The 461373-nt window shown below is 71.4% G+C and carries 374 protein-coding genes, 7 tRNA genes and 1 riboswitch (1 of these 382 cut by a window edge); of the genes, 192 read left to right on the top strand and 189 right to left on the bottom strand.

The annotated features are described in order from the left end of the window. Both AC5L38_RS03355 and AC5L38_RS03350 read left to right on the top strand, forming a co-directional pair. Positions 1-2071, top strand: partial view of a DEAD/DEAH box helicase gene (locus AC5L38_RS03355; protein WP_495241242.1) — the 3' portion only. It extends 422 nt beyond the left edge of the window; the window shows 2071 of its 2493 coding nt (coding positions 423-2493); the start codon falls outside the window, past its left edge; its stop codon occupies positions 2069-2071. Between the two features lie 61 nt (positions 2072-2132). Next, positions 2133-2651, top strand: a complete 519-nt coding sequence (locus AC5L38_RS03350; RefSeq protein ID WP_495241241.1) for a DUF2087 domain-containing protein — start codon at positions 2133-2135, stop codon at positions 2649-2651. An 85-nt stretch (positions 2652-2736) separates the two neighbouring features. On the opposite strand, the gene AC5L38_RS03345 is transcribed toward AC5L38_RS03350, so the two are convergent. After that, positions 2737-3696, bottom strand: coding sequence for a helix-turn-helix transcriptional regulator (locus tag AC5L38_RS03345; RefSeq protein WP_495241240.1), 960 nt, complete (start codon positions 3694-3696; stop codon positions 2737-2739). Positions 3697-3759: 63 nt separating this feature from the next. Between AC5L38_RS03345 and AC5L38_RS03340 the strand changes: the two genes are divergently transcribed. Continuing rightward, on the top strand, positions 3760-6012 hold the full coding sequence (locus AC5L38_RS03340; RefSeq protein ID WP_495241239.1) for an excinuclease ABC subunit UvrA: 2253 nt from the start codon (positions 3760-3762) through the stop codon (positions 6010-6012). 169 nt (positions 6013-6181) lie between these two features. On the opposite strand, the gene AC5L38_RS03335 is transcribed toward AC5L38_RS03340, so the two are convergent. After that, complete coding sequence (locus AC5L38_RS03335; protein ID WP_495241238.1) at positions 6182-7246, bottom strand: sulfite oxidase; 1065 nt, start codon at positions 7244-7246, stop codon at positions 6182-6184. 140 nt (positions 7247-7386) lie between these two features. On the opposite strand from AC5L38_RS03335, the gene AC5L38_RS03330 reads away from it, so the two are divergent. Beyond that, a complete protein-coding gene (locus AC5L38_RS03330; protein ID WP_495241237.1) occupies positions 7387-8820 on the top strand; it encodes a serine hydrolase in 1434 nt (477 codons plus the stop codon). A 102-nt stretch (positions 8821-8922) separates the two neighbouring features. Here AC5L38_RS03330 and AC5L38_RS03325 read toward each other — a convergent pair whose 3' ends face one another. The 3 genes from AC5L38_RS03325 to dusB form a co-directional block, all read right to left on the bottom strand. Beyond that, positions 8923-9903: a TAXI family TRAP transporter solute-binding subunit gene (locus tag AC5L38_RS03325; RefSeq protein ID WP_495241236.1), complete on the bottom strand. Its 981-nt coding sequence runs from the start codon at positions 9901-9903 to the stop codon at positions 8923-8925. Beyond that, positions 9900-11861 carry a TRAP transporter permease gene (locus AC5L38_RS03320; protein ID WP_495241235.1) on the bottom strand — a complete coding sequence of 654 codons (1962 nt, stop codon included), beginning with the start codon at positions 11859-11861 and terminating at the stop codon, positions 9900-9902. The genes AC5L38_RS03325 and AC5L38_RS03320 overlap by 4 nt, the downstream gene beginning before the upstream one ends. A gap of 306 nt (positions 11862-12167) precedes the next feature. Beyond that, complete coding sequence (gene dusB / locus AC5L38_RS03315; protein WP_495241234.1) at positions 12168-13289, bottom strand: tRNA dihydrouridine synthase DusB; 1122 nt, start codon at positions 13287-13289, stop codon at positions 12168-12170. Between the two features lie 91 nt (positions 13290-13380). Here dusB and AC5L38_RS03310 point away from each other — a divergent pair, with 91 nt between their 5' ends. From AC5L38_RS03310 to AC5L38_RS03275, 8 genes are all read left to right on the top strand, one after another. Continuing rightward, a complete protein-coding gene (locus tag AC5L38_RS03310; RefSeq protein WP_495241233.1) occupies positions 13381-14043 on the top strand; it encodes an ACT domain-containing protein in 663 nt (220 codons plus the stop codon). A 153-nt stretch (positions 14044-14196) separates the two neighbouring features. Continuing rightward, a tRNA-Gly gene (locus AC5L38_RS03305) sits at positions 14197-14268 on the top strand. A gap of 25 nt (positions 14269-14293) precedes the next feature. Beyond that, a tRNA-Cys gene (locus AC5L38_RS03300) sits at positions 14294-14364 on the top strand. A 17-nt stretch (positions 14365-14381) separates the two neighbouring features. Further along, positions 14382-14456: transfer RNA gene (locus AC5L38_RS03295), tRNA-Val, on the top strand. A gap of 642 nt (positions 14457-15098) precedes the next feature. Next, the gene (locus tag AC5L38_RS03290) at positions 15099-18863 is read left to right on the top strand and encodes a S8 family serine peptidase (RefSeq protein WP_495241232.1); all 3765 of its coding nucleotides are present in this window, start codon (positions 15099-15101) and stop codon (positions 18861-18863) included. Positions 18864-19438: 575 nt separating this feature from the next. Further along, on the top strand, positions 19439-20455 hold the full coding sequence (locus tag AC5L38_RS03285) for an alkyl sulfatase dimerization domain-containing protein (protein WP_495241231.1): 1017 nt from the start codon (positions 19439-19441) through the stop codon (positions 20453-20455). 180 nt (positions 20456-20635) lie between these two features. After that, positions 20636-21247 carry a DUF6461 domain-containing protein gene (locus AC5L38_RS03280; protein WP_495241230.1) on the top strand — a complete coding sequence of 204 codons (612 nt, stop codon included), beginning with the start codon at positions 20636-20638 and terminating at the stop codon, positions 21245-21247. 115 nt (positions 21248-21362) lie between these two features. After that, a complete protein-coding gene (locus AC5L38_RS03275) occupies positions 21363-23003 on the top strand; it encodes a DUF885 domain-containing protein (RefSeq protein ID WP_495241229.1) in 1641 nt (546 codons plus the stop codon). 294 nt (positions 23004-23297) lie between these two features. Here AC5L38_RS03275 and AC5L38_RS03270 read toward each other — a convergent pair whose 3' ends face one another. Together AC5L38_RS03270 and AC5L38_RS03265 are read right to left on the bottom strand one after the other, a co-directional pair. After that, positions 23298-26405, bottom strand: coding sequence for an AfsR/SARP family transcriptional regulator (locus AC5L38_RS03270; RefSeq protein ID WP_495241228.1), 3108 nt, complete (start codon positions 26403-26405; stop codon positions 23298-23300). 353 nt (positions 26406-26758) lie between these two features. Next, a complete protein-coding gene (locus AC5L38_RS03265) occupies positions 26759-26908 on the bottom strand; it encodes a hypothetical protein (RefSeq protein WP_389907698.1) in 150 nt (49 codons plus the stop codon). 259 nt (positions 26909-27167) lie between these two features. Here AC5L38_RS03265 and AC5L38_RS03260 point away from each other — a divergent pair, with 259 nt between their 5' ends. From AC5L38_RS03260 to AC5L38_RS03250, 3 genes are read left to right on the top strand one after another with little or no spacing between them, the layout of a single operon-like run. Then, complete coding sequence (locus AC5L38_RS03260) at positions 27168-27506, top strand: hydroxyisourate hydrolase (RefSeq protein WP_495241227.1); 339 nt, start codon at positions 27168-27170, stop codon at positions 27504-27506. 41 nt (positions 27507-27547) lie between these two features. Continuing rightward, positions 27548-28387, top strand: a complete 840-nt coding sequence (locus AC5L38_RS03255; RefSeq protein ID WP_495241226.1) for an AfsR/SARP family transcriptional regulator — start codon at positions 27548-27550, stop codon at positions 28385-28387. Positions 28388-28431: 44 nt separating this feature from the next. Beyond that, the gene (locus AC5L38_RS03250) at positions 28432-29097 is read left to right on the top strand and encodes a hypothetical protein (protein ID WP_495241225.1); all 666 of its coding nucleotides are present in this window, start codon (positions 28432-28434) and stop codon (positions 29095-29097) included. A gap of 124 nt (positions 29098-29221) precedes the next feature. Here AC5L38_RS03250 and AC5L38_RS03245 read toward each other — a convergent pair whose 3' ends face one another. The 13 genes from AC5L38_RS03245 to AC5L38_RS03185 all read right to left on the bottom strand — a co-directional run bounded on the left by AC5L38_RS03245 (position 29222) and on the right by AC5L38_RS03185 (position 42440). Continuing rightward, positions 29222-30268, bottom strand: a complete 1047-nt coding sequence (locus tag AC5L38_RS03245; RefSeq protein ID WP_495241224.1) for an FAD-dependent oxidoreductase — start codon at positions 30266-30268, stop codon at positions 29222-29224. A gap of 13 nt (positions 30269-30281) precedes the next feature. Then, entirely contained in the window at positions 30282-31586 is a 1305-nt protein-coding gene (locus tag AC5L38_RS03240) for an MFS transporter (protein ID WP_495241223.1), read from the bottom strand. After that, the gene (locus AC5L38_RS03235) at positions 31583-32821 is read right to left on the bottom strand and encodes an ATP-grasp domain-containing protein (protein ID WP_495241222.1); all 1239 of its coding nucleotides are present in this window, start codon (positions 32819-32821) and stop codon (positions 31583-31585) included. The genes AC5L38_RS03240 and AC5L38_RS03235 overlap by 4 nt, the downstream gene beginning before the upstream one ends. 1 nt (position 32822) lies before the next feature. Further along, entirely contained in the window at positions 32823-34199 is a 1377-nt protein-coding gene (locus AC5L38_RS03230; protein WP_495241221.1) for a cation:proton antiporter, read from the bottom strand. Beyond that, complete coding sequence (locus tag AC5L38_RS03225) at positions 34196-36001, bottom strand: ABC transporter substrate-binding protein (protein WP_495241220.1); 1806 nt, start codon at positions 35999-36001, stop codon at positions 34196-34198. Before AC5L38_RS03225 ends, AC5L38_RS03230 begins: the two co-directional genes overlap by 4 nt. Position 36002: 1 nt before the next feature. Next, the gene (locus AC5L38_RS03220; protein ID WP_495241219.1) at positions 36003-36374 is read right to left on the bottom strand and encodes an avidin-fold protein; all 372 of its coding nucleotides are present in this window, start codon (positions 36372-36374) and stop codon (positions 36003-36005) included. Further along, positions 36371-37219 (bottom strand): dimethylargininase, encoded by an 849-nt coding sequence (ddaH, locus tag AC5L38_RS03215; RefSeq protein ID WP_495241218.1) that lies wholly within the window; start codon positions 37217-37219, stop codon positions 36371-36373. Before ddaH ends, AC5L38_RS03220 begins: the two co-directional genes overlap by 4 nt. Then, the gene (locus AC5L38_RS03210) at positions 37216-38460 is read right to left on the bottom strand and encodes an ATP-grasp domain-containing protein (protein WP_495241217.1); all 1245 of its coding nucleotides are present in this window, start codon (positions 38458-38460) and stop codon (positions 37216-37218) included. The genes ddaH and AC5L38_RS03210 overlap by 4 nt, the downstream gene beginning before the upstream one ends. Positions 38461-38471: 11 nt before the next feature. Further along, on the bottom strand, positions 38472-40007 hold the full coding sequence (locus AC5L38_RS03205; protein WP_495241216.1) for a class I tRNA ligase family protein: 1536 nt from the start codon (positions 40005-40007) through the stop codon (positions 38472-38474). After that, positions 40004-40369, bottom strand: a complete 366-nt coding sequence (locus AC5L38_RS03200) for a cupin domain-containing protein (RefSeq protein WP_495241215.1) — start codon at positions 40367-40369, stop codon at positions 40004-40006. Before AC5L38_RS03200 ends, AC5L38_RS03205 begins: the two co-directional genes overlap by 4 nt. A gap of 30 nt (positions 40370-40399) precedes the next feature. Continuing rightward, positions 40400-41698, bottom strand: coding sequence for a SidA/IucD/PvdA family monooxygenase (locus tag AC5L38_RS03195; protein WP_495241214.1), 1299 nt, complete (start codon positions 41696-41698; stop codon positions 40400-40402). 75 nt (positions 41699-41773) lie between these two features. Then, positions 41774-41920, bottom strand: a complete 147-nt coding sequence (locus AC5L38_RS03190) for a hypothetical protein (protein WP_495241213.1) — start codon at positions 41918-41920, stop codon at positions 41774-41776. A 151-nt stretch (positions 41921-42071) separates the two neighbouring features. Further along, positions 42072-42440, bottom strand: coding sequence for a hypothetical protein (locus AC5L38_RS03185; RefSeq protein WP_495241212.1), 369 nt, complete (start codon positions 42438-42440; stop codon positions 42072-42074). A gap of 463 nt (positions 42441-42903) precedes the next feature. Between AC5L38_RS03185 and AC5L38_RS03180 the strand changes: the two genes are divergently transcribed. Continuing rightward, the gene (locus AC5L38_RS03180; RefSeq protein WP_495241542.1) at positions 42904-43893 is read left to right on the top strand and encodes a helix-turn-helix transcriptional regulator; all 990 of its coding nucleotides are present in this window, start codon (positions 42904-42906) and stop codon (positions 43891-43893) included. Between the two features lie 79 nt (positions 43894-43972). Here the strand turns inward: AC5L38_RS03180 and AC5L38_RS03175 are convergent, their stop codons facing one another. Then, positions 43973-44494, bottom strand: coding sequence for a hypothetical protein (locus AC5L38_RS03175; RefSeq protein WP_495241211.1), 522 nt, complete (start codon positions 44492-44494; stop codon positions 43973-43975). Between the two features lie 296 nt (positions 44495-44790). Here AC5L38_RS03175 and AC5L38_RS03170 point away from each other — a divergent pair, with 296 nt between their 5' ends. The 3 genes from AC5L38_RS03170 to AC5L38_RS03160 all read left to right on the top strand — a co-directional run bounded on the left by AC5L38_RS03170 (position 44791) and on the right by AC5L38_RS03160 (position 48185). Beyond that, on the top strand, positions 44791-46464 hold the full coding sequence (locus AC5L38_RS03170) for a purple acid phosphatase family protein (RefSeq protein WP_495241210.1): 1674 nt from the start codon (positions 44791-44793) through the stop codon (positions 46462-46464). A gap of 249 nt (positions 46465-46713) precedes the next feature. Next, positions 46714-47370 (top strand): hypothetical protein, encoded by a 657-nt coding sequence (locus AC5L38_RS03165; RefSeq protein WP_495241209.1) that lies wholly within the window; start codon positions 46714-46716, stop codon positions 47368-47370. Beyond that, on the top strand, positions 47367-48185 hold the full coding sequence (locus tag AC5L38_RS03160; protein WP_495241208.1) for a HoxN/HupN/NixA family nickel/cobalt transporter: 819 nt from the start codon (positions 47367-47369) through the stop codon (positions 48183-48185). The genes AC5L38_RS03165 and AC5L38_RS03160 overlap by 4 nt, the downstream gene beginning before the upstream one ends. 144 nt (positions 48186-48329) lie before the next feature. Here the strand turns inward: AC5L38_RS03160 and AC5L38_RS03155 are convergent, their stop codons facing one another. From AC5L38_RS03155 to AC5L38_RS03145, 3 genes are all read right to left on the bottom strand, one after another. Continuing rightward, on the bottom strand, positions 48330-49460 hold the full coding sequence (locus AC5L38_RS03155) for a CU044_5270 family protein (protein ID WP_495241207.1): 1131 nt from the start codon (positions 49458-49460) through the stop codon (positions 48330-48332). Beyond that, positions 49457-49996: an RNA polymerase sigma factor gene (locus AC5L38_RS03150; protein WP_495241206.1), complete on the bottom strand. Its 540-nt coding sequence runs from the start codon at positions 49994-49996 to the stop codon at positions 49457-49459. The genes AC5L38_RS03155 and AC5L38_RS03150 overlap by 4 nt, the downstream gene beginning before the upstream one ends. An 87-nt stretch (positions 49997-50083) precedes the next feature. Then, positions 50084-50641, bottom strand: a complete 558-nt coding sequence (locus AC5L38_RS03145) for a methyltransferase family protein (RefSeq protein WP_495241205.1) — start codon at positions 50639-50641, stop codon at positions 50084-50086. A gap of 273 nt (positions 50642-50914) precedes the next feature. Between AC5L38_RS03145 and AC5L38_RS03140 the strand changes: the two genes are divergently transcribed. The 7 genes from AC5L38_RS03140 (at position 50915) to AC5L38_RS03110 (ending at position 60251) form a co-directional block, all read left to right on the top strand. Next, positions 50915-55000, top strand: a complete 4086-nt coding sequence (locus tag AC5L38_RS03140) for a Pls/PosA family non-ribosomal peptide synthetase (protein WP_495241204.1) — start codon at positions 50915-50917, stop codon at positions 54998-55000. 69 nt (positions 55001-55069) lie between these two features. Beyond that, the gene (locus AC5L38_RS03135) at positions 55070-56362 is read left to right on the top strand and encodes a M1 family metallopeptidase (protein WP_495241203.1); all 1293 of its coding nucleotides are present in this window, start codon (positions 55070-55072) and stop codon (positions 56360-56362) included. A 28-nt stretch (positions 56363-56390) separates the two neighbouring features. Then, positions 56391-56705: an L-rhamnose mutarotase gene (locus tag AC5L38_RS03130; RefSeq protein WP_495241202.1), complete on the top strand. Its 315-nt coding sequence runs from the start codon at positions 56391-56393 to the stop codon at positions 56703-56705. Between the two features lie 359 nt (positions 56706-57064). Then, a complete protein-coding gene (locus tag AC5L38_RS03125; protein WP_495241201.1) occupies positions 57065-57709 on the top strand; it encodes an SRPBCC family protein in 645 nt (214 codons plus the stop codon). A gap of 25 nt (positions 57710-57734) precedes the next feature. Continuing rightward, positions 57735-58904, top strand: coding sequence for a zinc-dependent alcohol dehydrogenase (locus tag AC5L38_RS03120; protein ID WP_495241200.1), 1170 nt, complete (start codon positions 57735-57737; stop codon positions 58902-58904). 69 nt (positions 58905-58973) lie between these two features. Further along, a complete protein-coding gene (locus AC5L38_RS03115) occupies positions 58974-59408 on the top strand; it encodes a ribosomal maturation YjgA family protein (protein ID WP_495241199.1) in 435 nt (144 codons plus the stop codon). A 33-nt stretch (positions 59409-59441) separates the two neighbouring features. Further along, positions 59442-60251: an Fpg/Nei family DNA glycosylase gene (locus AC5L38_RS03110; RefSeq protein ID WP_495241198.1), complete on the top strand. Its 810-nt coding sequence runs from the start codon at positions 59442-59444 to the stop codon at positions 60249-60251. Between the two features lie 151 nt (positions 60252-60402). Here the strand turns inward: AC5L38_RS03110 and AC5L38_RS03105 are convergent, their stop codons facing one another. Continuing rightward, positions 60403-61257, bottom strand: coding sequence for a tryptophan 2,3-dioxygenase (locus AC5L38_RS03105; protein ID WP_495241197.1), 855 nt, complete (start codon positions 61255-61257; stop codon positions 60403-60405). A 149-nt stretch (positions 61258-61406) separates the two neighbouring features. Between AC5L38_RS03105 and AC5L38_RS03100 the strand changes: the two genes are divergently transcribed. After that, a complete protein-coding gene (locus AC5L38_RS03100; protein ID WP_389907638.1) occupies positions 61407-61832 on the top strand; it encodes an Lrp/AsnC family transcriptional regulator in 426 nt (141 codons plus the stop codon). 105 nt (positions 61833-61937) lie between these two features. Here the strand turns inward: AC5L38_RS03100 and AC5L38_RS03095 are convergent, their stop codons facing one another. Beyond that, positions 61938-63143 carry an alpha/beta hydrolase gene (locus tag AC5L38_RS03095; protein WP_495241196.1) on the bottom strand — a complete coding sequence of 402 codons (1206 nt, stop codon included), beginning with the start codon at positions 63141-63143 and terminating at the stop codon, positions 61938-61940. Between the two features lie 34 nt (positions 63144-63177). Continuing rightward, positions 63178-63858: a GntR family transcriptional regulator gene (locus AC5L38_RS03090; RefSeq protein WP_495241195.1), complete on the bottom strand. Its 681-nt coding sequence runs from the start codon at positions 63856-63858 to the stop codon at positions 63178-63180. Positions 63859-63992: 134 nt separating this feature from the next. Between AC5L38_RS03090 and AC5L38_RS03085 the strand changes: the two genes are divergently transcribed. From AC5L38_RS03085 to AC5L38_RS03065, 5 genes are all read left to right on the top strand, one after another. Then, positions 63993-65390: an MFS transporter gene (locus AC5L38_RS03085; RefSeq protein WP_495241194.1), complete on the top strand. Its 1398-nt coding sequence runs from the start codon at positions 63993-63995 to the stop codon at positions 65388-65390. Positions 65391-65701: 311 nt separating this feature from the next. Then, a complete protein-coding gene (locus AC5L38_RS03080; RefSeq protein ID WP_495241193.1) occupies positions 65702-66721 on the top strand; it encodes an SPFH domain-containing protein in 1020 nt (339 codons plus the stop codon). A gap of 250 nt (positions 66722-66971) precedes the next feature. Continuing rightward, positions 66972-67529 carry a GNAT family N-acetyltransferase gene (locus AC5L38_RS03075; RefSeq protein WP_495241192.1) on the top strand — a complete coding sequence of 186 codons (558 nt, stop codon included), beginning with the start codon at positions 66972-66974 and terminating at the stop codon, positions 67527-67529. A 234-nt stretch (positions 67530-67763) separates the two neighbouring features. Continuing rightward, positions 67764-68579, top strand: coding sequence for a sirohydrochlorin chelatase (locus tag AC5L38_RS03070; RefSeq protein WP_495241191.1), 816 nt, complete (start codon positions 67764-67766; stop codon positions 68577-68579). A gap of 66 nt (positions 68580-68645) precedes the next feature. Beyond that, a complete protein-coding gene (locus tag AC5L38_RS03065; RefSeq protein ID WP_495241190.1) occupies positions 68646-69053 on the top strand; it encodes a nitroreductase family deazaflavin-dependent oxidoreductase in 408 nt (135 codons plus the stop codon). Between the two features lie 82 nt (positions 69054-69135). On the opposite strand, the gene pgeF is transcribed toward AC5L38_RS03065, so the two are convergent. Next, positions 69136-69822, bottom strand: coding sequence for a peptidoglycan editing factor PgeF (pgeF, locus tag AC5L38_RS03060; RefSeq protein WP_495241541.1), 687 nt, complete (start codon positions 69820-69822; stop codon positions 69136-69138). A 96-nt stretch (positions 69823-69918) separates the two neighbouring features. On the opposite strand from pgeF, the gene AC5L38_RS03055 reads away from it, so the two are divergent. Beyond that, a complete protein-coding gene (locus tag AC5L38_RS03055) occupies positions 69919-70284 on the top strand; it encodes a PH domain-containing protein (protein ID WP_495241189.1) in 366 nt (121 codons plus the stop codon). A 169-nt stretch (positions 70285-70453) separates the two neighbouring features. Here the strand turns inward: AC5L38_RS03055 and glgA are convergent, their stop codons facing one another. Then, complete coding sequence (glgA, locus tag AC5L38_RS03050) at positions 70454-71650, bottom strand: glycogen synthase (RefSeq protein WP_495241188.1); 1197 nt, start codon at positions 71648-71650, stop codon at positions 70454-70456. A 48-nt stretch (positions 71651-71698) separates the two neighbouring features. Here glgA and glgC point away from each other — a divergent pair, with 48 nt between their 5' ends. From glgC to AC5L38_RS03030, 4 genes are all read left to right on the top strand, one after another. After that, the gene (glgC, locus tag AC5L38_RS03045) at positions 71699-72925 is read left to right on the top strand and encodes a glucose-1-phosphate adenylyltransferase (protein WP_350966885.1); all 1227 of its coding nucleotides are present in this window, start codon (positions 71699-71701) and stop codon (positions 72923-72925) included. A gap of 113 nt (positions 72926-73038) precedes the next feature. Then, on the top strand, positions 73039-73686 hold the full coding sequence (locus AC5L38_RS03040) for a TetR/AcrR family transcriptional regulator (protein WP_495241187.1): 648 nt from the start codon (positions 73039-73041) through the stop codon (positions 73684-73686). Continuing rightward, positions 73683-74054 carry a VOC family protein gene (locus AC5L38_RS03035; protein WP_495241186.1) on the top strand — a complete coding sequence of 124 codons (372 nt, stop codon included), beginning with the start codon at positions 73683-73685 and terminating at the stop codon, positions 74052-74054. Before AC5L38_RS03040 ends, AC5L38_RS03035 begins: the two co-directional genes overlap by 4 nt. Before the next feature lie 126 nt (positions 74055-74180). Further along, complete coding sequence (locus AC5L38_RS03030; RefSeq protein ID WP_495241185.1) at positions 74181-75425, top strand: DUF5685 family protein; 1245 nt, start codon at positions 74181-74183, stop codon at positions 75423-75425. A gap of 10 nt (positions 75426-75435) precedes the next feature. On the opposite strand, the gene AC5L38_RS03025 is transcribed toward AC5L38_RS03030, so the two are convergent. The 6 genes from AC5L38_RS03025 to AC5L38_RS03000 form a co-directional block, all read right to left on the bottom strand. Further along, positions 75436-76557: a mechanosensitive ion channel family protein gene (locus AC5L38_RS03025; RefSeq protein ID WP_495241184.1), complete on the bottom strand. Its 1122-nt coding sequence runs from the start codon at positions 76555-76557 to the stop codon at positions 75436-75438. 91 nt (positions 76558-76648) lie between these two features. Next, complete coding sequence (locus AC5L38_RS03020) at positions 76649-77644, bottom strand: ribonucleotide-diphosphate reductase subunit beta (protein ID WP_495241183.1); 996 nt, start codon at positions 77642-77644, stop codon at positions 76649-76651. Positions 77645-77678: 34 nt separating this feature from the next. After that, a complete protein-coding gene (locus tag AC5L38_RS03015) occupies positions 77679-79946 on the bottom strand; it encodes a ribonucleoside-diphosphate reductase subunit alpha (RefSeq protein WP_495241182.1) in 2268 nt (755 codons plus the stop codon). A gap of 116 nt (positions 79947-80062) precedes the next feature. After that, positions 80063-80263, bottom strand: a riboswitch (cobalamin riboswitch). Between the two features lie 4 nt (positions 80264-80267). Then, positions 80268-81287 (bottom strand): tripartite tricarboxylate transporter substrate-binding protein, encoded by a 1020-nt coding sequence (locus AC5L38_RS03010; protein WP_495241181.1) that lies wholly within the window; start codon positions 81285-81287, stop codon positions 80268-80270. Positions 81288-81516: 229 nt separating this feature from the next. Then, entirely contained in the window at positions 81517-83337 is a 1821-nt protein-coding gene (glmS, locus tag AC5L38_RS03005) for a glutamine--fructose-6-phosphate transaminase (isomerizing) (protein ID WP_495241180.1), read from the bottom strand. 42 nt (positions 83338-83379) lie between these two features. Then, the gene (locus AC5L38_RS03000) at positions 83380-83655 is read right to left on the bottom strand and encodes a hypothetical protein (protein ID WP_344743159.1); all 276 of its coding nucleotides are present in this window, start codon (positions 83653-83655) and stop codon (positions 83380-83382) included. 155 nt (positions 83656-83810) lie between these two features. Between AC5L38_RS03000 and AC5L38_RS02995 the strand changes: the two genes are divergently transcribed. The 5 genes from AC5L38_RS02995 (at position 83811) to AC5L38_RS02975 (ending at position 86527) form a co-directional block, all read left to right on the top strand. Next, complete coding sequence (locus AC5L38_RS02995) at positions 83811-86036, top strand: N-acetylmuramoyl-L-alanine amidase (protein ID WP_495241179.1); 2226 nt, start codon at positions 83811-83813, stop codon at positions 86034-86036. 89 nt (positions 86037-86125) lie between these two features. Beyond that, positions 86126-86197: transfer RNA gene (locus AC5L38_RS02990), tRNA-Gly, on the top strand. A 25-nt stretch (positions 86198-86222) separates the two neighbouring features. Further along, positions 86223-86293, top strand: a tRNA-Cys gene (locus AC5L38_RS02985). Positions 86294-86367: 74 nt separating this feature from the next. Continuing rightward, positions 86368-86439: transfer RNA gene (locus AC5L38_RS02980), tRNA-Gly, on the top strand. A 13-nt stretch (positions 86440-86452) separates the two neighbouring features. After that, positions 86453-86527, top strand: a tRNA-Val gene (locus AC5L38_RS02975). A 511-nt stretch (positions 86528-87038) separates the two neighbouring features. Here the strand turns inward: AC5L38_RS02975 and AC5L38_RS02970 are convergent. Beyond that, positions 87039-89312 carry a hypothetical protein gene (locus AC5L38_RS02970; protein ID WP_495241178.1) on the bottom strand — a complete coding sequence of 758 codons (2274 nt, stop codon included), beginning with the start codon at positions 89310-89312 and terminating at the stop codon, positions 87039-87041. 202 nt (positions 89313-89514) lie between these two features. Between AC5L38_RS02970 and AC5L38_RS02965 the strand changes: the two genes are divergently transcribed. From AC5L38_RS02965 to AC5L38_RS02955, 3 genes are all read left to right on the top strand, one after another. Beyond that, entirely contained in the window at positions 89515-90846 is a 1332-nt protein-coding gene (locus AC5L38_RS02965; protein WP_495241177.1) for a CHAT domain-containing protein, read from the top strand. A 78-nt stretch (positions 90847-90924) separates the two neighbouring features. Continuing rightward, positions 90925-92619: a CHAT domain-containing protein gene (locus tag AC5L38_RS02960; protein WP_495241176.1), complete on the top strand. Its 1695-nt coding sequence runs from the start codon at positions 90925-90927 to the stop codon at positions 92617-92619. Positions 92620-92670: 51 nt separating this feature from the next. Beyond that, positions 92671-95364: a tetratricopeptide repeat protein gene (locus AC5L38_RS02955; protein WP_495241175.1), complete on the top strand. Its 2694-nt coding sequence runs from the start codon at positions 92671-92673 to the stop codon at positions 95362-95364. A gap of 224 nt (positions 95365-95588) precedes the next feature. On the opposite strand, the gene AC5L38_RS02950 is transcribed toward AC5L38_RS02955, so the two are convergent. From AC5L38_RS02950 to AC5L38_RS02940, 3 genes are all read right to left on the bottom strand, one after another. Next, positions 95589-96434, bottom strand: coding sequence for a hypothetical protein (locus AC5L38_RS02950; RefSeq protein WP_495241174.1), 846 nt, complete (start codon positions 96432-96434; stop codon positions 95589-95591). 491 nt (positions 96435-96925) lie between these two features. Then, the gene (locus tag AC5L38_RS02945; protein ID WP_495241173.1) at positions 96926-100627 is read right to left on the bottom strand and encodes a CHAT domain-containing protein; all 3702 of its coding nucleotides are present in this window, start codon (positions 100625-100627) and stop codon (positions 96926-96928) included. Positions 100628-100736: 109 nt separating this feature from the next. Then, positions 100737-101126: a hypothetical protein gene (locus AC5L38_RS02940; protein WP_495241172.1), complete on the bottom strand. Its 390-nt coding sequence runs from the start codon at positions 101124-101126 to the stop codon at positions 100737-100739. Positions 101127-101304: 178 nt separating this feature from the next. On the opposite strand from AC5L38_RS02940, the gene AC5L38_RS02935 reads away from it, so the two are divergent. The 3 genes from AC5L38_RS02935 (at position 101305) to AC5L38_RS02925 (ending at position 108261) form a co-directional block, all read left to right on the top strand. Then, positions 101305-105957 carry a hypothetical protein gene (locus AC5L38_RS02935; protein WP_495241171.1) on the top strand — a complete coding sequence of 1551 codons (4653 nt, stop codon included), beginning with the start codon at positions 101305-101307 and terminating at the stop codon, positions 105955-105957. Between the two features lie 175 nt (positions 105958-106132). Beyond that, positions 106133-106900 (top strand): SMODS-associated NUDIX domain-containing protein, encoded by a 768-nt coding sequence (locus AC5L38_RS02930; RefSeq protein ID WP_495241170.1) that lies wholly within the window; start codon positions 106133-106135, stop codon positions 106898-106900. Next, the gene (locus AC5L38_RS02925) at positions 106897-108261 is read left to right on the top strand and encodes a hypothetical protein (RefSeq protein ID WP_495241169.1); all 1365 of its coding nucleotides are present in this window, start codon (positions 106897-106899) and stop codon (positions 108259-108261) included. The genes AC5L38_RS02930 and AC5L38_RS02925 overlap by 4 nt, the downstream gene beginning before the upstream one ends. Before the next feature lie 95 nt (positions 108262-108356). Here AC5L38_RS02925 and AC5L38_RS02920 read toward each other — a convergent pair whose 3' ends face one another. Continuing rightward, positions 108357-108821 (bottom strand): RICIN domain-containing protein, encoded by a 465-nt coding sequence (locus AC5L38_RS02920; RefSeq protein ID WP_495241168.1) that lies wholly within the window; start codon positions 108819-108821, stop codon positions 108357-108359. Between AC5L38_RS02920 and AC5L38_RS02915 the strand changes: the two genes are divergently transcribed. Then, positions 108822-109325 (top strand): hypothetical protein, encoded by a 504-nt coding sequence (locus AC5L38_RS02915; RefSeq protein WP_495241167.1) that lies wholly within the window; start codon positions 108822-108824, stop codon positions 109323-109325. Between the two features lie 225 nt (positions 109326-109550). Here AC5L38_RS02915 and AC5L38_RS02910 read toward each other — a convergent pair whose 3' ends face one another. Both AC5L38_RS02910 and AC5L38_RS02905 read right to left on the bottom strand, forming a co-directional pair. Further along, positions 109551-111332 carry a lectin gene (locus tag AC5L38_RS02910; protein WP_495241166.1) on the bottom strand — a complete coding sequence of 594 codons (1782 nt, stop codon included), beginning with the start codon at positions 111330-111332 and terminating at the stop codon, positions 109551-109553. A gap of 95 nt (positions 111333-111427) precedes the next feature. Then, positions 111428-114355 carry a lectin gene (locus AC5L38_RS02905; protein ID WP_495241165.1) on the bottom strand — a complete coding sequence of 976 codons (2928 nt, stop codon included), beginning with the start codon at positions 114353-114355 and terminating at the stop codon, positions 111428-111430. Between the two features lie 1146 nt (positions 114356-115501). Here AC5L38_RS02905 and AC5L38_RS02900 point away from each other — a divergent pair. From AC5L38_RS02900 to AC5L38_RS02890, 3 genes are all read left to right on the top strand, one after another. Continuing rightward, positions 115502-117037 (top strand): arabinofuranosidase catalytic domain-containing protein, encoded by a 1536-nt coding sequence (locus AC5L38_RS02900; RefSeq protein WP_495241164.1) that lies wholly within the window; start codon positions 115502-115504, stop codon positions 117035-117037. 319 nt (positions 117038-117356) lie between these two features. Continuing rightward, positions 117357-118628: a YibE/F family protein gene (locus tag AC5L38_RS02895; protein WP_495241163.1), complete on the top strand. Its 1272-nt coding sequence runs from the start codon at positions 117357-117359 to the stop codon at positions 118626-118628. Positions 118629-118934: 306 nt separating this feature from the next. Further along, a complete protein-coding gene (locus tag AC5L38_RS02890; RefSeq protein ID WP_495241162.1) occupies positions 118935-119366 on the top strand; it encodes a PPOX class F420-dependent oxidoreductase in 432 nt (143 codons plus the stop codon). Between the two features lie 138 nt (positions 119367-119504). On the opposite strand, the gene AC5L38_RS02885 is transcribed toward AC5L38_RS02890, so the two are convergent. Further along, complete coding sequence (locus AC5L38_RS02885; protein WP_495241161.1) at positions 119505-120089, bottom strand: hypothetical protein; 585 nt, start codon at positions 120087-120089, stop codon at positions 119505-119507. A 237-nt stretch (positions 120090-120326) separates the two neighbouring features. On the opposite strand from AC5L38_RS02885, the gene AC5L38_RS02880 reads away from it, so the two are divergent. The 5 genes from AC5L38_RS02880 (at position 120327) to pcp (ending at position 125616) form a co-directional block, all read left to right on the top strand. Beyond that, positions 120327-121187, top strand: a complete 861-nt coding sequence (locus tag AC5L38_RS02880) for a hypothetical protein (protein ID WP_495241160.1) — start codon at positions 120327-120329, stop codon at positions 121185-121187. A gap of 30 nt (positions 121188-121217) precedes the next feature. Next, positions 121218-122444 carry a coiled-coil domain-containing protein gene (locus tag AC5L38_RS02875; protein ID WP_495241159.1) on the top strand — a complete coding sequence of 409 codons (1227 nt, stop codon included), beginning with the start codon at positions 121218-121220 and terminating at the stop codon, positions 122442-122444. Positions 122445-122550: 106 nt separating this feature from the next. After that, positions 122551-124404 (top strand): endonuclease/exonuclease/phosphatase family protein, encoded by a 1854-nt coding sequence (locus tag AC5L38_RS02870; RefSeq protein WP_495241158.1) that lies wholly within the window; start codon positions 122551-122553, stop codon positions 124402-124404. A gap of 28 nt (positions 124405-124432) precedes the next feature. Then, positions 124433-124993, top strand: a complete 561-nt coding sequence (locus tag AC5L38_RS02865; RefSeq protein WP_495241157.1) for a thiol-disulfide oxidoreductase DCC family protein — start codon at positions 124433-124435, stop codon at positions 124991-124993. Continuing rightward, positions 124990-125616, top strand: a complete 627-nt coding sequence (gene pcp, locus AC5L38_RS02860; protein WP_495241156.1) for a pyroglutamyl-peptidase I — start codon at positions 124990-124992, stop codon at positions 125614-125616. The genes AC5L38_RS02865 and pcp overlap by 4 nt, the downstream gene beginning before the upstream one ends. Positions 125617-125666: 50 nt before the next feature. Here pcp and AC5L38_RS02855 read toward each other — a convergent pair whose 3' ends face one another. Further along, entirely contained in the window at positions 125667-126713 is a 1047-nt protein-coding gene (locus tag AC5L38_RS02855; RefSeq protein ID WP_495241155.1) for a hypothetical protein, read from the bottom strand. A gap of 121 nt (positions 126714-126834) precedes the next feature. Then, positions 126835-128271, bottom strand: coding sequence for a glutamate--cysteine ligase (locus tag AC5L38_RS02850; RefSeq protein WP_495241154.1), 1437 nt, complete (start codon positions 128269-128271; stop codon positions 126835-126837). A gap of 347 nt (positions 128272-128618) precedes the next feature. On the opposite strand from AC5L38_RS02850, the gene AC5L38_RS02845 reads away from it, so the two are divergent. Beyond that, positions 128619-129701, top strand: coding sequence for an alcohol dehydrogenase catalytic domain-containing protein (locus AC5L38_RS02845; protein WP_495241153.1), 1083 nt, complete (start codon positions 128619-128621; stop codon positions 129699-129701). Between the two features lie 739 nt (positions 129702-130440). Beyond that, the gene (locus AC5L38_RS02840) at positions 130441-132339 is read left to right on the top strand and encodes a S9 family peptidase (RefSeq protein ID WP_495241152.1); all 1899 of its coding nucleotides are present in this window, start codon (positions 130441-130443) and stop codon (positions 132337-132339) included. 45 nt (positions 132340-132384) lie between these two features. On the opposite strand, the gene AC5L38_RS02835 is transcribed toward AC5L38_RS02840, so the two are convergent. Next, positions 132385-133323, bottom strand: a complete 939-nt coding sequence (locus tag AC5L38_RS02835) for an MBL fold metallo-hydrolase (protein ID WP_495241151.1) — start codon at positions 133321-133323, stop codon at positions 132385-132387. Positions 133324-133495: 172 nt separating this feature from the next. Between AC5L38_RS02835 and AC5L38_RS02830 the strand changes: the two genes are divergently transcribed. After that, positions 133496-134140, top strand: coding sequence for a DUF4232 domain-containing protein (locus tag AC5L38_RS02830; protein ID WP_495241150.1), 645 nt, complete (start codon positions 133496-133498; stop codon positions 134138-134140). Here the strand turns inward: AC5L38_RS02830 and AC5L38_RS02825 are convergent. Both AC5L38_RS02825 and AC5L38_RS02820 read right to left on the bottom strand, forming a co-directional pair. Further along, positions 134109-134384: an SAM-dependent methyltransferase gene (locus tag AC5L38_RS02825; protein WP_495241540.1), complete on the bottom strand. Its 276-nt coding sequence runs from the start codon at positions 134382-134384 to the stop codon at positions 134109-134111. The genes AC5L38_RS02830 and AC5L38_RS02825 overlap by 32 nt on opposite strands. Positions 134385-134589: 205 nt before the next feature. Continuing rightward, the gene (locus AC5L38_RS02820; protein WP_495241149.1) at positions 134590-135390 is read right to left on the bottom strand and encodes a helix-turn-helix domain-containing protein; all 801 of its coding nucleotides are present in this window, start codon (positions 135388-135390) and stop codon (positions 134590-134592) included. A 102-nt stretch (positions 135391-135492) separates the two neighbouring features. On the opposite strand from AC5L38_RS02820, the gene AC5L38_RS02815 reads away from it, so the two are divergent. Continuing rightward, a complete protein-coding gene (locus tag AC5L38_RS02815) occupies positions 135493-135960 on the top strand; it encodes a VOC family protein (protein ID WP_495241148.1) in 468 nt (155 codons plus the stop codon). A gap of 60 nt (positions 135961-136020) precedes the next feature. On the opposite strand, the gene AC5L38_RS02810 is transcribed toward AC5L38_RS02815, so the two are convergent. Next, complete coding sequence (locus AC5L38_RS02810) at positions 136021-136167, bottom strand: hypothetical protein (RefSeq protein WP_495241147.1); 147 nt, start codon at positions 136165-136167, stop codon at positions 136021-136023. Between the two features lie 305 nt (positions 136168-136472). Here AC5L38_RS02810 and AC5L38_RS02805 point away from each other — a divergent pair, with 305 nt between their 5' ends. After that, on the top strand, positions 136473-139169 hold the full coding sequence (locus AC5L38_RS02805) for an AAA family ATPase (protein WP_495241146.1): 2697 nt from the start codon (positions 136473-136475) through the stop codon (positions 139167-139169). Positions 139170-139233: 64 nt separating this feature from the next. Here AC5L38_RS02805 and AC5L38_RS02800 read toward each other — a convergent pair whose 3' ends face one another. Continuing rightward, positions 139234-139851 carry an SRPBCC family protein gene (locus AC5L38_RS02800; RefSeq protein ID WP_495241145.1) on the bottom strand — a complete coding sequence of 206 codons (618 nt, stop codon included), beginning with the start codon at positions 139849-139851 and terminating at the stop codon, positions 139234-139236. A gap of 20 nt (positions 139852-139871) precedes the next feature. Then, positions 139872-140345, bottom strand: coding sequence for an SRPBCC family protein (locus AC5L38_RS02795; protein WP_495241144.1), 474 nt, complete (start codon positions 140343-140345; stop codon positions 139872-139874). A gap of 444 nt (positions 140346-140789) precedes the next feature. Between AC5L38_RS02795 and AC5L38_RS02790 the strand changes: the two genes are divergently transcribed. After that, positions 140790-141764, top strand: a complete 975-nt coding sequence (locus AC5L38_RS02790; protein ID WP_495241143.1) for an aldo/keto reductase — start codon at positions 140790-140792, stop codon at positions 141762-141764. A 30-nt stretch (positions 141765-141794) separates the two neighbouring features. Here the strand turns inward: AC5L38_RS02790 and AC5L38_RS02785 are convergent, their stop codons facing one another. From AC5L38_RS02785 to AC5L38_RS02745, 9 genes are all read right to left on the bottom strand, one after another. Further along, complete coding sequence (locus AC5L38_RS02785; RefSeq protein ID WP_495241142.1) at positions 141795-142067, bottom strand: DUF6510 family protein; 273 nt, start codon at positions 142065-142067, stop codon at positions 141795-141797. A gap of 70 nt (positions 142068-142137) precedes the next feature. Continuing rightward, positions 142138-142941, bottom strand: a complete 804-nt coding sequence (locus AC5L38_RS02780; protein WP_495241141.1) for a ferredoxin reductase — start codon at positions 142939-142941, stop codon at positions 142138-142140. After that, positions 142911-143510 carry a sulfite oxidase-like oxidoreductase gene (locus AC5L38_RS02775; protein WP_495241539.1) on the bottom strand — a complete coding sequence of 200 codons (600 nt, stop codon included), beginning with the start codon at positions 143508-143510 and terminating at the stop codon, positions 142911-142913. The genes AC5L38_RS02780 and AC5L38_RS02775 overlap by 31 nt, the downstream gene beginning before the upstream one ends. A gap of 179 nt (positions 143511-143689) precedes the next feature. After that, entirely contained in the window at positions 143690-144436 is a 747-nt protein-coding gene (locus AC5L38_RS02770; protein WP_495241140.1) for a copper homeostasis protein CutC, read from the bottom strand. Beyond that, the gene (locus AC5L38_RS02765) at positions 144433-145383 is read right to left on the bottom strand and encodes an asparaginase (protein ID WP_495241139.1); all 951 of its coding nucleotides are present in this window, start codon (positions 145381-145383) and stop codon (positions 144433-144435) included. Before AC5L38_RS02765 ends, AC5L38_RS02770 begins: the two co-directional genes overlap by 4 nt. Continuing rightward, entirely contained in the window at positions 145376-146203 is an 828-nt protein-coding gene (locus tag AC5L38_RS02760; protein WP_495241138.1) for an amino acid ABC transporter permease, read from the bottom strand. The genes AC5L38_RS02765 and AC5L38_RS02760 overlap by 8 nt, the downstream gene beginning before the upstream one ends. Before the next feature lie 81 nt (positions 146204-146284). Then, on the bottom strand, positions 146285-146929 hold the full coding sequence (locus tag AC5L38_RS02755) for an amino acid ABC transporter permease (RefSeq protein ID WP_495241137.1): 645 nt from the start codon (positions 146927-146929) through the stop codon (positions 146285-146287). After that, positions 146929-147846, bottom strand: a complete 918-nt coding sequence (locus tag AC5L38_RS02750; RefSeq protein WP_495241136.1) for a glutamate ABC transporter substrate-binding protein — start codon at positions 147844-147846, stop codon at positions 146929-146931. The genes AC5L38_RS02755 and AC5L38_RS02750 overlap by 1 nt, the downstream gene beginning before the upstream one ends. Before the next feature lie 40 nt (positions 147847-147886). After that, on the bottom strand, positions 147887-148615 hold the full coding sequence (locus AC5L38_RS02745; protein WP_495241135.1) for an amino acid ABC transporter ATP-binding protein: 729 nt from the start codon (positions 148613-148615) through the stop codon (positions 147887-147889). Positions 148616-148720: 105 nt separating this feature from the next. Here AC5L38_RS02745 and AC5L38_RS02740 point away from each other — a divergent pair, with 105 nt between their 5' ends. Then, the gene (locus AC5L38_RS02740; protein WP_495241134.1) at positions 148721-149863 is read left to right on the top strand and encodes an ROK family protein; all 1143 of its coding nucleotides are present in this window, start codon (positions 148721-148723) and stop codon (positions 149861-149863) included. A gap of 278 nt (positions 149864-150141) precedes the next feature. After that, the gene (locus AC5L38_RS02735; RefSeq protein ID WP_495241133.1) at positions 150142-150714 is read left to right on the top strand and encodes a DUF4142 domain-containing protein; all 573 of its coding nucleotides are present in this window, start codon (positions 150142-150144) and stop codon (positions 150712-150714) included. Between the two features lie 180 nt (positions 150715-150894). Here AC5L38_RS02735 and AC5L38_RS02730 read toward each other — a convergent pair whose 3' ends face one another. Further along, on the bottom strand, positions 150895-151944 hold the full coding sequence (locus AC5L38_RS02730; RefSeq protein ID WP_495241132.1) for a LacI family DNA-binding transcriptional regulator: 1050 nt from the start codon (positions 151942-151944) through the stop codon (positions 150895-150897). Then, positions 151928-154411: a glycoside hydrolase family 3 N-terminal domain-containing protein gene (locus AC5L38_RS02725; RefSeq protein WP_495241131.1), complete on the bottom strand. Its 2484-nt coding sequence runs from the start codon at positions 154409-154411 to the stop codon at positions 151928-151930. The genes AC5L38_RS02730 and AC5L38_RS02725 overlap by 17 nt, the downstream gene beginning before the upstream one ends. 360 nt (positions 154412-154771) lie before the next feature. Between AC5L38_RS02725 and AC5L38_RS02720 the strand changes: the two genes are divergently transcribed. The 3 genes from AC5L38_RS02720 to AC5L38_RS02710 all read left to right on the top strand — a co-directional run bounded on the left by AC5L38_RS02720 (position 154772) and on the right by AC5L38_RS02710 (position 157976). Continuing rightward, on the top strand, positions 154772-156124 hold the full coding sequence (locus AC5L38_RS02720) for an extracellular solute-binding protein (RefSeq protein WP_495241130.1): 1353 nt from the start codon (positions 154772-154774) through the stop codon (positions 156122-156124). 83 nt (positions 156125-156207) lie between these two features. Next, positions 156208-157047 carry a carbohydrate ABC transporter permease gene (locus AC5L38_RS02715; protein WP_495241129.1) on the top strand — a complete coding sequence of 280 codons (840 nt, stop codon included), beginning with the start codon at positions 156208-156210 and terminating at the stop codon, positions 157045-157047. 2 nt (positions 157048-157049) lie between these two features. Further along, positions 157050-157976: a carbohydrate ABC transporter permease gene (locus tag AC5L38_RS02710; protein WP_495241128.1), complete on the top strand. Its 927-nt coding sequence runs from the start codon at positions 157050-157052 to the stop codon at positions 157974-157976. 54 nt (positions 157977-158030) lie between these two features. Here the strand turns inward: AC5L38_RS02710 and AC5L38_RS02705 are convergent, their stop codons facing one another. The 4 genes from AC5L38_RS02705 to arfA all read right to left on the bottom strand — a co-directional run bounded on the left by AC5L38_RS02705 (position 158031) and on the right by arfA (position 162807). After that, positions 158031-158864: a carbohydrate ABC transporter permease gene (locus AC5L38_RS02705; RefSeq protein WP_495241127.1), complete on the bottom strand. Its 834-nt coding sequence runs from the start codon at positions 158862-158864 to the stop codon at positions 158031-158033. Then, positions 158861-159781: a carbohydrate ABC transporter permease gene (locus AC5L38_RS02700; protein ID WP_495241126.1), complete on the bottom strand. Its 921-nt coding sequence runs from the start codon at positions 159779-159781 to the stop codon at positions 158861-158863. Before AC5L38_RS02700 ends, AC5L38_RS02705 begins: the two co-directional genes overlap by 4 nt. Continuing rightward, complete coding sequence (locus tag AC5L38_RS02695; RefSeq protein ID WP_495241125.1) at positions 159778-161139, bottom strand: extracellular solute-binding protein; 1362 nt, start codon at positions 161137-161139, stop codon at positions 159778-159780. The genes AC5L38_RS02700 and AC5L38_RS02695 overlap by 4 nt, the downstream gene beginning before the upstream one ends. 159 nt (positions 161140-161298) lie before the next feature. Further along, the gene (arfA, locus tag AC5L38_RS02690; RefSeq protein WP_495241124.1) at positions 161299-162807 is read right to left on the bottom strand and encodes an arabinosylfuranosidase ArfA; all 1509 of its coding nucleotides are present in this window, start codon (positions 162805-162807) and stop codon (positions 161299-161301) included. A 411-nt stretch (positions 162808-163218) separates the two neighbouring features. On the opposite strand from arfA, the gene AC5L38_RS02685 reads away from it, so the two are divergent. The 8 genes from AC5L38_RS02685 to AC5L38_RS02650 are packed head-to-tail and all read left to right on the top strand — an operon-like array spanning position 163219 to position 171274. Beyond that, positions 163219-164094 carry an FAD binding domain-containing protein gene (locus tag AC5L38_RS02685; protein WP_495241123.1) on the top strand — a complete coding sequence of 292 codons (876 nt, stop codon included), beginning with the start codon at positions 163219-163221 and terminating at the stop codon, positions 164092-164094. 1 nt (position 164095) lies between these two features. Next, positions 164096-164251, top strand: coding sequence for a hypothetical protein (locus tag AC5L38_RS02680; protein WP_495241122.1), 156 nt, complete (start codon positions 164096-164098; stop codon positions 164249-164251). Between the two features lies 1 nt (position 164252). Beyond that, positions 164253-164771, top strand: coding sequence for a (2Fe-2S)-binding protein (locus AC5L38_RS02675; RefSeq protein WP_495241121.1), 519 nt, complete (start codon positions 164253-164255; stop codon positions 164769-164771). Further along, positions 164768-167161, top strand: coding sequence for an aerobic carbon-monoxide dehydrogenase large subunit (locus tag AC5L38_RS02670; protein WP_495241120.1), 2394 nt, complete (start codon positions 164768-164770; stop codon positions 167159-167161). The genes AC5L38_RS02675 and AC5L38_RS02670 overlap by 4 nt, the downstream gene beginning before the upstream one ends. 16 nt (positions 167162-167177) lie before the next feature. Continuing rightward, positions 167178-168347, top strand: a complete 1170-nt coding sequence (locus tag AC5L38_RS02665) for an XdhC family protein (RefSeq protein ID WP_495241119.1) — start codon at positions 167178-167180, stop codon at positions 168345-168347. 47 nt (positions 168348-168394) lie between these two features. Further along, a complete protein-coding gene (locus tag AC5L38_RS02660) occupies positions 168395-169234 on the top strand; it encodes an AAA family ATPase (RefSeq protein ID WP_495241538.1) in 840 nt (279 codons plus the stop codon). Between the two features lie 37 nt (positions 169235-169271). Continuing rightward, positions 169272-170048 carry an SRPBCC family protein gene (locus AC5L38_RS02655; protein WP_495241118.1) on the top strand — a complete coding sequence of 259 codons (777 nt, stop codon included), beginning with the start codon at positions 169272-169274 and terminating at the stop codon, positions 170046-170048. A gap of 2 nt (positions 170049-170050) precedes the next feature. Next, positions 170051-171274 (top strand): vWA domain-containing protein, encoded by a 1224-nt coding sequence (locus AC5L38_RS02650; RefSeq protein ID WP_495241117.1) that lies wholly within the window; start codon positions 170051-170053, stop codon positions 171272-171274. Between the two features lie 321 nt (positions 171275-171595). Here the strand turns inward: AC5L38_RS02650 and AC5L38_RS02645 are convergent, their stop codons facing one another. Then, positions 171596-172105: a MarR family winged helix-turn-helix transcriptional regulator gene (locus AC5L38_RS02645; RefSeq protein ID WP_495241116.1), complete on the bottom strand. Its 510-nt coding sequence runs from the start codon at positions 172103-172105 to the stop codon at positions 171596-171598. 91 nt (positions 172106-172196) lie between these two features. Here AC5L38_RS02645 and AC5L38_RS02640 point away from each other — a divergent pair, with 91 nt between their 5' ends. Further along, positions 172197-173378 (top strand): FAD-dependent monooxygenase, encoded by a 1182-nt coding sequence (locus AC5L38_RS02640; protein ID WP_495241115.1) that lies wholly within the window; start codon positions 172197-172199, stop codon positions 173376-173378. Positions 173379-173880: 502 nt separating this feature from the next. Next, entirely contained in the window at positions 173881-174315 is a 435-nt protein-coding gene (locus AC5L38_RS02635; RefSeq protein WP_495241114.1) for a DUF5980 family protein, read from the top strand. A 91-nt stretch (positions 174316-174406) separates the two neighbouring features. On the opposite strand, the gene AC5L38_RS02630 is transcribed toward AC5L38_RS02635, so the two are convergent. Beyond that, the gene (locus tag AC5L38_RS02630; protein ID WP_495241113.1) at positions 174407-175057 is read right to left on the bottom strand and encodes an MOSC domain-containing protein; all 651 of its coding nucleotides are present in this window, start codon (positions 175055-175057) and stop codon (positions 174407-174409) included. A gap of 156 nt (positions 175058-175213) precedes the next feature. Next, on the bottom strand, positions 175214-176170 hold the full coding sequence (locus AC5L38_RS02625) for a LysR family transcriptional regulator (protein ID WP_495241112.1): 957 nt from the start codon (positions 176168-176170) through the stop codon (positions 175214-175216). A gap of 2 nt (positions 176171-176172) precedes the next feature. On the opposite strand from AC5L38_RS02625, the gene AC5L38_RS02620 reads away from it, so the two are divergent. After that, positions 176173-177540: an ATP-binding protein gene (locus tag AC5L38_RS02620; protein ID WP_495241111.1), complete on the top strand. Its 1368-nt coding sequence runs from the start codon at positions 176173-176175 to the stop codon at positions 177538-177540. A 97-nt stretch (positions 177541-177637) separates the two neighbouring features. Next, on the top strand, positions 177638-178210 hold the full coding sequence (locus tag AC5L38_RS02615) for an HD domain-containing protein (protein WP_495241110.1): 573 nt from the start codon (positions 177638-177640) through the stop codon (positions 178208-178210). A gap of 191 nt (positions 178211-178401) precedes the next feature. Here the strand turns inward: AC5L38_RS02615 and AC5L38_RS02610 are convergent, their stop codons facing one another. From AC5L38_RS02610 to AC5L38_RS02570, 9 genes are all read right to left on the bottom strand, one after another. After that, positions 178402-178761, bottom strand: coding sequence for a hypothetical protein (locus AC5L38_RS02610; protein ID WP_495241109.1), 360 nt, complete (start codon positions 178759-178761; stop codon positions 178402-178404). Positions 178762-178768: 7 nt separating this feature from the next. Further along, positions 178769-179677, bottom strand: a complete 909-nt coding sequence (locus tag AC5L38_RS02605; RefSeq protein ID WP_495241108.1) for a WXG100-like domain-containing protein — start codon at positions 179675-179677, stop codon at positions 178769-178771. Continuing rightward, the gene (locus AC5L38_RS02600; RefSeq protein WP_495241107.1) at positions 179674-180039 is read right to left on the bottom strand and encodes a YbaB/EbfC family nucleoid-associated protein; all 366 of its coding nucleotides are present in this window, start codon (positions 180037-180039) and stop codon (positions 179674-179676) included. The genes AC5L38_RS02605 and AC5L38_RS02600 overlap by 4 nt, the downstream gene beginning before the upstream one ends. A gap of 333 nt (positions 180040-180372) precedes the next feature. Then, entirely contained in the window at positions 180373-182025 is a 1653-nt protein-coding gene (locus AC5L38_RS02595) for a glycoside hydrolase family 43 protein (protein ID WP_495241106.1), read from the bottom strand. A gap of 322 nt (positions 182026-182347) precedes the next feature. Next, positions 182348-182665 carry a carbohydrate binding domain-containing protein gene (locus tag AC5L38_RS02590; protein WP_495241105.1) on the bottom strand — a complete coding sequence of 106 codons (318 nt, stop codon included), beginning with the start codon at positions 182663-182665 and terminating at the stop codon, positions 182348-182350. A gap of 136 nt (positions 182666-182801) precedes the next feature. Beyond that, positions 182802-184172: a glycoside hydrolase family 5 protein gene (locus tag AC5L38_RS02585; protein ID WP_495241104.1), complete on the bottom strand. Its 1371-nt coding sequence runs from the start codon at positions 184170-184172 to the stop codon at positions 182802-182804. A 34-nt stretch (positions 184173-184206) separates the two neighbouring features. Continuing rightward, positions 184207-185031, bottom strand: coding sequence for a carbohydrate ABC transporter permease (locus tag AC5L38_RS02580; RefSeq protein ID WP_495241103.1), 825 nt, complete (start codon positions 185029-185031; stop codon positions 184207-184209). Further along, positions 185028-186002: a carbohydrate ABC transporter permease gene (locus AC5L38_RS02575; RefSeq protein WP_495241102.1), complete on the bottom strand. Its 975-nt coding sequence runs from the start codon at positions 186000-186002 to the stop codon at positions 185028-185030. The genes AC5L38_RS02580 and AC5L38_RS02575 overlap by 4 nt, the downstream gene beginning before the upstream one ends. 26 nt (positions 186003-186028) lie before the next feature. Continuing rightward, positions 186029-187327 (bottom strand): extracellular solute-binding protein, encoded by a 1299-nt coding sequence (locus tag AC5L38_RS02570; RefSeq protein ID WP_495241101.1) that lies wholly within the window; start codon positions 187325-187327, stop codon positions 186029-186031. A 175-nt stretch (positions 187328-187502) separates the two neighbouring features. On the opposite strand from AC5L38_RS02570, the gene AC5L38_RS02565 reads away from it, so the two are divergent. From AC5L38_RS02565 to AC5L38_RS02530, 8 genes are all read left to right on the top strand, one after another. Further along, the gene (locus AC5L38_RS02565) at positions 187503-188513 is read left to right on the top strand and encodes a LacI family DNA-binding transcriptional regulator (RefSeq protein WP_495241100.1); all 1011 of its coding nucleotides are present in this window, start codon (positions 187503-187505) and stop codon (positions 188511-188513) included. Between the two features lie 347 nt (positions 188514-188860). Continuing rightward, entirely contained in the window at positions 188861-190156 is a 1296-nt protein-coding gene (locus AC5L38_RS02560) for a glycoside hydrolase family 30 protein (RefSeq protein ID WP_495241099.1), read from the top strand. 157 nt (positions 190157-190313) lie between these two features. Next, the gene (locus tag AC5L38_RS02555) at positions 190314-191345 is read left to right on the top strand and encodes a Gfo/Idh/MocA family protein (RefSeq protein WP_495241098.1); all 1032 of its coding nucleotides are present in this window, start codon (positions 190314-190316) and stop codon (positions 191343-191345) included. After that, positions 191336-192175, top strand: coding sequence for a DUF6807 domain-containing protein (locus AC5L38_RS02550; protein ID WP_495241097.1), 840 nt, complete (start codon positions 191336-191338; stop codon positions 192173-192175). Before AC5L38_RS02555 ends, AC5L38_RS02550 begins: the two co-directional genes overlap by 10 nt. Before the next feature lie 85 nt (positions 192176-192260). Beyond that, positions 192261-192938 carry a cupin domain-containing protein gene (locus AC5L38_RS02545; protein ID WP_495241096.1) on the top strand — a complete coding sequence of 226 codons (678 nt, stop codon included), beginning with the start codon at positions 192261-192263 and terminating at the stop codon, positions 192936-192938. 106 nt (positions 192939-193044) lie between these two features. Beyond that, a complete protein-coding gene (gene polX, locus AC5L38_RS02540; protein WP_495241095.1) occupies positions 193045-194730 on the top strand; it encodes a DNA polymerase/3'-5' exonuclease PolX in 1686 nt (561 codons plus the stop codon). 321 nt (positions 194731-195051) lie between these two features. Continuing rightward, the gene (locus tag AC5L38_RS02535; RefSeq protein ID WP_495241094.1) at positions 195052-196569 is read left to right on the top strand and encodes a WS/DGAT/MGAT family O-acyltransferase; all 1518 of its coding nucleotides are present in this window, start codon (positions 195052-195054) and stop codon (positions 196567-196569) included. 61 nt (positions 196570-196630) lie between these two features. Further along, on the top strand, positions 196631-197554 hold the full coding sequence (locus AC5L38_RS02530) for an aldo/keto reductase (protein ID WP_495241093.1): 924 nt from the start codon (positions 196631-196633) through the stop codon (positions 197552-197554). A 142-nt stretch (positions 197555-197696) separates the two neighbouring features. Here AC5L38_RS02530 and AC5L38_RS02525 read toward each other — a convergent pair whose 3' ends face one another. From AC5L38_RS02525 to wrbA, 12 genes are all read right to left on the bottom strand, one after another. Beyond that, the gene (locus AC5L38_RS02525; RefSeq protein ID WP_495241092.1) at positions 197697-199307 is read right to left on the bottom strand and encodes a monocarboxylic acid transporter; all 1611 of its coding nucleotides are present in this window, start codon (positions 199305-199307) and stop codon (positions 197697-197699) included. Next, positions 199304-199633 (bottom strand): DUF485 domain-containing protein, encoded by a 330-nt coding sequence (locus tag AC5L38_RS02520; protein WP_362867719.1) that lies wholly within the window; start codon positions 199631-199633, stop codon positions 199304-199306. The genes AC5L38_RS02525 and AC5L38_RS02520 overlap by 4 nt, the downstream gene beginning before the upstream one ends. A gap of 174 nt (positions 199634-199807) precedes the next feature. Next, a complete protein-coding gene (locus AC5L38_RS02515; protein ID WP_495241091.1) occupies positions 199808-200989 on the bottom strand; it encodes an MFS transporter in 1182 nt (393 codons plus the stop codon). A gap of 551 nt (positions 200990-201540) precedes the next feature. Beyond that, positions 201541-203040, bottom strand: coding sequence for a sodium/solute symporter (locus tag AC5L38_RS02510; RefSeq protein ID WP_495241090.1), 1500 nt, complete (start codon positions 203038-203040; stop codon positions 201541-201543). 121 nt (positions 203041-203161) lie between these two features. Further along, positions 203162-203797, bottom strand: a complete 636-nt coding sequence (locus AC5L38_RS02505; protein WP_495241089.1) for a DUF485 domain-containing protein — start codon at positions 203795-203797, stop codon at positions 203162-203164. After that, complete coding sequence (locus AC5L38_RS02500) at positions 203794-204555, bottom strand: LytR/AlgR family response regulator transcription factor (RefSeq protein WP_436757331.1); 762 nt, start codon at positions 204553-204555, stop codon at positions 203794-203796. Before AC5L38_RS02500 ends, AC5L38_RS02505 begins: the two co-directional genes overlap by 4 nt. A 93-nt stretch (positions 204556-204648) precedes the next feature. After that, the gene (locus AC5L38_RS02495; RefSeq protein ID WP_495241088.1) at positions 204649-205845 is read right to left on the bottom strand and encodes a sensor histidine kinase; all 1197 of its coding nucleotides are present in this window, start codon (positions 205843-205845) and stop codon (positions 204649-204651) included. 144 nt (positions 205846-205989) lie between these two features. Beyond that, positions 205990-206424 (bottom strand): HIT family protein, encoded by a 435-nt coding sequence (locus tag AC5L38_RS02490; RefSeq protein WP_495241087.1) that lies wholly within the window; start codon positions 206422-206424, stop codon positions 205990-205992. A gap of 174 nt (positions 206425-206598) precedes the next feature. Next, positions 206599-207759 (bottom strand): acyl-CoA dehydrogenase family protein, encoded by a 1161-nt coding sequence (locus AC5L38_RS02485; protein WP_495241086.1) that lies wholly within the window; start codon positions 207757-207759, stop codon positions 206599-206601. A 73-nt stretch (positions 207760-207832) separates the two neighbouring features. Next, the gene (locus AC5L38_RS02480) at positions 207833-208351 is read right to left on the bottom strand and encodes a MaoC family dehydratase (RefSeq protein ID WP_495241085.1); all 519 of its coding nucleotides are present in this window, start codon (positions 208349-208351) and stop codon (positions 207833-207835) included. Between the two features lie 186 nt (positions 208352-208537). Then, a complete protein-coding gene (locus AC5L38_RS02475; protein WP_495241084.1) occupies positions 208538-209236 on the bottom strand; it encodes a FadR/GntR family transcriptional regulator in 699 nt (232 codons plus the stop codon). 144 nt (positions 209237-209380) lie between these two features. Next, positions 209381-210046: an NAD(P)H:quinone oxidoreductase gene (gene wrbA, locus AC5L38_RS02470; protein ID WP_495241083.1), complete on the bottom strand. Its 666-nt coding sequence runs from the start codon at positions 210044-210046 to the stop codon at positions 209381-209383. 241 nt (positions 210047-210287) lie between these two features. Between wrbA and AC5L38_RS02465 the strand changes: the two genes are divergently transcribed. Next, positions 210288-210983 carry a TenA family protein gene (locus AC5L38_RS02465; protein ID WP_495241082.1) on the top strand — a complete coding sequence of 232 codons (696 nt, stop codon included), beginning with the start codon at positions 210288-210290 and terminating at the stop codon, positions 210981-210983. A gap of 43 nt (positions 210984-211026) precedes the next feature. On the opposite strand, the gene AC5L38_RS02460 is transcribed toward AC5L38_RS02465, so the two are convergent. The 5 genes from AC5L38_RS02460 to AC5L38_RS02440 all read right to left on the bottom strand — a co-directional run bounded on the left by AC5L38_RS02460 (position 211027) and on the right by AC5L38_RS02440 (position 214555). After that, positions 211027-211503 (bottom strand): VOC family protein, encoded by a 477-nt coding sequence (locus AC5L38_RS02460; RefSeq protein ID WP_495241081.1) that lies wholly within the window; start codon positions 211501-211503, stop codon positions 211027-211029. Positions 211504-211512: 9 nt separating this feature from the next. Further along, positions 211513-212088 carry a hypothetical protein gene (locus AC5L38_RS02455; RefSeq protein ID WP_495241080.1) on the bottom strand — a complete coding sequence of 192 codons (576 nt, stop codon included), beginning with the start codon at positions 212086-212088 and terminating at the stop codon, positions 211513-211515. A gap of 344 nt (positions 212089-212432) precedes the next feature. Beyond that, positions 212433-213440, bottom strand: a complete 1008-nt coding sequence (locus AC5L38_RS02450; protein ID WP_495241079.1) for a YihY/virulence factor BrkB family protein — start codon at positions 213438-213440, stop codon at positions 212433-212435. Next, entirely contained in the window at positions 213441-214160 is a 720-nt protein-coding gene (locus AC5L38_RS02445) for a DUF3618 domain-containing protein (RefSeq protein ID WP_495241078.1), read from the bottom strand. After that, positions 214157-214555, bottom strand: a complete 399-nt coding sequence (locus AC5L38_RS02440) for a phage holin family protein (protein WP_495241077.1) — start codon at positions 214553-214555, stop codon at positions 214157-214159. The genes AC5L38_RS02445 and AC5L38_RS02440 overlap by 4 nt, the downstream gene beginning before the upstream one ends. Positions 214556-214784: 229 nt before the next feature. Between AC5L38_RS02440 and AC5L38_RS02435 the strand changes: the two genes are divergently transcribed. Both AC5L38_RS02435 and mads6 read left to right on the top strand, forming a co-directional pair. Further along, the gene (locus AC5L38_RS02435) at positions 214785-215585 is read left to right on the top strand and encodes an SDR family oxidoreductase (protein WP_495241076.1); all 801 of its coding nucleotides are present in this window, start codon (positions 214785-214787) and stop codon (positions 215583-215585) included. 176 nt (positions 215586-215761) lie between these two features. Beyond that, positions 215762-217567, top strand: coding sequence for a methylation-associated defense system protein kinase MAD6 (mads6, locus tag AC5L38_RS02430; protein WP_495241075.1), 1806 nt, complete (start codon positions 215762-215764; stop codon positions 217565-217567). A gap of 129 nt (positions 217568-217696) precedes the next feature. Here mads6 and AC5L38_RS02425 read toward each other — a convergent pair whose 3' ends face one another. The 3 genes from AC5L38_RS02425 to AC5L38_RS02415 form a co-directional block, all read right to left on the bottom strand. After that, positions 217697-217852 (bottom strand): hypothetical protein, encoded by a 156-nt coding sequence (locus AC5L38_RS02425; RefSeq protein ID WP_495241074.1) that lies wholly within the window; start codon positions 217850-217852, stop codon positions 217697-217699. 91 nt (positions 217853-217943) lie between these two features. Further along, positions 217944-218882 (bottom strand): diacylglycerol/lipid kinase family protein, encoded by a 939-nt coding sequence (locus tag AC5L38_RS02420; protein ID WP_495241073.1) that lies wholly within the window; start codon positions 218880-218882, stop codon positions 217944-217946. Between the two features lie 111 nt (positions 218883-218993). After that, the gene (locus AC5L38_RS02415) at positions 218994-221774 is read right to left on the bottom strand and encodes an immune inhibitor A domain-containing protein (protein WP_495241072.1); all 2781 of its coding nucleotides are present in this window, start codon (positions 221772-221774) and stop codon (positions 218994-218996) included. A gap of 191 nt (positions 221775-221965) precedes the next feature. Here AC5L38_RS02415 and AC5L38_RS02410 point away from each other — a divergent pair, with 191 nt between their 5' ends. Both AC5L38_RS02410 and AC5L38_RS02405 read left to right on the top strand, forming a co-directional pair. Then, complete coding sequence (locus AC5L38_RS02410) at positions 221966-223327, top strand: FAD-binding oxidoreductase (protein ID WP_495241071.1); 1362 nt, start codon at positions 221966-221968, stop codon at positions 223325-223327. Between the two features lie 185 nt (positions 223328-223512). Continuing rightward, positions 223513-225426 (top strand): serine/threonine-protein kinase, encoded by a 1914-nt coding sequence (locus tag AC5L38_RS02405; protein WP_495241070.1) that lies wholly within the window; start codon positions 223513-223515, stop codon positions 225424-225426. A 128-nt stretch (positions 225427-225554) separates the two neighbouring features. Here AC5L38_RS02405 and AC5L38_RS02400 read toward each other — a convergent pair whose 3' ends face one another. Further along, positions 225555-227207: an ATP-binding protein gene (locus tag AC5L38_RS02400; protein ID WP_495241069.1), complete on the bottom strand. Its 1653-nt coding sequence runs from the start codon at positions 227205-227207 to the stop codon at positions 225555-225557. 342 nt (positions 227208-227549) lie between these two features. Between AC5L38_RS02400 and AC5L38_RS02395 the strand changes: the two genes are divergently transcribed. Both AC5L38_RS02395 and AC5L38_RS02390 read left to right on the top strand, forming a co-directional pair. After that, a complete protein-coding gene (locus AC5L38_RS02395) occupies positions 227550-227963 on the top strand; it encodes a hypothetical protein (protein WP_495241068.1) in 414 nt (137 codons plus the stop codon). 288 nt (positions 227964-228251) lie between these two features. Then, positions 228252-228875 (top strand): DUF6461 domain-containing protein, encoded by a 624-nt coding sequence (locus tag AC5L38_RS02390; protein ID WP_495241067.1) that lies wholly within the window; start codon positions 228252-228254, stop codon positions 228873-228875. 1336 nt (positions 228876-230211) lie between these two features. On the opposite strand, the gene AC5L38_RS02385 is transcribed toward AC5L38_RS02390, so the two are convergent. After that, complete coding sequence (locus tag AC5L38_RS02385; protein WP_495241066.1) at positions 230212-231441, bottom strand: MFS transporter; 1230 nt, start codon at positions 231439-231441, stop codon at positions 230212-230214. Between the two features lie 86 nt (positions 231442-231527). On the opposite strand from AC5L38_RS02385, the gene AC5L38_RS02380 reads away from it, so the two are divergent. The 5 genes from AC5L38_RS02380 to AC5L38_RS02360 all read left to right on the top strand — a co-directional run bounded on the left by AC5L38_RS02380 (position 231528) and on the right by AC5L38_RS02360 (position 236470). Next, positions 231528-232466 (top strand): GlxA family transcriptional regulator, encoded by a 939-nt coding sequence (locus AC5L38_RS02380; protein ID WP_495241065.1) that lies wholly within the window; start codon positions 231528-231530, stop codon positions 232464-232466. A gap of 306 nt (positions 232467-232772) precedes the next feature. After that, positions 232773-234269, top strand: coding sequence for an MFS transporter (locus AC5L38_RS02375; RefSeq protein ID WP_495241064.1), 1497 nt, complete (start codon positions 232773-232775; stop codon positions 234267-234269). Positions 234270-234303: 34 nt separating this feature from the next. Then, positions 234304-234702, top strand: a complete 399-nt coding sequence (locus AC5L38_RS02370; protein ID WP_495241063.1) for a nuclear transport factor 2 family protein — start codon at positions 234304-234306, stop codon at positions 234700-234702. Between the two features lie 41 nt (positions 234703-234743). Further along, complete coding sequence (locus tag AC5L38_RS02365; RefSeq protein ID WP_495241062.1) at positions 234744-235217, top strand: nuclear transport factor 2 family protein; 474 nt, start codon at positions 234744-234746, stop codon at positions 235215-235217. 32 nt (positions 235218-235249) lie between these two features. After that, positions 235250-236470: an epoxide hydrolase family protein gene (locus AC5L38_RS02360; protein WP_495241061.1), complete on the top strand. Its 1221-nt coding sequence runs from the start codon at positions 235250-235252 to the stop codon at positions 236468-236470. 107 nt (positions 236471-236577) lie between these two features. Here the strand turns inward: AC5L38_RS02360 and AC5L38_RS02355 are convergent, their stop codons facing one another. Further along, entirely contained in the window at positions 236578-237828 is a 1251-nt protein-coding gene (locus AC5L38_RS02355; RefSeq protein WP_495241060.1) for an McrC family protein, read from the bottom strand. Further along, complete coding sequence (locus AC5L38_RS02350) at positions 237825-240008, bottom strand: AAA family ATPase (RefSeq protein ID WP_495241059.1); 2184 nt, start codon at positions 240006-240008, stop codon at positions 237825-237827. The genes AC5L38_RS02355 and AC5L38_RS02350 overlap by 4 nt, the downstream gene beginning before the upstream one ends. 499 nt (positions 240009-240507) lie before the next feature. On the opposite strand from AC5L38_RS02350, the gene AC5L38_RS02345 reads away from it, so the two are divergent. The 5 genes from AC5L38_RS02345 to AC5L38_RS02325 all read left to right on the top strand — a co-directional run bounded on the left by AC5L38_RS02345 (position 240508) and on the right by AC5L38_RS02325 (position 245111). Beyond that, positions 240508-241365, top strand: a complete 858-nt coding sequence (locus tag AC5L38_RS02345) for a DUF2397 family protein (protein ID WP_495241058.1) — start codon at positions 240508-240510, stop codon at positions 241363-241365. Further along, positions 241259-241528, top strand: coding sequence for a Scr1 family TA system antitoxin-like transcriptional regulator (locus AC5L38_RS02340; protein WP_495241057.1), 270 nt, complete (start codon positions 241259-241261; stop codon positions 241526-241528). The genes AC5L38_RS02345 and AC5L38_RS02340 overlap by 107 nt, the downstream gene beginning before the upstream one ends. Before the next feature lie 9 nt (positions 241529-241537). Then, complete coding sequence (locus AC5L38_RS02335) at positions 241538-241735, top strand: DUF397 domain-containing protein (protein ID WP_495241056.1); 198 nt, start codon at positions 241538-241540, stop codon at positions 241733-241735. A gap of 95 nt (positions 241736-241830) precedes the next feature. Next, entirely contained in the window at positions 241831-243960 is a 2130-nt protein-coding gene (locus AC5L38_RS02330; protein ID WP_495241055.1) for a DEAD/DEAH box helicase, read from the top strand. A gap of 161 nt (positions 243961-244121) precedes the next feature. Beyond that, entirely contained in the window at positions 244122-245111 is a 990-nt protein-coding gene (locus AC5L38_RS02325; protein WP_495241054.1) for a TY-Chap domain-containing protein, read from the top strand. A 65-nt stretch (positions 245112-245176) separates the two neighbouring features. On the opposite strand, the gene AC5L38_RS02320 is transcribed toward AC5L38_RS02325, so the two are convergent. Further along, positions 245177-246169: an epimerase gene (locus AC5L38_RS02320; protein ID WP_495241053.1), complete on the bottom strand. Its 993-nt coding sequence runs from the start codon at positions 246167-246169 to the stop codon at positions 245177-245179. Positions 246170-246495: 326 nt separating this feature from the next. Between AC5L38_RS02320 and AC5L38_RS02315 the strand changes: the two genes are divergently transcribed. The 3 genes from AC5L38_RS02315 to AC5L38_RS02305 all read left to right on the top strand — a co-directional run bounded on the left by AC5L38_RS02315 (position 246496) and on the right by AC5L38_RS02305 (position 251298). After that, positions 246496-247191, top strand: a complete 696-nt coding sequence (locus tag AC5L38_RS02315) for an alpha/beta hydrolase (protein WP_495241052.1) — start codon at positions 246496-246498, stop codon at positions 247189-247191. Between the two features lie 149 nt (positions 247192-247340). Beyond that, the gene (locus AC5L38_RS02310; protein ID WP_495241051.1) at positions 247341-249923 is read left to right on the top strand and encodes a DUF7824 domain-containing protein; all 2583 of its coding nucleotides are present in this window, start codon (positions 247341-247343) and stop codon (positions 249921-249923) included. A gap of 190 nt (positions 249924-250113) precedes the next feature. Continuing rightward, positions 250114-251298, top strand: a complete 1185-nt coding sequence (locus AC5L38_RS02305; RefSeq protein ID WP_495241050.1) for a PrsW family intramembrane metalloprotease — start codon at positions 250114-250116, stop codon at positions 251296-251298. Positions 251299-251412: 114 nt separating this feature from the next. Here the strand turns inward: AC5L38_RS02305 and AC5L38_RS02300 are convergent, their stop codons facing one another. After that, the gene (locus AC5L38_RS02300) at positions 251413-251610 is read right to left on the bottom strand and encodes a glycine zipper domain-containing protein (protein WP_495241049.1); all 198 of its coding nucleotides are present in this window, start codon (positions 251608-251610) and stop codon (positions 251413-251415) included. Between the two features lie 184 nt (positions 251611-251794). Here AC5L38_RS02300 and AC5L38_RS02295 point away from each other — a divergent pair, with 184 nt between their 5' ends. The 5 genes from AC5L38_RS02295 to AC5L38_RS02275 all read left to right on the top strand — a co-directional run bounded on the left by AC5L38_RS02295 (position 251795) and on the right by AC5L38_RS02275 (position 259051). Beyond that, a complete protein-coding gene (locus AC5L38_RS02295; RefSeq protein WP_495241048.1) occupies positions 251795-252514 on the top strand; it encodes a TetR/AcrR family transcriptional regulator in 720 nt (239 codons plus the stop codon). After that, a complete protein-coding gene (locus tag AC5L38_RS02290) occupies positions 252511-254103 on the top strand; it encodes an acyl-CoA carboxylase subunit beta (protein WP_495241047.1) in 1593 nt (530 codons plus the stop codon). Before AC5L38_RS02295 ends, AC5L38_RS02290 begins: the two co-directional genes overlap by 4 nt. Before the next feature lie 10 nt (positions 254104-254113). Beyond that, entirely contained in the window at positions 254114-256273 is a 2160-nt protein-coding gene (locus tag AC5L38_RS02285) for an acetyl/propionyl/methylcrotonyl-CoA carboxylase subunit alpha (protein ID WP_495241537.1), read from the top strand. 54 nt (positions 256274-256327) lie between these two features. Then, positions 256328-257140: an enoyl-CoA hydratase-related protein gene (locus AC5L38_RS02280; protein ID WP_495241046.1), complete on the top strand. Its 813-nt coding sequence runs from the start codon at positions 256328-256330 to the stop codon at positions 257138-257140. Between the two features lie 108 nt (positions 257141-257248). Beyond that, positions 257249-259051 carry an acyclic terpene utilization AtuA family protein gene (locus AC5L38_RS02275; protein ID WP_495241045.1) on the top strand — a complete coding sequence of 601 codons (1803 nt, stop codon included), beginning with the start codon at positions 257249-257251 and terminating at the stop codon, positions 259049-259051. A gap of 308 nt (positions 259052-259359) precedes the next feature. Here the strand turns inward: AC5L38_RS02275 and AC5L38_RS02270 are convergent, their stop codons facing one another. Further along, the gene (locus tag AC5L38_RS02270; protein ID WP_495241044.1) at positions 259360-259896 is read right to left on the bottom strand and encodes a TetR/AcrR family transcriptional regulator; all 537 of its coding nucleotides are present in this window, start codon (positions 259894-259896) and stop codon (positions 259360-259362) included. A 109-nt stretch (positions 259897-260005) separates the two neighbouring features. On the opposite strand from AC5L38_RS02270, the gene AC5L38_RS02265 reads away from it, so the two are divergent. Beyond that, entirely contained in the window at positions 260006-260920 is a 915-nt protein-coding gene (locus AC5L38_RS02265; RefSeq protein WP_495241043.1) for a TIGR03620 family F420-dependent LLM class oxidoreductase, read from the top strand. A gap of 129 nt (positions 260921-261049) precedes the next feature. Here AC5L38_RS02265 and AC5L38_RS02260 read toward each other — a convergent pair whose 3' ends face one another. Together AC5L38_RS02260 and AC5L38_RS02255 are read right to left on the bottom strand one after the other, a co-directional pair. Further along, positions 261050-262048: a CU044_5270 family protein gene (locus AC5L38_RS02260; RefSeq protein WP_495241042.1), complete on the bottom strand. Its 999-nt coding sequence runs from the start codon at positions 262046-262048 to the stop codon at positions 261050-261052. Then, positions 262041-262634: an RNA polymerase sigma factor gene (locus tag AC5L38_RS02255; RefSeq protein ID WP_495241041.1), complete on the bottom strand. Its 594-nt coding sequence runs from the start codon at positions 262632-262634 to the stop codon at positions 262041-262043. The genes AC5L38_RS02260 and AC5L38_RS02255 overlap by 8 nt, the downstream gene beginning before the upstream one ends. A gap of 178 nt (positions 262635-262812) precedes the next feature. Between AC5L38_RS02255 and AC5L38_RS02250 the strand changes: the two genes are divergently transcribed. From AC5L38_RS02250 to AC5L38_RS02235, 4 genes are all read left to right on the top strand, one after another. Next, positions 262813-263838: a phosphotransferase family protein gene (locus AC5L38_RS02250; protein ID WP_495241040.1), complete on the top strand. Its 1026-nt coding sequence runs from the start codon at positions 262813-262815 to the stop codon at positions 263836-263838. A 116-nt stretch (positions 263839-263954) separates the two neighbouring features. Continuing rightward, entirely contained in the window at positions 263955-264179 is a 225-nt protein-coding gene (locus AC5L38_RS02245; protein ID WP_495241039.1) for a hypothetical protein, read from the top strand. A 135-nt stretch (positions 264180-264314) separates the two neighbouring features. After that, positions 264315-265166, top strand: a complete 852-nt coding sequence (locus AC5L38_RS02240) for a helix-turn-helix domain-containing protein (RefSeq protein ID WP_495241038.1) — start codon at positions 264315-264317, stop codon at positions 265164-265166. 133 nt (positions 265167-265299) lie between these two features. Next, positions 265300-265503: a hypothetical protein gene (locus AC5L38_RS02235; protein ID WP_495241037.1), complete on the top strand. Its 204-nt coding sequence runs from the start codon at positions 265300-265302 to the stop codon at positions 265501-265503. Positions 265504-265657: 154 nt separating this feature from the next. Here AC5L38_RS02235 and AC5L38_RS02230 read toward each other — a convergent pair whose 3' ends face one another. The 7 genes from AC5L38_RS02230 to AC5L38_RS02200 all read right to left on the bottom strand — a co-directional run bounded on the left by AC5L38_RS02230 (position 265658) and on the right by AC5L38_RS02200 (position 275057). Then, complete coding sequence (locus AC5L38_RS02230; protein WP_495241036.1) at positions 265658-266302, bottom strand: TetR/AcrR family transcriptional regulator; 645 nt, start codon at positions 266300-266302, stop codon at positions 265658-265660. A 146-nt stretch (positions 266303-266448) separates the two neighbouring features. Further along, positions 266449-268698: an ArnT family glycosyltransferase gene (locus tag AC5L38_RS02225; protein WP_495241035.1), complete on the bottom strand. Its 2250-nt coding sequence runs from the start codon at positions 268696-268698 to the stop codon at positions 266449-266451. Between the two features lie 206 nt (positions 268699-268904). Then, positions 268905-270101 (bottom strand): bifunctional glycosyltransferase family 2/GtrA family protein, encoded by a 1197-nt coding sequence (locus AC5L38_RS02220; protein WP_495241034.1) that lies wholly within the window; start codon positions 270099-270101, stop codon positions 268905-268907. Between the two features lie 115 nt (positions 270102-270216). Then, the gene (locus AC5L38_RS02215) at positions 270217-271617 is read right to left on the bottom strand and encodes a sensor histidine kinase (protein ID WP_495241033.1); all 1401 of its coding nucleotides are present in this window, start codon (positions 271615-271617) and stop codon (positions 270217-270219) included. Further along, positions 271614-272321 carry a response regulator transcription factor gene (locus tag AC5L38_RS02210; RefSeq protein ID WP_495241032.1) on the bottom strand — a complete coding sequence of 236 codons (708 nt, stop codon included), beginning with the start codon at positions 272319-272321 and terminating at the stop codon, positions 271614-271616. The genes AC5L38_RS02215 and AC5L38_RS02210 overlap by 4 nt, the downstream gene beginning before the upstream one ends. A gap of 125 nt (positions 272322-272446) precedes the next feature. Further along, positions 272447-273961 carry a phytoene desaturase family protein gene (locus AC5L38_RS02205; RefSeq protein WP_495241031.1) on the bottom strand — a complete coding sequence of 505 codons (1515 nt, stop codon included), beginning with the start codon at positions 273959-273961 and terminating at the stop codon, positions 272447-272449. Positions 273962-274154: 193 nt separating this feature from the next. Next, the gene (locus AC5L38_RS02200) at positions 274155-275057 is read right to left on the bottom strand and encodes a LysR family transcriptional regulator (protein WP_495241030.1); all 903 of its coding nucleotides are present in this window, start codon (positions 275055-275057) and stop codon (positions 274155-274157) included. A 70-nt stretch (positions 275058-275127) separates the two neighbouring features. On the opposite strand from AC5L38_RS02200, the gene AC5L38_RS02195 reads away from it, so the two are divergent. The 5 genes from AC5L38_RS02195 (at position 275128) to AC5L38_RS02175 (ending at position 281902) form a co-directional block, all read left to right on the top strand. Next, a complete protein-coding gene (locus AC5L38_RS02195) occupies positions 275128-276303 on the top strand; it encodes a YeiH family protein (RefSeq protein ID WP_495241029.1) in 1176 nt (391 codons plus the stop codon). Positions 276304-276426: 123 nt separating this feature from the next. Further along, on the top strand, positions 276427-277365 hold the full coding sequence (locus AC5L38_RS02190) for a pseudouridine-5'-phosphate glycosidase (protein WP_495241028.1): 939 nt from the start codon (positions 276427-276429) through the stop codon (positions 277363-277365). Positions 277366-277372: 7 nt separating this feature from the next. Further along, complete coding sequence (locus AC5L38_RS02185; protein WP_495241027.1) at positions 277373-278323, top strand: carbohydrate kinase family protein; 951 nt, start codon at positions 277373-277375, stop codon at positions 278321-278323. A 64-nt stretch (positions 278324-278387) separates the two neighbouring features. Beyond that, positions 278388-280067, top strand: coding sequence for a hypothetical protein (locus AC5L38_RS02180; RefSeq protein WP_495241026.1), 1680 nt, complete (start codon positions 278388-278390; stop codon positions 280065-280067). 479 nt (positions 280068-280546) lie between these two features. After that, complete coding sequence (locus AC5L38_RS02175) at positions 280547-281902, top strand: MFS transporter (protein ID WP_495241025.1); 1356 nt, start codon at positions 280547-280549, stop codon at positions 281900-281902. Here the strand turns inward: AC5L38_RS02175 and AC5L38_RS02170 are convergent. The 3 genes from AC5L38_RS02170 to AC5L38_RS02160 form a co-directional block, all read right to left on the bottom strand. Beyond that, positions 281847-283868 (bottom strand): tetratricopeptide repeat protein, encoded by a 2022-nt coding sequence (locus AC5L38_RS02170; RefSeq protein WP_495241024.1) that lies wholly within the window; start codon positions 283866-283868, stop codon positions 281847-281849. The genes AC5L38_RS02175 and AC5L38_RS02170 overlap by 56 nt on opposite strands. Beyond that, positions 283865-284755: an SIR2 family NAD-dependent protein deacylase gene (locus AC5L38_RS02165; RefSeq protein WP_495241536.1), complete on the bottom strand. Its 891-nt coding sequence runs from the start codon at positions 284753-284755 to the stop codon at positions 283865-283867. The genes AC5L38_RS02170 and AC5L38_RS02165 overlap by 4 nt, the downstream gene beginning before the upstream one ends. Positions 284756-284950: 195 nt before the next feature. Then, positions 284951-285109, bottom strand: a complete 159-nt coding sequence (locus AC5L38_RS02160) for an FxSxx-COOH-like cyclophane-containing RiPP peptide (RefSeq protein ID WP_495241023.1) — start codon at positions 285107-285109, stop codon at positions 284951-284953. A gap of 201 nt (positions 285110-285310) precedes the next feature. On the opposite strand from AC5L38_RS02160, the gene fxsT (AC5L38_RS02155) reads away from it, so the two are divergent. Continuing rightward, the gene (gene fxsT, locus AC5L38_RS02155; protein WP_495241022.1) at positions 285311-287842 is read left to right on the top strand and encodes an FxSxx-COOH system tetratricopeptide repeat protein; all 2532 of its coding nucleotides are present in this window, start codon (positions 285311-285313) and stop codon (positions 287840-287842) included. Between the two features lie 19 nt (positions 287843-287861). On the opposite strand, the gene AC5L38_RS02150 is transcribed toward fxsT (AC5L38_RS02155), so the two are convergent. Both AC5L38_RS02150 and AC5L38_RS02145 read right to left on the bottom strand, forming a co-directional pair. Next, positions 287862-289187, bottom strand: a complete 1326-nt coding sequence (locus tag AC5L38_RS02150) for an HEXXH motif domain-containing protein (RefSeq protein ID WP_495241021.1) — start codon at positions 289185-289187, stop codon at positions 287862-287864. Then, positions 289184-290350 carry an FxsB family cyclophane-forming radical SAM/SPASM peptide maturase gene (locus AC5L38_RS02145; RefSeq protein ID WP_495241020.1) on the bottom strand — a complete coding sequence of 389 codons (1167 nt, stop codon included), beginning with the start codon at positions 290348-290350 and terminating at the stop codon, positions 289184-289186. Before AC5L38_RS02145 ends, AC5L38_RS02150 begins: the two co-directional genes overlap by 4 nt. A 273-nt stretch (positions 290351-290623) precedes the next feature. Here AC5L38_RS02145 and AC5L38_RS02140 point away from each other — a divergent pair, with 273 nt between their 5' ends. Next, the gene (locus AC5L38_RS02140) at positions 290624-293140 is read left to right on the top strand and encodes an FxsB family cyclophane-forming radical SAM/SPASM peptide maturase (protein ID WP_495241019.1); all 2517 of its coding nucleotides are present in this window, start codon (positions 290624-290626) and stop codon (positions 293138-293140) included. Here the strand turns inward: AC5L38_RS02140 and fxsT (AC5L38_RS02135) are convergent. Beyond that, positions 293137-295674, bottom strand: coding sequence for an FxSxx-COOH system tetratricopeptide repeat protein (gene fxsT / locus AC5L38_RS02135; RefSeq protein WP_495241018.1), 2538 nt, complete (start codon positions 295672-295674; stop codon positions 293137-293139). The genes AC5L38_RS02140 and fxsT (AC5L38_RS02135) overlap by 4 nt on opposite strands. Before the next feature lie 263 nt (positions 295675-295937). Here fxsT (AC5L38_RS02135) and fxsA point away from each other — a divergent pair, with 263 nt between their 5' ends. The 3 genes from fxsA (at position 295938) to AC5L38_RS02120 (ending at position 299062) form a co-directional block, all read left to right on the top strand. Next, positions 295938-296126, top strand: a complete 189-nt coding sequence (gene fxsA / locus AC5L38_RS02130; protein WP_495241017.1) for an FxSxx-COOH cyclophane-containing RiPP peptide — start codon at positions 295938-295940, stop codon at positions 296124-296126. Between the two features lie 66 nt (positions 296127-296192). Next, positions 296193-297080 (top strand): SIR2 family NAD-dependent protein deacylase, encoded by an 888-nt coding sequence (locus tag AC5L38_RS02125; RefSeq protein ID WP_495241016.1) that lies wholly within the window; start codon positions 296193-296195, stop codon positions 297078-297080. Next, positions 297077-299062 (top strand): tetratricopeptide repeat protein, encoded by a 1986-nt coding sequence (locus tag AC5L38_RS02120; RefSeq protein ID WP_495241015.1) that lies wholly within the window; start codon positions 297077-297079, stop codon positions 299060-299062. The genes AC5L38_RS02125 and AC5L38_RS02120 overlap by 4 nt, the downstream gene beginning before the upstream one ends. On the opposite strand, the gene AC5L38_RS02115 is transcribed toward AC5L38_RS02120, so the two are convergent. Both AC5L38_RS02115 and AC5L38_RS02110 read right to left on the bottom strand, forming a co-directional pair. Beyond that, a complete protein-coding gene (locus AC5L38_RS02115) occupies positions 298998-299816 on the bottom strand; it encodes a hypothetical protein (RefSeq protein ID WP_495241014.1) in 819 nt (272 codons plus the stop codon). The genes AC5L38_RS02120 and AC5L38_RS02115 overlap by 65 nt on opposite strands. A 254-nt stretch (positions 299817-300070) precedes the next feature. Then, complete coding sequence (locus AC5L38_RS02110; protein WP_495241013.1) at positions 300071-300490, bottom strand: DoxX family protein; 420 nt, start codon at positions 300488-300490, stop codon at positions 300071-300073. Positions 300491-300567: 77 nt separating this feature from the next. Here AC5L38_RS02110 and AC5L38_RS02105 point away from each other — a divergent pair, with 77 nt between their 5' ends. After that, complete coding sequence (locus AC5L38_RS02105) at positions 300568-301071, top strand: MarR family winged helix-turn-helix transcriptional regulator (protein WP_495241012.1); 504 nt, start codon at positions 300568-300570, stop codon at positions 301069-301071. Between the two features lie 131 nt (positions 301072-301202). Here the strand turns inward: AC5L38_RS02105 and AC5L38_RS02100 are convergent, their stop codons facing one another. Then, the gene (locus tag AC5L38_RS02100) at positions 301203-302537 is read right to left on the bottom strand and encodes a glycoside hydrolase family 6 protein (RefSeq protein ID WP_495241011.1); all 1335 of its coding nucleotides are present in this window, start codon (positions 302535-302537) and stop codon (positions 301203-301205) included. Positions 302538-302884: 347 nt separating this feature from the next. Between AC5L38_RS02100 and AC5L38_RS02095 the strand changes: the two genes are divergently transcribed. The 3 genes from AC5L38_RS02095 to AC5L38_RS02085 all read left to right on the top strand — a co-directional run bounded on the left by AC5L38_RS02095 (position 302885) and on the right by AC5L38_RS02085 (position 307232). Further along, positions 302885-304399, top strand: coding sequence for a sensor histidine kinase (locus AC5L38_RS02095; protein ID WP_495241010.1), 1515 nt, complete (start codon positions 302885-302887; stop codon positions 304397-304399). Further along, positions 304396-305061 carry a response regulator gene (locus AC5L38_RS02090; RefSeq protein ID WP_495241009.1) on the top strand — a complete coding sequence of 222 codons (666 nt, stop codon included), beginning with the start codon at positions 304396-304398 and terminating at the stop codon, positions 305059-305061. Before AC5L38_RS02095 ends, AC5L38_RS02090 begins: the two co-directional genes overlap by 4 nt. Before the next feature lie 188 nt (positions 305062-305249). Beyond that, positions 305250-307232: an alpha/beta fold hydrolase gene (locus AC5L38_RS02085; RefSeq protein ID WP_495241008.1), complete on the top strand. Its 1983-nt coding sequence runs from the start codon at positions 305250-305252 to the stop codon at positions 307230-307232. 169 nt (positions 307233-307401) lie between these two features. Here AC5L38_RS02085 and AC5L38_RS02080 read toward each other — a convergent pair whose 3' ends face one another. The 8 genes from AC5L38_RS02080 to AC5L38_RS02045 form a co-directional block, all read right to left on the bottom strand. After that, positions 307402-307539 carry a hypothetical protein gene (locus tag AC5L38_RS02080; RefSeq protein WP_495241007.1) on the bottom strand — a complete coding sequence of 46 codons (138 nt, stop codon included), beginning with the start codon at positions 307537-307539 and terminating at the stop codon, positions 307402-307404. Between the two features lie 237 nt (positions 307540-307776). Then, positions 307777-308553 carry a hypothetical protein gene (locus AC5L38_RS02075; RefSeq protein ID WP_495241006.1) on the bottom strand — a complete coding sequence of 259 codons (777 nt, stop codon included), beginning with the start codon at positions 308551-308553 and terminating at the stop codon, positions 307777-307779. Beyond that, the gene (locus AC5L38_RS02070; RefSeq protein WP_495241005.1) at positions 308553-309521 is read right to left on the bottom strand and encodes an MbnB/TglH/ChrH family RiPP precursor modification enzyme; all 969 of its coding nucleotides are present in this window, start codon (positions 309519-309521) and stop codon (positions 308553-308555) included. Before AC5L38_RS02070 ends, AC5L38_RS02075 begins: the two co-directional genes overlap by 1 nt. Before the next feature lie 167 nt (positions 309522-309688). Then, positions 309689-310846, bottom strand: coding sequence for an acyl-CoA dehydrogenase family protein (locus AC5L38_RS02065; protein WP_495241004.1), 1158 nt, complete (start codon positions 310844-310846; stop codon positions 309689-309691). 2 nt (positions 310847-310848) lie between these two features. Beyond that, complete coding sequence (locus AC5L38_RS02060) at positions 310849-311799, bottom strand: hydroxymethylglutaryl-CoA lyase (RefSeq protein WP_495241003.1); 951 nt, start codon at positions 311797-311799, stop codon at positions 310849-310851. After that, positions 311799-312068 carry a hypothetical protein gene (locus AC5L38_RS02055; protein WP_495241002.1) on the bottom strand — a complete coding sequence of 90 codons (270 nt, stop codon included), beginning with the start codon at positions 312066-312068 and terminating at the stop codon, positions 311799-311801. The genes AC5L38_RS02060 and AC5L38_RS02055 overlap by 1 nt, the downstream gene beginning before the upstream one ends. After that, on the bottom strand, positions 312065-314074 hold the full coding sequence (locus AC5L38_RS02050) for an acetyl/propionyl/methylcrotonyl-CoA carboxylase subunit alpha (protein WP_495241535.1): 2010 nt from the start codon (positions 314072-314074) through the stop codon (positions 312065-312067). The genes AC5L38_RS02055 and AC5L38_RS02050 overlap by 4 nt, the downstream gene beginning before the upstream one ends. Before the next feature lie 35 nt (positions 314075-314109). Next, positions 314110-315678 (bottom strand): carboxyl transferase domain-containing protein, encoded by a 1569-nt coding sequence (locus AC5L38_RS02045; RefSeq protein ID WP_495241001.1) that lies wholly within the window; start codon positions 315676-315678, stop codon positions 314110-314112. Between the two features lie 147 nt (positions 315679-315825). Here AC5L38_RS02045 and AC5L38_RS02040 point away from each other — a divergent pair, with 147 nt between their 5' ends. Beyond that, entirely contained in the window at positions 315826-316506 is a 681-nt protein-coding gene (locus tag AC5L38_RS02040; RefSeq protein WP_495241000.1) for an SACE_7040 family transcriptional regulator, read from the top strand. Here the strand turns inward: AC5L38_RS02040 and AC5L38_RS02035 are convergent. Further along, positions 316503-317369 carry a universal stress protein gene (locus tag AC5L38_RS02035; RefSeq protein ID WP_495240999.1) on the bottom strand — a complete coding sequence of 289 codons (867 nt, stop codon included), beginning with the start codon at positions 317367-317369 and terminating at the stop codon, positions 316503-316505. The genes AC5L38_RS02040 and AC5L38_RS02035 overlap by 4 nt on opposite strands. Positions 317370-317594: 225 nt before the next feature. Continuing rightward, positions 317595-317750 (bottom strand): hypothetical protein, encoded by a 156-nt coding sequence (locus AC5L38_RS02030; protein WP_495240998.1) that lies wholly within the window; start codon positions 317748-317750, stop codon positions 317595-317597. Positions 317751-318769: 1019 nt separating this feature from the next. Between AC5L38_RS02030 and AC5L38_RS02025 the strand changes: the two genes are divergently transcribed. Both AC5L38_RS02025 and AC5L38_RS02020 read left to right on the top strand, forming a co-directional pair. Further along, positions 318770-320986 (top strand): thiamine pyrophosphate-dependent enzyme, encoded by a 2217-nt coding sequence (locus tag AC5L38_RS02025; protein WP_495240997.1) that lies wholly within the window; start codon positions 318770-318772, stop codon positions 320984-320986. 160 nt (positions 320987-321146) lie between these two features. Continuing rightward, positions 321147-321665, top strand: coding sequence for a hypothetical protein (locus tag AC5L38_RS02020; protein WP_495240996.1), 519 nt, complete (start codon positions 321147-321149; stop codon positions 321663-321665). Positions 321666-321711: 46 nt separating this feature from the next. Here the strand turns inward: AC5L38_RS02020 and AC5L38_RS02015 are convergent, their stop codons facing one another. The 3 genes from AC5L38_RS02015 to AC5L38_RS02005 are packed head-to-tail and all read right to left on the bottom strand — an operon-like array spanning position 321712 to position 324278. Next, on the bottom strand, positions 321712-322857 hold the full coding sequence (locus AC5L38_RS02015) for a magnesium and cobalt transport protein CorA (protein ID WP_495240995.1): 1146 nt from the start codon (positions 322855-322857) through the stop codon (positions 321712-321714). A gap of 10 nt (positions 322858-322867) precedes the next feature. Beyond that, entirely contained in the window at positions 322868-323344 is a 477-nt protein-coding gene (locus AC5L38_RS02010; RefSeq protein ID WP_495240994.1) for a nuclear transport factor 2 family protein, read from the bottom strand. Between the two features lie 16 nt (positions 323345-323360). After that, on the bottom strand, positions 323361-324278 hold the full coding sequence (locus AC5L38_RS02005; protein WP_495241534.1) for an amidohydrolase family protein: 918 nt from the start codon (positions 324276-324278) through the stop codon (positions 323361-323363). Positions 324279-324361: 83 nt separating this feature from the next. On the opposite strand from AC5L38_RS02005, the gene AC5L38_RS02000 reads away from it, so the two are divergent. The 10 genes from AC5L38_RS02000 to AC5L38_RS01955 all read left to right on the top strand — a co-directional run bounded on the left by AC5L38_RS02000 (position 324362) and on the right by AC5L38_RS01955 (position 335788). After that, positions 324362-325075, top strand: coding sequence for a M50 family metallopeptidase (locus tag AC5L38_RS02000; protein ID WP_495240993.1), 714 nt, complete (start codon positions 324362-324364; stop codon positions 325073-325075). A gap of 343 nt (positions 325076-325418) precedes the next feature. Further along, the gene (locus AC5L38_RS01995) at positions 325419-326120 is read left to right on the top strand and encodes a sensor histidine kinase (protein ID WP_495240992.1); all 702 of its coding nucleotides are present in this window, start codon (positions 325419-325421) and stop codon (positions 326118-326120) included. Between the two features lie 148 nt (positions 326121-326268). Further along, positions 326269-328938 carry a class III lanthionine synthetase LanKC gene (gene lanKC / locus AC5L38_RS01990; RefSeq protein WP_495240991.1) on the top strand — a complete coding sequence of 890 codons (2670 nt, stop codon included), beginning with the start codon at positions 326269-326271 and terminating at the stop codon, positions 328936-328938. Positions 328939-328942: 4 nt separating this feature from the next. Then, positions 328943-329074, top strand: coding sequence for a SapB/AmfS family lanthipeptide (locus AC5L38_RS01985; protein WP_389926067.1), 132 nt, complete (start codon positions 328943-328945; stop codon positions 329072-329074). Positions 329075-329138: 64 nt separating this feature from the next. Next, the gene (locus tag AC5L38_RS01980) at positions 329139-329273 is read left to right on the top strand and encodes a SapB/AmfS family lanthipeptide (protein WP_389980515.1); all 135 of its coding nucleotides are present in this window, start codon (positions 329139-329141) and stop codon (positions 329271-329273) included. A 57-nt stretch (positions 329274-329330) separates the two neighbouring features. Then, positions 329331-329462 carry a SapB/AmfS family lanthipeptide gene (locus AC5L38_RS01975; RefSeq protein ID WP_495240990.1) on the top strand — a complete coding sequence of 44 codons (132 nt, stop codon included), beginning with the start codon at positions 329331-329333 and terminating at the stop codon, positions 329460-329462. 76 nt (positions 329463-329538) lie between these two features. Beyond that, on the top strand, positions 329539-329673 hold the full coding sequence (locus AC5L38_RS01970; protein ID WP_495240989.1) for a SapB/AmfS family lanthipeptide: 135 nt from the start codon (positions 329539-329541) through the stop codon (positions 329671-329673). 202 nt (positions 329674-329875) lie between these two features. Next, positions 329876-332029, top strand: coding sequence for an ABC transporter ATP-binding protein (locus tag AC5L38_RS01965; RefSeq protein WP_495240988.1), 2154 nt, complete (start codon positions 329876-329878; stop codon positions 332027-332029). Continuing rightward, a complete protein-coding gene (locus AC5L38_RS01960; protein ID WP_495240987.1) occupies positions 332026-333747 on the top strand; it encodes an ATP-binding cassette domain-containing protein in 1722 nt (573 codons plus the stop codon). The genes AC5L38_RS01965 and AC5L38_RS01960 overlap by 4 nt, the downstream gene beginning before the upstream one ends. Positions 333748-333793: 46 nt before the next feature. Next, on the top strand, positions 333794-335788 hold the full coding sequence (locus AC5L38_RS01955; RefSeq protein ID WP_495240986.1) for a prolyl oligopeptidase family serine peptidase: 1995 nt from the start codon (positions 333794-333796) through the stop codon (positions 335786-335788). Between the two features lie 23 nt (positions 335789-335811). On the opposite strand, the gene AC5L38_RS01950 is transcribed toward AC5L38_RS01955, so the two are convergent. Beyond that, positions 335812-336168 carry a hypothetical protein gene (locus AC5L38_RS01950; protein ID WP_495240985.1) on the bottom strand — a complete coding sequence of 119 codons (357 nt, stop codon included), beginning with the start codon at positions 336166-336168 and terminating at the stop codon, positions 335812-335814. Continuing rightward, the gene (locus AC5L38_RS01945) at positions 336165-336539 is read right to left on the bottom strand and encodes a hypothetical protein (protein WP_440082286.1); all 375 of its coding nucleotides are present in this window, start codon (positions 336537-336539) and stop codon (positions 336165-336167) included. The genes AC5L38_RS01950 and AC5L38_RS01945 overlap by 4 nt, the downstream gene beginning before the upstream one ends. A gap of 648 nt (positions 336540-337187) precedes the next feature. Here AC5L38_RS01945 and AC5L38_RS01940 point away from each other — a divergent pair. Next, entirely contained in the window at positions 337188-337856 is a 669-nt protein-coding gene (locus AC5L38_RS01940) for a hypothetical protein (RefSeq protein WP_495240984.1), read from the top strand. Positions 337857-337989: 133 nt separating this feature from the next. On the opposite strand, the gene AC5L38_RS01935 is transcribed toward AC5L38_RS01940, so the two are convergent. Next, positions 337990-338967, bottom strand: a complete 978-nt coding sequence (locus AC5L38_RS01935; protein WP_495240983.1) for a helix-turn-helix domain-containing protein — start codon at positions 338965-338967, stop codon at positions 337990-337992. A 164-nt stretch (positions 338968-339131) separates the two neighbouring features. Here AC5L38_RS01935 and AC5L38_RS01930 point away from each other — a divergent pair, with 164 nt between their 5' ends. Further along, a complete protein-coding gene (locus AC5L38_RS01930) occupies positions 339132-340082 on the top strand; it encodes a proline dehydrogenase family protein (RefSeq protein ID WP_495240982.1) in 951 nt (316 codons plus the stop codon). 87 nt (positions 340083-340169) lie between these two features. On the opposite strand, the gene AC5L38_RS01925 is transcribed toward AC5L38_RS01930, so the two are convergent. The 3 genes from AC5L38_RS01925 to AC5L38_RS01915 form a co-directional block, all read right to left on the bottom strand. Continuing rightward, entirely contained in the window at positions 340170-340826 is a 657-nt protein-coding gene (locus AC5L38_RS01925) for a response regulator transcription factor (RefSeq protein WP_495240981.1), read from the bottom strand. A 504-nt stretch (positions 340827-341330) separates the two neighbouring features. Continuing rightward, positions 341331-341714 (bottom strand): hypothetical protein, encoded by a 384-nt coding sequence (locus AC5L38_RS01920; protein WP_495240980.1) that lies wholly within the window; start codon positions 341712-341714, stop codon positions 341331-341333. Positions 341715-341805: 91 nt separating this feature from the next. Next, positions 341806-342660: a helix-turn-helix domain-containing protein gene (locus AC5L38_RS01915; protein WP_495240979.1), complete on the bottom strand. Its 855-nt coding sequence runs from the start codon at positions 342658-342660 to the stop codon at positions 341806-341808. 377 nt (positions 342661-343037) lie between these two features. Between AC5L38_RS01915 and AC5L38_RS01910 the strand changes: the two genes are divergently transcribed. The 6 genes from AC5L38_RS01910 to AC5L38_RS01885 all read left to right on the top strand — a co-directional run bounded on the left by AC5L38_RS01910 (position 343038) and on the right by AC5L38_RS01885 (position 351646). After that, positions 343038-343238: a hypothetical protein gene (locus AC5L38_RS01910; RefSeq protein WP_495240978.1), complete on the top strand. Its 201-nt coding sequence runs from the start codon at positions 343038-343040 to the stop codon at positions 343236-343238. Next, complete coding sequence (locus tag AC5L38_RS01905; protein WP_495240977.1) at positions 343238-343579, top strand: ArsR/SmtB family transcription factor; 342 nt, start codon at positions 343238-343240, stop codon at positions 343577-343579. The genes AC5L38_RS01910 and AC5L38_RS01905 overlap by 1 nt, the downstream gene beginning before the upstream one ends. A 68-nt stretch (positions 343580-343647) precedes the next feature. Then, entirely contained in the window at positions 343648-345306 is a 1659-nt protein-coding gene (locus AC5L38_RS01900) for a SulP family inorganic anion transporter (protein ID WP_495241533.1), read from the top strand. Between the two features lie 118 nt (positions 345307-345424). Continuing rightward, entirely contained in the window at positions 345425-346642 is a 1218-nt protein-coding gene (locus tag AC5L38_RS01895; protein WP_495240976.1) for a hypothetical protein, read from the top strand. Then, entirely contained in the window at positions 346632-348077 is a 1446-nt protein-coding gene (locus AC5L38_RS01890) for a hypothetical protein (protein ID WP_495240975.1), read from the top strand. The genes AC5L38_RS01895 and AC5L38_RS01890 overlap by 11 nt, the downstream gene beginning before the upstream one ends. A 230-nt stretch (positions 348078-348307) precedes the next feature. Then, a complete protein-coding gene (locus AC5L38_RS01885; RefSeq protein WP_495240974.1) occupies positions 348308-351646 on the top strand; it encodes a coiled-coil domain-containing protein in 3339 nt (1112 codons plus the stop codon). A gap of 128 nt (positions 351647-351774) precedes the next feature. Here AC5L38_RS01885 and AC5L38_RS01880 read toward each other — a convergent pair whose 3' ends face one another. Beyond that, positions 351775-352722: an SDR family NAD(P)-dependent oxidoreductase gene (locus AC5L38_RS01880; protein ID WP_495240973.1), complete on the bottom strand. Its 948-nt coding sequence runs from the start codon at positions 352720-352722 to the stop codon at positions 351775-351777. Positions 352723-352831: 109 nt separating this feature from the next. On the opposite strand from AC5L38_RS01880, the gene AC5L38_RS01875 reads away from it, so the two are divergent. Further along, on the top strand, positions 352832-353497 hold the full coding sequence (locus AC5L38_RS01875; protein WP_495240972.1) for a TetR/AcrR family transcriptional regulator: 666 nt from the start codon (positions 352832-352834) through the stop codon (positions 353495-353497). A 382-nt stretch (positions 353498-353879) separates the two neighbouring features. On the opposite strand, the gene AC5L38_RS01870 is transcribed toward AC5L38_RS01875, so the two are convergent. Next, the gene (locus tag AC5L38_RS01870; RefSeq protein ID WP_495240971.1) at positions 353880-354272 is read right to left on the bottom strand and encodes an ester cyclase; all 393 of its coding nucleotides are present in this window, start codon (positions 354270-354272) and stop codon (positions 353880-353882) included. Positions 354273-354395: 123 nt separating this feature from the next. Between AC5L38_RS01870 and AC5L38_RS01865 the strand changes: the two genes are divergently transcribed. The 3 genes from AC5L38_RS01865 (at position 354396) to AC5L38_RS01855 (ending at position 357236) form a co-directional block, all read left to right on the top strand. After that, positions 354396-355019, top strand: a complete 624-nt coding sequence (locus AC5L38_RS01865) for a TetR/AcrR family transcriptional regulator (protein ID WP_495240970.1) — start codon at positions 354396-354398, stop codon at positions 355017-355019. A 120-nt stretch (positions 355020-355139) separates the two neighbouring features. Continuing rightward, positions 355140-355925: a neutral zinc metallopeptidase gene (locus AC5L38_RS01860; RefSeq protein WP_495240969.1), complete on the top strand. Its 786-nt coding sequence runs from the start codon at positions 355140-355142 to the stop codon at positions 355923-355925. A gap of 147 nt (positions 355926-356072) precedes the next feature. Beyond that, positions 356073-357236, top strand: coding sequence for a cytochrome P450 (locus AC5L38_RS01855; RefSeq protein WP_495240968.1), 1164 nt, complete (start codon positions 356073-356075; stop codon positions 357234-357236). A gap of 100 nt (positions 357237-357336) precedes the next feature. Here the strand turns inward: AC5L38_RS01855 and AC5L38_RS01850 are convergent, their stop codons facing one another. Then, positions 357337-358239: a DNA-3-methyladenine glycosylase family protein gene (locus AC5L38_RS01850; protein ID WP_495240967.1), complete on the bottom strand. Its 903-nt coding sequence runs from the start codon at positions 358237-358239 to the stop codon at positions 357337-357339. 376 nt (positions 358240-358615) lie between these two features. On the opposite strand from AC5L38_RS01850, the gene AC5L38_RS01845 reads away from it, so the two are divergent. After that, positions 358616-358975, top strand: coding sequence for a VOC family protein (locus AC5L38_RS01845; protein WP_495240966.1), 360 nt, complete (start codon positions 358616-358618; stop codon positions 358973-358975). Positions 358976-359052: 77 nt separating this feature from the next. On the opposite strand, the gene AC5L38_RS01840 is transcribed toward AC5L38_RS01845, so the two are convergent. After that, complete coding sequence (locus AC5L38_RS01840; RefSeq protein WP_495240965.1) at positions 359053-359508, bottom strand: ATP-binding protein; 456 nt, start codon at positions 359506-359508, stop codon at positions 359053-359055. A gap of 211 nt (positions 359509-359719) precedes the next feature. Here AC5L38_RS01840 and AC5L38_RS01835 point away from each other — a divergent pair, with 211 nt between their 5' ends. Genes AC5L38_RS01835 through AC5L38_RS01825 form a run of 3 tightly spaced genes read left to right on the top strand, consistent with a single transcriptional unit; the run spans position 359720 to position 360980 of the window. Beyond that, positions 359720-360550 carry a helix-turn-helix domain-containing protein gene (locus AC5L38_RS01835; RefSeq protein ID WP_495240964.1) on the top strand — a complete coding sequence of 277 codons (831 nt, stop codon included), beginning with the start codon at positions 359720-359722 and terminating at the stop codon, positions 360548-360550. Then, positions 360541-360750 carry a DUF397 domain-containing protein gene (locus AC5L38_RS01830; protein WP_495240963.1) on the top strand — a complete coding sequence of 70 codons (210 nt, stop codon included), beginning with the start codon at positions 360541-360543 and terminating at the stop codon, positions 360748-360750. The genes AC5L38_RS01835 and AC5L38_RS01830 overlap by 10 nt, the downstream gene beginning before the upstream one ends. Before the next feature lie 20 nt (positions 360751-360770). Beyond that, the gene (locus AC5L38_RS01825) at positions 360771-360980 is read left to right on the top strand and encodes a DUF397 domain-containing protein (protein WP_495240962.1); all 210 of its coding nucleotides are present in this window, start codon (positions 360771-360773) and stop codon (positions 360978-360980) included. A 157-nt stretch (positions 360981-361137) separates the two neighbouring features. On the opposite strand, the gene AC5L38_RS01820 is transcribed toward AC5L38_RS01825, so the two are convergent. From AC5L38_RS01820 to AC5L38_RS01785, 8 genes are all read right to left on the bottom strand, one after another. Continuing rightward, the gene (locus AC5L38_RS01820) at positions 361138-362844 is read right to left on the bottom strand and encodes a CotH kinase family protein (protein WP_495240961.1); all 1707 of its coding nucleotides are present in this window, start codon (positions 362842-362844) and stop codon (positions 361138-361140) included. 9 nt (positions 362845-362853) lie between these two features. Further along, positions 362854-363531 (bottom strand): DUF4956 domain-containing protein, encoded by a 678-nt coding sequence (locus tag AC5L38_RS01815; RefSeq protein WP_495240960.1) that lies wholly within the window; start codon positions 363529-363531, stop codon positions 362854-362856. 6 nt (positions 363532-363537) lie between these two features. Further along, positions 363538-364467 carry a polyphosphate polymerase domain-containing protein gene (locus tag AC5L38_RS01810; RefSeq protein WP_495240959.1) on the bottom strand — a complete coding sequence of 310 codons (930 nt, stop codon included), beginning with the start codon at positions 364465-364467 and terminating at the stop codon, positions 363538-363540. 92 nt (positions 364468-364559) lie between these two features. Beyond that, positions 364560-366020, bottom strand: a complete 1461-nt coding sequence (locus tag AC5L38_RS01805) for a sensor histidine kinase (protein WP_495240958.1) — start codon at positions 366018-366020, stop codon at positions 364560-364562. Between the two features lie 55 nt (positions 366021-366075). Beyond that, positions 366076-366777, bottom strand: coding sequence for a response regulator transcription factor (locus AC5L38_RS01800; RefSeq protein WP_495240957.1), 702 nt, complete (start codon positions 366775-366777; stop codon positions 366076-366078). 65 nt (positions 366778-366842) lie between these two features. Then, the gene (locus tag AC5L38_RS01795; RefSeq protein ID WP_495240956.1) at positions 366843-368327 is read right to left on the bottom strand and encodes a serine/threonine-protein kinase; all 1485 of its coding nucleotides are present in this window, start codon (positions 368325-368327) and stop codon (positions 366843-366845) included. A 123-nt stretch (positions 368328-368450) separates the two neighbouring features. Continuing rightward, positions 368451-369098: a response regulator gene (locus AC5L38_RS01790; RefSeq protein WP_495240955.1), complete on the bottom strand. Its 648-nt coding sequence runs from the start codon at positions 369096-369098 to the stop codon at positions 368451-368453. 67 nt (positions 369099-369165) lie between these two features. Continuing rightward, the gene (locus tag AC5L38_RS01785) at positions 369166-370407 is read right to left on the bottom strand and encodes a sensor histidine kinase (RefSeq protein WP_495240954.1); all 1242 of its coding nucleotides are present in this window, start codon (positions 370405-370407) and stop codon (positions 369166-369168) included. A 111-nt stretch (positions 370408-370518) separates the two neighbouring features. On the opposite strand from AC5L38_RS01785, the gene AC5L38_RS01780 reads away from it, so the two are divergent. Continuing rightward, on the top strand, positions 370519-371583 hold the full coding sequence (locus tag AC5L38_RS01780) for a DUF418 domain-containing protein (RefSeq protein ID WP_495240953.1): 1065 nt from the start codon (positions 370519-370521) through the stop codon (positions 371581-371583). Positions 371584-371709: 126 nt separating this feature from the next. On the opposite strand, the gene AC5L38_RS01775 is transcribed toward AC5L38_RS01780, so the two are convergent. Beyond that, positions 371710-372849: an ice-binding family protein gene (locus AC5L38_RS01775; RefSeq protein ID WP_495240952.1), complete on the bottom strand. Its 1140-nt coding sequence runs from the start codon at positions 372847-372849 to the stop codon at positions 371710-371712. Positions 372850-373473: 624 nt separating this feature from the next. Between AC5L38_RS01775 and AC5L38_RS01770 the strand changes: the two genes are divergently transcribed. Further along, positions 373474-374268 carry an MOSC domain-containing protein gene (locus AC5L38_RS01770; protein WP_495240951.1) on the top strand — a complete coding sequence of 265 codons (795 nt, stop codon included), beginning with the start codon at positions 373474-373476 and terminating at the stop codon, positions 374266-374268. A gap of 65 nt (positions 374269-374333) precedes the next feature. After that, on the top strand, positions 374334-374633 hold the full coding sequence (locus tag AC5L38_RS01765; RefSeq protein WP_495240950.1) for a hypothetical protein: 300 nt from the start codon (positions 374334-374336) through the stop codon (positions 374631-374633). Positions 374634-374724: 91 nt separating this feature from the next. On the opposite strand, the gene AC5L38_RS01760 is transcribed toward AC5L38_RS01765, so the two are convergent. Beyond that, positions 374725-375603, bottom strand: a complete 879-nt coding sequence (locus AC5L38_RS01760) for an alpha/beta fold hydrolase (RefSeq protein WP_495240949.1) — start codon at positions 375601-375603, stop codon at positions 374725-374727. Positions 375604-375726: 123 nt separating this feature from the next. Here AC5L38_RS01760 and AC5L38_RS01755 point away from each other — a divergent pair, with 123 nt between their 5' ends. Beyond that, positions 375727-377757 (top strand): AfsR/SARP family transcriptional regulator, encoded by a 2031-nt coding sequence (locus tag AC5L38_RS01755; protein ID WP_495240948.1) that lies wholly within the window; start codon positions 375727-375729, stop codon positions 377755-377757. Positions 377758-377978: 221 nt separating this feature from the next. Here AC5L38_RS01755 and AC5L38_RS01750 read toward each other — a convergent pair whose 3' ends face one another. Both AC5L38_RS01750 and AC5L38_RS01745 read right to left on the bottom strand, forming a co-directional pair. Continuing rightward, a complete protein-coding gene (locus AC5L38_RS01750; protein ID WP_495240947.1) occupies positions 377979-381983 on the bottom strand; it encodes an AAA family ATPase in 4005 nt (1334 codons plus the stop codon). Next, positions 381984-383111 (bottom strand): exonuclease SbcCD subunit D, encoded by a 1128-nt coding sequence (locus AC5L38_RS01745; RefSeq protein ID WP_495240946.1) that lies wholly within the window; start codon positions 383109-383111, stop codon positions 381984-381986. Positions 383112-383253: 142 nt separating this feature from the next. On the opposite strand from AC5L38_RS01745, the gene AC5L38_RS01740 reads away from it, so the two are divergent. Continuing rightward, positions 383254-384771: an alpha/beta hydrolase family protein gene (locus AC5L38_RS01740; RefSeq protein WP_495240945.1), complete on the top strand. Its 1518-nt coding sequence runs from the start codon at positions 383254-383256 to the stop codon at positions 384769-384771. Between the two features lie 178 nt (positions 384772-384949). Here the strand turns inward: AC5L38_RS01740 and AC5L38_RS01735 are convergent, their stop codons facing one another. Further along, positions 384950-385888, bottom strand: a complete 939-nt coding sequence (locus AC5L38_RS01735; protein WP_495240944.1) for an alpha/beta hydrolase — start codon at positions 385886-385888, stop codon at positions 384950-384952. A 265-nt stretch (positions 385889-386153) separates the two neighbouring features. Between AC5L38_RS01735 and AC5L38_RS01730 the strand changes: the two genes are divergently transcribed. Then, positions 386154-387617, top strand: coding sequence for an LCP family protein (locus tag AC5L38_RS01730; protein ID WP_495240943.1), 1464 nt, complete (start codon positions 386154-386156; stop codon positions 387615-387617). 85 nt (positions 387618-387702) lie between these two features. On the opposite strand, the gene AC5L38_RS01725 is transcribed toward AC5L38_RS01730, so the two are convergent. The 3 genes from AC5L38_RS01725 to AC5L38_RS01715 all read right to left on the bottom strand — a co-directional run bounded on the left by AC5L38_RS01725 (position 387703) and on the right by AC5L38_RS01715 (position 391293). Beyond that, a complete protein-coding gene (locus tag AC5L38_RS01725) occupies positions 387703-388716 on the bottom strand; it encodes an enolase C-terminal domain-like protein (RefSeq protein WP_495240942.1) in 1014 nt (337 codons plus the stop codon). 219 nt (positions 388717-388935) lie between these two features. After that, entirely contained in the window at positions 388936-390507 is a 1572-nt protein-coding gene (locus AC5L38_RS01720; protein WP_495240941.1) for an MFS transporter, read from the bottom strand. Between the two features lie 48 nt (positions 390508-390555). Beyond that, complete coding sequence (locus AC5L38_RS01715; protein ID WP_495240940.1) at positions 390556-391293, bottom strand: TetR/AcrR family transcriptional regulator C-terminal domain-containing protein; 738 nt, start codon at positions 391291-391293, stop codon at positions 390556-390558. A 171-nt stretch (positions 391294-391464) separates the two neighbouring features. On the opposite strand from AC5L38_RS01715, the gene AC5L38_RS01710 reads away from it, so the two are divergent. Then, positions 391465-392922, top strand: a complete 1458-nt coding sequence (locus AC5L38_RS01710) for an MFS transporter (RefSeq protein ID WP_495240939.1) — start codon at positions 391465-391467, stop codon at positions 392920-392922. Positions 392923-393397: 475 nt separating this feature from the next. Here the strand turns inward: AC5L38_RS01710 and AC5L38_RS01705 are convergent, their stop codons facing one another. The 6 genes from AC5L38_RS01705 to AC5L38_RS01680 form a co-directional block, all read right to left on the bottom strand. Then, a complete protein-coding gene (locus AC5L38_RS01705) occupies positions 393398-394384 on the bottom strand; it encodes an aldo/keto reductase (protein WP_495240938.1) in 987 nt (328 codons plus the stop codon). Positions 394385-394503: 119 nt separating this feature from the next. After that, positions 394504-395655, bottom strand: coding sequence for a VWA domain-containing protein (locus tag AC5L38_RS01700; RefSeq protein WP_495240937.1), 1152 nt, complete (start codon positions 395653-395655; stop codon positions 394504-394506). Beyond that, positions 395648-398170 carry a DUF5682 family protein gene (locus AC5L38_RS01695; protein ID WP_495240936.1) on the bottom strand — a complete coding sequence of 841 codons (2523 nt, stop codon included), beginning with the start codon at positions 398168-398170 and terminating at the stop codon, positions 395648-395650. The genes AC5L38_RS01700 and AC5L38_RS01695 overlap by 8 nt, the downstream gene beginning before the upstream one ends. 231 nt (positions 398171-398401) lie before the next feature. Further along, positions 398402-399469, bottom strand: a complete 1068-nt coding sequence (locus tag AC5L38_RS01690) for an ATP-binding protein (RefSeq protein WP_495240935.1) — start codon at positions 399467-399469, stop codon at positions 398402-398404. Then, the gene (locus AC5L38_RS01685) at positions 399469-400881 is read right to left on the bottom strand and encodes a DUF5691 domain-containing protein (protein WP_495240934.1); all 1413 of its coding nucleotides are present in this window, start codon (positions 400879-400881) and stop codon (positions 399469-399471) included. The genes AC5L38_RS01690 and AC5L38_RS01685 overlap by 1 nt, the downstream gene beginning before the upstream one ends. Continuing rightward, positions 400878-402443 (bottom strand): SWIM zinc finger family protein, encoded by a 1566-nt coding sequence (locus tag AC5L38_RS01680; protein WP_495240933.1) that lies wholly within the window; start codon positions 402441-402443, stop codon positions 400878-400880. Before AC5L38_RS01680 ends, AC5L38_RS01685 begins: the two co-directional genes overlap by 4 nt. Positions 402444-402540: 97 nt before the next feature. Between AC5L38_RS01680 and AC5L38_RS01675 the strand changes: the two genes are divergently transcribed. From AC5L38_RS01675 to AC5L38_RS01665, 3 genes are all read left to right on the top strand, one after another. Continuing rightward, complete coding sequence (locus AC5L38_RS01675) at positions 402541-402972, top strand: cupin domain-containing protein (protein ID WP_495240932.1); 432 nt, start codon at positions 402541-402543, stop codon at positions 402970-402972. Between the two features lie 175 nt (positions 402973-403147). Further along, on the top strand, positions 403148-404683 hold the full coding sequence (locus tag AC5L38_RS01670) for an aldehyde dehydrogenase family protein (RefSeq protein ID WP_495240931.1): 1536 nt from the start codon (positions 403148-403150) through the stop codon (positions 404681-404683). Between the two features lie 215 nt (positions 404684-404898). Further along, on the top strand, positions 404899-405708 hold the full coding sequence (locus AC5L38_RS01665; protein ID WP_495241532.1) for a class I SAM-dependent methyltransferase: 810 nt from the start codon (positions 404899-404901) through the stop codon (positions 405706-405708). A 107-nt stretch (positions 405709-405815) separates the two neighbouring features. Here AC5L38_RS01665 and AC5L38_RS01660 read toward each other — a convergent pair whose 3' ends face one another. Both AC5L38_RS01660 and AC5L38_RS01655 read right to left on the bottom strand, forming a co-directional pair. Continuing rightward, a complete protein-coding gene (locus AC5L38_RS01660; protein WP_495240930.1) occupies positions 405816-407645 on the bottom strand; it encodes a M14 family metallopeptidase in 1830 nt (609 codons plus the stop codon). Between the two features lie 152 nt (positions 407646-407797). Continuing rightward, positions 407798-408205: an ATP-binding protein gene (locus AC5L38_RS01655; protein WP_495240929.1), complete on the bottom strand. Its 408-nt coding sequence runs from the start codon at positions 408203-408205 to the stop codon at positions 407798-407800. 192 nt (positions 408206-408397) lie between these two features. Here AC5L38_RS01655 and AC5L38_RS01650 point away from each other — a divergent pair, with 192 nt between their 5' ends. Further along, positions 408398-409222 carry a helix-turn-helix domain-containing protein gene (locus AC5L38_RS01650; protein ID WP_495240928.1) on the top strand — a complete coding sequence of 275 codons (825 nt, stop codon included), beginning with the start codon at positions 408398-408400 and terminating at the stop codon, positions 409220-409222. A 33-nt stretch (positions 409223-409255) separates the two neighbouring features. Then, positions 409256-409486, top strand: a complete 231-nt coding sequence (locus tag AC5L38_RS01645; RefSeq protein ID WP_362693278.1) for a DUF397 domain-containing protein — start codon at positions 409256-409258, stop codon at positions 409484-409486. A gap of 178 nt (positions 409487-409664) precedes the next feature. Here AC5L38_RS01645 and AC5L38_RS01640 read toward each other — a convergent pair whose 3' ends face one another. The 5 genes from AC5L38_RS01640 to AC5L38_RS01620 form a co-directional block, all read right to left on the bottom strand. After that, positions 409665-412463, bottom strand: a complete 2799-nt coding sequence (locus AC5L38_RS01640; RefSeq protein ID WP_495240927.1) for an AAA family ATPase — start codon at positions 412461-412463, stop codon at positions 409665-409667. A 197-nt stretch (positions 412464-412660) separates the two neighbouring features. Further along, a complete protein-coding gene (locus AC5L38_RS01635) occupies positions 412661-413353 on the bottom strand; it encodes a hypothetical protein (protein ID WP_495240926.1) in 693 nt (230 codons plus the stop codon). Positions 413354-413771: 418 nt separating this feature from the next. Next, positions 413772-416435: a glycoside hydrolase family 3 N-terminal domain-containing protein gene (locus AC5L38_RS01630; RefSeq protein ID WP_495240925.1), complete on the bottom strand. Its 2664-nt coding sequence runs from the start codon at positions 416433-416435 to the stop codon at positions 413772-413774. Between the two features lie 348 nt (positions 416436-416783). After that, complete coding sequence (locus AC5L38_RS01625) at positions 416784-418328, bottom strand: MFS transporter (RefSeq protein ID WP_495240924.1); 1545 nt, start codon at positions 418326-418328, stop codon at positions 416784-416786. 111 nt (positions 418329-418439) lie between these two features. Continuing rightward, positions 418440-421631 (bottom strand): AfsR/SARP family transcriptional regulator, encoded by a 3192-nt coding sequence (locus tag AC5L38_RS01620; protein ID WP_495240923.1) that lies wholly within the window; start codon positions 421629-421631, stop codon positions 418440-418442. Positions 421632-421853: 222 nt separating this feature from the next. On the opposite strand from AC5L38_RS01620, the gene AC5L38_RS01615 reads away from it, so the two are divergent. Continuing rightward, the gene (locus AC5L38_RS01615) at positions 421854-422180 is read left to right on the top strand and encodes a carboxymuconolactone decarboxylase family protein (RefSeq protein ID WP_495240922.1); all 327 of its coding nucleotides are present in this window, start codon (positions 421854-421856) and stop codon (positions 422178-422180) included. Between the two features lie 156 nt (positions 422181-422336). Here AC5L38_RS01615 and AC5L38_RS01610 read toward each other — a convergent pair whose 3' ends face one another. Beyond that, positions 422337-423596: a nucleotide sugar dehydrogenase gene (locus AC5L38_RS01610; RefSeq protein WP_495240921.1), complete on the bottom strand. Its 1260-nt coding sequence runs from the start codon at positions 423594-423596 to the stop codon at positions 422337-422339. A gap of 355 nt (positions 423597-423951) precedes the next feature. Between AC5L38_RS01610 and rffA the strand changes: the two genes are divergently transcribed. After that, positions 423952-425283 carry a dTDP-4-amino-4,6-dideoxygalactose transaminase gene (gene rffA / locus AC5L38_RS01605; protein ID WP_495240920.1) on the top strand — a complete coding sequence of 444 codons (1332 nt, stop codon included), beginning with the start codon at positions 423952-423954 and terminating at the stop codon, positions 425281-425283. Further along, entirely contained in the window at positions 425265-426227 is a 963-nt protein-coding gene (locus AC5L38_RS01600) for a GNAT family N-acetyltransferase (RefSeq protein WP_495240919.1), read from the top strand. Before rffA ends, AC5L38_RS01600 begins: the two co-directional genes overlap by 19 nt. Here AC5L38_RS01600 and AC5L38_RS01595 read toward each other — a convergent pair. Continuing rightward, the gene (locus AC5L38_RS01595) at positions 426178-427185 is read right to left on the bottom strand and encodes a glycosyltransferase family 2 protein (RefSeq protein ID WP_495240918.1); all 1008 of its coding nucleotides are present in this window, start codon (positions 427183-427185) and stop codon (positions 426178-426180) included. The two genes, AC5L38_RS01600 and AC5L38_RS01595, sit on opposite strands and share 50 nt — an antisense overlap. 175 nt (positions 427186-427360) lie before the next feature. On the opposite strand from AC5L38_RS01595, the gene AC5L38_RS01590 reads away from it, so the two are divergent. The 5 genes from AC5L38_RS01590 to AC5L38_RS01570 all read left to right on the top strand — a co-directional run bounded on the left by AC5L38_RS01590 (position 427361) and on the right by AC5L38_RS01570 (position 433360). Then, positions 427361-427735: a GtrA family protein gene (locus tag AC5L38_RS01590; RefSeq protein ID WP_495240917.1), complete on the top strand. Its 375-nt coding sequence runs from the start codon at positions 427361-427363 to the stop codon at positions 427733-427735. Positions 427736-427858: 123 nt separating this feature from the next. Beyond that, a complete protein-coding gene (locus AC5L38_RS01585) occupies positions 427859-428926 on the top strand; it encodes a glucose-1-phosphate thymidylyltransferase (RefSeq protein ID WP_495240916.1) in 1068 nt (355 codons plus the stop codon). Next, positions 428923-429900, top strand: coding sequence for a dTDP-glucose 4,6-dehydratase (gene rfbB / locus AC5L38_RS01580; protein WP_495240915.1), 978 nt, complete (start codon positions 428923-428925; stop codon positions 429898-429900). Before AC5L38_RS01585 ends, rfbB begins: the two co-directional genes overlap by 4 nt. A 194-nt stretch (positions 429901-430094) precedes the next feature. Then, positions 430095-430799 (top strand): class I SAM-dependent methyltransferase, encoded by a 705-nt coding sequence (locus tag AC5L38_RS01575; RefSeq protein ID WP_495240914.1) that lies wholly within the window; start codon positions 430095-430097, stop codon positions 430797-430799. Positions 430800-431158: 359 nt separating this feature from the next. After that, positions 431159-433360, top strand: coding sequence for a hypothetical protein (locus AC5L38_RS01570; RefSeq protein WP_495240913.1), 2202 nt, complete (start codon positions 431159-431161; stop codon positions 433358-433360). A gap of 158 nt (positions 433361-433518) precedes the next feature. On the opposite strand, the gene AC5L38_RS01565 is transcribed toward AC5L38_RS01570, so the two are convergent. Beyond that, complete coding sequence (locus tag AC5L38_RS01565) at positions 433519-435852, bottom strand: hypothetical protein (protein ID WP_495240912.1); 2334 nt, start codon at positions 435850-435852, stop codon at positions 433519-433521. A gap of 481 nt (positions 435853-436333) precedes the next feature. Here AC5L38_RS01565 and AC5L38_RS01560 point away from each other — a divergent pair, with 481 nt between their 5' ends. Then, positions 436334-437203 (top strand): sulfotransferase family protein, encoded by an 870-nt coding sequence (locus AC5L38_RS01560; RefSeq protein ID WP_495240911.1) that lies wholly within the window; start codon positions 436334-436336, stop codon positions 437201-437203. A gap of 43 nt (positions 437204-437246) precedes the next feature. Here AC5L38_RS01560 and AC5L38_RS01555 read toward each other — a convergent pair whose 3' ends face one another. The 3 genes from AC5L38_RS01555 to AC5L38_RS01545 form a co-directional block, all read right to left on the bottom strand. Continuing rightward, positions 437247-438380: a glycosyltransferase gene (locus tag AC5L38_RS01555; protein ID WP_495240910.1), complete on the bottom strand. Its 1134-nt coding sequence runs from the start codon at positions 438378-438380 to the stop codon at positions 437247-437249. Between the two features lie 28 nt (positions 438381-438408). Then, positions 438409-439659, bottom strand: a complete 1251-nt coding sequence (locus AC5L38_RS01550; RefSeq protein ID WP_495240909.1) for a hypothetical protein — start codon at positions 439657-439659, stop codon at positions 438409-438411. Positions 439660-439826: 167 nt separating this feature from the next. Then, complete coding sequence (locus AC5L38_RS01545; protein WP_495240908.1) at positions 439827-440930, bottom strand: methyltransferase domain-containing protein; 1104 nt, start codon at positions 440928-440930, stop codon at positions 439827-439829. 421 nt (positions 440931-441351) lie between these two features. Here AC5L38_RS01545 and asnB point away from each other — a divergent pair, with 421 nt between their 5' ends. From asnB to AC5L38_RS01510, 7 genes are all read left to right on the top strand, one after another. Then, positions 441352-443274, top strand: a complete 1923-nt coding sequence (gene asnB, locus AC5L38_RS01540) for an asparagine synthase (glutamine-hydrolyzing) (protein WP_495240907.1) — start codon at positions 441352-441354, stop codon at positions 443272-443274. Then, the gene (locus tag AC5L38_RS01535) at positions 443259-444617 is read left to right on the top strand and encodes a lipopolysaccharide biosynthesis protein (protein WP_495240906.1); all 1359 of its coding nucleotides are present in this window, start codon (positions 443259-443261) and stop codon (positions 444615-444617) included. Before asnB ends, AC5L38_RS01535 begins: the two co-directional genes overlap by 16 nt. 182 nt (positions 444618-444799) lie before the next feature. Then, positions 444800-445981, top strand: coding sequence for a glycosyltransferase (locus tag AC5L38_RS01530; protein WP_495240905.1), 1182 nt, complete (start codon positions 444800-444802; stop codon positions 445979-445981). Beyond that, positions 445978-446943: an NAD-dependent epimerase/dehydratase family protein gene (locus tag AC5L38_RS01525; RefSeq protein WP_495240904.1), complete on the top strand. Its 966-nt coding sequence runs from the start codon at positions 445978-445980 to the stop codon at positions 446941-446943. Before AC5L38_RS01530 ends, AC5L38_RS01525 begins: the two co-directional genes overlap by 4 nt. Positions 446944-447000: 57 nt before the next feature. After that, on the top strand, positions 447001-447990 hold the full coding sequence (locus AC5L38_RS01520) for an NAD-dependent epimerase/dehydratase family protein (RefSeq protein WP_495240903.1): 990 nt from the start codon (positions 447001-447003) through the stop codon (positions 447988-447990). Then, the gene (locus AC5L38_RS01515) at positions 447987-449024 is read left to right on the top strand and encodes an MraY family glycosyltransferase (protein ID WP_495240902.1); all 1038 of its coding nucleotides are present in this window, start codon (positions 447987-447989) and stop codon (positions 449022-449024) included. Before AC5L38_RS01520 ends, AC5L38_RS01515 begins: the two co-directional genes overlap by 4 nt. A gap of 1 nt (position 449025) precedes the next feature. Then, positions 449026-450444 carry a tyrosine-protein kinase domain-containing protein gene (locus AC5L38_RS01510; protein WP_495240901.1) on the top strand — a complete coding sequence of 473 codons (1419 nt, stop codon included), beginning with the start codon at positions 449026-449028 and terminating at the stop codon, positions 450442-450444. Here the strand turns inward: AC5L38_RS01510 and AC5L38_RS01505 are convergent. From AC5L38_RS01505 to AC5L38_RS01480, 6 genes are all read right to left on the bottom strand, one after another. After that, on the bottom strand, positions 450422-451153 hold the full coding sequence (locus AC5L38_RS01505; protein ID WP_495240900.1) for an arsenate-mycothiol transferase ArsC: 732 nt from the start codon (positions 451151-451153) through the stop codon (positions 450422-450424). The genes AC5L38_RS01510 and AC5L38_RS01505 overlap by 23 nt on opposite strands. A gap of 106 nt (positions 451154-451259) precedes the next feature. Continuing rightward, a complete protein-coding gene (locus AC5L38_RS01500; RefSeq protein WP_495240899.1) occupies positions 451260-453032 on the bottom strand; it encodes a DUF4012 domain-containing protein in 1773 nt (590 codons plus the stop codon). Continuing rightward, the gene (locus AC5L38_RS01495) at positions 453022-453918 is read right to left on the bottom strand and encodes a hypothetical protein (RefSeq protein WP_495240898.1); all 897 of its coding nucleotides are present in this window, start codon (positions 453916-453918) and stop codon (positions 453022-453024) included. Before AC5L38_RS01495 ends, AC5L38_RS01500 begins: the two co-directional genes overlap by 11 nt. Before the next feature lie 325 nt (positions 453919-454243). Continuing rightward, the gene (locus AC5L38_RS01490) at positions 454244-455452 is read right to left on the bottom strand and encodes a PQQ-dependent sugar dehydrogenase (protein ID WP_495240897.1); all 1209 of its coding nucleotides are present in this window, start codon (positions 455450-455452) and stop codon (positions 454244-454246) included. Between the two features lie 176 nt (positions 455453-455628). Beyond that, positions 455629-456894, bottom strand: coding sequence for an MFS transporter (locus tag AC5L38_RS01485; protein WP_495240896.1), 1266 nt, complete (start codon positions 456892-456894; stop codon positions 455629-455631). Positions 456895-457063: 169 nt separating this feature from the next. Then, entirely contained in the window at positions 457064-457543 is a 480-nt protein-coding gene (locus tag AC5L38_RS01480) for a GNAT family N-acetyltransferase (protein ID WP_495240895.1), read from the bottom strand. A 26-nt stretch (positions 457544-457569) separates the two neighbouring features. On the opposite strand from AC5L38_RS01480, the gene AC5L38_RS01475 reads away from it, so the two are divergent. Further along, entirely contained in the window at positions 457570-458094 is a 525-nt protein-coding gene (locus AC5L38_RS01475; RefSeq protein WP_495240894.1) for a CGNR zinc finger domain-containing protein, read from the top strand. Positions 458095-458369: 275 nt separating this feature from the next. On the opposite strand, the gene AC5L38_RS01470 is transcribed toward AC5L38_RS01475, so the two are convergent. Both AC5L38_RS01470 and AC5L38_RS01465 read right to left on the bottom strand, forming a co-directional pair. Beyond that, the gene (locus AC5L38_RS01470; protein WP_495240893.1) at positions 458370-458585 is read right to left on the bottom strand and encodes a DUF397 domain-containing protein; all 216 of its coding nucleotides are present in this window, start codon (positions 458583-458585) and stop codon (positions 458370-458372) included. After that, positions 458573-459400 carry a helix-turn-helix domain-containing protein gene (locus tag AC5L38_RS01465; RefSeq protein WP_495240892.1) on the bottom strand — a complete coding sequence of 276 codons (828 nt, stop codon included), beginning with the start codon at positions 459398-459400 and terminating at the stop codon, positions 458573-458575. The genes AC5L38_RS01470 and AC5L38_RS01465 overlap by 13 nt, the downstream gene beginning before the upstream one ends. A 209-nt stretch (positions 459401-459609) precedes the next feature. On the opposite strand from AC5L38_RS01465, the gene AC5L38_RS01460 reads away from it, so the two are divergent. Both AC5L38_RS01460 and AC5L38_RS01455 read left to right on the top strand, forming a co-directional pair. After that, positions 459610-460122, top strand: a complete 513-nt coding sequence (locus AC5L38_RS01460) for an ATP-binding protein (RefSeq protein WP_495240891.1) — start codon at positions 459610-459612, stop codon at positions 460120-460122. A 342-nt stretch (positions 460123-460464) separates the two neighbouring features. Further along, on the top strand, positions 460465-461217 hold the full coding sequence (locus AC5L38_RS01455) for an SDR family NAD(P)-dependent oxidoreductase (protein ID WP_495240890.1): 753 nt from the start codon (positions 460465-460467) through the stop codon (positions 461215-461217). Positions 461218-461373 lie beyond the last annotated feature (156 nt).

Raw genomic sequence — 461373 nt, 5'->3', positions numbered from 1 at the left:
CCAGGTGGTGATGGACGAGTTCCACTTCTACTCCGAGCCCGACCGCGGCTGGGCCTGGCAGGTGCCGCTCCTGGAGCTGCCGAACGTCCAGTTCATCCTGATGTCGGCGACCCTGGGAGACGTCACCAGGTTCGAGGAGGACCTGACCCGGCGCACCGGCAGGCCCACCGCGGTGGTGAAGAACGCCGAGCGCCCGGTCCCGCTCGTCTACTCGTACCGGATGACGCCCCTCCACGAGACGCTGGAGGAGATGCTCACCACCAACCAGTACCCCGTCTACGTCGTCCACTTCACCCAGGCCTCGGCCATGGAGCGGGCACAGGCGCTGATGAGCATCAACATGTCGACCAAGGCCGAGAAGGAGGCGATCGCCTCCATGATCGGCCACTTCCGGTTCACCACCCGGTTCGGCAAGGCGCTCTCCCGCCTGGTGCGCCACGGCATCGGCGTGCACCACGCCGGGATGCTCCCCAAGTACCGCCGCCTGGTGGAACGCCTCGCCCAGGCGGGCCTGCTGAAGGTCATCTGCGGCACCGACACCCTCGGCGTCGGCGTCAACGTCCCGATCAGGACCGTGCTGTTCACCGCGCTGTCGAAGTACGACGGCAACAAGGTGCGGCGGCTGCGCGCCCGCGAGTTCCACCAGATCGCCGGGCGGGCCGGCCGGGCCGGGTTCGACACCATCGGCTACGTCGTCTGCCAGGCCCCCGACCACGTCGTGGAGAACGAGAAGGCCCTCGCCAAGATCGGCGACGACCCCAAGAGGCGGCGCGGCTTCGCCCGCAAGAAGCCGCCGGAGGGCTTCGTCGGCTGGAGCGAGGAGACCTTCGAGAAGCTGCAGACCGCCGAGCCGGAGCCGCTGAACTCCCGGTTCAAGGTCAGCAACGCGATGCTCCTGGCGGTGATCAACCGGCCCGGCGACTGCTACGCGGCGATGCGCCACCTGCTCACCGACAACCACGAGGACCGCAAGTGGCAGCGGCGGCACATCAGCCAGGCCATCGCGATCTACCGGTCGCTGCTGGCCGGAGGCGTGGTGGAGAAGCTGGACGAGCCCGACGAGCACGGCCGGATGGCCCGCCTCACCGTCGACCTGCAGGAGGACTTCGCGCTGAACCAGGCGCTGTCCACCTTCGCGCTGGCCACCCTCGAACTCCTCGACATGGAGTCGCCCAACTACGCCCTGGACATGGTCTCGATCATCGAGTCCATCCTCGACGACCCCCGCCAGATCCTGTCGGCGCAGCTCAAGAAGGCGCGCGGCGAGGCGGTGGCGCTGATGAAGGCCGACGGCATCGAGTACGAGGAGCGGATGGAGCTCCTCAACGACGTCACGTACCCCATGCCGCTGGCCGACATGCTGCTGGGCGCGTACGAGACCTACCGGCGCGGCCACCCCTGGGTGGGCGACTACACGGTCAGCCCCAAGAGCGTCGTCCGCGACATGTACGAGCGGGCGATGACCTTCGCCGACTACGTGCAGTTCTACGAGCTGACCCGCTCCGAGGGCACCGTGCTGCGCTATCTCGCCGACGCCTACCGCACCCTGTCGCGGACCATCCCCGAGCACCTCAAGACCGAGGACCTGGTCGACCTCATCGAGTGGCTCGGCGAGCTGGTCCGCCAGGTCGACTCCAGCCTCCTGGACGAGTGGGAGCAGCTGCAGAACCCGACCGGGGAGCTGGAGGCGCCCACGCTGGAGGAGACCACCAGGCCGGTCACCGCCAACACCCGCGCGTTCCGGGTGCTGGTACGCAACGCGATGTTCCGCCTGATCGAGCTGGCCTCGGTGGAGAACGAGCAGGAGCTGGAGCAGCTCGCCCCCGACGTCGACTGGGGCGCCGCGCTCGACGCCTACTACGACGACCACGAGGAGATCGGCACCGGCCCGGACGCCCGGGGCCCCGGCCTGCTGCGCATCGAGGAGGAGAAGGAGTTCTGGCGGGTCCGCCAGGTCGTCTCCGACCCGGCGGGCGACGGCGACTGGGGCATCGACGCCCAGGTCGACCTGGCCGCCTCCGACGAGGAGGGCCGCGCGGTGGTCCACGTCATCGGCCTGAACCGCCTCTGACACCCCTCGCCCGCCGTCCCCGAGCGCGGAAATGCAGGACGGAACCGACAAGAATGGCGAGATGAGCGACGACGCGATCAGGCAGGTGCTGGGCCTGCTGTACCAGGAAGACACGTTGAAGGTGCTTGCCGCCCTGGCGCTGGGCGGCAAGCCGGAGGAGGGGTCCGGCCTCGACAGGGAGGCGGTCAGGCGCGCGCTGGACCGCCTGGAACGCGGCGGGCTGGCCGTACGGGGAGAGAACGGCGAGTGGGGGGTGCGGCGCGAGCGCTTCCGCGAGCTGCTGCACGCCACGGCCAGGCCCGCCACCCCGGTCTCCCCCGAGGAGAGGGTGCTGCAGTCCTTCCTCGTCGAGGGACGGCTGCGGGCGATCCCCACCAAGCGCGACAAGCAGCTGGTGGTGCTCGACTACGTGGTCCAGGTCTTCGAGCCGGGGGTCCGCTACTCCGAGAAGGAGGTGAACGTCGCGCTGCGCGCCTTCCACGACGACTACGCGGCGCTGCGCCGCTATCTGGTCGACGAGGCCATGCTCAGCAGGGAGAACAACGTCTACTGGCGCAGCGGCGGCTCCGTCGAGGCCTGAGGGCGGGCGGCCGGCGTCCGGAAACGTCCATCGGCGCGGCGGCTCCGTCGAAGCTTGAAAGCGGGCGGCCGGCATGCGTCGACGTCTACCGCAGCGGCGGCTCCGTCGAGGCCTGAAGGCGGGCGGCCAGCGTCCGGATGTGGTCGATCAGCTCGGGCGGCTCCCGCACGGTGAAGTCCAGGCCGAGCTGCCCGACGGTGAGCGCCAGCCACTCCAGCGAGTCGCCGCCGGTGCGCAGCAGGCAGCTGCGCCCGTCCAGCTCCTCCAGCACCCAGTCCGGTCCCGAGAAGCGTTCGGCGACCACGGCCAGGGGCGCGTGCACGACGACCACCGCCCGGTGGCCGCTGATGGGCGCGACGATCGACTCCTCGACGTAGCCGGGGGGCGGCTCGCGCGGCGGGAAGCGCACGCCGGTGCCCAGCGGGGCGGTGAGCCGGTCCACCCGGTAGGTCCGCCAGTCCTCCCGGCCGGTGTCCCACGCCACGAGATACCAGCGCCGCCCGGTGGAGGCGAGCCGGTACGGGTCGGCGACCCGGCCGCCCTCCCGCCCGTCGCGGCTGCGGTAGCCGAAGCGGATCCGCTCGCGGTCCCGGCAGGTCTGGGCCAGCAGCGCGAGGGTGGCCGCCGCCACGGTGGGCGCCGCCCCGATCGGCGCCACCGGCTGCGTCTGCGTCTGCAGGGTGTGCACGCGCAGGCGCAGCCGGGAGGGCAGGACCTGTTCCAGCTTGGCCAGGGCGCGGGCCGAGGTCTCCCCGATCCCGGCCACCGTGCCGCTCGCCGCCGCGCGCAGGCCCACCGCGATGGCGACGGCCTCCTCGTCGTCGAGGAGCAGCGGCGGCATGGCGGTGCCCGCCTCCAGCCGGTATCCCCCGGCCGGGCCGGTGGTCGCGTGCACCGGGTAGCCCAGCTCGCGCAGCCGGTCGACGTCGCGCCTGAGCGTGCGCGGGCTGACCCCCAGCCGCCCGGCGAGCTCGGGTCCGGGCCACTCCCGGTGGGCCTGCAGCAGCGACAGCAGTCTCAGCACCCGTCCCGTGGTGTCCGCCATGCCGTCCACGATGCCACCGATCGCGGCCAGGATCTGACCTAAACCGTGGCTAGCGTCGGCGGCATGAGCCACATCGAGATAACGGGAGCCCGGGAGAACAACCTCAAAAACGTCTCGCTGAGGATCCCCAAGAAGCGGATCACCGTCTTCACGGGCGTCTCGGGGTCGGGTAAGTCGTCCATCGTCTTCGACACGATCGCCGCGGAGTCGCGGCGCCAGCTCAACGAGACCTTCACCTCCTTCGCCCGCAACCGCCTGCCCCACCACGGCCGGCCGGACGCCGACGCGATCGGCAACCTCTCGGCGGCCGTCGTCGTCGGCCAGCGGCGGCTGGGCGGCAACTCCCGCTCCACCGTCGGCACCGTCACCGACATCAACCCGCTGCTGCGGCTGCTCTACTCGCGCGCCGGGACGCCGTTCACCGGCTACTCCAACGCGTTCTCCTTCAACGACCCGGCCGGGATGTGCCCGGAGTGCGAGGGCGTGGGCCGCAAGGTCACTCTGGACCCGGACCTGGCCTTCGACCGGTCGAGGTCGCTCAACGAGGGCGCGATCCTGCTCCCCGGCTTCCGGGTCGGCAACTGGCACTGGAAGATCTACGCCCACTCGGGACTGTTCGACAACGACAAACCGCTGGCGGACTACACCGGCGCCGAGTGGGACACGCTGCTGTACGGGAGCGGGGCCGGCGTCACCTTCGAGGACCGGGGCGGGACGACGCCGCAGAGGTACGAGGGCGTGGCCGAGAGGTTCGACCGGCTCCACGTCAGGCGGGACGTCGAGGGCCGGGCGAGCCGGGAGGCGACGATGGCGTTCGCCTCGGCGCGGCGCTGCCCGCTGTGCGCGGGGGCCAGGCTCAACCAGGCCGCGCTGGCCTGCCGGATCGGCGGACGGAACATCGCCGAGCTGGCCGCGATGGAGGTCCGGCACCTGGCCGACGTGGTCGCGGAGATCGACGCCCCGGTCGCGGCGACGATGGTCCCGGCGATCCTGGACCGATTGCGGCACCTGGTCTCCATCGGCCTCGGCTATCTCAGCCTGGACCGGCCGACGCCGTCCCTCTCCGGCGGTGAGTCGCAGCGGATCAAGATGGTCAGGCACCTGGGCAGCAGCCTGACCGACATGACGTACATCTTCGACGAGCCGACCATCGGGCTGCACCCGCGCGACGTTACGCGCATGAACGAGCTGCTGCGCGAGCTGCGGGACAAGGGCAACACCGTGCTCGTCGTCGAGCACGACCGCGACGTCATCGAGATCGCCGACCACGTGGTGGACCTCGGGCCCCGCGCCGGGACGAACGGCGGCGAGGTCGTCTACGAGGGCGGCGTCGAGGGCCTGCGGAGAGCCCGTACCCTCACCGGGCGGCACCTGCGCCGCAACCCGCCGCTCAAGGCGTCGTTCAGGGAGCCGACCGGCGCGCTGGCCGTCACCGGCGCCACCGCGCGCAACCTCAGGAACGTCACGGTGTCCTTCCCCACCGGGGTGCTCACCGTGGTCACCGGGGTCGCGGGTTCGGGCAAGAGCACCCTGGTCAACGAGGTGTTCCTGGCCCGGCACCCGGGGACGGTGATGATCGACCAGGCGGCGGCCGGCACCTCGGCCCGGTCCAACCCGGCCACCTACACCGGGCTGATGGACGAGATCCGCGGGCTCTTCGCCGCCGCGGGCGGGGTGAGCCCCGCGCTGTTCAGCTTCAACTCCAAGGGCGCCTGCCCGGGGTGCCAGGGCCTCGGGGTCGTCCACACCGACCTGGCGTTCATGGACGGGATCACGTCCCGGTGCGAGGTGTGCCGGGGACGGCGGTTCCGGCCCGAGGTCCTGCGGCACACGCTGCGCGGCAGGTCCGTCTCCGACGTGCTGGAGATGACGGTCGACGAGGCCGCGGAGTTCTTCACCGAGCCGGGACCGCTGCGCACGCTGGACACGCTGCGGGAGGTCGGCCTGGGCTACCTCGGCCTCGGCCAGCCGCTCAGCAGCCTGTCGGGGGGCGAGTGCCAGCGGATCAAGCTGGCGGGCGAACTCCACAAGAAAGGCAGCGTCTACGTGATGGACGAGCCGACGACCGGGCTGCACATGTCGGACGTCGAGCACCTGATCGGGATCATGGACAGCCTGGTGGACGGCGGCAACACGGTCATCGTCATCGAGCACAACCTCGACGTGATCAAGAACGCCGACTGGGTGGTCGACCTCGGCCCCGACGGCGGCGACCGGGGCGGCACCGTGATCTTCGAGGGCACGCCGCTGCGCCTCCTCGACGAGCGGGACTCGTTCACCGCCGAACACCTCCGCCGCGACCTGGCCCGCCCGTAGCGGATCCGCGGCGGGCCGGTGACGCGTCCGGCCGTGAGTCCGGCCGTGGCGGATCCGCGGCGGGCCCGGGACGGGCCCGTGGGCTGATTGCGGCGAGCCCGTGACAGGGCCGACCGGCGAAACCGGCCGCCGGAACCGGCCACGGCGGCCCTCTCCGGCCGGCGTCCGCTCAGGGGGCGCAGGTGACGCGGACGCGAGACCACGACGTGTTGGCGTACCCCTTGGGATTCCACACGTCCTGGGCCGACTCCGGCTGGGTGGCCCCGCAGCTGTCCCAGGCGCGGGCGGCGATCACCGTCTCGCCCTCCCCCAGCTCGACGGTGGTGTGCCAGTGCCGCCACGCCCAGGGGCCCGCCTGCTCGCCGAGATCCGCCTGGATCCAGCTGCCGCCACCGTCGAGGGAGACGTCGACGCGGGCGACGGTGCGGCCGTCCCCGGCGTAGGCGTAGCCGGTGATCCGCGTGAGGCCCGGCCGGAGGCGGTCGCCGTCGCCGGGGCTCAGGATCGCGGTGTTGAGGACGACGGGCCCCAGGGAGATGCCGTCACCGGGGCCCGCCTTGGCGGGGTCGGCCTCGGGGGGCAGGAGGCGGTAGGCGGTGGCCTGGAAGTAGTTGTCCGACGGCTCCTCCTGGGCGGTGACGCGCTGGAGCCACTTCACGCTGCGGGCGCCGATCCAGCCGGGGACGACGACGCGGAGCGGGGCGCCGTGGGCCGGGGGCAGCGGCCGGTCGTTCATGGCCCAGGCCAGCAGGACGTCCCCGCCGACGGCCTTGTCCACGGGTATCGAGCCGCCGTAGGGCTGGGCCGGATCGGCGAGCCGGGAGACGTCGGGAGCGGCGAAGGCGATGTGCGCCGCCTCGGGGAGCAGCCCGGCGCGGGCGAGGACATCAGCCAGGCTGACACCGCTCCAGCGGGCGGTGGAGGTGGCGCCGGGCCCCCAGGGATCCTCGCCGGGGATGTCGCGCACCTCGACCAGGCCGGCACGGCGGTTGCCCGCGCACTGCAGGGTCGCCACCAGGGAGCGCTCGGGGAACCCCGAGCGCAGGTCCTCCAGGGAGAGCGTCAGCGGGCGCTCGACCAGGCCGTCCACGGTGAGGCGCCAGGACTCCGGGTCCAGGTCGGGGACGGGACCGTGGTTGCGGCTGTAGAAGGTGTCGAGCGGGGTGAGGATCTGATCGGCCAGGGCACCCGGCGGAGCCTCGGCGTTGTATGGATCGGTCCCGTGGACCAGCATGTCATCTCTTTTGTCCCACGTGTTCACACGCTTCGGGATACCCGGGGACGAGGACACGACACGGCCCCCGCCGGGCCCGAGGCCGCCAAAAGAGCAAAATGCCCGGAACGCGAAGCTTCTACTGATTATGATCATGGGCCATGTCAATTTTCCGAACCGGAACGAGTCGACGCGCCGCGGTCGTGCTGGCCACCGCCTCGATGCTGCTGGGCGCCGCGGTACGGCCCGCCCAGGCCGACGGCGGCGGCGAGGTCGCCGGCTTCCTGCGGGACGTCATGACCGAGCTGCGCTTCGAGGAGGTTCTCGACCTGGCCCCGCCGGGATCCCCGCAGGCGCGGACACTCGCCGGCGTCGTCGAGAAGGACGCGAGGACGGCCACCGACTACGCCCGGCTGTTCGCGGGCGCCGCCGCCCCCGAGCCGATCGTCCAGCAGCCGCAGCTCGACGTGACGATTCTGGAGCTGGACCGGCAGGGCCGGCCGGTGTCGTCGGGCACGGTGCTGATGAGCCCGCAGTATCCGCGCGGGATCGTCGTGCCGGTGGACCGGAACTTCCACACCACCCAGGTGCGATGGCGCCAGTGGGACGACGCCGGATGGTACGCCGACCAGGGCAGGGGGACCATCGACGTGGTGCCGGGCCGGGAGAACGCGCCCATCGACTTCATGCTCCCCTACCCGGCCTCCGTCCTGAAGCTGATGGTCGGCTTCGGGGTGCTGCGGCTGGTGGACAAGGGCGAGATCAGGCTCGAGGACACCTACGACTACCGGCCCACGGCGCTCAGCTCGCTGTGCGGCGGCCCGACCAGCGACACGATCGGCGCCTACCTGGACGCCTCGATCACCTCCTCCTCCAACGGCGCGTCCTGCGCGCTGGTGAAGCTGCTGCACGACCGCGGCGCGGTGGACGGGCTCAACCAGACCTTCCAGGACCTCGGCCTGGAGACCATGCAGCTGAAGGACACCAACCCCGCCAACGGCGGCCGCTGGTCCAACCCGGTGACGATGAGCTCGCTGGACACGGCCAAACTGCTCGCGCTGGTCAACGGCGTACGCGGCAAGGCGTGGACCGCGCCCGGCGGCCGGCCGGTCACCGGCGCGGTGCTGAGCCCCGCCTCCCGCCAGGTGTTCAAGAAGCTGCTCGGCGAGCAGGGCTTCAACGACATGCTCTCCACCCCGAACCGGTGCGGCGGCCCGTACCCGGCCCCGGGCATCCCGCACGGGGTGGCGTCGCGGTGGGTGGCCCCCGACGGGTCGGTGACGGTCGCGGGGAACGACTTCGGCCGGGACGTACGCCCCTGCAACGATCGGGCGGAGGTCACCTTCGCGCACAAGACCGGATGGGTCGGCAACTCCGGGGCCGACGCGGGCATCGTCAGGTCCCTGCCGGGCAAGGAGGGACGCCACTACGTCGTCGTCGCGTTCACCAACCTCGGCACCCAGTACGTCGACGCCCACCGGCCCGCCACCGAACCCGGCGTCTACCCGGTCGCCTACACCGAGAAGCTGGCCCGGCTGGGCCAGGCGATCGACCGCTACGAGGCGGCCTCCCGCGACCGCCGCGGCAAGAACTGAGCGCTCCGGCCCGCCGCCGGAGCGGCGGGCCGGGGGCAGTGCCAGGCGACCCTCGTGATCGGGCGGGCACCGGAAGCCCGCACGGAACGCCGGTCGGCGGTGTCAGCCGTAGTACTTCTTCGCGCCGTCGTGCAGGGGCACCGGGTCGGTCTTCTGGGCGTTGTCACGGGTGATGTCCTTGGCCGCGGGGTGGACCTTCTCCAGGTCCGCCTTGCGGTCGAAGAGCAGCTTCGTCAGGCTCCCGGCCAGGACGGGGTCCATCTTCTCGTTCACCACGAGCAGGTTGGGCACCGAGATCGTGGACACGTCGGCCGGGGTCCCGTAGACGTCCTTGGCGATCGTCCCCGTGGCGTACACCTGGCCGTGCTCGGCCTGCATCGCGGGCAGCACCCCGTCCAGGGGGACGAAGGCGACCCCGTCCTTGAGCGAGGTCAGCAGGTCGGTGAGGCCCGGCGTGGGCAGCCCACCCGACCAGACCAGGGCGTCGAGGTCGCCGTCCTTGACGGCCTGCACGCTCTCGGGCAGGCCCAGCGACTGGCGGGTGACGTCCTTCTCCGGGTCGAGACCGGCGGCCTTCAGCAGGCGCAGCGCGATCACCTCGGTGCCGGAGTTGGGCGAGCCGGTGGAGACCCGCTTGCCCTTGAGGTCGGCGACGGACTTCACCCCGGAGTCGGTGGTGGCGACCACCTGAGTGTAGTTGTCGTACAGGCGGGCGACGGCGCGGATCGGCTGGGGCGCGGTGAAGGCGCCCTTGCCCGAGACGGCGTCGGCGGCGGAGTCGGCGAGGGTGAAGGCGATGTCGGAGTCGCCCCTGACGACCCGCTGGATGTTCTCCACCGAGGCACCGGTCGCCTCGGCCGTGGCCTGGTAGCCGGGGAGGTTCTTGCCGATCTGGTCGGCCAGCCCCCCGCCGAGGACGTAGTAGACGCCGGTGGTGTTGCCGGTGGCGATCGACAGCCGCTTGCCCGCGGCTCCGCTCTGGCCCGCGCTCTGTTCGGCCTGCTGGGCCGACCGGTCGCCGCCGCAACCGGTGAGGAACAGGGCCCCCGCCGCCAGCAGGACGGCCACGCGTTTGACGGTCAATGCACTGCCTCTCTTTTACGCATCACCAGATGGAGGGAGACGGCCACGATCAGGAGCCCCGCCCCGGCCAGGGCGGGCACGGGTGACAGGAACAGCAGCAGCACCGCGGCCACCGCGCACAGCACCCGCTCGGCGAGCCCGGCCGGGCCGAGCAGCCGCCCGCCGGTCGCGGCGGCCAGCGCGGCGACCGCGAGCGCCGAGACCCCGATGGCCGCCAGGATCTCCCCGATCGAGCCCTGGGCCAGCAGCCCGGCCCCGCCGGGGGTCAGCACGAACGCGAACGGCACCAGGAACGCGGGCAGCGTGTACTTCCAGGTCGCCATCATGGTCCGGTAGGCGTTGCCCCCGGTGATGGCCGACGCCGCGAAGGCCGACAGCGCGGTGGGCGGGCTGACCTCCGACAGCACGGCGTAGTAGAAGATGAACATGTACGCCTCGGCCTGGCTGACGCCGAGATCCGTCAGCGCGGGCCCGATGATGACCGCCGCGATGACGAACGACGCCGTCACCGGCACGGCGAGGCCGAGCACGAGCACCGCGACCGCGCACAGCAGCGCGGTGACGGCGAGGATCCCGCCCGAGGCCCCGACGATCAGCGAGCTCGCCTTGAGGCCCAGGCCGGTGAGCGTGACGACGGCGACGATCAGCCCGGCGGCGGCGCAGGTCGCCGCGACCGGCAGCACCCCGGTCGTCCCCGCCGCCAGGGCCCTCGCCGCCCTGCGCGGGGTGAGGGCGTGCTCCCTGTCGAGGAAGGAGAGCGCGACGGCCAGCAGCGTGGCGTACACCACGGCGCGGAACGGCGACTGGCCCAGCGCCATCAGGACGACGATCACGAAGAGCGAGCTGAAGTGGTAGCCGAACCGCCTGACCAGCGGCCAGAACCTCGGCGCGTCCACCTCGACCGCCCGCGTCCCGTACTTGCGGGCGTCGATCTCGATGGCCAGGAAGATGCCCAGGTAGTACAGGACCGTGGGGATGGTGGCGTAGAGCAGCACCGTGAGATAGCTGACCCGCATGTACTCGGCGATGATGAACGCCGCCGCGCCGAGCGTGGGAGGCGACAGGATCGCCCCGATGCCCGCCGCGGCCAGCACTCCCCCGCCCTGCTCGGGCGGGTATCCCGCCCTGCGCAGGATCGGCCAGGCGACGCTGCCGACGCTCACCGTCGTCGCGACGCCCGAGCCGCTGACGGTGCCGAGCAGGAACCCGGCGAGGGTGACCGTGCGGCCGGGCGCGGAGCGCGAGCGGCGGAACGCGGCCAGCGAGACGTCCACGAAGAACTTCCCCGCCCCCGAGTGGTCGAGGACCGCGCCGTAGACGGTGAACAGGATGATGTAGGTGGCCGCCACGTCGAGCGGCACCCCGTACACGCCGTCGGTGCCCATCACGAACGAGACGACGATCCGGTCGATGTCGTAGCCGCGGTGCCCGATCACCCAGTCGAAGGGCAGGTAGCCGCCGTAGTAGGCGTAGAGGAAGAACGCGACGCAGACCGCGGGCAGGATCCATCCGACGGTGCGGCGGCAGGCCTCCAGCGTCAGCAGCACGATGACCGCCCCGGCCGCCACGTCGAGGGCCGTCGGCTCGAAGGCGCGCCGGATGAAGTCGTCGAAGACCACCAGCGGGTAGAGGCAGGCCGCGAGCGCCAGCAGGGCCAGCGCCCAGTCCACGATCCCCGGCCGGTCGGTGCCCCGCCGCCCCGGCTTGTAGCAGACGAAGACGAGCGGCAGCACGACCGCGAGGAAGAGCATCCGGTACGGGAGCACGGCGCCCGGCCGGAAGGCCCGGTACAGGACGTACAGCGACAGCCCGAGGGCGATGAGCGTGACGGCCCCGGCCACCCAGCCCGACAGCCGCCGGGCGGGCCGTTCCGCGTCGAACTCCGCGATCAGCTCGTCCGCCGACGCGGCGCCCGTCGTCGTACCGCTCGCCGATCCCGCCGATGTGGTGCCTGTCAAACCGCCGTCTCCACGTGTGAGCCGCGACCTTTGACCGCAGGTTACATAGATCACTGACGCCCGTCCGTCAGGACGCGGTCACATTCGCGTCACACCTGCCGTGCGGGAGGGCGCCGAGCCGTACGGAACGTACGAAGAGCGCGGAATGTCCGAAGAGGAGGGCCGAAAAACGGAACACCCGGGAGCGGCCGGGGCGGCCGGAACGGAGCGCCGGGGTGGGAGGCCCCGAGGGCTCCGGGTGGAGGACCCGGTCGTGGGGGTGAGGACCCGGTCGCGAGGGGTGAGGACCCGGTGACCGCGGCGCCGTCAGCCGCCCGAGGTGTCGTTCTCGGCGTCCGCGCTGGGGACCGCGAGGTCGTAGGGGTCGTCCAGCCACCCGGCGGGCAGGTGGACGCGGTCGCGCGGGTTGGTCTTGCCCCGGGGGGTGTCGACGCCGTCGGGCCACGGCTGGGCGGGGTCGAGCTCGGCGAGGCCCTCCCGCAGGCCGGCCAGGCTCTCCGCGGTGGCCAGGCGGCGGCGGAGCTCGGCGCCGACGGTGAAGCCCTTGAGGTACCAGCCGACGTGCTTGCGGAAGTCGACCACGGCGTGCCGCTCGCTCTCGAAGCACTCGGCCATCAGGGTGGCGTGCCGGTCCATGGTCGCGGCGACCTCGCCGAGCAGGGGGCGGCTGCGCTCGTCGCCGCCCTCGCACATGGCCGCCAGGTCCGCGAACAGCCACGGGCGCCCCAGGCAGCCCCGTCCCACGACGACCCCGTCGCACCCGGTCTCGTCCATCATCCGGCGCGCGTCGGCGGCGCTCCAGATGTCGCCGTTCCCGAGGACCGGGATCTCCGTGACGCTCTCCTTGAGCCGCGCGATCGCCTCCCAGTCGGCGGTGCCGCCGTAGTGCTGGATCGCGGTGCGGCCGTGCAGCGCGACCGCCGAGACGCCCTCCTCGACCGCGATCCGCCCGGCGTCCAGGTAGGTCAGGTGGTCGTCGTCGATGCCCTTGCGCATCTTCACGGTCACCGGCAGCGTCCCCGCGTTGCGCACGGCCTCGCGCAGGATCGCCCGGAACAGGTTCCGCTTGTACGGCAGCGCGGAGCCGCCGCCCTTGCGGGTCACCTTGGGCACCGGGCAGCCGAAGTTGAGGTCGACGTGGTCGGCCAGGTCCTCCTCCGCGATCATGCGGACGGCCCTGCCCACGGTCACCGGGTCGATCCCGTACAGCTGGATGCTGCGGGGGTTCTCCTCGGGCTCGAACCGGATCATCTTGAAGGTCTTGGGGTTGCGCTCCACCAGCGCCCGCGTCGTGATCATCTCGCAGACGAACAGCCCGCCGCCCTGCTCCCGGCACAGGGTGCGGAACGGCGCGTTGGTGATCCCCGCCATCGGGGCGAGGACGACCGGCGGCCATACCTCCAGTGATCCCAGCTTCAACGACTCCACCTGGCTTTTCTACCGCACCGCGACGAGCGGGACGAATCCTCGCTGGGTATGGTGTCTCTGGCGTAGATCAATGTGACACGGGAGGCCGCGGATGCTACTGCGACTGCGGATCGCACTGCCCGACCAGCCGGGCTCCCTGGGGAAGGTCACCCGTGTCCTCGGCGTCGCGGGCGCGGACATCACCCAGGTGGTCGTCCTCGACCGGGGCGAGGGCCGGGCCCTGGACGACATCACCGTCTACTGGCCCGACTCCGCTCCCAGGGAGAGCCTGGTCGAGGGGCTGGAGAGCATCCCGGGGGTGAAGATCGAGGGTATCTGGAGCACGCGCGAGGCGCCGGGGACCTACCCGGAGCTGGAGATCCTCAAATACATCACCACCGCCGGCGACCGCGCCCTGGCCACCATGCTCGACTCCATGCCCGTGCTGTTCAGCGCCGACTGGGCGGCGGCGGCGACCGAGAAGAGCCCCCGCACGATCGTCCACTCCAGCTGGCGCGCCCCCGAGCAGGTGCCCTTCCCCGACGAGACGCCCGTCCGCCCGGCGGCCTTCACCCTCGGCTCCGGCCTGCACGTGATCGCCGCCCCACTGCCCCCGCTGGCCCTGACCTTCCTGCTGGCCCGAGCCGACGGCCCCGCCTTCCACCGCATCGAGGTGCACCGCCTCACCCGCATCCTGGAGATCTTCCTCACCCTGCCCGCCGTGGAGCGCGTCGTCACCCGCCAGCTGCGCCGCCCGCCCGAGCAGGACGGCTGAACGATCACCTGACCGGGCCCGCCGCACGGGCTCTCGCGGACGGGTTCGCCCGGCGGGCGAGAGACCGGCGGCTGAACGCGCGGTTACGCAACCGCCGGGAAAACCCGCTAGAGTTCTCTCGTCGCCACCGGGTGGGAAACCCGGAGGAAACACGCGGAAGTGGCTCAGTGGTAGAGCATCACCTTGCCAAGGTGAGGGTCGCGGGTTCGAATCCCGTCTTCCGCTCGAAGGGTCTTCGGGCTCTCACTCCGGTGGAGTGGCCGAGAGGCGAGGCAACGGCCTGCAAAGCCGTCTACACGGGTTCAAATCCCGTCTCCACCTCTGGTCATTTCCCATGCGGACGATTAGCTCAGCGGGAGAGCACTTCCCTGACACGGAAGGGGTCACAGGTTCAATCCCTGTATCGTCCACCACCGCCCATAGCACTTATGGGTTGACCAGGTCTGAACAGCCGCCAAAGTCCCGACTCGGGGGCCTTGGCGGCTTTCTGCTTTCTCCGGCCGGTAGTAATCGATCGGCGTTTTCTCCCGTCTCGGCGCCGACGTCGCGCCGGTCTCCGACATCCGCCGCCGGCTCACTCCACCCGCCCCCACCACGGCAGCCATGTACGAGCCCGAGACGGCTTCCGCCGCCCGGACTCGGCCCGATCTCCGGTCGCCGGTCGCCGGTCGCCGTTTCGCTCGCGAGCCGGCGGTCCATCCGCACCGGGCCCGGAGCGGCGCCGCACGGCCGATGACCGTCGGCGGGCGCTCACCGTGGAAGCGTGGGACGACCCCCGGCCGCCACCATTCCACCCACCGCCTTCTTGACATCTCTCTTGACGCCTTCCCGCACGGCGTCGAATCACCATTCGCGTCGTGGCCCCGGAACCGGCACGCGGACCGGCCGGCCGGGCAGGTAGGCCGCCAGACACGGAAAAACTGTCCCATATATGGCGATATGACCGAAAAGTAAACAAAATATATATTTCGGTAACAGCATAGTAATAACAGGCACTTTACAGAGTTTGTTCGGAGGTGATGTCATTCGTCCCGATCGTCGACTATGGAGGTAATGTGAGGGTCCCCACCCCCCGGAATATTGCGGCGTCGCTCGCCGCGGCCCTGGTCGCTGTCATGGTCACCCCGGTGATGGCGCACGGCGTCGCCTCACCACCCACGGTTCCGCCGGCCCGGACCGGCAGCACGCCCGGCAGCGCGCCCGCCACGGTGACGCTGATCACCGGTGACAAGGTGAAGGTGACGCCGAGATCCGACGGACCCCCCTTGGTGGACGTCGTACGCGCACCGGGCGCCACCGGCTCGGTGCGCGTCGCCACCGAACGCGGACACACCTACGTGTATCCCGACGAGGCCGTCGCCTACATCGCGACCGGCCGGCTCGACAGGCAACTTTTCGACGTGACCCAGCTCATCGACCTGGGCTACGACGACGCGCGCAGCGACGAACTCCCTTTGATCGTCACCCAGACGGAGGACGCGGCCACCCTCAGGGCCGGCCGCCCGCCGCTGCCGGGAGCCGAGACCACGCTGAGTCTTCCCTCCGTACGCGGTGCGGCCGTCCGCGCCCGCCGGGCGGAGGCCACGACCTTCTGGTCGGCCCTCACCGACGCCGGGCAGCAGCCTTCGGCCCGGTCCGAAGGCACGCCGAAGGCCGCGGTGACGCCCCGGTTCGCCGCCGGTATCGACAAGGTCTGGCTCGACGGCAAGGCGAAGGCGACCCTCGCCGACAGCACGGCGCAGATCGGCGCCCCCGCGGCCTGGGCCGCGGGCGGCACGGGCGCCGGGGTCCGGGTCGCCATCCTGGACAGCGGGTTCGACCCCACCCATCCGGACCTGGTGGACCGCGTCGTGGCCTCCCGGAGCTTCATCCCCGGCGAGGAGGTCGTCGACCGGAACGGGCACGGCACCCACACCGCCTCCACCCTGTCCGGCACGGGCGCCGCCTCCGGCGGCAAGGAGCGGGGCGTCGCCCCCGGCGCCGACCTGGTGGTGGGCAAGGTCCTCGACGACACCAACTCCGGGCCGATATCCGGCATCATCGCGGGCATGGAGTGGGCGGCGCGCACCCAGCGCGCCAAGGTGATCAGCATGAGCCTGGGGGTCGGCGTCTGGCACACCCAGGACGATCCGCTGAGCCGGGCCGTGAACCTGCTGAGCGCCGAGACCGGCGCGCTCTTCGTCATCGCCGCGGGCAACAGCGGGCAGAGCCCCTACAGTGTCAGCGCGCCCGGAACGGCGGACGCCGCGCTCACCGTCGGCGCGGTGGACGCCTCCGACCATCTCGCCGGCTTCTCCAGCGCCGGGCCACGCACGGGCGACGACGGGCTCAAGCCCGACCTGACCGCCCCCGGCGTGGACGTACTGGCGGCGCGCTCGCAGTACATGAACGGCGGCGAGGGCCACTACCGGCTGGAGAGTGGCACCTCCATGGCGACGCCGCACGTCGCCGGGGCGGCGGTGCTGCTGGCCCAGAAGCACCCGGAGTGGACCGGGCGGCAGATCAAGGACGCTCTGATGAGCACCAGCGTGCCGACCCCCGACTACACCCCCTACCAGGCAGGCACCGGCCGGCTGGACGTGGCCGGCGCCTACCTGCGGGACCAGATCGTCGCGACCGGATCGGTGGACGCGGGAATCGTCCGGTGGTCGCCCGGTACGCGGCGGCAGCCGATCAAGCGGGAGATCACCTACACCAACACCACGGGCGGTCCCCTCACCCTGGAGCTCACCGTCGCCTCCGGCGGTTCCCCCGCGGGGGTGTTCACGCTCGCCGCCGACCACGTCACGGTGCCCGCCCGCGGAACCGCGACGGTCGGCGTCACGGCGAACCCGGACGGGCTCGCGGCGGGTCAGTACGCCGCCCAGGTCAGGGCCCGGCACGCGTCCGGTGACGTGCACACGGCCGTGGGCGTCGCCGTCGAATCCGAGAAGTACGACCTCACCGTGCGTCTGAAGGACCGCGCCGGCCGGCTCGTGAACGGCGATGTCGAGATCAGGGGCGCCGACGGGACCAGCGCCTTCGTGTGGGTCCAGGACGGGACGGTCACCAGCCGCCTCGCCCCCGGCTCCTACACGCTCCTGTCCTTCCCGGACGTGACAGGCCCGCACGGACCGAACTCCCTCGGCCTCGCGGTGCTGGCCGCTCCCGAGGTCGCCCTGACGGCCGACCGGGAGGTGGTGCTCGACGCCTCACAGGCACGCCAGGTGAAGGTGGCGACATCCCGGCCGAGTGCCGTGGCCGACAGCCGGATCGACGTCTACCGCTCCTTCACCTCGCAGGAACCCACGCCCTCCGATTGGAGCGCCCTGCGAGAGACGATCATGCCGTCCGCCACGTACGACAGCCTGTGGGCCCTCCCGACGAAGGAGAAGGTGAAGCAGGGCAGCTTCGTCCTCACCACCAGGATCCGCGCCGAGCAGACCCCGCTGCGGATCACCTACGCCGGCCACCACCTCGACGACCCCCTCGTCCAGCCCGGTTCCCGGCCGCTGCCGGACGGCACCTCACGGCTGGACGCCGTCTTCGCCGGCACCGGCTCACCGGCCGACTACGCCCGCCTGTCCGCCCGCGGCAGGGCCGTGGTCATCCGCGGTGGCGCCGTGGCCCCGGCGGACCAGGCGGCGGCGGCACACGCCGCCGGTGCGGCGCTCCTCCTGGTGGTCAACGACGGCGCCGGCCGCGGGAGCGACTGGTACGGCGCCCCCGACGCCGTCTCGACCGGCCCGCTCCCGGTCGCCTCGCTGACCATGGACGAGGGCAAGACGCTGATCGACGGGCTCGCCGCCGCGGGCAGGCACGGGATCCGGCTGACGGTCGAGGCCCACCCCGCGCCGGAGTACCTGTACGACCTGGTCGACTACCACATCGGACAGGTGCCCAAGGATCCCTCCGCCAAGACGGGTCCGCGTGACCTGGCCCGGATCGATCTCGACTTCACCCCGCCGCCGGGGAACCAGGTCACCGAGGCGCGGACGGACTACCCGCCCTACGAGTACTACTCGGGCGTCCCCTTCGCCCTGAAGCCGGTCGCGCCGGGGCGGCGTACCGACTGGGTCTCCGCCGGGGACGGGGTCAGGTGGCAGCAGACCGCGATCCTGGACGGCTGGGGGTCGTCGAAGACCGACGTGCTGTCCTACCGGCCGGGCAGCGTCCAGCAGGACCGCTGGTACGGCCCCGTCTACCGGCCTCGCCTGCTCGGCACGGACATCCCGTACCGCGGCGGGAGCGGGCTCAGCGCCTACATCCAGGGGTTCGGCGACGCGGGAGCCGCGCACAGCGGCGGGACCGGCCAGTCGCAGCGGGTCACGATGTACCAGGGCGACAGGCAACTGGTCCAGATCGAGGGCTGGCCCAAGCTCAACGTGGGTGAGCTGGCACCGCAGCGGCTGCCGTACCGGCTGGTGGTCGAGACCGGGAACGACGGCAGGATCAACCCCTACTCCACCGCCACCCGGACCGAGTGGCGCTTCACCTCCGGCGCCCCCGAGGAGGACGTGGCGGCCATCCCGCTGGTCCAGCTGGACTACGGGACGGACCTGGACGCCGCAGGCAGGGCGAAGCGCACCTCGGACCTCTCCATCACACCGGTGGTGGTCGGCGGCGGCTCCGCCCAGGACGCGGTCTCCACGGTCGAGCTCGAGGTCTCCTACGACGGCGCCACCTGGCGGCGACAGAGCCTGAAGGAGAGGAAGGGCACCTGGCGGGCGTCCCTGGACGCACCGCACCGGGCCGAACACGTGTCCATCCGCGTCACCGCCGAGCAGCGCGACGGCGGCGGCGTCACCCAGACCATCACCCGCGCCTTCGGCCTCACGTAGTCCCGGCCGCGGGACGGGGCGCCGCCGGCGACAGACCGGCGGCGCCCCGGGTAATGAAGGGTCCGGGGGCCGGTCCGCCGCACCGCGAGCGGAACCGGCCCCGGTCCGCACGAACGCCCCGTCCGTTGAGGGGGAACGCGGTGACCTCGACTCCGGCGCCGCGCCGACGCCGACCGCCCGCGAGATGCGCTCGCTTCGGGTTGGACCACCCGCGAATGGTGACATATGCGGTGTCACTCGGCTGGAATTGGCTTGTTCTCCAGAAACCGCATCGATCCCGGACAGCTGGGAACACAGCATCCGGGCACCTGCCGGAACGTGACGGAAGACGTCTAGGAAGGGCTGACCTCCCATGAACATCACCGAGTACGCCGACAGCGTGTGGCGGGGCGAGGTCCCCGACAGCATCGTGCACACGGGCCCGGCCGGGCAGGGGTTCGTGGAGATCGTCGACGGCGTGGGCTTCCGCAGCGGTTTCGGCAACGTGATCGCGCTGCGGCACGGCGGTGAGGTGACCCTGTTCGACACGGGCAACCCCTTCGACGCGGACCGGCTGCACACCGACCGACGAGCCGGTGACCGCCGCGGTCTACTCCCACGGGCACATCGACCACGTCTCGGGTGTCGGCCCGTTCGACGCGGAGGCCGACACGGCGAGACGGCCCCGGCCGACGGTGGTGGGGCACGAGGCGGTCGCCGTCCGCTTCGAGCGCTACGTGCTGACAGGAGGCTACAACGCCGTCGTCAACCAGCGGCAGTTCCAGGCTCCCGGCCTGACCTGGCCGACCGAGTACCGCCACCCCGACGTTGCCTACCGCGACGTGATGTCACTCGGCCACATCGACCTCTTCCACGCCAAGGGCGAGACCGACGACGCGAGCGTCGGCTGGGTGTCCTCGCACCGCATCCTGCTGCCGGGCGACCTGTTCATCTGGGTCACCCCCAACTGCGGAAACCCGCAGAAGGCGCAGCGCTACCCGCGCGAGTGGGCGATCGCGCTGCGCAGGATGGTCGAGCTGCGGCCGGAGATCATGCTGCCCAGCCACGGCGCCCCGATCTTCGGCGCCGACCGGGTCGAGCAGGCGCTGACCGAGACGGCCGAGTGGCTGGAGTTCATGGTCGCGCGAACCCTGGAGATGCTCAACGAGGGCGCCAGGCTGGACGACATCGTGCGTGCCGTGCAGCCTCCCGCGCGCCTGGCGGAGCGGCCCTACCTGCGCCCGCACTACGACGAGCCGGAGTTCGTGGTGCGCAACATCTGGCGGCTGTACGGCGGCTGGTACGACGGCAACCCCGCCCGCCTCAAGCCCGCGCCCGACGCCGTGCTGGCCGCGGCGGTGGCGAAGCTGGCCGGGGGCGCCGGACGGCTGGGCGAGGCCGCGCTGGAGGCGCTGGCCTCGGGAGACCAGCGGCTGGCGGGACACCTGGCCGAGATGGCCGTACAGGCCGCACCGGACGACGCGGCGCTGCACGGGGTGCGGGCCGAGGTGTTCGCCGCGAGGGCGGAGTCGGAGGCGTCGCTGATGGCGAGGGGCGTGTTCACCTGGGCGGCCGAGGAGTCGCGCAGGGCCGCGGGAGAGTCCCCGGCCTGACCTCAGGCCGCGGTGTGCGCGGGCTCTCATTCCGCCGGGGTGAGGGGTCAGGACTCCTCACCCCGGCGGGGCACAGGACAGGCCCCGCAGACCTCCTCCGCGAGAATGGAGCCCGCCCCCGTAACCCACCGTCCGGGAGGGGACGTCTCCCGGGAACGTCCCCTCCTCCGAGAGGCAGCCATGCGGTCACCGACCTACCTGCACGACCTTCTGGTCTCGACCCTCTTCACCGAGGGGCTCGACGCGGAGCCGGACCTGTGGACGCTGGGATTCAGCGCCATCTGGATCAGGGGCGCGGACCTCGGCGCCCTCGCCCCGGCCCTCTCGCTGGATCTCGCCACCCGTACCCCGGGCCGCCTGAGCGAGACCCTCGACCGCAACATCGACGACGGGTCGTCCTGGGTGGCCGAGGCCGGAGGGTGGATCGGCATCGTGCCGGGGCACGCCGACGACAGGCTCCTGCTCTCCGTCAGCGAGGGCGGCCGTGAGGCGCTCGGCCTCCGCATGGACATCACCGGCAAAGCCTCCTTCGACTACGCCCGCGCGGGGCGCATGATCGTCTCCTTCGACCCGACCTGGCCGGAGAGGCGGTTCGGCGACGACCCGCACGCGCTCGACCACCTGATGGACGGGCTGCGCTTCCAGCTCACCGGTGACGACGGCTTCGAAAACCTCGTGGAGCAGGATGAGAGCGTCAGCTCGGCCCTGGCGCTGATCGGGCGGATCACGGAGACCGACATCGCCGGCGACTGGTTCCTGGCCACGCACTCGCACATCGGCAAAACCTCCTGACGGCTCGCGCCCAAGCCTTGCGCGCACCGCCGGCCAGGCCGGCTTTCCCGCACGTCAGGGGGTCGGATAGCGGAAGGATAGGGGGCGGATGCCGGGCGATCCTACGGTCCGGGACATGAGCACTCCGATCTTTGAGCTTTGCGACGAGTACGTCACCCGCTGGGCGGCGCTCGACCCGATCGCGGCCGGTGCCGAAGGCATCGTGTCCGACTTCGTGGCCGCCACCGACCACAGCCCGGCCGGGAGCGCCGCCCGGGCCGAGCTGATCCGTTCCACCCTGAAGCGTCTCGACGAGCTGGTGCCGACCGGTGAGCCGGACGTCAGGGCGGCCACCCATCTGCGGGAGCGGCTGGAGGCCGAGCTCGCCTGGCACGACATGGGAGAGCCGCTCCGCTGGGTGGCGGCGCCGTACGGGCTGCCCTACCGGGTGCGTTCCAGCGTCGTCCTCCTTCCCCACGGCACCGACGACGAGTGGCGCGACGTCGCAGCCCGCCTGGCGGCGATCCCGGAGATGCTCGCCGGGTGGCGGGAGAGCCTGGAGGCCGGCCTGGAGATGGGCCTGCGGGGCGCCCGCAGGCAGGCGCTGGCCATGGCGGACCAGGCCGACCAGTTCGCCGGCGCCGGCGGTACTCCCCCGGCGCACGACGCCTTCGTCGCCACCTACGGCGAGGGCCCGGTCAGGGAGGAGCTGCTCAAGGCGGCCGCGGCGGCCCACGACGCCTACGCCTTCGCGGGACGCTACCTGCGCGAGGAGTACGCGCCCCGGGCGAGCGAGGCCGACGCGGTGGGCCCCGAGCGCTACGCGGTCGCCGCCAGGATCAGCCTGGGCGCCGACATCGACCTGCGCGAGGCGTACGAGTGGGGCTGGGCGGAGCTGGAGCGCATCGGGGCCGAGACGGCCGCCGAGGTCGAGCGGATCAAGCCGGGCGCGACCATCGAGGAGGCGACCGCGATCCTCAACGAGACCCAGGCGGTCGACTCCCTGGAGGAGTACCAGTCCTGGCTGCAGGAGCGCCACGACCGGGCGGTCGAGCAGCTGAACGGCACGCACTTCGACATCCCCGAGCCGCTGCGGCGCATCGTGGCCGAGGTCGACGTGAGCTCCACGTCCGGCGCGGCCTCCTACAACGCGCCCAGCGAGGACCTGTCACGGCCGGGCCGCACCCTGTGGCCGGTCGGCGGGCGGACCCGCTTCGCCACCTGGAGCGAGCTGACCACGATCTTCCACGAGGGCGTCCCCGGCCACCACCTGCAGTTCGGCGCGATGCGCACGGCGGGGGACACCCTGTCCAGGTTCGCCAAGGTCTCCTGGGTGGACGGTCACGGCGAGGGGTGGGGCCTGTACGCCGAGCGGCTCGCCGACGAGCTGGGCTGGTTCACCGAGCCCGGTACCCGGCTGGGCATGCTCAACTGGTCGGCCCTGCGTGCCGCCCGGGTGGTCATCGACCTGGGCGTCCACCTCGACCTGCCGCTGCCCGACGGCTCGAAGTGGACCTTCGAGAAGGCCTGCGAGGTACTGCGCGACCAGGGCCGCTGCGAGCCGCACCGGGTCGAGGCCGAGGTGGTGCGCTACTTCGGCTGGCCCTCCCAGGCCATCTCCTACAAGCTGGGCGAGCGGGCGTGGGTACAGGCCCGCGAGGAGGCCAAACTGCGCTTGGGCGACGCCTTCGACCTGCGCGCCTGGCACACCGCCGCGCTGGAGCTGGGACCGGTCGGCCTGTCCAGCCTGGCGGAGGCCCTGCGCCGCATCTGCTGAAAACCGGGGCCCTCGTCACCTCTGCCGAACACCGGCGCCCTCGCCGCGACCGCCGAACACCGGCGATCCGTCGCGTCCGCTGAGCACCGGCGGTTCGCCGCGACCGGTGACGGCGTGGTCGGCGTGGTCGGCGTGGTCGGCGGCGGTACGACCGGCGGCGGTACGACCGGCGGCGAACCGCCCGGGGAGGCCCGGCCCTCGGGCCTCCCCGGGCGGTTCGCCGCCCAGGGCGTCGCGGGACCTGCCCGGCCGCCCCGTTCCGGGCCGTTCACCGCGCGGGACACCGACACGGAGTCAGGCGACGGGAGAGTCCTCCAGCTGGGCGCGTATCCGGGCGGCGATGGCGGCGGGCATCGTGTCGGCCATTTCGAGGGCCTCCTCCGAGACGCTGCGCGCCGCCTCCGTCTCGCCGACGGCGGTGTAGGCGGCGCTGAGCATGACCAGGACGCGCACCTGGTGGAGTGGCGCGTCGATCTTGTGGAACAGGCCGAGGGCCTGGTGGAAGCGGCCGATTGCCTGTTCGGTCTGGTCGACGGCGAGCGCCAGCTCGCCGAGCGCGAGCACGACCCTGGCCTCGGCGAGCCGCTCCCCCGCGGTGGTCGCCACCTCCAGGGCCTTCTGGAGGGTGGCCTCCGCCTCCTCCAGGTCGCCCCGGCGCAGCCGCGTGACGCCCAGGCCGTGCAGGGCGTACGCCTCGCCGGTCGGGTCGCCGATGTTGCGCACGGTCGTGAGCGTCTGCTCGAAGACCTCTGCGGCCGAGGGGAACTCCCCCGACCTGAGGTAGGTCTCGCCCAGCCGGTGCAGGACCTGCGCCTCCACCCGGCGGCTGCCGCCGACCCTGCTGAGTTCCAGCGCCTCGCCGAGCAGGCGCTTGGCCTCGTCGAGCTCCTCGCAGTCGAGCCTGATCTGGGCCATGCTGTGGAGCACGTACGCGGAGGCGACCTGGTCGCCGGTGCCGCGGAAGATGTCCAGCGCGCGTTCGTAGCGTTCCACCGCGTCGTCGAGGCGGCCGCCCATCCGGTCCAGGAAGGCGATGTTGCGGATGACGAGGGCCACCCCCAGGTCGTCCCCGGCCTCCTCGAACAGCTCGGCCGCCGACTCGAAGTCCCGGCGCGCGTCCCCGAAGCGCTGCTCGGCGATGTACAGCGAGCCGATCGAGTAGAGCATCGCCGCCTGCCCCCGGCGGTCGCCGGCCCGCCGGGCGGCGGCCAGGGCGACCTGGTGGGTCTCCCGCCAGTCGTCGAAGTAGATCCTCGACTCGAACAGCGTGACCGCGCTGATCGCGAGGTCCCAGCACAGCTCGACGAACCCGGCCTGCGCCGCCTGGCGGATGCCGGAGACCAGCGTCAGCCGCTCGCGCTCGTACCAGGGCAGGGGGGCCATGACCAGCTTCTCGACCAGCCGGTCGGGCAGCGGCCAGCGCGGCGCGTCGCTGTGGACCTGCACGTAGTCGCCGCCGTACTCCCGGCGGTGCGCCTCCCCGGTCAGGAAGAGCAGGCCGCCGAGCACCCTCTCCAGGGCGGCGTTGCGGTCGGCGATCGCCTCCTCGCCCGCGAGGCGCTCGCGGGCGAACACGTGGATCAGGTCGTGGAAGCGGTACTGGCTGTGCACGCCGTACCCGGAGTCGGTGGTCTCGACCAGCTGGCTGTCGGCCAGGTCGTCGAGCAGGTCCTGCGCGTCGGAGGGGTGGCAGTCGAGCAGCGCGGCGGCGACCCAGCCGGAGAAGTGCCGGGACTCCAGGATGGCCAGACGCCGGAACAGGCGGCGCGCGTCCTCGCTGACGCTCTCGTACGTCAGGGAGATGCTGGCCCTGATGCCCAGGTCCCCGTGTTTGAGCTCGTCGAGCCTGCGGGTCTCGTCCTCCAGCCGTCCCACGAGCTGGTCGATCGTCCAGTGCGGGCGGGCGGCGAGCCTGGCGCCCGCGATGCGCAGCGCCAGCGGCAGGTGCCCGCAGAGGTCGGCCAGCTCGGCCGCCGACTCCCGCTCGGCCTGCACCCGCTCGACGCCGGCGATGCGGGCGAGCAGGTCCACCGACTGCCTGGAGTCGAAGAGGCCGACGTCGAGGTGGGCGGCGCCGGGCAGGCCCGCGAGCCGGCTCCGGCTGGTGATTATCACCGCGGCCTCGGGGTTGCCGGGCAGCAGGGGCAGCACCTGGCTCTCGCTCCTGGCGTCGTCCAGGACGATCAGCATCTTGCGCCCGGACAGCAGCCCGCGGTACATCTCCGCCCGCTCGTCCACCCCGTCGGGTATCGCGTTGCCCGGCACGCCCAGCGCGCGCAGGAAGCGTTCGAGCACCTGCCCGGAGCCGACCGGGTGGGACTCCCCTCCGTGCAGGTCGGCGAAGAGCTGGCCGTCCTCGTAGCGGCCGGCGACGCTGTGCGAGACGTGCACCGCGATCGTGGACTTGCCGATGCCCGGTTTGCCGACGACGGCGATGACGGGGACGGCGAGCCGCTGGCGGTCCTCCGCCGCGAACGTGAGCTGGCGGCGGATGGCCTCGACCAGCTTGATCCTGCCGGTGAAGTCGGCGATGTCGGTGGGGAGCATGCGGGGAACCGTCCGGCGGCCGGTCGGCGCCTCCTGTGTCTCCCCGTGGCGTTGCTGCTGCTGGTGGTGTTGCTGCTGCTGCTGTGACTGCTGCTGCCGCGCCGGCGGGTCGAGGCTCTCGTCGGAGGTGAGGATGGCGTACTCGAGCTGCTGGAGGCTCTCGTTGGGCTCGATGCCCAGCTCGTCGATCATCGTCTGGCGGGCGCGGCGATAGACCGTCAGCGCCTCGGCCTGGCGTCCCGAGCGATAGAGCGCGAGCATCAGCTGGCCGCGCAGCCGTTCCCTGAGCGGGTGTTCCTCGACGAGCTCGCTGAGCTCGCCCACCAGCTCGTGGTGCCTGCCCAGCTCCAGCTCCAGATCGACGCAGTCCTCGTTCGCGTTGATCCGGCGCTCGGTCAGCTTGCCGATGGCCGACTGCACGAGCCGGCTCTCCTGGCCGTCGAGGGCGGGCCCCCGCCAGAGGGCGAGCGCGTCCCGATAGTGCTTGACGGCCTCCTCCAGGCGGTGGCCGTCGCGGGCCTGGCGGGCCTGGCCCAGGAGACTCTCGAAGTTCTGGGAGTCGAGCTGCCCCTCGGCGACCCGCAGGGTGTATCCCTGGGGGTGGGTCGCGATGACGTCGGCCCCGCCGTTGGCGGCGAACAGCCGCCGCAGCGAGGAGATGCAGATCTGCACCTGCGCGCGCGAGGTGCTGGGGAGATCCTCACCGTAGATCGCGTCTGTCAGCCGCCCGATGGTGACCATCCGGTTGGCCTCGAGCAAGAGGCAGGAGAGGACCACCTGCTGCCGGGGTGCTCCCAGATCCAGGCGCTGGGCGCCGGCGACGACCTCCAAGGGGCCGAGGATCCGATACTCCACCGAATCTCCTTACAGAATCGCGGCCTGTCCAGGAATTCACCACACGGTCGGTGTAAGAGAGACGCGAGTGACCTGACCATTCCCATGGAGGCAGGCAACAATTGACTCAACCCCACCACCATGACCTTCAGGCATATGCCCGGCGATCACAGTGGGTAATTTATGTGCATAAACATCATCAGCGGGGATCATACATCGTCGCTGGTGGGAGAACCAGTGGGATTTGTAAAGGTCTGGCCCGATTTGCGACTAACGGGTGGGTTTGAGACACGAAGAAGCGGCCGGGCCATGGACGGCTCCGACCGCTTCGGCGGACCCCGCCGCCGGCGATGACGCCGGGCGGGGGTCGCAGTTCAGCCCCAGGGAGTGTTGCTGGCGAGCACCGTGGTCCTCGTGGCCCCGTCGGCGGCGGAGGAGACGGCGGCGGTGAGACCGAGGCACCCGAGGACGGCGATGGCGGAGACGACGATCCGGAGGGCGCTGAAGCTCACGATTTCCCGCATTTTCTTACCTCTTCTTCGTGTCTTGCAGGCTGTTCACTGCTGTCCGCCTGTCTGCTTCAAAACGTAAATAGGCCTCCTATCCGCCTCTTATCCGATCCCTTCTGATCCGGCATCCGGCCTATCCGGCGCGAAAGAATAGGGGTGGGTGGCCGATGGATAGCGGGCCGAAGGCGGATGGATAGCCCTCCCCTGGAACCTGATGTGACCGAGGCCGCGTGATAAGGGTCACGCGGTCCCGACCAGCAGATGGGTAACCTCAATGAGCATCGCCACGCAGGCACTTGACGGCGTCTACGGCCGGTCCGCGGCCGGTGTCCGAGCTCGCCTGGAGCGCTCTTCTGGCGCCGGCTGGGAGCCGGTGTCCGAGGGCGAGACCGACATCGATGGAAACGTCAAAGAATGGACGGACGAATTCATGGAGCGCGGGCTCTATCGTCTCGTCCTCGCCACCGACCACTATTTCGCCGGGCTCGGCATGACCACCTCCTACCCGGAGGTCACGGTCATGTTCAGGATGCACGACGAGCGCATGCCGTACCACGTCCAGGTCGTGCTGGCGCCACACTCGTACTCGACGTGCTTCGGCGTCCGCGGGTGAGTCCGCGAGCGGTGGAATCCGTCCTGCCAAGGGAAGCGAACATGTCCGTTCAAGAATTGGTGATATCCGGCTCCGACTCCTCCGCGCGGGACGAGGGCACGCCCTCGGTCATCGCCCGGTGCCTGAGCAACTTCCGCCTGGAGGTCGACGGGCAGGCCGTCTCGCACTGGCGCGCCGGCAAGTCCCGCGCCCTGTTCCAGTACCTGCTGGTCAACCGCGAGCGGTTCGTCCACCGGGACCGGTTGCACGAGGTGCTGTGGCCGGAGCGGGAGGGGCACCACTCCAGCTCGCTCAAGGTCGCCGTGCACGGGGTGCGGCGGGTGCTCAACGAGTTCGAGGACAGGGACGGCTTCACCCTGCTCCACCAGGACCACGGGTACGTGCTGCGGACGAACAGCGCGTGGGTGGACATCGAGGAGTTCCAGCGCGCCTTCGACCGGGGCCGGACCGCGTGGGTGGACAAGGACCACGACAGCGCCATCGCGTGGTTCCAGCGGACCGCCGACCTGTACACCGGGGACTTCCTCTCCGGCGAGAGCGGCGACTGGATCAACGAGCAGCGGCAGTGGATGCGCGGGACCGCCCTGCGCGCCCTGTCCGCGCTGCGCACCGAGGCCCTGGAGCGCGAGGACTGGCCGGCCGCGATGCACTGGTGCCGCAGGGCCCTGGACATCGACCCCCACCACGAGACCACCTACCAGACGCTGATGATGATGCACGGCGAGCTGGGCGAGCTCGGCCGCGTCCTGAGCTGGTACGAGGTGTGCCGTCACCGGCTGCGCACCGACCTGGGCGTGGAGCCGAGCGAGCGCACCGAGCGGCTGCTGGCCTCGCTCATGCGAGGCCGGACCCTGCCGCCCCTGACCGGCCGGCGCCCGTGACGGCGCCATCGATAGCGCCATCGATAGCGCCATCGATAGCGCCGATGGCCCCATCGACAGCGCCCCCCGGCCGGGGGCCGGATCTGGAAGGCCTGCGCGCGGCGGTCGGCGAGTTCGCCCGATACGGCGCGGCCGACAGGTCGTGGGAGCGGCTGCTGCTGGCGACCGGGCCGCGGGTCGACCCCGCGCTCGCGGCCCATCGCCGGGCGCTGCTGGTCTGGCTGAACGCCTGGGGCTGCCGGCTGCGCTACCCGCGCGAGGGCGAGCGCGACGTCTTCTGCGCGGAGACCGCCGCCTGGTGGGAGCGCTGGGGGGAGCGCCTTCCCGGCCGGGACGCCGTGCTCGCGACGCTGGGCGACGCGGAGATCGAGGTGCTGGGCGGGTGTTACGCGGATCTGTCGGCGATGCCGGCGACCCCCGGGCCCAGACCCCGCTCCCTGGGACCGACCGCCGCGACCAAGATGCTGCACGCGCTGCGCCCGCGGGCGCTGATGCCGTGGGACGCCGCCATCGCCGACGCCCTGCACGGGGCCCGTACGGCGGAGGCCTACCGCGCGCACCTGCGAACGGGCCGGGAATGGGCGCGGCGCCTGCTCTCCGAGACGGGTCTCGACGAGCAGGCGCTGGCGGTGGAGCTGGGCCGTCCCGGGCGGCCGCTGGCGAAGATGCTGGACGACTACTGCTATCTGGCGTTCACCGCGGCGACCTGAACCGCGGCGACCTGACCGGCCCTTGAGCTCCGCCTTCACGGCCGCGGGGACGAGTTCACGGCGACGTTCGCGACCGGCGACGGTCACGGGGACGCGACCCGGACGACGGGTCGCGTCCCCGCGCTCATCGCAGCGACCTGACCAGGCTTCGCGCGGCCGTGCGGCTCGCGGCGAGCACGGTCTTGCCGGCGCCGCCGCTCCCCCCGGTGAAGGTGTAGACGCCCCTGGCCAGGGGACGCAGCGACAGCCCGCCCGTGGGGTGGTAGCACTCGACCGCGGTGACGGCCTTGACGCTCCCCCCCGGCGGCCGGTATCCGATCCTGGCCTCGGCGACGTCGAGGATCCTGCTGGTGAGAACGGGGTCTGTCGGCGTGCTTCCAGGGTTGATGTCCCATCTGTCGGTCGGCAGCCCGAGCAGGATCCTCTCCTCGGAGTACGACCTGCCGTAGAGGCCGGACGTCTCGTCGACGAACGCGTTGGGTTCCTTTCCGCCCGAGGGGCCGAGGACGTACTGGATGACCTTGGTGCGCAGTCCCGCGTCCGTCAGGCCCGTGCGGGCGAGAAGGCCCTGGGTCCACGCCCCGGCGGCCACCACGACGGCGTCGAACCTGGCCGGGCTGCCCTCCGACGGCCGGACCTCGGCCTCGGCGGTGATGCCGTCCACCTGCCCGTCGATGACGAAGGCGCCCGACCTGACGAGCTCGACCAGGAGCCGGTCGCGGAAGCCGTTCGGGGAGAGGTATCCGGCGCGCTTCTCGACGACGGCCACGCTCCCCTCCGGCAGCTCGCGGAACGTGCCGCGGGTGCTGAGCTCCGCACCGCTGACCAGGGAGATCGAGCCGGGCAGCCGGCTGCGTACCAGCTCGACCAGGCCCTCGGTGCCCGGTCCGAGGCCGGGCAGCAGGTACACCGAGCCGGTCTCCCGGTAGGAGGCCCACTCGCGCAGCTCCCGGTTCGAGTGGAGCTCGGCCAGGCTGTCGGCGGCCTCCAGGCACAGGGCCGCGTCGGGCTCGAAGGCCCTGGTCAGGCCTCCGGAGGCGGCGCTGGCGTCGGCCCTGCGGTGTGGCTCTCCCGTGTAGAGGTGGACGGCGCTTCCCCTGACGACCTCGCACAGGCGCCAGGCCAGCATCGCCCCCGCGATCCCGCCACCCACGACGGCGATTTTGATCATCGCACTCCTCCGTTCATGTAGCCGAAGCGGTCGCGGTCCGCGACTCGTCGGTCTTGTTCGGGTCCCGCATGCCGATCAGGCCCGCCACGGTCGCGATCGCGGAGAGCAGGGCCGCCCACAGCCACACCGAGCGCCCCACCTGGAACCACACCAGGGTTCCGATGACCGGCCCGATCGCGGTGCCGAGCCCGAAGACGCTCTGCATGGCGCCGATGTAGCGCCCGCGGAGCCGCTCGGGACCGGCCAGGGCGGGGTAGGCGAACGTGGTGGGTCCGCCGATGATCTCCGAGAGCGTCCAGACCAGGGTGCCGAGCATGAACCAGATCGGGAGCGGGGAGATCGCGTAGATGGCGTAGCCGACCGAGACGAGACCGAGCCCGAGCAGCGCGGTCAGCCGGATCGGCCACTTCTGCACGACCTTCGTCATCGCCAGCTCGCAGGTGATGACGATGAGGCCGTTCAGCGAGACGGCCGCGCCGTACCACCACAGGCTGATGCCGGCGGCGGAGATGTCCAGCGGCAGGGTCGCCGTGTACTGGCAGTAGACGATGGAGGTGAGCAGCATCGCGACCAGGTACATGCTGTAGCGCCAGTCGGCGAACACCGCGAGGTAGCCGGAGCGGCCCTCGGCGGGCGCCCCCTTCGCGGCCTCCGCCTCCGCCCGCGCGGCCGCGGCTCGCGCGGCGCGCGGGGCACGCTTGGGCAGCGCGAACATCACGATCCCGCCGAAGATCAGTGCCGCGGCGGCCTCTCCCCAGAACAGCGCGTTGTAGGAGACCGACAGCAGCGCGGCGCCGATCAGCGGGGCGGCGGTCATGCCGAGGTTCAGGCCGAGCCGGTACATCGCCGTGATCATCACGACCCGGTGCCTCGGCGTCAGCTCGGTGAGCATCGTCTGGGCGGCCGGTCGATAGAACTGGCCGACCGTGCTGACCATGAAGACCGCGGCCAGGATCATGGCGTAGGACGGGGCGTAGAGGATGGACACGATCAGCAGGGCCGAGCCGCCCATGCTGATCAGGGTGACCGCCCGGGCGCCGAGCCGGTCGGAGAGCGACCCCCCGGCCAGCGAGCCCACCACCGCGCCGGCCCCGTACACCCCCAGCGCGAGTCCCGCCTGGGTGGCGGAGAAGCCCCGGTCGGTCATGAACAGCACCAGGTAGATCTGGATGAACGCGGCCAGCCTGCTGATGAAGCCTCCGAAGAGCAGCGCCCTGACGGCGCGCGGGGAATCTCGCAGGGTGGCGAACACGCCGTCGTCCGGCTTGTCCGGGGGTGTTGGGGCGACGTTGTTCTCGTTCTCGATGACGGCGGTCATGCGGCTTCCTTCACCTTCAGGTGCGCCTCGGCGGCGTCCAGCGCGGCCAGGCACTCGTCGACGGTCGGGGACAGCGCGGTGGCGTAGGCGATACGCCCCCACAGGGTGCCCTTGGGCGGTGGTGAGACGGTCGCGCCCGCGGCGACCACCGGGACGACCCGGTCGATCTCCGGGGGCAGGCCGGCCTCGTCGAACTCGATCGACTCGATCGTGGTGTCGTCCTCGGCGACGTAGAAGAAGCGCACGCCGCCGACGAGCTTGCGCTCGGGGGCGAGCGCGGGGGTACGGCCGCAGGCCACCGCGGCGGCGGCCAGGCCGGGGTCGATCCCGGTGGTGAGCATCCCGAGGTAGGGGATCATGTCCCCGCCCAGGCGCGCGTTCACCTCGATGACGCGCAGTCCCCGGGAGGAGAGCTTGACCTCGGTGTGGGTGAAGCCGTCGGTGAAGCCGAGCGCGGTGTGGGTGTCCTGCAGGACGCGGCGGAACTCGGGGTCGTGCAGGAGCTCGTCCTGGGCGTCGACGAAGTGGCCCACCTCCTCGCAGTAGGGCTCGTAGCCGAGGACCTTCCTGCCGAGGAAGAGCGGGGTCACCACGCCGCCCTGGACGACGGCGTCGACGCTGACCTCGGGGCCGTCGGCGAACTCCTCGACCAGGACGGGGACCTCGAACGTCGCCCCGCCGGGGACGTGCAGGTCGTGGACGAAGGCGAACCGCTCCGCCAGCTCCCCGGGGTCCTCGACCTTGATGACGCCCAGGCTGCCGCCCAGGCCGCGCGGCTTGAGGATGGCCGGGTAGCCGACCGTCTCGGCGGCGGCCAGGGCCTCGTCGAGCGTGGAGACGGCGAGCGACCTGGGCTGGGGGACGCCGAGCGCGTCGAGCGCGACGCGGGTGAGGTGCTTGTCGCGGCAGCGGCGCACCATCTCGGTGTCGCCGCCCGGCAGGCCGAGGGCCTGCGAGACGTGCGAGGCGGCCAGGATCGTGGCCTCGTCCCAGCACAGCACCCCGCTCACGGGCTCGCGGGCGGCGAGCTCCAGCGCGGCGGTGACCAGGGCGGGGCCGTCGCCCAGGTCGGCGACGACGGTCCAGCCGGTGACGTACTCCTTCTCCCAGCCCGGCTCGGCGGCCACCAGGAGGTGGACGCGGTACTCGGTGGCGATGGAGCGCAGCAGGTACTCGCGGTAGTGCCGCATCCCCGTCGCGACCACCAGGATCAGCGGTCTGGTGTCGGTGGTCATGTCACGCCTCCTTGGCGGTGGTCACGAGCTGCTTGGCTGCGCCGTCGGCGCCGTCGGTGCCCTGCAGGGTGTCGAAGAACTCCTCGCGGACGACCTCGTCCTCGGTGGGGGCGATCCTGGCCGCCGCGTAGCGCAGCAGGGGCGGCGCCATCATCGAGGTCACGACCGCGACCAGGACGATGACCGTGTAGGACGCCGTGGTGAGGACGCCCAGGCGCAGGCCCACCATCGCGATGATCACTTCGATCACCCCGCGGGAGTTGAGTCCGGCGCCGAGCGCGAGGGCCTCCCAGCGCGTACGGCGGGCGATGCGGGCCCCCAGGTAGGCGCCGGCGAACTTGGCCGCGATGGCGACGGTCAGCACCACGACGCCGGCGACGAGCACGGGCGGCTTGGCCAGCTCGGTCAGGTCCATCCGCAGGCCGGCCGTCGCGAAGAAGATCGGCGCGAGCACCGCGGCGACGAGCGTCTGCAGGGGCGCGAGCCTGGCGACCTTCAGGTCCGGCGAGGAGCCGACGAGCGCGCCGCAGACGAAGGCGCCGAGGATGGCCTCGAAGCCCATCGACTGGGTGGCGGCGGCCGAGAGCAGGATCATGATCGTCACCGCGGCGATCGTGGTGGCGCTGCCGCCGCGGTCGGCGAGGCGCAGCACCTTGGCGACCACCCTGCGGCCGAACAGGACCGACACGGCCACGAGGCCGGCGAGCAGCGCGATCGCGGTCAGCGCGGCCTGCCCGGTGCGCGCCCCCGCGGTGGCGAGGGCGGAGACCACCGAGAGCAGGAACCAGCCGACCACGTCGTCGATGACGGCGCTGCTCAGGATGAGCTGGCCGATGTCGCGGTGGAGCAGGCGCATCTCCATGAGCACCTTGGCGATGACGGGGATGGCGCTGACGCACAGCGCGACGCCCATGAAGAGCGCGAAGACCGTGTGGTCGACGCCTTCGGCGATCATCTCGGTGGGGGCCAGGAACCCGATCCCGACACCGAGGACCAGCGGGACGACCAGCCCGAAGCCGCTGATCCAGGCGGCGCTCCTGCCCTGGCGCCGGATGAAGCCCAGGTCGAGGTGCATGCCGGTCAGGCCGACCAGCAGCAGGACGCCGAGCTGGCCGACGGCGTCGATCATGTGGAATCTGGCCGGGTCGGTGGGCAGCAGCCAGGCGGAGAACTCGGGGGCGATGTTGGCGAGCAGCGAGGGCCCGATCAGGATGCCCGCGCTGAGCTCACCGAGCAGAGCCGGCAGGCCGAAGCGGACGGAGAGGCGGCCCAGGACGGTGGCCAGGCCCAGGAGCAGCCCGAGCTGCAGCAGCAGGACCATCAGGTTCTGGGCGGGGATGACGGCGACGGGGGCCGCGGCGACGGTCACGGCGGTCACTCGCCGTTCTCGACGTAGTACCAGTTCTCCGGGCTGATCATCCCGAAGGGGTTGATCGGCTCGAAGCCGCGGATGTTGTTGGAGACCTCGAACAGCCGCAGGGAGAAGTTCGGGATGAAGATGACGGGGACCTGCTCGGCGATGTAGTCCTGGTACTCGTAGAGCGCCGCGGGGTCGTCGCTGGTCAGGGTGCGGTCGATGAGCTCGTCGGCCTTCGGGTCGGTGTAGTGGCCGAAGTTGCCGCCGGCGTCGGTCCGGAAGAGGATCTCGCCGCTCGGGTAGTGGTAGACCCAGCCGCCGCCCCAGGTGCTCAGCTCCCACAGGCAGGGGCTGTCGGGGCCGACGACGCAGGGGGCGTCCTCGGCCACCAGGACCGAGCCGTAGACCTCCTGCAGCCGCAGCTCGATGCCGGCCTTGACGGCGTCGTCGCGGAACTGCTCCATCAGGCGGGTGAGCGCGGGGCGTCCCTCGGCGTACCTGAGGGAGAAGCTGAGCTTGGTGCCGCCGGGGATGCCCGCGCCGGCCTGGCCGGGGCCCTCGCCGGGGTTGACGCAGACGGCGGGGAACGTGCTGGTGTCCCAGCCGTTGGCCTCCAGCAGCTCGCGGGCCCGCTCGGCGTCGAAGGGCAGGATCGGCGCGCCCTGCAGGGTGGGCGAGACCAGGTCGCTGACCGGGTAGCGGGGCACCGGCCCGTCCTGCCGGTAGGCGTAGCCGTGGTAGATGTCGCGGGACGCCCGGTCCTGGTCGAGCGCGTGCTGCATCGCCTGCCGGATGTAGGTCTGGGCGAGCATCTTGCCGGCGACGGTGGGGTTGTTGTAGTTGAGCGGGATGTAGCGGATGCAGAAGGCCGCCTGCGGGACCAGCGTGTAGTTGTCGCCCAGCGGGTTGGGGCCGCCCTTGGTGGGGTCGTCGGTCGGCTCGGCGCTGAAGCTCAGCGGCAGGTAGCCGACCTGGATGCCGTCGGGCGCGTCCGGCCCCTCCAGCAGTTTCTGATACTCCTCGCCGTCGGACATGAAGGGGATCTGCCGGAACTCGTCCAGGTGCGCCTTGTTCGGCCCGGAGTAGTGCTCGTTGGGGACGAAGGTGACGACGCCCTCCATGGTGTAGCTCTTCAGCCGCCACGGGCCGCTGACCACGCTCCACACCGGGCTGGTCGCCCAGTGCACCCGGTCGGAGTTGTCCTCCTCGATGACGCCGCCGTTCTCGCCCATCAGAAAGTCGTAGACGTCCGCGACGTTCTCCAGGCCGAACGAGGCGTCGGAGGGCCCGTCGGCGGTGCGGTCCCAGGCCTTGGGCATCGGGGTGATGGTGCTGAGCTGGTTCATCAGCACCCAGCGCTTGGAGTAGACCTTGTCGAAGGTGAAGTAGACCTTGTCCTCGGCGAGCTTGCCGTAGGAGACGAGGTTGTCGGGGAAGCAGCCCGGGACGTACTCGCCGTAGCGCTCGCCCTTGACCGCCATCATGTTCACCCAGAACAGGACGTTGTCCGCGCAGATCGTCTCCCCGTTGGACCACTTCCAGGGCTTGACGGTGACGGTGACGGTCAGGCCGTCCTCGCTCCACTGCGGCGGCTCGCCGATGCTGAGGTCGTAGTCGACCTCGGGGGTGCCGTGCGTGCCGAAGAAGTAGAGCGGCCGGTACATCAGGATCTGGAACTCAAGCAGGTTGCGGGTGCCGAAACGCTCCGGCGGGGTGAAGGGAAAGATGATCGAGGGAGGGAATCCGGGGGCGCAGGCCCAGGTCACCGTGCCGCCCTTGACAGGCCTCTCAACGTTCGGGCGGGCGATGGTGTTCAGGGTCATGTCAGCTCTCAATCCTCTGGTGGGGCGGTACGAACGTGGTGGGGTCGATCTCCTCAAGGAGGGAGACGCCGCTGCTCGCGTGGGCGCCGAAGCGCTCCCACGTCTCGTGGAGCAGGACCCGGCCGTCGGGGAGCAGTTCGGGGGTGCTGCGGCAGTGGCCCGACACGACGGCACCGGTGTCGAGGACCATCGTGTAGGCGAAGTCGAGGGTGCCGTCGGGGGCGCAGAGACCGGTGAGGCTGCCCCGGCGGGCGTGGCCGCCGGAGAACTCGCCCCACAGCAGGTCGCCGTCCTGGCGGTACAGGGCGATCGGGTGCCGCTCCCCGGAGGGGACGCCGCCGGTGGTGAAGCGGCGCCCGTTGTAGTCGATCATGAGTTGGCCGCCCTGAGCTCCAGGGTGCAGCACTTGGCGCTGCCGCCGGACTTCAGCAGCTCGGAGAGCTCGACGCCGATGGGCTCGTAGCCGCGCTCGCGCAGCTCGCCCATCAGGTGGGTGGCCGCGGGCGGCATCAGGACGTGGCGGCCGTCGGAGACGGCGTTCAGCCCGAACACCTCGGCGTCGGCCTCGTTGGCGATGATCGCGTCGGGGTACAGGACGCGCAGCACGCCCTGGCTCTCCCTGGAGAAGGCCCCCGGGTAGTACATGATCTGGTCGCGGCCGAGCACGGCCAGCGCGGTGTCGAGGTGGTAGAAGCGCGGGTCGACCAGCCTCAGCCCCGCCACCGGGATCCCGAAGAACCTCTCCGCCTCGCGGTGCGAGCGGATGTCGGTGCGGAAGCCGGTGCCGGCCAGCAGGTACCTGCCGGCGTGCAGGTAGTCGCCCTCGCCCTCGTTGACGTGGACCGCCTCGCGGGTCTGGTAGCCGCGGGCGCGGAACCACTCCAGGTAGGCGGGGCCCTCGGCGGCCCGCTCCTCGTACCGGAACCTCGCCGACAGCACCTTCCCGTTGATGACCGTCGCGCCGTTGGCGGCGAAGACCATGTCGGGGTAGCCGGGCAGCGGCTCGATGAACTCCACCTGGTGGCCCAGGGCGCGGAAGGCGCGCAGCAGGCCGTCCCACTGGAGCCTGGCCAGCGAGCCGTCGACCGGCTTGCCGGGGTCCATCCAGGGGTTGATGGAGTAGACGACGTCGAAGTGGGTGGGCGGGCACATCAGGTAGCGGCGGGTGCGGGCGACGCGCAGGGTCCGGGCCGGCGCCTCCTCGATCAGCTGTGTCATGACACCTCTCCGTCCTGGACGAGCGTGACCTTGATCTTGGAGGCGTAGTCGAGCATCGTCTCCCTGGCGTCCTCCAGGGAGGTTCCGGTGGTGCCCAGGAAGCCGAGGATGCTGTTGCCCTCCGGCGGGCGCCGGACGAGGTCCCCGGGACTGGCGGTGATCTTGAGGAAGAAGACCTTCTCGGACTCGGAGACCTCGGCCGGCACGTCGATCTCGGTGATCCGGCCCGCGTCGCACATCAGGCACATCGCGGTGACGTGGACGCCGGTCGGCCGGTAGTGGCGCACCCGCGGCGCCGCGCCCCGGGCCACGTCCATCACGGCGCGGATCGGGTTGTGCGCGGCGGTGATCCCGGCGATGAGGTCCAGCCCTCCGCCGCCGGGCCTGATCGCGATCTCCAGCAGGTACGGCTCCCCCCGGTGGAAGCGCACCTCGGCGTGCAGCACGCTGCGCCGCAGTCCCTGGGAGTGCGCTCCGGCCCTGACCACGCGGTGGACCGCGGCCACCTGCTCGGTGGTGAGCGCGGTCGGCCCGTGGTGCACGTCGTCGTCGAAGGTGCCCCCCTCGACGGTGATGCGGTCCACGATGGAGCCGAGGTAGACCTCGCCGTCCCAGGCCACGGCCTCGATGAGGAACTCGTCCCCGTCGAGGAAGGCCTCGACGAGCAGGCCGTGCGGGCCGAGGTCGAGGCCGTGCGCCTCCATCTCGAACCACGACATCCCCTCGATGCCGGCCAGCGCCTGGGGGAACAGCTCCGCCATCTCCTCCGCGTCGTCGATCTTGAACACGAAGTTGCTCGCGGCGCCCAGGGTGGGCTTGAGGATGACCGGGTAGCCGAAGTCGTCGGCGGCGCCGAGCGCCGCGTCCAGCTCGGTGACGAAGCGGAAGTCCGGGTGCGGCGCGTCGTACTTGCGGTGCGCCTCGCGCATCAGCAGCTTGTTGCGGCTGGTCCTGGCCGCCTCGACGCCCACGCCCGGCAGGCCGAGCGCCTCGGCGACGGCCGCGACCGTGGTCACGCCCGACTCGGAGAAGGTGATGATCCCGTCGAAGCGCTCCTGCTCGTGCCACTCCTTGGCCTCGGTGATGAGGTCGTCGATGTTCTGCGAGCCCACGACGCGGTAGCGGTCCTCGGGCCAGAAGTCCGGGGTGCCGATGCCGTTGAGCACGTAGAGCTCGGCGCCGTAGTCCTGGACCTGCTGGTAGCGGGAGCGGTAGTAGGTGGCGTTCTGTCTGGCTTCCATGGCGAGGAGTTTCATCGGGGGCTCCGGTGCAGTCGCGGTAGCGGGAAGGCGTCGATCGTCTCCGCGGAGGTGTCGAGGGTGAGCTCGACACCGGCCGCCTCGGCCTCGGCCGCGACGTCGATGAGGATGGGGGCGGCGCAGGCGAGGAAGGCGCGCACCTCCAGCAGGAGGTCGCCGGGCTCGTCGCGCTCGGCGGTCAGCAGCCTCGCGAGCTGGGTGACGATGCCGTCCGCCGCCCTGGTCAGGCTGAACGAGGTGAGGTCGTAGCAGAGGCGGAACCTCTCGACGACCACCGCGGCCCGGCGGCGCCCGGCGTCGGTGACCTTGAGCTCCTCCCCCGGGTCGGTGACCAGGGCGTCGAGGCGGTCGGCGAGCGCGTTCCACGGCTCGAGCAGCCTGCGGGCGGTGACCTTGTCGAGGCCCTCCCTGGTGAAGTTGGCCCGCTGGTCCTCCGGGCAGGTCAGGGCGAGGTAGAACCGGACCAGGTCGCGCGGCACCTCGGCGACCAGGTCGGCGCCGCGGATGAGGTGGCCCCGGCTGGTGGAGAACTTCTCGTTCTCCAGCTCGTAGAACTCGTTGCAGACGTTGGTGTCGGGGGTGATGTAGCGGTCGCCGTGGGCGAGCAGCATGACCAGGTCGACCATGCCCCAGAAGTAGACGTTGTCGAAGCCGTGGAAGTAGACGAGGCTGTTGCCGCTCTCCACGAGCCAGGCCCGGTCGACGGGGCCCTCGGGCTCGCCGGCCGCCTTCCAGGTGCTGTAGATCGAGGCGGGCATCGCCTCGACCCACGGGTAGAGGATCTGGCCGGGCGTCTCGGCGAACGGGGCGTCGATCCCCCAGCCCGGCGACGGCACCGTGATCGGGATCTCCGGGAGCGGCCGGGCCAGGATCTCGCGGATGAGCTGCCTGCTGTGTCCCCTCCAGGTGTGCTCGCGGGCGGCGTAGTAGGCGGTGAGCTCCTCCCGGTAGTTCTCGATGGGCAGGACCAGGACGGTGACCTCGCGCGAGACCACCGGGTCGGCGGGGTCGAGGACCGAGCGCGGGTCGCCCAGGTCGTCGAAGTGGTTGGGATGTCCGCACCCCTCGCACGACCCGCCGCAGCTCTCGGTCAGGCAGGCCGGGCACTCGCCCTTGACCAGCCCGTCGAACAGGTAGGTCCCGGCGTTCCGCGCGTACGGCATCCGCACGGTCCGCGGCTCGAAGCGGCCCTGCTCGTGGAGGGCGGTGACGAAGTCGAGCACGGTCTTGCGGTAGGTGTCGTCGATGGGCGGCATCGGGGCCAGGGAGATGCCCATCGCCTCGACCGACCGCTGGATGGCGGCGGTGGAGGCCGCGCACAGCTCGGCGGGCGTGGTGCCGTTCTTGCGGGCGGTCGAGATCATGTACGACTGGCTGTCGTCGGTGCAGGTGTTGTAGTTGACCGGGCGGCCCTCGGCCCGCAGGTAGCGGGCGTAGACGTCGCCGGCGATGTAGGGGCCCGCCATGTGACCGACGTGCAGGTCCCCGTTGGGCGTCGGCGTCGCGGCGATGACGATCGTCTCCGTCATCTCTCCTCCTGGTGGCGGGACTCGAACGTGCGGGTCATGTCGTGGTCCCACCAGATGCCGTACATCTCGAAGACGCCGGTGCCGTTGTTGACGACCTGGTGGTCGGTGCCGGGCGGGAAGTAGGCGACGTCCCCGGCGGAGAAGGGGGCGCTCTCGCCCTCGCTCTCCAGGACCGCCTCGCCGGAGACGGCGATGAAGATCTCGTACTCGTGGTGGGCGTGCCTGGTCGAGGCGGTGCCCGGCGCGATGACGCACCAGGCGCCCTCGAAGGGGGCGTTCAGCGTCTCCCAGGGCATCAGCCGCTTGGCGAGCAGGCCGTTGTCCTGGCGCAGGTGGGCGGGGTCATAGGAACGGAGGTCCACGGGGGTTCTCCTCGAAGTGTGCGGCGGGGGTCAGGAGGCGACCGGGAGGGCGAACGGCGTCAGGAGCTCGGCGGCGGCGTTGCTGCCCTGGATGTCGTAGACGATCTCCTCGGCCCGGTTGGCCAGCGTGCTGAGCAGGGAGTCGGCGATGCCGTGCGTGTCCTCGTTGACGCCCTGCAGGTAGCAGGAGGCGTCCGAGCCGACGGGCAGGGAGAGCTTGTAGAAGCGGTCGACGCCGATCTCGCCGAGGCCGGCCCTGGCGGCGAGGTCGCGGATCAGCGTGGGCATCCGGCGGTCGAAGCCGGTGCCGAGCAGCAGGACGTCGCAGGGCAGCTCGTCGCAGGCGCCGCTCTTCCTGTCCTGGAGGGTGAGGACGATCTCGTCGTTCTCGACCCTGGCCGCGGCGATCTCGGCCATCGTGATCATCCGGATCCTCTCCTGTCCGGTGAGGCGCTCCAGGTAGATCTGCCGGTAGAGGTTCTCCAGCAGGCCCGGGGACAGGCCCGCGTAGTTGGTGCGGTGCATCTCGCCGAGGAGCTGGCGCCGCGCGTCGGGGCGCGAGCGGTGGAACTCGTCGACGAAGGAGGCGTAGAAGAGCTCGTTGGTGAACTTGCTGCTCTCGTAGCCGTTGAGGCCGATGGAGCGCATGACCATCGTGCACTGGGCGTTGGGCATGTTCTGGTGGGTGGCCCACAGCATCTCGGCCGCGCTCTGCGCGCCGCCGATGACCGCGACCCGGTGCGGGGCGTCGTGGTCGAGCCCGGCGATGCCCCGGCTGTACTCGGTGCTGTGGATGATCCGATCGCGGGGAAGCGTGTCGAACACCTCGGGGACGTGCGCGTCGCGGCCGGCGCCGACCACCAGGGTGCGGCAGCCGATGGTCGAGCCGTCGGCGAGCCGGACGATCCAGCTCTCGACGCCGCCGTCTCCGGACAGGATCGGCTCGACCCCCACGCAGCGCCGGTTGTACTCGATGCGCACCTGGGCGAGCGACTCGGCCACCCAGAGCAGGTAATTCGAGATCTCCATTCTGTACGGGGTGAAACTGCCCAGATTGACGAATTCACTGAGCCTTCCGACGGAGTGCAGGTGATTCACGAAGGAGAATCTGCTCTGCGGGTTCCTCAGCGTGACGAGGTCCTTGAGAAAGGAGACCTGGCTCTGGGTCCAGGGCAGCAGCATTCCCCGCTGCCAGACCACGTTCTCGTGCTGTTCTATGATCAGCGTTCTGGTGGCCAGCTCCGGAGCGAGCTCTTCGAGGGCCACGGCGAGGGCGAGGTTGGACGGCCCTGCGCCGAGGGCGAGTAACTCGACTTCCTGATGCTTCACGGTGGTCGCCTCCCGGACGACTTCTCGGGCGCGGTGCCCGTGACGAATGGTTTTCTTGGGTTTCTCCTGGTCTGCTCACTGCCAGCCGGCTCCGCCGGCCGGGGTGAGGGCCGCGGTGACCGCGAGGCCGGCCCTGGCTCCGGTCACGACGGCGGCGACGGGAACGGCGGTGAGCGAGGGGGCGCCGAGGACGGGGGCGATTGAACGGAGCGTGGTACCCATTGTTCTTCTTTCCTTTCGGCCGGCGATTCTCGGCGCCCTTTTCCTGTTTCACGGGTGCCGTCCGGGCCAACTTTTCCCGGACATTTCCCGTTTCGTTCTGACACTTTGATTCTTGGTCGTTCGAGGTGGATTCCGGAAGGCCTGGAGGCTGTCAGCGCGCTGCAATGGCAGGACGCTGACAGGCCTCCTCGTCGAACGCCTCGAGGCGTCCGAGCGCGAGGTCGAGGTCGGTGCCGCAGGCCACCAGGGACCAGCCCGCGAGCTCGGGCACGGCGCCGAGGGCGCGCAGGCACAACCGCGCCGCCGCGCTCTCGGCCTCGTCGAGGGTGCGTCTGCGGACGAAGAGCCCGAGGTGGATTCCCGCGGGACGGTCCTCGCCGTAGATGTGCTCTATCCCGTCGGCGGGCTCCGCCAGTGCCAGGAGCAGCCGTCGAAGTTCACGCGCGGGTATCCGTCCGGCGGGCGGGGCCGGACGGCCTTCGATCTCGGGGGCGCGCAGGCGCGCGTTGATGAGATACATGAATCGACCGTGGTTCGCGCGCGGCGATTCCACCAGGTGTTTCCCCTGGCAGGTCCATGGCGTGGCAGGATCATGCCATCGCGCCGGCACTCCCTGGACGGCGCCTCGCGAACCCCGGGAGATCTTCGAGGGGACGCCCCGCGAACGGCGTCTCGCGAGCCTTCCGGAAATCCCCGGGCAACGCCTTCCGAACGGCGTCTCGCGAACCTCCCGGAAATGCCCAGGGAACGCCTCCCGAATGGCGTCCCGCGAACCTGCGGGGAATCCTCCGATGAACGCCTTCCGAACGGCGCCTCACGGGACACCGGGAAATTCCCGAAAGCCGGAGCGGCTCGGAAGAAAACGGGGCCTTCGCGTAACCCGGTCATCACTGCGCCCGGCTACTTTTCAGAATGCGATCGTCGTGGGCCCCGCCCATCGGATCGCGTCTCGGTCAAGCTCGAACCGTGGAGGGGTCGTGCTCATGCTGCTTGGCATCGGGTCCGCCGAGGAAACCGTCTACCGCACCATCCTGGAGAACCCCTCCTACGGGGTCACCGAGCTGAGCCTGGAGCTGGGATGGCCGGTCCACCGGATCCGCGCGACCCTGGACGAGCTGGCCAAGCTGTCGCTCCTGCGCCCCTCGTGGGAGGAGCCGGACGTGCTGCGCCTGGTCCGCCCGGAGGTGGGGCTGGCCGCGCTGCTGGCCCGGGAGGAGGCCGCGCTGCTGGCCAAGCAGCAGGAGATCGAGCGGAGCCGGACGGCCGTCGCCCAGATGATCGCGGCCTACGGCGACCAGCACCCGGTGCGCTCGGGCGACGACTCCGAGACGCTCGTCGGCATCGACACGATCCGCGGCAAGATCGAGGAGCTGGTCGCCGAGTGCCGGCAGGAACTCCTCGGGTTCGAGCCCAAGAGCGCTCAGACCTCGGAGAACCTCGCGGCGAGCCGCCCGCTGGACGAGTCCCTGATCGAACGCGGCGTGGCGGTCCGCGTCATCTACCCCGACAGCGTCCGCAACGACCAGGCGACCACCGGGTACGCCACCTGGCTCACCGGGAACGGCGGCCAGGTCCGCACCACGCCCGGTCTCCCGCTTCGCATGCTCATCTTCGACCGGCGGGTGGCCCTGCTCCCGACGGACCCCGCGGACAGCGGCGCCGGAGCGGTCCTGCTGCGCGGGGTGGGCGTCGTCGCCGCCCTGATCGCCCTGTTCGAGCAGACCTGGGGGGCCGCCACCCCCTTCGGCGGGGAGCGCAGACGCGACGAGAAGGGCCTCAGCTCCCAGGAGCGCGAGGTGCTCCGCCTGCTCTCGACGGGGCTGACCGACGAGGCGGTGGCCCGCAGGCTCGACGTCTCGGTACGCACCCTGCGCCGCGTCACCGCCGAGCTGATGGAACGACTCGAGGCCCGCAGCCGGTTCCAGGCCGGATACCTCGCGGCCGCCAGGGGATGGCTGCCCTCCGCCCTCTGACCGCACCACGAGCCCCGGGCCCCTCCCCCGCCCGGTGGCGAACCGGCCCCGGTGTGAACGTCCCCGATGTGAACGAGGTTCATCTCGCCGCGGGGAGCGCGGAGCCGTCCATCGGGCCGTCGGGACTGTAGACCACGCACATGACGTCGCGGTCGCCTCCGGCCCAGGTCTCCCGGGTCGGCAGGATCGGATAGAACCTCAGCCCCGAGGCCGCCTCGCCGCTCCAGTGGCTGTCGAATCCCCGGCCGCAGCTCCGCCACGCGAAAGCGCTCAGCGCCGCCGGATCCCACCCGCCCTCGGGAGCGTGCACGAAGCCGTACGACTGGTTGGCCGCCCGCTCCTGGCAGGGCGTGTACAGCACGACGACCTCGGCCGCCTCCTGCGAGTAGGCCGGATCGGTGAAGCACTCCCCCGCCTCGATGTGCAGGATCCCGCTCGTCCGCGCGGTGACGAAGGTCTCGTCCTTGATCCTCGGCCCGGTCGTCCCCGCCGCTCCCGTCGTGGTCGGCGGCGGGAGCAGCGTCCCGAGGGCCACGAGGCCGAGGATCAGGGCCCAGCGACGGGCGGGCCGCCGCGTACCGGCCTGGCGGGTGAGGGTCAACGGGACGTCCTGTTCCTCGGGGAGCGGCTCTTCACCCGGGGAGCGATTCCGCTGTTCGACGGCTGGTCGGCCACACCATAGGCGTGCTCCGCGGAACGTACGGGCAACGGGGGGTGGCGGGAGCGCGGACTTCCGGCGACATCGGCGGTGCGGCCGGGCTCACAGGTTCCCGAGAGCACATGTTCATCCGGGCGCAACGCTCAATACAGGCATCTGATGATCCCTTCTGGATCAATACGGACGTCCGCCGCACTCCCTCGGCGGACAGTGATTCCTCCCCCGGAAAAGAGCTCATGATGGGCGAAGTCAATATGCCCCGGCCCGCCGGATCGCGGCGAACGAAGCTGACGGCGGCGGGCGCGGGCGTGCTGCTCCTCGGCGGCCTGGCGTTCGGCCCGGTGGCGTTCGGCGCGGCCGCGCCGCCGAAGTACCCCGCCGCCGACATCCACAAGCCCTCCCCCATGCCCGACCGTGTCATCCTGACCCCGACCACCACCCCGTCGACCAGCCAGAAGGTCACCTGGCGGGCCGTGGCGGACGCCGAGTCGGCGCAGGCGGAGATCCTCGAGGCCCCTCGCGCCCTCGGCGCGGTCGCGCCGGCCGCGGGCGCGGTAGCCAACGTCAAGGCCTCCACCACCACCCCGGTCAACACCACCCTGGGGTACGCCTCCATCTACCACACGGTGGAGTTCACCGGCCTGAAGCCGAACACCCGGTACACCTACCGGGTCGGCGACGGCACCAATTGGGCCGAGTGGAGCGACTTCACCACGGCGGCGGCCGAACTCCAGCCGTTCTCGTTCATCTACTACGGCGACGCGCAGAACTACATCGACTCGGCGGTGCCGCGCGTCTTCCGCCAGGCGTTCGCCGACCGCCCGCAGGCGAAGATGATCGTCAACGCCGGCGACCTCATCGACTCCGCGAACAGCGAGGAGCAGTGGGGCCAGTGGTACAAGGCCGCCGGCTTCATCGACAGCCAGGTCAACAACATCTCGATCCCCGGCAACCACGAGTACAGCGGCGGGCTGTCCTCCTTCTGGCGTCCGCAGTTCCCCTATCCGGACAACGGGCCGGGCAACCCGGAGCTGAAGCAGACCGTCTACACCGTCGACTACCAGGGCGTGCGCTTCATCGGCCTGGACTCCAATGTGCAGAGCAACGCGACCCTGATGGCCGCGCAGGCCACCTGGCTGGAGGGCCTGCTCAAGGACAACCCGAACAAGTGGACGGTGGTGACCTTCCACCACCCCGTCTACTCCACCACCGGCACCCGCAACAACCCCGTCGTACGCGCCCAGTGGGGCCCGCTGCTCGAGAAGTACGGCGTGGACCTGGTCCTGCAGGGCCACGACCACTCCTACGGCCGGGGCAACGTGGCGACCGCCCGCAAGTCGGTCACGGTCAACAACGGCGTCGCCTACGTCGTGTCGGTCTCCGGCGGCAAGATGTACGCCCTCAACAACGGCGAGAACTGGACCGGCAACGGCGCCGAGGTCGTCAGCAAGAGCGAGAACACCCAGCTCTACCAGCTGATCGACGTCGAGGCCGACCGCATCACGTTCGAGGCCCGCTACGCCAACGGCGAGCACCACGACGGCTTCGTCATCCGCAAGAACAAGGCGGGCGAGCGCACGGTCAACGAGGTCCGCACCCCGCAGAACACCGTCGGCGAGCAGGTCACCGTCGACAGGACCACCGTCGGGACGCGCGGCGAGCTCAAGATCTCCGCGTACGGCTACGACCCGGGCGAGCGCGTGTCCGTCTACCTGCGGAAGGCGAGCGACCGCGACAGGGGACACGGGCACGACAGGGACGACGCGATCGGCGTCCGGACCGCCGACGAGCTGGGCCGCCTGACCTACACCTTCAGGCTGCCGGGCAGGGCGAAGAAGGGCGACACCTATGTGGTGTACCTGGACAGCGCCCACCAGAAGATCACCAGCCCGGTCATCACGGTCACCAGGTAGTGACCTTCCCGGGCGCGGGGCGGCCGTGACGGCGGCCCCGCGCCCGGGGTACCGGCGCGCCACGCCCGGACCGTACCGGCGTGGCGCGCCTGGGTCATGAGCGTCGTCCCGGCGTCACGGGACGCCGCGCCGGAGTCGTGAGCGTCACAACCGACGTCGCGCCGGAGTCATGAGTGTCATCCCGACGTCGCGCCGGCGTCACGAACGTCATCCCGGCGCCGCGCCGGAGTCGTGCGAACAGGAGATCCGTTGAGAATCCACACCCGCGTGCTGGCGGGCGTGCTGCTCGTCTGCGCCCTGGGCGGCTGGGCCGCACCGGCCGCCGCCGCCCACCCCTTCGGGCCGCCGTCCACCGCGCGGATCGGGGCCGACGGCTCCCGCGTGACCATCTCGTGGTTCGCGGCCGAGGACGACTGGGTCGCCCTCGGCCAGTCGCTCGGGGCGTTCGAGGACCCGGCCACCGGCACCGTGTCGACGGAGCTGACCGGCGAGCAGAAACTGGAGCGGTCACCGGCCCTGCGCGCCTACCTGCTGGACCGGATCGCGGTCGCCCAGGGCGGCCGGCGTTGTGAGAGCCGGCTGGAGGAGCTCCGGGCGCTGGTCAGCGACGGCGCCCGGTTCGTCTTCGACTGCCGGAGCCCGGTCACGCAGGTGGACGTCACCGTCGCCACCCTGACCGACCTCAACAAGGCGTACCGGACGATGCTCGTCGCCGACACCCCCGCGACCCCCGGGCAGACGCTTCTCACCGGGGCCGAGAGCACCCGGCGCCTGACCTTCTCCGGTACGGGCGGGGGCGGCCTGCCCCCGGGGGCGGCCGTCGTCGTCTGGGCCGCCGTGCTGGTGGCCGGGGCGGGGGTGTTCGCCATGGTGTGGAGGCGGCGCGGGACGGGCGGGCGGTCGTGACGGAGTTCGGCGGCTTCGAGAGCCGGTTCGTCTCGCTCTTCGACGACCGGGGCGTCTTCTGGGCGATCCTCGCCGTCGCGCTCGTCGCCGGAGCCCTGCACGCGGTCGCCCCCGGCCACGGCAAGAGCGTCACGGCGGCCTACCTGGTCGGCACCCGGGGCGGCTACCGCGACGCGCTGCGCCTGGGGGTCATCGTGGCGCTGATGCACACCTTCTCGGTGCTGGTGCTGGCGTTCGCCTGGGTGGGGCTGAGCGGCGCCGCGAGTTTCGGCACGAAGAGCGTCACCGCCTGGATGCAGGTCGTGGCCGGGCTGGTCACGATCGGCGTCGGAGCCCACCTCACCTACCGCCACCTGCGGGAACGCAACCGGAACCGGCTGCTGACCCCTCACGGCCACGGCCACGGTCATGGGCACGGGCATGGGCATGGGCACGGGCATGGGCACGGCCACGGCCACGGCCACGAGGCCGAGCCCGGGACGGATCCCTGGTCGCGCCGGGGCCTCCTCGCGCTCGCCCTCTCCGGCGGGCTGCTGCCCTCGCCGTCGGCCTTCGTCGTCCTGATGAGCGGGCTGCTCACCGGCCGGGCCCTCGACGCCGTCGTGGTCGTCGCCGTCTTCGGCGTGGGGATGGCCCTCACTTTGACCGGCGTGGGCGTCGCGACGATCCGGGGGTACGCGCTGCTGACCCGCAGGACCCTCGGCCGGTCCCGGGCCTCCGCGGCGCTGGCCTGGGCTCCCGCCGCCGCCGGGGTCGTGGTCTCCACCGCCGGCGGCCTTTATCTCGTCGCGGCGCTCAGCGCCGTGACCGGCTGACCGGGTAGGCGGCCGCACCCGCCGCGGGCGGCCGCCGGTACGTGGTGATCGACGCGTTCGTCCGAACGTCGATCGCCGGCCTGCCGGCGACGCCGGGAGGCAGGCCCCGGCCGCGCGTCCGTCACCGCCGGGGTCCGCGTTCTCTCACCTCCCCTTCCTGCACCCCTTCGGGGAGGAAGGCGGCGGCCCGGTCCATCCCGACTCGGGGCCGTAGGCGCTGTAGTTCACGACCTCGCCCTTGGTCACCCCCGGAGCCGTGCGGGACGCGTAGGTGACGGAGGAGAGCGTCTTTCCCGTCCTCGGGTCGAGGATCTGCCTGTAGTAGGCCGGCAGCTCGCCGTAGTTTCCTCTCTCGCCGAAGTCCAGGGACAGGCCCTTCCTGTCCAGCGGATCCGTCACCGTGCCCGCGACCTTGACGGTCGGCAGGCCGGCCAGGAGGCGGATGACCGCGGCACGCTGGGCGGGGCTGAGTGCCATGCCCAGGAGACTCGCGGCGGTGTCAGGCATGAACTGCTCGAAAGGCCGCTGCGTGAAGGTAGGGCCCTTGAGTGTCTCGTGGTAGGCGCGAAGCCACTCCACGAGCCCGGCCTGATCGGTCGGGATCGTCGCCAGATCCGCCAGGGTGAGAACGCCGATCTTCTTCACGTCATCGGTTCCCCCCGAATCCACCTTCAGGAAGTACTGGCAGCCCTTCGGCTCGTCGACGATCGGGATCCGGCTGCACTTCCCGTTTTTCTGGCAGAAGACCTTGACCTGGGCGGGAGCTCCCGCCGCCCGCCAGGCGCGCCTGTCCTTGGCCGTGGCCGGACGGGCGCCGGGATTCCACAGCTTCGTGAGCACCGGATCGGCGGGGTCGCGCGGCTGCCAGATCTCGACGCGTTCGATCAGCATGACCCTGTAGCCGTCGCTGGGCACCTGGCCGCCGTGGATCGCCGCCTCGCGCCAGTAGGCGCCGCCCTCCGCGGGGAGCTTCTCGACCCTGTCGGCCAGGTCGAGCAGTTCCCGGTTGGCCTTCGGCGGATCGAGCACGGCGGGGGGCGACGCCAGGTTCGTCACCAGGGCGAAGACCAGGGCCACGATCGCCGCCGTGGCCAGCGGCGCCCACAGCGCCCACGGCCGGGGCCGCGACGGGGCCGGCCCCCCGCGCGAGGACTCTCCTGACGCCTCGGCGGCGGCCATGAGCAGCAGGTCGTCGGCGGAGACGCGTGACCCGCGGTCCAGCGAAGCCGGGCGGGCCGTGGCGAGCAGGTCCATCTCGTCGGGCTTGCGGCTCATCGCGGCTTCCTTCCTGGAACGGTCACGTACTTCGGGGGGGCGGTGGTGCCGGTGGCCTCGATCGCCGACCGCAGCCGGCGGCGCGCCCGATGCAGGCGGACGAAGAAGACGGCCTTGGTGCAGCCGAGCACCTTGGCCGCCTCCACGGTGGACAGGCCGTGCCAGGCGGTCAGGGTCAGGAGCTCCTTGTCGGCCTCGGACAGGCCGGCCAGGGCGCGGAGGACGGCGACGCGCTCGGTGGCGTGTTCGCCCGCGTCGGCGGCGGCCTCCTCCACCCACCTCCTCAGTTCGGCCTCCAGGGATTCGCGCCGGGCGGCCCGCCGGAAGTTGTCGCGCAGGATGTTGCGGGCGACGCGGAGGAGCCATGGCAACTGCGCGTGGTCGGGGATGCCGTCCAGGCGCCGCCAGGCCACCAGGAAGGTCTCGCTGACCACTTCCTCCGCGAGTTGATGTCCGGCGCGGCTCGCCGCGTAGCCGTACACCCGCGCCTGGTAGGTGTTGTAGAGCACGGTGAAGCGCTCTTGGGGGGTTGGCAAGCCGGTTCCTTCGGTCGGGGGGTGAACGTTCATAGAGCAAGTGGTCCGAAGGAGGGTTTACTTACATGCCGATTCCACATTTTTCTGCTAGTTCGACCTCCGGTCCCCAGCGGAACCCGGCCCCGGGCGCGGTACCTCGTAGGCGCGCAGGCGGGGCCACCAGCCGGGCACCGCCGCGCGGTACCGCTCGTAGTCGGCGCCGAACGCGCGGCGCAGGGTCGGCTCCTCGTACCAGCGGACGAACGCGACGATCGGCACGGCCGCGACGGCCGCGTACAGTAGCAGGACGGGGCGGCCCAGGAGCAGCGCCTGCCCGATGATGATCGCGAAGACCGCCACGTACATCGGGTTGCGGACGTGGGCGTACAGCCCGCCGACGACCAGGTGCTCGGTGGGCGCGATCGGGGCGGGGGTGCCGAGGCCCTCCACGACGAACCGGACGAACGCCCTGACCAGCACCGCGGTCCCGGCGAGGACGAGCGCCGCGCCCGCGAGACGCAGGGGCACCGCGACCCAGGACGGCGCCGAGGCCAGGAGGTCACCCGTCTCCCAGCGGGTGATCCACCAGGGCAGGAGCCCGGCGACGGTGCCCGGTGCCAGCGCGAAGAAGATCGTGGTTCCGACGGCGGCGGGTGTCCTGCGCATCGCGTCACGCTCCGTGTCGTGGTCGCCGGGGGGCGACGGTCACCCGCGGCGATTAATTCATTGTGTGTTGAGTTTAGGTTCGGGCCGGAGGGGCGTCAACGGCCAGGAGGGCGCGTGGCAACCTGGGTGAAAGGTGCCCGAAAGGGAAGATTCATACGGGGTACGGCCGCACGCGCGAAAGGTGTTAACCCCGTGCACGTAGGCTGTCCCGGGCCCACGGGGGCGTCGTACACATGGGGGAAGACAGTGATTCCGTCACCAGCAGGCACCGGCGTGCCGTCGCGAGCACTCCTGCCCGGAGGAACCGCGCCGCAGGCCAGGACGTTGCTGGACATCCTCGACCAGACCACGCGACGTCACCCTCACGCCCTCGCCCTGGACGACGGGCGGACCCGTCTCGACTACACCGGACTGCGCGCCGAGGCCGGCCGGATGGCCCTGGAGCTGCGGGCGGCCGGAGTCGGGCGCGGCGACCGGGTCGGGGTGCGGATCCCCTCCGGGACCGTCGGCCTGTACGTCGCGATCGTCGCCGTTCTCACCGCCGGGGCGGCCTACGTCCCGGTGGACGCCGACGACCCCGACGAGCGCGCTGACCTGGTCTTCGGTGAGGCCCGCGTCCGCGTCGTCATCGGCGACGGAGGGAAGATCACCCCCTACGGCGACCCCTACGAGCACCTGGACGCCCCCTCCCCCGGCGACGGCGCGGCGCACGGGACCGGCCACGGCGAGCACGCCGGCGGGCAGATCGGCGAGCAGGGCGCCGAATGTGATATTCACCACTCCGGGCCTCTCGCCTCGGAGTCCCGGCACACCGGCGGGTCGGAACTCGACTACGCGGCCGAGCTGCACGGCATCGGCCCGTACATCGGGCGGTATGCCACGCCCCTCCCGGCACCCCGTGACAGGGACGCGGTCACCGGTCGCGACAGCGGCCCGGTTCCGGACAGGGGCCGGGGCAGCGGCCGGCCGGGGCCCGAGGACGACGCGTGGATCATCTTCACCTCCGGGTCCACCGGCAGGCCCAAGGGCGTGGCGGTCACCCACCGCAACGCGGCGGCGTTCGTGGACGCCGAGGCGCGGCTCTTCCTCACCGGGGAGCCCATCGGGCCCGGTGACCGGGTGCTGGCGGGGCTGTCGGTGGCGTTCGACGCCTCCTGCGAGGAGATGTGGCTGGCCTGGCGCCACGGCGGCTGCCTGGTGGCGGCGCCGCGCGCGCTGGTGCGCACCGGCATGGACCTGGGACCGTGGCTGCTGGACATGGGCATCACGGTCGTGTCGACCGTGCCGACCCTGGCGGCGCTCTGGCCGGTCGAGACGCTCGACGACGTACGGCTGCTGATCTTCGGCGGCGAGGCGTGCCCGCCGGAGCTGGCCGAGCGGCTGGCCGTGCCGGGGCGCGAGGTGTGGAACACCTACGGCCCGACCGAGGCGACGGTGGTGGCGTGCGCGGCCCCGCTGACCGGGGAGGGCCCGGTGCGGATCGGGCTGCCCCTGGCGGGCTGGGACCTGGCCGTCGTCGGCAAGGACGGCGAGCCGGTGGCCATGGGCGAGACCGGCGAGCTGGTCATCGGCGGGGCCGGGCTGGCCAGGTACCTCGACCCGGCCAAGGACGCCGAGAAGTACGCGCCGCTCGAATCGCTCGGCTGGGAGCGCGCCTACCGCAGCGGCGACCTGGTGCGGGCGGAACCCGAGGGTCTGATCTTCATCGGGCGGGCCGACGAGCAGATCAAGCTCGGCGGGCGCAGGATCGAGCTGGGCGAGGTGGACGCGGCGCTGCAGGCGCTGCCCGGGGTCGCCGGGGCGGCCTCGGCGGTCCGCACGACCGGCGGCGGGCACCAGCTGCTCGTCGGCTACGTCGTGCCCGCCGAGGGGTTCGACCAGGAGGACGCCAGAGACCGCCTGCGCCACTCCCTGCCCGCCGCGCTGGTCCCCAGGATCGCCCTGGTGGACGAGCTTCCCACGCGCACCTCCGGGAAGATCGACAGGGACGCCCTGCCCTGGCCGCTGCCCAAGCGCCCCGGGACCGCCGGGGTGCCGGACGGGGTGCCGGACGTCGACCCGTGGGTCGCCGAGAGCTGGCTGGACATCCTGGGCGGCGTCGACGGCGACTTCTTCGCCGAGGGCGGCACCAGCCTCGCGGCGGCCCGGCTGGTCTCGACGCTGCGGACCCGCTACCCGGCGGTCACCGTCGGCGACGTCTACGACAACCCGACGCTGCCGCAGCTCGGCAGGCACCTGTCGGCGCTCGACGCGCCGGAGATCGTGACCACCGACCGGGTCGTCACGCCGATGCCACGCCTCGCCGCGATCGCGCAGGCGGCGCTCACCGTGCCGCTGCTCAGCGTCGGCGCGCTGCGCTGGGTGGTGGCGCTGGCCGCGCTGAACAACCTGGTGGGCCTGCCCTGGGCCCCGGTCGTCTCGTGGTGGTGGGTGCTCGCGGGCGCGCTGCTGTTCGTCAGCCCCGCGGGCCGGATCGCGCTCGCCGCGGGCGGCGCCCGGCTGCTGCTGCGCGACCTCAAACCCGGCACGTACCCCAGGGGCGGCGGCACGCACCTGCGGCTGTGGTTCGCCGAGCGGCTCTCCGAGCGGCTCGGGGTGGGCGAGGTGTCCACCGCCCCCTGGCTCACCCACTACGCGCGGGCGCTCGGAGCCCAGGTCGGCGACGACGCGGACCTGCACTCGATGCCGCCGATCACCGGGATGCTCAAGCTGGGCAGGTACGCGGCCGTCGAGCCCGAGGTCGACCTGACCGGCTACTGGATCGACGGCGACCAGGTGCACGTCGGCGAGATCAAGATCGGCGCCTCCGCCACGGTCGGCGCCCGCACCACCCTGTTCCCCGGCACGAAGATCGGCAAGAACGCCCAGGTCGCGCCCGGTTCGGCGGTGGCGGGCTCGGTGCCGTCCGGGGAGCGCTGGGCGGGCGTGCCCGCGAGCCGGATGGGCAAGGCCCGGCCCCCGGCCGCCGCCCGCCCGCCGCGCTCGTGGCAATGGGCGACGGTCTACGGGCTGTCCGCGCTGGTCCTGAGCGTCCTGCCGGTGGTCGCCGCGCTGCCCGGCCTCGCCGTCCTGCTGCGCGACGGCGCCCCCTCCCTGGCCTCCGTCCTGTACGGGGTGCCCCTGGCCACCGTCGCCTCGATGGCCACCCTGGCCCTGCTCACCGTGGCCTCGGTGCGGCTGCTGTCGGCCGGCCTGCACGCCGGGCAGCACCCGGTGCACAGCCGCCAGGCCTGGCAGGCGTGGGCCACGGGCCTGCTGATGTCGATGGCCAGGGTCTGGCTGTTCCCGCTGTACGCGAGCATGGTCACCCCCGCCTGGCTGCGCGCCCTGGGCATGAAGGTCGGCCGGGACGTGGAGCTGTCGACGGTGCTGGCGCTGCCGTCGATGACCTCGGTCGGCGACGGCGCCTTCCTCGCCGACGACACGATGGTCGCGCCGTACGAGCTGGAGGGCGGGCGGCTGCGGGTCGACCACGTCCGGATCGGCAAGCGGGCGTTCCTCGGCAACTCGGGAATGACCGCGCCGGGGCGCAAGGTGCCCAAGGACGGGCTGGTCGCGGTGCTGTCGGCGGCTCCGAAGAAGGCCAAGGCGGGCTCGTCGTACCTGGGGATGCCCCCGGTGGAGCTGCGCAGGGCCGCCGAGGAGGGCGACCGCAGCCGCACCTACGACCCGCCGCCGAGGCTGAGGTTCGCCCGCGCCGCGGTGGAGGTGTGCCGCGTGGTGCCGGTGATGTGCACGGTCGCGGTGGCCGTGCTCGTCGCGGCGGCCCTGGAGTGGCTGGCCGGGGCGTACGGTTTCGCGGCGGCGGCGGCCCTGTCGGGCGTGGCGGTGCTGGGCGGCGGGGTGCTCGCCGCGGCGGCGGCGACCGTGGCCAAGTGGGTCCTGGTGGGCCGGATCGCGGTGGGCGACCGGCCGCTGTGGAGCTCGTTCGTGTGGCGCAACGAGCTGGCCGACACCTTCGTGGAGGTGCTGGCCGCGCCCTGGTTCGCCCAGCGCTGGCTGGGGACGGCCCCGCTGAACCTGTGGCTGCGCTCGCTGGGGGCCCGGGTGGGCCGGGGGGTGTGGTGCGAGACCTACTGGCTGCCGGAGGTCGACCTGGTCAGCCTGGGTGACGGGGTGACGGTGAACCGGGGATGTGTGTTGCAGACCCACCTGTTCCACGACCGTGTGATGAGCATCGATACTGTCGTCATGCGGGAGGGTTCCACCCTCGGCCCCCACGGGGTGGTCCTGCCCGCGGCGACGATCGGGGAGAACACCACGGTCGGACCGGCTTCCCTGGTGATGCGCGGCGAGTCCGTGCCTGCCGGGACCCGCTGGTTCGGCAACCCGATCGCGGCGTGGGGCCGGCGGAGATAGCGCACGAGGGACACTCGGTCGCGACGCGGGCCCGGCGGAGACGACGCACGAAGAACAGAGGAAGCCGGTGTGACCCTGAGCACGACCTCCATCCCTCAGCTGTACTTCCCCATGCACGGCGACGACGGCTACCGGGTGGAGCACTACGACCTGACCCTCGACTACCGGGTGGCCCCCAACCGCCTGGGCGGGGTGGCGCGGATCTCCGCGGTGGCGCTGCGGCGCCTCACCCGGGTCGCCTTCGACCTGGGCGCCCTGCGGGTGAGCGGGGTGCTGGTCGACGGCGCCCCGGTGCGCTTCACCCATCGCGGGGGCAAGCTCCACCTGTCGCCGCCCGGCCTGCGGCCCGGCTCGTTCGTCGTCGAGATCCGCTACTCGGGCAACCCCCAGCCGGTGACCAGCCACTGGGGCGGGCTCGGCTGGGAGCAGCTCACCGACGGTGTGATCGTGGCCAGCCAGCCGATCGGGGCGCCCTCGTGGTTCCCGTGCAACGACCGGCCCGACGACAAGGCCACCTACCGGATCTCGGTCACCACCGCCTCCGCGTACCAGGTGGTCGCCAACGGGGAGCTGACCTCCAAGCGGCGGGCGGCCTCGACGACCACGTGGGTGTACGAGCAGGCCGAGCCGATGGCCTCCTACCTGGCGAGCGTGCAGATCGGCCGCTACCAGCAGGCCGAGCCGAGCCCGGGGATGCGCCTGGTCTTCCCCGCCAGGCTCGCCACCCGGGTGCGCCACGACTTCGAGCGCCAGAGCCGGATGATGGAGGTCTTCCGCGAGCGGTTCGGCCCCTACCCGTTCGGCTCCTACACGGCGGTGGTCGTGGACGACGAGCTGGAGATCCCGGTCGAGGCGCAGGGCATGTCGATCTTCGGGGCGAACCACGTGGACGGCAGGCGGGGCGAGGAGCGGCTGGTCGCCCACGAGCTGGCCCACCAGTGGTTCGGCAACAGCCTGACGGTGGCCGACTGGAGCGACATCTGGCTGCACGAGGGGTTCGCCTCGTACGCGGAGTGGATCTGGTCGGAGAGTTCCGGCGGCCTGTCGTCCGACGACCACGCGCAGCGCTGGCACCGCCGCCTGTCCGCGCTCCCCCAGGACTTCGTGCTGGCCGACCCCGGCCCGCGGCGGCTGTTCGACGACCGGGTCTACCGGCGCGGCGCGCTCACCCTGCACTCGCTGCGCCGCACCATCGGCGACGAGCCCTTCTTCGCCCTGCTCAGGGAGTGGACGGCCGGGCACCGCCACGGGACCGTCACCACCGGCGCGTTCACCGCGCTGGCCGCGCGCCGCACCACGCGTCCGCTGGACAAGCTGTTCGCCGGCTGGCTGCACGACCGCCGCCTGCCCGCCCTCCCCTAGCCCTCGCACAGTCTCTTGGAGGTACGGAATGCGCGTCGCGTTGCACACCCGGGTCAGGCCGGGCAGGGAGTCCGAGTACGACCAGGCGCACCGGGAGGTGCCCGCCGAGCTGACCGAGGCCATCAGGCGGGGCGGCGCGCGCGAGTGGACGATCTGGCGCAGCGGCCAGGACCTGTTCCACGTGATCGACTGTGACGACTACGAGGCGCTGCTGTCGTCCCTGGAGGACCTGCCGGTGAACATCGCCTGGCAGGCCCGGATGGCCGAGCTGCTGGAGGTCGTGCACGACTACTCCGCGGACGGCGCGGGCAAGGGCCTCCCGGCGGTGTGGCGGCTGCCCTGAGGTCTTCGCCGGTCCCGGCGGCCAATGTTTCGGAAGATCTCGGCCGGGCGGCGCCCCGGCGCCTTCCCGGATTCCCGCGCGGGCACCCCAAAATGATGCTTTGGCGACGATGACCGGCCGGTTAACCCCGAGGCTCCGGCGGCACGGAACTTGAACAGACATTTCCCCCCGCCTCTTCTTCGTGCCCGGCATTGGATGACAGCCTGAGGTGCTAGGACAGAGGGCGCCGGAGTGATCACCGGCAATCGACACTTTCGACAGGCGTGACCAACGGCCGGACGAAGGCCGTTCCGCACCCCCGGCGGAGAGCACCGATCCCTGAGACGGGATCGGGAGGCGACCAACCGTACGGAGGCGACATGATCGGAAAGCACGATCGCACGACCAACCGGCTCGCCCGCACGCTGGGCTGGACCGGCCTGGGGCTGGGCGTGGCGTACACCGCGATACGGGTGAACCGGCACCTCTCGGGGCGAGGGCACAAGGGTCCGATGAGCCTGCACGCGGCCGTCACGATCAACCTTCCCCGCCAGCAGGTGTACCGCTACTGGCACGACTTCGAGAACCTTCCCCGCTTCATGACCCACCTGGAGTCGGTGAAGACGACGGGCAACGGGAACTCCCACTGGAAGGCGAAGGGGCCCCTGAAGCCCGTCGAGTGGGACGCGGAGATCGTCGAGGACAGGCCCAACGAGCTGATCGCCTGGCGTTCCCTGCCCGGCGCCCTGGTCGGCAACAGCGGTTCCGTGCGCTTCCGCGACGCCCCCGGCGGGCGCGGCACGGAGGTGCGGGTGAACCTGGCGTACGACCCGCCGGGCGGCAGGGCCGGCATGGCCTTCGCCAGGCTGCTGGGCGAGCACCCCGAGCAGCAGGTGCGCGACGACCTGCGCCGGTTCAAGCAGGTCCTGGAGACCGGCGAGGTGGTCCGCTCAGAAGGCAGCCCGGAGGGCACCCGCGCGCTGCGGCAGGCCATGCAGCGTCCCGCCCAGCCCGTGCCGCTGTAGAAGCCGTGACGTTGAGGAGGATTCCATGAAGGCCACCTGCTGGATGGGCCGCAACACCGTCGAGGTCCGGGAGGTTCCCGACCCCTCGATCCTGAACGCCCGCGATGCCGTCGTCCGCGTCACCTCGACCGCCATCTGCGGCTCCGACCTGCATCTCTACGACGGCTACGTCCCGACCATGAAGAAGGGCGACATCCTCGGCCACGAGTTCATGGGCGAGGTGGTGGAGGTGGGCCCGAAGGTGTCCACGCTGAAGGTCGGCGACCGGGTGGTCGTGCCCTTCCCGATCGCCTGCGGCAACTGCGTCTCCTGCGAGCACGGCCTGTACTCGGTGTGCGAGAACTCCAACCCCAACGCGGGCCTGGCCGAGAAGCTCATGGGCCACACGCCCTCGGGCATCTTCGGCTACTCCCACATGCTCGGCGGCTATCCGGGGGGCCAGGCCGAGTACGCGCGCGTGCCCTTCGCCGACGTGGGGCCGATCAAGATCGAGGACGACCTGCCGGACGAGAAGGTGCTGTTCCTGTCCGACATCCTGCCCACCGGCTGGATGGGCGCGGAGATGTGCGACATCAAGCCCGGCGACATCGTCGCCGTGTGGGGAGCCGGACCGGTCGGCCAGTTCGCGGTCGCCAGCGCCTACCTGATGGGCGCCGAACGGGTCATCTGCATCGACCGCTTCCCCTACCGGCTGCGGATCGCCGAGCGCGCGGGGGCGGAGGCGCTCAACTACGAGGAGGTCGACGTCCTCGACGCGCTGCGGGACATGACCGCCGGTCGCGGCCCGGACGCGTGCATCGACGCCGTGGGGATGGAGGCCCACCACCCCACCCCCGCCATGTACGCCTACGACCGGATCAAGCAGGCGGCCCGGCTGGAGACCGAACGGCCGTACGCCCTGCGCGAGGCGATCATGGCCTGCCGCAACGGCGGGATCGTGTCCGTGATCGGCGTCTACGGCGGCGTGCTCGACAAGTTCCCGATGGGCGCCCTGATGAACCGGTCACTGACCCTCAGGAGCGGTCAGTGTCACGTCCAGCGGTACCTGAAGCCCCTGCTGGCGAAGATCCGTGACGGAGAGATCGACCCCAGCTTCGTCATCACCCACCGCATGCGGCTCAGGGACGCCCCGCGCGGCTACGAGATGTTCAAGAACAAGCGGGACGACTGCAACAAGATCGTCCTGACACCTTGATCTCCACCGCGCTTCAGGGGGCGGGCGGGCGCGGGGCACGCGGATCGGCGTGATCGCTATCGTGGGCGGGTGCCCCCCGCCCTCGGAGACCACCCGCCCCGCTTCCTCCGCACCCGCCTGCTCGCCCTGCTCGCCGCGCTCGCGACCGTCGCCGCCGGGCTGACCGTCCGCGCGGTCACCGGCGGCTGGTTCGGCAAGTACGCGGGCGACGCCCTCTACACCGTGCTCGTGTACGCGCTGGTGGTGCTGGTGTGGCCACGGGTCACCCCGGCGCGGGCCGCGCTCTGCGCGCTGGCGTTCAGCTGGGCGGTCGAGCTGGCCCAGCTGACGCCCGTTCCCGCCGCGCTCTCCGAGACGAGCGTCGTGGCCAGGCTGGTGCTCGGCAGCACGTTCGGCACGGCCGACCTGGTGGCGTACGCGGCCGGGGCCCTCCTCGCCGCGTCGGCCCACACCCTGCTCGGGCACCGTTCCCGGCGGCGGGAACGGGCGGCCTCGGCGCCCTGAGCACCGCCGGGCGGATCGTATGATGCTCAGACCATGCCTGAAGGACACACCATCCACCGCCTGGCCGGAGAGCACCGGCGGGCGTTCGGCGGGCTGGCCGTGCACGCGGAGAGCCCGCAGGGGCGCTTCGCCGCCGGGGCCCTGCGGATCGACGGCCGGGTGCTCACCGAGGCCGACGCCCACGGCAAGCACCTGCTGCTGGGCTTCGACGACGAGCGCTGGCTCCACGTCCACCTCGGCATCTACGGCAAATACGCCTTCGGCCAGGCCCCCGTGCCCGCGCCGACGGGGATGGTGCGCCTGCGCCTGAGCACCGAGGGCCGGTACGCCGACCTGCGCGGTCCCAACACCTGCGAGCTGCTCGACCCGGCGGGGAAGGCGGCCCTGCACGCCAGGCTCGGGCCCGACCCGCTGCGGGCGGACGCCGACCCCGAGGCCGCCTGGCGGCGGATCAGCCGCAGCCGCGTCTCGATCGGGGTCCTGCTGATGGACCAGTCGGTCGTCGCGGGCGTGGGCAACATCTACCGGGCCGAGGCGCTGTTCCGCCAGGGCGTCGACCCCTCGCGGCCCGGCCGCGACCTCACCCGCGGTCAGTGGGAGGCGATCTGGGCCGACCTGGTGCTCCTGATGGCCGAGGGCGTCCGGGTGGGCCACATCGACACGGTCAGGCCCGAGCACACGCCGGAGGCGATGGGCCGCCCGCCCCGCGTCGACGGCCACGGCGGCGAGGTCTACGTCTACCGGCGCTCCAGCATGCCCTGCTTCCTGTGCGGCACCGAGGTCCGCACGGCGGTGCTCGCCGGGCGCAACCTCTTCTGGTGCCCGGTCTGCCAGGTCGGCTGACCCGCCCCGCACCGGGAAAGGGGACCGGGCGAGCCGCTCCCGGAAGCCGGGCAGGCCGCTCCGGGAAGCCGGGCGAGCCGTTCCCGAAAACCGGGCGAGCCGCTTCCGGAAGCCGGGCGGGCCGCTCCGGGAACAGGCGCCGGGGAGCGCCTCACATCAACGTGCGGGCCGTCCACAGCTCGGGGAAGATCTCCCGGCGCATGCTCCGCTCCAGCCAGGTCAGGCCGCTCGACCCGCCGGAGCCCGGCTTGGCGCCCATCGAGCGCCGTACCGCCATCAGGTGCCGGTAGCGCCAGTCGGAGAACTGCTCGGCCAGCTCGGTCAGCGCCTCGGCCAGCGGCGCGAGGGGGCCGCGGTAGACCTCGACCCAGACCGCCTCGACCCCGGGGTCGGGTCCGTACTCGGCGGCCGGGTCGCGATCGAGCACCGAGCGGGGCACCGCGTGGCCCGCGCGGGCGAGGAAGGCCAGGACCGAGTCGTAGAGGCTCGGCCGGTGCAGCGCCTCCACGAGCTCCCGGTGCGCCTCGGGGTTGCGGCGGTGCGGCCGGATGAGGCTCTCGGACTTGTTGCCGAGCAGGAACTCCACGTGGCGGTAGAGGGCCGACTGGAAGCCCGACCCCTCGCCGAGGGCGTCGCGGAAGGCGTTGAACTGCGGAGGGGTGAGCCAGCTCAGCGCGGCCCAGGCGGCGTTGAGCGCCTCGAAGTGCCGTACGGTGCGCTTGATCGTCAGGATCGCGGCGGCGGCGTCGTCCGCGTCGAGCTGCCGCTGGGCGAGGCGCCACTCGGTGCGGAGCAGCCCGAAGTACAGCTCCATCACCTGGGTGGTGACCAGGAAGGGCAGTTCCTCCGGGACGTCGGTGACGGTTCGCTGGAGGGTGTGCAGGGTGGCGGTGCCCACGTAGTCGTCGTAGGGCGTGGCGGTCTCGAAGCCCAGCGTCGGCAGCCCCTCGTTGGCCTCGGCGCGCGCCTTGCGGTCCTGTTCCGTCAGCTGCTTGATGCCGGTCATCACTCCTCCTTCGTCGGTACGCCTCCATGGTGGTCTGTATCGGTCTGTACGGAAATAATGTAAGAAAGGCGATTATTGGGTTGGGCCTTCGGAACGGAAGGCATCGAGCAGATCAAGTTACGACGTGACGGAGCGTGACCGTGGACGCGATGGATTGGGCCTTGCTGGCCGAATTGCAGGGTGACGCGCGGCTGTCGTACAGCGAGCTCTCGCGCCGGGTGCACCTGTCGGCTCCCGCGGTGGCGGAGCGGGTGCGGCGGCTGGAGGAGACCGGGGTGATCACCGGTTACCACGCACGGGTCGACGCGGCGCTCGCCGGGCGCGGGGTGGCCGCGCTGATCAGGATGTCGTGTTACGGGCCACGCTGCGTGCTCCGCGACGAGCAGGCGCTGGCCTGGCCGGAGATCCTGGAGGTGCACCGGGTGACCGGCGACGCGTGCTGCCTGCTGCGGGTGGCCGCCTCCTCGATGACGGCCTTCGAGGAGATGATCGACCGGCTCGCCCCGTACGGCCACCCGTCGAGCATGATGGTGCTGTCCAGCCCCGTCCCCTGGCGCCCGCTGTCCTCCACCTGAGAGGCTCCCGAGCCCTGCGGGACCTTCGGAGGCTCCCGGGCCTCGAAGGACCTGAGCCCGCCACCACTCGCGGGGCCGTCGGCGGAGGCGGGCCGGGCGCACGGCTCAGGAGGTCCTGCGGTGCTCGGCGACGGCCCCGGCGGTGGCCCGCCAGATCGGTGACGCGGGATCGATGACGTCGAAATGATCGCCCGACATTTCCAGATATGTCACCTGATCGCCTGACTCCTGGGCGGCCCGCGCGTAGCGACGGCCGAAGTCGACCAGGTCCAGGTCGTCCCCGCCGCCCTGCACGATGAGCTGGGGCACCCCGAGGGGAAGCCGTTCCAGCGGCCCCGAACGCCGGTAGGTCTCGGGCACCTCGGCGGCGGGCCCGCCGAGCGCGGCGGCGACCGCGCCGGAGCTCATGTGCCTGCGGTCCCCCTCGGCCAGGTCGAGCACCCCGGCCAGGGAGACGGCCAGGGTGACCCGCCGGTCGTCGGCGGCGGCCCTGAGGGCGAGCTGCCCGCCCGCCGAGTGGCCGATCACCACGAGCGGCCCGCGGGCGCTCTCCGCCGCGAGGGCGACACCACGGGCGACGTCCCCGGTGGTCGCGTCCCAGCCGTGCAGGTCGGGGCGGCGGTATTCGAGGTTCCAGGCGGTGAAGCCGCGCTCGGCGAGATCGACGGCGAGCGCGTCCATCAGGTCCGCCCCCCAGACGGACCGCCAGAACCCCCCGTGCAGCAACACCACGGTGGTCGCCTGCCCCCCGGTCCCCCCGGTCTCGCGCGCCTCCCCGGGCACCTGCCCGCCGGTCTCGCGCGTCTCCCCTGGCACCTGCCCGCCGGCCCCGTACGGGTGGCGTACCTCCGCCCACTGGTCGGGGTGGTCGCCGTAGACGACCCGGCGCGCGGGCCGGCGCAGGCTGTGGACGGCGTGCCTGATCGCCCAGGTCAGCCCCCAGACGCCGCGCCCGTGGAGGTGAGTCCCTGCCGTGCCCTTCGTGTCACCTGTGTCACCTGTGTCGCCGGGGGCTCCCTCGCCGCCCACCAGGGCGGGAAGCGGGGTGTCGGCCTTCGTCAGGTCGAGCCAGACCGCGTCGGGACGCTCGGCGAACAGGCGCCGGGCCTCCGGGTCCGGGCCGGGCAGGACGACCAGGACGTCCGGTGACTCCAGCGCCGTACGGAAACCGGGCAGGTCCGAGGTCGCCGACACCGTACCGCCGACGCCGAGAGCCGCGAACTCGCGGTCGGCCACCTCGGTGAGCAGGCGAAGGTCCGCGACCAGACCGGGACCGGTGAGCACCCGCACATGCGAATTCGGAGGAAACATCCGTTTATTCTGCCCGATTACTTCGTGTTTACGGCTAGGGGATATATGCCTGCATCAGTAGTTTCTCGGCGTCGTCCATGTAGGTCTCCAGGGCCCGCTCCGCCTCGGCCGCCCGCCCGGCCTCCATGAGCTCGACCAGCTCCAGGTTGCGGGCCACGAACGGCTCGTGGAAGGCGCGGGGGTTCTCCATGACGTGGAAGACCAGGCGGAGCTCGGCCAGCAGCTGGCGCATCGCCTCGTCCAGCCGGGGGCTGCCGTTCAGGGCGGCGAGGCTCTGGTGGAAACGGATGTTGGCCGTGCCGACGTCCTGCCAGCGTCCCTCGTCGGCGGCGCGGGACGCCTCGGCGACGGCCTCCCTGACGGCGGCCAGGGCGTCGCGAGAGGCGCGCGCGCCGTTCCGCACCGCGGCCCCCTCGATCACCCTGCGCACCCGGTAGAGGTCGGCCACGTCCTCGGCCGACAGCACGCGCACGAACACCCCCCGGTTGAGCCGGTGCTCCAGCAGGCGCTCGTGACCGAGCAGCCGGAACGCCTCGCGCAGGGTGTTGCGCGAGACCTCCAGCGCCGCGCCGATGCTCTCCTCAGACAGGCGCTGACCCGGGACGAAGAGCCCCTCGGCGATCCGGTCCCTGAGGATGTCGGCGACCACCTCGGCCGCGCTGCTGCGCCCGAGGCGGCCGCGGTCGCGCTGCAGCGCCGCGGTGACGTTCTCCACGCCCTCAAGAAATCATCAAACAAATCTCTTGTCGAATTGTTGAACGATTCTTATGTTGATAGGTACCACCGCACGAAGCCGGCTTCACCGCACCATCCCCCACGAGAAGCTCGAGAAGCTAAGGAGCGCACGCGATGGCAAGCTCCCAGACCAGACGGGTCATTGTGGCCGGGCTGGTCGGCACCTCCCTGGAGTGGTACGACTTCTTCCTCTACGGTTCGGCCGCCGCCCTGGTCTTCAACAAGCTCTTCTTCCCCACCTTCGAACCGCTGACCGGCACGCTGCTGGCGTTCCTCACCTACGCGATCGGGTTCGTCGCGCGACCGCTCGGCGGGATCGTGTTCGGCCACTTCGGCGACCGGGTCGGCCGCAAGAACGTGCTGGTGGTGACGCTGCTGCTGATGGGCGTCGCCACCTTCCTGATCGGCCTGCTGCCCGGTTACGCCACCATCGGCGTGGCCGCCCCGCTGCTGCTCGTCACCCTGCGCTTCGTGCAGGGGCTCGGCCTGGGCGGCGAGTGGGGCGGGGCCGTGCTGATGTCCATCGAGCACGGCGATCCCCGGCGGCGCGGGTTCAACGCGAGCTGGCCGCAGGTCGGGGTGCCCGCGGGCAACCTGCTGGCGGCGGGCGTGCTCGGGATCATGTCCGCGACGCTTCCCGAGGAGGCGTTCCTGTCGTGGGGATGGCGGGTGCCGTTCCTGCTGTCGGGCGCGCTGGTGGTCGTGGGCCTGTGGATCCGCCTGCGGATCGTGGAGTCGCCGCTGTTCGCCCAGGTCGAGCGGTCGGGCGCGAAGGCCCGGATGCCGCTGCTGGAGGTGTTGCGCACGCACCCGCGCGCGCTGGTCTCCGCGGGCCTCGCGCGCATCGGCGTGGACGTCGCCTTCTACATCTTCGTGACCTACATCCTGGCCTACGTCACCGGCCCCCTCGGGCTCGAACGCGGGGTCGCGCTGAACGCGGTGCTGATCGGCTCCGCCTTCCAGCTCTTCCTGATCCCGCTGTTCGGCGCGCTGTCGGACAGGGTCGGCCGCCGGCGGGTCTATCTGGCGGGCGTGATCGGGGCCGCGGTCTGGGTGTTCGCCTTCTTCCCCCTGCTCGACACCGGATCCTTCCCGCTGATCGCGCTGGCCTCGGTCGTGGCCCTGGCCTGCCACGCCGCGATGTACGGGCCCCAGGCGGCCTTCATCGCCGAGCTGTTCAGCACCCGCCTGCGCTACAGCGGCGCCTCGATGGGCTACCAGGTCGCCGGGATCTTCGGGGGTGCCCTCGCCCCGATCGTCGCCCTGTGGCTGTTCGACCGGTTCGGCGGCACCCTCGCCGTCTCGCTCTACGTGGTCGCCGCGCTGGCCGTCACCACGGCAGGCCTGGCCATGGCCCCCGGGACACACGAGGACGACCCGCCCGACCCTGTCGACACCCCTGTCGACACTCCTCTCGACACCCCGCTCGACGACGTCCCCGCCGGAGACTCCGGCGGCACCCTCGACGGCGCCCCGGGAACGCGCACGGGGACCGCTTCCCGGGACGCCTGACCTCCCGCCGCGGCCACCGGCCCTCCCCGGCGGCCGCGGTTCTCCCTGAACCACCGAAGAACCACGCAGGGACCACGCAGGGACCACCGGAGGCCGCCGGGAAGCACGGGGGCCCGCGAACCCACCCGGTTTTTCGGACATCCCACCGAACTCCCCCGCCCATCGGCTCGTCAAAGCCCGTTGAAGCACGTGAGGAACCGCCAGAGCCCGCCACGAAGGGAAGCCGGTCGGGCCGGTGGCCGGGGACGGCCATCCCCCGCCACCGCCCTCCGGTGCCCGTCCCCGGCGCTCGTCCCCCAAGGAGGATCGACATGCCCATCGGAAGAAGCATCGCCGTCGCGGTGTCAGCGGTCATCGCGACGATCGTCCTGATCGGCGTCGGAGGGGGTTTCGAGCGCACCGACCCGGGCCAGGTGGCCGTCGTCAGGGACGGCGGCCCGCTGGACGACTCCGGGGTGCGGCAGGTCATCCCGCCCGACTCCGGGCTCACCTGGGTCGGCCTGTGGTCGTCGGTGCACTCCTATCCCTCCCAGCAGCGGATCTACACCATCACCACCGACGCCAAACGGGCCAGCTCCAGCGGCGTGGACGAGGTGAACGTGCCGAGCTCCGACGGGGTGAACCTCGGCATCGAGGGCACGCTCTACTTCACGCTCAACCTCGACCAGGAGGCGCTCAAGCGCTTCGACGACAGGTACGGCACCCGCACCTACCTGGGCCAGGACGGCGAGTCCCGCTACGCCTGGGACGGGGACGAGGGATGGAACGGGTTCTTCATCCAGTCCGTGCGGCCGGTGATCTACAACGCCCTGCGCAGCCAGATCGGCGCCCTTGAGTGCGCCGAGCTGCTCTCCTCCTGCTCGCTGGTGCAGACGACCTCCAACAAGAAGGCCACCCCCGCCGTCATCGACAGCAACGCCTCCATCACCCGCGCCCAGAACGGCATCAACCAGCTCCTGGAGCGCGACCTGGAGCAGCTGCTCGGCGGCCGCTTCTTCACCGGCCTGCGGTTCACGCTGGTCCGGGTGACGTTGCCGGCCGAGATCCAGGCCGCGGTGAACAAGACCCAGGTCGCCCAGGCGGGGATCGCCGAGGCGGAGGCGAAGGCGTCGCAGGCCGACGTCGAGGCCGAGGCGAAGATCAGGCAGGCCGAGGCGGACGCGAAGGCGTCGGTCGCGCTGGCCAAGGGCGAGGCCGAGGCGAACAGGCAACTCCAGGAGAGCTACCGGAAGTGCCGTGCCTGCGTCGAGATCGACAAGCTGAACGCCCTCCCCGACGGCATCACCGTCTACGCTCCGGGCAACTCCGACGTCGTCGTCCCCGCCAAGTGAGGCCCGCGCCTCGACGCGGTCCCGCCCGGAATCGCGGGCCCCGCGACGACCGGCCCGCCCCTGCGGAGCGAATCCGGCCCCTCCGCGCGCACCCCCGCACGCGGGGCCGGGTTCGCCTGAGTCCTGACACAGGATTCCTTCAGGCCTGGGCACATACCAAGCCGTGCATATAAGATCACTAAAATGATGGTATGTCCGCTTATCGGGATGATCTCTAGCCGTGGAACCTCCGAGACGTTAACGTCTGCGCATGCGCCACGTTGAGATCTCGGGCAAGAGGCTCCGGCTCAGGGAGATCACCCTCGACGACGTGGACGCCCTGCATGCCGTGTACGGCGACCCGACGGCCACCGAACATCTGCCGTTCGACCCCCGCACCCGCGAGGAGGTCGAGGAGACGATCATCGAGGCGATCAAGTGCGCGGGGGTCGAGCCCCGGCGCCTCTACGTGCTGGCGGTGACCGACCTCGACGGCGGCGAGGCCTTCGGCGTCGCCCGCCTGCACATCGAGGCCGACCACCCGCACAGCGCCGAGATCGGCCTCGGGCTGCGTCCCGACCACTGGGGCCGGGGCATCGGCACCGACCTGATCCGGCTGATCCTGACGTTCGGCTTCCGCGACCTGCGCCTGCACCGCATCTGGGGCGCCCGCTCCCCGGCCAACACCGCCGCCCAGCTGGCGATGCTGGTCGCCGGGATGGTCGAGGAGGGCAGGATCAGGCATCACGTACGGGCTCGGGGGGCCTGGCGCGACTCGATCGTGCACTCGGCGCTGGAAGACGAGTGGGAGGGCCACCGTGACGTCTGATCCGGGCCTCCCCCGGCCCGGCCTGGGCCTCTCCCGGCCCGATCCGGGCCTCTCCCGTCTTGACCTGGGCGCCTCCCCGGCCTGACCTGGGCTTCTCTCCTCCGCGCACCGGCCCTGAGCCGGTTACGGACATGGGGAAACCCACCTTCGGGCCTCACCTTTTCAGAATGTTGTGACGGGAATGCTGCCGTTTCCGGTCACGGGAGGTGTCAAATGGCCCTAGAGTCCGCGCATGTGAGCGAAAGTCCCATCCTCCCCGTACGAGGGCGCCCGGTGCGGCCCTCCGGAAGGCACCGCAGGCCGGTGCCCTCCCAGCTCCCGCCCGAGGCACCAGCGCTGGTGCTGGCCGCGCTCGGCGATGCCTCAGGCACCGCCACGGAGCTCGCGGCCCTGATACGGGGGGACAACCCACAGATCCAGGTCCGCCTGGCCGCGCTCGGCGAGGACGGCAAGGAGCTGACCTCCGAGCTGGAGGCGGCGGCCAGGGAGCGGCCGCAGGACGCCACGGCCGCCATCGTGGTGCCGCTGCTGACCGGCCCGCACCCGGTCGCGGACCGGCTGGTCGCCGAGGCCGTCGCGTCCAGCAGGGTCTCGGTGACGGTCACCGACCCCCTGGGGCCGCACCCGCTGCTCGCCGAGGCCCTGCACATCCGCCTGTCGGAGCGAAGCCTGGCGCGGGCCGACCGGATGCGGCTGCTCAACGTCTCCAGCCCGGTCGACGCGGTCATCCTCGCCACCGTCGGCGGCGAGAACGCGGCGGTGGAGGCCCAGCCGACGGCGGTGCTGCTGGCCTCGCGGCTGACCCTGCCCGTCCTGGTCGCCTCCCTCGACAGCGCGCCCGCCGTGGCCGACGCGGCCGCACGGCTGCGCGGCATCGGCGCCCAGCGCATCGCCCTGTCCCCCTGCGTCCTGGGCCCGGAGGCGGCCCCGGGGCTCGCGAACGCGGCGGCCGAGGAGGTCGGGGCCGAGTGCGCCGACGTCCTCGGGGCGCACGACCTGATCGCCGACCTGGCCGCCCGCGCCTACGGGAGCGTCCTGTCGGCGGATTGAGCGACCTGATGTGATCTATCTCCTCCGATGGGTAATGATCTGCCTAGTTGTCAGAGGAGATAGATCATGCTGTTCGGAAAAGAGCACGTAGACCGATACATCGCGACCGACGGGGCCGAGGGGCACGAGTGGCAGGGCACCACCGCCCTGCTGCTCACCACCACCGGCCGCAAGTCCGGCGAGCCGCGGACCAGCCCGCTCATCTACCAGCGCCACGGCGACGACCTGCTCCTCGTGGCCTCCAAGGGAGGCGCCGACGAGCCCCCGCTGTGGTACCTCAACCTCCAGGAGAACCCCGAGGTCGAGGTGCAGGTGCTGGGCGACCGGTTCAGGGCCAGGGCCCGTACCGCCACGCCCGAGGAGAAGCCGGAACTGTGGTCGATCATGACCGCGGCCTGGCCCGCCTACGACGAGTACACCAAGAAGACCGACCGGGAGATCCCCGTGGTCGTGCTGGAGCCGGTCGCGTCGTGACCGGCGCCACGCCGGCCGTCGGGCCCGGGGGCCGCTCCCTCACCGCGAGAGGACTCAATCCCCTGATCGGGGTGAGAGCCGGTCAGGGCTCCAGCCAGACGTAGCCCGCGAACCTGCCGGTCGTCCTCTCCCTGCGGTGGGAGAACAGGTCGGCGCTCTCGATGGTGCAGCGGGTGTCGTGGGTGATCTCCCCGACACCCGCCTTGCCCAGCTGCGAGGTGATCGCGGCCCGCAGGTCGAGGGCCGGGGTGTCCTCGCGGGTGATCGACCACGCCTCGGGGAGCAGCACCGCGACCTCGTCCCGCATCTCGGCCGGGACCTCGTAACAGGTGCCGCAGGCCATCGGGCCGATCAGGGCGGTCATCCTGGCCGGCTCCGCGCCGCGCCCGGCCATCTCCTCGACCAGGGCGGTGACCACGCCGGACATGGTGCCGACCCGCCCCGAGTGCGCGGCGCCGACCAGCCCTGCCTCCGGCTCGGCCAGCAGGACCGGCGCGCAGTCGGCGCAGAGCGCGGCCAGGCCGAGACCGGGCACGTCGGTGCAGACCCCGTCCAGCGGCGGCGGGTCGTCGCCGAACGGCTCCGTGACGTAGCGGACGTCGGCGCTGTGGACCTGCCGCATGAACACGACCCGCTCCAGGCCGAACTCGGCGGCCGTCCTCGCCCTGTTCGCCGCGACCGCGTCCGGCTCGTCGCCGCACATGCCCCCGAGGTTGCGGCTGCCGTACGGACCGGCGCTGACACCACCGTGACGATCGGTGATCCTCATCTGAAAGTTCACGGGCCGACCTTACCCGCCCAGGAACCCCGTCCCCAGGACGTTCGTTTCACAAAGACACGGATCCCCCAAGAGATCGCGAGCGACATGGCCCAGGTTGTGTACGACCGCAAGGAGCAGTATCAGCAGATCGAGAGCGGTCTGATGCCCGGCGAGCAGATCATCGCCGTCTACGACGCCATCGGCACGGGCACCGGCTTTCTGGGGCTCACCGACAGGCGTGTCATCGTGCAGGACAAGTCGTTCGTCGGCAAGAAGGTCGCCATCACGAGCATCCCCTACAACAAGGTCTCCGCGGTGAGCGTGGTGAGCAACAAGTCGATCGCGGGCTCGTTCTTCTCCTCGGGCGCCATCGCCATCCACGTGGGCACCCACACCTACGAGGTGGAGTTCCGGGGCGACAACAAGGCGCACCACGTGCACAACGTGATCCTGCACTTCATCACGTCCTAGGAACTCCCCCGCGGGAAGGCCGGTGGGAGCGCCGCTCCGGAGAGCGGCGCCTCACAGCGGAGACGCCGGACCGGGGAGCGGCGCCTCACAGCGGAGACGCCGGACCGGGGAGCGGCGCCTCACCACGGAGACGCCGCCCGTCGAGGACCCGCGCCGCCCGTCGGGAACGTCACCCGGCCGGGAGCGGCGCCTCCCCGCCCGCGACCCGCCGGTAGAGCTCCATCGTCCGCTCGGCGATGCGCTCCCAGGAGAAGTGCTCCACCGCGCGGATCCGCCCGGCCTCGCCCATCCGGGCCGCGAGGCCGGGGTCGGCCAGCAGCCGGTTGACCCGCTCGGCGAGGTCGGCGGCGAAGGCGTCGGGGTCGTGCGGGGTGCCGTCGGCGGCCTGGTCGATCGGGACCAGCAGGCCGGTCGAGCCGTCGGCCACGACCTCGGGGATGCCGCCGGTGGCGGTGGCCACGACGGCGGTCTCGCAGGCCATGGCCTCCAGGTTGACGATGCCCATCGGCTCGTAGACGGAGGGGCAGACGAACACGGTCGCGTGGGTGAGGATCTGGATCACCTCGGGGCGGGGAAGCATCTCCGAGATCCAGACGACGCCCTCGCGGTCGAGCCCGCGCACGAGCGCGGTCACCTCGGCGGCGATCTCCGGCGTGTCGGGCGCGCCCGCGCAGAGCACCAGCTGGGCGTCGGGGTGGAAGTCGCGCGCCGCGTGGAGCAGGTGGACGAGGCCCTTCTGCCGGGTGATGCGGCCGACGAAGACGACGTACGGCCTGCTCGGGTCGATGCCGTGCCGCTCCAGGACGCCGGTGTCGCGGTCGGGGGCGTACTCGCCGGTGTCGATCCCGTTGTGGATCACCGTGACCTTCTCCGGCGCGATCTCCGGATAGCTCGCCAGCACGTCGCGGCGCATCCCCTCGGAGACCGCGATGATCGCGTCGGCGGTGGCCAGCGCGCCGCGCTCGGCCCACGACGACAGCGTGTAACCGCCGCCCAGCTGCTCGGCCTTCCACGGCCGCAGCGGCTCCAGGCTGTGCGTGGTCACCACGTGGGGCGTCCCGTACAGCATCTTGGCGACGTGGCCGGCGAAGTTGGCGTACCAGGTGTGGCTGTGGACCAGGTCGGCGCCCTCGCACCCGGCGGCCATCTCCAGATCGACCCCGAGCACCTGGAGCGCGGCGTTGGCCGTCTCCAGGCCGCCGGGCACCCGGTAGGCCGCGACGCCCTCCTCCGGCCGTGACGCTCCGAAGCAGCGGACCCGGGTGTCGGCGAGCCTGCGCAGCTCCCGGGCGAGGTACTCGACGTGAACTCCCGCCCCTCCGTAGACGTCGGGGGGATATTCACGGGTCAGCAGATCCACTCGCATGCGATCAGCCTAGTGTTTCATCCCTGTTCATCAGGTTAAGGTCCACCTATGAGAGTCCTCGCGATCGTGCTCGCCGGTGGAGAAGGTAAGAGGCTCATGCCTCTGACAGCTGATCGAGCGAAGCCTGCGGTGCCTTTCGGGGGGATATACCGGCTCGTCGACTTCGTACTGTCCAATCTCGCCAACGGTCACTACCTCCAGATCGTCGTGCTGACGCAGTACAAGAACCACAGTCTCGACCGGCACATCTCCCGGACATGGCGCCTGTCGGCGATGCTCGGCAACTACGTCACGCCGGTTCCCGCCCAGCAGCGCCTCGGGCCGCACTGGTTCTCCGGCTCCGCCGACGCGCTGTTCCAGAACCTGAACCTGATCTACGACGAGATGCCCGACCACGTGATCGTGTTCGGCGCCGACCACATCTACCGGATGGACCCCCGGCAGATGGTCGAGCAGCACATAGAGTCCGGCGCCGAGGTGACGGTGGCCGCGATCCGGCAGCCGCTGTCGCTCGCCGACCAGTTCGGGGTCATCGAGGCCGACCCGGCCGGGCGGCGGATCGTCGCCTTCCGCGAGAAGCCGAAGGACGCGGTGGGCCTGCCCGACGCGCCCGACCAGGTGTACGCGTCGATGGGCAACTACGTCTTCAAGACCCAGTCGATGATCGACGCGCTCAGGGAGGACGCGCTCGACCCGACGAGCAAGCACGACCTGGGCGGCAACATCATCCCGATGATGGTGAAGTCGGGCAGCGCGGAGGTCTACGACTTCGCCGACAACATCGTGCCCGGCTCCACCGAGCGCGACCGGGGCTACTGGAGGGACGTCGGGACCCTCGACGCCTACTACGAGGCCCACATGGACCTCATCTCGGCGCACCCGGTCTTCAACCTCTACAACAGCAGGTGGCCGATCTACACCGGCCACGACCCGCTTCCCCCGGCCAAGTTCGTGCACAACGACGGCGACCGGGTGGGCAGGGCGATCGACTCCCTCGTCTCGGCGGGCGCGATCGTCTCCGGCGGGCTGGCGGAGCGCTCCATCCTCTCCCCCGGCGTGGTGCTGCACTCCCACTCCCAGGTCGAGGACTCGGTCCTGATGGGCAACGTGAAGGTGGGCCGCGGCGCCATCGTCCGCAAGGCCATCATCGACAAGAACGTGATCATCCCGGACGGCGCCAGGATCGGCTTCGACCTGGAGTACGACCGCAGCCGCTTCGCGGTGACCAGCGGCGGCATCGTCGTCATCGGCAAGAACGAGATCGTCGAACGCTGACCCGGCACGCCCCCCAGGTTCCCCGGTTCCGCCGTCACGGCGAGACCGGGAAACCTGGGGCGTGCCACAAAAACGCTTTGACGGAGTGAGTACTCACTCCGCACAATGGGCGCATGGAAACCCAACCCGCCCGGCGGCGCGCGCCGGGAATGAGCCCGGAGCGGCGCCGCGAGATGATCGTGGCGGCCGCCCTCCCCCTGGTCGCCGAGTACGGCGCCGCCGTGACCACCGGCCAGGTCGCCAGAGCCGCCGGGATCGGCGAGGCCACGATCTTCCGGGTGTTCGCCGACAAGGACGAGCTGCTCAGCGCCTGCATGGCCGAGGCGCTCCGCTCCGACCACGTGCTGGAACAGCTCGCCGCGATCCCGCTCGACCAGCCGCTGACCGGCCGCCTCGTCGAGGCCGTCGAGGCCATGCGGGCGCACACGGCACGCATCGGCACCGTCATCGCCGCCCTGCACGCCTCGGGCCGCCCCCTGGAGCGCCCCGCCGTCAGACCTTCCGGGCGCGACGCGGAGAAGGTCCCCCCGCCCGGCCGGGAGACCGCGTTCAGGGAGACCCGCACGGCGCTGGCCGAGTTGTTCGAGCCCGAGCGCGACTCCCTGCGGCTGCCTCCCGAACGCCTGGCCGCGCTCTTCCTCGCGATGGCGTTCTCCCCCGTCCGGTGGCCGGAGGGCGAGCCCGAGCCGGGCGCCGACCTCGTCGACGTGTTCGTGCACGGCGCCCTGGCCCGCCCCCTGCCGGAAGGGGACCCCTCATGACCATCACGCTGAACCACACCATCGTGCCCGCGCTCGACAGGCGTCGGGCGGCCGACTTCTTCGCCGGCGTCATGGGCGTGGAGTGCCTGCCGCCCGCCGGGGCACACGGCCACTTCGCCCCGGTCCGGGTGAACGAGTCCCTCACCCTCGACTTCATGACCGTGGAGACCCCCGAGGGGCACCACCTGGCCTTCGACGTCGACCCGGACACCTTCGAGGGCATCCTCGCCCGGCTCGAAGAGCGTGAGGTGCCGTACGGCAACCACCCGGCCCATCGCGACAACGGGCGGATCGACCACCCGCTCCGCCCGCGCGGCCTGTTCTTCGCGGACGAGACGGGAAACCTCTACGAGGTCATGTCCGACTGACCGCGAGGCACCGAGAGGCATCGAGAGGCACCGCTAGTGCCATTGCGACTTCGTGATCCGCAGGGGATAGTTTCTCCCGGTACATCGCACGAATTTCGGACACACCCCCCAAGTACGAGAGATCGCATGTTCGGCATCATTCGCCCCTGTGGCGAGCACTCCTGCCCGACGCTGCACCGGGCCTGGATGGCGCACCTGTGCGGGCTGTGCCTGACCCTCAGGGACGGGCAGGGGCACGCGGCCCGGCTGGCCACCAACTACGACGGCCTGATCATCTCGGTGCTGGCCGAGGCGCAGGGCCCGGCGGGCTCCCCGCACCGGACCGCCGGACCCTGCGCGCTGCGCGGGTTCCGTTCGGCGGACGTGGTGGACGCGCGGGCCGGGGGCGTGCGGCTGGCCGCCACGGTGTCGCTGGTCCTCGCGGCGGGCAAGCTGCGCGACCACGTGGCCGACGGCGACTCGGCGCCGGGCACCGGCGCGGCGCGCAGGATGCTGGCGTCCCGCTGGGAGGCGGCGGGGGCCCGGATGGGTGCCGGGATCGGGTTCGACACCACCTCGCTGGTCTCGACGGCCGAACGCCAGATCGAGCTGGAGGGCGGGTCGGGGGTGACGCTCCTGGAGCTGACCGGCCCCACCGAGGAGGCCGTCGCCGCCGCGTTCGCGTACACCGCGACGCTCGCGGGCACCCCCGGCAACGCGGCGGCGCTGGCCGAGGCGGGCCGGTTCTTCGGCCGGATCGCCCACCTGCTGGACGCCGTGGAGGACCGGGAGGAGGACGCCGCCCGGGGCGCGTTCAACCCGCTGACCGCCACCGGCACCTCCGTACGGGAGGCGCGGCGGCTGTGCGACGACGCCGCGCACGGCCTGGAGCTGGCGCTGCTGGAGCTGGAACTGGCCGACCGGCACCTGGTGGACGTGCTGCTGGGCACCGAGGTGCGGCGGGCGGTGGACAGGACGTTCCGCCACGCCTCCGGCCCGGATCGCGGCCATGCCCGCGAGACGTGCGCGCGCCCGTACGGGGAGCACACCCCCTCCCCCACCGGGCACCCCCACTCCCCCGCGGAGCAGGACCGCCTTCCCGCGGGGCACGACCCCTCCCCCGCCGGCAACGGGACGCCGTCCCCCGCGGGGGAGTCGGGCCACTCCTACGAGCGGCCCGGGTTCGTCCGTAAGTCCGCCGCCGGGGTGGGGACCCTGCTGACCTGCGGTCTCTGGCGCCCCTGGTGGAGCTCCCGGAGGCACGGCGCCTGGGATGAGCGCTGCTACCTCAGAGGGTGCGACAGCTGCGGCTGTGACGGGTGCGACGGGTGTTGCGACTGCTGCAAGTGCTGCAGCAAATGTGACGGGTGCTGCTGCGACTGCAACGTCTGAGACCTCGGCCTCAGACCGGGTCCGCCCGGTCGTCGTCCTTCTCGCGGGCGCCGTCCCGCTCGCCGGGGTCGCCGCCCAGGCCCCGCGACATCAGACCCGCGCCCATCAGACCTGTGAGCGTCCCGGGGACGGTCGCGGACGGGGGCGGGGTCTCGACCCGGAAGCGGGGCAGCGCCTCGGGATACTTGTCACGGACGAAGGCCACCATGTGCTCGCGCATGTCGCACTTGAGGTCCCACGCGCTGGCGGAGTCGGCGGCGCTCATCAGGGCGCGCAGCTCCAGCAGCCCGTTGGGAAGGGTGTCGGTGATCTGGAGGGTCCAGTCCTTCTGGTCCCAGAGCGGGTGCTCGCGCAGGGCCCGGTAGAGCTCGGCGCGCAGCTCCTCCACCGGCACCGACCAGTCGACCCGGAACATCACGTGGCCGATCACCCGGCTGCTGTGCCGGGTCCAGTTCTCGAACGGGTTGGCCGTGAAGTAGGAGACCGGCAGGACGAGCCGCCGCTCGTCCCACAGCCGCAGCACCACGTAGGTCAGGCTGAGCTCCTCGATCCGGCCCCACTCGCCCTTCACCACGACGACGTCGTCCAGCCGGAGCGCGTCGCTGAAGGCCAGCTGGAGCCCGGCGAGCATGTTGCCCAGGGTCGACTGGGCGGCGATACCGACGACGACGCCGGCGATACCGGCCGAGGCCAGCAGCCCGGCGCCGAGCGCACGCACCTGCGGGAAGGTGAAGAGCATCGCGCCCAGCGCGACCACGATGATCACCGCGGAGGCGACCCGGCGGACCAGGGTGATCTGGGTGCGGATGCGCCGGGCCCTGCGGTTGGCCTCGCCCTCGACGGTGATCAGACGGTCCAGCACCACGTCGGTGACCGCGTAGGCGGCCTGGATGACCAGCCAGGTGGCGCACCCGATCATCGCCAGGCTGAGACCACGGTCGATCACCTGGCCGATCGAGGCCGTCGCCATGTTCGGCTCGTAGATGGTGTGTGCCGTCGCCACGGCGGCCGTGGCGAACCCCGGCCAGGTGCAGCGGCGCACGAGGGGACCGGCGAGAACCCATTTCTCACCGATCAGCCGCGAGCGCAACACCCGTCGCACGACCTCCACCGCCACGACGGCGGCCGCCACGGAAACAATCATCATGATCCAGCCGGACACTTGAGGCGTCCCCCTCGACGTCTTTCATCCTCGTCGTCATCTTCCCTGGATCACCAGCTAATCAGAAGGATTCGTCGAATGTGACATTCCCTTCCACGGCTATCTGGTAGGCCGAAACCCGGCGTTCGAAGAAGTTGGCCAGCTCCTGCACGTCCTGCAACTCCATGAACGCGAACGGGTTGGCCGTGCCGTACCGGGCGGGCATCCGCAGCCTGACGAGGCGCTGGTCGGCCACGTACTCCAGGTACTGACGCATCTGGTCCACGCTCATCCCGAGCAGGCCGTCGCCGCACAGGTCGGCCGCGAAGGCCAGCTCGGCCGCCACCGCCTCCTCGATCATCTGGGTGACCTGCTCGGCGAGCTTGTCGTCGAACAGGTCGGGCTCCTCGGCCCGTACGGTCTCCACGACGCCGAAGGCGAACTCCATGTGCATGGACTCGTCGCGGAACACCCAGTTCGTCCCGGTGGCCAGGCCGCTGAGCAGGCCCCTGGAGCGGAACCAGTAGACGTAGGCGAAGGCCCCGTAGAAGAACAGCCCCTCGATGCACGCCGCGAAGCAGATCAGGTTGAGCAGGAACGCCCGCCGGTCCTCGCGCGTCTCCAGCCTGGTCAGCCCGCCGAGCGAGTCGATCCAGCGGAAGCAGAACTCCGCCTTGTCCCGGATCGAGGGGATGTGCTCGACCGCGGCGAAGGCCTTGACCCGCTCGTCGTGGTCGGGCAGGTAGGTGTCCAGCAGCGTCAGGTAGAACTGGACGTGCACCGCCTCCTCGAACAGCTGCCTGCTGAGGTACAGGCGCGCCTCGGGGGCGTTGAGGTGCTGGTAGAGATTCAGAACGAGGTTGTTGGCCACGATCGAGTCGCCGGTGGCGAAGAACGCCACGAGGCGGTTGATCAGGTGGCGCTCCTCGGGCGTCATCCGCGCCAGGTCGGCCAGGTCGGAGGTGAGGTCCACCTCCTCGACGGTCCAGGTGTTGCGGATCGCGGCCCGGTAGCGCTCGTAGAACTCGGGGTAGCGCATCGGCCGCAGGGTGAGATCCATGCCGGGGTCGAGCAACATCGGGAAATGCCTTTCGCGGAGCTTTCAGGGACGGCTACTGGCAGGCGTCGCAGTACTCGGGGTTCTCCAGGGAGCAGGCCACGGCCCCGGGATCGGCGACCGGCGCCGCCACGGTGGCCTGCGCGATCCGGGTGGCCGGGCGCGAACGCAGGTAGTAGGTGGTCTTGAGACCCGCCTTCCACGCGTAGGCGTACATCGAGGAGAGCTTGCCGATGGTCGGCGTGGCCATGAAGAGGTTCAGCGACTGCGACTGGTCGATGTACGGGGTGCGCGCGGCGGCCAGGTCGATCAGCGCCTTCTGCGGCAGCTCCCAGGCGGTCCGGTAGAGCGTCCTCAGGTCGGCGGGGATCTCCGGGATGTCCTGGACGGAGCCGTCGGCGCGCTTGATCGCATCGCGGATCAGCGGGGTCCACAGCCCACGGGCCCGCAGGTCGCGGACGAGATAGCGGTTGACCTGGAGGAACTCCCCCGAGAGGGTCTCGCGCTTGAAGACGTTGGAGACCTGCGGCTCGATGCACTCGTAGCAGCCCGCGATGGAGGCGATCGTGGCCGTCGGCGCGATCGCGATCATCAGCGAGTTGCGCAGGCCGGTCCGGGCGACCCGCTCCCTGACCTCCGCCCACTCCTCGGACCCCGCCGCCCCGTAGTGGTCGGGGTGCAGCACCCCGTCGGCGGCCCTGGTCTCCTCGTACGAGGGGTGGCGGCCCCGCTCCACGGCCAGGTCGGAGGAGGTCCGGTAGGCGGCGAGCGCGATCTCCTCGGAGATCCGGGTCGACAGCTCCAGGGCGCGGGGCGAGTCGAACGGCAGCCGCAGCGCGAACAGCACGTCGGCCAGGCCCATCACGCCGAGCCCGATCGGGCGCCACCTCCGGTTGGCCGCCTCCGCCTCGGGGGTCGGGTAGAAACCCAGGTCGATGGTGCGGTCGAGGAACCGCACGGCGGTACGGACGGTCGCGCGCAGCCGCACCCAGTCCATCGCCTCGCCGGGATCCGCTGAGAGGTGGGCGGCGAGGTTGATCGAGCCGAGGTTGCAGACGGCGGTCTCCGCGTCGCCGGTGACCTCCAGGATCTCGGTGCAGAGGTTCGACAGGTGGATGACGTTCTGGGGCCTGGCCGTCTGGTTGGAGGTCCGGTTGGCCGCGTCCTTGAAGGTCATCCAGCCGTTGCCGGTCTGGGCGAGCGTGCGCATCATGCGCCCGTACAGGGTGCGGGCGGGGATCTGCCGGGTGAAGCGGCCCTCGGCCTCGGCGGCCCGGTAGGCGTCGTCGAACGCGGTGCCGTACAGGTCGGTGAGGTGCGGGACGTCCTTGGGGTCGAACAGCGACCAGGTCCCGTCGACCTCGACCCGGCGCATGAACTCGTCGGGGATCCAGTTGGCCAGGTTCAGGTTGTGCGTGCGGCGGGCCTCCTCGCCGGTGTTGTCGCGCAGTTCCAGGAACTCCTCGACGTCGGCGTGCCAGGGCTCCAGGTAGACGCAGGCCGCGCCCTTGCGCCGGCCTCCCTGGTTGACCGCGGCGACGCTGGAGTCGAGCGTGCGCAGCCAGGGCACGATGCCGTTGGAGTGGCCGTTGGTGCCGCGGATCAGCGAGCCCCGCGAGCGGACCCTGGTCCAGGCGATCCCGATGCCCCCGGCGTACTTCGACAGCCGCGCGACCTGCCCGTAGCGGTCGTAGATGGACTCCAGCTCGTCGCGGGGCGAGTCGAGCAGGAAGCACGAGGAGAGCTGGGGCCTGCGGGAGCCGGAGTTGAACAGCGTGGGCGAGCTGGGCAGGTAGGACAGGGTGGCCATGAGCGCGTACAGCTCGGCGGCCTCCTCGACGCTCTCGGACAGGCCGCAGGCCACCCGCAGGAAGAAGTGCTGCGGGCGCTCCAGGACCTTGCGGGTCCTCGGGTGGCGCAGCAGGTAGCGGTCGTAGACGGTACGCAGCCCGAAGTACTCGAACCTGGCGTCGGCCTCCGGGTCGACCAGCGCGTCCAGCATCCCGGCGTGGGCGGCCACGAACTCCGCGAGCCCGTCCTGGATCAGCCCCGCCTCGTGGGTCGCGGCGATGGAGTCGGAGAAGTCGCGGACGCCGTGCTCGGCGGCCTCGTCGGCGATCAGCCCGGCCAGCATCGCGGCGGCGATCCTGGAGTTCTCGGGGTCGGTGATCACCCGTGCGGCGGCCTCGTCGATCGCCAGCCTGCGCTCGTCCGCCGCGTTCCCGGCACTCCCGGCATTCCTGACATTCCCGGTGTTCGCGCCGCCGTCGCCCGCCGCGGTCCCCGCCCCGCCCGCCGCGGTCTCCGCCAATGCCTGTGTCACGTAGTGCCCCTCGCTCGATCGGACTTCCCCGTACGGCTCCGCCGGATGGGCACGCGTCCGCGAGCGATCCCGGGCACGCCGGATCGCCTCGTTCCGCGGGCCCTCCCACGAGGCCCTGGACAATCACGTCACCGGCAGGTCTTCGGACTCACGGGCACACCACACACGCCTACCGGCCGTCGCTTCCCAGGCATGGTTCGCCCAGTGCTCAATGACGGCTTTCGTTCCCGTTCACCGCTGCGGGGCAGTCCCGGAATCTCACCGGGTTCCCTCTTGCCTCGCCCCTCGCGGGGCGAACCAGCAACGAGCAGGATCCTACATCTAGGGGCGTCTGACGCAACTACCCCAACAAGTTGTGGCGGAGGACTTCAACAGCCCGAGCTCGTGAAGCACACCCCGGGTGCGGGCCGTCTCGGTGGAGAGCCACTGGCGGAACTCGTCGCCGCTGAGATAGACCCGGCTCCAGCCTCGGGAGGCGCACAGGGCACGCCAGCGCGGCGCGGCGTCGATCCTGTCACACAGGGCGATCGCGGCGTCCCGGTCCCCCGGGCTCATGCCCTTGGGGCCGAGCAGCCCGCACCAGTCGCTGTACTCCAGCCGGACGTCGGCCTCCATGAGCGTCGGCGCGTCGATCCCGTCGATCCGGCCGCCGGAGGAGACCACCAGGGGCCGCAGGCGGCCCGCGGTGATCTCGGGCCGCAGGGCGCGCGCCGATCCCAGCAGGGCGGCCACCCGGCCGGCCTGGAGCGCGTCGGCGGCGTCCTCGGGGGCGAGGTAGCCCGCGTACTCCAGCAGCCGGGTGTCCACCCCGAGGCACTTGCCGATCATGCCGTAGAGCACGTGGTCGGTGCCGCCCTCCGACCGGCCGCCGACCGTCAGGCCCGCCGGGTCGTCCCGCAGCCGCGCGACGAAGTCCTCGAAGGTGCGCAGGCGGGAGCCGGAGGGGACGACCAGGACCGTCCAGTCGCCGACCAGGCGGGCGATGGGGGTGGCGGCGTTCACCACGGCGGCGGTGTTGGCGATCTCCGCGGCGGCCACCATCGGCATCGCGGTGACGAGCAGCCTGCCCTCGCGCGCGAAGGGGCCGCGAAAGGCGCCGAACGCGTCGCGCGAGGCTGAGCCCAGGGGCCCGGCCCGCTCGACGGCCATCGCGGTGCGCACCAGCCCCGACTGGACCAGGGAGGTCGCCAGCCTGCCCGCGATCCCGGCCCAGCCGTGGCCGTCGGCGGTCGGTTCGAGGATGAACAGGCGCTTCACCACCGGGTCGGTACCGCCGTCCGCGCCGCACCCCGCGGCGAGCACGGCCCCCGCCGCCAGCGCGCAGAACCTCCTACGGCGCATGAGCGCCCCTTCCCCCGAGAACCCCCTATTCCATAGGTTACTTTCACATCACTTTCTGTGACTAAGTGGGGTATGCCCGAACTTCCGGGAACCGTCCGTTCCCGGCCACGGACCACCGGAGAGGACCCCGGAATCAAGGCGTCGGAGACGGCCGCCTCGCGAAAGCCCCGGGAAGCGCGGCGCCCCCGCCCCGGCGGGCCGGGAACGGGGGCGCCGGGGCGAGGGGAGGTCACTCCACCGTGACGCTCTTGGCCAGGTTCCTGGGCTTGTCGACGTCCCGTCCCAGCGCCACCGCGGCGTGGTAGGCGAAGAGCTGGAGCGGGATCGACAGCAGGATCGGGTCCAGCTCGGTCTCGTTCTTGGGCACCACGACGCAGTCCTCGGCCAGCTTGGGGTCGGCCGCGCGGTGGCCCACCATGAGCACCCGGCCGCCCCGGGCGCGGATCTCGCCCAGCGTGGTGAGGTTCTTGTCCAGCAGCTCGTCGTCGGGGACGATCGCCACCGTCGGCATGTCCGGGCCGATCAGCGCCAGCGGCCCGTGCTTGAGCTCACTGGCCGGGTACGCCTCGGCGTGCACGTACGAGATCTCCTTGAGCTTCTGCGCGCCCTCGCGGGCCACCGGATAGCCCCTGACCCGGCCCACGAACATCATGCTCGGCGACTCGGCGTACCTGCCCGCCAGCTCCTTGATCTGCGGCTCCAGCGCCAGGATCTCCTTGATCTGGTCCGGCAGCCTCCGCAGGCCGTCGCAGATCCTGCGGCCGTCGGCGGGAGACAGGTCGCGCACCCGGCCCAGGTGCAGCGCGAGCAGCGCGAAGGCCACCGCGGTCGAGGTGAACGCCTTGGTGCTCGCCACCGAGACCTCGGGGCCCGCGTGCAGGTAGACGCCGCCGTCGCACTCGCGGGCGATCGCGCTGCCCACGGTGTTGACGATGCCGAGCACCCTGCCGCCCTTGCGCTTGAGCTCCTGCACGGCGGCGAGGGTGTCGTAGGTCTCCCCCGACTGGCTGATCGCCACGTAGAGGGTGTCGGCCTCCACCACCGGGCTGCGGTAGCGGAACTCGCTCGCCGGCTCCGCGTCGGCCGGGATGCGCGCCAGCTCCTCGATGAGCTGCGCGCCGATCTGGCCCGAGTAGTACGCGGAACCGCAGCCGATGATCTTCACCCGGCGGAACGAGCGGGTCTCCCGCGCGTCCATGTTGAGACCGCCCAGGTGAGCGATGTGGAAGCGGTCGTCCAGCCGCCCGCGCAGCGTCCTGGCCACCGTGTCGGGCTGCTCGGAGATCTCCTTGAGCAGGTAGTGCTCGTAGCCGCCGGTGTCGTAGTGCCCGGCCTCCCAGTCGACGGTCAGCGTCTCCTTGGCCGTCTCCCGCGCGTCGCTGGCGAAGGTGTTGAACCCGTCGGCCCGCAGCACGGCGATCTCGCCGTCCTCCAGGTGCACCACCTGGCGGGTGTAGCGGACCAGCGCGGCGACGTCGGAGGCGGCGAACATCTCCTTCTCGCCGATGCCCAGCACGATGGGGCTGCCGTTGCGCGCCACGACCACCTCGCCGGGGCGCTCGGAGTCGATCACCGCGATCCCGTACGTGCCGACGACCCGCTTGAGCGCGGTCCGCACGGCCTCCTCCAGCGAGTCGGCCTCCTTGACCGTCCGGGAGATCAGGTGCGCCAGCACCTCGGTGTCGGTCTCCGACAGGAAGATCGCCCCGTCGGCCTCCAGCTTGGCGCGCAGCTCGTCGGCGTTCTCGATGATGCCGTTGTGCACGACGCCGATGCGCTCGTCGGTGGACAGGTGCGGGTGGGCGTTGACGTCGCTGGGCGCGCCGTGGGTGGCCCAGCGGGTGTGGCCGATGCCCAGGCCGCCCTTGAACCGCGCGGGCACGACCGCCGCCAGGTCGGCCACCCGCCCCTTGACCTTGCGCATCTTGAGGCCCTTGTTGGAGATCACCACCCCGGCCGAGTCGTAGCCCCGGTACTCAAGACGCTGCAGGCCCTCCAGCAGGATCGGTGCCGCGTCCTTGGGCCCCACGTAGGCCACGATTCCGCACATGTAACGCTCCTTGTCCGTAAAAGATCGGGGTGCCGCCGTCCGCTACCCGTACACGATCCGGCGAAGCTGTCTCAGGGAGAGTTCGGGTGCCGCGACACGGCGCACCGCCAGCTCGGCGGCGACCCTGGGGAAGATCTCGTCGTTGACCAGCCCCCTGGCCTTCAGCTCCGCGTGACGCCGCCGGACGAACTCGTCGACGGGCTCGGAGAAGTAGGCCAGCACGTCCGCGACGACCCGCGCCGCCTCGCCCGGACCGAGCGCGCTCGTCCGGGTCAGGTGGGTGATCAGATCCTCGTGCGGATTCCGTGCCGTGGACACAGAGCAGGACCATACGCATCCGGGAGAGAACACACCAAGTTTCCTGCCCGATTTCGGGCAGAGAATCTCTTCAGCGTCGCAACCCCGTCGCAATGCGCGACATTCGGTAATCTCTGATAACTCTAGGTAGTCGCCAGAGGGGGAGGAACACCGCTATGCGCCGCCTGCCGGGGATCACCGTCGTCGCCGCTCTCACCGTCCTGACCTCAACCGCCCCGGCCCCGGCCGTCCCGGCTTCCACCGCCCCGGCCCCGGTCGTCCCCGCGGACCGGCCGGCGTGGCTCCGGACGCCCCCGGCCCCCGCCGGGACCTCGGCACCGCCCGGCACCCCGTCGGGAGCGGGAGCGCGGACAGGCAGGCAGGCCGCCTTCACCGAGGCGGCGCGGCGGTACGGGGTTCCGGAGAGCGTGCTGCTCGCGGTCTCCTACCTGGAGTCCCGCTGGGAGGGCCACGGCGGGCTGCCCAGCGTCTCCGCCGGATACGGCCCGATGCACCTGATCGACGGCCGGGCCGAACCCGGGCGCCCCCACGGCGCCGGGGAGGACCCGCGCGGCGACGAGACCCGGCCGCGCGTGATCGCCCTGCCGCCGATGGCGGCCGACCCGCCGGAGGACACCCTGCGGCGGGCCTCGGAACTGACCGGCCTGTCCCCCGCCCGGCTGCGCCAGGACGCCTCCGCCAACATCATGGGCGGCGCCGCGCTGCTCGCCGACCACCGGCGCCGCACCGGCGGGAGCCCCGGCGGGGGCCTCAGCGACGATCCGGTGAGCTGGTACGACGCGGTGGCCCGCTACCCCGGCACCCCGGAGAGGGGCGCGGCGGGGAGGGGGGCGGCACCGTCCTTCGCCGACGAGGTCTACGCGACGATCCGGACCGGTGCCGCGCGGTTGACCGACGACGGCGAGCTCGTGGTCCTCCCCGCCACCCCGGACCTGCCCACGCCCTCGACACACTCCGCGCGTTCAGCGCCCTTCGGGCCCGCCGCGCCGCTCACCCCGGCGGGGCGCTCCGGGCCGTCCGGCCCGCGGGCACCGCTCCCCCTGGAACGGCGCGCCTCGCCCGCCGGCCCGCCCCCCGCGCCGCCCACCCCCACCCCGGTCACCCCCACCCCGGCACCGTCGCCCGGCGCGAAGACCCCCGCTCCCCCCACGAAGACGGCCATGGCGCTCGCCAAGCGGCCCGCCCCCGCTCCCGTGCCGGGGCCCGACTGCCCGAAGAGTGTCTCCTGCGAGTGGCTCCCGGCCGCCTACAAGCGGCTCCCCGGCGGCGGGTACGGCAACCACGACCGCTCCGCCGCCCCCCGGAAGATCGACTACATCGTGATCCACGACGGGGAGACGAGCTACGACGCCATGACCCGCCTGGTCAAGAACCCCGCCTACCTGAGCTGGCACTTCACCATCCGCTCCGCCGACGGCCACATCGCCCAGCACCTGCGGGCCAGGGACGTCGGCTGGCACGCGGGAAACTGGTACGTCAACTCCCGCTCCATCGGCCTGGAGCACGAGGGCTACCTGGCCAGGGGCGGCGCCTGGTTCACCGAGGCGATGTACCTGGCGTCGGCCAGGCTGGTCCGCCACCTCGCCGCCAAGTACGACGTCCCCCTCGACCGGGCGCACATCCTGGGACACGACAACGTCCCGGGCACCACCCCGGAGACCGTGGGCGGCATGCACGACGACCCCGGCCCCTACTGGGACTGGGCCCACTACTTCGAGCTGCTCGGCAGGCCGCTGCGCGCCTCGGGCGGCGACGACGCGCGCTCGGTGCTGATCAGGCCCGACTACGGCACCAACAGCCCGGGGTTCACCGGCTGCACCGGGGGGTGCCGCGGCCTGGGCGCCGCCTCGGTCTGGCTGCGCACACGCCCCTCCCCCACCGCGCCGCTGGTCAAGGACGTCGGCAAGCACCCCACCGGCGGCTCCACGTACAGCGTCTACGACCACGCCGCCCGCGCCTCCACCGGCCAGCGGTACGCGCTCGCCGAGCGCAGGGGCGACTGGACCGCGATCTGGTACCTCGGCCAGAAGGCGTGGTTCCACGACCCCGCCGGAGCCCCCACCTCCGTGCGCGCCTCCGGCCCCCTGGTGACCCCCAGGCCGGGCCGGGCCCCGATCAGGGTGTACGGCAGGGCGTACCCGAAGGCGCCCGCCTACCCCGGCGGCGTTCCCGTGCAGGCCCTGGCCCCGCTGCAGTACTCGATACCCGCCGGGCAGGCGTACAGCTCCGGCGCGACGACGAGGGCCTCCTACCTCAGGGCGGCGGCCTTCGACCCGTCCGAGCACCGTGTCGTCGCCGGCAGGATGCGCTACCGGCAGATCCAGTTCGGGCACCGGATCATGTTCGTCCGGGCCTCCGACGTCCAGCCGGTCACCAGGTGAGGATCTCCGGCGGCACTGCCGGTTGCGCACATCCGCCCTGCGGAGGCGCTAGAGTTTTCACGTGCCCCGGAGCCGTTTCCGGGGATCACGCGGAAGTGGCTCAGTGGTAGAGCATCACCTTGCCAAGGTGAGGGTCGCGGGTTCGAATCCCGTCTTCCGCTCCGGCGGGTCCCCAGGGGCCCGGCCGGTGGAGTGGCCGAGAGGCGAGGCAACGGCCTGCAAAGCCGTCTACACGGGTTCAAATCCCGTCTCCACCTCAACGCACGACCATCGGACCCTCCGGGATCCGGTAAAGTAGTGCGAGCGCCGAGGGGAAACCCGAAGCGGATACGCGGAAGTGGCTCAGTGGTAGAGCATCACCTTGCCAAGGTGAGGGTCGCGGGTTCGAATCCCGTCTTCCGCTCTGGTTCACCCGAGGACGATTAGCTCAGCGGGAGAGCGCTTCCCTGACACGGAAGAGGTCACAGGTTCAATCCCTGTATCGTCCACCATGTTTTGAAGATCACAAAGGGGTTCCGGAGATTCTCCGGAACCCCTTTGTGATCTTGAAGAGTCGCGGTAAGCCACCTCAGGCAGACTTTTGGCTCGATGTACCCCGAATTCGGTGGAGTCGGCCGGGTTGACTTTCACGCCAGCTGAGCGTTCGAATGGAACATCTTGCACTCGATGGGGGTGAACATCCCCCGGGCGCTGTACGTCGTTGCCGGTTGTGAAAGATCTCCAGGTGCTCAAAGATCGTGATCACTAGCTCGATCCGGGTCTTTCACCGCTAGTGGTTGAGCGGCTCGGTCCGCATTCGGCTCCAGAAGAACTCGATCACCGCGTTATCGACGCAATCACCGATCGAACGCATGGGGCGTGCACCTGCCGGATCTCATCGGTCAGCCAGGTGTGCCGGAGCGCCCGGTCTCGGGGCGGACGGTGCCTCCAGGCATGGAAGCCCGGCTCTGAGACGCCCAGAACGCGGCAGCGGACATGGACTGGAAACCCTTTCAGTGGCCATCACCGTGATGGCCTCGAACCGCCTTTCAGGGGCCCCGGTTCAACTGTCCCTGACACTTTCCGCTGAAGTTGCTCGGCGAGCAGGACCGCTCTTCCGGTCTCCATGACCGTAACCGCCCAGGCGTTGAACTTCAGGTGAGCCAGCGCCGCGGCCGCGGCAGCCGGTACGTGCTGAGCCTCACGAAGCCACCCCTCCTTGCCTCGCCGCACCCGCTGCCCGCCTACCAGAAAGGCGACCGCGGCAAGCGCGCGAAGATTCCCCTCGGCGGCCTGGCGCCATCGGCTACCCGAGGTGGCGAGATCCCCCCACACCCGTCCCGCCGAAACCGCGACCGCTGGGTCTGCCACCGCTCCTGCCTGCCAGGCACTCAACAACACACCTATGGCAGCCGACACCTCATCAGGGTGTCCGCCGTGACGAGCACGCTCGGCAAGCACCTGTCCGAGATTGTGAAGATGACGGGCATACATCGGTGCCGTCGCAGGAGTCAGCTCGAGCGACGCGGTAAACAGGCTTACAGCCTCATCAAGACGACCTTCTTCCTGCAGACACGCCGCCCACAAGCCAAGACGCGCGGGCGCGTCGGGGGCCGCCGGAGACGTCGCTTGCGCCGCGGCTTGAGCGCGTTGCGAGGCTCCGCGCAGGTCTCCTGCCCTACCTCGGGCCCGATGCCGATCCAAAAGCGCCGATGCCGAAGCGGCCAGCCGGTCCGCACGGGCCGGTGCGGCAGACGGAGTCAACGTCAACGCCCTATCGAGCGTAGCCACCGCGTTGTCGAGATCGGTTGCCGTCCCGATCCGCAGAGCTCTGTCGCGAAGCGCGTCGCCCAGATTGGCCAGCCGCACCGCAAGAAGCGGGGACCTCGCCGGCGTGCACGCTACCGCCTCCTCATATGTTGAGACGAGCGCGTTGAGGTCGTGGACGTCGCCCGTCGCGTCGTAACGGCGTGACAGTGCTGAGCCGAGATTGTCAAGCAATGCCGGCAAAGACGTTACGGGCGAGGAGGCGACCGCCCGCCGCGCCAGCGCAATCGCCTCGCTGATCGAATCAGTGTTCCCGGTGAGGTCATACGAGCCGACCAGCCCGGCGACGACTTGGCTGGCCACACTCACCGGCACACGCTCCAGATCATCGGACACCTGCCTGAACGCCGTCGCCGCCTCTTCCGCATCGGCGGGATCTCCGTAGACCTCGTGACGCTGTGCCCGGGCGACCGCCAAGTTGGCCAGCGCCATCAGCTTCTCCACCGTGCCGGCGAGCTGGCTGTCAGCCGCTTCGATGAAGACCCGGACCGCATGCTCAAGGTCGTCGCGATTTCCACAGGTGCGGAATCGTTCAAGCAGAGCACTGCCCAAATGGGACAAAGGCACTCCCAAGCGATCCGGATGGGCGCGGGCGGCCGCCACCGCCCGCAGGAGATCACTGACAGCGGCGTCGAGAAGAGCGTCCTCTCCCCCGTTTCTCCACCGCTCCAGCCAGATCCCCGCCAGATGACTGAGCCTTCCCGGCTCGGCGGCCGACCCTTCAGGAGTGTCGTTGAGGGCACTACGGTAGGCCGATTCGGCATCCGCCAGCAGGCGAAGATCCCCCGATTGCCCGTAGCGGTCAAAGTGGACATGGCCCAATGTGGTCCAGGCGATGCCTCTGGTCAGGGCATCGGATGTGGTGGTGATCGGGACGAGGAGGCCCGCCGCGTCGTCGAGATCCGCTTGGCCTCCACGCTCACGAAGCGCCGCCGCGGCGTTGACTCGCGCCTTGGCTCCCGCCCCCGAAGGGATCCCGGCATCTGCCGCCTTCCGGAAGTAGCCGAGTGCCCTCTCCAGCCCGTCCGCAGGGACGAACCGTTGGCGCCAGTGCGCGAACCAGGCGTTGCCCGCGGAGATGTACATATTGGCTCGGACTTCATCGGACAAAAGCGGAAAGCCAGGATGGCCGATGGTTTCCTCCCATTTCGCCACCATCCGCGTAAGTTCCCCGACATCCTGGCCCGCGCCCGCCGCCTCCGCTTGGGTCGCGGCCGCGAGAGCACCGTCCCGGCTGGCGCGCAGCCCTCGCAATACCCGCTGATGGGTTCGTGCGTTCTGCGCCAGAGCGGCTGCCCCGGAATCCGCCCAGTGCGTCAGCAGCGCGTCGAATACCGCTTCGGCTTGATCGGTCATCAGCTCGGGATGGCGGCGTACCGTGTCTTGGAGTTCTGAACGGGTGCCGAGCTGAATGAACTCGATCAACAGCGCACCCAGCCGTTCAACGCCTTCACTGTCAAATAACGGCACAGTCCTCACTCCCCACCAAGTCGCGTGCCTCTCGACACGACGCTTCTGAGCCACTCTCGTACCCCGAACACCCGACCCCACGGCACACCAAACGGCAATATGCGTACGACGCACCTTGGCTCATTCGCGACATACACGAAATAGCCGGGCGTTCCACCACAGCCACCCTCTCCCGACCACGCAGACACGTAGCATCCTGGCCATGAGCAATCCCCTCGACGCGGTGCCTTTCCCCGAACGAAACGGGGTGGAGGGCGACGACCTTGAGGAGTTACGGGCCGCTTGGCGGGAACTCAACGAGGTCGTCGAAGAAATTCGCCGGGTCCCCGGGTACGAGGGTTTCCTCGCGGCTCCCACCTTCGACGACATAGTCGCCGCGGCGTTCCAGCCCTTGTGTTACATCAGCGCGACCGACGCGGAAGGGCTCGCGCTGGTCGCCCGCCCCAACGGCGAGGTCGACTCCGTGGCGCTCCCCCACCTGACCACGGACTCGCTGAGAACCCGGGTGTCGGCACTGTTCGGCTCCTACAACGAGTTCCGGACCGATCCCCATTCGGTCGCCGGGCCGTGGGAGGCCGACCTTGACGCGGTCACGCACTGGCTGTGGGACACCGTCATGCACCCCCTCCTCGAACTGATCGGACCGGAACCAGCGATCACCCTGGTCCCCGGAGGACTGCTCGGTCTGCTGCCACTACACGCGGCCTGGACATCGGACCAGACCAAACCGACCGGCCGAAGCTACGCGCTGGACGCCACCACCATCAGCTATGCACCCAATGCCAGATCGCTGACCGCGGCCAGGAAGATCGCCGCGAACCGTGGCAGGGAGACAGTACTGGCCGTCATCGACCCCCAGCCCATGCCTCCCGCCTTCCGACCGATCCCTTTCACCGAACTGGAAGAGGCCACGATCAAGGCGGCCACCCGCGGCGCGGCGAACGTCCTCGCCGGATCGACGGCCGCTCTCCCCGAGGTTCGCCGCGGACTTCAGTCGGCCGATGTCACGCACTTCGCCTGCCACGGTTACGCCGACCTGGCCAACCCGCTCGAGAGCGGGCTGGTGCTGTCGGACGGACAGACGCTGCGTGTGCGGGATCTGCTGGAGATGGACTTGAGGATCAGGGTCGCGGTCCTGTCCTCGTGCGAGGCTTCGCTGCCGGGGACGGAGTTGCCGGACGAGGTCATCGGTCTTCCCGCCGGGCTTCTGCAGGCCGGGGCAGCCGCTGTCATCGCGCCACTGTGGGCGGTGCCGGACGTGCGGACGAGCATGCTGATGTCCGAGTTCTACCGCGACTGGCGCAGCCCCTCCTGGTCACCGGCCCAAGCACTGCGAAGAGCCCAGCTGTGGCTCCGAGACAGCACCAACGAGGAGAAAGCGACGGTTTTGGAACGTGCCTTTGAGGACAACACGGCCTGGCCGGATCCCGGCGTCGCGGATGCGCTCCTTGACAGGATCCTGCAGCGCGAACCCGGCCAACGCGATGATGCCTCCATTCGCCTGTGGGCGGCTTTCTGCCACGTCGGAGTGTGACCCACAGCCCGCGTCGGCCCTTGAGCCGACCCTTGAGCCAGCGCATGAGTCTGTGAGGTTCCCGCGGTGCGCGCATCCATGAACGAGCAGGAGTGGCGGCTGCTGGCCGAGCGGATCCGGCCGCTGGCACAGGCGCTGATCGGCGACTCCAGCACAGCCGCGGCCTTCATCCACGATCTCGACCGGGCTCTCGGCATGCCCAGCGGCCCCGCCGCCAAGCAGAGACTGCGCAACATCCTCACTCGTCACGAGCAGACCCGTACGTGGCTACGCGCTCAGGTCCAGGAGGAGGAGGGCTACCGTACCGCGCGGCTGGTCCGGTTCCTGGAGGCGTCGGTGCCGGAGACCGCGGCCATAGGGCAGCGTATGCCCTTGTTCGTCCGGATCACCCGGCCGGGCTCCGGCGGCGGGGCCGCGCTGCGGCCTTTCGACGTCCCGCCGGAAGGAGCTAGGGTCGTGATCTCCCTGTGGGCTCCCACCCTCGCCGTCGTGGGCGACATGGAGGCCGAGCTGACCGTTCCCGCCGACCGTGACTCAGATCCGGTACGGTTCGGCCTGACCGCCCGAACCCCGGGTTTGCACAAGGTGATCGTGCGCGTCTTCCGGAACGGCACGCTCCTTGGCGAAACGGCCGTCCAGCTCACAGCCCAGACCACCGGCTCCGGCCAGGAACCGATGGTGCGGTCGACAGCCCTCTCCTCGATTTCCTCCGATGCCGGAGAGGTCATCCTTCACGTTCAGCACGACCACGACGGATACCGATTTCAATTCTTCGGCGAGGTCATGAACGCTCCCGAGTCGGTGAGCCGATTGGCCGCGGATCCATCGCAGATCGTCGAACGCATGGCCGAAGAGCTGACACGCATGGCGGCCGGCGACGCCTCCCAGGATTCCCCCTCCTTGATCCGCCGCCGGCTTCGAGGCATGGGCGCCGAACTGTGGGGCATCGTGCCCGAGAAGGTGCGTGAGCAGTTCTGGGCACAAGCCGGCCGGATCAGCTCTCTCACCATCGTCAGTGAAATGGACATCATCCCGTGGGAGCTGCTCTACCCCGTGGACGGCGACCGGGAAAACGGGTTCCTCGCCGAGACGGTGCCGATCGTGCGCTGGACGTACGGGCACCAGCGGGTACGGAGGCTGGCGGTGAACCGTCTGGTCTGCGTCGCGCCGCCACCGCAACTCGATCTTCCGGGACACGCTGATGCCTTTTCGGCTGAAATGACGGCGATCCGAAACAGGTTCTCGACCATCAGCGGCGATTCAGTGATCGAGGACCTCGAAGATCTGTACGCCCTCGTCGAGAACGATCTCGCCGGAATCCTGCACCTGGCCGGACACCACGAGCACTCCGCTCTCCATGGCCCGGCCATACAGCTACACGGCGGCGAACTGCGGCCCGTGGACCTGGAGCCCGCTGCGCGTCGCCGCCCCTGGCGGAGCAACCCGCTGGTCTTCCTCAACGGGTGCCGTACAGCGGGGCAGGTGCCGACCATCCGCGCCAACACCGGATGGGCCGACAAGTTCCTGCGGATCGGCGCTGGCGCTTTCATCGGATCGCTGTGGGGGGTGCGGACGACGTCGGCGGCCCGCTTTGCCGACCGCTTCTACAAGCACTTCTACCAGTGCGGCAAGCCGTTGGGGCAGGCAACGCTGGCGGCGCGACTGGACATCATGGACGAGGCCGGTGATCCGACATGGCTTGCCTACAGCATCTACGGCTCCCCGACCGTCACGGTCGCCGGCGTTGATCGAACAGATGCCCCGATCGGATGAGCAATCAGGGGAACGGATCATCGACGGGAATCCCGGTGGAAAGACGAGGACATGACGGTGTTCGACGACGACGATTCGATCGAGCCGGACCTGCGAGATCTCATCCGGCGCGCCGATACGGCCCGAGAGGAATTCGCTGCGACCGGCGCTGTCGAGGCAGCCGAGTTGGCGGTGCGGCTGTGGGAGCAGGTCGTCCCCCTTGCTCCCACCGCCCCCGATCCAATGTGTGAACTCGGCGACGCGCTGCTCGACCGTTTCAATGTCCTCGGCGACATCGATGACCTGGACTACGCTCTACGCGTTTATCGGCAGGCGGACCTCGCCGCACGGCAAGGCGATCCGTACGTTCTCAACAACCTAGGCAACTGTCTGCGGACGTTCTACGCCCACACCGACGCGCAACCGCTGCTCGAGGAGGCCGGTGAGGTCCTCGCCCGCGCCGCCGAACTCGCCTTCGACGATGACGATCTCCTCCCGACTGTCCTGGACAATCTCGGGCTGGTTCGCTTCGAGCGCTACCTCATCAGCCGTGGCACCGCCGATCTGGAGGCTTCGCTGGCCGCCCATCGCCAGGCGGTCAGCGACGGTCGTCCCCAGGACTCCAATCGCCCCCTGCATCTAACGAACCTGGGCACCGCCCTTCAGGAACTTTTCGACCTCACCGGCGAGGCCGAACACATGACCGAGGCGATCCACGCCTATCGGCAGGCGATCGACGCCACTGAGAAACAATCTCCTGACCTGCCGCTGCGCCTGGCCAACCTGTCCGGCTCCCTGCTTACGCGGCACGGGCGCCTTGGCGACCTCTCCGATTTGATCGAGGCGGTCGCCTTGGCCGAACAGGCCCTCGCGCGCAGTCCTTCGACCGCCGCCGACCGTGGTCGGCAGACGCATATCCTGGCTCAAGCCCTGACGACCCGCTACGAAGAACACGGTGACCCCGAAGATCTCACCCGAGCTCTACGTCTCTATGACCGCGGGGGCCTTTCTCAACACGCGCGTACCGGGCACGCGAACGCTCTGCTGGCACAGTACGAACGCTCCGGCGACCCGCATGATCTCGACCTGGCGATACAAGCGGGAGAACGCGCTTTCCAGGCCGGGCACAAGCCGTCCACCGTCGGCTCCACAGACACGGCGACGCTGGCCCTCTGCCTGATGGAGCGGTTCGGGGTAGACGGATCGCGTCACGCACTCGACCAGGCGATCGAATTGCTTGAGTTCGCCGTGGCCGCTGCCGCACCGCAATCGCCCGCCGGCGCCGACCAGCGGGGCAATCTGGCGATCGCGCTCATCGAGCGCTGGCAGATCGATGGGGACGACCAAGACCTCGAACGCGCGCAAGCCCTTTTCGACAGCGCCGCCATCCACGCTCCCGGTCTGTCGCCCACCCCAGATAACCGCAACAATCACGCGCTCGCGCGACTGCGCCACAGCAGGATGAGCGGCCCCAGGCTGGAGGAGCTGACCGAGGCCGTGCAACGCTTCAGAGAGCTCACCGCGACCAGACACGGGCACGGAACAGGGCCTCGACAGGGACGCTATCTGGGCAACCTGGCCGAAGCACTGAACGATCGATACAACCTCACCGGTGACCTGCGCGACCTGGAAGAGGCCATCGCCGTCCGTCGTGTACAGCTCGTCGCGCTGGCACACATGAGCGGCACCTCCTCGATGCGCCGAGACGCCTTCCAAGGACTCGCCGTCGCACTGTTGTCCCGCTTCGATCGCAGTGGAGTCACGGCCGACCTCGACGAGGCCGTGGACCACCTGGCCGAAGCCGTCCAGATGACGCCTCCTCAATCCCCCTATCAGGCCGGTGTCGTCAACGATTGGGGTGACGCGCTCCGCGTCCGCTACCGGCACCTGGACCAGATCACCGATCTCGAAGCCGCACTATCGGCCTTCGACAGCCTCGTACGGCGAACACCTCCGACCGCCCCTGACCGGCCCGTCTACCTGGACAACCTCGCCAATGCGCTCGTTAACCGCTATGAGCGAACCCAAGCGCCAGACGACCTCGATCGCGCCCTGGACACCTACGCCGAAGCCCTGGACGTGATGCCCGCGCGAGCCTCCGACCGGGCCCGTGTCACCGCCAACCTCGCGGGAGCATTCTGGTTCCGCTGGCGGCGCGACCATGCCGCCACCGATCTCGATCACGCTGTCGACCTCATCCAATCAGCGCTGAACCAGCTGGCCCCCACCTCGCCGTCACGACCGGTGTACCTCAACAGCGCCGGCTGTTTCCTGCGCGACCGTCACCGCCGATCCGGCGCCCGCACCGATCTCCACGCGGCCATCGAGGCGTTCCGCACCGCCTGCCGGGAAGGCGCGCTGACGGACGCGCTGTGGGCTTTGGAAGCGGCGCGGAACTGGGGTAGGTGGGCAATGGCCCGGCAAGCGGCGCCCGAGGCCGTCGAAGCCTACGACCACGCGTTGGCCGCGTTGCGGAAGGTTTTCGCCAGTCAGCTGTTGCGCACGCACAAGGAGAATTGGCTGCGCGTCGCCGGGCAGCTAACCGCCGAGGCCGCGGCCGCCAAGGTCATGCTGGGTGATCTGGCCCGAGCGGTCCTGGCGCTCGACAGCGGACGCGCGGCCCTTCTTGATGAGGCCCTCCAGCGCCACCGGCTCGAGCCGCTGTCCCCTCTGCGCCCCGGTCTTGTGGCTCGTTTCGCAGCCGCGTCAAGCAAGATCGCGATCCTCTCAGAGCATGCCGCACCCCCCACCCTTCAGAGCGCCTAAAAGAATAAATTTCGCTGCGCTTTGAGCTCTCTCTGTAGCGATGGCGGGAGAGGTGGGTCGGCTGGCGCGTCTAACTGGCGTGGCCACCGGCCTTCGCCGAATTGCTGACGTGCGGTTACAGATAACACCGTGGCGGACCCCGGCGCCGCGCATGTTTCGTGCGCCGGTCATGACCCAGAAATGCTCCCCTCGCCAAACCTAGCCTCTTCTTTGAAGAGGTCTCACTATTCGGGTTGAGTGGGGATGAGGGCATAACCCAGCAGAACCACGCCGCACCCAGTCAGCTCGTCCAGGCTCTGGCCGTGCTCGCGGCCGACTTCGGTCGTGACCAACCCTTGCAGGCAGTGCAGCTGGGCGTGTGGCACGAGACCGAAGTACATCCGGAAGGTCATGCCCCGGGCGCCGGAGTAACCACCGTAAGAGCGGCTCGGTTGGGCCCAGCATCCGATCTCGTCGGGGAAGATCTGCCGGGTGTGCCCCCATAAGTAGCGTCCAGATCCGGGGTTGCGTTCAGAGGTACTGTCGCGGGAGGCCGGATCGGCCCAGCCGAACGGATAGAGCAGGTGATCGGCCGGTACCGGCCCGGTGATCTGACCAGTCGGTTCCAGCTCCATGGTGCTCCCGACACCGTAGACGAGGCTGTAGGTGAAGGACTTGACAGCCAGGTCGGGATAGGCCGCCAGACGGTTGGAAAAGACCGGTGCCTTGATGACGGGGCCAGATGGTCCCGGGCATGACCCCGGCTCCGACCCGACAGCCGTAGGGACGATGACCTTCACAAGCGTTGTCGCCCCGACGATGACCGCCAGACCGACGACCAGCGCGGTCTTTTGCGCGCGGTTCAGCGCCAGACGCCCACGCCGCTCCCCGCCATCCCCGCCGACGCCGGTGCTATCGGCTGCACTGGTGCTGCTCACGAACAGGGCGATCACGGCGACCACCAAGCCGGCGCCCGCGGCGATCCAGCTCATCGTCTCCAGACCGACCACCATTGCGACGCCGGCCAACGCGAACACCGTAAGCACCACGGCGACGATCGCCCGACCCCGCCCAACACTGCCGCTCACCATATCCGCGACGCTCCTCGCACTCCGACGCTGAGAGTAAGTACGACGTTCCTCACTGCAGTCGCGTTGACATGGCCCGCGAGCGGTTACACAACATCTATCGGTTCGGCAGCCATTTGCGATCCTTGCCGGTCAGGTCCAGACTCATAATCGCCATATAGACGCGCTTGAACTCTTACCAGAATGCGATCGGCGGTTGAGGCGGCCCAGCAGATGATGGCGAAGGCCAGGACCGTGAAAGCTTCGTGGATGTCGTGGCGGAACATTGGCCCGGCGCTAATCGCGCGGTCGTCTCCAGCAGGCCATCTTCGAGCCGAACCCCAGTGCCTGGGACAAGAACTCCTGCGGAATCGCGGTGTAGAGCACAGACAAGATCCCGCACAGTGCTTTGCGGTCGTCGATCCGCTTGCGTCCGGGATCGCGGTAGCGGCGATCGTTTCGATCACCGAGCGGCGTTAACGTCCATTCACCGGTCCATCAGCTCGTTCGCCAGGTCAGTTCCCCTGATGGGTGAAAGCGGCCCAGCAGTACGGATCCGCCGGCGAACGGCGGCCCGGGGCCGGCGAGGCTTGACGACCGGCCTGAATCATCTCGATCTGTGCGGCACGCAGCGCATCCACCGGATCCGGAAGATCCGAGGTCAGCAACTGGTGGAAGGTGGTCATGAGGTCGGCGGTGGTGCGGTCGTCCACGATCCACAGTGAGCCGACGGCGGCCGAGGCTCCCGCGATAAGGAAAGCGGTGGTGAGCGTCATCATCTCGTCGAAGTCGTCGTTACTCATTCCCGATGCGCATGCCGAAAGCACGACCAGCGGCCCGGCGGCCCTGTCTCCGATCCCGCGTCCGTGCGCGAGAAGTTGTTCGATGGTCAACGACCGGCCGCCCGTCAACGCCAGCCGGGAACGCGCGGGGTCGGCTGCGGCGTAGCCGTGAGAGGCCAGATGGATGACGGGAAAGGCGGTCGCGCCAGACAACTGGGACACCACTAGTTCGGCCGTCACACGGAGTTGCTCACCAGCACGAGGGGGGCCGATGAACTGGCCGGCCGGGTAGCAGCGCCGATGGATCTGCCGCGCCTCGGCTTCGGCGTACCGCAGGTTGAAGGTGGGGTTTCCGACGATGAGGGCACGGCCGTCCATCGGCAGCCGTCCCCGTCGGGTGGTTTCGCAATACAGCTGCGCCGAGGCGGCGTAACTGATGAACGCTTCCTCCACCGCGTACCGGTGCCCTCCCCCATTGGTACGGGTCCGGGCGGCGTGCCAGGGCACCAGCGCGGCATGCCCGGCGGGGACCAGGACAAGGCGCAGAGGCGTCCCTGCGCAAGCTGAGGGCAGGTCACCGACCGCCGCGAGGACCGGCGCCATCACGGCCTCCCACCCCCAGTCACACAGCTCGTGCAGGGCGGCGATCCACGCGTCGGTCAGTTGCCGCCGCTCCCGGTGCGAATCTTCGTCGTCATCGTGACCGCTCATCTCCCGAGCGGTCGCCACCAGGAGCCGGTTGTAGGCGTCCACGAACATCGACAGGTGACCGCCCGGGACCGCGCGGAAGTCATCCAGGACCAGCCGCCGCGACGGGCCTCGGAGTGGCGTCAGCACCGCATACCCGGGCTGTTTAGCCGTACCGGGCAGAAGATGAACCAGGGCATCGGTGCGTGTCTCGGCCAGGGCCGCCGGCACCGTGTCCAGCGAAAACGTGGTCCCCAGACCATGACCGACGCCCTCCCCGCCCTCCGCGCGGTTCGCGAGCACGCCGATGACCTCGCCGCGCAATCGGCTCGACATGATCGGGGTATCCGGCGGAGCCGGCGCTGTCCCGCCGCGCGCGACCCCGCGGCTTTGGATGGCCAGAGCCTGTTCCGCCTCCCACCGCGCCGCCAGATCATCGTGTCCGGCCGCACGCAGACGTTGTCCGGTGGATCCGGTGAACATCACGGCTCGGTGGACAAGCCCGCGTGCCGACTCGATCGCCTCCACCGCTTCGGTGACCGCGTCGTCGAGCAGGCACCAGGAGATGACGGCCGTGCCGCGCCGGGCCGTCCGGCGGGCAACGGCCAGGCCATCGGCGGTTCCCGACTGCAGCAGGACCTCCTCGGCGCAGGCATGGAGTGCCTCCTGGCCGGTCCGCCGGGCCAGCCACCGGTCCTTTCGCCGCCGCTGGGGATCTCCGGGTAGCTCGGAGCGGACGCGGTAGGCCGTCGCGAGTTCCATCAGTGTCACCGGGTCCGGCCGTCCCGGACGAGACGAGCGCCGGGCCAGGCCCTCGAGCAGATCCACCGCCTCATCCGCCGCATGCCGATCGTGGTCACGGGCCGCGCGGAAGCGTACCCATAGAGCCAGGCTGCGCCGAATGATCGGGTGATCAGGATGGGTGGCCGGGAGGATACGTTCCGCTTCTTTCAGCGCCTCACCGGCCCGATCCAGGTCTTCAGGGCCTGCGGCATACACATAGCGGGCTTGCAGGACCTCCCCCAGTACCTGGAGAGCGGTGCCGCGGTCCACCGGATCGAGAGCGGCCTCCACCGCCTGCTCACACCGCCGCACCGCCGCGTCGGCGTCCACGATGTCGGCGAACGCCTCAAAGCGCATCGCCAGCGCCCGCCCATGGGTTTCCAGCCGCAGCGACAAGTACGGGTGCCCAGGCTCAGTGGCCTTCGTGGCCTGAGCCAGCACCTCGATCGCCTCATCGAGCGCGTCCCGGTCCTGGGTGTGCTGAAAACGTCTGATCAATTGGTCGGCCAGGTTGACCAGCCAGGTGGGGCGATCAGGGTCGAAGGCCCCTACGAAACGCAACGCCAGTCTGAGCCGGTGGACGGCCGCATCGAGGTCGTCTCCGCTGCCCTGCAGGGCGAAACGCAGACCGAGCGCGGTGCCAAGTCCCGCGTTGGCGGCGGCGGAGAGCCGATGACCGGCCGAAGCGGCCTGGACAGCGGCGGAATAACAGGTGATGGCCTCATTCAGATCTGCGACGGAACCGCGATAGGCCACCCTGCGGTGCAGCGCCCCGGCCAAGTTATGCAATCTTGCCGCCCGCTGGGGATGCGGGCCGGGCGTCAGCGCCACGGCGCCGCCCAGACTCTCGATCGCCTCATCTAGGTCGCGCATGTCGAATGTGCGCAGGAACATGCTGCTCAGCACGTTGCCGAGGTTGTTCTTCCAACGGGCAAGATCAGCACCGGAGACGTCGGAAGCGGTCACCGCTTGACGAAGAAAGACCACGGCGGTCTCAAGATCGGCGCCGCTGCCACGATGCCGGAAGCGGGTGTGCAGGGCGGCTCCCAGATTGCCCATAAGGGCGGCCCGGCCAGGCGAACCGGCGCGGCACCCTGCCAAGGCGTCCTCGGCGAGCGCGATCGCCCTGTCCAGATCCGCAGGATCGCCGTCGTGGTCGTAGCGGGAGCGGAGCATGAACGCCAGGTTGCTCGCGCGTCCCGGCCGTTGCGGGTCATTCTCCACGGTGAGGGCAAGTGCCCCCTCGGCGAGGTCGAGCGCGGCGGCCAGGTCGGCCGGATCTCCCGCGATCTGGAACTTGTCGACGTAGCAGTTGGACAGATTGCTTTGTGCGGCGGCGCGGACGGCGTCCGACGGCGCCGCGGCCAGGGCTTGTTCGTGAAATGCCAGGGCGGCATCCAGATCGGCGGGATCCAGGTGGGTTTCGTAGCGGAGTTTGACCGTATTGCCCGCACCGGTGAGGAACACCGAACGTGCGCGGGTACCGTCGGGAACAGCCGCCAGCGCCCGATGCCGGGCTCGTATGGCTTCCTCCAGATCCGCGAGGTCACCGTCACGACGGAACAGGACCTCCAGCACGTTGCCGAGCGTGTGCAGCCGTCCTGGAAGCTGCTCGTGCCCGCTTGGCGTGATCGCCACTGCCGACTCGATGTGTTCCCTGGCGGCCTCAAGGTCACGCAAGTCACCGCGTGCGCGGAACCGCTGCAGGTGGCTGGTGGCCAGATTGGCGGCGAACCCCGCACGTCCCGGGTCGTCGCCCGCGCACTGCGTCCAGGCGGTGGTGTGCCAGTCGAGTGCCGCCTGGATGTACTCGAGATCACCGGTGCAGTCGTAGAGCGCCAGGGAAAGGTTGCCGAGGTTGTTCAGCCACTGCGGCCGGGTCCGGTCACCGACCTGCAGAGTCTCCAGGTGCGCGACGATCCTGGCCCGGTCGATGAGCAGACGTTCCCGGTGAGAGTCGGGCATCGCATCCACCTTGGTCGGGGGGCCGGGGTGAGGGGGGCGAGCACTTCTGCGCCCGGGCGCCCGAGTGCTTGTCCCTTTCCTCAGCCGTGCCCGCGAAATTTCCTCCGGTTCACCCGCGGACACGTCCTCCCGTATCGGGGTGCGGGACTTGCGCCATCGGCTCGCCCGACAGCTCGCAAAACGGCCGCCCACGAGGTCCTGCAGTCATGATCCGCTCGCAGCGCCGCTGGTTGGGGCATCCGTACAGCTGCTCGCCATCACCGTCGTCCTCGGCCGAGCCGTCCCGGATGATGTAGGAGCCGTACCACTCCCCGTCTTCAGCGATCTTCTCGCACAGGCGCAGCCACTCGTCGAACGTGTCGTCGCCCGTTTTCGCGAGGCTGTCGAGGTTCTGCCACAGCGCAAGATGCCCCGTTTCCTTGGCCAACTGCCTCAGCCGTCGCTTGAGCGCGCAGATGTCCGCCCAGGAGGAGGGCAGCTCGGGTAGTTCTTGCAGCATCGCGGCACCCCCTGTGTATGCATACTGACTGTAGGCGATAGAGAGCGGAGGAAATATGCCGATTCCACGGATCTCAATCGGTGACGGCGCTCCCATGGGAGTGCGGGACGCGCTGTGCCGGCTGGTCGCCGCACCCGAGGGTGCCAGCCGCTGGGTGCGACTACCCGATCGGGTCGTCGTGGACAGCGTGCTCGCGGGTGGGCGAGGCGGCGCCGACGTCTTCGAGATCACCGCCTACTGGGACAAGGGACACTGGCGCTATGTCGCCAAGCTCGGCCCCGCCAAGAAGCTGGCGCGGGAGTGGGATGCCTACAACGAGCACTTCGGCGGAAAGTCAAACGCCCTGTGCGCGCCGGTCGAACTGGCCACGCCCGCGGTGCTCGATGAGACCAGGCGCATCCGCGGCCAACGGGAACTGATCGTATACGGGCACGTCGCGTCCTTCTCCGGCACCCCTCGCCAATCCCTCATGACTCTCGAAGACCTGGCCCGCCAGGACCACCAGGACACCATCGACCGGCTGGTCGGCGTCATCGGCCGGTTCGGCCAAACAGCGGCCTCCGTGCTGTACAGCGGCGCCAAACCGCACCTCGGGCCGGACTCGTTACGCCGCCAAGCCGAAACGCTCGGCTGCGTGCTCACCTTGGAACCCGACGACGGCGACGGCCCTTACGTCGACTCCGACTCTCTGCTGGCCGCCTGCCTGTCCCTTCCCCCCGAGAGCGAGCTCGGCCGCCTCCGCCTCCCCCTGACCTTGACCCCCGGCCAGGACGGCCACCGGGGCGAGTACTACGGGCTCAAGATCAGGGTGACAGCGGCCGGTGCGCCGGTTCCGGACAACGTCACAGAGGTCTCCGGCAGGGTGCGCGAGACCTTCGCCGGCGCCGGCTGGTCGTTGATGTCCGGGCTGTGCCGGGACCTGCGACGTGAAGGGGCACTCCTCTTCTGGGGCATCGAGCAGACCTTCCTGCCGTTCGGCTGTCTTCTCGACATCCTCACTCGAGAAGAGCAGGATCGGGCTGTCTCGCTGGTCCACGGCGACCTCAACCCTCGCAACATCGTGGTTTGCGGCGACCGGCCCTTCCTGATCGACTTCGACAAGACCGCCGCCGAACAGCCGCTGCTGAGCGACTACGCCTGGCTGGAAACAGGACTGCTCCGCGACGTGCTGGCCGGTCGGCACGGCTTCGGTCAGATGCTTTCACTGCAGCGGCTGCTCGCTCTGGCCAGCCGCGCCCTGGAGGCGTCCGCGTCCCCGAGCCGCGAACAACGCGCTGCCGCCGTCGAAGCGGCCATCGTCAAGGTCATCCAGGAGACCGCCCCTGATCTGGAGACATCGTTTCGCCTGCTGTGGGCCGTCCGCGTTCAGAGCTGTCACGTCTACCCGTCCCAGGCGGGGCCCACCTGGTGGCGCGAATACTTCGCACAGCTCGTGATCGCTGTGAACCGCACCTTCAAGTGGGGCGAACGCGGACACACCGCCGAGGGGATGAGCGCCATCATCGCGGCCGGCGGGGCAGCGTCGGAGATGTGGCGGGGCGAGCACGTCTTCGGCAGGTGGCAGACCTCCGTACTGGTAGCAGCTGCCCAGGCACTGATTCCGATTCTGGACAGCCAGAGCCGGGACACCGTCACGATCGCGGCCGAACTGGTGACCGAACTGGACCGTCGGGGCGTTCCCGACGCCCGGGTCGAACAGATGCTGGCCAACCTGCGTGAAGCTCTGGTCAGGGGTGTTCTGAAGGACCAACCGGCGCACCCGGCATCCCCCCGACCTCGGGGCGACTACGTACCGCTGACCGCATACCCCGAGGGGGGCCATCCACCGGGACAGGACGCCCGGCTGCTCCTCAACCAGGACAGACACGTCATCCTCCTCGGCGAGGCCCTCGCGGGAAAAACCACCGTGCTCGAGGAAATGCGCCTGCACCCGATACCCCCTGATGTCGAGGATGGTCAACCACTTGTTCCTGCGTATTTCCCCCTGGCGGTGAACGCCGCCGCCCTGTCGTCGGTCCGGAGTCCGGCCGGCCTGCGTGCCGCCTGGACGGCTTGTGGACTGCCCGCGGACTGGGTGCGGGAGGTTCCCGCGCTGCTGGCCATCGGGGCGGTCCGCATTCTCGTCGATCACCTGGACCATCTCGACGCCGGCGAGCGGGAAAAGGCCGTCGAATGGCTCAGTGACCTGGCCGTCAACGACGGACGCCGCAGCTCCGTCATCATCGCCTGCCGCACCGGAGCCCACGCCCCCACTTCAGGTACCGGGCCGTTCCGCGTCCACATCTTGGCTGCGCCCTCTCCCGCCCTCATCCGTCCCTACGTACAGCAGGCGCTGGCTTCCCACGGCGACGTCGGCCGATCAATGATCGATCGGCTTGTTCACGAGCATGCGGACGACGGCGAGGAGATCTCCCCATGGCCTTCCCCGGCTCTGTGGTCTCCCGCGGTGCTTCCACTGATCCACATCCTCGCGGAGGAACCCGACGCCGACCTCTCGGTCAGCGCGTCACTGAACCGGTACGTCAGCAGGCTTTTCGAAAAACCGGGAATCGACACTCAGCTCAGAGAACGTGCCCTGTCCGCCATCGCCTGTGAACTGACTCGCAGGCGATCGGAGCACCTTCCCCTCAAGGCTCTCCCCGCTGTCCTCGCCCAGCTCACCCGCGCCGCCGATGAGATCGACGCCCCGGACGTGATCGACGACTTGGTCGCATGTGGTCTGCTCACACGCCGAACGGCCTCCGTGACCTTCGTCTCCTCCCTGGTTCAGGACTACTTCTCCGCTCGTGCGCTCGCTCGCGTCAGCCACCCGCGACTGCTCGACGCGGTGAGGGACTTTCGCTGGCACGTGCCGATCCTTTTGCTGCTGAACACTCTCGACGGGGACGACCCCACCGTCTCCGCGCTGATCACCGAAGCCGAGCAGCATGATGTGGGCCTGGCCGTGGAGTTCCTGCGCGCCGCCCGCACCCCCGCCCGTGCCCTGCTGCCGCAACTGCGTGCCCACATCCGCGACTACATTGCACGGCCGGACCTAGGGCAGGAGCAGCGCGTTCGCGCCGCGTCCGCGCTGGCGAACCTCGGGGGACGAGCGACCCGGGAGTTGTTGAGCTCGATGGTGACCAGCTCATCGACACCGGCCTCAGCTCGGGTAGCCGCTTTGCAGGGGTTGGAACGGATGATTCGCCGCGCGCCCGAACCAGCTTCGGCGCGCGTCGACACGACACTCCGCCAGGCGGTCCGCGCCGTGCTGACCACCGACACCCCGGCACAGGTCCGCGATGCCGCACTGGACCTGGCCGGGCGAGCAGGCCTGCATCACCTGCTGCCCCGGATCACCGAACTCATCGACCCAGCCCACCCCTGGCCGACGACCGACGCGGCGATGACCGCCCTGCGCGCCCTCCGAGCCGACTCCACCACCGCTGTCCAACTGCGGTGGACAGCCTCATGCGCTGGCCGGCTCCTCGACATCGACGATGAGATCGCCGGCGCGGTGAAACATGACGAGCAGGTCCGGCTGACCGGCGAACGCCGGCGCCTGCTGGCCGAACTGGCTTGCGCGCCGTACCACGACCTCCTGCTCCGGTACCGTTTCCGGTTCGATCTCGCTGACGACGTCGCCGCGATCCTGGACGACCTGGAGACAGGCTCCCCCCACGAGGTCACGTCTGCCTGGGCCGCGCTCACCCAGCCGGAAACAGTGGCGCATCTGACGAACCTGATCGACGGGGAAGACGAGCCGGCAGCGGCGGCAGCCGCCCATCGCCTGCTTCCCACGCGGGCGACTTCCATCGTGATGGACACCACCCCCGAGAGCTCACCCACCAGGTTGCTCATCACCGCGGCGGCCATCGCCGACCTCGACGCCGTCAACGCCTCCAGAGCGCTGGATCACAGCGAACAGGTCATCACCACGCTGGCCGCAAACGCCGACAGCGCCCGGCTCGAACCGTTGGCAGCTCTGGTGACCGGCGTGTTCTCCCTCGACCGCGCGCGCGGGGTGAGGTTAGCTCTGCAGACCGCCCGAGCTCTGGAAGTCCGTGGCGTCGCCGGACGGCAGGCCTGGCCGTGGTCCATGGCCTTCGCACGAACCAGAGGTACCGTCACCGACCTGCTGTCCCTGCTGGCCGGCGACGACCAGGCGGCCGAGCTGGCGATCTTCGGCCTGGCCAGCCTCGGATTCCTCGTCGATGGACGGCCGGGCCCCGATGTGCGGCTCGACGAGCGTGGCACCGCCAGATTCCTCGCTGCCCGGCCAGAGCCCTCCGGCCGGCAAGCGTGGCGGTATGTGATGGCAGCCGCAGCCGTCGGCGCCACCGAGTCACTCCACTACGCCTGCGACCTCGCCGTGGAACTGAGCGACGAGCCGACCACAGCGATCATCAGCACGAGCGGATACGGGCATCTGGAGGAGGCCGACCTGGCCGGTGTGCTCGCCGCCGTCGGCTACCTGGGAAGAATCTCGGCACTAGGAGGCGACCGAGTCAATGCCGACAGGGTCAAAACCATGCTCCTCACCTTTCCGGTCGCCCAATTCCATCCCAGTGTGGCCGTCGGTCGACTGACGGGCCTGGCTTACCTGGGCGAGTGGAGGCAGGTGCTGGGGGGATGCGACCTCGATGACCCACGGCTCGGGCAGATCGTCACCAACGCCGTCCAGATATGGCGGAACAACACACCCACCGACAGCGAGACAGACGTGGCCCAGTCGATCGCCGCCCGGCTCCAGGCCGCGCCCCTTCCCGACACCGTCCGGATGGCGCTGTCACAGCTCCGGCGCGACGCCGAACACAAGGCCGAACTCTTCACCGAGCCGCCGCACGAGTGACCCGGTTTCCCGCCCGCTCCGCAGCCAATCCGTGACCGGTCCGGCGATGAATAAGGCAGGTAAGGACAAAATCGCCCCGCTGGCGGTTTTCCACCACAACCTTCCACCGACCCGAATCACCATGCCAAGCTGACAGTACGTGCGTTGTGCAGGCAGCCCGAGAAGCGGAGCCCGAATGGTCAGTGGCATCGTCTCCAGCCTCCTCGCCAGCGCTCTCATCGCCATCGGGGCGCTGGTATGGCGCAACCGGGATATCCTCCCGGCGTGGTCGACGGCGCTGCGTCCGACAGCAAAGGTCAGGGTCTCGATGAGCGCATTGCTGCGCATCAGCCGAGACGACCGCTATGTACTCTTCCACACCCCCTATACGCCTGGTTCCTACGGACCCCCGGGCGGGGTATTCAAATTTCACCCTGAGGCGATGTCCACCCTCGACCGCCTCTCCTTCCGCGCCGATCGCCCCTCGGCGAACGCAAACACGACCTCATCAGACTTGCGAGGCTTCCTGCCCTCCCGAGCCCTGGCATCGTTCCTGCGGTGGTTCGGCACCAACGACGACCGCGAGTCCGTGACCGAATGCCTGCGAAGAGAACTTGCCGAGGAACTCACCGAAATCGGCCACCGCGAACTCGCCCCCGGCACTGAGGCCCTCACGTTCAAGCCCGTCCGCAAGGTCGTCGAACGTCCCCGTAAAATACCTGGAAAGGAATATTGGCAGCTCCGCGTGTTCGAGATACACGAGGCCGTCTCCTCCGACGAACGCGCCTGGCGCATACTGCAACACATCATGGCCCTGGCCCAAGATCCCGAAGAAAAAGGCGTGATCCTGGCAACCAGCCAAGACATCATCGACGGACGTCACCAGGAGTACCTCATCGGCCCGCAGTCAGCATTCCTGTTTGGCAAGCAGCGATACCGGCAGGACCTGCCTCCTCGCCGATGACAGACACCAACTTTCCGCAGCCGCCCCGCTCCTTGGCCGACCAAGGCATCGAAGCACGCGCAATGTACACCGCCACCGGAGACATCGAGCTGCTCCAGGAAGCCGTCGCGTTCTTCCGCTCCGCACTGGCCGCGCTGCCTGCCGACGATCACCTCCGGGCCGCCTACCTGTCCAACCTGGCCGTCGCCCTGTCCGACAGGTACGAGCGCACGGCTTCCGGACCAGACCTGGATGAGGCGGTCCAGATGGGCTGGGCGGCGTTGCGGAGCACTTCAGCCGATTCGCCGGACCGAATCACCTACCTGAGCAATCTGGGGGTGTTTCTATCCGACCGCTACGACCGGCGTGGAGATCTTCACGACCTGGACGCCGCACTCAACCTGCTCACCGAATCTTTGGACCACTCCGATCCCGGTTCCTCCAATACCGCTCGGACCTACTCCAATCTGTCGATGCTGCTGATCGACCGCTACGAGCGCACGCTCACTCCCTCGGCGCTGGATGCCGGCATTCAGGCAGCCGAGGCGGCAGTGACGAACGCTCCAGCCGGTGACCAGGAATTCCCCGGATACCTTAATAATCTGGGCAACGCCCGTCGCCTGAGATACGAGCACCTGGCCGTGGAGAGCATCCAGGCGAGTGACGAACCGGCGATCGAGATCACCGACCTGCTCCTGGCGATCGGCGCCTACGAACGCGCCGCCGAACTGTCGGAGAGCTCTCCCCTGCACCCCAAAATCCTCATGAATCTCGGCGTCGCGCTGCTGGACCGCTCAATTGTCTTGAAATCCGAGGACGACTACGCCCGGGCAACCGCCTGCCTGCGGGAGGCGGTCACGTCCACACCCGCAGACTCCCCCCACCTTCCCGGCAGACTCACGAATCTGGCCACCGCGCTGCGCTTCGGCCCCGACGACACTGAAGACACCGCCGAGGCGGTCGCTCTGTATCGCCGATGCTGTGAACTCGACCCGCACGCCTACGCGGAGGACATTTTGTCAGCCGCGCAGAACTGGGGTACATGGGCACTGGAGCGGCACACCTGGGCCGAAGCGAGCGAGGCCTTCTCCTTCGCCTGGCGAGCCGCTGAACAGCTCTACCGCCTGCAAGCGGGTCGCCTGAACAAACAGACGTGGCTGATGAGCTTCACCGAATTAGGGGCCCGCGCAGCATTGGCGGCGGCCAGAGAAGACAAGGAAGCCGACGCGGTACTTGCTCTCGAACGCGGACGAGCTCTTCTGCTCGCAGAGGCCCTGGACCGCGACCGCGCCGACCTGGACGGCCTCCTGACCCTCCAGCCGACACTGGCCCAAAGATACCTCCAGGCAGTCGCGCACGTGCACCGTATTGATTCGTTCTAATCGATTGCTTCTGGTTGATTTCTGCTGCCCGTGCGCACGACAGCGAACACCCCTGCCCTGAGCGGGGCGGAGCTGTCACCTCTGTGTGATCGAGGTCATGCCCCGGGACTGACTGACCTCGTTCGGCTTGGGCTTGAGCTGCACATGGCAGGGTGGACGACTCTGGACCGCGCTTCGATCCGACACGGAGGAGGTCGGCTCGAACGGCTTGCCGGACGCGGTGACGACCACGTCGCGCTCTCCTCTCCGTTCCTGCCCGGCCAGCCGGGGTCGCAGCCCGGGAGCCTGTCCGTCACGTCCGGCTGAGCGGGCTGCCCTGGTCGGCGGGGTTGCAGGTCCACTGGTGGATCGGGGCCCGCGGTGCCGTGGAGATCGTACTCACATCGGCGCACTGGCCGCTGTGCCGGGCCACGAGCGGTAGTAAATGGGAGTTGTTGCTCGCACCAGGTCACCTTCCGCAGCGTGAAATGCTGGTTCGTCGAGCCAGCGGCGCAGGCCCACTGGATGGCTGGTGCCCCGTCGGCAGTGAAGGCGCCGTTGACGTCGAGGAACTTGCCCAAATGCTGATTGACCGCGGTGAAGGTGTTGGCGACTCCGGTGACCGGGCGGAAGTTCCGCGGCTACTGGTCGCCGCCCTCACAGAAGAACTGCTGCCGGGTCCGTCGGCGGTGCTCAAGTTGGTGTCGTCCAGGCACTGCTGGGAGTGCTGGGCGGCGACGGACTGGAAGCCGCCGTCCGACGAAGGCAACAGGGTGACGGTGAAGGTGTCGTCGGCGTTGCCGTTCGGCGAATTGACCGTCGCGGCGTTCCAGAACAGGGTGATCACGGTGATCGGGTTTTGGATCACGCCGCCGCCGTTGTTGGGGATACGGTGGGCGACCACCCGCACCTGGTTGTACTGCACGATGTCGCTGGTGGTGTCGAGGCGTTGCAGGTTGACCGCGATGCTGCCGGTCGTGCAGCCGCCGACCAGGATCTTCACGGCACCGCCGACCCTGGTGGCGAACGCGTCGTACAACGCGCTGGGAGTGACGGAGACGGCCTGGCTCGTCTGTGAACTGTAGAACCATTGCCCTTCGGCAGGTGCCGGCCCGCGGCATTGCGGACGGGCAGGTTGTCGAGGTCGTTGTGCGGGTTTCCACCCCCGCCCGGTCGTCTCCCGCAGGCTGTCGGCGCCCAGCGGGGGACAACCGGGCTGGCCCGCCCCGGAAGCGGCCGCCCCCGCCATCAGGCCCGGTGCGGGCGTGAAGGCGGGGGCGGACCGGCGCCGGGGTCGCGTCACCCCATGGTCATCCGCGGGTCCACTTCTGGTTGGTGCCGCCGTGGCAGCTCCAGATGTGCACCTTGCTGCCGTTGGCGGTGCCGTAGCCGGACACGTCCAGGCACTTGCCGCTGCCGACCGCGGTGATGCTGTTGTCGGAGTTCAGGCGCCACTTCTGGTTGTTCTGGCCGTTGCAGTCCCAGATGATCACCGCGGAGCCGTCGGCGGTGCCCCCGCCGTTCACGTCCAGGCACTTGTTGCCGTACACCCGCAGCTCGCTCGAACCGGTCGTGGTCCACTGCTGGTTGGACCGGCCGTTGCAGTCCCAGATGTTCACCGCGGCGCCGTTGTTCTGCGAGGCGCCGGAGACGTCCAGGCAGCGGCCCGACGCCACGCCCCGCAACGCGCTCGTGTTGGCGGTCGGGGTCGGCGTCGGAGTGGGCGTGGGAGTGGGAGTCGGGGTCACGCCGCCCAGTTCCTTGATGCGGATGTTGCGGAACGACGCCACGTCGGGAGACCCGTGGTTCTGGATGCCGATGTAGCCCTGCTGCAGCGAGCGGACCGGGTCGGTGTTGGTGAAGTCGTTGATCTTCACGCCGTTCAGGAACACCTGCAGCCGCTCACCCTCCACCAGCAGCTCGTAGGTGTTCCACTGGCCCGGCGGGTTCAGCGCCGCGTCGCGTGCGGTGAGGTCCGCCGCCTTGAAGCCGTAGACCGCCCCGGTCGTCTTGTCCGCGCTGTCGGTCGCGTCGATCTGCACCTCGTGCCCGGTGTTGAGCGCCGTGCTCGGGTCACTGGTGGCCGGGAACCCGACGACCACCCCGGAGTTGGAGTCGCCGTTCAGCCTCCAGTCGAGCTTGAGCGAGTAGGAGCCGAACTCCTTGGCGTTGTACCAGAGCATGCCCATGCCGCCCTGGGAGCTCAGCGTGGCGGAGCTGTTGGTGAACGACCCCGGCCCGGCCTGCGTCCAGCCCGTCGTCGACCCGTTGTACAGCGTCGTGTAGCCGGTCTCCGGGCGGCAGTCGGCGTTGGTCGCCTTGGCCGCGTACCGGATGCCGCCCAGCAGCAGCGTGCGGAAGTTCGAGTCCGCGTACGACTCCTGGGTATGGCCCAGCCCGGTGTAGAACGAGCGGCCGGAGGACTGGGGGCGGCACCAGGTGATCGGGTGGTCGCCCATGCCGCCGCCGCTGTAGGTGCTCTCGTCCAGGTTCTGCAGGACCCGCACGTTCGGGCGGGGGTTGCTCCGGAAGCTGTACCACTCGTCGGTCCGCGTCCAGGTCGTCCCCAGGTGGGCGGTCGCGGCGTGCGCCCGGTTCTCGTTGCGCACCGTGGCCTGCTGGATCGCCGGGTGGCTGTTGAACCAGGCGCCCACCAGCTGCCCGTAGTACGGCCAGTTGTACTCGGTGTCGGCGGCCGAGTGCACGCCCACGTAACCGCCGCCGCCGTCCACGTACGACTGGAAGGCGGACTGCTGGCTGTCGTTCAGCACGTCGCCGGTGGTGTTGAGGAACACCACCGCCTTGTACCGGGAGAGGTTGGAGGTGTTGAAGACGCTGGAGTCCTCGGTGGCGGTGACGCCGAAGTCGTTGGCGGACCCCAGGTCGCGGATGGTCTGGATCCCGACGGAGATCGCGTCGTGCCGGAAACCGGCCGTCTTGGAGAAGACCAGCACCTCGAAGGCGGCGGCCTGGGCGGGGGCGGCGGGGATCACGGTCGTGGCGGCGGCGGCGGCGAGCGCCACCGCGGCGAGCGACAGGCGTCGCAGCACGGAGGCGCGCCCGGGCGCGGCGGGTGTCAGATGTCGAAGCATGGATGTCCTTCCGTCGTGGCGCCCGGCCCTTCCGGCGATGAGCCGGGCCGCGCCGGGCGCCACATCGATGACGTGCTCGTGGGGTGGCGGATCGCCTAGACGCGGGTCCACTTCTGGTTGTTGGCACCCAGGCAGGTCCAGATGTAGACCTTGGTGCCGTTGGCGGTGCCGTTGGCGGACACGTCCAGGCACTTGCCGCTGCCGATCGCGGTGATGGTGCCGTCGGAGTTGAAGCGCCACTTCTGGTTGTTCTGACCGTTGCAGTCCCAGATGAGCACCGCGGTGCCGTCGGCGGTCCCGGCCCCGCTCACGTCCAGGCACTTGTTGCCGTACACCCGCAGCTCGCCCGAGCTGTTGGAGGTCCACCGCTGGTTGGTGCCCCCGTTGCAGTCCCAGATGTTCACCGCCGCGCCGTTGGTCTGCGAGGCGCCGGAGACGTCCAGGCACCGGTTCGACGCCACTCCCCGCAACGCGCTCGTGTCACCCGAGGGCGTCGGCGTCGGGGTCGGCGTCGGTGACGTGCCGGTGTCGAAGGTGTAGGCGTCCAGGTCGAACAGGTAGCCCTGGCCGGTCGCGCCGCGGAAGACGAGGTACAGCGTCGTGGCGCCGCTCGGCGCGCCGCTCAGGCTCGCCGAGACGTTGGCGAAGGTCTCCCAGCTGCCGGTGCTCCCGACGTTGACCGTGCTCAGCAGCGTGCCCGTGGCCGAGCCCGCGCGGACCTCGATCCGGCCGCCCACACCCGCCGAGGACACCCGCGCGGTGAACCTGTTGGCGCTGCTCAGGTTGTACGGCGTGAAGGAGATCCAGTCGCCGTCGTCGACGAAGCCCACGGTCTTGCCGCCCTCGGCACTGGTGTGGTCGGCCGTCTGCACGCCCTGCTGGGCGCCGAAGTGCTCGGCCTGCCGGTGCCGCGGCTGCAGCGTCCGGCTGCTGGTGGAGGTGAGGCCGCCCGCGTCGGTGTAGGAGGCCACGAAGACGCCGAAGATGTTCGCCGCGGAATCGTGCTCACCGTCGACCGGCACCGCGATGGAGCCGCTGCAGCCGGTCCTGGAGGTGATCTGGTGGGCGTGGCTGTCATGGCCGAGCGAGTAGGTCACCGACACCTTGGAACAGTCGATCGTGCCGTCCTCCGGGTCGCTCACGGTGACCTGGAACGGCACCGTGTCGCCGAAGGAGAACAGCTGACCGCTGCCGGGGGTCGTGAGCGTGACGGACGGGGCGGTGTTGCCGACGGACACGGCGACGCTCGCGCCTCCGGTCAGCCCCTGCGGGTCCCGGACGGTGAGCGTGGCGGTGTACGAGCCGTTGGTGCTGTAGGTCTTGCTCGGGTTGGCGGAGGTGGAGGTGGTGCCGTCGCCGAAGTTCCACGAGTACGACAGCGCGCCGCCCTCGGGGTCGGAGCTGCCCGACGAGGAGAAGTTCACCGTCAGCGGGGCCGGTCCCGAGGTCTTGTCGGCCGAGGCCCTGGCGATCGGGTTGCGGTTGGCGGCCTGGCCGATGTACTCGATCCGGTAGAGCGCCTGGTTGTTGTTCCCGGTGCCGTAGTCCAGCACGTACAGCGCCCCGTCGGGGCCGAAGGCCATGTCCATCACCTGCGTGCCCGACCAGGGGAACGAGGAGATCTCGCCGTAGCCGCCGTCGGACTTCACCTCGATGGCCTTGATCCAGCGGCGACCGTACTCCCCGGCGAAGAACCGTCCGCTGAGCACCTGGGGGAACTTGACGCTGGAGCTTGAGTTCGCGTCGAACCGGTAGACCGGGCCGCCCATCGGCGACTCCGAGCCGCTGCCGAACTCCGGCGGCGAGCCGGAGTCACCGGCGTACCTGATCCACGCCGCCCTGGCCGGGGGCAGCGTGGTCAGGCCGGTGTTGCGGAAGGAGTTGTTGGTCGCGCCACCCGAGCAGTTGTACTTCGAGCCGGTGCTGTTGGAGGAGAAGTTCCATTCGTTGTAGGTCTCGGTGCTGGAGTTGCTGCCCGTGCAGTACGGCCAGCCGTAGTTGCCGGCACTGGTGACGCGGTTGAACTCCACCTGCCCGCTCGGCCCCCGGCTGGAGTTGGTCGACCCCGCGTCCGGCCCGTAGTCGCCCAGGTAGACGACGCCGGTCGCCTTGTCGACGCTCATCCGGAACGGGTTGCGGAAACCCATCCCGTAGATCTCCGGCCGCGTCCCCGACGTCCCCGGCGCGAACAGGTTGCCGCTGGGGATCGTGTAGGTGCCGTCCGCCTGCGGCTTGATCCGCAGGAGCTTGCCGCGCAGGTCGTTGGTGTTGCCGGCCGAGCGCTGGGCGTCGTACTGCGGGTTGCGGTTGGTCCGCTCGTCCAGCGGGGAGTAGCCGGCCGACTCGAAGGGGTTGGTGTCGTCGCCGGTGGTCAGGTACAGGTTGCCCTGGGCGTCGAAGTCGATGTCGCCGCCCGCGTGGCAGCACTGGCCCCGGTCGTTGGCGACCCGCAGGACCACCTTCTCGCTGGACGTGTTGAGCGTCTCGTCCGAGTTGAGGGTGAAGCGCGACAGGTAGAACTCGCCCTTCCACTGGTCGAACTGCGACTGGTTGCCGGTGGACGGGGCGTCGCCGGTCGGCGTGCTCAGCCGGGGTGAGTAGTACAGCCAGACGTACCGGTTCGTGGCGAAGCCCGGGTCGACCGCCACCCCCTGCAGGCCCTCCTCGTCGTGGGTGTAGACGTTGAGCCTGGCGGCCACCTTCGTGTTGCCGCCGGCGTCGGTCACGCGCAACGTGCCGTCGCGGGCCGTGTGGAGGACCGACCGGTTCGGCAGCACGGCCAGTGACATGGCCTCACCCAGTTCGTTGCCGCCCGACGCGAGCGGCACCTGCTGGTAGTCGGACGCCGGGATGTTCAGCGCGAGCGCCTGGTACGGCGCACCCGCACCGCCGGTGCCTGCGCCGGATGACGACGCGTGCAGGGTCGGGGTGGCCGCGAGGGTGGAGGTGACCGGGGCGACAAGCGTGATCGCCGCGGTCAGCGCCGCGGCGACGATGCCGGTCAGGACCGGTCTGCGCGCCATGGCGGGCGAGGATGGTTGCACAGGGGGTTCCTTCGGGGGTGGGGGGTGTGGGTCAGGTCACGCCCTCCTCCTCGGGCGGGCGACGCCCTCCCGAGGCGGAGGCCGTCGTCGAACGGGAAGGTGTACGACGGCGGCCGGCCACGGGGGCGGCAGGATCATGCCGCTCCGCGGCCCGTTGACTACTGCCGGCGGATCGGTGGAGGCGGTCTCCCGGCCGTCATGACGCCGGCGGGGACGGCCGTGCCGGAGCGGGACCGGCCTCGTCCGCGGAGCTCGTTCGATCGGTCACGTGCTTCTCCCAAGATGGCGCGCCTCACCGGTGGCGCCACGAAAGAAGGCATGGTGAAGCGAGGCCGTGGACGCCGACATGGCCGACCACGACGCGGAGGGCCGCGAGGCGCCTCCACATCCCGCTCATGTGATCCAGCCGCGGAGGTCCCGGAAGGAGTACCCCCGAGACCTCAGTACCAATTACGTTCCGACCGCTTATGCCCGTCAAGGCCTTAAGCCCACTTATTTCACAACAAGCACACCTAAGTTGTGACAACGGCCGGTCGTTTTCCACCTTCACCTGCGAAGATGTTTACAGCCTCGATTACCCGCGTCGATCGGCTTGCATGAAATGTTCAGATGTGTCGTACTGATCGGGCACCACCCGGCTCGCCGCGAAGCGACCTCGACCGGTCGCGCCCTGCCGGCGCCACGCGCGCCGGCACCATCCCCGGCGGCCACCGCGGGGAATCCGGCCATCGCCCCCTCTCCCGGACTCTCCGGCCAGTCGCCGGTCGCCGACCGCGACGCCGCAACGCCGTCCGAACCGGTTCGATCTCAGCGCGCCCAGACGGGCCGTGAGCAGAAGGGCGGGACACGTGAACGTTTCCTCCGCACCGGCTCCCGGCGAGGCGCGAGCGTCGCCGGTGGAGCCACAGGGAAGAGAATTCGGCAGGCAGTTGGGCCGGGACAAGTCTTGACAAGCGGTCCGACCGTCGTATGTGCTTCGCTGTGCACCACCGTCCCCTCCTCCCTGGTGGATTCGGAATCCTGTCGAATCGATTCGTATTCGTAGTGCCACCGGTCTCCCGGCGAAGCCCTGCGGTCTTCCGAGCGCGTCTGTCTCCGCCAGGCCTTACCCCAAGGAGCACGACAATGCAGGCTTCCCCCATCCCCTTACCGGGCCGTGTGACGCGCGGGCGGCGCACCCGGACGGCCGTCATCGCGTCCGTCGTGGTGATGCTGACGTCCCTCCTGGCCGCCGGCCTGACCTGGTGGGCTCCGGCCTCCGCGGCGACCACGCCACTGGTGGGCACGGCGTCGGGCCGCTGCCTGGACGTCAACGGCGCCTCGCAGGCCAACGGCGCCGCGGTGAACATCTGGGACTGCAACGGCCAGAACAACCAGCAGTGGACCACGACCACCTCGGACGAGCTGCGGGTGTACGGCGGCAAGTGCCTGGACGTGTACGGGGCCGGCACCGCCGACGGCACCGCGGTGATCATCTGGGACTGCAACGGCCAGAACAACCAGAAGTGGCGCCTGAACTCCGACGGCAGCATCACCTCGGTCGGGAACGGCAAGTGCCTGGACGTGTCCGGCTACGGCACCGCCAACGGCACCAAGGTGCACATCTGGACCTGCCACGGCGGCACCAACCAGAAATGGAGCACCGGGGCCCAGCCCAGCCCGACCCCGACGATCACCCCGACGCCGCCCCCGCCCGGCGCGCGCCCGTGTGACATCTACGCCTCGGGCGGCACGCCGTGCGTGGCCGCGCACAGCACGACACGCGCGCTCTACGGCGCCTACGCCGGCAACCTCTACCAGGTCAGGCGCTCCTCCGACAGCACGACCCGGAACATCGCCGTCCTGACCGCGGGCGGCGTCGCCAACGCCGCGGCCCAGGACTCGTTCTGCACCGGCACCACATGCGTCATCACGGTCCTGTACGACCAGTCCGGGCGGGGCAACGACCTGTGGTACCAGGGATCCAGCGTGGTCCCCGGCTCCCCGCAGAGCAGGCCCGCGACCGCGACCACCGAGTCGCTCACCGTCGGCGGCAACAAGGCCTACTCCCTCTACATCAACCCCGGCAACAGCTACTGGCGTGACGGCCACCTGACCGGCGTCCCCACGGGCAGCGCGCCCGAGGGCATGTACATGGTGACCAGCGGCACCCACGTCAACAGCGGCTGCTGCTTCGACTACGGCAACAGCGAGACCACCAGGAAGGCCGACGCCGCCGGTGCCATGGACGCCATCAACTTCAGCACCCAGTGCTGGTTCGGCGGCTGCTCCGGGAGCGGACCCTGGGTCCAGGCCGACCTGGAATGGGGTCTGTTCCCCGGCGGCAGCCAGGCGTGGAACCCCAACCAGCGGGCCTTCCCCCACAAGTTCGTCACCGCCACCCTGAAGAACAACGGCACGACCCGGTTCGCCATCAAGGGCAGCAACGCCCAGTCCGGCAGCCTGTACACCCTGTACGACGGTCAGCTCCCCAACGGCTACAGCCCGATGAAGAAGCAGGGGGCGATCATCCTGGGCAGCGGCGGAGACTGCTGCAAGCCCGACGGCGGCGCCAACCTCAGCGCGGGCACCTTCTACGAGGGAGCCATGGTCTCCGGCTACCCCACCGACGCCACCGAGAACGCCGTCCAGGCCAACGTGATCGGCGCCGGCTACCGCTGACCGGTCCCCAGGAAGCCGTTCCCCGGCGCGCGTACCGGCCACCCCTCACCGGCGACGGAGGGGTGGCCGGCCCCGCGCGCCCGGGCGCGCGTCCCGGTACCCGCCTTGTACGCCCCTGCGCGCGTCCCGGTACCCCGCCCCGTACGCCCCGGCGCGCGTCCCGGTCCCGCTCCCGCCCTTTCGCCGGGGAGCCGTCGGACACGCCGCCGGGGTTTCGCCGGCCACGCGGGAATCCCCCGCACTCCGGCGTACGGCGCCGCGACCCTCTCCTCAGTGCGGTACTTTCGCCTTTCCCGTCCCTGAGGAGAGCTTTTCGACCATGGGTGCCAACCATTCACACGGCCCGGCCGCTCCCAGCTCCCGTGGCACGGTGTGGGCGACACTGGCCGTCATCGTTCCCCTGGCACTGGCCACGCTGACCGCCCTGGTCTGGTTGTGGCCCGCCGAGCTCACCGGCACCGGTCAGCAGTCGGCCGACCTGCAGCGGGTGACCGGGACGATCACCGCCGTCACCCTCACCCCGTGCCCGCAGGAGCCGCCCGCGGACGGGCAACCACCCGGCCGGCAACCGCCGACCGACCCCGCCACCTGCGGCGACGCCAAGGTCGAGCTGACCAGCGGGCCGCGGGCCGGTCATTTCGTCACCAGCGGCCTGCCCAGCGGGCCCGGTTCGCAGAAGTTCGCCGCGGGCGACGACGTGATCCTGATCCACACCCCCGCCGGCGGCGAGCTGGAGATGCCGCCGTACCAGATCTCCGACCACGACCGGTCCTCCCCGCTGTGGCTGGCCGGTGTCGCGTTCGCGGCGGCGGTGATCGCCTTCGGCCGCTGGCGCGGGGTGATGGCTCTGGTCGGGCTGGCCATCACGTTCGTGCTGCTCCTGATGTTCGTCATCCCGGCGATCCTGACCGGGCAGCAGCCGCTGCTGGTCGCCATCGTCGGCGCCGCGGCGATCATGCTCACGGTGCTCTACCTCACCCACGGCTTCACCGTCCCCACCTCGATGGCCGTGATCGGCACCCTGATCAGCCTCAGCCTGACCGGCGTGCTGTCGTACGCGGCCATCGGCCTCGCCCAGCTCAACGGGATCACCGACGAGAGCTCCTTCTACCTGGACGTCAGCTACCGGATCAACACCGAGGGCCTGCTGCTGGCCAGCATCATCATCGGCTCGCTCGGCGTGCTGGACGACGTCACCGTCACCCAGGCCGTCACCGTCACCGAACTCGCGCACGCCAACCCCGGCTACACCTTCGCCCAGCTGTACCGGGCCGCCGCCCGGGTGGGCCGCGCCCACATCGCCTCGGTGATCAACACGATCATCCTCGCCTACGCGGGCGCGTCCCTGCCGCTGCTCCTGCTGGTCAGCGTCGGCGACCAGCCCCTCGGCGAGGTGCTGACCAATCCGGTCATCGCCACCGAGATCATCCGCAGCGTCGTGGGCACCCTCGGGCTCATCGCGGCCGTCCCGATCACCACCTCCCTGGCCGCGCTGGCCAGTGCCCGGCGGGCCGCCCCCGACAGGCAGCCACCCCCCTCGGCGCGCCACCGCCGGATGGACCCCCTGACCGACTCCGTCACCCCCTCGTAGCGGCCCGTGCGCCCGTGCGACGAGCGGCTTCCACGCGGCACCGGGAAGCGGCACCGGAAACCGGCACCGGGAACCGGGCAGGCGATCCTCTCGCGGTCCGAGGTCAGCCACCCGGCGACGACGGCCGGGTCCACGTGCTGCGCGGGTTCGTACCCCGCGGGCGTCGACGGGCCCGTGCCGGGGAAGAACAGGTGGTCGTCGGCGTCGTAGACGCGGATCGTGACGTCCGGCCGGTGGGCAAGGCCGGCCCCGCTTCGGCGGGAACGGCAGGAATAACCGGCGTCCGGTCGCGACTTGGCCCTGAGTATGACCGCCACATCATTCGATCCGCGCACGCTGCTCGCGGAGAGCAGGCTCGGCGTCCTCGCGACGATCAAGTCGGACGGCCGCCCCCAGCTCTCCCCCGTCATGCCCTTCTACGACCGGGAGGCCGGTGTCCTCTACATCTCGATGACCGAGGGACGCGCCAAGACGGCGAACCTGCGCCGTGACCCACGGGCCGCACTGGAGGTGACCAGCCCCGACGGCTGGTCCTGGGCCACCGCGGAGGGCACGGCGACACTCACCGGGCCGGGGACCGACCCCTACGGTCCCGAGGTCGAGGCGCTGGTGGACTACTACCGCGCCGCCGCCGGGGAGCACCCGGACTGGGACGAGTACCGCTCCGTCATGGTGTCCGACCGCAGGGTGCTCATGGTGATGACGGTCGACCACGTGTACGGCGAGAAGGTCGGCTGACCGCGCCCGGCCGAGGTCTCGCCCCCGGTCCGTGCCGCGCCACGTCCGCGCCGGATCGCGCTCCGCACGGACCGGGTCAGCCACCGACGCTCCGCACGGGCCGGAGCCGGGTAGCCGACGGCGCCCTGTACGACCGGGTCAGCCGCCGACGCCCCTTCGCTTGATCGGCGCCCCGTCGCCGACGGCCGGCAGGTCGCCGCGCCGCACCGGGGGGTGTCGCGGCAGGGGTGTCCGGGGTCCCTTCCAGGCGACGCGCCACGCGCCCGCCACGGCGGCCTTCAGCAGGGCCCGGCCGGCGTCCCCGATGGGGCAGTTCAGCCGGATGAGGTGATCGGCGCCCCGGAGCGCCGCGTACTCGTGCCGGCCTCCCCCGAAGCGGTACCAGCCCACCTCGTCACGCTCCCACCTCAGCGGCACCGCCCACGGGTCGGAGCCGCTGAGCTCCGTGCTCGCGCACAGGGCGTCGCCGAACGGCTCGCGATGAATTCTCAGTTGCACACGCCTGCCCTCCGACGTACCCCTCGGCGAGAAGTAGTCGGCCCCGAACCCGTCGTCCCCGACCACGCCGGCCGACATGTCGACCAGCTCGAAGCCCGGCAGGTCCACCAGGTAGATCAGATTCGGGTTCACCCCCTGTGCCAGCGACCGATCCAGCGAGTCCTCGGAGAGCGACGTCACGGAGCCGCGCTCGGACTTGTCGCTCCACCGGGCCTCGTCGCCCATGCCGTGCCTTCCTCTCGCCTGTCACCACTGCCCGCGCCCCGGACCCGCTCCCGGAGCGGGCTCGTTCCCACCCGGGGTGATCCCGGGCAATTATTACGATCATCTTCTTGGCACGCGATACTCGATGATGGGGAGGCACCATGTAAGGACGCATGACCTGAAACATGGTTAATCGCTATGCTCTTGAAACACGGCAAAGGGGGCGAGCCTGTGCAGCGCGTGGTAGTGGATCCTGAGGTGCCCAGGGAAGTCGCCGACCTCTTCCGCCAGCACGGCCCGCTGCTCTACCACCTCCGCACCGGGCGCCCGCCCAGGGACGAGGACGCCGCCAGGGTTCCCGGGGTGCTCCTCGGGTTCTTCGGCGGGACGACGGCGCTCGCGGCGGGCTCCCTCTTCGCCCTCGGCGCCCCGCTCTCGGCGTCCGTCCTGCTGCTCACCCCGCTGATCCTCCTCTACCTCTTCATCCTCGGGGTGGTCTACCTCGTGAGGAAGCCCTCGCCCACCGACCCCGTCGAGCGGCTCCTGTACGCGCACTCGCGGCACTGGCACGGGCACTTCCTGATCCTGGAGGACTTCGACTACGACGCCAGGCACCAGCTCGGCCGGGTCCAGCGGGCGATCGACTACATCCTGCGCTCGCGGGTCAACGCCATGGGCATGCTCGACAGCGTCCGCAACTCGGTGATGCTCCCCGCCGAGGAGTGGGAGATCGCCCGGCTGCTGACCAAGCTCTCCGCACTGCGGGCCAAGCACCACAACCTCGCCAGGGGAGGCAGGAGCCCCGAGGTGGTCGCGGCCATGGCGCCGCTGGAGCGGGCGCTGGCCGCCAGCGAGGCCGCCGTCCTCGCACGGGTCGAGGCGTTGGAACGCTACGCGGGCCACGTGTCCGACGCCGAACGGGCCCTGCGCGCCCAGGGACAGATCGAGGTCCTGCGGGCGCACCTGCCCGAGTACGAGCAGCTCGTCGCCGAGACGGGCGCGGCCAGATTCTCCGGCCCGGAGATCGGGCATCTCAGCGACGACGCCGACATGCTCCGGCGGGCGCTCCGCGAGAGCGTACGCTCGGCGCACGAGGCGTTCCGCCATCTCGACGGCTGACGTGAATGTGATCGAAGGAGGGGCGAGCCTGTGCGGCGAGTGGTGGTCGATCCTGAAGTCCCCCCCAAGACCGCCGACCTGTTCCGCCGGCACGCGTCGATGCTGTCACGCATCCGCGCCGGTTGGAGCCCCGAGCCCCCACCACCCAACTCGCGCCTGCCCGGACGGTTCCTGAACGTCGGCGGAGGGATCGCGGCGCTCTTCCTGGTGTGCCTGATGTTCCTCGCCGATGTCGGGCAGCTGCTGTTCTTCATGCTCGCGCTGCTCGTCTTCGTGGTCTTCGTCGGCCTGCTGGCCGCCCGCGAGCCCGCGGAGCCGGAGACGATCGAGCACGAGCTCTACCGCGAGGCCCGCTGGTACGAGGGCCGCTACCTGCTGCCCGCCGAGGACTTCGACTACAACGCCGGGCAGCTGCTCGACCGGACCCAGCAGGCGATCGACTACATCCTGCGCTCGCGGGTCAACGCGGTGGGCATGCTCGACAGCGTCCGCAACTCGGTGATGCTCCCCGCGCAGGAGTGGGAGATCGCCCGGTTGCTGACCAAGCTCTCCGCGCTGCGTAACGAGCACCACGAGTTCGTGTACGGCGGCAGCACGCCGGAGGTGGCCGCCGCCATGGCGCCGCTGGAGCGGGCGCTGGCCGCCAGCGAGGCCGCCGTCCTCGCACGGGTCGAGGCGTTGGAACGCTACGCGGGCCACGTGTCCGACGCCGAGCGGGCCCTGCGCGCCCACGACCAGATCGAGGCGCTTCGCGCGCGGCTTCCCCGCTACGAGGAGTTGCTCGCGGAGTCCGGGGCCGACGTCTTCGCCGTACCGGAGATAGGGAGGCTGGCCGAGGACGCCGGTCACCTCGAGCAGGCGCTGCGCGACAGCGTCCGCTCGGCGCACGAGGCGTTCCGCTACCTCGACGGCCCTCCCGGCGGCCCCGCGCCCTTCACCAAGGGATCCCCCGCCTCCCCCGGTCCGGCTTCTCCCGGTCCGGCTTCTCCCGGCCCCGCTTCTCCCGGTCCCGCTTCTTCCGGTCCCGTCTTCCCCGGTCCGGCTTCTTCCGGTTCCGCTTCTCCCGGTCCCGCCTCTCCCGACCGGCCGCCGCCGCCGTCGGGGCGTGGGGGCGGGCCTTCCGCCTCCGGCGGACCTCCGTTCCGCGGGGACGCGTTCTCTCCCGGTGACACGTCTTTTCCCGGCGGCGCGTCCTCCCCCGGGTCCGGAGACGCGTCCTCTCCCGGGGGCGCGGCGGAGGAACCTCCGGGCCGCTGAGACACTACGGCGGGGCCTTCCGGGGCGCGGTGGCGGTTCGGGCAGGTCTCGCCCTTGTCAGGCATCGCGAAGAAGGCGAGGATAGCTCGCGTTCTTTGGAGGTAGCATGCGGATCCGCCTGGACGTGACCCTCGGCGTGGTCGTGCTCGTCGACGTGCTCAGGGTCTTCCTGCCGTCGCTGATCACACTCTTCGGCCGGGCGGGAAGCACCCCCGCGGAGATGATGGGCCTGTACGCCGTCTCCTGGTTCGTGCTCGCCTTCCTCACCGTTCCGCTGGCCAGGTACGTCCGGCCGCCGCTGATCGCCCTTGGGGCCGCGGGCCTGCTGCTCCTGGCCCGGCTCGTGCTCCAGATGACCGGCGGCGGGGACGCGCAGCTGTACGTGGCGAGCCTGGGCCTGCTGGCCGGGCTGGTCTGGCTGGTGGCGATCGCGATGAGCAGCCGGGACGCCCGGCCCGTGATGGGCGGGCTGATCGTCGGCCTGGCCGCCGCCACGGTGGTCCACGCGGCACTGGACGGCATCGACCTGATGTGGCGGCCTGGAGCGGTCCCGTGGATGCTGCTGCTGGTGGAGCTCCTGCTCTTCTGCGCCTTCACGGTCCGGGCCGAACCCCCGGACGAGGAGTACTCCGGGGCTCCCCGCGCCTGGCTCGCGGTCGGTCCCGCCCTGCTGCTCTGGGGTCTCTACACGGGCAACGCCGCGCACGCCCAGGCGGCGACCGACTCCGCCCAGCAGGCCGCCGCCGTGATCGTGGCGGCGTTCGCGGTGGTGTCGGCCGCGCCCGCCGCGCTGCCGGTGCTGCGCCGCCCGCTCCTGCCCGCGATCGCCCTGGTGGCCTCGGCGGTGGCGTTCACCCTGGGCAGGGCCACCGTGGACGGCGTCCACGGCGTGGCGCCCGGCTGGACGATCGTCGCGCAGATCATCGGGCAGGTCGCGCTGGGCGCCTGCCTGGCGCACGCCGCGACGACCTTCGGCCGGGAACGGCCGGCCCGGCGGGGCCTGTCGGCGGCCGGGGGGATGCTGCTGTTCGTCGTGTTCGTCTTCGGCTACTACGCCGCCTACGACCTCTACCTGCCCAACGGGTGGGTGCCGATCGGCGCGGCGCTCGTCGTCGCGCTCCTGGGCGTGGCGGGCAGCACGGGCCTGCCGCGCCGCTCCTACGACCGGCGGTTCGCTGCCGCCGCCGTGGCCTCGGTCGCGCTGGTGGCGGCCGTCCCCCTGTGGCAGGGCACCCCTCCCCGCTGGGAGGGACCGGGCGACGGGCTGCGGATCGCGGCGTACAACATCAGGATGGGGTACGGCGAGTCCGGCAGGCTCTCCCTGGAGCGGCAGGCCGACGCGATCAGGGCGCTCCGGCCGCACGTGGTGGTGCTGAGCGAGGCCGACAGGGGCTGGCTGCTCAACGGCGGCCACGACGGGGTACGGCTGATCGCCGAGCGGCTGGACATGCACTACATCTGGGCCCCGGCGACCGACGAGGTGTGGGGCGACGCCCTGCTCACCACGCTGCCGATCACCACGGTGAGGAATCACGTGCTGGTCCAGGGCGGCCCGACCGGCGCGCAGGCGCTGGAGGTCGGGCTGCGGTGGCAGGGCAAGGACGTCACCGTGATCGGCACCCACCTGCAGCCCCCGCCGGACTGGCGCGAGCTCGACCAGGTCGAGCAGCTCGGGGAGATCGTCAAGAACGCCTCGGGAGGCGGCGCCCCGGTGGTCGTGGCCGGTGACCTCAACCTCCAGCCCGGTGACCCCGCCTGGCGGGTGCTGACCGGCGCGGGCCTGACCGACCCCTTCGCGCCGGTCAGGCCGTTCAACACCATCCCGTCCCGCAGCGGCCCGGCCGAGCAGATCGACCACGTGCTCGTCACTCCGGGTTTCACCGGAAAGGACCAGGCCAACCCCGACGTACCGCACTCCGACCACCGTCCGGTCGCGGTCACCCTGGTCGCCGATCCTTGATCGGATCCCGCTGGGTAATGTCAGCTGCATGACGGGAGAACCTGTACTGGTCTTCGACGGCGACTGCGGTTTCTGCACGACGAGCGTCCGGTTCGCCGAGCGCCTCGTCGGGGTGCGCGCCCGGGTCGTCCCGTGGCAGTTCGCGGACCTCCGGGCGCTGGGCGTCACGCGCGAGCGGGCCGAGCGCGAGGTGCTCTGGGTCGCGGAGGACGGCCGGGTGTCCGGCGGGGCGCAGGCGGTGGCCCGGCTGCTGATCGCCGCCGGTCTGCCGTGGAGCCTCCTGGGGTTCGTGCTGCGGATCCCGCCGTTCCGGTGGGTGGCCCGGGGGGTCTACCGGCTCGTCGCCGCCAACCGCCACCGCCTGCCGGGTGGCACCCCCGCCTGTGCCCTGGCCCCGCGTTCCGGGCCCGCGGGCTCCCCGCCCACGGGTTCCACGATCTCCGGCCCCGCGACTTCGGACCCCGGGATCTCGGAGCCCGGGATCTCGGAGCCCGGGATCTCGGAGCCCGGGATCTCGGAGCCCGGGATCTCGGACCCCGGGATCTCGGGGCCCGCGCCTTCCGGCCCCGCGATCTCGGAGCGCCGATGAAAGGCGTCCTGCTCACCGGGTTCGAGCCGCTCGACGGCGCCGGCAATCCCTCGTGGGAGGCGATCGGGCTGGTGCCCGGGGTGCGGACCGCGCTGCTTCCCTGCGCGTTCGGCGGGGCTCTGGAGCACCTGCACGCGGCGGTGGCCGAGCACGATCCGGCGGTGGTCGTGTGCGTCGGGCAGGCCGGGGGGCGGCCGGACGTGACGGTGGAGCGGGTGGCCGTCAACCTCGACGACGCCCGCATCCCCGACCGCGCGGGGCACCGGCCGATCGACGAGCCGGTGGTGCGCGGCGGCCCCGCCGCCTACTTCTCCACCCTGCCGGTGAAGGCGTGCGTGGCGGCGGCGCGGGCCGTCGGGGTTCCGGCGAGCGTCTCGCAGAGCGCCGGGACGTTCCTGTGCAACCACCTCTTCTACGGCCTCATGCACATGATCGCCACCGAGAGGCCGGTGATCCGCGGGGGGTTCGTGCACGTGCCGTTCAGCCCCGAACAGGTCCTGGGCGAGGCCGTGCCCTCCATGCCGGTCCCGGTGGTCGCCCAGGCCCTCACCGCGATCGTGACCACCGCCCTCTCCGTCTCCCTGGGCGGCGACCTCCGCCTGGTCGGCGGCTCCCTGCACTGAGGGCCTCCGCGCCGGCACAAGGTCACCGGGCGTGCCCGGCGCGGCCTTTCTCAGAGCGGCACGCCGTACACCGTGCGGCGGCCGGGGAACTCGCTCACGCTCCACAGCGTCCTCTTGTCGCGGACGCAGGTCAGGTCCTCCGGGCCCACCGGGTAGGGCCGCCTGCGCACCGTGTCGCCGACCACGATCAGGGTGCCGTTCCCGGCGGCGCCGACGGTCTGGCTGAGGTACCAGGTGCCCTCGTAGGAGAGCGCGCCCTGGATCTTTCCCGCGGGCAGCGCGTAGGCGTCGAGAGCCTTGACGACGCCTCCGGCGGGGGCGTTCAGGGTTCCCCCCTCGGTCAGCGTCCAGCGGGCCACCCGTCCGACCGTGCCCGCGGTGTCGACGTACTCGCCGGAGACCAGGGTGTCGGGGGTGGTGCTGCGGTCGACGGCGGCGAAGGAGAAGCGGACGGTGCCGCTGGTGGTGGTCCAGGCGTCGGTCTGCGGCATCACGTAGCGGTAGCCGAACGCCTCGTACACGTCGCCCTTTCTGCCGATGCTCTCCGTGCCGTCCCCGTCGATCTCGAAGATCTGCCGGGTGTCGAAGACCCGCAGGCCGCGGGTGGTGTCGGCGACGTACAGCAGGTTGCCGTACCAGGCGACGCCTCCCGCGTGGATGTTGATCGGCGCGATGTCGCCGTCGGCGCCGACCCGGACGAGCAGGACGTGCCGGTAGCGGAGCGTCGCGGTGTTCAGGAAGCTCAGGCGCACGCCTCGCTCGGCTCCCGACGCCGGGGTGTGGTACCAGCTCACCACGAACGCGCCCCCGCCGATCCCGGCGTCGGAGGCGCAGGTCAGGCCCTGGGGGTACCACTCCCTGGTGGCGTTGTCCCCGGCGTCGAAGGTGTACCAGTCGACCGGCTTCGGTCTCGTCGTGGCGAACGCCCCGGCGCCGGCCGACCCCTTCCTGACCGTGACGCGGTTGGCCTTGGCCAGAACGGTGTCGAGGGAGACCCGTTTGAGCTCCTTCTCCAGGATCTTGATCCCGGCGGCGAGGCCGCCACCGTCCCGCTTCAGCCCGAACGGCTCCGCCGACACGGCCTTCATCTGACTCATGAGGGGTCTCTCCCTGTCCGGTTCCACCAGGATCGGCGGATCAAGATACGGAGTTCATGAGTATGCCGGTACTCAAATCCCTTTTGTGCTGAGAGTCAGCTGTGAACAATTCCTTCCGTGGTCAGAAAGGCCAGGTGTGGACGGGCTCCCCGGCCAGCGACAGCTCCCGGTACCGGCTCACCACGCGCGCCGCGGCGGCCTGGTCACCGCCCTCGCGGGCCAGTGCCTCCCGCTGCCAGATCGCGCCGGTACGGCGGCGGACGACGCGTTCCCGCACGATGTCCAGCGTCCATTTGCTCTCGTCCGGGTCCACGCCCATCCTTTCGAGCCCGGCCTCGGCGAGCGGCAGCAGGTCCAGGGCGAGCCGTTCGGCCGGGACCTCCTCGCTCAGGCCCGGCCAGCTCAGCGGCGCGTCCAGGCCGTGGATCGCGGCGCGGTAGAAGTTGCGGTAGGCCCCGGAGAAGGGGAAGTCGTCCACCGGCCGGACGGCCAGGGCGGCGGTCAGCCCGAGCAGGAACGCGCTGTTGGCCGCCATGTCGGCAGCGCTCGGCCCCGCGGGCAGGGCGCGCATCTCCACCCGCAGGTGGCCCCCGTCACCGGGGTCGTAGACCGGCCGGTTCCACTGCCACACGGTGCCCTGGTGGAGCCGGAGCTCGGCCAGGCCGGGGACGCCTCCGGCGGGCACCTCCTCCGGCGGCGAGGTCATCGGCAGCACCGGCTCGTAGTCGCGGACGGACGTCTCGAACATCTCCTCGATGCCCTGCACCCAGCCCGAGCCGAACCCCACCCGCCGGTCCCTGCGGTCGAGCCGCTCCACGTCCCGGTCGTCGGCGGCCTCCTCGAACAGCGCGATCCTCGTCTCCTCCCACAGCCTCCTGCCCAGGAAGGAGGGCGAGTTCCCGCTGACCGCGAGGACCGGGCCGATGGCCAGCTGGGCGGCGTTGTAGACGCGGGCGAAGTCGGCGGGGGCCGTGCGGAGGTGGACCTGCCAGGAGGTGTTGGCGCTCTCCAGGATCACCCCCTCGACCTCCAGCTCCAGCAGCTCGACGCCCTCGACGCGCACCCGGAACGGCTCCGTGCGCAGCCGCCGCATGCCCCTGGCCAGCGCCCGGTAGCGGCCCTCGCCGCTCAGCGCCTCGTGGGTGAAGTCGAACTCGCTCAGCGAGGGCAGGATCCCGATCGCCACGGCCTGCCCGCCCTGCGTGGCGGCCGCCGCGTCCACCACGGTCATGATCTCCCGCGTCTCGCGCACCAGGGCGGTGAACGGCCGCCCGGCGATCGGCAGCGGGGTCAGGTTGGCCTCCAGGTTGAACCGGCCCAGCTCCAGCGTGAGCCGGTCGTCGTCCGCGGCGGCCTGCACCTCGTGGTTACGGGGCAGCGGCCGTCCTTCGGGCGTTATGAGGAACATCTCCAGCTCGGCTCCGATGGTCGCGGGACCGGCGCCGAAGCCCGGCCTCGCGAGCACCTCGTGGAGGGTGTCGAGCTGCTCCGCCAGTTTCGCCCTGAAACGGAGGAACTCCGCCTCGGAGTAGCGGTCCTTGTCGACTTTCTGCCCCATCGCACCGTCCGATCAGTTGACCCTTGTGCCCCTCCCTCTCTCCCAGAGTGCGCGTTCTAATCAGGACGCACCGCCACCGGGGGCGCGTACGGCATCACCGCAGGTCGTCGGGCCTTCGAGGCGGCCCGGGATCGCCCGGCCGGGCGGGTCTCCGGCCCGACAGGCCCACCGGCCCGCCAAAACGGGCCCGCCGGGCCCGCGCGGGCTCGTCCACAAGATCGGCTCAGCGGACCGGGACCGGACAGGGCCGGACAGGACCGAATAAGCTCGTCCACCGGACCCGTTCACCGGCCGGACAGTCCTGTCGGCGAAGGGCCGGGGAGCCCGGGGCGAAGGAGTGTGCGCGGATGCGAGCGGTGGTCTTCGACGCCTTCGGGGCCGATCCGGAGGTCCGGGAGGTGCCCGCCCCCGAGCCCCCGCCCGGCGGAGCGGTGATCCGCGTGGAGGCCACCGGGCTGTGCCGGAGCGACTGGCACGGCTGGCAGGGCCACGACCCCGACATCCGGGTCCTCCCCCACGTACCGGGGCACGAGCTCGCCGGGGTCGTCGAGGCGGTGGGCACCGGCGTCGCCTCGTGGCGGCCGGGCGACCGCGTGACCGTCCCGTTCGTCTGTGCCTGCGGCTCCTGCGCGGCCTGCCTGTCCGGCGATCAGCAGGTCTGCGAGCGCCAGACCCAGCCCGGGTTCACCCGCTGGGGTTCCTTCGCCGAGTACGTGGCCGTCGACCACGCGGACGTGAACCTGGTACGGCTCCCGGAGGAGATGTCCTTCGCCACCGCCGCGAGCCTGGGCTGCCGCTTCGCCACCTCGTACCGCGCCGTGACCGTCGTGGGCCGGGTGCGGCCGGACGAGTGGATGGCCGTGCACGGCTGCGGCGGCGTGGGACTGTCCGCCGTCATGATCGCCGCCGCGGCCGGGGCCCGGGTGGTCGCCGTGGACGTCTCGGCGGGCGCCCTGGAGCTGGCCCGGAGGTTCGGCGCCGTCGCCTGCGTCGGCGCCGGACCGACCGAGACCGAAACATCCGAGGCCGGACCGCCCGGAGCCGGACCGTCCGGGGCCGGGGTCGCCGAGCGCGTCAGGGAGCTGACCTCGGGTGGCGCCCACGTCTCCATCGACGCGCTGGGCAGTCCCGGGACGTGCGTGGCGTCGATCGAGAGCCTGCGCCGCCGGGGACGCCACGTCCAGATCGGCCTGCTGCCCGGCCTCACCCCGCTCCCGATGGGCCGGGTGATCGGCTACGAGCTCGAACTCCTCGGCAGCCACGGCATGGCCGCCCACGCCTACCCGGCGATGCTGGAGGCCGTCGCCTCCGGCGCCCTGAGGCCGGACGCCCTGGTCACCCGCTCCATCGGCCTGGACGAGGCGGGGGCCGCGCTCGCCTCGATCGGCTCCGTCCCCGGGGTCACCATGATCCTGCCGCCCCGGCGCTGAGGAGGTCTCCGGGCCCAAGCCTTTCCAGGGGCCAGGTTCCCGGGGGTCAGGGTTCCCGGAGACCAGGTTCCCGGGGACAGGTCAGGCGGCGGGCCTGGAGGTTCGCGCCCCACCTGTCGACGGCCTCGCCGTCGGCGAAGGCCAGGGCACGGAAGCACCTGAAATAGCAGACTGCCCCTACTCCTGGGAGAAGGCGGGACCGAAGACGTCCATGGTCGACCGGCAGCGCCCTGCCGGTCGACTGCGCATCTTCCGGTCAGGAAGCCGCTCGACGCGCTCTTCGGCATGAATGCCGAAGATTCAGCCCACACCGCTCGCGCGACATCTTTGAGGCTTCCTGTTTCACCGACCCGAGCCACCGAGATGGTCTTATCCGGTCTCCACAGGCTTTCGAGCTCTCACGAACCCCGTTCCCGCCCGCCCGGCGGTACCTGACACGATTGACTTGTCAAGCCCAGATCCACCATGGCGGGAAATTGGCGCCTTCTGTTCCGCCACTTCGGCGGACCCCACGGTCGTCCTTTCACCAGGGCATTCACCAAAAAGAAGGCTCCTACCGAAAGGGACACGACCCCATCGACGACTCAAGCGTTCTTTCGCATCGATGCCTTCAGGTATTCGGGGGCCGAACAAACAATTCCTCCAATAAAGACACAACACAAGCACCACCCTCACCAAAACCGATATAGCACTTTAAACACCCTTATCAATGACTAAAGGGGTGATAGCGTTATTGACCATGCGCCCTGAAGACCTCGCCCTGCTCAACGTCCCCGGCAGTGTCACGCTCCACGGCGACCTCCTCCTCGTCGACGTGTCCAGGCCCGATCCGGAGGCCGACGCCTACCGGGAAGGCCTGTGGCGGGTGCCGGCGGACGGCCCGCCCGTCCGGTTCACCTTCGGCGAGCGCGACAGCGCGCCGCGCGTCTCCCCCGACGGCGCCTGGGTCGCCTTCCTGCGCGCCGGCGGCGAGGGCCCCCCGCAGCTTTACGTGATGCCCACCGGCGGCGGCGAGGCCAGGCCGGTCACCGACCTGCCGCTGGGCGTGGGCGTCCCCGTCTGGGCGCCGGACTCCCGCCGGATCGCGTTCGTCGCCCGGGTCGCCGAGCCCGGCCGGTACGGCACCGAGGAGGGGGTGAGCGCCTCGGCCGAGGCGCCCCGCCGCATCACCGGGCTGCGCTATCGGACCGAGGGGGTCGGCTTCACCCTCGACCGGCGGCAGAGCCTCTTCGTGGTCAACGCCCTCGCCGACGTCCCCCGGCCGGTACGGCTGACCGAGGGGCCCTACGACGTGGAGTCCCCCGCCTGGACGCCGGACGGCGAGCACGTGCTGGTCTCGGCCCCCCACGACCTCGACGGCGAGAGCCTGCACACGGACGTGTACGCGGTCCCGTCCGGCGGGGGCGCCCCCGTCCTCGCGGTGCGCAGCGGCGGCTCGGCCGACCATCCCGTCGCCCTGCCGGGCGGGGAGGTGCTCTACCTCGGCACGGAGTTCTCCGGCCTCGACGCGGTCGCCCGCAACCTGGGCCTCTACCGCGCGCCGCTGCGGATCGACGACGGAGCGGGAGTGGCCGGGACCCGGCTGACCGAGGAGGAGTCGGTGGACTGCGAGGCGCTGCCCCCCGTACCCCTGGAGGACGGCGTCCTGGTCGCGGTGCGGACGCGCGGCGCGATCGAGCTGCGCCTGGTCCCCTCCGGCGCCGTCGGCGCGCCGCTGGAGAAGCTCGCCCTCGTCCTGGGCGAGCGGGCGAGGGTCAAGGCGTTCACCACCCACGGGGAGCGGATCGTCGCGGTGGTGTCCACGCCCGCGAGCCCCGGCGAGGTGGTCACCCCCGACGGGGCGCTGACCGACTTCGCGGGCCCCCTCCCCGGGATCAGGCCGCTGCGGGAGATCACCGCCGTCTCCGCCGACGGCTACCCGGTCCACGGCTGGCTGGCCCTGCCCGAGGGCGACGGGCCGCACCCGGTCCTGCTGAACGTGCACGGCGGCCCGTTCCACCAGCACGGGTGGTCGTTCCTGGACGAGACCCAGGTCTACGCGGGCGCCGGGTACGCGGTGGTCCTGCCCAACCCGCGCGGCTCCAGCGGGTACGGCCAGGAGCACGGCCGGTCGGTGGTCGGCGCGCTGGGCACCGTGGACGCCGACGACGTGCTCGCCCTGCTGGACGCCGCGCTGGCCGATCCCGCGTGCGACGCCGGGCGGGTGGGCGTGATGGGCGGCTCCTACGGCGGCTTCATGACGAGCTGGCTCGCCGCCCACCACGGGGACCGGTTCCGGGCCGCCTGGAGCGAGCGCGCGGTCAACGCCTGGGACTCCTTCACCGGCTCCTCCGACATCGGCTGGTACTTCGCCGAGGCCTACTGCGGCCCCGACCCGGAGGCCCAGCGCGCGATGAGCCCGCTCTACCGGGCCGACCGGATCACCCTGCCGTTCGCGGTGGTCCACTCCGAGGACGACCTCCGCTGCCCGGTCGAGCAGGCGCAGCGGATGTTCGTCGCGCTGCGCCGCAACGGCACACCCGCCGAGCTCCTGCTCTTCCCCGCCGGGGGGCACGAGCTCACGCGCGGCGGCCGTCCGAGGCATCGCCTGCAGCGCTTCGAGGCCGTCCTGGAATGGTGGTCCCGCCACCTGTCCTGACGCTCACGTACGGGACCCGCGGTATCCGCGTACGGGACCCGCGACTCAGGCCAGGCAGGTGAGCGGTTTGCCCCCGTTGTAGTCGATCATCTCCAGCATCGCGGTGACCAGGTCGATCTGCCCGCCCGGGGGCAACCCGTCCAGCTCGGCGTAGGCCCGGTGCAGGTTGCCGACGATGCGCTCGGGGTCGAGCAGTCCCGCGTACTCCCCGAGGTCGGTCTCGCGCGCGGTCTCCAGCGGCGACAGCCCGGCCTGCCTGCCGCGCTCGGCGGTGTCGAGCACGAACCGCAGGTAGCCCTGCACGCGGTCGAAGACCTCCGGCCCGCACACCCCGCCGTGCCCAGGCACGATCGTCTGCGCGCCCAGCGCCCTGAGCTCGTCGAGCGCCGCGATGGCCCCGGTCACCGACCCCATCATCACGAACGGCGTGCCGCCGTTGAACACCAGGTCGCCGGCGAACAGCAGCGACCGCTCGGGGATCCACACGATCGAGTCGTTGGTCGTGTGGGCGGGGACGCCGATGTGCCGTACCTCGCAGCGCAGCTCGTCGGAGTGGACGGTCACCCCGTCGGTGTAGGTGAGGAACGGCGGGCGGACCTCCAGGTCGCCCCACTCGACCTCGGTCCAGGCCATGCCCAGGTAGTTGGGGATCCCCTCGGCGATGATCATCTCTCTGGTCCGCTCGTGCCCGACGATGGTCGCCTCGGGGAAGGCGAAGTTGCCGAAGGTGTGGTCACCGTGGTGGTGGGTGTTGACCAGCGTCGTGATCGGCCGGTCGGTGACCGAGCCGATGGCCTCGCGGTAGGCGAGCGTCCGGCGCTCGGTGGAGCAGGAGTCCACACTGATCACTCCGTGGCGACCGACGAGGAAGCCCGTGTTGTTGATCCACCAGCTTCCGTCGGGCTGCAGGTAGGCGTAGATCCCGTCGGACACCTCCTCGACGCGCGCCGGAGGCAGGGGATGGTCGTGTCGCGATGAACTCATACCTGGGATTGTGGTGCCTGCACCCGTCACCCGTCATATCGAATGTGATCCTTTGGGGGGTATTGCCCGATTCCACAGGTAAAAATACGCGCTCGCTCCGGAGACCGGAAGGATCACGGAGCCGGTCGCCCCGCCCGGCAACAAAACCGATCCGGCGCGCGTCCAACGGACCATGAAACGATCCATCGGCTCCGGGCGGCTCGCGGTCATCTCGGCGGTGGCCGCGGTCGTGCTGACGGTCCTGACCGCGTGCGCCCCGCCCGGCCTCCCCCTCGGAGAACACCAGGGACACCCTTCGAGGGACGTCTCGGAGAACGCCGTCTCCTCCCCGGCCCCAAGCTCCACGCCCACGCGTCCTTCCGCGACCACCGTCGCCGTCCGGCCCGCCGGCCTGCGGGTCACGGACGCCGCCGCGCGCTGCCGTACCGAGGCGCTCGCGGCACGCGTCGGCACGGTGAACGCCGGAGCGGGACAGCGGTACGCGCCGCTGGTGTTCACCAACAGGTCCGGCAGGACCTGCTGGGTGTACGGCTTCGTCGGCCTCATCATGATCGACGGGAACGGCGACGCGCTGCGTACCAGGACGCGCCGGGAGAGCGTCAAGCCCCGCCGGATCACCCTGCGGCCGGGAGCGAGCGCACACGTCAGGCTCCACTGGAACCAGGTGCCCGGCGGGAACCACCCCTGCGTCACGTCCGCCCGACTGATGATCATCCCGCCGGACGAGGTGGCGCACCTGGAGATCCCCTTCAGGGCCACGGTCTGCGGCGACGGCCGCCTGGACGTCACCCCGACGGCCCCCAGGACACGCCCGTGAGGCCCTGGACGGCGCTGCCAGAGGAGGGCTGCCGGGTCGCGGATGTCGGCAACCCGGCGCCGATGTCGAGGAACTGGCGGACGCCCGCGTCGACGAGGGCGCGCACGGCCCGGCCCAGGAAGGCACGGTTGGCCCTGGCGTTCTCGCGCGCGTTCGGCACGGCCCGGAGCACCACGTCGGCGGCCTCGCGATCTGAGGCGAAATCGGCTCTCGGCCGCCTGGGCGAGGTCGGCGCGCTCGCCAGGAGTCAGCCATTCGAAAGTGCGACAGAGCCCGACAAACCCACGCATGAGGCACAGCCGTACCGGTCTTCCCTGAAACCGGCGCCGGCGAGGAAGTCACCGGCGGGGCGGGATCCGGGGCGAGGCGGGCCGAGGTCCGCCGGAGGCGTTCGTCCCGCGGTCGCGGTTACCGCGAAAGTGGCTTCGTCCGGCGCAAGCCTGGCCTCGTCAACCCAGGCGATCCAGCTTTTCACGAGCGCCGGTGCCGGGCCGGGGCGTCAGGACCACGACACGGAGGTCGGCGTTCTGCGTGGTCAAGACGTTGGCGTCCAGGGGGATGGCGCCCGCTACCGGATGTACGGCGGTCTTGTGGGCGCTCTCGTGGACGGCCACCGCGCGGAGCGCCCACAGATGGCGGAACCGATCGTTCTCGGCCAGGCGGGAGACCAGCGCCGCCACGTCGGGGTCGTTCGGATAGCGGGCGCTGGTGCTGCGCAGGTCGGCAACCAATGACTGCTCGAAGTACGCACGCTCGGCGTCGGTCTGGCGGACCCGGGGGTTTCGGGATTCGAACTGGACGACCAGGGCGTTGCGATCGTCGACGGGCGCGTCGGCGGGATCACCGAAGACGGCCGCGAACAGCCGGTTCCAGTGCAGAAGCCGCCAGGCGGCGTCGTAGACGGCGACCGGGATGTCGCCGAGTTCGTCGATGACGCGGTGCAGGCTGCCGGGGATCAGGCGGGGAATCCGGTCCGGGGCAGGGGCGAAGCCGGCAAGGCGCATCAGGTGCGCTTCCTCGTCGTCGGAGAGTCGTAACGCGCGGGCCAGGGAGGCGCAGACCTGCGCCGAGGGTGTCGCGGCACGGCCCTGTTCGAGGCGCGCCACGTATTCGGGGGAGATGCCGGCCAGTGTCGCCAGCTCGCCGCGCCGCAGCCCCGCGACGCGGCGGGTGGATGCGGTCCTCAGACCGACGGCGGCCGGGTCCACGCGGTCCCGCCAGGCCCGCAGCACGGTACCGAAGTCGTTCACTACCACAGGATCCTCCCCTGATCAGCAAAATTGGGTGGTACAGGTCGTACGCGGCAGATCTGTGCCTTCCACCGTGCGGTCCTGACTTTCATGATGGGGATCATGAGCAGAGTGACCAGAATGCATCACATCGGGGTGCCGGTCAGCGATCTCGCGCGGTCGGTGAAATGGTACGAGGACGTTCTCGGCATCGCGCCGAACGGCGTGACGATCTCGGCCACGAACCCGGCGATCGGTGCGGTCGTCGAACTGGAGAACCCGTCGATACGGGCATCGTTCGCACTGGCCGGCGACAACGTCCTGCTGGAACTCATCCAGTACGACAACCCGCGACCGAAGCCCTTCACCGGGCGCAACTGCGACGTCGGGGTCATGCACTTGTGTTTCGAGGTCGACGACCTCGACGCGGCGCACCGTGACCTGGTGAAGCGAGGCGTGCATGTCAACGCCGATCCGGTCGTTTTGCAGGACGGCGATGGCGTCGACGCGGGAAAGCTGGCCGGAACGAAGATCCTGTACATACGGGACCCCGACGGTATCCAGCTGGAACTGTTCGAGCTGCCCGACTAGGAACGCCGGCTCTCCCGCCCCGATCGACGGGAGAGCCGGCTACCGATCAACGCCTCGGCGTCAGGAGGCCCGGCCGGCAGGAAGGCCGTGGGCGCCGTCGGCGTCGGGGCTGCGACGCCGGTACAGGAGCTGGAGGGTGCCGGGGTGGCCGACGGTCATGATGGCCTGGGCGTTCCAGTCGGAGTACTGGACGACGTCGGCACTCATCCTCTGGACCCGCACCGGCGCCGCCAACCGATGCGGGACCCGGCGGTAGATCGACACCCCGCGATCGCGTCACCGGTCGCGGGCTGAGCTTAAACTCCGTTTGTGGTCGCACCAGTCCGAACACCGCCACATGGGAGGCGCGCCGTGGTGACGTACCGATCACGACGATCGCCGAGCTCGCCGGCGTGTCGGCCCTCTACGGTGTCCGAGGTGCTCGACGGCCGCGGCGGCGCAGGCCCATGGACCCGCCGGCGGGTGGCAGCCCCGCCCCCGGCGACCGTTCGCCCGGACACGCGCGGAAACTGATGGCCGATATCAGGTCGGGGTGTTTCGTCGCCCGGAAGACGGAGCTGAGCGAGATCGCGGCGGTGACGGCAGCCGCGGCGGAAGGCCGTGGCGGCGCGATGCTCGTCCTCGGCGAAGCGGGGATCGGCAAGTCGACGCTCGTCGACGAGGCCGCTGTGCTGCTCGACGACTGGCAGGTGCTGCGCGCCGGTGGTATCGAGTTCGAGAGCGAACTGCCCTACTCGGCCCTGCACCAACTGTGTACGCCGATCCTTGAACACCGCGCCGACCTGCCCGCACCGCAGTGGCGCGCGCTCGACACGGTGTTCGGCCTCCATGCCGGGGTCACGCCGAGCCCGATGCTGGTCGGCCTGGCTGTCCTGGGCCTCCTGGGCGCCGCGGGCCAGGACCGGCCGGTGTTCTGCGCGATCGACGACGTGCAGTGGATCGACGCCGGATCGAGGCAGGTGCTGGCCTTCGTCGCGGCGCGCGTCGCGTCGGAGCGGATCGCCATGGTGTTCGCCGCCCGTGACGTCGCTTCGGTCCCCGAGCTTGCCCGCGTGCCCGCACGTACTCTCGCCGGACTCACCGACTCCGAAGCCCTCACACTGCTGCGGCGCCTGGCACCGTTCGGCCATGACGCCTGGATCGTGCAACGGATCCTCGCCGAGGCGGCCGGCAACCCCCTCGCACTGGTCGAGTTCGTCCGCGACGCCGGGCCTCTCGGCCTACCGGGGGAGGCGAGGCACCGTGCTGTGGAACAGCGGTTCGCGCGTCGTTTCCTCCGGCTTCCCGCATCGACACGATCGGTGCTGGCGCTGGCCGCGGCGGAGCCGACGGGTGACCTCGCCCTGCTGCGGCGTGCCATGACATCTCAGGGGCTGAGCGACGCGGATCTGGCCGCGGCCGAGGACAGCGGCCTGTTGCTGACAGGTCCACGGGTGCACTTCCGGCATCCGCTGGCGCGTTCCGCGGTATACCGGTCGACCGATGCCGAGGCGCGACGGCATGCGCACGCGGCGCTGGCCGCCGGCACCGACGCCGACACCGATCCCGACCGCCGCGCGTGGCACCGGGCGAACGCCATCGCCGGTCCTGACGAGAGGACCGCGACGGAACTGGAGCGTTCAGCGGACCGGGCGCAGCGACGCGGCGGGTTCGCGGCCGCGGCCGCGTTCTTCGAGCGCGCCGCACGGCTGACGCCGAGCGGTTCGCGGCAGGCACGCCGGTTGTTGTCCGCGGCCCAGGCGCGGCTGAAATCGGGAGCGCCCTCCGGCGCGCGGGAACTGGCGGATCAGGCTGAGCGTCATCAGCTCGATCCGGCCGGCCGTTCCGCGGCACGTCTGCTGCGTGCCATGATCGATTACCACGTCGAACGGAGCATTCCAGCGACGATCGCGCTCATCGACGCGGCCGACGGCGTGGGGCCCGACGAAGCCGGCGAGACCTACCTGGAGGCGTTCGCGTCGCTGATGTTCAGCATCGACGAGCCCGGCAGACTGCGGCGGCTCGCTCTGCACATCCGCGAACGGGTACACCGGCGCAAGCCGCCACGTCCGGTCGACCTGCTGCTGGAGGCGTTGGTCGACCAGAACCTCCGCGCGGTGGACGAGGCGGTGCCCACGATGCGCCGTGCGGTCGACGCCTTTCGGAATCATGCCCGCCTGCCCGACGCGGATCCGTGGTGGATGGAACGCGCCTGTGTGTTGAGCATCGACCTCTGTGACCGCGTCGCCATGGAGCAGATCGCCGATCGTCAGGTCGAACTGGCCCGGACGCAGGGCGCCTACGCGATACTGCCGCACGCACTGCGCTTCCAGGCGGTTGCCCGGACGATCGTGGGCCGCTTCGCCGACGCGCACGTCTGCATCGTCGAGGCGCGTGCGGTCGACGAGGCCGCGGGGACGTCCAATCTCGTCGGCTCCGACCTGATGCTCGCCGCGTCGAGCGGTGACGCCGAACGGTTCCACGAGATACGGGAGATGCTGCACCGCCGGGTCGGAGTGGAGTTCACCCCGCTGCATTACGCGAGCGGTGTGCTGCACAACGGGAACGGCGACCATGAGGCCGCGCTCGAGGCGTTGCTGGTCGCGCGGGACCAGCACCGGCGCGGTTCGTACGTCGTCACCGCTTTCCACGGCGAACTCGTCGAAGCCGCCGCGGCCACCGGACGTCCCGAAGAAGCCGAAGACTCCGCCGAATGGATCGAGAGTCTCGCACGGGTCAATCCGAACGCCTGGACGACAGGTGCGCATCTGCTGGCCCGTGCGCTGCTCGACCCGGGGCTGGGCGCGCAGGACCTCTACCGTGAAGCGATCAGCCGGTTGGCCGGAAGTGGAATGCGGGTCCACTACGCGCGTGCCCGCCTGCTCCATGGGGAGTGGCTGCGACGGGTCGGCCGCCGTACCGAAGCGCGGGTGGAACTCCGTGCCGCGCACGATCTGCTGTCCACCATCGGCGCGCGTGGATTCGTCGCCCGCGCCGCCCGCGAACTGGACGCCATCGGTGAGCAGACGCTGACCGACAACTCGGATTCGCCGGCCGGGCTGACTCCTCGGGAACTACTCGTCGCCCGCAAGGTCGCCTCCGGCGCGGGCACCAAGGAGGTCGCGGCCCTGCTGTTCGTCAGCCCGCGAACGATCGACGCCCATCTGCGCAACCTCTACCGCAAGCTGGGCATCACATCACGCCGCGAGTTGCGTGAGCTTTTCCGATGAGTGCCGTTCCGATGGGGCCGCGAAAGGCCCCGCCGGAGGAGACCGGCGGGGCCGCTGGGTCACGTCAGCGCTGGTGACGGGCCCGCTTACCCTCCCGTTCGGCCACGGCCTTCAGCTCCTTCAGCCATGTTTCGAGACCCCCGCCGAGGGCGGCGGTGGAGAACTTGACGTCCTGCTCCACCTGGTCACCGCGCCACGTCTCCTCGGTGCGTACGACAACCCGGCCGCCCACCTCGGTGAAGGTCCACACGTGGACCCCCTTGTCGATTCTCAGCCCGGTACCGATCGCCGGTCCGTCCCACCGAAGGCACTTGTGGTGCCGCAGCTGCCGGACGGTGGAGGTGACCGCGAGGGTCGTGGCGGGGTTCAACTCGGTCTCGGGGATCGGTGTCTTCCATCGGAACGACGAACCGGGACGCAACGGGCCACGATCGAGCCGCTTGCTGGAGAGGACCGGCTTCTGCCACGACGGCCAGCGTTCCACGTCGGTCTGGATCCTCCAGACGGTACGCAGCGGAGCGGCGATCACCGTCTTCGTCCGGTAGCGGATCTTCGCCGAGGGGTCGACGGTCTTTCCCGCGCATCGCAGCGCCGTGCGGTCGGAGCCGCCGGCGCGCGTGGCCTCGGCCCGAGCCGGTGCGCCCGTGACGCTCACCAGACCGGCAACGACGACTGTGGCCATGACGGCGCTCATACGGTTCCTCATGAGGCGGTCGCCGCCTCAGCCGTGGTCTTGAGCCGGCTCAGCCACATGGTGAGCGTCGTGTCGAGACCCGCCTGGAACGTCGCGGGGTCGGCATCGACAGGCGGACCGGCGAAGGACTCCTCGGTGGACACCTCGACGCCGTCGCCGGCCGGGGTGAGCGCCCAGACGTGGACGCCGAGGACGCCGTCCGGCCCGCCACCGTATCCTCGCCACACCAGGCGTTCCCGCGGCCACACCTGGACAAGCGTCGACTCGATCTCCATTCCCGCGGCGGACCAGCGGAACACGGAGCCCGGCGCGAGCGGACCGGGCGTTTCGACATGCGCGTACGGAATCTCCGGCAGCCACGTCGTCCACGCGTCGATGTCGGTGAGAATGCGCCAGACGGTGTCCGCCGACGCGGTCACCGTGACGCTGTGGCGGCTGACCACCGGGGCCGACTCGTCGATGCCGGCCTCCTCGGCGTCCATAACGTTCTCCATCGTGATGTTCTCTCTTCGGTCAGTGACGATCGGGAAGACCGGGCATGAGCGAGCCGTTACCTCCACACCCGGCAGATGTGATCTTGCCAAGATGACCAATCTCCGCACATCGGTGAGAATTACCTACTTTGCGACATGTCGCCCGGGCACGTGAGACACGGCACCGCCGCACGAGAATCCGACCGCGGCGTTCCGTACCGGCACCGGACTTCTCAAGAAGCCGGACCTCGCCGCCGAGCTCGCCATTAGCGACCAGCTCCACGTCGGCCGTTCCGTCCTGCGACCCCGAATCAGTGCCTCGGCAGCCCTGCGTGTGAGCGTGGACCGCGCCGTAGGAAAGATCGGTGGAGGTGACGCGGTGGGTGGGACGAACCGGTCGAAGGCGGCGGTCGTAGGGTGGAGCCCAAGGTCTTGAAGATCCGGAGGTTTGTCATGGAGTACGTGCGCCTGGGGTCCACCGGGATGAAGGTGTCGAGGGTCTGCCTCGGCATGATGAGCTACGGCGACCCCGCCAAATGGGGCGAGTGGGTGCTGGACGAGGCCGCCTCCGAGCCGATCGTGCGCCGGGCCGCCGAGGCGGGGGTGACGTTCTTCGACACCGCCGACGTCTACTCCTTCGGCGCCAGCGAGGAGGTCACCGGCCGCCTGCTCGCCAGGATCTTCCCCGACAGGGACGACTACGTGCTGGCCACCAAGGTGTTCATGCCGATGGGCAGGGGCGTCAACTCCGGCGGCCTGTCACGCAAGCACATCCACTCGGCGATCGACGCCTCGCTGCGCCGCCTGGGCACCGATTATGTGGACCTCTACCAGATCCACCGCTGGGACCCCGACACCCCGATCGAGGAGACCATGGAGGCCCTGCACGACGTCGTACGGTCGGGCAAGGCCCGCTACATCGGCGCCTCCAGCATGTACGCCTGGCAGTTCGCCAAGGCCCAGCACGTCGCCGAGACCCACGGCTGGACAAAGTTCGTGTCGATGCAGAATCACTACAATCTTCTCTACCGGGAGGAGGAGCGGGAGATGAACCCGCTCTGCCTCGACCAGGGCGTCGGCCTGATCCCGTGGAGCCCGCTGGCCAGGGGTCTGCTGGCCCGTGCCGGATCCGACGAGAAGACCACCCGGGCGGGCAGCGACTCCCGCATCGACTCCCTCTACGACGACGCCGACAACGACCGCCTGATCCTCGACCGGGTCGCCCAGGTGGCCAGGGAGCGCGAGGTCGCCCCCGCACGGGTGGCGCTGTCCTGGCTGCTCCACCAGCCCGGCCTGTCGGCCCCGATCGTGGGCGCGACCAAGAACGAGCACGTGGACGACGCGGTCGCCGCGGTGGAGCTGTCCCTCACCGAGAAGGAACTCGCCTTCCTCGCCGAGCCGTACCGCCCCCGGCCCATCAGGCAGTGACGCCTGACGGTTCCAAAGCCGGGCAAAGCGTCAGGAGTCGGCGGGCAGTTCGAACTGGACGCAGGTCATGCCGCGCATGTCCAGCCACGCCCGTCCCGGCGCCCGTACGAGCCGGAAGACGACCTCCTCGCACCCGGGGCAGCGGGCCACCAGGCCCGGGGCGTGGGTGTAGAGGAGCGCCTCGGCCAGCGCGAGGCTCCGCGCGCAGGCGGAGCACCGGCCGCTGGCCGCGGTCAGGTCGACGGCGAAGACGTCGCGCAGGGCTCCGCCCGCCGCGTTCCCGTCGAGGTGGTCCTGGCTCATCGAATACCTCCAGCGTGTGACCGGCGGTGCGGGAGACCCCGCGCGCCGGGGGAGGAACCTGGGACGGAGTTCACGGTCGTCCTCCACTGGGACCGAAGCGTTCCGTGCGGATCAGCCGGGCGTCGTGCCCGGCGGAGACGAGCAGGCCCGCGACGGTCTCGACGAAGCCGGTGGGCCCGCACACGAAGACGGCGGGTTCCCGCTCGGGGGGCCAGACGGCCTCGGCGAGCAGGGCGGCGCCGACCCGCGCGGGCGGGCGTTCCCAGCCGTCGGGCACCTCGCGCGTGTAGGCGTAGGTGACGTCCAGGCCGGAGCCGTCGGCGCTCCGGCGGTCCAGTTCGGCGCGGTAGAGGGCCGATCGCGGCCCGCGTGTGGAGTACAGGAGCCGGAACGGCGTGCCGGTCCCGGCCGAGGCTCGGGCGCGAACCATCGCCATGAGCGGGACGACCCCCGAGCCGCCCGCGACCAGCTGCACCGGCCGCTCCGGCCGCTCAGGTTCGGGCTTCTCGGACTTCGCGGGCGACTCGGACGGCTCGGGCCGCCAGACGAACCAGCCGCCGATCGGGCCGCGTATCTCCAGCGGGTCTCCCGGTGAGAGGACCCGCGCGAGGTACGGGGAGACCTCGCCGTCGGGCAGCAGCTCGACGGTGAGCTCCACGCGGTCCCCGTCGGCGGCCGAGGCGATGGAGTACGAGCGCTGGGTGGAGTAGCCGTCGGGGGCGGTGAGCCGTACGTCGACGTGCTGGCCGGCGAGGTGGCCGGGCCAGCCGGGGACGTCCAGGGTGATCGTGCGTGCTCCGGGGGTCTCGTCGCGCACGGCGGTGACCGTGGCGACCCTCCAGGTCAGTCGCCCCAGTACCGTTGCTCGCGCCATGGGTCCCCGTAGTTGTGGTAGCCGACGCCCTCCCAGAAGCCCGGCCGGTCCTCGTCGAGGAGCCGCAGGCCGCGCACCCACTTGGCGCTCTTCCAGAGGTAGAGGTGCGGCACGAGCAGCCGGGCGGGCCCGCCGTGCTCGGGGGTGATGGGCTCGCCCTCGTAGCGGACGGCGATCCAGGCCCGGCCGTCGAGGAGGTCCTCCAGCGGGAGGTTGGTGGTGTAACCGCCGTAGGAGGTCGCCAGCGCGTACTCCGCGGACGTCTCCACGCCGTCGAGGAGGGTGTCCAGTGACACGCCCTCCCAGGTGGTGCCGAGCTTGGACCACTTGGTGACGCAGTGCAGGTCGACCGTGAACCGCTCCACGGGCAGGGCGTTGAGCTCCGCCCAGTTCCAGCGGACGACCTCGCCGGTCTCGGTGGTGACGCCGAGACTCCAGTCGTCGGTGGAGACCAGGGGTGTGGGCCCGGCCGACAGGACGGGGAAGTCCTCGGTGAGGTACTGCCCCGGCGGCAGGTCCGGGTTCTCGGCGCGGCGGCGTCCGAAGAACCCCGGCGAGACGATACCGATGACGCCCACCCCCTTGTCAGGCCACTACCCGGCCACGGCGCGTTCCTCGGCCCGGCCGCGGGCGGACGGGCCGCGAGAACAGTTGAATCTCATCACATCCAGCCACATTTCCCCAGCACCGGGCGAGTTCAGCACGTTTCGGCGCGGCGTGTGGGGCCCCGTACGCGGCCTCCGAGGGTTCAGGCGCCCGAGGCGGCGATCACCTCGGAGACCAGGCGCGGGGAGGTGATCAGGCGGTTGTACTCGGGCTGGCGCAGCTCCCCGCCCATGAACGGGTGGGGGTTGCGGTGCACGGCGGGGCTGGGCGCGTCGACCAGGGCGGCGAAGTGGATCTCGGAGGCTCCGGTCGCCTCGACCACGCGCCGCACGTTGCGGGGCGTGATGCCGCCGCCGGGCATGACGATCAGGTCGTCGCCCGCCCGCTCGACCAGGGAGGCGATGAGCGGCGCGCCCTCCAGGGCGGTGACGTCCTGGCCGGAGGTGAGGACCCGGTCGACGCCGAGGGAGGCGAGGGTGTCCAGGGCGGCGAACGGGTCGGCGGTCATGTCGAAGGCCCGGTGGAAGGTGACCGAGAGGCCCCCGGCCGCGGCGATGAGGCGCTTGGCCACCTCGACGTTCACCTCGCCCGACGGCGTCAGCACGCCGATCACCACGCCCTGCGCGCCCGCGTCCCTGATCGTGGCCACGTCGCGCTCCATGGCCGCGACCTCGTACTCGTCGTAGATGAAGTCGCCGCCCCGGGGGCGGATGATCGCGTGGACCCGGATCGTCGAGACCGCGGCGAGGGTCGCCTCGACGGCGCCGAGGGTCGGGGTCAGGCCCCCCTCGAAGAGCGCGGAGCACAGCTCGACGCGGTGCGCCCCGGCCCGCTCGGCCGCGAGCGCGCCCGCGGTGCTGTCAATGCAGATCTCATAGTTAAGGCTCATTTTTCCTCCAAAGCATGGATTTCACCGACTGGTCGGCCCCCGCCCAGTACCGGAACGGCCGCGAAGTCCGCCGCGCCCGCGACGTCCCCGCCGGCCGCCCTGAGCGCGGCGAGCGCGATCGCGCTCGTGGCCCGCGGGCTCCCGTCGATGACCTTGACGGCCGCCGCGTGCCCGGTGGCGAGCGCGACGACGAGGACCCCCTCGGCCCCGCCCTTGGCCACCGCTCCCGGCAGCGCCCGCATCAGTGAGGTGTTCACGTGCCCGGTCCCGCCGACGTACTCGGGGTGCTCGCGCATCGCGTCGGCGACCGCGCGCGGCGGGGTTCCCGGCTCGGCGACGACCAGGGCCCGTACGGCCCGCGCCAGGCCGGCCAGCGACAGCCCGAACAGCGGGGCGCCGCACCCGTCGACGGCGACGTGGGCCGCCTTCTCCCCCGACAGCTCCTCGGTCACCGCGCGCACCCGCTGCTGCAGGGGGTGGGCGGCGTCCAGGTAGGAGGCGGTCTCCCAGCCGGAGGCGACGGACGCGGCGAGCATCGCCGCGTGCTTGCCCGAGCAGTTCATCCGCTCGCGCGAGGCCCTCAGGCCCGCCCGGATCAGCGTGTGCCGGGTGGTCTCGTCCTCCGGCCAGTCCTCGGGGCAGCCGAGGGCGTCGAAGCCGAGCCCGGCCCCGGCGAGGATGTCGGCGACCAGCCGTACGTGGTACTCCTCGCCGGTGTGGCTGCCTGCGGCGATCGCCAGGCCGGGACCGCGCAGGTCCGCCCCGGACAGCAGGCAGGCCAATGCCTGGAACGGCTTGGCCGACGAGCGCGGCAGCACCGGCGCGTCGACCGCTCCCCTGGCGACGGCGACGGTGCCGTCGGGGGCCAGGGCGACGGCGCTGCCGAAGTGCACGCTCTCCACGAATCCGGAGCGCACCACCTCCGCGAGCGGGGCGAGTTCAGGCACGGGCGGGTCTCCTTCTGAGGCGGCGGGCCCCCGGGGTGTCGCGGGCGTCGAGGGTACGGGCGAGTTTGGACAGCGACGCGTTGACCACCAGATAGATCAGCGCGACGACGATGTAGGTCTGGATGAGCAGGCCGTTGAAGGTCGCCAGGACCTTGCCGCTGTAGAGCAGCTCGGCGTAGCTGACCACGAAGCCCAGGGAGGTGTCCTTCAGCAGGCCCACCGACTGGCTGACGATCGAGGGCAGCACCCGGCGGGCCGCCTGCGGCAGCACGATCAGGCGCATGGTCTGGCCCTGGGTGAGCCCGACCGCGAGACCGGCCTCGCCCTGGCCGCGCTCCACGGACAGGATCCCGGCGCGGAAGATCTCCGCGAACGCCGCGGCGTTCGAGATCGCCAGCGGCACCACGAGTTTCCAGAACAGCGGCAGGTCGAGCCCGTAGCGGGGCAGCGCGAACAGCACGACGTAGACCAGCAGCAGCGCCGGGATGGTCCGCACGACCTCCACGTACGCGGCGGCGGGCAGGCGTACCCACCTGTGCCGCGACAGCCGCCCCAGGGCCAGGGCCAGCCCGGCCGCCATCGCGAGCGCGGCCGAGACGACGGCGGCGAGCGCGGTGGCCCACAGCCCGTTCAGCAGGTAGCGCCACATCGGCCAGGTGGCGTACGGCGACCAGCGGTCGGCGTCGAGCTGGCCGTTGGCGGCGAACTGGCGGACCGCGAGTGCCAGCAGGAGCAGGACCGCGACCGCCCCCACCGCGGTCGCGATCCTTATCCTGCGGCGGGCGCGCGGCCCCGGCTGGTCGAAGAGGAGATTGCTCACCGGACCACCACCAGCCGTCGTCTGTCGGGAGACTGGGCTCTCACCGGACCACCAGCCGTCGTTTGTCGGAGGGCGGGACGCTCACCGGACCACCACCAGCCGTCGTTCTAGCCGCCCGGTGACGAAACCGGCGCAGGCGGCGATCAGCGCGTAGGCCAGGCCCGCCCCGACGAAGATCGGGATGGGCTGCGCCTCCGCGAGGTTCACCCGGTTGGCCGCGGCGGTCAGGTCGACCACGCCGACCGCGGCGGCGAGCGAGGTGTTCATCGTCAGCGCGATGAAGATGTTGCCGACCGGCTGGATCACCGTGCGCAGCGCCTGCGGCAGGACCACGTGGCGCAGCGACTGGCCGAAGGTGAGCCCGAGCGCGCGGGCCGCCTCGCCCTGCCCCGCCGAGACCGCGTTGACGCCGGAGCGCAGGGCCTCGGCGATGTAGGCGGCCTCGTAGAGCGCGATGACGATCATGGCCGTCACCAGCAGGTCGGCCTTGAGCCCGATCTCGGGCAGGCCGAAGACGGCGAGCACCAGCAGCACCAGCAGCGGCAGGTTCTGGAAGGTCTCCACGTAGGCCGTGCCGATACCGCGCAGGACGCCGACCGGGCTGACCCGCATGGCGGTGATCACGAGCCCCACGACCGCGGCGCCGGCGAAGGACGCCGCGGTCAGCTGGAGGGTGACGACCAGTCCCTGCCAGAGCTCGGGCAGGTGGTCCAGGAGGGCGGACATCAGGACCCCGGCACCGATCCGATCTGCGGCGGGGCGGGAGCCTCACCCTGCACGACCGTGCCGAGGGAGTTCTTCCAGGTCTTCTGCCAGAGGCCGTCGGCCTGGATCTTCTTCAGCCAGTCGTTGACGAACTTCTTGAACTGGTCGTCACCGTGCTTGAGGCCGATGCCGTACGGGTCCTCGGTGAACGGGCTGCCGACGACCTGGACCGAGGGGTCCTTCTGGGCGTTGGCGACCAGGAGCGTCTCGTCCTGGACGTAGGCGTCGCCGCGCTCCTGCTTGAGGGCCTGCATGCACTCGGGGTCGCTGCCGAACGTCACGATCTTGGCCTGCGGGGCGAGCTTCTTGATGGCCGAGACGGCCGGGGTGTTGGCTCCGGCGATGACGGTCTTGCCGTTCAGGTCCTCGGGCTTGGCGATGCCCGTGGTGCCCTTCCTGACCGCGAGGCTGAGCCCCGAGGAGTAGTACGGGCCGGCGAAGGCAACCTGCTCGGCCCGCTCCGGGGTGATCGTGTAGGTCTGGAAGACGACGTCCACGGTGCCGTTGGACAGCAGCGCCTCGCGGGTCTCCGAGGCCGAGTTGACGATCTTCACCTTGGGCTCGCCGATGATGAACTTGGCGAGCGCCTTGCCCATGTCCGCGTCGAACCCCTCGACCTCGCCGGTCGTCGGGTTCTGCTGCGACAGCAGCGGCGCGTCGAGCGACCCGCCGACGATCAGCTCGCCGCGCTGCTTGATCTTCTCCATCGTGGAGCCGGGCAGGATGTCCGCGGCGGCGGCGACCGGCGCCGAGGCGATCAGGTCGTTCCCCTTGGCCTCACCCGGTACGGCCGGGCTTCCCGAATCCGTACCGGCACAGGCCGAGAGGCCGAGCACGGACACAGCGGCGACAGCGGCCAGCCGCTTCATGGACACCATCGGGCCCACCATCCTTCTGGAGCTTCTGGATCGATTTCGATCAGTGAGTGAGAACCTTGGCCAGGAAGTCCCTGGCCCTGTCTGTCTTGGGAGCCTCGAAGAAGGCGGCGGGCTCGCCCGTCTCGACGATCTGGCCCGCGTCCATGAAGACCACGCGGTCGGCGGCCCTGCGGGCGAAGCCCATCTCGTGGGTGACGACGACCATGGTCATGCCGTCGGCGGCGAGCCGGACCATCACGTCCAGCACCTCGCCGACCATCTCCGGGTCGAGCGCCGAGGTGGGCTCGTCGAAGAGCATCACCTTGGGCCGCATGGCCAGCGCGCGGGCGATGGCGGCCCGCTGCTGCTGCCCGCCGGAGAGCTGTGCGGGCAGCTTGCCCGCCTGCTCGGCGATGCCGACCCGCTCCAGCAGTCTCCGCGCCGCGGCCTCGGCCTCGGCGCGGCCGTCGCCGCGGACCTTCATCGGCGCGAGCACGATGTTCTCCAGCACGGTCTTGTGCTGGAACAGGTTGAACGACTGGAACACCATGCCGACGTCGGCCCGGAGCCGGGCCAGCTCGCGGCCCTCCACCGGGGCGGGTACGCCGTCGACGAGGATGTCCCCCGACCCGGCCGTCTCCAGCCGGTTGAGGCAGCGGCACAGCGTGGATTTGCCGGATCCCGAGGGGCCGACGACCACGACGACCTCGCCCCGCGCCACATCAAGGTCGATGTCGCGCAACACGTGGTGATCGCCGAACCACTTGTTCAACCCTTTGACCTGAATCATTGCCATCTTCCTTCGAAATCGAAGATAAAGCGGAAGGTAACGGATGATTCTCACGCAAGTCAACACGTTGCCGTAGTAAGTACAGACGTGGTATTCCTCTAGTTCATGTCAGGCAAAGAGCGGCTGCCGGTGCGCGGCGCACAGGGTGACCTTCTGCGTCTCATCGCCACCGGTCACGCCGAGTCGCGCGCCCAGCTGGCCCGCGTCTCCGGCCTGGCGGCGTCGAGCGTCTCCCTGCGCGTCGAGGAGCTGATCGACACCGGGCTGCTCGTCGAGGAGGGCTCGGGGACCTCCAGCGGCGGGCGGCGGCCCCGGCGGCTGCGGGTCAGCCCGTCCGCAGGCCTGCTCGCGGTGGCCGACCTCGGGGCGCACCACGCCCGCCTCGGCCTGCTCGACCTCAGCGGCGTCCCCCTCGTCGTCGAGGAGCGCGCCTGCGACATAGCGCTGGGCCCCGAGGCGACCCTCGACTGGATGGCCGCCGCGTTCGACGACCTGCTGCTGACCCACGGCCCGCCCGGCGTCCCGCTGCGCGGCGTCGGCACCGGCGTGCCCGGCCCCGTCGACCCGGGCAGCGGCCGGGTGGTGTCCCCCTCGCGCATGCCCGGCTGGAACAACTTCCCCGTCGCCGAGTATCTCGGCGCGCACTACGACCTGCCGGTCCTCGTCGAGAACGACGCCAACCTCCTGGCCGTCGGCGAGGCCCGCTCGTGGCCGGGGTTCGACAACCTCATGGTGCTCAAGGCCGGCAGCGGCATAGGGTGCGGCGTGATCGTCGACGGCCGCCTGCACCGGGGCAGGGGCGCGGCCGGCGACATCAGCCACGTGCGGGTCAGGACCGACTCCTCCACCATGTGCTCGTGCGGCCACCCCGACTGCCTGGAGGCCTACGCGAGCGGCGCCGCGCTCATGGACGCCCTGTCCGGGCTCGGCATCGCGACGCGGCGCCCCGCCGACGTCGTCGCCTTGGTCGAGGACGGCGTGCCCGAGGCCACCGCCCTGGTCAGGAACGCGGGCCGTCTCATCGGCGAGGTGCTCACCGTCCTGGTCAACTTCCTCAACCCCGACGCCATCGTCGTCGGCGGCAGCCTCTCCACCGCCGAGCCGCTGATCTCCGCCATCCGCGCCGCCGTCTACGAGCGCTGCCTGCCCCTGGCCACCCGTGACCTGGAGATCTCCGTGACCCGGGGCGGCCCCGACGCCGCCCTCCTCGGCGCGGGCTCCCTCCTGCTGGACGCCGTCCTCGGCTGAGGGACCGCGAGCGGCAGGCCCTCCCCGGCCGGGACGTCACGGACGACGCGCCGCCCCCGGCAAGGGAGATCCCGGGCGGCGCGCCCTCCCTCGCCGGGGAGCCACGGATTGGTACACGGACCGGTACGGGCAAGCGCGGCGGGCCCTCTTCCCCAACTGGGCCAAATGCGTCTTTTTGGCAGGATTTACCACTTATGGCGCCATATCGCCACATATATGCATAGATGAGAGAGAGGAGGGTGCTACCCCCGACCGTGGATTGATCGACGGAGGATTCGATGGTTCGAATGATGATCATCCTGCTGGCCGTCCTCGTGGCCGCGATGACCGGCACGGCCGGTGCCGCCGCCCCCAACCCCCCGGTCAGCCAGCAGGACAGAGAGTTCCTCATCATGTCGCACCAGGGCAACCTGGCCGAGATCGAGGCGGGCCGGGCCGTCACCCGGAAGACCGGCGACGATGACGACAGGAAGGTCGGCCGGGCCGTCCGCGAGCTGGGAGAGCATCTCGTCGTCAGCCACATGAGACTCGACAGGATCGTGCAACAGGTGGCCCGGGAACTGGGCGTCGCGCTCCCCGACGGGCCCAGCGCGGCGCAGCGCAGGCAGCTCGAAGAGGTGCTGACGCTGACCGGGACGGAGTTCGACAGGGCCTGGATCAGCATGGAGATCGAGAACCACCGCCAGGCTCTCATCCTCGTGCGAAAGCAGATAGAGAGCGGCTCCGCCCCGCAGGTGAGGAAGGTCGCCCTCTACGCCCAGCACGTCGTGCTGGACCACCTGAGCATGTTCCAGGACGCCCAGAAGGACCTCTTCCCCACCCCCGCGGGAACCCCCAGCCCTTCGGGCTGAGGCGGGCGAAGATCAGGCGGTGGCGCGTACGGGGGCACGGTACGCGTGATCTCCGCCGTGCGGCTCGACCGTGGCCGGTGGAAGTCCCCGGGCGAGGGTCGGCCGTGGCCGGTGAAAACCCCGCGCGGGTCAGCGTGGCCGGGAAGCCCCGGGGCGGCCGTGACCGGCGAAGCACCCGGGTCAGGCGTGACCGGTGGAGCCCCCGGGCGGGGCGGTGGAGCCGCGTACCACCAGCTCGGTGGCGAGTTCGACGTGGTGGGAGTCGACCCGTTCGCCCGCCGCCAGGCGCAGGGCCGTGCGCACCGCGACGCCGCCCATCTCCCGCAGCGGCTGGCGGACGGTCGTCAGCGGGGGCGAGGCCATCCGGGCGACCTGGGTGTCGTCGAAGCCGACGATGCTGAGGTCCTCGGGCACCCGCAGACCCCGCGCCCTGGCCGCCTCCAGCACGCCGAGCGCGATGTCGTCGCAGCCGGTGAAGACGGCCGTGGGGATCTCGGGCAGGTCGAACAGGGCCGCGCCGCCCGTCACCCCCTCCTGGTACTGGAAGTGGCCCTCCCGCACGTACCCCTGGGGGATCCGCGCGCCCGCGGCCTCCATGGCGGCGCGGTAGCCATGCAGCCGGGCCTGCTCGCAGGCGGCGGTGGCCGGGCCGCCGAGGTAGGCGATCCGGCGGTGCCCGAGCGCGATCAGGTGCTGCGTCGCGGCCAGGCCCCCGGCGAAGTTCGTCGAGCCGACGCTGGTGACCCCCCTGGTCTGCGGCAGGTTCAGCGGGTCGATCACGACCAGCGGCAGGCGCGCGCGCGACAGGGCGGCGAGCTGCCCGGCGGTCAGGTCGCTGGTGATGGCGATCACGGCCCGCCGCCCGGCCGTGGCCAGGGCGCGGGCCCAGGCTCCGCCGCGGTCGGCGGTCGTGCGGATGCTCACCACGATCGCCGCGTCGAGCTCGGCCCCGGCGCGTACCGCGCCCTGGACGATCTCGGTGGAGTAGGGGTTGAGGTCGGCGTCGAGCTCCACCTCGATCGTGGCCGGCACGGTCGCGTCGTCCCGGTCGCCTCGGCGGCGCTGCGGCGGCGCGACGTAGTCGTGCTGCTCCAGCAGCGACTCCACCAGGGAGCGGGTCACCGGGGAGACGTCACCCCGGCCGTTGAGCACCTTCGACACGGTCGCGATCGACACGCCCGCCGAGGCCGCGACCGTGGCCAGCGTGGCCCGTCTAGGACTGGCCGGCATCTGTTCCTCCCTGCTGTTCGGCGAAAGAGCCCGGTGCCGGTTCCACGTTCACGCGGGTGACCAGTCGCCGGCCCACGCCGACGTGACGCAGCGGGCCGGTCAATCGTATGCGGCCCCGGCAGGGCAGATCGGACGCCGACGCGCCCACGAACACCTCGATCTCCCCCGGTTCGACGACGCGCCGCAGGTCACGCCCGGTGAAGGCGGTCCGGTCGGCGGGCACCGTGAAGGTCACCACGGCGCTCGCGCCGGGTTCCAGGGGGACCCGGGCGAACCCGGTGAGCTGCAGCACCGGCCGGGTCACCTGGGCGACCACGTCGTGCAGGTAGAGCTGGACGACCTCCACGCCCGCCCGTCCCCCGGTGTTGCGCACCCGCGCCGACACGGTGAACTCCCCGTCGGTGGGCACCTCGGCGTCGTCGATCCTCAAGGAGTCGATCGTGAAGGCGGTGTACGAGGCGCCGTGCCCGAACGGGAACAGCGGGGTCGGGTCGAGGTTGCTGATGCCGTGGCTGTTGGAGCCCAGCGGCGGCTGCAGGTAGGTGCCCGGCTGCCCGCCGGGGCCGCGCGGGATCTGCACCGGCAGCTTCCCGCCGGGCTGCACCCGGCCGGACAGGACCCCGGCGATGGCCGCCCCGCCCTCCTCGCCCGGCATGAACGACTGGACGAGCGCGGCGGCCGCCCTGGACACGTCGCCCAGCGCGTACGGGCGGCCCGAGACGACGACCACCACGACCGGCGTGCCGGTGGCGGCGAGCTCGGCCAGCAGGTCCTCCTGCGCGCCGGGCAGCCGCAGGTCCTCGGCGTCGCAGCCCTCGCCCGAGGTGCCCAGCCCGAACATGCCCGCCAGGTCGCCGACGACGGCCACGCACACGTCGGCCTCGCGGGCCGCCCGGAGCGCGGCGGCGAAGCCGGAGCGGTCGTCGCCCCGCACCTCGCAGCCCTGCTCGTGGACCACCTCGGCGCCGGGCAGCTCGGCCCGCAGCGCGTCGAGCAGGCTGGGCGCGGCCACGCCGAGCCCGAGCCCCGGGTGGCGGGGCAGCACGTGGTTGGGGAAGGCGTAGCAGCCCATGAACGTGCGCGGGTCGTCGGCGCAGGGGCCGACCACGGCCACCCTGCGCGGCTCGGTGCGCCCCTCGCCGAGCAACGGCAGCGTGGTGCCCGCGTCGAGCAGCACGATCGACCGCTCGGCCACCTCCCTGGCCAGCGCCCGGTTGGCCGGGGAGTCGAGGTCCACGGCCTGCGCCCCGGCCACCGACCTCTCCGGCGTCCAGTCCGGGTCCAGCAGCCCGAGCTCCACCTTCTGCGTGAGCAGGCGCCGGGCGGCCCGGTCGACCAGGGACTCCGGCAGCTCGCCCCGCCGCACCCGCCCGGCGAGGTGCTGGCCGAAGCCGAGCGTGTCGGGCAGCTCGACGTCGACACCCGCGGCCAGCGCCTGCACCCCGGCCTCGCCGGTGTCCGCGGCGACCTGGTGCGTCGTCGCCAGGAACGGGATCGCCCAGTAGTCCGACACGACCGTGCCGGTGAAGCCCCACTCGTCGCGCAGCAGGTCGGTCAGCAGCCACGCGTCGGCCACGGAGGGGACGCCGTCCACGTCGGAGTAGGAGTTCATGACCGAGCGCGCGCCGCCCTCGACGATGGCGGTCTCGAACGTCGGCAGGATCATGTCCATCAGCTCGCGCCGGCCCATCGGCACCGGGCCGTGGTTGCGGGCCGCCCGGGAGGCGGAGTAGCCGGCGAAGTGCTTGAGCGTGGCGATGACCCCGGCGCCCTCCAGCCCGCGCACGTAGGCCGCGCCGAGCATCGCGACGAGGTACGGGTCCTCGCCCATGGTCTCCTCGACCCGGCCCCAGCGGTAGTCGCGCACCACGTCCAGCACCGGCGACAGGCCCTGGTGGACGCCCACCGCGCGCATGTCCCGCCCGATGGCGGCGGCCATCCGCTCCACCAGGTCCGGGTCGAACGTCGCGCCCCAGGCGATGGCCGCCGGGTAGACGGTCGCGCCGTAGGTGGTGAAACCGGTCAGGCACTCCTCGTGGACCAGCGCCGGGACGCCGAGCCGGGAGTGCTTCACCACCTCCGACTGCAGGCGCACCACCTCCGCGGCGCCCTCCGCCGCGGTCACCGGGACGCTGCCGAAGACCCGCGTCAGGTGGCCGAGCCCGTGGCGGATCGTCTCCTCGAACGGCACCGTCCCCGAGGCCGCGAAGACGTCCTGCATCGGCGCCACGTTCGCCGTGCCCTCGCCTCCCTGTCCGGGCTCCCCCGGCTCCCCCGGCTCCACGGGCCCGTCGCCATGGTCGGCCCCCATGGTGTTGCCGAGCCACCGGCTGCCGAGCTGGCCGACCTTCTCCTCCAGGGTCATCTCCGCGAGCAGGGCGTCGACCCGCTCGGCCACGGGGAGTGCCGGGTCCTGCCACGGCCGGAGGATCCGGTCGGCCGCGGGGGTCCCATCTAGCGCCGTCATCTGCTCTCCTCAAGAAAAAACCCGCCCCGGCAGCCGTCCGAAACTTTTCGGCGAGTTGCGGTAGCCCTGCCCACATCCTGGCGCACCCGAGGTGACCAGGAAAGTCCCAGATGAGAGTACCTCAAGCACCCCACATACCAAGCTCGTGTCGAGATGGGATCACCCCTTGACAGGCAGGTAGTGGAAATCTAAATTGACGTGCCACGCGGCCTGTTTCGGAAATGTTTCGACATGCTGGGCTCGGGGGGACGGACGCCTGGCAGCGAAGGTGCCGATCCACGACCGACGGCCACCACCACCGATGTTTCACCTGAAGTCCCGCTCAGCCCCGCCCCCGGCATTCGACATACGGAGATCAGCGTGGAGTCAACGACACCATCCCGCCGCACCTTCCTCACCCTCTCGATGGGCATCCCCCTCAGCGCCGCGCTGGCGGCCTGCGGCACGTCCGGCCCCGTCCCGGCGGGCGGCGCGAGCAGCGGGAGCGGCGGGAACGCCGCGACCAAGGCCAGCTACTGGTTCCTGTCGGTCCAGCCGCAGGAGGGCGTGCGCACCAGGGCCGTGGAGCGCTTCAACAAGGCCAACCCCAACGGGCAGATCGAGTTCACGGCCCTGCAGAACGACGCCTACAAGACGAAGATCAAGACAGCGATCGGGGCGGGCCAGGCGCCCACCATCATCTGGGGCTGGGGCGGCGGGACGCTGCGCACGTACGTGCAGGCGGGGCAGGTGGACGACCTGACTCCGTGGTTCGAGCAGAACCCCGCCATAAAGGACCGGCTGTTCGCCTCCTCCTTCGGGGCGGCCACGATCGACGGCAAGATCTACGCGATGCCCGCCGAGAACATGCAGCCCATCGTCCTGTTCTACAACAAGAAGGTTTTCGAGCAGGTCGGCGTGGAGCCGCCGAAGACGTGGGGCGACATCATGGCCCTGGTCCCCAAGTTCAACGAGGCCGGCATCGCCCCGTTCTCGCTCGGCGGCCAGTCCCGCTGGACGAACATGATGTGGCTGGAGTTCCTCTTCGACCGCATCGGCGGCCCCGAGGTGTTCCAGGCCGTGTTCGACGCCAAGAAGGACGCCTGGTCCCACCCCGCCGCCATCGAGGCCCTGACCAAGCTGCAGGAGCTCGTCAAGGCGAACGGGTTCATCAAGGGCTTCTCCTCGATCACCGCCGACTCCAACGCCGACCAGGCGCTGCTCTACACCGGCAAGGCCGCGATGATGCTGCACGGCGGCTGGACGTACGGCAGCATGTCGACCGACGGCGGCGACTTCGTCTCCGGCGGCCACCTCGGCTACATGAACTTCCCGCCGGTCGAGGGCGGCAAGGGCGACCCCGGCAACACCGTCGGCAACCCCGGCCAGTACCTGTCGATCTCCTCCAAGGCGACCCCCGAGCAGAAGGAGATCGCGAAGAAGTTCTTCGCGACCGCCGTGCTCAACGACGAGGACGTCAAGGAGTGGGCGGGCATCGGCTCGGTGCCGATCGTCAACGGCGCCGAGAGCGCGTTCGCCGGCGCCAAGGACGAGGACTTCCTGAAGTTCGTCTACGGCATCGCCAGCAACGCCAAGTCCTTCGCCCAGTCGTGGGACCAGGCGCTCAGCCCCACCGCCGCCGAGGTGCTGCTGGACAACATCTCCAAGCTGTTCCAGCTGTCGATCACGCCGGAGCAGTTCGTGTCCAACATGAACGCGGTCATCGGCAGTTGAGCGCGCTCGCCACCCCAGCCCGGACAGGGAGGCGGCCGGCCGCCGGGCAGAGGGCGTACAGCCGCCTTCTGCCCTGGCTGGCCGTGCCGGCCCTGGTGATCTTCGTCGTCTTCGGGGTCGTTCCGCTGGTCGGGGTCCTGTTCCTCAGCTTCACGTCCTGGGACGGACTCGGCGAGATCCAGATGTCCGGGTTCACCAGCTGGCGGGCCGTGCTCGCCGACCCGGGCCTCCTGCACGCGCTGTGGATAACGCTGCTGGTGATGGTCGTCTCCTGGGCGGTCCAGACCCCGATCAGCATCCTGATCGGGGTGTTCCTGGCCGGGCGGCAGCGCTACCGCTCGCTGCTGGCGGTGCTGTACTTCATCCCGCTGCTGCTCAGCCAGGCCGCCATCGCGATCGCCTACAAGGCGCTGCTCGACCCCAACTTCGGGCTCGGCGCCGGGCTGGGCATCGACCTGCTCGTGCAGGACTGGCTCGGCGAGCCGGTCCTCGCCTTCGGCACCGTGATCTTCGTGGTGTCGTGGCAGTTCGTCCCCTTCCACTCGCTGATCTACCAGGGCGGCGTGCGGCAGATCCCGCACTCCATGTACGAGGCCGCCGAGATAGACGGCGCGGGCCGCGTCCGCAAGTTCTTCAGCATCACGCTGCCGCAGCTCAAGTACACGATCATCACGTCCTCCACCCTCATGGTCGTCGGGTCGCTGACCTTCTTCGACCTGATCTTCGTGCTCACCGCGGGCGGTCCCGGTGACGCCACCCGGGTGCTCGCGCTGGACATGTACAAGCGCGGGTTCCAGGCCAGCCTCATGGGACCGGCCAGCGCCATCGCCGTCATCCTCGTCCTGGTGGGTCTCGCCCTCGCCCTGCTCCTGCGCCGGCTCGGCGGCCGCGACGCCAACGCCAGCCAGATGGAAGGGGTCTGACCATGAGCGCGACCCGCACGACGGGCATCAAGCGGACCGAGACCGTCGGGTCGCCACCGCGACGGCACCGGCGGCGCCCCCCCGCCTACGGCGAGCGGCGCTCGCTCGGCGAACGCCCCAACTGGCTGGGCGGGAGCGTGGGCTGGCTGTGGCTGGTGATCGTGATCGTGCCGGTCTACTGGATCGTCATCACCAGCTTCAAGGCGCAGAGCAGCTACTACGCCACCAACCCGCTCGCGCCGCCCACCGAACCGACGCTCGACAACTACCGGATGGTCGTCGAGTCCGACTTCCCGCTGTACTTCCTCAACAGCCTCATCGTCACCGTCGGCGCGGTCATCCCGTCGGTCGCGGTCGCGTTCATGGCGGCGTACGCGATCGTCCGGGGCAGCACCGCCTTCCGCTTCCTGCGCGGGGTGAACGCGCTCTTCCTCATGGGCCTGGCCATCCCGCTGCAGGCGACCATCATCCCCGTCTACCTGATCATCATCCGGCTGCGTCTGTACGACTCGCTGACGGGGCTCATCCTCCCGTCGATCGCCTTCGCGATCCCGCTGTCGGTGCTGGTCCTGACCAACTTCATCCGTGACGTGCCCAAGGAGCTGTTCGAGTCGATGCGGCTGGACGGCGCGGGCGAGCTGGCGACGCTCTGGCGCCTGGCCCTGCCGCTCACCATGCCGGCCGTGGTGACGGTGACGATCTACAACGCGCTGACGATCTGGAACGGGTTCCTGCTGCCGCTGATCCTCACCCAGAGCCCCGACAAGCGCACGCTGCCGCTCGCGCTGTGGACCTTCCAGGGGCAGTACAGCGTGAACGTCCCGGCCGTGCTCGCCTCGGTCGTGCTCACCACGCTGCCCATCCTCGTCCTGTACGTCGTCGGCCGCCGCCAGCTGCTCAGCGGCCTGACGGCCGGTTTCAGCAAGTGAGCGCGCCCCGCCGCCCGGCTTGCCGTGTCGCGGCTCGCCGGGCGGCGGGGTCCGTCACTGCCCGGCCAGGCCGGTGTGGGCGACGCCGCGGATGATCTGGCGCTGGAAGAGCACGAAGACGACGAGCAGCGGCAGGCCGGCCAGGACCACCGAGGCCATGATCTGCGCGTAGCGCACGCCGAAGGTGCCCTGCACCACGTTGGCCAGTCCCACCGGCAGGGTCATCGTGTTCGGGTCGGTGGAGACCAGGAACGGCCACAGGAAGTTGTTCCAGGTCGTGATGAACGTGAAGATCGCCACCGCGGCGAGCACCGGGCGCGAGAGCGGGAGCACGATGGTGAAGAACACCCGCCAGCGCCCGGCCCCGTCGACGAACGCGGCCTGTTCCAGCTCCGGCGGCACGGCCTGGAAGAACTTGTAGAGGATGTACACGATGACGGGCGCGGCGACCTGCGGCAGGATGATGCCCCACCAGGTGTCGACCAGCCCCAGCGCGACCATCTCGGCGAACAGCGGGGCGATCAGCACCTGCGGGGGGACCATGATCCCCGCGAGGATCACGGCGAGCAGCACCCGCTGCCCCCGGAACTGAGTGCGCGCGAAGCCGTACGCCGCCATCGCCGAGAGCAGCACGGTCAAAAACGTCACGACGACCGCGGTGACGGTGGAGTTGATCGCCCACTTGACGATGCCGCCGGTGCCCAGGACCAGGCTGTAGGCGTCGAGGGTGACCTCGCTGCCGACCCAGCTCAGCGGGATCTTGTTGGTGTCGGCCTCGGGCTTGAGCGAGGTGGCGACGGCCCAGGCGAGGGGCGCGAGCCAGATCACGGCGAGCACCCCGGTGACGGCCAGCAGGACCAGCTGGCCAGGGCTGAACCTCTTGGTCATCGGAGGGACTCCTCGCGCTTGCGGAACAGCCGCAGCTGCACCAGGGACACGGCGACGATCAGGATGAAGAGGATGTAGGAGACGGCCGAGGCGTAGCCGACGCGGTACCCCGTGAAGCCGATGTCGTAGGCGTACTCGATGATCGGCCGGGTGGAGTTCTCCGGGCCCCCGCCGGTCATCAGATAGATCTGGTCGAAGACCTTCAGCGAGGCCAGCAGCTGCAGCACCACGACGAGGCCGGTGGTACGGCGGAGCAGCGGCAGCGTGATCGAGCGCAGCTTGTCCCAGGCCGAGGCGCCGTCGATCGAGGCGGCCTCGTAGAGCTGCTCGGGGATGCTCTGCAGCGCGGCCAGATAGAGCAGGAAGTTGAAGCCGACCGTCCACCAGACGGTGGTCATCACGACCGACCACATCGCCAGGTCCGGATCGCCCAGCCAGAGGATGTCGGTCCCGAACGTCCCGTTCAGCAGGCCGAAGCCGGGCTGGTAGATCATCTGCAGCCAGAGCAGCGAGACCACGGCGGAGGGCAGCAGGAACGGCGCGAAGAACGACAGCCGCCACAGCCAGCGCATGAAGCGCAGGTTGTGCACCAGCAGGGCGAACACCAGACCGAGGACGACCAGGGGCACGGTGCTCAGCACGGTGAACAGCACGGTGTTCCACAGGGAGCGCCACATCCTGGGGTCGGCGAACGCCTCGGCGTAGTTCGCGAAGCCGACGAACCCCGCGTTGGTCCCGGCGATGTTGACGCTGGTCAGGCTCATCTTCAGGCCCAGCAGCAACGGCCAGACCAGGAAGGCCACGTAGATCACGAGGAAGGGGGCGACGAACAGCAGCCCGTGCTGGGTCCAGCGGCGTCCCGCCCCGGTCCTCGCGACCGGCGAGGTGGTGGCGGGGGCTGCGACGGTGGTCGTCATCGGGGCTCCTCCGGGAAGGGGTTGGGGGCCTCCATGAGCCCGCGCAGGGCGGCCTTGGCCAGGGCCAGGCCCTCCTCGGGCGTGCGGGTTCCGGCGATCACCGGGGAGAACGCCTCACCGAACTCGATCCACAGCCTCGACGCCGACCCGGTGAACCACACCTGCGGGTCGAGCGCCACCTCGGTGATGACCGAGCGGTACTCCGACTGCGGGCTCAACGCCAGGTACTCCGGCTCCTCCAGCGCGGGGAGGTAGGCGGGCACGTGACCGGCCACCGCCCAGTCGGCGCTGTTCTTGACCAGGTAGGCGATGAACCGGTAGGTCTCCCGCTCGATCCGCGGATCCCGGTCGCGCTGGTGGGGCACGACGAAGACGTGGCAGTCGGCCTGGGCCGAGGCGCCGCCGAAGACCGAGGGGAAACGCACCATGTTGAACGGCGTCTTCGCCTGTTTGAAGGTCGTGATCTCCCAGTCGCCGTTCCACAGGAAGGCCGCGCCGCCGTTCTGGAAGGCGGCGACCGACGCCCCGTAGTCGGTGGTGGGGTCGCACAGTCCCTCCGCGCCCAGCGTGCGCATGAAGGAGAGCGCCTCCAGCGCCTTGGCGTCGTCGATCGTGATCTGGGTGCCGTCGTCCGACAGGAGGGTGCCGCCGCTCTGGGGGTACAGCGACCACCACACCCGCCACGGCCCCACCGTCCCGAGGCCGAGCGCGTCGAAGGTCAGCGGGGGCTTGCCGCCGAGGGCCTCCTTGGCCTTGCGCAGTGCCTCCAGCAGCTGGTCGGGGCCCTTGGTCGGCAGCAGCTTGCCGTCGCCGCCGAGCAGTCCGGCACGGCCGCAGACGTCGGTGTTGTAGTACTGGACCATGGGGTGGGCGTCGAACGGCACCGCGTACAGGACCCCGTCGATGTGGGCGCGCTCCCAGATGGGAGGGCTGAAGTCCTCGGGCCGCAGGCCGTTCTCGGCGAGCAGGTCGAGGTTGATCGGGTCCAGGATCAGGCCGGGGCCGATGCCGGGCAGCCGGGCGAGGTGGAAGGTCGCGAGATCGGGGGAACGTCCGCCGGCTCCCGCCATCGCGACCTTGGTGTAGTAGGGCTCGCCCCACTGCAGGACGTTCTCCTCGACGAACAGGCCGGGGTTCTCCTTGCCGAACGCCCCGACCATCTTGTTCATGATGACCCCGTCGCTCGCGCCGAGGAAGTGCCAGTACCTGATGCGGGTCCGGGAGGAGCCCAGGTCCACGGGGAGGGAGCATCCGGAGCCGAGGAACCCGAGGGCGAGGGCGCCGCCGAGCAGGTTCCTGCGGGTGATCCGGGACGGGGTCGGCGGAGTGCGGGGTGGGGTCGCTGGAATGTCGTCCACTGCTGCCTCCAGGTGTCTCCAGGTGTCTGCGGGCTCTGCGGGAGTCTGCGAGTGTCTGCGAAGAGTGGGGCCGGACGGGGCTGCGGGAGTCTGCGAGTGTCTGCGGGGAGCGGGGCCGAACGGATCTGCGGTGTCTTCGGAGAGCGGGGCCGGACGGGTCTACGGGCGGATGAGACGGATCACGTTCCACGAGACGGCCGGCAGCGTGACTTCCAGGGTCCCGCCGTCGAGGCGGGCCTCGGTGTTCGTACGGGGGGCCACCGTGTCCGGGGCGTCGGCGGTGTTGCGGGCGTAGGGGTCGGGACCGGACAGCACCGTGGCCCCGGCGAGCCCCACCGGGCCGAGGGCGCGCAGGTCGGCGGTGAGGGTGAGTGGCCGGTCGGTCGAGCGGTTGACGGCGAACAGCGTGGTGGCGCCGCTCTCCTCGTCGTGGGTGGCGACGGCGTCGAGGGCGGTGACCTCCCCGAACCTCGCGGTCTCGTGCGTGGGCGAGTCGGGCTCGACCCGCAGCACCCGGCCCCTCGCGTACCGGGAGGCCTGGGCGAAGGGGTGGAAGGTGGTCTGCCTCCAGGCCCTGCCGCCCGGCTCGGTCATGATGGGGGCGATGACGTTGACCAGCTGGGCCAGGCAGGCGGACGTCACCCTGTCGCTGTGCCGCAGCAGCGAGATCAGCAGCCCGCCGAAGGTCACCGCGTCGGCCAGGTGGTAGTGGTCCTCGAGCAGCGGCGGCGCCACCGGCCAGTCGCGCGGCGGTTCGGCGCCCTGGAAGCGGGACAGGTACCAGACGTTCCACTCGTCGAACGAGATGTTGATCTTCTTCTTGCTCCTGAGGCGGGCGCCCACGCTGTCGGCCGTCGCCACCACCGCGTCGATGAAGTGGTCCATGTCCGCCGCCGAGGCGAGGAAGCTCGTCAGGTCGCCGTCGTGCTCCTCGTAGTAGGCGTGGCAGGAGACGAAGTCCACCAGGTCGTAGGTCTCCTCCAGCACGGTGGCCTCCCACGCGCCGAAGGTCGGCATGCTCGAACCGGAGCTCCCGCAGGCCACGAGCTCCAGGCCCGGGTCGATCATGCGCATCGCGCGGGCGGTCCCGGCGGCGAGCCGCCCGTACTCGCGGGCGGTCATGTGGCCGATCTGCCACGGGCCGTCCATCTCGTTGCCCAGGCACCACATCCGCACGCCGTGCGGTCTCTTGGCGCCGTGGGCGATCCGCAGGTCCGACAGGTGGGTCCCGGACTCGATGTTGCAGTACTCCAGCAGGTCCAGCGCCTCGGCGATGCCCCGGGTGCCGAGGTTGACGGCCATCATCGGCTCCACCCCGGCCTCGCGCGTCCAGGCGACGAACTCGTTCAGGCCGAACTCGTTGGTCTCCGTGCTGTGCCAGGCCAGGTCGAGCCGCCGGGGCCGCCCGTCGCGGGGGCCGACGCCGTCCTCCCAGCGGTATCCGGACACGAAGTTCCCGCCGGGGTAGCGGGCCGTGGTGACGCCCAGCTCGCGGGTGAGCTCCAGCACGTCGCGGCGGAAGCCCTCCTCGTCCGCGGTGGGGTGGCCGGGTTCGTAGAGGCCGGTGTAGACGCACCGGCCGAGGTGTTCGACGAATGTCCCGAAGGTGCGCCGGTGGACGGGGGCCACCGTGAACGCGGGGTCGAGCGTGAGGTGCGCGGACAGCACGAAGGTCTCCTCATGTGCGACCCGCGCGGGCTTCCGGTGCGAGGTCGCCAGGCTCGTGGATTACCGGGGAATTAAGCGACTCCAATTGTTAGCGTTAACAACCCTAAAAGCCAACCGTTACTTGGGGTGAGTGTTAACGCTCCCATGGGGTGAGTCAAATCACGAAACGATAACGGTGGCGGATTCCCTGCTCATCGCATGTGACGTACGACCTGTTGCTTTCATCCGCGCGAGCCCCGGCTGAGCCTCGACCGGCTCCTTCGGCCCCGGATACGCGACGTGACCGGAACCCCCCGTCTCCCGGCGCGGGCGAGTGTTTCCGGCTGATTAAGGGATTGCTTAGGTGGCTGTTGACAGTGTCACCGGCCGGGGTTCCACTGGGCTGCCGAGCACCGGACAAAGGGGTTTCGCATGCAGGTCCCGGCCCCGCTGGAATACGAGCGTGCCACCAGTGTCGACCATGCTCTCGGGCTGCTGGAGCGGCTGGGGAGCTCGGCCCGTCTCCTCGCGGGCGGCCACAGCCTGCTCCCGATGATGAAGCTCCGGCTGGCCAACCCGGAGTACCTGATCGACATCAACGACCTGCACGGCGAGCTGGGCTACATCCGGACGGAACCCTCCCAGGTGCGCATCGGCGCGATGACCCGCCACCGCGAGCTGCTGGAGTCGGACGCGCTCGCCGGGGCTTTCCCCATCTTCCGCGACGCCGAACGGGTCATCGCCGACCCCGTCGTCCGCAACCGCGGCACCCTGGGCGGCTCGCTGTGCCAGGCCGACCCGTCGGAGGACCTGTCCGCCGTGTGCACCACCCTCGGGGCGAGCTGCGTGATCCGCAACCGGACCGGCGAGCGGGTCGTGACGATGGAGGAGTTCCACCGCGGCCCGTACGAGACGGCGGTCGGGGACGGCGAGATGCTGGTCGAGATCCGCGTCCCGGTCCGGCCGAACGGGGCCAGCGCCTACGAGAAGGTCGAGCGCCGCGCGGGCGACTGGGCGATCGTGTCCGCGGGCGCGGCCGTGTGGCTGGACGGCGAGGTGATCGCCGACGCCCGGGTCGGCCTCGCCGCGGTGGGCCCGAACACGACGGGGCTGCCCGCGGTCTCCGAGGCGCTGCGCGGCAGGCGGCCGTCCGAGGACCTCTACGAGCGGGCCGGCGCCCTCGCCGCGGAGAGCTGCGACCCGGTCACCGACATGCGCGGCAGCGCCGGCTACAAGCGCCACCTCGCCAGGGAGCTCACCAGACGGGCCCTGCGCCGGTCCGTCGCCCGGATCGACGAGGGGCTCTGACGTGCGGATCGCGCCGACCGGCGCGACGAGGGACTTCGACACGCGGGGCGCGATGACCACCGCGACCAGGGGCTTCGACATGGGGGTCGCGCCGGCCGGCGCGACGAGGGGATCTGACGTGCGGGTTGCGATGACCGTCAACGGCGAGAGGATCTGACGTGCAGGTTTCCATGATCGTCAACGGTGAGGAGGTCACCAGGGAGATCGAGGGCCGCCTGCTCCTGGTCCACTTCCTGCGTGACCACCTCGGGCTGACGGGCACCCACTGGGGCTGCGACACGAGCAACTGCGGCACCTGCGTGGTGTGGCTCGACGGCGAGCCCGTCAAGTCGTGCACCGTGCTCGCCGCCTCGGCCGGCGGCCACGAGGTGCGCACGGTGGAGGACCTTGAGCGGGACGGCGAGCTCGACCCGGTGCAGCGGGGGTTCATGGAGTGTCACGGCCTGCAGTGCGGGTTCTGCACGCCCGGCATGATGATGACCGCGCGGGCCCTGCTCGACCGCAACCCCGACCCCTCGGAGCGGGAGATCCGCGAGGCGATCTCCGGCCAGATCTGCCGGTGCACCGGCTACGCGACCATCGTCCGCTCCGTGCGGTGGGCCGCCGCCCACGAAGCGGGTTCACGAGCCGACGGGGCCGGCTCCTCGGACACCGTCACCACGGGGACCTCGTCATGACCACCGTCGACCAGCGGCCGTCCGCCGAGTTCGAGGACAACGACCAGAAGCCGGTCGGCCACGGACGGATGCTCCGCAAGGAGGACCCGCGGTTCATCCGGGGCAGGGGCCGGTTCTGCGACGACGTGCGGCTGCCGGGCATGCTGCACCTGGCGATCCTCCGCTCCCCCGTCGCGCACGCCCGGATCGTGAGCATCGACACCAGCGCGGCCGAGGCGCACCCGAAGGTCAAGGCCGTCGTCACCGGAGCCGCCCTGGCCGAGCTGGGACTGGCCTGGATGCCGACCCTCTCCGGCGACGTGCAGGCCGTGCTGGCGACGGACAAGGTCCGCTTCCAGGGGCAGGAGGTCGCGTTCGTCGTGGCGGAGGACCGCTACGCGGCCCGCGACGCCCTGGAGCTGATCGACGTCGAGTACGACGTCCTCGAACCGGTCGTCGACGTCCGCAGGGCCCTCGACCCCGGCGCGCCCGTGATCCGCGACGACCTGGACGGCAAGGAGAACAACCACGTCTTCGACTGGGAGACCGGCGACGAGGCGGAGACCGAGGCGGTGTTCGCGGCGGCCGACGTCGCCGTCACCCAGGACATCGTGTACCCCCGCGTGCACCCCGCACCGATGGAGACCTGCGGATCCGTCGCCGACTACGACCGGATCGACGGCAGGCTGACCCTGTGGTCCACCACCCAGGCGCCGCACGCCCACCGCACGCTGTACGCCATCGTCGCCGGTCTGCCCGAGCACAAGATCCGGATCATCGCGCCGGACATCGGCGGCGGCTTCGGCGGCAAGGTCCCGATCTACCCCGGCTACGTCTGCTCCATCGTGGGGTCGATCGTCACCGGCAAGCCGGTGAAGTGGGTGGAGGACCGCTCGGAGAACCTCATCAGCACCGGCTTCGCCCGCGACTACATCATGCGCGGCGAGATCGCGGCGACCGGGGACGGGAGGATCCTGGCCGTCCGCACCAACGTGCTCGCCGACCACGGCGCCTTCAACGGCGTCGCGGCGCCGGTGAAGTACCCGGCCGGCTTCTTCGGCGTGTTCACCGGCAGTTACGACCTGCAGGCGGCCTACTGCAAGATGACGGCCGTCCACACGAACAAGGCGCCGGGCGGCGTCGCCTACGCCTGCTCGTTCCGGATCACCGAGGCCGTGTACCTCATCGAGCGCCTGGTCGACTGCCTGGCGTACGAGCTCGGGATGGACCCGGTCGAGCTGCGCGTCAAGAACTTCATCCAGCCCGAGCAGTTCCCGTACCGGACCAAGACCGGCTGGGTCTACGACTCGGGCGACTACGAGCCGACCATGCGCAAGGCCATGGAGATCGCCGGGTACGACGAGCTGCGCGCCGAGCAGGCCGAGAGGCGTGCCCGCGGCGAGCTGATGGGCATCGGCGTCTCCTTCTTCACCGAGGCGGTCGGCGCGGGCCCGCGCAAGGACATGGACATCCTGGGCCTGGGCATGGCCGACGGGTGCGAGCTGCGCGTCCACCCGACCGGCAAGGCCGTCGTGCGCCTGTCGGTGCAGAGCCAGGGGCAGGGGCACGAGACCACCTTCGCGCAGATCGTCGCCGAGGAGATCGGCATCCCGCCCGCCGACATCGACGTCGTCCACGGCGACACCGACCAGACGCCGTTCGGCCTCGGCACCTACGGCAGCCGGTCCACCCCGGTGTCCGGCGCGGCGGCGGCCCTGGTGGCGCGCAAGGTGCGCGACAAGGCGCGCCTCATCGCCTCGGGGATGCTGGAGGTCTCCGTCGCCGACCTGGAATGGCGGAAGGGGTCCTTCCACGTCAAGGGCGACCCGTCGAAGTCCGTCACGATCCAGGACATCGCGATGCGGGCGCACGGCGCGGGCGACCTGCCCGAGGGCGTCGAGGGCGGGCTGGAGGCGCAGATCTGCTACAACCCCGAGAACCTGACCTACCCGCACGGCGCCTACATCTGCGTCGTCGACATCGACCCGGGCACCGCCGAGGTCAAGGTACGGCGGTTCATCGCGGTGGACGACTGCGGCACCCGGATCAACCCGATGATCATCGAAGGCCAGGTGCACGGCGGTCTCACCGACGGCGTCGGCATGGCCCTGATGGAGATGATCGCCTTCGACGAGGACGGCAACTGCCTGGGCGGGTCGCTCATGGACTACCTCCTGCCGACCTCGCTGGAGGTCCCCGACTGGGAGACGGGGTTCACCGTGACCCCCTCGCCGCACCATCCGATCGGTGCCAAGGGTGTCGGCGAGTCGGCGACGGTCGGTTCGCCGCCGGCGATCGTCAACGCGGTCGTCGACGCGCTCAAGCCGTTCGGCGTCCGCCACGCCGACATGCCGCTCACCCCCTCGCGGGTGTGGGACGCCATGCGCGGCGTGCCCCAGCCGCCGATCTGACCGAATCGGAGCGTTCATGCTTTCCGGCATCTCGACGCGAATGAGGGAACTGGTCGCCGACCGCGTCCCGTTCGTCCACGCGGTCGTGGTTCGCGCCCATTTCCCGACGGCGGTCAGCGCCGGTGACGACGCGATCGTCCTGCCCGACGGCTCCATCGAGGGCTTCGTCGGCGGTCAGTGCGCCGAGAGCTCCGTGCGCACGGCGGCGCTCGGCGCGCTCCAGGACGGCCGGTCCGTGCTGCTGCGCGTGCTGCCGGAGGGCGAGCTGGACTTCCCCGAGTCCCCCGGCGCCCGGGTCGTGGTGAACCCCTGCCTGTCCGGCGGCGCGCTGGAGATCTTCCTGCGGCCGCTGCTCCCGCCGCCGGTGCTCTGGATCGTCGGCCGCTCGCCGATCGCCGAGGCGCTGGCCGAGCTGGCCGCGCCACTGGACCTCGCCGTACGACGGGCAGCGGACGGTCAGGGGACGAAGGGCGGTCATGGCCTGGTGGGTGGTCAGGGGCCGGTGAGCGGTCAAGGACCGGTGGCTGGTCAAGGGCCGGTGAGCGGTCAAGGGCCGGTGGGCGGTCAGGGGCCGGTGGGTGCCACCGCGGTCGTGGTGTGCAGCCACGGACGCGACGAGATCCCCGCGATCCGCGCCGCGCTGGACGCCGGGGTCGGGTACGTCGGCCTGGTCGCCAGCCACCGGCGCGGTACGGCGGTGCTGGCGGAGATGGGCCTGACCGAGGCCGAACGCCGGCGGGTCCGTTCGCCGGCCGGGCTCCGGATCGGGGCCCGCACCGCGCACGAGATCGCCCTGTCGATCCTGGCGGAGATCATCGCCGCGATCCGCACCCGGGGACTGGCGCCCGCGGCCTCCGGCCTGTCCGCGACCTCCGCCCCGCCCGGCGGCGGGCCCACCGCCTCCTCCTCACCGGACAGCGGGCCCGCCCCCGGCCCGCCGGACAACGGCCCCATCCTTTCCGGTCCGGGCGAGTTCGCCGCTTCCGACCCGCCGGGCGACGGGCCCGAGGCGGGTCCGGGTGTGCGGGCCGTCGACCCGGTCTGCGGCATGACCGTGACCGTCTCCCCCGACACGCCTCACCTGACCGTCGACGGCGACGACGTGTGGTTCTGCTGCCCGGGATGCCGCCGGCGTCACGCGGAGAGAGGGCGGCCACCGCGTACCGGCGCCGAGGCCACGTCGTGAACTCGGTCTTCGCCGACGCCGCCGAGGTCCGGCGACGCCTGGACGAGATGGACTACCTGGTCGACGAGGGCACCGCCTCGGCGCTGTTCTTCGCGCTGGCCCTCGGCCGGCCCCTGCTGCTGGAGGGCGAACCCGGCGTCGGCAAGACCACCGCGGCCAAGGCCCTGGCCCGCGCCCTGGTCACGCCCCTGATCCGGCTGCAGTGCTACGAGGGGCTGACGGCGGGCGAGGCGCTCTACGAGTGGAACTACCAGCGGCAGCTGCTCGCCATCCGGCTCGCCGAGTCGCGGCGGGACGACCTGACCGACGCCGACCTGTTCGGCGAGGAGTTCCTGCAGGAGCGCCCCATCCTGCGGGCCGTCCGGCACAGCGGGCCGGTGCCTCCGGTGCTGCTGATCGACGAGATCGACCGCGCCGACGACGAGTTCGAGGCCCTGCTGTTCGAGTTCCTCGGCGAGTCCTCCATCACGATCCCGGAGCTCGGCACGTTCACGGCGAAGCGCCCGCCGATCGTCGTCCTGACCTCCAACCGCAGCAGGGACCTGCACGACGCGCTCCGGCGGCGCTGCCTGTACCACTGGATCGACTTCCCCTCGCCCGAACGGGTCGCGGAGATCCTGCGCCGTTCGGTGCCCGCCGCCAACGAGACGCTGATCCGCTCGGCCACCGAGTTCGTCGGCCGCGTACGCCGGTTCGACCTCGACAAGGCGCCCGGCATGGCGGAGACGATCGACTGGGTATCCGCGCTGTCCGCGCTCGGCGCGACCGAGCTGGTCCGGGAGGACGTCGTCCGGACGCTGAGCACCATCGCGAAGACACCGGACGACCGCGACGCGATCACCGGCGCGCTCGACCAGGTGGGCCACGCCCCCGGTGCGACCACCTGACCGACGGCTCGGGGATCCGACAGCACAGGGAGAGCCCATGAGGATTGACAACGAGTTCACCGTCAGCGTTCCGATCGACCAGGCGTGGGCGGTGCTCACCGATCTCGAGGGCATCGCCCCCTGCATGCCGGGCGCCCAGCTGACCGGCGTGGACGGCGACGTCTACTCCGGCAAGGTGAGGATCAAGGTCGGCCCCGTCGTCTCCGAGTACGCCGGCACGGCCAGGTTCGTCGAGAAGGACGACGCGGACCATCGCGCCGTCATCGACGCCCGGGGCCGTGACTCGCGGGGGGCGGGCAACGCCTCGGCGCTCGTCACCGCGCGGCTGCGGGCCGACGGCACGCGTACCGTCGTCACCGTCGGCACGGACCTGAGGATCTCCGGCAAGATCGCCCAGTTCGGCAATGGAATGATCAAGGAGATCTCCGGGAAGCTGCTCGGCCGGTTCGTGGACTGCCTCGAGGGAAAGCTCGCCGGCGAGGTTCCCCGGGATACGGGCGAAGCCGGTGCGCCACTCCCGGAAACGGAGAGGGCCGGCGCGGCCCCCTCAAGCACGCCCCCCTCAAGCACGCCCCCCTCAAGTACGGCGGCACAGGCGGGCACGGTACTCCCGGAAACGAACGGGGTCGTCGCGGCACCACGGGAAACCGTCGCGGCACCGCAGGAAACCGTCGCGACATCACGGGAAAAGGTCGACGCCGAACCGCTGGACGTGATGAGCATCGCCGGCGGGTCCGTCTACAAGCGCGCGCTTCCGGTCGTCGTCGTCCTGATCCTCGCGGTCGCCATCGCCGTCTACCTCGTCGTCTCGTAGGGGTGCCCGGCGACCACTCCGTCCCGCCGGCGCTGTTGCCGGGTGTCGACCGCGCGGCGTTCGCCGTCGCGCTCGCGGCCCGGCTCCGGCGGCGTGGCGTGCCGGTCGGCCTCACCGCCGTCGAGGACTTCGTCCGCGCGCTGGCGGTGTCCCCTCCGGTCTCGCTGCCGACGCTGTACTGGACCGCCCGCATCACCCTGGTACGGCGGCACTCGGAGATCGACGTGTTCGACGCGGTGTTCGCGGCGGTGTTCGGCGACATGGCACCGGCGCTCGATCCGCACGCGCGCCGCCGGCCCCGGACCGCCACCACCGGCCGGGACGACGACGCCTTAGCCTCCCTGCCCGCGAACTCCGCGAACTCCGCGGACCGGCGGAACGGGAACGCGCTGCCCTGGGCGACGCTCCCCCCGGTGGTCGCCGACGCCGAGGCGTCGGACAGCCCGCTGGCCGTGCCCGACCGCCTGCCGAACGACGTCTCCGGGCTGGCGGAGGTGCCGTTCGAGCAGCTCGACGCCCGGGAGATGGATCTGCTCGGCACCTGGCTGCGTTCGGCCGTGGCCGACTGGCCCACCAGGAGGAGCCGTCGGCTCGCGGCGGATCCGCGGGGCCACCGCGTCGCGGTGCGGGCCACCGTGCGGCGCTCTCGCCGGACCGGCTGGGAGCCGCTTCACCTGGTGCGCGAGCGGGCGGTCGACAAACCGCGGCGCGTCGTCATGCTCTGTGACGTCAGCCAGTCCATGCAGGCGCAGGCACCGGCCTACTTCCACCTGATGCGCGCCCTGGCGCTGGCCGCCGACGCGGAGGTGTTCGCCTTCGCGACGTCGCTGACCCGGCTGACCACGGTCCTGGCCCACAGGTCGGCGGCCGTCGCCGTCGAGCAGGCCACGGACAAGGTCGCCGACCGGTTCGGCGGGACGCGGATAGCGACCAACGTACGGGCGCTGCTCTCCTCCCACCACGGAGGAACGCTCCGGGGCGCCATCGTGATCATCGGTTCGGACGGCTGGGACAGCGACCCGCCGGAGGCCCTGGCGGCCGCGATGGCACGCCTGCGACGGCGCGCGCACCGCGTGATCTGGATGAACCCGCGAGCGTCCGCCCCGGACTTCGAACCGCGCGTCGCCGCGATGGCCGCCGCTCTCCCGTACTGCGACCGGCTGCTACCGGCGGACACCTTCCGCTCCCTGCGACGTGTGATCGCCGAGATCCCGCGCGTCCGCTAGCGCCTGTACGAACTTCGGATCTTCAGGGGGTTGGAGGCTTCGGATCCGCAAGATGGCTCCGCGTGGACGCAGGCCGGCGAGGTGGCTTTCGGGGGTCTTGTCGAAGCGGAAGGCCGGTCCGCGCCACTCCTTGATCCGGTTGACGCGGCGTTTCTCGCGGTTGGCCGATGGGCGGGCGGATCGTGACCCCGGGCCAGGGCAGCGCGAAACCGCCCGTTGTCGCCGGCGCTGCGGCGGGCCCCGGCGGCGATCCGCACAGGGCGCGGTGAAAGACCGTCCGCGCGTGCGGTGGTGCCGACCGGCGTACTCGGGGGCCGCCGCTCAGGGCCCGTTCCTGCCGGCGGCGGACTTGCGCGTGGCGTGCGCTTTTCCGGTACTGCGCAGCAGGGCGGACTGGTCGAGGGCGACGTCTCGGGCCGCGCCGGTGAAATCGGCGAGGAACCGGAGTTGGTCGGTGGTGCAGGCCGTCAGGCGCTGCTGCAGGAAGACGGCCATCGGCCGGTAGAGCTCGCCGAGCTCGGCGAGACGGTCGGGCAACTGGCTGATGATCACGCGTCGGCGGTCACCGGGGTCGTGCTCGCGCCGGATCAGCCGCTGTTCCTGCATCCGGTCGAGCATCTTCGTGACGGCGCCGGTGGTCATGCCCATGCGCTCCGCGATCTGCGTGGGGGTCACGGCCTGGCCCGAGCCCACCAGGTTCAGACAGTGCAGGTCGTTGACCGGCACGCCGAGCTGGTCGGCCACGGCGTTCTGAAACAGCGTCGTCGCGCTGACGAACTGCGGGATCAGCGCGACGACGGCGGCCTCCAGTTCTCCTCGTCCCTTTGACATCTCACTCCTCGGCAAAGTAGCTTCTTGAAGAAGTAATCATCTTGAAGATGCTACTTCTTCAAGTTGTCGACTCACCGTGAAGGGTAGACCAATGAAAGCTCTGATCATCGGCGGCGGAGTCGCCGGGCCGGTGGCGGCCCTGGCGCTGCGGAAGGCCGGCATCGACTCGACCATCTATGAGGCCCACCCCCTCAGCGCGCACGGCGTGGGCGCCTCGATGGGACTGTCCACCAACGGGCTGGCGGCGCTGCGAATCCTGGACGTCCACCGCGCCGTCGCCGACGCCGGATTCCCCTGTCCGCGAGGCGTCATGTGGCTCGGCGACGGCCGACGACTGGGTGAGGACGTCCCGACCCCCCTGTCGGACGGCACGACGGCCGTCCAGATCCTGCGCACCGACCTGTACGCCGTGCTGCACGATCACGTCACATTCAAGGGTGTGCGTACCGAGTACGGCAGACGCCTCGTCGAGGTCGGCCACCGCGGACAGCACGTCGTCGCACGCTTCGCCGACGGCGGCGAAGCGGTCGGCGACGTGCTCATCGGCGCCGACGGCATGCGTTCGACGACCAGGCGATTCGTGGCCCCCGACGCCCCCCGCCCCCGCTACTGCGGCATCTTCGGCACCAACGGATTCGCGGAACTCGACCTGGAGGGCGAGCCCGGCACCTTCCACATGGTGTTCGGCAAACGAGCGTTCTTCGGCTACGCGCGACACCAGGACGGCCGCGTCTGGTGGTTCGTCAACATCCCCGCCGGTCAAGAACCCTCCCCCGCCGAACTGGCGGCGATCCCCGCCGGACAGTGGCACCACCGGCTGCGGGAACTCCTCTCGGCCGACACCTCGCCCGCCGCTCGGATCGTCCAGGCCACGCCGGCCGGGTACGACTGGTTCGTGTCCCACCGGATGAAAGCGCCGAGAACCTGGTACCGGGGCCGGACCGTACTGATCGGTGACGCCGCCCACGTCACCTCTCCCAGCTCGGGACAAGGGGCCGCGATGGCCATGGAGGACGCCGTCGAGCTCGCCCGCTGCCTGCGCGACCTGCCGGTGGCCGATGCTTTCGCGGCCTACCAGCGGCTTCGCGAGGGACGCCTGCGCAAAGTGCACGCCGGTGCCCAGCAGGTCAACCGGAGCAAGGCCGCCACCGGACCGGGCCGGGTGATCCGCGACGCGATGTTCCCCGTGCTCATGAAGCGGCTCGGTGGCCCGCAAGCCCTCAGCTGGCTGTACGACCACCGCATCGACTTCGACAACAAGGTCACGACCTGAACGGGCACGCCCATCCGATGGTGTTCGCGATGCGGACGATGAGCGAACGGGCGAGGAACCGTCTGGTCCCCCATGCCGAGCGCCTGCTGGGCGCAGACGCGCCGCCGCGGGAGCCTACGAGCGGCAGGAAGCGGTCGTGCGCATGTTCGCGAAGATGCCAACCCTGGACCCCGCGATCTTCCCCCGGAACGGGGAGGAGACTCCAGGGGGCCCCGACAAGGCCGACCAGGCGGCCGGCCGCAAGAGACGCGGCTCTCTCGGCGGCCGCCCGATCAACCATGACTCCGAGCTCTGCGAGCAGCGCGACACGGCCGCACGTTGCATCAACCGGATCTCCGAACTTCGCACAGGCCCTGGCGCCTCGACGGATGTGGCCCGGGTAACCGGGCCGCCGATCTCCGGAAAGAAAGTTTCGAAATCGAGCAGAAACTTGTTATAGATCCTTTAACTGTCAATAATTGACGATGTAAGCGTCCGAAGCACAGGCACCAAGGAGGCAACCGTGAAAAGGATCCACCGTGCCGCCAGGCCGGCACTCGGCGCGACGGCCGGGCTGGCGCTCGCCCTGTCCGGCACCGCACCGGCCTCGGCGGCGACGTGGGAACTGCGCGCTTCCGGCCAGCGGATCTGCGTCGCGTCGAACGGCGGCCACCCCGGCACGTACTTCCTGGCCCCGGTCGTCGGAAGCTGGTCGACGACCGTCCAGATCGCACTGCGGGACCTGCCCCCCGGCATGACCAGCGCGGGCGGCACATCGATTCCCCCCGGCTCCAACCATCCCGATCCGAACACCGGGGCGACGACGGTGAACGGCTTCGTCCAGATATCGATCCCGTCGCTCCCGGTCGGGGTGTACACCCCGCTGCTGACGGCCTCGGACCACGCGGAGACCCAGTCCGTCCCCGTCACCATCGACGTGAAGCAGAGCTGCTACTAGCCTCGCCTTCCGCACGCGCCGCCCGGTCGTGAGGGCGTCCGGTGCCGGACTCCCTCACCCCGCTCGCGCGGATGATCCCCTGGAACCGGACCTACGCGGTGGTGCGCCGGCGGGCCCGCTCCCTGTCCCTCTCCGGCAGCGCGTCGGCGGCCAGCAGCCGAGGCAACAGCTCCGGTTCCAGCGTCATCGCCCGGAAGAAGAGCTCGACGGTCACGTCGTGGCCGGGCCGGTGCTCGACCACGACCGGGTCGGCGGCGCGGATCTCGCCGGGTTCGACCACCCGGAGGTACGCGCCCGGCCGGGCGGCCCGCGTGAACCGCTTGATCCAGCCGTCACGCTCCAGCCAGCCCTCGAACGTCGCGCACGGCAGACGCGCGCACGACACCTCCAGGACGACGTCCGGTCCGATCCGCCAGCGCTCACCGATCAGGGCGCCGTTGACGTCCACCCCCAGGGTCGTGAGGTTCTCCCCGAAGGCCCCGTTCGCGAGCGGCCTGCCGAGCTCGGCCTCCCAGTCGTCGAGGTCCTCGCGAGCATGGGCGAGGACGGCCTGGTCGGGGCCGCCGTGGTGCTTCACGTCGTAGACCCGGTCACCGGCGAGGCCGACCGCGCCGGTGCCCTTGGGGCCGGGGGCGGTGACGGCGACCGGGCCGTCGACGGGCCGCTTGTCGATGCCCGTCGAGCGCAGCCCCTTCCACGGGTTGGGGCGGGGGCGGCCGATGTTGACGGAGAGCAGCTTCATAACGGCGACGGTACGTTCCGTCGTCGTCCCCGGGCGACACGTTTTCCTGTCCCACGTTCCTACCGCCACGTTCCTATCGCCACGGCACGGCCGTCCGCGCCCCGCAGCGCGTGCGGGCCCGGACCGTCTTCCAGGACCGGGAGGGGACGCCGCCCGCTAGCTCCAGAGGGTGACGTGCACGGAGGGCCGGAACCGGCCGACGTTGACACCCGGGCCGCGCAGCATGGCCTGGGTGGCACGCGGGTTGGTGACGAACCGGACGAGTTCGGCCGCCGCCGACGACGCGTCCCGTTCGGCCAGGCTCAACGCGGCCCACACCCCGTCGAGCCGGAGGGTCCGCCCGGCGACGCGGACGAGACGGCCGTTGGCCAGGTCCTGCGCCGCCGCGAAGGAGACCGTCGGCGCCACGCCGTTGTCGCGCTTGACCTCCTCCAGCGCCGCGGCGTGGCTCTGGAAGATCTGCTGGTGCTCCTCGGGGACGTTGATGCGGCGCAGGAGCGCGGGAATCACGCCGACGTCCGTCGCCGCCGACGGGCCGAGCAGCCACGTCTCCTCACGCAGCTGGTGGGGGCCGGCGTCGAGGTTGGCGAGCGGGTGGTCCGGGCCGGACACGACGATCACCTGGTAGTTGAGGAACGGCCGGCACGTCAGCGACTCGTCCGGGTTCCCCGTCCGGGGCCCGATCGCCACGTCCACCGCCCGGGAGCGCAGCAGGGCGCCGAACCGCCGGGGGTCGTGCACGCTCAGCTCCACGTCGAGGTCGGCGGCCCGGCCGGCGAACAGCCCGAGCAGGCCGGGTGCCGCGTACTCGGCGAACAGGCTCGACGCGGCGACGCGCAGCAGCCGCCGGCCGCGGCTCGCCTGGCTCACCTCGACGATCGTGCGCTCCTGCAGGCTGAGCATCTCCGCCGCACGGCTCGCGAGCCGCAGGCCGCCGGGGGTGAAGGCGAGCCCGGACGCGGTCCGCGTGAACAGCCTGTCGTCGAACTCCTTGCGCAGCTGGCCGATGTGCAACGAGACGGCGGCCTCCGACACGCCGAGCTCCGCCGCCGCCTCCTTGACCGAACCGAGCCGCACCACGGCGACGAACGCGCGCAGCTGGGTCGGGGTCACGCGTGGAACGCTACTGCACGGAACTCTCGGCCAATAGTGATGGCTTTGAGAAGAATGAAGGCCGGAAAGCTGAATCGACGGATTCGGCCTGCCGCTCGCCGTACATCGTCTTCCAGGCGACGAGGGGGCGCGGCCCCGCCGCGGAGCGGAGCGACTTCGCCGAGGCCGTCGCCTGCTCCGGGCTCACGGCCGACGAGCTCGTCCAGGGGACGGTGCCCCAGGACTGGAACCACGCGCTGCGGTCGCTGGCGCTGGCCGCGGGTGACGAGACCCCGTGCATCGTCGTTCTCGACGAGGTCCCCTGGTTGATCGAGCAGGACGGGGAGTTCGAGGGGGCTCTGCAGACCATCTGGGACAGATACCTGTCCACCCGGCCGATCCTGTTGATCCTGGTCGGAAGCGACCTGCCGGTGATGGAGTCCCTGCGGGAGTACGGCCGCCCGTTCTTCGGCCGGGCCGCTCACATGACGTTGAAGCCGCTCGACCTTCACGACGTCGCCGACATGACGGGGCTGCCCGCCGCCGACGCCGTGGACGCGCTCCTCATCACCGGAGGCTTCCCCGAAGTGGTCCGGTCGTGGGAACGAGGCCTGTCCAGGGTCGACTTTCTGCGCGACAGCCTCGCCAGCCCGCTGTCCGCCCTGCTCGCCTCCGGGGAGTTGGCCCTGCTCGGAGAGTTCCCGTCGGCGACTCACGCCAGGGCCGTGCTGGAGACCATCGGGGCCGGAGAGCGCACCTTCAGCGCGATCGCCGCCAACGTGGGAGGGGCGACGCCGTTGCCGTCCGGCACCCTGGCGCCGATCCTCACGAACCTGGTCGCCAAACGGGTGGTCGCGGCCGACCTCCCCCTCTCCGACCGGCCCGACACCAAGAACAAGCGGTACCGGGTGGCCGACCACTACCTCCGGTTCTGGCTCGCGTTCCTGCGGCGGGCCGTCGCCGACAGCGAGCGAGGCCGGCCGGATCTGGCGCTGCGGCGGATCGAACGTTCGTGGACGACCTGGCGGGGCCGCGCGGTGGAGCCGCTCGTGCGTGACTGCCTGACCAGGATGCTTCCCGACGACGAGTGGCCGGACACCGAGGTCGTGGGCGGGTGGTGGAATCGCCAGAACAATCCCGAGATCGACCTCGTGGGCGCCGACCGGGAGCCGGTCGCGAGCCGGATCCACTTCGTCGGATCGATCAAGTGGCTCGACGCGCGGCCTTTCGACCGCCACGACTACGACGCCCTGGTCCAGGGCGCAGCCGCCGTCCCCGGCGTGACCACCGACACGCCGAAGGTGGCGGTCTCCAGGGCGGGGTTCGAACCGGGACTTCCCCTGGCCGCGGCCTGGACACCGGAGGACCTCCTGGCGGCCTGGCGGCGCTGAGAACGCCCTGTCCACGATCGCCGCCGTGTCGCCGCGGTCCCGTTACGCTCTGCGCATGATCCACCGAGGGCGAGAGGGGACTTCCGTGGCGGAGGAGATGTCGAGGCTGACCGGCCTGCTGTACGAGATGGGGCTGCTCAAGCGGTACAAGCGCACGGGCTGGCTGGTCGCGGGCGTACGGGACCCCGAGAGCGTCGCCGACCACTCGTTCCGGGCGGCGGTCATCGCGAGCGTGATCACCGCGCTGGAGGGCGGGAACCCGGAGCGGGCGGCGTTCATGAGCCTGTTCCACGACACCCAGGAGACCCGGATCACCGACATCCACCACCTCGCCAGGCGCTACCTCACCGCGGCCTCCAACCAGGACGTCACCGCCGACCAGGTACGCGGAGTCCCCGGCCCGGTGGCGGAGATGGTGAGCGGCGCGGTCGGCGAGTACGAGGAGAAGGCCAGCCTGGAGGCCGTCTGCGCCCGCGACGCGGACAAGCTGGAGTGCCTGATCCAGGCCATCGAGTACCGCGAGCAGGGACACCTGAACATGCAACCGTGGATCGACAGCTCGCTCGCGGCGCTGAAGACGCCCACCGCCAGACGCCTCGCGGACGAGGCGCTCGGCACGGGCTCGCTGGAGTGGGTGACCCGCCTCTTCGGCGAGGACCAGGGCACCTGACACGCGGGGAGCGGCACTGGCGGACCGCCCGCCACGCGGGGAGCGGCACTGGCGGACGACCCGCCAGGCGGGGAGCGGCACTGCCGGACGGCCCGCCAGGCGCCTCCCGTGACGTCGATCCCGGCTCCAGACACCTGGTGAGGACGGTGTCCGGCACCGGATCCGTCACGACCGGCGCTTCGGCCGCACGGTCAGTCCGCACCCCAGATCGGCTGGACGGGATCGGCGGGGGGAAGCGTCGACAAGACGTCGGCCACGGTGTTCCAGTCGGTCACCTCGACGTTGTCGGTCATGAGGCGCAGTCGTTCGGCGATCTCGTGGTGCGCGTCGAGGAACAACCTGACTCCCGCGATGATCTGACCGGTGACCGCCTCGTAGCCGCCGGCCCCGCCCTGGCCCTTGAGGAACGTCACGCCCTCCTTGGTGCCGCCCCAGAAGTCGCCGATGGCGTTCAGGTCCTCGGTGGCCTCGGCGACGAACGCGGCCAGGTTCTCCCTTTCGAGGTCGAACGCGGCCGCCGCCGAGCGGATCTGCGGTTTGTCGAACTCCATGCCGTCCTCAGCCTCCCGCCGGCTTGTGAGCCATGGTGAAGTACAGGAGCGCGCGGCCCAGGGTCTGCTCCCAGGTGGGGACGAGCTCCCCGCCCGACTGCCCGTTCATGGCCTCGTAGGAGGGGCCGTACCCGACCGACCCGCCGGCCATGCGGTTCAGGAAGTTCCGGACGTCCGCGTTCGCGGTCACCTTCCTGGTCAGGGGCGCGGCCGCGTCGAACACCCCGTAGAAGGCGACCGAGGCGGTGAACTCCTTCAGCGCCTGCGTGGCGTTCTCCTTGAGCGAGCCGGGTGACTCACCGCGTGCCGCCTTGACGCCCGCCACGACCGCCACGTCGCCCACGGCGAAGAAGACGCTGCCGATCGTGTATTCCGTCAGCTTGCTCAGCACGATCTTGGCGATGCTGTGTTCCAGCAGCTTCGCCAGCAGCCGGGCCTGCGCCCGCCGGATGAGGATCTGCGTGATCTGGTACGCCGCCCCGGCCTGCCAGGGGAAGGTGGTGATGAAGATGAAGCTGGCGAGGTTCGCCAGGGCCAGCGTCCAGTACGCGTCCCGGGCCGACTCGATCGCCTCGGCGAAGTCCGTGCAGGCCGTGCTGTTGTCGCGGCACCGTTTCGCGAGCCTGGCGGCGTACCCGTTCTCCTCGGCCTGCGGGTACAGCTCGGCGGTGACGGCCGCCTTGAACTCCTCCACCCCGCCCCCGTTGTTCCTGCGCCACACCGACTCCGCGGCCGCGTAGGTGTTGTCGGGGCTCTTCTCGATGCGGTCGGCCAGGCGGGCCCAGACGGCGGCGGCCCGGCGCGCCTTGTCCGGGTCGCCCTCGGGATATTCGACGGCCAGCATCTCGAACACGAAGGCGGCGATGCCGAGGGTGCCGAACCCGTAGATGCTCGCGCGACCGGGGCTGATCTTCAACGCGGCCGGGCCCCGTCGGTACGGTCGCCGTCCAGCGGCGTGCCGGCGACGAACGGCGCCACCAGATCGCTCGCCTCCCGCTCGGCGTCGCGCGTCGCCCGTGCGGCGGCCTCGACGATCGCCGCCGCGAGCCGGTCGGAGCCGAGCCGCATGGCGCGCGGATCGATCGTGAGCCCGACGAGCGTCCCGGCCTGCGTCACGTTCACCACGACCCGCCCCTCGGCCGCCTCGCCCCGGCCTTTGACGGAGTCGATCCGATCGCGCAACCCTTCCAGCGCCGCCATGTCCTGCCGGAAGCCGTCGAAGAGCTTGCCCAGCTCCTGATCGCCGGTGGCGGCGAATGGATCTGTCGGTGATGTCATCCTGCCTCCTGGGTCACCCGCGCGATCTTCGCAATATACACAAAAAAAGTAGGAAATAAGGGTTGTTGCCCACTCGTAAGCAGAGCCGCAAGCGGAATCCCGACCCGGCCGGCGACCCCCGGCGCCCGGGAGGTTTCACCGCCGCGCGCTCCCGCGAGTCACCGGGAACCGGGCCGACCGGGCGCCCTGCCGACCCGCGCGAACCAGCCGGTCTCGCCGGATGAGCCGATCGACGACTCGGAGGCATGGGCCGACTTCATCGCCCCGGTGAAGTCGGACGCCGTCCACGCCGTTCTTCCCCGGGTCCGTTCGCGTTCGCCCCGGCGCCGGCGGTCATCCCGGGAGGGGCAGGTACTCGAACCAGTCGAAGGCGGCCGTGTTGGTGCTCGGGTGGCCGTTGGAGGAGGCGTAGAGGCCGATCATGGCGCCGGTGAAGCCTCCGGCGACGGTGGAGCCGAGGATCCGGCCGTCCACCGGGGCCGCGAGGTCGGTCCACTCGCCGGGGCGCAGCGCGTAGCGGGCCTGGTAGTCCTGGCCGTGGGCCTCCACGCCCAGCCACAGCGGCCCGGAGGGGACGACGTCCGCGCGGGCCAGGAGGGTGTCCGTGCCGCCGGAGCGGCGGGTGAGTTCCAGGCCGTGTGCGGTGAGGACGAGCGTGAGGTGGAAGTCGTCGTTCTGCAACAGCACGAGCCCGGCGCACTCCTTGCCCTGCGGGCGGAACTCCATCACCGTGTGGGCCGCGAAGGCGATGTGCTGCTGCCGCCGGGCGACCATGCTGGGCGCGGCCCGCTCGCGCAGGGTCTGCGGTCGCAGCCGCAGGGTGAGGCGGCTGTCGGCCAGGTCCCAGTACGGCTCGCGGGGCGTGCGCAGGTGGTTCCAGGCCGGGGCGAGGCGCGGGGCGTCGAAGTGGTCGCAGGCGGGGGTGGCGGGCCAGCGGCGCGCGGGGGTCGAGGGGGCCTGCGCGTACGGCTCCACCTGGTCGAAGACCGGCCAGTCGTCCTCCCAGCGGACCCGGGTGAGGAAGGTCTCGCGGCCCAGGTTGTAGCCGGTGGAGGCGCGCACGGCGGCCGTCGTGGGCTGGTCACCGGCGGCTTCACCACGGTGGTCGGCAGCTTCACCACGGTGGTCGGTGGATTCACCACGATGCTCGGTGGATTCACCACGGGGACCGGCCGAAGCGGGGAGGGATCCGTAGGGGCGGGTGGCGAGGAGGACCGACCACCACTCGCCCTCCGCGTTCCGGACCAGGTCGGGGTGGCCGACGCTGGTGACGGGGTGGCGCAGCCCGAGGTGGCGGTGGGTGAGGACCGGGTTGCGCGGGTTGCCCCGGTAGGGGCCGGTGATCCGCTCGGCCCTGGCGACCATGACGGCGTGGTCCTCGGCGGTGCCGCCCTCCGAGGTGAGCAGGTGGTAGTGGGCGCCGATCCGGTAGATGTGCGGGCCCTCGCACCAGACGCCGCCGCGCTGCGCCGCCTCCCAGATCACGTGCTCCTCGCCGAGCAGCTTGAGCGTGACCGGGTCGAACTCGCGCAGCCAGATCTCGCTGTCGCCGCTGTAGCGCTCGGTGGCCCTCGGCCGGGTGCCGGTCATCCAGGCGCGGCCGTCGTCGTCGAAGAACAGCGAGGGGTCGAAGCCCCGGGTCTCGGGGAACCACACCGGGTCGCTCCACGGCCCGGCCGGGTCGGTGGCGGTGACCAGGAAGTTGCCCGGCTCGTCCATCAACGTGGTGATCATGTAGAAGACGCCCTCGTGGTGCCGGATGGTGGGGGCGTAGATGCCGCCGGACGGCCGTACGCCGTCCAGGTCGAGCTGGGAGGGCCGGTCCAGGACGTGGCCGAGCTGCCGCCAGTGCACGAGGTCGCGGCTGTGGAAGATCGGGACCCCGGGGAACCACTCGAAGGACGAGGTGACGAGGTAATAGTCCGCGCCCACCCGGCACACCGAGGGGTCGGGGTGGAAACCGGGGATGACGGGGTTGGTGTACACGAGACTCCCTTGGTGTGTCCGGGTCTTCCTTCGAGGACCCTGCCGGTCGGGGGCCGGTCGGGGGCCGGGCGGGGGCCGGGCGGGGGCCGGGCGTGAGCGGGGCCTGGGCGGGGGTGCCGGGGATCCGCCCACGTCCTTCTCGGGCCGGGTCGAGGCGGGCGGGTCGGGGATCCGCCCTGGTCTTCCGGGACGGGTGCTCCTCCGGCCGCGGGTTTCCGGAGGGAAGTGCCGGGCCCACCCCCCTTAAGGCCGAGCCCGGCACCCCCCGAAGGCCGGATCCCGTCCCAGGAGGAGGACGGGCCCGGCGGTCTGGCGGTCGTGTCTACCCGGCGAGCCGGAGCACCCCCCACCTTGAGGTGTCGACGTGGCTTCGCCCGGTCGGGTCGTTCCAGGTCGCGGTACGGCCGGTGGTGAGCAGGGCCCCGGCGCCGCCGTGCGCGGGGGCCGCGGTCGTGGCGACCGAGACGCCGGAGCCTCGCGGCCCCCAGCCCTGGGTGCCGGACTCGAAGTCGTAGGTGGCGATCGTGGCCGCCGTGGCGGCCCGCGCGGCGGGGACCACCGCCGCCGGGAACGGCGCGAGGGAGAACAGGGCGAGGACCGCTGATCGCGGCGTTCTCACGAGCGGCCGGGGGGTGCGCATCTTTCCGTGCCTCCTCGGTCAGGTAGGAGTGGCGGGCGGGAGACGGGGCGAAGGGGCGCGGCGTTCCCCGGGCGTCGCCGCGCGGGTTCTCCCCGCGCGGGCTCCCGCCCACGCGGGCTCTCACCCGCTCAGGTTCTCACCCGCGCAGGTTCTCGGCGAGCAGGTCCAGCAGCGGCTGCCGCCGGACGCAGCGGGCGAGGGCGAAGGAGTCGGCCAGGGCGGTCAGCTCCTCGTCGGAGCAGCCGCGCAGCAGCTCGGCGTACTCCGGAAGCAGCGCCTGCGCGATGAGGATGTGCCGGATCAGGTCGTCGACCTGGTAGCGGGCGCCCCACGGGTAGGGGTCCCAGGAGGGGAACTCGGTCTCCATCAGCCGGTGCAGCGGGGCCAGGTCACTCGCCGACTCCTCCATCGTCGAGCCCCACCGGTCGGCGCCCAGCCGCCCCTTCTTGGCGATGAACTCGCCGAACCGGCTCATGTACGGCTCGCCCGCGCTGACCAGGCCCTGCAGCCCGACGTCCTTGTAGGTCCACAGCGACCAGCCGGCCTCGTAGGAGTCGAAGATCTCCAGCTGGTCGCTGAGGATCTGGTAGCGCTGCCGGTCGATCTCCGGGTTCCCGGTGTAGACGGGCCCGAACTCGCCGACCCAGATGGGGGTGCCGGTCTCGCGCTGGAAGACGGTCCGCTTCTCGAAGGATCGCTCCAGCTGCTCCCGGTCCACCCACTCGCCACGGGTGTGCCCGGGGTAGGGGCCGCCGTGCGCGAACCCGGCCAGGGCGTAGTCGTGGCAGACGAAGACCGTGTTCTCGTACACCTCGCGGAAGATCGAGAAGTCGGTGGAGTAGGTGTTGCCGTCCAGGAACAGCACGTGCTTGGGGTCGACGGCGCGGACGGCCTTGACCAGGCGGTCGTAGAAGGGGCCGACGACCCGCCCGCCGCGGTCACCCGGCTCGTTGATCGGGTTGTACCCGGCCACCCAGGGGTTGTCGCGGTAGCGGTCGGCCACGACCTCCCACAGGTGGACGGCGCGGTCCTGGAAGTGCCGGTGCTGCCAGAACGCGGCGACGTGGGTGGGGTTGTCGGAGTGCCAGTGCTGGTTCTGCGCGCCGGGCAGGGCGTGCAGGTCGATGACGCTGTGAATGCCGTGCTCGGCGAGCAGGCCGATCACCCGGTCCAGGTGGCGGAAGCCGTGCTCGACGATCTCGAAGGGGCGGTCGTCGGACTCCAGGTGGCGGTAGTTGATCGGGATGCGGACGCAGTTGGCGCCGAGCCCGGCGAGCAGCGCGGCGTCGTCCGCGCCGAAGAACGAGGTGAGCAGGCGGTCGAAGAACAGCTCGGCCCGGTCCTCCCCCAGGACCTCCCGCACGGCCTCGCGCATCGCGGACTCGTTGGCCGGGTAGCCGGTGATGAAGTTCTCCATGTTCAGCCAGCCCCCGAGGCCCACTCCACGCAGCCGTACCGGGGTGCCGGCCGAATCGACGAGACGGGATCCGGCGACACTCAGGGTCATGGTGTCTCACTCTCTTTCGACGATGGGATCCGGGTCAGCCCTTGGTGGCGCCCGCGGTGAGGCCGCTGATGAGCTGGCGCTCGGCGACGGCGTAGAAGGCCAGGGCCGGGACCATCGAGACGATGACGTAGGCCAGGATCTTGGCCGTGTCGGCCATGTACTCCCCCTGGAACTGCTGCACGCCGAGCGGCAGGGTCCACAGGCCGGGATCGTTGAAGACCACCAGCGGCAGGAAGAAGTTGTTCCAGCTGGCCACGACCGCCAGCACCGAGACGGTGGCCAGGGCGGGCCTGGCTATCGGCAGCAGCACCCGCCAGAAGAAGCCGAAGGGGGTGCAGCCGTCGATGATGGCGGCCTCCTCGACCTCCCTGGGGATGGACCGGAAGAACGTCCGCAGGATGATGACGGTCAGCGGGAGGCCGAACGCGGCCTGCGGCAGGATCACCCCCAGCGGGTTGTCCAGCAGGCCGAACGTGCGCAGCAGGACGAACAAGGGCAGGATCGCCACCGCGAACGGGAACATCAGCCCGACGGCGAACAGCGTGAACAAAAACTCCCGGCCCCGGAAGGCGAACCGGGCGAAGGCGAAGGCGGCCATCGCCGACAGCCCCACGACCAGCACGGTGGTCGCCACCGCGACGAACAGGCTGTTGAGCAGCTGGCGCCAGAACGCGCCGGTCGTGATCACGTCGGTGTAGTTCTCGGTGACCCACGGGGAGGGCAGGCCCAGCGGGTTGACGGAGAGCTGGTCGGAGGTCTTGAAGCCGCCCAGCAGCCCGTACAGGAAGGGGATGACGATGAAGACGGCCGCCACCCAGATGACCGCGTGGATCGGGAACGTGCGCAGCCGGGCGATCATCGGCGGTCTCCCATGGTGGTGCTGGCCCCCTCCACGTCCCGGCGCAGGACGAACCGCTGGTAACCGAGGGCGAAGACGAGGCTGATCAGGAACATGACGATGCTGATCGCGCTGGAGTAGCCGATCTGGGACCGCTTGAAGCCGTACTCGAACATGCTGACGGCCATGGTCTCCGAGGCGTGCGAGGGGCCGCCGCCGGTGAGGATCCAGACCAGGTCGAAGAGCTGGATCGTGCCGATGACGGACAGGAACACGCTGATCCGGATGGTGGGGCCGAGCAGCGGCAGGGTGACGTGGCGGAAGACGTCCCAGCTGCCGGCGCCGTCGATCCTGGCCGCCTCGCTCAGCTCCTTGGGGATGCCCTGCAGGCCGGCCAGGTAGATGATCATGTGGAACCCGAAGTACTTCCAGGTGATCACCAGGAACAGCGAGAACATCACGGTGTCCGGCTCCGACAGCCAGGACCAGGGCTCCAGCCCGAAGGAGATCAGCAGCTGGTTGGCCAGGCCCGCCTCGGGCGACAGGACCAGCGAGAACAACACGGCGATGATCGCCTCGGAGAGCATGTACGGCGCGAAGAACAGCAGCCGGTAGAAGGCCCGCCCCCGGATGCGCTGGTTCAGCATCACCGCCAGGGCCAGCGAGAGCGGCAGCTGCACGGCCAGGCCCAGCGCGATCAGGATGGCGCCGTTGCGCAGGTCGCCGAGGATGATGTCGCTCTGGAACAGCCGGGTGAAGTTGTCCAGCCCGATGAAGTTGCTCGGCGGGCCGATACCGTTCCACTTGTAGAAGCTGGTGTAGCCGGCCACCAGGATCGGCACCAGCACCAGGAGGGTGAACAGGATCAGGGCGGGGAGCACGAACAGGATCGCGGTGCCCCAGCCGCGTCCCCGGCGGTGGCCGCCGTCCCGCCCGCGCTTGGCGGCGGCCTTCCCCCCGGGCGGGGCCGGACGTGTGTCCGGCCCTGTCATCGTCGTCACCGTCTTCATCCGGGCGGCTACTCCGACTCCGCCTTGGCCGTCTCGGTGACGGCCTGGACGACCTCCTCCGGCGTCTTGGTGCCCCCGATCAGCTCGGCCACGGCGTCGTTGACCTCCTGGCCGACGGCCGGCGGGTACTCCTGGTCGAGATAGAGCTGGAAGCCGCTCGCGGCCGACAGGGTCTCGGAGACCGCCTTGATGTGGGGGTCGGTGACGGCCGCCTCCTCACCCGTCTTGAGCACGGGCAGGACCGCGCCGGCCTTGACGGCCTTGCTGTGGTTCTCCGGCTTGAGCGCGAACTTCAGGAAGTCCAGCGCGGCGGGCGGGGCGTCGACGCCCAGGGCCAGGCCGCCGCCGCCGCCGAACGCGTCACCCGCGGCGCCCTTGCCACCCTCCACCGCGGGGAAGGGGAAGAACCCGAGGTCGTCGCCGAGACCCTTGCCGGCGTCGGCCTGCACGGACGGGGCCCACTGGCCCATCAGCTCCATCGCGGCCTTGCCGTTGCCCATGGTCGCGCCCTGCCCGTCGGGGGTGGCGTAGTCGGCGCCCAGGAAGCCCTTCTGGAACGGCTGCAGGTCGACGAGCTCCTTGAGCTTCTGCCCGGCGGCGACGAAGTCCGGCCCGGTGAAGTCGTTGGTGGTGCCGGCCTGCTTGAGCGCGTCCAGCCCGGCCACCCGCATGGCCAGGTAGGCCCAGTAGTAGTGGCCGGGCCACTTGGCCTTGCCCGCCAGGGCGATCGGGGTGGTCCCGTCCGCCTTCAGCTTCTTGACCGCGTCCAGATACTCGGTCCAGGTGGCGGGCGGGGCGGTGATGCCGGCCTTCTTGAACAGCGCCTTGTTGTACCAGAAGCCGACCATGCCGATGTCGGTGGGCAGCCCGTAGGTCTTGCCGTCGAACTGGTAGGCGGCCAGGGCCGCCGGGGTGAGGCCGCCGATGACGTCACCGGCGTCGGACGACAGGTCCTTCACCAGGCCCGCCTCGATGTGCTGCTTCAGAACGCCGCCGCCCCAGGTGGAGTAGAGGTCGGGCGCCTTTCCCGACTGGGTGAGCGTGGCGAGCTTCGGCTTGTAGGAGTCGTTCTCGATCGCGATGTTCTTGATCGTCACGTTCGGATGCGCCGTCTGGTACTCCTTGATGAGATCGGCCCAGAACGTCTTGAGAGGTTCGGCCGTCGCCAGGTTCCAGAACTCGAAGGTGACCTTCTCCGAGCCGGTGCTCGCGCCGGGCTGGGCCTCGCCGCCGTCTCCGCTCGTACTGCAGGCTCCGAGAAGCAGGGCGGATACCGCCAGAGCCACCACGCCTCGCCGACTCAGCATGGGGTTCCCCTTTCGGGAGGTTAGTTGAAAAGTTTCATATATTCCCCGAATATTTCGTGATCCGGAGAATAGGTAAATTCCTGGTTACCCGTCAATAGCCCCGTGGTAGCGATCCCGGACGGCAACGACCACCTCGCTGAGCGGCCTCCGAAAGGTTTCAGTTAGTATTCGCCGCATGCCAAGCAAGCCGCGCGTGACGATCGCCCTGATCGCCGAGGAGGCCGGGGTCTCCGCGCCCACGGTCTCGAAAGTCATCAACGGCCGGCCCGAGGTCGCGTCCGAGACCAGGCAGCGGATCGAGCACCTGCTGCACAAGCACGGCTACCGGCGCAGGACCGGCCAGGGCGACGCCCCGGTCGGCCTGGTCGACCTGGTCTTCACCGAGATCGAGAGCCCGTGGGCGATGGAGCTGGTGCGCGGCGTGGAGACCGCGGCCCGCGAGGTCGACGCCGGGGTGGTCGTCTCGGTCCTGCACACCCACGCCGGACCCGGCAGGGACTGGGTGGAGCGGATCGCCGCCCGGCGCACCGACGGGGCCATCCTGGTCGGCTCCCGCATCAGCGCCGACCAGCACGGCCAGCTGGCCGCCAGGTCGATCCCGTTCGTGGTGGTCGACCCGGAGGGCGAGCCGCCGCCCGGGGTCGCCTCGGTCGGCGCCACCAACTGGAACGGCGGCCTGGCCGCCACCCGCCACCTGCTGGAGCTGGGCCACCGCAGGATCGGGATGATCGGCGGCCCCGCCGACATGCTGTGCAGCCGGGCCCGCGTCGACGGCTACCGCGCGGCGCTGGAGACCGCGGGGATCGCGGTGGACGCGGCGCTCATCAAGTACGGCGACTTCCTGGTCGGCTCGGGCCGCGACCACGGCCACGCCCTGCTGTCCCTGGAGGAGCCGCCCACCGCGATCTTCGCGGGCAGCGACATGCAGGCGTTCGGCGTCTTCGAGGCGGCCAGGCAGCGCGGCCTGCGGGTTCCCGACGACCTGTCGGTGGTGGGCTTCGACGACCTGCCGCTGGCACGTTCCGCCTGGCCCCCGCTGACCACCGTGCGCCAGCCGCTCCAGGAGATGGCGGCGCTGGCCACCCGGATGGTGCTCGGCCTCGACCGCGGCGGGCACGAGCCCCGGCGGGTGGAGCTCGCCACCGACCTGCTCGTCCGCGAGAGCACCGCCCGCCCGGCCATCTGACCGCCTGACCTCCCGGCGCCCCGCCCGGCCCTCGCTCGAACCCCGCCCGGCCACCGGGCGGGGTCACCCGGCGGCACCGTTTGGCCGATTCCGGCCGGTGGCCACTGCCCAGCTCGCCCAGCTCGCCCAGCTCGTCCAATTCGTCCAGCCGGCCTGGCCCGGCCGCCCTGTCCGGTGTCGCGATCGGCTGTTGACGACTACACCTGAAACATTTACGGTACTCGACACGAAATGTCTCGGTAATCTTGTGAAACTTTCGGAAAGCGGGTTTCCGCATGTCTCGACGTCACAGGGCACTGCTGGCACCGGTTCTCCTATTTCCTCTCCTCGGGTTCGGTCCTGTAACCATGGAAAGCGCTTCCCCAATTCGGGTGGACCACCACGGCGTTCTCCAGCGGATCGACGGCTTCGGTTTCTCGCAGGCGTTCCGGCGCAACGAGCTGGTCCGCGCGCTGCCCGCCGCCAAGCAGCGGGAGATCCTCGACCTGTGGCTCAGCCCCGAGAAGGGCGCCGGGCTCAGCATCCTGCGTCTGGGCATCGGCTCCTCCCCCGCCGGCAGCCCCTACGACCTGATGACCTCCATCCAGCCGGAGGACCCCGGCGGGCCGACCGCGCCGCCGAAGTACGTCTGGGACGGCGACGACGGCGGCCAGGTCTGGCTGGCCAAGGAGGCCAGGCGCTACGGCGTGACCCGCTTCTACGCCGACGCCTGGAGCGCCCCCGGCTACATGAAGGACAACGGCTCCGACAGCAACGGCGGGACGCTGCTCCCCGCGTGGCGGCAGGCGTACGCGAACTACCTGGTCCAGTACGCGAAGTTCTACGCCGGCGAGGGCATCAGGATCACCGACATCGGGTTCACCAACGAGCCCGACCTCACCGTCTCCTACGCCTCGATGCGGTTCACCCCCGCCGAGGCCGCCGAGTTCGTCAAGGTGCTCGGCCCCACCGCGGCCCGTACCGGGCTCAAGGTGATCTGCTGCGACGCCGCCGGCTGGGCCCAGCAGCGCGAGTACACCGCCGCCATCGAGGCCGACCCCGTCGCGCGGCGGTGGGTCGCCACGCACGCCGGCCACCCCTACGTCAGCCCGGTGGACGGCCCGCTGCCCACCGACCGGCCCGTGTGGATGTCGGAGTGGTCGCCCAACGGGACCACCTGGAACGAGGCCTGGGACGACGGCAGCGGCTACGACGGCTTCGCGGTCGCCCAGCAGATCCACGACTCGCTCACCCTGGGCAGGGCGAACGGCTACGTCTTCTGGTTCGGCGCCTCGCGCGGCACCACCCGGGGACTGATCCAGATCGACGAGGCCACCGCGACCTACCGCGTCTCCAAGCGGCTGTGGGCGCTGGCCGCCTACAGCCGCTTCGTGCGGCCCGGCGCGGTCCGGCTCCCCGTCGCCTCGGCCGACCCGGCGCTGAAGGTCACCGCCTTCCGCAACGCCGGGGGCTCGGAGGTCGTCGAGATCCTCAACACCGCCACCGTCCCCGTCACCACCGCGATCACCACCCGGCCGGGCCGGGCCACCGCCTACCTGACCGACGGCGACCACTCGCTCGCCGCCACCCCGCTTCCCGGGCTGAGATCCGGCAGGACCCTCACCCTCGCCCCGCGTTCCCTCACGACGGTGGTGGTGCGGTGACGCACCCGCCCGCGGGCGGTCTCCGGGTCTCCGGTCGCGCATCGTGCTCCCCGCGACCGGAGGCCGGGAGCCCGCCCGAGCCCCCCGCACCGTCCGCACCGTCCGCGCCGCCTGGACCGCCCGAGCCGTCCGCACTGTTCGCGCCGGAGGGAGCCGGATGATCCGGGTGGCCGTGGTGGGCACCGGCGGCATCGCGGGGATCTGCCACCTGCCCGCGCTGCGCGCCCAGGCCCACCGGGCGCGGGTGGTGGCCGCCGCCGACGTGGACGAGGCGCGGGTCAGGGCGTTCTGCGCCGAGCACGCGATCCCGGGGGCGTACACCTCCCTGGAGGCGATGCTCGACGCGGAGCGGCCCGACCTCGTCCACCTGTGCACCCCGCCGTACCTGCACGCCGACCAGGCGGTGGCCTGCCTGAAGGCGGGCGCCTGGGTGTGGATCGAGAAACCCGCCTGCCTGTCGCTGGCCGAGTACGACCTGATCTCGGCGGCCGAGGGGCCCGGCTACGCCTCGGTGGTCTCCCAGCACCGGTTCGGCTCCGGCGCGCGGCACCTGCGCGCCCTCGCCCCCGAGCTGGGCCGCCCGCTCGTCGCGCTCTGCGTGACCACCTGGTACCGCGACCACGCCTACTTCGACGTCCCCTGGCGCGGCCGGTGGGACACCGAGGGCGGCGGCCCCACGATGGGGCACGGCATCCACCAGATGGACCTGATGCTGTCGATCCTCGGCGACTGGTCGGAGATCCGCGCGATGACCGGCACGCTGGACCGCCGCATCGAGACCGAGGACGTCTCGATGGCCGCCGTCCGCTTCGCCTCGGGCGCGATGGCCTCGGTGGTCAACAGCGTGCTGTCGCCGCGCGAGGAGAGCTACCTGCGCTTCGACTACACCGGGGCGACCGTCGAGCTTCGCCACCTGTACGGCTACCGCAACGCCGACTGGACCTCCACCTCGGCGCGCTGGAACCCGCCCGAGGACCTGCCGAGCTCGCACGAGGCACAGCTGGCGGAGCTGCTGGACGCCCACGAGCGCGGCGAGCGACCGCCCATGAGCGGCCCCGAGGGCCGCCAGGCGCTCGAACTGATCACCGGCCTGTACGCGTCGGCGTTCACCGGCCGCCCGGTGCTCCGCGCCGACCTCACCCCCGCCCATCCCGCCTACCACCGCCTGGACGGACACGCATGGAGCTGACCTTCACCGAGCGCGGCGTCGAGATCCTGCGCTACGTCCACCTGCCGGACACACCGGTCTTCGAGTCGCCCAAGCCGTACTTCCACCCGATCAGGACCCTGGCCGGAGACGTGGTCAGCACCTTCCGCCCGCACGACCACCGCTGGCACAAGGGCCTGCAGATGACCGTCTCGGACCTGTCGGGGGAGAACTTCTGGGGCGGCGGCAGCTACGTCCGCGAGGCCGCCGGATACGTGGACCTGCCCAACAACGGGACCATGCGGCACGAGGAGTTCCTCTCCCCCGGCGTGGAGCGCCTCACCTGGCACACCCAGGGCGGCGAGCACTGGGTGGACGAGCTCCGGACCTTCGAGGTACGGGACGTGCTGGAGGACTCCTGGGCGCTGGAGCTGTCCACCTCGATCACCAACGTGCGCGGCGAGGAGCTGGTCTTCGGCAGCCCCACCACCAACGGCCGCCCGATGGCCGGCTACTGCGGCCTGTTCTGGCGCGGGCCCCGCTCCTTCGAGCACGGGCAGGTGACCGCCGAGAGCGGCGAGGGGCCGGAGATGATGGGCCGGGAGTCGGCGTGGCTGGCCTACACCGGCCACCACGACGAGGTCGACCGCTCCTCCACCCTGCTGTTCCAGAGCGCCCTGCCCACCGTCTGGTTCGTCCGCACCACGCCGTTCGCGGCCGTCAACCCGTCCATCGCCTTCCACCGCGAGCTGGTCCTGCCGCCCGGCGCGACGCTGCGCCTGAGCTACCGGGTGGTCGTGGCCACCGGCGCGTGGGACCGCCCCCGGCTGGAGGCCTACGTCAAGGAACATCCCTGTCCGGAACCGGCGTGAACGTCTCGCACCGCGCCCGGCGGGGTAGGACCGGCCCCGAGCCGAGGCGTCCGGCGCAAACGCCCGGCAGGAGGGAGGAGCACCCGTGTTCGGCACCGGCGTGAGCGACCTGACCGTCTACGACTGGCCCACCGAGGACGGCCTGCGCGGAGGTTCGCCCCACCTGCACACATTGTGCTCGGAGGCCTACACCGTGGTGGCCGGTTCCGGCTCCGTCCAGACCCTGACCTGGAACGGGTACGAGGAGACGGCGCTGGCCCCCGGCTCCGTCGTGCGCTTCACCCCCGGCACGGTCCACCGCCTGGTCAACGGCGGCGGCCTGCGCATCGTGGTCCTCATGCAGAACAGCGGCCTGCCCGAGGCCGGCGACGCCGTCCTGACCTTCCCCCCCGACGTCCTGGCCGACCCCGCCCGCTACGACCGTGCCGCGCGCTCGGACCCGCGCGAGCGCCGCGACCTGGCCGTGGAGGGGTTCCTGCGGCTGCGCGCCGAGGGCCGTCCGGGCTTCGCCGCCTTCCTGGAGGCCGCCGCCGCGATCGTCGCCCCCCGCCTGGACGCCTTCGAGTCCCGCTGGCGCGACGGCCCGCTGCGCGCCGCCGAGGCGACGGGCGCCCAGCTGGCGGCCCTGCGCGGCGGCGACCTCACCCACCTGCGCGAGGCCGCGGTCACCCGGGTGCCCGCCGTACCTCGCGACGGCATGTGCGGCCACCTGATGACCTACCCGGCGCACTCCCAGGACCTCCCGGATCGGGGCCGGGCCTGAGGGACCCGGGGGGGGCGTGACACCGGGCGGCGCGGCGGCGCGCGCCGCCCGGTGTCACGTGAGGCCGGGACCGGGAAATGTCGGTGCGATCTTCTAGGCTGGGGACATGGCACGAGCTAACGACGACGTCGCCGCCGCCCTGGAGGAGTACGCCGAGCTGTTCGCGATGAACGGCGGAGACGCGTTCCGGGTCCGCAGCTACCAGAAGGCCGCCAGGGCGATCGCGGGGCTTCCCGACGACATCACGACCGTGCCCGTGCGGAGCGTGGCCGGGGTGGGCGAGGCGATCGCCAAGAAGGTCGAGGAATACCTGGAGCGGGGCAGCTTCCGCCAGCTCGACGACCTGCGCGAGAAGGTCCCCCAGGGGGTGCGCCGGCTGACCCGGGTGGCCTCGCTGGGTCCGAAGAAGGCCGTCTTCCTCTTCCAGGAGCTGGGCATCGACTCCCCCGAGGCCCTGGTGAAGGCCATCGGCGAGGGGCGCCTCGACGGCGTCAAGGGCTTCGGCGCCAAGACGGTGGAGAACCTTCTCAAAGGTGTCGAGCACCTGGCCGAGCACAGCGCCAGGATGCACACCGGCACGGCGATGGACCTCGCGGAGCGGGTCGTCGCCTCGCTGCCCGGCGCCGAGCGGATCGCCTACGCCGGGTCGCTGCGCCGGATGAAGGACACCGTCGGCGACATCGACGTCCTCGTGGTCGGCCCCGAGTCGCTGATGGACGACTTCAAGGCGCAGCCCTACGTCGCGGAGGTCGTCGCCTCGGGCGAGAAGAAGACCTCGATCCGCACCGCCCAGGGCGTCCAGGTCGACCTGCGCCTGGTCCCCGCCGAGTCCTGGGGCGCCGCGATGATGTACTTCACGGGATCCAAGGAGCACACCGTGCACCTGCGGGAGATCATCGTGAAGAAGGGCTGGAAGCTCTCGGAGTACGGCCTGTTCGACGGCGACCGGGTGATCGCGGCCGCGACCGAGGAGGAGGTCTTCGAGGCGCTCGGCATGGAGTGGATCCCGCCGACCCTGCGCGAGGACGGCGGCGAGATCGCCGCCGCGCTCAAGCACGAGCTGCCCAAGCTGGTCACGGTCAAGGACCTCAAGGGCGACCTGCACACCCACACCGACCTGACCGACGGGATCGCCTCCCTGGAGGACATGGTCGCCGCCGCCGCGGCCCGCGGCTACTCCTACTACGCGGTGACCGACCACGCGCCCGACCTGGCGATGCACCGGATGAAGCTGGACAAGGCCCTGGAGCAGCGCGAGCGCATCGGCAAGCTGCAGAAGAAGTATCCCAAGATGCGGCTGCTGCACGGCAGCGAGCTGAACATCGCCCCCGACGGCTCGGTCGACTGGCCGGCCGAGGTGCTGGAGGGCTTCGACGTGTGCGTGGCCAGCGTCCACTCCCACTTCAACCAGTCGCGCGCGGAGATGACCCGGCGCTTCGTCGCCGCGTGCGAGAACCCGCACGTGCACATCATCGGCCACCCGACCACCCGCAGGATCGGCATCCGCCCGCCGGTGGACGCCGACTGGGAGGAGGTGTTCCGCGCCGCGGCCCGCACCGGCACCGCGATGGAGATCGACTCCTTCCCCGACCGCTCCGACCTGCCCGCCGACCTGGTGCGGCTCGCGCACCACCACGGCGTGAAGTTCTCCGTCGACAGCGACGCCCACGCGGTCCCGCACCTGGACAACCAGCGGTTCGGCATCGGCGTCGCCCAGCGCGGCTGGCTCACCACCGACGACGTGATCAACACCTGGCCGCTGAAGCGGCTGCTCGCCTTCCTCGGCCGCTGAGGCGGCCTCCGGGGGGCGGGGGGCGTGTCACCCCTTCCGCATTACCCATTTTCCTGGCGGAAATACATGCAAGACGGCCGGCGCCGGACACTCACGGGCGGGTATCACCTTCGGAAAAGATCGCCGGGATGCCCCGCCCTTGAAGGCATGTCTACCGTGTGAAATGGGAAGATTACGGAAAGTGATGATCGACAGGCCTCCGCGCCTCATCTGAGGACGTCGAAAAGACGCCGGAGGTCCTACGGAGGAAACGAGAGGGAAACGTGCCGACGTGATGATGGCAACACGCGCTCTCCCACTTTCCGCCAGGAGGCCCGACCGATGCGCCAGCTGACCGCGCTCGACGCGCAGTTCCTTCACGCCGAGTCGGCGACCACGGCGGCCCACGTCGCCGGGCTGGCCATCCTCGACCCCGCCTGCTCCAGGCTCGGGGCCCTCACCCGCGAGTGCCTGGTCGGGCTGCTGCGCGAACGGCTGCACCTGGCCCCGGCACTGAGGCTGCGCCTGGCCACCGTGCCGTTCGGCCTCGACCGGCCCTACTGGACCGAAGACCCCGACCTCGACGTCGCCGGCCACGTCCACGAGGTGACCCTCGCCGGCCCCGGCGACGAGGCCCAGCTCGCCGAGAAGGTGGCCAGGATCCACGAGCGCCACCTCGACCGGGACCGCCCGCTGTGGGAGATGCACCTCATCCACGGCCTGACCGGGGGGCGCGTCGCCCTGTACGCCAAGGTCCACCACTGCGCCATCGACGGGGTGTCGGGGGCGGAGCTGCTCGCGGCGCTGCTGGACCTCACCCCCGAGCCGCGCGCCGTCGAGCGGCCCGCGCCCGAGCCTCGCACCACCGCCCCCGGCCTGGCCGGCATGCTCGCCGGGGCCGTGGCCAGGACGGTGCTCCAGCCCGCCAGGACGCTGTACTCCCTGGGCCGCATGGCGACCGAGCTCGACACGATGCCACTGACCTCCGCGCTGCCCGGCGCCCGGCAGGTGGCCGCCGCCACCCGGATGATCGCGGGCATGGCGCCGGAGCCGTCGGAGCCGTCGAAGCCCCCCATGCTGACCGCGCCGCGCACCCCGTTCAACGGCCCGATCGGCGCCGAGCGGCGCTTCTCCTACGGGTCGATCCCGCTCGCGGACGTCAAGCGGGTCGCCAAGAACGCGGGGGCCAGCGTCAACGACGTGGTCATGACACTGTGCGCCTCGGCGCTGCGCGCCTGGCTGCGCGAGCGCGACGCGCTGCCCGACCGGCCGCTGATCGCCGCGGTCCCGGTCGCGGTCCGCACCGCGAGCGCGCGGGAGACGGTCGGCAACCAGATCTCCGTCATGGTCACCCCGATCCCGACCGATCTCGACTGCCCCCGCGAGCGGCTGCGCGTCATGGCGGGCTCGATGCTCAGCGCCAAGCGGCGCTTCGCCGGCGCCCCCACGGCCTGGCTGGGCGAGCTGTCGTCCATGCTGCCCTCGGCCGTCACCGCGCTGGCGACCTCCGCGGTGTTCCGGCTGGCCTCGATCGTGCTGCCGCCGATCAACCTGATCGTCTCGAACGTGCCGGGGCCGCAGCTCCCGCTGTACCTGTGCGGGGCCAGGGTGCTCGCCTACCACCCCATGTCGGTGCTGACCGACGTGAGCGGCGGGGTCAACATCACCTGCTTCTCCTACGACGGCTCGCTCGACTTCGGCATCCTGTCCTGCCCGGACCGGGTGGCCGACGTGTGGCGGCTCATGGGCCACCTGCGAGAGGCCATGGACGAGCTGATGGAGCAGATCGAGCCCGCCCCGGCCGCGCGGATCGGCCCGGTGGAGCGGCCCGCGCCGGCCAGGGAAATGGTCCCCGCCTGAGAGATTCCGCCATTCCCCGCGCGGTTCAACCACCCGGCAGGTCAAGAAATAGAGTTGGTCCATGAGCTTTTCTGAGCTGAACCTGTTCCCGCTCTGCCTCGGTGGCAACGTATTCGGCTGGACCGCCGATCGGGACAACTCCTTCGCCGTCCTGGACGCCTACGCCGAAGCGGGCGGAAACTTCGTCGACACCGCGGACGTCTACTCCCAGTGGGCTCCCGGGCACGTCGGCGGGGAGTCGGAGACCGTGATCGGCGAGTGGATGGCCTCCCGCCGCAACCGCGACCGGATCGTGGTCGCGACCAAGGTCGGTTCGCTGAACGGCCGCGCCGGGCTGTCGGCGGCCAACATCCGCGCGGCGGCCGAGGACTCGCTCCGGCGGCTCCGTACGGACCACATCGACCTGTACTGGGCCCACATCGACGACGCGGCCACCCCGCTGGAGGAGACCCTCGGCGCGTTCGACGAGCTGATCACCGAGGGCAAGGTACGCAACATCGGCGCCTCCAACTACAGCGCCGAGCGGCTCGCGGAGGCGCTGGCGATCTCCGAGGAGGCCGGTCTGGCGCGCTACGGGGTGCTGCAGCAGCACTACAACCTCATCGAGCGCGACTACGAGGGGCCGCTGCGCGACGTGGTCGCCGAGGCCGGGCTGACCAGCACCCCCTACTTCGGCCTGGCCCGCGGCTTCCTGACCGGCAAGTACCGGCCCGGGGTCACGGTCGACAGCCCGCGCGCGGGACAGGCGTCGGCCTACCTGAAGTCCGAGCGCGGCCCGCGGGTGCTGGAGGCCCTGGACAAGGTGGCCGCCGCCCACGACGCCGCCCCGGCCACCGTCGCGCTCGCCTGGCTGGCCGCCCAGCCCACGGTGGCCGCGCCGATCGCCAGCGCCCGCGACGTCGAGCAGCTCCGGCCGCTGCTCGCGGTCGCCGACCTGACGCTGTCGCAGGACGAGCTGGCCGTGCTCGACGAGGCGTCCCGCTAGTCTCCCGGCCCCGGCGGGCCGCGGGACGCCCCGCGTCCAGCGGCCCGCCGGGCACCAACGACGACGGGGCCCGGCCGCGACGCGGCCGGGCCCCGGGTTCCCGCACCTCCGCACGAGGTGTACGGGGGGTCTGGTACGGGCTCTAGTGGGAGGCGGACTTCTCGGCGCCGATGCCGGTGAGCGAGCGGACCTCGATCTCGGCGTACTTCTCCGAGCTGTACTCCTTGCTGAGGCGGGCGCCGATGAACCCGGCCAGGAAGCCGATCGGGATCGAGACGATGCCGGGGTTGCTCAGCGGGAACCAGGCGAAGTTCGCGTCGGGGAACAGCGCGGTGGCGCTGCCCGACACGACCGGCGAGAAGATCACCAGGATCAGCGCCGAGGCCAGGCCGCCGTAGATGGCCGAGACCGCGCCCGCAGTGTTGAACTTCTTCCAGAACAGGCTGTAGAGGATCGCGGGCAGGTTGCCCGAGGCCGCCACGGCGAAGGCGAGCGCGACCAGGAAGGCCACGTTCTGCCCCTGGGCGAGGATGCCGAGCCCGATCGCGACCGCGCCGATGACGAACGCCGAGATCCTGGCGACCAGGATCTCCTCCTTGTCGGTGACGTTGCCGCGCTTGAACACGTGCGCGTACAGGTCGTGGGCGAAGGAGGAGCTGGAGGCCAGCGTCAGGCCGGCGACGACCGCGAGGATCGTGGCGAAGGCGACCGCCGCGATGATGGCGAGCAGGATGGTGCCGCCCACCTCGCCGAAGATGGTCTTGCCGACCGCCTCGGCGAGCATCGGTGCCGCCGTGTTGCCCGCCTTGTCCTGCGCCACGATCGCCTTGCCGCCGACCAGCGCCGCCGCGCCGAAGCCGAGCACGAGGGTGAGCAGGTAGAAGGTGCCGATGATGCCGATGCCCCACAGGACCGACTTGCGGGCCTCCTTGGCGGTGGGAACCGTGTAGAAGCGGATCAGGATGTGCGGCAGGCCTGCGGTGCCGAGGACGAGCGCCAGGCCCAGGCTGATCAGGTCGATCTTGCCCGCGAGGCCCTGCGCCTCGGTGCCGTACTTCAGGCCCGGCTCCAGGAAGGCCGCGCCCTTGCCGCTCTGGGCGGCGGCCTCGCCGAGCAGGCCGGACAGGTTGAAGCCGTAGTGGCCGAGCACCAGCAGGGTGACCAGGGTCGCGCCGCCCATCAGCAGCACGGCCTTGACGATCTGCACCCAGGTGGTGCCCTTCATGCCGCCGACGACCACGTAGACGATCATCAGGATGCCGACGCCGACGATCGTGAGTGCCTTGCCCGTCGGCGAGGTGACACCGAGCAGCAGGCCGACCAGCGCGCCCGCGCCGACCATCTGGGCCAGCAGGTAGAAGATCGACACCGTGATGGTGGAGACGCCCGCCGCCGTACGGACCGGGCGGGGGCTCATCCGGAAGGCCAGCACGTCGGCCATGGTGAACTTGCCGGAGTTACGCATCAGCTCGGCGACCAGCAGCAGCGCCACCAGCCAGGCGACCAGGAAGCCGATCGAGTACAGGAAGCCGTCGTAACCCGACAGGGCGATGATCCCGGCGATGCCCAGGAAGCTCGCGGCCGACATGTAGTCGCCGCCGATGGCGAGACCGTTCTGCACGCCGCTGAAGGACCGGCCACCGGCGTAGTAGTCGGTGGCGTCCTTGGTGTTGCGGCTCGCCCAGAAGGTGATGCCCAGCGTTCCCGCGACGAACAGCAGGAACAGGATGGTGGAGAGGGTCTGGTGGCTCATTCGGTCTTCCCCTCGACCTCGTGGCGGATCTCGTCGGCCAGCGGGTCAAGCTTCTTCTCGGCGAAACGGGAGTAGGCCCAGGCGATGCCGAACGTCGACACGAACTGGAGCAGGCCGAAGATCAGCGCCACGTTGATGTTGCCGAAGAGCTTCGTGCCCATGAAGTCGCGCCCCCAGGCGGACAGGACGACGTACAGCAGGTACCAGGCGAGGAACGCCGCGGTCATCGGGAACGCCCAGGCCCGGAAACGCCTCTTCAACTCCTGGAATCGTTCGTCGGTCTGAATTTCTTCGTAGACCGATGAATCATGTTGCCTGGCGGTCACGGGACCTCCCAAAATGTGATCTGGATCACCGACAACGTAGGGGTGGACGCTACCCGTGGAGGAGACCCGCACGCGGACTCTTCGCCGAGGCGCCGCCGAGTCGCGTTCAGTTGGGTCGGGCTTGCGGTGAAAGGTCTGTCTCGTACGACGAACGGTCCGCGGCGGAGCCCGTTCTCACCACGGCCCGCCCCGCAGGGCGTAGACCGCGGCGCAGCAGACCGTCAGGCCGACCACCGTCAGCAGCAGGCGATAGTCGACGAGCGAGACCAGCACCGCGCCCCCGAGCAGGGACAGCAGCTGGGCGAACCCGGCCAGCGACTCGAAGGCGGTGGACACCCGGCCGACGAGGTGGCCGGGGCTGCGGCGCTGCAGCAGGGTCGTCCTGGCCACCCCCTCCAGGGTCAGCCCGGCGCCCGCCACCATCATCGCCCCCAGCACGACCGTCTCGGCGGGGACCACCCAGCAGATGACCGCCACCCCGTACAGGCCGATGCCCGCCCCGATCGCGAACAGCTCGCCCCGGCGCGCGATCACCGTGGAACTCCGCAGTCCCCCCGCGATCGCGCCGAGACCCATCGCGGTCGAGGTGAACGCGGTGAACTCCGGCGACCTGGCGAGACCGCGCTCGATGACCGCGAAGATCAACGACTCGGTGGCCCCGGCCAGCGCGAACATCAGGCACAGCGCCACGGCCGCGCGGCGCAGCGGCGGGTCGGCCGACAGGTGACGGGCCCCGGCCCAGAACTCCTCGCGCCAGTGGCCGGAGACGGCGGGAGAGGCGGGCACGGGGGAATCCGGCGCGGGGAGCATCGCGAAGACCCCCGCGGCGACCAGGAAGGTGACCATGTCGAACAGCACGAGCGCGCCGAGCCCGAAGCCGGTGTAGACGGCCACCCCCAGCAGCGGCCCGAACAGGCGCAGCCCCTGCCGGGTGGTGTGCAGGGCGCCGTTGGCCTCGGCCAGCAGGTGTTCGGGCAGGATGACCTTGAGCAGCCCGCCGAGCGCGGAGAAGATCACCGCGTACGAGCAGCCCATGGCCGCCGACACCGGGTAGATGAGCCACACCATGTCCGGCCCGGTGACCGCGACCAGCGGAGCGAGCGAGATGCCCGACAGCACGCAGGTGACGACCAGGAGCCTCCTGTGGTCGACCCGGTCGATCAGATAGCCGAAGAGGGGCGAGAGGCACAGCGGCAGCGTGAAGAAGAACAGGGTCAGCCCGGCGGCGGCGTCGGAGCCGGTGAGGCTCTTGGCCAGGATCCCGGGCACCAGCAGCAGCGAGGCGTCGCCCAGCAGGCTGACGGCCATCCCGAAGTAGATGAGCCGGAACCGGGGCCGGCGCAGGACCTCCGGCATCACCGCTGACCGTCGGACCCGCGCGCCGCCCGGCTCCCGCACGGCGCCCGGCTCCCGCACGGCGCCCGGCTCCCGTACGGCGCCCGGCTCCCGCGCGGCGTGGCGGCGAGGCGACGCGCCGAACGGCCATCGCACGGCGTGGCGGCGAAGCGACGCGCCGACCGGCTGTCGGTGAACGCGACGGCGAGCCAAGATCCCGACCGCTTCTCGGGGAACGCGACAGTGGACCGAAGTCCCGACCGAAGTCCCGACCGAAGTCCCGACCGAAGTCCCGACCGAAGTCCCGACCGAAGTCCCGACCGAAGTCCCGACCGAAGTCCCGACCGAAGTCCCGACCGAAGTCCCGACCGAAGTCCCACCCGGCTCCCGGGTAGCACGGCAGTGGCGTCGCCGACCTCGGCGAGCGCCTCGTCACCGGAGCCGGCGAGTACCAAATCTAGTCAGAACAACCGAAATGTCGGTCCATAAGCGTCATTTCGTCACAGCTCGCCGGAGCCGTCAAGAGGACCGGGACCGCCGGGAAACCCGGAGCCCCAGGAGAACCGGAACCGTCAGGAGGACCGGGGCCGCCAGTCACCCCGGTCCAGATTGAGGATCTCCGGAGTGTGCAGGCGCACCATCGTGCGCGCCACGTTCGGCGGGATGCGCCCCGGCGTCAGCAACGAGACCACCACCATGACGAGAAAGGCGATCGGCACCGTCCACGCGGCGGGCTGGGCCAGCAGGGCACCGACCAGACCGGTGTGCGGCCCCCCGCCGATCGTCATCAACACCGCACCGCAGGCCAGACCACCACCGGCGAGCAACCCCGCCATCGCGCCGGCGGGGGTCAGCCGCCGCCACCAGATGCCCAGCACCAGCAACGGGCAGAAGGAGGAGGCCGCCACCGCGAACGCCAGCCCGACGACGTCGGCGACCGGCAACGCGCGCGCGAAGACCGCCAGCCCCAGCGGAACGATCACCGCCAGCACCGCCGCCGCCCGGAACGACCGCACCCCGCCCTTGAGGATGTCCTGCCCGATGACCCCGGCGACCGAGACCGTCAGCCCCGAGGACGTCGACAGGAACGCCGCGAACGCCCCGGCCGTCACCAGCGCCGTCAGCAGATCCCCGGCCACGCCGCCGATCAGCCTCCCCGGCAGCGACAGAACCACCGTGTCACTGCCCTCCAGCTCCGGGACGTAGATCCGGCCCAGCGCGCCGTACACCGCCGGCAGCAGGTAGAAGGCACCCAGCAGCGACAGGACCACCAGCGTCGTACGACGCGCCGCCCGGCCGTCGGGGTTGGTGTAGAAACGCACCAGCACGTGCGGCAACCCCATGGTGCCCAGGAACGTCGCCAGGATCAGCGAGTAGGTCGAGTACAGGCCGTACTCCCTGCCGGTCGCCAGCGGCAGCGCCCACGTGGCCGCGTCCCGCGCGCTCAGCCCCGGCGCGCCGCCGTCGCGCCACGCCAGCAGCAGGAACACCAGCGGCACGGCCAGCGCGGTGAGCTTCAGCCAGTACTGGAAGGCCTGCACGAACGTGATCGACCGCATGCCGCCGGACATCACGTTCACCGCGACCACGGCCGCCACCAGCAGGCCCCCCGCCCACTCGGGGGCACCGGTGATGGCCCGCAGCACCAGCCCCGCGCTCTGGAACTGCGGCATCAGATACAGCCAGCCGATCAGCACGACCAGCACCCCGGCCATCCGCCGCACCGCCATCGACTCCAGCCGCGCCTCGGCGAAGTCGGGCAGCGTGTACGCGCCCGAACGGCGCAGCGGCGCCGAGACCAGGACGAGCAGCACCAGATAGCCGCCCGTCCAGCCGACCGGCAGCCACAGCATGTCGGCGCCGTAGGTGAGGATCAGCCCGGCGATGCCCAGGAAGCTCGCCGCCGACAGATACTCCCCGCCGATGGCGGAGGCGTTCCACAGCGGGGAGACCGTGCGGGAGGCCACGTAGAAGTCGGAGGTGGTCCGCGACAGCCTTATCCCGAACGCGCCGATCAGCACCGCCGCCAGCACCACCAGCACCACCGCCGTCACACCGTACGCGGTGCTCATCCGGCGCCTCCCCCGAGGCCTTCCATGCCATCTCCCACGACGTCTCCCGCGACGTCTCCCACCGCGGGAAGCTCAGGTTCCAGCCGGGAGCCCTCGGCCCCCGGGACGCTCCGCCGCCCGGTCAACGGGCCCTGTCCACCAGTTCGGCGAAGTGGCGCTCGTTGCGTTCCGCCTGCCGGACGTAGAGCCAGGCACCGATCACGAACGCCGGGTAGATCAGCCCGCCCAGCACCGCCCAGGGCAGCGGGATCCCCAGCACGTGAACCGCGCGCAGCTTCGGCACCAGCAGGAACATCAGCGGCAGCCCCGCCACCACGCACCCCAGCACCGTGCAGACGAACAGTGCCAGGCGGAACTGGGTGCGGACCAGCGAGCGCATGTAGACCTCGCCCAGCCGGGTCTGCTCGTCGATCTCGCGGCTGACCGGGTAGCGGGGGTGGCGGGGGGCCATCGTACGAGGACTGGTCACCACCTCGCGCCGCGGACGCTCGTCCTTACGCGTCCGCTCGCCGTCCCTGCGCGAACGCTCGCCGTCTTTACGCGGCCGGTCGCCGTCCTTACGCGAACGCTCGGCGTCCTTACGCGGGCGCTCGGACTCCCTGCGCGACCGGTCGGCGATCCACCGGCGCGGCTCGGCCCGCTCGGCCCGCTCGGCCCGCTCGCCCTGCCCGGCCCCCTCGACCCGCCCGGCCCCCTCGGCCCGCTCGACCGGCTCGGCCCGCTCGGCCCCCTCCCCCGGCCCGGGGTCGCGGCTCACTCGGACCTGCCCCGGCGCGCCCTGCGGACCAGCAGATCACGCAGTTCGCGGGTGTGACGGCGGCTGACCGGGATCTCGGTCTCACCGATGCGGACCACGCACCGGCCCGAGTCGATGTGCAGCTCGTCGATGTGCTTGACCGCGACCAGATGGCTGCGATGCACCCGCACGAACCCCGCCGAGGACCAGCGCTCCTCCAGCGTGGCCAGCGAGATGCGCACGAGGTGGCTGCCGCCCGCGGTGTGCAGGCGCGCGTAGTCGCCCTGCGCCTCCACGTACCGGACCTCGGTACTGGCCACGAACCGGGTGACACCGCCGAGCTCCACCGGGATCGTGTCGGGGTCGGCCCGGCCGGGCCCCTCGATCTCCGGCAGCTCCGCGGAGACGAACACCCTGCGGATCGCCTCGGCCAGCCGCTCCGGCCGTACCGGCTTGAGCAGGTAGTCCTCGGCCTTGATCTCGAAGGCGTCGACCGCGTGCTCCTCGTAGGCCGTCACGAACACCACCCGGGGCGGGTTGGCGAACTGCGAGAGCAACCGGCCGAGCACCACCCCGTCCAGGCCCCGCATCCGGATGTCGAGGAACACCGCGTCGATCGGCCGCCCGTCGGCGATCGCCCGGTCCAGGACACGCAGCGCGGCGGCCCCGTCCCTGGCCAGGGAGACCTCCCCGATGCGGGGGTCGTCGCGGAGCAGGTAGGCCAGGTCCTCCAGCGCGGGAAGCTCGTCGTCCACCGCAAGGACGCGCAGGCCGGTCACGGTCACTCCTCCAGGTCGTTCACGAGGGAATTTCTAGAGGGTGATGAATCAGACATCGCCTGTCAACTTTTTGGTACGGGGGAAGGGTCGGGCTCAACGGGCGGAGACACCCGGATGATACTTGGGCAGGCGGACACTGACCTTCGTTCCGGCCCCCTTCGCCGTCTCCGCCACCAGGCCGTACTCGTCACCGTAGACCTGACGCAACCGCTCGTCCACGTTGACCAGCCCCACTCCCCCGGCCCCCGAACGCTCGTCGGCGTCACCGGCCAGGATGCGGCGCAACCGGTCGGGCTCCATGCCGACGCCGTCGTCCTCCACGCTGATCCGGCACTCGGCCCCGGCGTCCTCGGCGACGATCGAGATGCGCCCGATCCCAGGCTTGCTCTCCAGCCCGTGCTGGACCGCGTTCTCCACCAGGGGCTGCAGGCACAGGAACGGCACCGCGACCGCGAGCACCTCCGGGGCGATGCGCAGCGTCACCTGCAGCTGGTCACCGAAACGGGCCCGCTCCAGGGTGAGGTAGCGGTCGATGGAACGCAGCTCCTCGGCCAGCGTGGTGAACTCCCCGTGCCGCCGGAAGGAGTAGCGGGTGAAGTCGGCGAACTCCAGCAGCAGCTCGCGGGAGCGGTCGGGATCGGAACGGACGAAGCTCGCGATCGTCGTCAGCGAGTTGTAGATGAAGTGCGGGGAGATCTGCGCGCGCAGCGCCCGCACCTCGGCCTCCATCAGGCGCGTTCTCGACCGGTCCAGCTCGGCCAGCTCCAGCTGCGAGTCGACCCAGTTCGCGACCTCGTGGGCGGCCCTGACCAGACCCGCCGAGGCGTGCCCGCCGTACGCGGCCAGGGAGCCCACCACCCTGCCGTCGGTGGTGAGCGGCGCCACCACGGCGAACCTGATCGGGCACTCGGGAAGGTCGCACGAGACGACCTCGGGCCCCAGCACCCGGGTCCGGCCCCCGGCGAGCGTCTTGGCGGCGTGGGCGAACGCCTCGCGGGCGTGGTGGTCGCCCTCGCCGTCGTAGACCAGCAGCCGCTCCTCGTCGGTGATCGCCAGCGCCGGGGAGCCCAGCAGCTCCCGCAGGTAGCGGGACGCCTTCTGCGCCCCCGCCTCGGTCAGCCCAGCCCGCAGCGGCGGCGCGGCCAGGGACGCGGTGTGCAGCGTCTCGAACGTGGCCCGCTCCGCGGGACTGCTGCCCAGCTCCCTGCGCCCGCGCAACACCCGCCACAGCACCAGGGCCGGTACGCCGACCAGGGCGGCGACCAGCAACACGGCAACGAGGGGTTCCACGCTCCGGACCTTATACGCCCGGCCACGCCCGTGCCTCGTCCCTGGAGATCACGTGAGACCACATCTGGACCTTCACCGCGAAACCCTCGGTATCGTCGACCGGCCCGGCGCCTTTACGTTGTAGATCAGAAGCGTCCTGACAGTTCAGAGGGCTTCGCGGACGCGACGGGCGTAGGACTCGGCCTCGGCGGGGTCCTCGTATTTCGTACGGGGCCAGAAGAAGCCGCGCAGGCCGTCCTTGCGGTTGCGGGGAACGACGTGGGCGTGCAGGTGCGGGACGCTCTGGCTGACCCGGTTGTTCATCGCGACGAACGTGCCGGCCGCCCCCAGGCCCCTCTCGACGGCGGCGGACAGGGCGCGGACACGCTCGAAGAACGGGCCGACCATCGGCACCGGCAGGTCCGTCAGCGTCTCGACGTGCGCCAGCGGGACCACCAGGACGTGCCCCTTGAAGACCGGCCGCGTGTCCAGGAAGGCGACGGCCACGCCGTCGGAGAGGACGACGTGGGCCGGCCGCTCCCCGGCCGCGATGGCGCAGAACAGACAGTCCTCACCTGGCACCGCATCAGAAACCGGCATCACGTCAGCATAGGAGGCACCGGGCGGCCGTACGACCTCCCGGCGGTGATCTCCCGGCGGCGCGGGAGCGCGGCCGTGTCGTCGGTCATGTCACCGGCCATGTCATCGGCCGTGTCACCGGCTCTGTCACCGGCTCTGTCACCGGCTCTGTCACCGGCTCTGTCACCGGCTCTGTCACCAGCCGAGTTTGGCCGCGCCCGAGATGAGGGACCTCGCGATGACCATCCGCTGGATGTCGTTGGTGCCCTCCCCGATGGCCATCAGGGGCGCGTCCCGGTAGAGGCGTTCGAGGACGAACTCCTGCGAGTAGCCGTAGCCGCCGTGGATCCGCATCGCCTCGGTGGTGGCGCGCAGCGCGACCTCCGAGGCGAAGTACTTGGCCATCGCGGCCTCGGAGTTCACCGCGCCGCCCTCGGAGCGGACCGCGGCCCAGTAGGTCAGCAGCCGGGCCGCCTGGATGTCGGTGGCCATGTCGGCGATCTTCAGCTGGATGGCCTGGAAGTCCGCGATGGGCTGCCCGAAGGCGTGGCGCTCGCGCGAGTAGCTCAGCGCGGCGTCGTAGGCGCACTGGGACAGGCCGACCGCGCGGGCGGCGATGTTGATCCGGCCGAGTTCCAGGGCCGACAGGGCCTGCTGCATACCCCGCCCCTCGGTCCCGCCGAGCAGCGCCGACACCGGGACGCGCACGTCCTGCAGCACGATCTCGCACGTCTCGGTGCCCTTGTAGCCGAGCTTGGGCAGGTCGCGGCTGACGGTGTACCCGGGGGTGTCGGCCTCGACGAGAAGGAGGGACATGCCGCGGTGCGCGGGGTCGGTGACGGAGGTCTTGACCAGGACGGGCATCGGGTCGGCGTGCCGGGCGTTGGTGATCCACGTCTTGGTGCCGTTGATCACGTAGTGGTCGCCGTCGCGGACGGCCCGCGTCTGGATGCCCTGCAGGTCGGTGCCCGCCGCGGGCTCGGTCAGCGCGATGCCGGTACGGCGGGCCCCGGTGGCCAGGTCCGGCAGGTAGGCGTCCTTCTGCTCCTCGGTGCCGTAGCGGGCGATCATCCAGGCGGCCAGGGAGTGCGAGCCGAGCACCCCGGCCACGCCCATCCACCCGCGCGCTATCTCCTCGAAGACCAGGGCGAACGACACCCGGTCCAGGGCCAGCCCGCCGTACTCCTCGGGGATCGTGATCCCGAACAGCCCCATCTCCTTGAAGCCCTCGACGATCTCCGTGGGGTAGCGGCCGGCCCGCTCCCACTCGGAGGCGACCGGCACGATCTCCTTGTCGACGAACTCCCGCAGGGTCCGGCGGAACAGCTGCTGCTCCTCGTTGAGCTCGAAGTCCATACGGGGTCCTTTCCGCGAAGCGGTCCTCGGGGGGTGGGCGGGCCGGTCCCGGCCCGCCGGGGGGACACGGCCGTCAGGGGGTGAGCGGGCCGGTCTTGGCCCGCGGGAAGTAGTTCTTGTCCTGCGGCGCGTCGCGGCGGTAGACCATCACCGTGCGGCGCCAGGACATGACCTCGTCGCCGTCCTGGTTGAGGCCGCGGGTCTTGCACGTGACGATCCCGGCGTAGGGCCGCGACCGCGACTCCCGTTTCTCCAGCACGATCGACTCCGCGTACAGGGTGTCGCCCAGGAAGACCGGGTGGGTCAGCCTGATCTCGTCCCAGCCGAGGTTCATCAGGGCGGTCTGGCTGACGTCGATCACCGAGATGCCGAGCACGATCGCCACGGACAGGCCGGAGTTGACGATGATCTTCCCGACCGGGGCGCGCTCGGCGAAGTGGGCGTTGAAGTGGTTCTGGTTGGTGTTCATCGTCAGCAGGGTGAACCAGGTGTTGTCGGCCTCGCTGATCGTGCGGCCGAGCGGGTGCTGGTAGACGTCGCCGACGACGAAGTCCTCGTAGTACCGGCCGAGGCCGGGTTCGTGCACGGTCACGGTCTCTCCCCTGGACGCCGGGACCTCGACGCTAATCGTCTGATGTTTTGGCGGTCAATGGCCGCCCCGTCATTTCTTCCCCCGCTCCTGGCGAAGACCCCGGGAAAGGCCCTCGTACTCCGCGGGAGGCTCCGAGAGGCCTTCCGGAGCCCTTCGAAGATCCCGCTGGAAGCCGGAAGGCCCGTCTCACGCCGGGGACTCGGGGGCGGGCGGCCGTTCCACGCTGGGGTAGTAGGCGGTCCTGAGGTTCTCCAGGTGGCGCAGGGTGGCCTCGCGGGCACCCGCCGCGTCTCCGGCCTCGACGTGGCGCAGGATGACCCGGTGCTCGCGGTCGATGCCGTCGAGGGCGGCCCGCGGGGCCCGCTCGCGGACGAACCGCCCTTCCAGCACCTCGAAGACCGGCCGGGCGACGACTTCGAGCAGCGGGTTGCCCGCCGCGCGGAGCAGCACCACGTGGAAGTCGCGGTTGGGCTCGAAGACCTCGCCGGGCGCGCGGCCGCTCGCACCGGCGATGCAGCCGCGCAGGAGGTCGAGGTCCGTCCCGGAGCGGCGGAGGGCGGCCAGTCCCGCCGCGGGGACCTCCAGCAGCTCCCGGATCTCCGTCAGCTGGTCGATGCCCACCCGCATCATGTCGAAGCTGGTCTCCAGGTAGGCGCTGATGTGGTCGGGGTCGGGGCGGGCGACGAAGCTGCCCCCGGTCACGCCGCGTGCGGTCCTGATCAGATGCTGGCTGGCCAGCAGGCGCAGCGCCTCGCGGACCGTGCTGCGGCTGACGCCGTACCGGGCGCACAGCTCGGGCTCCACGGGCAACCGGTCCCCCGGCTGGAACTCTCCCGAGACGATGCGACGGCGCAGGTCGGCGGCGAGTGCCTGGTAGGCGGTCACCCAGCGATCGTAAGGGAACACCGCCGCCGGAACAGGTGCCCGGCGGCCACCCGGGGTGTCCGGGGCGGCCTCCCGGGTGAAGCGGGAGAACCGGGAGAACCCCGCCCCGAGGCGGGTGCCCGGCGGTCGCGGCAGGACGTCGCGTCAGGGCATGCGCCCGCGCAGGAACGCCGCCGCGATCTCCACCACCCGCCGGGCCTGGAAGTCCATCGCCTCCAGCTGCACGTCGCCGGGCGGGATCGTGCCGTTGTCGGAGGTGTGGCTGGTGCCGTACGGGTTGCCGGAGCGGAACTGGACGGGGTCCGCGTAGCCGGGCGGCACGATGATCGCGCCCCAGTGGTAGAAGGTGTTGTTCATCGCGAGGATCGTGCTCTCCTGCCCGCCGTGGGTCGTCGAGCTCGCGGTGAACGACGACACGAACTTGTCGACCAGCAGGCCCTGGGCCCACAGCCCGCCGGTGGTGTCGATGAACTGCCGCATCTGGGCGGTGGGGTTGCCGTAACGGGTTGGCGTGCCGAACAGGAGCACGTCGGCCCATCTCAGGTCCTCCAGCGAGGCCTCCACGACGTACTGGGTGGCCGCGGCGTGGGCGGCCCAGCCCTGGCTGGAGGCGATGGCCTCGGCCGGCGCGAGTTCCCTGACCTTGCGCAGGCGCACCTCGGCACCGGCCTTCTCGGCGGCCGCGGCGGCGGCCTTGGCCAGCGTGAAGATCGTGCCCGTGGCCGAGTAGTAGATGACGGCGACGTTGACGACCGGCCCGGTCAGCGCCTCTTCGGTCACCGCCTCGCCGGTCACCACCTCTTCGGTCACTGCCTCACATCCCCCCGGGTGCCCTTTCGGGATCGTCCTGCCGGAACGTGCCCGACGATCCCCAGAAGAACCCGTCCTGACCTGCAAAGACTCTTTGACCTGGACGATCACGGAATGCGCGGGGCCGCCGCGCGCCGGGCCCCGCGGAGCTAGCATTCACGCTGATCGAGACACGAGACACCGAAAGACGCGACGCCGGAAAGCCGAGACGGCGAGTCGCCGAGATCCCGAGGAGAGGCCCGTGGAGCAGACCCCCTATGACGAGTGGCGCGAGAGTGCCGTCGATCCCGCCTTCAGCGAGTGGCTGCGCTCGCTGAGCGAGCCGGAGTGGACGGCGGTGGTGAGCCACCCGTTCGCCGCGTCGATCACGCGGGGGGACGTGCCCGACGACGACATGCGCCGCTACCTGGTCCAGGACTTCCAGTTCGTCGACTCCTTCACCGCCCTGCTCGGGGCGGCCGTGGCCTGCGCGGACAGCTTCGAGTCGCGGGTGCCGTTCGGCCAGTTCCTGGGCGAGATCGCCACCACCGAGGAGCTGACCTACTTCCACCGGGCCCTCGCCGCCCTCGGCGCCACCCCCGCGGACATGACCTCACCCGAGCTGGAGCCGGTCACGGCGGACTTCCGCGCCCTGATGGACGAGGCCAGGACCAGCCTGGACTACCCGCTCGTTTTGGCGGTGCTGTGCGTGGCCGAGTGGGCCTACCTGGGCTGGGCCTCCCGCGCCGAGGAGCCGCTGCCGGACAACTTCGTGCACCGCGAGTGGATCGAGCTGCACGAGGGCCCGGCCTTCCGCGCCTGGGTCCAGTTCCTGCGCGGCGAGCTGGACCGGCTGGGCCCCGAGCTGGGCGAGGAGGGGCGGCTGCGCGTGCTCGACTTCTTCCGCCGCGCCGTACGGCTGGAGCTGCGCTTCTTCGACATGGCCGCCGGTTCCTGAGCGGACGCCGGACGACCGCCCGCCCGCGTGGGGGAGGGACCTGTCAGTCCTGGTCCAGATCGCGGGCGGGGGTGGTGTAGGGGGCCTGGCCGGGCCGGTAGACGCCTTCGGTGCCCACCTGGGCGGCGTGGACCTCCTCGTCCGGGGCGTACAGGCGGATCTGGACGCCGTCGGGGTCGGTGACGCCCATCGCGTGGCCCGAGGACGCCCGGAAGACCGGGCCGTGCGGGACGCCGAGGGCGTCGAACCGGGCGGCCCATTCATGGAGCCCCTCCAGGGTGACCTGGAGCGCGAAGGGGTCGGCGTCGAAGAGCGCCCTGGCCAGGTCGGGGTTCTCGCGCAGCGCGATCTGGAAGGCCGCGCCGGGGACCGTGAAGCTCATGCCCCGGATCACGCCGTCGTCGTCCTCGAAGCTGGTGTGGTGCTCCAGTCCCAGGACCCGTTCGTACCAGGAGCGGCTCCGCTCCAGGTCGCTCACCCAGATCTTGAGGTGGTGCACACCGGTCAGTACGGCGTTCAACTCGTCTCCTCAGGGGGCCTGCGTCGTCGTGACGGTCGTGGTGAAGAGGTGCTCGCAGAATTTCTTCCGTGCCTGCGCCCGGCTGAGACCGAGGTCGGCCTCCTCCCTGTCGAGCCCTTCGAAGCTGTCGAAGCCGAGCCTGGCCGCGGCCCTGGTCTCGGTGCCGGGCGCGAGGCGGGCCGTGAAGACGATCCGCCCCCGGTGCGGGACGTGGCTTCCGGTGGCGCACCAGACGCCGTCGGAGCGCTCTCGGCAGCGCAGGACGGCGATCCGCTCGCCGGAGCCGTCGAGCAGCACCGCCCGGGTGGGGCCCCGCGCGCCCTCGGGGAACCGTCCGCCCACCCAGAAGGCGCCCCAGTAGGGGGCGAAGGAGGGGGTCCAGGTCATGGAGTAGTCGAGGGTGTAGGAGACCCGGCCCGCCGCGTCCGGGCGCGGCACGTCTCCGGCCGTCACCTCGATGCCGATCAGCGGCTTGCCCTGGCACTTCTTGGCGGCGGTGACGCAGCTGGCCTGGGCCTGCGGCAGCGGCGACAGGGCGGCCGCGATGAGGGCGAGGCCCGCGGCGATCCCGAGAGCACGGCGCATGAGACCTCCTGTGTGTCCTGCCCCGAGAATCGTTTCCTGCCCGAGAATCGTGTCCTGTCCGAGAACGCTACATGCGCTCGGCTCCTCGCGTGCCCGAGATCAGCATAGTTCGCCTTCCGGGCCGGAAACGGGGACCTGACGGGGCGCCGGCCGCGGGAGGGTCCGGGCGGGCGGAGAGGAGGGGGTCCGCCGCCCACCCGGAAACGGTCAGATTACCCCGACAGACATGAGTTTGGCTCGCCTGCGCGCACAGGACTCGGCCGGATCTCCGGTGACCGCCCCGTTGCCCCGCACTCCGGGAGGGACGGCCACCGCTCCGGGAGGGACGGCCACCGGGGTCGGGGTCAGCGTTCGCCGGGACCGGGAAGGGGGCCGCTCTCGTGCTCCGCCTCGTCCCTGGGCTCGGCGTACGGCTCGCTCTCGGGCGGGTGGCCCCCGGCGATCTGGCGCTGCCGCATGAGTTCGGCGTCGAACTCGGCGCCCAGCAGGATGGCCATGTTGGACAGCCACAGCCAGACCAGGAACACCACCGCGGCGCCGAGCGTGCCGTAGGTCTTGTCGTAGGAGCCGAAGTTGGCGACGTAGGCCGCGAACCCGGCCGAGACGACGACCCAGAGCAGCACGGCCAGCAGCCCGCCGGGGCTGATCCAGCGGAATCCCGGCTGGCGGACGTTGGGCGCGGCCCAGTAGAGCAGCATCACCAGGCCCGCGGCGATCAGCACCAGGACCGGCCACTTGGCGAACCCCCAGACGGTGACCGCGGTCTGCCCGAACCCCAGGGCCTCGCCCGCCACCTCGGCGAGCCTTCCCGTGAAGGTGACGGCCACCGCCGCCACGGCCATCAGGACGACGAGCACCAGGGTGAGCCCGATCCGCAGCGGGGTCAGCTTCCACAGGGGGCGCCCCTCACGGATGTCGTAGATCGCGTTCCCGGCCCTGACGAAGGCGGCGATGTAGCCGGAGGCCGACCAGAGCGCCACCAGCAGACCGGCGATCGCCAGGAAACCCCTCGTGCTGCCGCTGCCGCGCACCTGGTTCACCTGGTCCGTCACCAGCTTCGTGACGTCGCCGGGGGCGAGCGCCGCGACCTGGGACAGGATGGTGGAGATCACGTCCTGGCCGACCAGCCCGAGCACGGACACCAGCACGATCAGGCCGGGGAAGATCGACAGCACCGCGTAGTAGGTGAGGGCCGCCGCCCAGTCGGGCAGGCCGTCTCGCTGGAACTCCAGGACGGTCCGCTTGAGGACCCCCCACCATGCCCCCCGGGGCAGTTGGGAGGGGGTGTCTGGGACAAGGGCGAGCCGCCCCCGCGAATCGCCGGGGGCGGCCCTGTCGGTGCTGCCGGTCATCTACTTCTTCTTGTTCCTGCCTCGCCGCAGGACGCGGAAGACGACCAGGGCGAGCGCGGCGATCGCCGCGGCCGTCACGACGGGGCGCTTGCCCGCCTCGGTCGTGACCCTGCCCGCCGCGTCCTTGATCTCGACGGGGGTCACTTCCTTGACCCGCCCGACGACCTCGGGGGCGGCCTCCCTCACCTTGCCGACCATCTCGGGAGCGGCCACCTTGACCCGCTCCACCATCTCGGTGGCCGTGGTGGCGGTCGCCGCCCCCACCTTGCGCAGGTCGTCGCCCACCTGAGCGGCGGTCTCCTGGAAACGGCCCTTGACGTCGGTCTTGTGCACCAGTGCCTCCACTGTGTCGCCCAGTTCGCGGCGGGCTTCCTCGATGTCCCGCCGCACGCTTTCCGTGTCCTTCCCGTCGTCTCCGACGGTCTTGCCGGTCTCCGTCGCGCCGCCGGTGGCACCGGTGTTGGCGTACGGAGTGGTCGCCGCCGTGGTGTCCGGAACGGCGGCGAGTGTCGTATCTCCCGGGAGCCGGGGCGTGCCGTCGCGCTCGGACCCGGTGACACCGAGGTCCTCGCTGGGCGTGCCGTCCGGCTGGTTCGGCGGGATGTTCAGCGATCCGCTCTCCTCGGGCGTCACCGGTTCGTCGACGCCCTTCCTGCGGGATCCGGTGGTTCCGGCCACGGCCTGGGGCCGCTCGGGTCCGCCCGGGTCTGTCTCAGTCATCGGTGCGCCCTCTCTTTCACCGCGTCGATGTCGTCCTTGACGCTCTCGATGGTCCGTTCGGGGGTCGGCGGGGCGGCCTCGGCGACCTGGCGCTTGCCGAAGAACCCGAGCGCTCCGGCCAGGACCAGCAGCACTCCGCCCACGAGCGCGGCGGCCGCCCACGGGGGCATGACCTGCGCGAGGAACAGGATCACCGCGGCGATCAGGGCGGCCGCCCCGAACAGCGCCACGACTCCGGCTCCCCCGAACAGCCCCACGCCGATTCCGGCGTGCTTGCCCTTCTCCGTCAGCTCGGCCTTGGCCAGGCGCAGCTCGTCCTTGACGAGACGCGAAACCTGCTCCGACATCTGCTTGATCAGCTCGGACGTCGGGAGTGATTCCTTGGTGTTGGTCATGGGCTGCCTCCTCCCCTACAGGAAAGGACGTCTACCCCCTCCTCCCCCGGCAAACATGGACCTGGCTGCGATGATCACAGGGGGTACGGGGGCGACACCGCGACGTGGGGCGCGGCGAACCACTGCCCGGCCCGCGTTCCACCCGTTCCCCGGGCCCGGGGAGACCCGCTCCCCGCCGCCGCCGCACCGACCACCCCCTACCGTTTCATCGACCGATCGAGAGGCGACCATGACGAACATCGTGCTCACCGGCGGCACCCGGGGCATCGGCCTCGGCATGGCCAAGGCGTTCCTGGAGCGCGGTCACCGCGTCGCGCTGTGCGGCACCCGCGCCGAGTCGGTGGAGAGGGCCCTGGCCGAGCTGTCCGAGCCGTCCGGTTCGGACGGTTCGGCCGGGCGGGACGTCCTGGCGATGGTCGCCGACGTCGCCGACCGGAGCCAGGTCCAGGCCCTGTGGGACGCGGCGGCCGGGAGGTTCGGACAAGTGGACCTGTGGATCAACAACGCGGGGGTCTCCCACCGCAGGGAGCCGCTGTGGCGGCTGCCGGAGGACGAGGCCAGGACGGTCCTCGACGTGAACCTGGCCGGGGTGCTCAACGGCACGGCGGTGGCGGTGGCCGGGATGGCCGCCCAGGGCTCCGGGCACGTGTGGAACATGGAGGGGCTGGGCAGCGACGGCCGTACGGTCCCCGGGCTGGGCGTCTACGGCGCGACCAAGCGGGCGCTGACCTACCTGACGGGGGCGGCGGCCGGGGAGATGCCCCCGGGCGTGTCGATCGGGCTGCTCAGCCCGGGGATGGTGGTGACCGACATGCTCACCCACGACTACGACCCGCAGGAGCTGCGCAGGGCGAAGAAGACGTTCAACATCCTGGCCGACCGGGTGGAGACCGTCGCCCCCTGGCTGGCCGAGCGGGCCGTGTCCCGGGCCCGCAACGGCGCCCACGTCCGCTGGCTGACGACCGGCAAGATCCTGCGCCGGTTCGCCGCGGCGCCGTTCGGCGGCCGGGACGTGTTCGGCGAGGGCTGAGCCCCACGCCCCGCACGGGCCCCCGGGGAGGTCGATCACTCTCGCGGCCGGGATACGTCATGATCATAGGGAGGCTCGCGTGTCCAGTGGTGGAAAAGTAGAGGTACGGGCGAAGATGAGCCTCTTGGGATAGTGCGTGGCACGATGAGCGCGATCAGGAAGGCGGCAGACTAGAGATGGCACAGATCGTCGGCGGCGGAAGCCCGGTCAACGACGCCGAGCGACGGGTCATCGCGCACCTGCGAGACAACGCCCCGGACGACTGGCTGCTGCTGCACAACATCGAGGTGCCCCGCGGGGACGACACCTTCGAGGTGGACGTGATCGTCCTGACCGGCCACTCGCTCTGCGTCATCGACGTCAAGGGCACCCGCGGCCGGATCGAGGTCGCGGGAACCCGCTGGTTCCCGCTGCGCCGGGAGGCGTTCGGCTCCCCCGTCGCCAAGCTGCGCGGCAACGGGCGCGCCCTCAAGGGCCTGCTCACCCAGGAGCGCCGCGAGCTGGACCGGGTCTACGTCGACAGCCTCGTGGTGCTCACCGGGGCCGACGCGGAGCTGGTCGACCCCGCCGGCCGCGACTCGCGGCACGTCACCGACCTCGCCGGGCTGATCGGCACGCTGAGCGACGTCTCCCGCGTGCGGCGCGGCCACACCACGGACACCGCGCCGTACGGCACCGCGATCATCGAGGCGCTCAACGGGAGCGTGCGGCGCTCCACGGCGCCGCCGCGCTTCGGCAGCTGGGAGGTGGAGGAGCAGCTGGGCGGCGACACCCGGGTCACCGAGTACCGCGCGATCAACGCGACGGTCCCGGGCAGCGAGACGGTCCTGCTGCGCGTCTACCGGGCCGACCCGCTGGCCGAGGAGGAGCCGAGGGCGGCCGAACGGCGGCTGATCACCAACGCCTACCAGGCCCTCACCAGGATCCCCCCGCACCCGTGCGTGGTGCGCGCCCGCGACTTCTTCGCCATCGACGACGAGAGCCGGTTCGTGCTGGTCCTCGACGACGTGCACGGCCAGGCGCTGCACCTGCACCTCACCGCCCCCGCGTCGTCCCCGTCCACGCTCTCCACCTCGGCCCGGCTGGACGTGGTGGAGGACATGCTGCTCGGCCTGGCCCACGTGCACGCCAACAACGTGATCCACCGGGCGCTCAGCCCCGCGTGCGTGCTGGTGACGGAGGAGGGCCGGGCCATGCTCACCGGGTTCGACTACGCCAAGCCGGGCCCCCGCGCGCACACCGTGGCCAACGAGCTGCCCAACATCCTCGACACCCATTACGCGGCCCCCGAGTGCCAGGCCATGCCGGAGCGGATGACGTCCGCCTCGGACGTGTACGCGGCCGGGGTGATCGCCTTCCAGCTGCTGACCGGGAAGCTTCCGCCGATCACCCCCGACGCCGAGCCCGCCTCCGGCGAGGCGCCCGTGGAGATCCCCGTGGAGGTCATGGACCTGCTGCGGCGGATGCGCGACCACGCGACGGGCAAGCGTCCGGGCGCGGCCGAGGCCCTGGCCGACCTGCGGCGGGCGCGGCGGCCCCGCCCGCCTGCCCCTCCGGCCCCACCGGCTCCCCCGGACCCCGCCACGCGGCACTCCGGCGTACCGGATCCTCGTCCCCGAGACCTCCGCTCCCACGACGGTTCCCACGACGCCGCGCCCCAGGATCCCTCGTTCCAGGATTCCCCGTTCCAGGATTCCCCGCCCCTGGACTCCCGTCCCCAGCGCCCCGGTCACCCTCAGGCCCCGGCTCCCGGGGACCCCGTCGTCCCCGGGACCTCCGGCCTCCCCGGGAGCCCTGGCGCGGCTGGTGTCGAGCGGCCGGAGGACCACGGGCCGGAACACCACCCGCGGGACGCCCGCCTCCGGGCGCCCGCGCAGCCCGCGCAGCACGAGGACGAGCCCTACGAGGGCCTGCCGGCCCAGGAGCCGCTGTTCGACAGGCTCAGGACGAGATTCCGGCGTATCACTGGAAAACAACCGTAGAAGCTCACCGCAAAACAATCGTAAAAAAGCGAATCGCCCGCGCGGGAGCCGGGCCCGGACTCACGGCCGGTGCCTGGCTCACCGCCGGGCGGGCGGTCAGCGGTGGATCAGTGACGAGTCAGCGGCGGGTCAGCGGCGGGTGTGGCCGCCCCGGAAGCGGGCGAGGAGCCCGCGCAGCTTCTGCTGGTTGCGCGGGTCGCGGGCCATCGCCCTGGCCTTCTCCATGTTCCGCTGCCCCTGAGGGGTGCGCAGGTAGTTCCGGACCCGGTCGATCAGCGATGCCATGGTGTCCTCCATCTGTCGGAAACCTCCGACTACCCGGTGAGACCGTTTCCAATCACCTTCCGATCACCGCGGGCACCGGCTCCCGCCCGGCTCAGGAGTCGACGAAGTCGCCGGGGACCATCACCCGCAGGCCGTTGGGCACCGTGCGGATCATGATGGGGGTCATCAGGCGGACCTCGCCGTCGACGTCGGCGGCCATCGGCGGGTCGGTCTCCAGGTACATCTCCCGGCCCACGACGAAGGGGCCTCCCGCCAGGCTGCGCCAGCGGCCGCTGCCCGCGCGGACCATGGTCTCCAGCAGCAGGCGCAGGCGCTTGCCCGAGCCGAGCTGGTAGGCGACCAGGCGGCCGTTGTCGATGCTGATGTCCCTGGCGACCTGCCAGCCGCCGTGGAAGCGGCCGTTGGCGATGTTGAGCTGGTGGGTGAGCAGCTCGTGGCGGCGCCCGTCCACGGTGAGGAAGGCCCGGAACGGCTGGTGGCCCGGGAGGACCGTCAGCGCCGTGAGCGGGTAGGCGGCGCGGCCCAGGAGGCGCTTCACCCCGTGCCTGACCTTGCCCGCGACCTCCACGGAGACCCCGAAACTGGCCAGGTTGGCGAACTCGCGGTCTCCGGCGACGCCCAGGTCGATGTCGGCGACCTTTCCCGTACGGAGGACCTCGACGGCCCCGGCGAGGTCGAGGGGGACGCCGAGGCTGCGGACGAAGTTGTTGGTGGTGCCCAGGGGCAGCACGCCGAGGGCGACGTCGCGGTGGGCGACGTGCTTGACGGCGGCGCTGAGCGTGCCGTCCCCGCCGCCCACGACGAGCAGGTCGGGCTCGTCGGCCAGGGCCTGCTCCAGGGTGGCGCGCAGGCGTTTGGTGTCGACCACCGGGAAGAAGCGGAGCGAGTCGAATCCCTGGGCCCGCAGCGCGCGGACCACGGCGGGGTAGTGGCGCCGGCCCCGGCGCGAGCGCGTGTTGACGACCACGCAGACCCTGCCCTTGGTCCGGATGGCCTCGGTGTGCTCGGCCTTGCTTCGAAGCTCTCCCACGCTGCCCCTATCCGATCGGGTGATTGCCCGTTCAAATGTTAGGGCCCCGCCGTCGGTGACGGCGGGGCCCCGGTGCCCGTGGGCGTCGGTCGGCCCGCTGGGCGGGACGATCTACTGCTTGGGCGGGGTGACCTGCACGATCGCGCCGAGGTTGCCCGGGAACGGGGTGACCAGCTTGAGCTTCACGCCCAGCGCCTTGCCCTCGTCACCGGGGTTGCCGGAGCCGAGGACGTGGCCGTTGCCCATGTCGGTCCCGTACAGCTCGGTGGCCGGGGTGCCGTCGGCGTTGACGACCCGGGTGCTGTAGAGCTGGTCGCCCTTGGAGGGGACGACCGTCGAGGCGTCGAAGTCGCGGTAGAACAGGCTGGTGCCGCGCGCCTCGAACCCGGGGTACCAGGTCTTGGCGTCGGTGAACTCCGAGACGCCCTTCTGCGCGGCCACCTTGGTGCAGTACTCGCTGAAGGGCTCGCCCGGCCCCTCGAAGCACTCGGTGAAGGGGTAGGTCTTGGAGAAGGAGAAGGCGGCGTTCGAGGTCTGCACGCGGCCGTTCATGTTCTTGAGCGTGGTGGTGTCCTTCTCGGCCGCCGCCCCGGTCCGCCGCAGCGGGTCGAAGTGGGAGTCGACGAGGATCAGGCTGCCCTTGGAACCGATGCTCGGGGCCAGTTCGAGGTTGTTGGCCACCGAGTTGTTGCTGTAGTTCGAGTCGCGGTACCAGACGAGCAGGCCGGGGGCGTTGTACTTGACCTTCTCCACCTTCCACGCGCCGTCACGCGAGTAGTTGGTGGTGTAGGTGTACTGCAGGCCCTTGTCGAACCCGTCGAAGTTGCGCCACTCGGCCAGGTAGAACCGGGAGACCTCGCGCTTGCCGTCGTTGACGACCCAGCCCGCGCCGGTGGTGCCGTTGAAGGTGCCGCCACTGGCCGTCCAGCCGGTGGCGCCGCTCTCCAGGTCGTCGCTCCAGACGGTCTGGGTGCCGTTGGTGAGCGCGAAGTCGTCGACGTGCCAGCCGCGCGGGGTGAAGGCGGCGTCGGTGTTGTAGGTCAGGCGCAGCTTGACGGTCTTGCCGGCGAACGGGGCGAGGTCGACGTAGTCGTGCCGCCAGCCGTCGGTGTTGCCGGTGAGGCCGTACTTCTTGTTGCCGAACGCCGCGAGGTTCTTGTTGGGGTCGGTGTAGCCGTCGTCGGTGGAGACCAGGGCGCCGCCCTCGGTGTAGACCTTCTGCTGGGCCCAGGTCGTGCCGCCGTCGGTGGAGATCTCGACGAAACCGAAGTCCCAGTCTTCCTCGATCTCGTAGTTGTTCCACATCCAGAACTTCAGGTCGGTCCCGGCGGGCACCTGGACGTCACGGCCGATCTTGACGTTGGCCCACTCCTGGTCGAAGTTCGACCAGAAGGTCTTGGTGCCGCTGTGCGGCTCGACCATCGTGACCGGGGGGCTCGTCAGGTTGACCCTGACGCCGTCCTGGGTGAGCTTGGGCGTACGCGAGGCCTGGCCGATCGTCACCAGACCGCCGCGGTCGCCGGGGTTGAAGACCTTGGGGTTGGCCCAGCCGAGGATCCACTTGCTCCAGATGCTCATGTGGGAGGGCATCGACTGGAAGATCGGGCCGCTGTGCGAGCCGCTGGACATCAGGTCCCAGAAGTCGACCGCCGAGGAGGCCTGGCCGCTGGTGTCGTAGAGGTCCGGCAGGCCCAGGTCGTGGCCGTACTCGTGCGCGAAGACGCCGACGCCGGAGTCCTCGGGCTGCACGATGTAGTTGGAGATCTTCACGTTCTTGCCGGGCACCTGGTAGCCGCCGGCCACCGCGCTGGAGTGCGCCCAGATCGCGTAGGTGCCCTCGGCGCCGCCGTCGGAGGACTTGTCCTTGCCCGCGTGGACCAGGACCAGGTGGTCGACCACGCCGTCGGGCTCGGCGAAGTTGCCGTCGCCGTCGGCGTCGCCGACGTCCTCGAGGTCGTAGTCGGCCCAGGGGAAGTTCGCGTCGGAGGCGGCCAGGGTGTTGACCGCGTCGATGGCGAGCTGGCCGGCCCCGAGCGGGTTGTCCGGGTGGCCGCTCATGTCCTGCACCGGCTGGCCGCAGGCGCGGGCGCCGTAGTAGGCCTCGGAGTGCGGGACCTTGATCCACGGGCTGGCCTGCCCGGTGACCGTGTAGGCGCCCTTGGACATCTCCTCGTACATGTTCTTCATGGTGTGGCCGGAGATGTCGATGCCCTTGCGGCCGTCCCGGGGGTCGGTCAGGTCGGTGCGGACGCGCTGGGTGATGCCCTGCTTGGTGTAGAGCATCTTGTTGAAGTGGTCGGGGCTGAAGTCGGGCACCCAGAAGCTGTTGTTGTCCTTGTGGGACAGGGTGGCCGGGTTGGGGATCTTGTTGTGCAGCGGGCCGTTGAGCAGCGTGCCCGGCGGCTCGGTGACGCACTCGGCCGGGTCCTCGCTGTCGACGCCGCCGGGCCGCGAGAAGCCGGAGAAGTCGTCGTTGGCCTTGTCGTTGAACTCCACCAGCAGCGTGAGGAGCTTGGCCGTCTTGACGGTCTTCGACTTCTTGAAGATGAAGTCCGCCGGGTTGACGCCCGTCCTGATCGCCTGGGCCTCACGCTGGGCCAGCACCCGCGCGGCGACGGGGTTGCCCTCGGAGTGCTTCTCGGCGAACTTCTTGGACGGGCTGACCTTGCGCGCCTTCGCCGACGGCACGGCCGGGTCGTCGACCTCGGGCTCGTCCCTGGGGGGCGCGTAGTTGATGTAGTAGTCGGCCGCACTCGGCTGGTACCGCGCGACCGAGGTGTCGCTCTCGGCCGACGCACCGCCCACAGCCAGACCCGTGACGGCCAGGCCGATCACGGGGACTATCGCGAGAAGCCGCCTGCCGGCGCCTCCGCTGCTGACTCTGCCGGACAACGTGTCCCCTTCCCTGCGCCCGGGTTGGCCGGACGCGTCACACTCACCGGCCCGCCGTATGAGCGCGCCGAACCGGGAGATTAGACGAGAAGGTAAAGTTAGAGTCAAGAGTCCAAATGATGTTGCGAAAATGCAATAAAGCATGTTTTGTCCGGAGAAGGCATGTTGGCGCAGGCCGTACAGTCCAACGTGTGACCGCTATCTCCGAACTCGTCGCAGCGCTCGCACCGGAGAAGGTGCTGACCGACCCCGACGTGACCGACTCCTACGCGCGGGACCGCACCTTCCTGGAGCCGGGGAAGCCCCTGGCCGTGGTGCTCGCGCACACCAGGGACGACGTGGTCGCCGTGATGAGGTGGGCCACCGAGCACCGGGTGCCCGTGGTGCCCCGGGGGGCCGGGACCGGCCTGGCGGGCGGGGCGACCGCCGTCGAGGGGTGCGTCGTGCTGGCGCTGCACAAGATGGCGGCCATCAGGGAGCTGTCCCCCGCCGACGAGACGGCCGTGGTCGAGCCGGGCGTCATCACCGCCGACCTGGACCGGGCCGCCCGCGAGCACGGGCTGATGTACGCCCCCGACCCCTCCTCGTACGAGATCTCCACCATCGGCGGCAACCTGGCCACCAACGCGGGCGGGCTGCGCTGCGTGAAGTACGGCGTGACCCGCGACTCGGCGATGGGCCTGGAGGTCGTGCTCGCGGACGGGCGGGTGATCAACACCGGCAGGCGCACCGTGAAGGGCGTGACGGGCTACGACCTGACCGGCCTGTTCGTCGGCTCCGAGGGGACGCTCGGGGTCATCACCGCGGCGACGGTACGGCTGCGCAGGGCCCCGTCGGTCTACCCGGCGACGATCGCGGCCGAGTTCACCTCCCTCAGGGACGCCGCCGCCGCCGTCTCGGCGATCATCGCGGCCGGATGCCAGCCGTCGCTGATGGAGATGCTCGACCGCAACACGCTCAAGGCCATTGACGACTGGCGGAACATCGGGCTGGAGGAGTCGACCCGGGCGATGCTGATCGCGCAGTCGGACGCGGCCGACGGCCCCGCGGTCTCCGAGCGGATGGCCGAGCTCTGCACCGCCAACGGCGCGGCCTTCGTGGCGGTGTCGTCGTCGGCGCAGGAGGCCGAGGAGCTGATCGGGGTCCGGCGGATGGCCTACCAGGCCAAGGAGCGGCTGGGCAAGTGCCTGGTGGAGGACGTGTGCGTGCCGCGCTCCCTGCTGCCGGACATGATCGAGAAGATCGAGGCGATCGCGGTCAAGTACGACGTGCTGATCACCACGGTCGCCCACGCGGGCGACGGCAACCTGCACCCGGTCTTCATCTTCGACCACGCCCTGACCGAGCCGCCGCCGCAGGTGTGGGCGGCGGCCGACGAGCTCTTCAGGGAGACCCTGGAGATGGGCGGCACGCTCACCGGCGAGCACGGCGTCGGGCTGCTGAAGCGGCGCTGGCTGGCGCTGGAGACCGGGCCGGTCACCGAGGAGATCCACCACGGGATCAAGAAGGTCTTCGACCCGCTCGGCATTCTCAACCCCGGCAAGGCCATCTGAGCGGACCTCCACGTCGCGGACTTCTACGCCGCGAACTTCCACGCCGCGGGCTTTCACGCCGAGAGCTTCCACGCCGCGTGCTTCCACGCCGCGGCAGATCTCCATCAGCACTCACGCTGGTAGCGTTCTGCCACATATAAACCATTTTTTCAGGGCTTGTTCGGGGTTTGTTTCGGGGGAACATCATGACAGAGCCGCTCACCGGGGAGGATCCACCGCGGCTGGGCTCGTTCGAGCTGGTCGGACGGCTCGGCGAGGGCGGCCAGGGGGTCGTCTACCTCGGGCGGGGGCCCGGGGGCGAGCAGGTCGCCGTCAAGCTCCTGCACCACGGGCTGGCCGGCGACCCCGAGGCCAGGGCCCGCTTCCTGCGCGAGGTGTCGGTCGCGCAGCGGGTGGCCCGGTTCTGCACCGCGGCCGTGCTGCACGCCGACCTGGCCGGCAGCCGCCCGTACATCGTGAGCGAGTACGTCCCCGGGCCGTCCCTGCGCCTGCTGGTCGACCGGGAGGGGCCCCGGCGCGGCGCCTCCCTGGAGCGCCTGGCCGTCAGCACGGCCACGGCGCTGTCGGCGATCCACCGCGCCGGCATCCTGCACCGCGACTTCAAGCCCGCCAACGTGCTGATGGGCCCCGAGGGCCCGGTGGTGATCGACTTCGGCATCGCCAGGGCGCTGGACTCGCCGGGGATGACGGCGACCGGGGTGGCGATGGGGACCCCGTCCTACCTCGCGCCCGAGCAGCTCGGCCCCGGCGAGGTGACGTCCGCGGCCGACGTGTTCGCCTGGGGCGTCACGATGGTCTTCGCCGCGACCGGTACGCCCGCCTTCGGCCAGGACTCCATCGCCGTCGTGATCAACCGGATCCTGAACGCGCAGCCGGAGCTGGGCCCGCTGGAGGGGCCGCTGCGCGACCTGGTCGCGGCCTGCCTGTCCAAGGATCCCGCCCGGCGGCCCACCGCCGAGCAACTCGTCAGCCACCTGATGGGCGCGGGCCCCACCACCCCGGTCCCCCGCCCGGCCTCCTTCCCCCTCCCCGGAGCCGTGAGCGGTCCCGGGGCCCTGCCCGGTCCTGGAGCCGTACCCGGCCCTGGAGCCGTGACCGGCCCTGGAGCCGTACCCGGTCCTGGAGCCGTACCCGAGACGACCCCGAGGCAGGCCGGACCGCCGGCGGCCGGGCACGGCGCGCGGGGCGGGCCCGGGCAGGGCGGACCGGGACAGGACAGGCCTGAGGCGAGGAAGGCACCCCGCCCCGTGGGGCTCATGCTCACCGGGGTGGCGGTGGTGGCCGCGCTCGGCGTGGCGGCCGGGGCCGTGGTGCTCCTCCAGGACGACGGGAAGGCCGCGGCGACGCGACCGGCGGCGTCCCCCGCCGTGTCGGAGACCGCGGGCCAGGAGCCGACGCTCGTTCCGGAGGAGTCCTCCCGGCCCTCCGCGACGGCCTCGGAGGAGGAGACCGGGACGGTCTCCTCGATCACGCCCCACCCGTCCCGGCGCACCCCGCGGCCGCCCTCCCGACCGGCCGGGGGTCAGGACCACGCCACGGGAAGGCCCACGCCGAAGCCCAGCGGATCCCCCTCGCCGACCCCCGAGCCGACGGCCACCACCCCCACGCCGACCCCGTCCGCGAAACCGACGAGCAAGCCGACGACCAAGCCGACGACCTCGCCGCGGCCGAGCGGCACCCCCAAACCCTCGTCGTCCCCGAAGCCGAGCTCCAGGCCCACCACCGCGAAACCGACGGTGAAACCCACCGCCACCGCCAAGCCGAGCCAGAAGGCCAACCCCTACACGGCCACCGGCGTCTGCGGGAGCGGCTACAAGGTGGTCAACTCCAGGGCCCTGGGCGGCGCGGCGACCGTCTATCTCCTCTACAACACCGCCCAGGCCAGGAACTGCGTCGTCACCATGTCCAGGTACGTGTTCCCCTCCAAGATCGCGATGAACGCGACCCTCCAGGTGAAGGGCGGCTCCACCGCGAGCAACCCCGGCAGGTTCACCGCCTACGCGGGCCCCGTGCGCCTGCCCGCGGCCAAGAAGTGTGTGATCTGGGGCGGCTCGCACGGGTCGTTGTCATGGAAGAGCGGCTGGAGCCACTGCGGCTGAGCACGGAGAGGGTCGCGTGCTTCACAGGTCCTCATCGCCTGTCGACGTCTTCCACGGCCTGACGGGACAGCGACGGGACAGCGACGGACACAGTGGCGCCGCCGGAGGGCCGCGAAGGCCGAGGAAGGCTACGAACGCCTGTCCGTCAGCGGAAGCCGGAGGACGAACCGGGCACCACGCGGTGAGTCCTCGATCGTGAGGGTTCCGTTGTGGGCGTGGGCGATGCCTCGCGAGATGGCCAGGCCGAGCCCGCTGCCTCCCGGCTCTCTGCGCCGGCCCTCCTCCAGCCGGACGAAGCGCTCGAAGACGCGCTCCCGGTGCTGCGGCGCGATTCCGGCACCGTCGTCGCACACGGTGATGACGGCCGAGCCCTCCACCCGCCCCACGGTGACGTCGACCTTTTCCTCCGCGTGCCGCCGGGCGTTGACCAGGAGATTGTTGATGACCCGGATCAGCTGGATCCGGTTGCCCGGAACGTTCACGTCCCGGCTCGCGCCGACATGGACCGGTACGCCACCCGCCATGGCCGCCACCTCCCTCACCACCAGCGCGCCGACGTCGATCGGCTCGTACGCGGCCGGCTCCCCGGCACGGAGCCGGGCCAGCACCAACAGGTCGTCGACGATCGTCTCCAGCCGGTCGGTGACCGCCAGCGCCTCCCTGATGGTCTCGTGCGGGTCGATGTCGGCCGGGTAGAGCACCGCCTCCTCCAGCCGGGCGCGAAGAGCGGAAAGCGGCGTTCTGAGCTCGTGGGAGGTGGAGGAGGCGAACCGACGTTGCTCCTCGAACATGTTCACGTTGTCCACGGCGAGCCCGGCCCGGCTGGCGATGTCGCTGACAAGGGACAGATCGGCCGAGTCGTACGCCAGGGAGGTCTCGCTCCGGGCCAGGGTGAGCGCACCCAGCACCCGGCGCGGCGTACACAGCGGCGCGATGATGACCGAATGGGCTCCCAGCTCCTCGTACAGCCGCCGCCGCTGGACGCCGCACTCCTCCGGGTCGGTTCGCCCGGCCAGGTCCGCGGGGCCGAGCAGCACCGCGGGGCCGCCGCGCAGCACTCGCGCCATCGGCGCCTGGGAGGTCTCCGGAAGCGCCGGAAGCGGCCCCTCCCACCGCTTGTACTCGACAGCGCCTCGGCCGTGTTTGACCACGACCGCCACCCTGTCCACCCTGTCGCCGCCGGGGCCGAGCAGGTCGATCATCGCCCAGTCGGCCAGCCGGGGCACCACCAGACGGGACAGCCGCCGCAGCGCCTCGTCCACCTCCAGGGTGGAGGCCAGCACGGTGCCGGTCTCGGCCATCAGCGACAGCCGGTCGGTCAGCTTCTCCAGTGCCGCCAGGGCGACCGCCTGCTTGTGTTCCACGGCCTTGTGCCGCGACAGGTCGTAGAACAGGACCACCGAGCCCACGTCATTCTCCCCGCCCAACGGGAGCGGGGCCGCCATCACGCCCACCGGGACCAGGCCCCCGGATCCGCGAGTGAACCACGCCTCCTCGCTGCGGACGTACACCCCCTCGGCGAACGCGGCCAGAACCTGGCAGTCCTCCCGGGGCACCGGGCTTCCGTCGGCGTTGCGGTGCAGCAGATCGTGGGGGTCGGCCCCGATCAACTGCCGTGCGGGACGATCGAGCAGGCTCTCGGCGTACGGATTGACCAGGAGAATCCTCCCTGCGGAGCTGACCACGTACAGACCCACACGCAGACCGTGGAACAGGGCCCTGACGACTCCCTCGCTGAACCCGTACCTTGCCCAGTCCTCCAGGTCGTTGCCGGCTGTCATGGCGGTCCCCCTTACCCACCATCTGCCCAACCCGTCAAAACGGCGAATAGTCCCCCTTAGGGTATTTACCTTAAGAGGGACTGCCGTATGAACCGGGGAGATCCTTCGTAAATCGTTCTCGACCCACGAGGCACGTGCCCTTCAGGTCGAGGCGAGCCCCGACAGGACAGGGGAGAGCCGGAAACGCCCCGCACCTGGCGAGCCGCTCTGATGAGTCACGTACGGCCGCGCGGAGCCCGGCGATCTCCTCAGCCGGAACGAGACAGGCGATGGTCGACAGCGGCGCATGAGCCTGCGGTTTCTCACGAGAGAACCGCCCCCCCCGGCTTTTATGATCGAAGTGTGACCGGAAGTCATAGGCGTCCCAGACGCGGCGGCCTGCACCTCAGCAAAGAACAGCTCGCGCTCCTCACGCTCCTGGGCCTCGTCATGGCGACGGTTTCCTCCTCGTCCGACGTGATCGGGATCTTCGACTCTCCGCCGCCTGTCGTGGTCGTGGTTCCGTCGCCGACGGCATCCGCCCCAGCCGGGAGCGCCGACGAGATGATCGCCTACTTCCAGGCGTCAGAACATCGTTCGTCGTCGATGGCCCAGCGAACACAGGCCGAGATCGAAGCCCTGGCCGGTTTCGTGGGGCCCGGTGACCGCACGGAAATCGTCGAACGAATCAGAGAACTCAGTGTTGAGAAAGCGGATCACGAAACGGATGCCAGGTATTTCCACCGGGCACTTCATCGATTGACCGCTGATACCTGATGTCCGAAGCGCCGACGGGCCGTCTTTGACGAATTCCGCATTCCACGGGAATGTTCAACGGTCGCCCCGGATCGCCGCCGGCCCCGGCTGTCGTGCGAGTAACGGGACGTCAACCGTGCCATCGGTGACCTTTGAGAGGCTGGAAGGTGCTGAACAGGCCGCGCTGTCGCCCGCATCGAGCGACCGCGCCCGTACGGGCGATCCCTTGTGCCGCGGCTCGCGGAGGAATGCCGCTGTTCAGGATGAAACGGTTCCTGTCGTGTCGGTGGGTGCTGCGAGCATGGCGGGATGATCACGCCTCCTGACGACTACTCCTGGTTCTCTCCCGAGCGTTTCCCCGAGTTTGCGGATGCCTACTGCTTCACCTACGTCCGCGGCCTGACGCTTGAGGAAGTGGTGACCCGGCTCGGCGTCCGGGTCGAAGACTGCTCTCGCGTGACGCTTGACGAGCTGGTCCGGTGGCAGACCTTCGGTGCCGTCGCCGTCGGGGACTGGGTGCTCCTCGTCGAGGCCTGCAGCGGTCTCGGCATCACCGAAGAGATCATCATGCCGCTGTCGGCGGGCACCCGTCTCGTCTCCCACTTCTACCTCGACGTCGACGTCATGGACTACTTCTACTGGATCGACGACGGAAGGATCCGGTTCGAGTTCGCGTACCAGGAAGGCTATTCCCACTGGATCGAGGACGGCAGGCTCCAGTTCATGTTCAGGCCTCATGAAAGCTACTCGGAGGAGATGCCGGACGAACTCGCGGAGACCATCGAGCGGATCGACTCCACCTACCCACCGCACACCGACCCCCACAGAGGGCCGGCGTTCCTCATGGCCGAGCGCCTCACCGGGATCACGATGACGCCGCGGCTGCTGCAGGAGTCCACTTACCTGGGCGGAGTCGTTCCCGGATCGAGGTGAGCGGGACCCGCCGTCCACGGCCCCCGCGGGTCGGCCGCGGACGGCGGATCACTTCGCCGCACGCTCCCGCAGGCTTCACGGGGGCACCGTTCTCCGCGAACCCGCCGTACCAGGCCATCAGGCCATCAGGCCATCAGGCCATCAGGCCATCAGGCCATCAGGCCGGAAAAGCCGCACTTCACTCTCATCGCGGCGGCGCCGGGAGCGAAGTTCACCAGCGTGAGTACCGGCCGGGCCGCACAGGCGATCCACGAGCGCGTACGGGCGCCGCTGGAGCACGAGCGGACCGCGCCCCCTCTCCGGGCCCGGCGGAGCCGGCCGCCGACATCATCGGGGCGGTGACGTGCTCCGGCCGGACGCCCGGAGCGTGGAGCAGTGCCACGCGTATGACTTCCGGCAGAACTTTCCCCTGCAGGCCGGCGGGCCACCCACAAGAAATTCACAGAAGCGAAATACATTCAGCAGTCAGGACATATTTCCATTGTTGAAAAATTCATTTAGGGTCCGTTGACGAGAACGGCGCTTTCGCATGTCGATCATCGGGTAGCTCCTGCTTGCCGCCGCCGTCGCGGTTCAGGCAATACGATTCCCTTGAATTACAAAAGACATGGAATGCAATGACTCCTAGCGGTAAAAAAATGGACTTCGGCCATTATTTCCGGCAAACGTGCCCGAAATTGGTCCGTCGCAGCAACAGCAATCGGCGCCGTCCTGGCGCTTTCCTGCCAGACCCCGGCCGGTGCCGCCTCCGACACCACGTCAGCCCTGCTTCTCAACACGCGGACCGTCGCCAAGGAGATCGCCCCGGCCCGCAAGGCCACCGGTAGATCCGGCCATTCGCGTATCCGTGCGATGGGAACCGTCGCGCGGAAGGCCCGCGATGACGGCAGGAAGCGCTGCGGGTGCCGCGACGGTCATGACGGCGAGTGACGCATCCGGAGCCACCGAAACTCCTCGGCTTTCAGATCGGTTGTCCCATGTCGGTGGCCACCATCGAAATCGCCCGCGGCCTGGACGAGGAGCCAGGCCGAAGGGGGGCGCGCCATGCGCCCCCTGGGCTCGGGGGCGAACCATCTGCTGGAATCGCATCCCTGCGGCGATCCACCCGGCCGACACCCCGGTGCGGTCCGGCGTACCCACGCGCGAAGGTGTGGGGGGTTGAGGAACCTCCGTGCGGAACCGGCGACAGGAGCGTTGTCGCGGATGACAGGGCTGACCGATCCCCGGCTCCTCCGGGGCGCCGCACGTCAGCCGGGAGGCCGTCATCGGCGCGTCGCGTGACGTGCTCACCGTACCGCCGGAGCGGTCGCGCCGCCGGCCGTGCGGCGACGGGCGGTCAGATCCGGCGCAGGCGGCGGATCGGCGGGATGAGCAGGAGGGCGGCGCAGACGGCGGCGGTGACGCCGGTCGAGACGAACAACAGGTCCCGGGGTTCGACGATCGAGGAGACCGGGCCGACGAGGGCCTGGCCCACGGCCACGCCCGAGACCGAACCGGCGACCTCGTAGGCGGTCACCCGGTTGAGGACGTCCGGGGCCACCTGCGTCTGGACGCTCGTCGACCACATCACCGACCAGAACGCCCAGGACGCGCCGCCGAGCAGATGGCCCGCCATCAGCGGGAGAAGCGGAAGCTCCAGGGCGACCGACAGCGGGATGCAGATGAAGCCGATCATGGCGACCGCTCCCGCGGCCAGGGGGCGGGCGGGACGGAAGCGGATCGCGACCAGGCCGCCGATCACGGTGCCGGCGCCGAGGGCGGCCATCGCCCAGCCGTAGGCGGCCTCGCCCAGGCGGTCGCCGATCAGCCGGGAGCCGAGCGGGATGTAGGGGCCGAAGACGAACATGCCGAAGAAGACCCAGACCAGGATCACCGACCACATCCAGCTGCGGGAGCGGAACTCCACCCAGCCGCGCCGCAGGTCGACCAGGACCGTCGAGGACTCCCCCGCCCTGACCCCGGCCCCGGGGGCGAGCCTGATCAGGGCGAGACAGAGGCCGCTGAGCAGGAAGGTGGCCGCGTCGAGGGCGTAGACGGCGCCCGCGCCGGTCAGCGCCATCAGCAGTCCGGCCAGGACCGGGCCGCCGAGCTGGGTGGCCGCGTCAGCGATCTTGAGGGTGCCGTTGGCCCGCTGGGGGTCCTTCGCGACCAGCGGGACCATGCCGTTGACGCCGGGCTGGAACATCGCGGCGGCCGTACCGGACAGCGCGGAGGCGACGATCAGCAGCCACAGCGGCGGGGTGCCGGTGAAGAACGCGACGGCGAGCACGCCCTGGGTGACGATCCGCACCAGGTCCGCGCCGATCATCATGGCGCGCGCGCCGAACCGGTCGGAGAAGACCCCGCCGAACAGAACGAACAGCACGAAGGGCGCCGTCCAGACGGCGAGAACGTACCCCACGCCCGAGACCCCGTAGACGGCCCCGACCGCCAGTGCCGTCGCGACCGGCATCATGGCGTCGCCCAGCAGCGACACCACCCGGGCCGCGAAATAGAAGGAGAAATCCCTGGTCCAGAGCGTGGGCGGGGCGCTCGGGGCATCTTCACGATCGAGAATCGCGGTCATGTGACGAACTCCATGACCACTCATTCTGGATATCTACATACATCCCCACAGACGCCCTGAGTGACATTATTGGGTACATTCTTGCCATGAGGCATCGCGTGGTCGCCCTGGTGGGTCCCGTCCAGGAGATGTACCCGGTGACCTGCGCGTCCGCCGTGTTCGGCCACCACGGCCCCGACATCCCCCAGCTCTACGACTTCCGGCTCTGCGCCGAGCGGCCCGGCCCGATCCCGACCACGCTGGGCGCCGACATCGTCGTCCACGACGGCCTGGAGGCCCTGGCGGAGGCCGACACGATCCTCATCGCGGGCTGGTGCCCCGGGCCGGACTTCTCCGCCGAACTCGGCGCGGCGGTCCTGGCCGCCCACGGCCGCGGCGCGCGGGTCGTCGGGATCTGCGCGGGCGTCCACGTCCCGGCGGGCCTGGGCCTGCTGGACGGCCGCGGCGCCGCGGCCCACTGGGAGCTCACCCACGAGTTGGGGCGGCTCTACCCCAGGGTCCGTGCCGACGCGACCGTCCTGTACGTCGACCACGGCGACGTCGCGACGGCGGGCGCCACGGCCACCACCGTCGACCTGTGCCTCAACCAGGTCAGGCGCGACCACGGCGCGGCCCTCGCCATGCGGATCGGCCGGCAGCTGTCGGCGGCCCCGCACCGCGAGGGCTGCCAGCGCCAGTACCCCGCGCTGCCGACGACCGGGCCGGTCCCCGACTCCCTCGCCCCGCTCCTCGACTGGATAACCGCCAACCTCGACCGGCCGCTCACCCTGGAGGACATGGCGGCCCGGTCGGGGATGTCGGCGCGCACCCTCAGCCGCCACTTCACCGAGCAGCTCGGCATCTCCCCCGGCCGCTGGCTGCTCGACCGGCGCATCGCGGGCACCCGCGCCCTGCTGGAGGAGACCGACCTTCCGGTGGAGACGATCGCCCAGCGCGTCGGCCTGTCCTCGGCGGTCAACCTGCGCCGCCGCTTCCACAAGGCGCTGAGCACCACCCCGGCCGCCTACCGGCGCTCCTTCCGCTGACCGGGCACCAGGCTCGGTTCGCCGGGCGTACGGCGGCGAACCGAGCCGGGCGTACGGCGGCGAACCGAGCCTGGTGTGCGGCGGCGAACCGTGCCGCCGCCACCGGCGCCTCTCGCCCGCCCAGGAGATCCCGGCCGGGAACCACGTCCCGGCGCCGTCGGGCTCCCAGGCGACGAACGCGCCGCCTTCCGTGCCCCGGGAAGTTCGGAGCATGCGGACGCCGCCTTCGCCTCGTTGCGGGCCCCGGAGAGGCCGCCCCTTAAATTGGACTTGCTAGTCCAATTTGCGGTGACATAAGACTGGACCATGCAGTCCAGTAAACCCCATGCTCCCCCGTCTCCGCCGGTGGCGCCGGCGCAAGCCCGCAAGGGGCTCGCCCCGGCACTCGTGATGCTCTCGGTGACGTCCGTCTCGTACTCGCTGGTGCTGTCGATGGTGAACCCCGCGCTGGAAACGCTGCGGCGGAGCCTGCGCACCGATCAGCTCGGGGTGAGCTGGGTGCTGACGTCCTATCTCCTCTCCAGCGCCCTGCTCACGCCCATCCTGGGCAGGCTCGGCGACCGCTTCGGCAAGCGCCTGCTCCTCGTGGCCGCCCTCGGCCTGCTGGTCGCCGGGAGCGTGGCCGGCGCCCTCGCGCACCAGCTGCCGGTGATGGTGCTCGGACGGGTGCTTCAGGGCGCCGGCGGCGCCGTGCTCCCGCTGGCCTTCGGGGTGATCCGCGATCTGGCGCCCGCCCCGCGGGTCGGGTCCGCCGTCGGCGTCGTGGCCGCCATGAGCTCGGTCGGCGGCGGGCTGGGAGTGCTCGTCTCCGGCCCGATCGTCGAAGGGCTCGGCGTCGCCTGGCTGTTCTGGCTGCCCGCGATCGCCAACGGCGTCATCGCCGTCCTGCTGTGGCTGACGATCCCGGACCGCGGAGCGCGGGCCGCGGGCGGGGTGAACTGGCTCGCGGCCGCGCTGCTGTCGGCCGCCCTGGTGTGCGTGCTGCTGCCGCTGTCCCTCGGCGCGGATCGCGGCTGGCTCGCACCGGGCACACTCGCCCTGTTCGCCGGCGCGGTCGTCTTCGGCGCGCTGTGGGTCCTCGTCGAGCTGCGATCGCGGACTCCGCTGATCGACATGACCGTGTTCCGCTTGCGGCCGGTCTGGACGGCGAACCTCGCCTCGCTGCTGTTCGGCGTCGGCCTCTACTCGGCGATGGGTTTCATCCCCTCCTTCCTCCAGGTCCCCCGGCAGGCCGGCTACGGCTTCGGCGCGTCCGTCACCGCCTCGGGCGTGCTGTTCGCCCCCATCACCGTCGCCATGTTCACCACGGGACTCCTGGCCGGCCCTCTCATGCGCCTGCTACGGCCCAAGACCGTGCTGGTGATCGGCGCGATCCCGCCCATCGTCGGCTTCGCCTGGCTCGCCCTCTCACACGACCGGCTCTGGGAGGTCGTCGTCGCCACCTCCGTCGGCGGGCTCGGCTTCGGGATCGCGCTCTCCGCCCTCTCCGCGGTCGTCGTGCACGCGGTCCCGGCCACCCAGACCGGAGCCACCGCGGGAATGAACGCGAACATCCGCACCATCGGCGGCGCGCTCGGCGCCGCCATGGTCTCCAGCATCCTCGGAAGCCATCGCGGCGCTCTCGGCCTGCCCGCCGAGAGCGGGTACACCATCGCCTTCGCCGCACTCGCGACCGCCGCGCTGGTCAGCCTGATCGCCTGCCTCGTCATCCCGACCGCGCTCGGCCCGGACGGCGCCGCACCGGAACACGAGACGCCGGAGCAGGAGGCCGCCGCGCTTCTCGACCGGCACAACCCGTTCTGACCCCCTCGACCCCGAACGAAAGGACGAACGAACCATGTCCGACAACCCGAGCGAGCGCGAGGCTCGTAACGACGCCCTCATCCGCGAATTCGTCGACGCCTTCGAGAGGAAGGACCCGGCCCTGCTGGGGAGGTACTTCGCCGACGACATCGTCTTCGAGAACTACGGCGACCCGGAACTGCGCGGCCGGACGAACCTCGTGAACATGTGGGCGAACGTCTTCCGCACCTTCGCGCAGGTCAGGTTCGAGACGCTCAACCAGGCCGTCAACGGTGACCTCGTCATCGCCGAGCAGATCCACGGACTGGGCCTGCCCGGCAAGGAGCTCGCCCCCATCAGGAACCTCGCCGTCTACGAGATCCGCGACGGCGAGATCGCCGCCTGGCGCGACTACACCAACCCGCAGAAGGCCGGCCGGCTTCTCGGCCTCTGACCGCGGGCGACCGGAAGAGACGACCAAGAGAGAAGACACCCGTGAGAGACCTGGAGACCCTCAACGCCATCGAGGACATCCGCCGCCTCGAGGCCCGTTACGCCCGCTACGCCGACCAGAGGCGCTGGGACGACCTCGCCGGCCTGTTCACCGAGGACGGCTGGTTCCGCCCCCTCGACGCCGAGGGCAACGAGCTCGCGAACATGGCCGGCCGACGGGACATCGCGACCCAGCTCGGCTCGCGCAACTCAGGCGACGTGCGGCTCGTCCACCAGCTGTTCACCCACGAGATCGACGTCGAGTCCGCCACGACGGCCACGGCCGTCTGGGCGATGGCCGACCTCATCTTCCGCGGTGACGGCGCCGTCCCCGAGCAGAGGCCCGGCGACGCCCTTCCGCCCTTCCGCACCATGCGCGGCTGGGGCCACTACCACGTCACCTACCGCAAGGACGGCGGCCGCTGGTTCATCGCCACCCGCGTCCTGAGCCGTACCCGGCTCGAGTTCGGCTACTGAGCCACCGACACGATCACGCAAGGAGCGACACCATGACCGACCTCGAGAAGGACCGCTTCCACATCTCGATCCCGCAGGAGACGATCGACGACCTCAGGGCCCGGCTGCGCGGCACCCGCTGGCCCGCGGACATCGACGAGAACGACAGTCACTACGGCACGAGCCTCACCTACATGAAGGAGCTCGTCGACTACTGGGCGAACGAGTTCGACTGGCGCGAGGCCGAGAGGAAGCTCAACGAGTGGGACAACCACCGGGTCACCATCGACGGCTCGCCCGTCCACTTCATCCGGAAGGAGGGCACCGGGCCGGACCGCATCCCGCTGATCATGACTCACGGCTGGCCGTGGAGCTACCGTGAGTGGACGAAGGTCATCGGCCCGCTCACCGACCCGGCCGCCCACGGCGGCGACCCGGCGGACGCGTTCGACGTCATCGTGCCGTCACTGTCGGGCTTCGCCTTCTCCACCCCGGCGAACCGGCCGGACATGAACTTCTGGAAAATGGCGGAGTTGTGGCACAAGCTCATGACCGAGCATCTCGGCTACGAGAAGTACGCCGCGGCCGGCTCCGACTACGGCGCCCTCGTCACCGGCCAGCTCGGCCACAAGTACGCCGGCGAGCTCCACGGCATCTGGCTCAGCCACCGCATCCACCTCGACATCTTCCAGGGTGACCGCCCCTGGGACATCACCGGCGGCGCCCAGGTCCCCGACGGCCTGCCCGGCTCCTTCCGAGCCGAGGTCGTCGACATGCAGCAGCGCTTCGCCTCCCACGTCGCCGTGCACATCCTCGACAACCAGAACCTCGCCTACGGCCTGGCCGACTCGCCCGTCGGCATGCTCTCCTGGATCCTGCGCCGCTGGACCAAGTGGAGCGAGTCGAACGGCGACGTCGAGAGCGTCTTCCCGCGCGAGCACCTCATCACCAACGCGACCATCTGGTGGGTCACCAACTCCATCACCAGCTCCATCCGCTCCTACGCGAACGCGAACCGCTATCCGTGGACGCCCTCGCACGACCGCACCCCGATCATCGAGGCACCGGCCGGCATCACCTTCCTCGGATACGAGAACCCGCCCGGCGTCTCCACCGAACAGCGTGTCCAGCACTTCCTCGACGACCCGCGCGAGAAGGACTGGTACAACCCGGTCTACCTCAAGGCGCACGAGCACGGCGGCCACTTCACCGCGTGGGAGAACCCGGAAGCGGTCGTCGAGGACATCCGCGCCACCTTCCGGCCGCTGCGGTAGAGCGGAGATGAGTGGGTCGCAATGTCCACTTCGGGAATCGCGGGCTGCTCCGACACGTCCGTCCGCGACCCCGCGCTCCGGCCGGTTCTCGGCGCGCCCGTGGCGATTTAGAAATGCTGGACCGCCGGGTTCGGGCCGGAGCTTTCTGCCTCGTCACACCGGCGGGGAGGCCGACGTCCGGCACGTTCCGTCAAGCGCTCGGCCAGCGCGGCCACGGCGTTCGCCAGGTCGGCAGGCTCCTGGTCGAGGTCCAGGACATGTGCGTGCACCCTGATGTCCGAGTTCTCGATCTGGTACGGCTCCACCGACGGCGTCCCGGAGGCGTAGACGAGATGCCCGTCGGTGAGACCGAGAGCGGTGCAGTAGGAGATCAGCTGAAACAGATGCCCCGTCGGCGGAGCACCGTCCAGCGTCCGGTATTTCGCGTCGACGACCGCTTCGGGCCGCCCGTCGCGATGGACGAGAATGTCGGGCCGGAAGAGCACCCGCTTCTGCCGATCCAGCCGGTGCCCCTGCTGGGCAGCACAGCCCAAGCCGTACGACGGGAGCACGGTGGTGAGTTGCCGGGCGAGGAAACGTTCGAAGATCTGGGCCATGTTCAGGATGAACCCGTCGATCTGTATCGCCTGAATCCCCTCCTGCTGAAGTGAGGCTCCGGAAAGGAGGAGTTCGGCCAGCCGGAGCGCGGGGACATATCTCTCGTTGAGCCGGGTCGGTCGCCACGGCGGCAGCGGTGCTCCGGGGCGGACGGGGACGACGCCGACCAGCCGCGCGCTCAGATGTCGCAGCAGCGCGAGCGTGCTGCCCGCTACGTCAGGAAGGGTCTGGGCGAGCTCGATCGCGCCGAGCAGGATCTGATTTTCTGGGATGTCCGCCAGGTAGTCGTCGTAGGCGACCTCGATCGCGGTGGGCAAGCCCATTCGGCGGCTCAGTTGGGCGCTGGTACGTATCCGGCCTCGCACGACGGTGAGTGCGTCCTCGCGGTAGACATAGCCGTGCAGAACCCCGCCGCGAAGCACACGCTCCGCAGCACGGGCGAACAGGGTGGTCAGGGCGGGGACGAGGAGGTCGTCGGTGGCGGCGGTGATCTGGCGGTTCTGCCAGATGTCGTCGTGTTCGAGCAGGCCGAGCAGCCGCCGGACAGGCAGTTTCGGCCGGACGCGCAGCTCGACGGCGCCGTCGCCGTGACCCAGCCGTACGGTCCCGACCCGCTGGCGTCCGGCGAGCCGCCACAGCCCACTCCCGGTCGGGGTGATGGTGACCAGGTCGGGAACTGTGGCCAGTGCGGCGACCTGCACCGGAGTCAAGGCCCGGGGCGGCTCGGCCGTGGCCTCCGCGAGATGAAGATGCAAAGTCACGGCAGAGTGTGGCCGATCGCGGTGAGCAGGCCCGGCAGGCCGTACTCGGTCTCGATGTCGTCGATCCTGCCGTAGAGCTGGTCTTCCAGCAGGGGAAGGATCTCAGCCGCCCAGATGAGCTCCAGCCCGCGCCGGGTGGCCACGCCGGGCGTCATCAGGTAGGAGGGGCCGACGGCGCGGTCCGGGTCGTTCAGGCGGCGGTTGACCTCCTCCAGCAAGAGCGCGGGCAGGACGGGAAGGCGCTCGCGCTCCAGCCAGCGGCGTAGCAACCCGTCGACCGGGGGCCGGTCAGGGGTCAGGGCGCGAAAGACGAACCGACGGCGCATCGCCGCGTCGATCAGTGCCACCGAGCGGTCGACGGTGTTCATCGTGCCGATGACGAAGACGTTCTTGGGCAGCCTGAACGGCTCGTCCGGCGAGTACTGCAGGGTGATCTCGTGGTTCCGGTACTCCAGCAGGAAGTACAGCTCACCGAACACCTTGGCCAGATTGGCGCGGTTGATCTCATCGATGACCAGGACGTACGGCCGATCCGGCTCCTTCTCGGCGGCCTCCACGGCGTTCTTGAACGGGCCGGGCACCAGGTCGAAGCCGATCGTGCCGTTTTCGCCGAGCCGGGGGCGGAAGCCTTCGATGAAGTCCTCGTACCCGTAGGAAGGATGGAACTGCACCAGGCTGGTGCGATCGGGACCGGCCAGAGCCTCGCCGAGCTTGGTGGCCAGGTAGGTCTTGCCGGTGCCGGGCGGGCCGTACAGGATCATCTGTCGTTTGGTGGTCAGCAGGTCGGCGGTCTCCCGCAGCCAGCCGAGCGGCATGAGCAGGTCGTCGGCGAACATCTGGGTCAGCGTCGGGACGATCAGGTCACGGGTCTCGTCCCGGGCCAGCACCTCGTCGGTGAGCTGTTCCTCCAGTCCGGCGCCGGTGGCCAACGCCGCGATCACGCTGGTCAGCTCGCAGATCACCATCGTGCTTTTGAGCTTGGCCTGGGCTTCCTCGGGGAGGGCCTGGCGGCTCACGGCGACGGGGTTCCACTCGACCGCGCGGCGGCGAGCCAGGCCACGGTCGGCGGAGTCGTCGTGATACGCGTCACCGGTGACGGTACCGACATAGACGGCGTCACCGTCGACGGTCGCGACGAGATCACCAGGTTGGAAGCCGCTGAGGAACCGCCACAGCTGCCCGGTCGCGGCGTCCTTCGCGCCTTGTTTGGCGTCGGGGATTCCGGCGGCGACAGCCTCCTTGACCTGCTGCCGGGACGCACCGGCCGGTAGTCGTTCGATGTCCGCGAAGCTGACCGAGCAGAAGCCCTCACTCAACCACAGCGGGATCGCGTTGACGCCGTCGACGTTGGCCCCGCGCACCAGCCAGCCCTTCTGCGGCCGTGGTGGCGCAGGCGGCTCCCAGCGCGACCGCCAGGGCTCGTCGTAGAAGTTGAACCGTCCGCCGTGTTCCGCTTCGATCCGCTGGCGAATGGTGTAGATGTCCCGGTCGAGATCCCCGGTCGGCTCGGTGAGCCGGTCGATGAAGGCGTCACGGATGAGCTGCTTGTTGCGCTCGACCGAGACGGGGGCGAACACATCGGGGAACAGCAGGAACAGCAGCACGTGGAACTGGGCGCGGGCCCGAGACTTGCCGTCGTAGTCGGTGAGCACCGATTCGGCCAGTTCCCGGAAGCGCCACGGATCCCGCAGAGCCGATTCCCGTTCCTCGGGCGGTAGCTTCACCAGCAGCCGCGTGAGGCGGATAAGAAAGGCGAACTGGGCCCAGCGGTAGTTGAGGAACGCCTGGCCCCCCTTCATGTAACCCGGTGAGGCCGCCGCGGCCAGCTCCTCGGGCACCTTCACCGGGAAGGACGCCCACGAAAGCACGCTGTCCAGGATCTCGAATTTACGATTGACACCGATCGTGGCCGGGCTCAGCGGCATGACGTTGAGATAGAGCAGCTCGGCGGCGAGCACGATCGCCTCGTCGCTGCCTTCGGCGATCTGCCGTTCGAGCTTGACCAGGAACTCGTCGGAGGACTCGTCGAAGTTCTCCACGAACCGGCGGAACAACTCGTCCGCCACCTCGGGAGTCCAGGTGCGCAGGCCAGGAGCGAATGACGACTGCCCGGTCAGAACACCGTTGTCGACCACCTGGCGTGCCGCACGGCACACGACCACGCCCTGCTTTCGATCCACATGATCCCCTTCCGCGTAACCTCGGCCCCTACATATCCTCACGTGGCCCGCAGGACGTTACGCAGGGTTGATCAGAAGGCGTTTCTCCCTCACCTCTGCGCTCTTGGCCAGCAGGCTCTACCTCCACCCGCACCGACCTGACCGGTGGAGAACCTTTCCCTCGACACAACAATCGAACAATTGTGCCAGAACACCACAATTAGGCGTTTCGACCAAATGCTCAAATATGACGAAATATCATATCTAAAGCTGCGGCACTCGTGTCACAAAGATCAAAATCCCCTTTGCGTCATTTGCTTACTTAGTTACCCAAAAGCACCCTTACTCCCGCGAGAGATTTCGGCCTGCCGACTGACGTTCATCCGACCTATATCGACAATATTTTCGAATACGTTCAATGAAACCGACTTTTCAAAAATGTCGGGGTATCTGCCTAACGTAAGTGGATACTCTTCGGCGAGTGGCGACTTGTGCTGATCACACACGAGATAGGTAGGACATGGAGCTGGATGACGCGAAGGATTTTCCGGCGGAGGCACGAGCGCGACTGGACCTTTATCGGTATGCGACCGCCGACAAGCACGCTCATGAGTACGTGGCGCTGATGCGGCTCTTCACCAACACCTTGCTCACGGATTTGTCGGCCACGGAGGCCGCCGCACTGCTGGAGGAGACCGGGATCACGCTGTCGGCGGACGACGTCGAAGACCGATGCCGGCGACTCGAGTCATGGGGAAACCTGGTTCGGTCGGTGCGCGACGCCCGGGTGGCAACCGTCTCCGAGTGGCTGCGATCCCGTTCCCGGTATCAGATCTCGAAACTCGGCGGCAGGGCGCACCGGCAGGTCGAGGAGCTGCTCTCCGCGACCGACGGAGCGCGAGAGGTGGCCCGTGAGTTGCTCGGGAGCACAGCCGAGATCCTCGACCACATCCTGGCGCGGCTCTCGGGCGGTCGGCGAATGGACGCCGAAGCACTGGCCGCCGATGTGACCACCGTCTTCAACAACCAGCGATTTTTCACCGAAAGCGTGCGAGATTTCTATGCTTATCTTCATCAAGTCATGTCCCGATATGACCTGGCGGGAGCCGAGTACGCGGCGTTCAAGACCCTGCTCCTCGAATACGTCGACCTCATATCAGCCGATGTCGCCCGGCACGCGCCCGCGGTCGCCGACCGGCTGGACAGAATACTTCCCGATCTTGACCGGCTTCTCGCGGTGCTCGCCGCACTTCCTGGACTGACCGGTCCCGATGGCAGCCAAGCCGAACATCTACCTGCAAGTCCTACCGGATTCAGTCGGAGCCCATGCCGCCATGGATGGCGCGTTCACCATATTGAATTTCCCGGATCAAAATGATCCGAGCATTGTTTACATCGAGACCGCGACAAGTGACCTATACCTGGAGACCTCAGAAGAGCTTGAGCACTACAGGCTCATCTTCGACCTCATACGCTCGTCTGCACTTGGCCCAGACTCGTCCGGGACGCGCCTGTCCAACCTGATAGATCAACTTGGTTAAGAGGTAATCGTGGATCTCCCCCAGCCCCTCACCTGGCGAAAGAGTCCCTGTTCCGGCTCAGGCGACAACTGTGTCGAAGTCGCGGCACTCCCCGGCGGCGGTCAGGCCGTGCGGGACTCCAAGAACCCCACCGGCCCCGTCCTGAGATTCACCCCGGATCAGTGGAACACCTTCATCAGCGGCGTCAAGGACGGCAAGTTCGACTAGCGAAACCGCTACGCGGGTGCGGCCGCGAGGAGTCTCCGAGCCAGAGCTTCCACCTCTGCAAGCAGCCCGGCCGGTGGCTGGTCGAGTTCGAGCGCATGCTGGTGGATTGGCTGCTGACCGAGCAGAGCAAGCGGCTCAACGAGCTGGTCGAAGGCGGCCCCGGTTTCAACGCCATAGCCGCCCTGGCCGCGGTGACACCTCCTGAGGCCGGAGCACCCATACGTCCGGCGAAGCCAATCTGCCCTGCAGACCTTAATCAGGGACAGCGGACGGCAGTTCATCTCGCGCTCACGCCCGGCGTGACCTGGCTCTGGGGCCCGCCGGGCACCGGCAAGACGACAACGGTCGCCGCCCTGATCTCCGAACTGTGCGCACGTGGGCAGCGGGTGCTGCTGGCGGCGCCGACCAACGCGGCCTTGGACGTGGCGATCCAGTCGCTGCTCAGGCGCCGACCCGGCCTGGCCGATGGTGCGCTCGTCCGGATCGGCCAGCCCGCCGACCCGTCCCTGACCCGCAAGGTCCTCGTCGAGGAGATCGCCGCTACCCGAGGGGCTCCCCTCGCCCAGCACCGCGTCGAGAAAGGCCGTCAGCTACGCGAATGCCGCAAAGATCTCAACGCGCTCAAGCAACGGGAGCTGACCCGGGCCGAGGAAACCGAACGGCTGCGGCTGGAGACACAGATCGCCGAGTTGCAGGCGCTCCTGCGTGAGCTGGACAGCAGACTCGGGCAGGTCCGGCGCCAGGTCTGCCGGGAGGCCACCGTGGTGGCTGCCACCGCTCACCAGCTCGCGCTGGAAACCCTCAAAAATCTCAGCTTCGACGTCGTGGTCCTCGACGAGGCGAGCATGACCACAGCCGCGCTCGCCATGCTCGTCGCCGGAGCGGGTAGCGGCCACACCATCATCGCGGGTGATTTCCGGCAATTACCGCCTGTGGTGATCGCCGACACTCCCGAAGCGCAGGAATGGTTGCGCCACAGCCCGTTCGAGAAGGCGGGCATCCCCGTAGCCGTGTCGGAGCGCAAGGATCCGCCTCGCCTGGCCGCCCTGACCGAGCAGTACCGCATGCGCCAGACCATCGGCGACGTCGTCAGCACCGCCTTTTACGGCAGCCGGCTTTCAACAGCGCCCGGCACGGCGAGCAGAACCGTCCGCAGCCGGGCGTCATGGGCCAAAGCCGAGCTCGTCGTCATCGACACCGCCTCCATGCGCAGCCGTACGGCACGCAGACAGGGCAGCCTGTCGCGATACAACCTCGCACATGCCCAGCTGGCCGCCTCGCTCACCAGCGGTGCCACCGCGACGGCAGCGGACCTCGGTCTGATCACGCCCTTCGCTCCGCAGGCCCGTCTGCTGGAGTCGCTTCTGCCAGAGGATCATCTGGAGGATTGGGCGGCCTCTACGGTCCACCGCTTCCAGGGTGGCGAAAGAGACATCGTCATCTACGACACCGTCGACACCGGCCGTGGTGTCTCACCGCTTAACCGCTGGTTCACCGAGGGCCATGCCGGCAGTGAGGGCGCCCGCCTGCTCAACGTGGCGGCCAGCCGGGCGCGTGACCACCTCGTGGTGATCGGTGCGCTGGACGCCCTGCACCACCGGTCTGTCGCCTCCCGTGACCCGGTGTGGACATTCTTCGCCCACCTCATCGACACCGCGGCACCGATGCCGTGGCAGACGGCGGTCTCTACCGGAGTGACCAAGCTCATCGATGAGGACCACGTGGAACGGATGCGGGCCGACATCAAACGAGCCGCGACGGTCGACATGTGGCTGCCTCACGGTTCCCATCACGCTCTGCCGTCGCTCCTTCCCGAGCTCACCTCCATCCACGGCGACGGCTCGCAAGCGGTGACGATCTGGATGGAACCGGAGCGAGACGGTTACCTGTCCGTCGAAGCCCTTCAGGCCCGGCGGGAGGGGGTCAACATCCGGCCCTGCCTGCCCATCCTCGAATCCAGTGCCATCATCGGCGACGTCGTCTGGTCCTCGTCGACATCTTTGCTCGGGATGGAGCCGGGGCTTGTGCTCCGTACCGAGCACCGTGCCTTCGCCGATGCCGCACGCCGAGCCCAGCGGCGGCGTTCCGGCGCGGGAGCCCCGGGAAGCGGGCAGCTCGGTGACGACTGCGGCCGCTGCCGCCGGATGCTGATCCGCTACGAGCAGGACCGTCGTGGCAGGACCGGTCTCCGTTACGAGTGTGCGGCCTGTGGGGTAAAGCACTGAATTCGCGTCGTCGATAAATGTCGGTTCCTCCGCCGAACCTTTTCCCCGATGGGGCCGATCCCGGGAACCGCCGTCCCGTGCCCGATCGGTCGGCACGTACCGCCGTGGCCGCTAGCATCGGGCGGAAGATCCTTTCCGTACGAGCCCGTTGGACGTGGTGAATGAGCGCGCACACTCACGGTTCCGGAAACCGCGGCGAGGACGACGCGCGGGATTCGATCTGGGACGTCCTCGCGCGGCCCTACTCCGGCGAGGCCGGGTCGGCTCCCCCGTGGATCGTCAAGTGCCTGGACGGCTCCAACGCGCCGGGGGACCGCGTACGCCTGGGCGATCCGGCGACCGGGACGTACGTCATATTGAGCAAGTTCATGGACAGGTACGTCTACGCGGAGATCTTCGAGGCGCGCGGGCTCTCCGACGTCCAGCGGGAGCGGCTCCAGGCACTGGGCTGGAGACTGGAGGCCACCGGGACCTCTCAGATCCGTCCCACCTGGGCCGTCGGCTGGACATGGTACGAGAGAGACCTGGAATTCCTCACGGGTCGCGCCGAGGCCGTCATCGGCGCGTTGCGTGACGTGCTCGCCGTGCCGCCGGAGCGGTTGCGCTGCTGCTCGTGGGGTGACGACGGCCCCTTCAACGCCCCGTACTTCCTGAAGGACCGCGACGAGCGGCCCACGGCCATCGGCGCTCCCGCCCGGTGCACCGAGTGGGAGGACCTGCGGCGGCGCCTGGACTGGGTGCTGCAGACCCTCCCCACCGAGAGCGCCGTGATCCTGACCGACAAGGAACGCGGCGGGGTGCAGTTCATGACGGATCACTATGGCTTCGCCGATACCGGCGCGCTCGACTACCGGCCGGTGTCGGCGGAGGAGCCGGATCCGGACAACCCGAGGACCGACCGCGAGCGGCGGATGTTCGAGATCGGCTGGACTCCGGACATGGTCACCGGGAAGTGCGTCAGCTGGACGATCGGCAGACCGGTCGTCTGGGCGGACACCGGGCCGCTGGCCACGCAGGCGGTCGAGGCACTGCGGGCGCTCGGTTTCCGCGACCCCTCGGAACTCGCCGTCAAGACCTTCCGCAACGGCATGGGCGACGAGCACGTGAAGTACGTCGCCGAGGAGTTGGGCATCCGCCCCGAAGGATCCTGACCCGCCCCCTTGGCCATGCGATAGGCAGACATGGGCGGGCAGGGCGCAAGCGACGACCGCCGTCGTCACCGTGTCCGTGGACGTGGCCCCCGGGCTTCGGGCGGCCGGGTGCCGCCGGACCCGGCGCGCACGCGCCGTACGAGGTCGCCGGCCGCCTCCGGCCACCGGGCGTGGTCGAAGGCGAAACCCGCTTCGAGCAGGCGGCCGGGGACGACCCGGCGGCTCTTCAGCAGGAGTTCGGTGTCCGAGCGCAGCGCGAACGCGCCGAGCTCGGCCATCCACCTCGTCGCGGGCAGGCCGACCCGGACACCCCACGCGGCGCGCAGCACGCGCATGAACGTGCGCTGCGGCAGAGGATCGGGGGCGGCGAGGTTCACCGGCCCGGCGAGGTCGTCCCGGCCGGCCAGGAACTCGACGGCTCGGACGAAGTCGCGGTCGTGGATCCAGGACACGTACTGCGCGCCGCCCGCGATCGGGCCGCCGAGGCCGAGCCGCGCCATCCGCAGCAGGACGTCGAAGACGCCGCCGCGGTCGGGACTCATCACCATGGCGGTGCGTAGGGCGACCTTGCGCGTGCGCGGGGTCTCGGCCCGCTCCTGCTCCCGCTCCCACGCCTTCGCGATCTCGACGCTGTAGGCCCAGTAGCCCGGGACGCCGGGTTCGGTGCCGCCGAGCACGCCGGTCGCCTCGTCGTTGGGCGCGTCGAAGCGGTGGGCGTAGACAGTGGCGGTGCTCATCTGCAGCCAGACCCGGGGAGGCCGCGCGGCGGCCGCGATCGCCTCGCCCACGACCCGGGTGGAGCGCACGCGCGAGTCCATCATGGCCCTCAGGTTGGCGGCGGTGTAGCGGCAGTCGACACTGCGCCCGGCCAGGTTGACCACGACGTCGCTGCCGTCGATCTCCCGTGCCCAGGGGCCCGGGGTCTCCCCGTCCCAGCGGACCTCACGCTCACGCGCCGGACGCCTGGTCAGCACCACGACGTCATGTCCCGCGGCCGTCAGCGCACGATCCAGGATCGCGCCCACCTGTCCGCTTCCTCCGGGTATCACTATTTTCATCGGACTCCCAAGGACGTGTGAGACCACCGTAGCGCAGCGCGTTGAACGCGTTCAAAAGAGGTTCACCGCCCGCGTACCGAACCGCGGAAGCGAGCTTGAGCGCGGCCAGGGCGCCGTTCACGATGACCCGGCCCTCGTGGAGGATCGCGATCCGCTCTGCGGGCTTGAGTTTGACGCAGCGTGAAGCTCAGGCTCGCAGGGCGGATTCGTCCGCTCAGTTCGCAGCGAAGCGCTCACCGTTCGACGCACCCGCTCGATTCGCGGCGAAGCGTTCACCGTCGGCCGACACGGTGGCGGCTCCGGTGGCGCGAGGACATGATGCTCGCATGCGGCCGACCTTCGTCCTCGTGCACAGTCCGTCCCTGGGCCCCGCGACCTGGCACCCCGTGGCCCAGCGGCTGACCGAGGCGGGATATCAGGCACAGGTGCCGTCCCTGCCGCACCTGGGCACCGGCAACCCGCCGTTCTGGCGCCGGATCGTCGACGCCGTCCGCGACGACCTCGGGCGGGTCCCGGCCGGCGGCCCCGTCACGCTGGTGGCGCACAGCAACGCGGGCCTGTTCCTCCCCGCGATCCGCTCGGCCCTCGACCATCCGGTGACCGGCTCGATCTTCGTCGACGCCGCGCTACCGGCCCGGGCCGGGACGACCCCCGTCGCCTCGCCCGAGAGGCTGGAGGCTCTCCGCCTGATGGCCGTGAACGGCGTGCTGCCCCGCTGGACCGACTGGTGGGACGAAGCAGACGTCGCCCCCCTGTTCCCCGATCCGCGGACGCGACGGGCGGTCGTCGAGGAGCAGCCCACGTTGCCGCTGTCGTACTACGAGCAATGCGTCCCGACCCCCGGCGGCTGGGACGACCACCGCTGTTCCTACCTGCTGTTCAGCCCCCCGTACGACGACCTCGCCGCCGAGGCGCGCGAACGCGGCTGGCGGGTGGCGCACCTGCCCGGCGCGCACCTCCATCAGATCGTCGACCCCGTCGGCACCGCCCGGCACCTCATCGAGTTCGCCGCCGAGCCCTGATCTGCTTCTGAAGCGGTCCCCGAGAGACGGAACGCGCACACAACCGGCACCGCAGGCGGAAAATGTCGGTGATCGTGGTTACGGTCCCGATCATGACCAACGCGGTGCGGGCACGTGAAGGCCGTACAGATCACGAAGGGGGCCCGGGCATGACCGCGTGGGACGACGTACGCGACCTGATCGACGAACGTGACGCCGACGGCGTCGCGAAGCTGGTCGTGACCCTGGACGACGCCGCCCGGCGCGAGGTCGCCAAGCGGCTGCCGGGGCATCTCAAGGAGATCCGGTCCCGTCTCGACTCCTGGCGCGGCGCCGGGGACCGGGCAGAGGCGTTGCGCGCGGCGGGCGCCGGCACGATCGCCGCCGCGGCCTCCGTCGCGTCCTGGCTCACCCGCCGCGGCCTGGTCGGCTCCCGCGAGACGGTCGACGACACCGATCGGCTGCTCGGCCTGGTCGGCACCCGCCCGCACGCGTGGCAGGCCGAGCTGGCGACGCGGCTGGCCGGGAAGCTCCGCGGGGGCGACCCGAGTTACGAACTGACCGCGTCCCTGATCCACCGGACCGGCATCGAGCCGCCGGCCGACGACGGTTTCGTCGTGAGCTGGGTGTCGGCGGCGCTCGGCCGCGGGCCGGTGGCCGGAGTGCTGGCCGCCGACCCGCTGCTGGACGCGCTCCTGCCGCGGATCTTCCACGCTCAGGGGGTCGGCGAGGCCCTGCAGTGGGACGGTGACCCCACCTCCGACGGCACCTGGCTGGGCGGGCTTCGCACGCTGGCCGCCGACGGCCGGGCCGACCGCGCGATGCTGCTGGACGGGTGCGTCGGCCGCTTCCTGCGCGGCGGCACCGCGCTGGAGCTGCGCTTCTTCGTCCGTCTGCACCAGGCGCTCGAACCCACCCGGGCCGAGGTGACGTCCCGGGCCCGCGACTACCTGCGGCTGCTGCCGTCCGCGCCCGGCACGGTCGCCGAGCTGGCCCTGGGCCACCTGCGGGAGATGCCCTCCGTGTCCCCCGGCGACTTCGCCGAAGCCGTCGAGGCGCTGATGTACCGGCCGGAGAAGAAGCTCGTGCGCGCCGGTCTCTCCTGGCTCGACCGGTCCGTGCGGCTGTCGCCGGAGTACGCCGGGGCGGCGGCCGGGGCGCTGGCGACCGCCTTCGCCCACGATGCCTCCGACGTGCAGGAACGCGCCGTACGGCTCGCCGTCAGGCACGCCGCGCACCTGGACCCGGCACCGCTCCGCGAGGCGGCCGCCTCCCTGCCCGCCGATCTGCGCGCCGATCTGCGTGCCGGCCTCGGCTTCGCGGAGCGGCCGGGAGAGGAGGAGGAACCGGTTCTCCCGGTCGCCCCGCGACTCCCCCACGTCGAGCTCCCGCCGCCCGTCACCACGGTGGCCGAGCTCGGCGCGGAATTCGCCCGGCTCGCGGCCGACCCCTTCAGCCAGCTCGACTGGCCGGGCACCGAACGGCTGGTGGCGGGGCTGGTCGAACTCACCCACCGGGAACGCGAAGCCGTGCGGGCGGCCCTGGCCCTGGTACCGGTCCGCAGGTGGGGATGGAGCGAGAACACCAACCCGCTGGCGTGGTTGTGGGCGGCCATGCAGGCCGTCGCCTCTCCGGCGGCCTCGTCACCCGCCCCTCGGCTTCCGGGCTTGAGCCATACCTCGGTGCCGCACCTGCTGACCCTGCGCCGGATGGCCGAGCTCGTCACCGCGGCGCGGGCGGACGCCCTGCCGCCGGTGCTGCTGGCCACCCCGACGAGCGCCGACGGCCATGTCGACCCCGCCGAGCTCCTCGCCCGTCTCGAACGGCTGGAGACCGTGGGCGTGGACCCGCCGGACGCCGACCTGCAGCAGGCGTTGCTGCGGATCCCCCGGCGGGTCGACGCCGAGGTGGCCGCGAGGGCCGCCCGGCTCACCAGCACCGCCGGGCGGCTCGTGGCGCGGTGGATGTCCGGGGAGGGACTGGCCGATCCCGTGGTGACGGTCCGGTACAGCTACGCCTCAGGCGCCTCCCGCCGCTGGTTCGACGAGGGAGAGCCGCCGTACCACTCCAACGCGCGTGCGGCGTCTTTCGTCGTGGCCTCGCCTGTCGAGCTCGACCTGATCGATTCGCTGTGCCGCGATCCCCAGACCTACGTCCACGGCCGCGACGGGTACATGAGCTGGTGGACCGGGGTCATGCCCTCCCATCGCGAGGTCATCGCGGCCCACCTGCTGCCGTTCTTCGACTGGGAGCGGCCCGAGCGCGGTCCCGGCCTGCCGATCCTGCACGATCTCGCGCGGGCGGACGGCCCCCTCGGCCCCGCCTTCGCGACCATGCTGGCCTTCCACCTGAACGACGAGGACCCCGGCGGGCGCGCGGCGGCCCTGGACCTGTTCCTCGTCCTCTCCGCGACCGGCGACCTGCCCGCCGCCGACCTCGGAGACCGGCTCGGTCACCTGGCCAGGACCGGCATGGCGACGCTGAGCCGTGTCATCCCGTCGCTGGCCGAGGCGGAACGGGCGGGCGCGGGCGCGCAAGTGTGGCGGACCGTCGCGGCGGCCCTTCCGCACCTGCTGCCCGCCGGCGGGGAACGGCCGCTCAGCGGCCTGGCCGACCTCATCGCGCTCGGCATCAGGACCGCTCCCCCCGGCGACACCACGCCGGTCCCCGGCCTGGCCGCGATCGCCGCGCGCGGCGGGTCGAGCCGGATGGTCCGCGAGGCGCTCCGCCTCACCCGGCTGCTCTCCCCCTGACGAGTGCCCGGAAGACGAGTGCCCGGAAGGCGACGCCCCGGGGACGGCCCGACCTACGGTCCGGGCGTCGGGGTTCACCGCCCGCCGGCCGGGAGCGGGCGGTCGTCCCACGGATTGCAAGCGGGCGTTAACCGGTCCGGGGGACCGTGGTGCTTCTCATCAGGAAGCGACCGCGAGGAGACCGATACCGATGGACACGTACGAGGCGGCCGCCCCGCCGGGGCAGGTGGGACGGCCGCGGGTTCTGCCGCCCCGGCCGGGCCGGGGACTGATCGCCGCTCTGGCGGTCTCCGGGATCTGCGTACTGATCGCCATGGGAATCGTCCTGGCGAACGGGGGCCCCGCCGGTTTCGGCGTCTCGTTCGCCCTGGGGCTGGCACCGCTGCCGATCCTGCTCGCCGCCGTGCTCGCGCTCGACCGGCTGGAGCCCGAGCCCCGGCTGAACCTGCTCTTCGCGTTCGCCTGGGGCGCCGGCATCGCGGTGGTCCTCGGCGTCGTCCTGGAACTGGGCGGCACTCTGGTGCTGGTGCGGGCCTTCGACGTGGGCGAGCGGGCGGCGGAGACCGCGACGCTGGTGGCGGTGGCCCCCGTGGTCGAGGAGGCGCTCAAGGGCGCCGCGCTCCTGTGGCTGATCTGGCGGTGCCGCCGCGAGATCGACGGCCCGACCGACGGCATCATCTACGCGTCCATGGTCGGCCTGGGGTTCGCCGCCGTGGAGAACATGGTCTACTACTCCGCGGCGTTCACCGAGGCGGGCACGGCGGGGGCGGTGGGCCTCTTCGTGCTGCGGGGGCTGGTCTCGCCGCTCGCGCACCCCCTCTTCACCTCGATGATCGGGCTCGGTGTCGCCTACGCGGTCACCTCGCGCCGCAGGGGCGCCTTCCTCGCCGTCCCGCTGGGCTACCTCGGCGCCGTGCTCCTGCACGGCCTGTGGAACGGGACCTCGGCGCTGGACTCGCTGCCCGCCCTCGGGGCCGCCTACCTCCTGGAGCTGGCCGTCATCTGCGCGCTCGTCGTCGTCACCGTGCGGGAGCGGCGGCGGCTGGTGGCCATGATGGGCGTGTACCTGCCCGCCTACCTGCGGACCGGTCTGGTCACGCCGTACGACATCGGCATGCTCGGCTCGCTGGACACCCGCAGGCAGGCCCGCCGGTGGGCCAGGGGGATCGGGGCGGGCCGCGCGATGTCCGACTACCAGCAGGCCGCGACCGAGCTGGTCATGCTGCACCAGCGCGCCGAGCGCGACGGCACCGACCCCGGGATCCCCGGGGACCCCGGGAACCTCGCCGCCGAGCGTGACGCCCTGCTGGCGGTCATGGCGCGCTCGCGGGAGAGCTTCGTGCGGCGTTCCCCGTCACAGCCGCAGCCCGCGTAGGGCCGCGTAAGCGCTCGCCGGTCCGCGCCGGACGGTGCGCGCGCTCGCCGGTCCGCGCCGGTCACCGTGCGGACGGGCCGGCTCGTACGGTGCCCGGCGCGGGCCAGGGGTCGTTCACCCCTTGCCCCCGCCCTTCTTGCGCGCGGCCATGAAGGCCACTCCCAGGCCGGCGCCGATGGCGATCCCGAGGCTGAGGCCGATGGCCAGGTTGTCGAGGGCGACTCCCAGGGCGGCGCCGATGGCGACACCGACGCCGACACCGAGAGGGAGACCGATGGCGGCCTTCGCCGCGTCGTCTGATTTCTCGCTCATGTGCTGCCGCTTCCCGAGCGCTCGCGGAACATGCGCTCACTCAGGGCGACATCTTGGTATACCGGCGATCTGCAAAACCCGTCCCCGGTCTCCCCGCCTCCGGCCGCCACGAGGCCACCGAACCCCGGGCGGGGAATGCGTCGCCCCTGGCGGGGGGCGCCGGTTGTGGGCTACCGTACCTGACGTGATCGTCAAGTCTGAGACTCTCAGCAGCCGGGGGCGGCGCACCCGGGCGGCGCTCGTCCAGGCCGGGCGGGAGGCGTTCGAGGAGCGGGGCTACGACGCCGTGCGCGTCGACGACGTCTGCGCCCGCGCCGGGGTCTCGCACGGCACCTTCTACACCTACTTCGGCTCGCGCGAGGAGCTGTTCCGCGAGGTGGCGGCGACCGTGGTGGGCGAGATGTTCACCGCCAGCGTGGTCGGGCCCGCCGCCCCCGGCGACCCGTACGCCCGCATCGAGGCCGCCAACCTGCTCTACCTGCGCGCGTGGGCCGCCAACTCCCGGCTGGTACGGATGCTGGAGCAGGTCGCGGCCACCGACGAGAGCTTCCGCGGCCTCCTGCTGGAGCTGCGCGAGGTCTTCGTACGGCGGGGCGCGGAGGGACTGCGGCGCCTGCAGGAACAGGGGCTGGCCGACCCGTCGCTGGACCCCCGGCTGACCGCCGTGATGCTGGGCGGGATGGTCGAGCACTTCGCCCACGTCTGGCTGGACCTCGGCGAGCACGCCGACGAGCGGACCGCCGTCGCGACCCTCTCCACGCTCTGGGCGCGAGCCATCGGCCTGACACCGGCACCGCCACCGCCACCGCCACCGCCACCGCCACCGCCACTGCCATCGGCACGAACGCCGGCGAGCGAGATCGTCGACATGACGTCCGCGTCAACCAAGGGAGCGGATTCATGAGCCGCCTGGACACCTCCGGCGAGGACTACCTGGCGCGGCGCGAGGCGATGCTCGCCAAGCTGGCCGAGCTCGACGCCGAGCATGCCAAGGCGGTGGCGGGCGGCGGCGGCAAGTACGTCGACCGGCACCGCGCGCGGGGCAAGCTCCTGGCCAGGGAGCGGATCGAGCTGCTCGTCGACCCCGACTCGGCGTTCCTGGAGCTCTCGCCGCTGGCGGCCTGGGGCAGCGACTTCCCCGTCGGGGCGAGCGTGGTCACCGGGATCGGGGTGGTCGAGGGCGTCGAGTGCGTGATCGTCGCCAACGACCCGACCGTGCGGGGCGGCTCGTCCAACCCGTGGACGATGCGCAAGACGCTCAGGGCGGCCGACATCGCCTTCGAGAACCGGCTGCCGCTGATCAACCTGGTGGAGTCCGGCGGGGCCGACCTGCCGACCCAGAAGGAGATCTTCATCCCCGGCGGCCGGATCTTCCGCGACCTGACCCGCCTGTCGGCGGCCGGGATCCCCACGATCGCCCTCGTCTTCGGCAACTCCACGGCCGGTGGGGCGTACGTGCCGGGGATGAGCGACCACGTGGTCATGGTCAAGGAGCGCGCGAAGGTCTTCCTGGGCGGGCCGCCGCTGGTCAAGATGGCCACCGGGGAGGAGTCCGACGACGAGTCGCTGGGCGGCGCCGAGATGCACGCCCGCGTCAGCGGCCTGGCCGACTACCTGGCCGCCGACGAGTACGACGCGCTGCGGATCGGGCGGCGGATCGTCAAGGGCCTGAACCGGCGCGGGTCCGGCGTCTCCCCCGGCTCCGTGCGCGCCCCGCTGTACGACGAGGACGAGCTGCTGGGCATCGTGCCGGAGGACCTGAAGATCCCGTTCGACCCGCGCGAGGTGATCGCGCGGGTGGTGGACGGCAGCGGGTTCGACGAGTTCAAGCCGCTGTACGGCGGGAGCCTGGTGACCGGGTGGGCCCGCCTGCACGGCCGTCCGATCGGGATCCTGGCCAACGCCAGGGGCGTGCTGTTCAGCGAGGAGGCGCAGAAGGCGGCGCAGTTCATCCAGCTCGCCAACCAGGTCCGCGTCCCGCTGGTCTTCCTGCAGAACACCACCGGCTACATGGTCGGCAAGGACTACGAGCAGGGCGGCATCATCAAGCACGGCGCCATGATGATCAACGCGGTGTCCAACTCGTCCGTCCCGCACATCACGATCGTCATGGGCGCCTCGTACGGTGCGGGCAACTACGGGATGTGCGGCAGGGCCTACGCCCCCCGCTTCCTGTTCAGCTGGCCCAGCGCCAAGTCGGCCGTCATGGGGCCCGCCCAGCTCGCCGGGGTGCTGTCCATCGTCGGCCGGGCCGCCGCCCAGGCTCGGGGGCAGGTCTACGACGAGGAGGGCGACGCGGCGATGCGCCAGATGGTCGAGGCGCAGATCGAGGCCGAGTCGCTGCCGTTCTTCCTGTCGGGCCGCCTCTACGACGACGGGGTGATCGACCCTCGCGACACCCGGACGGTTCTCGGCCTGTGCCTGTCCGCCGTCAGCAGTTCCACCGTCGATACCGCCCCGCGGCCCTCGGGCTTCGGCGTCTTCCGGATGTGACCCCGTGACCATGTCCCTTTCACCGATCCGCCGCCTGCTCGTCGCCAACCGGGGTGAGATCGCCCGCCGCGTCTTCCGTACCTGCCGCGACCTCGGCATCGAGACCGTCGCGGTCTTCTCCGACGCCGACGCGGACGCGCCGCACGTGGCCGAGGCCGACCACGCCGTACGGCTGCGCGGGGTGCGGCCCGCCGACACCTACCTGTCGGTGGAGAAGATCGTCGAGGCGGCCCGGGTGTCGGGGGCCGACGCGGTCCATCCCGGGTACGGCTTCCTGTCGGAGAACGCCGCCTTCGCGCGGGCCGTGTCCGAGGCCGGGCTGACCTGGGTCGGCCCTCCGGCCGGGGCCGTCGCCGCGATGGGCTCCAAGGTCGAGGCGAAGGCGCTGATGGCCGGGGCCGGGGTCCCGGTGCTGCCGGGCTTCGTCGCGGGGCCCGGCTACTCGATGGACGACCTGGAAGGCGACCTCGGCACCGTGTTCACCCGGACGAGCGGGGGCGCCTCCGGATGGGCCGTACCCCTGCTGGTGAAGGCGTCGGCCGGGGGCGGCGGGCGCGGGATGCGCGTCGTGCGGGTCACCGACGACCTGCCCGAGGCGGTCGAGTCGGCGCGCCGGGAGGCCGCCTCGGCGTTCGGGGACGGCACGGTGTTCGTCGAGCTCCTGCTGGAGGGCGCCCGGCACATCGAGGTGCAGATCCTCGCCGACGGGCACGGGACGGTGTGGGCGCTGGGCGAGCGGGAGTGCTCGATCCAGCGGCGGCACCAGAAGGTGGTCGAGGAGACCCCGTCCCCGGCGATCTCCCCCGCGATGCGCGCGCGCCTCCTCGACGCGGCGGTCACCGCCGCGCGGGCCATCGGGTACGTCGGCGCCGGGACGGTCGAGTTCCTCGTCGAGGGCGAGACGGTCGCCTTCCTGGAGATGAACACCCGGCTGCAGGTGGAGCACCCGGTGACCGAGTGCGTTCACGACGTCGACCTCGTCGAGTGGCAGCTGCGGATCGCCGAGGGCGCCCGGCTCCCCGCGTCGCCGCCCGAGCCGTCCGGGCACGCCGTCGAGGTGCGCCTCTACGCCGAGGACCCGGCCCGCGACTGGCTTCCGCAGAGCGGCGTCCTGCACCGCTTCGAGGTTCCCGGCGTGGACTCCCGTTTCGCGCCCCTGCCCGGCGGGCGGTACGGCCTGCGGCTGGACTCCGGCGTCGAGGACGGCTCGGAGATCGGCGTCCACTACGACCCGATGCTCGCCAAGGTCGTCTCCTACGGCGCGAGCCGCCCCGACGCCGTGCGGAGGCTGGCCGCCGCGCTGGCGGGGGCGAGGATCCACGGCCTCGTCACCAACCGGGACCTGCTGGTCGAGGTCCTGCGCCACCCGGCGTTCCTGGCCGGGGACACCCACACCGGCTTCCTGGAGGAGCACCGGCTCACCGGGGCCGGACGGGACGCCCACACCGGCTCCCCGGAGGGACAGGAGCTCGCCGGGCCCCCGGCGACCGGCCGGGAAGGCACCGACCGGGAAGGCACCGGACAGGAGAGCACCGGACAGGAGAGCACCGAGCAGGAGGACACCGGCCACTCGGGACGACGGCCGGAGCTCGTGCGCCTGTCCGCCCTCGCCGCCGCGCTCGCGGGGGCGGCGGCCAACCGGGCGGCGGCGACCGTGCAGGCGGGGCTGCCCAGCGGGTGGCGCAACGTGGTGTCGCAGCCGCAGCGCGCCGCCTTCGCGGAGGCCGAGATCTCCTACCGGATCACCAGGGACGGCCTGCGGGCGGAGGGGTTTCCCGATACGGTCCTGGTCGGTGCGACGCCCTCGCTCGTGGTGCTGGAGACCTCGGGCGTGCGGCACCGGTTCGCGGTCGCCCGCTACGACGGCGTGACGCACGTGGACTCCCCCCTCGGTTCCGTGCGGCTCACCCCGCTGGCCCGCCTGCCGGAGCCGGTGGAACACGTGCTGCCCGGCTCCCTGGTGGCGCCCATGCCCGGTACGGTTCTGCGGGTCGACGTCAAGGCCGGCGAGGCCGTCGGGGCGGGGCAGGTGGTCGTGGTGCTCGAGGCCATGAAGATGGAGCACCGGATCGCCGCGCCCGCGCCGGGCACGGTGGCGGCGGTGAACGTGACGCCGGGCCGCCAGGTCGAGGCGGGGGCCGTACTGGCCGTGATCGAGGAGCGGACGTGACCTTCCCCCGGGCTCCCAGGGGCCGGGAGGGGTCTTGAGGACGGAAGGACCGAGATGAAGACCGACGGGGGCTGGCCGGTGGAACGCCTGGTGCGCAAGGAGGTGTCCGGCGGGGTGGCGACGATCACCCTCGACTCCCCCCGCAACCGCAACGCGCTGTCGGTGCGGCTGCTGGGCGACCTGGAGGACCGGCTCAACTGGGCGCTGGCCGAGGAGAGCGTACGGGTGATCGTGCTCACCGGGACCGGGCCCGTGTTCTGCGCGGGCGCCGACCTGAAGGAGCAGCGGGTCGCGCCGGGCGGCGCGCACGAGGCGCCGGTGACCGCGTCGTTCCCGGAGATCATGAGCCTGATCTGGGAGAGCCCCAAGCCGGTCGTCTGCAGGCTGAACGGTACGGCGCGGGCCGGGGGGCTCGGCCTGGTGGCGGCCTGCGACTTCGCGATCGCCCCGGACTCGGCGTCGTTCGCGTTCAGCGAGGTGCGGCTCGGCGTGGTGCCCGCGATGATCTCGGTCACCGTGCTGCGGCGGCTCGGCCCGCGCGCCGCCGCCGAGTACCTGCTCACCGGGGAGACGTTCGACGCCGCCCGCGCCACGGAGATCGGTCTGCTCACCCGCGCCGTGCCCGAGGAGGAGCTGGACGCGACGGTCGCCCACTACACCGGCATGCTGCTGCGCGGCGGTCCCGAGGCGCTCGCCCTCACCAAGCAGCTGGTGCGGACCGTGCCCGGCCTGAGCGTCGAGGAGGGCATGCGCCAGATGGCCGAGCTGTCCGCGCGGCGCTTCACCTCCGCCGAGGGGCAGGAGGGCATCGCCGCCTTCATGGAGAAGCGGCCCGCGTCGTGGATCCCCGCGCCGGGGGCGAGCTGATGCCGTACGCCGAACCGGAGGCGTCTCGGATCGGGGAGAGCTGATGCCGTACGGCGAACCGGAAGAATCGGAGGCGCGCGAAGGCGCGTCCCGGACCGAGGAGGGCTGATGCTGCGCGTCGCCAACTGCTCCGGCTTCTACGGTGACCGGCTGTCCGCCGCCAGGGAGATGGTGGAGGGCGGCCCGATCGACGTGCTCACCGGCGACTGGCTCGCCGAGCTGACCATGCTGATCCTGGCCGGGAACCGGCTGAAGGGCCGCCCCGGCTACGCGACGACCTTCCTGAAGCAGCTGGAGGAGGTCCTCGGGACGTGCCTGGAGCGGGGCGTCAGGATCGTCTCCAACGCGGGCGGGCTGGACCCGGCCGGGTGCGCCGAGGCCGTGCGCGAGCTGGCCGGGCGCCTCGGGCTGCCGGTGAGGGTCGCCCACGTCACCGGCGACGACCTGACCGGCCGCGACCTGGGCGGCGCCCTCAACGCCGACACCGGTGAGCCGCTGCCCTCCCCCGCCCTGACCGCCAACGCCTACCTGGGGGGCCGCCCGATCGCCGCCGCCCTGTCGGCCGGGGCGGACGTGGTGGTGACCGGCCGCGTCACGGACGCCGCCCTGGTCACGGGGCCGGGGATCTGGCGGTACGGATGGGGGCCGGGCGACCTCGACGCGCTGGCCGGCTCGGTGGTCGCCGGGCACGTCATCGAGTGCGGCTGCCAGGCGACCGGCGGCAACTACGCGTTCTTCGGCCAGGTGCCCGACCTGGCGCGCTGCGGGTTCCCGCTGGTGGAGCTGGAGGCCGACGGCTCCAGCGTCGTCACCAAGCACCCGGGGACCGGGGGGCTGGTCTCGGTGGGCACGGTCACCGCGCAGCTGCTGTACGAGATCGGGTCGCCCCGCTACCTCGGGCCCGACGTGGTCGCGCGCTTCGACACGATCCGGCTGCAGCAGGAGGGCCCCGACCGGGTCCGCGTCTCGGGGGTGCGCGGCGAGGCGCCTCCGGACACGCTCAAGGTCGCCGTCAACTACCTGGCGGGCCACCGCAACACGATGACGCTCGTCCTGACCGGCCTGGACATCGAGGCCAAGGCCCGGCTCGCCGAGGAGGCCATCTGGTCCCGGGTGCCGAGGGAGTCGTTCGACGAGGTCCACGTGGAGCTCACCCCGCTCTCACCACGTGTCGGGACCACCCCGCACGCACCGCTCGGCGGGACCGCCCTGCTGCGCGTGACCGTGATGGACGCCGACCGGCGGAAGGCGGGACGTGCCTTCTCCTCGGCCGTGGTCGAGACCGGCCTGGCGAGCTATCCGGGCTTCTACGGCCTCACCCCTCCCGGTGACGCCTCGCCGTACGGGGTCTACTGGCCCACGCTCGTCCCGGCGGGGACGGTACGGGCCCGCGTCTGGCTCGACGGTCACGAGCTCCCCGACACACCCGATGTACCCGACGCGGGCGACGTATCCGGCGCGTCCGGCTTCCCGGAGGTGACGGCCGCGCCGGACACGAGCGACGGCGGGGGCGAAACCCCCGGGGGTGAGGCCGGGGGTGGGGCCGGGCGTGCCCCGCACGACGACCTCGGCGACGGTGAGACCGCGCGGGTCGCGCTGGGCACGATCGTGGGCGCCCGTTCGGGGGACAAGGGCGGCAACGCCAACCTGGGGGTCTGGGTCGGCACGGCGGAGCGGTTCCGGTGGCTGGAGGGCTACCTGACGGTCGAACGCCTGGCGGAGCTCCTGCCGTTCACCGCGGACCTGAAGGTCGAACGCTTCGAGCTGCCCAACCTGCTCGCCCTCAACTTCGTCGTGCACGGCCTCCTCGGCCGGGGCGTGGCCGCGAGTCCTCGTCTCGACGCCCAGGCCAAGGCTCTCGGGGAGGAACTCCGCGCCGGGCTCGCCGACATCCCGCGGCACCTCCTCTGACCCGCTCGCACGAAGACCCGCTCACACGACGACCCGCTCCACAACGGCCTGCTCACACAACGGCCTGCTCACACAATGGACCGCTCATGCGACGCCCTGCTCGCACGACGGACCGCTCACACGACGGGCCGTCGGCATGACGACGCCCGCGCCGATCCTCGGTCTCGACGAGCCTCGGTCTCGACGATCCTCGGTCTCACGGGGAGACGGCACTTCGTCCCCCTTCGGGTGGGGAAAACCCAGCGCTCCTTCATGTACGCGTGAGAAGAGGCGGTCTCCTCTCTCCGTACGGGCGAGGGGAGGCGCTCTCATCCGCGTAGACCCGCCAGGGTCACCGAGAGCAGGTGGCCGGCCCGGTCGAGCCCGCCGGGCAGTTCGCTCGCGGCCAGCGCGACGCCGGTGACGAGCTGGAAGAAGTCCTCGACGTCGACGTCCGGACGCGTCCGGCCCTCTCGCTGAGCCCGCGACAGGAGACCCGCCGCCGCCGCGCGCATCGCCGCGTGGCAGTCGAAGCCGGGCTCGGCCCCGCCGAGCGTCATCGAGGCGGACAGCCCGCCGTCGGCGAGGGCGTGGGCGAGCACGTCCCGCGACCACAGGGCCAGCGCCTCGTCGGGTGAGGTGTGGGTGAGCAGGTCCTCCGCCTTCGCGCACAGCGTCTCGACCCGGTCCTGGAACACGGCCGCCAGGAGGGCCTGCCGCGTGGGGAAGTGGCGGTAGAGCGTCCCCGGCCCCACCCCGGCCCGGCGCGCGATCTCGTTGAGGGACGCCTCGGGCCCCTGTTCGGCGATCACGGTTCTGGCGGTCGTCAGCAGGTGTTCACGGTTGCGACGCGCGTCGACCCGCATCGATACCTCCCAGGTTCCGCACGGTTTGCAAACGGAGAACTTCTCCGTATCATACGGTCATATTATCCGGAGACCCTCTCCGGATGATTTCCGGAGAGAGGTTCCCCGCATGAACGACGACACCGCCGACCTCGGACGCGTCGGGATCTGGACCTTCGCCTTCGACGACCAGCCCGCGCAGCGGGTCCGCGAGGCCGCGGCGGAGATCGAGGAGCTCGGCTACGGCGCCCTGTGGTTCGGCGAGGCGTTCGGCCGCGACAGCGTGAGCCAGGCCTGGCTGCTGCTCTCCGCCACCCGGCGGCTGGTCGTGGGGGCGGGCATCGCCAACATCGCCCTGCGCGACCCCATCACCATGGCGGCGGCCGAACGCGCGCTCAACGAGGCGTACCCCGGCCGCTACCTCCTCGGCCTCGGCGGGCACCGGGTGTCCGACACCCCCGTTCAGATGAACGGCTACAGCATCCCCAGCCGCGGCAGGGCCGTGCGCACGATGGGCGCCTACCTCGACGCGATGGACGCCATCCCGCTGGGCTCCCCCGCGCCGGCGACGCCCCCGCGGCGCGTCCTCGCCGCGCTCGGGCCGCGGATGCTGGCCCTGGCCGCCGAGCGGACCCTCGGCGCGCACCCCTACTTCGTCCCGGTGGAGCACACCCACCGGGCGAGGGAGACCATGGGGCCCGGCGCCTTCCTCGCGGTCGAGCAGGCCGTCGTGCTGGACACCGACCTCACCAGGGCCCGCGAGGTCGCCAGGGGACACCTGGGCCCCTACATCGGCATGGCCGCCCACCAGATCGCGAACCTGCGCAGGCTGGGCTTCGGCGACGACGACCTGGCGGACGGCGGGAGCGACCGCCTGGTCGACGCGATCGTCGCCTACGGGGACGCCGACGTCGTCGCCGAGCGCGTCCGGGCCCACCTGGACGCGGGCGCGGACCACGTGTGCCTGCAGGTCCTCACCGCCACCCCCGCGGCGCTCCCCATGCGGGAGTGGCGCGAGCTGTCCGCCCTGGCCACGGCCGCTTGACGGCGACCGGTTGGCCGCGACCGCTTGACCGCGACCGGTTGACCGCGGCCCGTCGGTCGCGGCCCGTCGGTCGCGTCCTCACGCGGCCGACGGCACCGCGGGCGCACGGACGACACGGCGAGGGACCGCTCAGGGGATCTGCCCGGGCTCGTCCACGATCCCGGCCGCGACCTCGGCGGTCGCGTGGAAGCCTCCCTTCGGGAAGATCAGCTCGCCTCCCAGCACCTCGTCCTGCAGATAGTCCGTGCGGCCGCCGAGATAGCGGTAGGTCGCGGGGTCGAGGATGACGTACGACCGTGTGATGAGCCGGCCGTTCGCGTCACGCTGGATGCCGTCGCCGGGAACGTCCGCCTCGTAGGCGAGGCCGATGCCCGGCCTGCCCAGCGCGTCGCGCACGCCGGCGTCCGTCCGGACACCCTCGATCCTGGCGAGGGCCCGGAAGATCGCCGCCTCGACCTTGGCGGGCATGGGCACCTCCTGGCCGAGATAGACCGACAGCACGCGGAACGCCCGCGCGTCCGGGTGCTCGACCCCCGGCTCGCCCTCCGGCTTCGTCGCCCAGTGCCGGTCCCCCCTGACGTGGTCCAGCAGCCTGTCCGGGTCGGCGGGCAGGTCCGCCAGCTTGGCCGCGTACTGCCGCGGGGTCAGGTCGTCGTCGGCCGGATCAGGTTCGAGGGTTCGCATGTCCATCTCCTCCCCGTTCTGGCGGAACGCCTGCCGGGTGCCGTCGTAGCGCGTCCAGTACTCCTGGACGTCGTTCGCGGTGTCGCCGGACTGCCTGACGACGACCTTCCGGTACATCCACTGGTCGGGGCGCGGCTCGGTGGCCCGCTCGCGCCTCTCGGCCATCAGTGCCGCCCGTTCCAGCACGATCTCCGCCTCGACGTGTGTCGCCTCCACCGGCAGAGGTGACATCGGCGTGGCGGACCGCCCGCCCGTCCACTCGGTGCCGTTCACGGCCACGACCGCCACGGCGGCGGCCGTGGCCACCGCCGCCAGCGAGGGCACGAGCCCGAGCCGGAACCGGCGCGGGCGCCTCGTGGAACGCGCGCGCAGGGAGCGCAGCCGGTCGGCGCCGGGCTCGGGCGCGTCCGCGCGAAGGCCGCTCAGTGTCTTCAGGTCATCCACGGCCGGACTCCTCCTCCTCCACGGCGGACGGGTCGACCCCGCCCAGGGCCTCACGGGTCTTCCTCCTGGCGCGGTGCAGGCGCGAGCGCACCGTGCCGACAGGGATGCCCAGCGCCCTCGCCACCTCCTCGTAGCTGAGGTCCGCCCAGGCGATCATCAACAGCACCTCGCGGTCCTTCGGCGACAGCACCGCGAGCGCCCCCGCCAGCTCGCGGTGCGCCGCCGAGGCCGACACCCGGGCCTCCACCCGGTCGGCGTAGCTCTCCGCCACCTCGTCCACGCCGGTCCTGGCCAGGGCCAGGTAGGCCCTGACCTCGGCGCGGCGATGCTTGCCGATGAGGTTGGCGGCGATGCCGTACAGCCAGGGGCGGGCGTCGCGGTGGGCGGTGTCGTAGCGCCCGAGCCGCCGGAAGGCGGCCAGGAACGTGTCGGCCACGACGTCGTCGGCCAGCGAGTCGCCCAGGCGCCGCGTCACGTACCGGTGCAGGACGGAGGCGTGCCGGTCGAACAGCGCGGAGAAGGCGGCGGGGTCGCGCCGGGCACGCTCGATCACCTCCGCGTCGTCCATGTCTGTGTCCGCGATCAAGCTGGAGCTCCGTTTCCTCGGTCCGGTCTCTTCCTTTCACCCGATGTCCGGAAAAGAGTTCTCGCGGCGCGGGCGCCGCCTCCGCCGAAGCGGCGCGCGGGGCGGGGTGCTATTGACCGTCGCGGACGGGAATCATAGATTCACCCCACCCAGAACATAATTCGGTCAAGGAGGGCGCATGACGTCCACGCACATCGACGTCACCGCGATCGACTTCGGCGTGCTCGGTGCGTGGATGGACGCGCGGGGGCTGCCCGAGGGGCCGTTCGAGCGGATCGCGCCGGTGACGGGCGGGACGCAGAACGTCATGGTGCGCTTCGAGCGGGGCGGGGCGTCGTACGTGCTGCGCAGGCCGCCGCTGCACCCGCGCGCCCGGAGCAACGAGGTGCTCCGCCGGGAGGCGAGGGTGCTCGCGGTGCTGCGCGACACGCCGGTGGCGGCGCCGCGGCTGGTCGCGGCCTGCACCGACGAGAGCGTCATGGGCGCGGTCTTCTACCTGATGGAGCCGGTACGGGGGTTCAACGCCACCGTCGAGCTGCCCGAGCCGCACGCGAGCGACCCGGCGATCCGGCACCGGATGGGACTGGAGACGGCCTCGGCGCTGGCCGACCTCGGGCGGGTGGACCACGGCGCGCTCGACGGGTTCGGCCGCCCCGAGGGGTTCCTGGAGCGGCAGGTGCCCCGCTGGATGGGCGAGCTGGACGGCTACGCGGCCCTGGAGGGATATCCCGGGCCCGACATCCCGGGACTGGAGGAGACCGCGGGCTGGCTGGAGCGCAACCGGCCGAAGGAGTTCACCCCGGGGATCATGCACGGCGACTACCACCTGGCCAACCTCATGTTCGCCTGCGACGGGCCCAGGGTGGCCGCGATCGTCGACTGGGAGATGTGCACGGTGGGCGACCCGCTGCTGGACCTGGGGTGGCTGCTGGCGACCTGGCCGACCCCCGACGGCGTGGGGGTGATCTCCGGCGGGATCACCGGGCTGGCCACGGCCGCCGAGCTCGTCGACTGCTACGCGGCCCTGTCCGACCGGGACCTGTCGGCCGTCGACTGGTACGCGGCGATGGCCTGCTTCAAGCTCGGCATCGTCCTGGAGGGCACGCACGCCCGCGCCTGCGCGGGCAAGGCTCCCAAGGAGATCGGGGACCTGCTCCACGCCACCACCCTGAACCTGTTCGCCCGCGCCCAGACGTTCATGTGACATGCGATGAAATAGCAGGAATATGCGTCAGCCGGTGATGAAACCTTCACGCAACCTTCCGCATTCCAGGATTGCTCGCAATTGCTGCAGAATGTGGTTCGGGGAAGGATTCAGTCATGCGTCTCCGGTTTCTTGGCTCCACCTCCGAGGCGGGGGCCTGTCCCTCCCTCTACGAGACCGACCGCGGCACCATCGTGGTGCAGGGCCTCCGGGTGACCGACGCGCAGGCGCTGGCCGACCTGCGCCACGTCCTGGACGGCGAGACCGCCGTCGAGGTGCCGCGTGAACTTCTCGCCGACATCGCCCGCCGAGTACTTTCTGTAAATATTGGTCACGATTAGGAGTGCTCTATAGCTTGATCCACACGCCCGGGTCTAGCGTCGTGCGCACCATGCGGGAGGTGACGTGAGCACGCGGGGAGCACAGGCGCCCGGTGGCCGCCGTCCCCGGCTCGCGCGAACGGCCGAGGAGAGCGTGTGACCGGGTTCCAGCAGGCGAGAACCGACCTCGGCGCCCGGCTGAGGCACCTGCGCGAGACCGCCCACCTGTCGGGCAAGGACCTGGCCGAGCGGCTGAGGTGGCAGGCCTCCAAGGTCTCCCGGATCGAGAACGCCCGCCAGACCGCCACCGAGGACGACGTCACCCAGTGGGCGCGGGCCGTGGACGCCTCCCCCGAGATCACCGGGGAGCTGGTGGAGCAGGCCACGGGCCTCCTGGACCGCCAGGACTCCTGGCGGCAGCGGCACCGCAGCGGGCTGGCCGCCCTCCAGGAGGACATCCGCGACATGGAGGCGCGGACCACCCAGCTGCGGGTGTTCGAGCCCGGCGTGGTCATCGGGCTGCTGCAGACCACCGAGTACGCCCGGAGCATCTTCACCCGGATCAAGCGCCTCTACCGGGCGCCCGACGAGATCGACGCGGCCATCCGGGTGCGCATGCAGCGCCAGGACATCCTCTACGACCAGAGCAAGCGGTTCAGGTTCGTCATGCCGGAGGCGGCGCTGCGCCACCGGCTCGCCCCGCTCGACGTGATGCGCGGGCAGCTCGACCGGTTGCTGGCGGTGACGGCGCTGCCGAACGTGGAGTTCGGCGTGATCCCCTTCGAGGCGTCCCTGCCCTCGGCGCTGCTCAACGGCTTCTGGATGTACGACGAGGACCACGTGGCGGTGCCGACCAGGACGAGGGACCTGCTGCTGCGCGACCCGGACGACGTCGCCTTCTACGCGCGCACCTTCGAGGAGTTCTGCGAGGTCGCGGCCTTCCGGGAGGACGCCAGATCGGTGATCGTCCGAGTACTCAGCGATTTCTCAGGACAATCAGAGGAGTAAACACCGCAATTGCTTGATTAGCATCCCAAGATCGTGCAATTCTCTGTCGAGACGGAGGTGACGCACGATGCTGGACACGCTGTCTTGTCTTGAGAGACTCGTTGCCGCGATACGGCTGCACGCCGACCTTTCCGTGCAGCGGATCTCGTTCGGTGATCCCGCCTACGTCTACGTGCGCAACCGCTTCAGCAGCACGCTGGCCGAGACCGTGACCTGCTCCCAGGACGGCGGCTTCATCACCTCGTGGGGCTACCGGCTCGGCACCAGCGAGAACATCGACGACGCCGCGGCCCGGCTGGCCTACCTCCTGGCCGCCCTGCCCACCCCCCGGGTCTGAGCCCGCGCACGCGTACATCCTGACACGATCGGCCCGTCTTCTCGCGCGGTGTTCGGCGTGGGACGCGGTAAAATCCGGAGGACCGCGCGAGGCCAATCTCAAGAGGGAGTTCGTCCGGCGCACCCGGCCGGCTTCGCCGCGGGCCCCGGGCGGGCTAGGCCGGCGCGTCGGGGAAGTCGGAGAGGTCGAGGCCGACCTCCCGGGCGGCGGCGACCCGGGCGTGGTGGAGCATCCGGCTCCGCGACATGTTGCCGGTGTGCAGGGTGTAGCGGACCACGAGGCCGTCGAGCATGCCGTCGATCCGCTCGGCCGAGCCCAGGGGGTCGTCGCAGGTGAACTCGCCCGAGGCCACGCCGTCGGAGATCACCTGGCTGAGGATCTCGATCCAGGCGCCCTCGAGCTCCAGCAGGATGGTGCGGACGTGCTCCTCGCGCACCCCGACGGCCCAGGCGTCGACCCAGAGGATCCAGCTCTGGTCGGAGCGGGAGGCCGGGATGTAGAAGCGCAGGACGCGGTCGAGAAGCTCGACGGCGGTGCCGGAGCCCGCGACGATCTCCTTCAGCCGCTGGATCTCGGAGTCGCTGGTGCTGCGGAGCATCTCGGTGATGAGCTCGTCCTTGGTGGCGAAATGGTAGTGGATCAGCCCACCGCTCACGTTCGTCGCCTTGGCGATGTCGGCGACGCGGGTACTGGCCAGCCCGCGCTCCAGCACGACTCGCCTGGCGGCTTCAAGGAGCTCCGCTCGGCGCTGGTCGGCCTGGTCTGCGCGGCTGCTGCGCGCCCCTCCTCCGCTGTGCACGGCGCAAGACTACAGCAGCGCGAGCCACCGCCTCACTACTCTTGATTGGCTGGCCAGTCAATAGCTTTGCCCCGGTCTCAGCGGCCGTATCCGGTCACCGTACGAGCGGAGCACGCGGTGACCGGATACGGTGACGCCCGCCGGGCTCAGCCGCAGCGGTAGAGGGACTGGTCGGTGGAACCGCCGTACTCCGACGCCTTGACGGCGGCGCAGTTGGCCCGCACCCACTCGGTCACCCGGGAGTCGCCCCCGTCGGGCCCGCCCCTGCCTCCGCCCCCGGTCATCACGTACCTGAGCCGTCCCGAGGAGACGAGTTCCCTGAGCCGGTCCACGGTCATGGCCGGGTCGCCGCCCGTGAAGCCGCCCATGGCGATGACGGGCAGCCCGGTCGACAGGATGGCCGAGGAGGCGACCTGCGCGCTGCTCACCGCCACCAGCCAGGTCGCGCCGCCCCGATTCCTCTCCAGGTAGTCGGTCATCCGCCGGTCCATGGCACCGCCGAAGCCGCCCCGCGCCCCGCCGGGGAAGCCGTAGCGTCCGCGCGCGCCCTGCCGCGGATCATCGGCCGTACCCTGCCCCGGGTCCCCGCCCGGATCCCGCTCCGGCACGCCGTCGGGAAGGCCGTTCCGGGTGCCGGCCGGGAGGCCGCTCCGGGAGCCGCCGTCGCCGGGGAGTCCTCCTCGCGCGCCACCGGGGAACGCGCCACCGGGGAAACCGGGGAGGCCGCCCCGCGTGCCTCCGAAGCCTCCGCTCCCCGCGGGGCCCGCGGTGGGGTTGGTGCCGTTGACGGGCGAGCCGAGAGGGGTGAGCGCGTACGCGGCCGGTCCGGCGAGGACGGCGACCAGCCCGGCCGCCAGCGCGACCGCGGCTAGCCGCGTTCCGAGCCGCGTTCCGAGCCGCGTTCCGAGCCGCGTTCCGAGGCGGGCCAGGAGCAGCCCGGCGACCGCCACGACGGTCGCGCCGGCCACCGCCCAGGCCAGCCAGGGCACGAAGTCCACAGCGTCCCCGGCGTCCCCGGCGTCCCCGGCGTCCCCGGTGCGCCGGAGCAGCGTGAACGCCCACGCCCCGGTGACCGCGACGCCCGCGGGCAGCACCCACGACCAGGCCCTGGACTCCCGCTGGGCCCGCCACACGAGCACCCCGCCGAGACCGGTCAGGGCGGCGATCGCCGGGGCCATCGCGGTGGTGTAGTACGGGTGGAACGTACCGCTGGAGAAGCTGAACACCACGTAGTGGACCGCGAGCCAGCCGCCCCACAGCGTCAGGGCGATCCTGGTGTCGCGGAGCGGGCCGCGCGCGACCAGGACCAGTCCCGCGACGAGGGCGATCACGGAGAGGGGCAGCAGCCAGGAGATCTGCCCGGCCATGACGTCGTTGAACAGGCGCCCGGCCCCCGCCTCGCCGCCGAACCCGCCGCCACCGCCGGGGCCACCGGGCCCGCCACCTCCGCCGGGCCCGCCGCTCCCGCCGAAGACCCGGCCGAGGCCGTTGTAGCCGATGACGAGGTCCCATACGGAGTTGTCGGTGCTGCCGCCGACGTAGGGCCTGCTCGACGCGGGCCACAGGTCCACGACCACCATCCACCAGGCGCTGGAGACCACCAGCGCGGCACCCGCCGCGAGCAGGTGCCCGAGGCGGCGGAGCAGGGCGCCGGGAGCCATGGCCAGGTAGAGCGGGGCGAAGACCGGAAGCACCAGGTACGCCTGGAGCATCTTGGTGTTGAACGCCAGCCCGACGAGCACCGCCGAGACGACGAGCGCGCGCATCCGACCGGCGCGTACCGCCTCCTGGCAGAACCAGGCCGCGAGCACCAGCAGCAGGACGAGGAGGGTGTCGGGGTTGTTGTCCCGGTTGATGGCCACGGTGATCGGGGTCAGCGTCATCACCAGGGCCGCGACCAGCGCGGCGGCGTGGCCGGCGTGGCCGTGCGTGCCGGGCAGTGCCCTTCGCACGGCCGAGTGGAGCACGGCGACGGCGGCGACCCCGGCGACGGCCTGGGGCAGGAGCATGCTCCAGGTGCCGAACCCGAAGACCCTCGCGGACAGTCCCATCACCCACAGCGCGAGCGGCGGTTTGTCCACGGTGATGAACGACCCGGCGTCCAGGGCCCCGAAGAAGAACGCCTTCCAGCTCTGGGTGCCCGACAGGATCGCGGCGGCGTAGTAGTCGTTGGCGTGGCCGTTCCGGCCGAGCGCCCACACGTACAGGACCGCGGCCAGCGCCAGCACCCCCCACAGGCCGGGCCGCGCCCAGCGGGGGTCGCCGGGGCCGCCGAGGAGCACCCGCCGCACGGCACCGCCGAACCCGCCGTTCCGCTCCGCGCGCTCCCGGCCGGGGACGTGCCGCCCGCCGGAAGACGACGCCTCCGTACCTGGCGCGGACGACGGATCCGGCACGGTCGCCGTACCCGACGCGGACGGTACGGACGGCACAGACGACGCGGACGGCACAGACGACGCGGACGACGCGGACGACGCGGACGGTCCCGGTTCGCCGGGAGCGGGGAGCGCCGGCCGGCGGGCCGCGTCCGTCCCCGGCGGCGGGGAGGTCGGCGTGCCGGGCACGGGCGTGGACGGTCCCGTGTCCCGCGAGGAGTCGGTGGTCATGGGGTGGTCTCCTTGGCGCGACGGGGGTTGAAGACCCAGGCGCGGAGCATCAGGAAGCGTACGAGGGTGGCGAGGGCGTTGGCCGCCACGACCGCGGCGACCTCCGCGGCGGTGGACGCCGCGGGCGCCGCGAGGTCGAGCAGGGCCAGGCCGCCGGTGCTCAGCAGCAGGCCGACGAGGAAGGCCAGGCCGCCTTCGAGCTGGTGGCGGAGGGCTCCGGCACGGCCGGTGACGCCGAAGGTGAAGCGACGGTTGGCCGCGGTGTTGGCGACGGCGGTGACGAGCAGGGCCACCCCGTTGGCCACGACGGCCGGCATCACCAGGCGCAGGGCCACGAACAGGGCCAGGTGCGCCAGGGTGCAGAGCGCGCCGATGACGGCGAAGCCGGGCAGCTGGCGGGCCATGCCCCCGGGCAGCCGCGCCCCCCGCACGCGCGGCGGCACCGGGATCCTCGCCGCCCCCGACAACGTCCTCCGTGCCACCCTGGCCATCCCCTTGAGGTCGTCCACGGCGGTCCTGACGATGTCGACGCGGCTGTCGGGGTCGTCCACCCAGTCGACGGGCACCTCGTGGATGCGCAGCCCGTGCCGCTCGGCGAGGAGCAGCAGCTCGGTGTCGAAGAACCACCCCTCGTCCTCGACGGCGGGCAGCAGCGCCTGCGCGATCTCGGTGCGGACCGCCTTGAAACCGCACTGCGCGTCGGAGAACCGCGCCCCCATCGCCGATCGGAGCAGCAGGTTGTACGTCCGCGAGACGAACTCCCGCTTCGGCCCCCGGACGACGTTGGAACCCCTGGACAGCCGGGTGCCGATGGCCAGGTCGCTGTGGCCGGACAGCAGCGGGGCCACCAGCGGCAGGAAGGCGTCCAGGTCGGTGGAGAGGTCCACGTCCATGTAGCCGACCACGTCGGCGTCGCTCGCCGACCACGCCCGGCGCAGCGCGCGGCCTCGGCCCTTGGCCTCCAGGCGCAGGGCGCGCACGTGGGACAGCTCGTCGCCGAGGGCGGTGGCGATCCGCCAGGTGGCGTCGGTGCTGGCGTTGTCGGCGATCGTGATGCGGAAGTCGTAGGGAAAGGTTCTCGTGAGGTAGGCGTGCAGGCGGCGGACGCTCTCGCCGAGCACCCGCTGCTCGTTGTGGACGGGGACCACGATCTCGACCAGCCGGGTGCGCTCCGGTGCCGTGGCCTGCCTCACGCCGCCCTCCGGGGGCGGGGACTCGGTTGTCTCATGCCCTCACGGTGATCGTGTGATCTTGAGCGATCCTGAGGCGATCGTTAACACCGGGTGAGAAAGGGACGCGGCCGGCCGCTCACGTGCCCGGCGCGACAGGCGACCGGGTGGGGGAACCCGGCAGGCGGACGCGGGCGAGGACGCCGCCCCCGGCGGCGTTCTCCAGGTTCACCTCTCCCCCGGCGTCGCGCACGGCCTTGGCCACGATGGCCAGCCCCAGGCCCGAGCCGGGCATGCCACGGGCCGAGGACGAGCGCCAGAACCGGTCGAACACGTAAGGCAGCTCCTCCTCCGGGATGCCGGGGCCGTGGTCCCTGACGGTCAGCTCGCCGTCGCGGAGCCGCACGCTCACCGGGCCGGCCCCGTCCGCCGAGAACTTCACCGCGTTGTCCAGCAGGTTCACCACGGCCCGCTCCAGGGCGGCCTGGTCGCCCCGCAGGTACCAGGGGCTCAGCTCCACCTCGATGGAGGTGTCGGGGGCGCGCGGCCGCGCCCTGCGCACGGCCGCCTCGACGGCCTCGTGGAAGGCGACCTCGACGTGCGGCTCGTGCTCGTCCTCCGAACGGGAGAGCTGGAGCAGGTCCCCGACGAGCGTCGACATCTCCTCGAACTGGGACTTGAGGTTGGCCAGCAGCCTGCGTTTGGGGGCGGCGTCGAGGGGGCGTCCGGCGTTCTCGCTGCGCAGCAGCAGGTCGATGTTGGTGCGCAGGCTGGTGAGCGGGGTGCGCAGCTCGTGCCCCGCGTCGGCGATCAGCCTCCGCTGGCGCTCGCGGGACCCGGCCAGCGCGGTGGTCATCGCGTTGAAGGAGACGCCGAGCCTGGCGATCTCGTCGGTGCCCTCGACCGGGATCCTGGTGCCGAGGTCCTCGGTCCTGGCGACGTACTCGACGGCCTCGGTCAGGCGGCCGACGGGACGCAGCGCCGTACGGGAGACGAACAGCCCCGCGGAGACGGCGCCGAGCACGCCGAGGGCGGTGACCCCCGCGAGGATCCAGGCGAGCGTGGTGAGGGTGGTGTGGACCTCCTCCAGGGAGCGTGACTCCATGACCGCGACGCCGGGACGGACGTTCTTCGTCATCACCCGGACCTCCTCGCCGCCGTCGGTCACGCCGTTCCTGAACGCCCGCCCGCCCGGGGGGCCGTGGGTCAGCGCCAGGTCCGCCGGGGTGACCTTGACGGGCGTGGAGCCCACCACGCACCGCCCGCCGTCGGCGTAGACCAGCTGGATGGGCGGGAGGCGGGGCGGCAGCCTGCGACCGGCGATCTCTCCCGGATCTCCCGGGGCTCCCGGGAGATCCGGGCAGTAGGGCCTGATCCACTCGACGCCCTGCGGCCGCCCGTCCAGCGAGCGCTCCACCTGCCGCAGCAGCTCGGAGCGCACGACGAACCAGCACAGCACCGCGCACACCGCGATCGCCAGTGCCACGGCCGCCGCCACCAGCAGGGTGAGCCGGGAGCGCAGGGAGCGGCGACCGTTCACGCCGAGGCCCGCAGCACGTAGCCGACGCCCCGGACGGTGTGGATCAGCCGGGGGCGCCCGCCGGTCTCGGTCTTGCGACGCAGGTACATGACATAGACGTCGAGGGAGTTGGAGGACGGCTCGAAGTCGAAGCCCCACACCTCGCTGAGGATCTGCTCGCGGGTGAGCACCTGGCGGGGGTGGACCATGAGCAGCTCCAGCAGCAGGTACTCGGTGCGGGTCAGCTCCAGCGGCTCGCCGCCCCTGGTGACCTCGCGGCCGGCGACGTCCATCCGCAGGTCGCCGAAGGTCAGGACCGCGTCGTCGTCGGCCGCGGGCGCGCTCAGGGCGCCGCGCCGCAGCAGCGCCCTGACGCGCGCCAGCAGCTCGTCCAGCTCGAACGGCTTGACCAGGTAGTCGTCGGCCCCCGCGTCCAGCCCCGACACCCGGTCGCCCACGGCGTCGCGGGCGGTGAGCATGAGGACCGGCAGGTGGTTGCCCGTCGCCCTGAGCCTGCGGCACGCGGTCAGCCCGTCCAGCCGGGGCATCATGACGTCGAGCAGCACCAGCTCGTACGGCTCCCGCTCGATCGCCTCCAGCGCCGCCTGGCCGTCCGAGGCCACGCCGACCCGGTAGCCCTCGAACTCCAGGCTGCTCTGCAGCGCCTCCCTGAGCGCGGGCTCGTCGTCCACGACCAGCACCCGCGCCGCCTCGCCTTCAGCCATGGCCTCCACGGTAGACGCCCATCATGAGAGCCGGATGAACGCCTCCGGCCTCACCCGGCCTCACCCGGCCCCGCCCCGGCGGGCCGGGTTCAGGTGAGCAGCGCCATGGCGGCGTCGTGGCCGGGTCAGGTGAGCAGCGCCATGGCGGCGTTGTGGCCGGGGATGCCGCTGACGCCGCCGCCGCGCCGGGCGCCCGCGCCGCAGAGCAGGACCCGCTCGAAGTCGGTCTCCACCCCCCAGCGCCCCGGCTCCCCGTACGGCCAGGACAGGTCGCGGTGGAAGATGTGGCCGCCGGGCAGGCCCGCCTCGGTCTCCAGGTCGACCGGGGTCTTGGCCTCCAGGCAGGCAGTGCCGTCGGGGGCGCGCAGCAGGCAGTCCTCAATGGGTTCGGCGAGAACCGCGTTCATCGAGGCGAGCGTGGCGCGCAGCGCGGCCTCGCGCGCCCCCGCCGGGTCCTCCCTGAACAGCCTGGCGGGCATGTGCAGGCCGAACAGCGTCATCGTGTGGGCTCCGGCCTCGCGCAGCTCCGGGCCGAGGATGGAGGGGTCGGTCAGCGAGTGGCAGTAGACCTCGGCCGGGGGCAGCGAGGGGACGCGCCCTGCCGCCGCCTCCGCGTACGCGCGGGCGAGCTGGTCGCGGCCCTCGTTGATGTGGAACGTGCCGCTGAACGCCGCCGCGGGGTCCACGCCGGGGTCGCGCAGGCGCGGCAGCCGCGAGAGCACCATGTTGACCTTGAGCTGGGCCCCCTCGGGGACGGGCTCGTCGCCTCCGAGCAGCCGGGCGAGCACGGCGGGCGGCACGTTGGCCAGGATCCGCTCGCCCGTCACCGCGTGCTCCCCGTCCGCGTCGCGGAAGGCGACCTCGCCCGAGGGGTCGACCGCGAGGACCTCGGCTCCGGTGAGGATCTCCGCCCCGGCGGCGCGGGCGGCGCCGGCGAGCGCGCCGGACACCGCGCCCATGCCGCCGACGGGGACGTTCCAGTCGCCGGTCCCGTCGCCGATCACGTGGTAGAGGAGGCAGCGGTTGGCCAGCAGGCCCGGGTCCGAGGGGTCGGCGAAGGTGCCGATGAGGGCGTCGGTGAGGACCACGCCGCGCACGGTGTCGTCGGCGAACCGCTCGTCCACCACCTCGCCGACCGGCCGCTCGAACAGGTCGCGCCAGGCCTCCTCGCCGACGAGGCTCCGCATCGCCGCCCGGTCGGCGAGGGGCTCCAGCAGCGTCGGCGCGACCCGCTCGGCCACGTCGGCGGTCATCCCGTAGAAGCGCCGCCACGCCTCCAGCTCGCCGTCGCCGCCGGTGACCCGGGCGAAGGAGGCCGCGGTCCGCGTGGCGTCGCCGTTGTCGACCAGCAGCCCGGTGTCGCCCACCGGCGTGTACGAGGCGTACCTGCGGCGGCGCAGCGCGATCCTGAGCCCCAGGTCGGCGACGACCTTCGAGGGGAGCAGGCTGACCAGGTACGAGTAACGCGAGAGCCGGGCGTCGACCCCGGGGAACGCCCGCGCCGACACGGCGAGGCCGCCGACGTGGCCCAGGCGTTCCAGGACGAGGACACGCCGTCCGGCGCGGGCGAGGTAGGCGGCGGCGACCAGGCCGTTGTGGCCGCCTCCGACGATCACGGCTTCGTAGCGAGAGCGGAGCACGGGACTTCCCGACGGGGTGAGGTGCGGTGAGGGGACGCGGGGCAGGGGCCGCTCAGAGACCTGTCTGCCAGTGCGGCTCGGGACAGAGCACGCCCGGCGTCTCGACCATCACCATGCGCTCCACCATATCCCGAAATATCGTCAAATCATCAGCCACCCACTCCCCACCGCGCCCACCTCGCGACCGCCCGGATCACCGCCGTTCCCGGGCGGCGGAGAGGGTGATCGTGAGCAGGGTGGCGGCGGGGCCGGTGGGGGCGCGGCCGTGGCGCCAGACCGCCCGCAGGCGTCGCGTGAGGTCGATGTCCCGGGTGGGCACCTCGACCAGGCGGCCGGTGGCCAGCTCCGCCTCCACCGCGTAGCCGCTGAGCACCGCGGGGGCGGCGCCCTCGCGGGCCGCGCCCTTGACCGCGGCGTTGGAACCGAGCTCCAGCTTCGGGGCGGCGGCGGTGTGGCCGGTGAGCGCGAGGTCCAGCGTCTCGCGGGTGCCCGACCCCCGCTCGCGGACGACCAGCGGGGTGGCGGCCAGCTCGGCGGCGAGCAGCGGGGTGCGACGGCGCGCCCACGGGTGTCCCGGCGCGACCACCACCACGAGCCTGTCGGTGGCCACCACCCGGGACACCAGCCCGGCCGGGACCGAGGGCCCCTCCACGAACCCGAGCTCGATCTCCCCGCCGATCAGCTTCGCCACCTCGGCGGAGTTCTGCACGTCCAGGCCGACCTGGACCTGGGGCTCGCGGGCCTGGAGCTCCCCCAGCCAGCGCGGCAGCAGGTACTCGGCCACCGTCATGCTGGCGGCGATGTGCAGGTGCGCGGCCCGGCCGCGCCGTACCGCCTCCGCCCCCCGCATGAGCTCCTCCGCCGCCGCCAGCACCTGCGCGGCCCAGGCCGAGACCATCACGCCCTGCGGGGTGAGGGTGGACCCGCGCGGGGTGCGTTCCAGCAGCGGCAGCCCGAGACGGCGTTCCAGCAGCGAGATGCGCTTGCTCACCGACGGCTGCGCGATGCCCGCGGCCCGGGCCGCCTGGCCGAGGCTGCCCAGGCGTTCCACATCGACGAGCAGGCGCAGGGACTCGAGATCGGGCAGCTCGCTCATAGCGCCAGGCTATGACCTTCCAGCGAGGTGACGGGTACCGGCCTCCCCGCACCGCGCCGAAACTCGGGGGATGCCCGTCTCCCCGCTCACCCGTTCTCCCGGCTCCGCCTCCGCCCCGCGTCCCCCTCGGGCACCCGTACGACCGGTGCCGGCACCACCACCGGCGGCGAGACTCGGAGTGCTCAAGGCGCTCGCGCCGGGGCTCGGGGTCGCGGCCCTCGCGGTGGTCCTGGCGACGGCCGCGACCCGGGTCGTCCCCGGGGTGAGCGCCGCCGTGGTCGCGGTGGTCCTCGGGGTCGCGCTCACCAACCTCGGCGGCCTGCGCCGGTCGCTGGCCCCCGGGCTCGCGTTCGCCTCCCGCCGGGTGCTGCGCCTGGCGATCGTGCTGCTCGGCCTGCAGATCGCGCTGCCGGAGCTGCTGGCGCTCGGCTGGCGGGCGCTGGCGGTGGTCACCGTGGGGACCGGTGTCACGTTCGCCGCGACGCGGTGGATCGGAGGCCTCGTCGGGGTGAGCCCGCGCAGGTCCCTGCTGATCGCGACCGGCGTGTCCGTCTGCGGGGCGGCGGCCGTGGCCGCCATGCACGAGGTCGCGGGAAGCGACGACGACGACGTGGCGGCCGCGGTCGGCGTGGTCGTCCTGTACGGCAGCGCCTCGATCGTCACGCTGCCCCTGCTCGCCGGGGCGCTGGGACTGACCCCGCAGCAGCTGGGCCTGTGGGCCGGGGCCTCGGTCCACGAGGTCGCGCAGGTGGCGGCCATCGGCGCGGCGGCCGGGGCGGGGGTGCTGGTGAGCGCGGTGGCCGTCAAGCTGGCCAGGGTCGTCCTGCTGGCCCCGATCGTCGGGCTCACCTCCGTCTCCCTGCGCCGCACCCCGGCCGCACCGCGCCGTACCGAAGCGAGCCGCACCGAAGCCGACCGCACCGAAGCGAGCCGTACCGACGCCGACCGCACCGACGCCGGCCGTCCCGAGGCCGGGAAGGCGGCGCGGCGCCCGCCGGTGGTGCCGCTGTTCGTCGCCGGGTTCGTCGCGGCCGTGGCGGCGCGGAGCCTGGGAGTGGTGCCGACCGGAATCACCCGGGTGGTCCCCGACCTGACGGCGGTACTGCTCGCGGCCGCGCTCTTCGCCCTGGGGACCGGTGTCGATCTTCGGAAGCTCGCGCGGGGCGGGCGATCGCTGCTCCTGGGCGGGATCGCCACGGCCATCATCGGCGGGATCTCACTGTTCGGAGTGCTGGTCATTGGCTGATCTTTGAGTGGACGTCTCCTGGCAACCGCCGTAACGTGCTCTTTTTGGGGAAGACGGTGTCGTTTACACCGTTCCAAAAGCAAGCAATGATTACGACCTCGGACAAGGAGACAGAACCAGCTCATGCGTACCACCCGACAGTCCCTCTCCGGCATGCTCCGCCCCTCGAGCGAGGTGGCCGAGGCGCTGGAGCAGGGTGCCCCGATCGTGGCGCTGGAGTCCACGATCATCTCCCACGGCCTGCCCCAGCCCCGCAACCTGGAGGTCGCGGTGGAGCTGGAGGGCATCGTCCGGGAGGCCGGGGCGGTGCCCGCGACGATCGCGGTGCTGGACGGCGTGGCGCGCATCGGTCTCGACAAGAGCGAGCTGGAGCGCGTCGCCGGCGAGCCGGGGCTTCGCAAGCTGGGCTTCCGCGACCTGCCCGCCGCCGCCGCGCTCGGCGCGAGCGGGGCGACCACGGTCTCGGCCACCTCGTTCCTGGCCGCCAGGGCGGGCATCCGGATCTTCGCCACCGGCGGCCTCGGCGGCGTGCACCGCGGATGGACCGAGAGCCAGGACGAGTCGGCCGACCTCGACATGCTGAGCCGGACCCGCATCACCGTGGTCTGCGCGGGCGTGAAGTCGATCCTGGACGTCCCGGCCACCCTGCAGCGGCTGGAGACGCGCGGCGTCACCGTCGCGGGGTTCCGCACCGACGAGTTCCCCGGCTTCTACCTGCACTCCTCGGGCGAGCCCGTCGACTGGCGGATCGAGACCCCCGGCGAGGCCGCGGGCATCATGCGGGCCCAGGACGCGTTCGGCGGCCCGGAGACCGCGCTGATCGTCGCCAACCCGGTGCCGCTGCCCGAGCAGCTCGACCCCGAGCTGCACGACCGGGTTCTGGCCGGGGCCCTCGCCGAGGCGGAGCGGCGGCAGATCACCGGTCAGGCCATCACCCCGTTCCTGCTGGGCTACCTGGTGCGCGGGACCGACGGCGCCTCGCTGGAGGCGAACCTGGCCGCGGTGCGGGGCAACGCCCGCGTCGCCGGGCAGATCGCGGCCTCCTGGAGCCGGGGAGACTGAGGACACCGTGGCCGGAACGGGTCTGCTGGTCATCGGCGACGTGGTGACCGACGTCGTCGCACTTCACGGTGGGTCCGCCCGGAGCGGCCTGGCCGTCGGGACGGACACCGTCGCCGACATCGTGCTGCGCCCCGGCGGTTCGGGGGCCAACACCGCCTCCTGGGCCGCCCGGCTGGGCGCCGACGCGCGGATCCTGACCCGTGCCGGCTTCGACACCGCCGACTGGCACGCCGCCGAGCTGCGGCGGTTCGGGGTACGGCCGCACCTGCGGGTCGACCCCGACCGGCCCACCGCGGTGGTGATCGCCATGGTCGACGTGACCGGGGAGCGTTCCATGCTCACCAACCGGGGCGCGGGCGGGCACATCGGCACGGGCGACTGGGACGAGAGCCTGCTCGACGGGGTGGGGCATCTCCATCTGTCCGGTTACACCTTGTTCGCCGAGCCGGGGCTCCAACTTTCCCGGCTGGCCATGGCCGAGGCGTCCCGCCGCGGCGTCTCGATCAGCGTGGACCCCGCCTCGACCGGCTTCCTGCGCTCGTTCGGCGTTGAACGGTTCATCCAGGAGACCCTGACCGCCCAGTTGATCATCCCCAATCTGGACGAGGCGCTGCTGCTCACCGGCGAGGCCACCGCGGAGAGTGCGGCCGAGAGCCTGAGCCTCCGCTACGGCGCCGCGGCGGTGAAACTCGGATCCCGCGGCGCGCTGATGGCCAGGGAAGGAAAGTTGGCCGCCCGGGTTCCCGCGCTCACCACCGAGGTGATTGACTCCATTGGAGCGGGGGACGCGTTCGCCGCCGGGCTGCTCACGGCCCTGCTGAGGGGGGCCGCCGACGAGGCCGCGCTGGACGCCGGACGCCGTGCCGGGGCGGAGGCCGTGACGGTCCTGGGTGGACGTCCGCGTGTCCTTCCGTCTGATTTGGGTACTAAGGAGCTTTACCCTCTTAACACCAATTGATAGCTTGCGGCGTAAGCTGCACCATTAGCCACACGCGTCACTTTGGGGAGGTTACGGTCCGCCGATGGATGCCGAGTCATCGATCTGCCTGAGTGATCTGGTCCCGGCCCTGCGCTGGAGCCGTCCCCAGCAGGTCGCCGAAGCCCTGGCCGACCCCCGGCTGCCCGCCGGCTGGTGGTCGTCGGTCACCCTGCCCAAGGCCCTCGGCGCCGCGGGGCTCGACTGGGTCTGCGACAGGCTGGCCCGGCTCTCGCTGGCACGCTGGGACCACCTGCCGTTGAGCGACGTGCTGCCCGCGCTGCACGTCCACACGGTCGACCCCACCCTGCCCGGCTGGCCGGAGCCCGCGCGCTCGGCCATCGCCGGTCTGGGCGGCTGGAACCGCCTGCGCCGCCTGACCGCGGGAGACCTGGGCGGGCCCGCCACGTCCTCCCCCGAGCTCGTGGTCACCGCCGTGTTCCGCGAGGTGCTCGGCCGCATCCCTGGCATCGCCGAGCACGCCGCGCCGGCCGCCGTCCCCGCGCAGGTCCCGCTCCAGGAGCGGGTCCAGGACCCGGCGCGGGCACCCGTGCCGCAGGTTCCCGCCCAGCCGTCGGCGCCGCAGGAGCAGCGGCAGGCGCCGGTCCCCGAACCGGCCGCCCCCGAACCGGCCGCCCCGGAGCCGGTCGCCCCCAGCCCCCAGGCCGTCCTCAGCGACTACCCGCTGGTGCGCCTGGTCGACAACATGTTCCGCGACTGGAGCCCGCTGGAGCGCGCGGTCGCCGTCGAACGGCTCTTCGCGGTCGACCCGATCAGCCTGCGCGCGCTCGCGCACAAGCTGAACGCCGACCGCGACTCGCTCTCGGCGGCCCAGCGCGCCGCCGAGGAGCGCATCCTGCTGTGGCTGCGCTCCTCGGAGTCCGCGCCGCTCACCGGGCACATGTTCGGGCTGACCGAGTGGCTGGGCTCCGCCGCCACCAAGGAACAGCTCATCGGCGCCGACCCCGCGCACCCGATCGAGGTCCCCACCCTGCGCACCCCGCTGTGGAGGGTGCTGGTCACGCTCATGCCCGACCGGCGGCTGCAGGACGACTGGCTCGTCGTGGGCGACCTGGGCGGCCTGCGCGAACGGACCCGCCAGCTCCTGGCGGGCAAGACGATCGACAGCGACGCGCTCAGGCTCATGGAGCACCAGCTCGGCATCCGGGCCCACTCGGTCCAGGCCTGGCTGGACGCCCTCGCCGCGAGCGCCACGCAGGAGGCGGCCCCGCAGGAGACCACCGCCGAGGTCAGGCAGCTGCCGCGCCGCACCCCGGGGGCCAACGGCCACCACCACCGCGGCGGGCAGCCGATCCCGCAGGTGAACACCGGCGCCATCGACCCCCGCGCCGCCCTGGCCACGCTGTCGGCCCTGGCGAGCGGGAACTCCAGGCCGCACCTGATCACCAGCCAGCGGGTCCCGATGCACCCGCCCGCGAGCCCGTCGTCCGACCCGACCCGCTGGCAGCGCATCGAGGTGACCAGCGACCACCTGCGGGGCGGCCCGGTCGCCGTGCCCGAGGGGTACGCCACCCAGCTGGGCATGCGCCCCGGCACGCTGCTGTCGGTCACCGGCCCCGGTGACAACGCGGTGGTCCTGGTCTGGCGGGACCACCCGGTCTTCGACTCCCTGCAGCCCGTCCTGATGCGCCTGAACGCCCGCCCGGGCGACCAGGTCTACGTCACCGTGGACGGCTACCGCCTGGACGCCCAGCTCCCCGCGTGAGCCCCGTCTCTTCCCCGGGCCGGTTTCCCCGGCCCGGGGAAGAGACGGATCCGCACCGGCGGAGGGCGCGAACCACGAGAGCGTGATCGGGGCACGCCGCGAGCGATCCGGGCACCGGGCGCCCCGGCGCCGGGTGGCCGCGGTGAGCGGCGAGGCGTGATTTCCGGCGCCGCCTCCCGCGCGGGGCCCTCCGAACGCGGAAACGGCCGACCTTTCCCGGCTGCTCTTTTTCGGCGCTATGCTCTTGGGACTCAAGTGACTTGGTGACACCAGTGTGACCTGTTTTGCCGAACAGGTCACACTGGTGTCGTTTCCTGCGGTTTCTTGTCAAGAAATTGTCATCGTTCACCTAACAGCGGGAGTCTGTATAGCTCTCACCCCGAATTGCCTTGTGAGGTGTTCCCTAGAACGCGGACGGGGACGATGGGCGACCAGGTCGCACCAGGGCCCGGGATCAGAGAGCGACTTCGAACTAGCCGATGAGAAAATTCGCCCGTGTCTGGCTGGGGATGACATTCTCGACCGTTGGGTCACGAGCCTTGAGTGTCGCCTATCCCCTCCTGGCATTGGCCCTGACCGGTTCTCCGGTGCAGGCGGGCTGGACCAGTTTCGCCCTGACCTTTCCGATCCTGGTCTTCTACATTCCCGCGGGCGTCCTGGCCGACCGGGTGAATCCCCGCTCGCTCATGCTCCTCACCGAGACCCTGCGAGGGTTCATCGTCCTCTCCGTCTTCCTCGCGCTCGTCGTCGATCACCAGTCGCTGGCACACCTCCTGGTCGCGGCCTTTCTCGAGGGCACGCTGTGGGTGGTCTACTCGCTGGCGGAGACGGCGCTGATCTCTTCACTCGTCCCGAAGGACCAGGTCTCCCTCGTGATGGCCAGGAGCGAGACGATCTCACACATCGCGGTGCTGGCCGGCAGGCCGCTCGGGGGCTGGCTCTTCGGGATCATGCAGGCGATGTCCTTCGCGGTGAACGCGGCGTTGTTCTTCCTCGCCCTCCTGTCCCCCCTCAGCGTGGCGACGGGAAAGGCGGGGCAGGCCGGGAAGGCCCGGAGGGGGAGGAGCCGGCAACTGTCGTACGCGCTCCGCGAGCTGGCGGCCGGGGTGAGGAGCCTGGCGGGGCGGCACCTGCTGCGGGAGATAGCCGACGGCTTCAAGGAACTCTCCCGGCACCCGTTCCTGCGCAAGGCCATGGCCCTGACCATGGTCACCAACCTGATGATCAACGCGCTCATCATGATCTTCATTGCCGGGTCGGCGAGCCTGCCCTCGTACCAGGTCGGCCTGGTCCTGGCCGCCGGGGGCATGGGCGGCGTGGCGGGATCGGGCCTGGCCCCCTACCTCAGGCTCGAACCGAGGAACTTCACGCTCTTCGCCCAGCTGTGGGTATGGGTGCTGGCGCTCTTCGTCGCGGCGTACGGGGAGGGGCCGCTCTTCTTCGGGCTCGCGATCCTGCTGACCGGTTGCACCGGCGCGCTCAGCAACGTGGCCATCAGGACCTTCGAGATCGACACCGTCGAGCAGGGCAAGCTCGGACGGGTGGTGAGCGTGCACCGGCTCGTCGCGCACGGCGCCGTGTGCGTCGCCGCCCCGGTCGGCGGGATCCTGGTCGACGTGTTCGGCATCCGGGTGGCGGCCTTCATCCTGACCGTCGTGATGCTCGCCGTCGCCACGGCGGTGACATCCATGTCGCTGCTGCGCCTGCACGCGCGGCTGGGCCTCGCCGGGACGGTCAGGAAGGTCAGGACGACCGGTGCCGACGTGGCCGCGCGGGTGCTCACGACGTGGCGAGCAACCGATCCGCTTCTGCCGCGAGATGGGCAGGGAGGCTAGGCGCCCTCGCCGCCCTCGCCCTCAGTGCCAGCGCGACCGCCGACGGGGTGTCACCGGCCAGGGCGCGGACCCGGGCGGCGTACCACAGCGCGGGACCGTGGTCCCCGGCCTCGGCCGGTACGGTCTCGATCTCCCGTTCCGCCTCGGGAAGGCGCCCCAGAAGAGCCAGCGCGAGCGCGTGGGCGGCCCGGGTGGACGGCCACTGCAGCGGCCGGACCCGGTCGAGGTCCCTCAGCGCCGCCTCCGCCCTGCCGAGCCCGGCGAGGATCTCCCCCCGGGCGCGCAACGCCTCGGTGAGGTTCCCCTCCCTGCCCAGGACGTCGTTGAGGACGTCGCGCGCCGCGTCGGGGTGGCCGTCGTACCAGAGCGCCCAGGCGAGCTCGGTCTGGATGTGCATGTCGTTGGGCACGCGGCGTATCGCCGAGTACAGCTCCCGCACCGCGGCCGAGGGACGCGCCTGTGCCAGCCGCAGCCTGCCGATCCCGGCGAGGAGGCCGCCGACCGCGGAGGTCGCCCCCAGCGTCTCGAAGAGGACCGCGGCGGTGCGGTAGTGGGAGACGGCCTTCTCGAAGTCCTCCCGCCGGTGGGCGACGTTGCCGAGGAAGGACTCGATCTCCGCCCGCATCCTGGTGTTGTCGCCGCAGCGCTCCAGAGCCTCCTCGGCCTGCTTGGCGGCCAGCGCGAACTCCCCGTCGCGGAAGGAGAGCTCGGCGGCCCGCAGGTAGTCGTCGGGGAAGGAGCGGCTCTCGGCCGGCACGACGAGGTGGTCGTTCTGGAGGATCGGCTGGATCAGGCGCTCGTGCGACAGCTCGCACCACCGGGTGCCCGCCTTGATGTCCTCGCGCAGGATGTGGCGGTCGACCAGCGCCCTGACCACCGCGTTGGGCATGCCGGCGGTGACGGTCTCCCCCTGGTAGACGACCTCGCGGGTGCCGAGCTCGGTGATGAAGCAGCGGCGCAGCCAGCTCCTGAGCTCGGCGACGTCCTCCCCGAAGTGGTCACGGGCCACCTCGGCGATCATCCGCTCGGAGAAGGTGGTGAGCGACCGGTCGGCGTTGGCGAACCTGCGGACGTGGTCGGAGGAGATCACCCGCACGTCCTCGGGCAGGGAACGCCACATGGCCGAGCACACGACCTGCAGCTGGACGGGCTCGACCACCTTGGCGTCGGCGACGACCTCCTCCCCGAGCGCCCTGCCGACCCTGATCATGCGCAGGTCGTCGACCAGGCCCCGCGCCGCACCGGGGGCGAACGAGCGGCCGGTCCCCTCCAGCGGGCCCTCGGTCGCCCGGACCGCGGCGGCCGTGTCGAGGGCGGTCAGCGAGAAGCGGCTCCTGGCCATGCCCGCCAGTTTCGGCTCGTGGGGAAGGATCGCGGCGAGGTAGTCCTCCCGGATCGAGACGAGGAGGCGCAGGTTCGGGTTCTCGTCCAGCGCCTCGACGAGCTGGCCGATGAACCACTCGCGGTACGGCTGGCGGTGGGCGAAGTCCCCGAAGAGCTCCTCCGCCTGGTCGATCGCCGCCAGGGTGAGCACCGGGTCGCCGTACGGATCCTGGCGCGGCGGGCGCCGGCCCAGGAACTCGCGGATCGTCAGCCCGGCCAGCCGGGTGGGCGTCTCCAGCGGTGCCCACGACGACAGCAGCGCGAACACGTGCGGGTTGTGCCGCGAGAGCGCGGCGGAGGGGAAGGGCGAGCCGTGCGACACCCGGCCTATCGGCAGGACGTCGGTCCTGCCCGCGTCCAGCAGCGGGAGCACCCCGGCCTGGATCAGCGAGGTCTTGCCCACGCCGGACGGCCCGTACAGCACGGTCAGGCGCCCGGCCTGCCACAGGTCGGAGACCTCGCAGGCCTCCCTGTCGCGGCCGAAGAACTTGGAGTCGTCCTCGCGGCGGAAGGCCCGCAGGCCGACGTACGGCTGGCCGGCCGCGTCGGGCCGGTCGCGCTCGGGGCTCGCGTCAGGGGTCACGGCACAGGTCCCATCCGCCGGCGCAGCTCACGGCAGAACTCCTCCGCCGTCCCCCAGAAGATGGAGATCCGCCAGTCTTCGTAGTATCTGGCCAGCTGGCGCTGGACCTCCAGCACGTCCGCCTTCGTGCTGGCGAGCGAGGGCGCGAGCTGGACGCTCACGTGCCTTCGGCGGTTGATCCCGGGAACGGCCTTCAACAGCCCGTGGAAGAGCACGCGAAACGTCCAGTCCTGCAGGCTGTACCCGATGAACAGCAGTGGCCTTCTGGTCAGCGCCGCGAGAATGGAGGTGGGCAGCATCCGCTGGCCGCCCGCGACGCCGTCCACCGCGAGGTTGGTGAGAAACTCCAGATAGTCGTCCTCGGCCAGCACGATCGACGCCGGATCCTGCAGGTTGCCGTGCAGGTGGTAGATGAGCGGGGCCTCGGGCTTGGGGTTCCAGCCCGCCTCGCTGCTGAACAGATCTTCCGCGTAGGCCAGCCCTTTGTTCCACGGGCAGATGGCCACGTTCGGTCTTTTTCCCACCGCTTCGAGCGAGCGGAAGATGAAGTCGTCGTAGTTCGTCGTCAGATATACCGGAAGGGGGAAGCTCGCCAGCAGGGCGTGCGGTTCGAGAGGGTTGAGGAAGTCTGGCGCACCACCGGCGTCGAGCTCGTCGCAGATGCGTCTCTTCACATATACGGAATCCCCATATCTCATCACCGCGAACTGCGTCACCCGGGGAAGGTCATGGTCGTCGTCGAAGGGGTAGTCCCATCGGCGCGCCATGTCGCGGCTCAGTGCCGTTCCCGTCGGCAGCGTCCCCACGCACGCCCCGGACCCCAGGAAGGGCGTGCAGTCTCCGCTGTTCAGCTGGTCGAGCAGGCGTTCCCACTCGGCCTCCCCCATGTCGTGCACGCAGGGCACCACCTCACGGACGAGAGGTCCAATCAGGTCATGGACTCGATGCCGTACGACTCTATTGGCACGGTCAATCCCCCCCGCGCGGGAAGGCACCCCTCGTGTCGCCGACGCGGCCGGAGCGGACGAATGATTCACGACCACCTTTCTGCCGCAACCCGCGTGAAACGGCAAGGTGATTCCTCAGATCGAACTCGTGAATCCCGCCGTCGGCTCCGCCGTCTCCAGCAGCAACGGCTCCAGCATCCTCCGCAGCCAGGCCTCGTCGACCTCCGTGAGCCTCTCCAGGGAGAGCCCCTCAAGGTCGACGAGCCCGCCCGACCCCGAATTGTCATCGCGCATGCGTGCTCCCATTCGTGTCGCGTCGCATCCGACCCGGCCCGGTACCGAGATTGCGGATGTCCTAAAAGACGATGCGACACCACTCTCGAAAGTCACCGAGCCGCGTTTTTTCTTAAAGTGATTCTGTAATACCCCACTCTTCGAATCAACCTTTAGGATGACCGTACGATCCCTTTGGCTAGAAAAAGGCGGAGGCCCGAGGTGGTGGAGCTTTCACACGCGGCGAACACGGTGCCGGAGCGACAGCCCGAGGTCTGGGAGAAGGTGCCACCCCGCAACAGGAACTTCACCGGGCGAGACGACATGCTCCTCAAGCTCCGCCAGGGCATCAGCACCGTCACCGCCGTGGTCCCCCAGCCCCAGGCCCTCCAGGGATGGGGCGGCGTCGGCAAGACCCACCTGGCCATCGAGTACGCCCACCGCTACCGCTCGCACTACGACCTCGTCTGGTGGATCCCCGCCGACCAGCGGGTGCTGGTGCCGTCCGCCCTGGCGGCGATGGCACCTCACCTGGGCCTGCCCCCGGTGTCGGCCACCGGCGTCGAGGAGGCCGCGGAGGCCGTGCGCAGGACGCTGCAGAGCGGCGACCCCTACCGCCGCTGGCTGCTGATCTTCGACAACGCCGAGGAGCCGGGACAGGTCGAGGAGTTCATCCCGCGCGGGCCCGGCCACGTCCTGATCACCTCGCGCAACCCCAAGTGGGAGGATCACTTCGAGACCCTCCAGGTCGACGTCTTCACCCGCGAGGAGAGCGTGGCGTTCCTGAAGAAGCGCCTGCGCCGGGAGGTTCCCGACGACGACGCCTCGCGGCTGGCCGAGCAGCTCGGCGACCTGCCCCTGGCCCTGGAGCAGGCCGGCGCGCTGCAGTACGAGACCGGCATGTCGGTCGACGAATACCTCGAGCAGCTCGACGAGCAGGCGAGCAGGCTGCTGGGGGTGAACAGGGCGCCGGGATACCCGCTGTCGATGACGGCGGCATGGAAGGTGTCGGTGTCGCTCCTGGAGGACCGCCTCCCCGAGGCCATCACGCTCCTGCGGTGCTGTGCCTTCTTCGGCCCCGAGCCCATCCCCCGCGACGTCTTCCGCAGGGGCAACAAGGCCGTCGTCCCCCGGCTGAGCGCGATCCTGTCCGACCCCATCCTGCTCGCCACCGCGCTGAGCGAGCTGAGGCGCTTCGCGCTGGCCAGGATCGAGCCCGCCACCCGCACCATCCAGGTCCACCGCCTGATCCAGGCGCTCCTGCGCGACGACCTGCCGGAGGAGGACCAGCGCGACATCCGGCACGAGGTGCACGTGCTGCTGGCCGGCAGCGCCCCGAACGATCCCGACGAGAACGCCAGGTGGCGCCGCTTCGAGGAGCTGGTCGCCCACGTCATCCCCTCCGGCCTGGAGGAGTGCACCGACCCCGCCGTCAGGCAGTTCGCCCTCAACGTCACCCGTTACCTCTACACATCGGGCAACTACCAGTCGGCGCGGATCTTCCTGGAGAGCTTCGTCAAGAGGTGGACCGAGGTCAGCGGGGCGAAGCACCCGGACGTGCTCGTCGCGCACAAGCACCTGGGCAACGTGCTGCGCGGCCTCGGCCAGTACTCCGCGGCCTACGAGACCGACCACCGCACCCTCGACAACATGCGCGAGGTCCTCGGCCCCGACCACGACGAGACGCTCCTGACGACCAACGGCTACGGGGCGTCCCTGCGGGCGCGCGGCGACTTCATCGCCGCCAGGAAGCTGGACGAGGAGTCCCGGGCGACCCACGCCGCCAACCTCGGCGACGACCACCCGTCCACCCTGCGCGTGCTCAACAACCTCGCCCTCGACTACGCCCTCACCAGTGACTACAAGCAGGCGCGGCGCCTGCACCAGGAGACGTACCTGGAGATGAGCGACGCGACGCAGAGCGTCGGCAGGACCATCCTGCTGCTGTCGTGGAACGGTCTGGCCAGGGCCGTGCGGCTCTGCGGCGACTACACCGAGGCGTGCGACCTGGGCGAGGAGGCCTACGCCTACGGCGTCCAGGAACTGACGCTCGACCATCACGCCACGCTGCTGACGGCGAAGGACCTGTCCATCGCCAGGCGGCGCTCGGGAGAGGTGACCGAGGCACTGGACCTCGCGCGCGACACGCACACCCGCCTGCAGCGGCTCTTCGGGGACGAGCACCCCGACACGATGGCGGCCGCGATCAACCTCTCCAACGCCCTGCGAACCGTCGGCGACCTCGACGAGGCGTTCGCGACGGCCGACAGGACGGTCGCCCTCTACCCCCGGGTGTTCGGCGAGGAGCACCCCTACAGCCTCGCCTGCGGCGGCAACCTGGCGATCCTGCACCGCCTGCGAGGCGACGTCGCGGCGGCCAGGAGCCTGAACGAGAGAGCGGTGCGAGGCCTGATCGCCAAGGTCGGCCAGGAGCACCACTACCCGCTGACGTGCGCCGTCAGCCTCCAGGCGGATCTCGCGGCGATGGGAGAGGCCGTCCAGGCGTGCGCGCTCGGCAGGGACACGCTCGCCCGGCTGCGCTCCCTGTTCGGCGAGAACCACTTCCTGAGCCTGTCCTGCGCCAGCAACCTCGTCCTCGACCTGAGGGCCGCCGGCGAGAAGCAGGAGGCCGAGATCCTGTACGAGGACACGATGCGGCGCTACGAACGCCCGCTGGAGGCGGGCCACCCCGACGCGCTCCTCGCGAGCGAGGGCCGTCGCATCGAATGCGACTTCGACCCCCCGCCGATCTGACCGCCGGCCCGTCCCCGGTCTAGCTCGCCCGGAATCCGGGATTGCGCCTCTTCCACGCGTCGAGGTGGTGCTCGGCCTCGCGGAGGGCCTGGCTCTCCGCGGCGGGATCCACCGGCTCCGCGGCGCACTCCTCCAGCGTCTTCCTCATGCGCGCCACGAACTCCTCCCCGCGCTCGTTCAGGCCGCCGCAGGCCAGCAGCGTGCCGGTGACCGTGTAGGAGGCCCGCCTCCAGCGGGCGAGCTCCACCCGCGCCCGGAACGCCTCGGCGTCCCGCTCGAACCGGTGCTGCCTGCGCCAGAACTCCGCCACCCCGAGATAGGCGTACGCGCCCTGCAGCAGGCCGTAGACGGGGCGCGGGTCGTCCCGCCAGGGCGCGTAGTGGCGGGAGCCGTCGTCCGGCAGGGTCAACGGGATCACCTCGATCAGCGCGGTGAGCTTCGCGTGCTGGATCTCGTGGGCGAACGTGGCGGCGAGCCCCACGCCGTCCTGCGGGTCCGACATGGCGATGGTCCCGAACGTCTCGCGGGAGGAGGCGCTGTTCTGGCCCCGCTCCGGGGCCCTGACGGGGGTGAGCACCGAGACGGCGGAACGCATCTCCTCCGCCACGGTCTCGTGGTGCGCGGTCAGGACGCGCCACGCCTCGTCCGTGTGGACCCCCCACGCGTGAAGCCGCTCGCGGTCCAGTCTCGCCTCCACGACCTCCTCCGCGGACCACCGGTACGGGTCGAGGTCGTCGACGACCAGGTCGAATCCCGGACTCACCCGCAGCCTGTGCAGCGCCTGCCAGCCGGGCCGGTCACCGGAGGGACGGACGCGGACCGTCAGGCCGCCGACGTCGAGTTCGGCGCCGTCACCGTCCGGCCTCACCGTGACGTCGACCGCGTCTCCCGCGCCGCCGGGGAGGGTGAGGCGCCCCAGGGACGGCAGCATGATCGCGCCGTCGCGGACGGGCAGCCGGACCCGGCAGCCGGTTCGTGCCCGCACCGCGGCCACCACGGCCAGCGTGCCCAGCCGCGCGGGATCGTCGTGCGCGCCGCTCCCGTTCCCGCTCCTGAGGGACCGGTAGGTCCGCCACGCCCACGCCCCCACCGCCGGATAGCGCAGCACGCGATCGACCTCCTCGCCCGCCTCCCCCTCCAGGTCCGACAGGAGGTCGTAGGCGCGCGCCGCCAGGGCCGCACCGGGATGCCCCGCCGACCGCGCCTCGCTCACCACCCCGCGTACCAGCAGCCTGTTCTTGACGCGCTGGACCGCGCGCAGCTCGGCCACGGCGTCGGCGCCCCCCTCACCGGCCGCCAGCGCGAGAAACGTCGCGCCGGACACTCTCTGTGAACCGAGCCTCATCGACTCCCCTTCAGCCGCGCGACATCTCGCGCGAAGCTCGTACGAATATGGGTGATCAGCCGGTAGAGGTCGGGACAGTAGACCGAGGGCCCCTTGAAACCGGCGGCCTCGCTGTAGCGGTGCGCGTACAGCCCGCCGCCGCAGACCGAGCGGATGTCGCAGGCCAGGCAGGCGGGGGCCAGCGCGAGCTCGCCGATCTGCCGGGCGGCCATGGCGGGGTGCCTGAGCGCGGCGTCGAACGAGTCGCGGAGCAGGTGCAGCCGGGTCGCGGCCGCCCCGTGGTAGCTGGACTTCAGGATGTCCGACTGCTCGATGCTGCCGTCGGTCTCCACGACGGCCATCCGGGCGGGCGAGAGTCCCACCGTCTCGCTGCGCGAGGCGCCTCCCGCCAGCAGGCGCATGATCTCGCGGAACAGCCGGATCTCCGTCTGGTCGGCGACCGAGCCGTACCACCGGTCGAAGATCGGGATCAGCCAGTCGGCGTACGGCGTCGCCTCCGCCTCCGGGAGGCGGTACGGCGGCGGGGTGGACCAGTTGCCGTGCGGGAGCAGGAAGTCGACGGCCGGCGGGTCGAAGGCGAGGAGCGCCTCGTAGGTCGCCAGCGGGTCGTTGCGGACGTCGATGGTGCACAGCAGGCCGCTGAACAGGTGATGGAAGGGGCCGGTGGTCAGCCTGCGCAGCGAGTCGGCGACGATCGCGTGGCTCCCCCTGCCGTCCGCGTAGCGCCTGTGCCGGTCGTGGCCCTCGGCGTAGCCGTCCATGCTCACCCCGACGCGGATCTCCAGGCTGTCGAAGAGGCGCAGGTAGGTCTCGTCCAGGCGCAGCCCGTTGGTCTGCACACCGACCCGGACGCGGGTCCCGACGTCGGCGGCGGCCCCCCTGATGGCGCGCACGGCGTGGGAGATGAGTTCGGGCCCGGCCAGCAGGGGCTCTCCCCCGTGCAGGATGACCTCGACCTCGGCCAGCTCGTGGGCGAGCGCGTGCTCGGCGATGCGCCTGGCCGTACATTCGACGATCGCCTTCGACATGCGCCGCGGCTGTGCCTTCCACGACTGGTCGGCCATCTCGTAGATGTAGCAGTGACGGCAGGCCAGATCGCACCTGCTGTGGATCTTCAGGATGAACTGCCGGAAAGCCGCCGGCCGCCATCCCGAGTCCAGCAATCCTCTGACATCGAGCGTCTCGGGGAACACGCTCCGGGGGGCGGGGATTACGGGGTCAGGTTTCTCCGGCAAACGCGGCACACCTCTCTTGCGCCATTCCCTATCTGGCATGAGTTTGCCCCAATAGTCAAGTTTCAGCCTCGCTATTACGTACCCTTCCCCGACATGATCACTGGTTTTCCCCTCAGCCTGGAACGGCGACCGGGCATCATCTATCGTGTAGACATCTTTCGGGCGTCACATAACGTGGTCTCAGCAGGGGGCTGATCAGCGATGCACGAGTGGCCGTCGACTCTCGATATCGGAGAGCTGATGGCGGGTGGCTGGCGTCCGACTCCGTTCAAGCAGTTCATCCTGAAGATTCACAGCAGATGCGATCTTGCCTGCAAATACTGCTACATGTACGAAATGGCCGACTCCTCGTGGCAGACCCGACCGAAACAAATGTCACGGGAGATCTTCGCCGCCACCGCCGCGAGAATCGCCCAGCACGCCCACCGCCACGACCTGACCGACATAGAGCTCATCCTGCACGGGGGGGAGCCCCTGCTGGCCGGGCGCGAGGCGATCCGCGAGCTCGTCACGCTGGTCCGCTCCGCCGTCGGCCCCGGCACCAGGACCACGGTCGGCCTGCAGACGAACGGCACCCTGCTCGACCTCCCCTACCTGCGGCTCTTCGACGAGCTCGGCGTCCGGGTCGGGGTGAGCCTCGACGGCGACGAGACGATGCACGACCGGGGCCGGCGCCGCGCCAACGGCCAGGGAAGCCACGCCGACGTCCTGCGCGCCCTCGGCCTGCTGGGCTCGCCCGCCTTCCGACACCTCTTCAGCGGCCTGCTGTGCACCATCGACCTCAGGAACGACCCGGTCGGGGCCTACGAGGCGCTCCTGGCCTTCGATCCGCCGGCCGTCGACTTCCTGCTCCCGCACGGCAACTGGTCGGCGCCGCCCCCGGGCCGGCCCCCGGAGGCGCAGGTGACGCCGTACGCCGACTGGCTGATCCCGGTCTTCGACCGCTGGTACGCCGCGCCACGGCGGCGCACCTGGGTCAGGACGTTCAACGAGATCGTCCACGTGCTGCTCGGCGGCTCGTCGTCGAGCGAGCAGATAGGCCTGTCCCCGGCGGGGATGGTCGTCGTGGAGACCGACGGCGGCATCGAGCAGTCGGACGCCCTGAAGTCGGCCTACCCGGGAGCCCCGGAGACCGGGCTGCACGTGATCCGTGACTCCTTCGACGACGCCCTGCTCCTGCCCTCGATCGCGGCCCGCCAGATCGGCGAGGCGGCCCTCCCCCCCACCTGCCGGGCCTGCCCGGTCTCCCGCGTCTGCGGCGGGGGCCTCTACGCCCACCGCTACCGCTCCGGCAACGGTTTCGCCAACCCCTCCGTCTACTCCCCCGACCTCCTCCGGCTCATCGGGCACATCAAGAGCACGGTCGAAGCCGACCTTTCGGCCCGATCGAAACGGCAGAGAAAGGGCACAATGCACCTACGTGAGCACCGGATCGCGGCCGGGACGTTCTCGGAGCTCGCCGGCGGCGGTGGCGGCACCACCGCGGTCGCCGAACTCTCCGCGGCACAGCACAGCAAGCACGTCCTGCTCGTACGCGGGGTGCTGGAGACCGCGCGGGCCGGTGGCCACCCCGACGGCGCCGCCACCCGCCGCGCGTACGACCTGCTCGCCACCGTCCAGCGCCGCCACCCCGAGATCGTCGACGCCGTCCTGCGCCACCCGTCGGTGGGCGCCTGGGCGCGCCGGACGATCAAGATGCTCGACGCCGGCGACGGCGCCGCGGCTCCGGGACAGCTCGCGGCGCTCGCCGCCGCCGCGGCGATCCGTTCGGGCACCGCCTGCGAGATCGACGTACCGGCGGTGGAGGGAGTGGTCACGCTGCCGTCGCTGGGCCAGGCGATCCTGCCGCCGACCGTCTCGGCGGCCACGGTCGAGTGCGCCGCCGACGACACCGAGATCACCGCGGCCGGGAGCATCGTCCGGATTCCCCGCGACCCCCGCCAGGACGCCCCGGGGTGGCGGGGGCTGCGCTCGCTGTCCAGCGAGGCGGACGGCATGTCGCTCCACCTGGTCATCGACGACCTCGACCCCTACCGGATGCCGGAGACGACCAACATCGGCGGGCGTCTCACCGAGGCCGAGACCGAGCGGTGGCAGTCGACGCTGCACCAGGCCTGGGATCTGCTGGTGCGCCACCACCGGGTGGTGGCCGAGGAGGTGTCCACCGCGATCACGGTTCTCACGCCGCTGGTCGCACCCGCGAGGGGCCAGTCGAGCTCGTCCTCGCGGGAGACCTTCGGCTGCGTGGCCCTTTCGACGCCGCCGGACGCGTCCTCACTCGCGGTCACGTTGACGCACGAGACACAGCACGCGAAGCTCTCGGCCCTGCTCGACCTCGTCCCCCTGACCCTGCCCGACGACGGCTCCCGCTACTACGCCCCCTGGCGGGAGGACCCCCGCCCCGTGCCGGGGCTGCTCCAGGGGGCGTACGCCTTCCTGGGCGTGGCCGGTTTCTGGAGACGCCAGCGCGGCCTGGAGTCGGGGGAGGCGGCCCTGCGCGCGAACGCGGAGTTCTTCCAGTGGCGCGAGGCCTCGCGTCTCGTCACCGGCACCCTCCTGGGCAGCGGGCGGCTGACCCCCGCCGGGGAGACCTTCACCGCGGGGATGGCGCGGCGCCTCGACGGCTGGTCGCGGGAGAGCGTGCCGGCCCGCGCCCGGGCCCTGAGCCGGGAACGCTCGGACGACCACCACGCGCGCTGGCTCCGGCGCAACGGTTAGAGGACGGGCGGGTCGAAGTCGAAGTCGAGCCGCTCCCCCCTCAGCGCCACCGTCGTGTCGGGGTGCTCCTCACCCAGCACCCGCCGGTAGCGCTCGAAGGTGTCGGCCTCCAGCGTCTCAGCCCCCGCCGATTCGCCCAGTGCCCGCAGGTCGATGGCCAGGTTGTTCGCGCAGGCGAGGGTCAGCGGGTGGTCGGCGCCCAGAAGCTCCCGCAGCTGGGCCAGGGTCTCCCGGCCCAGCCGCCCGGCCTGCGGGACGTCCCCGCCTGCGGCGAGGTCGCTGGCGAGGTTGATCGCGCAGGTGAGCGAGTAGTGGTGCTCGCGCCCCAGGGTGCGGTCGAAGCCCTCCAGGCATCTCAGGTCGAGCGCGGTCGCCTCCTCGACGTCCCCGTTGACCCGTAGCAGCAGCGCCAGGTTCGTGTTGCAGCCGAAGGTGAAGGGGTGCTCCTCCCCGTATCTTCCGGGGTAGCGGGTCGCCGTGTCGCGCAGCAGCTCCAGCGCCTCGTCGACCTCTCCCCTGGTGCGCTGCGCGTTGGCCAGGCACAGGGCGGCCGCGAGCGTGTCGGGGTGGTCGCGGCCGAAGATGCGCTCCTCCAGCTCGAACGTCCGCTGGGCGATCTCGAACGCCTCGTCGATCAGCCCCGCCCTGCGCTTGGCGATGGACAGGTCCTTGGCCGCGCGCAGGGTCCTGGGGTGGTCGGCCCCGAGCTCCTGGACGCTGAAGTCGTAGGCGTCCTCACCGATGTCGCAGGCCTCGGAGTACTCGCCCCGCAGCCGCACGATGCGGGCCAGGCCGTTCCACGAGGTGAGAATGGACTGCTGGCTCGACTTGGAGTCGCCGGAGCGCTGCAGCATGTAGGCGTTCCGCTGCAGTTCGAACGCCTGCCGGTAGTCACCGAGCAGCATGTAGTCGACGGAGAGGTTGTTCATGGCGCGCAGCGTCCGGCGGTGGTCGGGGCCGAACACCTCCTCGTGCCGGCGCAGCGACTCCCTGTCGTGCTCCAGCGCGGCCGCGAAGTCGCCCCGCATCCTCATGTCGGCGCCGTGGCTGTTGACGAGGAGGAGGGTCTCCTCGTGGTCGGGCCCGAGGACCGCCCGCATTCGCGCGAGGGTGTCGCGGTTGAGCTCGAAGGAGGCCCGGTGGTCTCCGAACTCCCGCAGGACGATGCCGAGGTGCCGCTGCGCGGAGAGCACGTCCCGGTCGTCGGGGCCGCTGTCGTCCCGCCACCTGCGGATGAAGCTCCCCACGAGATCGACGGCCGACTGGTAGTTGCCCGACGAGTAGAGGTAGCGGACGACGTCGAGGGCGAACTGGCGGATGCGGGGATCTCGGCTCTCCTCCACCTGTGAGGGCCTCACGTGGCTGAGCAGCTCCCCGTAGCGCGGCCAGGAGCCGTTGTCGTCGGGCAGGCCCGGCGTCGCCGCCGCCAGCAGGAGATGGACCTCCCTGCGGAAGGACACGTGCTCCTCTTCGTTCAGCTCGTCACGCAGGAGCGCCTGGATCAGCCGGTGCACCTGGATGGTCCGGTTCTCCGAGTCCATCCGCACGAGGGCGTAGCGTCCCAGCTCCCTGATGGCCTTGCTCAGCAGGATCGGGTCGGCGAGGAGCGGGCCGAGACGCGTCTCCGCCGCGAACTCCTCGCGAAGGATCCCGAAGACGTCGCGGGGGATCGGATCGGGGCCGAAGAAGGCACAGCAGCGCAGGAGCTTCACGGCCTCGGGCAGCTTCGCCTTGAGCTGGGACACCGACAGCGACCACGCCGCGGTCATGGACAGCGGGTAGTCGGACGCCTTGTTGGCGTCGAGCAGCTGGACGGTCTGCTCCTCGAGCAGGTGGAGGTACTGGCCGACGGACATCCCCGTCTCCGTCTGCAGGGCTCCCGCCTGCTCCAGCGCGAGCGGGAGGTCGCCGAGCTGCTCGGCCAGCCGGTTCCTGTCGTCGGGGGTGGTCGACCTCGGCACGCGCTTGTCGAGGAACGCGATGCTCTCCGCCCGGGTGAAGACGTCGACGGGCAGGGTGTCGACCACGCTCTGCCAGGCGTGGTTCCGCGAGGTGATCAGGACGTGTCCCGGCCCGCGCGGGACGATCTCGTTGATGTCCTCCGGCTGTTCGGCGTTGTCGAAGACGAGCAGCCACCGGGAGTACGGCTCGCCGCGGCGCAGGGCGTCGAGCACGGCCCTGGACGCCTCCTCCACCCCCATCGCGGCGGATGACGACACACCCAGATGCGGGGCGAGCGCGGCCAGCGACGAGCGCACCAGGATCGGCTGGTCGGCGGGGATCCACCAGACCAGGTCGTACTCGTGCCGGAAGCGGTGGGCGTACTCGATCGCCACGTGGGTCTTGCCGACGCCGCCGAAACCGTGGAGGGCGTGCGGCACCACCGCGGTGACATCGGCGGTGACCCCGGTGTGCAGCTTGTCGAGGAGGTCTTCCCTGCCAGTGAAGTTCTTGTTCTGCTGGGGGACCTTGCCCCAGATCCGGGGCTGGCGTCCCGTTGGCCGGGAAGACCCCTGCGGCTGTGAAATGGGCACGCGACCGCCTCCCGCTCTCCCGATTCGGGATCAGCCTAGACGCACGGCCTCCGTGAGCGCATAAACGAAGGGGTCAGAGTCTTATGGCTACACCCCAAAGGACATCATCGTCACATCCTAAAAAGGATTATCAGCCGTAAACCATACCGCCTTCTGTTCCAAATTATCTTCCGAAGCGCTCGCCCGACCATCGGAAGAGTGTAACGATGGGCCCGGGTGGGGACACACGGAGAGCCGGAACGCGGAGGTGCGAGGGAGTCCGTATGAGCGATGAAGCCGTCGTGGCCGATGCCGGTTTCAGCAAAGGCCTGATCGACCTCACGAAGATGAACCTGGCCGACCTGGACGGGATCGGCGATTCCGTGCTCGGCCTCGCACTGCGGGAAATAGTCGAGGACGAGGACACCGGGCCGGTGGCCGGATTCGATTCGTTCATATCAAAACCTTTGTGACAACCCACTGATGTGCGACATTGGAGTGCGAGACTTGCGCTCTTTGTCGACAAACATGGTGGAGCCGTGGACGACACCGACTGGGAACGTTTGATCGACCAGCTCGGCAGGGGCGACTGCGCCCCTTTCCTCGGAGCGGGAGCCTGCGCCGGCACCCTTCCCACCGGCACCGCCCTCAGCAACCAGTACGCCCTCCGCTACGGCTACCCCTTCTCCGACGTGGGCGACCTGGCGCGGGTGATGCAGTACGGCGAGGCCGTGGTACGCGACCCCGTCGACCTCAAGGAGACGGTCTGCGTCCACCTGCGCTCGCACGGGCGGCCTCCCTCGGGTGATCCCGGGGAGCCGCACCGGCTGCTGGCCGGTTTCCCGGTGACGACGTTCCTCACGACGAACTACGACGACTTCCTGGCCGAGGCGTTGCGGGCCGAGGGCAAGGAGCCCCACGTGGCCGTCTCCCGCTGGTGGGACCCCGACCCCGTCGCGGCCCCCCTCCTGCCGGAGCCGACGGTGGAACGGCCCGTCGTCTACCACCTGCACGGAAGTTGGGCCGAGCCCGCGTCGCTGGTGCTCACCGAGGCCGACTACCTGACGTACCTTGTGAACATGGTGGACGCCGTCGCGACCGACGGGCGGCATCCGCTGCCGACCCCGATCCTGCGGGCGATGACCACCCGGCCGCTGCTGTTCGTGGGCTACAGCCTGCAGGACTGGACGTTCCGGGTGCTGTTTCACGGGCTGGTGCGCAACACGCCGCGCAGCAACAAGCGGCGGCACGTGAGCGTGCAGCTCATGCCGGAGATCAACGGGTCGGCGGGCGACGCCGGGAGCGCCGAGGACAAGGCCAGGCGCTACATCACCCACTACCTCGACCGCTGGAACATCTCGATCTTCCTGGGGACCGCCTCGGAGTTCTGCGCGGAGCTCCAGCGAAGAATGGGAGGCAGGACATGACGACCGCGACTCGCGGCGGCGACGGGACCATCCGGCCGTACGTGGGGCTGCGGCCCTACGAGCGGAGCGAGCACGGGCTGTTCTTCGGGCGGGAGCGCGAGGCCCGTGACATCGCCACCATCTGGCAGGCCACCGGCCTCACCGTGCTGTTCGGGGCGTCGGGGGTCGGCAAGACGTCCCTTCTGCACGCGGGTGTGCTGCCGCGCGTCGAGCCCGAGCGCGCCGACGTGCTGCCCGTCGCCCGCGTGTCGCCCCGCGGCATCACCTCGCTGCGCCCGAGGGTGACCGGCAACCCCTACGTGCTGGCGCTGCTGTCGGCCTGGGCGCCGGACCGGCCGCTGCCCGCGCTGGCCGGGCTGACGGTCTCGGAGTTCCTGGCCCAACGCCCCGAACGCGTCGACAGGTACGGCGACCCCGTTCCCGTCCTGGTGGCCGTCGACCAGGCCGAGGAGCTGTTCGGCGGCCCGCTCGACCGGGAGGAGGAGCGCCACGGGCTCCTGCGCCAGCTGGCCGGGGCGGTGGAGGACCACGACGGCCTCCACCTGCTGCTGTCGCTGCGCGAGGAGTACCTCGCCTCCGTCCTGCCGCACGAGCGCCCGCTGGGCCGGGGCTCGCGGGCGCGCTTCCAGCTGCTGCCGCTCACCCGGGCCACGGCGCTCGACGCCACCACCAGGCCGCTTGAGGGCACCGGCCGGTTCTTCGCCCCCGGCGCCGCCGAACACCTCGTCGACGACCTGCGCACCGTCCCGATCTCCAACGACGAGGGGCAGACCACCACGCTGACCCTGAACACCGTCGAACCGGTCCAGCTGCAGGTCGTCTGCTCGGCGCTGTGGGAGTCGCTGCCCCCCGGCCTCCGGGAGATCAGCGTGGAGCACGTGAACCTGCACGTGAACGTCGACCGGTTCCTGACCGGCTTCTGCGAGCGGATGCTCACGCGCGTCTCCGCCGAGTCCGGTGTCACCTCGAGCGAGATCCGCTCCTGGTTGCGCAAGGCCTTCGTCACCGAGCACGGGACGCGCAACACCGTCTACGAGGGCCTGCACGAGACGGCCGGCATGCCGAACGCCGTCGCCAAGTCGCTGGAGGACTCCCACATCCTGCGGGGCGAGCACCGGCTGGGAATCCGCTGGTACGAGCTGCAGCACGACCGCCTGATCGGCCCGGTGCGCCAGTCCCGGCACCCGGCCGCCTATCTCGACGACGCGAAGCTGGCACTGGCCAGGCGGAGCTGGGAGACGGCCCGCGGGCTCGCGGACGAGGCGGTCCGCGCCTCGGGGACCGGCGAGACGTGGGTGCGCGCCGAGGCCCTGCTGATCCTGGGCGAGGTGGAGGCGGCCGGAGGCGAGGCGGAGAGCGCGCGCGGCCGGTTCGAGGAGGCGGCCGACATGTTCGCGACGCTCCAGCGGTTCAACGGGGTGGCCGCCGCGCTCACCGGGGAGGGACGGCTCTGGCTGTCGCAGGGACACCACGACAGGGCGGTCGAGCGGCTGCGCGCGGCCCTGTCCTGGGTGCCCAACGATCTGCAGGCGCACCTGGCGCTCGGGCAGGCCCTCTGGCACCTGGGACAGCCGCGCGCCGCCCTCGCCCTCCTCAACGGGGCCGTGGCGCTCGCGGACGAGCCTCCCGCCGAGGCGCTCGCGCTGCGCGGCGAGATCCTGGCCGACCTCGGGAAGGCCTCGGAGGCCCTGCGCGACCTGGACCGCGTACGCAGGCACCAGCGACCGGCCACGATCGCCGCCAGGGCACTGGCACTGGCGCTGGAGCAGCGCTTCGACGCCGCCCAGCAGGAGATCCTCGACGCGCTCGCCGGCGAGTCCGACAGCGGTCCCGTCCTGGTGCGGGCCGCGCGCGTGCACGCCCTGCTGGGGCGGGCCGCGACGTCGGAGGGGCTCGCCTCTCGGGCGCTCGGCGCGGTCACTCCTGGGCTTCCGCCACATCTGCGGAAGCAGGCCGAGGAGCTCCTGCGGAGAACGGCGTGACGTCGTCGCGCCTCGCCGCCTCCCACATGTGGTCGAACTGGTTCAGCCAGTAGGTGAACCAGCGCTCGTCGCGACCGCGGGTCAGCTCCAGGTGCATGCGCGAGGAGGTCGACGCGTTGTGGAAGCCGTGAATCTCCACGATGACGCGGCCCCTCGGGGTTTCCGGGTCGACGAGCACGAGGCTGAATCCCGGGCTGTAGGAAAGCAGGCGGTGTTCGAATCCGCCCGCCGTTTTCCAGCCGCTCATCAGGCGGAGGCGTTCCATCGTGCTGTCCAGCGCGGCCGGTAGCCGCTGCACGGGAAACTCGATCGAATCGTCCAGCTGCCTCGCGGCCTGCCGCACGGCCGCCTTCTCCAGGGGGTCGAGAACGACGATCCTGACCTTTCCCCGCTCCCGCGCGAGCACCGTGTTGCGCATGAGCTCGCAGGTCTGCGCCGACAGCAGGTTCACCGCGGACGGCGCGAACACGCGCACGTCGCGTGCCTCGGCGAGCAGCGTCGACAGCGGCACCACGTCGTACACGGAACGGTCGTGCAGGAGGCCGGCCGGCGACTCGGCGGGCTCGTCGGGCAGGGTGAGCCGGTAGAGGAGCAGGCCGACCCCGGAGAACAGGACGGCCCATCTGAGGTTGTCGTCCAGCGTGTCACTGAAAATCGAGAGAAACGCGAAAGCGAAAACGACGACCGTGAGAGCGTACGCGTCGATGTGTTGCCGCGCCTTGAAGTCCCTGCCGATTCTTCGCAGCCAACGCACGCCGACCCCCAGCTCTTGGGCGCTGTCGAAATAGCTATGCCCATTGTCGGGGGTGGAATCTCGCGATGTCCGATGTCGCGAATTCCGGTCGTCCGGGCCCTTCCTTCGGGGAAAGGCCCGGTATCCGTTGTTCCGGCTCCGGCGACCGGTTCGCTCTTCGAGCGTCTCGACCGCCTTGACCGTTTCAGCAGTTTCAGCAGTTCCAGCAGTTCTGGCTGGGGCCGGGCGCCGGGGCGGGCCGGACCGGCGGAGGGCTAGACGGCGACCGGCTGGCGGCGGCGCTGCCAGATGGCGTCGACGGCCAGGGCTCCGCCGCCGCTGAAGGCGACGGCCAGGGTGCCGGCGGCGAGGGCGAGGACGAACTCGTAGCCGCCCTCCCCCACCGAGAAGCCGTTGGCGAGGTGGACGAAGACGATGGCACCGAGCATGACAAGCGTGAGCAGGACACCGAACACCGGCAGCGCGGCGCCCAGGATGAGCGCGATGCCGCCGACGACCTCCACGGTGGCGACCATGGGGGCGGCGACGCCCGCGAGCGGGATTCCCGCGGATTCGAAGAACGCGGCGGTCTTGTCCACTCCCGACATGAACTTCTGCGCGCCGTGGACCAGGAAGATCACACCGAGGGCGATCCGCGCCAGCAACAGGGCGTACGGCCGTGCCTGGTCAAGCATGATGACTCCTCTTGTCATTCGAATTTGTACAAACCATAGCGGTTAGTTCAAATTTGAACAAGCCGTACAATGTTCTGGTGAACGACACGAAATGGCTCAATGAGAGCGAAATGGCCGCGTGGGTGGCCTATGTGGCCGCGACGCACCTCCTGGAGCGCCGTGTCGAGGACCAGCTGAAAGCCGACTCGGGCCTGACCCATGCCCAGTACGAGATCCTGGCGAAGCTCTCCCAGCATCCCGGCGGGGAGATGCGGATGACCGAGCTGGCCAACCGGTTGATCGTTTCGAAGAGTGGCCTCACCTACCAGATCGGGCAGCTGGAGCGGAGGGGGCTCGTCACGCGGGCGGCGTGCCCGTCGGACGAGCGGGGGGTGCTGGCCGTGCTCACCGAGGAGGGCGTGCGCTGCCTGGAGCGGACCGCGCCGGGGCACGTGGCCGTGGTGCGCGCCTTCCTGATCGACCGCCTCACCCCCGAGGAGGTCGAGACGATGCGGCAGATCATGACGAAGGCCACCGCCGCCATGGAGGCGGCGCCGGCGGGCCCGCTGCGTGCGCCCCGACCGGGCAAAACCCCAGGATAACGCGCAGGACGGGCCCACCGGACCGGTTCTCCCTTTCGGCCGCGGGAGCGCGGGGAAGACGGAAGAATCCGGTACGGCTCGCGCGGGGGGCATACCGCGCGAGCCGCACCTGATCATGGCCGCGTACCGGGTCAGGCGGCGGTGCAGCTGACCGAGGAGGGCGCGCCGTTGCTCCCCGACCAGTTACCGGTGAACCCGAAGGAGGCCGAGGCGCCCGGGGCGAGGTTGCCGTTGTGGGACACGTTCCGCACCGAGACACTCGCGCCGCTCTGGGTGTGCTGCCCGTTCCAGAGCTGGGTGATGCTCTGGTTGCCGGGGAAGGACCAGTTCACCGTCCAGCCCGCGACGGCCGCGCTGCCGGTGCTCTGCACGGTCACGTCGGCCTGGAAGCCGCCCTGCCAGGAGGTGACCAGCTTGTAGGTGGCCGTGCAGGCCCTGCCCACGCCCGGCGTCGGCGTGGGGGTGGGGGTGGGGGTCGGGGTCACGGTGGGGGTGGGGGTGGGGGTCACGGGCCCGGCCGCTATGGCCAGGTCGTAGGCGCGCTGCGGGACGAACTGCCCGGCCCCGGCGATGCAGCCGTCGGCCTCACCCGGCAGCTTGATCCACAGGAAGGCGTCGATCGCCGAGTCGCCGGTGGCGTTGGTGCTCGGCGTGCCGATCGCCCGGCCGCCCGGGTCGCACCACTCGCTGCCCTGCGGGCCGTTGCCGTTGCGGCTGGTGTCGATCACCGCGCGGAGCCGGGAGACGCCGAGGGCGGAGAGGATGCTCTTGGCGTACGAGACCTCGGTGGAGGTCCACCGGTAGTTGGAGACGTTCAGCGAGATGCCGTCCGCGCTGTTCGCCACGTCCGCGGCCCTCAGGCGGTTGGCGGCCTCCGACGGCGACAGCCACCCCGAGTGCCCGATGTCGAAGTAGACCTTGGCCGAGGACGAGGCGGCCTTCAGCTTCTTGCCCGCGTACGCCATGGAGGCGTTGGTCTCCTGCTGCTGGGAGGAGTTCATGCAGTTGGTCATGATCGGGAGCACGTCGGGCTCCAGGATGATCGTCGCCGGACGTCCCTGGAGACCGGCGGCCAGCTCGTCGATCCACTGCCGGTAGACCGTGTGGTTGGGCGCGCCGCCCGTGCTGGCGCCGCTGCAGTCGCGGTTGGGGGTGTTGTAGACGACGAGGATCGGGATCTTGCCCGCCGCCGCGGCCGCCCCGACGAACGACGACACCTGGCCGCGTATGGCGGAGGTGTTGGTGGTGGTGTACCACCGGGGCTGCGGCACGGAGGCGATCCGGTCACGGATGACCGGGGCTCTGGAGTCTCCGGGGTTGGCCGCGACCCACTTGGCCGCGCTGGTCTCCGGATCGACGTAGAACGGGGAGTCGGCGGCGGACGCGCCTGAGGCGACGGCGACCGCGGCACCTGACACGATCACCAGAGCCGCGCAGAGCGTGGCCAGGATCGACCTTCTTGGCATGGATCGGCCCCTTCAAGGGAGGTGTGGGAGCGCTCCCACCATAGGCGGCACGCCCCTTCCGGACGTAGTCCGCGCCGCCGCCGCCTCACATCGGGACACGCTGACCTGTGCGAACATCCCTGGCGTGTGTTGAAAGTTTCACCACCTCAGGCCCCGTTCGCCTGATCGGCGAGACGGTGACGGGCGGGGCGGGGCACGCACCGGCTGTGCCGGCCGGCCTGCGGCGCCCGGCGGCGCCGTCCCGCGGCCCATGGTCTGCAGGCCCGCGGTCTGAAACCCTGATCTCCTATGACCCGGGCATCCGAGATCCCCCCGCGCTCTCGCGGCGCCTCCGATCGATCGCGCCGGTGAGGGTCCCCACGCCGGCGCGGCCCGCCCTCGGCAGGGCGCGGCGCACGCTCACGAGGACCCGGACGGAGGTACGGGCGAGGTTCGCGCGCGGGTTCCGCACGCCCGCGGGGCGATGGCTGTCGGCGAACCGCTCGCGCGTCGCCGACGTGCTTCTCGCGCTGGGCGTGTGGGCGGTGTACCTCGCCCTGGGCGTCCTGCAGGAGAGGTTCGCCACGCGGGGGTTCTCCCTCCTGACGTTCGCGTTCTTCACCGTCTCGTCGGCGGCGCTGCTGTGGCGCCGGACCAGGCCGGTCGCCGCGGTGGCCGTCACCGTGGCCTGCGACTGCGTGATCGTCGTGTCGACGGGCTGGCAGGGGTACGGCCTGCAGGCGATGCTGGTCCTGTACGCGGCGGGCAGGCACGGCGAGGCCCGGCGCGCCTGGGTCGCGGCCGTGGCGGTGGGACTGTTCTACCCGTCGGTGTCGACGGTCGTCCAGTTCGCCACCGGGTCCGAACGCCAGGACTCCGGCTCCCTCGGGGTGTTCGTCCCGCTGCTGCTCGTCGGGCTGGGCCGGCTGGTGGAGCTGCGCCGGGAGACCGTCCGCAGGAGGCAGGCCGAGCTCGCCGAGGAGATCGTACGGGCCGAGCGCCGCCACATCTCCCGCGAGCTGCATGACGTGGTCGCCCACAACATCAGCACGATGCAGGTCCTGATGGGGGCGGCGCGCACGACCATGGCCCGCGATCCCGCCGGTGCCGAGGCCGCCCTGCTCAGCGCCGAGCGAGCAGGGCGGGAGGCGATGGCGGAGATGCGGCAGTTGCTGCACGTGCTGCGTGCCGACCGGGTGGACGACCCGGCCTCCGCGGGGGCCGCCCCCGTGGAGGGCGGCTCCCCCGCCGGCACGGGAACCGGTGCCCCGGTGAAGGCGGGTCATCCCGGCGGTACGGGCCCCGCGGACGGGGCGGGCTCTCCGGCCCGCCGGGCCGCCGCCCTGCCCTCGCTGGTCGGCCGGGCCCGCGAGGCGGACCAGCCCGCCTCGCTCGAGGTGACCGGCACCCCCGGGAGGCTGCCCGCCGCGGTCGACCACGCGATCTACCGGATCGTCCAGGAGTCGCTGACCAACGCGCGCAAGCACGCCGGAAACGTCCCGGTGAGGGTGCGGGTCGGGTACGAGCCCGCCGCGGTCGAGGTCGAGGTGGTCGATGACGGACCCGGTACGACCCCTGCCGGGAAGAGGTACGAAGGCCACTCCGGTGGAGGTTTCGGGCTGGGCGGCATGGCCGAACGTGTGGCACTCTGCGGTGGACGGCTGGAGACGGGCCCCCTGCCCGGCGGGGGCTTCCGGGTCCACGCGCGACTGCCTCTCCCGGTTCTGGGAACGGACGGACGGCGAGACCCCGGCGAAGGACCGGCAGACCGCCCACCGGCCGCGGGCGAGCCGGGCGAGCCCGTCGCGCCGGTCGCTCCGGTCGCTCCGGTCGCGCGAAAGGGGACCGGGCGGGAAGCGGCCGGGCGGGAGGGAGAGACATGATCAAGGTGCTGGTCGTCGACGACCACGCGGTGGTGCGCTCCGGCTTCCGGATGATCCTGAACGCCCAGGACGACCTCTCCGTGGTGGGAGAGGCCGGCGACGGCGAGGAGGCGCTCGCCCTCGCCCGCGACCTGCTCCCCGACGTGGTGCTGATGGACCTGCACATGCCGGAGGCCGACGGCGTCACCGCCACCGGGCGGATCACCGCCGAGCTGCCCGACGTGCGCGTGCTCGCGCTGAGCACCTTCGACCTGGACGAGTACGTCGTCGACGCCCTGCGTGCCGGGGCCTCGGGCTTCCTGCCCAAGGACGTCTCCCCCGAGGAGCTGCTGGAGGGGGTGCGGGTGGTGCACCGCGGCGACTCGGTCGTCGCGCCGCGGCTGCTGACCCGGCTGATCGGCACCTTCGTCCGCGCCGTACGGCCCAGGCCCGCGACGACACCGCCGGAGCTCGCCGGTCTGACCGGCCGTGAGCGGGAGGTGCTGGTCCTCATCGCGCGCGGGCAGTCGAACCCTGAGATCGCGGAAACGCTCGACGTGGCGGCCTCCACCGTGAAGAACCACGTGACCAGCCTGTTCGCCAAACTCGGCGTCCGCGACCGCGCCCAGGCCGTGGTCGTCGCCTACGAGGCGGGCTTCGTCACCCCGGGCACCACCGGCTGACCTTTTCCGCGCCCGTCCCGGGAACCTCCATCACTCCGGGCAGCCCTCTTCGAGCACCCTCCCGGCCGGGTCCTCGTCACGTCTGGGACCGTGCTCCCAGACGTGAGCGCGACCGGTGCCCGGTTCCCAGGCGGAAGACCGTTCCTCGCGGCGAGGGACGGGGCCCGATCGTGGACGAGCCTGAAGACATGAACGGAAACCAGCGATCCATCACACGCCGGGCCGTGACGGCGCTCGTCACGGCGGGAACCTGCGGGACGCTTCTCCTCTCGCTCCTCACCGTCCCGAACGCCGCCGCCCGCGACCACGACACCTCCTACGCCGCCGCGCGGACCAACACCGGGACCGGGACCGGGACCGGGACCGTAGAGTCCGGGAAGGGCGCGAGCGGGTTCCGGCATCCGTGCGCCGCCGCGAAGACCCGCTGCGACGGGGAGATACAGGTTCCGCTCGACTGGGGAGACCCGGCGTCGGAGCGGATGACGGTGGCGTTCGCCTGGCTGCCCAGGAAGGACACCTCCCGCCCGGCCGCCGGGACCGTACTGGCCAATCCGGGAGGGCCGATGGCGGCGCTCCCCGCGGTGCCGTCGCTGGTCGAGGGGCTGGGACCGGTGCTCGACCGGCACAACCTCCTGGTGGTGGAGCCGCGCGGGCTGGGGAAGTCCAGCCCGCTGCTGTGCCCGGGACTCGATCTGGAGCGTCCGGAGACCGTCGGCGCCTGCGCCGCGCACCTGGGCCCCCGCACCCGGTTCTTCACCGCCGACCAGGCCGTCACCGACATGGACGCCGTCCGCGGCGCCCTGGGCGTGCCGAAGGTGACGTTCTACGGCGTCTCGTACGGCACCCTGTTCGCCCAGGCGTACGCCACCCGCCATCCGGGCACCGTCTCCGGGGTGCTGCTCGACAGCATGGTGCCCACGGGCGAGGACGGCTACGTGACCAAACCGATCCGGTTCCGCTCCGACATGCTCGACGTGGCCTGCGACCCCTCACGCGCCTGCCGGCGCCTGCCGGGTGACCCCTCCGGTCTCCTCTCCAAGCTGGTACGGCACCTGCGCGCCCACCCCGATCCGGAGGTGCGGCTCTCGTCCCTCTCGCACCTGACGAACGCCGTGTACCTGCCGATGGTCGGCCGCGAGGCGAGCGCGGCCGTCGCCGCCTACCTGGACGGCGATCCGCTCCCGCTGCGCCGCCTCACGCGGGTGATCGACGGCTCCCCCTCCCAGCCGCCGCGCGCGGCGGAGCTGGCGGGCCTGCTCACCTACATGTGCGCCGACACCGCCTTCCCGTTCGGGCGCACCGCCCCGGCCGGCGAGCGGCGGCGCCAGCTGGACCGCTACTACGACAGGGAGCGCCCGTTCAGGCCGTTCACCGTCACCGACCTGGCCGGGCCTGCTCCGGGAAGACCGATCTTCGGCACGCAGGACATCTGCGTCGACTGGCCGACCCCCCGGGTCAGCCCGCCCGTGCCGCCGGGTGCCGGACACCCCCGGGTGCCGGTCCTGGCCCTGGGAGGGGACTTCGACTCGACCACCCTGGCCGAGGCCGCCGCGGTGACCCGGCGCTTCCCGGACTCCACCTTCTCCCGGGTCCGCTTCGCCGGCCACAACCTGACCAGGGGCGCCCGGGTGAACGAGTGCGTCCGCGACGCGATGCGCGCCTTCCTCACCGACCCGGCCGCCTTCGACGACAGGCCCCGCTGCGACGAGGCGAACTACCGCGCCCTCGGCTCCTTCCCCGAGGCCGTGGCGCAGGTGCCCCCGGCGCGCGGTACCGCCCTGGACGCGAAGGAGCGGCGGGTCCTCGCGGCCGCCTTCGCCACCGCCGCCGACGCGATCTCCGGGCGCAATCCCCTCGCTCACCCGTTCTGGCTGCCGGCCACGCGGGAGGGCCTGCGCGGTGGGCGGCTGACGTTCGACGACGAGGCCGGCACCGTTCGGCTGCGGGACGTCCGCTTCGTGGGTGACCTCACGGTGAACGGCGAGGTCCGCCTGGGCGCCGCCGACGCCGCCGACGCCACCGACGCCACGGCCCGGCTCACCGTCACCGGCGGCGACGGCGGATCCCACGCGGTGGAACTGTCATGGAAGGCGTTCCTCGCCGAGGACGACACCGCCGTCTCCGGTACCTTCGCGGGCCGCCGCTTCACCGCGACGATCCCCGCGCACTGACACCCCTGCCCGCACCGGCACCCCGGCCCGGCCGGGCGGCCCGGCCCGTACGAGGGGCCGGGCCGCCCTTCCGCGCGACCGCCGTGGCCGGTGCCCGTGGGACGGGTGGCGAGGGGGAGGGCCGTGAGCGGCCGTGGTCCCCCTCGCCGAGGTTCACCGGCCGGCCGGTTCACCCGTCGGGATCGTCGCGTCCGCAGCGACCACCGCCGCAGCACGCGCGGTCCGTGGTCTCCTGGCCGTCGGCGTCGACAATGGCCTCGAAGACGAAGTCCGGCCCCATGTCCTCGCGAGTAATGTCATCGTTCACGATGTCTCTCCCTCCAGGAGCGCCTGCCGGGGCAGGGCAAGGTGGCGACCCGATGCCGGGCCGGTTTCTCCGCGTACGGCACACCGGGTGCGCCGGGCGCGGAGGATCGGTGGCGACGCCCGGGAGCCGTCGCGGGGCGGGGGCGTCTCGTCCGGCCCCTCTCCCTCGGGGGGTGACGGCCTGCCGCGATCCCGCGAAGGTGGGGGCGGACCCTCCCGGCGGGCGGCGCGTGAGAGGTCAGGATCGCGGCCACACCAGACCGGCCAGCGCCAGCTCGGCGAGCGTCTTCGCGGCGCGGGCGCGATCGCCCCCCACCGCGGCGATCACCTGGCCCGCGTCGCGGGTGCCGTCACAGCCGTCCAGCAGCGCGGCGGTGCCGTCACCGATCCGGTAGGCCCGCACGGCGGGCGACCGCCACCGGCGCTGCAACAGCACTCGCGTCCGGACGGCGGGCAGCTCACCGATCGGCGGCCCCGCGGTGACGTCGTGGGTGTAGGTCCCGACGCGGGCGGCGGGCGACAGCCGGAGCGCCCCGGCAGGCGGCCGGTCGCCGGAGCCCGCCACGCCGTCGGCGGCGGCACGGGCGGCCAGCGCGGCGTCCCGGTCGTGGAGCAGCGCGGCGCGCGCCAGTTCGTACCGGGCGTAGGCGGTCAGCCGCGGTGTCGCGTGGGCCGCCAGCCAGGTCACCAGCCGTTCGGACTCCCCCATCCCGAACGGCCGCTCCACCGGCTGCGGGCGGCGTACGACGCCCCGGGCGAACTCCTCCCACAGGGTCCGGTGACGGCCGAGGAGCTCGGCGACCGTGTCCGGCAGGCGGGCGGCGACCGCCGACCGCAGCTTGCCCCGCACGCCGTCGTACGTCACCCGGTAGCCCTCGGGCGCGGCGCCGCGCAACATGGCCAGCTCGGCGTCGCTCAGCGCGTACCGGCGCTGCAGCCTCGCCGGGTCCTCGCGCAGCAGCGCGGACTCCGCTTCGCGGGTCAGCAGCGCCGCCAGCGCGTCCTGCACGCCCATCACGCGCCTCCCGCCGGTTGCGCCACCCTCCGCTCGGCCGGATCGCGGGCGGTACGGGAGTCGCGGGAGCCTTGGGAACCGGGGGAACCGGGGGAACCGGGGGAACCGGGGGAACCGGGGGAACCGGGGGAACCGGGGGAACCGGGGGAACACAGCACGGCCCGCGCGCGGTCGACCTCGGCCAGCAGGTCGCCGAAGTCGTCGGGGAAGTCCTGGTCGCGCTCGACCAGCGTGGCCCTGACGGGCGTCCGCGACACCAGCTCCGCCAGCAGGTCCCACACCCGGTCCGGGATCGCGGCGCCGTGACTGTCGAGGGACATCTCGTCCCCCTCCCCGTCGGCGCCCCCGGCCAGATGCACCTGGACGACCCGTTCGAGGGGGATGCCGTCGAGGAACTCCAGCGGGTCGAAGCCGTGGTTGCGCGCGTTGATGTCGAGGTTGGCCAGGTCCAGCAGCAGGCCGCACTCGCAGTGCTCCATGACCTCGGTGATGAACTGCGCCTCGGTCAGCGGGGCGGCCAGGTCCACGTAGTAGGTGATGTTCTCCAGCAGGAACGGCCTGCCCACCGCCTCCTGCACCCGCCGCGCCCTGCGACCCAGCCGCCGGGCGACCTCCCGGGTCCGCGGCAGCGGCACCAGCAGCCCCACGTCGACGCTGTCGGTTCGGGTGAAGCACAGGTGGTCGCTGAACCAGGGCGCGTCGACGTCGGCGACCAGCTGGGCCAGCGCCTCCACGTACGCCGCGTTCGGCTCCCCCTCCGAGCCGATGGACAGCTCCACCCCGTGCGGCACGACCGGGAACCGGCGGACCAGCTCCCGCAGCCGCTCGCACTCGTCGGCCGGGGCGAACAGGTAACGCTCGGTGATGACTTCCAGCCAGTCGATCCGGTCGGCGTGCGCCTCGATCGCTCCGGCCAGCTCCACGCGATGTCCCAGGCCGGACCCCAGTGCGGGCAACCCTGTCAGCATGTGGTTCTCCCATCACCTCACAGTGATGTTCACGAACACTGCGCAACCGCTGTACCCCGCAGCGTGCCCGACGGGATCCGCGACCACGCCGGGCCGCCGCGTCAAACTTCCGCAAAGCGGCGTCCCGGCCGTGCTGGGAGGCGGCTGCCGGCACCGGAGATGAACGGTCAGAGGCCGGAGATTCCCAGCTCCCTGGCGATCAGCATCCGCTGGACCTCGCTCGTGCCCTCGCCGATCTCCAAGATCTTGGCGTCGCGGTAGAAGCGGCCCACCGGGTACTCGTTCATGAACCCGTACCCGCCGAAGATCTGGGTGGCGTCGCGGGCGTTGTCCATGGCGGCGTCGCCGGCGACGAGTTTGGCGATCGCGGCCTCCTTCTTGAACGGCTCCCCGGCGAGCATCTTCTCGGCCGCGTGGTGGTAGGCCAGGCGGGCGGTGTGGGTACGGACCTCCATGTCGGCGATCTTGAACTGGATGGCCTGGTAGTGGCCGATGGGGTGGCCGAAGGCCTGGCGCTCGCGGACGTAGCGCAGCGACTCGTCCACGCAGCCCTGGGCCAGGCCCGTGGACAGGGCGGCGATGGCGACGCGGCCCTCGTCGAGGGTCTGCAGGAACTGCGCGTAGCCGCGCCCGCGCTCGCCGAGCAGGTTCGCCGCCGGGACGCGGCAGTCGTCGAAGGAGAGCTCGCGGGTGTCGGAGCAGTTCCAGCCCACCTTGGAGTACTTCTTCGACACGGTGAGGCCGGGGGTGCCGGACGGCACCAGGATGGTGGAGATCTCCTTCTTCCCCCCGGCCCGCTCGCCGGTGATCGCGGCCACGCCGATGACGCCGGTGATGTCGGTGCCGGAGTTGGTGATGAACGCCTTCGTACCGTTGATCACCCACTCGTCGCCGTCCAGCACCGCGGTGGTACGCATGCCGCCGGGCACGTCGGAGCCGCCGCCGGGCTCGGTGAGCCCGAAGGCGCCGAGCATCTCGCCCGACGTCAGCCTGGGCAGCCACTCGGCGCGCTGCTCGGGCGTGCCGAACCGGTAGATCGGCATCGCGCCCAGCGACACCGCGGCCTCGACGGTGATCGACACGCTGGAGTCGACCCTGGCCAGCTCCTCCAGGGCCAGGCAGAGCGCGAAGTAGTCGCCGCCCATGCCGCCGTGCTCCTCGGGGATCGGCAGCCCGAACAGGCCCATCGCCCCCATCTGCCGCACGATGTCGTAGGGGAACTGCTCGCGCTCGTAGAGGTCCCCGATCACCGGGGCCACCACGTCTCGGGCGAACGCCTCGACGGTCTTGCGAAGCTCCTCGTACTCCTCGGTCAGCTTGGGCATGGTCACTCCTCGGCGTTCTGTGCGGTGGTGCGGGACGGGTTCTCGCCCAGGGCCTGGACGACCCGCGACGGGCTGGGGCGGCCGAGCCTCGCGGCCAGCCAGGTGCTGGTCTCCACCAGCGAGGCGAGGTCCAGCCCGGTCTCGACGCCGAGGCCGTGCAGCATCCAGACCAGGTCCTCGGTGGCGAGGTTGCCGGTGGCGCTCTCGGCGTACGGGCAGCCGCCGATGCCGCCGGTGGAGGCGTCGACGACGGTCACTCCCTCGCGCAGGGCGGTGAGGGTGTTGGCCAGGGCCTGGCCGTAGGTGTCGTGGAAGTGCACCGCGAGCCGGGAGGGCCCGCCGAAGGCCTCGATCAGCGCGGCGACGTGGCCGGGGGTGCCGACCCCGATGGTGTCGCCGAGCGACAGCTCGAAGCAGCCCAGGTCGAGGAGCCTGCGTCCGACGGAGACGACCTGCGCGACCGGCGTCGGGCCCTCCCACGGGTCGCCGAAGCACATCGAGACGTAGGCCCGCACCCTCAGGCCGTTCGCCAGCGCCCGCGCGACGACCGGCTCGAACATCTCGAACTGCGACTCCAGCGTCCGGTTGAGGTTCTTCCCGGCGAAGGTCTCGGTGGCGCTGGCGAAGATCGCGATCTCCTCGACGCCGTGTTCGAGGGCGCGGTCGAGGCCGCGCTCGTTGGGGACGAGCACCGGGTAGCGGACGCCGGGCACCCGTTCCATGACCGACAGCAGCTCCGAGGCGTCGGCGAGCTGGGGCACCCACCTGGGGTGCACGAAGCTGGTGGCCTCGATCACCCGGTGCCCCGCGGCGGCCAGCCGGGCGACGAACTCGGCCTTGACCTCGACGGGCACCACCGCGGCCTCGTTCTGCAGCCCGTCGCGCGGCCCGACCTCGTAGATCGTGACCCGTTCGGGCAGCCCCGCCGCCCCGACCCGCTGTGGCTCGCGCATCACGCTCTCCTCCCCCGCTCGGGCGGCCCCGCCGCCCGGACCCGCTCCGGCGCGCGCGTCACGGTCCCCGCGATCCCGGTGATCCCGGTGATCCCCGTGGCCGGTGCTGTGACCCCACCGACCCCACCGACCCCGGCGACCTCGGAGACCTCGGCGACCCATCCGGCCGTGACCTCGCCGTCTCCATGTGTCACGGCCCATCTGACCGTCCGCGTCGTGATCTCCCTGCGGTCCCGTACGGCCTCCGCGACCGGCGCGGCGCCCGTCACGGCTCCTCCCCGCGGACCACGGCCAGCACGGCGTCCATGGCGACCGCCTGGCCCGCCCGGACCCGCAGCTCGGCGACGACCCCGCCGATCGGCGCGGTCACGGTGTGCTCCATCTTCATCGCCTCCACGATGAGCAGCGGCTGCCCCTCGGTGACCCGCTCCTCCAGGCCCGCCTTCACCACGAGGACGGTGCCGGGCATCGGGCTGCGGACCAGCCCGTCCCCCGGGCCGCCGGCGCCGGCCCGGTCACCGGGGTCGCCCAAATGGCGGCGGGTGAGCGCCCAGGCCTCGCCGTCGCGGCCGAGCCAGACGGTGTCGCCGTCGCCGCCGTCCCTGGCGACGACGTAGCGCCTCGCGGTCTCGCCGAGGGTGACGAGCAGGTCGCCGCCCTCGCCGCTCTCAAGACCCTTCCCGGCCCTGTCGCCCTCGTCGGCGAGCCGCGCCCGCACGACCTCCGCGCCGGGCAGGTGGACCTCGGCTCCCGAGGCGGGCAGGCCGCGGACCCTGATCTCGGAGACGCCCTCGCGGGTCTCCAGCCGGTAGACCGTCCAGGCCGCCTCGCCCAGCCGCCAGCCGTCGGGGACGTCCCACGGGTCGGCGGGAGCGGCGGGCACGTGCCCGTGGTGCAGGACCAGGGCGGCGGTGGCCAGGACGTCGGCGGGGACGGAGGGAACGCCCTCGCCGGGGACCAGCTCGGCGAGGTGGCGCTCCACCAGGCCGGTGTCGAGGTCTCCGGCGACCACGGCGGGGTGGCCGATCAGGGCCCTCAGGAAGGCGATGTTGGTGGGTACGCCGAGCACGGCCGTGGCCGCGAGCGCGCCGTCGAGCCGCCGCAGGGCCGCCGCCCTGTCGGAGCCCCAGGCGATGACCTTCGACAGCATCGGGTCGTAGTCGCTGCCGACCAGCCCCCCGGCCATCAGGCCGGAGTCGACCCGCACCCCCGGCGGCTCGCGCAGCGCGAGGACCCGGCCGCCGGTCGGCAGGAAGCCCCGGGAGGGGTCCTCGGCGTAGACGCGGGCCTCGACGGCGTGGCCGACGAGGCGCACCTCGTCCTGGGTGAGCGGGAGGGGCTCGCCCGCGGCGACCCTGAGCTGGAGCTCGACCAGGTCCAGGCCGGTGACCAGCTCGGTGACGGGGTGCTCGACCTGAAGGCGGGTGTTCATCTCCATGAAGTAGTAGTCGCCGGTCTCGCCCTGGACGATGAACTCGACCGTCCCGGCGCCGGTGTAGCCGACGGACCTGGCGGCCTCGACCGCCGCCGCGCCCATGGCGGCCCTGGTCGCGGCGTCGAGGAGCGGGGACGGCGCCTCCTCGACGATCTTCTGGTGGCGGCGCTGGAGGCTGCACTCGCGCTCGCCCAGGTGGATGACGCCGCCGTGCGCGTCGGCCATCACCTGGATCTCGATGTGCCGGGGGTTCTCCACGAACCGCTCGATCAGCAGGGTCGCGTCGCCGAACGCGGCGGCGGCCGTGCGCCGGGCGGAGGCGAGCGCCTCCGGCAGCTCCTCGGCGGAGCGCACGAGCACCATGCCCTTGCCCCCGCCGCCCGCCGAGGGCTTGATCAGCGCGGGGAAGCCGACGCGTACGGCCGCCTCGGCAAGGTCGTCGCCGGGCTCGGCGCCGCCGGGGACGACGGGGACACCGGCCGCGGAGACGGTGGCCTTGGCCCGGATCTTGTCGCCCATCGCCTCCACGGCCTCCGGCGGCGGGCCGACGAAGACGAGCCCGGCCTCCGCGCAGCGCCGGGCGAAGGCCGCGTTCTCGGCGAGGAAGCCGTATCCGGGGTGCACCGCCTGGGCGCCGGTCGCCCCGGCGGCGGCGAGGATGCCGTCGGCGTCGAGGTAGCCGCCGGGCAGCCGCACCGCGACGTCGGCCTCGCGGACGTGCCGCGCCCCGGCGTCGGCGTCGCTGTGGACGGCGACGGAGCGGATTCCCAGCCTCCTGAGGGTGCGGGTGATCCGCAGGGCGATCTCGCCGCGGTTGGCGACGAGGACGGTGTCGAACATCCGACGGGGTGCGGGTGAGAGGGTCATGGGTGCGGTCACATCCGGAAGACGCCGTAGCCGACGGGTTCGAGGGGGGCGTTGGCCGAGGCGGACAGGGCCAGGCCCAGGACGGTACGGGTGTCGAGGGGGTCGATGACCCCGTCGTCCCAGAGGCGGGCGGTGGAGTAGTAGGGGTTGCCCTGCTCCTCGTACTGCGCCCGGATGGCGTCGGGGTCGGCGTCGCCCACCGTGGACAGCACGTTGGCGGCCTGCTCGCCGCCCATCACCGAGATGCGGGCGCCCGGCCACATCCACAGGAACCGGGGCGAGTAGGCGCGCCCGGCCATCGCGTAGTTGCCGGCCCCGAACGAGCCGCCGACGACCACGGTGAACTTGGGCACCCGGGCGCAGGCGACGGCGGTGACCATCTTCGCGCCGTGCTTGGCGATGCCGCCCGCCTCGTACGCCCTGCCGACCATGAACCCGCTGATGTTCTGCAGGAACACCAGCGGGGTGTTGCGCCGGTCGCACAGCTCGATGAAGTGGGCGCCCTTGAGCGCCGACTCGCCGAACAGGATGCCGTTGTTGGCGACGATCCCGACGGGGTGGCCGTGGATGCGGGCGAACCCGGTGACGAGCGTGGCGCCGTACTCGGCCTTGAACTCGCCGAACCTGCTGCCGTCGACGATCCGGGCGATGATCTCGCGGACGTCGTACGGCGTGCGGGTGTCGGCGGGGACGATGCCGTACAGGTCGCGGGGGTCGTGCGCGGGCTCCTCCGAGGGCGCGCGCTCCCAGGGGGAGGGCGTGCGCGGCGCGAGGGTGGAGACGATGTCGCGGACGATCCGCAGCGCGTGGCGGTCGTCGTCGGCGAGGTGGTCGGTGACGCCGCTGACGCGGGCGTGCAGGTCGCCGCCGCCCAGCTCCTCGGCGCTGACCTCCTCGCCGGTGGCGGCCTTCACCAGCGGCGGGCCGCCGAGGAAGATCGTGCCCTGGTTGCGGACGATCACCGCCTCGTCGCTCATCGCCGGGACGTACGCGCCGCCCGCCGTGCAGGAACCCAGGACCGCGGCGATCTGCGGGATGCCGCGCGCCGACATGGTGGCCTGGTTGTAGAAGATCCGGCCGAAGTGCTCGCGGTCGGGGAAGACCTCGTCCTGTTTGGGCAGGAACGCGCCTCCCGAGTCGACGAGATAGACGCACGGCAGGTTGTTGTGGAGGGCGACCTCCTGGGCCCGCAGGTGCTTCTTGACGGTGATCGGGTAGTAGGTGCCGCCCTTGACGGTGGCGTCGTTGGCGACGACCACGCACTCGCGGCCCGAGACGCGGCCCACCCCGGTGATGATCCCGGCGGCGGGGGCCGCGTCGCCGTACATCCCGCCGGCGGCCAGCTGGGAGAGCTCCAGGAAGCGCGAACCGGGGTCGAGCAGGGAGTCGACGCGGTCGCGGGGCAGCAGCTTGCCCCGGGAGACGTGCCGGGCGCGCGACCTCTCCGGGCCGCCCAGGCCCGCCACGGCGACGCGTTCCCTGAGGTCGGCGACCAGGCGCTCGTTGACCTCGGCGTTGCGCTTGAACACCTCGCCACCCGGGTCGCAGGCGCTTCGCAGCACCGGCCAGCCACTCATGCGAGCCTCCCCGTCCGGTCTGCCCGGCCTGTCTGATCCGCGTCTGTCTGATCCGCGCCTGTTCGATCCATCCGGCCTCGTCGCCGCTGGGTCACCGGTCATCAACTCCATCGCAGATGTTAGTCATCATTAACGTTACCGTCTACCATGCGAGGGGTGACGACTGCTCGGCCTTCCACCCGCAACCGCGGTTCACGACGCGCGGAGATCCTGGACGCCGCGGCGAGGCTGTTCGCCGCGCGCGGCTTCCACGGCGTCTCGATCGAGGACATCGGCGGCGCGGTCGGCACCTCGGGCCCGGCCCTCTACCGGCACTTCAGCGGCAAGGAGGCCCTGCTCGCGGAGATGCTGCTGGACGTCAGCGAGCGCCTGCACACCACGGGCGCGCGCCGGGTGACCGAGGCCGCCGACGCCGAGCAGGCGCTGGACGCCCTGCTCGGCTGCCAGATCGAGTTCGCGCTCGGCCATCCGGCGCTGATCACCGTGCACGACAGGGAGCTGGGCAACGTCCCCGAGCCCGCCCGCCGGCGGATCCGCAGGCTCCAGCGGCTGTACGTCGAGGAGTGGGTCACCGTGCTGAGCGAGCTCTATCCCGGACGCCCGCAGACCGGGCTGCGCGCCGCGACCCACGCGGTCTTCGGGCTGCTCAACTCCACCCCGCACAGCGCGGGCGAGCTGCCGCCCGCGGCGATGGCCGGGTTGCTGCGCGGCATGGCCCGTGCGGCGCTGGCCGCCACCCAGGACACTCAAGACACCCAGAGCACTCAGGGCACCCAGAGCAACCAGGACCGGGAAACGCTCGGAGTGCTCGAAGTTAGGGAACGCTAACTCCTGACGAGGCGTTCCCGTCGCGGGGAGGCGTGCCACGCCTGCGAGGGGGTCACCACAATCGTGCAGGGCGCCTCGCGCAGCATCACCCGGCAGACCGGGCCGATGGCGGGGTCCACCGGGTCGTCGCGCTCGCGGTCGGCGACCACCAGCAGGTCCGAACGGTCGGCCGCGTGGCGGAGCACCTCGACGTGGGACCGCGTCTCGATCAGGGTCTCCACCTCGACCGTGGGGTACTTCTCCTCCCACACCGCGACGCTGGTGTTGAAGCGGACGGCCGCCTGCCTGGTGTCGTGGGCGTTCTCGGGGCAGAGGCAGATGATCAGCAGTGCCGCCCTGCGCAGCCTCGCCTCCTCGAAGGCGACGGCCAGCTCGTGCGAGTCGGGGGTGGCGTCCTCCACCGCGATCGCCACCCGGCCTGCGCGCGGGTGACCGGACCTCCTGACGACGGCCACCGGGCAGCGGGCGTGCGCGGCGACCTCGACGGTCGAGCCGATCCGCAGCTCGTCGGGTCCGCCGGTGCCACGCGGGCCGATCGCGATCAGCTCGGCGGCTCCCGACAGGCTCACCAGGGCCGCGGCCGGGGTCCCCTCCACCAGCTGCCCGCGCACCCGCAGTTTGGGCGCCAGCTCGTGCGCCGTCATCAGCCCGCTGTCAAGGACGCGCCTGCCCATGCGGCGTACGACCTCGGTGGTCTCGGGGGCGAGGGAGAGCCTGGGGTAGGGCCACTGCCAGGCGTGGCAGACGAGCAGCGGGAGGAATCTCAGGCGGGCCTCCTCGACGGCCCATCTCAGGGCCAGCCGGCTCTCCGCCGAGCCGTCGTATCCGGCGACCACGGGTCGCCCTTCGTCCTGTACCGGCATTGCGGCTCCTCTCCCGCGTCACTCCTTTCCATCCTTCTCCGATCCGCCCGCCGAGAAGGACGTGCTTTCACAAGACTCTTCGTGTTTTGCGGCTCATATCGGCAAAGACGCCTTCTCCCGCCCGGGGGCGGCGGGAGGGCGCTCACGACCGGCCCGGACCGTCACAGGCCCGGACCGTCATGGGCATGAACCGTCACAGGCACGAACCGTCGCGGGAACGGGTCGTCACAGGCAAGAACCGACCACCGTCGCGACGCCGACCGGCGTGCAGAGCGTGCTCGCCCAGGCGGCGACGGCCGACGTGACCACGAGCGGGGTACCCGGAGCGGCGAAGATCACCGGCGTGGGGACGACGACCGGCGGGACGGTCGCGGGCGGCACGACGGCGCCCGGCGGGGTGGCACCGGGCGGCGGCACAGCGCCGGGCGGGAGACCGTCGACCGGCGGAGTCGTACCGGGCGGGACGGTGCCGGGAGGAGTACCGGGCGGCGGCACAGCACCCGGCGGGAGACTGTCGGACGGCGGGGTCGTACCGGGCGGGACGGTGCCGGGAGGAGTACCGGGCGGCGGCACAGCACCGGGCGGGAGACCGTCGGACGGCGGGGTGGCGCCGGGCGGGGGGCCGGGCGGCGGGACGGCACCCGGCGGAAGGCCTTCGGACGGCGGGGTGGCGCCGGGCGGCAGCATGTCGCCCGGCGGCGGCGGGGTGCCAGGCGCCCCGGGATCGCCCCATCCCCCCGGAGGCGGGGGCGGCGTCGCGGCCGAGGTTGACAGCGCGGACATCGACGCGGCCCCCTGCACCGGTGCGCCTCCGGGCACCGGTGCGCCTCCGGGCGCCGATGCGCCCCAGGCGGCCGATGCGGCCGGGGCCGGTATCCCGGGTACCGGCGTGTCTCCGGAGAGCGCCGGCACGGGCGACGCCGTATCCGGAAACGGCACGGCGGCGTGGGCCACGGCAGGCAGCATGACGGCCGCCCCCACCGCCCCGGTCAGAATCAGCTTTCCAAGCATGTGCGTCTCCACCTACTGGTGTGACCAGTGTGACTGGCGTGATGGACATGAACTCCGAAGATGCTGGCAGCCGTCGTATCCGCCGATGGCAAAGACACCCCCCGCGGGAAGTCCGCAGGAGGAACGGCTTGTGGCAACAGGCCCGCGAGATGCCCATGGATCGGAACACTGGACCCGGAAACGAATGGCTTCGACCCTTCGGGGCTTCCGCCCCATATGCTGGTCCGCCCCCGCTTCGAAGCTCGGCCGTATTCATCGGGCGGACCGGTAAAAACAGCCCTGACAAGCCGTCATGAATAACGGTTAAATACGATCGGTCCGCGAGTCCGTACGCATCAAAGATGTCAAGGTTGAGGACGCCATCCATCCATGGGGGACATAATCGGGCTGTGGCGCGCGACACTGTTGAGACCCATTTCACCGAGGCCGTGACCGCCCTTTCCCCGGGGGCGCCGCGCGATCCCGGCCTGCCCGTGCGGGAGGGCACGACCCTGACGGGCGCCCGCTGCCGCGAGCTGTTCGAGTTCCAGCTCGGCAGCAGGCTGCTGGACGTCACCGCCCGCTGGCTGCGCGAGCAGGGCGAGGGCTTCTACACCATCGGCTCGGCCGGGCACGAGGGCAACGCCGCGGTCGCCGCCGCGCTGCGCGCCACCGACCCCGCCCTCCTGCACTACCGGTCCGGCGCCTTCTACCTGACCCGGTCGGCGATGGCGGGACGGCTGCCCGAGGAGGGGCTGCGCGACGTGCTGCTCGGCCTGACCGCCTCGGTCGAGGAGCCGGTGGCGGGCGGGCGGCACAAGGTCTTCGGCCACCCCGACCTGGCGGTGATCCCGCAGACCTCCACGATCGCCAGCCACCTGCCCCGCGCGGTGGGCGTGGCCTTCGCCATCGAGCGCGCCCGCCAGCTCGGCCTGCCGGGCCCGTGGCCCGCCGACGCGATCGCGACGTGCAGCTTCGGCGACGCCTCGACGAACCACGCCAGCGCCCTGTCGGGCCTCAACACGGCCGCCTACGGCTCGTACCAGAAGCTGCCGCTGCCGATCCTGTTCGTCTGCGAGGACAACGGCCTGGGCATCAGCGTGCGCACCCCCGACGGCTGGGTCAGGGCCGCCCGCCACCCGCTGATGAGATACTTCGAGGCCGACGGCTGCGACCTCGCCGACGTCCACGACGTGGCGCTGGCCGCCGCCGAGCACGTCCGCACGCACCGCGCCCCCGCCCTGCTGCACGTCGGCACCGTCCGGCTGATGGGCCACGCGGGCTCGGACGTGGAGCTGTCCTACCGGACCAAGCGGGAGATCGACGCCGACCTGGCGCGCGACCCGCTCGTGGCGACGGCCAGGCTCCTCGTGGAGGCCGGCCTGACCACCCCCGACGAGCTGCTGCTGCGGTACGAGACGACGCGCGAGCACCTGTTCAAGATGGCGATGGAGAGCTCCCGGCGCCCCCGGCTGGTCTCCGCCTTCGACATCGTGGAGCCGCTCGCCCCGCGCACCCCCGCGGCCGTCGCCGCGGCCAGCGCCCAGGTCGCGCCCCCGGACGCCAGGGCGAGGGCCTTCGCGGGCAGGCTCCCGGAGCAGGAGGGCCCGCTGACCTTCTCCCAGTCCGTCAACCGCACCCTCGCCGACGCGCTGGCCGTCCACCCCGACGTGCTGGTCTTCGGCGAGGACGTGGCGCGCAAGGGCGGCGTCTACGGCGTCACCCGCGGCCTGCAGAAACGCTTCGGTCCCGGCCGGGTGTTCGACACCCATCTGGACGAGCAGGCCGTGCTCGGCCTGGCGCTCGGCTCCGGGGTCTCCGGCCTGCTGCCGGTGCCCGAGATCCAGTATCTGGCGTACCTGCACAACGCCCTGGACCAGATCCGGGGCGAGGCCGCGACGCTCCAGTTCTTCTCCAAGGGGGCCTTCCGCAACCCGATGGTGTTGCGCGTCGCCTCCTACGCCTACCAGAAGGGCTTCGGCGGCCACTTCCACAACGACAACTCGGTCGCCGCGCTGCGTGACATCCCGGGCCTGGTCGTGGCCTCCCCCGCCCGGCCCGACGACGCCGCCTCGATGCTGCGCACCTGCCTGGCCGCCGCCCGCGTCGACGGCAGCGTCTGCGTCTTCCTCGAGCCCATCGCCCTGTACAACACCCGCGACATGTTCGAGGAGGGCGACAACGGCTGGCTCGCCCCGTACGCCCCACCGGTCCGGTGGGCGGAGACGCACATCCCGATCGGGCGGGCCCGCAGCTACGGCGACGGCCGCGACCTGACCATCGTGACCTTCGGCAACGGCCTGCGGATGAGCCTGCGCGCCGCGGTGCGGCTCACCGCCGAGGGGCACGGCTGCCGGGTCCTGGACCTGCGCTGGCTCTCCCCCCTGCCGGTGGAGGACCTGATGCGGGCCGCCGAGCTGACCGGCAAGGTGCTGATCGCCGACGAGACCCGCCGCACCGGGGGCGTCTCGGAGAGCATCCTCGCCGAGCTGCTCGACGCCGGTTTCACCGGCAGGGTGGCCCGGGTGACCTCCTCCGACAGCTTCGTCCCGCTGGGCGAGGCGGCCCGGCACGTGCTGCTGTCGGAGGCCGAGATCGAGGCTGCCGCCCGCAAGCTGCTCGGCTGACCCGCTCCCGGCCCGGCACCTCTCACCTCTGAATCCCGGAATCCCGGAATCATCCTCACCGCGCCACCGGAACGTGTTCAATTGGTCGCACGCCGCAACGGTACATGGCCCTTGGCCGTCGGCAGGTCACCCCTCCATTCCCCCGACAGCAGGAGGTAGCATGCCCGACGTGGCGAACACGAACACCGTCAAGCGCATGGTGGTCCTGGAGGCCTGCGCTTTCAGGACCGGCGAGGACTTGGCGGACACGAAGGAGACCTTGCGCGATCTCCCCAAGATCATTCGCGAGGAGGTCATGACCTACACCTCGCCGATGTTCGAAGAGATCATGAACAGGATGGCCACCAAGGAGGATCTCTTCGCGCTCTCCACCAAGGTGGACGACCTGGGGAGTGAGGTGGGTGACCTGAAAGCCAAGGTCAGCAGCCTTGACACCAAGGTCGACAACCTGGGGAATGAGGTGGGTGACCTGAAAACCAAGGTCAGCAGCCTCGACACCAAGGTCGACAACCTCGAAACCAAGGTCAGCAGCCTTGACACCAAGGTCGACAACCTCGAAACCAAGGTCAGCAGCCTGGAGACCAAGGTGGACGGCCTCGACGGCCGGATGGGCTCCATGGAAGGCCGGATGGACTCCATGGAAGGCAAGCTGGACCTGATTCTGGCCAAGCTCAACTGATTCCGTCGGCGGGCCCCGGGCCGGAGGTCCGGGGCCCGCGGCGGGGTCAGAGCCAGTCGCGGCGTTTGAACACCAGATAGAGGGTGAGGCAGACGCCCGCCATGAGCAGGACCGCGAAGGGATAGCCCCACTTCCAGTGGATCTCGGGCATCACGTCGAAGTTCATGCCGTAGATGGTGCCGACCAGGGTGGGGGCGAACAGGATCGCGGCCCAGGCGGAGATCCGCTTGACCTCCTCGTTCTGGGCGTTGCTCGCCTCGGTGAGGTTGGTCATGTGCTCGTTCTGGGCCTGGGCGACCATGGTCGAGTTGACCACGAGGATGTCGTGGAGCATCTGGCGGAACCCGCTGACCCGCTCGGCGACGGTGATCGCGTGGTCGGCCACGTCCCGCAGGTATCTCTGCAGCTCCTGGTCCACCCCGTACTTGGCGGCACCCGCGATGAAGCCCTCGATCATGCCGAGGAGCGGCTGGGTGGCCCGCTGGAACTCGATCACCTCGCGCGACAGCTCGTAGATGCGGCGGGAGACGCCGGGCTCGTTGCCGAAGACCTGGACCTCGATCTCGTCGATGTCGTTCTGCAGGCCGGCGACCACGGGGGCGTAGCCGTCGACGACCGCGTCGAGGATGGCGTAGAGCACCGCCTGCGGGCCCTGGCCGAGCAGCTCGGGGTCGTGCTGCATGCGGCGGCGGACCTGGGACAGGTCGGGCGCCTCGCTGTGCCGTACGGTGATCACGAAGTTCTGGCCGACGAAGACGTGCAGCTCGCCGAAGTCGACCTCCTCGGTCTCGTCGAGATAGCGGGCCGGGCGGAGCACCACGAACAGGGTGTCGCCGTAGCGGTCGGCCTTGGGGCGCTGGTGGGCGACGATGGCGTCCTCGACCGCCAGCTCGTGCAGGTCGAACTCCTCGGCGACGTTGAGGATGACGCCGTCCTCCGGCCGGTAGAAGCCGATCCAGGCCATGCTGCCCGGGGTGTTCTTCAGGCGTTCGAAGGCGTCGGGCAGCGACTCGGGGGTCGCGGCGCGATGACCGCCGACGTAGATCGCGTTGTCGATGACGCGGGAGCGGGGCGGGACCGGGCGCCCGTCGCCGGCGGACCTGGGGTCCATCGACCGCTCGGGGGACTCCTGACCGGTGCCGGGACGCCCGCGCATCAGGCTCCGCAGGCCCCGCATTCGCCGGTCGGTCACGCGTCTCTCCTCATCGGGCGCTCATGAACTCCTGCAGCGACCGCATCGCGGTGGTACGGATCTTCGCCCTGAGCATCGGGGTCCAGCCGAGGACGATACCGACCGGCCGGCCCATCGCCATCTTGGACCAGCGTTTGAGGTCGAAGTCGTCGTGGTGGCGGACGATCAGCCCGTCCTCGAAGCGAAAGAGGGCGTCGACCTCGTTGACGACCTTCCTGCCCGTCTTGCCGAAGGTGTAGCGGCCGGTCCAGTGCGCCGTACCCTCGTGCGGGCGGGCGGTGATGTCGCGGACGGTCACGTCGAGGTCGGCGCTGCGGCCCAGCAGCATCCGCCACATGCCCATCACCCTGTCGCGTCCTTCGAGATCCTGGAAGACGGGGTCACCGAAGGTGACGTCGGGGTGGTAGCAGAGCTCCATCGCGTCGGCGTCGCGGCGCGCGAAGGCGTCGTAGAACGTCTTGATGAGCTCGGCGTTCCGATCGTTCACGAGTTTCTCCCGGTCATCAATGTCCTGCTGACCGAGTGTAGTGCGCGGACAGGTCGAGAAGATTGTCCGCGTTGCTCCAGCACACCGCGCGGAGCCAGTCGTCGCCGAGACCGAGGCGGCCGAGCGCGTGGAGCTGGTGGGCGTACGGGTAGGGGATGGCCGGGAAGTCGCTGCCGAGCAGGACCTTGCCGGCCAGGCCGAGGTCACGCAGGCGCGGCAGGAGGCGCCGGGGGAACGGCATGTCGCGCTCGGCGAAGTCGGTGAAGGTCATCGTGGTGTCGAGCCGCACGCCGGGGAAGGTCTCGGCCAGTTCGAGGAACTCGTCGTACTCCGGCATGCCGAGGTGCGCGACGATCACCGGCAGGTCCGGGTGGCGGTCCAGCACCCCGGCGATCGGCCCCGGCCCCGTGTGCCGGCCGGGCAGCGGGATCGAGCTGGCGTGCACGACGACGGGCACCCCCCGATCGGCCAGCAGCCCCCACACGTCGTCGATCTCCTTGAGCCGGGGGTCGAAGTCGCCGATCTGGAGGTGGACCTTGAAGATCCGCGCCCCTCGGCCGAGCGCGTCCCGGACATGACCGAGGACTCCAGGTTCGGGGTAGAAGGTGGCCGAGGGAAGACATCCGGGGGTACGGGCGGCGAAGTCGAGCGTCCATTCGTTGAGGCTCTCGGCCATGCCCGGCCGGTGCGCGTAGGCCAGGGCGGAGAAGACCCTCACCCCCAGGGCCCGCAACCTGGCGACCCGTTCCCCCGCGGGCAGCCGGTAGTGGATCGGCCATCCGTTCCCCATCAGGGGACCGTCGTGTTCGAAATGGTGCCAGACTCGACGTTCCATCCGCTCCGGCAGGAAGTGGACGTGCACGTCCGCCAGCCCCGGCAGGCCCAGCCCTCGCCACCAGGCGGGGACGTCCGCGTCCGCGAGCTCCGGAATCATGTTCGGCACGGATCCGACTTTATCGCCAGCACACCGGCAGTCGTGGGACGCTTTGCTCTCACACCGCGAAGGAGAAACGAGCGTTGTCCGACCTCTGGGTGACCCTGACCACGACCCGTTCCGGGCCGCCCCTGTGGGTCGTGCTGCTGTCCGCCCTGACCGCGCTGGGCGTGGTGTCGTGGCCCACCTCCTGGCAGCTGTCGCGAGGGCTGATCACCATCGCCCACGAGGGCGGGCACGCGCTGGTGGCGCTGCTCACCCGGCGCAAGCTGGAGGGCATCCGGCTGCACTCCGACACCTCGGGCGTGACCCTGACCAGGGGCAAGCCCCGGGGGTTCGGCATGATCCTGACCGCCGCCGCCGGATACGTCGCCCCGTCCCTGCTGGGGCTGGGCGGGGCGTGGCTGACCGCCTCCGGATACGTGACGGTGCTGATCACGATCGTGATCGGGCTGCTGTTCTGCATGCTGCTGCTGATCCGCAACCTGTTCGGCGTGGTGAGCCTGCTGGCCACCGGGGGCGCCATCTTCGCCTTCACCTGGTACGCGGCCCCCGACATGGACGCCGTCCTGGCCTACCTGGCGGTGTGGTTCCTGCTGCTGGGGGGCGTGCGGCCGATCGTGGAGCTCCAGCGCAAGCGGCGCCGCCACCAGGCGCCCGACTCCGACGCCGACCAGCTCGCCAGGCTGACCTTCCTGCCCGGCGGGTTCTGGGTGTTCCTGTTCCTGATGGTGGCGGGCGCGTGCCTGGTGGCCGGGGCCTATTTGCTGCTGCCCACGGCGCTCAGGCTCATCTGAGACCCGGGCCCCTCCAGAACTCGAACTCCCCGCAAGCTCGGGCCCTTCCGAAACCAGAGCCTTTCCGAAGCCCGGGCCTTTCCGAGGCCCGGGTTCCACCGTCGCGCCGTCGCGCCGGAGGGGCCGTCACCTCCGGTCCCGCGACCGGCGAGAGGCCCCGCAACAGGATGGTCACGATTTACGGACAGAGTATTAGATGGACCAATCACTGTATTTCATACTGACTTTGCGACAACCCATACACTTCCGTATCGCACCGCGGAACCGTCTCTTGTTCATTGACATTCAACAAATTTTTTGAGTTTATTATCGGGGATATCATTTCTCCTGCGAGAGGCGCTCCATGCCCCACCCCGCTTACCTCGTAGGAGCGGCCGGGGCGGGTGTCCTGCTCGCCTCGCTGGGCGTGACGCTCATGCTCGCCCGGCGGCTCAGGCGGCTTCGCGCCGAGCGGGAAACAGCGCTCACCAGGGCATACGAGGGATTCGCCCGCGACATGCACGACATCGTGGGGCACTGGCTCTGGCTGGCGTCCATCAAGGGGGAGCTCGCCCACCGGAAGGCCGGCGGCGACGCGCGCCTGCGCGCGGACCTGGAAGAGGTGCTGCAGGCCGTACGACAGGCCTCGCACGCCGTGCGGAACGTGTCGGAGGCCCGCCACCGGCTGTCGTTCTCCGGTGAGGCCGCGCGGGCCAGGACGTTGATGGAGGGCTTCGGCGCCTACTGCTCGGTCCGGGTGGACGTGGACGAGCTTCCCGAGGCCGTGAGCGCGACGCTGGGCGCCGTGGTCCGCGAGGGCGTGACGAACATGCTCCGGCACAGCCAGGTGAAGCGGTGCGCGATCGAGCTGGTCGAGCACGGCGGCCTGCTGCGCCTGACCGTCGTCAACGACGGAGCCCCCCGGAGGGAGACGCCCTCCACCGGCAGCGGCGTGGGCAACCTGGGCCACCGCCTGGGCGAACTGGGCGGCACGGTGCGGGTGGCCGGCGGCACCGACGGGTGGTTCACCCTGATAGCCGAAGTTCCGGGTATTTTTTCCGAATAACCTTCACGTCCATCGCGAAAGCGCAGGTAGCGCACACCTTCACGGTTGACAGTGTGAGTTTCGCATATGCGAGTGGTTTAGTTTGTAACTAGTGGTTTCTCGGGTTATCCGTAATTCTCTCTTCTGGAAGACAGCAGGGGAGAATGCCGTGGATGACCAGTATGAACTTTATTGCCTGGCGGACCCGCTTTTTTATGACACGCTTGACGGCCGCCGGGGCGATCACCCTGATTTCGCGCTCGCTGCCCGGGATGTCCCGGACGGCTGGCAGCACCAGGCGACCGACACCTGGATGCACTACGCGCCGCTCGCCGGTCGCACCCCCGCCCAGGGTTGGAAGATCCACGTCTCCGCCCGCGCCGAGGACGCCGACCGCGCCATAGAGGCGGTCTGGGACTACTGCGTCCCCCGCGACATCGCGTTCAAGTTCCTGCGCAGCCTGCCGGTCATGACCATGCTGAACTCCAAGGCCGCCCCCCGGGGCGCCAGCGGGAAGCTCGTGACGATCTACCCGGTGGACGAGGCGCAGCTGGAGCTCACGCTCAAGGAGCTCGACGAGCTGCTGCGGGGCGTCGAGGGGCCGTACATCCTCAGCGACCTGCGCTACGGCCAGGGCCCGCTCTTCGTGCGGTACGGCGGTTTCGCCGGGCGGCGCTGCCTGGCCGACAACGGCGAGCTGGTGCTGGCCATCGAGGACGGCGAGGGCCGGCTCGTCCCCGACGTGCGCGAGCCGTCGTTCGGCGTGCCGTCCTGGGTGACGCTGCCCACCTTCCTCGAACCCCACGTGGCCGCCCGCAACGCGGTCACCACCGAGGGATTGCCGTACCGGGTCGAGAGCGTCATGCAGTTCTCCAACGGCGGCGGCGTCTACCTGGGCGAGGACCTGCGCACCGGGGAGCGGGTCGTGCTGAAGGAGGCCCGCCCGCACGCCGGCCTGGACGCCGCCGGCCGGGACGCGGTGGCGCGGCTGGCCCACGAGCGCGACATGCTGGAGCGCCTGGCCGGGCTGGACGCGGTGCCCGCGCTGATCGACTACTTCACCCTGGGCGGGCACCACTTCCTGGTCGAGGAGTTCGTCGACGGCAACCCGCTGCAGCGGCAGCTCGTGCACAAGTACCCGCTGACCAGGGCGACCTGCGACGACGAGGCCCTCGCGGAGTACACCGCCTGGGTGCTCGACATGCTCCCCAAGGTGCGCCGGGCGGTCGTGTCCCTGCACGAGCGCGGGGTGGTCTTCGGCGACCTGCACCCGAACAACATCCTGGTGACCGAGGACGGCCGCCTGGCCCTGATCGACTACGAGGTGGCGACCCTCACCGAGGACCGCGGCCGCGCCGCGCTCGCCCACCCGGCGTTCGGCGCGCCGGCCGACCGGCAGGGTGTCGACGTCGACCTGTACGCCCTCGCCTGCCTCTGCCTCGGGCTGTTCGCCCCCCAGCTCACGATCATGCTGCCGCTCGACCGCGCCAAGGTGGCCGAGCTGGCCAGGCTCATCGGCGAGACCTTCCCGGTGCCGCGCGAGGTGCTCGACGAGGCGGTCCTGACCGTCACGGGCCCCGAACCCGCGGCGGCCACGCCGTACCCGAAGCCGGGGCTCGACGACTGGCCCCGGCTGCGGGAGGCGATGACCCGGGCCATCCTGGCGAGCGCCACCCCCGAGCGCGAGGACCGGCTCTTCCCCGGCGACGTCGCCCAGTTCCAGCCCGGCGGGGGCGTCAACCTCGCGTACGGCGCGGCGGGCGTGCTCTACGCGCTGGCCGCCACCGGCGCCGAGCGCCGTCCCGAGTACGAGGACTGGCTGCGCGCGAAGGCGCTCGCCCCCGACCCGGGGACGGGGATCGGCTTCTACGACGGCCTGCACGGCGTGGCCTACGTCCTCGACCTGCTCGGCCACCGCCAGGACGCGATCGACACCGCCGACCTGTGCCTGCGCCAGAAGTGGGAGGCGCTGGAGCTCGGGCTGTTCGGCGGCCTGGCCGGCATGGGCCTGAACCTCCTCCACCTGGGCGGGACCACCGGCGAGCGGACCTTCACCGAGGTGGCCCTGCAGATCACCGGCATCTGCTCCGACAGGCTGGGCGGGCCCGACGACGTGCCGGAGGTGAGCGGCGGCAGCCACCCCCGTGCCGGGCTGATGTACGGCTCCTCCGGGCCCGCTCTCCTCTTCCTGCACGCCTACGAGCGCACCGGCGACGCGTCGCTGCTCGAGCGGGCGGCCGTGGCACTGCGGCAGGACCTACGGCGCTGCGCCACCGGCGAGGACGGCACCCTCCAGGTCGACCAGGGCTGGCGCACGCTGCCCTACCTGGACGAGGGGTCGGTGGGCATCGGCCTGGTCCTCGCCCGCTACCTGGCCCACCGCGAGGACGAGGGCTTCCGCGCCGCGCTCGACGGCTGCCGGCGCGTCACCCGGGGACGCTACTTCGTGCAGTCCGGCCTGTTCACCGGCCGGAGCGGCATGATCGGCAGCCTCGGCTGGGGCCTGGGGCCCGAGCCGGGAGCCCCCCGCGCCGCCCCTGGTATCGACCCGGGTGCCGACCACACAGACCTGGCCGAGCAGCTCCGCGGACTGGACTGGCACGCGCTGCCCCACGGCGGCGGGCTGGCCTTCCCCGGCAACCAGCTGCTCCGGCTTTCGATGGACTTCGCGACCGGTACGGCCGGAGTCCTGTTCGCGATGAGCGCCGTGCTGCACGACCGGCCGGTGTTCCTCCCCTTCATCGAGCCGCCCGGCGGCACGAGCACCCCGGCAGGGGTGTCCGCGCACGGATCCGCCGGGCGGTTTGGCTCCCGTCACGACACATCGAAGGAGGTGTAACGACATGGTTCTTCTCGACCTGCAGTCCCTGGAGGCCCCCACCGGCGGCCACGGCGGTGGCGGCGGCAGCACTCTCACGGTCCTGGGCTGCCAGTCCGGCAAGCCCAGCAACCTGAGCGTCGTCCTCTGCCACTAGGCAACCGCTTTTCCCGATATCGGTTCGGTTCCCACCGAGTTCTCATCAGAAGTGAGGCAATCCCATGGTCCTTCTCGACCTGCAGTCCCTGGAGACCCCCGGCGGCGGCCACGGCGGCGGCGGTGGCGGCAGCACGCTGACCGTCCTGGGCTGCCAGTCCGGCAAGCCCAGCAACCTGAGCCTTCTGCTCTGCCACTAGTCCTTCCGTTCCACAGCTTCCAGAACCCGTAGAACCCGTAGAAACGGAGCACCTCCCATGGTCCTTCTCGACCTGCAGTCCCTGGAGACCCCCACCGGCGGTGGCGGCGGTGGCGGCGGCAGCACCCTCACGGTCCTGGGCTGCCAGTCCGGCAAGCCCAGCAACCTGAGCGTCGTGCTCTGCCACTAGGCAGCCCGCTTTTCCCGATATCGGTTCGGTTCCACCACGTTCTCATCAGAGTTCTCATCAGAAGTGAGGCAATCCCATGGTCCTTCTCGACCTGCAGTCCCTGGAGACCCCCGACGGCGGCGGCCACGGCGGCGGCGGCGGTAGCACGCTGACCGTTCTCGGCTGCAACTCCGGCAAGCCCAGCAACCTGAGCGTCGTGCTCTGCCACTAGTAAGACCCCGTGCCCGGGACGGCCAGCGACGGCGGCCGTCCCGGGCACTCCCCGTTCCGGGAGGGCCCGCGACGTCGAGGACGTTCCTCGACCTCGGAGAAGCCACCCGGCTCAGGGCCGGTCAGGGCCGGTCAGGGCCGTCGGGGAAGTTCGCGAAGCCGGAGAAGTCCGGGAAGTCCGGGAAGTCCGAGGAGGAGCCAACGTGCGGGCAGCGGACCGGCTGGTGGCCGACACCGTACGGCGTGGCGGACCCTGGCTGGCCGTCCTCGCGGTCACCTCCGTCCTGGGCGCGTTCGCGCAGCTCGCGCTCCCGTTCGTGCTGGGCAGGACGGTCGACGAGCTCGTGGCCGGCACGACCGGCGCCCCCGGCGGCACCGGCGCGGCGACCTGGCTCGGCGCCTGCGCCGCCGCCGTGATCCTGACCGTGGTCTGCGACACCCTCGGCGTCTGGGCCGCCGGATCGAGCGGCGCGCGCTCCTCGGCCTGGCTCAGGAACCGGGTCGTACGCGACGTGCTCGGCGTCGGGCCGGTGATCACCCGCCGGTTCCCCGAGGGGGACCTGGTCACCCGGATGGGCCTGAACACCGAGGAGATCGGGCGCGCCCCCGAGTCGATCGTCACCGGGGCCGCGCTGGTCATCCCCACCGCGGGTGGCGTGGTGGCCCTCACCCTCATCGACCCCCTGCTGACCGTGACACTGGTCGCCGGGCTCGTCCTCATCGCGCTCGTCCTGCGGGCCTTCCTCAACGTGAGCACCTCAATAGCGGGCGACTACCAGGCGGCGCAGAGCGACATCGCCGCCCGCCTGGTCGACGCCCTCGCCGGGGCCCGTACGATCGCCGCGGCCGGCACCGCCGACCAGGAGCGGGCGCGGGTGCTGACCGCCCTGCCCCGGCTGCGCGCGCACGCCATGGAGATGTGGCGGGCCAACGCGCGGGCCGGCGTGCAGGCGGGGGCGGTGGTCCCGCTGCTGGAGGTGGCCGTGCTCGGGGTGGGCGGGCTGCGCCTGGCCGCCGGGGACCTCACGGCCGGAGAGCTGTACGCCGCCGCCCGCTACGTCGTGCTCGGCGCCGGTCTCGGCTCGGCGCTGGGCTACGTCAGCCGCCTGGCCAGGGCGCGGGCCGCCGCGGCCAGGGTGGAGGAGCTGACCGCCGAGAGCCCGCGGGCCTACGGCACGCGCCCGCTGCCCGCCGGTCCCGGCACGCTCGAACTTCGCGGTGTCGACGCGGGCGGCCTGCGCGACGTCGATCTCGTCATCCCCGGCGGGCAGGCGGTGGCCGTGGTCGGCCGCTCGGGCGCGGGCAAGTCCCTGCTCGCCGCGGTCGCCGGACGGCTGGTGGACCCGCGGCACGGCACGGTCCTCCTCGACGGCGTGCCGCTGCCCGACCTCTCCCGCGAGGCGCTGCGCCACGCCGTCGGGTACGCCTTCGAGCGCCCGGCGCTGCTCGGCGACACCGTCGGCGCCGCCGTCGCCCTTGGAATCGACGCTTCCGGCGCCGGCCGCGACCGTCACGGGCCTCGTACCGGCACCGGGTCCGGCCACCGTTACCGCCGCCGCGACGGCCGGACGGACGGGAAGGGCGAGGTCGTGCGGGCGTCGGCGCGGGCGGCCCGCGCCGACGCCTTCGTCCGGCGGCTTCCCCTGGGGTACGACACACCGCTGGAGGAGGCGCCCATGTCCGGCGGTGAGCGGCAGCGGCTCGGGCTGGCCCGCGCCTTCGCGCAGGGATGGCGCCTGCTCATCCTGGACGACGCCACCTCCAGCCTGGACACCGTCACCGAGCGCCAGGTCGCCCGCGCGCTCTCCAGGGAACTGGGCGACCGCACACGCCTGATCGTGACCCACCGGGTGGCGACCGCCGCCGCGGCCGACCGGGTGATCTGGCTGGACGACGGCCGGGTACGCGCGTGCGGCGGCCACCGCGCGCTCTGGGCCGACCCGGCCTACCGGGCCGTCTTTCAGACCGGCACGTCCCCCCAGACGGCCGCGCCCTCCCGGGCGGACACGCCTCTCCGAACGGTCACCTCCCCACAGGCGGACACACCCTCCCGAGCGGTCACCTCCCCACAGACGGACACGCCTCTCCGAACGGTCGCCTCTCCACAGGCGGACACACCCTCCCGAGCGGTCACCTCCCCACAGACGGACACGCCTCTCCGAACGGTCGCCTCTCCACAGGCGGACACACCCTCCCGAGCGGTCACCTCCCCACAGACGGACACGCCTCTCCGAACGGTCGCCTCTCCACAGGCGGACACGCCCTCCCGGGCCGACGTGTCCCCCCGGCCCGAGGGGCCCTTCCGAACGGGCGCCTCCCTCCAGGCCGACGCGTCCTTCCGGGCGGGTACCTCGTGAACACCCCGGACGGGCACGTCGTCAACAGGCCCCTCCGGCGGGCGCTCAGGAGGGACCCGTACCAGCTGGTCAGGCTCGCGGGCTGGTCCGTCGCGGAGACGGCGCCCTCGCTGGTCATCGGCCTGGCCATCGCGCGGGCGATCGACGACGGCTTCGGCGCCGGACGACCCGCGGCCGGGTTCGCCTGGCTGGCCCTGCTCGGCGGCGCGTGGCTGCTGGCCGCGGTCGGCGCGCGGCAGGTGGTGATGGCCGTCGCCTCGATCGTGGAGCCGTTCCGCGAGGAGTTGCTCGCGCATGTCGTCGACGACGCGCTGCGCCACTCGGTCTCGTCCGGACGGGAACCGGGGGCGGCGGCGGTGGCCCGCTCCAACCTGCAGGTCGAGCTGGCCCGCGACGCCTTCGCCTCGGTCATCACGGTGGTCAGGTCGTTCGCGTTCACCGTGGTGAGCGTCGTGCTCGGGCTGGCGACCCTCGTGCCCGAGGTGCTCGCGCTGGTGCTGCCCCCCTTCGTCGCGGGCCTCGTCGTCTTCCTGCTGTCGCTGCGCGCCCTGGCCAGGCGGCAGCGGGACTTCATCCTGGCCGACGAGCGCACCGCCGAGGCGCTGGCCACCATGGTGGGCGGGCTGCGCGACATCACCGCTTGCCGGGCCGAGGAGCGGGTGGCGGACGACGTCGGCCTGCGGGTGACGGAACAGGCCCGCGCGGCCCGGTCGCTGGCGCGGGTGACCGCGCTGCGCACGCTGTCGCTGGCGGTGGGCGGCTGGCTGCCCGTCCTGCTGGTGCTGGCCTGGACCCCCTGGCTGGTGGGTGAGGGCGCGGGCGCCGGGGTGATCCTGGGCGCCCTGGCCTACGTCACGCAGTCGCTGGCGCCCGCGCTCGGCAACCTCGTGGAGGGACTGGGCATCAACGGGGTCCGGCTGCGGGTGGCCCTCGGCCGGCTGCTGCGCGACGGCGACCCGCCCGTACGGGCACGCGGGCGGATCGCGGCACAGGACACGAACGAGGCGGCCGAGCTGCGCGGCGTGACGTTCGCGTACGGCCCGCACGCGGAACCGGTGATCGACGGCCTGGACCTGGTGGTCCCCGAGGGCGACCACGTCGCGGTCGTGGGCCCCAGCGGCATCGGCAAGTCCACCCTCGCCGCGCTCCTGACCGGAATGCTCACGCCGGGCTCGGGCCGGGTCCTGGTGCGCGGGGTGCCCGCCGACCGGCTCGACCCCGCCGACCGGGTGCTCATCCCGCAGGAGGCGTACGTCTTCCGCGGCTCCCTGCTGGAGAACCTGACCTACCTGGCCGACGCCTCGCCGGAGGCGGTGGACGGCGCGGTGGCCGCGGTCGGCCTGACGGACCTGGTGGCGCGGCTGGGCGGCTACCCGGCCGAGATCGACCCGGGGCTGCTGTCGCCCGCGGAACGGCAGTTGGTCGCCCTGGCCCGCGCCTACCTCGCCCCGGCCCGGCTGGTGATCCTCGACGAGGCGACGTGCCACCTGGACCCGGTGGCCGAGGCCCGCGCCGAGGAGGCGTTCGCCCGCCGGGGCGGCACGCTCCTCGTCATCGCCCACCGGCTGACCTCCGCCCTGCGGGCCCGGCGGATCCTCGTCATGGACGGCACCAGCGTCCGGCTGGGCACGCACGAGGAGATGCTCGCCGCCTCCCCGCTCTACGCCGACCTGGCCGGGCAGTGGGACCCGTCGAGCGCGCAGGAGCTGGTGCCATGATCCCCGTCCAGAGTCCGAGCCCGAGGTCTTCCCCCGGAGGAATCCGATGATCTACCCTCCCGCCGAGCGGCGACCGGTCGTCGACCACCTTCACGGCCGCGCCGTGCCCGACCCGTACCGGTGGCTGGAGGATCCGGACAGCCCGGAGACCCGGAGCTGGACGGCCGCCCAGGAGCAGCTCTGGCGCGAGCACGCCGGCACGCTGCCGGGCCGCGACCTGTGGCACTCGCGGGTGGCCGCGCTGACCGGGGCCGGGACGGTCGGCACGCCGATGTGGCGCGGCGGGAGCCGGTTCTTCCTGCGCCGTACGGCGGCGCAGGAGCACGCGGTCCTCTACCGCACCGGGCCCGACGGGGTGGAGGAGGCGCTGATCGACCCGATGGAGCTCGACCCGAGCGGGCTGACCACGCTCGACCACTGGCAGCCCGACCTGGACGGCAGGCTGGTGGCGTACCAGCTGTCCAGGAGCGGCGACGAGCGCTCGGAGCTGCGGGTCATGGACGTCACGACCCGCCGGGTGGTGGACGGCCCGATCGACCGCTGCCGGTACGCGCCCGTGGCGTGGCTGCCCGACGGGAAGGCGTTCTTCTACGTGCGCTCCCGCCAGGTCCGCCTGCACCGGCTCGGCACCCCCGCCGAGGACGACGCCGTGATCATGGCCGAGGAGCGCTCGTACGGGCTGGGGATCAGTTACAACGGGCGCTGGCTGACGGTCTCGGCGATGGCGGGCGGCGGCAACGACCTCTGGCTGGCCGACCTGTCCTCCTCCTCCCCCGAACGCCCCGACCTGCGGGTGATCCAGCGGGGGGCGGGCGCGGTGACGGCGCCGGCCGTCGGCCGCGACGGGCGCCTGTACCTGCTCACCACCCTGGACGCGCCGAGGGGCCGGCTGTGCGTGGCCGACCCGGCGCGGCCGGGCCCCGAGCACTGGGTCGACCTGGTCGAGGAGGATCCGGAGGCGGTGATCGGCGAGTTCGCGATCGCCGGGGGGTCCCTCCTCGTAGGCCGGACCCGGCACGCGGTCAGCGAGATCAGCGTCCACGACCTGGCGACCGGCGGGCTGCGCGGGCTGGTGCCGCTGCCCGGCCTCGGTTCGGCCGGGGGGATGACCACCCGCCCGGAGGGCGGCCACGAGGTCTGGTTCACCTACACCGACAGCGTCACGCCCTCGGGGGTGCACCGCTACGACACGCGCACCGGGGAGACCTCGCCGTGGAGCACCGCGCCCGGCGCCGTGGAGGTGCCCGAGCTGGAGGCCCGCCAGGTGGTCTTCGCCTCGGCGGACGGCACCCCGGTGCGGATGGTCGTGCTGGCCCGCCCCGGCTCGGGCCCCAGGCCCACGATCCTGTACGGCTACGGCGGGTTCGGGCTCTCGCTCGCGCCGTCGTACTCCAGCTACATCCTGCCCTGGGTCGAGGCGGGCGGCGTCTTCGCCCTCGCCCAGCTGCGCGGCGGCGGCGAGGAGGGCGCGGCCTGGCACCGCGACGGCATGCTGGAGCGCAAGCAGAACGTCTTCGACGACTTCGCGGCGGCGGCCGAGAAGCTCGTCGCGGACGGCTGGACCACCCCCGAGCGGCTGGCCGCGTGCGGCGAGTCGAACGGCGGGCTGCTGGTAGGCGCCGCGCTGACCCAGCGCCCCGACCTGTTCGCCGCCGCCGTCTGCTCGGCGCCGCTGCTCGACATGGTCAGGTACGAGCGGTCGGGGCTCGGCCCGGCGTGGCGTCCGGAGTACGGTTCGGCCGACGACCCCGAGCAGCTGGGCTGGCTGCTGGGCTACTCCCCCTACCACCGGGTCACCGAGGGCGTCGACTACCCGGCGACGCTGCTGACCACCTTCGGCGGCGACTCCCGCGTCGACCCCATGCACGCGCGCAAGATGTGCGCGGCGCTGCAGGCGGCGACGTCGGGCCCGCGGCCGATTCTGCTGCGCCACGAGGGCGACGTCGGCCACGGCTCCCGCTCGGCGGGCCGCGCCGTCGGCCTGGCCGCGGACATGCTCGCCTTCCTCGCCGCCCACACCGGCCTGGAGGCCGGTACGTGAAGGCCTCTCCGGCTTCCTGGCAGTCAGGCGTCGGTGTCCTTGGGGTGGCGCGTCGAGGCGTAGACGAGGTGGACGGTTCTCCGGGACTCGTCGACGAGGTAACGCACGCGACCGCCCGCGGTGACCTCGTACTCCCACTGCGGGTATTCGCGACCGCCCAGGGTCCCGGCGGCGAGACGGCCTCGCAGGCGGTGCTGCCGGTCGGGGTCGTCCTGCGACAGCGGGGCGGCGCGCAGCGCCTCGAAACAGCGCCGGGTGTTGCCCGCGGCTTCAGCGCACAGATCGGCCCACCCCTTGGCCGCCTCGCTGGTGGCGAACCGCAGGTGCCACTCGTCACCGATCGGTGGCGGGGCCACCGCGTCGCCGCGCTTGGGACTCACGGCGCGATCACCTCACCGTGATCGTCATCGGGCAGCGCACGGGTGAGCTGTGCGGTCAGCGAGGGGTCTGCGAGGACGCGGGCGGTGGCACGCCATTCGACGATGAGCCGGTGCAGGGTGGCGTGAACGTCCAGCTCGACCGCGTCCCGCGTGGCGTCGACCAGTTCCTGGACGAACTCCCTCTTCTCCTCCAGGGAGAGGTGCCTTACCCAGGGGAAGACCGTGGGCAGGGCGTGCAGGACCGCGCGAGTGCCCTCGTCGCTGGCGAGGAGTGCCGCGACCATGCGGGCCGCGATGTCCGCGGTCTCCTCTCTCTGCCGGTCGTGCCGCGCGGTGGAGATGAACAGGTCCTCTCCGTCTCGGCGCTTCACATGCACCCGGTGAACGCGATCGAGGGTCTCGGCGACTCGCTTGGAGTGCTTTGAAAGATCGGAGAACGGAACGGTCGGTGTAACCATGCCACATGGTACTTCGGAACGTGTTCCGAAGTACAGCGGATCATCGATGCCGTCGACCGCCTGAGCGCCGACGGAAGCACCCTGGCCTTCGAGGTTGGGCTTGGGCCGAAGCTCCTGAGGTCCGCGCCGGTCCCATGTTTCCCGAGGAATGCGTGCGGTCACTTTCGTCTGATGACAACGAGCAATATGTGAATCGAAGACCAGCCGCGCCCATTCGTCTTCACGGCCTCTTGTCCGGTGAGTTGAGTGCGGTCCGCACAGGTCCGGATCCTGAGATCCAGACCGTCCGCCGCGGCTTTCCGCACTTTCGGCTTTCCCGCTGTGCCCTCAGGACGAACCGGCAGCCGGCCGGAACTCCGTCATCGCGCCTGTCGTTGATCGACCTGATTACTTCTTCTCGCGTAGTGAGGGCCTTTGTCACCGATCGGTTCACGGCTGGTATGCCTGGCCACCTCAGCATTCGTGGTCGCCGGATGTACCACCACGACATCCGTCTCCGCTCCCGGTGAAGCTCCCGCCGTCCCGCAACCGGTCCGGGAGACAACGGAGGGCACCGAGAACGTGGAGGACGAAGAAGCGGGATTCATCGAGATCTGCGTCGCGAAGAGGACCCGGGTACGGGTCGATTACCGGGGTTGCGATGACGCGCGGTCCGATGTCACCTGGTACTTTCTCCCGCTGGACGTTCGGGTGCCCGCCACCGGCTCGAAAGCGAAGCGGGGTTCGTTCAAGCGGCCGTCCGGTGACTCGTACCGGGCTCCCGCGAAGGGCGGCATCGGCTCGGAGGTGCGGGTCGCCGACGTCGAGGACCGCGTCGAGGTCTGCGTACGAAAAAGCAGTCGAATTCGGTTCGCCGACATCAGGTGCGATGACGGCGAGAAGGGCTACGACTGGTACTACATCCGGATCGACGGCCATGTTCCAGCAGTGGGAAAGAAGGCCGAGGACGGCTCCTTTCGGACACCGTACGCGGAGGCACACCGTGCCCGGAGAAAGGGCGGGGACGCCGCCAAGGCCGCGATCGGTTACGAAGATCCGGACATGCCCGAGGCGGAGGAGGAAGAAGAGGAATATTGCACCACGACCATCAACGGCGAGTGCGTCGCCACCAATCAGTGCACACAGACGGTGAACGGCGTCTGCACCGATGGCGAGAACGGTTCTCCGGAGTCGACCCACAGCGGGTGCGGCAACGCGTTCGTGGGCAAGCGCTGGACGCGTCGCTGCTGATCGATCGGCCGGCACCGGATCACATCGAGGAGGCCCGCGGCCGTACGGCACCGCGGCCCGGCGGTGAGCGTCCGTCTTCCGGCTCGGTGGCCGGCCGGGGCGATCGACCACGACGACGGCCGGCCGGCCCCGGTCAGCCGCGCTGACCGTCGCCCGAGGCCGTGTGCGGGCCGCGGAAGGCGCGCCGGTAGGCGTGCGGCGTGGTTCCCAGATGCCGGGCGAAATGGTGGCGCAGCGTGGCGACCGACCCGAACCCGGCTCGTTCGGCGACGAGGGTGACCGGCTCGTCGGTGCTCTCCAGATGGCGCTGGGCCAGCAGGACGCGCTGGCCGGTGAGCCACTGGAGCGGCGTGGTGCCGATCTCCCGGTGGAAGCGGCGGGCGAAGGTGCGCGGTGACATGTTGGCCCGGCGGGCCATCCTCTCCACGGTCAGCTCCCGGTGGAGGTTGGCCTCCAGCCAGGTCAGCAGTGACGCGAGGTGCCCGGCGCCCGGCTCGGGGTCCGGCCGCCTGACGTACTGGGTCTGGCCTCCGTCGCGGTACGGGGGCGCCACCATGCGCCGGGCGATGTCGCCCGCGACGGCGCCGCCGTGCTCCTTGCGGACCAGGTGCAGGCAGGCGTCGATCCCGGCGGCGGTGCCCGCGCCGGTGATGACCGGGTCCTCGTCGACGTAGAGGACGTCCGGTTCCACCCGGGTCAGCGGGTAGCGGCGGGCGAGCTCCTCGACGTGGCGCCAGTGGGTGGTGCAGCGGCGGCCGTCCAGCAGGCCTGCCTCCCCGAGCAGGAAGGCGCCGGAGCAGATGCTGAGCACCCGGGCTCCGCGCCGCACCGCCGCCCGCAGGGCCTCGGACAGCTCCTCCGGCTGCCGTACGCCCGGATCCGAGGCCGGGACGCCGATGAGGTCCGCCGACTCCAGCCGCTCCAGCCCGTGCGGGGTCTCGATGCGGAAGCCGTGCCTGGTGCGGACGCTCTCGCCCGTGGCGGAGACGACCGCGAAGTCGTAGGCGGGCAGGCCGTCGTCGCTGCGGTCGATGCCGAACACCTCGCAGAACACCCCCAGCTCGAAGGCGTGCCCGCCGTCGAGGGCCAGGACGGCGACGTCGCGCAGCATGGGACCTCCTGGTGTGACGGGTACGTGCTCGGGGCGATGAGTGGCAGGAATTTCACCATGTTAGTCATTTCTGCCACTTTCTGGGATGTCGGGCCGCTGGGAGGCTGGTCATCGGGCCGGCGGGGCCTGTCCCGGCGACGTTCTCATCCTCGACAGCTAGGCACATGATGATCACCGATATCGAAGAGACCTCCATCAGGGCGGCCCAGGTCCTGCGCGCGCTCGCGCTCGACGAGGGGCTCAAGTGGCGGGTGCCCGCGGACCCCGTGATCGGCCCCCTCGCCCGGCGGGTGGCCCGCCGCTTCGTGGCCGGGGAGACCCTCGCGGACGCGCTGGAGCGCGTGGCGGAGATCCTCGCGAACGGCCACCGCGCGAACGTCGAGTACATGGGAGAGAGCTGCCGTGACCCGGAGCGGGCCCTGGCGGAGACGGCCGTGTTCGTCGACGCCGCCCGGCTGCTCCCGCCCCGGTGCTCGGTCTCCCTCGACCTCTCGCACATCGGCCTCGCGATCGACGAGGAGCTCGCCCTCGGCAACGCCGTCCGCGTCGCGGAGGCGACCGCCGGCACCGGACGAGAAATGATCATTTCGGCGGAGGGCTCCGACCGCACCGACGCGGTCCTGTCGGTGCACCGCAGGCTGTGCGAGCGGTTCGACCACGTCGGGATCACCGTCCAGGCGAGGCTGCACCGTACCGATGACGACCTGCCGGGACTCCTCGCCCTGCCGGGCCGGATCCGCCTGGTCAAGGGCGCCTTCCTGGAGCCGGAGACCGTCGCCTACGCGCGTGAGGACCCCGCGCTGGCCGCCGCCTACCTGCGCCACGCCGGGTCGCTGGCCGATTCGGGACACCTGTGCTCGTTCGCGACCCACGACTGGGACCTGATCCACCGTGTCGACCGTCATCTCGGCGGGACCGGCCGTGCCGACGCGCCGTGGGAGTTCGAGACCCTCCTGGGCCTCGGTCCCGACCGCCTCGCCGCGATGGCCGAACGCGGCCACCCCACCCGCGAGTACGTCGTCTTCGGCACCGAGTGGTGGCTGTACGTGTGCAACCGGCTGGCCGAGGACCCGCGACGGCTGCTCCAGGCCCTCGTCGACGCCGCCACCCCCTAACGGGCGCTCGGCTCTCAGAGCTCCGAGACCGACGAGATCGACGAGATCGACGAGATCGGGGCGGCGGGCCGGGACCGGGGCGGGTGGTCAGTTGAGCGAGCGGTAGCGGCTCAGGATCGGTTCGGGCAGGTCGTGGGACCACAGCCAGCCCGCCTCCCTGGCGATCCTGACCGCCTCGACGCGCGTGCGGGCGTCGACCTTGTTGAGGATCCGGGCCAGGTAGTTGCGTACCGTGCCGCCGGACAGGCAGAGACGGTCGGCGATCTCTCCGACCGGCGCTCCCTCGGCCGCGGCCTCCAGGACCTCAAGCTCGCGCGCGGTGAGCGGGTTTCTCTTCGCGTTGAGGGCGGCGACGGCCAGTTCGGGGTCGACGACCCGCTCACCGGCGGCCACCCGGCGTACGCAGCCCGCGAGCTGGCCGGCCGGGGCGTCCTTGACGACGAAGCCGCGCGCTCCGGCGTCCAGCGCCCGGCGCAGCGCGGCCGGGGTCGCGAGCCCGGTCAGGATCACCGTCCCGCACTCGGGAAGTCTGCGGTGCACCTCCGCCGTCGCGGTGAGACCGTCGGTGCCCGGCAGGCCGATGTCGATGAGCGCGACGTCCGGCTGGTGGAGCAGGCAGGAGCGGACCACCTCGTCGCCGTGACCGACCTCGGCGACGACCTTGATGTCACTCTCCGTGGAGAGCAGGGCGACCATGGCCCCTCGGACGAGATGCATGTCCTCGGCGATCAGGACGCTGATCATGAATCGTCTCCCCCTTGCTACACCGCGCGCTCTCATCTGGCCCGGGGACACTACCCAAGGAAGTCGGGTGACTACCGCAAGTCCGAGTTAAACACGAAAGACAGGGTATTGAGCCGCGATTCGCGCAGGTCGGAGACTTCACCCCGCATCCAATGAGGGCAGGCGCCCGGCGGGCACCCTCACGAAAAGTGCCCGCGACCGGTGCGAGGCGACCGAATCGGCCGCCATCGTCGGTCGCGACGGCCCGCGCGGCCCTCTTCGCAGAGTGCTCGGCCTCGTGCTCGCCGGATGGCGGGGCCGAGTTTCGGGAAGGTGATTCCGACTGCGGTCGGTAACCGGGGTGATTCCGGCGAGTGCCATCGAATCGCTACAAGCTTGGCGGGCATCGTCAAACCACGACGCGCTTGTCGAATGCCATTAAATTCGGACAATCTTAATGAGAACTATCGAATAATGACGCGTTCGGCGAGCAACCTTGAAATGGGACGGATTTGGCTATAGCCGTCAAACCGGGGCGGCGGCCTCGTGGTGTTCCATCAGGACGTCGGTCAGCAGGTAACCGCCGCGTATCAGGTGGTGCAGCGGGCGGGCACGCAGTTCCCGGTAGTGACCGGCTATCCGGATCGCCGCCGCCATCGGGGTGGCGGCGCTCGTCCAGAGCGGCCTGTCCCGGTCCGCGGAGACCGGGACGATCCACCAGAAACGGCACGCGTCGTCCAGGCGGGCGACCAGGCCGTAGTAAACGGAGATGACGATCTTTCCAGACGGCAGGCGATGGACGTCCGCCGGGATGTTGTGAGATCGGGCCAGCAGGGCCGCCAGTTCACGGGCCCGGAGTTCGGCGGGAGGAGGCGCGAGGACTTCGGGGGTTCTGTGATCAACGGTCACGCTGGCGAGGGTAAAGATCTTTGGACGCCCGCCTCAACGATGTTGCGTGATGTTGCGTGTTCACTCCTCGCGAATCACCCCTTTTCCGGTGTCACTTCGCGCGGAACCCGCCGGCCGCGGCCCGCAGCATGTCGCGGGCCTCCTTCCCGTACACCGCGGCACCGCTCAGCGCCCGGAACGCCTTCTCGTACACGACCACGTCGCTCGGGGCCTTGTGCTGGATCTGGCCGGGCACGGTGTCGACGCGAACCCGGTTGGCGTCGTATATCCAGAAGTTCTCCGGCGGCATGAGCGGCGGCCTGATCGTCGCGGAGACGATGCCGAAGGACACGTTCGCGGTGCCGGAGGTCAGCTCCGCCAGCCGGTCGAGCTGTGCGGCCATCTGCTCGGGGCCGACCAGCGGCATGCGGAGCGCCTGCTCCCCGACGACGAACGCGAATCGCTTGCTCCCGTTGCGCAGGATCTCCTGCTGTTTCAGCCTCGCCGCGACCGCGGCCTCGATGTCGTCCGGGATGCCGCGGAAGTCGATGATGGCGCGCAGGTGGCCCCGGGCGTAGTCACCGGTCTGGAGCAGGCCGGGCACGGCCGAGTGCTGCCAGACGCGGAACTGGTGGGTCTTGTCGTACAGCGGCTGGAAGGAGCGCTGGACATGGCCGAGGCCGCTCTCCTCCAGGCGGCGCCAGTCGGTGTACATCGCGTCGATGTTCTGGGCGGCCGCGATGAGGTCGACCACCTGCTCGTCCGCGTCACAGGCCTCGCACCACGTACGGATGTCCGCCTGGTTGGGCATCTGGACCGCGTTCTCGATCTTGGAGATCTTGGTGTGGTCCAGGCCGGTCTTCGCCGCCAGCGCTCGCCCTGTCAGCCCGGCGTCGGCGCGGAGCGCCCTGAGCCTGGCGGCGAGAATGCCTTTGGCCTCGTCGATGCGTGCTGTGGAGGTCGCCATCTCCATCACCTTGTCACCGCGGGGGGTTGGTGCTCCGACAGTACGTCGGATGTTGCGATCTGTCTTAAATGTTGCGAATAGTTGCCGGGGAATCGTGGGCGCGCTCCCATCCCGTTCCCTATCGCCTTCCGGCCCGTTCACGCTCGGCGATCTCGCAGATGGGCCGGACCGACGGACCGAGCCGAAGGGCTCTGAGCCCGGCCGGGCAGGCCGATGACGGGCACAGGCCGGTCCGGGCGGCGAGCCAGGTCGACCGGCGAGGCGGCGGGCTGTGACCGCGTCCCCCGTTTACCCTGCCTACGTTTCCATGAATTGCGAACTTGCGCAATTGAGTACATGATGGTGCCGTCGGATGAGACCGAGATCAGAGGTGTGCCATGCACGGGTCTTTCGCCACCGCGGTCAGGGAACGGGCACGCCGCGCGGTCGCCGCGTTGGAGGCGGCCCGCCACGGCGATGACGTCGACGAGCTGATGCTGGCCGAAGCGGAGTGGGAGCACGTGACGCGCCTGGCTCGTACACACGGTGTGCCGATCGGCCCGGGTGGGACCGAGCCGGGCGAGAGGACCTCTCGGTGATGTCGGTTCCGCTGTACGAGGCCAAGGCGGAGCTGTTCCGGCTGCTGGGCCACCCGGTCCGGATCCGGGTGCTGGAGCTGCTGCAGGAGGGGCCGATGCCGGTGCGGGACCTGCTGGCCGCCATCGAGGTGGAACCGACGGGGTTGTCGCAGCATCTGGCCGTGTTACGCCGTTCGGGGGTGGTCACCGCACACCGCAACGGTTCCACCGTGGTCTACGCCTTGGCCGGCGGTGATGTGGCCGAGTTGCTGCGTGCGGCGCGCAAGCTGTTGACGCAGATGCTCGCCGGGCAGTACGAGCTGCTGAACGAACTGATCGAGACCGAGAACGGCACCTCGTGATCCCCTTGCTCTCCTCGGGCTGGACCCGCCTGCGCGGCGTGCTGCCCGAGGGCGGGGAACTGGCCGCGATGGGCCGCCGCCCCCGCCGCGACCTGCTGGCCGGACTCACGGTGGCGATCGTGGCGTTGCCGCTGGCCTTGGGGTTCGGCATCTCCTCGGGCATGGGCGCCGCGGCGGGTCTGGCCACCGCGGTGGTCGCCGGAGTACTGGCGGCGCTGTTCGGCGGTTCGAGCCTGCAGGTGTCCGGCCCGACCGGGGCGATGACGGTGGTGCTGGTGCCGATCATGCACGCTCACGGCGCCTCGGGTGTGCTGATGGTCGGCGTGCTGGCCGGGCTGCTGTTGATCGCGCTGGCACTGGGGCGCGCGGGCAGGTACATGACCCTGGTTCCGGCCCCCGTGGTGGAGGGCTTCACCATCGGCATCGCCTGCGTGATCGGCCTGCAGCAGGTCCCGGCCGCCCTGGGAGTGCAGACTCCTGACGGGGACAGGGTCCTCGCCGTGGCCTGGCACGCCGCACGGGACTTCCTCGCCCAGCCTCGGTGGTGGGCCCCGGCCATCGCCCTGACGGTGGCCGGGGTGATGCTGCTGGGGGCACGCCTCCGGCCCGCCGTGCCCTTCTCCCTGCTCGCCGTGGCCGTCGCCACCCTGCTGACCCAGCTGGCCGACCTGCCGGTGGCGCGCATCGGGGACCTGCCCGCCGGGTTGCCCGCTCCCTCGCTGGCCTTCATGGACGTGGGCGCGCTGAGTTCGCTGCTCGCCCCCGCGGTCGCGGTCGCGGCCCTGGCCGCGCTGGAGTCCCTGCTGTCGGCCGCCGTGGCCGACGGCATGAGCGTCAACCACAGGCACGACCCCGACCGGGAACTGTTCGGCCAGGGCCTGGCCAACCTCGTCGTCCCGCTGTTCGGCGGCGTACCGGCCACCGGTGCCATCGCCCGCACCGCGGTCAATGTCCGCTCCGGCGCCCAGTCACGGTTGGCCGCGCTGGCCCACGCGGGCATCCTGACCGTGATCGTGCTCATCGCCGCCGACCTGGTCGCCCGGATCCCGCTGGCCGCGCTTGCCGGTGTGCTGCTGGCCACCTCGGTACGAATGGTGGAGGTCGGCTCGGTCAAGGCTATGATCCGCTCCACTCGCGGCGACGCCGTCGTCCTGGGACTGACCGCGATCGCCACCCTGGCGCTCGACCTGGTCCAGGCCGTCATCCTCGGCCTGATCGTGGCCGGCGCGCTGGCGTTGCGCTCCATCGCACGCGACGTTCGCCTGGACGCGACGCCGATTCACCCCGACCTGCCGGGCGACCACAGCGAGCAGGAGCACGCCCTGCTCGCCGAGCACATCGTCGCCTACCGCCTGGACGGGCCGCTGTTCTTCGCCGCGGCCCACCGTTTCCTGCTGGAACTGTCCGAGGTCGCCGCCGTCTCCGTGGTGATCCTGCGCATGTCCCGCGTCACCACTATCGACGCCAGCGGCGCCCTGGTCCTCGGCGACGCCATGGAGCGGCTGCAACGCCGCGGCATCACCGTCTACGTCTCCGGCATCCGCCAGGGCCACCACCAGCCCCTGCACGCCCTCGGTGTCATCTCCCACCTTGACCAGGCCGGCCGCGTCTTCGCCACCACGCCCGAGGCCATCGAGGCCGCCCGCGATCGGCTCCGGCAGGCCGGAGTTCTGCCCGCACCCGCCACCACTCGCCCGACATCGGACCTGGGCGAGTCACGACCGTAGGAGGCCCGAGGGGACCGCCGACGGCGGCAGGCGGTGCGTGTTCAGCCGCGTCTCTCCGTGAGGCTCTTCTCGGCGGTCCGGGTCAGGATTGTCGGGCGCAAGCCTTACGGTAGGGCGCGTGCCAGAGACGAACCACGAGATCACGCTCGATTCGGCCCTCACCGAGGAGGCCGTGCTCTCGACCTACCGCCGCATGTTCGCGGCGCTCGCCCGCGACAGCGGCGCGGTGGTGGACGACCCGGCGCTGGTCGACATCGCCGAGACGCTGTTCGCGGCGTTCGCCGAGGCGGGCGAGGAGTGGCTGACCCACGAGCAGATGCGCCACGTCTGCCGGGCCTACCCGCTCGACCGGTTCGAGAACCGGCTCCGGGTCCTGCGTGGTCTCGGCGCGATCCGCGAGGTGTTCCCCAAGCCCAACCAGCTCCGCTACCGCGCGTCGTTCACCAGCGTGGTGGGGCTGATGTTCATCCGCCGGATGATGGACGACGGCGGCCAGTCGGAGATGCACCGCCTGCTCGCGCTCGAAGACCTCAACGTGGCCGACCCCCGCACGACGATGGAGGAGGCCCGCGTCAGCGCGCAGAACCTGTCGCGCGCCTTCCGGCTGTGGGCGCTGGAGCTGATCACGCTGACCGGCGGCACCATCGAGGAGCTGCGCGAGCAGGCGCCCAAGCTGTGGGGCACCGAGGAGATCGCCCGGCGGGCGCAGAGCCTGCACGCCACCATCCTCACCCGCTGGCCCGACCTCGACCGCACCTGCACCGAGCTGCGCGCCGCCATCTACTCCTACAGCGACGCCTCGCGCCGCGCCGCCGGGCGCCTGGCCGACTCCGCGGGCACGACGAGGAACCTGACGCTGCTCCCCGCCGAGACCTGGCGCACCTTCGCGCAGACCGCGAGCAGGGAGCGCCTGGCCTCGGTGCTCGACGGGTTCGTCTTCGACGCCCCCGCCCCCTGGCACGACCCGGCCGCGATCGTCAGGGCCGTGGACGAGAGCCCCCGCCCGGCACCCGCCCAGCCCACTCCCCCGCGCTCGGCCCTGCCCGACCCCGGCCCCGCCGACACCCGCGACCCCGGCACCGACGGGCTCGACCACCTGACCGCCGTGGCCGAGGCAGCGCTCGCCGGGCGTTCCACCGCTCGGCTGGAGGAGCTGCTCACCGCCGACGGCGAGTGGGTCTCCGCCCGCCGGCTGCTGGCCGACCTCGTCTCCGCCGACCTGCGTCCCGACTCCCCCTACCGCCTGCGCTGGTCCGACGGCCTCACCGCCGACCCCGGCGGCGAGCCCGCCTGGCTCTCCCACGGCCACCTCGAAAGGACCGGCGGTGTCGGCTGACCCGCGACACACGTCGGCCGCGACGGCCCCCGCGCACGAGCGCGCGGTGGCGGCGGGAGCGGCGGGAGCGAGGTACGAGCAGGCGACGGCGCACATCCGCGCCAGGGCGGGCGGTCCTCTCCCGCTCGGGGCCGGAGAGGCGGCTCCCGCCGGGATGGCACGGCTGGGGCGCGGCGACGGTACGGGCCTGGCGTTGCCGGTCTGGCCCGACGGGGCGACCCCGTCGCTCCTGGAGGAGTACCAGGTCGCGCCGGTGGCGGTGGAACGATCCGGGGAGACCCGGCGGGTGCTGGCCGCGGCGCTGCGGTGCTGCTGGACCGACCTGTCCGCCGACCCCTGGCCCGGCGGCGCGGCCACGGTGGACGACGTGCTGTCGACGTACCGGGCGCTGATCGGGCGCGGCGACGACCTCATGCGCAACTGGGCGGTCGGCGCGCTGCGCCGCCTGCACGACTCGGCCTGGCTGGAGGTCTCCGGCGGTCTCGTACGGCTCGGTCCCCGGTGCGCCTCCTGGCCCGCCGCGTCGCACGCCCAGTTGCGGGAGCTGATGCGCCGCCTGCCCGCCGGTGAGGAGGCCCCGGGCGGCCTGGAGGTGCTCCCGGTCGCCGAGGACGCCTCTGACGACGCGGAGGCGGGGGCCGGTGTCACGGTTCCCGAGGAGGTGGACGAGGATCTGCTCGGCCCGTTCGACGAGCGGCGCAGGGCGGAGGTCGTGGCGGCCTTCATGGCGGTGGAGCACGCGGCCGAGCCGGTGCACGAGGCCCGTTTCCCCGCGCTGCGCGACCCGGTGCTGCGCCGCGCGCTCGCCGAGATGCTGGAGCGCCGCGGCCGGGTCCTGGTCCACGACCGCGACACGTGGATCTCGGGCTACGCGGCCGAGACGCTCGCGGGAGGGGGTGCGCCCTCCGGACCGGGTCCGAGTCCGGGCTCGGGCTCGCCACCGGGGGCGGAGAGGGCCCCGGGGACGGGTGTGACCTCGGAAGCGGGCTCAGGAGTCGGCCCGGCAGTGGGTCCGGGAGTGGGTTCGGGAATCGGTCCGGGAGTGGGCGCTGGTGCGGCCTCGGGAGCGGGCTCGGCTCTGGGTGAGTCCGAGCGGGCGGTTCTGGTGCTCGTGCTGATCCACTCGGTGGCGATCCCGCGGGCCGACGGCCTGCTGCCCGCCGACAGCTGGCTCTCGCCGTTCCCGGCCCAGGTCGACGAGCTCCGGCGGCACACCAGGCTGCCGATCGGTGAGCTGGACGCCGCGTTGCGCGTCCTGCGCCACGCGGGGCTGGTGACCCAGGTGAAGGCGGGCGAGGAGGCCGGGGGCTACGTGCCGGGACCGCAGTTCCACCGGCTGACCCCGCAGGCCAGGCGCCGCCTGCAGGAGGAGCTGATCCTCGCGGCGGGCCCGCACACCCCGCTGGCGGCGGCCGTACGGGCCGGCCGGCGGTGAGCGGGCCGGGAAAGACCGCCCCTCGCGACGACAGGGCGCCGGAGACCCCGGCGGCCCGGGTGTCCCCGGCGCCGGGCGGCCGCGAGACGGCCGTCGCTCACGACGAGCCGAGCCCGGAGCCTCACGACAAGCCGAGCCCGGAGCCTCACGACGAACCGGCCCTTGGACGGGATGCCGGAGACCCGGCGCTCCAGGTGCCGGAAGCAGGACGGAAGAAAGGAACGACGGGGTTGACCGACCAGCGGAACCAGGCCGCGAAGAGCTCACGCGGGAGCCGAGCCAGGGCCACGGAGAACCGCACCGGCACGGCCGGGGCCGGGGCCGGGGCCGGGAAAGCCTCCCCGGCCAAGGTCATCGGAGCCGCCCGCAGCGGGAACGGCCGGGCGGAGAGCGCCCGGAGCGGGGCGACCAGGGGTTCCGAGACCGCCGAGGACCCGGGCGGGACGCAGGCGACCCTGGTCCCCGTGGAGGCGACCCGCCCCACCGCCCCGAACGAGAACGTGGTGGGCGACCGGGTGCTGATCGCCGTGCAACCGGTCAACATCTCCCGGCTCTCGACCCACCCGGTGCCGACCGTACCGGGCACGCTGATCGTGGTCGCGGGCGCGGGGCCGAAGGATTCCAACGGCGCGGGCAAGTCGTCGTTCATCGCGATGATCACCGCTCTGCTCGGAGACGAGCAGTGGCGTTTCGCCTCGGGGGCGAAATCCGTCGCGGAGCTGCTGTTCAACGCCGAGCTCGCCGCGGGCGGGGGCGGCCGGACGTGGGCGAGCGCCGACCACGGCTACATCGTCGGCGTCTTCGCGCCGGCCGACCCCGCGCACACCGGCTCCGTCCTCGCCGTCCCCGCCGTCCCCGCCATCCCCGCCGTCCCGGTGACCACCGGTGCCACGAGTACCTCCGCCGTGGACGGCGACCCCGCGGACGGCTCCTCGGACACCGGCTCCCCGAACCACGCGGCCCTGGACGACGCCTCCCTGGACGACGCGGTGACCGTGTGGTTGCGGGTCAACCAGGAGGCCCCGCACCTGGAGATCAGGTGGATCCCGGGGGTGCGCCTGGCGGCGGCGGCCTCGGAGGCGGAGCGGGTGGCGCGGGCCGACGAGCTGTGGGCGGCGCTGCCCCGCTCGGCGGGACGCCGCGACGTGGTGGCGCGCGACCTGACCAGGTTCCTGTACGGCGACCGCGTCAGGTGCGTGTCGTTCCTGTCGACCTCGGTACGGAGCAAGGTCGCCACCAACCTGCTCTCCCAGCCGCTCAACGAGATCTCCCCCGAACGGGTCTTCGAGGCGATCGCCGCGCTGACCGGCCTGGACGCCGAGCTCGACCAGGAGCGGGAGGCCCGCCGCGACGAGCACGCCAGGCGGGTGCGGGCGACGCGGGCCATGGAGCTGCTCCGGGAGTTCGAGGGCGAGTCCCGTACGCTCCTGGAGACCTTCGACAGGCGTGACCGGGCCCGGGTCCGGCTGGCCGACGCGTTGCGCTGCTGGCGGGGGCGGCTGGCGCGCAGGCTGGCCGACGCCGGGCAGCGGGACGAGGCGCTCGCGGCCGAGCTGGAGCGGGTCCGCGCGGCGGGCGACCGCGCCAAGGAGGCGATCGCCGAGGTCAGGGCCGAGATCGCCACGCTCAAGGACGACACCCTGGAGCGCGGGCTGGCCGAGGCCCGCAGGGAGCTGACCACCCTGCAGGCACGAGCGGCGAAGCTGGACGCCGACCGAGCGGTCGCGGAGAACTCGGTCGACGAGCTGCGCGGCTGGATCCCGGGCCTCGAGGAGCAGCGCCGCCTGGCCGACGGGCGCGACGTGGCGACGGCGGGCGCCGAGCTGGCCGAGGCCAGGACGCGGCTGAACGAGGCGCTGAAGGCGCTGGGCGTGGCCGACCGGGAGGCCGAGGGGGCGAAGGCCGCGCTGGACGACGCCGAGGGCGGCCCGGCGTCCGCCCAGCTCAACGCGCTCGCCGAGGCGGGTGTCGGGGCGACCGGCCTGCTCGACGCGATCGACGTCGCCGAGCAGGCGCGTGACGACGAGGCCGCGCCGGGCCGGAGTGGCCCGCTGGGATCTCGCGGGTGGCCGCACGAGCACGCGGTGATCGTCGACGCGGCCGACCTGGAGGCAGCGGCGCGGGCCCTGGGCGCGCTGCCCGGGTCGGTGCTGGTCAGCGCGGCGGGTGTCACCGTCGTGGGATCGTTCGAGGTCGCGGTCACCGGCAGGGAGGCCCGCATCAAGGCGGCCGAGCAGCGCCTGCACCGGGCTCGCGACACGCAGGAGAGCGCGGCGGCGGTCGTACGGGCCGCCGAGGACGCCGTGGCAGAGGCGGGCAGGAGGCTCGAGGGGGCGAAGGCGTCGGTGCAGCTGGCCGACATCGAGCGGCGGCTGGCCGAGCGGCGGGGCGCGCTCACCGGGCTGTCCGAGGCGCTGGCCGGGATCGGGCCGAAGGTGGACGAGGCCGAGCGCCGGGCGAGCGGCCTGGACTTCCGGGCCCGTACGAGAAACATGGAGATCGAGCGGCTGGAGGGCCGCAGGGCCCGGCACGAGTCCGACCGCGACCAGGCCGTGGAGCAGGCGGCGAGGATCACCGCCGACCGCGACGCGCTCGGGCTGGGCGCGCTGGCCGGCGACTGGGGCGGCACCGTCGACGGAGCCCGCGAGTGGCTGGGCGCCCTGGACGAGCAGGAGCGTCCGCTGACGTCCGAGGAGTGGTGGCGGGCCGCCGAGCGCCGCCTGGACGAGGCGCTGCGCGACACCTTCCCCGGCGAGGACGAGGAGATGCCCGAGGAGCTGCGCTTCCTGGTCAGGGAACGCACCGCGCCCGGCGCCGGGCGCACCGCCCGCGAGCAGGCGACGTTCCCCGGCGTGTGCTCGGCGCTCGCGTCCTACCTGCGCGGTCAGGAGGAGTACGAGCGGCACCGGCGCCGCCAGATCGAGACGCAGATCGTCACCCGGCAGCGCGACCTGACGGCCGCCGCCAGGGGCGCGGAGGAGGCCGCCCAGTCCACCGCCGTGCACCGGGCCGCGCTGACCGCCGCGATCAGGGCGCGGCTGACCCGGGTGGCCGAGGAGTTCGACAAGCTCGACACCTCCTACGGCGGTTACGGCGCGACGCTGGAGTTCCCCGTCCCGCCCGCGCCCGCCGACCCCGAGCAGCGCTGGGCGTGGCGGGTGACGCCCAAGTGGCGCCGGGGCGAGGGGCAGGGCTTCGTGCCGTACAACCGGCGGGCCAACACCGCGCTGATGGACGAGAAGGCGGTGAAGCTGGTCTGCGCGGCGGCGATCGCGTCCTCGGGCGGCGGGCACCTGTGCCTGGTCCTCGACGAGCTGGGCCGCAACCTCGGCAAGGAGCACCGCAGGGAGGCCGTGGCGCTGTTCCGCCGCATCGGCGAGACGTACGGGATCACGGTGATCGGCGCGCTCCAGGACGACATGGAGCCCTACGCCGTCGACGCCTGCGGGCAGTACGTCAAGCTGCGCCGCTCCTCCGACGCCATGCCCTACAACGAGCCGCCGGTCGTCATCGGCCACGACCTGCACGCCGGGCGGGTGCGCGCCCTGGCCTCCGCGGTGAGCCGGTGAGCCGACGAGTGTGCAGCCGTGAGCTGGGGACCACATCGGCGGCGGGGTGTCGGTGACCCGGCCGGCGATCGCGGCGAACCCCCGCATCCCGGCCACCGGCGCGGCAGCGCACAACCCACCGGCGCGGGCTACATCGTGACGGCCGATCCGGAGGGAGACGAGTTCCGCCTGGACCGAACGACGGGGAACCTCACCCCGGTGAGGTCTTCGGAGACGGCCCACAGCCGCTGCTGGACGGCCACCTCGTACGACTCCGGACTGGAGGTGACCAGCCGGGGGTGGCCCATGACCTCGTTGCGTCCGCCGGGACCGTAGTACTGGCCGCCGAGCGCGGCGGGGTCGGTGGCGGCGCGCAGGGTCGGCAGCGCGCCCATCGCCGGCGTCTGGGTGATCAGCGGTGCGAGCCAGGTGAGCGGAAGCCTGAGGACCGCGGGGGTGTTGCGGGCGAGCTCGGTGCTGGACATGCCGGGGTGCGCGGCCACCGCGACGGTGGTGCCGTGCGTGGCGAGCCGGCGCTGCAGCTCGTACGTGAACATCAGGTTGGCCAGCTTGGACTGACCATAGGCGGCGGCCCGGCCGTACGACCGTTCCCACTGCAGGTCGTCGAAGTGGATCGCGGCCCGGATGCGGTGGCCGGTGCTGCTGACCGTCACCACGCGCGAGCCGGGCACCGGCAGCATCAGGTCCAGCAGCAGCCCGGTGAGCGCGAAGTGGCCGAGGTGGTTGGTGCCGAACTGCATCTCGAAGCCGTCCCGGGTGGTCTGCTTCGGGGTGTACATCACGCCGGCGTTGTTGATCAGCAGGTCGACCCGGTCGAGCCGGGACCGCAGCGCCGCCGCCGCGGCCCGGACGGAGTCGAGCGAGGTCAGGTCCAGCGCCTGCACGGTCACGTCGCCGGTCATGCGGGCCGCGGCCTGCTCGCCCTTTTCGATGTCGCGCACGGCGAGCACCACGGACGCCCCGCGCTCGGCGAGCGCCTTGGCGGTCTCGTACCCCAGTCCGGTGTTGGCCCCGGTCACCACGGCCACCCGCCCGTGCTGGTCCGGAATGTTCGCCGTCGTCCACTTCTTGCTCATGCCAGGTTCCCAACTAACTAACGTACCGAAGGTATCTTGTGTCGACGACGCTAAAGTACTCTCGGTACGTTGTCAACGTACCGCAGGTACTTAAGTTAGGCTGGCGATCGTGACTTTCCAGCGGGCGCGAACCGAAGAGCAGCGGGAGATCCGCCGACGGGCGATCCTCGACATGGCGTCGGCGATGCTCGACGAGATGCCCGTGGCCGCGGTCACCCTGAACGAGCTCAGCCGCCGGGTGGGCCTGGCGAAGCCGAACGTGCTGCGCTACTTCGAGTCTCGCGAGGCGGTGCTGCTGGAACTGCTGGACCACTTCCTGCAGGAGTGGCTGACGGAACTGGCAGGCGAGCTGGCCGCCGGCGTCGACGAAAATCTACCCATGGCCGAGCGAGCGGCAGCGGTGGCCGAGATCCTCAGCCGCTCACTCTCCGGCCGGGTGGTGCTGTGCGAGCTCGTCGGCGCCCAGGGCGGCGTCCTGGAACACAACGTCTCCGTCGAGGTCGTGGCGCGCTACAAGCGCTCCTCCCTGGACCGCCTGACGACCATGACCGCCCTGATCCAGAAGTACCTGCCGGAGCTGGGCGAGAACGCGACACTGTTCAGCCTGCAAACCATGGTCATGGCCGGCGCGCTGTCCGCGTACAGTACGCCCCCACCCAGCCTGCAGGCGGCCTACCAGGCCGAGCCCGACCTGGCCCGCTTCCACCTGGAGCCGAAGGATTACTTGAAGCCGGCCCTGACCGCGATCCTCCTGGGCGTGCTCCCCCGCCGCTGACCCGCGGCGCACCGGACAGGCCAGAACCTCTGTGTTTCCCGTGCCCGGACGGTGGAGGGGCCAAGGCACGGGGTTCGCGAAGGTGCGCACACCTCTGTGTCTGACCCCTCACCCCAGGGCGCCGCTGACGACCGAGGAGGTCATCACCCGAGCGAGCCAATGACCTCGCAGGTCAGCCGGCACCTGCCCGTAGCGTGATCACCCGCGGGGAAGATCGTGCGCGCCGCCGGAACGCTCGTCCCGGGCCGCGGCCGCACGATCTCCCCCGCTGGACCCCGGTCGTCATCGGCAACGACCCGCGCGCCGAACGGGTGCGCGCCCCGACCTCCGCGGTGAGCCGGTGAGCCGATGAGCCGGTAGGCCGAACCGGACGGCTCACCGGTCAGCTCACCGGGTGGCTCAGATCCTCGGGGCTGGCCGAGGTCGGGAATCCCGTGCTGGCCCCCCACATCTCCGCGAACCGGCCGTCGTCGATGCGGAAGATCTCGAACAGCGCGGGCCGCGCGTCGCCGTCCGGGCCTGTGATCCCCTCGACGGTCGAGCGGACGGCAGCCCTGTCGCCGTCGACCAGGATGTCCTGGGCGACGACGCGTATGTCGGGGAACCGGGCGACGAGCGCGCGCCAGGCGTCCTTGCCCGCCTCGAACCCCGTGGTGCCGAGCGGATGGCTGAAGAAGCCGGGGGTGTGCAGGTCGGCGGCCTGGTCGAATCGCCGGCTGTTGAAGCACTCCTGCATCCGCCTCACCAGGGCGCTCGTGTCCTCGTGCGTGGTCATCGGCGTGTTCTCCTCGCTGGCTGACAGGTCGGGTCACGGTGAGCGGCACGGACCCTAACCGGTGCGCCGCCCCGCTTGCCGTCACACTATACGGTGCGACGCCCCGGTTATACTGATCCCGACATGTCCAGCCAGCAGCCTGATCCAGCCCCGGCAAGCCCGAGGGCAGCTCACGGGAGTGACCGGGAGCTGCGGGCCGACGCGCGCCGCAATCGCGAGCGGGTCCTGCGGACCGCGCAGCAACTGTTCGCGACAGAAGGTCTCGGCGTCTCGCTCGACGAGATCGCCCGCCGCGCGGGCGTCGGCCCCGGCACCGTCCATCGGCACTTCCCGGCCAAGGAGGCGCTGTATCTCGCCGTCGCGACCGACCAGATCCGGCAACTGGTGGCGAAGGCGGAAGCACTCGCCGCGACCGGCGATCCCGCGGCCCTGTTCACGCTGCTGTCCGAGATGATGGCGAGCGGTGCCGAGAACGTGGCGGTGAAGAGCGCGCTGGTGGCCGCCGAGTTCGACCTGCGCACCGCCGCCCCGGATGTCGCGGCGGATCTCACGCGCAATGTCGCGGACCTGCTGGATCGCGCGCACACGGCCAGTGTCGTACGTCCCGACCTCACCGTCGACGAGGTGATGGCACTGGTCGCCGGCGCCTTCGCCGCGATCCGCCACGCCGGCGCGGAAAGCAGCCGCGAGCGCTCCGCGCACATCGCCCAGCTCATCCTCGACGGGCTACGCCCCCGGTCCCGGTAAGCGACCGGGCCGTTGCCGACCTGGTTGCCACCCTCGGCCCCGAGGTCGGCCAGGCTCGCGCGATCGGTGCGACGCCTCGGACTTCGACCTTGACCATGTTCTGCTCTAACGTGCTTTTTCGTGTTCAGACCCCTCATGCTGGTGGCTTCGGCCCTCCTCAGCGTCCTCCTCGTCTCCGGCAGGGCCGACGCTCTCACCTCCCCTGTCCGGGACGTGCCCGTCCTGACCGACAACAGCCTCTACCGCAGCGGAGAGATCAAGCCCTCGAAATGTCCTGACGGTGCGCTCAGCATCGAGAGCACCACGGCCGCGAAGCGCACGCTGGCCGCGCTGTGGCGTTGCCTGAACACCTCGTGGTCGGCCCACGCCAAGAGGGCTGGGCTGCCCTTCGCATCCGCCAAGCTCGTCGTCCTCACCAAGCCGGCGCGGTTCTGCGGCAAGAGCTGGATCAAGGACCTCATCGCTCGTTACTGCCCCGCGACGAAGACGGTGGCGCTCCTGGTGAACGAGGAGTACTACCTGCGGACCCGTGAGATCTACCACTTCCAGCACGTCGCCGGGATCTACGGCACCCATCTGCAGCACGTCAACGGCATGGCGCGCGGTTTTGAGGCGTTGCCGCCCAGAAACCAAGCCGAGCGCTTCGAAAAGGAACGGCGCTGGTCACTTCAGGCGCGCTGTCTGGGGGGAGTCTTCCTGGGAAGCGTCTGGAAGACCGCGGGTGAGGGAAGCGAGGGCTGGCCCGCGCTGCTGGAAATCGTGAAGGCGAACGGCGACCACAACGCCAAGAGGAAGCGCTCCTTCGGCAAGGGCAAGAACATCGTCCACTGGCTCGACCGCGGCTTCAAAAGCGGCGACCCCGGTTCCTGCAACACCTGGACGGCGTCCTCCGCGCGCGTCGCCTGACGGTCGGAGGCCGGTGACGGCACACGTGACCCGTACGACGAAGACGGCCGGCCGGATCGGCGGGCCGGCCGGCCGCGCGAGCCGGGATTGCATGATCGTTCCATTGACGAGATCTTGTGGGGGTAGCCGATTCCCTCAGGAGACGACATGTTGCCCCTCCATATGCGCCGCCAGGAATTCCACCCCGATCCCGAGCTGGCCGTCGCCCGCGAGCAGCCCGGCCTGCAACGCGTTTCCACGCCCTACGGCACGCAGGCCTGGCTGGTCACCCGTTACGACGACGTGCGCGACGTGCTCAGGAACGCCGAGCTGTTCAGCTACGCCAGCGGCGTCAACCTCCCGCCCATGAGCGAGGAGCAGGCCAGACGTCTCCGCGCGGGCGCGCTGCTGCTGATGGACCCGCCTGACCACACCCGGTTGCGCCGCATGCTGACCCCCGAGTTCACGATGCGCCGTATCCGCCGCCTGGAACCCCGGGTCCGCGAGATCGTCGCCGACCACCTGGACGCGATGGAACGTACCGGCGCGCCGGCCGACCTCGTCTCCCAGTTCGCCACCCCGATCCCGTCGCTGGTCATCTGCGAACTGCTCGGGGTGCCCTACGAGGACCGGGACGAGTTCCAGGCCCTCAGCGTCGCGATCCTCGACTTCAACCGCACGCCCGAGGAGCGCGGGAAGGCGCAGATGGGGTTGACCGCCTACATGGCCGGGCTGGTCGGGCGGGCACGGGCCGAGCCGGGTGAGGACCTGATCGGCATGCTGGTCCGCGAGCGCGGTGACGAACTGTCGAACGACGAGCTGGTCGGCATCGGCGGGTTGTTGCTGATCGCCGGGCACGAGACGACGGCCAACATGATCGGCCTGGGTACGCTGGCGTTGCTGCGCCACCCCGAGCAGCTCGACCTGTTCAAAAGGGACCCGGCCAAGGTCGACGGCATGGTCGAGGAACTGCTGCGCTGGCTGACGATCATCCACCAGGGCGCCACCAAGATGGCCATGGCCGACACCGAGATCTCCGGGGTGCCGATCGCGAAGGGCGACATCGTGGTGGTCTCGCTCCCGGCCGCCAACCGTGACCCGGCGCTGACCGAGGACCCCGACCGGCTCGACATCGAACGGCCCGACCTGGCCCACGTCGCGTTCGGTTACGGCGCGCACCACTGCATCGGGGCGCCGCTGGCCCGGATGGAGATGCGCATCGCGTTCTCCGCGCTGTTCGAACGCTTCCCGGGGCTGCGCGAGGCGGGCGAGCCGGAGTTCCGCTCGTTCAACGTCGTGTACGGCCTGTCGGCGTTCCCCGTCGCCTGGTAACCCGCGGTCTCGCGGGCGCCGGTGAGGACCGGCACCCGCGGGACCGCCGGCTCGCGCATTCGTGTTCGTCGCGGAGCCCGCGACCTGGATCCGGCCGGCCTCAGGCTTCGGGGAGCCGGTTGACGGGATGGTCGCCGGTCGCCCAGAGATACTGGACGGCGTAGGCGCGCCAGGGCCGCCAGGCGTCGGCATGGCGGGTGAGTGCCCCGGGGGTGACGGGGAGGCCGAGTCTGCGGGCGGCGACGCGGATTCCGAGGTCGGTGGGTATGAAGGCGTCCGGGTCGCCGAGGGCGCGCATCGCGATGGTCTCGACGGTCCAGGGTCCGAGTCCGGGAAGCGCCGAGAGCTGCGCGCGGGTTCGATGCCGGTCGCCTTCGGGCCCGAGGTCGATCTCGCCGGACGCCAGGGCGGCGATCAGGCCGGTGAGCGTCGCGCGGCGCGTCCGGGGAAGGGCGAGCCTCGCCGGGTCCAGCGAGGCCAGCGCCCCGGGGGTGGGGAAGAGATGGGTGAGGCCCCCGCCGGGGTCCGTGATCGGCTCGCCGTGGGCGACGACCAGCCGGGCGGCATGGGTGCGGGCGGCCGCGGTGGACACCTGCTGCCCGAGCACCGCGCGTACGGCCAGCTCGAAGGCGTCGACGGTACGGGGCACCCGGCGGCCGGGGTGCTCGTCCACGAAGGGGGCGAGCACCGGGTCGGCGCGGAGACGCTCGCCGACGGCGACCGGGTCGGCGTCGAGGTCGAGCAGATCCCGGCACCGGCCGATCGCGGTGGAGAGGTCACGGCGGTCGCTCAGGGCCAGGCGGCAGCCGACGTGGTCGGGCATCGGCCACAAGGTGACGACCCCGTGGCCGTACGGCAGGCGCATCGTGCGGCGGTACGCGCCGTCGCGCCACTCCTCCACCCCGGGCACGGCGGTCGCGGCGAGATGCCCGAACAGGTTGCCGGGACACAGCGGGGCCCGGAACGGCAGCCGCAGCGACACCGTCCCGTGGTCGTCGGTCACCGGCCGTTCGCGGGACGGCGCCGGGACGGGAAAGGCGTAGTCCTCGCAGCCGGACCCCGGCCGAGCGGTGCGCTCCCCTGAACGGAAGCGGTCCTCACGGTCAGACCCCGCCCGAGCTGCGCGCCTCCCTGACCGGGAGTTCTCGTCATGCATACCTGCAGTGTCCAGGAGAGCGACGACCGTCCTGCCCGCACGCCCCGCGAAGGGCGACACCTTCTTCGTCGTCTTCCCTACCTGGCCCATGACGTCGTAGGCCTGGAGAAAGAGCGCGGTGCCCCGAAAGAGTGCCCGCGACGCCCGCGCCCCGCGTGATCCGGGCGGCTTTCGGGGCAGGGGCGCAGCCATGCGCGGACGAACGGATTCTCACTACTGGGGTGTGGTACTCGACGCACCCGACGCACAAGAGCTCGCGCGGTTCTACTCGCGCCTTCTCGACTGGAAGATAACCAAGGAGGAGCCCGGCTGGGCCACGGTCGCACCGGCTGACGGGGTCACGTACCTGGGTTTCCAGACGGCCCAGAACTACGTACGACCGGTCTGGCCGAACGCCGACGGCTCCCAGCAGATGATGATGCACCTCGACCTGGAGGTCGGCAATCTTTACAGCGCGGTCGACCACGCGATCGAGGCGGGCGCGACACTCGCCGACCATCAGCCGCAGGACGATGTCCGGGTCCTCCTCGACCCCGCCGGACATCCGTTCTGCCTTTACACGGACGAGCACGAAGACGCGTAAGACATACACGCCATGCTTGTGGAGTGTGGGATTCGAGTTTTTCGCTGAATGACGTGTATCGCAGGACGCCGTATCCGCTATTCCGGCCGTACGGCGAGAACGGCGGCCTCTTCCACGGGAACCGTGGGTTCGGCCGGAATGGCGCACCACACCGTACGGCCGACCGCCCCGAAGTCGCGGACTCCCCAGTTTCCCGCCGACAGTTCGTCGACGATGAACAGCCCTCGCCCGTCCTCCGCGTCCGGAGAGGGGCCGTCCCGCAACTGTGGCTTGCTCGACGCGGAACCGGGGTCGGTGACCTCCACGTACACGAAGTCGTCGACCACCTTCAGGACGACCATCACCAGGTCACCCACCGGGCTGGGAGTGGAGTGCTCGACGGCGTTCGTGGTGAGCTCGGAGACGGCCAGCCGCACCCGTTCGTAGGCGGGGTGATCGGGACCGAGGAGCTCGCGCACCGTCGCGCGGGCGCGTGAGACCGATTCGGGCTCTCTCCGAAGGAAGATCTCCCCTAGCTTTCTGGCCGTTTGCATGGTTGACGCCCTTTCGCCCTCCGGGCTTTCTCGCCTCATTGATCCGAGCCCGACAACCGTCCACCGGGTATTCCAAGAATCCCAAACAACCACTACTGTCGGTAGTGACTCCGAACGCACGGTCACTACACGGATATGTGGAGCCGGGCGTGTATTCACAGGAACGGGTGTGTGTTCACAGGAACGGGTGTGTGTTCACGAGAGGACAGAAATGACCATCCCTCCGGGCATCGGCTCCACGGTCTCCCCGAAGGAATATTTCGCCGCAGAATTCCGCAGGCGTCGCAAAGAGGCGGGTCTCAGTCAAAAGGAACTGGCCGATCGCATCGGGTGGTCGGTCAGCCTGGTGAGCATGGTGGAGCTCGCCCACCGGAAGGCTCCCCGGGAGATGACCGAGAAGATCGACAAGGTCCTGAAGCTCGACGGCGCCCTGACGAACCTGTGGGATCTCGTCAGCCACGTGGGCAGCCGGCTGCCCGACTGGTTCAGGCCCTGGATCGAGATCGAGCGCGAGGCCGAGACCCTGCGGGCCTGGCACCCTCTCGTCGTCACGGGCCTGCTCCAGACCCGCGACTACGCCGAGGCGATCCTGCGCGGCGAGCCCCGCATCACTCCGGAGCAGCTGGAGGAGTACGTGACGGCCAGGATGGAGCGCCAGACCATCCTCGACCGGGCGAACCGCCCCATGCTCTGGGCGGTCATCGACGAAGGCGTCCTGCTCCGCCCAGTCGGTGCGGACGACGTGATGGCGGCGCAGCTCCGCCACCTCGCCGAAATGGGCGAGCGCCCCGACATCGCGATCCAGATCCTTCCCCTCGACGCCCGTACGACGTCCGGCATCAACGGGGGCTTCGTCCTCGCGCACGCGCGCCGGGGTGTGGTCAACGCGGCCTACATCGAGTCCGCCGGTGCGGGCCAGGTAACCGATCGCCCCGACGAGGTCGCCGCTTTAGCATTGCGATACGAGGCGATCCGCGTCGAGGCGCTGTCCCAGCGCGAGTCCCTGAAGCTGATCAAGGAGACGACCAAGAAATGGACCTGAACCGGGAACTGGCAGAGGCGACGTGGGTCAAGTCCACCCGCTCGGGGAGCAACGGCGGCGAGTGCGTCGAGGTCGCCGGACTGTCCGGCGGACGCCGCGCCGTCCGCGACAGCAAGGACACCACCGGCCCCGCACTCGTCTTCACCGCCACCGAATGGACCACCTTCATCAACGGCGTCAAGAACGGCACCTTCGGCTGACCAAGGGAGACGATCACGCGATGGACCTGAACCGGGAACTCGCAGCGGCGACGTGGACCAAATCCACCCGATCGGCAAGCAATGGCGGCGAGTGCGTCGAGGTCGCCGGACTCTCCGGCGGACGCCACGCCGTCCGCGACAGCAAGGACACCACCGGCCCCGCACTCGTCTTCACCGCCACCGAATGGACCACCTTCATCAACGGCGTCAAGAACGGCACCTTCGGCTGAGCACTTCGAGCCGCCGAGGCCGGGCCCCACTCGCGGGCGCGGGGTCCGGCCTCCAGCTCCGGTTCGGTTCCGGTTCCGGGTGCGGGCCGCCCGCATCGTCTCCAGGACCGCGACGGTCGAGATCTCCGTATCCGAACATCGGGTGGCCGCCGGGACGCTACGTGCCGCCGATCGCCTTGTCGGAGCGCAGTGTCTGGGTGCGAGTCTTCAGGAACGTGCGCAGGTTCTGTGCCTCGGTGTCGGCCTTGGCGGTGTCGGCGTTCGCGTTCAGCTTGTAGGACGTGACGAGATCGTCGAGCAGGCCGGACGCGGTGCCGTTGCCGAGCAGCTTGGCGTACAGAACGCGGTACTGCTCCTGGTAGACCTTCTTGAAGGTGGCGTTCCTGAGGAACTTCTCCTTCAGAGGATGGCCCATACGCATCATGGCGCCGCCTTCCGGACGGGGCTGCCCGCCGTTCTGGGGCGGGGTGGCACCTTGAGACGGCTGGGCCCGCTGGTCCTGCGGGTCCTGCCGGGGGCCTCCCCGGCCGAAGCCCATCGTGATCGTGTCGTTCGCACCGCTCCTGGCGTCACCGTTGAAGGCGAGGTTGAGGTCCCAGGTGATGACCTTGAACTTCCTGGTGCCCAGGTCGTACCACAGGTAGTAGTTGCGTCCGGGGCCCGCCATGTCGTCGAAGTTGACCATGAGGTTCTGCAGGACCAGATAGCGGGCGAACGACTCCACGTCCAGGCGCTCGCCCAGGCCCGCGGCGAACTCGGGGTCGGAGGCCTGGTTCACCCATTTGACCAGGTCGATGACCGGCTGCAGGTCCTGGCCGCCGACCTTGTTGATCTGTTTGAAGTCGTTGGTGTACCCGGTCTGGTCCTCGCCCTTGTAACTGAAGGAGCCGCTGGCCAGCGACTTGTACAGCACGCCCTCGCCGAGGCCTTCGGCGTAGCCCTCGTCAAGGTACTCCACGAGCAGGCGCGGGGTCGAGGTGCGGCCGTTGACGGTGAAGGCGCTGTGGGCCGAACGCTGGGTGGGCTCACCGGAGGCGCCGACCAGTGCGATGCCCAGTGCCTCGTTCAGCATCGTCGTCGAGCCCATCGCGGCCGGCCGTACCGCCACCTGGCTGTGCCCCTGGTAGCGGCGGCCCTCCACGAACTCGTCGAAGCTGATCAGCCACGGCAGGTTCTCCGGCTCCTCCCCCTTCAGGGACGCGCCGAACCCGCCGGCCCTGGGCTGTCCGCCATCGCCCTGCTGCCGGGCCGGCGGCCCGTCACCCGGTGACGGTGAGCCTTCGGGTGACGGTGAGCCTTCGGGTGGCTCGCCGCCTTCGGGTGGCTGGAAGCCCTCGGGCGGCTGGAAGCCCTCAGGCGGTTGAAAGCCCTCGGGTGGCTGGAAGCCCTCAGGTGGTTGAAAGCCCTCGGGCGGTTGGAAACCCCCGGGCATGCCTCCGCGCCGCTGTCCGCCGCCGGGCATGCCACGCTGCCTGGACTGTCCCTTCCAGGTCAGCCCGGCCAGGGTGGAGTTGCCCTTGAGCCGGACACCCACGCTGGGGACGCGGACGCCGTCGACGGTCAGGTCGGCTTCGAGGTACTTCTTCTCGCCGTCCCTGAAGTACTCGCCCAGCATGTCCTCGTAGGCCGCGTCGGTGAAGGTGAGCCTCACCTCGTGCGCCACGGAGGTGTCGAAAAGGTCCTTGGTGCCGGTCAGGTTCGTGACGACGGTCTCGGCCGTGGCGGCCTGGGAGACGGTGACGTACGGGCGGATCATCCCGCTGCCGAGCACGCCCCAGCACAGGGCCGGGAACGCCACGCACAGCGCGACCAGTTTCCAGTTGTGCCGGAGTCTGACCGGGATGCGATGCTTGAGCTGCGCCATGGTGCCGGCCTACAGGTCGCTCTGGTCGTACCCGGTCAGGACCGTGACCGACTGGCCGTGGTTGCGCTCGCGCAGCGCGGCCATCACGTCGGCCGGCTCGCTGCCCTTCTTGATCTTCACGGTGTACATCAGCTCCGTCAGCGCGCCCCCGCGGATCGACTCCATGCTGACCAGCTCGAACTCCTCGGTGTGCCGGATGAGCACGTCCTGGATGGCCGCGGTGTAGTCCTCGTCCGCGGGAACCTGGACCTTGACCACCTGCCGCCGTACGTTGAGCTGGAACCAGTTGAACCGGTGCATGACCATGACGATCAGCGAGATCGTCACGGCGGCGACGACGGCCAGCAGGTAGAAGCGGGTGCCGACGGCCATCCCGACGCCCATGACGAGGAAGATGAACCCGACGTCGCGCGTCTCCTTGATGGCGTTGCGGAACCGCACCACCGACAACGCGCCGACCAGGGCGAAGGCGCGGGCGATGTTCGAGCCGACGACCAGCATGATCAGCGAGATCAGCATGCCCAGGATGACCAGTGTCTGCACGTAGGACTGGCTGTAGGACACGTTGCGGTGCGTGGCCCGGTACACCCAGCCGATCATCGCGCTGAGCACGAACGACAGTGACATCGCGATCGCGATGTCGGCCACGCTGAACGTGCCGGACAGGTCCTGGAAGGAGAGGTCCATGGGGGGTCATGCCTCCGGGGGAACGGTCGGCCGGGGGCGGCCGAGATCGAGATCGAGGTCGAGGTCGTGGTCGTGGTCGAGGTCGTGGTCGGGGATGTGGAAGACCGAGCGGGGGGCCAGCCCGTGCGCCTCCACGCTCTGGCAGTACTTGGAGACCCGGACCACCTGCAGGTTCCGCCTGGCGGTCAGGTCGGTCAGCCAGTACGGCACGCGCTCGTTGGCCTTGACCTCCACGATGGCCATGTGAGCGGGGACGATGAGCCTGTTCTCAGCGTCGGCGCCCAGGTGGAAGTCGCGGTCACGGCCCCGGACGCGGTGGTCGAAGGTGACGCGCAGGCCCACGTCGGCGTCGCGGCCCACGTAGGCGTGCCGGGTGTAACCGGTCATCGCGACGGCCCGCAGGTCCAGGCGCAGGACGAGGTCGAGCACCTCCTGCAGGAACGCGCGCTGGGACGGCTCGTGCTCGACCATCCGCCGGCCGCCGCACAGGAGCAGCGCGTCGCGGTAGGGCAGGCTCACCCGGCGCTTCTGCGTGACCCGGTTGACCCGCTGCTTGATCTCGACGAACACCGGCGTGTCGTCCCGCACGGCGAACCGGTCGCCGTAGTGGCGCACCCGCAGCTTCCTGCGGAACTTCAGGCCCTCGATCTTCTCCCAGTAGAAGCGCAGCTGCCGGGTGTCGTAGTAGACGCTCCAGATGCCGTAACCCTCCTGGCCGCTGTGACGGTCGCGGTCCAGCCGCTGCTCGATCTCCTCCCTGAGCGCGGCCGCCTCCGACGCCTTCACGAGGTACTTGATCTCGTACCGGTTGAAGGCGTGCAGCCTGCTCGGGGCCCGCAGCCGGTGACCCTGGTCACCGGCCGGTTCGGCGCCGGACACGCTTCGATCACTGTCGCGAGCCGCGGAGATGGCTGGTTTGCGGAACCTTGCCAGCATGTTCCCCCTTTCGTCGGCACACATCTGACAGCACCAAGCTGGGAACAATGTGTGAACCGTGCCCGACGAGAAGATGAACCGCCGGTGGATGTTCAGCGGCCCGGAGACCGCTCCAGCGGGAGAAGCACGCGGAAGGTGGTGCCGCGGCCGGGGACGCTGGTCACCTCGATCCGGCCGTCGTGCGCCCGTACGAGCGCGGCGGCTATGGCCAGGCCCAGCCCGGTTCCGCCGCTGTCGCGGGAGCGGTCCGGATCGGCCCGGTAGAAGCGGTCGAACAGGTACGGCAGGTGCTCGGGATCGATGCCCCGCCCCTCGTCCCGCACCTCGATCAGTGCGGCTCCGCGGTGGGGGGCGGGTCCGGCCCCGGCGTGCACGACGCCGGGGGCGGGGACCCCGGCGACCGCTCGCGGAGCGACGGTGAGGCCGATCTCGGTGTCCGAGGAGGTGTGCTGGAGGGCGTTGCCGACCAGATTGGCGATGACCTGGTGCAGGCGGCGCTCGTCGCCGCGCACGAACACCGGCCCGTCGGAGATGACCAGCCGGATCGGCCGCTCGCGGTCGCGGGCGCGGGCGGCGTGCACCACGTCTGCGGCCGGCACGTGCAGGTCCACGACGCCGGGCTCCAGCGTGGGCTCCCGGTCCAATCTGGCCAGCAGCAGCATGTCCTCCACCAGGACGCCCATGCGCTCGGCCTCGGCCTCGATCCTGCGCAGCAGCCGCTCGGCCGCCGGGTCCCCGGCGTCCTGGCCGTGATGGTAGAGCTCGGCGAACCCCCTGATGGAGGTGAGCGGGGTGCGCAGTTCGTGCGAGGCGTCGGCGACGAAGTGCCGCAGCCGCCGTTCGGAGCGCTCGGACTCGCGGAGCGCGGTGGCCAGGCGCTCCAGCATGGTGTTCAGCGCGCCGCCGAGACGGCCTGTCTCGGTGTGGGGGTCGGTGTCGCCGACCCTGCGGTCGACGTCCCCGCCCGCGATGGCCTCGGCGGTCTGCTCCATGCGGGTCAGCGGGCGCAGGCCCAGCCGTACGACGGCGAAGGCGAGCGCCCCCAGGAGCAGAAGCACCAGGCCGCCCGCCACCGCCTCGATGACCAGGATCTGGTGCACGGTCACCCGGTTGGGCTCCAGCGACATCGACACGGTCAGCCTGGTGCCGTCGGGCAGGCCCCTGACCAGCACCCTCCACTGCCCCGTCACCGTGCCGGGCACGGTGATGGGGCCTTGCGGGACGGTGGAGACCGCCGCGGCGGGGACGGCCGGTCCGTCGCCGTTGTCGACGGGCAGGCTGCGCAGCAGGGTCCCGGAGGGGTCGTAGAAGGCGATCTTGAACTGGGTCGGGATCTGGACGGACTGTCCCCTGTCCACCGGTAACGGAGGCGGGGGCGGGAGCGGGCGCCGGCCGAAGGTGGCGGCCGTCTCGGTCAGCTGGGCGTCCACCCTGGACAGCAGCGAACGCTCCAGCAGCAGCACGCTCGCGGTGGCGAACGTCGCCAGCCCGGCCGCGCACAGACCGAGCAGCGCGGCCAGCAGCCGATGCCGCAGGGGCCAGGCCCGTCTCACGAGAGCCACCGCGACCGCTGACCCTGGCCGCGTTCGCCGTCCGGCCAGGCCCGTCTCACGAGAGACACTGCAACCGGTAGCCGACGCCACGCAACGTGTGGATCAGTGGCGGGCCCTCGGCGTCGATCTTCCGCCGCAGGTAGCTGATGTAGGACTCCACGATCCTGCTCTCGCCGTCGAAGTCGTAGTCCCACACGCGGTCGAGGATCTGCGCCTTGCTGACCACCCGCCCGGCGTTGATCATCAGGTAGCGCAGCAGGCTGAACTCCGTCGGCGACAGGTGGATCGCCCGCCCTGCCCGCCGTACGGTGTGGGCCTGCTCGTCGAGCTCCAGGTCGGCGTAGCGCAGCACGCCGTCGTCGGCCTGCTCCCGCGCGGGCCGCGTCCTGCGCATGATCGCCCGCAGCCGCAGGACCACCTCCTCCAGGCTGAAGGGCTTGGTCACGTAGTCGTCACCACCGGCGGTCAGCCCCGCGATCCGGTCGGACACCGCGTCCTTGGCGGTCAGGAAGAGCAGCAGGGGGCTGTCACCCGCCTCGCGGAGCTTACGCGCGACCGTGAACCCGTCCAGGGCGGGCATCATCACGTCCAGCACGATGATGTCGGGCCGCTCCCGGGCCACCGCCTCCAGTGCCTGACGGCCGTCCGCGGCGGTCCGCACGGTGAAGCCGTTCAGCTCCAGTGCCTCGGACAGCAGCTCGCGAATGTTCGGCTCGTCATCGACGACCAGCACCTTCACGGCGGGTTGTTCGTTCACGGCATCGTTCTACCGGCTCGCCGTGAGAGAAAGATGAGAGAGACGATCGTGACGGGCGTCCGCGGCTAGTTCTTCTTGACGTTCCCATGGCCGTTGCCGTTTCCCTGGCCGTTGCCGTTCCACGGCGGCGCGTGTTTCCCGGTCTTGTCCTTCGTCTTGTTCTTGTTGGGGTGGGGGTCGGCCTGCCTCACGGCGATTCCGGACGTATCCCTCCCGGTGGATCTGGCCGTCGTCCTGGGGGCGACGTCGGCCCGCCCATCGTGGCGAGGCGTGGCGGTGGGGCGACCCTCGTCGATCACCTGTCGCGTCCCGGGGGTAGGGGTGGGCTGTGGCGTCGCGACGGAGGCGGCCCCGGAGGGAGCGACCCGGTCCGGCCGGTCGGACTCGCCGCCTCGCCATTCGGCGGTGGCGACGGTGACGGCGAGAACACCGACGGCCAGGGCCGCGACACCGGCCGACAGGCGCCGGTGCCCGGTGATCCACCGGCGTGCCGGGACCTGCCGGGCCTCCCCCGTGGAACGGCGACCGGCGTCTCCGGGAAGGTGGTGATCCTGGGAGGGGTCCATGAGGTAACGACCGGTCTCCGCGTGAAGGTGGTGGTCCGTGGGACGACGGCCGGTCTCGGTGAGCCCGGTGGGCCCGGTGGGGCTCCGATCGGCTGCCGGGGGCGCGGCGCGGGCGGCGGGGAAGGGCGCCCCGGGGGTGTGCGTGCCCCGCTCCCCCAGCGCGGCCACCCGCCCCAGCTGTTCCCTGGCGCGGGCGGCGCCGGTGCGGCGGGCGGGATCCTTGTCGAGCAGGCCGGTGATGACGGGCGCCAGGGGTCCGGCGCGCCGGAACGGTTCGGGCTCGGCCGTCAGCACGGCGGCGAGGGTGGCCAGCGCGCTGCCGCGCCCGAACGCGGAGCGGCCCTCCGTGGCGGCGTACAGCGTGGCCCCGAAGGACCACAGGTCGCTCTCCGGGCTGGAGGCGACGCCGCCGGCCCGCTCGGGGGCGATGTAGGCGGGCGTGCCCACCACCATCCCGGTCCTGGTGAGGGACACGTCCTCGTCGAGGGCGGTGGCCAGCCCGAAGTCGGTCAGGATCGCGTGCCCGTCGCCGGTGAGCAGGATGTTGGCGGGTTTCACGTCGCGGTGCATCACCCCGGCCGCGTGGGCGGCCTCCAGCGCCGCCAGCACCTCCAGCCCGACGCGCGCGACGACGGGCGCGGGCAGCGGCCCCTCCTCGGCGATCACCTCGGCGAGGTTGCGTGAGTACACGAGCTGCATCACGATCCACAGGCGGTCGTCGGCCCGCACCACGTCGTACACCGCGGCGATGTTGGGGTGGGTGAGCCGCGCGGCGAGGCGCGCCTCCCGCATGGTGCGCTCCAGCAGGACCTCGCGCTCCGGCCCGGTCAGGTGGTCAGGGATCTCGACCTCCTTGACCGCCACCTCACGATGGAGGAGCTCGTCATAGGCGTGCCACACCGTCGCCGTGCCGCCCCTGCCCAGCCCTGCCATGAGGCGGTAGCGCCCGGCCAGCATCCACCCTTCGTACCGCGAAGAAGACATGGGCCATGCCTACCCGATGATTGATCCCGCATGTCGCCGGTATCACCGCATCTGACACCTATCGGTCACCGGATCGTTCTCCGGCTCCCGACTCCCGGCTCCCGGCCCTGGTGCCGCCCGCCGCTATCCCGCGTTCATCATGCGGCTCTCCCAGGCCCAGGCCGCGATCTCGACCCGGTTGCGCACGCCGAGCTTGGCCATGATGCCCGACACGTACCCCTTGATCGTGCTCAGCGAGATGAACAGCTCGTCGGCGATCTCCTGGTTGGTGCGTCCCCTGCCGATCGCCTGGACGATCTCGGTCTCCCGCGCGGTCAGGGGCTGGGCGGGCGCGCGGACCTTCGTCCGGGCCCCGCGGTCGGTGAGCCGGCGCAGCAACCGCAGCGTGATGGACGGCGAGATGAGCGCGTCTCCCGTGTACGCGGCCCGCACGGCCTCGACCAGCAGGCTGGGACCGGCGTCCTTCAGCACGAATCCGGCCGCGCCGCAGCGCAGCGCGCCGTGGACGTACTCGTCCAGGTCGAAGGTGGTGACCATCACCACCCTGGACGGGGTTCCGGCCAGGGCGCGGGCGACCTCGATCCCGTCGAGGCGGGGCATCTGGATGTCCACCAGGCACACGTCCGGGCTCGTCCTGCGGGCCTGCTCGATCGCCTCGACGCCGTCGCCCGCCTCGGCGACCACGGTGATGTCGGGCTGGTCCTCGAGAATGATCCGCAGGCTGGCCCGGATCATCGCCTGGTCGTCGGCCAGCAGCACCCGGATGGTCATCGTCGCTCCCCGGCGGGCACCGGCGGCGTCACCGGGCGTCGGCGCCCCACGGCCGACGCGGGCGGCGTCATCGGTGCTCGCCGGTGGGGACGGTGGCGCGAACGGACCAGCCGGAGCCGGGACGGGGGCCGGTGGTCAGGGTGCCGCCGAGGGCTTCGACGCGCTCGCGCATTCCGATGAGACCGTATCCGGCACGGCCGTATCCGGTGAGACCGCGTCCGGTGAGGCCGTACCCGGCGCGGCGGTGGCGGCGGGCGGGCACCCCCGGGGCGTCGTCCTCGATCTCGACCGTGACGGCGTTCTCGTGCTGGGTGATGCCGACGGTTACCGTACGGGCGTCCGGGGCGTGCCGGGAGACGTTGGTCAGCGCCTCCCGCACGATCCGGTACACGGTGCTGCTCACCTGGGGCGGCCAACCGGCCGGTTCGGCGTCCAGCCGCAGGCGCGCCCGGCGGCCGTGGCCCTCGAAGCCCTCGATCAGCTCGCCGAGCCGTTCGTGCCCCTCGGCGGCGGGAGCGGTGTCGCGCAGCAGGCCGACCACGTGGCGGGTGGCGGCCAGGGCCTCCGAACCCGCGGTCTCGATATCGGCGAGGGATCCGGCCGTCCTCTCCGGGTGCCTGGCGGTGACGAGCTGGGCGGCCTGGGCCTGGAGCACGATGCTGGTGACGTGGTGGGCGACGACGTCGTGCAGCTCCCTGGCCAGCTCAAGGCGTTCGTCGCGCCGTACCCGCTCGGCGACCGCACGGTGACGGGCGGCCAGCAGCCGGTGGCCGCCGCCGAGCGTCAGGGCGGCGAGCCAGAGCAGGCCGCTCAGCACCGGCACGGCCGAGCCGGGGTTGACCAGGAAACCGGCCGCCACCAAGGCCGGTCCCGCGGCGGCCACGGCGCAGGCCGCGCGGACGGGCAGCGTGCTGACCGCGGAGCCGACGAGCACCGCCAGCCCCAGGGACGCGGCGGGGCTGGGCTCGGCGGGCAGGTGGACGAGACGGGTGACGAGGACCGCGAGCGCGGCCACGGCCAGGCCCGCGACGGCGGTCCACAGCGGGGCGCGGCGGCGCGCCAGGGCGAGCGCGCACACCGAGGCGGCGACCGCCGCGCCGAACGGCCAGTACTCCGCGCCCCAGCTGCCGGCGACCTGGCACGCCTGGAAGGCCACGGCCACCGCGAACACGACGCCGAGCCCGGCGTCGGCCGCCACCTTGGACCGGAACACGACGCCGAGCCCGGCGCCGGCCGCCGCCGCCCTGGAACGGAACACGACGCCGAACCCGGCACCGGCCACCGCCCTGCAACGATCGGGAACACGCACGACGTCCAGGCTAGGTGAGGCGGCCCACCGGCCTGTACCGGCCGAAAGTACTGTCCTGCCCCTGCTTTCCGCCGATGCCGGAGCGGGCCGGAGTCCGCAGGATGAGGTCCCATGCCACCTGAAACGCTTCCTGCGACGCCGAGCCCCACGGGATCTGGGCGGCCCGCGACGACCTCCTCCGGCCGGCCACGGGTCGCCGCGCTCGACGTGCTGCGCGGGTTCGCCCTGTGCGGGATCCTGCTCGCCAACGTCAAGCCGATCGCCCACATGATCCACACCACCCAGGTCACGCGATCCGTGGTGGTGGCCCCCGGTCAGGACGACGCCTGGCTGGGGCTGGGGCTGTTCGTCGACCAGCGCTTCTTCCCGATCTTCTCCCTGCTGTTCGGCATCGGTTTCTCGCTGCTGCTGGACTCCGCCGCGGAGCGCGCCCCCCGGCCGCGGGTGCTCCTGCTGCGCCGGCTCCTGGTCCTGCTCGCGGTGGGCCTGGCCCACATGTTCCTGCTGTGGCGGGGGGACGTCCTGACCATCTACGCCGTCGCCGGCCTGCTGGTGCTGCTGCCCTCGACCTGGCTGCCGCGCCTGGCCGTCGCGGTGCTCGCCGCCGTCCTCGTCGCGACGCCGCTGATCCTCGACAGCAACGGCGTGCCGCTGGTGCCCGGCCTGTTCCTGCTGGGCTCGGCGCTGACCCGGTACGGCGTGATCGGCCGGATGGAGCATTCCGTCCGCGTCCCGGTCGTGCTGGGCCTGCTCTTCGCGGCGGGGGCGGTGCCCGCCGTGTGGCTGCAGGTCGGGACGAAGGCCGGCGACCCGTACTTCAACACCTGGTTCGGCCTCGCCGGGCTGCTGATGGCGGGCGTCTACGTGTGCGCCCTGCTGCTCCTGCTCAGAACGCCGCTCCAGCCGGTACTGCGGAGGGTCTTCGCGCCGCTGGGCCGGATGGCGCTGACCAACTACCTGTCGGCCACGCTCCTCGTCCTGCTGGCCGCCCGCCTCATCGGCAGCCCGCCGGACGGCTGGTCGTCGGCGACGGTGCTCCTGATCGCGGGAGCCGTTCTCGTCCCCCAGTGGCTGGTGTCCACGCTCTGGCTGCGCCGCTGTCGCCAGGGCCCCCTGGAATGGCTCTGGCGCTGGGCCACCTGGGCCCACCGCCCGCCCCTGCGCCGTACCCCCTGACCGGCGGGTTCGTGTGCGGGCCCGGCGGACGGGGAGTGACGGCCGGACGGCTCGCCGGGCCCGCGCGTGCCGGGCGCGTCCGGTGTTCCCGGCGGGCCGGCACGCTCAGGGCGACATGGTCGCGGCTCAGGCGACCGAGTGGGTGATGGTGGCGGTGTAGGTACCGACGCGGACGCCGACGGGCAGGGTCACGGTGAGCGTCGGGTTCCAGGTGGCGGAGTTCTCGCCCGTGCCGTCGGAGGCGGAGAAGGCCGTACGCGCGGAGCCGAGGTTTCCGCTGGTTCCGGGGGTGAGGTCCGCGTCCCCGGTCGTGGCCGTGGCGGTGCCGGGTGAGTAGCCGATGAGACTTCTGGCGATGGTCTCGGACGGGGTGGCGCCGCCGGTGGTGAAGGTCGTCGAGCTGACGGTCGCGGTCCAGGCGGCGTCGGGGATGTAGCGGGTGTCGGTCACGGTGACCGCGCCGAGCTGGGCCGAGATCTCGGTGCCCGGTGTCGCGGAACCCAGGTTCACGCTCTCGGGCACGCTGATGGACAGAGGGCCGGTGGGGCGTGTGACGGTGTCGGAGTCCAGGGTGACGGTGCCGTCGCGGGCCAGGAACCGCCCGTCGACGACCATGCCCGCGCCGGCGGTGATCGAGGCCAGCGCGAGGATGGTGCCGGAAAGGGTGGAGGCGGCTCCCAGCGTGGCCGAGGTGCCGACCTGCCAGAAGACGTTGCGCGCCTGGGCGCCGCCGATGAGGGTCACCGTGCTGGCGCCCGCGGTCAGAAGGGTGGAGACGGTCTGGAAGATGAAGATCGCGTCCGGGTCTCCCTGGGCGTCCAGCGTGAGGCTCCCGGTGTTGCTGAAGGTGCCCGAGACGGAGGTGTAGACCCCCGGCGTCAGCGTGGTGCCGCCGAGGTCGGTGAGCACGGTGGCGGTGGGAGTACGGGAGACGATGTCGCCGTAGGCGGTGGTGAAGTCGCTCTGGGCCTGGACGGCGACAGGGTCGTTCACATGGATCGTCCCGGCCACGTTCCCGGGCGGGAAACCGGTCACCGTCGTGCCCGGGGTCACCCCGACGTCACCGGTGATGAGGCTGCCGGCGGTGTTGACCACGGCGGTGCCGGCCAGGACGGCGAAGATCCCGGCCGCGCCGAGAAACACCGGCGGCTCCGCGGCGCTCGCGCCGGACCGCCCGGCCGGGAGCACGATCAGGAGCCCGGCCAGGAGGGAGGCCAGGAGCACGGTCACGGCGGTGACGGGTCCGGCCGAGATGAGGTTTCCCATACGTCCCTCTCCTTTCCCTCCAAGACCACAGCGGCTCAGGGCGTCGTCCTGCGAAAACCGTCCCGCGAAAATCGTCTTGCGAAAATCGTCTTCTGAAAGTCGTCTTGTGAAATCTGCCGCCGCGGATCGACCGCGCCCGGATCCGCTGTCACGACCGGGCGGGCACGCCGCTCACGGTTGTCGCCGGATCGAGGATCCGGATCGAGGACCGAGATGCCGTGAGGTCGCGACGGCGCGAGGGCGTGAGTCGCCGCGCACCGGCCGCCCTTTCTCCGGCCACGCGCGGCGGCACCTCTCCCGGTCGCGGACCGCGCCATGCCGGGAGGCCGTCTCGAGGCCGGCGCCGCCCGAACGACGATCCCGCTGTAGCCGAGAATAGAGGTTCCGCGCGGCAATGGCCGTGACACCAACGGCGTGTCGCCGACCTGCGAACTACGCCGTCGCCGGCTCACCGCGATGAGTGTTTCACCGCAAGCCGCGGCAGGGCATTCGCCGGACGGGCCTTGCCGCACCATCGAAGAGCATGCGAAACCCGCATCGCCGAGGGTTCCGGCACCTCGCTCCGGACACCCCACGGGCACACTTCCCATATCCCGAAATAGCGCTTTTTCTTATCCTTTTTTCATGCGACTAGCGGAGATCCGCACCTACCCCATCAAGTCCATCGAAGGCATCTCCTGCTCATCCGCCCGAGTCCTTCCCTGGGGTCTGGAAGGCGACCGCCGCTGGGCCGTGGTGGACCCGCTGGGAGCGTTGATCTGGGTCGGCGAACACCCCCGGCTCCTCTCGGTCTCGGCCGTGGAGACCCCCGAAGGCGGCCTCCGCCTGTCGGCGAGGGGCATGGGCGAACTCAAGGTCCCACCGGCCACCGGCGGCACGATCGCGCTGGGCTTCTCCAACCTCGACCGGGCCGTGCTCGCCCACGCCGACGCCCACGAGTGGTTCACCCGCCTGCTCGGCAAGCCCGCCCGCCTCGTCTGGGTGGACGACCCCGAACGCCGGACCGTCACCGAGAAACAGGGCGGCCTCTGGGACGGCCCCCTCCTGCTCGTCTCCAGGAGTTCGCTCCAGCGGCTGGACGACTGGATCGCCGAAGGCGCCCTGGAGCGCCAGGAGCACCCCCCGGACCCCCTCGACGTCGCCCGCTTCCGGCCCAACGCCGTCATCGACGGCGCGGAACCCTTCGCGGAGGACGCCTGGACGTCGGTCCGCATCGGCGAGATCGATTTCCGCGTCTCGACGTTGTGCGACCGCTGCGCCGTCACCATCTGGGACCCGGCCACCCAGGACGGCGGCAGGGAACCCCTGCGAACCCTGGCCAGACACCGCCGCTGGGACGGGAACACCTGGTTCGGCGTCCGCCTGGTGCCCAGGACCCTCGGCGAGCTGAGAGTCGGCGACGAGGTCCGGCCGGGTTAGCCGGTCGGGTGAACCCGGCTCGTCATCCGCTGGCCGTCGCCATGGCGACTGTGTACCGTCCTGGAGTGGGCGAAGAACACTGGGTCAGACCTTACGTGCGCAAGTTGCGTGACGGCAGACTGGTCGCGATAGCAGGTCGCTACCGAAGATCCCGCGGCAGGAAGGCGGCGGTGATCGGGGTCGGCGGGGTCGGTCTGGTGCTCGTCGCCCTCCTGACCCTCATCCTCGTCGCGCTGCCGGACAGCCCGGCGATCTCCCCCGCTCCCGAACCGGCGGCTTCGGTTCGGGTGGAGCCACCGCCCGAACCCGTCACCGAGGCACCGCCCGAGCCGACGACCGAACCGCCCCCGCCCGAGCCGACGTGATCGGGAAGACCGGAGCAGGCTTGGCGTGACCGTCCTCGGGCGCCCTTTGAGCTTGCCTGGGTACGGCCGCTCGGGGGGCGGTTCGGGTCTCTCAGCGCGAGAGCAGGTCCCGAAGGGCCTTGGCGACATCGGCGGGGGCCTCTTCCGCCATGAAGTGGCCGAAGGTGACGGGGATGTGCCGCAGGTCGGGGGCCCAGGCGCTCCACAGCGCCGCCGCGTCGAAGCCGAGAGCGGCGCCCCAGTCCTGCTGGAGCACGGTGACCGGCATCCGCAGCCGGTTGCCTGCGTCCCGGTCGGCCCGGTCGTGGGCGACGTCGACACCGGCGGAGGCGCGGTAGTCGGCCACGATCGAGGTGACGGCCGCGCGGGAGGCGTCCAGGTAGGCGGCGCGGACGTCGGCGGGGATCGCCTGCGGATCGTTGGTCCAGATGTCCAGGAAGTGCCCGAAGAAGGCGTCGGAACTGGCGGCGATCATCTTCTCGGGCAGGCCGGGAGGCTGGGCCATCAGATAGAGGTGGAAGCCGACGGCGGCGGTGGTGCCGTGCATCACCTCCCACATGTCCAGCGTGGGCAGCACGTCCAGGCTGGCCAGGTGGGTGATCGTCCCGGGGTGGTCGAGACCGGCGCGGATGGCGACCAGGGCTCCGCGGTCGTGTCCGGCCAGCGCGAAGCGGTCGTGTCCCAGCGCGCGGGCCAGGGCGACGATGTCGGCGGCCATGGTGCGCTTGGAGTAGGTGGCCTCGTCGGTCTCGGCAGGCTTGTCGCTGGCGCCGTAGCCGCGCAGGTCGGGACAGATCACGGTGTGGTCGGCCGCCAGGTCGGCGGCGACGTGGCGCCACATCAGGTGGGTCTGGGGAAAACCGTGCAGCAGCACGATCGGGCTGCCCGTCCCCGCGACGGCCGCGTTCAGGGACACGCCGTCGGCGACGGGGACGCGCCGGTAGTCGAATCCGGTGATGACAGGTGCCATGGTCGTGCTCTCTTCCGTAGGCGGCGGGTGGTGGGATGTCTCCAGCCTGCCGGGCGTGAATGAGCATCCGGTCAGCGCGCTACGGTGGCCAGGGGCGATGCCCCGGGAAAGGACGGCCGAGGGGTGCGGATCGTGTTCGGGGTGCTGGGGCCGGTGGCGGCCTGGGACGCCGCCGGAGACACGATCGCTCTCAAGGGGCCGCGGCACCGCGAGGTGCTGGCCCGGCTGATCGTCGCCCGCCGCCGCGTCGTACCGGTCACCGGCCTGGTCGAGGACCTGTGGGACGATCCGCCGCCCGGCGCGGTGAGCGCGGTGCGAACCTTCGTGGGCGCGTTGCGCCGCGCGCTGGAACCCGAGCGCCCGCCCCGGACCCCGCCCCGGCTGCTGGTCACCGAGGGACCGGGATACGCGCTGCGCGCGGAGCCGGACGAGGTGGACGCCTGGCGCTTCGAGCGGGCGGTCTCGGCCGCCGCGACACTGCCTCCCCAGGACGGGCTCGCCCGGCTGGCCGAGGCGCTGGGGTGGTGGCGCGGGCCCGCCTACGCCGAGTTCGCCGGCCAGGCCTGGGCCCGTACGGAGCGCTCCCGCCTGGCCGAGATCCGGCTGCACGCCGTCGAGCGCCGGGCCGAGCTCCGGCTCGCCCTCGGCCTGGCCGCCGAGGCGGTGCCGGACCTGGACGCGCACGTGGCCGAGCACCCCTGGCGCGAGGACGCCTGGCGGCTGCTGGCGCTCGCGCTGTACCGCACCGGTCGCCAGGGCGACGCGCTCGCCGTGCTGCGCCGGGCACGGACGACGCTGGTCCAGCAGCTGGGGGTGGATCCGGGCCCGCCCCTCCGCCGCCTGGAGGCCGACATCCTCCACCAGGCCGGCCATCTCGACCTCGCCTCCGGCCCTGGCGGAGCGGCGGCCCGGGTGTGGGCGCAGACCGCCGCCGTCTACGACCGCGCCGTGACCTCCGGCGCCCGGGCCCGGCTGGAGTCGACGGTGGGTCTGCTGCGCAGCCTCGCGATGACCGGGGGCACCGGTCTGGAGGCCGCCCGCCGGCACCGCCTGGAGGCCATCGCCGCCGCCGAGGAGCTGGACGACGCGGAACTGACCGCCCGGGTGATCGGCGCCTACGACGTCCCGGCGATCTGGACCCGTTCGGACGACCCCGAACAGGCGGCGCGCGTCGTGGCGGCGGCCGAACGCACCCTGGCGGACATCCCGCCCGGCGCGCACGAGGCGGCGCGGGCCGGCCTGCTGGCCACGATCGCCGTGGAGTCGCGCGGCACCCGCTCGGCGCGCGGGCCCCAGGCCGCCCGCGAGGCCGAGGAGATCGCCCGCCGCCTGGACGACCCCGCGCTGCTGGCGTTCGCCCTCAACGGCGTGTTCATGCAGACCTTCCACCGCGCGGGCCTGGCCCCCCGCCGGGACGAGATCGGCGCCGAGCTGGTCGCCCTGTCCACCCGGCACGGCCTGGTGGCCTTCCAGATACTCGGTCACCTCATCCGCCTCCAGGCCCGCGCCGCGCTCGCCGACTTCCCCGAGGCCGACCGGCACGCGGCCGCCGTGGACCTGCTGGCCGAACGCCACGAGCGGCCGCTGGCGGCCGTGTTCACCCGGTGGTACCGGGCACTGCGGCTCGCCGAGACCGGGCAAGCGCCCGTGGCCGAGGCCGAGGCCGCCTACCGGGACGCCGCCGCACGGCTGGACGGCGCCGGCATGCCCGGACTGGAGCACGGCCTGCCGCCGCTCGCGCTGCTGTGCCTGCGGCTGCGGCACGCGCTGCCCGCCCACACCGGCGAGCACGTCGACTGGGGCCCCTACGAGCCGTGGGCCCGTCCCCTGGTCCTGCTGGCCCGGGATCGCCCCGCCGAGGCCGCCGCGGCGCTGCGCGAGCTCCCCGAGCCGCCCCGCGACCTGCTGTTCGAGGCCCTGTGGTGTCTCGCCGCGCGGGCCGCGATCGCCGTCGGCGACCGGGAGACGATGGAACGCGCGCACGGCGAGCTCGCTCCCGCGGTGGGCGAGCTGGCCGGGGCGGGCAGCGGCCTGCTCACCCTGGGGCCGGTCTCCCGGCATCTCGACGACCTCGCCGGCGCCCTCGCCCGCCACGGCACCGCGGCCCGCCCACGCCCCCGCCCTCGCCCCCGCCCCCGCCCTCGCCGGAGGTGAGAGCCGTCAACGGCGTCCGCCGGACGTCCGTCGGACGCCCGGCGATTCCGATGGGATCGACGGGCAGCGTCACGAGGACCTGACGCGTCACGCGCCGATCCGCCACCGCGTCGTCTCGGCCTGACGCTTCCCGGCTTGACGCTTCCCGGCCTGACGCTCCGCCATCACCGGAAGAGAGGCGGAGCCGGTCACCGGATCGTCCCCGGGCGACGGCGGGCGGGTCACTGGCGGACGGTCGAACCCCGGCGCTCCTTGCGGATGTGCAACTGCGCGGGCACCCGCGTGCGCAGCTCGGCGACGTGGCTGACGATGCCGACCGCCCGGCCGCCGTCGCGCAGGCCGTCGAGGATGTCGAGCACCCCGTCGAGGGTGTCCTCGTCCAGGGTGCCGAAGCCCTCGTCGACGAAGAGCGTGCCGATGTCCACTCCTCCGGCCTCGGCGCTGACCACGTCGGCCAGGCCGAGGGCGAGGGCCAGCGAGGTGATGAAGCTCTCGCCGCCGGAGAGGGTCGCCGGGTCGCGGCCCACGCCGGTCCAGCTGTCCAGGATGTGCAGGCCGAGGCCGCCGCCGGACCTGCTCCGGTCTCCGGCGGAGCGGTCGCGGTTGTGCTCCAGGAGGTAACGCCCGCCCGACATGTGGTCGAGCCGCTCGTTGGCCGACTCGACCACCTGGCTGAGGCGCTCGCCGAGCACGTAGGACGACAGCCGCATCTTCCACCGGTTGTCGGTGGAGTTTCCGCCGGTCAGGGCGGCGAGCCCTTCGGTGAGCCGGTGCCGCTCCTCGGCGGGCTCCCAGCGTCGCAGGCAGGCGGCCAGCTCGGTGCGGAGCGCGGCCAGCCGGGTCAGGCGGGCCTCGCCCCGGTCCCGCTCGGACAGCAGGCGGGCGTGGGCGGCGTCGGCCGCGTCGCGCGCCTCGCGCAGCCCCGCGAGGTCGGGTTCGGGCTCGGCCGCGGCGGCGACCAGCTCGGGGTCGGCGAGCATCGCGGCGACCGCGGCGCTCTCCTGGGCGAGCTCGCGGAGCCGGGCGGCCTTCTCCTCCCGTTCGGCGGGAGAGCGGACGGCGGCGCGGGCGTCGCCGAGCCCGAGGAAGCCCGCCTCGACCACGGCGCCCAGCGCCCGGTCACGGGCCGTCACGAGCTCGGCCGCGGTGACCCGCTCGTCCCTGACCGCCTCGACGGCCTCGCGCAGCAGCTCCGCCTCGTCGGCCAGCCGCTCCAGCCTGGCGGCCAGCGTCGGGTCCTGGCCGCGCGCCTCGTCGATGCGCCCGGCCAGCCGCTCGACGTCGGCGCCGAGCCTTTCGACGTCCGTACGGCGGGAGGCGAGCCCGACGGCGAGCTCGCGCGAGCGCTCCACGAGCCGCTCGGACTCGGCGGTGATCCGCCCGGCCTCGGCCGCCAGCACCGGCTCGGCACCCGCCGACCCGCGGAGCGCGGCCAGTGCCCGCTCGGCCTCGGTGAGCTCGCCGGCGGCGTCCCGTACGGCCAGGCCGGTCCTGTCGCTCGCCTCGCGGTGGGCCGCGGCGATCTCGATGGCGCGGGTCGCGGCGGCGAGCGCGGAGGACAGGTGCGCGGCCTCCCGGGCCAGGCGGTCGCGGCGGGCCCGCACCGAGGGGTCGGCGCCCCGGGCGCCGTCCAGGCGGGCGGTGAGGCGCTCGCGCTCGGCCTGCCAGCCCGTACGGCGGGCGTGGCCCTCGGCGAGCCGCCGGGCGATCTCCGCGGCCCGGCTCCTCGCGCCGTCCAGCTCGGCGGCGATCCGCTCCACCTCGGCGGCGAGGTCGTCCTCGGCGCTCGCGGCGGCGGTCAGCGCCTCCAGCCTCCGGCCCGCCTCGGCGAGGGACTCCCCCGCCTCCTCCCCGATCACCTCTCCCGCGACGGCGAGGGTCTCGTCGAGGCGGGAGAGCAGTGCCGTGACGGTGGTTCCCGCGGCCTGGCGCCGTTCCAGGGCCGCCTCGTAGGCGCCCTGGGCGGCGCGCTCGTCTTCGGCGGTGGGCGCCCGGTCGGCGGGGGCGGCGGGGGCGGGGTGGTCGGGCGAGCCGCAGACCACGCAGGGCCGGCCGGGAGCGAGCTTGGCGGCGAGCTCGGCGGCCATGCCGTCGATCCTGGCCCGCCGGATGTCCAGGTGCCGGTCGCGGAGCGTCTGGGCGAAGTCGACGGCCTCGGTCTGCGCGGCGCGCGCGGACTCCAGCTCGGCGCGGAGTATCTCGCGGCGCCGTGCCGCGGCGAGCACGGCGGTGGCGGTCTCGGCGCTCGCCCGCGCGGCGGGGACACCCGCCGCCGCGGCCCTGGCCTCGCCCAGCCGGGCGGACGCCTCCGCCGACGCGGCGGGCAGCCCCTCCAGGACCTCGCGGACCTCGGCATCCCGCCGGGCCACCTCGGGGAGCTCGGCGTCGATCGCGGCGATCAGCCCGTCGAGCTCGGCCAGCCGGTCCTCCTCGGCCCGCAGCCCCTCCAGCCCGGCCAGCTCCCGCCCGCACTCCCTCTCCCGGGCGGTGAGGACCTCGCGGGTCTCCTCGGGGTCCAGGCCCTCGCCGATCTCCGGGGGCAGGGCGGCCAGACCCGCGGCGAGGTCGGCACGGGCGGCGGACAGATCGGCGGCGAGGCGGTCGCGGTGCTCGGCCGCCCGGAGGCGGGTGGCGGCGCCCTCCACCGCCGACTCGGCGGCGGGAACGCGGGCGGCGTCCAGGCGGGCGGCGGTGAGACGCTCGTCCAGCTCCCGGCGGAGACCGGGCAGGACCTCCAGGCGGGCGTCGGCCTCGGCCTGCGCGGCGGCCAGCTCGACGATCTCGCGAGCGGTCCTCTCCCGCTCCCGGACGATCCCGGCCAGACGTGACTCCTCCGCGCGCAGCTCGCCCAGGCGGGTGATCTCGCCCTGGCGGGCGCGCTCCAGCGCGGCCAGGTGACCGAGCACGGCGTGACGACGGTCCGCGCCTGCGTCCGTGGGGTCACGGACATCGTCATGGGCGTCATCGCCGGGCGCGCGGTCACGGACGTCGTCGTAAGCGCCGCCGCCGTAGGCCGCGCCTGCCGTGCCGGCGCCGTCACGAGCGGTACCGGCGGCGTCCCACCGACCGGAGGGGGCGGGGAGGAGGGGGAGGGCGCGGGCGACGGCGTCGGCGGCCAGGTGGTGGGCCTTGGACGCGGCCTCGGCGCGCTGCTCGGCGCCCTGGATCAGCGGCAGCACCCGGTCGGCGGCCGCGGCCTCCTCCAGGATGGTCTCCAGGTCGGCCCGCTCCTCGGCCGTCTCCTCCAGCGCCCGGCTCCTGGTCAGCGCCTCCGCGTGGCGCCGTCGCCGGTCGGCCAGCGCGGCACCGCGTTCCAGGCTCTCGCGCGCCCGCCGTACGGCGGCCTCGCCCTCGGCTCCCTGGCCGCCCAGCCGTACGGACTCCAGGCGCGCGAGCTCCTCGAGCGCGCGAGCCCACCCCAGCGGGTCGTCCTCCACGGACGGCACGGACTCCGCCGATCCCGCCGACCCCGTGGAGTCCGCAGGGTCCACGATCTCCGTGGTCTCCGTGGAGATCCGCGACTCGGGGGGATCGGTCAGCGTGGTCAGGAGGGCGGGCCCCGCGGCCTCCTCCAGGCGCTTGACGGCGAAGTCGACCTCCTTGCGGAGGGCCTGCTGCTCGCGGTACGCCTCGGTGCGCTGCTCGGCGAGCCAGGACTCGGCGGCGGCGTAGATCCTCACCGAGAACAGGCGCTCCAGGACCCTGCGGCGGTCCTCGCCGTCGGCGCGCAGGAACTTGGCGAAGTCACCCTGGGGCAGCATCGCGACCTGGAGGAACTGCTCGGCGTTCATGCCGAGCAGGGTGCCGACGAACTCCCCGGCCTCGTCGACCCTGGTCGTCAGCCCCACCCACTCCCCGGAGGGGGTGAGCTCCTGGAGCAGGGCCTTCTCGTTCTCCCTGGTCGTGCCGGCGCCTCTGAGCTTGGGGCGCTGCCAGGCCGGTGACCGGGTGATCTTCAGCCTGCGGCCCCTGACCGTGACCTCCAGCGCCACGCTGGGCCCCCGGCCCGGGGGCGCGTGGTCGCAGCGCAGGCTCTTGGCGCTGTCGCGCCTGCCGGGCACCCTGCCGTACAGGGCGTAGCAGAGCGCGTCGAGCACGGTGGTCTTGCCCGCGCCGGTGGGGCCGTGGATCAGGAACAGCCCCGCCTCGGCGAGGGCGTCGAAGTCGACCTGCTCCTCGCCGGGGAAGGAACCGAAGGCGGTGATCCACAGACGGTGCGGGCGCATCTACGCCTTCGCCTCCTTCATGCGGGAGAACTCCACGGCCTCCCGCAGCAGCCGGGTCTCGTCGGGGTCGGCGGCCTCGCCGCGCACCTCGCGGACGAAGTCGAGGGCGACGTCGATCTCCGGGCGCCCGGCCGCCCTGGCGCGGGTCACGGTCTCGTGGACCCCGCCCTCGGGCTCGAAGGACAGGGCGAGCGTGTGCGGGAAGCGGGAGCGGAGCCGCTCCATCGCGCCCTTGGGCCGGATCCGGTCGACGAGCGTCACCTGGAGCCAGTGGTCCTCGTGCCGGGCGTGCTCGGGTGAGGCCAGCAGGTCGTCGATGCGGCCGGTGAGGCGGCTGACCGGCCGGGGCACCGGGGCCTCGACGAACTCGGCGCCCTCGTACCCGCCGGGGCCGATGTCGACCACCCAGGAGCCCTTCTTCTGTCCGGCCTCGGAGAAGGAGTAGGCGATCGGGGAGCCGGAGTAGCGGGCGGTCTCGCTCATCCGCTGGCGGCCGTGCAGGTGGCCGAGCGCCACGTAGTCGACGCCGTCGAACGCGCGCACCGGGACGTGCGCGACGCCTCCCACGCTGATGTCGCGCTCGCTGTCGCTGCCCTGCCCCCCGGTCACGAACGCGTGGGCCAGGACCACCGACCGGGGACCGCGCCGCGCGAGGTCGGCGCGGACCAGGGACATGGCGTGCTCGATCGCGGCGGTGTGGGTGCGCTCGGGCAGCTGCCAGGGGACGCGCACCAGCTCGGGCTCCAGGTAGGGGATGCCGTAGAAGGCGACGTCGCCGACGACGACCGGCTCGCCGACCCGCTCGGGGTCGGTGCGCAGGTGGACGCCCGCCGCGTCGATGAGGTCGGCGCCGAAGCCGAGGCGGCGGGCCGAGTCGTGGTTGCCGCTGATCAGCACGGTGCGCACCCCGGCGTCGACCAGGCGGCGCAGCGCCTGGTTGCACAGGTCGACCGCGTCGACCGAGGGCAGCGCCCGGTCGTAGACGTCACCGGAGACCGCGACCACGTCGATCCGCTCCGACCTGACCGTCTCGATCAGGTGGTCGACGAAGACGCCCTGGGCGGCCAGGAGACTCTCCCGGTGGAACGAGCGGCCCAGGTGCCAGTCCGATGTGTGCAGCACCCGCATGTCGCACGAAGCTAACAGGACTCAGCGACAAATGTGGCCACTCGCGTCACGCGGATCCCCCGCACTGTTCGGGGCTTCCGCCGGTGAGTACGCTTGAAGATCGTAGGGCACGATACCGGAACAACGACGACCACGGAGGCGAGTGACCATCGGGGATCGCGTCGGTGTCCAGGTGGGCCGCGGTGTCCTGAGCGTCGCCTCCGGCCTGATCCTGGTGGTTCTCGCGACGGTCGGCTACACCCTGCCGCCGCCGTTCGACCCGACCCCTCTGCACGTCGACCCGGTCTTCCAGACCCTTCCCCCCCAGCCGCCGTCCGAGCTCCGGTACGTCCCCTCGAACCGGCAGATCACCACGCAGGAGGTCACGGTCACGGCCGAGGACGGCACGCCGCTGGGGGCGACGATCCGCGCGCCGGTGGCCCCGGGGCGGCACCCGGCGCTGGTCTTCGTACAGGGGGCGGGTCCCGGGATCCGGGGCGAGTTCACGACCCAGGCCGAGTGGCTGGCCAGGACCGGGATCGTCACCCTCGTCTACGACAAGCGGACCGTGGGCTACGACTTCTTCGAGCGCGACTTCGGCCTCCTCGCCCGCGACGCCCTGCGCGTCCTGAACGAGTTACGCTCGCGCGACGACGTCGACCCGGCCAGGGTGGGGCTCTGGGGGGTCAGCGAGGGCAGCTGGGTGGTGCCCCTCGCCGCCAACGAGAGCGCCGCCGTCGGGTTCACCGTGCTGGTGTCGGCCCCCAACGTCTCCCCCATGCGGCAGGTGACGTGGGCGCTGGGCGAGCAGCTCCAGCGGCTGTACGCGCCCAGCGGGGTGCGCGAGCTGCTCATCCGCGCGATCGGCGCCGTGGACGCGGGTTTCCTGCGCTACGACGGCCTGCCCGCGCTGCGCGAGATGCGGCAGCCGGTCCTGGCGCTGTACGGCACGCGCGATCCCTCGATCCCGTTCGTGGAGAGCAGCAAGGCGCTGACCGGCGCGCTCGCCGAGGGCGGTAACGACTCCTACACGATCCGCTACCTCGACCGCGCCGACCACGGCATGCGCTTCCACGGCGGCCCCCTCGTCCCCGACTACCTGCGGACGTTGTCCAACTGGGTGCTGGGCCTGCCGGGCACGGCCACGCCGTCGGTGCACATCGCCGGCGCCACGCCGGTCCAGCGCCTGGCGGCGAGCGACGTCCCCGCCGCCCCCTGGTACGCCGGGGGTACGGTGATCGGCCTGACGCTCTGCCTGGCCGTGGTCGGTTACGTGGTCGGGCCGGTGGCGGAGATGGCCGCGCGGCTGCGCGGGCGGGCGACGGCCGCGGAGACCAGCCTCCTGGTCTGGCCGCCGATCCGGCGGCGGTTCCGCCGGATGGCGTGGACCGGGGTCGGGCTGCTCCTGTCGGTGATGGCGTTCATCACGCTGCTCGTGCTGTTCTCGGTCAACCAGGCCGGGGCGTGGCCCGCGGTGCTCGCCGGATGGCTGGTCATCAGGATCCTGGCGCTGCTGATGCTGCTGCAGGAGGTCACGGGCGTGGCGGCCGTCGTGTCGGGACTGCGGGAGGGGTGGGAGCCCTCCCGGCCGCAGAGCTTCGCGATCGCCGGGGTGCTGGGCAGCACCGGCCTGCTGCTGGTGGCCGCGGCCTACTACGGCCTGTTCTCGTTCCCCTGGTAGGGCTCACCGACGGGCGGCCCCGTCGAGGCGGCCTGGCTCACCGACGGGCAAGCCTGTCGAAGCGGCCTGGTGAGCGCGACGTCACGGGCACCGGTGAGTACGGCGTCACGTGCACAGCCGAGCCCGGCGTCACGGGCACCGGAGAGCCCCGGCGTCACAGGCCCCGCTGAGCGCGACGTCACGGGCAGCTGTCGAGCCAGCGGTCCATCTCGGCGAAGACGCGCTCGCGGACCGGCTCGGGTGACAGCACCAGGTCGTGCATGCCGCCCGGCACCCGTACGCACGTCACGTGCGCGCCGATGCTGGTCGACCAGCGGGCGATCCGCCGGGGGTCGAGCACGACGTCCGCCTCCCGGGCCTCGGGCATGAAGGCGCGCAGCCGCAGGCCCTTCTCCGCGCAGAGCACCAGCACCGGCACGTCCACCCGGAGGCCCTCGTGCAGCCTGCGCTGCGCCCGGCGGATCGCCCCCACCCAGGCCGCGTGCACCGCGAACCCGCCGATCGGCTTCCACTCCAGGTCGAAGTCCCACTCGCCGTGGTGGCCGCGGTGCAGGCTCGTGCCGTACGCGGTGGCGGTCACCATGGGCAGGACGGCGCGGGCGGGCAGCCTGGACAGCGGCCTCCTCAGCAGGTCGGCGGCGACCCGCACGGGGGCGGGGACGTTGAGGTCGAGGAAGGGGCTGTTGAGCACCAGCGCCCGAACCAGCCCCCGGCCCCGGACCCGGTCGGCCCAGAGCGGGGCGATCAGGCCCCCGGTGGAGTGGGCGTTGAGGACGACGTGATCGTGCCCGTCGCGCTCGCGGATGGTCCGTACCGCCTCGTCGATCTCCGGGAAGTACTCGGTGACGCTGCGCACGAAGCCACGGGTCTGGTGCGGCAGCAGCGAGCGGCCGTACTTGCGCAGGTCGAGACCGTAGAAGTCGAAGCCTCTGGCCACGAAGTGGTCGGCCAGGTGGGTCTGGAAGAAGTAGTCGGTGAAGCCGTGCACGTAGAGCACCGCTCCGCGGGCGGGCGCGGTGGCCCGTCGCCGTACCAGCGAGGCCACCACCGGGCCCTCGTCGTCGTCGGCCATCGGCAGGACCGTGAGCTCGTAGTCGGGGCCGAGAACGTCGGGCATGACGGCCAGGGTAGTTCGTACGGATTGTCCCCTTATAAGGGGGTCCGCCCCCGGAAAAGACCGTGACGACTTCGTCAGGAGTCGACCCGGCGGCGACGCCGTGATTCGATCCCAGCGAAAACCATGATCGATTCCTATTGCTGTAGAAATGACGTGATATAGGCGTATTAGCTTCCCGAGTTGTTCACCAACTTGTCGCCCGCGACCCGGTTTCGCCCCCCTACCATCTCCCTGCGGCGGTCAAGCGCGAGGAAACGGGGAGCAGTTGCGGGACAGATCAAAGCCGCCCGGCGTCGGTGCGGTCATCGGCTGGACGGCACTGGCCGCCATCGTCCCGGGCGCCGCGCACCTGCGCGCCGGATGGCGCAGGACGGGACTGGCGATCCTGTGCACGTACACGGCGCTGCTGCTCGCCCTGCTCTGGGTCGTGCTCACCTCCTCCGACCTCTCCGGCCTCCTCGCCGGCCTCGCCGGGCAACTGGTCGCCTCCTCCGGGCTGACCAGCCTCACGGTGGGGGTCTCCCTCGCGCTCGGCGCCGCCTGGTTCGCGCTGGTCGTGCACTCGTTCGTGGTGATGAACCCCGGCACGCTGCCCAGCGTGAAGCAGGCGATCGCCGGAGGGGTGGCGGGAACGCTCGCGGTGGCCTCGCTCCTGCCGTTCGGCCTGGTCGGGCAGTACGTGGCGGTCTCGCAGTCGGCGGTGGACGACATCTTCAGCGCCCCGTCCACCCCGCGGCCCGCGACCGTCGGGGGCGACGGCGAGGAGGACCCGTGGGCGGGCCACTCCCGGGTGAACATCCTGCTGCTCGGCGGCGACGCCGACACCCACCGGGTGGGCGTGCGGACCGACAGCATCAACGTGGCCAGCGTGGACGTCAAGACCGGCAACACCGTGCTGCTGAGCCTGCCGCGCAACCTGGAGAACGTCCGCTTCGTCCCGGGCTCCCCCATGGCGAAACGCTTCCCCACCGGGTTCCGGCTCCCGGCCAACCCCGACGGCTCGCGCGAGGACCTGCTCTTCGCGGTCTGGGAGTACGCCGACTCGCACCCGGAGATCTTCGGGGGCCGCAAGAACCAGGGCACCAAGACGCTCATCGACACGGTCGGCTACACGCTGGGGCTGAAGATCGACTGGTACGCCCTGGTCAACATGTGGGGCTTCGCCCGGCTGATCGACGCGATCGGGGGCGTGACGCTGACGGTCCCCCAGGACGTGGTCTTCGGCAAGTACGACGAGGGCCTGGTCAAGGCGGGAACCCGCAAGCTGCGCGGCGCCGACGCGATGTGGTTCGCCCGCTCGCGCACCAACAGCGACGACTACACCCGGATGGGACGCCAGCGCTGCGTGCTGGGCGCCCTTCTCTCCCAGTCGGACCCGGCGACCGTGCTGTCGCGGTTCAACCAGGTCGCGCTGGCCACCAAGGAACTGCTGCGGACCGACATCCCGCGCCCGATGCTGGAGCACCTGGTCCCGCTGGCGGTGAAGGTCAAGAACGCGAAGGTGACCAGCGTCCAGTTCGTCCCGCCGCTGATCAACACCGGCTACCCCGACTGGACCAAGATCCGCACGGTCACCGCCAAGGCCCTGCGCGCCTCGTCCGTCACCCGGCGCCCCCTCACCGCCACCGCGGCCCCCGCCGCCACCCCCAGGGCCACTCCCAGGGCGACCGCCGGATCCCGGACGCCGGACCCCGCCGCTCCCAAGGGCATCACGGACGGCTGCGGCTGACTCCCCGGGGCGCACGCCTGCGACCTCGGCGGCCGGTGTCCCCGTACCGTCGCGACCGGATCGGCGAGGGTGCCGAGCGGTCCCGCTAGAGCGAGTACGACTCCTTGGACAGGCGGCGGACCCGGTCCTCGTCGATGCGGTGGCCGAGGCCCGCCTGGGTGAGCGGCACCGCCACCACGCCGCCCGAGGCGCCGACCGGCGGGTCGACGATCTGCGCGCTGCGCGGCGGCTCGGCCACGTCACAGGGCAGGCCGCAGCCGGGCAGGCTGGCCGCGGCGACGGTGGCCGCGCGGGCCAGCCCGGTGCCCTTGCCCCCGGCGCAGGCGATCTCCCATCCGGCGCGCACCGCGCGGTCGTGCGCCCGCCGCACCTCGCGCAGGGAACCCAGGACCGCGGGGCGGAGCAGCATCGCCCGGCCCGCCCTCGCGGCGATCGCCTCGTCCAGCTCGGCGGCCGAGGCGACCTCCAGCAGCACCGGGGCGGCGACGCGCTCCTGCAGGTCCGCGTGGTCACCCAGGCTCGCCGGGCCGGTGAAGGGGCGTTCGATGACGGAGAGCGTGTAGGCGTCCAGCGCCTCGAGAGCGTCGACGTCGGTGTAGGCGCCGCGGGCGTCCACGCCGATGCCCAGCGCGGGGTACGCCTGGCGGACGGCGCGCAGCGGCTCGATGTCCCAGCCGGGGTGGACGTCCAGGGTGACGTGGGCGTATCCGGCGCAGACGTGGCGGTTCACCCTCGCGACCAGGCTCTCCAGGTTGCGGTCGGCGGCGATCCTGACGGTGGCCATGAGGGAGGTGCGGGTGCCGCCGAGCGCGTGGGCCAGCGGCACCCCGCGCATCTTCGTCCACAGGTCCCAGCAGGCCATGTCGGCGGCGGACCCTCCGGGAACGGCTCCCAGCTCGTCGGGGTGCTCCCAGTCGACGCCGATCAGCGCCTGCCCGAGCCCCTCCTCCAGCGCGACCCAGGTCTTGGGGTCGGCGTCGACGACCTCTCCCCACCCGGTCATGCCGCCGTAGTCGGTGAGCCGGACGAGGATGCTCTCCGGCCGCCTGCCATAGGGCAGGATCAGCCGAAACACCTCAAGCTCACGGACGCGCGGCATGGACTCCCCTGACCTCTCCGAGCCCGGCGGATCCCGGGCTCCGACGACTTTCCAGGCTCGGGAACCCCGGGCCGTGGAAACGCGAATCCCGCCCGGAGGCGGGACTCCCCCCTCAACACCGCGAAGAACGGCGTTCTTCCCATGGTGCCACGGTGGCCCGTGAACGCCTCCGGCGCGGAGGGGAAATCCGGCGTGAGGGCCCGGAGAGATGAGAAGGACTCACATTCTGGGCAGGACGCGACCGGCGACCAGGGCTCCGGTGGCCGCCATCAGCGCCGCGAGCCCGAAGCAGAGCACGTAGACGGCGGCGGAGGCCCCCAGGGCCGCCAGGAGCGCCCCGGTGATCGCTACCGCGACGACCGTGTAGACCGACTCGGCGACACCGAGCGACGCGCTGTTCTCCCCCTCCTCACCCGGGGGCGACAGCTCCAGGATGAGCACCGACAGGGTCGGGTACACGATGCCCATGCCGAGCCCCAGGGCCATCTCGCCGACGAAGGCGGTGGCCACCGGGACGGCGCCGAAGACGGTCAAGCCCATCAGCGCGAGGCCCACGGCGATCAGCACCGAGCCCGAGCGCAGCACCAGGACCCGGTCGAACCGCCATCGGCCCACCACCCACGAGCCGAACGACCAGCTCAGCGCGCCGCCGGTCAGGGTGAGCCCGGCCATGGTCAGCGACAGGCCGCGCTCCTCGTTGAGCATCAGCGGCAGGAACGCCTCGCCGCCGATGGCCGCGCCCGCCGCGATCCCCCGCAGGGAGATCACCGCGGGCAGGCCGCGGGCCGCGCGCAGGGTTCCCGGGGGAAGAAGCCGGGGCAGTGCCGCCACCAGCATGGCCAGACCGGCGGCGAGCAGGACGAACCCGGTGGCGGACGCCATGCCACCCGACGCCGCGCCGTCCGGCGCCGCGCCGCCGGAGTGCGTGCCACCGGACTGCGTGAGCGCCGACGCGCCGTACTGCATGAGCGCCGCCCCCGCCGCGACGAGCAGCGCCCAGCCCAGCCGGCGCGCGATCGAGGAACGGGCGCCGGGCGACCGCTCCGGTTTCGGCACCGGTCCCGATCCCGATCCCGGCGCCACTCCCGGAGCCCCCGATACCGGCTCCTTCACCGCCCCCGTCACCGGCCCTGTGACCGGCCCTGTCACCGGCCCCGACACCGGCTCTGTCACCGGCTCTGTCACCGGCTCTGTCATGGGCGCGGAGGCCAGCCCGCGCCAGAGCAGCAGCGCCGCCGGGAGGAGGATGCCCGTCACGCCGATGAAGACCCAGCGCCAGCCGGCGTTCTCGACCACGACGCCGGTGATCGCGGGCCCCACCATGGAGGGCACCACCCAGGCGGTCGCGAAGATCGAGAAAACCCGGGGGTGGAGCTCCGCCGGGTAGCACCGCGAGACCAGCACGTACATCGAGACCTGCAACATGCCCGCGCCGAAGCCCTGGACGAACCGGCCCGCGACGAACACGTCCATCGTCGGCGCCGCCCCGGCGACGACCAGCCCGGCGGCGAAGACCGCCACCCCGGTCCAGAGCGGCGCGACCGGCCCCCTGAGGTCGCCCCACCACCCGCCCAGCACCGTCGCGACCACCCCGGCCGCCAGCGCCCCGCTGAACGCCAGCCCGTACAGCGCGTGGCCGTCCAGCTCGTCGGCCACGACCGGCATGGCGGTGGCCACCGCGAGGTACTCGAAGGCCGCCAGGGAGATGAGGGCCACCATCCCGACCGTCAGGGCGCGGTGACTCCGGGCGAATATCCCGGCAGGAGGCTCGTCGGTCATCACGGTAGTCATGGGTCGACGGTACGGCCGGCGCGCACCGGCACGCATCAGGCTTTCCGATCAGCCCTTGGTCGTAGGACCGGCGTCCTGGACGTGGGAGGCCAGGCCCCGCAGGAGCAGGTCGAGCCCGAACACGAACCGGTCCATGTCGCCGCCGTCCATCAAGTTGTCGACCTGGGCGACGATGTTGGGGAACCGGTCGGCGGGCAGGCTGCGGTAGAACGCGCCGATCTGGCCGAAGAAATCGCTCATGAAACTCTCCAGCTCCATGCCGCTCTCGCGCTGCCGGTTGATGTACAGGGAGTTCTCGTAGGCGTCCGAGCAGACGTACAGGCCGAGGCGGTCGATCATCAGGGCGGCGATCCTGGGCGGCACGCCACCGGCGAGCATGATGGCCAGCTGCCCCTCGGCGACCCGCAGCGCGTTGAACCCGGTCGGGATGGTGGCGAGGCCGACCTTGGCGACGTCGGCGTGGGAGGTGAACACCCGGTAGGCGTCGAGGACGAGGTCCCTGATCTGCTCCAGCCAGCGCTCCGGCTCGGGCTCGGGCACCCGGATCTCGCTCATGACCTCGTCGTAGATCAGGTCGAGCAGCTCCTCCTTGTTCGCCACGTGGGCGTAGAGCGAGGCGGGACCGGTGCCGAGCTCCTGGGCGACCCGGCGCATGCTCAGCGCCTCCAGCCCCTCGGCGTCGATGACGCGCAGTCCGGTGGCGACGATGAGATCCCTGCTCAGGACGGTTCGCGGGGCGCTCGCCTTGCGGGTCTTGCGCCACGGCGGGGCGGGGATCTCGGTCACGCGCCGATCCTACACGCGGTGGATCACGCTCACGAACACCGTACTTTAAACGAACAGTGTTCGTTCATAACGAACAATGTACTTGACGCAAACGGTGTTCGTGTATAAAACGGTGTTCGCAATCAACGAACACTGTTCTTCGGTCACCGACGTTCCCGGATCGGATCCCCCATGACAAACACGGTCGAGAACGGCTCTCCGCTCACCGGCGCGGAGCCGTACCGGTGGCGCTGGGCCGCCCTCTTCACGGTCCTCGCCGCCGAGGCGATGGACCTGATGGACGCCATGATCACGATCATCGCGGCGCCGTCCATCCAGAAGGAGCTGGGCGGCTCGTCGAGCATGATCCAGTGGCTCAGCGCCGGATACACCCTGGCGATGGCCGTCGGCCTCGTCACCGGGGGCCGCCTCGGTGACCTCTACGGGCGCAGGCGCATGTTCGTCGCCGGCGCCGCCGGCTTCACCCTGTTCTCGCTGCTGTGCGGCCTGGCCACCTCCCCCGAGATGCTGATCGGCGCGCGGGTGCTGCAGGGCCTGGCCGGGGCGGTGATGGTGCCGCAGGGCCTCGGCGTCATCAAGGAGGTCTTCCCGCCCAGGGAAACGGCCGCCGCGTTCGGCGTGTTCGGCCCGGTCATGGCACTGTCCACGGTGGCGGGCCCCGTCCTCGCGGGCTGGCTCGTCGACGCAGACCTCTTCGGCACCGGATGGCGCATGATCTTCCTGATCAACCTGCCGATCGGCCTGACCGCCCTCCTCTGCGCGCTCCGCTACCTGCCCGCGTCGAAGCCCTCGCGCGCCTCGCGCCTGGACCTGACCGGCACCGGGCTCGTCTCGGCCGCCTCCTTCCTGCTGATCTTCCCCCTGGTCCAGGGCCGCGACCTCGACTGGCCCGCGTGGACCTTCGCCCTGATGGCCGCCTCGATCCCGGTCTTCGCGCTCTTCTGCCTGCACCAGTCCCGCAAGGAGCGCGCGGGCGGCGACCCGCTGGTGGTGATGAGCCTGTTCCGCAAGCGATCCTTCACCGGCGGCCTGCTCACCGGCCTCGTCTTCTTCGCCGGGATGGTCGGCTTCTCCCTGGTGTTCGGCCTCTACACCCAGATCGCCCTGGGCTACGACCCGCTGAAGGCGGGGCTCGCGGGCCTGCCGAACGCCATCGGCACCCTGATCGGCTTCGCCCTCGTCAACGCCTCGGGACTGGCGCGGAAGGTGGGACGCAAACTGATCCACATCGGCGCGGTCGCGATGGCCGGGGGCGTCACGGGGGTCGCCCTCACCCTGAACATCGCCGGCATGGGCGTCACCCCGTGGCAGCTCGCCCCCGCCCTGCTGCTCACCGGCGCCGGGATGAGCCTGATCATGGCGCCGTTCTTCGACATCGTGCTGGCCGCGGTGGACCCCCACGAGTCCGGTTCGGCCTCCGGCACCCTCACCGCCGTCCAGCAACTCGGCGGCGCCCTGGGTACGGCGGCGATCGGGACGCTCTTCTTCGGCCTGGTCAAGCAGGGCCGGAGCCTGGAGGACGCGATGCTGCTCACGATCTGGGTCGAGGTGGGCCTGCTCGCCGTCACCTTCGTGGCCGCCTTCCTCCTCCCCCGGCGGGCGCGGGCCGAGCAGGAGGTCGCGCACTGACACCCACCGGCGAACGGGCGAGCCCGCGGGGGCCCGCCCGTTCGCGGCGTCCCGAGCACCACCGCCCCGGGGGCGACCGGCCCTGCCCCTCGTACGAGAAACGAGACCGCACGAGAGAGCCGGGGCGCATGAGAACCGGACGCCATGGGAGCCAGGCCGCACGAGGCCCGGGTCATGCGAGAAAGGTCCTGCGAGAAAGGTCCTGCGAGAAACAATATTAACGACCGATCGTTCATATTGTTTGCTGGAGTTTCCAGACATGATCGACGGACGGCTCCAGCGTGGGGAGCGCACTCGTCAGGCGGTGCTCGACGCCGCCGTCCAGCTCGCCTCGGTCGAGGGGCTCGACGGTCTGTCGCTCGCCCGGCTGACCGCGACACTCAGCGTCAGCAAGTCCGGACTTAGGCTCGACGCCCGACGCCGGTCACAGGCCCGACGCCGGTCGCGGGCTCGGCACCCGACATCAGTCACAGGCTCAGCGTTCGACGAGGTTCATGTGCGCCTCGCCGTAGCGGTCACCGGCCACGCCCAGCCTGGCGGCCAGGTTGTCCAGGTCGGCCCGCTCGTCCGCGGACAGCCCCACCGCCGTCGCCTCCGCGTTCTCCCGCAGACGCGACAGGCGGCGGGTTCCCGGGATCGGGACGATCCACGGGCGCTGCGCGAGCAGCCATGCCAGGGCGATCTGTCCCGGCGTGGCGCCCTTGGCCTCGGCCAGCAGCCGGACATGATCCACCAGAGGCTGGTTGGCGGGCAGGTGCTCGGCGTCGAAGCGAGGGATCGTGGCCCGGATGTCCCCCTTCTGGAAGGACGTCCCGGGATCCACGGCCCCGGTCAGGAATCCCTTTCCCAGCGGGCTGAACGGCACGAACCCGACCCCCAGCTCCGCGCACGCGGGGAGCACCTCGGGCTCGGGGTCACGGGTCCACAGCGAGTACTCCGACTGCACCGCGGTTACGGGGTACACGGCGTGGGCCCTGCGGAGCGTGGCGGCCCCGACCTCGGACAGGCCGAAGTGCCGGACCTTGCCCGCCCGCACCAGCTCGCCGACCGTGCCCGCGACGTCCTCGATCGGCACGTCCGGGTCCACCCGGTGCTGGTAGAACAGGTCGATCACCTCCACGCCCAGGCGCCGCAGGGAGGCGTCGGCGACCCTCCTGATCCGCTCGGGCCGGGAGTCCAGGCCGACGGACCTGCCGTCCCGGATGTCCCAGCCGAACTTGGTCGCGACCTGCACCCGGTCACGGATCGGGCCGATGGCCTCGCCGACGAGCTCCTCGTTGACATGGGGGCCGTAGACCTCCGCGGTGTCGAGGAACGTCACCCCGGCGTCGACGGCGGACCGGATCACCCCCATCATGTCCTCGCGGGTGCCCGGGTTCGGGCCGTAGCTCTGCGACATGCCCATGCAGCCCAGCCCCAGGGCCGACACCCGCATACCCTGCCCCAACGTCCTGATGTGCACCGCCACCTCCGTGACACGCGGCCGATCTCCGACAGTATCGGCGAGCACCCGAGAACGCGATCACCGGCGTCCCGGCGAGGGCGGGCCCCCGTGGCCCTGCCGCCCTCGCCGGGACGGGATCAGGTGGCGGTGCGCTCCAGCTCGCGCTCGGCCCACTGGCCGATGTCGCGGCGCTCGATCGCCGCGGCCATCAGGTCGGGGAAGGCGTCGGGGGTGCAGGCGAAGGCGGGCACCCCCATGGCCGCGAGCGCCGCGGCGTTGTCGTGGTCGTAGAAGGGCGCGCCCTCGTCGGAGAGCGCGAGCAGCACGATCACCTGGACACCGGCCGCGGTCATCTGGGCGACCCTGCGGAGCATCTCCTCCCGCACACCGCCCTCGTAGAGGTCGCTGATCAGGATGAAGATCGAGTCGTTGGGGCGGGTGATGAGCCCCTGGCTGTAGGCGATGGCCCGGTTGATGTCGGTGCCGCCGCCGAGCTGGGTGCCGAACAGCAGCTCCACCGGGTCGTGGAGCTGGTCGGTGAGGTCGACGACCGCCGTGTCGAAGACGACCAGCGAGGTCCGCAGCGAGCTCATCGAGGCGAGCACCGCGCCGAAGACGCTCGAGTAGACGACGGAGGCGGCCATCGACCCGCTCTGGTCGATGCAGAGCACGACCTCGCGCTGGACCGCCCGCTGCCGCCTGCCGTACCCGACCAGCCTGGACGGGATCACCGTGTTGCGTTCGGGCAGGTAGTTCTTCAGGTTGGCCCGGATCGTGCGGTCCCAGTCGATGTCGGCGACCCGCTTGGGCCGGTGGGTCCTGGCCGAGCGGTCCAGGGCACCGGTCACGGCGGCCTTCGTCTTCTGTACGAGTTTGCGCTCCAGCTCGGAGACGACCTTGCGCACCAGCGCCCTGGCCGACTCGCGCGCCTTCTCGGGCATCACCCGGTTGAGCGACAGGAGCGTGCCGACCATGTGGACGTCCGGCTCGACGGCGTCCAGCATCTCCGGTTCCATCAGCAACCGGGTCAGGTTCAGCCGTGCGACGGCGTCCTTCTGCATGACCTGGACGACGGTCGAGGGGAAGTAGGAGCGGATGTCGCCCAGCCAGCGCGCCACCCTGGGCGCGGAGGCACCCAGGCCCGCGCTTCGCTCGGTGGAGCCCTCGCCGCCGTTGTACAGCGCGGCCAGCGCGCCGTCCATCTGGGCGTCGGTCCCGGTCAGCGAGCACCCGGTGCCGTCGGCGTCCCCGCCCAGGACCATCCGCCAGCGGCGGAGCCTCTCATCCATCGGCGCTGCCCGTCCTTCCAGAAGTCGTCGGCCCTGAAATCGTCGGCCCCAGAATCGCCAGCACGGTCCGCACGGCCGCCGCCGCGCGCCCCTCGTCGACGTCCTCCGCGTCCCGCGCCGGGCCGCCGGTGCCCGCCGCCCCCAGGGAGCGGACGCGCGAGCCGATCGAGCGCCGCTCCGGGGCGGCGAAGGCACCGAACGTCCTTCGGAGCAGGGGCAGCACGTCGACGAAGGTCTCCGGGGCGAGCCCGGTGAGCCACTCGTCGACCAGCCCGAGCAGCCGGGGATCGTGCACGAGAAGCAGCCCGCCCCCGGACAGGAACCCCTCGATCCAGGCGGCGGCCCTGGCCGGCGGGTGCCCCGCCGACATCGCCCGCGACATCCGCCGCCCCACCTCGGCCGTGTCGAGGTCGGCGGCGTCCAGCAGGATCCTGGTGAGCCGCCCTTCGATGAGCCCGTGCAGGTCGGCCCGGCCCGAGGCCCCGCGCAGCGCCACCAGCCACCGGTCCTGCGGCGTCTCCTCCCCGGAGCCGTCCTGGCGGGCGGGTCCGGTGTCGAGCAGGGCGACGGCGGCGTGGACGGCGTCGACGTGACGGATCAGGTCGCGGGCCGCGTCGTCGTCGAGGCCGGTGACGGCTCCGCCGAGGCCGACGCAGATCCTGGTGAGCATGGCCTCGACGATGGTGACCAGGCCGGTGGCGGGGGTGCCGCGCACGTCGCCGTAGCGCTGGGCGCGGACCATCGCGGGAAGCGCGGCCATCAGGTGCGTGACGTCGCCGTCGAGCGCGGCCCGCGCCGACAGGGTGTCGAGCACGTACGGCAGCGCCTCCGGCAGGTCGGCGAGCAGGCAGCGCTCCACCAGGCCGGTGAGCCCGGCCAGCGTGACCCCGCCGGACGCGCCACCGGCTCCCCCGGGACCGGCCGTTCCCGGGCCGGACGCTCCGCGGCGGGTGGCCGGGCCGGTCGCCGCTCCCCCGTCGGCGAGGTCGCGGACGCGGGCGGCGGCCGCCGCGGGGACGGTCGTGCCCCAGGCGCCCGCCTCGATCAGGTCGATGTCGAACTCGGGCCGCCAGGCGAGCGACCACGACTCGCGGAAGGTGCCCTTGCCCCGGCTCTCGCGGGGAGTGCCCCAGTCGACGCCGAGCAGGCGCAGCCGGTGCAGCAGCCTGCTGCGCTCCAGGTCGAGGGGCTTGCGCAGGTCGAGGTCGTACTCCCGGTCGAGCGCCTCGGGCTTGAGCTTCACCCGGCGCTGCTCCTCGCGCAGGTGGCGCTGGAGCGGGACCATCGGGGTGGCGTCGGGCACCTGGCCGAGCCGCTCCCCCACGACCATGCGCCGCTGGATCAGCTCCACCGGCAGGTCGTCGCCCTCGCACAGCACGGCCCTGACCGCCTCGGTCACCTCCGCCAGCCCGGCCAGCGGCCGTCCCCTGAGCACGGCCAGGCTCTCCGCGAGCCGCACCGCCTCGATGACGTGCGCGGAGGAGACCGGCAGGTCCTCCTCGCGGAGCACCCCGGCCGCCCCGGTCAGCCACCGCTCGACCGGCCGGTCGGGGGAGGCGAACAGGTGGTGGTACCAGCCCGGGGAGGTCACCCCCGCGCCGTAACCGCTCCAGGCCGCCAGCCGCCCGTACGTCCACGGCACCCAGGTCATCTCGGCCTTGACCTTGGGCAGCCCCCTGAGCAGCGCGTCGTCGGCCTTCACGGTGGGCAGCCCGGCTCCCCAGGGCGCGCCCTCGCGCGCCGTGCCCGCCAGCGCGGGGACGTGCCAGGCCCCGCAGACCACGACGATCCGCTCGAACCCGTCCTTGACCGCCCTGCGGATCGTGCGCCGCATGAAGGCCTCGCGCCGCGCCTCGTACTCGTCGGCGACGTGCCCCTCGCGGACGGCCTCCATGGCCTGGGCGATCATGTGGAACGGGGTGTCGCCCCGGTGCTCGACCGCGTCCTCCCACCACCGCTCCGGGTCGTCGTACCCGGCGGCGCGGGCGAGAGCCCCGATCGGATCGATCCGTAGGGCCTCCGGGGCGGCGTCGTCCGGCTCGCCCTCCTTCTCACCGTCGGTGGCCTCGTCCTGGGAGCCGGGGACCTTCGCGTGCGGTCCCCGCTCCCCGGCACCCTGCGGCGCCTCCCCCTCGGAGGGCGCCGCAGGCCCGTCGCCCGTCTCTCCCGGCTCGGGGCGACCGTCCGCGCCGGCACGTGAGGCGAGGCTGTGCACGGCCGGCAGGTCGCAGAACCGGACCGGGACGCCCGCCGCGACGGCGTGACGGATCGCCTGCCACTCGGGCGAGAACACCGCGAACGGCCAGAAGGCGGCCGTGGACGGCTCCCCCGGCACGTGGGCGAGCAACGCGACCGGCGGCCGGAGGTCGGGGTCACCGGCCAGCGTGACCAGCTCGTCGGCCTCGGGCGGGCCCTCGATGAGCACGACGTCCGGCTTGAGGCGTTCGAGCTCGTCGCGCAGGGACCGCGCCGATCCCGGTCCGTGGTGCCGGATGCCCAGCACGGAGACGCTCATCGCCACCCCCCACCGGGCCGGGGAGCCGCCACCGGCGGCACCGGCGACGCGGGAGCCGGAACCGCGAGGGCCGGGAGCACGGAGGCTCGAAGCGTCGGAGCCGGGACCGTGGAAACCGGAGCCGCCGGGCCCGGGAACGCGGGAGCCGAGAGCACGGAGGCTCGAAGCGCGGGAGCCGGGAACGCGGAGACCTGAGCCGCCGGGAGCGTGCCCCGCAAGGGGGTCGTCGCCTCAGCCCGCGTCACGGCAGGCCCGGTAGAAGTCGCGCCAGTCCTGGCGCTCGCGCACCACGGTCTCCAGGTATTCGCGCCAGACGACGCGGTCGGAGACCGGGTCCTGGATCACCGCGCCGACGATGCCGGCCGCCACGTCGGAGGGGCGGAGCACCCCGTCACCGAAGTGCGCGGCCAGGGCGATGCCGTTGGTGAGGACGGAGATGGCCTCGGCGGTGCTGAGCGTCCCGCTGGGAGACTTGATCTTGGTGCGGCCGTCCTCGGTGGCGCCGGTGCGCAGCTCCCTGAAGACCGTGACGACGCGGCGGATCTCCTCCAGGCCGGTGAGGGTCTCGGGCAGCTCCAGGGAGCGGCCGAGCTGGCCGACCCGCCGGGAGACGATGTCCACCTCCTCCTCCGCGGTGGCGGGGACCGGCAGCACGACGGTGTTGAACCGGCGGCGCAGCGCGCTCGACAGGTCGTTGACGCCGCGGTCGCGGTCGTTGGCGGTGGCGATGATGTTGAAACCGCGCGCGGCCTGGACCTCCCGGTTGAGCTCGGGGATCGGCAGCGTCTTCTCCGACAGCACGGTGATCAGCGCGTCCTGGACGTCGGAGGGCATGCGGGTCAGCTCCTCCACGCGGGCGAGCCGCCCCTCGGCCATCGCCCGCATCACCGGGCTCGGCGTGAGCGCCTCCATGGACGGGCCCTCGGCCAGCAGCTTGGCGTAGTTCCAGCCGTAGCGGACGGCCTCCTCGGCGGTGCCGGCCGTCCCCTGCACCAGGAGGGTGGAGTCACCGCTGATCGCGGCGGCCAGGTGCTCGGACAGCCAGGTCTTGGCGGTGCCGGGCACGCCGAGCAGCAGCAGCGCGCGGTCGGTGGCCAGCGTCGCCACGGCCACCTCGACGATGCGCCGCGGCCCGATGTACTTGGGGGTGATCTGGTCCCCGTCGCCGAGGATGTAGGCGGTCACCGCCCACGGCGACAGCTTCCACCCCGGCGGGCGGGTGCGATCGTCGCCCTTGGCCAGGATCGCCAGCTCCTCGGCGTACTGGTCTTCGGCGTGGGCCCGCAGAACCGTTGTCACTACGTGAGCTCCTTCGACATGTCGTCACGGAAACGCAGGAGGGCGGTGACCTCCTGGATGGGGGGCTCCGGCGAGAGCCGTCCGGCCAGGCCGTGCAGGGCGGGGTCGATGCGTTCGCCGGCGAGCTTGACCAGCTCGCCGAGGTTCCACGGATGGGTGCCGGAGACATCGATGATCTTCTGGAGGACGGCCCTGGCGAGGGTGGGCCCCCACGGGGCCGCGGCCCCGCCGAGAACCATGATCAGCTGACCGTCCAGGCCGTGCCACCGGACGAAGTCGGCGGCGACGACCTCCTGCTTGTCGCGGGGCAGCGCGGCCAGCAGGTCGGCGAGCGGGTCCCAGGTGAAGAGCTCCAGCGCCCACTCCGGATCACCCTGGAGGACGGCGGCCCTGACCCAGCCGGCCATGACCTCGCGACCCCAGTCGACGATCTTCAACCGGACGAGCTCGCCGGGCGGCCGGCCGAGCAGCGAGGGCCAGACCCCGAGCGGGGTGCGGGCCACGGTCTGCTGCAGCCACCAGCTCCGCTCGCCGATCCCCCGGGGCGCCTTGGCCCGGACGCCGTCGCGCTCCAGGGCGCTGTCGCAGGCCACCGGCGGGTCGACGTGGATCTCGTCGCCGACGACGGTGACGTACCGGGCGGCCCGCTCGGCCATCCGCAGGGCCAGGCGCGATCCGGGCAGCCGGGTGAGCAGGTCGGCGGCCTGGTGGCGGACCTCGCGGCGGCGGTCGTCGAGCGCGGCCTCCAGGAACGGCTCGTCGTCGGGCGAGAGCCCGGTGGCGAGGACCTCCAGGAACGCCGCCCTGTCGTCGGGGGTCTCCTTCTCCCAGGTGGCGGCGAGCAGCTCCCTGGCCCCGGCCGGGTCGGCCGCCCGCAGCGCGCCCAGGTGGACGCGGCGGTCGCCCGAGGTGCCGAACTCCCAGGTCTGGGAGGCCCCGCCGGATCCGGTGGCGGCGATCCCGGTGACCTCCTCCAGCAGGAAGCCCCACGCCGGATTCAGCCCCGCCAGCCAGCGTCCACGGTTTCCGGCCAGCACACCGAGGTGCGGGCGGATCGACCGGTCCTTGGCCGCGTGGTCGAGAAGCTCGGGCAGCAGGTGCGGCGAGAGGCGGTATCCGCGCGCGGCCGCGGTCTCCAGCCACTCGGTGAGCAGCCTCGGCTGCTCACCGCCGAGGATGCGGGCGAGCCGGTCGCCCGCGGCGCGCGAGACCACGGGCTGCTCCTCGGGCGCCGCGACGGCCGGCGGCTCACCCGCGGCGACCGGCCTGCGCCCGGCGCGCGCCCGCAGCGTGTGCACGGCCGCGCGCCCGAGCAGCTCGACCTCGCTCGCCCCCCGGCCGGGCAGCGGGCGCCTGTCGGTCCCGACGAGCGCGGTGGACACCAGGTCCTCCCATTCGGCGGAGGTGTTCACAGGACGATCACCCGGCCTTCCTCGTCCCAGGTCGTGAGGGGACGCAGCCCTCTCGGGGTCCATTCGGCGGCGACGGTCAGCGGGTGACCGCCGGAGGTGGCGACCAGCCGCCACGGGGTGCCCGCGGACGGGTGGAGCGGCAGCCCGCCACCGGACCCGGCCAGGAGCCGCGAACCGCTCCCCGCGGGAGTCACCCCCTCCAGCACGAGCGGCCAGGAGTCGAGCCAGGGATCGCCGGCCAGGGCCTCGGCCACCTCGTCGAGGGCCTGCTCGACGGTCGAGCCGGGCGGCGGGCCGGTCGTGGCGGAACGGTGGCGGGCGGTGTCGACAGCGTTCCGCCCGTCCCGTACGGCGCCGGCGGGCGCATCCCCGGCGAGGTCACCCAGAACCGGGCCGTCCGGCGCGGAGCCATCCGGCGCGGAGCCGTCGTGAGCGGCGTCGTGACGGACCGGGCCGCCGCGAGCGGGGTCGTGACGGGCCGCGACCACCGCGCGCAGCGGGGCCGAGCCGGGATAGAACGCCAGGTCGGCGTCGATGGTCGTGCCGGTGACGAGCGAGGCGTCGAGGGCCTGCCCGACCGGCGCGAACGAGAGCACCAGCGCCGCCCGGCCCGTCGCGCGCCCGCGAAGCCAGACCCGGCGCGCGATCAGCCGGTCGTGCTCCTCGTCGCGCCGTCCCAGCACGTCCCACAGGTCGCGGACGGCACCGCGGGCCAGCACCTCCTCCTTCGTCACCGGGAAGCCGACCCGGTCGCGCACCCTTTCGAGAAGCCCGGCGGGAGCCGCGTCCCGGAAGGTCACCCCGCCCGAGCCACCGGGGTCGGCGGGGCCGGCGGAGTCACCGGCCCCGGCCCCGTCGCCGTCCGGGGCGGAAAGACGCCGGTGGGCCACGCAGAGCAGGTGCAGCAGCGCGTACTCACCGAGCAGGCGAGCGGGCCAGTCGTCGCCGTCCAGCACGGCGCCGAGGCGCGACAGCGAGCCCGCGACGGCGGGCGCCTGGGCGTCGATCAGGCGTTTGACCAGGTCGTCCCACTGGTCGTGGCGCCGCGAACCGGCGATGCCCTGCCTGATCTGGTCGGCGAGCCAGCGCTCCAGGTCCGACAGCCCGGTGGTCACCCGCTGCTCGCGCAGCGCGGCCCTGCGGCCGTCCGCGGAACCGGCACCAGCACCGGCACCGGGCTCGGCGGCCGCGGCCGCGCGGGCCGCTCCCGCCTCCGCGGCCTTGGCCGCGCGGCCGCGCCGCCCGTCGAGCCACTCGCCCACCCAGTCGGCGGGCTCCTCGGCCGCGGGGACACCGTCGGCCGACCACAGGAGCAGCAGGCCGAGAGCGTGTTTGCAGGGGAACTTCCTGCTGGGGCAGCTGCATCGGTACGCGGGCTCGGACAGGTCGACACACGCCCGGTAGGGTTTGGAGCCGCTGCCCGCGCACTCGCCCCACACCGCGTCGGCGGTGGCTCCCGACCCCGACCACTTGCCGGGGGAGGAGACTCCCTTGGCCGCTTTCTGGGACGAGGCGTCGGGCGCGAGCGCCAGCACCTGATCCCGGTTCCACCGTTCGATCACGGACTGAACCTAGCCAACCCCGCCGACAAATCCGGACCCGTCCGCAACGGCCGCCCCAGGGCACGTCCGCCGGACCGGGGTCCCTAGAATCGGTGCGGTGACGACCCCTTCGCGCCCTCCGCTCGCCGAGGCCCTCGACCTGCTGCCGCACCCCGAGGGCGGCTGGTTCCGCGAGACCTGGAGGACCTCCGTCGACCTCGCTCCTCCCGGATACTCCGGCACCCGGGCAACCGCCACCGGGATCTACTTCCTGCTGGAGCCCGGCGAGGAGTCGCGCCCGCACGTGGTCGCCTCCGACGAGGTCTGGTTCTGGCACCGGGGCGGCCCGCTGACGCTGATCCTCGGCGGTCACGAGGGCCACCCGCAGAGCACCGTGACCCTGGGGCCGCTGGTGGAGGAGGGGCAGGTCCTCCAGGCCCTGGTGCCCGGCGGCACCTGGCAGGCCGCCCGCCCGGCCGGCGACGAGGGCGTGCTGGTGAGCTGCGTCGTGTCCCCCGGCTTCGACTTCGCCGACTTCCGCATGATCTGACGGACGACGCGACGGACGACACGGAAGAGCACGACAGGACGACACGACAGGGCGCGACGGAGAACGGGGCGGACGGGCCTTCGATCCGCTCGTCGTGACGCCCTCCCGGGCGATGTGACGGTCTCCTCCGGCGCGGGGAGAATGCGGTCAAAGGTTCACACCCGGGAGGTCAAAGGTGACCAGCGAGATCGTCTCCGTCATCGGCGGAAAAGAAACGTCCAACGGCACGGCCTACGAGTCGGTCAACCCGGCTCGCTTGGACGAGGTGGTCGCGCGGGTCCGGCTGGCGGACGCGAGCACGTTCTCCTCGGCGTGCCGTACGGCCGCCGCCGCGCAACGGGAGTGGGCGCGCGTCCCCGCGCCCGTCCGGGGACGGGTGATCGCCTCGATCGGACGCCTGGTGGAGGCCAACGCCGAGGAGCTGGCCCGCCTGGTCACCCGCGAGATCGGCAAGCCGTACGCCGAGGCGCTGGGCGAGGTGCGCGAGATCGTCGACACGTGCGACTTCTTCCTCGGCGAGGGCAGGCGGCTGTACGGGCAGACGGTCCCCTCGGAGATGCCGGACAAGAACCTGTTCACCTTCCGGGTCCCGGTGGGGACGGCCGCGGTGATCACCGCGGGCAACTTCCCGGTCGCGGTGCCGTCGTGGTACCTCGTCCCGGCGCTGCTGTGCGGTAACGCGGTGGTGTGGAAGCCCGCCGAGTACGCGGCGGCCTCCGCGCACGCGCTCCACCGGCTGTTCGTCGCGGCCGGACTGCCCGACGGCGTGCTGAACCTGGTCCTCGCCGACGGCGCCGCGACGTTCGAGGGACTGGAGGCGGCGCTGGCCGAGGGCACGGTGCACAAGGTCGGGTTCACCGGCTCCACCGAGGTGGGCCGCCGCGTCGGCGAGCTGTGCGGGCGCCACCTGCAGTCTCCCTGCCTGGAGCTGGGCGGCAAGAACCCGATGGTGGTCATGCCCGACGCCGACCTCGACCTGGCCGTGGAGGGCGCGCTGTTCGCGGGCTTCGGCACCGCCGGGCAGCGGTGCACGTCGCTCGGCACGGTGATCGTGCACGAGAGCGTCCACGACGAGTTCCTCCGCCGCTACGTGCACGCCCTGGCCGAAGCCGTGGTCGGCGACCCCGCGGGGGACGTGCTGTGCGGGCCGCTGCTGGACCGGAGGTTCGCCACGCGCTACGAGGAGTATCTGGGCTGGATCCAGCCGCACCACACGGTCGTCTCCGGCCCTGCCGGGCGCATCACCCCCGACAGCCGGCGCGGCGATTTCACCGGGGAGGGCGGCCTCTACTACCACCCGGTGGTCGTGGACGGCGTCCGCCCCGGCGACCGGCTCTTCCTTGAGGAGACCTTCGGCCCCATCGTCGGCGTGACGTCCTTCCGCACGCTGGACGAGGCCGTCGACCTGGCCAACCTCCCCGGTTACGGGCTCTCCTCCTCCATCTACACCACCGACCCGGCGTCGGCCTTCCGCTTCCGCGAGGGCATCGGCGCGGGCATGGTCAGCGTCAACAACTCCACCTCCGGCGCGGAGGCCCACCTGCCCTTCGGCGGCAACGGCAAGTCGGGCAACGGCAGCCGCCAGTCGGGGATGTGGGTCCTCGACCAGTTCACCCGCTGGCAGGCGATGAACTGGGACCACTCGGGAAGGCTCCAGAAGGCCCAGATGGACGTCGCCGAGATCGTCCCCGACCTGGACTTCCGTCTCTGACGTCTCCGACGCCCCGACACAACCTGACATAACTCGACATACCCGACTTCGCCCGGTGCCGGCCCGACCTGCCGGTACCGGCCCGTCGCGCGCCCGGACACCCCCTGCCGACGGTTCCCGCCCAACCCATGACGACCATATAGTGAGACTATTATTCTTGAAATGTGAGACCCGTGTTATGGTCCGACCAGCGTGACGACAACGGGGAGGACCTCATGACCGGCAAGGACGCCGTCTACACGCACGGGCACCACGAGTCCGTGCTCAGATCGCACAGGTGGCGTACGGCGGAGAACTCCGCGGCCCACCTCCTGCCGCACCTGAGGCCGGGCATGACGCTGCTGGACGTGGGCTGCGGGCCGGGCACCATCACCGCCGACCTGGCGGAGCGGGTCGCGCCCGGCGCGGTCACCGCGGTCGAGATCACCGAGGAGGCCCTCGGGCTCGCCCGCGCGGAGGCGGAGCGGCGCGGGCGCTCCGACATCGCGTTCGCCGTGGCGGACGTGCACGCGCTGGAGTTCCCCGACGACACCTTCGACGTCGTCCACGCCCACCAGGTGCTGCAGCACGTCGGCGACCCGGTCCGGGCGCTGCGCGAGATGCGGCGGGTCTGCCGGCCGGGCGGGGTCGTCGCGGTGCGCGACAGCGACTACGCCTCGTTCGCCTGGTTCCCCGAGACACCCGAGCTGGACGCGTGGATGGACCTGTACCAGAAGGTGGCGAGGGCCAACGGCGGCGAACCCGACGCGGGGCGGCGGCTGCTGTCGTGGGCGCACGCGGCGGGGTTCACCGACGTGACGGCCACCTCCTCGACCTGGTGCTTCGCCACCCCCGACGACCGCGCGTGGTGGGGCGGCATGTGGGCCGAGCGCATCCTGAAGTCCGACATGGCCGGCCAGGCACTCGCCTCGGGCGCCGCCACCGAGGAGGACCTGCGCCGCGTCTCGGAGGGCTGGCGGGCCTGGGTCGGGGAGCCGGACGGCTGGCTGTCACTGCTGCACGGCGAGCTGATCTGCCGCGTCTGACGACCTCCGGGCGGGCTTCGGGCGGGCTTCGGGCCTCACGGGCTCGCCGTCCCGGTTCCCCGCGGGGAGGGCTCGGGACGCCTCCGGGGAGGCGTCCCGAGGGAGGGTCAGGGTTGCTGGGTGATCTTGACGTCGTCGATCCCGGCCTCGACCAGGGAGGCGCCGGAGGCGTCACCGGCCTCGATCAGGATCCGGACGCTCTGCCCCGCGAAGGCGGAGAGGTTGGCCGTGGCCGTGGCCCAGGCGCCGTTGCGGTTGGAGGCCGCGCCGAGTTGCTGGAACACCTGGGTGGTGGTGGAGCCGACGACCTTCACGCGGAGGAAGTCGGCGTTGGAGGCGTTGGAACCGTGCGCCAGGTACCACGACAGCGACAGGTTCAGCGTCCCGGTCGACGGCAGGGTGATGGCCGGTGACCGGATGCTGGTGATGCCTGCGTCGATGTCGTAGTCGCCCGCCGCGCTGCCCGCGAGCCTGCCGGTGACCAGGTCGTTGCTGCCGCTGACGGTGGTGCCGAGCTGCTTGGCGCCGCTGGAGGTGGTGGCCGCCGGGTCACCCCGCTCCCACTGGCCGGAGGTGGCGGTGTCGGTGCCCGAGGGGTTGGCCGTCCAGCCGGTCGCCGTCTCGAAGTCGTCGGAGTAGACCGTCACCGGCGGGGTGCCGGTGCCGCAGTACTGCGACTCCTTGCCGATGATCCGGTAGACGCAGTCGGCGTACTCCAGGAAGCGCAGCGTGGCCTCCCGGTTGCGGGTGGTCTGCGGGACGATCTGCTCGTCGGGCGGGTAGAAGCCCGGCGAGGAGCCGACCGGGTACATCTCGAAGGTGTAGCTGAAGATCTTGTAGACGCCCCACAGCCAGTCGTCGATCGTGCCGTCGGTGATGTAGAGGTCGCTGGCCTGCTGGGGGGTGTAGTTGTTGGTGGAGGCCATGTTCTGGCCCAGGGTCGCGTGGGCGTCGCGGTCGTCCTGGGTCAGGCCCGGGGCGGTGTCGTTGAAGGTGTAGCCGTACGGCCACAGGATCAGCTCGCCGTAGGTGTGCCAGTCGATGTGCGCCTTGATCTGCTGCACGCCGCCGACGACCCGGCTGCGCACCCAGTTGGCCACCGCCCTGACCTCGGGGGCCGACTCCGCCGCCGAGCCCCGGTAGGTGTCGCTGGAGGCCGAGCCGGAGGAGCCGCCGCAGCAGCCCCAGTTGTGGCCCCAGTTGCGGTTCATGTCGGTGCCCACGGCCGAGGAGCCGGAGTTGGGCTGGCGGTTCTTGCGCCAGGAGCGGTAGGAGCCCGTGGCGATGTCGTACTCGCCGCCGTCGGGGTTGAGGTCCGGCATGATCCAGATCTCGCGGCCGTTGACCAGGTTGGCGACGCGGCTGTCGGTGGTGTACCCGTCGGTGAAGAGGTTGAGCAGGTAGATGGCCATCTCGACGGTCAGGTGCTCGCGGGCGTGCTGGTGGTGGGTGAACAGCACCTCGGGTTCGTTCTCGTCGGTGGCGACGTTGTCACTGATCTTGACGGCGATCAGGTCGCGCCCCTCGTACGAGGTGCCGTAACTGATCTTGCGGGCGATCGTCGGGTGGTCGGCGACGATCTGGTTCACCGCGGCGGTCATCTCGGCGTAGTTGTGGTAGCCGGAGTCCGCCGGCGGGAAGTCGGCGCGTCGCTCGGGCCCGGTCGGGGATAACGACTTGGGGATCCTCGTGACGGAGTAGCCGAGCTTCTTGATCGCGGCGACCTCGTCCTCGTTGGCGGTGATCACGACCGAGTCGGGGTCGACCTGGTCGATCGCGGCACCGGTGGCGGCCACCGCGCTTCGCTGCTGGGCGGTGCTCGGCCCCTGGACCTTGTACTGATTGTTCGGTTGTGGCTCGGCCGAGGCTCCCGCCCCGGTCACACCGAGACACAACAGCGCCAGGGCGACGAACACCACGATCAGACGGCGTCTCACCTGCGTCCTCCTCAGGCACGCACTCTAGGGTTTTGTCGCGCGCCTCCACCGAGAGTCAAACAGCGGCGTTGATTAGCAAAGGCCCAAATTTTGGAGGCGGCGGGAACTCGGCGTCACGACCGGACACGGGCGGGGCGAGAGCGAGACCGGACTCAGAAGGCGACCTCGAACCACAGGGTCCTGGCCCCCTCGGGGGCGTCGTCCTGGATGCCCCAGCTGTCGGCGAGCAGGTCCACCAGGAACATGCCCCGCCCGCCCTCCGCCTCCGGGTCGTTGCGCACGTGCGGCGCCGACGCGCCGGATCCGGCGTCGCAGACCTCGACCAGCACCGCGGCCGACCCCACCGCCACCGTCATCGCGACCTCGCCGCCCTCTCCGGAACCGGAGTGGAGCACCGAGTTGGTCACCACCTCGCTCACCAGGAGGACGACGTCGTCGGACGCGGGATGCCCCTCACCGAGCAGCTCCCTGACCCGGCTCCGCGCCACCGACACCGACTCCGGAACCCCCTTGAGGGTCACCGTTGATCGAGGTGAGACGGCCCGCCGTCCGGTCGTCATGGTTGACCTCACTCCCTGACACGCATATTCCATGCACATCGCCCTGTGAGATGGCACACTCACTCACGGTGAACTGTTCTATCAAGGACTGCAATACCTCATGTTGGGATTCCGCAGATTTGCTATCAAAGGACGGAGGGAGGTAGATGCGTGGCTTCTCGACGCAGCCCCACGGCCCGTCATCGCCGTCTGATGGCTGAACTGAGCCGTCTGCGAAAGGACAGCGGGCTGACGCGGGTGGAGGTGGCCGAGCGGATCGGCTCCACCGACACCACCGTCTGGAGGTACGAGACGGGCCTGTCCCGGCCTCGCCCCTCGGACGTGTCGGCCCTCACCGATGTGTACGGCGTGACCGGGGAGGCTCGAGACTCCCTGATCCAGATGGCCGTCGAAGCCAGGAGGCGGGGCTGGTGGCACCCCCACCGCGAGACCCTGAAACCCGGTTTCGACTCCTACATCGGGCTTGAGGCGGAGGCGTCGCTCGTGCGCTCGTACGAGCCGCTGGTCGTCCCCGGCCTGATGCAGACCGAACCGTACGCACGCGCGGTGACCGAGGCGACCTCGATTGCACAGACCCCCTCCAAGGTCGAGGAGACGGTCTCCGTGCGCATCTCGCGTCAGCGGTTGCTGCACGGACCCGGTGACCCGATCCACCTCGTCGCCGTGCTCGACGAAGCGGTGATCCGGCGTCGGATCGGCGGACGCGACATCATGTCGGAGCAGCTGGAGCACCTCGTCCACCTCGGCGGGCTGCCCAACGTGGAGATACGGGTCGTCCCGTTCTCCGCGGGGGCCCATCCCGCGATGGACGGCCAGTTCTGCCTGCTCAGCTTCCCCGAACCCGAGGCTCCCGACCTGCTCTACCTGGAGCAGGCCGCGAGCGGGAGCGTGCCGGACGACCCCGAGCAAGTATGCCGATACGCCTCCATGTTCGAGAGCCTCTGCGCCATGGCTCTCAGTCAGGAGGCCTCGGCGGCCTTCATCGCTCAGATGGCGAGAAGGTTCTCCTCCCCCTAGCTGTAGAAGGAAGAAAAAGTGCGAGGGTCCACGATGGATCTGTCCGGCGCCCAGTGGCGCAAGAGCGGCCGCAGCACCAACGGAGGCAACTGCGTGGAGGTGGCGGTCGTCCCCGGTGACCCTGTGGTCGCCAGGCACAAGGCGGACGCCGACCAGCTGTATCTCGTCCGCGACTCCAAGGATCCGGGCGGCCCGGCGCTGGCGTTCACCCGGAGCGAGTGGGACGCCTTCGTCGGCGGTGTGAAGGACGGCGAGTTCGACTGACGGACCTCCGGGGGAACCTGCCTCACGGTTCCCCCGGAACCTCCGGCCACAGCCCGCCCGCGGCCCCGGCCCGGCGGGCTGTGCTCGTCACCTCACTCGTTGTCCGTCAGCTGTCGCTCATCGCCTCTTCTCTCGTGGCCCGCCGCTTGCCGGGCATCCCGTGACCCGCCGGGAATCCTCAGCGCGGGGGCCGTTCGTCGTCGCCGTTGTAGCCGAGGAGCCGCATGGCGACCTCGGGGTCCATCGCCGCGGCGAGCAGCTGTGCCCGTTCCACGGCCCGATCCCGCTGGGCCTCGGCCCTGGCCTTGGCCGCCTGCGCCCCCCTCGTGACCGCCGCCACGATCGCCGCTCCCACGACCGCCGCCAGCACGGCGACGAACACCACCACGAGCGTGCCGGAATCGGGCGAGCCCGCCCCGCCCGCCCCGCTCGTCGCGACCGTCCCGCCGTTGAGCACGTAGGTGCCCAGCGCCGTGAAGGCCGCCAGCGCGGCCAGGCTGGCCGCGATCACGAACACCGTCCGCAACCTCCCGCGACGCGGCGCGGGGGCGGCGGGCGGCGGGGGCGGCGGCGGCGCCGGGCGACGCGCCGGGGTGTCGTCGCCCCAGGGCACGAAGTCGGGTTCGGACACCGCCGCCGGGAACCCCGGCGACCCTGAAGACACCGGGGACACCGGGGACACAGCGGTCGACACCGTGCTCGACACCGTGCTCGACATCGCGCTCGGCACCGTGGAGCCGTTGCCGTTGCCCGTGAGCACCGCGCCGTGGATGACCGCGCCGGCGGGTTCGAGCCGGGGCAGCGCCGGCGGGACGGGCAGGGCGCGCGCCACGTGGCTGTGCTCGCGGTGCGCCCGCGCCGCCTCCAGGTGATACTCCTCGATCTCGTCGTAGAAGTCCTGCGAGTCGTAGACGGAGCCGTCGATCAACGGCCCCCGCCTGCGTTCCAGGATCGCGACCACGTCGTCACCGTTGAGCGTCTTGTGCGCCTCCAGCGCGTGCGCCAGGCACAGCACGTCCCGCCGGTGCTCGCGCAGCAGCTCCTCGGTCCGCTCCAGCAGGCCCACCAGGTTGAACTCGATGCGCTCGCCCAGCACGTCGGGTGCCAGCGGCTGGCCGCCGCCCGGCGCCTTGGTGAAGCCGATCCCCCCGCCGCCGGGCTTGGGCATCGACTTGCCGCCCATGATCTCCAGCTCCTGCAGCGCGGGCACCGAGGTCACCCCGCGGCCCATGCCCCAGTGCGCCTCCATCAGCGCGGTGAGGTACGTCGCGGAGAACAGGTCGCCGGAGACACCGGAGGAGTTGTCCTCGCCGAAGAACATCCGCTCCCCCGCCAGGGAGGCGAGCGAGACCATGATGTCGGCCTCGTGCTCGGACTTCCAGCGGGTGAACTGGTCCTCGGGCTTGATGCTCGCGACCATGCCGAGGTAGTCGGCGCCCTTCTCGATCGTGGCGATGTCGATCTCGAGGTGGTAGCGGGTGCGGTACGCCGCCACGGCGTGGCAGGCCTCGTGCACCGCCACGGCGTGCCGCTCGCGCTCGATGTACTCCACGTCCTCGGGCGGCCCGAGCTGCTTGAGCCGCTTGGCGCGGGTCACGTCCGACCAGGTGATGATCTCCCGGCCGTCGCGGATGGCGGTGATCAGCGACTCGTTCACCAGGTCCTTGATCGTGGCACCGGTGGCGTAGGGCGTGATCGTCGCCAGCTTGTCCAGCTGCGCGTCGGTCAGCTCGTGGTCGACCTTGTCGAAGTAACCGCGATAGGTGCGGACCCGGCCCGCCTTCGACGGGTAGCCCACCTTGTAGATGCGGTCGATGCGCCCCGGCCGCAGCAGCGCCTCGTCCAGCGAGTTGGGCATGTTGGTGGCCATCATGACCAGGATCCGGTACTTCGGCGGCGGCTTGGGCCGCATGCCGAAGAGCCTTCGCACGTGCCGGTTGACGATGCCCCTCGGCTTCTTCAGGCCGGACAGCTCGGTGAGCAGCGCCTGCAGCGTGCCCGGGTCGCCGCCGCCCCCGCCCATGCCGCCCATCATGAAGCGGCTGCGCCCGGTGTCGGGTTCCTTCGGCCCGGCCGCGCCGCCGCGGCTCAGCAGCCACCGGGTGTCCTCGCTGAGATAGCCGAAGCCGTGACATCCGGCGGTGTGCGGGGAGAACCCGGGAGCGCCCCTGGGGCCCTGCTGCGCCAGCGAGCCGCGCTTGCCGAGGGAGTCGGCCTCGTCGAAGAAGACGATCACGCCCCCGTACCGCAGCGAGAGCTTGCGCAGCTTCCTGAACAGCGACTTCACCTTCAGGATGCCGATGCCCATGAACATGTTGACGAACGCGCCGGGGTCGACGAACACGTACGGCTTGCCGGTCTCCCCGGCCACGGCCTCGGCCATCAGGGTCTTGCCGGTGCCCGGCGGGCCCCACAGCAGCAGGCCGCTGGGCACGTAGCCGCCGCGCTCCTCGATGGCGTCCGGCCTCTCCAGGAAGACGATGTTCTCCTTGACCCGCTCGACGACGTGGTCCTGGCCCCAGACGTCGGTGAAGCGGGTCTTGATGTCGTCGGGGAAGTACGTCTCCACGCCGCCCCGCGACAGCAGCCAGAACAGGCCGATGAACTGGAAGGCGATGAAGAAGAACGCGAAGGCGAGCTGCGCCACGTAGGGCAGGGCCTGCCAGAGCAGCGCGGGCGCCTGGAAGAGCGCGAGCGCCGGAGAGGTGTCCAGCACCTCGCCGAGGATGAGGGCGAGCACCGCGATCCAGAACACCCACTTGATGGCGCGCGCCATCCTGAAGCGGTTCCAGTCGGAGAAACGGCGGTGGGTCCAGCGCTCGAAGCCGCCGAACACGCTACGCGTCCAGAACCGGTTGTATCCGGCGGAACGCTCGCTGACGAAGAAGTGGAGCTGGCGCAGGAACTCGATTCCCAGGAGCCAGAAGATCCAGGGAGCCGCGATCGCGGTGGTGATCATCCCATCCCGGAATGTCATGATGCCCTCGTATGAGGCCATCTCACTCCATACCAGGATGAAATAGATGGTCGTAAGAATGAGGAGGAATTTGATCCGGTCCCAGAACGGCATCTTCTTGCGCTTGTCGGGATGCGGATCCGTCGGACCGGAACCGGGAGCCCGGAGTCCTTCGAAGTTGGGAGGCGGTGGAGGTGACTTCATGGACGGGCTTCTCCTCACCCGGCGAGCCGCTTGACCTTGAACGATTGCGCGATCTTCTCGAACTCCCCGGCGCGCTTCCGGTAGCAGTCGGCCGAGCAGCGGATCAGCAGGGTGGAGACCTGCTTGCCGTCCTCGGCCAGGTAGGAGGTGAGGTCGAAGGTCTCGGTCCCGGCCCCCTTGATCGCGTAGTTGAACCGCACGTGCACCCCGCGCAGACCGTCACCCGGCTGGAGCACCTCGTCGGCGAGCAGCTCGAAGTCCTGCAACGGATAACCGGGGATCTTCGCGTACTCCGTGCGCACCGTCTCGGTGACGGGCAGGACGGAGTTGCGCATGGTGTTCAGGGACAACGAGTCCTGCTCCTCGGGGAGCAGCTTGGCGATCCGGGCGAAGACGAACGGCTCGTCTCCGGTGCCGTAGCCGAGAAGGTGGTCGGCGGACGGCTCGGCGTGGGCGTCGTAGGCGGCCGACCAGATCAGCTGCTTGCGCAGTTGCGCGGTGGCCGATTCGGGATCGGCCCCGATGGTCGCCTTGTCCAGCGCCACCTGGTCGACCTTGTGCCAGGTCGCCGGAACCTTGAAGTACGTCTGCCCGTCGTCGTGGCGGACGTAGGTGAACTCGGCACGTGCGCATCCCGTGAGCCCGCCGACCATGGCGGAGACGACCGCCACGGCAACCACGGCGAACCCGGCCCTCGATCTTCTCACCAGGGCTATACCTCCGCTTTACGGGTTAACGAGGTGGTTGTGCCCGTTTTTCATGTGACTCTCTCCTCTCCCGGCACACCCAATCCAAGAAAAATTGACCAAATCTTTCCGGGAACCCGGTCTCACTTGTTACACAATGCCGCCGTTGGATTCCCGACAACATTGAACCCTCACCCCACGACCGGAGAACAGAGGCAGGCGAACCTTCTGTCGCCTCTTTCTTCCCCCGGCACTTTCGGCGACGCTTTCGCGGATCGGCCCGTCGTGTCCGGCCGGAAACACGAGAAACACGAGAAACATAAGAAACACGGAAAACATCGGTAACACCGGAAACACGGGAAAGACGGAACACGAAGGGCCGGAGGGGGCGAACCCCCTCCGGCCCCTCCGGCCCTCCGGCCGCCTCGTTCCCGGATTTCTAGGTCAGGTCCTCACACTTCCTCGCGTCGGGATCGTCGGCCGCCTGCGGCACCCAGCGGACGTTGGCGAACGAGGCGGAGAAGGCCCCCTCGGTGTAGACGAGGAACGGCGTGTTGACCACCTCCAGATCGAGGCCGCCCGCGGCGAAGCAGGCGATGGGGATCTTGACGGTCGACCTGGTCCCCACCGGAAGCCCCTGGAAGAGGGAGGTCGCCACCACCTCGGAGAAGCACGGGTAGACGCAGTGGACGCTGAGCACGGTCCTGGCGGCCGGGGGCTGGTGGACGATCGTGTCGAAGACCAGCGCCCCCTTCGCGTTGAGATAACCCCGCAGGTCCGTGCCGCCCGCCGGGTTCTGCAGATAGAACTGGGCGGGGCCGGTGCCGGTCCAGGTCGCCTTCAGGCCGTCCTGCTGCACGTTGACGTCCGACTGCACCACGCCGATCTCGGCGTGCGCCGCCTGGCCGTCGGGGCCGATCTCGGTGCCGCCCCAGTTCTCCGCGGAGCCGATGAAGCTCCTGTACGGCGCGATGTCGGTCCGGTTGAAGATCTCCAGCTCCTCGCTCGCCTCGCCACCGCCGCCCTGCTCGCCACAGCCGAACGGGGGCGCGGTCTCGTCGAGCGCCCCGACCTGCCCGCTCTGGCCGTCGCGCAGGCCGTACCCGAGCGGGAACAGCGGGTCGTAGCCCTCGGCGCCCGGGTTCAGCGGCGACTGGCAGGCGCTCTTCGGCCACGAGAACGGCAGCCTGCCCGTGAAGCCGTCGCGGTGCCTGCCCCGCACGAGCACGTCGGCGACGCCGCCGCCCTCGGTGCCGGGCAGCCACGCGGCGACGAACGCGTCGGAGCGGTTGAGCTCCTTGTTCATCCAGAGCGGCCGTCCGCCGACGAAGACGGTGACGACGGGCGCGGCCTTGCCGGTGACCTTGTCGAGCACCGCGAGGTCACCGGGGTAGATCTTGGCGGCCTCCAGCGTGCGCCGCGAGAGGTCGCCGACGCCCTCGGCGTACGGCGTCTCGCCGATCACCGCGATGACCGCGTCGTACGCCGAGGGGTCGACGCCGTCGCCGGTCTCGCTGAAGGTGACGTCGGCCTCGCCGAGCGTCTCGCGCAGGCCGCCGAGGATCGTCGTGCCGCCCGGGAAGTCGGCGTTGACGTTGCCGGTGCCCTGCCAGGTGAGGGTCCACCCGCCGGTCTGGTTCTGCAGGCTATCGGCGCTCTTGCCGACCACCAGGACCTTGGAGTTCGCGGCCAGCGGCAGCACCCTGCCGTTGTTCTTGAGCAGGACCTGCGACCTGCGCACGGCCTCCCTGGCGAGCCTCTTCGACTCCAGCGCCTCGGCCGACCCGGCGAAGGCGCGCCTGGAGGGCTTGGGACCGTCGAGCACCCCGGCGCGCAGCTTCACCCGCAGGATGCGCGTCACCGCGTCGTCGATGCGCGCCACCGGGATCGCGCCGCTCTCGACCTGGGCGATCGTGTTGGCGATGAACGCCTTCCAGTCGTTGGGCACCATCACCACGTCGATGCCCGCGTTGATCGCCTGGGCGCAGCTCGCGTTGGTGCACCCGGCGACCTGGCCGATGCCGTTCCAGTCGGAGACGACGACGCCGTCGAAGCCCATCTTCCGCTTGAGGATGTCGTCGACGACGCGCTTGCTGCCGTGCAGCTTGCCCTCGTTGATACCGAGCTCGGCGTTCGTCCAGCTGTTGAACGAGACCATCACGCTCTGGGCCCCGGCCGCGAGGGCGCCGTAGTAGCCCTGGCCGTGCAGATTGATCATCTCGGCCTCGGACGCGGGGTTGACGCCCTGGTCTGTGCCCTTGAGGGTGCCGCCGTCACCGATGAAGTGCTTGGCGGTGGCGATGACGCCGTCCTGGCCGATGCCGCGCGGGTGCCTGCCCTGCAGGCCCTTCACGGCCTCGTACCCGTACGCCCGGGTGATCCGGGGGTCCTCGGAGAAGCCCTCGTAGGTGCGGCCCCACCGGTCGTCCCGCGGGACGGAGACGCTGGGCGCGAACGCCCAGTCCTGGCCGGTGGCGCGCATCTGCCGGGCGGTCGCCGCCCCGATGTCGCGCACGAGGCACGGATCCTGGGCGGCGCCCAGCCCGATGTTGTGCGGGAAGACCGTCGTGCCGTGGACGTTGTTGTTGCCGTGGACGGCGTCGATGCCCCAGATGACGGGGATCTTCGCGCGGGTGGCGACGGAGGCGTTCCAGTAGGCGTCGGCGAGGTCGAGCCAGGCCCGCTGCGTGGCGTGCTTGTCACGGCCCGGCCAGGAGCCGCCGCCGTTGAGCACCGAGCCGATGAAGTACTGCCCGACCTCGGCGGGGGTGATCGCGGCGATCTCCGGCTGGGTCATCTGGCCGACCTTCTCGGCGAGCGTCATGCCCGCGAGGATCTTCGCCACCCGCTTCTCGTCGGACCGGTCCCGCTCGATCCGGCTCTTGACCTTGGGCCACTCGGAGAGGGTGGGCAGCTTCTTCTCGATGCGGGCGCAGCCGCGGGAGTCGAGGGCGGGCTTGCCGATCACCGGCTGCCGGCCGCCCGCCGCGGTCTCGGCGCCCGCGCTCGAAATCCCGGTGGTACCCGCTGACAGGACGGCGAGACTCGCCAGGACCGCGAGTCCGCTCCGGCGGGCGCCCCGTCGGGCGAAGGGTCTGATCATCGAGGATCCGTTCTTCAGGTACTGCGGAGTCCGCACTGCGCAGATCCTGACGCCGTGATCCGGCCGAGTCAATACTCTTGCGAGAGCGCTCTCTCGGTTAAATATGTGATCTACGGGCGGTTCACGGCTCGCGAACCCTTACAACCAGGCACATCGCCGCGGCCACGCTCTCGGGCGCGAGATCCGGATGAGAGCGCTCTCAGCAAATCGGACACCCTCTCTGCGAGGCGGTGCCGGACAGTCGGCGGTCAGGGACACGGCGCCGCCGCGGCCGGGGGCCGGGCTCCGGCCGCGGCGGCGCCCGCACCGGAGCGTCCGCGTCCGGGACGCCCAGGATGTCCGGGCGGATCACCGGTGCGGCTCGGAAAGGAGCTCCTCGGGGATCACGTCGGGGACGCCGCGCAGGCTGACGAGCGAGACCACCGCGAGTACGGCGATCACCGCCGCGGCGGTGATCGCGGTCACCTCGACCCCGGTGACGAAGGCCGCCCTGGCGGCCTCGGCGACGGTCTCCCCCAGCCGGGCGGGGAGCGCCGCGACCGCCTCCAGGGCCGTGGGCAGCGACTCGCCGACCGTGACGGCCACATCTCCGGGGAGCCCCGCCGGAAGCCTGAGCTCGCTCCGGTAGACGCCGGTGAGGACGCTGCCCAGGACGGCGATGCCCAGCGCGCCGCCCAGCTCGAAGGAGGTCTCGGAGATCGCCGCCGCGGCGCCTGCCCGCTCCCTGGGCACGCTCGCGAGCACGGTGTCGTTGGTGACGGTGAACGTCAGCCCGATGCCCACCCCGCAGACGATCATCAGGGGGAGGAAGTAGAGGTAGGGGGTGTCGAGGGCGATCCGGCTGTAGCCGGCGAAGGCCACGGCGGCCAGCGCCAGGCCGAGCGCCACCACCCTGGCCCGGCCCATCCGGGTGATCAGCCCCGTCGCCAGGACCCCGCCGACCGCCGCCGACAGGCCTCCGGGCAGTCCCGCGAGACCGGCCCGCAGGGGCGACCAGCCCAGCACGAGCTGGAAGTACCAGGCGAAGATCAGCGAGAGCGCGGACATGCCGAAGATGGCGACGAGGTTGGCGCCGACAGAGGCGGTGAAGGCCCGGCGCCGGAAGAGGCGGACGTCGATCAGCGGCTCGGCGAGCCGGGTCTGCCGCCAGGCGAACAGTGCCAGCGCGGCGATCCCGGCGGCTCCCGCCACCAGCACGCCGGTGGTGGCGAGGCCGTGCACGGCAGCCTCCTTTACAGCGTAGATCACGCCGATCACGCCGGCCACGGACAGCGGCACGCTCACGAGGTCCACCCGCCCGGCGGCGGGGTTGCGCGACTCCGGGAGCACGGCGAAGCCGATGACCAGGATGAGCAGCATCACCGGCAGGTTGATCAGGAAGACCGAGCCCCACCAGAAGCGGTCGAGCAGCAGGCCGCCGACGACCGGCCCCAGGGCGAACCCGCCCGCGCCCATCCCGCTCCACAGGCCGACCGCCGTGGTCCGCTCCTTGGGGTCGGTGAAGACGTTGCGGATGATCGACAGCGTCGAGGGCATGATCATGGCGCCCGCCACGCCGAGCAGCGCGCGGGCGGCGATGAGCAGTTCGGGAGTGGGGGCGTAGGCGGTCACCGCCGAGGCCACGCCGAAGGCCCCGGCACCGATGAGGAGCAGCCGCCTGCGGCCGATCCGGTCGCCGACGTTGCCCATCGTGATCAGCAGCCCGGCGAGCGCGAAGCCGTACACGTCACCGATCCACAGGATCTGGGTCGACGAGGGCCGCAGGTCGGCGACCAGCTGGGGAAGGGCGAGGTGCAGGACGGTGAGGTCGATGGAGAGGAGCAGCGTCGCCAGGCAGGCGACGGCGAGGATCGCCCATTTGCGGCGACTCGTGATCGGGGAGTGGTCGTTCATGCCGGTCATCGTGACCGGCGGCGCTGACGGCCCGCGTACCTCCCGCTGACGGCCACACTGACGACCGCGCTGACGACCGCGCCGACGAGGACGCGCACTGTCAGGGCGAGGTCACCTGTCGAGCATCGCGAGCACCTCGCCGCGCGACAGGCGGGTTCCCGCGCGCCACTCCTCCTCGTACGCGGCGTCGCCGGTCCGGGCGCGGACGGCCGCCGTGAGCCCGGCGTCGAGGTTGGCCGCCGAGGTGCCGCTGAGGGCCGTGGCCGCGCCCAGCAACCGGGCCGCCCCCCTGGCGTCGCCCTCCAGCAGGGCGACCTCCGCCAGGCCCTCGATCGCCGAGCCCGCCACCAGCCGGTAACGCCGCAGCGCCGGTTCCAGTGCCCTGCGGTAGTGGGTCCTCGCCCCGGCCCCGTCCCCGCCCGCCCTGGCGATCCGGCCCAGGTCGACGGTGACGCGCAGCCGGATCTCCTCGGTGGTGTACCAGTCATGCGTGCACAGCTCCAGCGCCCTGCGGGCGAGGGTGAGCGCCTCCTCCAGATCCCCGCGGAGCCTGGCGATCTCGCCGAGGCCGCGATGGACCTTGGCCATCACGTCGGGGGCACCCGCCGGGCGGGCGTGTTCGGCCGCGCGGAGGTACGCGGCGTGGGCGGTCTCCAGGTCGCCGTCGCGTACGGTCATCGCGGCCTCGTGGCAGAGAAGCTCCGCGATGTCCTCCCCCGACCCGAGCTCCTCCGCCAGCCGGAGCGCCTCACCGGTCAGCGCGCGCGACGCGGCCCGGTCCTGCCGCAGGTCGGCGAGCCCGGCCAGCTCGGCCAGCGTGAGCACGCTCCCCCAGCGCTCCCCCATGGAACGGAACAGCTCCAGCGCCTCCTCGAAGAAGCGCTCGCCCCTGCCGGTGTCGCCGCCGTGCAGGTAGTAGTAGCCGTGGCCGAATTGCGACAGCGCCCGCAGCCACGGCTCGGCGGCGGCGGGGACCGGCGGCGGCCCCGAGAAGGAGGCGGGCGGGCCGGTGTACATCGGCCACAGCATGCCCAGGAACGGCCACCGGTACGGCCGGTCGATCGGCGGGATGATCGGGACGATCGTCTCCAGCAGGGCGAGATGCCGTGGCGACCGCGACTCACCGGCGAAGGCCACGAGCACGCACAGGGCGTACTCCTCCTCCATCCCCTCGACCGGTCCTCTCACCCGCCCTTCCGCCGGGACGGCGCCCTCCGCGGGGAGCGATCCGATCGCGACCAGCAGGTCGGTGGCCAGGCCCGCGCCCTCCGAGCGACGGCCCCGCAGCCACCAGTACATGGCGAGCCCGGCGAGCAGGCGCAGCCCCCACGCGATCCTGCCGGTGTCGACGGACCAGCGCAGCGCGGCGTGCAGGTCGTCGCGCTCCTCGTCCAGCCGCCGCAGCCACTCCAGCTGCCCGGCGCCGCGCAGGTGGGAGTCCGCGGTGGCCGCCAGGTCCGCGTAGTACGAGGCGTGCGCCTCGCGGCGCGCCTCGGTCTCACCGGTCTCGGCCAGCCGTTCCGCGCAGTACGCGCGGATGGTCTCCAGCATCCGGTAGCGCCCGCCCACCCGTTCGACGAGCGACTTCTCCGCGAGGGAACTCAGCAGGTCGACCGCCTCGTCCTCCCGCAGCCCGCACACCCGCCCGGCCGCCTCCAGCGTCGCGCCGCCCGCGAAGACGGTGAGCCGCCCGGCCAGCGACCGCTCGTCGTCGTCGAGCAGGTCCCAGCTCCAGGCGACCACGGCGCGCAGCGTCTGGTGCCGGGGCAGCGCGGTGCGGCTGCCGCGCGACAGCAGCCGGAACCGGTCGTCCAGCCGGGAGGCCACCTCGGCCACCGGCAGGGAGCGCAGGCGCGCCGCGGCCAGCTCCAGCGCGAGCGGCAGGCCGTCCAGGGCGCGGCAGATGCCCAGCACCTGCTCGACGTTGGCGTCGTCGACGCGGAAACCGGGACGCACGGCCGCCGCCCTGTCGGCGAGGAGCCGTACGGCGGGGTAGGTCAGGGCCTCGCCCGCCCCGGCGCCCGTCCTCGGCACCGGCAGCGGGGCGACCGGGTGGAGCACCTCCCCGGTGATGCCGAGCGCCTCCCTGCCGGTGACCAGGACGCGCAGCCCCGGGCAGGCGGCGAGCAGGCGGTCGGCGAGCTCGGCGACCTCCGCGACCAGGTGCTCGCAGTTGTCCAGGACGAGCAGCATGGGACGGTCGGACAGCACCGCGACCAGCCTGGTCAGGGGGGCGGGCACCGGGCGGCCGGGGTCGGGGAGCAGACCGGCGTCGCGGACGCCCAGCGCGCCCAGGACGGCCCGGGCCGCCTCCCCTCCGCCGAGGACGGGGGCCAGTTCCACGAAGCACACCTCGCCCCGCTCCCCCGCGGCGACCTCACCGGCGAGCCGGGTCTTGCCCGCGCCCCCGGGACCGACCAGGGTGACCAGCCTCACCTCGCCGAGCAGCGCGCGGAGCCTGGACATCTCCTCCTCCCTGCCGACGAAGCTGGTCAGCGGGGCCCACAGTCCCGACCTGACGGGCGGGGCGACACCGGCGGCGGGGGCGGCGGGGGCGCTGCTGAGGGCGGGGTCGGCCCTGAGCACCGCCAGGTGCACGGCGGCCAGTTCCGCCGACGGGTCCACGCCGAACTCCTCACCGAGGACCCGCCTTGCCCCCTCGTACACCTCCAGGGCCTCGGCCCGCCTGCCCGAGCCGTACAGGGCGCGCATCAGCTGCCCGTACAGCCGCTCCCTGAAGGGGTGGGCCGCGGTCAGCTCCTGCAGCTCGGCGACGAGCTCGCGGTGGCGGCCCAGCTCCAGCTCCGCCTGGACGCGGTCCTCCACGCAGTCGAGCCTGAGCCTCTCCAGCCTGGCCGAGGGCGCCCGGGCGAACGGCGACTCCCCCACGTCGGCGAGCGCGGGCCCGCGCCACAGGGACAGGGCCTCGCCCAGCAGCCCGACGGCCCGGCCGCGCTCGCCGGAGGCCAGGGCCCGGCGGCCTTCGGCGGCGAGCCGTTCGAAGCGGTGGGCGTCGACCGCGTCGGCGTCGGCCGCGAGCCGGTATCCCGCCGGGTGGAACTCGATCATCTCCTGGACGCCGAGCGCCCTGCGCAGCCGCGACACCTGGGACTGCAGGGCGTTGGCGGCGCTCGCGGGCGGATCGTCGCCGTACAGGCCGCCGATCAGCCGCTCGACGGTCACGACCCTCCCCGCGTCGAGGAGGAGCATCACGAGCAGCGCGCGCATCCCCTGCCCGCCCACGACGACCACGCGCCCGCCGTCGAGCCGGATCCGGGTGGGGCCGAGGATGTCGAACCGCATGTCCCGATTATCGGGGCATCCCACCCTCCGCCGATCATCACCGATCGGGGTCCGTACGTGTAACGCCGGATGATCTCTGATACGACATATATCTACATGTCAGGACTTTAGGGAAAAAAGATCTTTCCTTGGCGCCGGAAAGGGCGAGGCAGGCGGGGTAGGGACTCCACTGGCCGCCCCGCCAGGGAACGGCTGCCGGGGGTCTCCACGCGGAGGTGTTCGATGAAACAGGTCTACGGCTGGGACCAGGGCGAGAACGAGCCCGGCGACCCCTTCGGGGCGACCGTCGAGAACCTGTTCGCCGAGGTGTGGTCCAGGGCGGGGATCTCGAACCGCGACCGGCGCATGCTGCTGGTCGGCCTGCTCGTCGGCCAGGGCATGGACGCCGACGTCGGCCTCCAGCTGGACACGGCGCTGCGGACCGGCGACCTCACCCCCGAGGAGCTCCGCGAGGTCGTCGTCTTCCTCACCCACTACGCCGGATGGCCCCGGGGCGCCAGGCTCAACGGCCAGGTCGAGGAGCTGATCGCCCGCGTCATGAGATCCTGACGCCGTCCGGCGGGCCGCCCGCCCGCCGCGAGGGGGACGCGACCGCACCCGCGAAGCCGCCCGCCCCGAGAAACGGCCGCACGGCCCGGAACCGCACCCCCGAGGTCACGGCCGCACGCGCGAGACCGTCCGGCCGCCGGGGTCGGAGTCTCAAGGTCAGAGTCTCTCGACGTTGGGTCCCCGACAGCGGTTCCTGGTGTCGAAGACGAGGACGCTCGCCCTCTGGACGAGCTCGTAGTCGAAGCAGTCGTGGTCGGTGAGGACCACCACCGCGTCCGCCGCCGCCAGTTCCCGTTCCGAGAACGCGACGACCTCGACGCCCTGCGGCAGCAGGAAGCAGTCCACGTGCGGGTCGGCGGCCCGCACGTCCGCGCCCAGCTTGCGAAGGCTCCTGACCACCTCGATCGCGGGTGACTCGCGGCAGTCTCCGGCGTTCTTCTTGTACGCGAGGCCGAGCGCGAGCACCCGGCTGCCGTTGACCGGCTTGCGCGACCGGTTCAGCGCGAGACCGACCCGGTGCACGACGTGGTCCGGCATGTGGGCGTTGATGTCGTTGGCCAGCTCCACGAACCGGAAGTTGTGCCCCAGGCTGCGCTTGACCTTCCACGACAGGTACGACGGGTCGATCGGCAGGCAGTGCCCGCCCACCCCGGGACCGGGGGTGAAGCGCATGTAGCCGAACGGCTTGCTGGAGGCGGCGTCGATCGCCTCCCAGACGTCGATGCCGAGCTGCTGGGCGAAGATCGACAGTTCGTTCACCAGGGCGATGTTGACGTGCCTGAAGGTGTTCTCCAGGAGCTTGCACAGCTCGGCCACCCGGGGCGAGGAGACCGGCACGACCTCGCGCACGATCCGCGCGTAGAACGCCCGGACCCGCTCCAGGGACGCCCCGTCGATGCCGGAGACCACCTTGGGGGTGTTCTCCAGGCGCCAGCGCCCGTTGCCCGGGTCGATCCGCTCCGGGCTGTAGCCGAGGTGGAAGTCGCGCGGAGCGCACAGCCCGGAGCCCTCCTCCAGCAGGGGCAGCAGGTACTCCTCCGTGGTGCCCGGATAGGTGGTGGACTCCAGCACCACCGTGGCGCCCCGCCGCAGCAGCGGGGCGATCGACTCCCCCGCCGCCGCGATGTGGCGCAGGTCGGGAACGCCCTCGCGGAGCGGGGTCGGCACGGTCACCACGCACACGTCGAACCCCTCGGCGACGCCGTAGTCGGCGGCGGCCAGGTAGCGGCCGGTGCGGTGGGCGGCGGCCAGCGTCTCGTCGCCGACGTCCTCGACGTAGGACTCGGCGGCGTTGAGCCGCTTGACCCTCCGGCGGTCGACGTCGACGCCCACCACGTCGAACCCCGCCGCGACGGCCCGCATCGCCAGGGGCAGGCCGACATATCCCTGACCGACCACGACCAGTTTCTCTCCCACGGCAGGACCTCCGCCACCTCGGAAAAAGGAGAATACGACACGACTTTAGGAGCAGGTATTATCGCCATACCAATTCAGCAATAATCCGGGCGTGTCGCGGTCCACTCCCCCCGAAATGCGACACCTTTACCGGCGCCATTCACCACACATCCCCGATAAAGGGTGAAACACTACATATTCCCGGAAGAAAAATTGTCCTCCCAGCTCGGAGCGGCTGCGAAACCCGTCCGACCGCCGGGGAAAGAGACCCGAGGGCCCGCATGTCGGTCCGCCCGAGCACCAAGGATCATCAGTAACATTCACCCGTGCATTCGACGTGCGACATCGACACCGAATCGAAAAAGGGGACCGGTTGATGGCGGGCGGCACGCGTCCCCGCGTCCTTCCGCGAAATCCCGTCCCCGCCCCGCCCCCGGCCCCTCCCGGCACCGCCGCGAACAGCCCGGCTCCTTCCGGCACCGCCGCGAACAGCCCGGCTCCTTCCGGCACCGCCGCGGACACCCCGGCTCCCGGCAGCGCCGCGGACGCCCCGGCGAGGATTCCCTTCAACCGGACGCACCTGTCCGCGAACGAGCTCGACTATCTCGCGGAGGCCGTGCGCCGGGGGTCCACCTCCGGGGACGGGCCGTTCACCAGGCGGGCGGCCGAACTGCTGAGGGAGATGACCGGGACCCGGCAGGTCCTGCTGACCACCTCCTGCACGCACGCCCTGGAGATGTCGGCGATCCTGCTCGACCTGCGGCCCGGCGACGAGGTGATCATGCCGTCGTTCACCTTCGTCTCGACGGCCAACGCCTACGCGCTGCGCGGCGCGGTGCCGGTCTTCGTCGACTGCAGGCCCGACACCCTCAACGTGGACGAGCGGCTGATCGAGGCCGCGATCACCGACCGCACGCGCGCCGTGGTGGTCGTCCACTACGCCGGGATCGCGTGCGCCATGGAGGAGATCGGCGAGATCTGCGACCGCTACGGCCTCCCCCTCGTGGAGGACAACGCCCACGGCCTGGGCGGCTCCTACCGGGGGCGTCCGCTGGGGGCGTTCGGCAGCGTGGCCGCGCAGAGCTTCCACGAGACCAAGAACGTGCAGTGCGGGGAGGGCGGCGCGCTGCTGCTCAACGACGCCGGCCTGATGGCGCGCGCCGAGGTCATCAGGGAGAAGGGCACCGATCGCAGCCGCTTCTTCCGCGGCCAGGTGGACAAGTACCGGTGGGTCGACATCGGCTCCAGCTACCTGCTGTCGGACATCCTCGCCTCGCAGCTGACCTCGCAGCTGGAGTCGTTCGCCGAGACCCAGGCCCGGCGGCTCGCCGTCTGGCGGGCCTACCACGAGGGCCTGGCCGGCTGGGCGGCCGCGAACGGGGTCGGCCTGCCGACGGTCCCCGACGGGTGCGCGCACCCCGCGCACCTGTACTACCTGCTGCTCCCCGACCTGGCGAGCCGCGGGGCCCTCATCGCCCACCTCGGCGACAGGGGCGTGCAGGCGACGTTCCACTACCAGCCCCTGCACGCCGCCCCCGCCGGTCTGCGGTACGGCCGGACGGCCCCGGGCGGGTGCCCGGTCACCGAGAGCGTCGCCGACCGCCTGGTGCGGCTGCCGCTCTTCGCCGACCTGGGCGCGACCGGCGTGACGCGCGTGATCGACGCCGTACGGAGCCACGAGGTGCGCCGATGGCCTGGCAGGACGTGACGGGGGGCGGGGCCCCGCGCATCGCGGAGTCCCCGCTCGACTCGGCCAGGTTCGGCCGCCCGGTGGAGCGCCTCACCGTCCCCGCGGAGTCCCGGTCGCCGTTCCCCGCGGTTCGCGAGGCCGTGCTGGGGTCGAGGGCGGACGTCATCGTGCTGCGTTACCCGGCCGAGCACGTCGGCTGGTTCGCCGAGCTGACCGCGCTCGGCCGCACCGCCGTGTTCGCGGACTCGCTGACGTACTGGCGCCTGCGCGCGGGACGCGGGCGCGCGCCGGAACCGCCGGGGGATCTCCAGCCGACGCAGAAGGTCACCCTGGCGGCGGTACGCGAGTCGGTCTCCGACATCTTCGCCGCCTACCGGAACCACTACCTGGCCAACCCGCTGTTCGAGGGCGCCGACGCACTGGCGGGCTACCGGGAGTGGGCGCTGCGGTCGGCCGCCGAGGGGGGATGCGTGGCGCTGCGCGAGTGGAGCCCGGCCGCCCGCCCCGGTCAGGCCGCGCCGCCGGAGAGGCTGCTGTCCGCCGTACCTCCGGGAGGGTTCCCGTCCGGCGCGCCTTCGCGATGGCACCCTTCCGCCGCGCACCCGTCCGCGGCATCTCCGCAAAGGCACCCGTCCGCCGTACCTCCGGAAGGCGGTCGTCACCCCGCCGCGGCCGGGGAGGGGATCCTCGCGCTGGCCACGCTCGCGGACGACGACGAGCGGACGGAGATCCTGCTCGCCGGCGTGGTCTCCCGGGCCCGGGGACGCGGCCTGTACGCCCACCTGCTGGCGGCGGTGGAGGGACGCGCCCTGGCCCGGGGCGCGCGGGAGGTCGTCATCTCCACCCAGGGGCACAACACCGGGGTGCAGCGGGCGTGGGCGAGATACGGGTTCGAACCCGCCCTCACCTTCCTCACCGTTCACCTGGTCCGGAGCCGGCTGCTGCGTGGACGGCGCCGGTAGTGCCGCCCGGCTGCCGGGGAACCCCCGGCGCGGCCGGGGACCCGACGCGCTCGCACACGACGTAGGTCGGCCGTCCCATGCCGTTGCCGTGGATGCGCCCGACGTACTCGCCGAGCACGCCGACGGCCATCAGCTGGGCGGACGAGAAGATCGCGATCATCGACGCGATGGTGGTGAACCCGGCCACCGTGGTGTCGCCGGTGGCGAAGTGCCACAGGACGGCGCAGCCCAGCAGGAGGCCGACGACACCGGTGAGGAACCCGAGGTAGCTGGCCGCGCGGAGTGGGGCCGTGCTGTAGCCGAGGAGCATGTTCGTCGCGTGCCGCAGCAACAGGCCCGGCGTGTAGTTGGAGCGCCCGTGGCCGCGCTCGTTCATGTCCACCCGGACCGATCCCACCCGGGTGGTCACCCATGACAGGGCCACGTCGACGGAGGCGTGCGGCCCGGACAGTTCCTGGAAGCCGTCGCGCAGGCGCGTACGGAAGGCACGGAAGGCGCTGATCGTCCGCGCGGCGCGGATGCCCAGCCCACCGGCCATCGCGGTCTTGACCGACCGGGAGGCGAGGCTGCGGACCAGCCCGTGCTCCTCGCGGCGCGGGACGCCGTACACGAGGTCGAGGCGGTCTCCCTCCAGGGCGGCCAGCAGGAGGGGGATCTGCTCCGGCGGGTGCTGCAGGTCGTCGTCCATCGTGACGACGACCTCGAACTCCGCCTCCCTGATCCCGGCGACCAGCGCGTTGTGCTGGCCGTAGTTGCGGGACAGGTGCAGGGCGCGCACGCCGTCGACGCGCCGCGCGAGCTCGGCGGCCGTCTTCCAGGTGTCGTCCGGGCTCCCGTCGACGACGAGGATCACCTCGTGGGGGACGGACAGCTCGCGCAGGACCGCCACGAGCCTGGTCACCAGCACCGGAAGGGTCCGCGCGGAGCGGTAACACGGAACGACCACCGACACGGACATTGATCCCCCGGTTATCTCCTGCAGCGGGATAAAATCCAGCTGGCCATCCAGCGACACATTCCACAAAAGGCCGGACATGGCGCACGTTAAAAATCGGACTAATCATGGAAAGAATCCACATGACCGGCGGCGAGGTTTTATCCCCGCTCTTGGGGGACAGCGCATCACATACCTGGTGGCGAGCGCCACGACGGCCCTGCTCTATTGCTCTCTCCTGGGTCTGGGATTGCTCGCCGCCAACGATGCGGTCCCGTACCTTCTCCTCGCCATGGCGGCCCATCTGACGACCGTGGTGATCGTCTACCCCTGGTACCGGCTGGTGGTCTTCCGGGCGCGCGGCCGGTCCTGGCTCGCCGGCTACCTGCGCTTCTACGCGGTCGGGCTCGGATTCCTCGCGACCTCGCTCGTCGGGCTCCCGGTGCTGGTGGAGCTGTTCGGGCTTCCGGTCATGGCGGCCCAGGTGCTGCTGCTCGCCGTCAGCCCGGCGGTCAGCTACGCGATCCACCGGGCCTGGACGTTCCGGGAGAACACGAATTCCCGCCCCCGGTAACACCTTTCCCACTTCTCCGCAAAAACGATGACGGCGGACGGCCGCCGGCCGGATCTCCCCATAGCTTTCAACGGACGACCGGCCGCCGTGACCACGCGTTCCTCGTGGAGGGATCCAAGAGCGATGAAGGCACTTGTTCTGGCGGGTGGCAAAGGGACGAGGCTGCGCCCGCTCACCCACACGTCCGCGAAACAGCTCGTCCCCGTCGCCAACAAACCGGTGCTCTACTACGGGCTGGAGGCGATCAGGGACGCGGGGATCACGAGTGTCGGCGTCATCATCGGCGACACCGGCCCCGAGGTACGGGCGGCCGTCGGCGACGGTTCGAGATTCGGTCTCGACGTCACCTACATACGGCAGGAGGCCCCGCTCGGCCTGGCCCACTGCGTGCTGATCGCCCGCGAGTTCCTGGGCGACGAGCCGTTCGTGATGTACCTGGGCGACAACTTCCTGCTGGGCGGCATCGCCGACCTGGTGAACGCCTTCCGCGAGGCCGACCACGACGCGCAGCTCCTGCTCACGAAGGTCGCCGAACCCCAGTTCTACGGGGTCGCCGAGCTGGGGCCCGACGGGGAGATCGTCGCCCTTGAGGAGAAGCCGCGGCACCCGCGCAGCGACCTCGCGATCGTCGGCGTCTACACCTTCTCCCCCGTCATCCACGAGGCGGTCCGGTCGATCATGCCCTCCGCCCGCGGCGAGCTGGAGATCACCGACGCGATCACCTGGCTCATCGGCAACGGCCACCGGGTGCACTCGCACCTCGTCACCGGCTACTGGCGGGACACCGGGCGGCTGCAGGACATGCTGGAGTGCAACCGCATGGTCCTGGAGGCGCTCGAACCGGACGTCAGGGGGACGGTGGACGCGCACTCCGAGATCACCGGGCGCGTCGACATCGGGCCGGGCACGACCGTCGCGCGGTCGGTGATCCGGGGCCCGGCCGTCATCGGCGCCGGCACCAGGATCGACGGCTCGTACATCGGCCCCTACACCTCGATCGGCGAGGGGTGCGTGCTGGAGGAGGCCGGGGTGGAGTACAGCATCGTCCTCGGGGACTCCACCATCAGGGGCGTCTCGGGGCTCACATACTCTCTGATCGGCCGGAACGTGGAGGTGACCAGGGCCGTGGGACTGCCCAACACGCATCAGCTCATGATCGGCGACCACAGCAGGGTCCAGGTGCGCGCATGAGGGTCCTGGTCGCCGGCGGCGCCGGGTTCATCGGCTCCCACTACGTGCGCTCGATGCTGTCCGGGCTCTATCCGGGGTACGAGGACGCCCGCGTGACGGTGCTGGACAAGCTCACCTACGCGGGCAACGCCGCGAACCTCGGCCCGGTCGCCGGCCATCCCCGGTACGCCTTCGTCAGGGGCGACGTCACCGACGCCCGGCTCCTCGCCGACCTGGTGCCCGGCCAGGACGTCGTGGTGAACTTCGCCGCCGAGACGCATGTCGACCGCTCGATCACCGGCCCGGGGGACTTCGTCGTCACCAACGTGCACGGCACCCAGTGCCTGCTCCAGGCGGCGCTCGAGGCCGGCGTGCGCACGGTCGTGCAGGTGTCGACGGACGAGGTGTACGGGTCCATCGCGACGGGCTCGTGGGACGAGTCGCGGCCGCTGCTGCCCAACTCGCCCTACTCGGCGGCCAAGGCCGGGGCCGACCTGCTGTGCCGGGCCTACCACCAGACCTACGGGCTCGACGTGCGGATCACCCGCTGCACCAACAACTACGGGCCGTACCAGCACCCCGAGAAGATCATTCCGCTCTTCGTCACCAACCTGATCGACGGGCGCCGCGTCCCCCTGTACGGGGACGGCGAGCACGTCCGCGAATGGCTGCACGTCGACGACCACTGCGGGGCCATCCAGCTCGTGCTGGACAAGGGCCGGCCCGGCGAGGTCTACAACATCGGCGGCGGGGTCGAGCTGACCAACCGGGAGCTCACCGAGCGGCTGCTGGCGGCCTTCGGCGCGGGCTGGGAGATGGTGGAGACCGTGCCGGACCGGCTGGGGCACGACCGGCGCTACTCGGTGGACAGCCGCAAGATCCGGGCGATCGGGTACGAACCCCGGATGGGCTTCGACGACGGGCTGGAGCGCGTCGTGCGCTGGTACCGCGACCACGAGAGCTGGTGGCGTCCCGCGAGGAGCACCGGCCGCTGACCGCCGGAACGCCCCGGCCGCCCGCGCGGCCGTCCCGAATCCACGATCCTCCCGAATCCACGGGCGCACCGAATCCACGGGCGCGCGGACACAAGCGCACACGGACACACGGACAACACGCACGCGCGCGTACACGCGCACATGTCGCGAGACGAGACACGCGGGCGAGCCAGGGAACACATCGGGGAGGACACATGGAGGCCACGGAGATTCTCCGTACCGTCGAGGTGGAGGACCGCCACTGGTGGTACCGCGAGCGGCGCGCCATCCTCGCCCGCGAGCTCCGCGAGCTGCGCCGGCTCGGCCCGCCCGGCAGGGCGCTCGACGTCGGCGCGGCCGGGGGCGGCAACACGCGCGTGCTCGTCGAGCACGGATGGGACGCGCTGGTCGCGGACTTCTCGGAGACCGCGGTGGAACTCGCCCGGGAGCGCGGCCTGCGGGCGATCCACGCCGACGCGCGGGACCTGCCCCTGCCGGACGCGGAGTTCGACCTCGTCACCGCGTTCGACGTGCTGGAACACATCGAGGAGGACCACAGGGCGGCCGGCGAGCTGGTGCGCGTGCTCCGGCCGGGGGGAACGGCGCTGATCACGGTCCCCTGCGACATGGCGCTGTGGTCGGCGCACGACGTGGCGTCCGGTCACGTCCGCCGGTACACGCGGGAGGGGCTGAACGCCCTGCTGACCGGCGCCGGCCTGGTCGTCGACCGCCTGTGGAGCTGGAACGTCCTGCTGCGGCCGGTCGTCGCCCTCCGCAGGAGGCGCCTCTCCGGCTCGGACGTCACCGAGACGCCGCGCCTGGTGAACGCGGCCCTCACCGCCGTGGTCGTGGCCGAGAGGTATCTCCCCGTCAGGTCGCTGCCGGGCGTCTCCCTCGTCGTCCGGGCACACCGCCCCTGACTCCCGCCCCCCCGCACCGGCCCGCACGAGCACGCACCGAGCCCGTACTGAGCCCGTACTGAGCACGCACCGAGCCCGCGGGCGGAACCGGGGCGGGCCCGGAGGCGGTGTTCCCGCCCCCGGACGGGCGTGAAAACACGGCCAAGGACGGGAAAAGACATCGACGGGCGCGAGCGCCGGGTGCCGCGGGCGCCGTCCGTTTCACCAGGCTCGGGCGCATGACAGAAACGCCAGCCCTCCGGGCTCCCGCGCCGGGTCCGCTCACGACCGCCGGAGGCGACGAGACGGACGGGCCCCCGGCCGGACGAGGTCGCGCGGCCCCGCGCGGGGCGGGGGGCCTCCGCGGGTGGGCGCCCGCCGTGTCGATGACGGCCCTCACCGCCACGGTGACGGCCCTGTACGGCGTCTCCGTCCCGGACATGATCCTCTTCGGCCTCTACGTCGCGCTGGGCGTGGGGCTCCCCGGCGTGCTGCTGCTCCGGCTCCTGTACCGGGGCAGGCGCACGCTCGCCGAGGAGGTGGCGCTCGGGCTGGCGCTCGGCTACGCCGTGGAGGTCTTCGCCTACACCGGTGCCCGCGCCCTCGGCGTACCGCTGCTCGTCCTGGCCTGGCCGATCGGCACCTGCCTGCTCTTCCTCGCCGTCCCGCGGCTGCGCCGGCACTGGACGGCCGCCGCGTCCCGCCGGGAGCGGGCGCCCGCCTGGTGGTCCTGGTTCCTGGCGGCGCTGACGGCCTACCTGCTCGCCTGGAGCGCCGTGTCGTTCTTCAGGCTGAACGCCCTGAGCTGGCCCGCCCTCGGGCGGTCCTTCCCCGACATGCCCTTCCACCTGGCCCTGGTCGGCGAGCTGAGGCACCACCTGCCGCCCACCGTGCCCATGGTCGCCGGGGAGCCCCTCTCCTACCACTGGTTCGTCTACGCGCACCTGGCGTCGGCGAGCTGGGTGACCGGGGTGGAGCCGCTGGTGCTGCTGTTCCGGCTAGGCATGCTTCCCGTCCTGGCCGCGTTCGTCGTCCTGGCCGGGATGACCGGGCGGCGGGTCACCGGCTCCTGGACGGGAGCGGCCCTGACCGCGGCCGGCACGGTGCTCGTGGCGACACCGAGCCTCTACCTCGGGAGCAACGGGGCCTTCACCTGGGGAGGGGTTCCCGACCTCATGTGGGCGAGTCCCACCCAGACGTTCGGCGCCCTGATGTTCGCGCCCGTCGTGCTGCTCCTCGCCGACCTCCTGGAGCGCCGCCGGCGGCCCGCCGGGCACTGGGCGCTGCTGGGCGTCTTCCTGGTGGCGGTGGCGGGGGCGAAGGCCACGTACGTCCCGCTGCTGGGCGCGGGGCTGCTGGCGGTGGTCGCGGCCGGGGCTGTCAGGCGGCGCCGGCCGTCCGGGCCCGTGCTCGCCGCGCTCGGGATGACCGCGGCGTGCTTCCTCCTCGCGCAGTTCGTCCTGTTCGGCGGCGCGAGGCAGGCACTCGTCGTCGACCCCTTCTCCCTCATGGAGACGGTCTGGCGGGAGATGACCGGCGCGGGAGACGGCACCGATCCCCCGCCGCTCTCGACCCTGGGGATGGTGGCGGTGTTCCTGCTGTGCTGGGCCGTCACGTGGGGCGGGATCTCCGGCCTGCTGAGCCGGCCCCGGCTGCTCGTACGTCCCGTCGTGGCGCTCATGCTCGGCATCGGCGCGGCGGGCGCCGGCGCGGCCCTGCTGCTCGGGCATCCCGGCCGGAGCCAGCTCTTCTTCCTCTGGGGCGCCTACCCCTACCTGGCGGCCGTCACCGCCCTCGGGATCGTCACCCTGGCGCGGCGGGCCCGGCAGTCACGCCGGGCGACGCTGTGCGCGGCCGGGGCCGGGCTGGCCGCGGCCTACCTGATCCCCCTGCTGTGCGGCGTCCGGATCCCCCTTGCGCCGGGGACGGGCGACACCGTCCTCTACCTGCCGTACGTCGTGCTGCTGGCCGCGATCCTCGCGGCGGCGGCCGTCCTGGCCGTCACGAGCGGGCGCCTGCGCGCCTGGTCCCTCGTGGTCACCGCGCTCGCGGTCGTCGGCCTGCCCGCCGTCGTGCACGCGCGCGTCCTGTGGGTCGTGGCCGGCCGCGAGGGGAACGGGCCGCCGCCGGTGACCGCGCCGCCCCCGGAGGGCGCCCTCGACGCGGGGCGCTGGTTGCGCGCCAACTCCGATCCCGGCGACCTGGTCGCCACGAACGCGCACTGCCGCTGGGGCCGTGAGGAGCCGTGCGACGGCAGGCACTTCTGGGTGGCCGCGCTGTCCGAGCGGCGCGTGCTCGTCGAGGGGTGGACCTACACCTCCAGGAACACGGCCCGCTGGCGGCCGGAGCTGCCCACGCTGGAGCTCCCGTTCTGGGACGACCGGCTCATCGCGCTGAACGACGCCGTCTTCGAGGCGCCCACCGCCGAGGCCGTCCGGGAGCTGCGCGAGCGTCACGGCGTGAGCTGGCTCCTCGCCGACGAGCACCGCACCGGCCCGGTTCCCGGCCTCGGGGCCTTCGCGACGCTGCGGTTCCGTTCCGGCGGCTACGCCGTCTACCGGCTGCCCGGCGGACCGGAGTGAGAACCGCCGGGCAGGGACGTGTTCCGTGATACACAGCGCGTTCCACGAATCCACGGCGCGTCCCACGAATCCACGGCGCGTCCCGCGAACCCGCGGCGCGTCCCGCGAACCCGCGGCGCGTTCCGTGGGTTCGCGCTACGGCCCGGAGCGGGTTCGCGCTACGGCCCGGACTCGCGGAACACGTCCCGGGCGGCCTCGGGATCGTCCGGTATCCGGTAGACGGCGTAGGCCCCGGCACGGAACCGGAGATCGGCGAATTCCCCGATGTCCCCGATGTCCCTGATGTCCCCGAGGCCGCTGATGCCGCTGACGTCTCCGGTCTTTCCGATATCTCCCGGTTTCCCGGTCTCCCCGGCCCCCTCGGACGCCGGGTTCGAGACCGGGACCGGGACGCGTTCCTCGGCGAGGAGCCAGCGCACCCCGTACCGTTCCCGAAGCCGTCGTACCGAGGCCGCCGAGGGTTCCAGGAAGGCCTCGTCGTTCAGCCGGATCCGTTCCCCGTCCCAGAACGGGAGCCCCGTCATCGGCTCGCCCGGACGCCAGCGATCCAGGTTCGACGCGGTGTAGGCCCACCCCTCGACGAGCACGCGCCGCTCGGACAGCGCGGACAGCCAGAAGTGGCGGCTGTCGCACGGCTCCCGTCCCCAGGCACAGTGCGCGTTCGTGGCGACCAGGTCGCCGGGATCGGAGTTGGCGCGCAGCCAGCGTCCCGCGTCGAGCGCGCCGGGCGGGACCTCCGGCGCCGCCGGGCGGCTCACCCGGTAGACGCCGCCCTCGCCGCCGCCGTGCATGATCAGCAGGGCGCGGGCGTGCCAGGCGGAGAGGGGGCCGACCGCCGTGACCAGGGCGATGACGAGGGCCCAGCCGCGAAGGCGGCGCCTCGTCGCGACCAGGACGACGACCACCGCCACGGCGAGGGCCGACAGGACGAGGTACGGACGGTACAGCGCGCTCTCCGGCTCACCCGGGGGCAGCGGGACCTCGACGCCGGACAGCGTGCGGACCAGGTGGGCGACGGCCACCCCCGCACCCGCCGCGCACGCCAGAGCCAGGGGCGACGCCCGTTCCCCGCGCGCGACGGCGAGGAACCCGCAGGCCGCGGCGATCGCCAGGTAGGGGTAGGCCCCCTGCAGGAAGTAGCCCTGGTTCATGGCGGGTCCCCCGAGCAGGACCACCGCGCCGACGCCCGCCGCGCCGACGCCCAGCATGAGCACCACCGCGGGACGTGCGAGCAGCCGCGGCCCGCGGAGCAGGCCGGCCACCCCGCACCAGGTGACGGCCCAGCACAGCACGTACAGCAGCGTGATCCCCGCCAGCGAGGCGGGCGGCGGCACGGCGTTCTCCCCCAGGCCGGTCAGCTCGCCCCAGGTCCTGCGCATGAGCGAGAGGGGGTCGACGATCGTCGCCTGTCTCGCGCCGCCGAACAGCACGAACTGCGCGTAGACGAGGCACGCCGCCGCCATCCCGAGCGCGGCGAGCGCGGGCCGCGGCGACCGGCGCCGCACGCCCGCCTCGACCGCGGCCACCGCGACCAGACCGGCGACGAGCATGGGCAGGTACGTGGCCTTCGCCCCCATGACCGCCACCAGGAAGACGCCCAGCAGCAGCCACCCGCCGGCACCGCGCGCCCGGCGCCGGCGTTCGAGGAGGTCGACGAGGAGGAGGACCACCGGGGCGAACAGCAGGGCCCCGAAGGTCTGGGTGGGGCTCTCCCACGCGGAGTGCTGGACGCCCGTCCAGGTGAACAGCCCGTTCGCGTTCGTGTAGAGACTCGGAACCGCGACGAAGATCGTGCCTCCGACGGCGAGCAGCGCCCCCGCCCGGGAACCGGTGACGCGGTGCCCGATCGTCCCCACCAGGACGACGAACGCCACCAGCATGGGCAGCATCCCCAGGCGGAACAGCAGGACCAGCGGCTCCACCCCGGTGACCCAGCTCGCCGCCGCCAGGTGCGCGTAGACGAACCAGTGGTAGAGGAGCGGCTCGCCGGAGACCACGGGCACCGTCGGCGGCACGTGGTGCCTCAGCTCGCCGACCAGGGCCAGGTGGTACGGCATGTCGAACAGGGACGTCCCGGCTCCCGGCCAGGTGAGGGGGGTCGTCCTGAAGAAGGTGAAGGAGCTCCACGCGGCCACGTACGCGACGAGCAGCGCGAGCGACCATGAGTACCAGGCGGGCGCGCACGGGCGGGGGGCGCCCTTCCAGTGCCGGCGCAGCCGGGGGACGGTGGCGAAGGCCGCGTACGTGGCGACCGGCCAGGCCGCGACGAGCGACGGCGCCCCGGCGGACCGGGCGGCGACGTAGGCGAGCACCTCGACGGCGTAGCCGAGCGCCAGCCCCAGCGCGATCTCCTCCGCGAGCGCGAGCCGGCGCGTCCCGCGGTACAGGGCGCGGAGCAGCAGCAGGCCGGGCAGCGCCAGCCCCAGCGCGACGTAGCCGCCGAAGAACGCCAGGTCCGCGGCCGGCACCCCGTAGAAGGTCAGCACGGCCACGACGACGGCGATCGCGAACAGCGTCGGCGACCACTTCCGTACGACGGCGAGCGGCTTTCCCCATATTCGAGAGGATCGACTTCTTCGGCGGAGTATTTCCGGTTTTTCGCGGTCCGCAATCGCTTCGGGCGGGCTCAGGGTGGAATCGCCACCGGACGCCGGCTTGATCATGCGTGTAAGTCTGGCGACGCGAGCGTCTCCATCGGCCCCGGACATTCGCGTCCCGTGATGTTTTGCCAGGCTTTTGTGCCGGACGGGAGTGGTTGTGCCGCGCCGGACGGCACCGCCCCAGCCATTACCGATAATCAGTCAAATCCGGATCGCAGGTATTTCGATATTGATTTTTCCGGCCCCGTCACGGTCAACAGGCCAGCGAAGACGACATCCGACGACAACTCAGGCGGTTATGTTAACGTCGGAGACCCCGCCCGGTTCCGGCGAACCGGATCTTTTTTCGACACCACTCGGAGCGGGGAAGAAAATGCTCGATTTTCTCGTCGGCAGCGGTCGTTGCGGCTCCACACTCCTTCACGAGGTGCTCACCGGCCATCCCGGCGTGGGATTCGTCACCAATCTGGACGACCGGTTCCCCCGGGTGCCGGATTCGGCGAAGCGGATCGGCGGGCAGATCTACCGCCGGGCGCCGTTGCGTTTCCCGGAGAAACGGTTGCGCCCGTGCGAGGCCCACCGCGCGCTGAGGCGTGAGGTCTCGCCGCTGATCGTCGACTCCTTCCAGGACCTCTCGGCCGCCGACGTCACCCCCTGGCTGGAAGAGCGGCTGAGGACCTTCTTCGGGAGCCGGGCCGCCGCGCAACGGGTCGGGCGCTACGTCCACAAGTTCACCGGGTGGCCCCGCGCGGCGTTCCTGCACGAGGTGTTTCCCGAGGCGCGCTTCGTGCACATCGTGCGCGACGGGCGCGCCGTGGCCAACTCGTGGCTGCAGATGCCGTGGTGGCGCGGGCACCTCGGAGCACCGGGGTGGCACTTCGGCCCCCTGCCCGAGGTCTACTCCGGGGAGTGGGAGGAGGCGGGACGCTCGCAGGTCCATCTGGCCGGAATAGGCTGGAAGCTGCTGATGGACGCCACCGAGGTGGCGCGGGCCGCCGTCCCGCCGGACCTGTGGCTGCAGGTGCGCTACGAGGATCTGCTCGCCGATCCGCGCAAGCAGACGGACGTGATCCTCGACTTCCTCGGGCTCGCCTGGACACCCGGGTTCGAGCGGAGCTTCGCGCGCCACGTCTTCTCCTCCGCGCGGCGCGAGGCCTTCCGGCACGACCTCGCCCCGTCGCAGCTCGCGCTGCTCGACCGTTCCCTCGCCGGGCGTCTTCACGACTTCGGATACCGCGTCTGAGCCCCACGCCGGCGGCGGCACACCCGGCGGGCGCGCCTGGGCCTCAGGCGCGCCGCGCCCCCGCCAGTTCCTCGTAGAGGTGCTCGAACCATTCGGCCGTCCCCGCGATCTCGACGCCCTCCGAGCTGGCGGCGGCCCCGGACCGCAGCCGGCGATGCATGGACGGCTCCATCGCCTTGAGGATCCCCACGGCCAGGGCCTCCGGCGACTCCGGCTCGGTCAGGATCCCGTTCCAGCCCGAGGAGACCAGTTCCGGTATCCCCCCGACCTCGGTGGACACCACCGGCACCCCGGCCGCGAGCGCCTCCATGACGACCACCGGAAGCCCCTCGTAGTGCGAGCTCAGGACCAGCAGGTCGGCCGCCGCCACCAGCCTCCTCGCCTGCCCCACCGGCCCCAGGACGCGTACCCGGCCCGCCAGCCCGCGCCGCTCCGTCTCGCGGACGACTCCTTCCCGCAGCGGCCCGTCCCCGGCCAGCAGGAAGAGCGCGTCCGGCCGTGCGAGGAGGACCTCGGCGGCGGCCCTGACCAGCAGCGCGTGGTTCTTCTCGGGCCGGAAGTTGGCGACGCAGACCACCAGGAACGCCTCTTCCGGCACGTCGAACCGGCGCCTGACGATGTCCGCGCGCATCGCCCAGGAACGCTGCCCGACGACGTCCACGCCGTGCACGCGGGTCAGCAGGCGGCGTGCTCCCCGGACGGAGGGGGAGCGTGCCACCTGTGACGAGACCGCGACCGTCCGGTCGTCGAGCCTGCGGACGAGGTAGTCGAGGAGCAGGTTGACCGCCGCCGTCAGGCGGCCGAGACGGGCGGTGGCCGGCCGCCTGCAGTAGTGGACCGTCGACACCAGGACCGGCCGCCGGGGGGTGATCCGGGCGAACGGCCAGAGCACCGCGGCGGGGGTCGGCGAGTGCACGTTGAGCACGTCGGGAGCGAGCCGCCGGACCGTTCTGACGAGGTGGGCGTAGGCCAGCGGGCGGGCGTTCGAGCTGAGGTCGACGACCGTGATCCCCGAGGCCCGCAGCTCTTCCACCAGCTCCCCGGTCGACGCCTGGAGGCACACGACCGTGTACTCCTTGTTCACCCTGGGAGCGCGCCGCAGCCGCTCGACGAGGAGCACCTCGACGCCCCCGATGTCGAGGGTCTTGACGACCTCGCACACGCGAAGATCCCTCATCGCGTCCTTCCTGGTCGAGGCGGCGGGGTCACCGCGCCGCCCGGGATCCGGCGATGGGCTGGGACGCGACGGCGGGACGCGGCGCCTGCCCGGACGGCCAGGGGCGAGGCCGCCTCCCGCGCCCGGCCTCGGTCCACGCGACCGCGGCGAGCACGCTGACGACCAGCATGATCGGCATTCGCTGGCGGAAGATCAGGCCGATGTTCGACATGGTCGTCGCGTAGGCGATCGTGCCCGGGACGACGAACAGCACGAGGGCGAACAGCATCGCCCGGTTCCGCTCCCACAGCCGGTGAGCCCCGCGCAGCGCGCTGTAGAGAAGGTAGTACCACAGAAGCGTGTCCACCTTCCCGAGCTGCAGCGCCATGCTGCCCGACGTCCAGGGGAACGGGGCCAGGAGCGTGTAGAACAGTTTCGGCACGAGCGCGCCCCACGCGTCGCCGCCGTCCTCGAACAGCACGCCGGAGCCGCCCTCCGCGCTGGACCTGCGGACCATCTCCGACTGGCCCTGGTCCAGTTGCTCCTGCAGCACCGTGAAGGACGCCCCGCCGTCCGCCTGCGCGATGAACACCAGGACGGGGATCAGCACCAGGGTCGACACGACCAGGGAGCGGACGGACAGCTTGCGCCTCACCGGGGAGAGCCCGAACACCAGGGGCAGCGCGCACATGAGCACCATGTACGGCCGCACATGCCAGAGCGCCCACAGCAGCGGGATCACGACGGCCAGCTTCCGCACGTCGAAGCGCCGCACGTTGGAGACCACGAGCCACAGGCAGGCGACGACGAGGAACGCGTTGATGCCGTCCTTGAACGTGTCGGACGTGTGGAGCAGGAGGGCGGGCAGGAAGGCGACCACGACCAGCAGCCGGAACGCCGCCCGCTCGTCGGCCCCGACGATCCGCGCGAACCGGTACATGACGATGCACAGCCCGCAGGACAGGGTGGCCAGGACCGCCGTGCAGGCCAGCGTGGCCGGCCCGTCGCACAGGTAGACGATGACTCCGAAGAGGTTGCACGGCACCTCCATGGAGTAGAGGGAGGGGATCTGGTCGGAGGAGACGAACCGGAAACCCTCGTACCTCCAGTACGCGGCGACCTCCATGGCCCTGGCCAGATAGACGCGGTTGTCGCCGCCGTACTCGATGAGGCGGGGCTGCATCACCAGGACGTGCACGACCAGGCGGGCGGTGAAGGCGAGGAGCAGCACCGGGATCACCCGGTTCGCCTGTTCCATCCCCAGACTGGCGTAGGTGAGAAAAACCAGAAATACCGCCATCAAGAAGACGAGAAAATACTCCATAAATGAGATCACCTTAGAAACGCATCGAGGTCATGCGCCATGGGCCCGCCACACGACCGGCGTGCCCGCGGAACCCTCCGGAGGAATTCGCCGGACACGGCGGGAAGGGCCCCCCGGAGCCCGCGGCCTCCCCGGCCGGCCGGTCATTTGACGCCGCGGATCACGTACATCCCGCGCCGTCTCTCGATCGAGACGTCGCTCAGGGCCAGGTCCTCGGTCCAGCGCCTGATGCGCCGCCGGGGCTGGGGTTTCTCGTACCGCGCGGCCAGCCAGTCGAACGTGTCCAGCACCGACCAGTTCCGCATCGTCTCCTCGTCCCCCAGGCCGAGATGCCGGTGGTTGGCCACCGGTACCAGCCGCGCGAGCCCCTGTCCCACGCCCGGGACGGCGCTGAGCGCCATGGACAGCGGCAGCAGGCGCGGCACCGCCCTATCAACGAGGGTGTAGAGCCTCGCGGGAGGCATCCGCCTGGTGAAGGGACGGATCAGCTGCCGCAGGTGGGGGTAGGCGATCACCGCCGCGTAGACGTCGACACAGAAACGGCCCCCCGGTCTCAGGTAGCGGAACAGCGTCTTGAACGTCCGTTCCACGTCCGGGGTGTGCTGGACGACTCCGAGGCAGAGCAGGAAGTCGAAGGACTCCTCGGGGAACGGCAGCTCGTAGACGCTCGCCTGGACGAGTCTCAGGTTGGGGAAACGGCCGTTCGAGGCGGCGTTGGCGTGGACCGCGCTGGAGATGTCGAAGGAGGTCACGAGGGCGCCCGTCTCGCACAGCACCTCGGTGAAGCGTCCCGCTCCGCTGCCGCATTCGAGCACGCTCCGGCCCCGCAGCCCGTCCGCGGACCAGCCGCTCCCCGTCATCAGCCGATCATGTGAGATCGGCATGCCGACGTACGAGTCGAGCTGCGTCAGCCGGTGCCTGTTCCACTGGAACCCGAATCCGTCGGCGTAGCCGTCCCGGGGAACGAACCGCGGGATCCCGTCGTCGACGGGATACCCCGCCCCGCACCCGGCACAGCGCAGCCCGCCCCCGTGCGGCCCGGCCTCGTCACGGAGCGAACCAACGCCACGCGGCTCGGCCTCGTCACGGAGCGAACCACCGTGCGGCCCGGCCCCGTCACGCGACGAACCAACGCCACGCGGCTCGGTCTCGTCGTGGAGCGAACCACCGCACCGTGGACAGCACAGCGCGGGGTGCCGGAGGACACCGGCACCCGTGTCGGCCGTCGTGTCTTCCGCAAAGGTCATCCGACCACCCGTTCAGCGAGAGGAGTGAAGGGCCGCGCGACGTCGCGGCCGGCTCCCGGCGTCCCGCCACGGGCGTCCGCCGGGCGGGCGAGCAGGCGTGCGCGCCGGGCGCCCACGACGAGCACGAAGTCATGCCGTTCGCCGCGTTCGCTCACAAGCTCGCACGTCATGCCACCGGAAGACGTCCGGCGGCTCGCCCGCGAGCAATGATCTTCGTGATCCTTACCCGCGGTTGGAGTTCGCCGCGACACGCCCCCCGCGCCAACCGCCCTCGGGCGGCCGGGGTCGGTTACTCTCAGCAAGATCGCGGTAACGACGGGACGCCGGACGTCCCCGCTCGTCACGAAGGCACGAGGCAGGGGAGTCACGGGTCGCGGGCGCCGCGGGTCGCGGCGTCGCGGGTCTCGGGCACCGGCAAGCAATGGAGGGCCCGATGTGCGGGATAGCCGGAATGGCGTCGATGTCGCGTCCCGATCCCGAACTCGTCCGCCGCATGTGCGAGGTGATCGCGCACCGGGGCCCCGACGGCTCCGGCTTCCACGAGGACGAGCACGCGGCGCTCGGCATGCGCAGGCTGGCGATCATCGATGTGGCGACCGGCGACCAGCCCGTCTACGGCGAGGGCGAGCGGGTCGTGTCGGTCTTCAACGGCGAGATCTACAACTTCGCCGAGCTGCGCCGGGACCTGGCGGGCAGGGGCCACCGCCTGCGCTCCGCGGGCGACTCCGAGTGCCTCGCCCACCTCTACGAGGAGTACGGCGTCGACATGGTGCACCGGCTGCGGGGGATGTTCGCCTTCGCCGTCTGGGACCGCGACCGGCGGCGGCTGGTCCTGGCCCGGGACCGCGTCGGGAAGAAGCCGCTGTACTGGAGGTCCGACCACACCTCGATCTGGTTCGGCTCGGAGCTGAAGTCCCTGGCCCGCGATCCCGGCATGCGCCGCGAGATCGACCCCGTGGCGCTGCACCACTACCTCACCTACCGCTACGTCCCCGCGCCGTGGTCGATCTACCAGGGCGTGCACAAGCTGCCCCCGGGCCACGTGCTGGTCTGGGAGCGGGGGCGGGTCACCACGCACCGCTACTGGGAGCTGGACCGCACCCCGCGAGTGGTGAAGGACGAGCGGGAGGAGGAGGAACGCCTGCGCGAGCTGATCCTGGAGTCGACCCGGATCCGCATGGTGAGCGAGCGTCCCATCGGGGCGTTCCTCTCGGGCGGCATCGACTCGTCGGCCGTGGTGGCGGCCATGGCCATGCAGAGCCGCGACCGGGTCAAGACGTTCTGCGTCGGCTTCGAGGACGACCGCTACGACGAGCGTGCCGAGGCCCGGCTGGTCGCCGAGCGCTACTGCACCGACCACCACGAACTCGTCGTGACGGCCGACCTCCTCGGCGTGCTGCCCCTGCTCGCCTGGCACTTCGACGAGCCGTTCGCCGACTCCTCGGCCGTCCCCGGCTTCCACGTGGCGCGGCTGAGCCGGCGGCACGTCACCGTCGTGCTCAACGGCGACGGGGGCGACGAGTGTTTCGGCGGCTACCAGCGCTACGCCCTGATGAACCAGGCCGGCCGGATCCCGGCCCTGCCCCGCGCCCTGGCGGCGGCGTCCGCCCGCGCCGGCGCCCTCATCACCGAGCGCAGCGGGTACGGGTCGCCGCTGCGGACGCTCGGCCGCGTCATGCGGTTCGCCGCGGAGCACCCGTCGCGGCGCTACGCGGGCCTGATGTCCTGCTTCACGGCCGAGCAGAAGGCCGAGCTCTACAGCCCCGCGCTCCGCGAGCGGCTGGCGGGGGTGGACAGTCACGGGCTGCTGGAGGAGACCTTCCGGGACTCGTCCGCGGCGACCGCCCTCGGCCGCGTCCTGGACGTCGACACGACCACCTACCTGCCGTACGACCTGCTGGTCAAGGTCGACATCACCACGATGGCCAACTCGATGGAGGCCCGCTCGCCGTTCCTGGACCACCACCTGATGGAGTGGGCGGCGGGGCTCCCCGACCCGCTGAAGGTCCGCGACCGGCGGACCAAGCTGCTGCTGCGGCGGGCGGTCGCCCCCTGGTTGCCGGGCCGGCTCCAGAACCGCCCCAAGCGGGGGTTCGGCGTGCCGCTCGCCACCTGGCTCAGAGGTGAGCTGCGGGAACTCTCCCACGACGTGCTCACCGACGGCGCCGCCCGCGGCAGGGGGCTGTTCCGGCAGGAGATGGTCAGGGACCTGCTCCGGCAGCACGCCGACGGGGCCGACCACGGCGACCGGCTGTGGGCGCTGCTGCAGTTCGAGCTCTGGCACCGGGCGCACGCCGTCCCGGGTGGCCCCGTCATGGCGGAGATCGGATGCCCAGGGCCCTGAAGAGGCCCAGGGCCCTGAAGACGCCCTGGGCCCCGAACAGGAGCGCGGCCCTCGCCCAGACCGCCCAGACGATGGCCAGCCACCTCCTGCGGCTGACCCTGGCGGCGGTGACGGGCGTCCTCATCGCGCGCACCCTGCAGCCCGAGGGCCGGGGCGTCTACGCGATGCTCGCGACCACCGGCGGGATCGCGGTCGTCCTGGGCAACCTGTCGATCGTGAGGTCACAGATCGCGCTGTGGCGGGACCCCTCGCGACACCGCGCCCTGGCGGGCAACGGCCTCGTCCTCGGGCTGGTCCTCGGGCTCGCCTCCGCCGCGGTCACCCTGACGGTCGTGACCGCGTTCGTCCCGATCCCCTCGCCTCACCTGCTCGCCATCGCCCTGCTCGCGGTGCCGTTCGGCGTCGCGGCGGTCAACCTCAACGGGATCGCGTTGCTGCGTTTTCGCACCGACCTGGTCAACCGGGGGGTCGTCGCGTCCGCGCTCATCCTGAACCTGCCGATCCTGGCGCTCGCGGCGACGGGACACCTCACCGTCACCGCGGTGATCGTCTGCTGGACGGCCGCCGTGAGCGCGCCCTTCTGGCTGCTCCCGCGACCGCTCGGCCTGCGCGCCATGCGGGTGGACCCGGCACTCGCCCGCCGGCAGCTCACCCTGTCGTGCCGGTACCACATCGGGCTGGCGGCGTTCCACCTCCTGCTGACCGCCGACGTCTTCCTGCTGGGCGCCCTCGTCTCCCCCTCCGAGGTGGGCCTGTACACCGTCGGGGCGGCGTTCCTGACCTTCTCGCGGGTGCCCGCCGACGCGGTGACGCAGGTCGCGCTCCCCCGCCAGGCGGTCGAGGACGAGCGCGACGCCAGGGACGTCAGCGTCCGCGTCCTCCGGCTCAACCTGCTGCTGTCGTCCGTCTTCGTGTGCGCGCTGTCGATCGCCTCCCCCCTCCTCGTCCCCCTGCTCTACGGTCCCGCGTTCACCGGCAGCGTGACGCCGATACTCCTCCTGGCCCCCGGCATGGTCGCCCTGTCGCTGCTCCGGCCGGTCGAGCAGTATCTGGTACGGCTGCGCCGCCCGATGACCATGGCGGCCGTCGCCTCCGGCGCCCTCGCGGCGAACCTGGCCCTGAACGCCCTGCTCATCCCCCGGTGGGGGGCCACCGGCGCCGCCCTGGCGGCGAGCACCGCCTACACCGCCATGGCGGCGGCCGAGATCACCTGGTTCGCCAGGAGGACCGCGACCGGGGCACGGGAGCTGCTGCCCCGGCTCTCCGACGTGCGTTCCGTGATCTCGGCGTTCTCCGGCGCGGGCCGCCCGGCTCCGGCCGCGTCCTTTCCCGATCCGTCCTGAGAATTTCAAGGTATCCGCAGGCAAAGGAGAAAGAGCTGGTAAGACCCAGCTGTCCGGGCTGAATCACGTTTAGGTAGGGAGTAGGGAAAACCTCGCGCCACCACCGTGATGGTGTCGGCGGACGGATCTGGCGGAGAACTAGTTTCTCCGACGTGAGCCAGGCCTGTCCCCAAGGAGCCCCTATGAAGCCAGACGGCCGGATTCGTGTCATGGAGATCATCGCGCGGATGAACGTCGGCGGTCCAGCGACCCAGGTCTCGGGGCTGCACGAGCGGCTGAACCGCGAGGAGTTCGACCACCGCCTCTACACCGGCCACGTCGACGGCCACGAGGGCGACCACCTGCTCCTGCACGACGTGCGGGAACCGGTGCACCGGGTGCCCGGTCTCGGTCGCCCCGTCGACGCCGGCGACGACTACCGCGCCCTGTTCTGGCTGGTCAGCGCCATGCGGGCCTTCCGTCCCCACATCGTCCACACCCGCACGGCCAAGGCCGGCGCCCTGGGGCGGGTGGCCGCCCGGCTGTCGCGCGTCGGCTCGGCCCGGGTGCACGTCTTCCACGGCCACCTGCTGCACGGCTACTTCTCACCGGTCAGACGCGGCCTGTACGTGGGCTCGGAACGGATCCTCGCCTCCATGTCGGACCGGCTGGTGACCGTGGGGGCCAGGGTCAGGGACGAGTTACTCCGGGCGGGGATCGGCCGTCCCGAGCAGTACGTCGTCATCCCGCCCGGGGTCCGGCCGGGACCGGCCCCCGATCGCCGCGCGGCCCGCGCGGCGCTGGGACTCCCGCAGGACGCGCCCGTGGTGGCGTACGTGGGCCGCCTCACCCAGGTGAAACGGCCGGACCGGTTCGTCGCCGTGGCCCACGCGGTGCTCGGCCGCATCCCCGGCTGCCACTTCGTCGTGTGCGGCGGCGGCGAGCTCGGGCGGCAGGTCGAACGCGACGCCGAGACCGTCCGCGACTCCTTCCACCTGCTCGGCTGGCGCAGGGACGTGGAGACGGTCTACGCCGCCGCCGACGTGGTCCTGCTCACCTCGGACAACGAGGGCACCCCGCTCACGCTCGTCGAGGCGGGCATGGCGGGCACCCCCGTGGTCTCCACCCGGGTGGGAAGCGTCTCCGAGGTCGTCAGGGACGGGCACACCGGCCTGCTGTCGGGCCTCGACCCGGACGAGCTGGCGGCGCACACCGTCCGCCTGCTGTCCGATCCCGGCCTCGCCCGCCGGATGGGCGGCGCGGCCCGTGACTGGACGACGTACGCGTTCACCCTGGACCGCCTCGTCTCCGACACCGAGAGCCTCTACCGGTCGCTGTGCGAGACGCGCGGCCGGCACCTGCTCGCGCGGGGGAACAGCCGATGAGGGTACTGGTGACGGGCGGCGCGGGCTTCATCGGCGCGCACACCTGCCGGGCGCTGGCGGCCAGGCCCGATGTCGGGAACATCACGGTGCTGGACGACCTGAGCAGCGGGAGTCTCGCCAACCTCGACGGCGTCGAGGCCGACGTCGTGATCGGCAGCATCCTGGACCGGGACCTGCTGACGGGCCTGGTGGCCTGCGCCACGCACGTGATCCACCTCGCCGCGAGGCCGTCGGTGCCCCGGTCGCTGGCCGACCCGCTGGCCTCGCACGCCGTCAACGCGACCGGCACCCTGCACGTGCTGGAGGCGTGCCGCGCGAGCAGGCCGCACGTGATCCTCGCCTCCTCCTCCTCGGTGTACGGCGACCGTCCCGAACCCCGCAAGCACGAGGACCTGCCCACCAGGCCGCTCAGCCCGTACGGGGCCGGCAAGCTCGCCGCGGAGGCCTACGCGCTGGCCTACGCGCACAGCTACGGCCTGCCGGTCCTGCCGTTCCGCTTCTTCAACGTCTACGGGCCGCTGCAGAGCGCCGGGCACGCGTACGCGGCGGTGATCCCGGCGTTCGTCTCCGCGGCGCTGCGGGGCGAGCCGGTCCCGCTGTACGGCGACGGCGGCCAGGCGCGGGACTTCACCTACGTGGAGTCGGTGACCGGCGTCCTCGCCGACGCGGCCGCCCGCCGGGTGACGAGCGCGAAGCCGGTGAACCTGGCCTTCGGCACCCGTGTCTCCCTGCGGCACCTGATGGACGTGCTCTCCGAGATCATCGGCCGGGTGGTGGAGCCGGTCTCCCTGCCGCCGCGCAGGGGCGACGTCCGGGAGTCCCAGGCCTCCGCCCGCCTGCTGCGCGAGCTGTTCCCCGGGGCGCGGCCCGTCTCCCTGGAGGACGGGCTCCGCACGACGGTGGCCTGGTTCGAGAAGGCGCGGGCCGCGAGCGTCGAGGCGGTGGCCGGCATGCAGGCGTGAGCGGCCGTCTCCCGCCGACGACAGAGATCTCTCCAAGCGCATGATGAGGAGAAGCCCGTGAGCAGTACACCACCCACCAGCTATCTGATAACGGGCGGCAGCGGATTCATCGGCTCGCACCTGGCCGACGCCCTGCTCGCCCGCGACGACTCCGTCGTCGTCCTGGACAACCTCTCGACGGGACGGCTGGAGAACCTCCGTCCGCACCCGAACCTGCGCTTCGTGCACGGTTCGGTCCTGGACGAGCTCATGGTCGACGAGCTGGTCCACCGGTGCGACGTCGTCGTCCACCTGGCGGCCGCGGTCGGCGTCAAGCTGATCGTCGAGCAGCCGCTGCGCTCCCTGACGACCAACATCCGGGGTTCGGAGATCGTCATCGAGGCCGCGCACCGGTACCGGAAGAAGATCCTGATCACCAGCACGAGCGAGATCTACGGCAAGAACTCCTCGGGCGCGCTGCGCGAGGACGCCGACCGCATCCTCGGCAGCCCAGCCGTGGTCCGCTGGGCCTACAGCACCGCGAAGGCCGTCGACGAGATCCTCGCCAACGCCTACCACAAGGAGCGCGGCCTGCCGACGATCATCGTCCGGCTGTTCAACACGGTGGGCCCGCGGCAGAGCCCGAGCTACGGCATGGTCATCCCGAGCCTCGTCCGGCAGGCGCTCTCGGCCGTGCCGCTGACCGTGTTCGGCGACGGGACCCAGACCCGCTGCTTCGCGCACGTCGCGGACGTCGTCGACGCGCTGCTCAGGCTGCTCGACGAGGACGCGGCGGTCGGCGAGACCTTCAACATCGGTTCCGGCGACGAGGTGAGCATCATGGAGCTGGCGAAGCTCATCGTCGAGTTCACCGGGTCCACCTCCGGGATCGAGCTCATCCCCTACTCCGAGGCCTACGAGCGGGGGTTCGAGGACATGACCCGCAGGGTTCCCGACACCGCGAAGCTCAGCGCGCTCACCGGCTGGGTCCCGCGGCGGAGCCTCGACGAGATCCTCACCGAGATCATCAGGGAGGCCTCCGGGGAGCCGGCGGCGTCCACCCCGTGAGCGGGACCATCGCCCTCGTCTCGGGAGCGGCCTGCGCGCTCAGCGCCACGGCCGTCGTGCCGCTGAGGCGGCTCGCGTTCCGCTGGAATCTCACCGACGACCCCGGCGGGCACAAGGTGCACGCCCGCTCGACCCCGTACATCGGCGGCATCGCGATCGTGACGGGCACCGTCGTGCCCGCCCTGGTCGCCCTCGGCCTCGCCGACCTGCAGATCACCGCGATCCTCCTCGCCGCCGCCGCGGTGTCCGTCCTCGGCCTGATCGACGACATCGCCCCGCTGCGCGCGGCCACCAGGCTGGCCGTGGAGACCGCGGTGGCGATCGGGGTGGTGCTCTCCGGCGTCCAGGCGACCGTGACCGGCACGTGGCTGGACGGCGTCCTCACGGTGGCGTGGATCGTCGTGATGACGAACTCCTTCAACCTGCTGGACAACATGGACGGCGCGCTGGGGACCGTCACCGCCGTCACCGCCGCCCTCCTGGCGGCCACGGCCCTGACGCAGGGCCACCTCGCGCTCGCGGTGCTCCTGTGCGCGCTCACCTGCGCCTGCCTGGGGTTCCTGCCGTACAACTGGGAGCCCGCGAGAGTGTTCATGGGCGACTCGGGATCGCTGTTCATCGGATTCACGCTGGCCTGCTCGGCGGCCGTCCTGTCCGGCGGGCGCACTCCGGACGCGACGGTCGCCGGATTGTTCCTGCCGACCTTCCTGGCGACCCTCGACACCTGCGTGGTCTTCGCCTCACGCCTGCTGGCGGGCCGCTCACCGTTGCAGGGCGGCACCGACCACGTGTCCCACCGGCTGCGGCGGGCCGGCCTGGGAACCCGCGCGGTCGCGGCGGCGCTCGGCGCGATCGCGGCGATCTCCGGCGCCCTCTGCCTGGCGATGGTCCTGGGCCGGGTCTCCCCGCTCGTCGCGACGGCCGCGGCCTGCGCGATCGCCGTCGCCCTCATCTACCTGCTGCGGGAGGCGGGCGTGCGCGCGCCGTCCCCCTCCCCCGGCCCCCTCCCGAAGATCCGCGAAAGGCGGCACTGACATGGAACTCCTCTACTACACGCGGCTCGCGCGCAGGAACTGGCTGTTCATCCTGCTGGCGCTGGTCCTGGCGGTGGGCGCGTCGGCCGCCGTCACGGCCGGCACGCCGCCGAAGTACGTCGCGACGATCTCCATGCTGGTCTCGGGCCACGACAGGGAGGGGAGCCTGTCCACCGCCTACCAGGCGGGGATGCTGTCGGCGCAGCGGGTGCACTCGTACGCGACCCTTCTCTCCAGCCGGCGGGTGGTCGCCCAGATCACCGGGGACGACGACGTGGAGCGCGTGCAGGCGAACATCACCGCGGAGGCCGTCCCCGGCACCGTGCTGCTGCGCGCCACGGTCGGCGATCCCGACCCCGCGCGCGCGGCCGGCCTGGCCAACTCCCTGGGCGAGCGCTTCGCCGAGCTCATCGACCAGATCGAGCGGCCCACCCCCTCCAGCCGCCCCATCGTGAAGGTCACGCTGGTGGACCGGGCGGAGACGCCCACGACACCGATCAGTCCCAGGCCGGTGGTCAACCTGGTGATGGCCCTGCTGATCGCGGTGATCCTGGCCATGGCCGTCATCGTCGTCCGTGACCGCCTGGACACCACCGTCAAGTCGACGGAGACCCTGCAGCAGGCGTCGGGCAGCTCGACCCTGGGGGTCATCGGCTACGAGCGGGACGCGCGGCGCCATCCCCTGATCGTGCGCAACCAGGGCCGGTCGTCCAGGTCCGAGGCGTTCCGCACGCTCCGCACCAACCTGCAGTTCATCGGCGTCGACCGGCAGCCGAAGTCGCTCGTGGTCACCAGCTGCCTGCCCGGCGAGGGAAAGTCCTCGGTCTCCGCCAACCTGGCGATAACCCTGGCCCAGGCCGGATGGCGGATCATGCTGGTGGACGGCGACCTGCGCCGCCCGACCATCCCCAACTACCTCGGCATCGAGGGGACGACGGGCCTGACGGACGTGCTCATCAGCAGGGCGGAGCTGAAGGAGGTCATCCAGATCTGGGGTGAGCCGGGCATGTCGGTCCTGCCGAGCGGGCAGATCCCGCCGAACCCGAGCGAGCTGCTCGGCTCCGGCGGGATGCGCGAGGTGCTGGCACATCTGACCGAGACGTACGACATGGTGATCATCGACGCGCCGCCGCTGCTGCCGGTGACCGACGCCGCGACGCTCGGCGCGCTCTGCGACGGCGTTCTCCTCGTCAGCCGTCACGGCAAGACCCGGCGGGAGCACATGGCGCGCGCCACGGAGCTGCTGGCGTCGGTCAACGCCCGCGTGGTGGGGACCGTCCTGAACTTCTTCCCGCTCAAGGACAGCACGTACTTCGGCTACGGGTACGGCTACGGATACGGGTACGAGTCCAAGGAATCCAAGGAGTCCAAGAAGTCCAAGAAGTCCAAGCCGGCGGTCAAGCATCCCGTGGGTGTCTGAGCAGCCGGAACGGGACGTCTAGCGCTTCCGCGATGCTCCGCCCGGCCGCCCGGTAGGCCAGCCGGGAACCCCGGTAGGGGTCGGCGATGTCGAGCTCGTCCACCCGCACCAGCCCGCGCAGCGCCCGCGCCTCGTCGACCAGGGCGCGGGCCCGCTGCACGGGATCGCGATGCCGGGTGATCCTCTCGGGCGGCACGGCCCGCACCAGCGTGCCGAACTCGGCGATGGTGAAGGTCCGGCCGGCCGCCGCGAGATGCAGGGCCACCGCATGCGCCCGGTGCGCGGCGGCGGCCGTCAGCACCAGGTCCGCCTCGGCCACCAGCCCGGCGACGAGGAGGCGGGACCCGAAGCCCGCGGGATCCCCGCCGAGCCGCACCAGCGTCCGCATGGCGCGCCGGTCCATCTCCAGACCCGGCCGGGCGTGGGTGCCCGCGCTGGTCACCTGGAGCGCCGGGCACGGCCCGAGCTCCGAGCGGGTCAGCCGCTCGGCGAGCGGGGAGCGGCAGATGTTGCCCGTGCACACGAACAGGATGCGGAAGCGGACGCCCGCCCGGGGCGCCGGCGTCTTCCACACGTCCCTCCAGCAGCGCGATCCGCAGCCCTCGTGCCCGGGCGAGGCGAGCCCGGTCCCCCCGTTCCCGGCGACCGCCCTGTCTCGTTCCGGTGCGGGGCTCCGCGCGATCCCGGCATGCTCCGGTGAGGCCCTCATGACGAGAGGGTAGATCGGCTCCCGAGCACCACCGCCCGCGGCACACCGCTCTTTGCCCACTTATACCGACGCACGCGACAGATCGTACGGAAGGCATTCGTTCCCATCAGAGTGCGCAACCGCGCGGGTCCTCGGTGACGCGGGTCCGCTGCTGCCGGACGAGCGGCTGCACGGGGACCAGCGGCGGCTCCTTCGAGGCGACCTCGGTGAGGTCGAACTCCAGGGACCTCGACTGCCCGGGGGCGAGTTCCAGCATCACCGAGTAGACGGGATGGGAGCGTTCGGTCCCCCGCAGGACGGCCGTCCGCTCACCGTCGAGCCGGGCCTCGCTCATCCGGCCGCCGAGCCCGCCGTACAGCGACACCCACAGCCGGTTGGAGCCGGGCGCGTGCCGCCGCGGGGGAAGGTCGAGCCGGCCGGTGACGTAGGAGGGCAGGCTCCCCCGGGGGACGTCGTTGCCGAGCCTGATCCGCACCGTCGAGGGGCGCAGGCCGTCCCGGCAGGGGCCGAGCTCGTAGTCGAGGGAGCGGTCGAGGTAGTAGTCGAGCTTGCCGCCGGCGGAGTTGTTGACCACCAGTCCCGCGAACGGCCCCGGCCGTGACGGCAGCACGCCGCCGATGGGGGCGCGGGCCAGGATCCGCTGTTCCGCGCCGTGGCGGCTCCAGACCTGGATCCGCCGCTCGCCCACCATGCGGCCCATCACGGGCAGCAGCCCCGCGGGGTCGGCCAGGGACCTGGGCAGCGCCTCGCCGACGGCGGCGGCGATCTCCAGCAGGAAGCGCTTGCGCGCCGTCGGATCGGGGTAGCGGGCGTAGGCCGCCCGCTCGGTGAGGTCGACGACGTTTCCCCCGGTCACCTTCTCCCCGCCGGGCAGGGTGACCGGGCCGATCAGCCGGAGCAGGTGGGCCAGCCCGGCCGGGTCGACGGCCACGGCGCCGTCGACCCGCGTGCCGGCCCGCCGTTCCCACAACCCGGCCCAGGTGGCGGCGGCGTACGGGAAGTGCGGGGAGAGGTTGGAGACGGACAGCATCCTGGTCGCCCCCGGGCCGTAGCGCCGCAGGAACTCCCGGCCGTGGTCGGCGACGGGGACGGGACTCGTGAACAGGCCGGTGTCGGCGGACAGCCGTTCGACGGCGATGCGGCCCCGGTCGGCCCTCAGGATGCCGAAGGCCCCCACCAGCCCCCCGGTGCCCCGCGCCTCGGCGTTGGTCTGGAAGGCCAGGAAGTAGCGGCGGAGGCCGTCGCCGCCGAGCATCGCGGGCAGGATCGCGGCGGTGTCCGCCGCGGTGCGGAGCAGGCCGCCCAGCCGCGCGATCTGTTCCAGCGCGGTGCGCCTCGCGGCGTCGAGCGCGGCCAGGCCGGTCTCGGCCGGGGTGTCCCGCAGGAGCGCGTCCGCCCGCGTGAAACGGGTGGCCGCGTCGTCCAGGACCGGCGCGGCGGCGTCGAGCGCGGCCAGCCGTTCCCGCACGCCGCCCGGGGAGCGTGAGGCGACCGCCGCCAGCGGGAGTACCGCGCTCCGCGCGCCCGCGAGCACGTCGGTCAGTTCGGCGGCGGCCTGGGCGAGGCCGCGCACGGTCGTCGCGGCGGCTCCCGCGACCGGGGCGTGGGAGATCACCCACCAGTCCGGTCCCTCGGTGAGCCGCCGCGCCTCGGCCGCGTGCGACCGGGCGTCCGCGAGTGCCTGCGCCACGGTGGCGGAGGCACCCGCGCTCATCGACGGGCCCAGCCGGGTCAGCGCGCCCCCGGCCGCCGTCAGGTGGTCGCGCACCCGCAGCCCCAGGTGAACCGTCCAGCCCGTGGCGGCCACCAGGACGGCGAGGACGACGCAGAGCGACAGGACGACCCGGCGGGTCCTCCCTCCGGACGACCTACTTCGCACTGGTGGATCGGCGGCGCCGCGCGAACATCAGCAATCCGGCTCCCACGGCCAGCAGGCCGCCGCCCAGCCCGACGACCGTCCCGGCGGGCACTCCCGTGAACGGGAGGCTCTCACCGGCCTCGCACGAGCGCCCGCCGCCGCAGTCGTAGCCGGCGGACTCGGTCCCGCCGTCACCGTCGTCGCCGCCGTCGCCGCCGTTGTCGCCGTTGTCGCCGTTGTCGTTCCCGCCGCCGCGGCGGCCTTCGAGCACTCCCACGACACCGTCCGCGACCCTCTGCGCGTCCAGGGCCTTCTTCCCCGCGCCGTCGGCCACCGCGGCCGCGCCGGAGGCCACCCTTTCGGCCTCGGAGTCGACGCCCGCGGCGAGGCCGACGATGTCCCTGGCCCCGCCCGCGATGCGCCCGGCCTCACTCACGATGCGCCTCGCCTCGCCGGCGGCGCGCCTGGCCCGGCCGACGAGGGCTCCGCTCGCGGCCTCACCGGCCTGGGAGAGGCCCTGCCCGGCCCCGGCCGACGCGCCGTGGGCGAGCCTCGCGGCGGCCAGGGTGACCGTCGGGCTGGGGGTCGGGAGGGGAACGAGCACACTGGCCGCGTCGGTGTTCTTGTTCCTGAGGACGTTGCGGCTGTCGTTGCGGGTGTTGATCTCGATGCAGCTCTCGCCCACGGCATCCGCGCAGGACTCGGCGATGTCCGCGGCCTCGTCGGCGAGGTCGTCGGCCTGCCTGGCGATGTCCCTGGCGTCCTCGTCGGCGTCCTCCGCGGCGGTGAGGAGAATGAACGACGGCGGGTAGGGCGCCGACCCGGGAGCGACCTCCAGCGACGGAGGGCCGGTCCGCGCCGTCGCCGCGCCCGCGAGGCCGAGCATCGGGCTGCCCCCGGTTATCACCGCGAGAAAGATATAAAACATATATTTTCTAGCCATTTAGGGCTCCCATAGCGACGGTTCAGGCCATAGAACACGACGCTCAGCACACAAACGACATGTCCCCAGAGCCTGTTGTATTCGCCCACTCGCCGATGGCCGGTCAGCCCTCCCATCCGCTTACCGAACAATCACCAATCGTTCTTCGAACGTTGGGACTGGAGGAGCGGCGCCCACCGGCGCCCACCGGCGCGCGGAGGGGATCACCGGGCCTCGACCCGGTGGACGGGACTCGACAGGCTCAGCGCGAACGACTCGCCTTCGTGGTCCCGCCCGAAGGCGGAGGGGATCACGGGGCGGCCTCGACCCGGTAGACGGGACCCGACAGGCTCAGCGCGTACAACTCGCCCTCGTGGTCCTGGCCGAAGGACGACAGCTGCTCCACCGTGCCGAGGTCGTCGCCCCGCCCCTTCCCGCCGGGGGGCGCGGCCTTGACCCAGCCCGCGCAGAAGTCGCCGTAGACGAACCGCCCCTCCAGGCCGGGGATCTTCTCACCCCGGTAGACGTATCCGGCGATGACCGAGCAGTTGCCGCCCTCGCCCAGCGGATACTCGATGACCGGGTCCACCGTGCCGTCGCCGTCGCCGCCCTCGAAGGGGTGGGAGCCCTCCCTGCGGTTCCAGCCGTAGTTGCGGCCCCCCTCGCCCTTCGGCTCGAAGTCGACCTCCTCCCAGGCGTTCTGGCCGACGTCGCCGATCCACATGTCGCCGGTCTTCGCGTCGAAGGTGAACCGCCAGGGGTTGCGCAGGCCGTACGACCAGATCTCCGGCTTGGCACCCTGCCTGCCGACGAACGGGTTGTCGCGGGGAACCTCGTACGGGGTGCCGCGCGGGTCGATCCTGAGGATCTTGCCGAGCCAGGTGTCCAGCTTCTGGCCGTTGCCCTGCGGGTCTCCCCCGCTGCCGCCGTCGCCGAAGGCGATGTAGAGGTGGCCGTCGGGCCCGAAGGCGAGCTGCCCGCCGTTGTGGTTGGCGTACGGCTGCCGCTGGGTCAGCACGTCCCTGCGGCCGGTCGCCTTCCCTCCGGAGAAGGCCCACTCGGTGATGTGCGTGTGCCCCTCGCGGTCGGTCCAGTTGAGGTACAGGAAGTTCTCTTCCGGGTGGAAGGCCACCCCGAGCAGCCCCTGCTCGTTGCCCGTGCTGATCTCCTTGGAGAGGTCGACGACGGGCGCCTCGGCGACCTTCCCGTCCCTCACCGCGCGCAGCCGTCCCGTCTGCTCGGCGATGTAGAGCGTCGGATCGTCCTTGCGCATCGCCATCGCCACCGGCATGTCGAGCTGCGCGAACTCGGTGAAGCGGACCTTCGGGGCGGCCTCCGTACCCGTTTCCCCGGTAGGTTCCGCCCGCGAGGCCGTGGGCGAGGCGGCGGGAGGGACGGATCCGGAGTCGGCGGACCCGATGGCCTCCGTGGTCCCGGTGGAGGAGCAGGCGACCAGCGCCGCGCTCAGCAGGGCCAGGCCCCATCCTGTCCGGCATCCTGTCCGGCGGGAGATCGGCACGGTTCTCAGCCTCCTGTTGTTCGTCGCCTGCGTCAGATGATCACCTGTACGCGCCCGGCACCGCGAAGGTTCCGGCCACGCCGGGCGATTCCTTTACGTCCCTGCCCTCCCCCTGCCGCGTACCCCCATTCTCCCCGGCCTCCTCCCCCGGTTCGCCCGCGCCGTCGCCCGGCGCGTCAAGCGGCCGGGGGGCGACTCCGGCGTTCCCCGCGGGCCGTGACCGCCAGGGCGGCGGCGGTGATCACGGAGAGCAGGCCCCAGGCCGGTACGAAGCTGCCGGTCAGATCCTTGAGCAGGCCGAGAGCGGGCGGCGCCAGGACGACGGCGACCTGGTTGACGGCCATGGCCAGGCCGAGGGCGAACCCCGTCCTGCCCGGTGGCGCCGATTCGGCCACGTAGGCGACCCACGGGCCGTACCAGCCGATCCCGAAGAACCCGAGCCAGACGAACAACACGCAGGCCGCCACCGGCGAACGCCCTATCGGGGTCATCAGCGCCGACATCCCCACGATCGCGGCGACCATGCAGGTCAGGACACAGATGTAGCGCCCGGACCCGCTGCGGTCGCTCCAGGCCGCCAGACAGACGCGACCGGCGGCGCCCGCACCCTGGACCGCCACCAGGACGAGGGCCGCCGGACCCGCCTCGACGGCCGTCGTCTCGTGGAGATACAGCACGGTCAGGACGCCCACGCCGCTGTGCACCGAGACCAGGCTCGTCCCGGACCAGATGATCCTCCTCATGGACGGTTCACGGAGCATCCGCAGCCGGACCCCGAACCACGACGCGAGCGAGGCGCGCGGCTCCGGGTCGTGCTCCGGGTCGCGAGGAGCACTGTCCCGGGGAGGGCCGTGGGCGGGTGGCCGACGGTAGAGGCACATGAAGGTGACAGCTCCCAGCAGCGCGACGAGCGCACCGGCCACGAGCGTCACCCGCCAGCCGAGGGCGGCGGCGAGGACGGGAAGCACGGCCGCGGCGAACACGCCGCCCAGCGGCAGGCCCGCCTGGCGGATCCCCATCGCCAGCCCCCGCTGGGACGCGTCGAACCAGGACGCCACCGACTTGCTGCCGCCGGGCTGGACGGTGCTGTACCCCGCACCGACGACCAGCAGGACGAGGAGCAGGGACGCGTATCCCGGCGCCAGGCTTCCCACCCCCAGGCCCACGGCGACGACACACGCGCCCGCCCCGACGACCCAGCGCTCGTCGTAGCGGTCCAGCAACTCCCCCGCCACCAGCAACCCGGCCAGGGGAACCAGCTGGGCCGCCGAGAGCAGGAGACCCAGCTGAGCCGTGTTCAGGCTCAGATCACGTTGCAGGTGGACGCCCATCGCCCCGATGCCCTGCACGAAGAAGCCGGACGCGGCCTGGGTGAAGGTGGCGACACCGAGGACGACCCACCGGTACCGCCACGTGCGGTGCGCGGACCCGCCACCGCTCATCCGGCTCCTGGCCCCGGACAACGCGCCGCCAGACCGGCCACGGTCACGGCCGCACGGCCGACCGCCCGGTGCGGCCGGGCGTTCGTCATAAGTGCGCAACCGATCACCCGGTACGGCCGGGCGTTCGGCACAGGCGCGCGGCCCATCACCCCGTACAACCGGACACCTGTCACGGGCGCCAGCACAGCGCGGGGTCGGGGTGGTCGAAGAAGCCGAGTTCCCGGTAGAGCGGCTCGCCCTCGCGGGAGGCGTACAGGTCCACCCGGACGGCCTCACGTTCCCGGAACCAGTCGAGCAGGCCCCGCATGATCGCGCGGCTGTGGCCACGCCGTCGGTGCGCCGGATCGGTGACCACGCCGATCACGTGCCCGATCCGGCCGTTCGGTGAGTGCGGGCCGGGAAACCACTGCTCGACGGTGCCGATGCCGCAGGCGGCGAGACCGCCGTCGCCGTCAACGACCAGGATCCGCGCGTCCTTCTCCGCCAGCTTCGCCTTCAGAACCGCGGCGAGGGCCTCCCGCCAGCCGTCGCCCGCCGACGAGGGGTTGAAGAAGTCGCCGCCGAGGTCCCCGAACAGCAACGCCCGCAGGCGTACGAGTTCCGCGACGTCATCCTCCGACGCCTGCCGCACATCGGTGTGGTGTGTCATGCGAACCAGGGTGATGTAATGGTCTTATGCACCTCAACCCTTACGGCGAGGACGCGGTGAACCTGGCCGCGGACCTGGCGAACCGGCCCCCGGCGACCGCCGGGGAACTCGCGGATCGCTGCCGTGCCGCCGGGCTCGCGCTGGAGCACCCGGTCACCTCGCAGGACCTGGACCGCGTCCACGCCGTGCTGGAGGCGTGGGAGAAGGTCGTCGACGCCACCGACGAGCGCGAGCGCGCCGAGCTGGTCAACCGCATGCTGGCGGAGTCCGCCGCCTACCCGCGACTGACCGACCACGCGGACAGCGGCTGGCACCTGCACTATCGCGACGACCGGCAGCCGCTCGGCTCCGTGCTCTTCTCCCTCATCTCCGTGGGCACCGCGCTGCACCTGGTGGGGCGGGGCATGCACCGGCTCCGGCGATGCGCCGTGACCGAATGCGCCACGATCTTCGCCGACACCTCCCGCACCGGACGGCAGCGCTACTGCTCCCAGCGGTGCGCCAACCGCGACGCGGTCCGCCGCCACCGCGCGAGCCGCACGGCCGTTTGAGTCATCGAATGAGGTGATCGCCAAATCCCGCCGGGATATTGCGCGGGTTCTGTTGGCCGAAGTCACCGATATCGCCGAGGTCTACGCAAGCGATACGCACCCGGCGCCCCTTCGGAAGGCGATGCTTGAGGCGCCGGTGAACGGATCTTTCACCGACGTTAGGTGCGGGCAGACAAGCCAGACGTCTGCCATGTCTGCCATACGACAGACACGTTGTGTGATCCAACAAGAAGACCCCCTGCTGTGGGACCGGGGGCTTTTCAGCTCGGAGAGGGCTAGAAGTCGAACTCGCCCTTCTTGGCGCCGTCGACGAAAGCCGCCCAGACTTCGCCTCGAACCACGTAGGGGGCCTGGTCAGGAGCCTCGGTGTCACGAATGGCTACACGGCCTCGGGAGAGCGGAGCGACCTCGATGCAGTTGCCATCGTTCGATCCGCTCTTGGTGGCCTTGCGCCAGGCGGCGGTCTCCAGTTCAGCGGTCAGGTCGTCCATACCTTCACCATCATCTCTCGTATGAGCTGTATCGAGGCGTGTTGCGAGTGCGCATCCCCTCGAATCACCTCGTATCTCAGGATAATCGCCTCAACCTCTTCGGAGCGATCGGTGACGTGCCCGACGCCGGCCGATTCGAGGTAAGCGGTGTCCGGCATCCCCCGGCTCTGGGCCACGGCGAACCCGCCGAGCAGGCCGGTGGTGGACCCGAGATCGAAGGGTACGACCTGGATGCTGACGCGTGGGGACTCCATCACTTCCAAAAGGTACGCGAGCTGCCGACGCATCACATCGGGGCCGCCGATGGGCCGTCTCAGCACGCTCTCGTCGATCACGACCCAGTACATCGGCTGGTTGGCGCGCTGGAAGAGTTTCTTCCTGCCCATCCGGACACCTAGAGCCTCGTCCACCTGTTCGTCCGTGGCTCCCGGCCTACCCCGGATCACTGCCCGCGCGTAGTCCTCGATCTGCAGAAGCCCCGGCAGCACGAGCGGTTCCCAAGCACGGATGACCTCCGCCTCCGCTTCGATCTCCAGCCAGCTGCGGAACCATCGCGGGGACGTCTCCCTTGTGAGGTTCGGCCAATGTGTGAGCAGTTCGCCGCTGAGTCCGAGTGCGGTCTCACACCTTTCCACGAAGACACGAGGTGGCCGTCTGACCGCTCGCTCCACTTGCCCGACCATGCTCGTGCTGAATTGAATTCTGTCCGCCAGCTGATCTTGAGACCAGCCAGCGGCCTCTCTGTGCTTCCGCAGTTCATAACCGAATAAAGCCAAAGGTCCAATGTTTGGATCCAGCTCTTTGGGGGCGGGCATAACGGCTCCGGAGGCGGTGGGTTCACACAACGGTCACACACATAACACTGGGGGTCGGTACTGATCTGTCCTAAGGTGTCTTACTGGTTCCGTACAAAAAACAGCTCGTCACAGGCACTCTGAGAACTGCCCGACGAAAGACATGGTGCCACACCGAGGCCCTGTCGCACCGGTAGAAGGAGATCGTGTACCACCGGCGAATACTCTTGATGAGCGAGGTGGAACCAATGAATACCGGACATATCAATCAAAGAAGGACACTCCTAGGAGAAGTCGTCCTGGAAAGCACTCCTGCATCTGCAGGTTTGGCCAGATATGCGGTTCGAGACATTATCGGCCATGACCATCCCATGAAAGATGACGCCATACTGGCCGTCTCCGAGCTTGTGACCAATGCTTTCAAGCATTCGGATCGAGGCGGGGCCGGAGCGCCGATCAAACTCGCCCTGTTCGGAGAAGGTCCGATCCTCCGAATAGAGATAACCGATCACGGATCCGCGTTCGACGCGCCGTGTCGCGAAGCGCCTCGCACGGAAGGCGAGAACGCCGACGCCGAGTTCGGGCGTGGCCTGGTGATCGTTGATGAGCTGTCACAGGGCAACTGGGGAAGCCATACCCACGACCAAGGACGGACAGTGTGGTGCGAGCTGGATGCCAGCTCCCTCGCTGAGCCCTTCGGCCCCGTCCGTCCCTCTTGGAACGCAGCCGCTCGTTCGCGCTGACCGGAACTCGTGGCGCACTCATTGGAACTCCCCCGGTAGGGCGGTCCTTCCCCGGACGGTCCCCCCTGTCGACCGCGCCCTATCGGGGGGCACAGCACCCCTGGCTGTAGGTGAACACCCACGTCACCGATTCCCCCGCTCCACGTATGGCGAGGGGAGGGAGCAACCAGGGGCACAACGCGAAAAATTCCCGGCTGACATCCCGAGTGCCGGAGTCGTGGGTCACCGGTCACCGGTGCCGCCATTGGCCGACAGCCGCGTACGCCCTCTTTCCCAGGGCGTACGCCCTTTCTGCCTGGTCGCGCGTGCCCGACCCGGCCACGTCGTCCCTAGACTGCAGGCATGCCAACCGCACTGATCACGGGGGCGACGGCCGGCATCGGTGCCGCCTTCGCCCGCCGACTGGCCGCCGACGGGTTCTCTCTCGTCCTGGTCGCCCGCGACGAGAAGCGCCTCGTCTCCGTCGCCGAGGAACTGCGCCTGCGGTACGGGGTGAGCAGCGAGGTGCTCACCGCCGACCTGGTGACCGACGAGGGCCTGGAGGCGGTGGAGCGGCGGCTCGGCGAGGGGGTCGACCTGCTGATCAACAACGCGGGCTTCGGCCACCGGGGTCACTTCCTCGACGTGCCCGCCGAGGAGGAGCTGCGGATGCTCAAGCTGCACTGCGAGGCGGTGCTGCGGCTGACGCTGGCCGCGCTGCCGGGGATGAGGGACCGTGACCGGGGCGCGGTGATCAATGTCGCGTCGGTGGCGGCGTTCTTCCCCCGGGGCTCCTACAGCGCGTCCAAGGCGTGGGTGGTGAGCTTCAGCGAGTCCACGGCCGTCGAGATGGCCGGGACTCGCGTGCGGATCATGGCCCTGTGCCCGGGATTCGTGCACACCGAGTTCCACGAGCGCGCCTCGATGGACAAGTCGGGCATCCCCGAGTTCTTCTGGCTGTCGGCGGACAACGTCGTCCGCGAGGCGATGCGCGACCTCGCCCGTGGCGTGCGGGTGAGCATCCCCGACCTGCGCTACAAGACCCTCGTCAGGGTCGGCAGGCTGCTCCCCCTCCATCTGATCGGCCGGGTCACGCGCCGCCTCGGCCGCCGCTGAGCGAAGAACCGCCGGAGAAGGGCCTCAGGAGAGAGACCGGCGGGAGACCCCGGCTGATGGACACCGGCCGGCGAAGACGAGAAAGACGGAAGGGCCCGCGCCACGGGAGGGGGTCGTGGCGCGGGCCCTTTCGGCTTGCGGTGATGGTCGGGACGC

It is taken from the genome of Streptosporangium nanhuense (genome assembly GCF_059358815.1).
This window is presented reverse-complemented; position numbering and strand designations above follow the sequence as displayed.

Bases quoted from the DNA above. Each gene is read 5' to 3' on its own strand.
- AC5L38_RS01695 (WP_495240936.1), bottom strand. From the start codon at position 398,170: ATGAGCGTCTCCGTGCTGGGCATCCGGCACCACGGACCGGGATCGGCG.
- AC5L38_RS02490 (WP_495241087.1), bottom strand. From the start codon at position 206,424: ATGCCGGTTTCTGATGCGGTGCCAGGTGAGGACTGTCTGTTCTGCGCC.
- AC5L38_RS02140 (WP_495241019.1), top strand. From the start codon at position 290,624: ATGCACGAGTGGCCGTCGACTCTCGATATCGGAGAGCTGATGGCGGGT.
- AC5L38_RS02665 (WP_495241119.1), top strand. From the start codon at position 167,178: ATGCTTTCCGGCATCTCGACGCGAATGAGGGAACTGGTCGCCGACCGC.
- AC5L38_RS03120 (WP_495241200.1), top strand. From the start codon at position 57,735: ATGAAGGCCACCTGCTGGATGGGCCGCAACACCGTCGAGGTCCGGGAG.
- AC5L38_RS01575 (WP_495240914.1), top strand. From the start codon at position 430,095: ATGGAGGCCACGGAGATTCTCCGTACCGTCGAGGTGGAGGACCGCCAC.
- AC5L38_RS01985 (WP_389926067.1), top strand. From the start codon at position 328,943: ATGGTTCTTCTCGACCTGCAGTCCCTGGAGGCCCCCACCGGCGGCCAC.
- AC5L38_RS02160 (WP_495241023.1), bottom strand. From the start codon at position 285,109: ATGCGCGATGACAATTCGGGGTCGGGCGGGCTCGTCGACCTTGAGGGG.
- AC5L38_RS01780 (WP_495240953.1), top strand. From the start codon at position 370,519: ATGCCACCTGAAACGCTTCCTGCGACGCCGAGCCCCACGGGATCTGGG.
- AC5L38_RS02960 (WP_495241176.1), top strand. From the start codon at position 90,925: ATGAACGAGCAGGAGTGGCGGCTGCTGGCCGAGCGGATCCGGCCGCTG.
- AC5L38_RS02535 (WP_495241094.1), top strand. From the start codon at position 195,052: ATGCGCCAGCTGACCGCGCTCGACGCGCAGTTCCTTCACGCCGAGTCG.
- AC5L38_RS02440 (WP_495241077.1), bottom strand. From the start codon at position 214,555: ATGACCAACACCAAGGAATCACTCCCGACGTCCGAGCTGATCAAGCAG.
- AC5L38_RS03020 (WP_495241183.1), bottom strand. From the start codon at position 77,644: ATGTTGCTCGACCCCGGCATGGATCTCACCCTGCGGCCGATGCGCTAC.
- AC5L38_RS02275 (WP_495241045.1), top strand. From the start codon at position 257,249: ATGCTGCGCGTCGCCAACTGCTCCGGCTTCTACGGTGACCGGCTGTCC.
- AC5L38_RS01880 (WP_495240973.1), bottom strand. From the start codon at position 352,722: ATGAGCAAGAAGTGGACGACGGCGAACATTCCGGACCAGCACGGGCGG.
- AC5L38_RS02250 (WP_495241040.1), top strand. From the start codon at position 262,813: ATGACGTCCACGCACATCGACGTCACCGCGATCGACTTCGGCGTGCTC.
- AC5L38_RS01600 (WP_495240919.1), top strand. From the start codon at position 425,265: ATGGCCTGGCAGGACGTGACGGGGGGCGGGGCCCCGCGCATCGCGGAG.
- AC5L38_RS02930 (WP_495241170.1), top strand. From the start codon at position 106,133: ATGGTCAGTGGCATCGTCTCCAGCCTCCTCGCCAGCGCTCTCATCGCC.
- AC5L38_RS03220 (WP_495241219.1), bottom strand. From the start codon at position 36,374: ATGATCGACTACAACGGGCGCCGCTTCACCACCGGCGGCGTCCCCTCC.
- AC5L38_RS02790 (WP_495241143.1), top strand. From the start codon at position 140,790: ATGGAGTACGTGCGCCTGGGGTCCACCGGGATGAAGGTGTCGAGGGTC.
- AC5L38_RS02855 (WP_495241155.1), bottom strand. From the start codon at position 126,713: ATGAGTCAGATGAAGGCCGTGTCGGCGGAGCCGTTCGGGCTGAAGCGG.
- AC5L38_RS02315 (WP_495241052.1), top strand. From the start codon at position 246,496: ATGCGGCCGACCTTCGTCCTCGTGCACAGTCCGTCCCTGGGCCCCGCG.
- AC5L38_RS02745 (WP_495241135.1), bottom strand. From the start codon at position 148,615: ATGATTCAGGTCAAAGGGTTGAACAAGTGGTTCGGCGATCACCACGTG.
- AC5L38_RS02590 (WP_495241105.1), bottom strand. From the start codon at position 182,665: ATGCGCACCCCCCGGCCGCTCGTGAGAACGCCGCGATCAGCGGTCCTC.
- AC5L38_RS02805 (WP_495241146.1), top strand. From the start codon at position 136,473: ATGGCCGATATCAGGTCGGGGTGTTTCGTCGCCCGGAAGACGGAGCTG.
- AC5L38_RS02770 (WP_495241140.1), bottom strand. From the start codon at position 144,436: ATGAGCCTTAACTATGAGATCTGCATTGACAGCACCGCGGGCGCGCTC.
- AC5L38_RS03255 (WP_495241226.1), top strand. From the start codon at position 27,548: ATGTCCGTTCAAGAATTGGTGATATCCGGCTCCGACTCCTCCGCGCGG.
- AC5L38_RS02530 (WP_495241093.1), top strand. From the start codon at position 196,631: ATGAGCTTTTCTGAGCTGAACCTGTTCCCGCTCTGCCTCGGTGGCAAC.
- AC5L38_RS02945 (WP_495241173.1), bottom strand. From the start codon at position 100,627: ATGCCCGACTCTCACCGGGAACGTCTGCTCATCGACCGGGCCAGGATC.
- AC5L38_RS03280 (WP_495241230.1), top strand. From the start codon at position 20,636: ATGCGGTCACCGACCTACCTGCACGACCTTCTGGTCTCGACCCTCTTC.
- mads6 (WP_495241075.1), top strand. From the start codon at position 215,762: ATGGCACAGATCGTCGGCGGCGGAAGCCCGGTCAACGACGCCGAGCGA.
- AC5L38_RS02910 (WP_495241166.1), bottom strand. From the start codon at position 111,332: ATGCTTCGACATCTGACACCCGCCGCGCCCGGGCGCGCCTCCGTGCTG.
- AC5L38_RS03210 (WP_495241217.1), bottom strand. From the start codon at position 38,460: ATGGAAGCCAGACAGAACGCCACCTACTACCGCTCCCGCTACCAGCAG.
- AC5L38_RS02075 (WP_495241006.1), bottom strand. From the start codon at position 308,553: ATGGGCGTGCAGGACGCGCTGGCGGCGCTGCTGACCCGCGAAGCGGAG.
- AC5L38_RS01525 (WP_495240904.1), top strand. From the start codon at position 445,978: ATGAGGGTACTGGTGACGGGCGGCGCGGGCTTCATCGGCGCGCACACC.
- AC5L38_RS03170 (WP_495241210.1), top strand. From the start codon at position 44,791: ATGGGCGAAGTCAATATGCCCCGGCCCGCCGGATCGCGGCGAACGAAG.
- AC5L38_RS01560 (WP_495240911.1), top strand. From the start codon at position 436,334: ATGCTCGATTTTCTCGTCGGCAGCGGTCGTTGCGGCTCCACACTCCTT.
- AC5L38_RS02905 (WP_495241165.1), bottom strand. From the start codon at position 114,355: ATGGCGCGCAGACCGGTCCTGACCGGCATCGTCGCCGCGGCGCTGACC.
- AC5L38_RS02700 (WP_495241126.1), bottom strand. From the start codon at position 159,781: ATGACGACCACCGTCGCAGCCCCCGCCACCACCTCGCCGGTCGCGAGG.
- AC5L38_RS02210 (WP_495241032.1), bottom strand. From the start codon at position 272,321: ATGGCTGAAGGCGAGGCGGCGCGGGTGCTGGTCGTGGACGACGAGCCC.
- AC5L38_RS03245 (WP_495241224.1), bottom strand. From the start codon at position 30,268: ATGATCAAAATCGCCGTCGTGGGTGGCGGGATCGCGGGGGCGATGCTG.
- AC5L38_RS01535 (WP_495240906.1), top strand. From the start codon at position 443,259: ATGCCCAGGGCCCTGAAGAGGCCCAGGGCCCTGAAGACGCCCTGGGCC.
- AC5L38_RS02560 (WP_495241099.1), top strand. From the start codon at position 188,861: ATGGAAAGCGCTTCCCCAATTCGGGTGGACCACCACGGCGTTCTCCAG.
- AC5L38_RS01650 (WP_495240928.1), top strand. From the start codon at position 408,398: ATGGCTGAACTGAGCCGTCTGCGAAAGGACAGCGGGCTGACGCGGGTG.
- AC5L38_RS02610 (WP_495241109.1), bottom strand. From the start codon at position 178,761: ATGGAGTTCGACAAACCGCAGATCCGCTCGGCGGCGGCCGCGTTCGAC.
- AC5L38_RS03030 (WP_495241185.1), top strand. From the start codon at position 74,181: ATGTTCGGCATCATTCGCCCCTGTGGCGAGCACTCCTGCCCGACGCTG.
- AC5L38_RS03330 (WP_495241237.1), top strand. From the start codon at position 7,387: ATGTCAATTTTCCGAACCGGAACGAGTCGACGCGCCGCGGTCGTGCTG.
- AC5L38_RS01770 (WP_495240951.1), top strand. From the start codon at position 373,474: ATGCGACTAGCGGAGATCCGCACCTACCCCATCAAGTCCATCGAAGGC.
- AC5L38_RS01840 (WP_495240965.1), bottom strand. From the start codon at position 359,508: ATGCAAACGGCCAGAAAGCTAGGGGAGATCTTCCTTCGGAGAGAGCCC.
- AC5L38_RS02865 (WP_495241157.1), top strand. From the start codon at position 124,433: ATGACGGGAGAACCTGTACTGGTCTTCGACGGCGACTGCGGTTTCTGC.
- AC5L38_RS01655 (WP_495240929.1), bottom strand. From the start codon at position 408,205: ATGACGACCGGACGGCGGGCCGTCTCACCTCGATCAACGGTGACCCTC.
- AC5L38_RS02550 (WP_495241097.1), top strand. From the start codon at position 191,336: ATGGAGCTGACCTTCACCGAGCGCGGCGTCGAGATCCTGCGCTACGTC.
- AC5L38_RS02435 (WP_495241076.1), top strand. From the start codon at position 214,785: ATGACGAACATCGTGCTCACCGGCGGCACCCGGGGCATCGGCCTCGGC.
- ddaH (WP_495241218.1), bottom strand. From the start codon at position 37,219: ATGACACAGCTGATCGAGGAGGCGCCGGCCCGGACCCTGCGCGTCGCC.
- AC5L38_RS02200 (WP_495241030.1), bottom strand. From the start codon at position 275,057: ATGAGCGAGCTGCCCGATCTCGAGTCCCTGCGCCTGCTCGTCGATGTG.
- AC5L38_RS03085 (WP_495241194.1), top strand. From the start codon at position 63,993: ATGGCAAGCTCCCAGACCAGACGGGTCATTGTGGCCGGGCTGGTCGGC.
- AC5L38_RS02005 (WP_495241534.1), bottom strand. From the start codon at position 324,278: ATGATTCCGGAGCTCGCGGACGCGGACGTCCCCGCCTGGTGGCGAGGG.
- AC5L38_RS02885 (WP_495241161.1), bottom strand. From the start codon at position 120,089: ATGGGCGACGAGGCCCGGTGGAGCGACAAGTCCGAGCGCGGCTCCGTG.
- AC5L38_RS02955 (WP_495241175.1), top strand. From the start codon at position 92,671: ATGACGGTGTTCGACGACGACGATTCGATCGAGCCGGACCTGCGAGAT.
- pgeF (WP_495241541.1), bottom strand. From the start codon at position 69,822: ATGAGGATCACCGATCGTCACGGTGGTGTCAGCGCCGGTCCGTACGGC.
- AC5L38_RS02360 (WP_495241061.1), top strand. From the start codon at position 235,250: ATGACCGACCTCGAGAAGGACCGCTTCCACATCTCGATCCCGCAGGAG.
- AC5L38_RS03055 (WP_495241189.1), top strand. From the start codon at position 69,919: ATGGCCCAGGTTGTGTACGACCGCAAGGAGCAGTATCAGCAGATCGAG.
- AC5L38_RS01775 (WP_495240952.1), bottom strand. From the start codon at position 372,849: ATGGGAAACCTCATCTCGGCCGGACCCGTCACCGCCGTGACCGTGCTC.
- AC5L38_RS02810 (WP_495241147.1), bottom strand. From the start codon at position 136,167: ATGAGTGCCGACGTCGTCCAGTACTCCGACTGGAACGCCCAGGCCATC.
- AC5L38_RS03225 (WP_495241220.1), bottom strand. From the start codon at position 36,001: ATGACCCTGAACACCATCGCCCGCCCGAACGTTGAGAGGCCTGTCAAG.
- AC5L38_RS02165 (WP_495241536.1), bottom strand. From the start codon at position 284,755: ATGGGGGAGGCCGAGTGGGAACGCCTGCTCGACCAGCTGAACAGCGGA.
- AC5L38_RS02795 (WP_495241144.1), bottom strand. From the start codon at position 140,345: ATGGACGCCGAGGAGGCCGGCATCGACGAGTCGGCCCCGGTGGTCAGC.
- AC5L38_RS02655 (WP_495241118.1), top strand. From the start codon at position 169,272: ATGAGGATTGACAACGAGTTCACCGTCAGCGTTCCGATCGACCAGGCG.
- AC5L38_RS01460 (WP_495240891.1), top strand. From the start codon at position 459,610: ATGAGCGAGGTGGAACCAATGAATACCGGACATATCAATCAAAGAAGG.
- AC5L38_RS02510 (WP_495241090.1), bottom strand. From the start codon at position 203,040: ATGAGCACCGCGTACGGTGTGACGGCGGTGGTGCTGGTGGTGCTGGCG.
- AC5L38_RS01980 (WP_389980515.1), top strand. From the start codon at position 329,139: ATGGTCCTTCTCGACCTGCAGTCCCTGGAGACCCCCGGCGGCGGCCAC.
- AC5L38_RS02485 (WP_495241086.1), bottom strand. From the start codon at position 207,759: ATGGACTTCGAGCTCAACGAGGAGCAGCAGCTGTTCCGCCGGACCCTG.
- AC5L38_RS01790 (WP_495240955.1), bottom strand. From the start codon at position 369,098: ATGACCATCCGGGTGCTGCTGGCCGACGACCAGGCGATGATCCGGGCC.
- AC5L38_RS01810 (WP_495240959.1), bottom strand. From the start codon at position 364,467: ATGCTGGCAAGGTTCCGCAAACCAGCCATCTCCGCGGCTCGCGACAGT.
- AC5L38_RS03340 (WP_495241239.1), top strand. From the start codon at position 3,760: ATGAGCCACATCGAGATAACGGGAGCCCGGGAGAACAACCTCAAAAAC.
- AC5L38_RS03250 (WP_495241225.1), top strand. From the start codon at position 28,432: ATGGCCCCATCGACAGCGCCCCCCGGCCGGGGGCCGGATCTGGAAGGC.
- AC5L38_RS01930 (WP_495240982.1), top strand. From the start codon at position 339,132: ATGATGATCACCGATATCGAAGAGACCTCCATCAGGGCGGCCCAGGTC.
- rfbB (WP_495240915.1), top strand. From the start codon at position 428,923: ATGAGGGTCCTGGTCGCCGGCGGCGCCGGGTTCATCGGCTCCCACTAC.
- AC5L38_RS03040 (WP_495241187.1), top strand. From the start codon at position 73,039: ATGGAAACCCAACCCGCCCGGCGGCGCGCGCCGGGAATGAGCCCGGAG.
- AC5L38_RS01870 (WP_495240971.1), bottom strand. From the start codon at position 354,272: ATGACCACGCACGAGGACACGAGCGCCCTGGTGAGGCGGATGCAGGAG.
- AC5L38_RS01750 (WP_495240947.1), bottom strand. From the start codon at position 381,983: ATGCGCCCGCACCGTCTGTGGATCACCGCCTTCGGTTCCTTCCCCGGC.
- AC5L38_RS01995 (WP_495240992.1), top strand. From the start codon at position 325,419: ATGCCCCACCCCGCTTACCTCGTAGGAGCGGCCGGGGCGGGTGTCCTG.
- AC5L38_RS01630 (WP_495240925.1), bottom strand. From the start codon at position 416,435: ATGATCAGACCCTTCGCCCGACGGGGCGCCCGCCGGAGCGGACTCGCG.
- AC5L38_RS02110 (WP_495241013.1), bottom strand. From the start codon at position 300,490: ATGCTTGACCAGGCACGGCCGTACGCCCTGTTGCTGGCGCGGATCGCC.
- AC5L38_RS02100 (WP_495241011.1), bottom strand. From the start codon at position 302,537: ATGCCAAGAAGGTCGATCCTGGCCACGCTCTGCGCGGCTCTGGTGATC.
- AC5L38_RS03190 (WP_495241213.1), bottom strand. From the start codon at position 41,920: ATGGGTACCACGCTCCGTTCAATCGCCCCCGTCCTCGGCGCCCCCTCG.
- AC5L38_RS02455 (WP_495241080.1), bottom strand. From the start codon at position 212,088: ATGCGCCGTGCTCTCGGGATCGCCGCGGGCCTCGCCCTCATCGCGGCC.
- AC5L38_RS02660 (WP_495241538.1), top strand. From the start codon at position 168,395: ATGGACTACCTGGTCGACGAGGGCACCGCCTCGGCGCTGTTCTTCGCG.
- AC5L38_RS03145 (WP_495241205.1), bottom strand. From the start codon at position 50,641: ATGCGCAGGACACCCGCCGCCGTCGGAACCACGATCTTCTTCGCGCTG.
- AC5L38_RS01725 (WP_495240942.1), bottom strand. From the start codon at position 388,716: ATGCCGCGCGTCCGTGAGCTTGAGGTGTTTCGGCTGATCCTGCCCTAT.
- AC5L38_RS02400 (WP_495241069.1), bottom strand. From the start codon at position 227,207: ATGACAGCCGGCAACGACCTGGAGGACTGGGCAAGGTACGGGTTCAGC.
- AC5L38_RS02245 (WP_495241039.1), top strand. From the start codon at position 263,955: ATGCGTCTCCGGTTTCTTGGCTCCACCTCCGAGGCGGGGGCCTGTCCC.
- AC5L38_RS01735 (WP_495240944.1), bottom strand. From the start codon at position 385,888: ATGCCCGACGTTCTCGGCCCCGACTACGAGCTCACGGTCCTGCCGATG.
- AC5L38_RS02020 (WP_495240996.1), top strand. From the start codon at position 321,147: ATGCCCGACGTGGCGAACACGAACACCGTCAAGCGCATGGTGGTCCTG.
- AC5L38_RS02515 (WP_495241091.1), bottom strand. From the start codon at position 200,989: ATGCCGGAGGTCCTGCGCCGGCCCCGGTTCCGGCTCATCTACTTCGGG.
- AC5L38_RS03310 (WP_495241233.1), top strand. From the start codon at position 13,381: ATGCTACTGCGACTGCGGATCGCACTGCCCGACCAGCCGGGCTCCCTG.
- AC5L38_RS02640 (WP_495241115.1), top strand. From the start codon at position 172,197: ATGAAAGCTCTGATCATCGGCGGCGGAGTCGCCGGGCCGGTGGCGGCC.
- AC5L38_RS01835 (WP_495240964.1), top strand. From the start codon at position 359,720: ATGACCATCCCTCCGGGCATCGGCTCCACGGTCTCCCCGAAGGAATAT.
- AC5L38_RS01900 (WP_495241533.1), top strand. From the start codon at position 343,648: ATGGGCCGCCGCCCCCGCCGCGACCTGCTGGCCGGACTCACGGTGGCG.
- AC5L38_RS02845 (WP_495241153.1), top strand. From the start codon at position 128,619: ATGCGAGCGGTGGTCTTCGACGCCTTCGGGGCCGATCCGGAGGTCCGG.
- AC5L38_RS02780 (WP_495241141.1), bottom strand. From the start codon at position 142,941: ATGGCGCGAGCAACGGTACTGGGGCGACTGACCTGGAGGGTCGCCACG.
- AC5L38_RS02085 (WP_495241008.1), top strand. From the start codon at position 305,250: ATGAACGGAAACCAGCGATCCATCACACGCCGGGCCGTGACGGCGCTC.
- AC5L38_RS02035 (WP_495240999.1), bottom strand. From the start codon at position 317,369: ATGCCGGTACAGGACGAAGGGCGACCCGTGGTCGCCGGATACGACGGC.
- AC5L38_RS02065 (WP_495241004.1), bottom strand. From the start codon at position 310,846: ATGCCCAAGCTGACCGAGGAGTACGAGGAGCTTCGCAAGACCGTCGAG.
- rffA (WP_495240920.1), top strand. From the start codon at position 423,952: ATGGCGGGCGGCACGCGTCCCCGCGTCCTTCCGCGAAATCCCGTCCCC.
- AC5L38_RS02425 (WP_495241074.1), bottom strand. From the start codon at position 217,852: ATGGCATCGCTGATCGACCGGGTCCGGAACTACCTGCGCACCCCTCAG.
- AC5L38_RS01455 (WP_495240890.1), top strand. From the start codon at position 460,465: ATGCCAACCGCACTGATCACGGGGGCGACGGCCGGCATCGGTGCCGCC.
- AC5L38_RS01815 (WP_495240960.1), bottom strand. From the start codon at position 363,531: ATGGACCTCTCCTTCCAGGACCTGTCCGGCACGTTCAGCGTGGCCGAC.
- AC5L38_RS02870 (WP_495241158.1), top strand. From the start codon at position 122,551: ATGCGGATCCGCCTGGACGTGACCCTCGGCGTGGTCGTGCTCGTCGAC.
- AC5L38_RS01505 (WP_495240900.1), bottom strand. From the start codon at position 451,153: ATGAGGGCCTCACCGGAGCATGCCGGGATCGCGCGGAGCCCCGCACCG.
- AC5L38_RS02755 (WP_495241137.1), bottom strand. From the start codon at position 146,929: ATGTCCGCCCTCCTGGACCACCTGCCCGAGCTCTGGCAGGGACTGGTC.
- AC5L38_RS01825 (WP_495240962.1), top strand. From the start codon at position 360,771: ATGGACCTGAACCGGGAACTCGCAGCGGCGACGTGGACCAAATCCACC.
- AC5L38_RS01760 (WP_495240949.1), bottom strand. From the start codon at position 375,603: ATGGCACCTGTCATCACCGGATTCGACTACCGGCGCGTCCCCGTCGCC.
- AC5L38_RS01555 (WP_495240910.1), bottom strand. From the start codon at position 438,380: ATGAGGGATCTTCGCGTGTGCGAGGTCGTCAAGACCCTCGACATCGGG.
- AC5L38_RS02925 (WP_495241169.1), top strand. From the start codon at position 106,897: ATGACAGACACCAACTTTCCGCAGCCGCCCCGCTCCTTGGCCGACCAA.
- AC5L38_RS02045 (WP_495241001.1), bottom strand. From the start codon at position 315,678: ATGAGTGGCTGGCCGGTGCTGCGAAGCGCCTGCGACCCGGGTGGCGAG.
- AC5L38_RS02525 (WP_495241092.1), bottom strand. From the start codon at position 199,307: ATGAGCCACCAGACCCTCTCCACCATCCTGTTCCTGCTGTTCGTCGCG.
- AC5L38_RS02785 (WP_495241142.1), bottom strand. From the start codon at position 142,067: ATGAGCCAGGACCACCTCGACGGGAACGCGGCGGGCGGAGCCCTGCGC.
- AC5L38_RS02585 (WP_495241104.1), bottom strand. From the start codon at position 184,172: ATGACCCTGAGTGTCGCCGGATCCCGTCTCGTCGATTCGGCCGGCACC.
- AC5L38_RS01530 (WP_495240905.1), top strand. From the start codon at position 444,800: ATGAAGCCAGACGGCCGGATTCGTGTCATGGAGATCATCGCGCGGATG.
- AC5L38_RS02710 (WP_495241128.1), top strand. From the start codon at position 157,050: ATGAGCGCGACCCGCACGACGGGCATCAAGCGGACCGAGACCGTCGGG.
- AC5L38_RS02615 (WP_495241110.1), top strand. From the start codon at position 177,638: ATGTCGAGGCTGACCGGCCTGCTGTACGAGATGGGGCTGCTCAAGCGG.
- AC5L38_RS01855 (WP_495240968.1), top strand. From the start codon at position 356,073: ATGTTGCCCCTCCATATGCGCCGCCAGGAATTCCACCCCGATCCCGAG.
- AC5L38_RS03095 (WP_495241196.1), bottom strand. From the start codon at position 63,143: ATGTTTCCTCCGAATTCGCATGTGCGGGTGCTCACCGGTCCCGGTCTG.
- AC5L38_RS03205 (WP_495241216.1), bottom strand. From the start codon at position 40,007: ATGACGGAGACGATCGTCATCGCCGCGACGCCGACGCCCAACGGGGAC.
- AC5L38_RS03260 (WP_495241227.1), top strand. From the start codon at position 27,168: ATGAGCATCGCCACGCAGGCACTTGACGGCGTCTACGGCCGGTCCGCG.
- AC5L38_RS02900 (WP_495241164.1), top strand. From the start codon at position 115,502: ATGCAGGCTTCCCCCATCCCCTTACCGGGCCGTGTGACGCGCGGGCGG.
- AC5L38_RS02555 (WP_495241098.1), top strand. From the start codon at position 190,314: ATGATCCGGGTGGCCGTGGTGGGCACCGGCGGCATCGCGGGGATCTGC.
- AC5L38_RS03035 (WP_495241186.1), top strand. From the start codon at position 73,683: ATGACCATCACGCTGAACCACACCATCGTGCCCGCGCTCGACAGGCGT.
- AC5L38_RS02965 (WP_495241177.1), top strand. From the start codon at position 89,515: ATGAGCAATCCCCTCGACGCGGTGCCTTTCCCCGAACGAAACGGGGTG.
- AC5L38_RS02730 (WP_495241132.1), bottom strand. From the start codon at position 151,944: ATGCCGGCCAGTCCTAGACGGGCCACGCTGGCCACGGTCGCGGCCTCG.
- AC5L38_RS02370 (WP_495241063.1), top strand. From the start codon at position 234,304: ATGTCCGACAACCCGAGCGAGCGCGAGGCTCGTAACGACGCCCTCATC.
- asnB (WP_495240907.1), top strand. From the start codon at position 441,352: ATGGAGGGCCCGATGTGCGGGATAGCCGGAATGGCGTCGATGTCGCGT.
- AC5L38_RS03105 (WP_495241197.1), bottom strand. From the start codon at position 61,257: ATGACCGGCATCAAGCAGCTGACGGAACAGGACCGCAAGGCGCGCGCC.
- glgC (WP_350966885.1), top strand. From the start codon at position 71,699: ATGAGAGTCCTCGCGATCGTGCTCGCCGGTGGAGAAGGTAAGAGGCTC.
- AC5L38_RS02330 (WP_495241055.1), top strand. From the start codon at position 241,831: ATGCTGGTGGATTGGCTGCTGACCGAGCAGAGCAAGCGGCTCAACGAG.
- AC5L38_RS02285 (WP_495241537.1), top strand. From the start codon at position 254,114: ATGTCCCTTTCACCGATCCGCCGCCTGCTCGTCGCCAACCGGGGTGAG.
- AC5L38_RS01915 (WP_495240979.1), bottom strand. From the start codon at position 342,660: ATGGCGACCTCCACAGCACGCATCGACGAGGCCAAAGGCATTCTCGCC.
- AC5L38_RS01595 (WP_495240918.1), bottom strand. From the start codon at position 427,185: ATGTCCGTGTCGGTGGTCGTTCCGTGTTACCGCTCCGCGCGGACCCTT.
- AC5L38_RS02175 (WP_495241025.1), top strand. From the start codon at position 280,547: ATGAGAAAATTCGCCCGTGTCTGGCTGGGGATGACATTCTCGACCGTT.
- AC5L38_RS02705 (WP_495241127.1), bottom strand. From the start codon at position 158,864: ATGACCAAGAGGTTCAGCCCTGGCCAGCTGGTCCTGCTGGCCGTCACC.
- AC5L38_RS02645 (WP_495241116.1), bottom strand. From the start codon at position 172,105: ATGTCAAAGGGACGAGGAGAACTGGAGGCCGCCGTCGTCGCGCTGATC.
- AC5L38_RS02940 (WP_495241172.1), bottom strand. From the start codon at position 101,126: ATGCTGCAAGAACTACCCGAGCTGCCCTCCTCCTGGGCGGACATCTGC.
- AC5L38_RS01935 (WP_495240983.1), bottom strand. From the start codon at position 338,967: ATGCTGCGCGACGTCGCCGTCCTGGCCCTCGACGGCGGGCACGCCTTC.
- AC5L38_RS01830 (WP_495240963.1), top strand. From the start codon at position 360,541: ATGGACCTGAACCGGGAACTGGCAGAGGCGACGTGGGTCAAGTCCACC.
- AC5L38_RS01975 (WP_495240990.1), top strand. From the start codon at position 329,331: ATGGTCCTTCTCGACCTGCAGTCCCTGGAGACCCCCACCGGCGGTGGC.
- AC5L38_RS02270 (WP_495241044.1), bottom strand. From the start codon at position 259,896: ATGCGGGTCGACGCGCGTCGCAACCGTGAACACCTGCTGACGACCGCC.
- AC5L38_RS03345 (WP_495241240.1), bottom strand. From the start codon at position 3,696: ATGGCGGACACCACGGGACGGGTGCTGAGACTGCTGTCGCTGCTGCAG.
- AC5L38_RS02570 (WP_495241101.1), bottom strand. From the start codon at position 187,327: ATGCTGAGTCGGCGAGGCGTGGTGGCTCTGGCGGTATCCGCCCTGCTT.
- AC5L38_RS01550 (WP_495240909.1), bottom strand. From the start codon at position 439,659: ATGGCGGTATTTCTGGTTTTTCTCACCTACGCCAGTCTGGGGATGGAA.
- AC5L38_RS02305 (WP_495241050.1), top strand. From the start codon at position 250,114: ATGGACACGTACGAGGCGGCCGCCCCGCCGGGGCAGGTGGGACGGCCG.
- AC5L38_RS01510 (WP_495240901.1), top strand. From the start codon at position 449,026: ATGGAACTCCTCTACTACACGCGGCTCGCGCGCAGGAACTGGCTGTTC.
- AC5L38_RS02280 (WP_495241046.1), top strand. From the start codon at position 256,328: ATGAAGACCGACGGGGGCTGGCCGGTGGAACGCCTGGTGCGCAAGGAG.
- AC5L38_RS01640 (WP_495240927.1), bottom strand. From the start codon at position 412,463: ATGACATTCCGGGATGGGATGATCACCACCGCGATCGCGGCTCCCTGG.
- AC5L38_RS01700 (WP_495240937.1), bottom strand. From the start codon at position 395,655: ATGGATGAGAGGCTCCGCCGCTGGCGGATGGTCCTGGGCGGGGACGCC.
- AC5L38_RS02915 (WP_495241167.1), top strand. From the start codon at position 108,822: ATGCTGATTGACCGCGGTGAAGGTGTTGGCGACTCCGGTGACCGGGCG.
- AC5L38_RS03130 (WP_495241202.1), top strand. From the start codon at position 56,391: ATGCGCGTCGCGTTGCACACCCGGGTCAGGCCGGGCAGGGAGTCCGAG.
- AC5L38_RS03110 (WP_495241198.1), top strand. From the start codon at position 59,442: ATGCCTGAAGGACACACCATCCACCGCCTGGCCGGAGAGCACCGGCGG.
- AC5L38_RS03180 (WP_495241542.1), top strand. From the start codon at position 42,904: ATGCTGCTTGGCATCGGGTCCGCCGAGGAAACCGTCTACCGCACCATC.
- AC5L38_RS02405 (WP_495241070.1), top strand. From the start codon at position 223,513: ATGACAGAGCCGCTCACCGGGGAGGATCCACCGCGGCTGGGCTCGTTC.
- pcp (WP_495241156.1), top strand. From the start codon at position 124,990: ATGAAAGGCGTCCTGCTCACCGGGTTCGAGCCGCTCGACGGCGCCGGC.
- AC5L38_RS02390 (WP_495241067.1), top strand. From the start codon at position 228,252: ATGATCACGCCTCCTGACGACTACTCCTGGTTCTCTCCCGAGCGTTTC.
- AC5L38_RS01485 (WP_495240896.1), bottom strand. From the start codon at position 456,894: ATGAGCGGTGGCGGGTCCGCGCACCGCACGTGGCGGTACCGGTGGGTC.
- fxsA (WP_495241017.1), top strand. From the start codon at position 295,938: ATGAGCGATGAAGCCGTCGTGGCCGATGCCGGTTTCAGCAAAGGCCTG.
- AC5L38_RS01620 (WP_495240923.1), bottom strand. From the start codon at position 421,631: ATGCGGTTCGACATCCTCGGCCCCACCCGGATCCGGCTCGACGGCGGG.
- AC5L38_RS02630 (WP_495241113.1), bottom strand. From the start codon at position 175,057: ATGAAGCTGCTCTCCGTCAACATCGGCCGCCCCCGCCCCAACCCGTGG.
- AC5L38_RS02450 (WP_495241079.1), bottom strand. From the start codon at position 213,440: ATGACCGGCAGCACCGACAGGGCCGCCCCCGGCGATTCGCGGGGGCGG.
- AC5L38_RS02070 (WP_495241005.1), bottom strand. From the start codon at position 309,521: ATGCTGACAGGGTTGCCCGCACTGGGGTCCGGCCTGGGACATCGCGTG.
- AC5L38_RS01480 (WP_495240895.1), bottom strand. From the start codon at position 457,543: ATGACACACCACACCGATGTGCGGCAGGCGTCGGAGGATGACGTCGCG.
- glmS (WP_495241180.1), bottom strand. From the start codon at position 83,337: ATGTGCGGAATCGTGGCCTACGTGGGGCCCAAGGACGCGGCACCGATC.
- AC5L38_RS02995 (WP_495241179.1), top strand. From the start codon at position 83,811: ATGCGCCGCCTGCCGGGGATCACCGTCGTCGCCGCTCTCACCGTCCTG.
- AC5L38_RS03100 (WP_389907638.1), top strand. From the start codon at position 61,407: ATGGATTGGGCCTTGCTGGCCGAATTGCAGGGTGACGCGCGGCTGTCG.
- AC5L38_RS02840 (WP_495241152.1), top strand. From the start codon at position 130,441: ATGCGCCCTGAAGACCTCGCCCTGCTCAACGTCCCCGGCAGTGTCACG.
- AC5L38_RS01745 (WP_495240946.1), bottom strand. From the start codon at position 383,111: ATGCGGGTGCTGCACACATCGGACTGGCACCTGGGCCGCTCGTTCCAC.
- AC5L38_RS03075 (WP_495241192.1), top strand. From the start codon at position 66,972: ATGCGCCACGTTGAGATCTCGGGCAAGAGGCTCCGGCTCAGGGAGATC.
- AC5L38_RS01795 (WP_495240956.1), bottom strand. From the start codon at position 368,327: ATGTCTTCTTCGCGGTACGAAGGGTGGATGCTGGCCGGGCGCTACCGC.
- AC5L38_RS01710 (WP_495240939.1), top strand. From the start codon at position 391,465: ATGACAAACACGGTCGAGAACGGCTCTCCGCTCACCGGCGCGGAGCCG.
- AC5L38_RS02600 (WP_495241107.1), bottom strand. From the start codon at position 180,039: ATGACATCACCGACAGATCCATTCGCCGCCACCGGCGATCAGGAGCTG.
- AC5L38_RS02565 (WP_495241100.1), top strand. From the start codon at position 187,503: ATGCCAAGCAAGCCGCGCGTGACGATCGCCCTGATCGCCGAGGAGGCC.
- AC5L38_RS03335 (WP_495241238.1), bottom strand. From the start codon at position 7,246: ATGCTGGTCCACGGGACCGATCCATACAACGCCGAGGCTCCGCCGGGT.
- AC5L38_RS03080 (WP_495241193.1), top strand. From the start codon at position 65,702: ATGCCCATCGGAAGAAGCATCGCCGTCGCGGTGTCAGCGGTCATCGCG.
- AC5L38_RS02835 (WP_495241151.1), bottom strand. From the start codon at position 133,323: ATGAGTTCATCGCGACACGACCATCCCCTGCCTCCGGCGCGCGTCGAG.
- AC5L38_RS02750 (WP_495241136.1), bottom strand. From the start codon at position 147,846: ATGGTGTCCATGAAGCGGCTGGCCGCTGTCGCCGCTGTGTCCGTGCTC.
- AC5L38_RS01925 (WP_495240981.1), bottom strand. From the start codon at position 340,826: ATGATCAGCGTCCTGATCGCCGAGGACATGCATCTCGTCCGAGGGGCC.
- AC5L38_RS01475 (WP_495240894.1), top strand. From the start codon at position 457,570: ATGCACCTCAACCCTTACGGCGAGGACGCGGTGAACCTGGCCGCGGAC.
- AC5L38_RS02265 (WP_495241043.1), top strand. From the start codon at position 260,006: ATGAACGACGACACCGCCGACCTCGGACGCGTCGGGATCTGGACCTTC.
- AC5L38_RS03185 (WP_495241212.1), bottom strand. From the start codon at position 42,440: ATGTATCTCATCAACGCGCGCCTGCGCGCCCCCGAGATCGAAGGCCGT.
- AC5L38_RS02445 (WP_495241078.1), bottom strand. From the start codon at position 214,160: ATGACTGAGACAGACCCGGGCGGACCCGAGCGGCCCCAGGCCGTGGCC.
- AC5L38_RS02150 (WP_495241021.1), bottom strand. From the start codon at position 289,187: ATGAGGCTCGGTTCACAGAGAGTGTCCGGCGCGACGTTTCTCGCGCTG.
- AC5L38_RS02725 (WP_495241131.1), bottom strand. From the start codon at position 154,411: ATGACGGCGCTAGATGGGACCCCCGCGGCCGACCGGATCCTCCGGCCG.
- AC5L38_RS03275 (WP_495241229.1), top strand. From the start codon at position 21,363: ATGAGCACTCCGATCTTTGAGCTTTGCGACGAGTACGTCACCCGCTGG.
- AC5L38_RS03065 (WP_495241190.1), top strand. From the start codon at position 68,646: ATGCTGTTCGGAAAAGAGCACGTAGACCGATACATCGCGACCGACGGG.
- AC5L38_RS02340 (WP_495241057.1), top strand. From the start codon at position 241,259: ATGGCAGCCAAGCCGAACATCTACCTGCAAGTCCTACCGGATTCAGTC.
- AC5L38_RS02890 (WP_495241162.1), top strand. From the start codon at position 118,935: ATGACCGCCACATCATTCGATCCGCGCACGCTGCTCGCGGAGAGCAGG.
- AC5L38_RS02740 (WP_495241134.1), top strand. From the start codon at position 148,721: ATGTCAGGCAAAGAGCGGCTGCCGGTGCGCGGCGCACAGGGTGACCTT.
- AC5L38_RS01970 (WP_495240989.1), top strand. From the start codon at position 329,539: ATGGTCCTTCTCGACCTGCAGTCCCTGGAGACCCCCGACGGCGGCGGC.
- AC5L38_RS02685 (WP_495241123.1), top strand. From the start codon at position 163,219: ATGCAGGTCCCGGCCCCGCTGGAATACGAGCGTGCCACCAGTGTCGAC.
- polX (WP_495241095.1), top strand. From the start codon at position 193,045: ATGGCACGAGCTAACGACGACGTCGCCGCCGCCCTGGAGGAGTACGCC.
- AC5L38_RS01665 (WP_495241532.1), top strand. From the start codon at position 404,899: ATGACCGGCAAGGACGCCGTCTACACGCACGGGCACCACGAGTCCGTG.
- AC5L38_RS01955 (WP_495240986.1), top strand. From the start codon at position 333,794: ATGATCTACCCTCCCGCCGAGCGGCGACCGGTCGTCGACCACCTTCAC.
- AC5L38_RS02375 (WP_495241064.1), top strand. From the start codon at position 232,773: ATGCAGTCCAGTAAACCCCATGCTCCCCCGTCTCCGCCGGTGGCGCCG.
- AC5L38_RS03235 (WP_495241222.1), bottom strand. From the start codon at position 32,821: ATGACCACCGACACCAGACCGCTGATCCTGGTGGTCGCGACGGGGATG.
- AC5L38_RS02060 (WP_495241003.1), bottom strand. From the start codon at position 311,799: ATGCGCGAGCCACAGCGGGTCGGGGCGGCGGGGCTGCCCGAACGGGTC.
- AC5L38_RS02290 (WP_495241047.1), top strand. From the start codon at position 252,511: ATGAGCCGCCTGGACACCTCCGGCGAGGACTACCTGGCGCGGCGCGAG.
- AC5L38_RS02310 (WP_495241051.1), top strand. From the start codon at position 247,341: ATGACCGCGTGGGACGACGTACGCGACCTGATCGACGAACGTGACGCC.
- AC5L38_RS02190 (WP_495241028.1), top strand. From the start codon at position 276,427: ATGCGTACCACCCGACAGTCCCTCTCCGGCATGCTCCGCCCCTCGAGC.
- AC5L38_RS03240 (WP_495241223.1), bottom strand. From the start codon at position 31,586: ATGACCGCCGTCATCGAGAACGAGAACAACGTCGCCCCAACACCCCCG.
- AC5L38_RS01545 (WP_495240908.1), bottom strand. From the start codon at position 440,930: ATGACCTTTGCGGAAGACACGACGGCCGACACGGGTGCCGGTGTCCTC.
- glgA (WP_495241188.1), bottom strand. From the start codon at position 71,650: ATGCGAGTGGATCTGCTGACCCGTGAATATCCCCCCGACGTCTACGGA.
- AC5L38_RS02345 (WP_495241058.1), top strand. From the start codon at position 240,508: ATGGAGCTGGATGACGCGAAGGATTTTCCGGCGGAGGCACGAGCGCGA.
- AC5L38_RS01905 (WP_495240977.1), top strand. From the start codon at position 343,238: ATGTCGGTTCCGCTGTACGAGGCCAAGGCGGAGCTGTTCCGGCTGCTG.
- AC5L38_RS01615 (WP_495240922.1), top strand. From the start codon at position 421,854: ATGAAACAGGTCTACGGCTGGGACCAGGGCGAGAACGAGCCCGGCGAC.
- AC5L38_RS02300 (WP_495241049.1), bottom strand. From the start codon at position 251,610: ATGAGCGAGAAATCAGACGACGCGGCGAAGGCCGCCATCGGTCTCCCT.
- AC5L38_RS01585 (WP_495240916.1), top strand. From the start codon at position 427,859: ATGAAGGCACTTGTTCTGGCGGGTGGCAAAGGGACGAGGCTGCGCCCG.
- AC5L38_RS02320 (WP_495241053.1), bottom strand. From the start codon at position 246,169: ATGAAAATAGTGATACCCGGAGGAAGCGGACAGGTGGGCGCGATCCTG.
- AC5L38_RS03010 (WP_495241181.1), bottom strand. From the start codon at position 81,287: ATGCGCCGTAGGAGGTTCTGCGCGCTGGCGGCGGGGGCCGTGCTCGCC.
- AC5L38_RS02050 (WP_495241535.1), bottom strand. From the start codon at position 314,074: ATGTTCGACACCGTCCTCGTCGCCAACCGCGGCGAGATCGCCCTGCGG.
- AC5L38_RS02385 (WP_495241066.1), bottom strand. From the start codon at position 231,441: ATGACCGCGATTCTCGATCGTGAAGATGCCCCGAGCGCCCCGCCCACG.
- AC5L38_RS02090 (WP_495241009.1), top strand. From the start codon at position 304,396: ATGATCAAGGTGCTGGTCGTCGACGACCACGCGGTGGTGCGCTCCGGC.
- AC5L38_RS01470 (WP_495240893.1), bottom strand. From the start codon at position 458,585: ATGGACGACCTGACCGCTGAACTGGAGACCGCCGCCTGGCGCAAGGCC.
- AC5L38_RS03155 (WP_495241207.1), bottom strand. From the start codon at position 49,460: ATGAGCCGCAAGCCCGACGAGATGGACCTGCTCGCCACGGCCCGCCCG.
- AC5L38_RS02040 (WP_495241000.1), top strand. From the start codon at position 315,826: ATGCGAGGGGTGACGACTGCTCGGCCTTCCACCCGCAACCGCGGTTCA.
- AC5L38_RS01645 (WP_362693278.1), top strand. From the start codon at position 409,256: ATGGATCTGTCCGGCGCCCAGTGGCGCAAGAGCGGCCGCAGCACCAAC.
- AC5L38_RS02850 (WP_495241154.1), bottom strand. From the start codon at position 128,271: ATGGGGCAGAAAGTCGACAAGGACCGCTACTCCGAGGCGGAGTTCCTC.
- AC5L38_RS01720 (WP_495240941.1), bottom strand. From the start codon at position 390,507: ATGACTACCGTGATGACCGACGAGCCTCCTGCCGGGATATTCGCCCGG.
- AC5L38_RS02195 (WP_495241029.1), top strand. From the start codon at position 275,128: ATGCCCGTCTCCCCGCTCACCCGTTCTCCCGGCTCCGCCTCCGCCCCG.
- AC5L38_RS01625 (WP_495240924.1), bottom strand. From the start codon at position 418,328: ATGAACGACCACTCCCCGATCACGAGTCGCCGCAAATGGGCGATCCTC.
- AC5L38_RS02800 (WP_495241145.1), bottom strand. From the start codon at position 139,851: ATGGCCACAGTCGTCGTTGCCGGTCTGGTGAGCGTCACGGGCGCACCG.
- AC5L38_RS01910 (WP_495240978.1), top strand. From the start codon at position 343,038: ATGCACGGGTCTTTCGCCACCGCGGTCAGGGAACGGGCACGCCGCGCG.
- AC5L38_RS02180 (WP_495241026.1), top strand. From the start codon at position 278,388: ATGGATGCCGAGTCATCGATCTGCCTGAGTGATCTGGTCCCGGCCCTG.
- AC5L38_RS03265 (WP_389907698.1), bottom strand. From the start codon at position 26,908: ATGCGGGAAATCGTGAGCTTCAGCGCCCTCCGGATCGTCGTCTCCGCC.
- AC5L38_RS01865 (WP_495240970.1), top strand. From the start codon at position 354,396: ATGTCCAGCCAGCAGCCTGATCCAGCCCCGGCAAGCCCGAGGGCAGCT.
- AC5L38_RS02580 (WP_495241103.1), bottom strand. From the start codon at position 185,031: ATGATCGCCCGGCTGCGCACGTTCCCGATCCACGCGGTCATCTGGGTG.
- AC5L38_RS01820 (WP_495240961.1), bottom strand. From the start codon at position 362,844: ATGGCGCAGCTCAAGCATCGCATCCCGGTCAGACTCCGGCACAACTGG.
- AC5L38_RS02895 (WP_495241163.1), top strand. From the start codon at position 117,357: ATGGGTGCCAACCATTCACACGGCCCGGCCGCTCCCAGCTCCCGTGGC.
- AC5L38_RS02670 (WP_495241120.1), top strand. From the start codon at position 164,768: ATGACCACCGTCGACCAGCGGCCGTCCGCCGAGTTCGAGGACAACGAC.
- AC5L38_RS02950 (WP_495241174.1), bottom strand. From the start codon at position 96,434: ATGGTGAGCGGCAGTGTTGGGCGGGGTCGGGCGATCGTCGCCGTGGTG.
- AC5L38_RS02830 (WP_495241150.1), top strand. From the start codon at position 133,496: ATGAAACGATCCATCGGCTCCGGGCGGCTCGCGGTCATCTCGGCGGTG.
- AC5L38_RS03350 (WP_495241241.1), top strand. From the start codon at position 2,133: ATGAGCGACGACGCGATCAGGCAGGTGCTGGGCCTGCTGTACCAGGAA.
- AC5L38_RS02735 (WP_495241133.1), top strand. From the start codon at position 150,142: ATGGTTCGAATGATGATCATCCTGCTGGCCGTCCTCGTGGCCGCGATG.
- AC5L38_RS01465 (WP_495240892.1), bottom strand. From the start codon at position 459,400: ATGCCCGCCCCCAAAGAGCTGGATCCAAACATTGGACCTTTGGCTTTA.
- AC5L38_RS02120 (WP_495241015.1), top strand. From the start codon at position 297,077: ATGACGACCGCGACTCGCGGCGGCGACGGGACCATCCGGCCGTACGTG.
- AC5L38_RS02815 (WP_495241148.1), top strand. From the start codon at position 135,493: ATGAGCAGAGTGACCAGAATGCATCACATCGGGGTGCCGGTCAGCGAT.
- AC5L38_RS03125 (WP_495241201.1), top strand. From the start codon at position 57,065: ATGATCGGAAAGCACGATCGCACGACCAACCGGCTCGCCCGCACGCTG.
- AC5L38_RS02325 (WP_495241054.1), top strand. From the start codon at position 244,122: ATGAGCGCGCACACTCACGGTTCCGGAAACCGCGGCGAGGACGACGCG.
- AC5L38_RS02575 (WP_495241102.1), bottom strand. From the start codon at position 186,002: ATGACAGGGCCGGACACACGTCCGGCCCCGCCCGGGGGGAAGGCCGCC.
- AC5L38_RS02380 (WP_495241065.1), top strand. From the start codon at position 231,528: ATGAGGCATCGCGTGGTCGCCCTGGTGGGTCCCGTCCAGGAGATGTAC.